The organism is Rhodococcus sp. ACPA1, assembly GCF_002300195.1.
Lineage (GTDB): Bacteria > Actinomycetota > Actinomycetes > Mycobacteriales > Mycobacteriaceae > Rhodococcus_F > Rhodococcus_F opacus.
In genome coordinates this window covers 57,334-518,706 of the sequence record NZ_NSDX01000006.1, presented here as the reverse complement: position 1 = coordinate 518,706, position 461,373 = coordinate 57,334, and the positions used below count along the sequence as shown (strand labels likewise).

At 65.9% G+C, this 461,373-nt stretch carries 416 protein-coding genes, 20 pseudogenes and 1 riboswitch (2 of these 437 cut by a window edge); of the genes and pseudogenes, 179 read left to right on the top strand and 257 right to left on the bottom strand.

Annotated elements, in window-relative coordinates:
• Positions 1-355, bottom strand: partial view of a CaiB/BaiF CoA-transferase family protein gene (locus CJ177_RS31865; protein ID WP_257014763.1) — the start only. Its footprint begins 893 nt before the window's first position; only the first 355 of its 1,248 coding nucleotides appear in the window; it begins with the start codon at positions 353-355; its stop codon lies off the left edge, out of view.
• 70 nt (positions 356-425) lie between these two features.
• Between CJ177_RS31865 and CJ177_RS31860 the strand changes: the two genes are divergently transcribed.
• The gene (locus tag CJ177_RS31860) at positions 426-1,313 is read left to right on the top strand and encodes a LysR substrate-binding domain-containing protein (RefSeq protein ID WP_179443324.1); all 888 of its coding nucleotides are present in this window, start codon (positions 426-428) and stop codon (positions 1,311-1,313) included.
• A 128-nt stretch (positions 1,314-1,441) separates the two neighbouring features.
• Here CJ177_RS31860 and CJ177_RS31855 read toward each other — a convergent pair whose 3' ends face one another.
• The 9 genes from CJ177_RS31855 to CJ177_RS31815 all read right to left on the bottom strand — a co-directional run bounded on the left by CJ177_RS31855 (position 1,442) and on the right by CJ177_RS31815 (position 11,263).
• Positions 1,442-2,200 (bottom strand): hypothetical protein, encoded by a 759-nt coding sequence (locus CJ177_RS31855; protein ID WP_095869430.1) that lies wholly within the window; start codon positions 2,198-2,200, stop codon positions 1,442-1,444.
• Positions 2,201-2,346: 146 nt separating this feature from the next.
• Positions 2,347-2,766 carry an ester cyclase gene (locus CJ177_RS31850; protein WP_218835141.1) on the bottom strand — a complete coding sequence of 140 codons (420 nt, stop codon included), beginning with the start codon at positions 2,764-2,766 and terminating at the stop codon, positions 2,347-2,349.
• 257 nt (positions 2,767-3,023) lie between these two features.
• Positions 3,024-4,328, bottom strand: coding sequence for an NAD(P)/FAD-dependent oxidoreductase (locus tag CJ177_RS31845; protein WP_095869428.1), 1,305 nt, complete (start codon positions 4,326-4,328; stop codon positions 3,024-3,026).
• 388 nt (positions 4,329-4,716) lie between these two features.
• Positions 4,717-5,826: an alanine dehydrogenase gene (ald, locus tag CJ177_RS31840; RefSeq protein WP_095869427.1), complete on the bottom strand. Its 1,110-nt coding sequence runs from the start codon at positions 5,824-5,826 to the stop codon at positions 4,717-4,719.
• A gap of 283 nt (positions 5,827-6,109) precedes the next feature.
• Positions 6,110-7,357, bottom strand: coding sequence for an NAD(P)/FAD-dependent oxidoreductase (locus CJ177_RS31835; protein ID WP_095869426.1), 1,248 nt, complete (start codon positions 7,355-7,357; stop codon positions 6,110-6,112).
• Positions 7,358-7,360: 3 nt separating this feature from the next.
• Entirely contained in the window at positions 7,361-7,549 is a 189-nt protein-coding gene (locus CJ177_RS31830) for a ferredoxin (RefSeq protein WP_061698772.1), read from the bottom strand.
• An 84-nt stretch (positions 7,550-7,633) separates the two neighbouring features.
• Positions 7,634-8,389 carry a gamma-glutamyl-gamma-aminobutyrate hydrolase family protein gene (locus CJ177_RS31825; protein WP_143548728.1) on the bottom strand — a complete coding sequence of 252 codons (756 nt, stop codon included), beginning with the start codon at positions 8,387-8,389 and terminating at the stop codon, positions 7,634-7,636.
• Positions 8,390-8,399: 10 nt separating this feature from the next.
• The gene (locus CJ177_RS31820; RefSeq protein ID WP_095869424.1) at positions 8,400-9,893 is read right to left on the bottom strand and encodes an aldehyde dehydrogenase; all 1,494 of its coding nucleotides are present in this window, start codon (positions 9,891-9,893) and stop codon (positions 8,400-8,402) included.
• A 17-nt stretch (positions 9,894-9,910) separates the two neighbouring features.
• Entirely contained in the window at positions 9,911-11,263 is a 1,353-nt protein-coding gene (locus tag CJ177_RS31815) for an aspartate aminotransferase family protein (RefSeq protein WP_373560064.1), read from the bottom strand.
• A gap of 113 nt (positions 11,264-11,376) precedes the next feature.
• Between CJ177_RS31815 and CJ177_RS31810 the strand changes: the two genes are divergently transcribed.
• From CJ177_RS31810 to CJ177_RS31795, 4 genes are all read left to right on the top strand, one after another.
• A complete protein-coding gene (locus CJ177_RS31810; protein ID WP_095869422.1) occupies positions 11,377-12,807 on the top strand; it encodes an aldehyde dehydrogenase family protein in 1,431 nt (476 codons plus the stop codon).
• Between the two features lie 251 nt (positions 12,808-13,058).
• A complete protein-coding gene (locus tag CJ177_RS31805) occupies positions 13,059-14,474 on the top strand; it encodes a glutamine synthetase family protein (protein WP_179443323.1) in 1,416 nt (471 codons plus the stop codon).
• Between the two features lie 75 nt (positions 14,475-14,549).
• Positions 14,550-15,260 carry an ABC transporter substrate-binding protein gene (locus CJ177_RS31800; RefSeq protein WP_095869420.1) on the top strand — a complete coding sequence of 237 codons (711 nt, stop codon included), beginning with the start codon at positions 14,550-14,552 and terminating at the stop codon, positions 15,258-15,260.
• A gap of 548 nt (positions 15,261-15,808) precedes the next feature.
• Positions 15,809-16,177 carry a hypothetical protein gene (locus CJ177_RS31795; protein WP_095869419.1) on the top strand — a complete coding sequence of 123 codons (369 nt, stop codon included), beginning with the start codon at positions 15,809-15,811 and terminating at the stop codon, positions 16,175-16,177.
• Positions 16,178-16,632: 455 nt separating this feature from the next.
• Here the strand turns inward: CJ177_RS31795 and CJ177_RS31790 are convergent, their stop codons facing one another.
• The 13 genes and pseudogenes from CJ177_RS31790 to CJ177_RS31735 form a co-directional block, all read right to left on the bottom strand.
• Positions 16,633-17,304, bottom strand: a complete 672-nt coding sequence (locus tag CJ177_RS31790; RefSeq protein ID WP_095869530.1) for an NIPSNAP family protein — start codon at positions 17,302-17,304, stop codon at positions 16,633-16,635.
• A 135-nt stretch (positions 17,305-17,439) separates the two neighbouring features.
• Positions 17,440-18,186, bottom strand: coding sequence for an SDR family NAD(P)-dependent oxidoreductase (locus CJ177_RS31785; RefSeq protein ID WP_095869418.1), 747 nt, complete (start codon positions 18,184-18,186; stop codon positions 17,440-17,442).
• On the bottom strand, positions 18,183-18,737 hold the full coding sequence (locus CJ177_RS31780; protein ID WP_095869417.1) for a hypothetical protein: 555 nt from the start codon (positions 18,735-18,737) through the stop codon (positions 18,183-18,185). The genes CJ177_RS31785 and CJ177_RS31780 overlap by 4 nt, the downstream gene beginning before the upstream one ends.
• On the bottom strand, positions 18,734-19,888 hold the full coding sequence (locus CJ177_RS31775) for a thiolase family protein (protein WP_095869416.1): 1,155 nt from the start codon (positions 19,886-19,888) through the stop codon (positions 18,734-18,736). The genes CJ177_RS31780 and CJ177_RS31775 overlap by 4 nt, the downstream gene beginning before the upstream one ends.
• Positions 19,885-20,283, bottom strand: coding sequence for a Zn-ribbon domain-containing OB-fold protein (locus CJ177_RS31770; RefSeq protein ID WP_095869415.1), 399 nt, complete (start codon positions 20,281-20,283; stop codon positions 19,885-19,887). The genes CJ177_RS31775 and CJ177_RS31770 overlap by 4 nt, the downstream gene beginning before the upstream one ends.
• Positions 20,280-21,395 (bottom strand): CaiB/BaiF CoA-transferase family protein, encoded by a 1,116-nt coding sequence (locus tag CJ177_RS31765; protein ID WP_095869414.1) that lies wholly within the window; start codon positions 21,393-21,395, stop codon positions 20,280-20,282. The genes CJ177_RS31770 and CJ177_RS31765 overlap by 4 nt, the downstream gene beginning before the upstream one ends.
• Positions 21,392-22,327: an SMP-30/gluconolactonase/LRE family protein gene (locus CJ177_RS31760; protein WP_095869413.1), complete on the bottom strand. Its 936-nt coding sequence runs from the start codon at positions 22,325-22,327 to the stop codon at positions 21,392-21,394. Before CJ177_RS31760 ends, CJ177_RS31765 begins: the two co-directional genes overlap by 4 nt.
• A gap of 215 nt (positions 22,328-22,542) precedes the next feature.
• Positions 22,543-23,187, bottom strand: coding sequence for a hypothetical protein (locus tag CJ177_RS31755; RefSeq protein WP_143548727.1), 645 nt, complete (start codon positions 23,185-23,187; stop codon positions 22,543-22,545).
• Positions 23,184-23,810: a zinc-binding dehydrogenase gene (locus CJ177_RS48550; RefSeq protein WP_257014761.1), complete on the bottom strand. Its 627-nt coding sequence runs from the start codon at positions 23,808-23,810 to the stop codon at positions 23,184-23,186. Before CJ177_RS48550 ends, CJ177_RS31755 begins: the two co-directional genes overlap by 4 nt.
• Positions 23,811-24,176 (bottom strand): annotated as a pseudogene (locus tag CJ177_RS49485) (alcohol dehydrogenase catalytic domain-containing protein); the annotation flags it as partial.
• Positions 24,177-24,178: 2 nt separating this feature from the next.
• Positions 24,179-25,807 (bottom strand): class I adenylate-forming enzyme family protein, encoded by a 1,629-nt coding sequence (locus CJ177_RS31745; RefSeq protein ID WP_257014760.1) that lies wholly within the window; start codon positions 25,805-25,807, stop codon positions 24,179-24,181.
• Between the two features lie 107 nt (positions 25,808-25,914).
• Positions 25,915-27,255 (bottom strand): MFS transporter, encoded by a 1,341-nt coding sequence (locus tag CJ177_RS31740; RefSeq protein ID WP_095869409.1) that lies wholly within the window; start codon positions 27,253-27,255, stop codon positions 25,915-25,917.
• Positions 27,256-27,444: 189 nt separating this feature from the next.
• A complete protein-coding gene (locus tag CJ177_RS31735; RefSeq protein ID WP_095869408.1) occupies positions 27,445-28,155 on the bottom strand; it encodes a carboxymuconolactone decarboxylase family protein in 711 nt (236 codons plus the stop codon).
• 316 nt (positions 28,156-28,471) lie between these two features.
• Between CJ177_RS31735 and CJ177_RS31730 the strand changes: the two genes are divergently transcribed.
• A complete protein-coding gene (locus tag CJ177_RS31730; protein ID WP_095869407.1) occupies positions 28,472-29,152 on the top strand; it encodes a GntR family transcriptional regulator in 681 nt (226 codons plus the stop codon).
• Positions 29,153-29,533: 381 nt separating this feature from the next.
• On the opposite strand, the gene CJ177_RS31725 is transcribed toward CJ177_RS31730, so the two are convergent.
• On the bottom strand, positions 29,534-30,580 hold the full coding sequence (locus CJ177_RS31725) for a helix-turn-helix domain-containing protein (RefSeq protein ID WP_095869406.1): 1,047 nt from the start codon (positions 30,578-30,580) through the stop codon (positions 29,534-29,536).
• Positions 30,581-31,174: 594 nt separating this feature from the next.
• Between CJ177_RS31725 and CJ177_RS31720 the strand changes: the two genes are divergently transcribed.
• From CJ177_RS31720 to CJ177_RS31695, 6 genes are all read left to right on the top strand, one after another.
• A complete protein-coding gene (locus tag CJ177_RS31720) occupies positions 31,175-32,248 on the top strand; it encodes a phenylacetaldoxime dehydratase family protein (protein ID WP_095869405.1) in 1,074 nt (357 codons plus the stop codon).
• Entirely contained in the window at positions 32,248-33,807 is a 1,560-nt protein-coding gene (locus tag CJ177_RS31715; protein WP_061700498.1) for an amidase, read from the top strand. The genes CJ177_RS31720 and CJ177_RS31715 overlap by 1 nt, the downstream gene beginning before the upstream one ends.
• 73 nt (positions 33,808-33,880) lie before the next feature.
• On the top strand, positions 33,881-34,504 hold the full coding sequence (nthA, locus tag CJ177_RS31710) for a nitrile hydratase subunit alpha (protein WP_005242320.1): 624 nt from the start codon (positions 33,881-33,883) through the stop codon (positions 34,502-34,504).
• Between the two features lie 25 nt (positions 34,505-34,529).
• Positions 34,530-35,168 (top strand): nitrile hydratase subunit beta, encoded by a 639-nt coding sequence (nthB, locus tag CJ177_RS31705; protein ID WP_095869404.1) that lies wholly within the window; start codon positions 34,530-34,532, stop codon positions 35,166-35,168.
• Between the two features lie 112 nt (positions 35,169-35,280).
• Positions 35,281-36,507 (top strand): zinc metallochaperone GTPase ZigA, encoded by a 1,227-nt coding sequence (zigA, locus tag CJ177_RS31700; protein ID WP_095869403.1) that lies wholly within the window; start codon positions 35,281-35,283, stop codon positions 36,505-36,507.
• A gap of 123 nt (positions 36,508-36,630) precedes the next feature.
• The gene (locus CJ177_RS31695; RefSeq protein WP_095869402.1) at positions 36,631-38,139 is read left to right on the top strand and encodes a YdiU family protein; all 1,509 of its coding nucleotides are present in this window, start codon (positions 36,631-36,633) and stop codon (positions 38,137-38,139) included.
• A gap of 504 nt (positions 38,140-38,643) precedes the next feature.
• Here CJ177_RS31695 and CJ177_RS31690 read toward each other — a convergent pair.
• The 7 genes and pseudogenes from CJ177_RS31690 to CJ177_RS31660 all read right to left on the bottom strand — a co-directional run bounded on the left by CJ177_RS31690 (position 38,644) and on the right by CJ177_RS31660 (position 43,434).
• Positions 38,644-38,949, bottom strand: a complete 306-nt coding sequence (locus CJ177_RS31690) for a hypothetical protein (protein WP_143548726.1) — start codon at positions 38,947-38,949, stop codon at positions 38,644-38,646.
• Between the two features lie 80 nt (positions 38,950-39,029).
• A pseudogene (locus CJ177_RS48545) lies at positions 39,030-39,249 on the bottom strand (hypothetical protein).
• Positions 39,250-39,485: 236 nt separating this feature from the next.
• Positions 39,486-40,892 (bottom strand): DUF2252 domain-containing protein, encoded by a 1,407-nt coding sequence (locus tag CJ177_RS31680; protein WP_095869400.1) that lies wholly within the window; start codon positions 40,890-40,892, stop codon positions 39,486-39,488.
• A gap of 753 nt (positions 40,893-41,645) precedes the next feature.
• Positions 41,646-42,392 carry a Mut7-C RNAse domain-containing protein gene (locus CJ177_RS31675; RefSeq protein WP_095869399.1) on the bottom strand — a complete coding sequence of 249 codons (747 nt, stop codon included), beginning with the start codon at positions 42,390-42,392 and terminating at the stop codon, positions 41,646-41,648.
• Between the two features lie 177 nt (positions 42,393-42,569).
• Positions 42,570-42,839 carry a M48 family metallopeptidase gene (locus tag CJ177_RS48540; RefSeq protein ID WP_257014759.1) on the bottom strand — a complete coding sequence of 90 codons (270 nt, stop codon included), beginning with the start codon at positions 42,837-42,839 and terminating at the stop codon, positions 42,570-42,572.
• A 25-nt stretch (positions 42,840-42,864) separates the two neighbouring features.
• Positions 42,865-43,113, bottom strand: coding sequence for a hypothetical protein (locus CJ177_RS31665; protein ID WP_025432708.1), 249 nt, complete (start codon positions 43,111-43,113; stop codon positions 42,865-42,867).
• 135 nt (positions 43,114-43,248) lie between these two features.
• A complete protein-coding gene (locus CJ177_RS31660) occupies positions 43,249-43,434 on the bottom strand; it encodes a hypothetical protein (protein WP_143548725.1) in 186 nt (61 codons plus the stop codon).
• Positions 43,435-43,659: 225 nt separating this feature from the next.
• Here CJ177_RS31660 and CJ177_RS31655 point away from each other — a divergent pair, with 225 nt between their 5' ends.
• Positions 43,660-44,142: a GNAT family N-acetyltransferase gene (locus CJ177_RS31655; protein ID WP_005242341.1), complete on the top strand. Its 483-nt coding sequence runs from the start codon at positions 43,660-43,662 to the stop codon at positions 44,140-44,142.
• A gap of 849 nt (positions 44,143-44,991) precedes the next feature.
• Here CJ177_RS31655 and CJ177_RS31645 read toward each other — a convergent pair.
• The 3 genes from CJ177_RS31645 to CJ177_RS31635 all read right to left on the bottom strand — a co-directional run bounded on the left by CJ177_RS31645 (position 44,992) and on the right by CJ177_RS31635 (position 47,820).
• Positions 44,992-45,360, bottom strand: coding sequence for a hypothetical protein (locus CJ177_RS31645; protein ID WP_156681903.1), 369 nt, complete (start codon positions 45,358-45,360; stop codon positions 44,992-44,994).
• 654 nt (positions 45,361-46,014) lie between these two features.
• Positions 46,015-47,205, bottom strand: a complete 1,191-nt coding sequence (locus CJ177_RS31640; RefSeq protein ID WP_095869397.1) for a PIN domain-containing protein — start codon at positions 47,203-47,205, stop codon at positions 46,015-46,017.
• Positions 47,206-47,223: 18 nt separating this feature from the next.
• On the bottom strand, positions 47,224-47,820 hold the full coding sequence (locus CJ177_RS31635) for a helix-turn-helix domain-containing protein (protein WP_226955506.1): 597 nt from the start codon (positions 47,818-47,820) through the stop codon (positions 47,224-47,226).
• Between the two features lie 519 nt (positions 47,821-48,339).
• On the opposite strand from CJ177_RS31635, the gene CJ177_RS31630 reads away from it, so the two are divergent.
• Entirely contained in the window at positions 48,340-48,921 is a 582-nt protein-coding gene (locus CJ177_RS31630; RefSeq protein ID WP_095869396.1) for a hypothetical protein, read from the top strand.
• A 139-nt stretch (positions 48,922-49,060) separates the two neighbouring features.
• Here the strand turns inward: CJ177_RS31630 and CJ177_RS31625 are convergent, their stop codons facing one another.
• Positions 49,061-49,894 carry an NmrA/HSCARG family protein gene (locus CJ177_RS31625; RefSeq protein WP_005242350.1) on the bottom strand — a complete coding sequence of 278 codons (834 nt, stop codon included), beginning with the start codon at positions 49,892-49,894 and terminating at the stop codon, positions 49,061-49,063.
• Positions 49,895-50,340: 446 nt separating this feature from the next.
• On the opposite strand from CJ177_RS31625, the gene gvpO reads away from it, so the two are divergent.
• Positions 50,341-50,685: a gas vesicle protein GvpO gene (gvpO, locus tag CJ177_RS31620; RefSeq protein WP_005242351.1), complete on the top strand. Its 345-nt coding sequence runs from the start codon at positions 50,341-50,343 to the stop codon at positions 50,683-50,685.
• Between the two features lie 255 nt (positions 50,686-50,940).
• Here gvpO and CJ177_RS31615 read toward each other — a convergent pair whose 3' ends face one another.
• Complete coding sequence (locus CJ177_RS31615; protein WP_218835140.1) at positions 50,941-58,068, bottom strand: non-ribosomal peptide synthetase; 7,128 nt, start codon at positions 58,066-58,068, stop codon at positions 50,941-50,943.
• A gap of 250 nt (positions 58,069-58,318) precedes the next feature.
• Between CJ177_RS31615 and CJ177_RS31610 the strand changes: the two genes are divergently transcribed.
• Both CJ177_RS31610 and CJ177_RS31605 read left to right on the top strand, forming a co-directional pair.
• Positions 58,319-59,281 carry an NAD(P)-dependent alcohol dehydrogenase gene (locus CJ177_RS31610; protein ID WP_095869394.1) on the top strand — a complete coding sequence of 321 codons (963 nt, stop codon included), beginning with the start codon at positions 58,319-58,321 and terminating at the stop codon, positions 59,279-59,281.
• A gap of 77 nt (positions 59,282-59,358) precedes the next feature.
• Positions 59,359-59,730 carry an ANTAR domain-containing protein gene (locus tag CJ177_RS31605; protein ID WP_095869393.1) on the top strand — a complete coding sequence of 124 codons (372 nt, stop codon included), beginning with the start codon at positions 59,359-59,361 and terminating at the stop codon, positions 59,728-59,730.
• Between the two features lie 87 nt (positions 59,731-59,817).
• On the opposite strand, the gene CJ177_RS31600 is transcribed toward CJ177_RS31605, so the two are convergent.
• The gene (locus tag CJ177_RS31600; protein WP_061045804.1) at positions 59,818-60,423 is read right to left on the bottom strand and encodes a TetR/AcrR family transcriptional regulator; all 606 of its coding nucleotides are present in this window, start codon (positions 60,421-60,423) and stop codon (positions 59,818-59,820) included.
• Between the two features lie 261 nt (positions 60,424-60,684).
• On the opposite strand from CJ177_RS31600, the gene CJ177_RS31595 reads away from it, so the two are divergent.
• Together CJ177_RS31595 and CJ177_RS31590 are read left to right on the top strand one after the other, a co-directional pair.
• Positions 60,685-61,635 carry a metal-dependent hydrolase gene (locus CJ177_RS31595; RefSeq protein WP_061045805.1) on the top strand — a complete coding sequence of 317 codons (951 nt, stop codon included), beginning with the start codon at positions 60,685-60,687 and terminating at the stop codon, positions 61,633-61,635.
• Positions 61,635-62,795, top strand: coding sequence for a hypothetical protein (locus CJ177_RS31590; RefSeq protein WP_005242358.1), 1,161 nt, complete (start codon positions 61,635-61,637; stop codon positions 62,793-62,795). Before CJ177_RS31595 ends, CJ177_RS31590 begins: the two co-directional genes overlap by 1 nt.
• A 91-nt stretch (positions 62,796-62,886) precedes the next feature.
• Here CJ177_RS31590 and CJ177_RS31585 read toward each other — a convergent pair whose 3' ends face one another.
• The gene (locus tag CJ177_RS31585; protein ID WP_061699740.1) at positions 62,887-64,344 is read right to left on the bottom strand and encodes a catalase; all 1,458 of its coding nucleotides are present in this window, start codon (positions 64,342-64,344) and stop codon (positions 62,887-62,889) included.
• A gap of 114 nt (positions 64,345-64,458) precedes the next feature.
• The gene (locus CJ177_RS31580) at positions 64,459-66,087 is read right to left on the bottom strand and encodes a sigma-54-dependent Fis family transcriptional regulator (protein WP_095869529.1); all 1,629 of its coding nucleotides are present in this window, start codon (positions 66,085-66,087) and stop codon (positions 64,459-64,461) included.
• A 355-nt stretch (positions 66,088-66,442) separates the two neighbouring features.
• On the opposite strand from CJ177_RS31580, the gene CJ177_RS31575 reads away from it, so the two are divergent.
• From CJ177_RS31575 to CJ177_RS31510, 14 genes are all read left to right on the top strand, one after another.
• Positions 66,443-68,077 carry a methane monooxygenase gene (locus tag CJ177_RS31575; RefSeq protein WP_061045808.1) on the top strand — a complete coding sequence of 545 codons (1,635 nt, stop codon included), beginning with the start codon at positions 66,443-66,445 and terminating at the stop codon, positions 68,075-68,077.
• Positions 68,078-68,162: 85 nt separating this feature from the next.
• Positions 68,163-69,206 (top strand): 2Fe-2S iron-sulfur cluster-binding protein, encoded by a 1,044-nt coding sequence (locus tag CJ177_RS31570; protein ID WP_095869392.1) that lies wholly within the window; start codon positions 68,163-68,165, stop codon positions 69,204-69,206.
• 51 nt (positions 69,207-69,257) lie between these two features.
• Positions 69,258-70,364 carry an aromatic/alkene monooxygenase hydroxylase subunit beta gene (locus tag CJ177_RS31565; protein ID WP_061045810.1) on the top strand — a complete coding sequence of 369 codons (1,107 nt, stop codon included), beginning with the start codon at positions 69,258-69,260 and terminating at the stop codon, positions 70,362-70,364.
• Complete coding sequence (mimD, locus tag CJ177_RS31560; protein ID WP_005242368.1) at positions 70,361-70,702, top strand: propane 2-monooxygenase effector subunit MimD; 342 nt, start codon at positions 70,361-70,363, stop codon at positions 70,700-70,702. Before CJ177_RS31565 ends, mimD begins: the two co-directional genes overlap by 4 nt.
• Positions 70,703-70,781: 79 nt before the next feature.
• On the top strand, positions 70,782-71,828 hold the full coding sequence (locus CJ177_RS31555; RefSeq protein WP_095869391.1) for an amidohydrolase family protein: 1,047 nt from the start codon (positions 70,782-70,784) through the stop codon (positions 71,826-71,828).
• Positions 71,825-72,568: an iron-sulfur cluster assembly protein gene (locus CJ177_RS31550; RefSeq protein WP_095869390.1), complete on the top strand. Its 744-nt coding sequence runs from the start codon at positions 71,825-71,827 to the stop codon at positions 72,566-72,568. Before CJ177_RS31555 ends, CJ177_RS31550 begins: the two co-directional genes overlap by 4 nt.
• The gene (locus CJ177_RS31545; protein ID WP_005242373.1) at positions 72,565-73,590 is read left to right on the top strand and encodes an NAD(P)-dependent alcohol dehydrogenase; all 1,026 of its coding nucleotides are present in this window, start codon (positions 72,565-72,567) and stop codon (positions 73,588-73,590) included. The genes CJ177_RS31550 and CJ177_RS31545 overlap by 4 nt, the downstream gene beginning before the upstream one ends.
• Positions 73,591-73,632: 42 nt before the next feature.
• Positions 73,633-75,282: a chaperonin GroEL gene (gene groL, locus CJ177_RS31540; protein ID WP_005242375.1), complete on the top strand. Its 1,650-nt coding sequence runs from the start codon at positions 73,633-73,635 to the stop codon at positions 75,280-75,282.
• 47 nt (positions 75,283-75,329) lie between these two features.
• Positions 75,330-76,239 (top strand): IS5 family transposase gene (locus tag CJ177_RS31535; protein WP_255284983.1). Its coding sequence is split into 2 segments (ribosomal slippage): positions 75,330-75,680 and positions 75,682-76,239, totalling 909 coding nucleotides; the frame shifts between segments, so codons are not numbered across the junction.
• 99 nt (positions 76,240-76,338) lie between these two features.
• Positions 76,339-76,665, top strand: coding sequence for a putative quinol monooxygenase (locus CJ177_RS31530; RefSeq protein ID WP_095869389.1), 327 nt, complete (start codon positions 76,339-76,341; stop codon positions 76,663-76,665).
• 50 nt (positions 76,666-76,715) lie between these two features.
• Positions 76,716-78,086, top strand: a complete 1,371-nt coding sequence (locus CJ177_RS31525) for an FAD-binding oxidoreductase (RefSeq protein WP_095869388.1) — start codon at positions 76,716-76,718, stop codon at positions 78,084-78,086.
• A complete protein-coding gene (locus tag CJ177_RS31520) occupies positions 78,083-78,403 on the top strand; it encodes a hypothetical protein (RefSeq protein ID WP_005242380.1) in 321 nt (106 codons plus the stop codon). Before CJ177_RS31525 ends, CJ177_RS31520 begins: the two co-directional genes overlap by 4 nt.
• 102 nt (positions 78,404-78,505) lie before the next feature.
• On the top strand, positions 78,506-80,254 hold the full coding sequence (locus CJ177_RS31515; RefSeq protein WP_095869387.1) for a sigma-54-dependent Fis family transcriptional regulator: 1,749 nt from the start codon (positions 78,506-78,508) through the stop codon (positions 80,252-80,254).
• A gap of 158 nt (positions 80,255-80,412) precedes the next feature.
• Positions 80,413-80,658, top strand: a complete 246-nt coding sequence (locus tag CJ177_RS31510) for a hypothetical protein (RefSeq protein ID WP_005242384.1) — start codon at positions 80,413-80,415, stop codon at positions 80,656-80,658.
• 376 nt (positions 80,659-81,034) lie between these two features.
• Here CJ177_RS31510 and CJ177_RS31500 read toward each other — a convergent pair whose 3' ends face one another.
• Positions 81,035-81,331, bottom strand: coding sequence for an antibiotic biosynthesis monooxygenase (locus CJ177_RS31500; protein WP_005242388.1), 297 nt, complete (start codon positions 81,329-81,331; stop codon positions 81,035-81,037).
• 102 nt (positions 81,332-81,433) lie between these two features.
• Between CJ177_RS31500 and CJ177_RS31495 the strand changes: the two genes are divergently transcribed.
• Positions 81,434-82,042: a hypothetical protein gene (locus CJ177_RS31495; protein WP_005242391.1), complete on the top strand. Its 609-nt coding sequence runs from the start codon at positions 81,434-81,436 to the stop codon at positions 82,040-82,042.
• A gap of 12 nt (positions 82,043-82,054) precedes the next feature.
• Here the strand turns inward: CJ177_RS31495 and CJ177_RS31490 are convergent, their stop codons facing one another.
• Both CJ177_RS31490 and CJ177_RS31485 read right to left on the bottom strand, forming a co-directional pair.
• A complete protein-coding gene (locus CJ177_RS31490) occupies positions 82,055-82,987 on the bottom strand; it encodes an NAD(P)H-binding protein (protein WP_095869385.1) in 933 nt (310 codons plus the stop codon).
• 153 nt (positions 82,988-83,140) lie between these two features.
• Positions 83,141-83,377, bottom strand: a pseudogene (locus CJ177_RS31485) (malic enzyme-like NAD(P)-binding protein); the annotation flags it as partial.
• A gap of 448 nt (positions 83,378-83,825) precedes the next feature.
• Between CJ177_RS31485 and CJ177_RS31480 the strand changes: the two are divergent.
• The gene (locus CJ177_RS31480; protein WP_257014758.1) at positions 83,826-84,134 is read left to right on the top strand and encodes a hypothetical protein; all 309 of its coding nucleotides are present in this window, start codon (positions 83,826-83,828) and stop codon (positions 84,132-84,134) included.
• Positions 84,135-84,155: 21 nt separating this feature from the next.
• Here the strand turns inward: CJ177_RS31480 and CJ177_RS31475 are convergent, their stop codons facing one another.
• The 7 genes from CJ177_RS31475 to CJ177_RS31450 all read right to left on the bottom strand — a co-directional run bounded on the left by CJ177_RS31475 (position 84,156) and on the right by CJ177_RS31450 (position 90,387).
• The gene (locus CJ177_RS31475) at positions 84,156-85,913 is read right to left on the bottom strand and encodes an MOSC and FAD-binding oxidoreductase domain-containing protein (RefSeq protein ID WP_095869384.1); all 1,758 of its coding nucleotides are present in this window, start codon (positions 85,911-85,913) and stop codon (positions 84,156-84,158) included.
• A gap of 11 nt (positions 85,914-85,924) precedes the next feature.
• Complete coding sequence (locus CJ177_RS48535; RefSeq protein WP_257014757.1) at positions 85,925-86,059, bottom strand: hypothetical protein; 135 nt, start codon at positions 86,057-86,059, stop codon at positions 85,925-85,927.
• Positions 86,056-87,381 carry an MFS transporter gene (locus tag CJ177_RS31470; RefSeq protein ID WP_095869383.1) on the bottom strand — a complete coding sequence of 442 codons (1,326 nt, stop codon included), beginning with the start codon at positions 87,379-87,381 and terminating at the stop codon, positions 86,056-86,058. The genes CJ177_RS48535 and CJ177_RS31470 overlap by 4 nt, the downstream gene beginning before the upstream one ends.
• A 105-nt stretch (positions 87,382-87,486) precedes the next feature.
• The gene (locus CJ177_RS31465) at positions 87,487-88,722 is read right to left on the bottom strand and encodes an alpha/beta hydrolase (RefSeq protein WP_095869382.1); all 1,236 of its coding nucleotides are present in this window, start codon (positions 88,720-88,722) and stop codon (positions 87,487-87,489) included.
• Positions 88,719-88,964 carry a hypothetical protein gene (locus tag CJ177_RS31460; protein ID WP_095869381.1) on the bottom strand — a complete coding sequence of 82 codons (246 nt, stop codon included), beginning with the start codon at positions 88,962-88,964 and terminating at the stop codon, positions 88,719-88,721. Before CJ177_RS31460 ends, CJ177_RS31465 begins: the two co-directional genes overlap by 4 nt.
• Entirely contained in the window at positions 88,961-89,605 is a 645-nt protein-coding gene (locus CJ177_RS31455; protein ID WP_025432720.1) for a VOC family protein, read from the bottom strand. The genes CJ177_RS31460 and CJ177_RS31455 overlap by 4 nt, the downstream gene beginning before the upstream one ends.
• A 23-nt stretch (positions 89,606-89,628) precedes the next feature.
• The gene (locus tag CJ177_RS31450) at positions 89,629-90,387 is read right to left on the bottom strand and encodes a maleate cis-trans isomerase (protein WP_025432721.1); all 759 of its coding nucleotides are present in this window, start codon (positions 90,385-90,387) and stop codon (positions 89,629-89,631) included.
• Between the two features lie 257 nt (positions 90,388-90,644).
• Here CJ177_RS31450 and CJ177_RS31445 point away from each other — a divergent pair, with 257 nt between their 5' ends.
• The 5 genes from CJ177_RS31445 to CJ177_RS31425 all read left to right on the top strand — a co-directional run bounded on the left by CJ177_RS31445 (position 90,645) and on the right by CJ177_RS31425 (position 99,400).
• Entirely contained in the window at positions 90,645-92,747 is a 2,103-nt protein-coding gene (locus tag CJ177_RS31445; protein WP_095869380.1) for a hydantoinase/oxoprolinase family protein, read from the top strand.
• Between the two features lie 11 nt (positions 92,748-92,758).
• Positions 92,759-95,083 carry a hydantoinase B/oxoprolinase family protein gene (locus tag CJ177_RS31440; RefSeq protein WP_095869379.1) on the top strand — a complete coding sequence of 775 codons (2,325 nt, stop codon included), beginning with the start codon at positions 92,759-92,761 and terminating at the stop codon, positions 95,081-95,083.
• A gap of 43 nt (positions 95,084-95,126) precedes the next feature.
• Positions 95,127-96,824, top strand: coding sequence for a (2,3-dihydroxybenzoyl)adenylate synthase (locus CJ177_RS31435; protein ID WP_061045821.1), 1,698 nt, complete (start codon positions 95,127-95,129; stop codon positions 96,822-96,824).
• A gap of 171 nt (positions 96,825-96,995) precedes the next feature.
• On the top strand, positions 96,996-98,579 hold the full coding sequence (locus tag CJ177_RS31430) for an FAD-dependent monooxygenase (RefSeq protein ID WP_095869378.1): 1,584 nt from the start codon (positions 96,996-96,998) through the stop codon (positions 98,577-98,579).
• A gap of 38 nt (positions 98,580-98,617) precedes the next feature.
• Entirely contained in the window at positions 98,618-99,400 is a 783-nt protein-coding gene (locus CJ177_RS31425; RefSeq protein ID WP_179443321.1) for a TetR/AcrR family transcriptional regulator, read from the top strand.
• Between the two features lie 37 nt (positions 99,401-99,437).
• On the opposite strand, the gene CJ177_RS31420 is transcribed toward CJ177_RS31425, so the two are convergent.
• On the bottom strand, positions 99,438-99,866 hold the full coding sequence (locus CJ177_RS31420) for a nitroreductase/quinone reductase family protein (RefSeq protein ID WP_061698702.1): 429 nt from the start codon (positions 99,864-99,866) through the stop codon (positions 99,438-99,440).
• A gap of 118 nt (positions 99,867-99,984) precedes the next feature.
• Positions 99,985-100,173, bottom strand: a complete 189-nt coding sequence (locus CJ177_RS31415; RefSeq protein ID WP_025432723.1) for a ChaB family protein — start codon at positions 100,171-100,173, stop codon at positions 99,985-99,987.
• Positions 100,174-100,505: 332 nt separating this feature from the next.
• Between CJ177_RS31415 and CJ177_RS31410 the strand changes: the two genes are divergently transcribed.
• Together CJ177_RS31410 and CJ177_RS31405 are read left to right on the top strand one after the other, a co-directional pair.
• On the top strand, positions 100,506-100,760 hold the full coding sequence (locus CJ177_RS31410; RefSeq protein ID WP_025432724.1) for a hypothetical protein: 255 nt from the start codon (positions 100,506-100,508) through the stop codon (positions 100,758-100,760).
• Positions 100,757-100,963: a hypothetical protein gene (locus CJ177_RS31405; RefSeq protein ID WP_005242421.1), complete on the top strand. Its 207-nt coding sequence runs from the start codon at positions 100,757-100,759 to the stop codon at positions 100,961-100,963. Before CJ177_RS31410 ends, CJ177_RS31405 begins: the two co-directional genes overlap by 4 nt.
• Before the next feature lie 59 nt (positions 100,964-101,022).
• On the opposite strand, the gene CJ177_RS31400 is transcribed toward CJ177_RS31405, so the two are convergent.
• On the bottom strand, positions 101,023-102,315 hold the full coding sequence (locus tag CJ177_RS31400) for a LuxR C-terminal-related transcriptional regulator (protein ID WP_095869376.1): 1,293 nt from the start codon (positions 102,313-102,315) through the stop codon (positions 101,023-101,025).
• A 148-nt stretch (positions 102,316-102,463) separates the two neighbouring features.
• Here CJ177_RS31400 and hxlB point away from each other — a divergent pair, with 148 nt between their 5' ends.
• Positions 102,464-103,045 (top strand): 6-phospho-3-hexuloisomerase, encoded by a 582-nt coding sequence (gene hxlB, locus CJ177_RS31395; RefSeq protein WP_061698703.1) that lies wholly within the window; start codon positions 102,464-102,466, stop codon positions 103,043-103,045.
• Positions 103,046-103,081: 36 nt separating this feature from the next.
• Positions 103,082-103,711: a 3-hexulose-6-phosphate synthase gene (gene hxlA / locus CJ177_RS31390; RefSeq protein ID WP_005242427.1), complete on the top strand. Its 630-nt coding sequence runs from the start codon at positions 103,082-103,084 to the stop codon at positions 103,709-103,711.
• Between the two features lie 158 nt (positions 103,712-103,869).
• On the opposite strand, the gene CJ177_RS31385 is transcribed toward hxlA, so the two are convergent.
• The 8 genes and pseudogenes from CJ177_RS31385 to zwf all read right to left on the bottom strand — a co-directional run bounded on the left by CJ177_RS31385 (position 103,870) and on the right by zwf (position 111,171).
• Complete coding sequence (locus CJ177_RS31385; protein ID WP_061698704.1) at positions 103,870-104,175, bottom strand: EthD family reductase; 306 nt, start codon at positions 104,173-104,175, stop codon at positions 103,870-103,872.
• A gap of 53 nt (positions 104,176-104,228) precedes the next feature.
• A pseudogene (locus CJ177_RS31380) lies at positions 104,229-104,422 on the bottom strand (catechol 1,2-dioxygenase); the annotation flags it as partial.
• Positions 104,373-104,665: pseudogene (locus CJ177_RS31375) on the bottom strand (4-hydroxyphenylacetate 3-hydroxylase N-terminal domain-containing protein); the annotation flags it as partial. The pseudogenes CJ177_RS31375 and CJ177_RS31380, both read right to left, overlap by 50 nt.
• 222 nt (positions 104,666-104,887) lie before the next feature.
• The gene (locus tag CJ177_RS31370; protein ID WP_061698707.1) at positions 104,888-106,210 is read right to left on the bottom strand and encodes a cytochrome P450; all 1,323 of its coding nucleotides are present in this window, start codon (positions 106,208-106,210) and stop codon (positions 104,888-104,890) included.
• Between the two features lie 96 nt (positions 106,211-106,306).
• On the bottom strand, positions 106,307-107,278 hold the full coding sequence (locus tag CJ177_RS31365; protein WP_005242431.1) for a PDR/VanB family oxidoreductase: 972 nt from the start codon (positions 107,276-107,278) through the stop codon (positions 106,307-106,309).
• 364 nt (positions 107,279-107,642) lie between these two features.
• Positions 107,643-107,906, bottom strand: coding sequence for a hypothetical protein (locus CJ177_RS31360; protein ID WP_143548724.1), 264 nt, complete (start codon positions 107,904-107,906; stop codon positions 107,643-107,645).
• Between the two features lie 413 nt (positions 107,907-108,319).
• Positions 108,320-109,318, bottom strand: coding sequence for an AraC family transcriptional regulator (locus CJ177_RS31355; RefSeq protein WP_005242434.1), 999 nt, complete (start codon positions 109,316-109,318; stop codon positions 108,320-108,322).
• 272 nt (positions 109,319-109,590) lie between these two features.
• Positions 109,591-111,171 (bottom strand): glucose-6-phosphate dehydrogenase, encoded by a 1,581-nt coding sequence (zwf, locus tag CJ177_RS31350; protein WP_043943801.1) that lies wholly within the window; start codon positions 111,169-111,171, stop codon positions 109,591-109,593.
• A 162-nt stretch (positions 111,172-111,333) separates the two neighbouring features.
• On the opposite strand from zwf, the gene gnd reads away from it, so the two are divergent.
• Positions 111,334-112,233, top strand: coding sequence for a phosphogluconate dehydrogenase (NAD(+)-dependent, decarboxylating) (gene gnd, locus CJ177_RS31345; RefSeq protein ID WP_025432727.1), 900 nt, complete (start codon positions 111,334-111,336; stop codon positions 112,231-112,233).
• Between the two features lie 34 nt (positions 112,234-112,267).
• On the opposite strand, the gene CJ177_RS31340 is transcribed toward gnd, so the two are convergent.
• Positions 112,268-113,044 (bottom strand): helix-turn-helix domain-containing protein, encoded by a 777-nt coding sequence (locus CJ177_RS31340; RefSeq protein WP_179443320.1) that lies wholly within the window; start codon positions 113,042-113,044, stop codon positions 112,268-112,270.
• Between the two features lie 91 nt (positions 113,045-113,135).
• On the opposite strand from CJ177_RS31340, the gene CJ177_RS31335 reads away from it, so the two are divergent.
• Positions 113,136-113,933, top strand: a complete 798-nt coding sequence (locus tag CJ177_RS31335; RefSeq protein WP_061045835.1) for a TSUP family transporter — start codon at positions 113,136-113,138, stop codon at positions 113,931-113,933.
• 175 nt (positions 113,934-114,108) lie between these two features.
• The gene (locus tag CJ177_RS31330; RefSeq protein ID WP_005242444.1) at positions 114,109-115,257 is read left to right on the top strand and encodes a low temperature requirement protein A; all 1,149 of its coding nucleotides are present in this window, start codon (positions 114,109-114,111) and stop codon (positions 115,255-115,257) included.
• 54 nt (positions 115,258-115,311) lie between these two features.
• Here the strand turns inward: CJ177_RS31330 and CJ177_RS31325 are convergent, their stop codons facing one another.
• Complete coding sequence (locus tag CJ177_RS31325) at positions 115,312-116,178, bottom strand: helix-turn-helix domain-containing protein (RefSeq protein WP_005242446.1); 867 nt, start codon at positions 116,176-116,178, stop codon at positions 115,312-115,314.
• A gap of 184 nt (positions 116,179-116,362) precedes the next feature.
• Between CJ177_RS31325 and CJ177_RS31320 the strand changes: the two genes are divergently transcribed.
• From CJ177_RS31320 to CJ177_RS31305, 5 genes and pseudogenes are all read left to right on the top strand, one after another.
• The gene (locus CJ177_RS31320) at positions 116,363-117,289 is read left to right on the top strand and encodes an alpha/beta hydrolase (protein WP_218835139.1); all 927 of its coding nucleotides are present in this window, start codon (positions 116,363-116,365) and stop codon (positions 117,287-117,289) included.
• Between the two features lie 38 nt (positions 117,290-117,327).
• Positions 117,328-118,254, top strand: a complete 927-nt coding sequence (locus tag CJ177_RS31315) for an alpha/beta hydrolase (protein ID WP_061699679.1) — start codon at positions 117,328-117,330, stop codon at positions 118,252-118,254.
• A 198-nt stretch (positions 118,255-118,452) separates the two neighbouring features.
• Positions 118,453-118,725 (top strand): annotated as a pseudogene (locus CJ177_RS49480) (TetR/AcrR family transcriptional regulator); the annotation flags it as partial.
• 157 nt (positions 118,726-118,882) lie between these two features.
• A complete protein-coding gene (locus tag CJ177_RS49475; RefSeq protein ID WP_373560063.1) occupies positions 118,883-119,029 on the top strand; it encodes a hypothetical protein in 147 nt (48 codons plus the stop codon).
• 56 nt (positions 119,030-119,085) lie between these two features.
• The gene (locus tag CJ177_RS31305; RefSeq protein ID WP_061699678.1) at positions 119,086-122,364 is read left to right on the top strand and encodes a protein kinase; all 3,279 of its coding nucleotides are present in this window, start codon (positions 119,086-119,088) and stop codon (positions 122,362-122,364) included.
• A gap of 169 nt (positions 122,365-122,533) precedes the next feature.
• Here CJ177_RS31305 and CJ177_RS31300 read toward each other — a convergent pair.
• The 26 genes and pseudogenes from CJ177_RS31300 to CJ177_RS31165 form a co-directional block, all read right to left on the bottom strand.
• Positions 122,534-122,814: pseudogene (locus tag CJ177_RS31300) on the bottom strand (transposase); the annotation flags it as partial.
• A 386-nt stretch (positions 122,815-123,200) separates the two neighbouring features.
• Entirely contained in the window at positions 123,201-124,601 is a 1,401-nt protein-coding gene (locus CJ177_RS31295) for an ammonium transporter (protein WP_061699676.1), read from the bottom strand.
• A gap of 329 nt (positions 124,602-124,930) precedes the next feature.
• Positions 124,931-126,343 (bottom strand): aldehyde dehydrogenase family protein, encoded by a 1,413-nt coding sequence (locus CJ177_RS31290; RefSeq protein ID WP_231914214.1) that lies wholly within the window; start codon positions 126,341-126,343, stop codon positions 124,931-124,933.
• A gap of 207 nt (positions 126,344-126,550) precedes the next feature.
• A complete protein-coding gene (locus CJ177_RS31285; RefSeq protein ID WP_061698281.1) occupies positions 126,551-128,044 on the bottom strand; it encodes an aldehyde dehydrogenase in 1,494 nt (497 codons plus the stop codon).
• 133 nt (positions 128,045-128,177) lie between these two features.
• Entirely contained in the window at positions 128,178-129,257 is a 1,080-nt protein-coding gene (locus CJ177_RS31280) for an LLM class flavin-dependent oxidoreductase (protein ID WP_063886814.1), read from the bottom strand.
• 389 nt (positions 129,258-129,646) lie between these two features.
• Complete coding sequence (locus CJ177_RS31275; protein WP_095869527.1) at positions 129,647-130,042, bottom strand: RidA family protein; 396 nt, start codon at positions 130,040-130,042, stop codon at positions 129,647-129,649.
• A gap of 29 nt (positions 130,043-130,071) precedes the next feature.
• The gene (locus CJ177_RS31270; protein WP_095869374.1) at positions 130,072-131,244 is read right to left on the bottom strand and encodes an LLM class flavin-dependent oxidoreductase; all 1,173 of its coding nucleotides are present in this window, start codon (positions 131,242-131,244) and stop codon (positions 130,072-130,074) included.
• A 1,174-nt stretch (positions 131,245-132,418) separates the two neighbouring features.
• Positions 132,419-134,776, bottom strand: coding sequence for a LuxR C-terminal-related transcriptional regulator (locus CJ177_RS31260; RefSeq protein ID WP_061700745.1), 2,358 nt, complete (start codon positions 134,774-134,776; stop codon positions 132,419-132,421).
• Between the two features lie 414 nt (positions 134,777-135,190).
• Positions 135,191-136,456, bottom strand: a complete 1,266-nt coding sequence (locus CJ177_RS31250) for a bifunctional 3,4-dihydroxy-2-butanone-4-phosphate synthase/GTP cyclohydrolase II (RefSeq protein ID WP_095869373.1) — start codon at positions 136,454-136,456, stop codon at positions 135,191-135,193.
• Between the two features lie 63 nt (positions 136,457-136,519).
• Positions 136,520-137,704 carry a thiolase family protein gene (locus CJ177_RS31245; RefSeq protein ID WP_095869372.1) on the bottom strand — a complete coding sequence of 395 codons (1,185 nt, stop codon included), beginning with the start codon at positions 137,702-137,704 and terminating at the stop codon, positions 136,520-136,522.
• Between the two features lie 31 nt (positions 137,705-137,735).
• Positions 137,736-139,148 carry an aldehyde dehydrogenase family protein gene (locus tag CJ177_RS31240; RefSeq protein WP_231914214.1) on the bottom strand — a complete coding sequence of 471 codons (1,413 nt, stop codon included), beginning with the start codon at positions 139,146-139,148 and terminating at the stop codon, positions 137,736-137,738.
• A 147-nt stretch (positions 139,149-139,295) separates the two neighbouring features.
• Positions 139,296-140,417, bottom strand: a complete 1,122-nt coding sequence (locus CJ177_RS31235) for an LLM class flavin-dependent oxidoreductase (protein ID WP_061698326.1) — start codon at positions 140,415-140,417, stop codon at positions 139,296-139,298.
• A 129-nt stretch (positions 140,418-140,546) separates the two neighbouring features.
• Positions 140,547-142,067 carry a GMC family oxidoreductase gene (locus CJ177_RS31230; protein ID WP_095869371.1) on the bottom strand — a complete coding sequence of 507 codons (1,521 nt, stop codon included), beginning with the start codon at positions 142,065-142,067 and terminating at the stop codon, positions 140,547-140,549.
• Between the two features lie 498 nt (positions 142,068-142,565).
• Positions 142,566-143,210, bottom strand: a complete 645-nt coding sequence (locus CJ177_RS31225; protein ID WP_231914045.1) for a TetR/AcrR family transcriptional regulator — start codon at positions 143,208-143,210, stop codon at positions 142,566-142,568.
• Between the two features lie 180 nt (positions 143,211-143,390).
• Entirely contained in the window at positions 143,391-143,720 is a 330-nt protein-coding gene (locus tag CJ177_RS31220; protein ID WP_061698323.1) for a carboxymuconolactone decarboxylase family protein, read from the bottom strand.
• A 55-nt stretch (positions 143,721-143,775) separates the two neighbouring features.
• Positions 143,776-144,303: an NADPH-dependent FMN reductase gene (locus CJ177_RS31215; RefSeq protein ID WP_061698322.1), complete on the bottom strand. Its 528-nt coding sequence runs from the start codon at positions 144,301-144,303 to the stop codon at positions 143,776-143,778.
• A gap of 35 nt (positions 144,304-144,338) precedes the next feature.
• Positions 144,339-144,833: a flavin reductase family protein gene (locus CJ177_RS31210; protein ID WP_009475734.1), complete on the bottom strand. Its 495-nt coding sequence runs from the start codon at positions 144,831-144,833 to the stop codon at positions 144,339-144,341.
• A gap of 12 nt (positions 144,834-144,845) precedes the next feature.
• Complete coding sequence (locus CJ177_RS31205) at positions 144,846-145,628, bottom strand: enoyl-CoA hydratase-related protein (protein WP_061698327.1); 783 nt, start codon at positions 145,626-145,628, stop codon at positions 144,846-144,848.
• Positions 145,629-145,699: 71 nt separating this feature from the next.
• Positions 145,700-146,095, bottom strand: coding sequence for a RidA family protein (locus CJ177_RS31200; protein ID WP_061698321.1), 396 nt, complete (start codon positions 146,093-146,095; stop codon positions 145,700-145,702).
• Positions 146,096-146,205: 110 nt separating this feature from the next.
• Positions 146,206-147,552 carry an MFS transporter gene (locus tag CJ177_RS31195; protein WP_095869370.1) on the bottom strand — a complete coding sequence of 449 codons (1,347 nt, stop codon included), beginning with the start codon at positions 147,550-147,552 and terminating at the stop codon, positions 146,206-146,208.
• 64 nt (positions 147,553-147,616) lie between these two features.
• Positions 147,617-148,465 carry an amidohydrolase family protein gene (locus CJ177_RS31190; protein ID WP_061698319.1) on the bottom strand — a complete coding sequence of 283 codons (849 nt, stop codon included), beginning with the start codon at positions 148,463-148,465 and terminating at the stop codon, positions 147,617-147,619.
• Between the two features lie 5 nt (positions 148,466-148,470).
• Complete coding sequence (locus tag CJ177_RS31185; protein WP_005256878.1) at positions 148,471-148,866, bottom strand: RidA family protein; 396 nt, start codon at positions 148,864-148,866, stop codon at positions 148,471-148,473.
• 28 nt (positions 148,867-148,894) lie between these two features.
• Complete coding sequence (locus CJ177_RS31180) at positions 148,895-150,067, bottom strand: LLM class flavin-dependent oxidoreductase (protein WP_005256877.1); 1,173 nt, start codon at positions 150,065-150,067, stop codon at positions 148,895-148,897.
• A gap of 200 nt (positions 150,068-150,267) precedes the next feature.
• Complete coding sequence (locus CJ177_RS31175) at positions 150,268-150,969, bottom strand: SDR family oxidoreductase (protein WP_061701586.1); 702 nt, start codon at positions 150,967-150,969, stop codon at positions 150,268-150,270.
• A complete protein-coding gene (locus CJ177_RS31170) occupies positions 150,966-151,415 on the bottom strand; it encodes a hypothetical protein (RefSeq protein ID WP_095869369.1) in 450 nt (149 codons plus the stop codon). The genes CJ177_RS31175 and CJ177_RS31170 overlap by 4 nt, the downstream gene beginning before the upstream one ends.
• Positions 151,412-151,864 carry a MaoC/PaaZ C-terminal domain-containing protein gene (locus CJ177_RS31165; protein WP_005256873.1) on the bottom strand — a complete coding sequence of 151 codons (453 nt, stop codon included), beginning with the start codon at positions 151,862-151,864 and terminating at the stop codon, positions 151,412-151,414. Before CJ177_RS31165 ends, CJ177_RS31170 begins: the two co-directional genes overlap by 4 nt.
• A gap of 319 nt (positions 151,865-152,183) precedes the next feature.
• On the opposite strand from CJ177_RS31165, the gene CJ177_RS31160 reads away from it, so the two are divergent.
• The 4 genes and pseudogenes from CJ177_RS31160 to CJ177_RS31145 all read left to right on the top strand — a co-directional run.
• Positions 152,184-153,335, top strand: coding sequence for an acyl-CoA dehydrogenase family protein (locus CJ177_RS31160; protein ID WP_061701588.1), 1,152 nt, complete (start codon positions 152,184-152,186; stop codon positions 153,333-153,335).
• On the top strand, positions 153,335-154,360 hold the full coding sequence (locus CJ177_RS31155; protein ID WP_061701589.1) for an acyl-CoA dehydrogenase family protein: 1,026 nt from the start codon (positions 153,335-153,337) through the stop codon (positions 154,358-154,360). The genes CJ177_RS31160 and CJ177_RS31155 overlap by 1 nt, the downstream gene beginning before the upstream one ends.
• 622 nt (positions 154,361-154,982) lie before the next feature.
• On the top strand, positions 154,983-156,518 hold the full coding sequence (locus CJ177_RS31150; RefSeq protein ID WP_095869368.1) for an MFS transporter: 1,536 nt from the start codon (positions 154,983-154,985) through the stop codon (positions 156,516-156,518).
• A gap of 384 nt (positions 156,519-156,902) precedes the next feature.
• Positions 156,903-157,465: pseudogene (locus tag CJ177_RS31145) on the top strand (phosphatidylserine/phosphatidylglycerophosphate/cardiolipin synthase family protein); the annotation flags it as partial.
• 160 nt (positions 157,466-157,625) lie between these two features.
• Here the strand turns inward: CJ177_RS31145 and CJ177_RS46915 are convergent.
• From CJ177_RS46915 to CJ177_RS31125, 3 genes are all read right to left on the bottom strand, one after another.
• On the bottom strand, positions 157,626-159,830 hold the full coding sequence (locus CJ177_RS46915; protein ID WP_143548722.1) for an XRE family transcriptional regulator: 2,205 nt from the start codon (positions 159,828-159,830) through the stop codon (positions 157,626-157,628).
• A gap of 86 nt (positions 159,831-159,916) precedes the next feature.
• Entirely contained in the window at positions 159,917-160,243 is a 327-nt protein-coding gene (locus CJ177_RS31130; protein WP_095869365.1) for a helix-turn-helix transcriptional regulator, read from the bottom strand.
• Positions 160,243-161,268: a tyrosine-type recombinase/integrase gene (locus CJ177_RS31125; protein ID WP_095869364.1), complete on the bottom strand. Its 1,026-nt coding sequence runs from the start codon at positions 161,266-161,268 to the stop codon at positions 160,243-160,245. The genes CJ177_RS31130 and CJ177_RS31125 overlap by 1 nt, the downstream gene beginning before the upstream one ends.
• Before the next feature lie 248 nt (positions 161,269-161,516).
• Between CJ177_RS31125 and CJ177_RS31120 the strand changes: the two are divergent.
• Positions 161,517-161,774, top strand: a pseudogene (locus CJ177_RS31120) (phosphatidylserine/phosphatidylglycerophosphate/cardiolipin synthase family protein); the annotation flags it as partial.
• Positions 161,775-161,953: 179 nt separating this feature from the next.
• Here the strand turns inward: CJ177_RS31120 and CJ177_RS31115 are convergent.
• The 3 genes from CJ177_RS31115 to CJ177_RS31105 all read right to left on the bottom strand — a co-directional run bounded on the left by CJ177_RS31115 (position 161,954) and on the right by CJ177_RS31105 (position 164,552).
• A complete protein-coding gene (locus CJ177_RS31115; protein ID WP_257014752.1) occupies positions 161,954-162,304 on the bottom strand; it encodes a hypothetical protein in 351 nt (116 codons plus the stop codon).
• 231 nt (positions 162,305-162,535) lie between these two features.
• On the bottom strand, positions 162,536-163,702 hold the full coding sequence (locus tag CJ177_RS31110) for an NADH:flavin oxidoreductase (protein WP_061699897.1): 1,167 nt from the start codon (positions 163,700-163,702) through the stop codon (positions 162,536-162,538).
• A gap of 124 nt (positions 163,703-163,826) precedes the next feature.
• Positions 163,827-164,552, bottom strand: coding sequence for an IclR family transcriptional regulator (locus CJ177_RS31105; protein WP_061699898.1), 726 nt, complete (start codon positions 164,550-164,552; stop codon positions 163,827-163,829).
• A gap of 421 nt (positions 164,553-164,973) precedes the next feature.
• Between CJ177_RS31105 and CJ177_RS31100 the strand changes: the two genes are divergently transcribed.
• From CJ177_RS31100 to CJ177_RS31075, 7 genes and pseudogenes are all read left to right on the top strand, one after another.
• On the top strand, positions 164,974-166,128 hold the full coding sequence (locus tag CJ177_RS31100) for a Rieske 2Fe-2S domain-containing protein (protein ID WP_061699899.1): 1,155 nt from the start codon (positions 164,974-164,976) through the stop codon (positions 166,126-166,128).
• An 11-nt stretch (positions 166,129-166,139) separates the two neighbouring features.
• Positions 166,140-166,367, top strand: a complete 228-nt coding sequence (locus CJ177_RS31095; RefSeq protein WP_095869363.1) for a hypothetical protein — start codon at positions 166,140-166,142, stop codon at positions 166,365-166,367.
• Between the two features lie 56 nt (positions 166,368-166,423).
• A complete protein-coding gene (locus tag CJ177_RS31090) occupies positions 166,424-166,942 on the top strand; it encodes a nuclear transport factor 2 family protein (protein ID WP_063886911.1) in 519 nt (172 codons plus the stop codon).
• A gap of 100 nt (positions 166,943-167,042) precedes the next feature.
• Positions 167,043-167,174, top strand: a pseudogene (locus CJ177_RS31085) (SDR family oxidoreductase); the annotation flags it as partial.
• A 186-nt stretch (positions 167,175-167,360) separates the two neighbouring features.
• On the top strand, positions 167,361-167,696 hold the full coding sequence (locus tag CJ177_RS31080) for a hypothetical protein (protein WP_061699901.1): 336 nt from the start codon (positions 167,361-167,363) through the stop codon (positions 167,694-167,696).
• Between the two features lie 220 nt (positions 167,697-167,916).
• Positions 167,917-168,042 carry a hypothetical protein gene (locus CJ177_RS48520; protein WP_257014751.1) on the top strand — a complete coding sequence of 42 codons (126 nt, stop codon included), beginning with the start codon at positions 167,917-167,919 and terminating at the stop codon, positions 168,040-168,042.
• 290 nt (positions 168,043-168,332) lie between these two features.
• The gene (locus CJ177_RS31075) at positions 168,333-169,175 is read left to right on the top strand and encodes a bifunctional 2-polyprenyl-6-hydroxyphenol methylase/3-demethylubiquinol 3-O-methyltransferase UbiG (RefSeq protein WP_179443319.1); all 843 of its coding nucleotides are present in this window, start codon (positions 168,333-168,335) and stop codon (positions 169,173-169,175) included.
• On the opposite strand, the gene CJ177_RS31070 is transcribed toward CJ177_RS31075, so the two are convergent.
• Positions 169,172-170,081, bottom strand: a protein-coding gene (locus tag CJ177_RS31070; RefSeq protein WP_255284983.1) for an IS5 family transposase whose coding sequence is annotated in 2 segments (ribosomal slippage) — positions 169,172-169,729 and positions 169,731-170,081 — 909 coding nt in all. Because the reading frame shifts where the segments join, the coding sequence is not laid out codon by codon here. The two genes, CJ177_RS31075 and CJ177_RS31070, sit on opposite strands and share 4 nt — an antisense overlap.
• A 219-nt stretch (positions 170,082-170,300) precedes the next feature.
• On the opposite strand from CJ177_RS31070, the gene CJ177_RS31065 reads away from it, so the two are divergent.
• From CJ177_RS31065 to CJ177_RS47990, 3 genes are all read left to right on the top strand, one after another.
• Positions 170,301-170,726, top strand: a complete 426-nt coding sequence (locus tag CJ177_RS31065; RefSeq protein ID WP_095869361.1) for a YciI family protein — start codon at positions 170,301-170,303, stop codon at positions 170,724-170,726.
• 442 nt (positions 170,727-171,168) lie between these two features.
• Positions 171,169-171,786: a polysaccharide deacetylase family protein gene (locus CJ177_RS31060; protein WP_231914267.1), complete on the top strand. Its 618-nt coding sequence runs from the start codon at positions 171,169-171,171 to the stop codon at positions 171,784-171,786.
• Between the two features lie 286 nt (positions 171,787-172,072).
• Positions 172,073-172,441: a hypothetical protein gene (locus CJ177_RS47990; RefSeq protein WP_095869360.1), complete on the top strand. Its 369-nt coding sequence runs from the start codon at positions 172,073-172,075 to the stop codon at positions 172,439-172,441.
• 252 nt (positions 172,442-172,693) lie between these two features.
• Here CJ177_RS47990 and CJ177_RS31050 read toward each other — a convergent pair whose 3' ends face one another.
• The 6 genes and pseudogenes from CJ177_RS31050 to CJ177_RS31010 form a co-directional block, all read right to left on the bottom strand.
• Entirely contained in the window at positions 172,694-173,827 is a 1,134-nt protein-coding gene (locus CJ177_RS31050; protein WP_095869359.1) for a histone-like nucleoid-structuring protein Lsr2, read from the bottom strand.
• 1,135 nt (positions 173,828-174,962) lie between these two features.
• Positions 174,963-176,078: a nucleoid-structuring protein H-NS gene (locus CJ177_RS49470; RefSeq protein ID WP_373560060.1), complete on the bottom strand. Its 1,116-nt coding sequence runs from the start codon at positions 176,076-176,078 to the stop codon at positions 174,963-174,965.
• A gap of 994 nt (positions 176,079-177,072) precedes the next feature.
• Positions 177,073-177,194 (bottom strand): annotated as a pseudogene (locus CJ177_RS31030) (toxin-antitoxin system HicB family antitoxin); the annotation flags it as partial.
• A gap of 272 nt (positions 177,195-177,466) precedes the next feature.
• Positions 177,467-178,396, bottom strand: coding sequence for an IS3 family transposase (locus tag CJ177_RS31020; protein WP_095869357.1), 930 nt, complete (start codon positions 178,394-178,396; stop codon positions 177,467-177,469).
• The gene (locus tag CJ177_RS31015; protein WP_095869356.1) at positions 178,393-178,701 is read right to left on the bottom strand and encodes a transposase; all 309 of its coding nucleotides are present in this window, start codon (positions 178,699-178,701) and stop codon (positions 178,393-178,395) included. Before CJ177_RS31015 ends, CJ177_RS31020 begins: the two co-directional genes overlap by 4 nt.
• Positions 178,702-178,817: 116 nt before the next feature.
• Positions 178,818-180,290 carry a CHASE3 domain-containing protein gene (locus tag CJ177_RS31010; RefSeq protein WP_095869355.1) on the bottom strand — a complete coding sequence of 491 codons (1,473 nt, stop codon included), beginning with the start codon at positions 180,288-180,290 and terminating at the stop codon, positions 178,818-178,820.
• 736 nt (positions 180,291-181,026) lie between these two features.
• Between CJ177_RS31010 and CJ177_RS31005 the strand changes: the two genes are divergently transcribed.
• Together CJ177_RS31005 and CJ177_RS31000 are read left to right on the top strand one after the other, a co-directional pair.
• On the top strand, positions 181,027-181,326 hold the full coding sequence (locus tag CJ177_RS31005; protein ID WP_095869354.1) for a hypothetical protein: 300 nt from the start codon (positions 181,027-181,029) through the stop codon (positions 181,324-181,326).
• A 290-nt stretch (positions 181,327-181,616) separates the two neighbouring features.
• Positions 181,617-181,907: a DUF4193 domain-containing protein gene (locus tag CJ177_RS31000; RefSeq protein ID WP_005242470.1), complete on the top strand. Its 291-nt coding sequence runs from the start codon at positions 181,617-181,619 to the stop codon at positions 181,905-181,907.
• A gap of 683 nt (positions 181,908-182,590) precedes the next feature.
• Here CJ177_RS31000 and CJ177_RS30990 read toward each other — a convergent pair.
• Positions 182,591-183,475, bottom strand: coding sequence for a LysR family transcriptional regulator (locus CJ177_RS30990; RefSeq protein ID WP_025432737.1), 885 nt, complete (start codon positions 183,473-183,475; stop codon positions 182,591-182,593).
• Positions 183,476-183,652: 177 nt separating this feature from the next.
• Between CJ177_RS30990 and CJ177_RS30985 the strand changes: the two genes are divergently transcribed.
• From CJ177_RS30985 to CJ177_RS30960, 6 genes are all read left to right on the top strand, one after another.
• Entirely contained in the window at positions 183,653-184,927 is a 1,275-nt protein-coding gene (locus tag CJ177_RS30985) for an MFS transporter (protein ID WP_095869526.1), read from the top strand.
• A gap of 8 nt (positions 184,928-184,935) precedes the next feature.
• A complete protein-coding gene (locus CJ177_RS30980; protein ID WP_095869352.1) occupies positions 184,936-186,213 on the top strand; it encodes an FAD-dependent oxidoreductase in 1,278 nt (425 codons plus the stop codon).
• A gap of 54 nt (positions 186,214-186,267) precedes the next feature.
• A complete protein-coding gene (locus CJ177_RS30975) occupies positions 186,268-187,242 on the top strand; it encodes an amidohydrolase family protein (protein ID WP_095869351.1) in 975 nt (324 codons plus the stop codon).
• Positions 187,243-187,392: 150 nt separating this feature from the next.
• Positions 187,393-188,100 carry a nitroreductase gene (locus CJ177_RS30970; RefSeq protein ID WP_005242479.1) on the top strand — a complete coding sequence of 236 codons (708 nt, stop codon included), beginning with the start codon at positions 187,393-187,395 and terminating at the stop codon, positions 188,098-188,100.
• A 100-nt stretch (positions 188,101-188,200) separates the two neighbouring features.
• Positions 188,201-189,676 (top strand): MFS transporter, encoded by a 1,476-nt coding sequence (locus tag CJ177_RS30965; protein ID WP_025432739.1) that lies wholly within the window; start codon positions 188,201-188,203, stop codon positions 189,674-189,676.
• Positions 189,673-190,317, top strand: coding sequence for a TetR/AcrR family transcriptional regulator (locus CJ177_RS30960; RefSeq protein ID WP_095869350.1), 645 nt, complete (start codon positions 189,673-189,675; stop codon positions 190,315-190,317). The genes CJ177_RS30965 and CJ177_RS30960 overlap by 4 nt, the downstream gene beginning before the upstream one ends.
• A 24-nt stretch (positions 190,318-190,341) precedes the next feature.
• On the opposite strand, the gene CJ177_RS30955 is transcribed toward CJ177_RS30960, so the two are convergent.
• From CJ177_RS30955 to CJ177_RS30940, 4 genes are all read right to left on the bottom strand, one after another.
• Entirely contained in the window at positions 190,342-190,743 is a 402-nt protein-coding gene (locus CJ177_RS30955) for a cupin domain-containing protein (RefSeq protein ID WP_061045178.1), read from the bottom strand.
• An 11-nt stretch (positions 190,744-190,754) separates the two neighbouring features.
• A complete protein-coding gene (locus CJ177_RS30950) occupies positions 190,755-191,639 on the bottom strand; it encodes an aldo/keto reductase (RefSeq protein ID WP_095869349.1) in 885 nt (294 codons plus the stop codon).
• A gap of 83 nt (positions 191,640-191,722) precedes the next feature.
• The gene (locus CJ177_RS30945; protein WP_095869348.1) at positions 191,723-193,153 is read right to left on the bottom strand and encodes an MFS transporter; all 1,431 of its coding nucleotides are present in this window, start codon (positions 193,151-193,153) and stop codon (positions 191,723-191,725) included.
• Positions 193,150-194,199 carry an alcohol dehydrogenase catalytic domain-containing protein gene (locus CJ177_RS30940; protein ID WP_095869347.1) on the bottom strand — a complete coding sequence of 350 codons (1,050 nt, stop codon included), beginning with the start codon at positions 194,197-194,199 and terminating at the stop codon, positions 193,150-193,152. Before CJ177_RS30940 ends, CJ177_RS30945 begins: the two co-directional genes overlap by 4 nt.
• Before the next feature lie 101 nt (positions 194,200-194,300).
• Here CJ177_RS30940 and CJ177_RS30935 point away from each other — a divergent pair, with 101 nt between their 5' ends.
• Complete coding sequence (locus tag CJ177_RS30935; protein ID WP_005242489.1) at positions 194,301-195,200, top strand: helix-turn-helix transcriptional regulator; 900 nt, start codon at positions 194,301-194,303, stop codon at positions 195,198-195,200.
• 73 nt (positions 195,201-195,273) lie between these two features.
• On the opposite strand, the gene CJ177_RS30930 is transcribed toward CJ177_RS30935, so the two are convergent.
• The 8 genes from CJ177_RS30930 to CJ177_RS30890 all read right to left on the bottom strand — a co-directional run bounded on the left by CJ177_RS30930 (position 195,274) and on the right by CJ177_RS30890 (position 203,485).
• On the bottom strand, positions 195,274-196,098 hold the full coding sequence (locus CJ177_RS30930) for a bifunctional allantoicase/(S)-ureidoglycine aminohydrolase (protein WP_005242491.1): 825 nt from the start codon (positions 196,096-196,098) through the stop codon (positions 195,274-195,276).
• Positions 196,099-196,222: 124 nt separating this feature from the next.
• A complete protein-coding gene (locus CJ177_RS30925) occupies positions 196,223-196,543 on the bottom strand; it encodes a DUF202 domain-containing protein (protein ID WP_095869346.1) in 321 nt (106 codons plus the stop codon).
• Entirely contained in the window at positions 196,543-196,896 is a 354-nt protein-coding gene (locus CJ177_RS30920) for a YidH family protein (RefSeq protein ID WP_005242493.1), read from the bottom strand. The genes CJ177_RS30925 and CJ177_RS30920 overlap by 1 nt, the downstream gene beginning before the upstream one ends.
• Positions 196,896-197,891 (bottom strand): LysR family transcriptional regulator, encoded by a 996-nt coding sequence (locus tag CJ177_RS30915; RefSeq protein ID WP_005242494.1) that lies wholly within the window; start codon positions 197,889-197,891, stop codon positions 196,896-196,898. Before CJ177_RS30915 ends, CJ177_RS30920 begins: the two co-directional genes overlap by 1 nt.
• Positions 197,892-197,937: 46 nt before the next feature.
• Positions 197,938-199,131 carry an acyl-CoA dehydrogenase family protein gene (locus tag CJ177_RS30910; protein WP_005242495.1) on the bottom strand — a complete coding sequence of 398 codons (1,194 nt, stop codon included), beginning with the start codon at positions 199,129-199,131 and terminating at the stop codon, positions 197,938-197,940.
• A 24-nt stretch (positions 199,132-199,155) separates the two neighbouring features.
• Positions 199,156-200,349 carry a CaiB/BaiF CoA-transferase family protein gene (locus CJ177_RS30905; RefSeq protein ID WP_043943937.1) on the bottom strand — a complete coding sequence of 398 codons (1,194 nt, stop codon included), beginning with the start codon at positions 200,347-200,349 and terminating at the stop codon, positions 199,156-199,158.
• A gap of 5 nt (positions 200,350-200,354) precedes the next feature.
• Positions 200,355-201,701: an MFS transporter gene (locus tag CJ177_RS30900; protein ID WP_095869345.1), complete on the bottom strand. Its 1,347-nt coding sequence runs from the start codon at positions 201,699-201,701 to the stop codon at positions 200,355-200,357.
• A gap of 1,358 nt (positions 201,702-203,059) precedes the next feature.
• Positions 203,060-203,485: a pyridoxamine 5'-phosphate oxidase family protein gene (locus tag CJ177_RS30890; protein ID WP_025432742.1), complete on the bottom strand. Its 426-nt coding sequence runs from the start codon at positions 203,483-203,485 to the stop codon at positions 203,060-203,062.
• A 256-nt stretch (positions 203,486-203,741) separates the two neighbouring features.
• Here CJ177_RS30890 and CJ177_RS30885 point away from each other — a divergent pair, with 256 nt between their 5' ends.
• A complete protein-coding gene (locus tag CJ177_RS30885) occupies positions 203,742-205,454 on the top strand; it encodes a GAF domain-containing protein (protein ID WP_095869344.1) in 1,713 nt (570 codons plus the stop codon).
• A gap of 48 nt (positions 205,455-205,502) precedes the next feature.
• Here CJ177_RS30885 and CJ177_RS30880 read toward each other — a convergent pair whose 3' ends face one another.
• From CJ177_RS30880 to CJ177_RS30840, 9 genes are all read right to left on the bottom strand, one after another.
• Positions 205,503-206,819 carry an MFS transporter gene (locus tag CJ177_RS30880; protein ID WP_095869343.1) on the bottom strand — a complete coding sequence of 439 codons (1,317 nt, stop codon included), beginning with the start codon at positions 206,817-206,819 and terminating at the stop codon, positions 205,503-205,505.
• Positions 206,820-207,000: 181 nt separating this feature from the next.
• Positions 207,001-208,164 carry a CaiB/BaiF CoA-transferase family protein gene (locus tag CJ177_RS30875; protein ID WP_025432744.1) on the bottom strand — a complete coding sequence of 388 codons (1,164 nt, stop codon included), beginning with the start codon at positions 208,162-208,164 and terminating at the stop codon, positions 207,001-207,003.
• Positions 208,165-208,260: 96 nt separating this feature from the next.
• The gene (locus CJ177_RS30870) at positions 208,261-209,397 is read right to left on the bottom strand and encodes a CaiB/BaiF CoA-transferase family protein (protein ID WP_037179630.1); all 1,137 of its coding nucleotides are present in this window, start codon (positions 209,395-209,397) and stop codon (positions 208,261-208,263) included.
• A 5-nt stretch (positions 209,398-209,402) separates the two neighbouring features.
• On the bottom strand, positions 209,403-210,167 hold the full coding sequence (locus tag CJ177_RS30865; RefSeq protein ID WP_005242517.1) for a crotonase/enoyl-CoA hydratase family protein: 765 nt from the start codon (positions 210,165-210,167) through the stop codon (positions 209,403-209,405).
• A gap of 15 nt (positions 210,168-210,182) precedes the next feature.
• Complete coding sequence (locus tag CJ177_RS30860; RefSeq protein ID WP_095869342.1) at positions 210,183-210,938, bottom strand: SDR family NAD(P)-dependent oxidoreductase; 756 nt, start codon at positions 210,936-210,938, stop codon at positions 210,183-210,185.
• Positions 210,939-210,960: 22 nt separating this feature from the next.
• On the bottom strand, positions 210,961-212,109 hold the full coding sequence (locus CJ177_RS30855; protein ID WP_095869341.1) for an acyl-CoA dehydrogenase family protein: 1,149 nt from the start codon (positions 212,107-212,109) through the stop codon (positions 210,961-210,963).
• A gap of 13 nt (positions 212,110-212,122) precedes the next feature.
• On the bottom strand, positions 212,123-213,715 hold the full coding sequence (locus CJ177_RS30850; protein ID WP_005242523.1) for an AMP-binding protein: 1,593 nt from the start codon (positions 213,713-213,715) through the stop codon (positions 212,123-212,125).
• A gap of 22 nt (positions 213,716-213,737) precedes the next feature.
• Positions 213,738-214,877 (bottom strand): hypothetical protein, encoded by a 1,140-nt coding sequence (locus CJ177_RS30845; protein ID WP_005242525.1) that lies wholly within the window; start codon positions 214,875-214,877, stop codon positions 213,738-213,740.
• Positions 214,874-215,389 carry a Zn-ribbon domain-containing OB-fold protein gene (locus tag CJ177_RS30840; protein ID WP_257014747.1) on the bottom strand — a complete coding sequence of 172 codons (516 nt, stop codon included), beginning with the start codon at positions 215,387-215,389 and terminating at the stop codon, positions 214,874-214,876. The genes CJ177_RS30845 and CJ177_RS30840 overlap by 4 nt, the downstream gene beginning before the upstream one ends.
• A gap of 108 nt (positions 215,390-215,497) precedes the next feature.
• Here CJ177_RS30840 and CJ177_RS30835 point away from each other — a divergent pair, with 108 nt between their 5' ends.
• The 3 genes from CJ177_RS30835 (at position 215,498) to CJ177_RS30825 (ending at position 218,155) form a co-directional block, all read left to right on the top strand.
• The gene (locus tag CJ177_RS30835; protein ID WP_257014746.1) at positions 215,498-216,073 is read left to right on the top strand and encodes a TetR/AcrR family transcriptional regulator; all 576 of its coding nucleotides are present in this window, start codon (positions 215,498-215,500) and stop codon (positions 216,071-216,073) included.
• 250 nt (positions 216,074-216,323) lie between these two features.
• On the top strand, positions 216,324-216,758 hold the full coding sequence (locus CJ177_RS49465) for a three-helix bundle dimerization domain-containing protein (protein WP_080578184.1): 435 nt from the start codon (positions 216,324-216,326) through the stop codon (positions 216,756-216,758).
• Positions 216,755-218,155 (top strand): sensor domain-containing diguanylate cyclase, encoded by a 1,401-nt coding sequence (locus CJ177_RS30825; protein WP_095869338.1) that lies wholly within the window; start codon positions 216,755-216,757, stop codon positions 218,153-218,155. Before CJ177_RS49465 ends, CJ177_RS30825 begins: the two co-directional genes overlap by 4 nt.
• A gap of 16 nt (positions 218,156-218,171) precedes the next feature.
• Here the strand turns inward: CJ177_RS30825 and CJ177_RS49460 are convergent.
• Positions 218,172-218,297 (bottom strand): annotated as a pseudogene (locus CJ177_RS49460) (hypothetical protein); the annotation flags it as partial.
• On the opposite strand from CJ177_RS49460, the gene CJ177_RS48510 reads away from it, so the two are divergent.
• The gene (locus CJ177_RS48510) at positions 218,278-218,406 is read left to right on the top strand and encodes a hypothetical protein (protein WP_257014745.1); all 129 of its coding nucleotides are present in this window, start codon (positions 218,278-218,280) and stop codon (positions 218,404-218,406) included. The pseudogene CJ177_RS49460 and the gene CJ177_RS48510 sit on opposite strands and share 20 nt — an antisense overlap.
• Before the next feature lie 260 nt (positions 218,407-218,666).
• Here the strand turns inward: CJ177_RS48510 and CJ177_RS30820 are convergent, their stop codons facing one another.
• Positions 218,667-219,734 carry an MBL fold metallo-hydrolase gene (locus tag CJ177_RS30820; protein WP_095869337.1) on the bottom strand — a complete coding sequence of 356 codons (1,068 nt, stop codon included), beginning with the start codon at positions 219,732-219,734 and terminating at the stop codon, positions 218,667-218,669.
• 133 nt (positions 219,735-219,867) lie between these two features.
• Here CJ177_RS30820 and CJ177_RS49455 point away from each other — a divergent pair.
• Positions 219,868-220,193, top strand: a pseudogene (locus tag CJ177_RS49455) (RNA degradosome polyphosphate kinase); the annotation flags it as partial.
• A 51-nt stretch (positions 220,194-220,244) separates the two neighbouring features.
• Positions 220,245-220,496, top strand: coding sequence for a DUF2252 family protein (locus CJ177_RS49450; RefSeq protein WP_143548735.1), 252 nt, complete (start codon positions 220,245-220,247; stop codon positions 220,494-220,496).
• Positions 220,497-220,919: 423 nt separating this feature from the next.
• Here the strand turns inward: CJ177_RS49450 and CJ177_RS30810 are convergent, their stop codons facing one another.
• Both CJ177_RS30810 and CJ177_RS47535 read right to left on the bottom strand, forming a co-directional pair.
• Positions 220,920-223,901: a UPF0182 family protein gene (locus CJ177_RS30810; protein ID WP_179443317.1), complete on the bottom strand. Its 2,982-nt coding sequence runs from the start codon at positions 223,899-223,901 to the stop codon at positions 220,920-220,922.
• 89 nt (positions 223,902-223,990) lie between these two features.
• Positions 223,991-224,398: a hypothetical protein gene (locus tag CJ177_RS47535; RefSeq protein ID WP_005242540.1), complete on the bottom strand. Its 408-nt coding sequence runs from the start codon at positions 224,396-224,398 to the stop codon at positions 223,991-223,993.
• A gap of 464 nt (positions 224,399-224,862) precedes the next feature.
• On the opposite strand from CJ177_RS47535, the gene CJ177_RS30795 reads away from it, so the two are divergent.
• The gene (locus CJ177_RS30795) at positions 224,863-226,356 is read left to right on the top strand and encodes a wax ester/triacylglycerol synthase family O-acyltransferase (protein ID WP_095869335.1); all 1,494 of its coding nucleotides are present in this window, start codon (positions 224,863-224,865) and stop codon (positions 226,354-226,356) included.
• Positions 226,357-226,670: 314 nt separating this feature from the next.
• On the opposite strand, the gene CJ177_RS30790 is transcribed toward CJ177_RS30795, so the two are convergent.
• From CJ177_RS30790 to CJ177_RS30760, 6 genes and pseudogenes are all read right to left on the bottom strand, one after another.
• Entirely contained in the window at positions 226,671-228,077 is a 1,407-nt protein-coding gene (locus CJ177_RS30790) for a selenium-binding protein SBP56-related protein (RefSeq protein ID WP_061045455.1), read from the bottom strand.
• 951 nt (positions 228,078-229,028) lie between these two features.
• Complete coding sequence (locus CJ177_RS30780) at positions 229,029-229,211, bottom strand: hypothetical protein (protein WP_005242547.1); 183 nt, start codon at positions 229,209-229,211, stop codon at positions 229,029-229,031.
• Positions 229,212-229,420: 209 nt separating this feature from the next.
• On the bottom strand, positions 229,421-230,506 hold the full coding sequence (locus CJ177_RS30775) for an acyl-CoA dehydrogenase family protein (protein WP_257014743.1): 1,086 nt from the start codon (positions 230,504-230,506) through the stop codon (positions 229,421-229,423).
• 96 nt (positions 230,507-230,602) lie between these two features.
• A complete protein-coding gene (locus CJ177_RS47530) occupies positions 230,603-231,016 on the bottom strand; it encodes a hypothetical protein (protein ID WP_179443316.1) in 414 nt (137 codons plus the stop codon).
• 256 nt (positions 231,017-231,272) lie between these two features.
• Positions 231,273-231,446 (bottom strand): annotated as a pseudogene (locus CJ177_RS48500) (NADP-dependent oxidoreductase); the annotation flags it as partial.
• Positions 231,447-232,064: 618 nt separating this feature from the next.
• Positions 232,065-233,684, bottom strand: coding sequence for an AMP-binding protein (locus CJ177_RS30760; RefSeq protein WP_095869334.1), 1,620 nt, complete (start codon positions 233,682-233,684; stop codon positions 232,065-232,067).
• A gap of 147 nt (positions 233,685-233,831) precedes the next feature.
• Here CJ177_RS30760 and CJ177_RS30755 point away from each other — a divergent pair, with 147 nt between their 5' ends.
• The 3 genes from CJ177_RS30755 to CJ177_RS48490 all read left to right on the top strand — a co-directional run bounded on the left by CJ177_RS30755 (position 233,832) and on the right by CJ177_RS48490 (position 235,954).
• Positions 233,832-234,686, top strand: a complete 855-nt coding sequence (locus CJ177_RS30755; RefSeq protein WP_061045457.1) for a PaaX family transcriptional regulator C-terminal domain-containing protein — start codon at positions 233,832-233,834, stop codon at positions 234,684-234,686.
• A gap of 312 nt (positions 234,687-234,998) precedes the next feature.
• Positions 234,999-235,685, top strand: a complete 687-nt coding sequence (locus CJ177_RS48495; RefSeq protein ID WP_095869333.1) for a TIGR03619 family F420-dependent LLM class oxidoreductase — start codon at positions 234,999-235,001, stop codon at positions 235,683-235,685.
• Positions 235,586-235,954, top strand: coding sequence for a hypothetical protein (locus tag CJ177_RS48490; protein WP_257014789.1), 369 nt, complete (start codon positions 235,586-235,588; stop codon positions 235,952-235,954). Before CJ177_RS48495 ends, CJ177_RS48490 begins: the two co-directional genes overlap by 100 nt.
• 466 nt (positions 235,955-236,420) lie before the next feature.
• Positions 236,421-236,567, bottom strand: a riboswitch (cobalamin riboswitch).
• On the opposite strand, the gene CJ177_RS30740 is transcribed toward CJ177_RS48490, so the two are convergent.
• The 4 genes from CJ177_RS30740 to CJ177_RS30725 all read right to left on the bottom strand — a co-directional run bounded on the left by CJ177_RS30740 (position 236,566) and on the right by CJ177_RS30725 (position 240,839).
• A complete protein-coding gene (locus CJ177_RS30740; RefSeq protein ID WP_095869332.1) occupies positions 236,566-238,632 on the bottom strand; it encodes an FUSC family protein in 2,067 nt (688 codons plus the stop codon). It overlaps the preceding riboswitch by 2 nt.
• Positions 238,633-239,300: 668 nt before the next feature.
• The gene (locus CJ177_RS47985; protein ID WP_218835137.1) at positions 239,301-239,717 is read right to left on the bottom strand and encodes an IclR family transcriptional regulator; all 417 of its coding nucleotides are present in this window, start codon (positions 239,715-239,717) and stop codon (positions 239,301-239,303) included.
• Positions 239,718-239,739: 22 nt separating this feature from the next.
• Positions 239,740-240,081 carry an MmcQ/YjbR family DNA-binding protein gene (locus CJ177_RS30730; protein ID WP_005242562.1) on the bottom strand — a complete coding sequence of 114 codons (342 nt, stop codon included), beginning with the start codon at positions 240,079-240,081 and terminating at the stop codon, positions 239,740-239,742.
• Positions 240,072-240,839 (bottom strand): helix-turn-helix domain-containing protein, encoded by a 768-nt coding sequence (locus tag CJ177_RS30725; protein WP_025432752.1) that lies wholly within the window; start codon positions 240,837-240,839, stop codon positions 240,072-240,074. Before CJ177_RS30725 ends, CJ177_RS30730 begins: the two co-directional genes overlap by 10 nt.
• 88 nt (positions 240,840-240,927) lie before the next feature.
• Between CJ177_RS30725 and CJ177_RS30720 the strand changes: the two genes are divergently transcribed.
• Complete coding sequence (locus CJ177_RS30720) at positions 240,928-241,206, top strand: nuclear transport factor 2 family protein (RefSeq protein WP_257014742.1); 279 nt, start codon at positions 240,928-240,930, stop codon at positions 241,204-241,206.
• 408 nt (positions 241,207-241,614) lie between these two features.
• On the opposite strand, the gene CJ177_RS49230 is transcribed toward CJ177_RS30720, so the two are convergent.
• Positions 241,615-241,866, bottom strand: a complete 252-nt coding sequence (locus CJ177_RS49230; RefSeq protein WP_179443315.1) for a hypothetical protein — start codon at positions 241,864-241,866, stop codon at positions 241,615-241,617.
• On the opposite strand from CJ177_RS49230, the pseudogene CJ177_RS48480 reads away from it, so the two are divergent.
• A pseudogene (locus tag CJ177_RS48480) lies at positions 241,849-241,996 on the top strand (acyl-CoA desaturase); the annotation flags it as partial. The gene CJ177_RS49230 and the pseudogene CJ177_RS48480 sit on opposite strands and share 18 nt — an antisense overlap.
• Before the next feature lie 109 nt (positions 241,997-242,105).
• On the opposite strand, the gene CJ177_RS30705 reads toward CJ177_RS48480, so the two are convergent.
• From CJ177_RS30705 to CJ177_RS30700, 3 genes and pseudogenes are all read right to left on the bottom strand, one after another.
• A complete protein-coding gene (locus CJ177_RS30705; protein WP_082833423.1) occupies positions 242,106-242,849 on the bottom strand; it encodes a cutinase family protein in 744 nt (247 codons plus the stop codon).
• A gap of 848 nt (positions 242,850-243,697) precedes the next feature.
• Positions 243,698-243,902: pseudogene (locus CJ177_RS48475) on the bottom strand (cytochrome P450); the annotation flags it as partial.
• A gap of 343 nt (positions 243,903-244,245) precedes the next feature.
• Positions 244,246-244,851: a TetR/AcrR family transcriptional regulator gene (locus tag CJ177_RS30700; RefSeq protein WP_005242571.1), complete on the bottom strand. Its 606-nt coding sequence runs from the start codon at positions 244,849-244,851 to the stop codon at positions 244,246-244,248.
• Positions 244,852-244,964: 113 nt separating this feature from the next.
• On the opposite strand from CJ177_RS30700, the gene CJ177_RS30695 reads away from it, so the two are divergent.
• The 3 genes from CJ177_RS30695 to CJ177_RS46880 all read left to right on the top strand — a co-directional run bounded on the left by CJ177_RS30695 (position 244,965) and on the right by CJ177_RS46880 (position 246,608).
• Positions 244,965-245,738, top strand: coding sequence for an SDR family NAD(P)-dependent oxidoreductase (locus tag CJ177_RS30695; protein ID WP_061699121.1), 774 nt, complete (start codon positions 244,965-244,967; stop codon positions 245,736-245,738).
• 305 nt (positions 245,739-246,043) lie between these two features.
• On the top strand, positions 246,044-246,304 hold the full coding sequence (locus CJ177_RS48470; protein ID WP_306453411.1) for a Clp protease N-terminal domain-containing protein: 261 nt from the start codon (positions 246,044-246,046) through the stop codon (positions 246,302-246,304).
• A gap of 40 nt (positions 246,305-246,344) precedes the next feature.
• Complete coding sequence (locus CJ177_RS46880; RefSeq protein ID WP_197487901.1) at positions 246,345-246,608, top strand: hypothetical protein; 264 nt, start codon at positions 246,345-246,347, stop codon at positions 246,606-246,608.
• Positions 246,609-246,674: 66 nt separating this feature from the next.
• Here CJ177_RS46880 and CJ177_RS48465 read toward each other — a convergent pair whose 3' ends face one another.
• From CJ177_RS48465 to CJ177_RS30680, 3 genes are all read right to left on the bottom strand, one after another.
• Positions 246,675-246,920 carry a hypothetical protein gene (locus CJ177_RS48465; protein WP_005242575.1) on the bottom strand — a complete coding sequence of 82 codons (246 nt, stop codon included), beginning with the start codon at positions 246,918-246,920 and terminating at the stop codon, positions 246,675-246,677.
• Entirely contained in the window at positions 246,917-247,039 is a 123-nt protein-coding gene (locus tag CJ177_RS48460; protein ID WP_257014741.1) for a hypothetical protein, read from the bottom strand. The genes CJ177_RS48465 and CJ177_RS48460 overlap by 4 nt, the downstream gene beginning before the upstream one ends.
• Before the next feature lie 216 nt (positions 247,040-247,255).
• Entirely contained in the window at positions 247,256-247,819 is a 564-nt protein-coding gene (locus CJ177_RS30680) for a helix-turn-helix domain-containing protein (RefSeq protein WP_095869331.1), read from the bottom strand.
• 148 nt (positions 247,820-247,967) lie between these two features.
• Here CJ177_RS30680 and CJ177_RS30675 point away from each other — a divergent pair, with 148 nt between their 5' ends.
• From CJ177_RS30675 to CJ177_RS30655, 4 genes are all read left to right on the top strand, one after another.
• Positions 247,968-248,204, top strand: a complete 237-nt coding sequence (locus CJ177_RS30675; RefSeq protein WP_095869330.1) for a hypothetical protein — start codon at positions 247,968-247,970, stop codon at positions 248,202-248,204.
• A 520-nt stretch (positions 248,205-248,724) separates the two neighbouring features.
• Positions 248,725-249,342 carry a hypothetical protein gene (locus CJ177_RS30670; protein ID WP_025432757.1) on the top strand — a complete coding sequence of 206 codons (618 nt, stop codon included), beginning with the start codon at positions 248,725-248,727 and terminating at the stop codon, positions 249,340-249,342.
• Positions 249,343-249,651: 309 nt separating this feature from the next.
• Positions 249,652-250,113, top strand: a complete 462-nt coding sequence (locus tag CJ177_RS30660) for a MerR family transcriptional regulator (protein ID WP_095869329.1) — start codon at positions 249,652-249,654, stop codon at positions 250,111-250,113.
• A gap of 115 nt (positions 250,114-250,228) precedes the next feature.
• Positions 250,229-251,269: an NAD(P)-dependent alcohol dehydrogenase gene (locus CJ177_RS30655; RefSeq protein WP_005242594.1), complete on the top strand. Its 1,041-nt coding sequence runs from the start codon at positions 250,229-250,231 to the stop codon at positions 251,267-251,269.
• A 249-nt stretch (positions 251,270-251,518) separates the two neighbouring features.
• Here the strand turns inward: CJ177_RS30655 and CJ177_RS30650 are convergent.
• Together CJ177_RS30650 and CJ177_RS30645 are read right to left on the bottom strand one after the other, a co-directional pair.
• A pseudogene (locus CJ177_RS30650) lies at positions 251,519-252,087 on the bottom strand (GMC family oxidoreductase).
• An 806-nt stretch (positions 252,088-252,893) separates the two neighbouring features.
• Positions 252,894-253,361, bottom strand: a complete 468-nt coding sequence (locus tag CJ177_RS30645) for an SRPBCC family protein (RefSeq protein ID WP_061045476.1) — start codon at positions 253,359-253,361, stop codon at positions 252,894-252,896.
• Positions 253,362-253,650: 289 nt separating this feature from the next.
• Between CJ177_RS30645 and CJ177_RS46870 the strand changes: the two genes are divergently transcribed.
• Both CJ177_RS46870 and CJ177_RS30635 read left to right on the top strand, forming a co-directional pair.
• Complete coding sequence (locus tag CJ177_RS46870; RefSeq protein ID WP_197488008.1) at positions 253,651-253,878, top strand: hypothetical protein; 228 nt, start codon at positions 253,651-253,653, stop codon at positions 253,876-253,878.
• Positions 253,879-254,224: 346 nt separating this feature from the next.
• On the top strand, positions 254,225-254,422 hold the full coding sequence (locus CJ177_RS30635; RefSeq protein WP_025432770.1) for a three-helix bundle dimerization domain-containing protein: 198 nt from the start codon (positions 254,225-254,227) through the stop codon (positions 254,420-254,422).
• Between the two features lie 166 nt (positions 254,423-254,588).
• Here CJ177_RS30635 and CJ177_RS30630 read toward each other — a convergent pair whose 3' ends face one another.
• Positions 254,589-254,816, bottom strand: a complete 228-nt coding sequence (locus CJ177_RS30630; RefSeq protein ID WP_226955513.1) for a hypothetical protein — start codon at positions 254,814-254,816, stop codon at positions 254,589-254,591.
• A 214-nt stretch (positions 254,817-255,030) separates the two neighbouring features.
• Positions 255,031-256,706, bottom strand: a pseudogene (locus tag CJ177_RS30625) (amino acid adenylation protein); the annotation flags it as partial.
• Positions 256,707-257,131: 425 nt separating this feature from the next.
• Here CJ177_RS30625 and CJ177_RS30620 point away from each other — a divergent pair.
• From CJ177_RS30620 to CJ177_RS30600, 5 genes are read left to right on the top strand one after another with little or no spacing between them, the layout of a single operon-like run.
• A complete protein-coding gene (locus CJ177_RS30620) occupies positions 257,132-258,262 on the top strand; it encodes an ABC transporter ATP-binding protein (RefSeq protein WP_025432775.1) in 1,131 nt (376 codons plus the stop codon).
• A gap of 53 nt (positions 258,263-258,315) precedes the next feature.
• A complete protein-coding gene (locus CJ177_RS30615) occupies positions 258,316-259,692 on the top strand; it encodes an ABC transporter substrate-binding protein (protein WP_095869328.1) in 1,377 nt (458 codons plus the stop codon).
• On the top strand, positions 259,689-260,552 hold the full coding sequence (locus CJ177_RS30610) for a metallophosphoesterase (RefSeq protein WP_061045479.1): 864 nt from the start codon (positions 259,689-259,691) through the stop codon (positions 260,550-260,552). The genes CJ177_RS30615 and CJ177_RS30610 overlap by 4 nt, the downstream gene beginning before the upstream one ends.
• A complete protein-coding gene (locus tag CJ177_RS30605; protein WP_179443313.1) occupies positions 260,527-261,522 on the top strand; it encodes a carbohydrate ABC transporter permease in 996 nt (331 codons plus the stop codon). Before CJ177_RS30610 ends, CJ177_RS30605 begins: the two co-directional genes overlap by 26 nt.
• Positions 261,512-262,345 (top strand): carbohydrate ABC transporter permease, encoded by an 834-nt coding sequence (locus CJ177_RS30600; protein ID WP_005242678.1) that lies wholly within the window; start codon positions 261,512-261,514, stop codon positions 262,343-262,345. The genes CJ177_RS30605 and CJ177_RS30600 overlap by 11 nt, the downstream gene beginning before the upstream one ends.
• On the opposite strand, the gene CJ177_RS30595 is transcribed toward CJ177_RS30600, so the two are convergent.
• Positions 262,314-262,796: an AMP-binding protein gene (locus CJ177_RS30595; protein ID WP_061700589.1), complete on the bottom strand. Its 483-nt coding sequence runs from the start codon at positions 262,794-262,796 to the stop codon at positions 262,314-262,316. The genes CJ177_RS30600 and CJ177_RS30595 overlap by 32 nt on opposite strands.
• Positions 262,797-262,877: 81 nt before the next feature.
• Positions 262,878-263,810, bottom strand: coding sequence for a LysR family transcriptional regulator (locus CJ177_RS30590; RefSeq protein WP_061700590.1), 933 nt, complete (start codon positions 263,808-263,810; stop codon positions 262,878-262,880).
• Positions 263,811-264,369: 559 nt separating this feature from the next.
• Between CJ177_RS30590 and CJ177_RS30580 the strand changes: the two genes are divergently transcribed.
• Positions 264,370-264,813 carry a DoxX family protein gene (locus CJ177_RS30580; RefSeq protein ID WP_005242697.1) on the top strand — a complete coding sequence of 148 codons (444 nt, stop codon included), beginning with the start codon at positions 264,370-264,372 and terminating at the stop codon, positions 264,811-264,813.
• A 54-nt stretch (positions 264,814-264,867) separates the two neighbouring features.
• On the opposite strand, the gene CJ177_RS30575 is transcribed toward CJ177_RS30580, so the two are convergent.
• Together CJ177_RS30575 and CJ177_RS30570 are read right to left on the bottom strand one after the other, a co-directional pair.
• The gene (locus CJ177_RS30575; protein WP_025432778.1) at positions 264,868-266,160 is read right to left on the bottom strand and encodes a wax ester/triacylglycerol synthase domain-containing protein; all 1,293 of its coding nucleotides are present in this window, start codon (positions 266,158-266,160) and stop codon (positions 264,868-264,870) included.
• 166 nt (positions 266,161-266,326) lie between these two features.
• Positions 266,327-267,973: an alpha/beta fold hydrolase gene (locus tag CJ177_RS30570; RefSeq protein ID WP_095869326.1), complete on the bottom strand. Its 1,647-nt coding sequence runs from the start codon at positions 267,971-267,973 to the stop codon at positions 266,327-266,329.
• A 375-nt stretch (positions 267,974-268,348) separates the two neighbouring features.
• Here CJ177_RS30570 and CJ177_RS30565 point away from each other — a divergent pair, with 375 nt between their 5' ends.
• Complete coding sequence (locus tag CJ177_RS30565; protein ID WP_025432779.1) at positions 268,349-268,708, top strand: thioesterase family protein; 360 nt, start codon at positions 268,349-268,351, stop codon at positions 268,706-268,708.
• A gap of 33 nt (positions 268,709-268,741) precedes the next feature.
• Here the strand turns inward: CJ177_RS30565 and CJ177_RS30560 are convergent, their stop codons facing one another.
• Together CJ177_RS30560 and CJ177_RS30555 are read right to left on the bottom strand one after the other, a co-directional pair.
• Complete coding sequence (locus CJ177_RS30560; protein WP_080578191.1) at positions 268,742-269,095, bottom strand: cupin domain-containing protein; 354 nt, start codon at positions 269,093-269,095, stop codon at positions 268,742-268,744.
• Positions 269,096-269,120: 25 nt separating this feature from the next.
• Entirely contained in the window at positions 269,121-269,489 is a 369-nt protein-coding gene (locus CJ177_RS30555) for a DUF4267 domain-containing protein (RefSeq protein WP_005242708.1), read from the bottom strand.
• An 81-nt stretch (positions 269,490-269,570) separates the two neighbouring features.
• On the opposite strand from CJ177_RS30555, the gene CJ177_RS30550 reads away from it, so the two are divergent.
• A complete protein-coding gene (locus CJ177_RS30550) occupies positions 269,571-270,143 on the top strand; it encodes a TetR/AcrR family transcriptional regulator (RefSeq protein ID WP_005242709.1) in 573 nt (190 codons plus the stop codon).
• Between the two features lie 117 nt (positions 270,144-270,260).
• Here the strand turns inward: CJ177_RS30550 and CJ177_RS47515 are convergent, their stop codons facing one another.
• Positions 270,261-270,419, bottom strand: a complete 159-nt coding sequence (locus tag CJ177_RS47515; protein ID WP_179443311.1) for a hypothetical protein — start codon at positions 270,417-270,419, stop codon at positions 270,261-270,263.
• A gap of 432 nt (positions 270,420-270,851) precedes the next feature.
• Positions 270,852-272,285, bottom strand: a complete 1,434-nt coding sequence (locus CJ177_RS30545) for an IS1380 family transposase (protein ID WP_095869325.1) — start codon at positions 272,283-272,285, stop codon at positions 270,852-270,854.
• A 363-nt stretch (positions 272,286-272,648) separates the two neighbouring features.
• Between CJ177_RS30545 and CJ177_RS30540 the strand changes: the two genes are divergently transcribed.
• Positions 272,649-273,992: an NAD-dependent succinate-semialdehyde dehydrogenase gene (locus CJ177_RS30540; protein WP_025432780.1), complete on the top strand. Its 1,344-nt coding sequence runs from the start codon at positions 272,649-272,651 to the stop codon at positions 273,990-273,992.
• Positions 273,993-274,551: 559 nt separating this feature from the next.
• Here the strand turns inward: CJ177_RS30540 and CJ177_RS30530 are convergent.
• The 8 genes from CJ177_RS30530 to CJ177_RS30495 all read right to left on the bottom strand — a co-directional run bounded on the left by CJ177_RS30530 (position 274,552) and on the right by CJ177_RS30495 (position 283,305).
• Entirely contained in the window at positions 274,552-275,715 is a 1,164-nt protein-coding gene (locus tag CJ177_RS30530; protein ID WP_095869324.1) for an acetyl-CoA C-acyltransferase, read from the bottom strand.
• A gap of 30 nt (positions 275,716-275,745) precedes the next feature.
• Positions 275,746-276,525 carry a crotonase/enoyl-CoA hydratase family protein gene (locus CJ177_RS30525; RefSeq protein WP_061045486.1) on the bottom strand — a complete coding sequence of 260 codons (780 nt, stop codon included), beginning with the start codon at positions 276,523-276,525 and terminating at the stop codon, positions 275,746-275,748.
• On the bottom strand, positions 276,522-277,286 hold the full coding sequence (locus CJ177_RS30520; protein WP_025432782.1) for an SDR family NAD(P)-dependent oxidoreductase: 765 nt from the start codon (positions 277,284-277,286) through the stop codon (positions 276,522-276,524). The genes CJ177_RS30525 and CJ177_RS30520 overlap by 4 nt, the downstream gene beginning before the upstream one ends.
• An 83-nt stretch (positions 277,287-277,369) precedes the next feature.
• Positions 277,370-278,518 (bottom strand): acyl-CoA dehydrogenase family protein, encoded by a 1,149-nt coding sequence (locus CJ177_RS30515; protein WP_061045488.1) that lies wholly within the window; start codon positions 278,516-278,518, stop codon positions 277,370-277,372.
• A gap of 50 nt (positions 278,519-278,568) precedes the next feature.
• Positions 278,569-279,759 carry a CaiB/BaiF CoA-transferase family protein gene (locus CJ177_RS30510; RefSeq protein WP_005242725.1) on the bottom strand — a complete coding sequence of 397 codons (1,191 nt, stop codon included), beginning with the start codon at positions 279,757-279,759 and terminating at the stop codon, positions 278,569-278,571.
• A complete protein-coding gene (locus CJ177_RS30505) occupies positions 279,756-281,078 on the bottom strand; it encodes an MFS transporter (RefSeq protein WP_005242727.1) in 1,323 nt (440 codons plus the stop codon). Before CJ177_RS30505 ends, CJ177_RS30510 begins: the two co-directional genes overlap by 4 nt.
• A 190-nt stretch (positions 281,079-281,268) precedes the next feature.
• Complete coding sequence (locus CJ177_RS30500; RefSeq protein WP_005242729.1) at positions 281,269-282,270, bottom strand: LysR family transcriptional regulator; 1,002 nt, start codon at positions 282,268-282,270, stop codon at positions 281,269-281,271.
• A 102-nt stretch (positions 282,271-282,372) separates the two neighbouring features.
• Positions 282,373-283,305: a LysR family transcriptional regulator gene (locus CJ177_RS30495; protein ID WP_095869323.1), complete on the bottom strand. Its 933-nt coding sequence runs from the start codon at positions 283,303-283,305 to the stop codon at positions 282,373-282,375.
• Between the two features lie 100 nt (positions 283,306-283,405).
• Between CJ177_RS30495 and CJ177_RS30490 the strand changes: the two genes are divergently transcribed.
• Entirely contained in the window at positions 283,406-284,518 is a 1,113-nt protein-coding gene (locus CJ177_RS30490; protein WP_257014736.1) for a YeiH family protein, read from the top strand.
• Between the two features lie 428 nt (positions 284,519-284,946).
• On the opposite strand, the gene CJ177_RS30485 is transcribed toward CJ177_RS30490, so the two are convergent.
• From CJ177_RS30485 to CJ177_RS30405, 17 genes are all read right to left on the bottom strand, one after another.
• Positions 284,947-285,936, bottom strand: a complete 990-nt coding sequence (locus tag CJ177_RS30485) for an ABC transporter substrate-binding protein (protein ID WP_095869322.1) — start codon at positions 285,934-285,936, stop codon at positions 284,947-284,949.
• Between the two features lie 46 nt (positions 285,937-285,982).
• Positions 285,983-286,798 carry an ABC transporter ATP-binding protein gene (locus CJ177_RS30480; protein WP_257014735.1) on the bottom strand — a complete coding sequence of 272 codons (816 nt, stop codon included), beginning with the start codon at positions 286,796-286,798 and terminating at the stop codon, positions 285,983-285,985.
• Between the two features lie 47 nt (positions 286,799-286,845).
• Positions 286,846-287,694 (bottom strand): ABC transporter permease, encoded by an 849-nt coding sequence (locus tag CJ177_RS30475; protein ID WP_005242737.1) that lies wholly within the window; start codon positions 287,692-287,694, stop codon positions 286,846-286,848.
• Positions 287,695-287,784: 90 nt separating this feature from the next.
• Positions 287,785-288,579 (bottom strand): TauD/TfdA family dioxygenase, encoded by a 795-nt coding sequence (locus CJ177_RS30470; protein ID WP_095869321.1) that lies wholly within the window; start codon positions 288,577-288,579, stop codon positions 287,785-287,787.
• A 470-nt stretch (positions 288,580-289,049) separates the two neighbouring features.
• Entirely contained in the window at positions 289,050-290,429 is a 1,380-nt protein-coding gene (locus CJ177_RS30465; protein ID WP_043943943.1) for an MFS transporter, read from the bottom strand.
• Between the two features lie 202 nt (positions 290,430-290,631).
• Entirely contained in the window at positions 290,632-291,426 is a 795-nt protein-coding gene (locus CJ177_RS30460; RefSeq protein WP_095869321.1) for a TauD/TfdA family dioxygenase, read from the bottom strand.
• A 339-nt stretch (positions 291,427-291,765) separates the two neighbouring features.
• On the bottom strand, positions 291,766-292,551 hold the full coding sequence (locus CJ177_RS30455; protein WP_005242742.1) for a GntR family transcriptional regulator: 786 nt from the start codon (positions 292,549-292,551) through the stop codon (positions 291,766-291,768).
• Positions 292,552-292,673: 122 nt separating this feature from the next.
• On the bottom strand, positions 292,674-294,098 hold the full coding sequence (locus CJ177_RS30450) for an NAD(P)(+) transhydrogenase (Re/Si-specific) subunit beta (RefSeq protein ID WP_095869320.1): 1,425 nt from the start codon (positions 294,096-294,098) through the stop codon (positions 292,674-292,676).
• Complete coding sequence (locus tag CJ177_RS30445; RefSeq protein ID WP_005262615.1) at positions 294,098-294,424, bottom strand: NAD(P) transhydrogenase subunit alpha; 327 nt, start codon at positions 294,422-294,424, stop codon at positions 294,098-294,100. Before CJ177_RS30445 ends, CJ177_RS30450 begins: the two co-directional genes overlap by 1 nt.
• 148 nt (positions 294,425-294,572) lie before the next feature.
• The gene (locus CJ177_RS30440) at positions 294,573-295,685 is read right to left on the bottom strand and encodes a Re/Si-specific NAD(P)(+) transhydrogenase subunit alpha (RefSeq protein ID WP_095869319.1); all 1,113 of its coding nucleotides are present in this window, start codon (positions 295,683-295,685) and stop codon (positions 294,573-294,575) included.
• A gap of 89 nt (positions 295,686-295,774) precedes the next feature.
• Positions 295,775-296,875 carry an acyl-CoA dehydrogenase family protein gene (locus CJ177_RS30435; protein ID WP_179443309.1) on the bottom strand — a complete coding sequence of 367 codons (1,101 nt, stop codon included), beginning with the start codon at positions 296,873-296,875 and terminating at the stop codon, positions 295,775-295,777.
• The gene (locus CJ177_RS30430; protein ID WP_005242750.1) at positions 296,872-298,065 is read right to left on the bottom strand and encodes an acyl-CoA dehydrogenase family protein; all 1,194 of its coding nucleotides are present in this window, start codon (positions 298,063-298,065) and stop codon (positions 296,872-296,874) included. The genes CJ177_RS30435 and CJ177_RS30430 overlap by 4 nt, the downstream gene beginning before the upstream one ends.
• Positions 298,062-298,817 carry a 3-oxoacyl-ACP reductase FabG gene (gene fabG / locus CJ177_RS30425; protein ID WP_095869317.1) on the bottom strand — a complete coding sequence of 252 codons (756 nt, stop codon included), beginning with the start codon at positions 298,815-298,817 and terminating at the stop codon, positions 298,062-298,064. Before fabG ends, CJ177_RS30430 begins: the two co-directional genes overlap by 4 nt.
• A gap of 91 nt (positions 298,818-298,908) precedes the next feature.
• Positions 298,909-299,667 (bottom strand): SDR family oxidoreductase, encoded by a 759-nt coding sequence (locus CJ177_RS30420; RefSeq protein WP_095869316.1) that lies wholly within the window; start codon positions 299,665-299,667, stop codon positions 298,909-298,911.
• A 64-nt stretch (positions 299,668-299,731) separates the two neighbouring features.
• Positions 299,732-300,949, bottom strand: a complete 1,218-nt coding sequence (locus CJ177_RS30415) for an acetyl-CoA C-acetyltransferase (protein ID WP_095869315.1) — start codon at positions 300,947-300,949, stop codon at positions 299,732-299,734.
• A 116-nt stretch (positions 300,950-301,065) separates the two neighbouring features.
• The gene (locus CJ177_RS30410) at positions 301,066-302,070 is read right to left on the bottom strand and encodes an NADP-dependent oxidoreductase (protein ID WP_179443308.1); all 1,005 of its coding nucleotides are present in this window, start codon (positions 302,068-302,070) and stop codon (positions 301,066-301,068) included.
• A gap of 1 nt (position 302,071) precedes the next feature.
• Positions 302,072-303,001 carry an amidohydrolase family protein gene (locus CJ177_RS30405; protein ID WP_025432790.1) on the bottom strand — a complete coding sequence of 310 codons (930 nt, stop codon included), beginning with the start codon at positions 302,999-303,001 and terminating at the stop codon, positions 302,072-302,074.
• A gap of 122 nt (positions 303,002-303,123) precedes the next feature.
• Between CJ177_RS30405 and CJ177_RS30400 the strand changes: the two genes are divergently transcribed.
• From CJ177_RS30400 to CJ177_RS30380, 5 genes are all read left to right on the top strand, one after another.
• Positions 303,124-304,116, top strand: a complete 993-nt coding sequence (locus tag CJ177_RS30400; protein WP_005242760.1) for a zinc-binding dehydrogenase — start codon at positions 303,124-303,126, stop codon at positions 304,114-304,116.
• Complete coding sequence (locus tag CJ177_RS30395) at positions 304,113-304,574, top strand: hypothetical protein (protein WP_095869314.1); 462 nt, start codon at positions 304,113-304,115, stop codon at positions 304,572-304,574. Before CJ177_RS30400 ends, CJ177_RS30395 begins: the two co-directional genes overlap by 4 nt.
• Positions 304,571-304,960: a hypothetical protein gene (locus CJ177_RS30390; RefSeq protein ID WP_005242764.1), complete on the top strand. Its 390-nt coding sequence runs from the start codon at positions 304,571-304,573 to the stop codon at positions 304,958-304,960. The genes CJ177_RS30395 and CJ177_RS30390 overlap by 4 nt, the downstream gene beginning before the upstream one ends.
• Entirely contained in the window at positions 304,957-306,609 is a 1,653-nt protein-coding gene (locus tag CJ177_RS30385) for a 3-(methylthio)propionyl-CoA ligase (protein WP_005242767.1), read from the top strand. The genes CJ177_RS30390 and CJ177_RS30385 overlap by 4 nt, the downstream gene beginning before the upstream one ends.
• A gap of 103 nt (positions 306,610-306,712) precedes the next feature.
• The gene (locus tag CJ177_RS30380) at positions 306,713-309,997 is read left to right on the top strand and encodes a protein kinase (protein ID WP_095869313.1); all 3,285 of its coding nucleotides are present in this window, start codon (positions 306,713-306,715) and stop codon (positions 309,995-309,997) included.
• A 147-nt stretch (positions 309,998-310,144) separates the two neighbouring features.
• On the opposite strand, the gene CJ177_RS30375 is transcribed toward CJ177_RS30380, so the two are convergent.
• Positions 310,145-310,348 (bottom strand): cold-shock protein, encoded by a 204-nt coding sequence (locus CJ177_RS30375; RefSeq protein ID WP_005242781.1) that lies wholly within the window; start codon positions 310,346-310,348, stop codon positions 310,145-310,147.
• A 156-nt stretch (positions 310,349-310,504) separates the two neighbouring features.
• A complete protein-coding gene (locus CJ177_RS30370) occupies positions 310,505-311,299 on the bottom strand; it encodes a bifunctional 2-polyprenyl-6-hydroxyphenol methylase/3-demethylubiquinol 3-O-methyltransferase UbiG (protein ID WP_025432791.1) in 795 nt (264 codons plus the stop codon).
• Positions 311,300-311,675: 376 nt separating this feature from the next.
• Here CJ177_RS30370 and CJ177_RS30365 point away from each other — a divergent pair, with 376 nt between their 5' ends.
• Positions 311,676-312,707 (top strand): aldo/keto reductase, encoded by a 1,032-nt coding sequence (locus tag CJ177_RS30365; protein ID WP_061696752.1) that lies wholly within the window; start codon positions 311,676-311,678, stop codon positions 312,705-312,707.
• Positions 312,708-312,870: 163 nt separating this feature from the next.
• Here CJ177_RS30365 and CJ177_RS30360 read toward each other — a convergent pair whose 3' ends face one another.
• Positions 312,871-313,935: an LLM class flavin-dependent oxidoreductase gene (locus tag CJ177_RS30360; protein ID WP_061696751.1), complete on the bottom strand. Its 1,065-nt coding sequence runs from the start codon at positions 313,933-313,935 to the stop codon at positions 312,871-312,873.
• A 455-nt stretch (positions 313,936-314,390) separates the two neighbouring features.
• Between CJ177_RS30360 and CJ177_RS30355 the strand changes: the two genes are divergently transcribed.
• The gene (locus CJ177_RS30355; RefSeq protein ID WP_061040952.1) at positions 314,391-314,900 is read left to right on the top strand and encodes a GNAT family N-acetyltransferase; all 510 of its coding nucleotides are present in this window, start codon (positions 314,391-314,393) and stop codon (positions 314,898-314,900) included.
• 14 nt (positions 314,901-314,914) lie between these two features.
• Here the strand turns inward: CJ177_RS30355 and CJ177_RS30350 are convergent, their stop codons facing one another.
• Entirely contained in the window at positions 314,915-316,327 is a 1,413-nt protein-coding gene (locus tag CJ177_RS30350; protein ID WP_061696750.1) for a PLP-dependent cysteine synthase family protein, read from the bottom strand.
• A gap of 230 nt (positions 316,328-316,557) precedes the next feature.
• Here CJ177_RS30350 and CJ177_RS30345 point away from each other — a divergent pair, with 230 nt between their 5' ends.
• Together CJ177_RS30345 and CJ177_RS30335 are read left to right on the top strand one after the other, a co-directional pair.
• On the top strand, positions 316,558-316,821 hold the full coding sequence (locus CJ177_RS30345) for a WhiB family transcriptional regulator (RefSeq protein ID WP_269455019.1): 264 nt from the start codon (positions 316,558-316,560) through the stop codon (positions 316,819-316,821).
• A gap of 239 nt (positions 316,822-317,060) precedes the next feature.
• On the top strand, positions 317,061-317,351 hold the full coding sequence (locus CJ177_RS30335) for a hypothetical protein (protein WP_025432792.1): 291 nt from the start codon (positions 317,061-317,063) through the stop codon (positions 317,349-317,351).
• 24 nt (positions 317,352-317,375) lie between these two features.
• On the opposite strand, the gene CJ177_RS30330 is transcribed toward CJ177_RS30335, so the two are convergent.
• Together CJ177_RS30330 and CJ177_RS30325 are read right to left on the bottom strand one after the other, a co-directional pair.
• A complete protein-coding gene (locus CJ177_RS30330; protein ID WP_005242798.1) occupies positions 317,376-318,044 on the bottom strand; it encodes a zf-HC2 domain-containing protein in 669 nt (222 codons plus the stop codon).
• On the bottom strand, positions 318,031-318,588 hold the full coding sequence (locus CJ177_RS30325) for a sigma-70 family RNA polymerase sigma factor (protein WP_005242799.1): 558 nt from the start codon (positions 318,586-318,588) through the stop codon (positions 318,031-318,033). Before CJ177_RS30325 ends, CJ177_RS30330 begins: the two co-directional genes overlap by 14 nt.
• Before the next feature lie 207 nt (positions 318,589-318,795).
• Here CJ177_RS30325 and CJ177_RS30320 point away from each other — a divergent pair, with 207 nt between their 5' ends.
• From CJ177_RS30320 to CJ177_RS30310, 3 genes are read left to right on the top strand one after another with little or no spacing between them, the layout of a single operon-like run.
• Positions 318,796-319,287 carry a hypothetical protein gene (locus CJ177_RS30320; protein ID WP_061696749.1) on the top strand — a complete coding sequence of 164 codons (492 nt, stop codon included), beginning with the start codon at positions 318,796-318,798 and terminating at the stop codon, positions 319,285-319,287.
• On the top strand, positions 319,280-320,386 hold the full coding sequence (locus CJ177_RS30315) for a catalase family peroxidase (RefSeq protein ID WP_061696748.1): 1,107 nt from the start codon (positions 319,280-319,282) through the stop codon (positions 320,384-320,386). The genes CJ177_RS30320 and CJ177_RS30315 overlap by 8 nt, the downstream gene beginning before the upstream one ends.
• Entirely contained in the window at positions 320,376-320,999 is a 624-nt protein-coding gene (locus CJ177_RS30310) for a cytochrome b (protein ID WP_061040956.1), read from the top strand. The genes CJ177_RS30315 and CJ177_RS30310 overlap by 11 nt, the downstream gene beginning before the upstream one ends.
• 275 nt (positions 321,000-321,274) lie before the next feature.
• Here CJ177_RS30310 and CJ177_RS30305 read toward each other — a convergent pair whose 3' ends face one another.
• Positions 321,275-322,159 (bottom strand): class I SAM-dependent methyltransferase, encoded by an 885-nt coding sequence (locus tag CJ177_RS30305; protein ID WP_005242803.1) that lies wholly within the window; start codon positions 322,157-322,159, stop codon positions 321,275-321,277.
• Between the two features lie 340 nt (positions 322,160-322,499).
• On the opposite strand from CJ177_RS30305, the gene CJ177_RS47510 reads away from it, so the two are divergent.
• The 8 genes from CJ177_RS47510 to CJ177_RS30265 all read left to right on the top strand — a co-directional run bounded on the left by CJ177_RS47510 (position 322,500) and on the right by CJ177_RS30265 (position 330,691).
• Positions 322,500-322,649: a hypothetical protein gene (locus tag CJ177_RS47510; RefSeq protein ID WP_164709532.1), complete on the top strand. Its 150-nt coding sequence runs from the start codon at positions 322,500-322,502 to the stop codon at positions 322,647-322,649.
• A gap of 187 nt (positions 322,650-322,836) precedes the next feature.
• Positions 322,837-324,015: a CdaR family transcriptional regulator gene (locus tag CJ177_RS30300; protein WP_095869312.1), complete on the top strand. Its 1,179-nt coding sequence runs from the start codon at positions 322,837-322,839 to the stop codon at positions 324,013-324,015.
• 303 nt (positions 324,016-324,318) lie between these two features.
• Complete coding sequence (locus CJ177_RS30295) at positions 324,319-325,704, top strand: MFS transporter (protein WP_025432795.1); 1,386 nt, start codon at positions 324,319-324,321, stop codon at positions 325,702-325,704.
• A gap of 74 nt (positions 325,705-325,778) precedes the next feature.
• Entirely contained in the window at positions 325,779-327,209 is a 1,431-nt protein-coding gene (locus CJ177_RS30290; RefSeq protein WP_061040958.1) for an aromatic amino acid lyase, read from the top strand.
• Positions 327,210-327,245: 36 nt separating this feature from the next.
• Positions 327,246-328,493, top strand: a complete 1,248-nt coding sequence (locus tag CJ177_RS30285; RefSeq protein WP_095869311.1) for an FAD-binding oxidoreductase — start codon at positions 327,246-327,248, stop codon at positions 328,491-328,493.
• A gap of 94 nt (positions 328,494-328,587) precedes the next feature.
• A complete protein-coding gene (locus CJ177_RS30280) occupies positions 328,588-329,292 on the top strand; it encodes a hypothetical protein (RefSeq protein ID WP_095869310.1) in 705 nt (234 codons plus the stop codon).
• Positions 329,293-329,471: 179 nt separating this feature from the next.
• A complete protein-coding gene (locus tag CJ177_RS30275) occupies positions 329,472-329,861 on the top strand; it encodes a YciI family protein (RefSeq protein WP_095869309.1) in 390 nt (129 codons plus the stop codon).
• Between the two features lie 194 nt (positions 329,862-330,055).
• Complete coding sequence (locus CJ177_RS30265) at positions 330,056-330,691, top strand: GyrI-like domain-containing protein (protein WP_095869308.1); 636 nt, start codon at positions 330,056-330,058, stop codon at positions 330,689-330,691.
• A 90-nt stretch (positions 330,692-330,781) separates the two neighbouring features.
• On the opposite strand, the gene dapA is transcribed toward CJ177_RS30265, so the two are convergent.
• Both dapA and CJ177_RS47505 read right to left on the bottom strand, forming a co-directional pair.
• Positions 330,782-331,687 carry a 4-hydroxy-tetrahydrodipicolinate synthase gene (gene dapA, locus CJ177_RS30260; RefSeq protein ID WP_005242818.1) on the bottom strand — a complete coding sequence of 302 codons (906 nt, stop codon included), beginning with the start codon at positions 331,685-331,687 and terminating at the stop codon, positions 330,782-330,784.
• A gap of 54 nt (positions 331,688-331,741) precedes the next feature.
• Positions 331,742-331,894, bottom strand: coding sequence for a hypothetical protein (locus CJ177_RS47505; protein ID WP_179443306.1), 153 nt, complete (start codon positions 331,892-331,894; stop codon positions 331,742-331,744).
• A gap of 421 nt (positions 331,895-332,315) precedes the next feature.
• Here CJ177_RS47505 and CJ177_RS49445 point away from each other — a divergent pair, with 421 nt between their 5' ends.
• Together CJ177_RS49445 and CJ177_RS30250 are read left to right on the top strand one after the other, a co-directional pair.
• Entirely contained in the window at positions 332,316-332,441 is a 126-nt protein-coding gene (locus CJ177_RS49445) for a hypothetical protein (protein WP_373560059.1), read from the top strand.
• 306 nt (positions 332,442-332,747) lie between these two features.
• Positions 332,748-333,380 carry a hypothetical protein gene (locus CJ177_RS30250; RefSeq protein WP_095869307.1) on the top strand — a complete coding sequence of 211 codons (633 nt, stop codon included), beginning with the start codon at positions 332,748-332,750 and terminating at the stop codon, positions 333,378-333,380.
• 79 nt (positions 333,381-333,459) lie between these two features.
• On the opposite strand, the gene CJ177_RS30245 is transcribed toward CJ177_RS30250, so the two are convergent.
• The 4 genes and pseudogenes from CJ177_RS30245 to CJ177_RS30230 form a co-directional block, all read right to left on the bottom strand.
• Complete coding sequence (locus tag CJ177_RS30245) at positions 333,460-335,700, bottom strand: NADP-dependent isocitrate dehydrogenase (protein ID WP_095869306.1); 2,241 nt, start codon at positions 335,698-335,700, stop codon at positions 333,460-333,462.
• Positions 335,701-336,024: 324 nt separating this feature from the next.
• Complete coding sequence (locus tag CJ177_RS30240; protein WP_005242824.1) at positions 336,025-336,897, bottom strand: LLM class F420-dependent oxidoreductase; 873 nt, start codon at positions 336,895-336,897, stop codon at positions 336,025-336,027.
• 55 nt (positions 336,898-336,952) lie between these two features.
• Positions 336,953-337,237, bottom strand: a pseudogene (locus CJ177_RS48455) (MmgE/PrpD family protein); the annotation flags it as partial.
• Positions 337,238-337,816: 579 nt separating this feature from the next.
• Complete coding sequence (locus tag CJ177_RS30230) at positions 337,817-338,158, bottom strand: YciI family protein (RefSeq protein WP_005242830.1); 342 nt, start codon at positions 338,156-338,158, stop codon at positions 337,817-337,819.
• Between the two features lie 239 nt (positions 338,159-338,397).
• Between CJ177_RS30230 and CJ177_RS30225 the strand changes: the two genes are divergently transcribed.
• Together CJ177_RS30225 and CJ177_RS30220 are read left to right on the top strand one after the other, a co-directional pair.
• Positions 338,398-338,925, top strand: coding sequence for a hypothetical protein (locus CJ177_RS30225; protein ID WP_095869305.1), 528 nt, complete (start codon positions 338,398-338,400; stop codon positions 338,923-338,925).
• 556 nt (positions 338,926-339,481) lie between these two features.
• Positions 339,482-340,081 (top strand): glyoxalase, encoded by a 600-nt coding sequence (locus CJ177_RS30220; protein WP_037179746.1) that lies wholly within the window; start codon positions 339,482-339,484, stop codon positions 340,079-340,081.
• Positions 340,082-340,494: 413 nt separating this feature from the next.
• On the opposite strand, the gene CJ177_RS30215 is transcribed toward CJ177_RS30220, so the two are convergent.
• The 8 genes from CJ177_RS30215 to CJ177_RS47495 form a co-directional block, all read right to left on the bottom strand.
• Positions 340,495-340,773 carry a hypothetical protein gene (locus CJ177_RS30215; RefSeq protein ID WP_061698637.1) on the bottom strand — a complete coding sequence of 93 codons (279 nt, stop codon included), beginning with the start codon at positions 340,771-340,773 and terminating at the stop codon, positions 340,495-340,497.
• A 159-nt stretch (positions 340,774-340,932) separates the two neighbouring features.
• Positions 340,933-341,073, bottom strand: a complete 141-nt coding sequence (locus CJ177_RS47500) for a hypothetical protein (protein WP_025432798.1) — start codon at positions 341,071-341,073, stop codon at positions 340,933-340,935.
• 794 nt (positions 341,074-341,867) lie between these two features.
• Entirely contained in the window at positions 341,868-342,638 is a 771-nt protein-coding gene (locus CJ177_RS30205; protein WP_061698638.1) for an SDR family NAD(P)-dependent oxidoreductase, read from the bottom strand.
• Positions 342,639-342,739: 101 nt separating this feature from the next.
• Positions 342,740-344,320: an APC family permease gene (locus tag CJ177_RS30200; protein ID WP_095869303.1), complete on the bottom strand. Its 1,581-nt coding sequence runs from the start codon at positions 344,318-344,320 to the stop codon at positions 342,740-342,742.
• A gap of 108 nt (positions 344,321-344,428) precedes the next feature.
• Entirely contained in the window at positions 344,429-345,739 is a 1,311-nt protein-coding gene (locus CJ177_RS30195) for an MFS transporter (protein WP_095869302.1), read from the bottom strand.
• Positions 345,740-345,951: 212 nt separating this feature from the next.
• A complete protein-coding gene (locus CJ177_RS30190; protein WP_179443305.1) occupies positions 345,952-346,704 on the bottom strand; it encodes an SDR family NAD(P)-dependent oxidoreductase in 753 nt (250 codons plus the stop codon).
• A complete protein-coding gene (locus CJ177_RS30185; protein ID WP_095869300.1) occupies positions 346,694-348,373 on the bottom strand; it encodes an NADH:flavin oxidoreductase in 1,680 nt (559 codons plus the stop codon). The genes CJ177_RS30190 and CJ177_RS30185 overlap by 11 nt, the downstream gene beginning before the upstream one ends.
• A 5-nt stretch (positions 348,374-348,378) precedes the next feature.
• Positions 348,379-349,323, bottom strand: a complete 945-nt coding sequence (locus CJ177_RS47495) for a dihydrodipicolinate synthase family protein (RefSeq protein ID WP_218835136.1) — start codon at positions 349,321-349,323, stop codon at positions 348,379-348,381.
• A 738-nt stretch (positions 349,324-350,061) separates the two neighbouring features.
• On the opposite strand from CJ177_RS47495, the gene CJ177_RS30175 reads away from it, so the two are divergent.
• The 11 genes and pseudogenes from CJ177_RS30175 (at position 350,062) to CJ177_RS30125 (ending at position 364,141) form a co-directional block, all read left to right on the top strand.
• Complete coding sequence (locus CJ177_RS30175; protein WP_095869298.1) at positions 350,062-351,540, top strand: aldehyde dehydrogenase family protein; 1,479 nt, start codon at positions 350,062-350,064, stop codon at positions 351,538-351,540.
• 157 nt (positions 351,541-351,697) lie between these two features.
• Positions 351,698-353,029: an NAD(P)/FAD-dependent oxidoreductase gene (locus CJ177_RS30170; protein WP_143548716.1), complete on the top strand. Its 1,332-nt coding sequence runs from the start codon at positions 351,698-351,700 to the stop codon at positions 353,027-353,029.
• 196 nt (positions 353,030-353,225) lie between these two features.
• Positions 353,226-354,761: an APC family permease gene (locus CJ177_RS30165; protein WP_095869296.1), complete on the top strand. Its 1,536-nt coding sequence runs from the start codon at positions 353,226-353,228 to the stop codon at positions 354,759-354,761.
• A 260-nt stretch (positions 354,762-355,021) separates the two neighbouring features.
• Positions 355,022-355,930 (top strand): LysR family transcriptional regulator, encoded by a 909-nt coding sequence (locus CJ177_RS30160; RefSeq protein WP_095869295.1) that lies wholly within the window; start codon positions 355,022-355,024, stop codon positions 355,928-355,930.
• A 552-nt stretch (positions 355,931-356,482) separates the two neighbouring features.
• The gene (locus tag CJ177_RS30155; protein ID WP_143548715.1) at positions 356,483-357,631 is read left to right on the top strand and encodes a CdaR family transcriptional regulator; all 1,149 of its coding nucleotides are present in this window, start codon (positions 356,483-356,485) and stop codon (positions 357,629-357,631) included.
• Entirely contained in the window at positions 357,628-358,380 is a 753-nt protein-coding gene (locus tag CJ177_RS30150) for a VOC family protein (protein WP_061046033.1), read from the top strand. The genes CJ177_RS30155 and CJ177_RS30150 overlap by 4 nt, the downstream gene beginning before the upstream one ends.
• 131 nt (positions 358,381-358,511) lie before the next feature.
• Complete coding sequence (locus CJ177_RS30145) at positions 358,512-359,714, top strand: aromatic ring-hydroxylating dioxygenase subunit alpha (protein WP_061701457.1); 1,203 nt, start codon at positions 358,512-358,514, stop codon at positions 359,712-359,714.
• Positions 359,704-360,648, top strand: coding sequence for a PDR/VanB family oxidoreductase (locus tag CJ177_RS30140; protein WP_095869293.1), 945 nt, complete (start codon positions 359,704-359,706; stop codon positions 360,646-360,648). The genes CJ177_RS30145 and CJ177_RS30140 overlap by 11 nt, the downstream gene beginning before the upstream one ends.
• A gap of 287 nt (positions 360,649-360,935) precedes the next feature.
• Positions 360,936-361,253 (top strand): DUF3263 domain-containing protein, encoded by a 318-nt coding sequence (locus tag CJ177_RS48450; RefSeq protein ID WP_143548714.1) that lies wholly within the window; start codon positions 360,936-360,938, stop codon positions 361,251-361,253.
• 666 nt (positions 361,254-361,919) lie between these two features.
• A pseudogene (locus CJ177_RS30130) lies at positions 361,920-363,349 on the top strand (aldehyde dehydrogenase family protein).
• Positions 363,350-363,643: 294 nt separating this feature from the next.
• A complete protein-coding gene (locus tag CJ177_RS30125; RefSeq protein ID WP_095869292.1) occupies positions 363,644-364,141 on the top strand; it encodes a hypothetical protein in 498 nt (165 codons plus the stop codon).
• Positions 364,142-364,174: 33 nt separating this feature from the next.
• Here the strand turns inward: CJ177_RS30125 and CJ177_RS30120 are convergent, their stop codons facing one another.
• Positions 364,175-365,095 carry a S1C family serine protease gene (locus CJ177_RS30120; protein WP_061701459.1) on the bottom strand — a complete coding sequence of 307 codons (921 nt, stop codon included), beginning with the start codon at positions 365,093-365,095 and terminating at the stop codon, positions 364,175-364,177.
• Positions 365,096-365,241: 146 nt separating this feature from the next.
• On the opposite strand from CJ177_RS30120, the gene CJ177_RS30115 reads away from it, so the two are divergent.
• Positions 365,242-365,571 carry a hypothetical protein gene (locus CJ177_RS30115; RefSeq protein WP_061046040.1) on the top strand — a complete coding sequence of 110 codons (330 nt, stop codon included), beginning with the start codon at positions 365,242-365,244 and terminating at the stop codon, positions 365,569-365,571.
• Between the two features lie 23 nt (positions 365,572-365,594).
• Here CJ177_RS30115 and CJ177_RS30110 read toward each other — a convergent pair whose 3' ends face one another.
• Positions 365,595-366,134 (bottom strand): TetR/AcrR family transcriptional regulator, encoded by a 540-nt coding sequence (locus CJ177_RS30110; RefSeq protein ID WP_231914473.1) that lies wholly within the window; start codon positions 366,132-366,134, stop codon positions 365,595-365,597.
• Here CJ177_RS30110 and CJ177_RS30105 point away from each other — a divergent pair.
• Positions 366,120-367,244 (top strand): FAD-dependent monooxygenase, encoded by a 1,125-nt coding sequence (locus CJ177_RS30105; RefSeq protein ID WP_257014732.1) that lies wholly within the window; start codon positions 366,120-366,122, stop codon positions 367,242-367,244. The two genes, CJ177_RS30110 and CJ177_RS30105, sit on opposite strands and share 15 nt — an antisense overlap.
• A gap of 104 nt (positions 367,245-367,348) precedes the next feature.
• Here the strand turns inward: CJ177_RS30105 and CJ177_RS30100 are convergent, their stop codons facing one another.
• The gene (locus CJ177_RS30100; RefSeq protein ID WP_061701462.1) at positions 367,349-368,176 is read right to left on the bottom strand and encodes an NADPH-dependent oxidoreductase; all 828 of its coding nucleotides are present in this window, start codon (positions 368,174-368,176) and stop codon (positions 367,349-367,351) included.
• A gap of 180 nt (positions 368,177-368,356) precedes the next feature.
• Here CJ177_RS30100 and CJ177_RS30095 point away from each other — a divergent pair, with 180 nt between their 5' ends.
• Complete coding sequence (locus tag CJ177_RS30095; protein ID WP_179443333.1) at positions 368,357-369,103, top strand: SDR family oxidoreductase; 747 nt, start codon at positions 368,357-368,359, stop codon at positions 369,101-369,103.
• Positions 369,104-369,115: 12 nt separating this feature from the next.
• Here the strand turns inward: CJ177_RS30095 and CJ177_RS30090 are convergent, their stop codons facing one another.
• From CJ177_RS30090 to CJ177_RS30065, 6 genes are all read right to left on the bottom strand, one after another.
• Positions 369,116-370,366: a reverse transcriptase family protein gene (locus tag CJ177_RS30090; protein WP_082764959.1), complete on the bottom strand. Its 1,251-nt coding sequence runs from the start codon at positions 370,364-370,366 to the stop codon at positions 369,116-369,118.
• 272 nt (positions 370,367-370,638) lie between these two features.
• Positions 370,639-371,022, bottom strand: a complete 384-nt coding sequence (locus CJ177_RS30085; protein ID WP_095869290.1) for a RidA family protein — start codon at positions 371,020-371,022, stop codon at positions 370,639-370,641.
• A 58-nt stretch (positions 371,023-371,080) separates the two neighbouring features.
• Positions 371,081-371,845 carry an amino acid ABC transporter ATP-binding protein gene (locus CJ177_RS30080; RefSeq protein ID WP_005242880.1) on the bottom strand — a complete coding sequence of 255 codons (765 nt, stop codon included), beginning with the start codon at positions 371,843-371,845 and terminating at the stop codon, positions 371,081-371,083.
• A complete protein-coding gene (locus CJ177_RS30075) occupies positions 371,842-372,777 on the bottom strand; it encodes an amino acid ABC transporter permease (RefSeq protein WP_095869289.1) in 936 nt (311 codons plus the stop codon). Before CJ177_RS30075 ends, CJ177_RS30080 begins: the two co-directional genes overlap by 4 nt.
• A gap of 11 nt (positions 372,778-372,788) precedes the next feature.
• Positions 372,789-373,712, bottom strand: coding sequence for a transporter substrate-binding domain-containing protein (locus tag CJ177_RS30070; protein WP_061701465.1), 924 nt, complete (start codon positions 373,710-373,712; stop codon positions 372,789-372,791).
• Positions 373,709-374,902: an alpha-hydroxy acid oxidase gene (locus CJ177_RS30065; protein WP_061701466.1), complete on the bottom strand. Its 1,194-nt coding sequence runs from the start codon at positions 374,900-374,902 to the stop codon at positions 373,709-373,711. The genes CJ177_RS30070 and CJ177_RS30065 overlap by 4 nt, the downstream gene beginning before the upstream one ends.
• 227 nt (positions 374,903-375,129) lie before the next feature.
• Here CJ177_RS30065 and CJ177_RS30060 point away from each other — a divergent pair, with 227 nt between their 5' ends.
• Positions 375,130-376,779 (top strand): helix-turn-helix domain-containing protein, encoded by a 1,650-nt coding sequence (locus CJ177_RS30060; RefSeq protein WP_061701467.1) that lies wholly within the window; start codon positions 375,130-375,132, stop codon positions 376,777-376,779.
• Positions 376,780-377,110: 331 nt separating this feature from the next.
• Here the strand turns inward: CJ177_RS30060 and CJ177_RS30050 are convergent, their stop codons facing one another.
• From CJ177_RS30050 to CJ177_RS30040, 3 genes are read right to left on the bottom strand one after another with little or no spacing between them, the layout of a single operon-like run.
• Positions 377,111-378,301 carry a YbfB/YjiJ family MFS transporter gene (locus tag CJ177_RS30050; protein WP_095869288.1) on the bottom strand — a complete coding sequence of 397 codons (1,191 nt, stop codon included), beginning with the start codon at positions 378,299-378,301 and terminating at the stop codon, positions 377,111-377,113.
• Between the two features lie 41 nt (positions 378,302-378,342).
• Positions 378,343-379,242, bottom strand: a complete 900-nt coding sequence (locus CJ177_RS30045) for a LysR substrate-binding domain-containing protein (RefSeq protein WP_061046048.1) — start codon at positions 379,240-379,242, stop codon at positions 378,343-378,345.
• A 5-nt stretch (positions 379,243-379,247) separates the two neighbouring features.
• The gene (locus CJ177_RS30040; protein ID WP_095869287.1) at positions 379,248-380,276 is read right to left on the bottom strand and encodes a nitronate monooxygenase; all 1,029 of its coding nucleotides are present in this window, start codon (positions 380,274-380,276) and stop codon (positions 379,248-379,250) included.
• A 130-nt stretch (positions 380,277-380,406) separates the two neighbouring features.
• Between CJ177_RS30040 and CJ177_RS30035 the strand changes: the two genes are divergently transcribed.
• The gene (locus CJ177_RS30035; RefSeq protein WP_061046049.1) at positions 380,407-381,276 is read left to right on the top strand and encodes a LysR family transcriptional regulator; all 870 of its coding nucleotides are present in this window, start codon (positions 380,407-380,409) and stop codon (positions 381,274-381,276) included.
• Here the strand turns inward: CJ177_RS30035 and CJ177_RS30030 are convergent.
• Genes CJ177_RS30030 through CJ177_RS30020 form a run of 3 tightly spaced genes read right to left on the bottom strand, consistent with a single transcriptional unit; the run spans position 381,264 to position 384,370 of the window.
• Positions 381,264-381,953: a pyridoxamine 5'-phosphate oxidase family protein gene (locus CJ177_RS30030; protein WP_061701470.1), complete on the bottom strand. Its 690-nt coding sequence runs from the start codon at positions 381,951-381,953 to the stop codon at positions 381,264-381,266. The genes CJ177_RS30035 and CJ177_RS30030 overlap by 13 nt on opposite strands.
• On the bottom strand, positions 381,950-383,323 hold the full coding sequence (locus CJ177_RS30025; protein ID WP_095869286.1) for an MFS transporter: 1,374 nt from the start codon (positions 383,321-383,323) through the stop codon (positions 381,950-381,952). Before CJ177_RS30025 ends, CJ177_RS30030 begins: the two co-directional genes overlap by 4 nt.
• Before the next feature lie 57 nt (positions 383,324-383,380).
• Entirely contained in the window at positions 383,381-384,370 is a 990-nt protein-coding gene (locus CJ177_RS30020) for a nitronate monooxygenase family protein (protein WP_061701472.1), read from the bottom strand.
• A gap of 251 nt (positions 384,371-384,621) precedes the next feature.
• Between CJ177_RS30020 and CJ177_RS46845 the strand changes: the two genes are divergently transcribed.
• Entirely contained in the window at positions 384,622-384,834 is a 213-nt protein-coding gene (locus tag CJ177_RS46845; protein ID WP_143548713.1) for a hypothetical protein, read from the top strand.
• Between the two features lie 185 nt (positions 384,835-385,019).
• On the opposite strand, the gene CJ177_RS30015 is transcribed toward CJ177_RS46845, so the two are convergent.
• The 5 genes from CJ177_RS30015 to CJ177_RS29995 all read right to left on the bottom strand — a co-directional run bounded on the left by CJ177_RS30015 (position 385,020) and on the right by CJ177_RS29995 (position 389,939).
• Positions 385,020-385,475, bottom strand: a complete 456-nt coding sequence (locus CJ177_RS30015) for a hypothetical protein (protein WP_025432811.1) — start codon at positions 385,473-385,475, stop codon at positions 385,020-385,022.
• A gap of 42 nt (positions 385,476-385,517) precedes the next feature.
• Positions 385,518-386,750, bottom strand: a complete 1,233-nt coding sequence (locus tag CJ177_RS30010) for a DUF6745 domain-containing protein (protein ID WP_095869285.1) — start codon at positions 386,748-386,750, stop codon at positions 385,518-385,520.
• Positions 386,751-387,149: 399 nt separating this feature from the next.
• Complete coding sequence (locus CJ177_RS30005) at positions 387,150-387,890, bottom strand: lipoate--protein ligase family protein (protein ID WP_005242929.1); 741 nt, start codon at positions 387,888-387,890, stop codon at positions 387,150-387,152.
• A 199-nt stretch (positions 387,891-388,089) separates the two neighbouring features.
• On the bottom strand, positions 388,090-389,079 hold the full coding sequence (locus tag CJ177_RS30000; protein ID WP_005242930.1) for a transketolase family protein: 990 nt from the start codon (positions 389,077-389,079) through the stop codon (positions 388,090-388,092).
• A complete protein-coding gene (locus tag CJ177_RS29995) occupies positions 389,076-389,939 on the bottom strand; it encodes a transketolase (RefSeq protein WP_095869284.1) in 864 nt (287 codons plus the stop codon). Before CJ177_RS29995 ends, CJ177_RS30000 begins: the two co-directional genes overlap by 4 nt.
• A 112-nt stretch (positions 389,940-390,051) precedes the next feature.
• On the opposite strand from CJ177_RS29995, the gene CJ177_RS29990 reads away from it, so the two are divergent.
• The 9 genes from CJ177_RS29990 (at position 390,052) to CJ177_RS29950 (ending at position 400,276) form a co-directional block, all read left to right on the top strand.
• Entirely contained in the window at positions 390,052-390,822 is a 771-nt protein-coding gene (locus tag CJ177_RS29990) for an IclR family transcriptional regulator (RefSeq protein ID WP_231914475.1), read from the top strand.
• Positions 390,823-390,944: 122 nt separating this feature from the next.
• Positions 390,945-391,733 (top strand): SDR family NAD(P)-dependent oxidoreductase, encoded by a 789-nt coding sequence (locus CJ177_RS29985; protein ID WP_005242937.1) that lies wholly within the window; start codon positions 390,945-390,947, stop codon positions 391,731-391,733.
• Between the two features lie 31 nt (positions 391,734-391,764).
• Positions 391,765-392,733 (top strand): substrate-binding domain-containing protein, encoded by a 969-nt coding sequence (locus CJ177_RS29980; protein WP_095869283.1) that lies wholly within the window; start codon positions 391,765-391,767, stop codon positions 392,731-392,733.
• Positions 392,734-392,736: 3 nt separating this feature from the next.
• Positions 392,737-394,272, top strand: coding sequence for a sugar ABC transporter ATP-binding protein (locus CJ177_RS29975; protein ID WP_095869282.1), 1,536 nt, complete (start codon positions 392,737-392,739; stop codon positions 394,270-394,272).
• The gene (locus CJ177_RS29970) at positions 394,269-395,282 is read left to right on the top strand and encodes an ABC transporter permease (RefSeq protein ID WP_005242941.1); all 1,014 of its coding nucleotides are present in this window, start codon (positions 394,269-394,271) and stop codon (positions 395,280-395,282) included. The genes CJ177_RS29975 and CJ177_RS29970 overlap by 4 nt, the downstream gene beginning before the upstream one ends.
• Positions 395,283-395,301: 19 nt before the next feature.
• Entirely contained in the window at positions 395,302-396,804 is a 1,503-nt protein-coding gene (locus tag CJ177_RS29965; protein ID WP_095869281.1) for an NAD-dependent succinate-semialdehyde dehydrogenase, read from the top strand.
• A complete protein-coding gene (locus CJ177_RS29960) occupies positions 396,801-397,862 on the top strand; it encodes an SDR family oxidoreductase (protein WP_095869280.1) in 1,062 nt (353 codons plus the stop codon). The genes CJ177_RS29965 and CJ177_RS29960 overlap by 4 nt, the downstream gene beginning before the upstream one ends.
• Before the next feature lie 29 nt (positions 397,863-397,891).
• Entirely contained in the window at positions 397,892-399,634 is a 1,743-nt protein-coding gene (locus CJ177_RS29955) for an NAD(P)/FAD-dependent oxidoreductase (RefSeq protein WP_005242946.1), read from the top strand.
• 204 nt (positions 399,635-399,838) lie between these two features.
• Positions 399,839-400,276, top strand: coding sequence for a cupin domain-containing protein (locus CJ177_RS29950; RefSeq protein WP_061046055.1), 438 nt, complete (start codon positions 399,839-399,841; stop codon positions 400,274-400,276).
• A gap of 21 nt (positions 400,277-400,297) precedes the next feature.
• Here CJ177_RS29950 and CJ177_RS29945 read toward each other — a convergent pair whose 3' ends face one another.
• From CJ177_RS29945 to CJ177_RS29930, 4 genes are read right to left on the bottom strand one after another with little or no spacing between them, the layout of a single operon-like run.
• On the bottom strand, positions 400,298-401,041 hold the full coding sequence (locus CJ177_RS29945; protein WP_061046056.1) for a cobalt-precorrin-6A reductase: 744 nt from the start codon (positions 401,039-401,041) through the stop codon (positions 400,298-400,300).
• Between the two features lie 2 nt (positions 401,042-401,043).
• A complete protein-coding gene (gene cobM, locus CJ177_RS29940; protein ID WP_095869279.1) occupies positions 401,044-401,793 on the bottom strand; it encodes a precorrin-4 C(11)-methyltransferase in 750 nt (249 codons plus the stop codon).
• The gene (gene cbiE, locus CJ177_RS29935) at positions 401,790-403,025 is read right to left on the bottom strand and encodes a precorrin-6y C5,15-methyltransferase (decarboxylating) subunit CbiE (protein ID WP_095869278.1); all 1,236 of its coding nucleotides are present in this window, start codon (positions 403,023-403,025) and stop codon (positions 401,790-401,792) included. The genes cobM and cbiE overlap by 4 nt, the downstream gene beginning before the upstream one ends.
• Complete coding sequence (locus CJ177_RS29930) at positions 403,022-403,798, bottom strand: SDR family NAD(P)-dependent oxidoreductase (RefSeq protein ID WP_025432815.1); 777 nt, start codon at positions 403,796-403,798, stop codon at positions 403,022-403,024. Before CJ177_RS29930 ends, cbiE begins: the two co-directional genes overlap by 4 nt.
• A gap of 30 nt (positions 403,799-403,828) precedes the next feature.
• Here CJ177_RS29930 and CJ177_RS29925 point away from each other — a divergent pair, with 30 nt between their 5' ends.
• Positions 403,829-404,242, top strand: coding sequence for a TIGR03618 family F420-dependent PPOX class oxidoreductase (locus CJ177_RS29925; protein ID WP_005242958.1), 414 nt, complete (start codon positions 403,829-403,831; stop codon positions 404,240-404,242).
• On the opposite strand, the gene CJ177_RS29920 is transcribed toward CJ177_RS29925, so the two are convergent.
• Complete coding sequence (locus CJ177_RS29920; RefSeq protein WP_005242959.1) at positions 404,202-404,960, bottom strand: polyprenol monophosphomannose synthase; 759 nt, start codon at positions 404,958-404,960, stop codon at positions 404,202-404,204. The genes CJ177_RS29925 and CJ177_RS29920 overlap by 41 nt on opposite strands.
• Positions 404,961-405,078: 118 nt before the next feature.
• Positions 405,079-406,218, bottom strand: a complete 1,140-nt coding sequence (locus CJ177_RS29915; protein ID WP_061046058.1) for a Xaa-Pro peptidase family protein — start codon at positions 406,216-406,218, stop codon at positions 405,079-405,081.
• Between the two features lie 36 nt (positions 406,219-406,254).
• Between CJ177_RS29915 and CJ177_RS29910 the strand changes: the two genes are divergently transcribed.
• Positions 406,255-407,211, top strand: coding sequence for a 5'-3' exonuclease (locus tag CJ177_RS29910; RefSeq protein WP_095869277.1), 957 nt, complete (start codon positions 406,255-406,257; stop codon positions 407,209-407,211).
• A gap of 24 nt (positions 407,212-407,235) precedes the next feature.
• Here the strand turns inward: CJ177_RS29910 and CJ177_RS29905 are convergent, their stop codons facing one another.
• The 8 genes from CJ177_RS29905 to pafA all read right to left on the bottom strand — a co-directional run bounded on the left by CJ177_RS29905 (position 407,236) and on the right by pafA (position 416,678).
• The gene (locus tag CJ177_RS29905) at positions 407,236-407,925 is read right to left on the bottom strand and encodes a DUF4333 domain-containing protein (protein ID WP_095869276.1); all 690 of its coding nucleotides are present in this window, start codon (positions 407,923-407,925) and stop codon (positions 407,236-407,238) included.
• 102 nt (positions 407,926-408,027) lie between these two features.
• On the bottom strand, positions 408,028-410,763 hold the full coding sequence (locus tag CJ177_RS29900) for an RNA helicase (protein ID WP_005242967.1): 2,736 nt from the start codon (positions 410,761-410,763) through the stop codon (positions 408,028-408,030).
• A gap of 18 nt (positions 410,764-410,781) precedes the next feature.
• A complete protein-coding gene (gene tatC, locus CJ177_RS29895; RefSeq protein ID WP_025432816.1) occupies positions 410,782-411,822 on the bottom strand; it encodes a twin-arginine translocase subunit TatC in 1,041 nt (346 codons plus the stop codon).
• Positions 411,823-411,893: 71 nt separating this feature from the next.
• Positions 411,894-412,169 (bottom strand): Sec-independent protein translocase subunit TatA, encoded by a 276-nt coding sequence (gene tatA / locus CJ177_RS29890; RefSeq protein WP_005242971.1) that lies wholly within the window; start codon positions 412,167-412,169, stop codon positions 411,894-411,896.
• A gap of 72 nt (positions 412,170-412,241) precedes the next feature.
• Positions 412,242-413,306 carry a 2-dehydropantoate 2-reductase gene (locus tag CJ177_RS29885; RefSeq protein WP_005242972.1) on the bottom strand — a complete coding sequence of 355 codons (1,065 nt, stop codon included), beginning with the start codon at positions 413,304-413,306 and terminating at the stop codon, positions 412,242-412,244.
• Complete coding sequence (locus CJ177_RS29880; RefSeq protein ID WP_005242974.1) at positions 413,303-414,283, bottom strand: YafY family protein; 981 nt, start codon at positions 414,281-414,283, stop codon at positions 413,303-413,305. The genes CJ177_RS29885 and CJ177_RS29880 overlap by 4 nt, the downstream gene beginning before the upstream one ends.
• Positions 414,280-415,272: a YafY family protein gene (locus CJ177_RS29875; protein WP_085990310.1), complete on the bottom strand. Its 993-nt coding sequence runs from the start codon at positions 415,270-415,272 to the stop codon at positions 414,280-414,282. The genes CJ177_RS29880 and CJ177_RS29875 overlap by 4 nt, the downstream gene beginning before the upstream one ends.
• 47 nt (positions 415,273-415,319) lie before the next feature.
• Entirely contained in the window at positions 415,320-416,678 is a 1,359-nt protein-coding gene (gene pafA / locus CJ177_RS29870; protein ID WP_005256282.1) for a Pup--protein ligase, read from the bottom strand.
• Positions 416,679-416,751: 73 nt separating this feature from the next.
• Between pafA and CJ177_RS29865 the strand changes: the two genes are divergently transcribed.
• Positions 416,752-418,218: a phosphatase PAP2 family protein gene (locus CJ177_RS29865; protein ID WP_095869275.1), complete on the top strand. Its 1,467-nt coding sequence runs from the start codon at positions 416,752-416,754 to the stop codon at positions 418,216-418,218.
• Here the strand turns inward: CJ177_RS29865 and prcA are convergent.
• The 5 genes from prcA to CJ177_RS29840 all read right to left on the bottom strand — a co-directional run bounded on the left by prcA (position 418,209) and on the right by CJ177_RS29840 (position 422,182).
• Entirely contained in the window at positions 418,209-418,988 is a 780-nt protein-coding gene (prcA, locus tag CJ177_RS29860) for a proteasome subunit alpha (protein WP_005242982.1), read from the bottom strand. The two genes, CJ177_RS29865 and prcA, sit on opposite strands and share 10 nt — an antisense overlap.
• Positions 418,985-419,869 carry a proteasome subunit beta gene (gene prcB / locus CJ177_RS29855; RefSeq protein ID WP_025432817.1) on the bottom strand — a complete coding sequence of 295 codons (885 nt, stop codon included), beginning with the start codon at positions 419,867-419,869 and terminating at the stop codon, positions 418,985-418,987. Before prcB ends, prcA begins: the two co-directional genes overlap by 4 nt.
• Positions 419,866-420,060, bottom strand: coding sequence for a ubiquitin-like protein Pup (locus tag CJ177_RS29850; RefSeq protein ID WP_005242990.1), 195 nt, complete (start codon positions 420,058-420,060; stop codon positions 419,866-419,868). Before CJ177_RS29850 ends, prcB begins: the two co-directional genes overlap by 4 nt.
• Positions 420,061-420,230: 170 nt before the next feature.
• The gene (dop, locus tag CJ177_RS29845; protein ID WP_005242993.1) at positions 420,231-421,730 is read right to left on the bottom strand and encodes a depupylase/deamidase Dop; all 1,500 of its coding nucleotides are present in this window, start codon (positions 421,728-421,730) and stop codon (positions 420,231-420,233) included.
• A 74-nt stretch (positions 421,731-421,804) separates the two neighbouring features.
• On the bottom strand, positions 421,805-422,182 hold the full coding sequence (locus tag CJ177_RS29840) for a nitroreductase family deazaflavin-dependent oxidoreductase (RefSeq protein ID WP_095869521.1): 378 nt from the start codon (positions 422,180-422,182) through the stop codon (positions 421,805-421,807).
• An 82-nt stretch (positions 422,183-422,264) separates the two neighbouring features.
• Here CJ177_RS29840 and CJ177_RS29835 point away from each other — a divergent pair, with 82 nt between their 5' ends.
• Positions 422,265-422,813 (top strand): NUDIX domain-containing protein, encoded by a 549-nt coding sequence (locus CJ177_RS29835; RefSeq protein WP_061046061.1) that lies wholly within the window; start codon positions 422,265-422,267, stop codon positions 422,811-422,813.
• 65 nt (positions 422,814-422,878) lie between these two features.
• On the opposite strand, the gene arc is transcribed toward CJ177_RS29835, so the two are convergent.
• Complete coding sequence (arc, locus tag CJ177_RS29830; RefSeq protein WP_005243005.1) at positions 422,879-424,654, bottom strand: proteasome ATPase; 1,776 nt, start codon at positions 424,652-424,654, stop codon at positions 422,879-422,881.
• 182 nt (positions 424,655-424,836) lie between these two features.
• On the opposite strand from arc, the gene CJ177_RS29825 reads away from it, so the two are divergent.
• Positions 424,837-425,340, top strand: a complete 504-nt coding sequence (locus CJ177_RS29825) for a hypothetical protein (protein ID WP_005243006.1) — start codon at positions 424,837-424,839, stop codon at positions 425,338-425,340.
• Positions 425,341-425,389: 49 nt separating this feature from the next.
• On the opposite strand, the gene CJ177_RS29820 is transcribed toward CJ177_RS29825, so the two are convergent.
• Positions 425,390-426,244 carry a tRNA (adenine-N1)-methyltransferase gene (locus CJ177_RS29820; protein ID WP_095869274.1) on the bottom strand — a complete coding sequence of 285 codons (855 nt, stop codon included), beginning with the start codon at positions 426,242-426,244 and terminating at the stop codon, positions 425,390-425,392.
• 95 nt (positions 426,245-426,339) lie between these two features.
• Between CJ177_RS29820 and CJ177_RS29815 the strand changes: the two genes are divergently transcribed.
• Together CJ177_RS29815 and CJ177_RS29810 are read left to right on the top strand one after the other, a co-directional pair.
• Complete coding sequence (locus tag CJ177_RS29815) at positions 426,340-427,245, top strand: RecB family exonuclease (RefSeq protein ID WP_005243009.1); 906 nt, start codon at positions 426,340-426,342, stop codon at positions 427,243-427,245.
• Entirely contained in the window at positions 427,242-428,078 is an 837-nt protein-coding gene (locus CJ177_RS29810) for a thioesterase family protein (protein WP_005243010.1), read from the top strand. Before CJ177_RS29815 ends, CJ177_RS29810 begins: the two co-directional genes overlap by 4 nt.
• Positions 428,079-428,142: 64 nt before the next feature.
• On the opposite strand, the gene hisG is transcribed toward CJ177_RS29810, so the two are convergent.
• The 6 genes from hisG to metH are packed head-to-tail and all read right to left on the bottom strand — an operon-like array spanning position 428,143 to position 435,371.
• Positions 428,143-428,994, bottom strand: coding sequence for an ATP phosphoribosyltransferase (hisG, locus tag CJ177_RS29805; protein WP_005243011.1), 852 nt, complete (start codon positions 428,992-428,994; stop codon positions 428,143-428,145).
• Positions 428,995-429,041: 47 nt separating this feature from the next.
• Positions 429,042-429,323 (bottom strand): phosphoribosyl-ATP diphosphatase, encoded by a 282-nt coding sequence (locus tag CJ177_RS29800; protein ID WP_009473527.1) that lies wholly within the window; start codon positions 429,321-429,323, stop codon positions 429,042-429,044.
• 25 nt (positions 429,324-429,348) lie between these two features.
• On the bottom strand, positions 429,349-430,242 hold the full coding sequence (locus CJ177_RS29795; RefSeq protein ID WP_095869273.1) for a pseudouridine synthase: 894 nt from the start codon (positions 430,240-430,242) through the stop codon (positions 429,349-429,351).
• A gap of 1 nt (position 430,243) precedes the next feature.
• Entirely contained in the window at positions 430,244-431,101 is an 858-nt protein-coding gene (locus CJ177_RS29790) for a rhodanese-related sulfurtransferase (RefSeq protein WP_061046063.1), read from the bottom strand.
• 15 nt (positions 431,102-431,116) lie between these two features.
• Positions 431,117-431,809, bottom strand: coding sequence for an HAD family phosphatase (locus tag CJ177_RS29785; protein WP_005243022.1), 693 nt, complete (start codon positions 431,807-431,809; stop codon positions 431,117-431,119).
• Entirely contained in the window at positions 431,802-435,371 is a 3,570-nt protein-coding gene (metH, locus tag CJ177_RS29780; protein WP_025432819.1) for a methionine synthase, read from the bottom strand. The genes CJ177_RS29785 and metH overlap by 8 nt, the downstream gene beginning before the upstream one ends.
• Positions 435,372-435,422: 51 nt before the next feature.
• On the opposite strand from metH, the gene CJ177_RS29775 reads away from it, so the two are divergent.
• The 6 genes from CJ177_RS29775 to CJ177_RS29750 all read left to right on the top strand — a co-directional run bounded on the left by CJ177_RS29775 (position 435,423) and on the right by CJ177_RS29750 (position 443,410).
• Positions 435,423-436,364: a PAC2 family protein gene (locus CJ177_RS29775; RefSeq protein ID WP_005243029.1), complete on the top strand. Its 942-nt coding sequence runs from the start codon at positions 435,423-435,425 to the stop codon at positions 436,362-436,364.
• The gene (locus CJ177_RS29770) at positions 436,361-437,512 is read left to right on the top strand and encodes an MFS transporter (RefSeq protein ID WP_095869272.1); all 1,152 of its coding nucleotides are present in this window, start codon (positions 436,361-436,363) and stop codon (positions 437,510-437,512) included. Before CJ177_RS29775 ends, CJ177_RS29770 begins: the two co-directional genes overlap by 4 nt.
• Positions 437,513-437,602: 90 nt before the next feature.
• Complete coding sequence (gene nirB / locus CJ177_RS29765; RefSeq protein ID WP_005243031.1) at positions 437,603-440,098, top strand: nitrite reductase large subunit NirB; 2,496 nt, start codon at positions 437,603-437,605, stop codon at positions 440,096-440,098.
• Complete coding sequence (locus CJ177_RS29760) at positions 440,095-440,421, top strand: Rieske 2Fe-2S domain-containing protein (RefSeq protein WP_025432820.1); 327 nt, start codon at positions 440,095-440,097, stop codon at positions 440,419-440,421. The genes nirB and CJ177_RS29760 overlap by 4 nt, the downstream gene beginning before the upstream one ends.
• Positions 440,422-440,545: 124 nt before the next feature.
• Positions 440,546-442,732 (top strand): acyltransferase family protein, encoded by a 2,187-nt coding sequence (locus CJ177_RS29755; protein WP_061046065.1) that lies wholly within the window; start codon positions 440,546-440,548, stop codon positions 442,730-442,732.
• A 99-nt stretch (positions 442,733-442,831) separates the two neighbouring features.
• Positions 442,832-443,410, top strand: coding sequence for a carboxymuconolactone decarboxylase family protein (locus CJ177_RS29750; RefSeq protein WP_005243036.1), 579 nt, complete (start codon positions 442,832-442,834; stop codon positions 443,408-443,410).
• Positions 443,411-443,424: 14 nt separating this feature from the next.
• Here CJ177_RS29750 and CJ177_RS29745 read toward each other — a convergent pair whose 3' ends face one another.
• Positions 443,425-443,865: a DUF3224 domain-containing protein gene (locus tag CJ177_RS29745; RefSeq protein WP_025432821.1), complete on the bottom strand. Its 441-nt coding sequence runs from the start codon at positions 443,863-443,865 to the stop codon at positions 443,425-443,427.
• Between the two features lie 65 nt (positions 443,866-443,930).
• Here CJ177_RS29745 and CJ177_RS29740 point away from each other — a divergent pair, with 65 nt between their 5' ends.
• The gene (locus tag CJ177_RS29740; RefSeq protein WP_005243040.1) at positions 443,931-444,731 is read left to right on the top strand and encodes an AraC family transcriptional regulator; all 801 of its coding nucleotides are present in this window, start codon (positions 443,931-443,933) and stop codon (positions 444,729-444,731) included.
• A gap of 16 nt (positions 444,732-444,747) precedes the next feature.
• Here CJ177_RS29740 and CJ177_RS29735 read toward each other — a convergent pair whose 3' ends face one another.
• The gene (locus CJ177_RS29735; RefSeq protein ID WP_005243042.1) at positions 444,748-444,960 is read right to left on the bottom strand and encodes a hypothetical protein; all 213 of its coding nucleotides are present in this window, start codon (positions 444,958-444,960) and stop codon (positions 444,748-444,750) included.
• Positions 444,961-444,971: 11 nt separating this feature from the next.
• Positions 444,972-445,553, bottom strand: coding sequence for a helix-turn-helix domain-containing protein (locus CJ177_RS29730; protein WP_007299039.1), 582 nt, complete (start codon positions 445,551-445,553; stop codon positions 444,972-444,974).
• Between the two features lie 47 nt (positions 445,554-445,600).
• On the opposite strand from CJ177_RS29730, the gene CJ177_RS29725 reads away from it, so the two are divergent.
• The 6 genes from CJ177_RS29725 (at position 445,601) to CJ177_RS29700 (ending at position 456,388) form a co-directional block, all read left to right on the top strand.
• Positions 445,601-446,452: a trans-aconitate 2-methyltransferase gene (locus tag CJ177_RS29725; protein WP_095869271.1), complete on the top strand. Its 852-nt coding sequence runs from the start codon at positions 445,601-445,603 to the stop codon at positions 446,450-446,452.
• Between the two features lie 168 nt (positions 446,453-446,620).
• The gene (locus tag CJ177_RS29720; RefSeq protein ID WP_095869270.1) at positions 446,621-447,742 is read left to right on the top strand and encodes a helix-turn-helix domain-containing protein; all 1,122 of its coding nucleotides are present in this window, start codon (positions 446,621-446,623) and stop codon (positions 447,740-447,742) included.
• A gap of 183 nt (positions 447,743-447,925) precedes the next feature.
• A complete protein-coding gene (locus CJ177_RS29715) occupies positions 447,926-449,089 on the top strand; it encodes a hypothetical protein (RefSeq protein WP_095869269.1) in 1,164 nt (387 codons plus the stop codon).
• A gap of 302 nt (positions 449,090-449,391) precedes the next feature.
• On the top strand, positions 449,392-450,843 hold the full coding sequence (locus CJ177_RS29710; protein ID WP_061046071.1) for a TIGR02677 family protein: 1,452 nt from the start codon (positions 449,392-449,394) through the stop codon (positions 450,841-450,843).
• The gene (locus CJ177_RS29705; RefSeq protein WP_005243054.1) at positions 450,840-452,234 is read left to right on the top strand and encodes a TIGR02678 family protein; all 1,395 of its coding nucleotides are present in this window, start codon (positions 450,840-450,842) and stop codon (positions 452,232-452,234) included. Before CJ177_RS29710 ends, CJ177_RS29705 begins: the two co-directional genes overlap by 4 nt.
• Complete coding sequence (locus tag CJ177_RS29700; RefSeq protein ID WP_061046073.1) at positions 452,231-456,388, top strand: TIGR02680 family protein; 4,158 nt, start codon at positions 452,231-452,233, stop codon at positions 456,386-456,388. The genes CJ177_RS29705 and CJ177_RS29700 overlap by 4 nt, the downstream gene beginning before the upstream one ends.
• Before the next feature lie 39 nt (positions 456,389-456,427).
• Here the strand turns inward: CJ177_RS29700 and mshC are convergent, their stop codons facing one another.
• From mshC to CJ177_RS29675, 5 genes are all read right to left on the bottom strand, one after another.
• Positions 456,428-457,675 (bottom strand): cysteine--1-D-myo-inosityl 2-amino-2-deoxy-alpha-D-glucopyranoside ligase, encoded by a 1,248-nt coding sequence (gene mshC, locus CJ177_RS29695; protein ID WP_095869268.1) that lies wholly within the window; start codon positions 457,673-457,675, stop codon positions 456,428-456,430.
• Positions 457,676-457,747: 72 nt separating this feature from the next.
• Positions 457,748-458,551 carry an SCO1664 family protein gene (locus CJ177_RS29690; RefSeq protein ID WP_061046075.1) on the bottom strand — a complete coding sequence of 268 codons (804 nt, stop codon included), beginning with the start codon at positions 458,549-458,551 and terminating at the stop codon, positions 457,748-457,750.
• A gap of 3 nt (positions 458,552-458,554) precedes the next feature.
• Positions 458,555-459,148: a DUF3090 domain-containing protein gene (locus CJ177_RS29685; RefSeq protein WP_005243068.1), complete on the bottom strand. Its 594-nt coding sequence runs from the start codon at positions 459,146-459,148 to the stop codon at positions 458,555-458,557.
• Positions 459,149-459,276: 128 nt separating this feature from the next.
• Complete coding sequence (locus CJ177_RS29680; RefSeq protein WP_095869267.1) at positions 459,277-459,975, bottom strand: histidine phosphatase family protein; 699 nt, start codon at positions 459,973-459,975, stop codon at positions 459,277-459,279.
• Positions 459,976-460,015: 40 nt separating this feature from the next.
• Complete coding sequence (locus CJ177_RS29675) at positions 460,016-460,861, bottom strand: undecaprenyl-diphosphate phosphatase (RefSeq protein WP_095869266.1); 846 nt, start codon at positions 460,859-460,861, stop codon at positions 460,016-460,018.
• A 235-nt stretch (positions 460,862-461,096) separates the two neighbouring features.
• Here CJ177_RS29675 and CJ177_RS29665 point away from each other — a divergent pair, with 235 nt between their 5' ends.
• On the top strand, positions 461,097-461,373 hold the beginning of the coding sequence (locus CJ177_RS29665) for an aldo/keto reductase (protein ID WP_025432822.1). Its footprint extends 653 nt past the window's final position; only the first 277 of its 930 coding nucleotides appear in the window; the start codon lies at positions 461,097-461,099; its stop codon lies off the right edge, out of view.

Sequence of the window (461,373 nt, the reverse complement as noted above, 5' to 3'; positions counted from 1 at the left end):
CATCCGCGGTCTCGAGCAACGCGAGCAGCGAATCCCGATCGGAGGCATTCTTGAGATCGAGTGTGACACTTCGCTTGTTGCGGTTGAGATTGAGGGTCGGCCCGCCCATCCCCGCATGACGTTTCGGTTCGAACTGTCGGGTGGGATCGCCGCCGGGAGCCTCGACCTTGATCACATCCGCACCGAGGTCACCGAACTGCTGACCGGCGTAGGGGCCCATGATCACCGTGGCCAGTTCGATCACGCGGAGCCCTTCCAGGGGGCCGCCTGCCGCACCGGGATGGGGGGATACTTCCCGCCCACCAGGGGGGATGGATGTTCTCGAACCGATCGAAACGTGGCTGTCATGCTTCACACCACAATGAAAACCTCAAACCCTGTCGATATCCAATACTAATTGAGGCAGAATTCATATGATGGAAGATATGGATTTTTCGCGGCGGCTGCTGGAGCAGTTCGTCGTGGTCGCCGAAGAGCGTCACTTCACCCGCGCCGCCGAGCGCCTGTCCATGAGTCAGCCGCCCCTCACTCAGGCGATCAAACGCCTCGAGAAGACCATCGGGGTCCCGCTGCTGGAACGAAGCACCCGCCAGGTGCAACTCACCCCCGCCGGCAAAGCATTTGCTCTCGACGCACGACACCTCTTGGACGCACAGAGTTCCGCCGCCGAACGCGCCAGGCGGATCGCGCAAGGAGCGGAGGGAACCCTCCGCCTCGGATTCATCAGCGGCGCCTCTTACGTCTCAGTCCCCCGCCTCATCGGCATGGTCCGCGACAACCTGCCGGGACTGCACATCAACCTCTACCAACGCACCTCCGCCGAACTCGCCGACATGGTGCGCAGCCGTCGGCTGGACTTCGCCATGGTGCGCGCTCCACTGTCCGACCCCGAACACCTCGATATCCGGCTCCTGCACGACGAACCCCTGGTATGCGCTCTGCCCGCCGACCATCTTCTCGCGTCCCGGGAAGACATCGCCCTAGCCGACTTGCGGGATCAGGATTTCGCGCTGCCATCCGCAACCGCATTGCCCGGGCTCAGCCAGTTGATTTACGCGGGTTGCCGCGCCGGAGGTTTCGAACCCCGGGACGGCGGGCGAGCGGACAGCCTGATGGGAATGCTCGGTTTGGTCGCATCCGCCAAGTGCGTGTGTCTCGTCCCACGGGAGATCCGGGACGGGACCGTTCCGGGGATTACCTACCGGCCTCTCGCCGCCGAGGCCCCCCGCCTCCAGACACTGGTCATCGCCAATGCGGCGCGCGATGACGCGCTGGTCGACCGCGTGATGGCCCTCGTCGGGCACCCTGCCTAGTGCCCGGGAGGGAGCGCAGCCGCACCGCGCTCCTCGCGGCACTCGTCGTACGACCCCCGGTGGGGTATTCGGGCCCGACTCGTCCGGGCCCGAATAACGGCCGAACAGCGCGCCGTGTTGTCCGGGTGTCACCCTGCCAGGGGTTCGGCGGCGGGGACGGGTTCGGCGGCGGGGGCGTTGATCGCGTCATAGAACTGGAGTGCGCTCGCAACGGCGACGGGCCCACCCACGATGACGGTTCCGGCGACCGCTCCGATCGCCCCTGCCGCGGCTCCGGTGACCAGGCATCCACCGAGGAACCCGGGGACCGCGAGGGTCCCGATTGTCGGGACGGCGACCGCGGATCCGACGAGCGCTCCTCCGGCAATGCATCCGATCCCGGCACCGATCGCCGTGCCGATCAGACTGCCGATACCGATGCCGAGCGCAACTTCGGTACCGAAGTTGATGATGGCAGCGCTGAATTCCGGTGACCGCAGGTCCAATGCGGTCGGCTGTAGTGGGAGCGCTGCATCCTTCAGCGGCGTGGCGGTAGCGGGTTCAGTGCTGGGTGTGAGGGTGGCACTCCTGCCGTCGATCTGGGCGGCGATCGGCCATTCTTTCCCTTCCCGCGAGTAGGTCAGCGGGAACCCGGCCACCAGATTCCCGGCGGCATCGAGTACCTGGAACAGGTTGCCCTGGGTGGTCAGCGAGCCGCCGTCGGTGGTCAGGACGACGGACTTGTCGACGATACTCGCGGTGTAATGGATACCGGGAAGGATCTCCGTTTCCAGGGCCGAACCATGGTGCGGGTCGGCCTGTTCCGGGGCGGCACTGGCGGTGCTGGTGGTGGCGACCACTGCCGTAATGGCAAAGGCGGTCACCGCAATCAGGCGTGTCATCATCATTTGGGGTCTCCATGGTGAAGGGGTGGGAGCGGGCGTTCGAGTGTGAGTTGCGGGGGTGGTGCCGCCGGCGAACGTGGGGGCAGCGGCGGTGCGTACAGCAACGGCGCCCTGAGAGGTCCCCGGGCGCCGCTGTGTTTACCTTCTGATCAGTTGTCGAAGACTCCGAGCTGACGCAGCAGCGTCCCCGAGTCCCAGTACGAGCGCTCTTCGAGCAACTGTCCGTCGAAGTTGCATTTGAGCAAGTTGACGCCGCGTACCTCGATGCGGTTGCCGGTCGGTGCGATACCGTCGAGGTTCCCGGTATGGACTCCGGTCACGGTCCATTCGACGGTGGCCGTCTCACCATCGTCGGCGACGACGGAACTGTGGAACTCCATCGAGGAAAAGGCGTTCGTGAAGGCGCTCATCGCTTCGGCGATCGCCGCTCGGCCGGTGGCCGGGCCAGGTGAGGTCATGTCGTGCAGGACACCGTCTTCCGCGAAATGCGCGGCGATAGCCTCATGGGGCCGCTCGGCCGCCCATGCCTTATCCATGTCCTTGACGAAATTGTGCAAGCCGGGGCGCACGGGGATTCCCTTCTGTGCCCCCGGGTGGGCCGTGTTCACGCACGGCCAACCCGGGAAAATAGTGGTCGAGTGTGGGGTATGGGGGTGATCGGTGGCCGGCCCGTTCGGGGCCAATGCCCACGCCTGGATTGACGGCCGCGGCGATCCTTACGTGCCGTCGCTGCTGCGGCCGGGTTGGCACCCGGCGATCGACGAGCCCGCCGTCCGGACTTCCGGCGCACTGGCTGCCGATTCGCCGGAAAAGCCGGGTCGGGCTCTCAGGACTGCGGGGCGGCCTTCTGATCGCGGACCACGTTCCGGGCGGCGAGGGCGCCGCTTTCGAGAGCACCCTCGATCCACCCGACGAACGAGGGTGCGATGTCGCTGCCGGCGAAGTAGACGTGGCCGTGCGGCTTCTGGATGTCCGGGACTGCCGATGACAGCTGTCCGGGACGCATCATCATCCAGGTGCCCTGCGAGAATTCGTCGTCTGCCCAGTCGTGCCCGTCGGTGTCCACGACCTCGAGGTCGGGCACGTACGCGCGCAATGCGTCCTGGACCGCGTCCTTGTCGTCGGGGTCGATCGCAGTGGCGTCGGGACAGAAGCACACGATCAAGGTGTCACCGTCGAGGCGGTATTCGGTCATGGCGATGGTGATGGGGTTGGCCCCGAGCGGGGCGTAGGCGGTGAACGCTTCGATCTCGCCCTTGGCCCGGACCCACATCTTGCGGTTGCGCATCGGATGCCCCTCGTCGGCGAGGCGCTGGCTGCCCTCGCTCAACGCGGGCGAGAAGTCGATCGTGTTGAGGGCATTGACCGGGACGGTCACGATGACGGACTTGGCGCGGAACGTCTCCCCCGCCGGGGTAGTGACGAGCACTCCGTCGCCGTCGTTCGCGATGGCCGACACCGGAGTCGACAGCCGGATATCGGCGGAGGATTCGGCGGCAATCGCTTCGATCAGGCTCTTGGTTCCGGTCGCGATGCGCCAGTAGGCACCCGATTCCCACAGAACGCGCCAGTCACCGAAATACAGTGCGGCCCAACGGAGAATCTGCGATACCGCCTGCTGGTCGGGTGCGGCCACCGTGTAGGAGAGGATGCCGTCGAGCATGTCGCGTTCGGCTGGGTCGAGATCGAGTCGCTTCATCCGGTCGGTGAAGGTCTCCAGATCGATCTCCCCGATGTCCGTGGTGTGGACGTCGTGGGGATACGGGAAATGCTCGCGGGCGTCCTCGACGAACCGCTCCATGCCCGGGCCGGCGAGGGCGTCGAATTCCGCCTCGGTGCCCGAGTGCAGGGCGCCGTCGGCCAGCCAGTGAACGCGGTCGATCGGCACGGGGGTCGACAGTTCGAGACCGTGCCGCTGCATCTCCCGCCACAGGTTCGGCTGGGTCCAGTGCACGTAGGCGCCGCCGAGTTCCACCGCCCGCCCGATCTTGTCATCGGTGTAGGTACGGCCACCGATGCGATCGCGTCCCTCGAGAACGACGACCGACTTCCCCTCCGCGGTCAGGTCTCGGGCGGCGGTGATGCCGGCGAATCCGGCCCCCACGACAACTACGTCAAATACTTCGTTCATCGACACTCTCTCCTTCATCAACTATGAGCGCGATCACAACCTAACACCACATAACTTCATATACTAGAGGTTGTAGTGTTAATTTTTTTAAGGTCTCGCTTCCCGCGTTCCGTTGGGCGTCTGAGCTAGCGCGCCGGGGCTCCGCGGTATCGCGCACCTGTCCCTGGTCGAGCCAGCGTGCTGGCGTAGTCGTCGACGAAGTCTGGTGCCGAGGGACGCGTCCCTCGGCGTCATGCGCTACACCCGCCGTTTCTGTGATGATGATGCCGAAATGGCCGCCGAACGCGCCGTTCCCCGCGGCCACCGTCTAACAGGGGTGGTCGGCGCGGGGAGAGGTCGTTCGGCGGCCCGTTGGCCAGCCTTCGGATGTGGAAGAAGTGCGGATCCGTCAGACGGTGACGAGGTGAGCCGACTCGAGTCCGTGCGCGTGCGCGACGGGGGCGTAGGTCACCTGCCCGGCGTGGGTGTTCAGGCCCCGCGCCAGCGACTGATCGTCGTTCAGCGCCTGCTCCCAACCCTTGTTCGCCAGGGCGAGGGCATAGGGCAGTGTGACGTTGGTCAGGGCATAGGTGGAGGTATGGGGCACGGCGCCGGGCATGTTCGCCACGCAGTAGAAGATCGAGTTGTGCACTTCGTAGGTGGGCTGGGCGTGCGTGGTGGGGCGTGAGTCCTCGAAGCACCCACCCTGATCGATGGAGATGTCGACCAGCACCGATCCGGGTTTCATCCGGCTGACCAGCTCGTTGGAGATCAATGTCGGGGCCTTGGCGCCGGGCACCAGCACCGCACCGATCACCAGGTCGGCGCCCAGGACCGCGTCTTCGATCGCGTAGGCGTTGGAGGTGACGGTGCGCAGGCGCCCTTGGTAGATGCGGTCCGCGGCGCGCAGGGTGTCGACGTTCCGGTCCAGCAGCGAAACCTCCGCTTGCAGGCCCAGTGCGATCGTTGCGGCGTTCATGCCCGAGACACCGGCACCGATCACGACGACCTTGGCCGCCGGGACACCGGGCACCCCGCCGAGAAGCACGCCGCGCCCGCCGCCGGCCCGCATCAGGTGGTAGGCGCCGGCTTGCGGCGCCAGCCGGCCGGCGACCTCGCTCATCGGTGCCAGGAGTGGGAGGGCTCCGCTCGGGGTCTGCACCGTTTCGTAGGCGATGCCGGTCACCTGACGTTTCTGCAGCTCTTCGGTCAGTGGCTTGTCGGCGGCCAGATGGAGGTAGGTGAACAGGACCTGCCCCTCACGCATCCGGTGATACTCGGGTGCGATGGGTTCTTTGACCTTCAGGATCAGGTCACCGCTGGCCCACACATCGTCGGCCGAGGAGAGGATCTTTGCGCCGGCGGCGAGGTAGTCCTCGTCCGGGATCGACGATCCGACCCCGGCCGACTCCTCCACGAACACCTCGTGCCCGTGCGCGACGAGTTCGTGTACACCGGCCGGGGTGATGGCGACGCGGTACTCGTGGTTCTTGATTTCCTTGGGAATGCTGACCTTCACAGGACCCTCACTTCGATCTTTTCATGGTTGTCGAGACGGGTGGTGATTCAACGGCGCGTAGACAAGTCGGCGCGGTACGGCCGGACGTTGCCTCAGGGGGCGAGACCGCGGCTCGCCGCTCCCGGGGAGTCGGCGGCGGCGGGTGTCCGGTCCGGGAAGCGGCCTGGGCGCTTAGGTGGGCGTGCCCGGGTGTTCGGACGCGGCGGCCACCGAAACCTGCGCTACGGTGGGGTTTCTCCGGCCTTGCCCGCAGGGTGTGGGACGCGTGGCGGCGGGCGAGGGCTCAGCCCACGGCCTCGAGAAGGGCTTTGTGCCGCAGCCGTTGCGCCGGCGTGCCGCCGGCGATGACGACGCCGGTCATCGTGGACTCTCTGAAGTAGCCGACCACGACGCCGTCCGATGCCCATCCAGGGGTGAATCCACCCTCCAGGACCTCGATACGGTCTGCGTGCTCGGTGCGCCCGAATCCCTGGATTCTGACGTCGAATTGGTCGCTCCAAAAAGCCGGCAGCGGCGCAAACGGCGCCAGATCCCCGTAACCGCTTTCGGCGGGGCTCAGCCCGCGGATCAAGGTCATCGCGGCACGCTGCGCGGTGTCGGCGGGAACGCACCAGTGTTCGACGCGGCGCGGGGTGCTGTCGAATCTCGGGTTCGGGAATCGAGCCACGTCTCCGACCGCCACCACCTCGTCGCGCCCTTCGACGCGCATCAGGTTGTCGCAGAGGACACCATCGGACAAGTCCAGGCCGTTCCCGTCCAGCCATTCGACGTTGGGCCGTGACCCGACCGCCTCGACCAGCACGTCGGCCGCGAGCTCGGTCCCGTCGTCGAGGACGACCGTACCCAGCGTCTCGGGATCCGATGATCGTCCGACGAGGGCCGAGACCGACCTGCCCAGTGCGAACGCCACGCCCTGCTCCTCGTGGAAGATCTGCAGGGTGCGGGCGAGTTCGGAGCCGAGCGGACGCAGCATCGGTGCGGCGAACGGCTCGACGACCGTGACCCGGCATCCGGCGCGGCGGGCACTGGCGGCGACCTCGCAGCCGATGAAGCCGCCGCCGACAACCACCACGCAGGCTCCCGCGGTCAGCTGCGCACGCAGTGCGATCGCATCGTCGAGGGTGCGTAGTACGTGCCGCTGCGAGCCGAACCCGTCGATCGGCAATCGGCGGGGCCGCAGACCTGTGGAGACGACCAGACCGTCATAGGCGAGCGTGCGTCCGTCGGCGGTATGCACGACGTGGTCCGCCAGCACGGCCCCGGTTACCTCGGTGCCCGTCATCCAGGACACGTCCTCGACGTGCGCGCGGCGGCGCAGGGCCACGCCCGGATAGTTGATCAGTTCGGTGGCGCCGAGTGCACTGGCGTCGGAGGCGACCAAGACGTTCTTCGACAGCGGTGGACGATTGTAGGGCAGATGAGCCTCGGCGCCGACCACCGTCAGCTCACCCGACCAGCCGTGCACGCGCAGTTGCTCAGCGGCGCGCAGCCCGCCGAGGGAGCCGCCGACGATGACAATCCGTGGTGTCATCGGTTAGTCGTCCACACGGATCGCCTGGACGGGGCACACGTCCGCGGCTTCTTCGACGGATGCGCGAAGGGATTCGTCGGGCGCCGGCTCCCAGACCAGCCTCCCGTCGTCATCGAACTGAAATACCTTCGGCGCGCTGAAGATGCACTGTCCGTGGTCGGCGCACACCGCGGTGTCTACGGTGACTTTCATGATGGGGCCTCTTCTCCCTGAGTGGTCGGTCGCTGTACCGCGCTGGGTACGGTCGTTGTCTTCTGCCGTGGGTTCCCGGACGGATCAGGAGCCGGTGCGCTGGTGGCGTTCCCGGCCCTCGACGTGGTCGAGGAACGCCCGGAACAGGGGGGTCATCGGGTCCTGTTCGGGATGCCACAAGACACCGAGCGCGAACCCATGCTCGGCGGACTCGATGGCCTCGATCACCCCGTCCGGCACCGAGTACGCACTGACCATCAACCCGGTGCCGAGCCGGCCGACGCCCTGGTGGTGTGCGGAGTACACGGTCGCGGTGTCGGACTGGTAGGCGCGCGCGGCGACCGTGTCCGGGACGAGGGTGACCTCGTGCTTGCCGAACACACCGTCGTGGGCGGCGTGGTCGTCGTGGGCCAGTGAGTCGGGCACGTGCTGGTCGAGTGTTCCGCCGAAGGCGAGGTTGAGCATCTGCATTCCGCGGCAGATGCCGAGGATCGGGACGTCGAGTTCGAGGGCGCGGCGGGCCACCGCGAGCTCGGCGAGATCGCGCGCGGTGTCGGGTTCGGCCGTGGCGGCGTGGGCGGCGTGGCCGTACGTCGCCGGGCCGATGTCGCGTCCCCCGGCCAGGATGACCGCGTCGACGAGATCGAGTACCTGGTCCGGGTTTTCGGTGATGTCGTCATCGGCCGGGAACAGCAGCGCGGTCCCCCCGGCGCGCCGGACGGCCTCGATGTAGGTGGTCGGCAACGTCGCGGTGGGGATGTTCTTCCACATCCCGAAGTCCCCGTGTTCGACGCCGACGACGATGCCGACCTTCACGCGCCCGGAATTGGAGGAGTCCATGGTGGTCACCTCAGCCGATCGTGAAGGGGTCGCGGGTGGCGCCGGTCAGTTCGACCCACACCGCCTTGGTTTCGGTGAATTCGAGGACTGCGTCCGGTCCGTTTTCTCGGCCCCATCCGCTGCCCTTGAAACCGCCGAACGGTACGCCCGGTCCGACCACTCGGTAGGCGTTGATCCACACGGTGCCGGCGGTGACGGCAGCCGCGACGCGGTGTGCGCGTTGCAGGTCACGGGTCCACACGCCGGCGGCCAGGCCGTATTTCGTGCCGTTGGCCAGTGCGAGTGCCTCGTCCTCGGTCGAGAAGCGTGTCACGGCGAGTACTGGGCCGAAGACCTCCTCCTGCGCGATGGGCATGTCCGGCCGGACGTCGGTGAGCACGGTGGGTTCGACGAACAGGCCGCCGCGGCTCGGTGATTGGCCACCACCGGTGGCGACGGTGGCTCCGTCGGCGACCGCCTTGTCGATCATCCCGAGCACCGAGGCGAGTTGCCTCTCGTTCGCCACCGGTCCCATCTCGGTGGCCGGGTCCGTCGGGTCGCCCAGCACGATGGTCTGCGCGCGGCGCACGATCAACTCGACCAGCTCGTCGTGGATGGATTCGTGGACCAGCAGGCGTGAGCCGGCCAGGCAGGTCTGCCCGGTGGCGGCGAATACGCCGGCGATGACACCGTTGGCGGCGGCTTCCAGATCCGCGTCGGGGAACACCAGCTGGGCGGACTTGCCGCCGAGTTCGAGCAGCACCCGGGTCATGTTCTGCAGGGCCGCACGGCCGACCTCGATACCGACGGCGGTGGAACCGGTGAAAGCGATCTTGTCGATGCCGGGGTGGCTGGCGAGGGCCTTGCCGACCTCCGGTCCGGTGCCGGTCACCACGTTGAAGACACCCGGGGGGAAGCCCGCCTCGTCCATCCGTTGGGCGAATTCGAGGGTCGAGGCCGGGGTGTAATCCGAGGGTTTGACGACGAGGGTGCAGCCGGCAGCGAGGGCGGGCGCGAGCTTCCACGCCAGCAGCATCAGCGGTGAGTTCCAGGGCAGGATGGCGCCGACGACGCCGACCGGCTCGCGTCGGGTGTAGATGAAGAAGTTGGGGCGATCGGACGGCAGGGTGTCGCCGCCGAGTGTCTCGGCGATTCCGGCGTAGTACCGGTACCACTGCGGGAGATAGGCCATCTGGGCGGCCATTTCGCGCAGCAGTTTGCCGTTGTCTGTGGTCTCGATGGCGCCGAGGGTGGTGGCATCGCGCTCGAGCAGGTCGGCGAAGGTGCGCATCAACCGGGCCCGTTCGGCGCCGGTGGTGGTCGACCACGGCCCGGTGGTCAGGGCGGTGCGGGCGGCGGCGACGGCGCGGTCGACGTCGGTGGCGCCGGCGTCGGGGGCCGTCGACCACGGCTCCTGGGTGTAGGGGTTGGTGGTGGCATAGCGGGCCCCGGATTCGGCGGCGACCCAGGCTCCGTCGATGTACATCTGGTATTCGGGCAGCCCGGTGGTGTCGATCGTGCTCATCAGTTTTCTCCTGGGGGTCAGTCGGTCGGCAACGAGAGCGCCGCGGCGTCGACGAGAGTCGATCGCAGGATGGTCTCGATCTCGGCGAAGTGTTCGGGGCCGGCGATGAGCGGCGGCGCCAGTTGGACCACGAGGTCTCCGCGCATGTCCGCGCGGCAGATCAGTCCCCGCCGATAGAGTTCTGGGGCAAGGAAAGCCAGCAGCGCCTTGCCCTCGGCCGGCGAGAAGCGTTGCTTCGTCGGGGGGTCCTTGACCAGTTCGATCGCCCAGAAGTAGCCTGCCCCGCGCACGTCACCGACCAAGGGAATGTCGCGCAGCGACTCGAGCATTCCGCGCAACACCGGTTCATTGGCGCGCACGTTTTCGAGCATCTTCTCGCTCTCCATCAGCTCGATGTTGGCCAGCGCGACCGCCGAGGCGACCGGGTGCCCACCGAAGGTGACACCGTGCATGAACACGTTGTTGTCGGTGAGGAACGGCTCCATGACGCGGTCGGAGGCGATGACCGCGCCCATCGGCGCGTACGCGGAGGTGAGGCCCTTGGCCGTGGTGATGATGTCGGGCACGTAGTCGAACCGTTGGGCGCCGAACCACTCGCCCAGGCGTCCGAACGCGCAGATGACCTCGTCGGAGATCAGCAGGACGTCGTACTGGTCGCAGATCTCCCGTACGCGCTGGAAGTAGCCCTCCGGCGGGACGAAACAGCCTCCCGAATTCTGCACCGGTTCGAGGATCACCGCCGCGACGGTGTCTGGTCCCTCGAACTCGATCCTTTCCCGGATCGCCTCGGCGAGGGTATCGACCGCCTGCGGGTCCAGCCGGTACACGTTGGTGTTCGTCACGTGGCTTCCGCCGATGGGCAGCGGCTCGAAAGGTGCCCGTGCCGGCGACAACGCGGTCGCCGCCAGCGCGCCCAGGGTGGTGCCGTGATAGGCGGTGTTGCGGGAGATTACCTTGTACTTGCCGGCCTTGCCGCGAATCTTGTGGTACTGCCGGGCGAGCTTGAAGGCGGAGTCGACGGCTTCGCCGCCACCACCGACGAAGAACACCCGGTTGAGATCCGCGGGCGCCAGGTCGGCGATCTTGGTCGCGAGCTCGATCGCGCGAGGGTGAGCGAACCCCCACGTCGGGAAGAAGGCCAACTCGGTCGCCTGCTTGGCCGCGGCCTCAGCCAACTCGGTGCGGCCGTGGCCGACGTTCACGCAGTAGAGTGAGCTCAGGCCGTCGAGGTACCGGTTCCCGTGCTGGTCCCACACGTAGCAACCCTCGCCGCGGACGATGACCGGGACTTCGGCCCCCTGCGCATACGCACCCATGTTGCTGAAATGCATCCACAGATGCCTGCTCGGGTCGGAATCGACGGTCTGCACGGGATTCGCACTCAACTCGACTACCTCCACTCTGACTCAGTTTCGGGGGATCTTGCCTTCTAACCTCTGACATTATAGGTTTGATTTATGGATGTCAACGGAGGAGCAAACGCATGACGCAGATACGCAGCCAGAACTTCATCGGCGGACGGTGGGTCGACCCCGCCGACGGCGCGCGGGCGCCGATCACGAATCCGGCAACGGGCACGGTGATCGGCGAGGTGGCGGCGAGCTCACGCGCCGACGTCGACCGTGCGGTCGGTGCCGCCGAATCCGGCTGGCAGACATGGCGAGAGACGACCCCGCGGGAGCGCTCGGAGTATCTCTTCGCCCTCGCCGACGCGATGGCCGCGAACAAGAGCGAGCTGGCCGATCTCGAATCGGCGAATGTGGGCAAGCCAATCCTGAATGCCCGCGGCGAGGTCGACGAGGCGATCGACGGCCTGCGCTTCTTCGCCGGTGCGATACGCAGCTCAGAGGGATTGGCGTCCAACGGATTCCGCCGTGGCACCACCTCGATCGTGCGCCGGGAACCCATCGGCGTCGTAGGCCTGATTACCGCGTGGAACTTCCCCCTGATGGGCGCGATCTGGAAGGTCGGCGCCGCACTCGCCGCGGGGAACGCCTGCGTGCTCAAACCCGCCGAGCAGACCCCGTTGACGACACTGGCACTCGCCGAACTGGCGGCCCCGATCCTACCGCCTGGAGTCCTCAACGTCATTACCGGACAGGGCGATCCGGTCGGATCCGCGCTCTCCCAGCATCCCAAGATTCGCATGGTGTCGGTTACCGGCGCGGTCACTACCGGAAAGGCGGTGGCCGCCGCGGCGGCGCACACCCTCAAGCGGGTGCATCTCGAATTGGGGGGCAACTGTCCCGCCATCGTCTTCGGTGACGCCGATCTCGATGCGGTGGTCGCCGGAATTCGTCAGGCCGCCACGGTCAACTCCGGTCAGGTCTGCCTTTCAGCGTCGCGGCTTCTGGTGGCGAAGTCCTGCTACGACGATCTTCTCGATCGCCTCGTTCCCGCGTTCGAGTCGGTCCGAGTCGGCGCGCCCGAGGAGGGCGAGCACATCGAGATGGGGCCACTTGCCTATCGCGGGCACCGTGATCGGGTTGTCGGCTACATCCACAAGGCCCAGAACGCGAAGATTCTGACCGGGCACCTCGACCCGGACTCCGACAGCAATTTCGTTATCCCGACAGTGATCACCGGCGTCGAGCAGGGTGACACGATCGTGCAGGAGGAGATTTTCGGTCCGGTCGTGACCGTGCAACCGTTCGACACCGACGCCCAGGCGGTGGAGTGGGCGAACGGGACCCCCTTCGGGCTGGCCGCGTCCCTGTGGACCCGCGACCTGAACCGGGCGATGAACACCGCCCCGCGCCTTGAGTTCGGCACGGTCTGGATGAACGACCACCTGTCGATGCTTCCCGAGATGCCGCACGGCGGGGTCAAGGATTCCGGGTACGGCAGCGAAGGCTCGAGTTACGGCATCGACGAGTTCACCCAGGTCAAACACCTCTGGATCAAGCACGGTTGAGCCCTGAGACGTGATGTCCCGGCGCACCGCTCGCGGCGGCGCCGGAACATTCGTACAGACCGGTCTGGATGCTGAATACGCCGGGCCGGAGGGTTGCGGAACACCCAACAAGCGAATAACATCTAATGTCTGATGTTATATCATCACTCAGGGTTCGCCCCTGGGATCCCCCCGTGCCGCACACGTCGCCCGGAACGCCCACTCGATGGGCGCGGCGTAGCACACTATTCTTGAGACCCCGGAGGACAAGTATGCCCACCACCCGTGAACACATGACCCCGCTGGAACTCGCGCTCAGCGATCCCGCCCGTGACTCCGAACTGAAACGGTGTCGGCAGCTGTTCGACGAAGGCGGTGTCACGCACGTGCATTGCCAGTACGTGAGTGTGCAAGGCCGCGTCCTCGGAAAGGTGATGCCGGTCAAGTATTTCCTCGAGACCGCCGGCCGCAAGGGCGTGCCCTTCGGCTACGCCGTCGCCGGCGGCCTGCAGGCGAGCCTGGCCGGTGAGCTGCTCGGACCAGGCGGCATCAGCACCCGGGAGGGCCTGCTGGTGCCCGACTTGGCCACCGCGCAGATCCTGCCGTGGGACCCGAGCGTGGCACGAGTGTTCTGCGACCACTTCCGCTCACTGCGCGAGGAAGTCGGACCGGGTGAACCGGAAGAGGCCGACGCCCGCGGCAACCTCAAGCGCGTCATCGCCGCCTTCCGGGAAGAGACCGGACTCGAGCTCCGCACCGGGTGCGAACCGGAGATGAGCTGGTTCAGCGGCCCGGACGCCATCGACCGCTCCGCATCCTTCTTCCCCGACTGGGTGGGCCCGTCCTACCACCTCGAGCACATCGCGGAAATGATGCCGATCCTCAAGCGCATCACCCAATACGCCCAGGAAATGGGCTTCGAGATGATCCAGTCCGACTACGAGGACCCCGGCCAGCTCGAGTGCAACTTCCTCTACGACAACGCCCTCGCGACCGCAGACCGACTGATCACCTACCGGCAGATCTGCATGGCGGTGGCCAAGGAGTTCGGTGTCCTAGCCACCTTCATGCCCAAGCCGGTCCCCGGCATCATGGCCAACGGCTGCCACCACCATGCGAGCCTCTGGCGCGGCGACGAAAACGTATTCGCCGACGACGACGATCTCACCGACCTCGGCCGGCACGCGCTCGGTGGCCTGCTCGAGCACACCCGCGGAATGACCGCGGTGCTCGCATCGACGACCAACTCCTACGCCCGGTTCTGGGACGTCGGCCTGTTCGCGCCGGCCGTCACCAACTGGGGATACGACAACCGCACCACCAGCTACCGTGTGCTGCCCGGACGCGTCGAAGTCCGCTCCCCCGACGCCGCCGTCAACCCCTACCTGTCCCACGCCGCGCTACTCGGTGCGATGGCCGACGGCATCCGCCGCAACCTCGATCCCGGCAAACCCGAACTCGGCAACGCCTACGCACCCTCCGACGAAGAGACCCCCTCGACCTTCGCGGCGCCGCCGCTGACCTTGTCCGAAGCCTTGGACGCCCTCGAGGAAGACAAGGCGGTCCGCTCCGTCCTGCCCGGCTCGCTCTACGACACCTTCACCGCCTGCAAGCGCGACGAATGCAACCGGCGCTCGGGCGCGATCACCGACTGGGACTTCAACACCTACCTGCGGTACACCCCGTAACACCACCATTCGGACCCCGCCCCACGGCGGGGTCCGATCCTCCATGCCGGTATCACCTTCAGAAGGATCCCTACCGTGAGCGATCTGCAACTCATCCAATCCGGAACTCTCGTCCTGTGCTCCACGGACATTGCCGCTCCCCCCATGACCTCCGTCGTCGACGGTGTGCGGTTCGGCTACGAGCCCGACCTCGGCCGGGCACTGGCCGATCATCTGGGCCTCGAACTGCAGTGGGTCGACGTCCGCCGGTGGTCCGACTTCGTGCCGACACTGACCGAGAAGCGATGCGACGCGATCCTGTGCAACCAGGCCATCACCCCCGACCGCGAGGAAATCGTCGACTTCACCCTCCCCTACGGACGGTTCAACGAAGGAGTAGTCGTCCGCACCGACAGCCCCATCCACTCGGCCGCCGACCTCGTCGGCCGCAAAGTCGGCGCCATCACCGGGACCACCAACATTGCGCTGGCCGCATCGTTCACCGGCGCCGAGGTCGTCGAATTCGGCTCGGGTGACGACGCCTTCCACGAGATGGCCGACGCCGCCGTCGACGGCACCATCGATGCGTTCGTCGACGACGAGATCGTCCTGCCCGCACTCGAAGCCACCGGTAAGCTGCGGGTCGCTTTCATCGCACCCACCGGAAACCCGTACGGCATTGCGGTGCGCAAAGATTCAGATGCGTTGCGCACCAGCCTGAACGAGGCGATCCAGCACCTGATCGCGAACGGCACGCTCGCCGAAATCTGGAACAACAACTTCCCCACCAAAGCATTTCCCTTGTGAACCTGCCGTCGCCCTCGCGGCACGGCATCAACTGCCCGTGAAGGCGGGCGGCGACCGCCGACATCTGCACCTGTACGGCGGCCGCCGCCCAGACCCGGCCACACGGACCACTACCGAGGAACTCACCCCTCAACGGTTGGGAGAAACCTGTGGAATCGACGGTGACACATCCCGACGACGACATTCTCGACCTGGCCACTCTGTGGGCGCCGATCGGCGGGCCCACCCCGGACCGGATCAGAGATCTCTTCCACATTGAGGTCGACGACTATCGTCGCCGACTACTCAATGCAATCCGCTTCAACCGAAGCGCCTTCCCGAACGCACTCGCGCCGATCTCGAGCACGTGTACGGATCCTCGATCCTCACCGAACTCGACGAGACGCAGCGCACGAACACCTCCACCACCCGATGACAGCCCAGCCTGGCGCGCTGATCAGGTTGCCGCGCATCGTCGCCCGACTGCGAACACCGACGTATGCCGGTACTGCCGGCTCGATCCCCGGCAACTATCCGACTGAATTACTTCTCTAGACAGCTGGTTTCACATGTCCGAACCGTGCACCAAGACCCGCGACTTCCGGCCCGACCCCACGTCGAGCAGGAGCCTCGCCAACAACCCCGCCGCCGAGGAGCACCCCACGGCGCATCCACTCCCCCGCCGACAACGGCTGCGCGACAAGGTCCGCGCGGAGAGACACTCCCGCGTTCCGCGAGAGGCCGACCAGCTGATCCGCTTCGCACAGAACTGGATCCCGTACGGTGGGCCGCCGCCAGATGAAATCATGGTCCAGTTCGGGATGACCACAGCCCGCTACTTAGAGGCCCTTCGACAGGCGATCTACCTGCCCGACTGCGACCCCAGCATCGCGCGCCGAATACACACTGCTTACTTCACCCGCCGATCGACCCGATAGGCACTGGCGCCGCACGCTGTCGAAGTCGGTCCTAGGACTCAATGCAGCGACGCGCTCGTCGCCGCAGACATGGGACTGTCACTTGCGCCGAGCTGTTCAGCCGATTTTCCTGACAGTCTTCCGAATGCCGTTGCGCCGACCCCAACGACAGCGGCAGCTCGATTGAGCGAATGCATAACCCTTCCTGTTCCGTTTCGTCAGCCCGGACGAGGTCGAGGCGCGATCCTCGGTGAAGCCGTTTCACTACTGTGGACTCGACTGCGGCGGTCGCCCCGCTACGAGAGTCCGAACGCCGATCACGCTCGCCCCCGAATTTGGCCTGGAACCGCGTAGTCGTTCCTTGCCGTCGATTTCCATGTTGTCGGGTTTGTGCCGTCGGGCTTGTTTGTCGCCCAACTAGCGCGCACTCGAGCACTACGGCTCACCGTTCTCTGTCCGCGGTGATGCCGGGACCTTCACTGCAAAGGTGAGGACGGCAGCGGCCAGGCCATAGTGGAATCCGCGTCCCGGATGACGTCCGGAGCTCCCGGGGGTGGCCAGATCCCGACTTCGTACACTTCTCTCCGGACGGCTAGCCGTTCGTTGGGGCTCTTGAACGGCCAGATGTGAAGGAGCCGGTCAGGACCGTCGAGGGCATACATCACTACCGTTATCGGGTCAACCGGATTGCGAAGCGGAAGTGCCTTACGCCAACCCGCGATGGTGTCGGTGAGCCCACCGGGGACGAGCCTGTAGTCGCGGATCTCGTACGCAGGTCCGAACGTCCCGGTTTCCACGAGGGGCATGAACGGCAAGGGTGCGAAAGACTCCACGCTGACGGACTCGATCGCGTCGATGGAGGCGAGGGGGTGGCCGTCGACGCGGAGTCGTTCTCGTGCGGCCAGCATGGCCGCACTGTCGGGGAAGCGGCGCAGGACCCAGATTCGGCCGAGTCTGCCATTTTCCGACGTCCAGGCGCCGAGGTAGATTCCGCCGTCTTCCCCGTCCTGAGCCCATCGATCAACTGCTGAGGATGCGGCACTTTGGTTCAAGAGCTGGAAGCCGATCGTGCTCCATTCGTAACGGACTGCCTGGGCGTCACGATCCTGGTCCTCGCCGGTGATGTGCGCGGTGCGCGGACTGGACATTTCGACACTTCCCTTCATTTTGCGCGACCGTCTCGGTCGCGTTGTGGGTCCCCGAGGGTGGGAAAAATAGGCCAAGCGGCGCGGTAGAGCCGAAGGATCGCCGATCAGTCGCGATCGACGAGCATCACCCCACTCCTATAGCGAGACAGGATCTCCGATGGAGCGGCCACCGCAGACGGTCAGGACCTGCCCGGTGACATAGGAGCCCTCGCAGACCAGGTATCTGACGGCGGCCGCGATATCGTCCGGGACGCCTCCACGTCCTACCGGGATGGAGTGCAAGGTCTTTTCGAGTACTTGCGCAGGAAGCGTCGCCGACAGTGGGGTTTCGATGTACCCCGGTGCGATGCAATTCGCGGTGACTCCCAGCGCGCCGATCTCGAGCGCCAACGATCTCGTTGCGCCTATCAACCCGCCCTTGGAGGCGGAGTATGCGCCGGAGCCGAAAATCCCCAGCCACGCCCGTGATGCGATGTTGATCACCGCGCCCCCTCCCGCAGATTCCATCAATGGAAGCGCCTGGCGAACGAGCGAGAGCGCTCCGATGAGGTTGACGTCCAGAGTGAGCTCCAGGTCTCTGTCGGTGATGTTGGTAAGGCGGGCATCTCTACCCAGACCTGCGCAGTTGACCAAGACGTCCAGGCGGCCGTACTCGGATGCCACTGTTTCGATGGCTTCGATGCGGGAGCTGCGGTCGCCTACGTCCAGGGGAAGTGGATGCACGTTCGCGGGCAGGGTCTGGTGCGAGTGCTGCTCGATCACGTGTGGGAGGTCTGTGAGGACTACCGTGTAACCCTCGCCGGAGAGCATGGCTGTAATGGCTGCTCCGATTCCGCTGCCGGCGCCGGTGACCAGAGCGATCTTGTTTGTCCGAACGCTCACGGTTTGATCCTTCCCAGATTGGGTCCGTCCGCGGTGTAGATTTCCTGACCGGTGAGCGCGGGGTTGCACCGGAATACGTGGAGAAGTGATGCGATCGCGGCGCACTCGGCGACGGAGAAGTCACCGTGCAGGACCGTGTTCAGCGAGACGGAGTCCTTCTTCAGCTCGATGGCAATGGTGCGGCACAGTGAGAGCACCGCGCCTCCAACCAAGCCCGGCAGTACCGAACTCGCCTCTCCCAAAACTGCTTTGGAAGGTAGTAGAACGGCGATGCTGCCGCGGGCAACCCCTTGTTCCCGGAATTTTGTTACTGCGCTCTGAAGGGAATGCACAACGTCTGTGATGAGGGTCTTCGCGTCTTCGAGATCTTCTTCCGTCGATGCCGCGAAGTGCAGGGGTGCAGGCGGGGTGACGACGATGCAGACCTGTTGGGTGGCTCCTTCTGCTGCATACACTTCAAGTTCAAGTTTGGCGGTGAGAGCCTGTGAATCTGAGCCGATACCGACCAACGTGGTCGCAGGCAACAACAATGGAGTGGTGAGGTGGTTCATGCTTGCATCACCAGCGTCGTGACGGAGGCGCCGTCGGTTCCCGCCACGGTGCCACCCTTGCAGTACGCCAGGCCCGTTCTTGCACCTGTGACTTGACGGTCGCCGGCCTGCCCACGCAGCTGCCAGGTCAACTCGCAAGCCTGGGCTACGCCGGTGGCTCCGACCGGGTGTCCTCGGGAAAGGAGTCCGCCGCTGGGGTTGACGGGGAGCTTTCCTCCCAACGCGGTCAGTCCTTGTTCGGCCCACCGGCCACCTTCGCCGCGTGGAATCAATCCGAGACCTTCCATCCGGACGATCTCCGCGATGGTGAAGCAGTCGTGCATTTCGACGAAGTCGACGTCGCTGGGGTCGATCCCTGTCATGTTCCAGGCGGCTTCGCCGCCACGGCGGGAGATGTCCTCTTCGTTGATCGAGCGGGTGCCGTCGCGCAAGGTCCCGCTGACAAGTCCACATCCAAGGATTCGTGGATGGTTTCGGTCGACACCGAGTCGTGCGAGGCCGGCCGTATTCGCGACGACCAGTGCGGCGGCGCCGTCGCTGATGGGGCTGCAGTCGAGGAGTCCTAGCGGATCGGCAATGGTCCTTGCTTCGAGGACTTGAGCCAAGCTGATCGCGTGCTGATACTGCGCGAATGGATTGTGTACCGAGTGTGCGTGGTTCTTGACCGCGACCGCGGCGATCTGTGCCCGAGTGGCGCCGTGGTCGTGCATATACCTGCGAGCGCTCATCGCATGATTGGCGGCCATGATCAGGCCGGTTGCCGCGTCAAGGTCAGAGGGGTCGGCGAGAATCCCGCCCGAAATTCGATCGGTCATCTTTTCCGCACCGACGACCAGAACGACATCGTGGAGACCCGACGATACTGCGACCCAGGCGTCGCGTACTGCGGTTGCACCGCTTGAACAGGCGTTCTCGAGATTTGTGACGGGTTGGCCCGACATCCCCAGTTGCGCGGCGACCCGCTGGCCTGCGACCGATCCCCCAAGAACGGTTCCGAGGTACAGGGCGTCGATGTTCTGGGGGGTTGCATTCGCCTCGGAGAGGGCGCTGCGGGCGGCACTGACCGCCATCTTCTCGAGTGTGACGCTCTTCGGGTACTTGCCGAATCTGACCATGCCGGCCCCGACGGCATGGACCGCGGTCCTTGTCATGCGTGCTCCTTCAGTTCGAAAGCGAAGGTGAGCTGGTCTACGTCGTCAACCCGCATCAGGGACGGAACGACATGGACCTCGTCGCCGATCTTCGGTTCCACACCGGTCGCGAGTTGCAGCCGGGACAGCAGAACCACGGGACCGGGAAGCCTTACGAAGGCCAGGTGATAGGGAACTGTCACCCCGGGTGGGGCTTGGTGAACCGTGGTGAACGTCTCCACGGTTCCGGAACGAGGCAGTTCGATCGGTTGGACGTCGGTGGAATAGCAGACCGGGCAGAAATCTCTGCTCGGGAACGAGGCATGCCCGGACTCACATTGTGTGCCGAGCAATGCGAACGGCTCCGTGGTGAACAAGTCCGACCTCAACGGAGGGAGATCGAGCACGTTAGTCACATGCCCTCCTTAACTGGTTGTGGGATAGCATCTGCGCTGCACCATTGCTCGACGACATCGTGTAGAGCGCGTGGTCGGATGGATGAATCGCTGAGTTTCAGCTCCGTGCGACTCAATCGCGGCGCAGCCGCGGGAAATTGAATTCCGTTCTGGTCCAGAATCATTGCGCGTGCACGCACGTGCGGATCGGATGCGACTTCTTCGACAGCGTTGACAGGTGTCACACAGGCTTCGGCGCCGGCGAAGAGTCTTGTCCATTCAGAACGAGTTTTGGTGGCGAAGACATCAGCGATGCGGCGCTTGGTCTCCGACCATCGGGCCCGGTCATGTTGCAGGGCGCGCAGTTCGTCGGGGAGCCCGAGCACCCGCAGCAGGTTCGCGTAGAACCTCGGCTCGACGCTGCCAACGGCCATGTAGTGGCCGTCGCTGGTTCGGTAGCTGTTGTAGAAGGGGGCACCGGAATCCATGTCGTTGGTTCCCGGAACCGGGGACCAACGACCCTCGGCTTTGCGCTGCCACAGGCCCGACATCAGCAATAGTGCCGCATCGGCCATGGCTGCGTCGATCACTTGGCCCCGACCTGAGGCACGGCGTTCGAACAACGCGAGACCAATTCCGTAAGCGAGCATCAAGCCGCCCCCGTAATCGGCGATCATGTTCAGGGGCGGCACCGGGTCCTCGCCCTCTCGGGCGATCGATCGCGCGGCCCCCGACATGGCGAGGTAGTTCAGATCGTGGCCCGGCTCATGGGCGGCCGGCCCGGACTGCCCCCAACCGGTCATTCGCGCATATACCAACCCCGGATGGTCGTGGCAGAGGTCGCCGGGACCGAGCCCCAGCCTCTCCATGACTCCCGGCCGGAATCCCTCCACGAGAACATCTGCTCGAGTGGCGATTTCCCGCACTCGTGCGTAGTCGTCCGCGCTCTTGAGGTCCACTTCGATTGTGGTGCGTCCACGAAAAGTCGGCGACGGTGTCGTAGGCGTTCCGCCGGGACGTTCGATCCGGATCACATCCGCTCCGGCATCCGCCAGCAGGCTGCACGCAAAGGGTGCAGCGCCCAGGCCAGCGAACTCGAGGACGCGGATACCGTCGTACGGGCGGTCACTCATGGCACCCGCACCTCTTTTGCCGAATCGACGATCTCGTCGAGACACGTCACCGGCAGCGGCTGTCCTGGGTGAATCGCCGGCAACGCAATGACGGAGCCACCTTTTGCGACGGTGACGACGAGTGTTTCGAGTCGTTCCCCGGCGAAACAGACACTGGTCACCAATACCCCGTGACCGAATGACAGTTCGTGGCGCACCTTCCCAGCTGGGTCGAATGCGACGACGTTGTCGCCCGTTCCGCCGGCAACCCACAGCCATCCCTGACTGTCGAGGGCGATACCGTCCGGGGTTCCGCCCGGGACTTCGGCTTCCCACCCATCCCACTGACATTGGGCCCCGTCGAACCGGTACCGCCGCACAACTCCGCGCACGGTCTCGGCCACGTAGAGGTGGCCGGGTTCGCGCGCGAAGCACAACCCGTTCGGAAACTGCAAGCCTTCTAGCAGGGTGCACACGTTCGACGTCTCGGGATCAAGCACACGCAGAGCGCCTGAGGCATTCGCCGCACTGGTGCCGTGACTTGCCGGATCGGTGAACCACAGTCTGCCGTCGGGGCCAAGGACGCAGTCACTCGGGGCGGACACACCGGTGTGGAGCACCGTGGACACCACTCCGTCGTCGATCCTCTGGATAGACGGGGGCTGGGACAGGGCAGATTTGCTCGCCATGGCGGTGGCACCGTTCTGAGTTACCCAGATCTCTCCCTCGGTCCCGATGGCGAGGCAGTTGGGACCACCACCGGTCTCGGCGACCTCCCGTGCGCCCGCACCCTGCAGGTCGACCGCATACACCCTTCCGCGGTTGATACTCACCACACCGACTTCGCCGGTATTCAGCGCCGCCGGCCCCTCGGTAAACCCGAGGCCCGCGCCGATCACACGAGCGGCGGGCGGCAGCGTGAGTGCGCTGGCACTGCTGTTGCTATCTCTCACCAGATTCTTCTTTCCTTGTACGAATGTGAGCGCAGATCCGCCTGTTCACTCGCGGACTCTCGCCCACGCCGTTCTCCGTCCGGTTCCGTCCTGGACGTAGGCTTCGGCCCCGTTCCAGCAGATGAACATTCGTCTGTTCGCGATGAGTGGAGCGACATATCGGTAATCGAGCGCACGGGGAGGCTGCGGGCGCCTCGTCCGTAGGCCCTCGGCCATCAGAATTGTTTGAAGCGGGCCTGCACCACGAGCCCGGGATACCCCTCGACCTCCTGCGCGTACTTCTCGTCCCAATGAATGCGGTGCGATACACCCGCCGCGGCGGAGAAACGAAACAACAGAACTGGATCGATGGAAACTTCGACAAAATCCGGGCCGATCACCTCGGTCGGTCGGTCGCCTTGCTCGCCGGCCCCCGCGGAGCGCGGCGGGACGTCGACAACGTCCTGCCTCTCACGGATGCAGATCCGGCCGTTCTGAACAATTTCATGAACGACTGTCGTGAATTCGAGGCCGCCTGACCTCCCCGCCTTCGTCTGCCGGCCGGCCACGCCCGAGCGGCGTGTCGCCGAGTGGCCGATCCGCAGTTCGGAGACGAGCTCGACGGTGCCGCCTGCGAGTAGTCGTCGACTGCCGGTGGACGGGGAGGGAACGAGCGATCCGTATGTGGGCAGACCGTCCTCTCCGAGATCGGCCCGGTTCGGGCGCTCCGGTAGGTACATCCAATGCCACAGTGGCGGCAGCGCGGCGTCCTTATCGGGCAGCCGGTCCGGGAGGCCGAGGAGCATGGCCAGCTCGAGAGCCGGCCCGTGGCAGAGCATCTCGCTGCGCTCAACGCACGGCGAGATCGATTGGGGGTTCACGGCACCAGAACCGCGCGGCCCAGCACCGCCGAACTCTCGACCGCCCGATGAGCATCGACGACCTGATCGAGGGAGTACTCGGTGGTGACACCGGTGACCGATCCTGATGCGACGAGATCGATCGCTTCGAGAAACGATTTCGACGAGGTCGAGGCCGAACCTGTGATGACGGCCTCCTTGAAGAACACGAAGGCCGGGTACAGGCTGATCTTCTCGCGCTCGAGTTGGCCGGTGAAGACGTAGCGCCCGCGGCGGGCCAAGGCTCGAAATCCGGTGTCGAAAACGGCCGGAAGCCCGACGTTGTCGAGTACGACGTCGACGCCATGTCCTCGGGTGAGATCCGCGAGATGCGTCACGGGATCATCGGTGGAGAGGACGACGTCATGTGCACCGTACTTGCGAAGGGATTCGATCTTCGACGACGACGACGTCAAGGCGACAACCCGTGCCCCCTTCGCGGCGGCCACCTGCAGCGCGTGAATGCCGAGGCCGCCGCCGGCGCCGGTGATCAGCACCGTGTCTTCGGGCCTCAGATTTGCGGCGCCGTCGAGTGCCTGCACGCAGCTACCCACCGCACAGGCCGCGACCGCAGCGGTGGCCATGGACACCTGGTCGGGCAGCACAGCAAGGGTGTCTTCCTCGAGTACGGCGAAATCGGCATAGCCGCCATAGACGAAAACGGCTTGCGTACAGTCGAGTTCCCGTCCTGTCCGACATGCCGGGCACCATCCACATGTGTGGTGTTGCTTGCAGGCCACTCGGTCGCCCACCTTGATGTGGGTCACTGATGCACCAATGTCCACTACGGTGCCCGCGATTTCATGGCCCAGCACGCACGGTGTCGATATCCGGGTCAAACCGGCCCGGTCGGCGGTATCGTGCCCGCACACCCCCACGGCTTCGACCTGGACGATCACCTGGGTCGCACGGGGTTGCGGATCGGCAGAATGGACGATGTCGAGCACCTCAGGTCCACCGAATCGTTCCATCATCACCTGACGCATGTGTTCTCCTCCGCGCTGGCCGGCAGTCCGATGAACTGCTCGCCAATGAGTCGTTTACTGATCTTCCCGGTCGCGGTCATCGGCACCTTGCCTTCCTCGATGACGACGAACCGGACGGGGACTTTGTACGATGAGATTCGTTCGCGGAGCCAGTGGCCGAGCCATTGGCCGACCTCTCCATCCGTTCTGCGGTCGGACGAATTCAGCACGACCGCGCAACACAACTTCTCCTCCGTGTCGTCGATCGGCCAACCGAAAACAAATGCGTCCTCGACATTGGGGTGCTCGGTGATGAAGGCCTCGACCTCGGCTGGGGAGATAGTGATTCCGTTGATCTTGACCACCTCCTTCACCCGCCCCGCGAAATGCAGTCGCTGCTCGCCGTCGATCCATCCGAGGTCGCCGGTACGGAACCATCCGTCGGAGGTGAAGGACGCCGCGTTGGCTTCGTCATTGTTCAGGTAGCCGGGTGTCGTGCACCCTCGAAGCTGGATCTCACCGAGCCGGTCTGCCGAACCCTCGGCTACGACATCCCCCGTCATGCGGTCAACGCATCGAATCTCCTGGGTCGGCAATGCCCGTCCCTGGGTGTGAACAAGTGCTGCTGCATCGTCGCCCGGCTCGGTCATCGTCGCAAGCCCGTAGCACTCGGTGAGCCCATACACGCTGCGGGCGTTGCCGAGTCCCAGCTTATCGATCGCCACTCTCTTGTCCTCGGCTGTCACCCCGATCACCCCCTTCGTCAGGCACGACAGGTGTCGGGGGTTCACGGCCTGCTCCTTCGCCAGACCGCGAGCGATCGGGCCGACGCCGTAGAACACCGTGCACTGGTGCTTCTCGATGAATGCGGCGGATCGTGCCGGATCGAACCGTTCTTGCAGGCAGAGCGTCACCCCATGGGTGAGAGCGACAGTCACAGCGTTGGCGCAGCCGAGTCCGAAGAACAGCGGGGCGGCGAACCAGATTCGATCGCCCCCTTCCACCCCGAGTCGCTGTCCCATCGCGTATCCGTTTCGCATGAGATCCCCGTGTCTGAGCACGACGACCTTGGGCTCGGCGCTACTGCCGCTGGTGAAGACGTACATTGCCGTGTCCTCGTGCGATGTGACGACGGAAGCGGGCATCCGGGTCGGCACCGTCGACAGACCGGTCGGCAATTCCCCGTCCCACAGGAACGCACCTCGGTAGCGCTCGTCCAGGTCGGGCTCCAGCAGGGAGGACGCTGCCAGCAATGAGACGTAGTCCCGGCCATTGATCTCCGACTGCGAGATCACGGCGCGCAACCGAGACTTTCCTCGCGCCGAGCGCAACTCTGCTGATTTGTACCAGGTGTTGAGTGGCACGGCGATGTATCCGCCGCGTACCAGAGCCAGGGTCGCTGCGAGCCACCTCCACCCGTTGGGGAGCAGGACGCCGACCGCCTCACCCGGCTCCAGCCCAGCTTGGGCCAGGTTGTGTTGGAGCGTCTGCACCACGTGCAGCATCTGCCGAGCCGTCACAATGCGGTCCTCGTCGACAACCAACGGCTGTTCCGGGCGACGGGCGGCATAGGCCTCGAATACCGCCGCCACGTCCGGTTCGTTTGCCCGGGCGTATGGGGTATCGGTTTCATCCACGATGGACACCTCTTTTACTATTTTCTATAGAATATTCGGATGGCGATATTGTGTCAACCATCAGCTGCCGATGGGTGCGGCGGCGGAGGGGAGAGCTGCGCCTCGCCCTAGCCGGCCAGGCCGGGAACGGTTCCTCGTACTGCCTCACTGTCGGCACGCGGGCGACTCGCGGGCCCGAACTGCCGAGCGGTGAGCAGGTACGAGCACACTATGCCGAGTGCAGCCATGACGAGGACATAGATGGAAATAGCCGCATTTGTCCCGGTCGCATTGAGAAGAGCCTGCGCGATGACCGGAGCAGTACCACCGACCACCGCGGTGGGAAGGGCGTGACTCAGGGCGGTGCCGGTATAGCGGGCGAGCGGGGGGAACTGCTTGCTGTACACGACCGCCTGAGGCGCTTGAATGAGGGCGTGCGAGAGCGCGAGATACAACGCGAGTCCGACGAAAACCCCGACGACTCCGCGCTCGAGGAGCCAGAAGAAGGGGAAGGACAAGGCCACGCCGAAAACGAACCCCGCCGTCAGCACCACCCGCGCACTCCACCGATCGGCACACCATCCCGCAAGCGGAATCGCGACGGTGTACACCACCGCCGCCAGTGTCAGCGCATCGAGAACCGACGATCGGTCATACCCCAACGCTCCTGCAGCATAAGCGATTCCGTATGTCGTGATCGTGAAGTACACCACGACGCCCCCGCCGGTGACGAAGAACCCGAGGATGATCGGCTTCCAGAAAGCCCGCACGGTCTGCACCAACCCGAGCGCGTCGCGTTCGTCGGCATTCTCCCTTGCTTCGGTGTACTCCACACCGTCTTCGATGTTCCTGCGCACCCAGAACGTGAACAGAAACAGAACGAATCCGACCAGAAACGGCAGACGCCAGCCCCACGTCATGAAAGCGTCCCCGGTCAGTTTCGACGTCACAGTAGTGGCAAGACTCGACAACACCAGTCCGAGCGAACCCATTTGGACGGTGCTCGCCATGAAGTTTTCGCGTCCCGGAGCAGAATTCTCGACGAGCACGAGGGACGCTCCGGCCCACTCCCCACCCAGTGCGAGCCCCTGCAGAAACCGCATGACCACCAGGATGCTCGGGGCTGCCACCCCGATCGTGGCGTAGGTCGGCATGATGCCGATCACCAGTGTCGAGAGTCCCATGAGTGCCAGCGAGATCATCAGGGTGCGCTTGCGGCCGATACGGTCTCCGAGCCGACCGAAAATCAGACTGCCGATCGGCCTAGCGATGAAGCCGAACGCGAAGCTCGCAAACGCCGCCAGCGTGCCGGCCGCAGGGCTGAAGGACGGGAAGAACAGGTGATTGAAGACGAGCGCCGCCATCGTCCCGTATAGCAGGAAATCGTAGTACTCGATGGTCGACGTGGAGATGCCAGCGACGATCAGTCGTCGCTGACTGGGCCGTCGCTGAGCTGGAGTAGTCGGCATGGGCAGACCTTTGCATCAGAGGGGTGAAGATTTTCTATAGAAAATATAGAAGTGGTGCCCGTCACGTCAACACCCAGTTGTGGCCGCACTCGCTCCGCGGTGAGCACGCAGAGGTCGGAATACCCTCACACGACTTCGGCCGGTGCACTCTCACACGGTCATCGACTGGCGCCTGCCTCAGCCGATTCTTCATCGATTGCGGGCGCGATACGAAGCGATCGCGCGCACCCCGAGTTCTACAGCCGTGCCGGCAAAAGTGGTGGTCAGCGCTATCGCCGCAACCACCTGATCCTGCGAAGCACCGTATCTCAGAGCATTCTGGATGTGAATCGCGGCGCCCTCGGTGAACAGATGGGTGGTGGACATGTCCGCCACCACGAGGGCTAGTTCCCGCCACCGCGGCTCCAGCTCAGCTTGACGCCAGATCACCTCGCCCAAATTTCGGTAGGCATCGAAAAATCGCGGTAGCTCCGCGGCCATCATCCCGTGCACGCCTGGAAAACGCTCCTCGAACGCGGCCCAGTATGCCCCCCGGGCGGCATCCGGAACGTCATACCGGTCACGGTCGAGAACGAGCGGAAGTCCCTCGCTGAGGCCATGTATCGCGATGAACGGCAGGAGGAACAGGACGTCGAGCACTTCGCGCTCAGAGGCTCCGAACTCGAGGGCTCGCCTCACCCGCAGCTCGACTCCGTCAACATCGCGCACTGTGACCGATGCGTCATGCGCCAGGAGGAGCAGTTCGCGTACATGCGCCGGTAGTACGTCCGACTCATATGCCGACGCAAGGTACGCAGCGAAAGCTTCCGCAAACGTCGGATCCAGGTCGAGTAGGTTCTCCCACTCAGCAGGAACCGCTCCCCGAATCTGCACTATCCGCCGTCGAGCGTGTTCAGTCATTAGCCGTCCTCGAATCTCTTGAAGTTGCACACATGCTGCGTGGAGGAGGCCGGCGAGGGCGCTGCCCGCCAGTTTCAGGAAGATGACGCGGCTTCTACCCGCGACTCCACTCGCGGCACCGGCGGGTAGGCCGGCCAAATACGGCAATCGAGAGTTCTACCGACCCTCTTGTCCCGACCACGAAAGTGGAGCAGACCCGACAGGATCTCCCCCATCCTGCTGGATAGCCGCCATCTCGACACCAAAATAGTATTATCTATAGAGTTTGCAGTAAAGTGATACCGAAGTCGGAGCTTGAACGGGGAAGAGGGCGGTCATGCCGAAGGCAGAGCACCAGAGTGGGCTTATTGGCCGACCCCAACTCTCCACGGAGGTCGAGTCCCACATCCGGGAACAGATTCTGACCGGACAGTATCCGGCGGGCTATCGAGTGCGGGCGGAGATCCTCGCAGAGGAACTCGGCGTCAGCCCGACGCCAGTGCGCGAGGCACTGCAGGCACTGCGCGGCCAAGGCTTTCTCAGCCTCGAACCACGGAAAGGCTTTCGAGTCCTCACTCTCAGTCGAACCGATATCGCCGATATCTTTTTGGCTCAGGCCTTCTTGGCCGGAGAACTCGCGGGAAGGGCCGCGCTGAATCTGACTGCCGATCACCTCGCGGCTCTCGAACGAATCGATCAAAAGATCGACGAGTACGCAGCCAAAGGGGACAGCGCGCGTGTGCAAGACCTCCACGACGAGTTCCACAGAATCATCAACAGAAGTTCAGACTCGTCAAAGCTCAAACTCCTGTTGACCACCACCTTGTTGTACGTTCCGAGCAGATTCTTCGTGACCACACATCGCTATCCCCCTGCTGCCGGACGCAAGCGTGTGCTTGACGCACTACGCAATCGCGACTCCAAAAAGGCCAGTGAAGCGATGATGGACCACATCAAACACTCCGGCGAACTCTTGCAACAGTTCCTCGACGAGCAAAGCCCCCAAGCCGCCGGATAAGAGCATTTCGATCCATGACAAACGGGACGATCCTGGTCGCAGACCCGATGCAGCGACTTTCTGTCACACGACCCGACCGGAACCGAGGGCTTCTCCCTGCTTGAACGTCCGTTTCCGACACTACGCAGGGGCTGTCCGACATCACGCAAACGTCTATATGCGCCGCACGCATGAGTTAGTGGCAAATCGTTCACTGGACCGCAATGGTTGCCGGTGCTTGACGTGACCTGACCCACATAAGCATTCATGAACGATTCCGCATCGCATTCGTCCGTCTGACGTCACGAATCCGTCGACGGCTGGGATCAAATCGCCTCGACGTAGAGGTCGACAGCACTGACTGAGGTGCCTACTGGCGGTGGGTGGGCCTTCGGGCCTCGATCACCGGTGCTGTTCGCGGTAGCGGCTCGGACTGATGCCGTAGGTCGCCGTGAATGCTCTGCTGAAGACGGACAGATCGATGAACCCGAACTGGGCTGCGATGTCGGTCAGGGATCGGGGGATGTTGCGTGGGGCCACCATCGCTTGGCGGCAGGCCTCGAGTCGGTGTTCGCGAATCGTGGCAGCGGCGGTTGCGTCGAAGCGCGCGAACACCCTGTGGACGGTTCTGGTGGAGACGAAGAAGGCCTGAGCGATGCCGGACGGGGACAGGTCCGGGTCGTCGAGGTGCTGTCCGATGTACTGCACCATGTTCGTGTACAACTCCCGCATGGCGGCATCTGGATCCTCGGGCTGACACTCCTCCTGCGCCGCGGTGATGGCCAGGTCTGCCAAACCGCCGGCGAGCCCGATCGCGCCCCCGGAGGAAACCTCCCCGTCGGCGGCGAGGAGGCTGGACAACATTGGTGACAGTAACTGTCCCACAGGGGATGTGGATCTGACGGTCCGCGCCGTCAACTGCAGCGACTGGCTCTCGGTGAGCGACACCGAGGCGCGCGGCCAAGTGAACACGCGCAGGTGCCAGTCCGGATGCAAACTCCAGGTAAAGGGTCGTGCGGTCTCATAGAGGGCGAAATCACCCGGGCCGAGAATGCAGGTACGTCCGTCCTGGATGAGCTGCCCCTCACCCGCGACCACCATGCCGATCTGCATCAAATCGAGTGGGTGGCGGTTGGCAAGCCTCGCCGTTCGGCGGAATGATTGCGATGTCGCGGTGACGTCGGCAGCCATCAGATGCGCAAAATGGCGGGTGTGGACCGCGCCGGTAAAATGCGCCGGCTCGGCAGGATCGATGTCCAGCGCGACGAAGGTCTCGCGGATCGTGTCGATCCAGGTGCCGAGCGTGGTGGTCCGAACCACCTCGCGGCGCTGCTGAGGTGTCGACCCTGCGCGCGACAATGACGGTTGCAGCACTGGTGTGTTTGCGGGCCGGCAATCCGAGCGGTCCCCATGCACGAGGTCGCCATCTGGCGGTGGCAACGACGTCATGAACAGCTCCTTCTCCTCGCGTGAACCTCACGCTATGAGCGGGGAAACCGCATGTCAACGCGCGCTCGCCTATTTACGCGGTCGAAACACGATTTCCGACCCGTGACAAAGCCGCACACGTGGTTCCGCCCCCGCGATGACGATGTCGCGGAGCGCAAAGGGGGCTGTCGCTGAGCGTCAAACATCACGCCCCGGAAGGTCCTACCGTTCGAGTACGCCGGAAATACCCGGATGGCTCACGGGACGTCCTGGACCGATCGACGATTCCTCGTCCCAGCCGCTAGCGGATCGTCGATGTAGACAGAAGGACAAACTATGGAAGTCGTCGCCGTTCGTCACCCTGTGGACCCCCACCGAGCACTCGCTCCACGCGGAGAGACATAGCATCCGCTCCTGCTGCTCGACGCTGTCACTGCACTTCTCCGAATGCAACAACTCTCCGGCAATGAGCACAGGATTGCGCCGAGTGTCGCTCATCGTCGAACCACCTGTCGCTCGCAGTCGAATCCGCACCGGCACAGGACGGTAGCTTCGACTACCAACCGAGCTGCCGAACGTTCTCGGCAAGCCCCAAATCGTGAATGAGGAGTCTTCATGGAATCTGCAATCGGCGACCATCTCACATGTCCGCGGAGCCTGACTCGGCGTGTGCCCGACGACTACCAACCCCCTTTCCCCATGTGGGTAGGACGTGCTGACGAACGCCTGCAGCAGGTAGTGATGGCGTATCTCGGCGTGCAGTTCCGCGGCGACGAGCAACGCCCGGCCGCGCTTGCAGCCATGCGCGACATCGTTGCCCGCTTCGATCTCGACGACGGCCCGTTGCACCACGATCTGACCCATCATGCGGACAATCAGGGCTACGAGAATCTGATTATCGCCGGGTACTGGAAAGACGTTGCTGCCCACAACCGTTGGATACAATGCTCTGCCGTGGCCGACTGGTGGGCATCGGATGAACGACTGCCCGAGGGACTTGGCTACTTCCGCGAGATCGTAGCCCCACGGGCCGAGCAATTCGAAACGCTCTACGCCTTTCAGGACCGCCTCCCCGGTGTCGGCGCTGTCATGGACGGGATCAGCGGCGAGATCAACGAACACGGGTACTGGGGTTCGATGCGCGAACGTTTCCCGATCTCCCAGAATGACTGGATGCAGCCCTCGGGCGAACTGCGGGTGATCAGCGGCGATCCTGCTGCGGGTGGCCGCGTGCTGGTACAAGGCCACGACAACATCGCGCTGATTCGGTCCGGTCAGGATTGGAAGGATGCCGAATCCGAAGAGCGCTCCCTGTATCTCGAGGAGATCCTCCCCACTTTGCAGCAGGGCATGGATTTTCTTCGCGACAACGGCGAGTCGGTGGGCTGCTACAGCAACAGGTTCGTGCGCAACATCGATCTGGAAGGGAACTACCTCGATCTGAGCTACAACATCGGCCACTGGGGTTCGCTCGACAAACTCGAGCGCTGGGCAGAATCCCATCCGACCCACCTGCGAATCTTCACCACCTTCTTCCGCGTCGCCGCCGGACTGTCAAAACTGCGGCTCTATCACGAGGTCTCGGTGTTCGACGCGTGCGACCAACTGTACGAGTACATCAACTGCCACCCTCAGACCGGCATGATGCGCGACGCCCAGCCAGTCAAGCACGTGAGGAGCACCACCTGATGACAGTCATCCGACCGAACGATGATGCAATCAGTTCTGCCGCAGCCCATTACGGACTACATCTCGACGCTGCGACTCGGCAGGAGTTAGCAGGCCTGGTCGATAGCGCGCTCGGTTCCTACGACGTTGTCGACGACCTGTACGCGGACGAGAGCTTCTCGGCACCGTCCCGCGATCATGCGACACCTGATGCGAGCGACAATCCCTTGGGCGCATGGTACGTAACCACGAGCATCTCGACCGCGACGGGTGGGCCGCTGACCGGCCGGCGGGTGGCGATCAAAGACAACGTGACCGTGGCCGGCGTGCCCATGATGAACGGATCGCGATCGCTGGAGGGGTTCGTTCCCACCCGTGATGCAACCGTGGTCACCCGACTGCTCGACGCCGGCGTCACGGTGGCGGGCAAGGCGGTGTGTGAGGATCTGTGTTTTTCCGGTTCGAGCTTCACCCCGGCCACCGGTCCGGTTCGCAACCCGTGGAACCCTGACCGCGAAGCGGGTGGATCCTCCGGCGGCAGCGCCGCTCTCGTCGCAGGCGGCGTTGTCGATTTCGCGATCGGCGGCGACCAGGGTGGGTCGATTCGCATTCCGGCCGCATTCTGTGGCGTAGTCGGCCACAAGCCCACGTTCGGGCTGGTCCCCTACACCGGTGCCTTCCCCATCGAGCGCACAGTCGATCATCTCGGGCCCATCACCCGCACGGTCGAAGACGCCGCCCTGCTGTTGTCGGTGATCGCCGGCCGCGACGGCCATGATCCCCGCCAACCGGACAACCTCATGGTGGATGACTATGTGTCAACCCTCGACTCCGGGATCGACGGCCTGCGGATCGGCGTCGTGAGTCAGGGATTCGGGCACGCGGTCTCACAGCCGGAGGTCGATGAGGCGGTCCGCGGGGCCGCACACCGCTTCACCGAGGCCGGTGCTGTGGTCGACGAGGTGAGCATTCCGTGGCACCTGCACGCGTTCCACGTGTGGAACGTGATCGCCACGGACGGCGGCGCCTATCAGATGCTCGACGGCAACGGATACGGCCTCAACGCAGACGGCCTCTACGACCCCGAACTGATGGCGTACTTTGCGCAGGGTCGTATCCAGCACGCCGATGCACTGTCCGAAACCGTCAAACTCGTCGCCCTGTGCGGCCATCACGGTGTCACCGCGCTGGGCGGATCGAGCTACGGCAAGGCCCGCAATCTGGTCCCGCGCGCTCGCGCTGCCTACGATGCGGCGCTGGAAAACTACGACGTCCTGGTCATGCCGACCCTGCCCTACGTCGCCTCCGAACTACCGGCGCAGGATGTGGACCGAGTCACCTACGTCACCAAAGCACTCGGAATGATCGCGAACACTGCCCCATTCGATGTCACCGGCCACCCCGCCCTATCAGTGCCGGCAGGTCTGGTGAACGGTCTTCCCGTCGGAATGATGATCATCGGAAAACGATTCGACGACGCCACGGTCTTACGCGCCGGCCACGCGTTCGAACAGATCCGCGGCGCCTTCCCTACAGCCACCGACCAACCGGCTACCGCTGCACATCTGAGTCTCGCTTGAGACAAGGCGCGCCCTACCCGCCCACTCAGGCAACCCACTTCACAAGTATCAGCCCCTACAGAAAGTGGAAACAATGTCGGCAACGATCGAACACACACCAGACAATGCGGCACCAGCTCAAGCGCCGGCGTCGGATCGCGCGTGGGCACTGTTCCGTGCGCTCGACGGAAAGGGTCTGGTCCCAGAGGGTTACACCGAAGGGTGGAAAAAGACATTCGAGGAGGACTTCAGCCCGAAACGGGGCGCCGAACTCGTCGCGCGGGCCTGGACCGACCCGGAATTCCGCAACCTACTCCTCACCGACGGCACCGCGGCCGTGGACCAGTACGGCTATCTGGGTCCGCAGGGCGAATACATCGTGGCACTTGAAGACACCCCGACCCTCAAGAACGTGATCGTATGCTCCCTCTGCTCGTGCACCGCGTGGCCCATCCTCGGGTTGCCGCCGACCTGGTACAAGAGCTTCGAGTACCGTGCGCGCGTCGTCCGTGAGCCTCGAAAAGTGCTGTCGGAGATGGGCACCGACATCGCCGAGGATGTCGAGATCCGCGTGTACGACACCACCGCCGAGACCCGCTACATCGTGCTCCCCCAACGGCCGGCAGGCACCGAAGGCTGGAGCCGAGAGCAACTGCAACAGATCGTGACCAAGGACTGCCTGATCGGGGTCGCAGTCCCGCAGGTCCCCGCCAACTGACCACCGAACCAAAGGAGATAGACCCATGGATGGAGTACACGATCTCGCCGGTGTTCAAGGATTCGGCAAGGTCCCCCACACCGTGGAGGCCGACATCGGCCCCACCTTCCACGCCGAGTGGGAACACCTGCCCTACAGCCTGCTGTTCCTCGGAGCGGCGGACCTGGGCGCATTCAGTGTCGACGAGGTCCGCCACGTCGTCGAACGGATGGAACCCCGCCACTACATGATGACGCCCTACTACGAGAGGTACGTCATCGGCGTTGCCACCCTCATGGTCGAAAAGGGCATCCTCACCCACCACGAACTCGAAGCCCTCGCCGGGGGCCCCTTCCCCCTGTCCCGCCCGGCCGAGTCGGCGGGACGTCCGGCCCGCACCGACACGATCACCTTCACTGTCGGGCAACGTGTCCGGGTCCGCGACGAGTACGTTCCCGGGCATATCCGCATGCCCGCCTACTGCCGCGGCCGGGTCGGGACCGTCACCCACCGCACCAGCGACAGATGGCCGTTCCCCGACGCCATCGGCCACGGCCGCGCCGACGCCGGCGAGGAACCGACCTACCACGTCGAGTTCGCGGCCGAGGCCCTGTTCGGAGACGACACCGACGCCGGCAGCGTCGTAGTCGACCTGTTCGAGGGATACCTCGAACCGGCAGCCTGACCCGCTGCCCACACTGTCACCGACGGCGTCGGCGGGTACGCATCGCGAGTGCGCGTACCTGCCGACGCCCCCTAGCCGGGACTCCCCCGACCCCGCGGAAGGATTCAAAGCAATGGCCGACACACGACTTCCTGTGACCGTGCTGTCAGGGTTCCTGGGGGCCGGGAAAACCACCCTCCTCAACCAGATCCTGCGCAACCGCGAAGGCCGGCGGGTGGCCGTCATCGTCAACGACATGAGCGAGATCAACATCGACAGCGCCGAAGTCGAACGGGAGATCTCACTGAGCCGCTCGGAAGAAAGGCTCGTCGAGATGACCAACGGCTGTATCTGCTGCACCCTGCGCGAGGACCTTCTCGCGGAAATCAGTGCACTGGCCGCCGCCGGACGATTCGACTATCTCCTGATCGAGTCGTCCGGCATCTCCGAGCCGCTACCGGTCGCTGAGACGTTCACCTTCATCGACACCGACGGACACGCTCTGGCAGATGTCGCCCGCCTGGACACCATGGTGACCGTCGTCGACGCCCACAGCTTCCTTCACGACTACCAGACCGGCGGACGCGTCGAGGCCGACGCACCTGACGACGAACGCGACATCTCCGACCTGTTGGTCGATCAGATCGAGTTCGCCGATGTCATTTTGGTCAGCAAATCCGACCTCGTCACGGCAGAGCACCTGACCGAACTGACCGCAGTCCTGCGTTCACTCAATCCGACCGCCCGCATACAGTCGATGTCCCACGGCGTGATCCCGCTCGAGACCATTTTGGACACCGGCCTGTTCTCCTTGGAGAAGGCCGCCCAGGCACCCGGATGGCTCCAAGAACTCCAGGGAGAACACACCCCTGAGACGGAGGAATACGGAATCAGTTCCGTGGTCTACCGTGAACGCGCCCCCTTCCACCCCGGGCGGCTGCACGACCTCCTCACCAGTGAATGGGCAAACGGGCGTCTCCTGCGCGCCAAAGGCTACTACTGGAACGCGACCCGATTCACCGAGATCGGCAGCATCTCCCAGGCCGGCCACCTGATCCGACACGGCTATATCGGACACTGGTGGAAATTCCTGCCCGAGACCTACTGGCCCGAAGACGACTACCGCCGCGCGGGAATACTCGACAGATGGGAAGAGCCCGTCGGTGACTGCCGGCAAGAACTCGTCTTCATCGGTCAAGGAATCGACCCCGACGCACTGCGCCGTCAACTCGACGCGTGTCTGCTGACCACCGCCGAGATCGAACTCGGCCCCGACACCTGGACAACATGGCCCGACCCACTCGGCGACGGCCGTACCGACCAGGTCACCAGCACCATGGTCCAAACAACCACCGTCTGACCTCGACCTTCCCCGATCGACAACACCTCGGGCGCGGCTGCGACAGTGAGCTGCCGCAGGTCGAGAAGAAGGCCTGCTCGGCCCGGACGGCGAGACAGGGCCTGCGGTGGTTACGCTCGGATAATGGCTGCATTCCCGAATTCCACGGTGGGCACGAATACAGCGGTGACCGGCCTCGAGAGCACCTTCGCCGACGAGCTGGGCGCCTTGACTGTGCCATGGCAGGGTGCTCGTACGCCTGACCCCGTGTTGCTCGTGCTCAACGAGCAGCTCGCGGCGTCGCTCCGGTTGGAAGTCCAGGCATTGCGAAGCGAGGACGGGGTCGGTGTCCTGTCCGGATCGACGGCGCCCGCCGGGGCCAAGCCGGTGGCGATGGCGTATGCGGGCCATCAGTTCGGTGGATACGCACCGCTCCTCGGGGATGGTCGGGCGTTGCTGCTCGGCGAACTGGTGAACAGTGATGGACAGCGGGTGGATCTACATCTGAAGGGCTCGGGGCCCACGCCATTCTCCCGGGGCGGCGACGGGTTCGCGGTGGTCGGCCCGATGCTGCGCGAATATCTGGTCAGTGAGGCCATGTACGCCCTGGGCATTCCCACTACCCGCGCTCTGTCGGTGGTCGCGACGGGCCAGCACGTTCGCCGATACGGCGCCGAGCCCGGTGCCGTGCTCGCACGGGTCGCGGCCAGTCACCTGCGGGTGGGCACCTTTGAATACGCGGTGCGGCCGGGTGAGGTCTTGGAGCGGCTCGCCGACTACGCGATCGCCCGCCACTACCCGGAGCTGACCGAACTGCCGGCGGAGCGTGAAGGTAGCCGCTACCTGACGTTCTTCGAGTCGGTGGTGGAGGCGCAGGCCTCACTGGTGGCGAAATGGATGCTCACCGGTTTCGTGCACGGGGTGATGAATACCGACAACACGACCATTTCGGGTCAGACCATCGACTACGGTCCGTGTGCCTTCCTCGACTCGTTCGACCCGGCCGCAGTGTTCAGTTCGATCGACCACGGCGGCCGCTATGCGTTCGGCAACCAGCCCGCAGTCCTGAAGTGGAATCTGGCGCGCTTCGCGGAAACGCTACTGACGCTCATCGATTCCACGCCGAATGACGCGATTGCCGCGGTTTCGGCAGTCCTCGAGACCTTCGACGAGCGTTACGACAGCCACTACGCGGCCGGTATGGCGGCAAAGCTCGGATTGTCCGGCACGCTCGTCGATCGAGCGCTGGTCGACGACCTGCTGACGCTGTTGAAGCACCACGGTGCCGACTGGACGGGGACCTTTCGTGCTCTCGCGGACGAACTACGCGGAAATTCGACGCCGCTCGACGGCCTCGTACCGCGCGAGCAGATAGGGCCGTGGTTGGAACGCTGGCGCGGCGCCCTGCCCAAACATGGGCGCGGGGCGGCGGAGACCGCGGACGCGATGGACCGCGTCAACCCGCTGTACATTCCGCGCAATCATCAGCTCGATGCTGCTTTGCGCGCCGCGACCGACGGGGAGCTCGCTCCGTTCGAGAAGCTACTCGAGGTCGTCACGCATCCGTTCGACCGCCGCGACGAGTGGTCCGACTACACCACACCCGCCCCACAGTCATTCAGTAAAATCTTCCAAACCTTCTGCGGCACTTAACTTCCAAGTGAACATCGCTGACTCGAGGCAACGTTCGCGTCGAGTGAACTCGGAGCGGCTACGTACACAGGAACGCAGCGGTGTCGCGGTGTTCGCCGCAACGGCCGTGTGGGAATGGGTCAGGCGATCGACGTGGCCTGAGGGCTCTTCGAGTTGCTGACCACATTCGTCCGCGGAGCGGGCGTTCCGGGCGCACACGGTCTCCTGGGAAACGCCGGTGCAAGATGGCGTCGATGACGCACCCGGGAAGGTCCCCTGGCGGTGGCGCGGGGCGCCGACGACAGAAACAACCTACAGTGATCCGAGATCCGCTGGTCCCGGACACATACCGTTCGGTCGCCCCCAGCGCTTCCGCCCTGGACCGCCACATGCAAAGCCTCTGTGCGTCTGCCGATTCATCCACTGAGCCATGACTTCACGTGATCCCGTGTACCACGTTGTCAACGCCCGACGACACCAATGGGACGACCTGATGTGGCCGGTGCCGATCCTCATTCGTGCGGCTCAGATCCGACCGTCGGCAGGCCAAGCCGCCGGGGCCTGGTCCACAGCGGTGAAGGCAACAGCGGCGCCCAGGCGTTGTTCGTCGGCGGGCGCCTCGACCCACGACGCAGGAAGGTGCAGTACCGACCAGCGGTCACCGTGCCCGTGGTACGCACCAGCCCAGGACCCCGAATGAACACCAGGACTCACCCAATACTCGATCGGCGGTGGATTCGACCCGAACGAGGTGAACGAGCCGTGCGGATACACATCGAACACCCGCATCGCCTCCAGGACCGGGTTCACCTGCGCTCGCTCAGTGCTCAAGTCCTCACTGACCACCGAATAAAGCGGGCGGATATGCCTGAGTATGCTGTCGCGCTTGGCGGCACAGCCGCGGCGGCCGCTCAGCCAGTTGCGCCGGCCCCCCGACCGGACCTCCGGGTGCCGGGCGCGATGGTGACGTCAGCGGTATCGGCGAAGACCAGACGTCCGTCGTCGACGGGCGACCGCCCACCGATGTACAGGCGCCCACTCGTGCCCGCGTTCGGCCGTATCGGTCAGTTCGGCGTAGTCCTCGACGATCGCACCGGGCGCGGCTTGTCCGAGCTGTCTCTGAACCAGCACCCGGTGCCCACGGTCAGGGTTCGGAGCTCCGGTTTCTTGTCGCCTTTCTCGGGCATGCGTTTCGAACGTTCTCCCTCGGCGGTGTTCCCGGGGAACAAAGCTCCAAGGTCGCGACTAGCGGCATCGCCAGGCTCGAGCCGAAGTAGAACGATTGAAACGACCGCCACGAAACTGCCGCGACGGGCGGGCGACCAGAGTGTGGCCGCCGCGAAGCCGGACGACAAATACACACCGATTCACGTCGGCGGCTCACACGGCAACTTCCCCCGCTTCACCGCGTCGACCAAAGTCGCGTGGTCGCGTTCGGTCTGATCCGCGTAGGCGTGCGCGAACCGGCTCAGTGCGACGTCGAGCGTGTCCGACTTTCCGACGTAGCCGCCGATCATCGACGCACCACTGGTCCGCGCGTGGCCCTTCGCTAGCAGGCGCCCGCAGATGCCGGCGTAGTCGGTCAGCGCTGCCGCGCTCAGGTTGTCGATCGGGACCGTGCCCTTCATGTTCCGGAACTGCCGCACGTAGTACTGCCGGCCCTCCACCGTGGTCCAGCCGAGCAACGGATCGCTGACGGTCTGCAGGGCCTGCTGGTACTCGACCACGCGCCGGCCCTGGTGGTCGTGCCAGGCGGACTCGCCGTGTACGAAGCGCGCCACGACGGATCGACGCGCCTGCTTGAGCTGCAGGAACAGCACGTCGTCGGCACTGCTACCTTCGCACAGCACGACGTAGGCACGCAATCCGACGCTGCCCACGCCGACCACTTTGTGCGCGACGTCGACGACGGTGTAACCACTGAGCAGCCGTGCCCAGTGGCTGGGCAGCGTGGTGAGGTATTCGTCGAGCCCGGCGGCGAGATTCTCGGCCTCCGCCTCGGACACCCGGGTGATCAGCGGCGGCTCCTCCACGATGCGCCGGCCGGTTTCGTCCTGCTCGGTGAATCGGGGCAGCGCCCGGTCGCTGACGCGGCGCCGAGCCCGCTCCGCGGCGCGGGTGATCTCGTGGCGCAGCGACTCGTCCGACGCCGTCGTCTGCAGCCGGTCGAGGTCGAGTCGCTCGAACGAGCGCGCCAGCAATGGTTGTTCCGCGAGCCAGCGCACATGCTCGCGATAGGTGGCGACGCAGGACTGCACTGCACTCTCGCACTGCCCCTCGGTCGCCGAGTTCTGCCGGCCCGCCACCCAGATGCTCGCAGTCAAACGGCGCAGGTCCCATTCCCAGCCGCCGGGATGCGCCTCGTCGAAGTCGTTCAGATCCAGCACCAGGTCGCGCTCCGGCGGGGCGTAGAACCCGAAGTTGCCCAGATGCGCGTCCCCGCATATCACCGGCTGGATTCCGGTCGCCGGCAGCCCGGCGAGGTCCTGGGCCATCACGATCGCGGTGCCCCGCAGAAAACCGTACGGCGAGGCCGCCATCCGCCCCACCCTGACCGGTATGAGCGATTCCACCCGACCGTGGTGCGACACACCGATCTGATCCACCACATCGGGGCGATCGTCCGGTGCGCGCCACTCGCCGAGCGCGGACCGCGGTGTCTGCTTGCGCAGGCGTTTGCCGAGTGCGAACCGCTCCGCCCTCGGCGTGGCCCGGCGGCGCAACGACGCGAACGACTGCCCGTCGATGGTCGGCAACACGATGTGCGCGTCCACGGTTACTGCGCGCCGACGTCGAGGATCGCGCCGACCACCACGACGTGCGGCTTGTCCGGTTGGCCACGTTGCGCATCAGACAACTCGATCACCGTCTCTTCGCTGTGAGCAGTAAGGATGCGTGCAGCATATCGACGGGTACCTCACACTCGCGGCGAACGGTCGCTAGCCGTCCACCCGGTTGCCGGGGCACTTCATCCCTGACGGCCGGTGCGGGGCGGAGCGGGTGTCGCCCGACAGTTCTCGTACGTCGCCCGCCCCTCCCCATATCACTTCGTCAGCCCTCTGCGCTGTCCTAGATTAGTTCGCGGCTGCCCGAGAACTCCTCGGTGTCGGCCGCAGTTGCAACAGTGAACGGCATCCGAGGCAGGGGGGTGAAATATCGAAGCCTTCGTCGACGGCAGCGTCCTTGAACCGATGTCACCGTCTGCAAACGGTGGACTCGACCGGCTCGTCCGGGAGCATCCCTGCAACATGCGACAACCGTCGCAGGGGACGGACTGGAGATGCGGTGTGAACCGTTGGACGACCGCGCGGGATGCGAGCGGGCAATCCGCGCGGACCGCACAAGTCAACCGCCCAAGTAGGCTGTCAGAAGTGCACCGTCGCGGCGAATCAAGGCTGATGTGCTGGCCCGTCGGCGCGAAAGTCCCACACGGGGAAGGTGTGTTCGTTGTCGGCGAGACTCATCACCAAGGCGACGGGGGCTGCGAATTGTGTGCGGTTCTCACGATGATCTCGGGTGAGCCGAGGTCACAGTTCGGCGCCGATCGCCTTCACGATTGATTGAAGCTGTGGATGGTGCGATCCGGGCCAGTAGATCTGACCGCATTCCGTACAGCGGCCGAACTCGTCGTAGTACCGGGCCGTCAGCGGCTCGAGCCGATCGATCACCTCGGCTTTGGGCGCTGCGACCAGTGGGCCGTTGCAGCGCAGGCACCGCGTGAACGGGGCGAGCTGTCCCCCGAGGTCGAGGCGGCGGACGACTTCGACGGTCTGATCGAACGGCCGGTCGGCGTGCACGAAAAGTCCGTGCGTAATCGCCCGACGTTTGAGCAACCCCCGGTCACGGGTCAAAAGGAACCGCTCCTGTTCCCGGCTGACAAACGCCAGCGTCTCGTCCTCCGCGTCGGACGCCCAGGTAACGTCGAACCCCAAGAGCCGAAGCAAGCGGGCCAGCCGACCCAGGTTGACGTCGGCGACGAACCGTGGCTCGCGCAGCGGCGCCGGCCGCAGCCGTGCCACCGGTGGGATGTCGAGTGTCTCGAAGGCCGGGTACACCGCAATTCGATCGCCGTCCCGCGGCCGATGCGCGAAGTCCACCGGCTCGCCGTTGACCAGGATGAGGTCTATCTCGGTGTGGGGTATGCCCATCGCCTCGATGACGTCCTTCACCGTCTGGTGTGGACGGAACGCCCGACGCACCGCCAGGTCGCGAGACTCAGCGGCCAGAAAGTCATTGAGCTCGGCGTACGCCCGGACGTCCACACAGCCGGCCACCGCACCATGGTCTCGCCGAGCGGCGGCCCGGCGCAACCTCGTGCGGGTGCGTCGCCGCCAGTCCCGTGCAGCTCCGGCGCTCGCGTCCAGACGCGCAGGTCCGCCGCGGATACACGACTATCCCACCAAACACTCGCCGTAACGAGGAGTTGCCAGAACGCCGGCCCATGGTGCGTCTCACAGATGTGCGAGCTCATGTACCAGCACATGATCGACGAATGCAGGGCGTTGGCCCCAGTGAATGCGCACGTGCCCATTGGGGAGCGCTGAGCCCCACTTGTTGCCGAGATCGGCGACTTCGATCGTCTGGGGACCAACTCGTAGCCGCACCGGAGCAATCCCCACCGAGATCGACCTGCACGACTCGATGTTCTCCGGAGGCACCCGCCCTCCAATAGCCGCTCCCTCGACCACGGCGAGACACCGCACCCCGCGCGCACCGGCCATGGCAGCGGGGCAGCGGCTCGCCCGATCACCGCCTGCCGGGATCCGCGGTGAGGTCGTCGGTGTCGACGAAGACCAGACGCCCGTCGTCGAGGGCGACCGCCCACCGATGGACCGGCGCCCAGGCATGACCACGTTCGCCGGTATCGGTCAGTTCGGCGTAGTCCTCAACAATCCGACCCCTCTGCGCCGACTCCGACCGCCGGCGCACCAGCACCCGGGCACCGACACCCAGCGCACCGGGCTCCGGTTCCGGCGTGCTCCCCTTCTCCGACATCCGCCCGCACCTTCCGCTCGGCGACACGCCCGGATCATAAGCACGACATCGTCGCTGCCGCTGACCGATCGGTAAACAGCCGCCGTTCCCGGATCGATCGTGGCCACACAAAGCGTGCCGAAACCTCAGGGCCGATCATCGGTATTCGTCGGCGAGGGCTCGCAGGAACAGTCGCAGGCTGCGCGGCAGGCGGTAGCGGCCGTCGGGGTCGCGAATGAGTACGTCGTGTGCGTCGGCGCGAGTGAGGGCGATCTCGATCTGTGCGGTCACAACGGTTGCGGGCGCCAGTCGGAGGAGGGCGGTTCGGACGGGCTGGTCCATGCGCTCCCACGGGGCGTGGTAACTGAGGTTCGGCGGAACGGCCGGCACGGTGGCGGGGGACGGCCCGAGGAGGTCGCACGGGTCGTGCACTTCCTGGCCGCCGACGCCTCCTCCTAGATCACCGGACAGGTGTAGAGCGTCAACGGCGGCATGGACATGTGATCCTGACCCAACCCGACAGATCCACCCTGGTCTAGCCTCGATGGGGCGAGGAAAATAGGGACCATGGTCGACATCTATGAGGTACCCGCAGGAGAGCCACGCCTGACGTCCTTCCTCCAGGCGCAACACACCACCCAGATCGCCCGGCGCGGCGAGTTGGTCGACGCACGCGACCGCCCGGCCCTGATCGCATCGACCGACGACGAGACGGTCGGGGTGCTGATCTACGACATCGACGGCACGAACTGCGAAATCGTGAACATGCGCGCATCCGGCCAATGGGGTGGCGTCGGCACGGCACTCATCGAACGCATCGCCGAAGTCGCCCGTGCACAAGGCTGTTCGCGACTGTGGTTGGTCACGACGAACGACAACCTCGACTCGATGCAGTTCTACCAGCGGCGCGGCTTCCGCCTGTCGGCCGTTCGATGCGGCGCAGTGGACGAGGCGAGACGGACCCTGAAGCCGGACATCCCCGACGTGGGCTACTACAAGGTCCCGCTTCGGGATGAAATCGAGTTCGAGCGCCACCTCGACCCCGCGTAGGCGGGCCCGCCCCACTCCCCCGCGCTCGATCGAGCCCGAACGGCTCGATGCGCGCAAGTCGGCAGACGCTCGGATCCGGCCGACCCGTCCTCGGTCGAGGCAGTGCTCAACCGGTTGCCTGCGATGGTCCACGCCGATCTGGTCGGCAAATCAGATGCAATCGACATTGATGCGCACCGCCCGTACGCCGTGCTCCGCTGGCGGGAAACAGGGTGACATTGCGCAACCCTCACGGTAAGGAAGGCACGATCGGGCCAGCGTACGCGAGTAGAGACCCAGGTTTCTGATCGACGTCGGTAAACGCCGCAACACAGACGCCGAGGTGATCGTCGGCGTAAAAGCGCAGCAGGGGAAACACCGCAGGGCCGGCCCAGAGCAGAATCTCCGCGATGCGATAACCGTCCTGTCTGTCGATCCCCCTACAGGACAACCCTCGACGCTTCCGGACACGATCGGGCTCAAAGGCGGACTCTCCGAATCGAGTCCTGGTTATCAGTCCTGCATGTGGGTCCCGTATAGGTAGCCCATGACGGACCAGCGTGTCCTGATGGCCGAGATCGTCGTGGGGTATGCCCGGTGTCAAGTCGAGGGCAGGATCTGCGCGGACAACCGGAATCAATCTCCAGGGCGCCCGCAACAGCGACTTACGTGAGCCGGTCCTCGAGGTCTGAGAAACCGCCAACTGAGCTGCAGGTACACCCTCGGTCACACGCCATCATGATCGTCCGTGAACGCGGGCCGGACTTGCCGATCAGAAGTTGTCGGCGACAATCATGTCCAGCACGCCGGCACCGAAGGGCACAGTCACGCAAGCAGGAGTCACGGCGGAGTCAGGATCCAGCGCGTTGACTATGAGCTGCAGAGTGAAGGGGTCATACGGCATCCGGAAATGGCCGGTCTGATTTTGCGGCACAGGTCTTGAATCATGACATTCGTTGCCGCCGAATCGCGCAGCGCAATGCTCGTGTTCGGCTGGACCACTTCGTCGACTCGTGAGCCGATGGTGGTGTATTCGGTACCCGCGACGGTGTCACCACCTGCGTTGAGGTCTGTCATGAAGTCCGAATCCTGCGCCTGCTGTCCCCACGCGGGCGAGATCAGTGTCGTAGGCAGCAGCCCGGTCACCAAGTCGAAGGCCCCCGGGATCTGGGCGAGAAGCACAGTAACGCATTCAATTGTAGTGCCGCGGAACCGCAAACACTTATCCTTGCGGGACACGAATGTTTTCATTCTGAGACAGTCGCCCCAGGTAGGGCAATTCTGACATCGCGGGCGAGGACGCAAGAGTGACCATTGATGCGCCCGGTCGTCGAGGGTAGGTCGGGTCGACTCAGTGCCGTCCAGGATGGGGTACTGACGTCTCTGGCTGAACTATTGCGAAGCATCCAATCCCACAGGGGATCCGCTCCGGTGTCTCACAGCCCGAGGCCTCAGCAATGGTCGAATGAGAGACAACCCGAAATTGCTCATAACTATCCAGGACAGATCAATTGGTGTCCCGTTCGTCGCCCCGATTCGGGATTCCTTCGCCGGACGGGGCTATCGCGACCCGTGCAGACAGCTCGTTCCGGACATGGGCCGGCTTTCGGGACGTGCCTGTCATCGTTCCTCAGCGGGAGCCGGCCAGTCCATCGATCTTCAAATCGCTGGCCTGAACTCTGTCCGACGGATTGCCGTTTCTGTGTCGGCCTTTCCGAGCCGCCCGGAAGGTCCGACACCCCGGGGTGGTCACTCCCGGTGCAGGACGCGTGCTCGGCCCCGACCGGACGACAGAGGGTCACGACCGCAGGCGGGATGAGGCATGAGCGACAAGCAGCCGAGCATCGTGTTCTTCATTCTGGGGAAACATCGGATGGGGTGAGTGCGAAGGAATCATGTCCTGGCGGCAGGGTCCTCCTCAGACCCCAGGTTCCGCACCAGCCACCGATCGTCGACGAGATGCATCAGGATCGGAAACACCGGCCGGGGAACGTTCGGCTCCCACACACCGCTCTCGAGCGTCGACATCTCGTGCACATAGAGCACCTCCACACCGGGGCCGACGATCCTTGTGCCGGTACCTATCCCCCACGTCGCCGGATCCGGCAGCATCGCCCGGAACGACCGCACATGCACACGCTCGAAATGCACCCACAGCGGATGATCCGGCGCCGGACCTGAGAGGGCCGAAGCGACCGCCTCACCCTCCCAACCGTCAACCGTCATCTGATAATGGTTGTCCCGCACCCACCGCCATGCGAGGACCGCCCGGAAGTCGGGATCCACGTTCGGCCACACCGACAGCAGATCACCGTCCACGCATACCGATGTCAAGAACGCCCACGCCGCACTCACCAGCCGCGTATGCCCGAGGAACCGCAACAATTCCGCCGGATCCATCGCACGAAGCTCGAGGTAGGCCTCCCGCATCTCGGCCGGTACGGCGCTGATCTGTTCGTCGGTCAACTCCGGAAGGGAGGACGCCGCCGGCACCGCACCAACGTCGGGAACCTCGCCCCGGGCGACGAGCAATGCGCGGACGGTGTCGACGAACCGCGGGGTCAGCCGCTCCAGCAACTCGAGCAGCTCCCCTACCGTGCGCGGCGGGAACATATTTCGGTCCACCAGCACGCGCAGGCACTCGAACACCGCGTCCGGGTCCAGATCGAGCAGATCGCAGAGGAATTCGTCGGGATGGATCGCCTCGACGTCGAACGGATCGAGGGCCGCCTTCGGGAAATCCGCCAGGGTTGCGGTCACGATCACACCCGCACCGGACCGCACCGCCGCAGCCAGAACATGCCGGTCCTTCGGCTCGGTCGTCATCGCCGGGATCAGCTCCCGGTAGCCGCGTGACTCCTCCTCCGCGAAGGGAAATGCTCTGCGCATCTGCTGCACTCGCCGCGCCGCCTGCTCCGGCGACTTACCGAACCTCTCGCCGGACAGGGTGCGCTCGACCTCGTCGAGCAGATCCGGCGTCCACACCGGCCGGAACAACTCGGCATCGGCGAGGGCGAGCAGCAGATTGTTCAGAGTCTGGGGAAGCAGGACGCACCCGTCCAGAACCACCCGAAAGACAGCCATACGGCGCCCTCCCCCGGATCAGCGGGTCGACACGAAGCCGTCAGTGGCGTCGCCGGGGTCCGGGGTTTCCTCGTGCGCCATCTCGTCGAACACCTGGCCGCGGCGCACACGCTCGCGCTGCAGGTATTCGAGCACGTCCGCCAACTCCACCCGCCGATGCCGGCCGGGCGAGGTGTACGGGATCTTCCCCGCCTCCAGCAACCGCACCAACGTCGGCCGGGTGATGCCCAACAGTTCCGCGGCCTCCTGCGTCGTCAATACTGTGCGATGCGGCTCCACCGTGACCGCCTGCCCTTGATCCAGGGCGGTGACCGCGTCCACGAGCAACCCCAGAACACTGTCCGGCAGCGGCACCGACCCCTCCGGGGTCGAGATCGACACCTGCTCATGACCAGTGAGAACGGCCTTCAGCGCGGCGAGAAGGTCCCGATCGTCGGTGGCCGGCGGCAACACCGTGTGGTTCATCCCAGCACCCATACCCCACCATAAAACGAAAAAAACGAACACACAATGCGGGTGGAATCGTTCGGGGACGGTGGGTGACGGGCACCCGACCACGCCGCGCAAGTCGGCCGCACCGTCGACCCGTGCAACGAGATCGACGGATTCCGCCATCGTGTTTGCCTCGCAGCCGGGATGACGCCGGGCCGCCATTGGCATCATGCGTGGGTAGTCGGACGCTGTTTCGGGTAACCGGACCGCAGGCGACGACGCCGGTAGCCGGTGACGGTGGCTGACGTCGAACCAGCGGCGCATTCGACCGACCGGATGCGTCTGACCGAGAGGGTGTACAGACCGTGCCTCGCATCGAAGAAGCAGACTCCACTAGCGGCAGCGGCCCTGAGTTCCGATCGGAAGACGATCCGATTCGGTGGCCGGATCCGAGTCCGTTGCACCTGTGGTGGCAACGGGTGATGTCCGAAAGCCTCCGTCGGTCCCCGGGACCGGCGACCCGGCCGGTGGTCCCGCCCGTGTCGAGGGACGGACGTGTCGAGATCTCCGCCAGTACGCGAGTTGGACCGACCGGACCCGACGCGACGTCAAGGCGGTGGGGGCGTACCCAATCGGCAGTGCCGGATTAGAACCCTCAGCGACGCCCCCAGTCCTAGCCCTTCACCCGAACATAGAGGCCTCATGAACATCACCGCACTCCCTCTGGCTGTTCTGCGCGTGCAGTACACGATCGCGCGCTACCCGCTGCACCTGATCGACGAACAGGTAATCGCGCACCTGGCACCCGCAGCACCGGTCCGGCGGCTGTACCGGGGCAGTCTCAGCCTGCTCGATTGTGCCGTCGGCACCGTGCTCGGTCACCAGGACCGAGCCCACGATGCCGCCGACACCGCACCCCGCACAACCACGGTCTCCGGCACTGCATCCGACACCGATCACGATCCCAGCGCACCGGATATCGCTGCAGCTGACTCCGAGACCGCCCCTCGGTCTACGACCGTCGAGACCGCCGAACTGAATGAGAAGGCGGCCCACCAACTCGACACCGACTTACTCGCCGAGCACCTCGAAGACATCGAGACGCAACACCGACTCGAGCACCCCCCGACGACCAACACCGTCATCACCCAGCTCGCGGACGCTGCGAGCACCGAACCCGACACGACACTGACCGGAGAACTGGCCGACCGCGTAGCCGAACTCGCTCGCGCCGCGACCCCGCCACCGGGCACCCGCCCTACCCCGACCGACAAACGCCACTAACGACCTCGCGATTGCCACCAGCAGCGACGACCCACTCGTCTTCGGGTTGACCGACGCCGGCGCACCGACCTGGACCTGGACCTGGCCCTGCGCGACCACTTCGACACCGAACCCGTCGACCTCGTGCTCTCCGCGGACGTCACGCCAACTGGGCGGCCCAATCGGCGAAGCTCTGCCACCCCACCTCGGGGTAGAGCCGACCCAGTTCGCCGATCTTCGCGTCGTACCCGGTGTCGGTAAGGAAGCGGAACATAGCGCGCATGTCCGGCGATGCGATGGCGTCCGCGTCGGACGAGTGGGCGTGAACCGGCGTGCCCAGCACGTTACTGAGCACCTCGGCCATCCGACGTGGCGTCGGATCATCCGACGCCAGGTCGATTCGTGTCCGGACGAATCGGTCCGGATCGTCGAACACGAGCGCAACGAACCGACCGAGGTCGCGCCGCGACAACTGCTGCAGCGGGGTATCGACTGGCAGAGGCAGATCGAGCCGGCCTCGGCGGATGCCGTCGAGTCCACCGAGCAGGTTGTCATAAAAGTAGGTCGGCCCGACGATCGTGTACGGAACGGATGATTCTTGCAGCAACGACTCGGTCGCCGCCTTCGTGTCGAAATGCGGGACCCCGGTGCTCTTGTCCGCGTCGGCCACCGAAGAAAACACTACGTGTGGAACACCGGAATCACTGAACGCGCCGACAAGTGCGGCGCCCTGAGCGATCTCCGCTTCCGGGCCGTCTTCGAAAGGCGTCGTCATGGCAAACACGCCCGCGCACCCATCGACGGCAGACGCGATCGCAGCCCGATCGGTGATATCGGCCACGGCAATGTCGACGCCTCGCAGGCGCAACGCATCTGAGCGAGAAGAGCTTCGACGGACAAGAGCTCGAACCTCACACCCTCGTTCGAGCAGCGCGTCGACGACAGCGCCTCCTTGACCACCCGTCGCTCCGACCACCGCATACGGCTCACTCATGGGCACAACACCTCTCTTCTCGACCGGGCCAGCGTACTCGCAGACTCCGTCCGCTCACCAAAACGTGTGCCCCTGTTCGATGTCCTCAGTTGGCCGATGGATGACAACGAGCGACCCTCGGATGGAAGACGAAACGGCCCGATCACGACATTCAGGAGAGAGACGAGGACAGCCAACCCGGGTGCAATCCTCGAACCCGCCGTGCAAGCATTCATCCGAGTCTCTGCTCGGTTCGCGTGATAGATGGAGCCCGGTAGAGAAGCACCCAGGTGGCCCGACCAACATCGAGCAGGGCCGGACATCTGCAAGCTCCGGCACTCGCACCGAACAGTCAGTTCGCTGCCGAAGGCGGCGCCCACGCCCCTGGTGTCCGGCCACCGATCAGAGAAGAATTCACATATGCCCAGCTCACACCGGACGCTCCGGAGGAGAAGGAGATGATTGGGATGGCTGACGAACATCCCCCGCCCGTGTCGGCAGCGGCGGCCGCTGCGGCCGCGTTGCGTGACATCGCGGATGTGATCGGAAAGGAGTCGGAGAACGCGACGGCGGTGATGCCGACTGAGGAGGGCTGGTCGGTGGAAGTGGAGGTGGTCGACGACCGGCACATCCCTCCGTCGGCGGACATGCTCGCACTCTACGAGGTGGTGCTGGACCTCGATGGAGAATTGCTGTCGTACCGCAGGACTCGCCGGTACCGGCGCGGCTCCGCCATCGAGGTGGCAGACGAAGCGCTGCCCATCGACGAAGATGAAGAGCCCCACCGTGACGGAAGCGACGGCGCCCGGTGACAGGTGCCGGTGAAAGTTCGCGCCCGCACACCACAGGTCCTCGGCGCTCACGCCGGTGCGCGTGTCGACGAGGAACTATCAGGAGGGTGAGTGTCGTGGAGAGCATGAGAACACACCACCTCGATGGTCGGCAGGTGCGCCGACGACTGTGGCCGATGCTCCCAACCGACGAGTAGCGGAATTCGCCGGCAACTCGCGAACCCGATGCGTACCTCACGGAATTCATCACCCGGCGCGCCGGCTGGGGGTGAGCGCCTAGGACAGGGCGAGCCGGCGGTCGGCGAGCGTCACGTGCTGTGCGAGGACGGGGCCGATGCCGGCGAGCGCTTCCGGACTCGTCATCTGCTGGTGCGATACGGGAACGGCGTGTTCGAGGATCTCGCCGCTGATGTGCGGCCTCCACGCGGAGACGCCGGTGGGTGCGTCCACAGAATCCGCCGCACCGAAGTACAGCAGATCGAGACCGATCGGTGTCGACGGGCGGTGTGCGAGGGCGAGGTCGACCGTCTGGGTGAACACCCGGTGGACGGCGTCGAGGTCGTCCACGGTCACACCTGCGAACAGTCCGCCGGTGCGGCGCAACACTTCCACGGCGCGATCCGTGGTCGCCGCCGCATCCTCGTCACCCGGGACCACCGCGCCGAACTCCGCCAGAAGTGCTGCCACGGTGGGCTTCTCCGTCGTGTGGCCGAACCCTCCGGCCAGGTGTGTGTCGAGCATCGCGAGGGTGGCCACCTCGTCGCCGTCACCCGTGAGCTGCACCGCCATCTCATGGGCGATCTGACCGCCGACCGAGTAGCCGACCAGGTGATACGGGCCGTGCGGTTGCACCGAGCGGATTCGTCGGACATACCGGGCGGCGAGCTCCTGCAAGGAGTCGACACGCAGGTCCGGGTCGGTCAGCGCCGGGGATTGCAGCCCGTACACCGGACGGTCGCCGAGGTACTGCACCAGTCCGGTGAAGCACCAGGCCAACCCGATCGCGGGGTGGATGCAGAACACCGGGCTCCCGGTGGCGGTGGTCCGCAGCGGCAGCAGCACGTCGAGCGACTGGTCGGCGGCGTCCTCCGCCCGGGAGTCCTCCGGCGCCGTGGCGATCATGTGCGCCAGGGCTTCCGGCGTCGGATGGGTGAAGATCCACTGCACCGGCACGGCGCGCGCGGACGATTCGGCAATCCGGGCGATCACGCTCGTCGCGGTGAGCGACGTGCCACCGAGCGTGAAGTAGTTGTCGTCGAGGCCGACCCGGTCGAGTCCGAGCACCTCGGCGAAAGCGGCGGCCACGACCTCCTCGGTCGCATTGCGCGGCGCCCGGTACGCGGCGCGCGCCGCGGTGAAGTCGGGCTCCGGCAGGGCGGCGCGGTCGAGTTTCCCGTTCGCGGTGACCGGCACGGCGTCGAGCACCGTCACGGTCGCGGGGACCATATGCGGGGCCAACCGCGCGCGGGCGTGCGCCAGGACGGCGGACGTGTCCAGTAGCGAACCCGCAGCGGGGACGACGTAGCCGGCCAACCGGTCGCCGCTGGTGTTCACGACGGCGCGATCGATACCGGGGTATCCGAGGAGAGCCGATTCGATTTCGCCGAGTTCGACCCGGAAACCACGAATCTTCACCTGAAAATCCGAGCGACCCACATACTCGAGCACCGGCCCACCCTCCGAACGCCGCCACCGCACCACATCCCCCGTCCGATACATCCGCTGCCCCGGCCCACCGAACGGATCCGCAACGAACCGCGCCGCCGACAACGCCGACCGGTTCCGATACCCCCGCGCCAGCGCCGGACCCGACAAATACAACTCCCCCGCCGCCCCGAACGGCACCGGCCGCAACCGCGCATCCAGAACCAGCTCACCGAACCCACGAACCGGACCACCCACCGTGACCGACTCCCCCACCACCAAACCACCGCTGACATTCGACATGATCGTCGCCTCCGTCGGACCGTACGCATTGAACATCCGCCGACCCGGAGCCCACCGAGCAACCAACTCCGGCGGGCACGCCTCACCCGCCACCACCAGAGCACCCAACGCCCCCAACCCCGCCGAATCGACCGACGACAACGCCGTCGGCGTCAACACCGCATGCGTCACCGACTCCCCCACCAGGATCCGCACCAACTCCTCCCCACCGTAAACCGTCGGAGGAACCACCACCAACCGCGCACCCAACCCCAACGCCCACACCAACTCGAACACCGACGCATCGAAACTCGGTGACGCACAATGCAACACCCGAGCACCCGCACACACCCCGAAACCCGAACGCTGCGCAGCCACCACATTCGCCAACCCCCGATGCGTCACCACCACCCCCTTCGGCACACCCGTCGACCCCGACGTATAAATCACATACGCAGCCTGACCCACCCGCACCCGCGCACCCCGATCCGCATCGGTCACCACCCCCGCCGACACCGACAACAACCGCGACACCGTCACCGCATCATCGAGCACCACCCACCGCACCGAACCCGGCAACCGATCCCGAACCTGCGAAAGCGTCACCCCCACAACCACACCCGAATCCATCAGCATGTGCTCGACACGACCCGCCGGATACTGCGGATCCACCGGCAAAAACGCCGCCCCCGTCTTCGCCACCGCCCACACCGACAACACCGACTCGACCGACCGCGCCACCGCCACAGCCACCACCGACTCCGCGCCCACCCCCGCCTCGAGCAACACCCGCGCCAACCGATTCGACGCCTCATCCAACTCCCGATACGTCAAACTCCGACCCTCACACACCACCGCAACCGCACCCGGATCCGCAACCACCGACGCCGCCAACAACTCCGGCAACGTCACCTCCGACACCGACACCTCACCCACCACCGGAGTCAAGCACTCCAACTCCGCCGCACCGATCAGAGCGATGTCACCGATCGGGCGGTCGGGCGACGCCGTGACCGCGTCGAGGATGCGGACGAACTGGTCTGCGAAACCGCGCACGGTCCTCGCGTCCAGGATGTCGGTGGCGAACCCGAATGCCGCAGACATTCCGGCAGGTTCGCCGGCTCCGTCCACGTTCTCACTCAGGGTCAGGTACAGGTCGCATTTGGCGACCTCCACACCGGGGTCGACGACCTCGACGGTCAGCCCGGGCAGTTCGAGGCGGCTCTCCTCGGTGTTCTGGAACTCGAGCAGCACCTGGAACAGCGGGGTGTGCGCGGTCGACCGCACCGGGTCGACCGCCTGCACCACCCGGTCGAACGGCACCTCCGCGTGCCCGAAGGCCCCGAGGTCGGTCTCGCGGACCTGCGCCATCAGATCGGTGAAGGAGTGCTCGGGTGCGACGCGGGTCCGCAGCACCACGGTGTTGACGAACATGCCGACCATCTCGTCCAGTGCCGCGTCGCCGCGACCGGCGACGGGCGTGCCCACCGCGAGGTCCGTCTCGCCGCTCAGCCGGCCGAGCAGGACGGCGAGTGCGGCGTGCGCGACCATGAACAGCGTCGAATCGTGGCCCCGGGCGAGGTCGGACAGCTTCTTGTGAAGGTCCGCGGTGATCGCGAACGGCACGGTGGCGCCGTGTGAGGACCGCTGCAGTAGGCGCCGGCGGTCGATCGGCAGCTCGAGCAGCTCGGGCATCCCGTCGAGGGTCCGGCGCCAGTAGTCCAGCTGCGCCGAGATCGGCGAGTCCGGGTCGGTGTCGCTGCCCAGGGTGCGGCGTTGCCACAGCGCGAAGTCCGCGTACTGCACCGGCATCGGCGCCCATCCGGGCGGACGTCCGTGCGTGCGCGCGGTGTACGCGACCATCACGTCACGGGCGAGCGGCGCCATCGACGAGCCGTCCGCCGCGATATGGTGCAGCACCAGGACCACCATGTGCTGATCCGGACCGATCCGCAACACCGCGATGCGCATGGGGACGTCGCGGCTCACGTTGAATTCGGCCGACGCCAGAGGCACCAGCTCGGTGCGCAGCGCCGTCTCGTCGGGCACGGTGACCGGGGTGAGGTCGAGGGTCACCCGATCCGCGGGCAGCACCACCTGGTGCGGGCCGTCTGCGGACCCGGGATAGACGGTGCGGAGCGGCTCGTGCCGTTCGACGACGTCGCCGAACGCGGCGCGCAGAGCATCGATGTCGAGTTCGCCGGTCAGGCGCAGCGCGATCGGAACGTTGTAGGCGGGCGAGGTCGTGTCGACCTGGTTGACGATCCACATCCGCTGCTGTGCGAGGGACAGCGGCACCCGGTCGGGGCGCGGGGCCGCCGTCAGGGCGGGACGCGCAGCGGTGCTGCGATCCGCGGTAGCGGCACGGGCGGCGAGCTTCGCCACGGTCGGCGCCTCGAACAGCTCCCGGACACCCAAGCCGACGCCGAGCGCGGAGTTGATGCGGGCGACGGCGCGGGTCGCGCTCAGCGAGTTGCCGCCCAGGTCGAAGAAGTTGTCGTCGAGCCCGGCCCGGTCGAGTCCGAGCACCTCGGCGAAGACGTCTGCCACGGCGTGCTCGGCCGTACTGGTCGACGCGCGGAACACGGTGCGGACGATCGCGAAATCCGGGGTCGGCAATGCCTGCCGGTCCAGCTTGCCCACCGGGGTGAGGGGCAGTTCGTCGAGGATGACGATGGTCGCGGGCACCATGTGGGCGGGCACGAAGCCGCGCACATGGTCGGTCAGTTCGGTGACGTCGGGTTCGTCGTCACCGGACGGCAGGACGTAGGACACCAGGACGGTGTCCCCGGACGGGGCGGTGCGGCCGAGTGTCACCGCGAACGCGACGCGGGGATGCCGTGTCAACGCTGCGTCGATTTCGCCGAGTTCGACCCGGAAACCACGAATCTTCACCTGAAAATCCGAGCGACCCACATACTCGAGCACCGGCCCACCCTCCGAACGCCGCCACCGCACCACATCCCCCGTCCGATACATCCGCTGCCCCGGCCCACCGAACGGATCCGCAACGAACCGCGCCGCCGACAACGCCGACCGGTTCCGATACCCCCGCGCCAGCGCCGGACCCGACAAATACAACTCCCCCGCCGCCCCGAACGGCACCGGCCGCAACCGCGCATCCAGAACCAGCTCACCGAACCCACGAACCGGACCACCCACCGTGACCGACTCCCCCACCACCAAACCACCGCTGACATTCGACATGATCGTCGCCTCCGTCGGACCGTACGCATTGAACATCCGCCGACCCGGAGCCCACCGAGCAACCAACTCCGGCGGGCACGCCTCACCCGCCACCACCAGAGCACCCAACGCCCCCAACCCCGCCGAATCGACCGACGACAACGCCGTCGGCGTCAACACCGCATGCGTCACCGACTCCCCCACCAGGATCCGCACCAACTCCTCCCCACCGTAAACCGTCGGAGGAACCACCACCAACCGCGCACCCAACCCCAACGCCCACACCAACTCGAACACCGACGCATCGAAACTCGGTGACGCACAATGCAACACCCGAGCACCCGCACACACCCCGAAACCCGAACGCTGCGCAGCCACCACATTCGCCAACCCCCGATGCGTCACCACCACCCCCTTCGGCACACCCGTCGACCCCGACGTATAAATCACATACGCAGCCTGACCCACCCGCACCCGCGCACCCCGATCCGCATCGGTCACCACCCCCGCCGACACCGACAACAACCGCGACACCGTCACCGCATCATCGAGCACCACCCACCGCACCGAACCCGGCAACCGATCCCGAACCTGCGAAAGCGTCACCCCCACAACCACACCCGAATCCATCAGCATGTGCTCGACACGACCCGCCGGATACTGCGGATCCACCGGCAAAAACGCCGCCCCCGTCTTCGCCACCGCCCACACCGACAACACCGACTCGACCGACCGCGCCACCGCCACAGCCACCACCGACTCCGCGCCCACCCCCGCCTCGAGCAACACCCGCGCCAACCGATTCGACGCCTCATCCAACTCCCGATACGTCAAACTCCGACCCTCACACACCACCGCAACCGCACCCGGATCCGCAACCACCGACGCCGCCAACAACTCCGGCAACGTCACCTCCGACACCGACACCTCACCCACCACCGGAGTCAAGCACTCCAACTCCGCCGCACCGATCACAGCGAGCGGAGTGCCGGGGTCGGCGGCGAGCAGTTCGTCGATCAATCCGACGACGCCGGCGTGATGCGACCGCAGGTCGTCGTCGCGGTAGCGGTACGGGTTGGCCTCGAACTCGACAATCGTCGACGCCGGAGTGCCGCTCCGGTACACGTTGACGGACAGGTCCGGGACGGGACCGGTGGTGAGGATCCGGAAGTCTCCGGTCAGCGACCCGAAGGTGAGATCCTGATCGAAGAGCATCACGTTGATCATCGGTCCCGAGATCCTGCGGGCCTCGGCGGACACGCCCAGCTCGCGCAGAATGTCCTCGACGTTGCCGCGCTGGTGCCGCATTGCTCCCATCAGTTCGTGCTGGACCCGGGCCACGAGGTCGCCGACGGTGTCGTCGGCTCGGACCTGCACCCGCAGGGGCGCGACGTTGGCGAGCATTCCGCCGGATCGACGCAGTACAGCGGTGGTGCGTGCGGACAGCGGAATGTCCACGAGCACGTCCTGCCGTCCTGTCCGCCGCGAGAGGTAGCAGGCGAATGCGGCGATCAACGCGGCCGCTGCCGTCGCGCCCGGCCGGCCGTCGGTGTCCTCGAGCCGTGCGACGGTATCGGCGGACAGCGCCGTGCGCACGGTCAGGCTGTGGGCGGCAGGCGGAGCCTCGACGTCGGTCAGGGAGGCGCCGTTCGTCCGTGTGTGGAGACGTTCGGCCCAGTAGTCGCGGTCGGACGAGAACCGGTGGGACGCCCGGTAGTCCTCTTCGAGGCGGTGCAGGGTGTGCAGGTCCGCTGCACGGTTCGGTTGGAGCTCGAGACCTTGGACTGCCGCGGTATACAGGGCGGCGACACGATTGACCATCGTCATCGCCGCATATCCGTCGAGGGCGACGTGGTGGATCCTGCTGTACCACAGGTGCCGCTCGTCACCCACCCGCAGCAGCGACGACTCGCACAGATAGTCGTGCTCGAAATCGACTCGTGCCGTGTAGTTCTCCTGCATCCACGCCTCGGCGGCGGCCATCGGGTCGGATGCACCGCGGAAGTCGACGATTCCCATGGCCGCATCGGCCGGTGGGTCGATCACCTGGTGCGGCTCACCGTCGACGTCGACCAGACGCAGGAACACCGACTCGTACTCGTGGCCGGCGACGAGTGCCACCTCGCGGAACAAATCGACGTCCAGCAGCCCGCGGATATCGACGTACTGCGCGATGCAGATCGGCACGTCCGGGGCGAGTTGCTGCGCAAACCACAGCCCGTGCTGCGCCGCGGACAGCGGGAACGGATCGGATCGATGCTCTCGGTAGTTCACTCGCGCAGCGTGTTCCATCAACATCACCAAACTGGGTGCTTGCGCCGCTGGATCGACGGCGGGACGCTCGGTCCTTGTGGGCAGGGCAGCCGGATATACCGACGCCACTACAGTCCCGCGGATCGCCGTGCGCGAAAACACACCCTAGGGGTGTGGTGTGAACACCCTGCACCGCCCGCGCAACCCCACGACGAGGATGCCGGAGAAGTATGCTCGGCCGTGAGCTTGTTCGACGCGACGACCTGGAACGCCGCAGAGGGAGGCCGCGATGAAAGCGATCATCCACACCCGGTTCGGCGGACCCGAAGTGCTCGAGCTCGAGCAGGTCCCGAAACCGACGCCCAAGGACTGCGAAGTCCTGATAAAAGTCCACGCGACGACGGTGACTACAGCCGAATGCAAGATGCGGCGGGGCGAACCGCTATGGGGCCGGTTCATCCTCGGGCTGCGACGGCCACGAAGGAAACTGCGGACCCTGGGCCTCGAGCTTGCCGGAGAGATCGAGGCCGTCGGCAAGGACGTGCACAGGTTCCAGCCGGGCGATCAGGTATTCGGGTTCACCGGTTTCGATATCGGCGCCTACGCCGAGTACCAGTGCCTGCCGGAAACCGCCTCGCTCGCACTCAAGCCGGTCGCCAGGACCTACGAAGAGGCCGCCGCCGCCGTCGACGGCGCCACAACCGCACTGTTCTTCCTCCGGGACAAGGCGAAGGTGCGAACCGGACAGAAGGTCCTGGTCAACGGCGCCTCCGGCAGCATCGGCACCTACGCGGTCCAACTCGCCAAGTCCTTCGGCGCGGAGGTCACCGGCGTGTGCGGTCCGCACAACATCGAGATGGTGCAGTCCCTGGGCGCCGACAAGGTCATCGACTACACCGAAGAGGACTTCACCGAGAACACCGAAGCATATGACGTCGTCTTCGACACGGTGGGCAGGAACTCGTTCGCGCGGTGCAAGGGCTCGCTCACCGCGCACGGGTGCTACGTTCCCACATCCGGGCTGAACAACAACCTGCTGTCACTCTGGACGTCGCTCCGAGGCGGTAGGAAAGTCGTCACCGGTATGTCCGTCCGCAAGAACGACGCAATGGCGTACATCAAACAGCTCATCGAAGCGGACACATTGCGGGTCGTCATAGACCGCAGCTATCCCCTGGAACGCATCGTCGAGGCGCACCAGTATGTCGACACCGGACACAAGAGTGGCAACGTCGTCATAACCGTGGCCTAGACGGGCCTCCCCGGAGATCGCGCACGTTTACGAGATCGCGACCTGGGGGAATCTCGTAGACAAAAGGACGATGCCACATGTTGAAATCCGAGAACCCCAACCCCCCGCGGCCCACCCGAAGCTTCCTCGACCGGCGCCGCGGACCGTCCGACCGTGAACTCCTGACCACCGCGAAAGCAGTGCTGATCACCAGCCGCGGCTACAGCGATGCCCAGGCCTTCGACGAACTGCTCGACGTGGCACGACGGCACCACCTCTCCGTGCAGGGCGCCGCCCGGTGCCTGATCGACCTCACCAGCAACACCCGGCACCTCACCAGTCGCCGTCCGGGCACGTTCCCCGAGTGGGAAGGACTCCGCGGACAGTCGTCGGGGCACCGTCCTTCGCGGCGAATAGCCAGCCTGCACGGGCGACACCATCCCCACCTCGCGACGCAGATTCGACCGTGACCAGCGCGGCCCGTCGGCTGACGGGCCGCCGGGGTCGCCGACAGCGGCAGCGCACCCATTTTCCTGCGGCCGATCGTCGCCCGGCCTCTAGGCCGGCCTGTGTGGGACGGCGACAGTTGATCCCACCCACCGTCGCAGATACGCACGCAGTTCGTCCTGGCTACGCGGCGGGTTTCCGGGCGAGATGAAGAACGACTGCATCGTCCGCAGCTGATATTCGACGAGCTCACGCAGCGCCGGCTCATCGTAGCCGTGCCGCTCCCAGTCGACGTCGAAACGCCTGATCATCGTCATTCCGAACAAAAGGGCTTCGTCGGACGTGATTCCCGCGGTGTGGGAGTGAGAGCCGGACAGCATGATGCCGAGCTGCGGAATGCGGGGCGCTTCGTCGAGCGTGTAGATCACGGCCTCGACCACGGCTTCTGCGGGATCCTCGATACCCACGAGGTGTTCTGTGAGGCGGTCGAGGAATCCGTCGACGGCGGCGATGGCTGCCGCCCGTAGGAGGGCATCGGTGCTGGGAAAATACCGGTACACCGTCTGACGGATGACGCCGAGGGATTCCGCAACGTCGGCGATGCTGATCGCCGTATCTTTCCGGCTGATGAGCTCGACAGCGGCGGTGACGATTCGCCGGGACGCTTCTTCGTCACTTCCAGGCGGACTGCCACCCCACCCACGCCTGCCAGCCACCTGTCTTTTCCCTACCTCTCACAACGCGCCGCGGGGCCCGAACGTCGCGCAAGGGCTGTCGGCGCACCGCCCGACCTGGACTCAGAGGTTACCGCGAACGCATCGCCCTCCGACCCGAAGGCCCGCTTCGCAGACGCTCGCCAGGGAACCACCGAAACGTAATCATACAATCCGTTCGATATGTGTATGTTATTAATCACTCGGGTCTCTACCCACCCAGAGGCTGCAGCCCACTCATGCCGCACGAGACGAGGTATCCACATGACCGACCTGCACCCCAGAAAGATGGATTTCGCGTTCGACGAACAGGACGTCCCGTTCCTCTGGAACCCCGACAACCCGGCGTGGTCGAGCATGTCGAATGCGATCTCGTTCCTGGCCGTCGGCTTCGAGAAGATGATCGTCAAGGCGATCATGCAGGCCAAACCACGAATGACCGATCCCGAGGTCGCAGAAGAGGCCGTGGCGTTCATGCGTCAGGAGGGTCACCACTCGACCGCGCATCGCCAGCACGTCAAAGCCCTGATCAAGCGATACCCGGGGCTCCAGAACACCCTCGACGCGGTGATCGGCGAGTACGACCTCCTCACCGAGGCAACCACTCTGAACTACCGACTCGCCTACACCGCGGATCTGGAGGCGACCTTCACGCCGGTGTTCAAACTGATGCTCGACAACGACGCGACCCTCTTCCGGCCGGGAGACGACCGGGTCGCGTCCCTGTTCATCTGGCATTTCGTCGAGGAGGTCGAACACCGGAGTTCGGCGATGATCATCTTCAATTCCCTTGTCGGGGAAGAGCTGTACCGGATGCGGATGGCTCCCTCGATCTTCGCACACGTAATGAAGGTGATGCGGATCGCCTGCGCCGGCTTCAACCAGCACGTGCCGATCAAGGAGCGGAAGGTCGATTCGATGTCGATGTTCGCCACGCACCGGACGAAGCAGAAACTGCTCACGGTGTTCGCGCCGTACCTGAGCAAAGGCGTCATGCCGCGTGCGTTCGACGACCTCCCGCGCGGTGAACAGCTGACCGCCCTCGCCGGCATCGTCCGTAGTCAGATGCCGAAGCACGACCCCACGCACGAAAAGCTGCCCGCGCTCGCCGACGAGTGGTTCACCCGATACGAGGCAGGCTACGACTGCACCCGCTGGTACACCGCAGAGTCGCGGGCACGCCGGACCGATCCCGTCGCGGCGGTGGTCGACTGATGGCCGATCTCTGCTCGCCCACCTTCGACCAACTCTCGACAGCGCTCGGATTCTCGTGCGCCGAGGCCGGCGGACTCGTCGAGGTCCGCAGCCCGTTCGCGCTGGAGAACTGGACCCTGCCGGTTCTCGAGCTCACCATCGTGCTCGGCTCGGTGCTCGCGCTCATCTTCGCGATCCTGCGCTGGCGCCGCAACGGCGATCCGACCAATCTGGCGCTCTGGTTCGGCGCCACCGCGTACCTGTTCGTCATCGAGCCGCCGCTGTACTTTCCGGCGGCGTTCGGAATCGAAGAGCACGTGGACACGATGTTCGCGCACAACGTGTTCACCGTGGACTTCCTGTGGGGCCGGCTGCCGCTGTACATCATCGCGATCTATCCGCTGATGGCCACGCTGGCCTTCGAGCTCGTCCGGATGCTCGGCGTCTTCCGGAAGTACGGGGTCCTCGTCGGCGCGGTCTGCGTGGGCTTCGTGCACCACGCGTTCTACGAAATCTTCGACCAGCTCGGACCGCAGCTGAGGTGGTGGGAATGGTCGACCACCAACCCGGTCAACCAACCCATGTTCGACTCGGTCCCACTGCCGAGTGTGGTGGTGTTCGCGGCCCTCTGGCCGATGTCGCTGGCCCTGTGCGTTCAGTTCTTCGTGGGGCGCTACGCCGACCGGGGTCGGGACTTCACCGGGCTGGAGCTGGTGTGGCGCACGATCGTGATCGGTCTCCTGGCGTCGGCGGGCACATTCATCCTCCCGATCCCGGCGACGGTCCTCGGAATGGAGAGCACCACGGTTCGGGGAATCCTCTACGCAACCGAACTGATCGTCATCGTGCTCGTCGCGATCCCGATCCTGGTCCGGCAGTGGTCGCGGCTGCGGCGGGGGACGTCGAACGTTCCCGCCTACTCGAACGATTTCGTCCGTGTCTACAGCGTGGTGTACCTCGCTGTGATGGGCATTCTGTGGGTGACCGCGTTGCCCAGCTACTTCGGCGCTGTCGACGGCGTCACGAGCAATGGCGACCCCATCGGAAATCTTTGGTACACCATCGCCTGCTTCGCGATTGCGATTCTGTGCGTCGCCGCCACCTTCACGGTGCCGCGGGGCCCCGCTGACGGCCGCGGCCCGATCTCCGGTGAGGGTGCGGTGCCGAACGCGGTCCGATAGGCGCGACGACGCGAGCGACTGGTTGGCCGGTGCGACCCCCAACCGTGATCTGGCGGTGATGCGCGCAGATCACGGGCTGGGATGTTGCGAACTACAAGGCGCCGAGGGCTTCACAGGCCTTTCGCACGCCTTCGCCGTAGGCGTGGTCTGCGCGAGTGCAGTTGGCAATGTGGCGTTCGACGACAGCGGACGACGCTCCGGTGATGGCACGGGCGGTGTTCTCGAACAGCGCAGTCTGCTGTTCGGCGCTCATGCTGCGGAAGAGGTTGCCGGGCTGTTCGAAGTAGTTGTCGTCGTCTGCTCGGTAGTCGAACCGGTCGGCGACCACGCCGACTTCGAGTGGCGGTTCGGCGTAGCTGCGCTGGTCGGCGAATCGGCCGTGCGAGTTGGGTTCGATGCTCGGGACGCTGCCCTGGTTGCCGTCGACGCGCATGACGCCGTCACGGTGGAAGGAATTGACGTGGGTTGCACCCCTGGGACTGTTGACCGGAATCTGGTGGTGGTTGACGCCGAGCCGGTAGCGGGCGGCGTCGCCGTAGGAGAACAGCCGGCCTTGGAGCATGCGGTCCGGGGAGAAGCCGATGCCGGGAATGATGTTCGCCGGGGAGAACGCGGCCTGCTCGACGTCGGCGTGGTAGTTCTCCGGGTTGCGGTCGAGTTCGAGTTCCCCGACCTCGATGAGGGGGTAGTCCTTCTTGGACCACACCTTGGTCAGGTCGAACGGATGGTAGCGGTAGGTCTGGGCGTCGGCTTCCGGCATGATCTGCACGAAAAGGGTCCATTTCGGGTAATTGCCCTCCTCGATCGCATCGAAGAGGTCGCGCTGCGCCGACTCACGATCGCCGGCGATCACGACGGCGGCTTCTTCGTCGGTGAGGTTCTTGATGCCCTGCTGGGTGCGGAAGTGGAATTTCACCCAGGATCGTTCCCCGGCGTCGTTGACGAACGAGAAGGTGTGTGACCCGAATCCGTGCATGTGCCGGTAGCCGTCGGGGATGCCGCGGTCGGACATCACGATGGTGATCTGGTGCAGCGCCTCCGGGAGATTGGTCCAGAAGTCCCAGTTGTTCTCCGCAGAGCGCAGGTTGGTCTTCGGATCGCGCTTGACCGCGTGGTTGAGGTCGGGGAATTTGAGGGGGTCACGGAAGAAGAAGACGGGGGTGTTGTTGCCGACGACGTCCCAGTTGCCTTGCTCGGTGTAGAAGCGGACGGCGAATCCGCGGATGTCGCGTTCGGCGTCGGCTGCGCCGCGCTCACCGGCGACCGTGGAGAATCGCATAAAGATCTCGGTCTGCTTGCCGATCTCCGAGAATACGGCGGCGTTGGTGTGTGCGGTGATGTCGTGGGTGACGCGGAAGGTGCCGAAGGCGGCCGAGCCTTTGGCGTGCATGCGACGTTCGGGGATGACTTCGCGGTCGAAGTGCGCGAGTTTCTCGAGAAGCCAGACATCTTGCAGGAGCAAGGGACCGCGTGCGCCGGCGGTGACGCTGTTCTGGTTGTCGGGTACCGGCGCACCGGCGACTGTGGTGAGTCCGTTCGGGTTGGTCATCGATTTCTCCTGTCTGACACCCGAGGCTGGGCGGGTGAATATGGTTCGGCCAGAGCATCCCTCAGGGCAGAGCGCAGCGATGTCTCAATTTGACATTCCCGCGGTCGGAGTCGTTCAGAGCATGATGCCGAATTCGCGAATCTTGCGGTAGATCGTCGCTCGGGACATTCCGATGGCAGTGGCGGCGGCGGCTTTGTCGCCGGCATGAAGCGAGAGGGCGTCCACGATCGCGTCGCGTTCGAGCGCCTGCATCCTGGTCAACGTTCGGCGTGTGGTGGAACGGCATGCGGGAGGAAGGGTGTCGAGTTCGACGACACCGGACCGTTGCCGCCGGCAGGTGTCCTCGAGAACCTTCTTCAGTTGGGTGACGTTTCCGCGCCACGCCAGACGCCCGAGCTGATTCGAGGCGGCCGGAGCCAGGGTGAGGCCGGTGGCCCCCAGGGTGTCGAGCAAGCTGCGCACAAGATCGGGAAGGTCGTCCAGGTGGTGCCGCAGGGGTGGCACCGTGACCGATTTGGGGAACATGCGCAGCAGTGGACTGGTGTCGGTCGAGTCCTGGGGATACCGGGTGAGCACCACCCACGGTCTGCGAGGCGGTTCCTGCGCCTGGAGGTCCTGCAGTAGGTCCGCGAGTGCGGCGAGATGTGCCTCGTCCAGGGCGTGCGCGTGCAGTATTGCCAGGTCGGATCCGCTGTCGAGTTCGTCGGAGGCCACGGTGAGGAGGTCGTCGCCGAGTGCGCCGGCGTCGAGTACGGCAAGTCCGCGGTCCGGTACGAGTTGGTGTGCCGCTCGGATCAGGGCGGTCTTGCCGACGCCGGGTTCTCCGTCGAGGACGAGCCAGTCCTGTCGTCGGCAGGCGTCGACGACCGCCTGGACCGTGTGTCGCCAGAGCGGGCCGGCTCCGGCTATTGCGGGTGGGATGGGCGCGTTCACCTTCGGAGCGGAAAGACGCCGCGAAGCAACCTGTTTCGTGATCCGAACGATGCCTCCGGCCAGCCGGCTACCGGTGAATGCCGGCTCGTAACTCAGGCGTGCGACCGTTCCGCTGGGCAGGTCGGTGAGGATCGTGACCGGTGTCGTTTCGCCGCCGATGTCTCGGGTGCGTTCGAGAATCGCCATCTGGTCTGGTGAGTCGAATTGTTGCCGGGTCAGCGAGTTCATCATCACGACCCCGTCACCGACAGCGACGACGGGCCGGCTGGAGCGCAGGCAGGCGGACCGGTACGCACTGAAGATCGCCCGGTCCAGTTCGGTTGCGTCGTCGAGAACGCGCTCGCGAAGGCGGGCTGCGGCGAGTGTGGCGAAGGACAGCAGCAGGGTGTTGGAATTCTGCGCGGCGGTGGTCAGGTCCACGACACCGAGAATCGCCCCGGTGATGGGGTGCGTCACCGGCGCTCCCGCGCAGGAGAAGGACCGTAGCGGACCACTGAAATGCTGGTCTCCGTCCACGAGGAGTGGCCGGCCGACCTCGAGCGCAGTGCCGATTCCATTGGTGCCGACCTGGGTTTCCGCGTAGCGAAAACCCGGGGCGAGGTCGACTCGGTCGAGCGCGGTGAACAAGGCGCTGTCGCCACCGGTGCGGGAGAGCACGATGCCGTTCGCATCGGTGAGAATCAATGATACCGGCTCATTTTCGATGTAGGCGGTCACGTCGGGCAGTACGGATCGGGCGGCGCGCTCGAGCACCGTGTCGGTGCTCACGCGCTCGACGTACGCGGCGGCGGGCCGGTCGTCGTCACCCAACGCCTGCCGAGATCGCGACCAGGACACCCGGAGCCAATTGCTCAGACGAAGGTTCTCCGATTCCGCAGGCGAACTCGGCGGAGCCAACTCGGAGTCCGAGTTCGAATTCCACGTCGTGCGGTGGTGTGACGTGCTGATGGGCTGTGGGGTCACTCGCTCTGGTCTCCCGTGTCGGCTGATCGAGGGCGTGGGGGTCTGCCGCGGCGCGGGGCAAGTGTAGGCAGCCATCACCCACTTGGACGTGACCTGCGTCTCACACTGAGACGGATGAGAGCTGGATCACGGGGTTCAATCAATTTCCACAACGTCCCCCCACAGCCGGCACCCGGCCGGCTCACGATCCAGGAGGCGCACATTGAGTAGGCAAAGCCTGACAAAGGCCCACGCGAAGATCACCGAACTGTCATGGGATCCGACATTCGCAACCCCGGCCACCCGGTTCGGCACCGACTACACCTTCGAGAAGGCTCCGAAGAAGGATCCTCTCAAGCAGATCATGCGGTCCTACTTCCCGATGGAGGAAGAGAAGGACAACCGCGTGTACGGCGCCATGGACGGTGCCATCCGCGGCAACATGTTCCGCCAGGTGCAGCAGCGGTGGCTCGAATGGCAGAAGCTGTTCCTGTCGATCATTCCGTTCCCGGAGATCTCGGCCGCCCGAGCGATGCCGATGGCCATCGACGCCGTCCCCAACCCGGAGATCCACAACGGGCTGGCGGTGCAGATGATCGACGAGGTTCGTCACTCGACGATCCAGATGAACCTCAAGAAGTTGTACATGAACAACTACATCGATCCCGCCGGTTTCGACATGACCGAGAAGGCGTTCGCGAACAACTACGCGGGGACCATCGGCAGGCAGTTCGGTGAAGGGTTCATCACCGGCGACGCGATCACCGCGGCGAACATCTATCTGACCGTGGTCGCCGAGACGGCGTTCACCAACACCCTGTTCGTCGCCATGCCCGACGAGGCGGCCGCCAACGGTGACTACCTGTTGCCGACGGTCTTCCACTCGGTGCAGTCGGACGAGTCGCGCCACATCTCCAACGGCTATTCGATCCTGCTGATGGCACTCGCCGACGAGCGCAACCGTCCACTACTCGAACGTGACCTGCGGTACGCGTGGTGGAACAACCACTGCGTCGTCGACGCCGCGATCGGCACCTTCATCGAGTACGGCACGAAGGACCGCCGCAAGGACCGGGAGAGTTACGCCGAGATGTGGCGGCGGTGGATCTACGACGATTACTACCGCAGCTACCTCATCCCGCTCGAGAAGTACGGCCTGACGATCCCGCACGACCTGGTCGAGGAGGCGTGGAAGCGGATCACCGACAAGGGCTACGTCCACGAGGTGGCCCGGTTCTTCGCCACCGGATGGCCGGTGAACTACTGGCGGATCGACGCGATGACCGACAAGGACTTCGAGTGGTTCGAGCACAAGTACCCGGGCTGGTACTCGAAGTACGGCAAGTGGTGGGAGGAGTACAACCGGCTCGCCTACCCCGGTCGCAACAAGCCGATCGCGTTCGAGGAGGTCGGATACCAGTACCCGCACCGGTGCTGGACCTGCATGGTTCCCGCACTCATCCGTGAGGACATGGTCGTGGAGAAGGTCGACGAGCAGTGGCGGACCTACTGCTCGGAAACCTGCTACTGGACCGACGCCGTCGCGTTCCGCAGCGAGTACCAGGGCCGCCCGACCCCGAACATGGGCCGGCTCACGGGATTCCGGGAGTGGGAAACCCTGCATCACGGCAAGGACCTCGCCGACATCGTCTCCGATCTCGGCTACGTCCGCGACGACGGCAAGACCCTGGTCGGTCAGCCGCACCTCGATCTGGACGATCCGAAGAAGATGTGGACTCTCGACGACGTGCGGGGCAACACCTTCCAGAGCCCGAACGTGCTCTTGAACGAGATGTCCGACGCCGACCGCAACGCGCACATCGCCGCGTACCGCGCCGGCGGCGCAGTTCCGGCCTGATCCCAGGCCCGGTGGGTGGCGCCGCGGCCACTCCGGCGCCACCCACCGCTTCACCATTCATTTTCACGAGTCCAGGAGAGAACCCGTGGCCGACAAGCACCGTATCAACTTCGACCCCGTCGACATCGAGATGGAAGTCGGCGAAGACGAGTACATCCTCGATGCCGCGTTCCGGCAAGGCATCCACCTGATGCACGGCTGCCGCGAGGGACGCTGCTCGGCCTGCAAATCCTTTGTCCTCGAAGGCGATATCCAGATGGAGGACTACTCGACGTTTGCGTGCAACGACGCCGAGGTCGACGAGGGACACGTCCTGCTCTGCCGCTCGACTGCATACAGCGACTGCACCATCGAGCTGCTCAATTTCGACGAGGACGAACTTCTCGGCGGTGTCCCCATCCAGGATGTGCGCACTCGGGTGACCGGGATCGAGCCGATGACCAAGGACATCGTGTCGCTACGGTTGGCGCCCGTCGAACCGGCGGGGTACGAGTTCAAACCCGGTCAGTACTCCGACCTGCACATACCGGGCACCGAGGAGCATCGGTCCTTCTCCATGGCGACGACCAGATCGACGCCGGGGCATGTCGAATTCCTCATCAAGAAATACCCCGGTGGCAAGTTCGCAGGCTTGCTCGAGGACGGGATCTCGGTGGGTGACGAGATCGCCCTGACCGGCCCGTACGGGTCGTTCACCATCAAGGAAGGGCATGTCCTGCCGATGGTCTTCATCGGCGGCGGCGCGGGGATGGCGCCGCTTCTGTCGCTGCTGCGGCACATGAGCGAGACGGGCAACACCCGGCAGGTCCACTTCTACTACGGTGCCCGCACCCCGCGGGACCTGTTCTACCTCGACGAGATCCTCGAACTCGGACGAGGACTGACGGATTTCACGTTCGTGGCCTGCCTCTCGGAATCGATCGACCCGCTGCCCGTGGGTGCGATCGCCGTCGAGGACGGCAATGTCACCGACGTCGTCGGCCGCCGCGAACCGGACATCGGCCGGGCCGAGGTGTACCTGTGCGGGCCGCCGCCGATGGTCGATGCCGCCCTGGAACTGCTCGAGGCGAACGACATCCCGAAAGACCAGATCTTCTACGACAAGTTCACCAGCCCCGCCTTCGAGTAGACGTCCCTCGGAGACCACCTTCCTGCTTCACCGACAGAACTGAGAAACGAGATGACCGCAACCGCCGAGTCCAAGCAACGTAGCTTCCCGAAGATCGAGTTCACCGACTCCGAAGCCGGTGCGCTGGAGTTCCCCAGCTCCCGCAGCCGCACCTTCACCTACTACACGCCGGCCAAGAAGCGGTCGACGATGTACGAGGACGTGACCGTCGACGTGCAGCCCGATCCCGACCGCCACCTCTCCCAGGGCTGGATCTACGGCTTCGGTGACGGTCCCGGCGGCTATCCGCAGGAGTGGACGGCCGCGAAGTCGTCGAACTGGCACGCCTTCCTCGATCCGAACGAGGAATGGGACCAGACCATCTACCGCAACAACTCCAAGGTGGTCCATCAGGTCGAGTTGTGCCTGTCCAACGCCAAGCGTGCCCGGGTCTACGACGGCTGGAACACCCCGTGGCTGACGTTCGTCTCCCGCAACCTGGGGGCGTGGATGCACGCCGAGAACGGGTTGGCGCTGCACGTGTTCACCTCCATCCAGCGGTCCTGCCCGACGAACATGATCAACACCGCCGTTGCGGTGAACGCCGCCCACAAGATGCGCTTCGCGCAGGATCTGGCCCTGTTCAACCTGGACCTGTCCGAGGCCACCGAGAACTTCGACGGCACCGCCCACAAGGAGGTCTGGCAGTCGGCGCCCGAGTGGCAGCCCACCCGCGAGGTTGTCGAGCGGCTCACCGCGGTTCCGGACTGGTGCGAGCTGCTGTTCGGCTCGAACATCGTCTTCGAGCAGTTGGTCGGCACCCTGTTCCGCAGCGAATTGGTCATGCAGATCGCCGCCGGAAACGGTGACTACATCACCCCCACCATCGTGGGCACCGGCGAACACGACTACGACCGCGACCTCGCCTACACCCGCAACCTGTTCCGGTTGCTCACCCGGGATCCCGAGCACGGGGCGGCGAACAAGGAGCTGTTCGGCGCCTGGCTCGCCACGTGGGTGCCGCGGTGCCTCGACGCCGCCCGGGCGCTGCAGCCGATCTGGTCGCAGCCGGCCGACAAGGCGATCACATTCGCCACCAGTTTCGATGCCGCCACCGACAAGTTCCGGTCCCTGCTCGAGGATCTCGGGCTCGACATCCCCAAGGAGTTGGACCAGTGAGCATGCAATTCGGATCGTCCACCGAGTTCTCCAACATGTGTGGCGTCACCTTGATGAACACCCCCATCGGCCGTGTCGTCGCGGAGGTGATGGGCGCCAAGGACGGCGTGGAGCTGACCGAGTACCCGTCGATGATCCGCGTCGACGGCCAACGCCTGCTCGACTTCGACTACGAGGAACTCACCGACGCCCTGGGTCAGGAGTTCGACGGCTCCATCTTCGAGGAGATCAGCTCCACCCACTACGGGCGCATGGTCCACCTCGACGAGAAGACCCTGCTGTTCGCCAGCCCGGAGGACGCCGCCGAGTACATCGGATTCGACCTCACGGCGCAGTAGATCGCAGCTGTCCGGGGCCACACAGGGTGGCCCCGGACACCCCCAACCCACCCGATAACCAGGACCAAGCGAGGACCCGATGTATCAGAAGGACGGTCAGAAATATTTCATCGTGGACGGCCACGTACACGTCTGGGACGCCCGCGAGTCGAACCAGAAGAACGTGCATGGCAAGCAGTTCATCGACTGCTTCTACGACTACCACAAGAACCTCAGCCCCGACGAGGTCGTGTGGGACTACGACACCTACACGTACTACGGCAGCGAACGCTTCGAACGTGACATCTTCGTGGAGGGATACGTCGACCACGCGATCTTCCAGGCCACCTTGCTCAGCGACTTCTACCACAACGGATTCGGGCGAACCGACGAAGCACTCGCCCTGGTCGCCAAGCACCCCGGCAAACTGACCTACAACCACGCCTACGATCCCCGTCACGAGGAGGCCGGGCTCGAACAACTCCGCAAGGACGCCGACCGGATGAACCTGCAGGGCGTCAAACTCTACACCGCCGAATGGCACGGCGACTCCCGCGGCTACAAACTCGACGACCCCTGGTCGCGGCGCTACCTCGAAGAGTGCATCGAGTTGGGGATCAAGAATATTCACGTCCACAAGGGCCCGACGATCCGTCCCCTCGACCGCGACGCGTTCGACGTCTCCGACATCGACAAAGTCGCCACCGACTACCTGGACCTGCGGTTCGTCGTCGAGCACGTGGGCCTGCCACGCCTCGAGGACTTCTGCTGGATCGCCACCCAGGAGTCGAACGTGTACGGCGGCCTGGCGGTTGCCCTTCCGTTCATCCACACCCGGCCCCGCTACTTCGCCCAGATCATCGGCGAGTTGCTCTACTGGATCGGCGAAGACAAGATTCTGTTCGGCAGCGACTATGCGCTGTGGACCCCGAAGTGGCTGATCGAGAAGTTCGTCGACTTCCAGATCCCCGAGGACATGCAGGGCGAGTACGCCCCGATCACCGCCCTGCAGAAAAAGAAGATCCTCGGCCTCAACGCGGCAGCGCTGTACGACATCGACGTTCCCGCGAACCTGCGACTGGCCGAGCCGGCCGGGCAGGAAGGAGTGGAGGTCGCCGCCGGGGCGCGGGAAACCGTGTCGTCATGACCGCCGCCGTCGTCTGCACCGAGCAGGACGTCCTGATGGCCCTGTCGACGGTCACCGACCCGGAACTGGACGAGCCGATCACCGATCTCGGCTTCGTCCGGTCGGTCACCCTCGACGACGACGGGGTCACCGTGCACCTGCGGCTGCCCACCGCGTTCTGCTCGCCGAACTTCGCCTACCTCATGGCCTCCGACGCCCTCGACGCCCTGCGCCTGGTCGAGGACATCGGCGAGGTGCGGGTGCTGCTCGACGACCATCACGACAGCGACAAGATCAACGCCGGTCTCGCGGCCGACGCCGGATACGTCGGGACGTTCGGCTCCGAGGCGGAGGAGAGTCTGCACGAATTGCGCCGAACGTTCCGGTCCAAGGCACACGCCGCGGCGATGGAGCGGTGCGTCGAGGCGCACCTGAAGACCACCGACGTGGGTGTGAACGAGATCTACCGGCTCACCCTCAGCGACCTCGCTCCCGGAAAGGCCAAGGCCGCGTTGCTTCGTCGACGGATCGGCATCGGGTTGAGCATCTGCCCGGCCAGCCGGGTGTTCGTCGACGACGACGGCAAGCGCATCGCCCCGGAATCGGTGCCGATGCGGCTGCGCTTCGCCAAGTCGGTGCGCATCTCGATGGAAGGCAACGCGCACTTCTGCCGCGGGCTGCTCGCCACCCGCTACGCCGACAGCGAATCCGTCGGCGCCACAACGCGAATCACCAATCTCAGAACCAGGAGCCCGCGATGAAGGCCGTGCAAGTGGTGGGATACCACACCAAGCTGCAGCTCACCGACATTCCCGAACCCACGATCGAAGGCCCGCTCGATGTCATCGTGCGGATCGGCGGCGCGGGTGTGTGCCGCACCGATCTGCACATCCTCGAAGGGCAGTGGGAGGCGAAGTCCGGCGTCGCGCTGCCGTACACGATCGGCCACGAGAACGCCGGCTGGGTCCACGCCGTGGGCGACGCCGTCACCAATGTCGCGGTCGGCGACAAGGTGATTCTGCACCCCCTCATCACGTGCGGACTGTGCCGGGCGTGCCGATTCGGAGACGACGTCCACTGCCAGAACAGCAAATTCCCCGGCATCGACGTCAACGGCGGGTATGCCGAATATCTGCGCACCACCGCCCGCAGCGTGGTCCGGATCGACGACTCGCTCGAACCGGCCGACGTCGCCGCCCTCGCCGACGCGGGCCTGACGGCGTACCACGCCGTTGCCAAGGCCGCGAAGACGACCCGGCCCGGAGACGTGTGCGTCGTGATCGGGGCCGGCGGGCTCGGTCACATCGGCATCCAGGTCCTGAAGGCGATCTCCGGCGTCACCGTGGTCGTGCTCGACCGCAACCCCGCGGCCGTCGAACTCGCCGTGAAGATCGGCGCCGACCACGGCATCGTCGCCGACGGCACCCACATCCAGCAGGTGCTCGACCTGACCGGCGGTCACGGCGCCGAAGCCGTCGTCGACTTCGTCGGCGAGGGCGGCGCGACCTCAGAAGGGATCGCGATGCTGCGCCGCGCCGGGAACTACTACGTCGTCGGGTACGGCGAGAACATCGACGTCCCGACGATCGACGTGATCTCCACCGAGATCAACTTCATCGGAAATCTCGTCGGCTCCTACAACGACCTCCAGGAGCTCATGACCCTTGCCGCCCAGGGCAAGGTCACCTTGCACACCACTCGGTACCGGCTCGAGGACTTCCAGCAAGCACTCGACGATCTCGATGCCGGCCGGGTGCGCGGCCGGGCGATTCTCGTCCCGTAGCACTCCGCATCCTCCGCTCGAAGCACGAAAGGAACATCAGCCATGGCAAAAGAGCTGCGGTACAACACGGACGCCCGGGCGCGGCTCGAGCACGGCGTCAACGCCCTCGCCGACGCGGTCAAGGTGACGCTCGGCCCCAAGGGGCGCAACGCGGTGCTCGAGAAACTCACCGGACCACCGACGATCACCAACGACGGCGTGACCATCGCCCGCGAGATCCAGCTCCGCGAACCCTTCGCCAACATGGGTGCCCAGCTGGTCAAGGAAGTGGCGATGAAGACCAATGGTGTGGTCGGCGACGGCACCACCACCGCGACCGTGCTCGCCCAGGCTATGGTCCGAGAGGGGCTGCGGTCCGTCGATGCCGGCGCCAACCCCATGCGGGTGCGCCGCGGTATCGAACGGGCCGTGTCCGTGGTCGTCGATTCCCTCCACGAGCAGGCCTCCCAGATCGGGGGGCAGAGCGATCTGCAACGGATCGCGACCCTCGCCGCCAGCGACGACGAGGTGATCGGGCACGCCATCTCGAAGGCCGTCGACTACGTCGGCAAGTCCGGGGTCGTCACCACCGAGGAGAGCGACACCCTCGGGCTGTCGGTCGACATCGTCGACGGCATCGAGTTCGATCACGGCTACATCTCCGGCTACATGGTCACCGACCCGGAGCGGATGGAAGCGGTGCACACCAATCCGCTGATCCTGCTGACCAACAAGAAGATCACCCAGGTCCAAGACATCATGCCGAGCATCGAGGTGGCCAAGCGCGCCGACCGGCCACTGGTGGTGCTGGCGGAGGAAGTCGACGGGCCGGCCCTGCAACTGCTCGTCGGCGGCAACATGCACAAGACGATGCAGTCGGTGGTCGTCCGGGCCCCAGGTTTCGGGCACCGCCGGGTCGCCGAGCTCGAGGACCTCGCGGTGGCGCTGGGTGGGCATGTGATCGCCAAGGACACCGGCATCGAACTGTCCGAAATCAGTGTCGAGCATCTCGGTTCGTGTGATCGCATCACCGTCACCGAGAACGAGACCACGATCGTCGGCGGGCACGGGGACCAGCGGCTGCTCGACGCCCGCATCGCCCAGCTCGAGTCCCAGCACGAGCGCGCCAAGATCGAGGCGGACCAGGAGAGCCTCGAACTGCGCATTGCCCGGCTCACCGGTCGGGTTGCCGTCATCCGCGTCGGCGGCGCGACCAGCGTCGAGCTCAAGGAGCGGATGTTGCGCGTGGAGGACGCCCTGGCCGCCACTCGGGCCGCGGTGGAGGCGGGGATCGTCTCCGGTGGTGGTACCGCGCTGGCGCAGTCGCATCGGGCGTTGGCCGATCTCGACCTGACCGGCGACGAGGCCATCGGGTGTGACGTCGTGCGCCGCGCTCTCGCCGAACCGCTGCGCTGGATCGCGATCAACGCCGGGTTCGACGGCGACGAGGTCGTCGAGGTGGTCGCCGGTTTGCCGCTCGGGCACGGGTTCAACGCGCTCACCGGTGAATACGGGGACATGTTCGACGACGGGGTGATCGATCCGTTCAAGGTCACCCGCGCCGCACTCGAGAGCGCGGCCTCGATCGCGGCACTGCTGATCACCACGGAGACCGCTGTCGTGGAAGAGGTGCTGGGCAATCCCGGTGCCATCATGGCACCGGGCTTCGGCGATCTCGCCGAAGGCATGGTCCGCCCGTCGAACATCTACTAGGGCGTGTCTCCCAATGATTTGGGGTGTTGTGCTGCAGACTCTTCGCTGTGGCAGACGTTGTTAATAGGTTTGAGGTGTTGACGGACAAGCAGTGGGAGTTGCTTGCGCTGCTGTTGCCCAGTTCGGATGGGCTGCGGGGGCGGAAGTTCCAGAACAGCCGGCTCGTGGTGGAGGGGATGCTCTACCGGCTGCGTACCGGGCTCCCGTGGCGGGATCTACCTGCGCATTTCGGCCCCTGGAAGACGGTGTGGAAACGGCACCGACGCTACGCCGGGGATGGAACGTGGGATCGGGTACTCATAGCCCTGGCGGCGATGGCCGATGCCGGTGGCGACCTGGATTGGGCGGTGTCGGTGGATTCCACCGTGGTGCGGGTGCACCAGCACGGCGCCAACGCCGCGCGTGACACAGGGGGATCTACCGAATTACACGAATCTGCTTGACGAACCGGTCGATCACGGCATCGGCCGGTCCCGCGGCGGGCTGACCTGCAAAGTCCACCTGGCGTGCGATGGCGACGGACGTCCCTTGTCGGTGCTGGTGGGTCCTGGCCAGGCCGGCGACAGCCCGATGTTCGGCCCGCTCCTGGAGGGCATCTGCGTGCCGCGCATCGGTGGCGGCGCACCCCGCACGCGCCCGGACGAGGTCCGTGCCGACAAGGCGTACACATCCAAGGCCAATCGAGAACTGCTACGCAGCAAGGGCATCAAGGCGGTCATTCCCGAGAAGTCCGATCAGGTGGCCAACCGCAAGAACAAGGGCAGCGCGGGCGGTCGGCCACCGAACTTCGATGCCGAGTCGTACAAGGGCCGCAACGTGGTGGAAAGGGCCTTCAACAAGGCAAAACAGTGGCGAGCGGTGGCAACCCGGTATGACAAGCTTGCCCTGACTTACCGGGCTGGATTCCTCCTCGCCGGCATCGTCGAATGGCTCAAACTATTGGGAGACATGCCCTAGAGCAAAGCCGATGGGTCACCGCCTCGACGGTCCTGCGAGGCGGTGACCCACTCCCCCGTTCCGGCGGTGAGGCATTCGTCCGAAAGAAAGTGAGTCATCGTGATTTTCATCGTGGTGAAGTTCAAGGTCCTCGACAAGTACCGGAACGACTGGTTGCTCGTCACCCAGGAGTTCACCGACGCGACCCGATCCGAGCCGGGCAACCTCTGGTTCGAATGGCATCACAGCGCAGACGATCCCGCCGAATTCGTGCTGATCGAGGCGTTCCGGGACGGGCAGGCCGGCTCCGACCACGTCGCCGCCGACCACTTCCGGAAGGGGTTGGACGCGATGCGCCCGGCACTGAGCGAGACACCGCTCATCATCCACACCGACCTACCCGGCACCGACTGGTCCCGCATGGGCGAACTGGAGATCAGCCGGTAACCCGGTGCGGTGCACAACCTGACGGAATACAACACGTGGAAGGACAAGGCATGACCGTGGTGACGACCGGCCCCGTCGCGGGTCTGCTCGCGGCGCTGGGAGATGCCGTGGTGACCGACAGCGACACCATGATCGCCTACACCCGCGACCAGTCGTTGCTCTCCCCCTCCGGACATCCGATCGCGGTGGTCCGCGCCCGGACCACCGATCACGTGGTGACGACCCTGAAAACCGCCCACCGGTACGGCATTCCGGTCGTCACGAGAGGGGCGGGCACCGGTCTCGCCGGCGGGGCCAACGCGATCGACGGCTGCATCGTGCTCAGCACCGAGAAACTCGACCGCATCCTCACCATCGACGAACAATCCCGCACCGCCACGGTGGAGCCGGGAGTGGTCAACGGTGACCTCGCTGCCGCGGCCGCGGAGCGCGGACTCTGGTACGTCCCCGACCCCGGCAGTCGCGCCGTCTCCACGATCGGGGGGAACCTCGCGACCAATGCCGGCGGGGCGTGCTGCGCGAAGTACGGGGTCACCGGCGACCACGTCGCCCGGATCAAGGCGGTGCTCGCCGACGGCCGGATCATCCACACCGGCGCCGCCACCCGCAAGAATGTCGCCGGATTGAACCTGACTCAACTGCTGGTCGGGTCCGAGGGCACCCTCGCCGTCATCGTCGAGGCGACCATGCGGCTGCGCCGAACACCGGCGCACACGGCCACCGTCGTCGCCGCCTTCTCCGATCCTGTCCAGGCGGTCGACGCGGTGATGGCGATTCAGGCGGTGGCCGACCCGAGGCTGGTCGAACTCATGGACCGCACCACCATCTCGGCCGTCAACGACATGACCCACATGGGTCTCGACGAGACGGCCGGCGCGCTGCTGCTGATCGAGTGCGACGGCGACGCGGCCGCGGCGGAAGCGCAGCGCAGCGCGGACGCGTGCCGTGCCGCCGCGGCCACCGAGCTGTACATGAGCACCGACCCCGCCGAAGGTGACGCCCTCATGCAAGCCCGCCGTGTCGCGCTGACCGCCCTCGAACGCCGCGGCAGCACTCTGCTCGACGACCTGGCCGTGCCGGTGCCCCGGCTACCGCACATGCTCGACGCCATCACTCGCATCGCCGACCGCCACCACCTGCTCATCGGCACCTTCGGGCACGCCGCCGACGGCAACCTCCACCCCACCATCGTGTTCGACGCCGCAGATCCGGACGCCACCGAACGGGCCCACCAGGCCTTCGACGAGATGGTGGCGCGCTGCTTGGCGCTGGGCGGATCGATCACCGGCGAGCACGGCGTCGGCGACCTCAAACGCCGCTACCTCGAACCCATGATCGGCTCGGTGGAGAGGTCCCTGATGGCAGGAGTCAAGGCAGCGTTCGACCCCACCGGGATTCTCAATCCGGGGCGCGCGATATGACGTCGACGAAACCACATGTCCGATCGAAGCGGGACGACGACCTCGTCGTGGAGTTCGGCAACCGGTGGGCGTTGTTCGGCGGCGGCAGTGCCGAAGACATCTTCGTCACTTTCGGGTGGACCGAGGCGCAGTACTTCGAACGCCTGCAGGTCCTGGCCGGGCGCCGTTTCCCGCCCCTCGACGACACCCTCCGGCAGCGCCTTCTCGCCGTGTGCGCCGAGCGGCTACCCCGAATCGATCATCCACCTTCCCCTGCGGCGCAAGGCCACGTCGATGACAGCGAATCCCGGCCGACGGCGCGGCCGTCCCCGCACTGAACCCGGTCCTCCGCCAGCCCGTCTCATATTGAGACCCGTCTCACATCGAGACGACGTACTCTCAGGAATGTGACAGGTGGAGAATCGGGGCGTAAACACAGCATGACCAGCAAGGATTTACAGAAGGCGCGAGAGCTGTTCCTCGCCGACAACGACCTCGACAGCTCCGTTCGCCAGCCCATCTCGTACTCGTGGCAGCGATCGAAGTCGCTCAAGGTGCGCCCGGATCAGCTCGACCTCCCGTTCGTACGAGAGCCGAATCTGGACTGCCCTCTCGTTGCGGCAGCCGAACCCGTCTTGCGGCAGCTCGCGGACGGACTGGTCGACGAACCAGTCAGCGTCATCCTGACCTCGGCTGACGGAGTGATCTTGACCAGGATCACCGCCAGCCGACGACTCGATCGGACACTCGACGCGGTCCAACTGATACCCGGTTACAGCTACTCGGAAGAATTCGCCGGCACGAACGGCATCGGCACCACTCTCGAAACCCGTCAGCCCACCCTGGTGACGGGCGCCGAGCATTACGCCGACTGCCTCGGGCAACTGGCGTGCGCCGGTGTCCCGATCACCCATCCGATGTCCGGCGCCCTCGTCGGCGCGCTCGATCTCACCGGCTGGGTAGAGGACGGTGGCCCGCTGTTGGCCACCCTCGCCAAATCCGCCACGGCTCAGATCGAAGGCCGGCTCCTGGCGCAGGCCAGTGCGGACCAGACCGCGTTACTCAACGCCTATCTGAAGGCCTGTCGACGGTCACCCCAAACGGGGGTGTTGGCGCTCGGCGACGACGTCGTTCTCGTCAACCGAAAACTGCGCGTGGCACTGGATGCCCAGGATCAGGGTGCGTTGCTCGAACACGCCGTCGACCTGAGCGGCACTCCGGCCACCCAACGACACATCGTCGCCCTGCCCAGCGGGCAGACGGCCCGGCTGTCATCGGTCGAGGACTTCGGGCTCGGCGCTCGGAGGCAGATGGCCTTGTTCTACGTGCATCTACTCGAGATCCCCACATCGGGATCCCCTGCGCTCGAGAGCATCCGCGTCTTGCCCGGAATCACCGGGAGCAGCGCGTCCTGGCGCCGCAGTTGCCAGCAAATCGCTCGCTGCGCGCGGGAACAACAGTGGGTCACCGTGTCCGGCGAAACCGGAAGCGGCCGCGGATCGGCTCTCAAAGCTGTTGCCATCGAACATATTCCCATCCGCACACGGATCTTCACGGTGGCCGAACTCGCGGGCGACAGCGCCGCCCTGTCGGCACTCGAACAGGAACTCGGGCAAGAGCGATTCAGCGTCATCCTGCGCGACATCGACCTCCTCGGCGAGTCACAGCAGCGGATCGTCGCCGACCTCATTCAAGGACGCGAGCACGCCGGATGGATCGGTGCGACCATCGGCGGAACCGATCACAACACCGACCTCGACACACTGATCCTTCCCCACTTCAGCCATACCGTCACCATGCCCGCGCTGCGTCATCGCATCGACGATCTCCACAGCTTGGTACCGCATCTACTGAGGCAGCTCGGTCGCGGCGCGGACTTGTCTCTCTCGCCTGCGGCGATGCGCCAACTCTGCAAGTACAGCTGGCCCGGAAACGTCACCGAGCTCCGGCAGGTTCTGCACGAGGTGGTCCAGCGTCAGCGCTCCGGTGTCGTCGAGGTCGAGCAGCTTCCCCCGATGTGCCGAGCTCTGAGCCGACACACACTCACGCAGATCGAAGCCCTCGAACGCGACGCCATCGTGCGCAGCCTCGAAGAGACCCACGGCAACAAGAAGGCTGCAGCGACAGCTCTCGGCATCTCACGGGCCACCATCTACCGGAAGATCAAGGAATTCGGCATCGACATCTGACGTCGTCCGCGCCACCAGTGTCAGGAAATGAGACATTCGCCCCGCTGCAACCGGCGGATCATGAGGTCAGACAGAGAATCCCACGCGGATCAGCACTCGTTGAGGAACAACCTTTTTCGAGCACGGGTACGCGACCGGGACCGACGTGAGGACGACCCATGAAGACGAACCCGCTTGGCGCGGATACCCACTCGGTATCCCCCGGCAGCACAACCTCCCGGGTATGGTTGGTCGCCGCGCTGGCGCACACCGGTGAACCCGCCGACCGTCCCGCGGTACGTGACGATCTGATGCGGACCTGGGTTCCGGAGCCGGGCAGCGGTTACCGCACCCACGACGGCCGTCGCCGGGCGACCTGGGCGCAATTGCACTCCCGGTTCGATCTCGTAGAGGTGACCCCATGACTACCTCCTGCGCGGTCCGGCCCGCACCGGTCCGTCGCCGCCCATCAGGGGTGGGACGATGGTGTGCGACCACCCTGGCTGATCGACTGGCCAGGGAAGACGCCGCCGAGGATGTGCGAACCTTGTCCCCCGACGACCGGACGACGTGCCCACTGCACCGACGGTGGATTCACCAATGCGTCGCGTCGCCGACTCACGTCAACGCCGTCACGCGACACAGGTGGTGCCGCCAGTGCGCCGTGCCGCTCACCGTCACTGTCGACGAAATCGCACGGACCGTCACGATGGTGTGCCCGTCGTGTGGTGACGGCGGCAGCCCCGCCACCACAAGACTGGTGTCCGCATGTTGCGCAAGCCTCCTCGAGGCGTCGAATCATCACACTTCGCGGACAGGCTCGTAGTGCTCTACGAGTGGGAAGGGATCGTAGAAGTGGTGCAGCAGGTCCTTCCACTCCTGGTATCGGCTCGATTGCCGAAAGCCTTCGGTGTGGTCTTCGAGCTCTTCCCACTCGACCAGCAGAAGGTAGACATTCGACCGCTCGAGGCCGCGTGACAATCGCAGTCGCAGGAATCCGGGCATCGACGAAATGATCGACTCGGCCTGCCGGAACGCGGATTCGAACTCCTCGACCCTCGCGGGTGTCACGGACAGAAGTGCGTGTTCCAAGATCATCAGCACAGTATGCGCGGCGACGTCGGGCAACCGGATGCACCGCCGCGGATTCCGTCGCACAATCGAAAGGAGAAGAACCGCAATCCTGCCGGAGGTCGGATGATGCGTCGGGAGGAATTGGCACCGGTACCCACGCCGATCCGGTGGTGGCGACTCGGGCCGTGGAGTCGCAACCGCCTGATGCGCCGCGGCGACCGCTACGAGGCCGTCCTCGTGCTGCTCGCCGCGATGCTGATACTGCTGCTGGTCCCGTGCGCCGCCGCATATGGAACGGCAACCCACACCCGGTTGGAACAACAAACCCAGGCGCTGCGCTCCGGCGTGCACCAAGTACCCGCAGTCCTGCTCGAGGACACCCACCCAGCACCTGACACACCGGACGACGCACTGCGACCCAGCCACAACCAGGACAGTGCCCGAGTCCGCTGGTCGACGCCCAACGGGGACCACACCGCCGTGGTACCCACCGACGCGCACGCGACGGCGGGTCAGACCATCACTGTCAGCGTCGGCGCCGACGGCAACCTCACCGGCCCAATCCGAAGCAACCGGGAAGACACGGCGGTGGCCGTGACCGCCGCATGCGGGGTATGGGCGCTCGGATCCGGCGGCATCGTCCTCGTCCCGGCACTCGTACACGCGGTGTTGGCCCGGACCCGCATGCGGCAATGGGCGTACGAGTGGACTCGGTTCGACGCACCACCGCGATGACCCCAGCCCGTACTACCCAGCTGCGGCCGGCCTCGAGAACAGCTCGCGGTGTGCGGCGACGTACTGCTCGACCGACTGCGCGGGCCGGCCGGTCACGTCCTCGACGTCGGTGGTCAATCGGTTGTAGCGATCGTCGCGGTGCAGGTTGGCGACGGTGAGAAGGTGGTGCACGGTGTGCGACGAGATACCGGGCACCGCGCCCATCAGCTCCACGAAGCTGCCGTAGGGCAGATCGGATCCCGTTACCGGCCGACCCAAGCCACGGGTGTACTGCTCGGCGAGTCCGTCGATGTCCAGGACGGCGGGGCCGGTCAGCTCGAAGACCTGCCCGACACGCCCTGCTGGATCCTGAAGAATGGTGGCGATCACTCGGGCCACGTCGGTGGCGGCAACTGGCGAGGTCCTGCCGGTACCGAACGGCAAGGCCAAGACGCCGCGCTCGGCGACGGAACGGCTCGCCACAACGGTGAACAGCGGATTGTCCAGGAAGACCGTGGGTCTGACATGGACGACGGGCAGACCGGACCAGTTCATGATGCGCTCGGCGAGCCAGTGCAGCCGTTGGTGCCGAGACTCGTCGGTGCTGGTCGACGTCATCTGTGACACCGTCATCTGCGACATGTTCACCAACGCCTCGAGATCGCCCCGCTCGTCGGCAATCGCGCAGACGACAGCGGCTGCCTCCAGATAGTCTGCGGAGACACTCATGTTGAAGAACATCCGCCTCACGCCCACCAGCGCCGCAGCGACGTCGCCAGGGCGCGTCAGATCGCCCACGACGATGTCCGCTCCCAGCTCCCGTAGGGCATCGGCGCGGCCGTCGTCGCGATGAACCATCGCACGCACGGGCTCGCCACTGCGGAGCAGCTGCTCTGCGACCAGCCGGCTGATACTGCTGTAACCACCGCCCACACCGGTCATCAGGAACGGCGCCCGGTCACTCATGCCACCTCCTGGTTTTACGCTCTCCTGCGACATTACGACAGGAGGGCACGCGCCAGCCACCCACCGAATAGGGCACTTGGGATCACTGACCGGCTTCGCCGCCCGTGCGTGGTTGACGAGTGCAGAGACTCGTCAACCACGCACGGGTGCTCGCTAGTCGGTGACGCCTTCTGCACGAGCAGCGGCGGCGACTGCCTCCGCGACAGCGGGGGCGACGCGAGGATCGAGCGGGCTGGGAACGATCTTGTCTACAGCCAGCTCGTCACCGACGACCGAGAGGATTGCCTCGGCGGCGGCGAGCTTCATACCTTCGGTGATCCGGCGGGCACCGGCATCGAGCGCACCACGGAACACCCCGGGGAAGGCCAGCACATTATTGATCTGGTTCGGGATGATCACCTCCGGTGCGTCGAACAGGATGTTGCCGCGGGCCACCCGCGCCGCCACCGCGTCGGCGCCCAGGCCGTCGGCGGCCAGGTCGGTGCGCCACTGCTCGCGCATCCGGGTCAGCAGGGCGTCGCGGACGTGCCCTTCACGAGATCGCCCGCTGCGGCGATCTCGTCCGCCATCGCCACCTCGGTGACGAACAGTTCATTGCCCCGACGTCCACGCCGTTGGTGCGGATGCGCTCGACTGGCTGGCGGGCGCATTGAACCCGGGTGCGCACGCCGCCGCATACTTCTACGAGGCGGTCCGGTGACTTCTTCCCGACCTGAGCAACTGGTCGTACACGCGCTGCTCGGGAGCCATGGCGCGACGGTCACCGCGCAGGCAGCTGACGATCGACGAAGCGCCGCGATACGGCGGGCACGATTCCGGCGCAAACCCTGTCGAGCACATGCTCGCCGGTCTTGCCGCTGCCTCGCTGGTAGTACATCGGCTGCTCGGCGAGGTCGCGATAGCCGAGTCTGCCACGCTCACAGTGTCAGCGAGCTTGAACGTCGACCGGGTCATGGGAACCGATGAGGGCGCCGTCATCGAAGTGATTCGTCTGGACTGGCACGTGGCGAACGCTGAACACGCCGAGCGCTTGCGTGCGGCGCTTCCCCACCTTGCGAGTCGTCGACCGGGGCAAGCTCTGATCGATGCTGCATCCGTATCCACGGAAGCCGTGTCCATCCGTGAGTTGACGACTGCGGACGAGTAGCCAGGGAGGCTCCGCGGCTTGTCAGAGATCGAGAACGAGGTCGGTTTCGGGTTGCGAGCAGCACAAGAGCGTCGTGCCCGGCATCGGGGGCTCCAGGGGGTCCGGCCGGTATCGAACGGTCCCGGAGAGGATCGGGGTCTGGCAGGTGTGGCACACGCCGGTGCGACAGGACCAGCGGGTCGGAACGTCGCAGGCTTCGGCGAAATCGAGGACGGTGCCGTACTCATCACTCCATTGCACGGTGAGTCCGCTGCGGGTGAACGTGATGCGCAGCCCGGTGCCGACGGGTCCCGGGGGCTGGTGCGGCGGCGGGGTGTGGGTGGCGTCGGTGAGGCCAGGGTTGATGGCCGGGAGTGCGCCGAACAGCTCGGTGTGGATGCGTTCGGACTCCACACCGATGTGCATGAGTGCCTCACGCAGCGCGGCCATGAACGCGTTGGGACCGCACAGGTAGGTGGTCACGTTGGCGGGCAGGGCCAGGGCGGCCAAGGCTTCGCGGTTGATGCGGCCGGGGACGGCCGGCGGATCCAGGTTCTCCGTCGGACTCTGGGCGGTGTAATAGACGTGTTCGTGACCTCGGTCGACGCTGGTCAGCAGCCGGTGCGCTTCGGCCGCGAAAGCGTGTTCGGCGGCTGAATGGGCGGTGTGCAGCCACCAGATGTCGCGCTTGCTGTGGGCTGCGGCGAGTGCATGCAGCATCGCCAGAACGGGGGTCACCCCGACGCCGGCCGAGAGCAGGAGCACGGGCGTGGTGTCGTCGTGGTCTTCGGGAAGGACGAAATCACCACGCGGAGAAGCGACGTCGACGGTGTCGCCGACACGTAACTGCGTGTGGAGATAGGTGCTGACGAGGCCGTGGGTCTCGCGTTTGACGCTGATGCGGTACTCGTCGTCCGACGGGGCGGCGGACAGCGAATAGTTGCGGACCGGTGGTGGGTCGGCGGCGCCGGCGACGCGGAGGGTGAGGTACTGGCCGGGTTTCGGCCGGGTCAAGGGGGCGTCGTCGTCTGGTGCCAGGTGGATCGACGCCACGGTTGTGCTTTCGGGGACGATTCGTGAGACGCGCAGCGGCCGGAAGCCGGCCCAGCCGTCCCGTTCGGCGCCGACGGGCGGCTCGCCGGCACCTGACTGATGCTCTGCGGCGTCGAGCAGACCGCGAAAAGATCGCTGCCAGCCGGGACTGAGCGCGGGGATGTCCACTGCTTTCCGGAGTTGGCCGATGTCCCGGTCGGGTAGGTAGAGCAGCGCGTCGATCGCGGCGACGCTCATGCGGTGTCGGCCGATCCGGGTGCGGATGATCTCGTCGCCGGCTTGCACCTGGCCTTCGGCGATGACCCGGAAGTAGAACCCGGGCCGGTGGTGGGCGACGAGCAAAGCCGGCATCTCGGGTTCACCCAGGCGCATTCCGACCCGATAACAAGTGACGCGTGGCTGAGTGACCTCGAACTCGGCGTCACCGATGCGATAGCGGTCACCGATGTGCACCTCGTCGTCGGGCAGGCCGTCGACGGTGAAGTTCTCACCGAACTGACCGTATTCGAGATCGTCGCGATCGAGATGCCGCCGCCAGAAGTCGTAGGACTGACATTGGTAGACGAGTACGGCACGTATTTCGCCGCCGTGACCGTCGAGGTCGCCTTGACCGTCGCCGTCGATGTCGAGCGTGCGGACCATGCGTGGACCGTCGACGGGGTACTTGAAGATGCCGGTGTGGACGGTCCGGCCTTGCCAGGGCACGTCTTTCGGCATACCGACGTTGAGCGACTGCAGGCGTGCCATTGTGCGACCCCTTACTGTTTCGCGCGGAACACGTTGCCGGAGGTGTCCATCGTTCGCGCCCCGGTCATCGCGATGAGCAGCTTCGTCATGTCGCAGAACATCCTATATCCGACTGTGATCTGCGCCACTCCTGGCCCGATGGTCATGAAACGGCTTTCCGATCGACATTTGCGGCCGCGGAGGGACGCTGGGTCTGAGCGAATCGGTGGATCGGTGTGCGCTGAGGAACGAGCACGGTCAGGATGGCACCGACGACGGCCGGTGCCGCGAAAGCCACCAGTTGCCAGTTGGTTCCGGTCCCGATCGCGACAAGGACACCACCGTAGGTGGGGCCGACGATCGCTCCGATCCGGCCCACCCCCAAAGCCATACCCAGTCCTGTGGCACGGCTCGTCGCAGGGTACGAACTGCCGATGAATGTGTTGAGAAGGATCTGGGTGCCGGTCGTGCCGACTCCGGCGAGCAACACCAACAAGTAGACGACTGCCAACGGCGGAGCGGTGGTAACCAGCAGCAGTGCAATCGCGGCGCACAAAAAGAATGCTGCGGTGACGGGTTTGATCCCGTACCGGTCAGCGAGCACAGCGCCGCCGAGGGCGCCGAGGGCGCCTCCGATGTTCAGGGTCAGGAGGAAAGACAGGGACGCGCCCAGAGGGTATCCGGCCGATTTCATCAGCGCGGGAAGCCAGGTCGCCACGCCGAACAACACGAGTAAACAGAGCAGCGTCATGCACCAGAACAACAGGGTCGTGAGAGTGCGGTCGATACCGAAGAGTGCGCGTAGGCCACGTTCCCGACTGGGCGTGGTGAAAGTCGGGGCGGCGGTGCGTGCGAGGCGATACCGGTCGGCAATCGCTGCCGCGGCGGCATGTTCTCCACGGGAAGCGAGGTAGTCGGGTGATTCCGGGAGGTACGCGAGCATCAGGGGCAAGAACATCAGCGCCGGCACTATGCCGGCGAGAAACATCGATCGGAAGCCGTGGGTGGGCACCAGCCACAGGGAAAGCACTCCGGCGAGTATGCCGCCGATGCAGGTGCCGACAAACCCCACGGCCACGGAACGGGCCCGGGCACGGGGTTCGGCGAATTCGAGCAGAGTGGCGGCGGCGGTGGGCATGAGGACACCGGCGCCGAGTCCGACGGCGAAGCGTCCCACCCCGAACACCTCGGGGGTGGGTGCGATCGCGCACGCACCCATGGCTGTGGAGAACATGACGACGGCGGCGAGGAGGGTGCGGCGGCGTCCCCACCGATCGGCAACTGCCGCGGCCAGAAGGGCGCCGACGAGCATGCCGATGCCGGTGAGCGAGCCCAGCATCCCGACGTCGGTGGCGTCGAGGTCCCAGGGCGTGTACTGGAGCAGTGACGGAACCACTGTTCCGTACATGAGGAGGTCGTATCCCTCGAGGACGAGGGCCATCAGGCAGAGCCCGACAACGGGGGCTGTGGGTGGAATTCGGGCACGCATCGGTTTCTCCGCTCGGAGGGTAGCCAGACCAACGACCGCGGTGGCCTCCGGAACAGGTCAGGTCACTGCGGCGCGAGGTCCGGAAAATCGAGTTGTGGTGTCTGTCTACGGGAATCTGGTTGTCAGCCACGCGCCGATGTCGGCGGCGGCGAGGCTGGCACCGGTGGGTGCGCCGTCGCGGATCGGTCCGCCGAAGTGGGTGCCGGCGACGCGGACGTGGGTTTTGTCCGTCGACCCGAGCGCATCGCACATCGTCTTGGCGTCGTCGGGGAAGCAGGCTTGGTCTCCGGTGAGTTCGACGAACAGTGTCGGTGCGGTCACCGTCGGGGCGCAGCGGAGGAAGTCGGCGTTGCTGCTGAGTCCGGACCAGGTCGACAGCCAGGCGTCCGGCGTGGCGAGGCGTCCGAAGCCGACGAGTCCGTAGTTGGTCAGGTCGGGTCGCCGGCCGAACAGTGACCCGTAAGGGCGTTCGTTCGGGTTCAGCGATAGATCGACGAACCGCAGGTCCGCATCGGTGCGATAGACGGTGAGGACGCGGGGTGCGAGGGCAGCGCGGCGATCCGCTGGATCGGCGGTGCTTTTGTACCGGCGGCGCGCGTCGGCGGCTTCATCGACGCGTCGCCGGGCGATGGTGTCGAGGCGGGCGATGCGGTCGTGCTGCGCTTGGCGGTAGCGGGTGATGAATTCCGTTGAGTAGGAGGAACTGTGGGGTGGTTCGGCGAATCCATTCGCAGGATCGAACGGATTCAGGTCCGGATCTGCCGAGAGCGGGTCGGACTCGTCGACGACCGACGGGTCGATCAGCCGCAGCAGCAGTGCACCCTGACCGGGATGCGGCGCCATGAATATCGCCGCGTCGGGCCGGGGCATCTCGGCCTCGGCCAGGTCGATGGGTCTACCCGCGGGGGTATGGGTCAACCGCTCCCCCGACGGCAAACCGGCTTGCTGGTGGTAGAACGCGAAGAGGGTTCCGCCGCCGGAATGGCCGAGGGTGACGACGTGGTCGAAACCCTTCTCCCGCAGGAACACTTGCCCGGCCGCAGCATCGAGCAAGGCTTGCTCGTGCACTAGAGCGATGTCGTTGTTGACCGATCGGGTGCCCTGCGTCCATACCGCGAATCCGCGGGCGAGCAGTTCGGGCACGAGCACGTGGTGGGTCAGATCCTGGCGCGGGTGCATCAGCGCGACGACGGTGTGTGCACCGGGCACCACCCGAAGGACACCGGAGACCTTCGCTCCGTCCGCGGTCGGGAGTTCGTGCACCGACGTGACGGCGGTGTCGGGGGCCTGGGCGGCGTCGATGTACCGTCCGGCCCCGAGCCGGGGGGTGCTCTCGCTCATTGCGGCTCGACTCTCATGGCGTCCTTGTCCCACTGTGTGATTCGGGACCCCGCCAATCCGGCGACGCTGCTGTACCAGACGGCGTGGCGGCAGCTTGTGGCGCGGCGGTCGATGACGATGGCCGAGTCGGAGACGATTCGGAAGTAGGGTCCGACGTGGTCGACGGTGACCGCCGGGTTGCGACCGGCCACCTCGGCAACAGCCGCGTTCTCGGGGACGTCGAGGACGAACAGTGTGGTCATCGGGTCGCCATCTCCTTCGAATCCTGCTCCTGCTGCCAGGCCGCTGCCCGTTCGGTGATCAGTTCGGCTTTGCGGGTGAGCAGCGCGGCCATGCTGGGGTCCGGCCCGGTCACCACGTCGACCAGGGCGTCGATGGTGAGATTGGCGTCGAGGTCTTCCTGCGGGGTGACCGGGCGCAACGCCCGGGTGATCTCGATCATGTAGCCATTGGGGTCGTGTGTGTAGATCGACTCGATCGTCTCGTGCTGGATCTGCATCTCCACTGGCCACGCACTGTGGTCCAAGCGGCGCCGGTATTCCATCAGATCGTCTTCGCTGTCGACGTGGATTGCCAGGTGGCGGGAGCGGATGAAGAAGACGGGGACGTCCTCGCCGAATCGGGAGTACGAGTCGCCCTGCGGGCCGCCGTCGAACGGTTCCAGTCCGAAGTAGTAGAAGAAGGCCAATCGGTCGTCGTTGCCGATATCGAAGAAGAAATGGATGAAGTCGGGGTGTTTCTCCGGGCCCCAGCCGGCCGCGCAGATCGAGTGCACGACTGGGAACCCGAGAACGTCGCGGTAGAACGTGACGGTGGCGGCGGGGTCGAATGTCGGGTAGGCGACGTGGTCGACGCCTTTGACCGTGTGTTGCAGTTCGGACATGGTGAACTCCAATGGGTTCGGGGCTACGGAAGGGCGGGGGCCGGAGCATCGGCACGCAGGAGACCACCGGCTCCGGGGATGTCGACCGGAAGGTCGAGGGCCCGCAGCAGGCTGTAGACGCCGGCGGTGGCGGCCGAGAGAACAGGCAGGCCGAACTCGTCTTCGGCCGCTTGGACGAGGTCGAGTGAGGGCATTTGCACGCACGCGGAGATCACCAGCGCGTCGGCTCCGGTGCGGTCGAGCGATCGGGCAGCGTCCATGACCCGGTCGCCGGGGATACAGCCAACCTCCGCGTTGTCGGCGACCTCGAGGGCTCGCCAGTCCGATACCTGAATTCCTTCGGCCTCGATGTACGCGACGACCTGCTCGGCGAGGGGACGCATGTAGGGGGTGACCAGGACGATCCGTTCGGCATGGACCGCGCGGAGGGCTTCGACGAGTGCACCCGCGCTCGAGCGGATCGCCGCCTCCGAACCGCCGGTGGCCAGCTGCTCGGCGATCAGCCCCTCCACCCGCTGATGTTCTCCGGGCCCCACCGACATCAGGGCGACCAGGCATGCGTAGAGGATGACGTCGACACCGGCATCACCGAGTTCGAGGATGCACCGCTCACGTTGGGCGTTCATCGCCCGCAACTGTTCCGGGGACACGGACTGCATCCGCATCCGGCTCGAGTGAAACGAGAACCGCGCGTCGGCATGTCGGTTGAGCAGTGCCGGCATTTCCGTCTCGACCGTCACATTCGAACTCGGTACGACGAGTCCGATGCGATGAATGCCCATGTTGTGGCCTTTCCGATGTGGAGTCGGACGTAGATTTACGTCTGTGACGATTATTCGACGCCAACGACGATTCGTCAAGACCTGGGTGGCCGGAGCATGGGTTGACCGCGATTCCCTTCACGCACGTGACTGCACTCACAGTTGCCTCTTGACATGTCATCATTCACGTCGAATACTCGACACAGACGTAAGGAGTGTTCGAGGATGACCTCACACCGCCCCCTGAATTCCCCCCAGCACGAAGGAGCGCAGCTGCAATGGCATTTGTGATCGGAGTGGACGTCGGTGGCACGTTCACCGACGCGGTATTGGACGACGATGCCGGCACTGTTCTCGCCGCGAAGGCCCCCTCGACGCCGCCGGACTACTCCCGCGGCGTGATCGATGTCCTCGAGGCACTAGCCGAGCAATTGGGCTGCCCCATCGAGGAAATGCTCGCCAACACCCACCACATCGCGCACGGCACCACGTCGTCGCTCAACGCGCTCGTCACGGGCAACGTGCCCCCGGTCGGCTTCCTCACCACCAAGGGCCACCGCGACTCCATCTACATCATGAACGTCGAGGGCCGATACCTGGGTGGCTCACCGGAGCAGTTGCAAAACGTCATGGGGCAGAGCAAATCTCATGGCCTGGTACCGAAGAAGCATGCCCTGGAAGTAACCGAACGACTCGACCGGGACGGCAACGTCGTCGTCGCACTCGACGAAGAATCCGCCCGTCGAGCCATCCGCGCGCTTCTCGCCGACGGCATCACCGCGATCGCGGTCTCCCTGCTGTGGTCGTTCCGCAACCCCGCGCACGAACAGCGCATTCGCGAACTCGTCCACGAGATCGACCCGACGGTGTTCGTGTCCCTGTCGAGTGAGGTGAGCCCACGCATCCGCGAGTTCGCCCGCAACGCGACAACCATCATGAGCACCCAGATCGGGCCGGGGCTGCGGGACTACCTCGGTTCGCTGGAGTCGAAGCTGCGGGAACGCGAACTCGCCGGACCCCTGCTGGTGATGCAGAGCAACGGCGGCGCCGTCGCGGCCGCCGAGGCACCGAAGAACGCCATCAGCACCGTCGGTTCGGTCCTGACCGGTGGTGTGGTCGGCGCGGTATCCCTCGGCAAGCAACTCGGCCACCGCAACATCATTGCCACCGACGTGGGCGGCACCACCTTCCTCGTCGGCCTCGTTGTCGACGGCGAACCCGTCCGGGCGTCCAGCACGATCATCAACCATCACCCGATCAACGTCCCCACCCTCGAGGTGCACGCCATCGGATCCGGCGGCGGCGCCATCGCCTGGGTCGATCCCGGCGGCAATCTGCAGATCGGCCCCCACAGCGCCCAGGCCGTCCCCGGCCCGGCCTGCTACGGCCAGGGCGGCACCGAACCGACCAACGCCGACGCGAATCTGGTGCTCGGAATCCTGCCCGAACACGGGCTCCTCGGCGGCCGTAAGCCGCTGGACAAGGACCTCGCACGGGACGCGATCCGCACCAGGATCGCCGAACCCCTCGGGCTGTCGGTCGAAGACGCGGCCGCGGCCATCTACGCCGTGCAGAACGCGCAGACCGGTGACCTGCTACGCAAGACGGTGGTCGAGGCGGGACACGACCCCCGCGACTTCGTGCTCTACGCCTTCGGCGGTGCCGGCCCAGCCCACTGCGCCGCCTACGCCCGAGAGGTCGGCGTCAAGGAAGTCATCGTCCCGCTCGGGCAGGTGGCCTCGGCGTTCTCCGCCTACGGATTGGCGTCGTCCAACATCGTCCTCGCCGCTGAATTGTCCGACCCGGCCGCCATGCCGCTCGATCCTGCCCGTGCCGAGCGCAACTTCGCCCAACTCGAGGCCCAGGTTCTCGAGCAACTCAACCGGCAGGGGTTGACCTTCACCGGGGTGGAGATCGAACGCGAGATCGACATGCGCTACACCATGCAACTCGCGGAGGTAGCGACAGCGGTGCCTGCCGGCAGTCTCGACGCCACCGGTATCCATGCCGCGTCGGACCTCTTCGAGCGGCGGTACGCCGAACTCTACGGAAAGGACAGCGGCTTCCGTGAGGCCGGAATCCAGGCCATCACCTACCGTGTGCGGGCCACCGGCCTCCTGCCGTTCTCCCCGACGCTGCCGGAGGTCAAGTCCGCGGACTCCGCCGATCCCACACCAGCACATATCGGAACCCGAAAAGTGTTCCTGGACGGCAGGATCGGCTACGTCGACACCGATGTCTACGACTACAGCACACTGCTCGCCGGACACGTCCTGCACGGCCCGGCCATCATCGAAGTCCCGACGACCACCGTCGTCGTTCCCCACGACACCACCGGCACCGTCGACCGCCTCGGCAACCTCACCATCGTCGCCCAGTAGGAGCACCGAAGATGACCATGCAAATCCCCGGCTCCGAAATCTTCTCGAGCCGACCGATCGACCCCGACGCACTCGCGCGATCGCTGCCCCCGACGCTGGAAGTCCACACCGTCACCCAGGAGCACATCGACAACCTCGACCCACTGACCTACGAAGTCATCCGGCACCGGCTGTGGTCGGTCACCGACGAAATGGGCGAAGCACTCAAACGCATGTCCGGCTCCCCCATCGTCACCGACGCCAACGACTTCGACTTCGCGATCAGCGACGAGATCGGCCAGGAAGTGCAGGTCGGCCTGTACAACACGATGCTCGTCGGCGCCGTCGACCTCGCTATCTACTGGACCCTCCAGCACCGCGCGACCAACCCGGGCATCACCGAGGGTGACATGTTCCTGTGCAACGACCCCTGGGTCGGCGGCGGACTGCACCAGAGCGACGTGATCGTCTACCAACCAATCTTCCACGAGGGCAAGCTCTTCGCCTGGACCAGCGCCATCTGTCACGAACCCGATCTCGGCGGATCCGGGCTCGGCTCGTTCGACCCCTCCGCAAAGGACGTGTTCTCCGAGTCGCTGCCGACACCCCCCATCAAGGTGGTCCGCGACTACGAACTGCAACGCGACGTTTCCGACGCCTGGGTGCGCCGCTCGCGGGTGCCGATGCTGGTCGGGCTCGATCTGCGCGCGAAGATCGGCGCCAACACCGTGGGCCGCAACCGACTGCTCGCTGTAATCGAGCAGTATGGTGCCGACACCGTCAAGGCCGTGATGAAGCGGATGATGGCCGACGCCGAGGGACGTCTGCGCGGCAAGCTCACCTCGCTGCCCGACGGCACCTGGAAGGCCACCGGCTACCAGGATCAGTCACACACCGGCGACCGCGGAATCCACAAGATCACCGTGGCCATGACCAAGACCGCCGACCACCTCACGTTCGACTTCACCGGCACCGACCCGCAGACCGGCGTCATCAACTGCACCTACGCGGGCATGCGCGGCGGTGTCATGCTCGCCCTGCTTCCGATCCTCGCCGGGGACATCCCCTGGTCCGCGGGCGGACTGATGCGCTGCTTCGACCTGGTATCCGAAGAGGGCACGATCAACAACGCCACCTTCCCCGCCGCGGTCAGCCGCGGACCCATCGGACCCGCCTGGCTCACCGGCACCCTGATTGCCGAATGCCTGTCGCAGATGCTCGACCGGTCGGTCGATCTCGGCAAGAGCGTGCAGGCCGCGTGCTGCGGCACGTGGGACACCGCCGTGATCGCCGGCCTCGACGAACGCCCCGAACAGTCGGTGCCGTTCCTCAACATCATGATGGAGCCGATGGCGGGCGGCTACGGGGCACGCCCCACCGCCGACGGCATGGACACCGGCGGCCTCTTCTGCATCCCGATGGGCCGCATCCCGGACACCGAGATGACCGAGTTCCTCTACCCGCTACTCACCCTCTGGCGCCGCGAGGAACCCGACTCCGGCGGACCCGGACGGCAGCGCGGCGGTGTCAGTGCCTCCATCGCGATCACCCCCTACGGCACCAGCCTGCCGATGGGCCTGGTACTGGCGTCGGCGGGCAAGGCCGTCGCCCAGAACAACGGTCTCGCAGGCGGATACCCGGGTAACACCGGCGTCGAGGTCCTCGCCCGCGGCACCGACATCGTCGAACAGTTCGCCGCCGGCCGCATCCCCGACGCCCTGACCGATCTCGGCGGCGGCCGTGAGCTGGGAGCGTGCTACGCCGAGAGCTACGTGGCACCCGGTGAGGTGCTGTACATGCATTGGCAGGGCGGCGGCGGCTACGGTGATCCGTTGCTGCGCGACCCGGCCGCCGTTTCAGCCGACTTCCGCGAAGGCAAGGTCACTGAACACGGTGCCGAGACCGTCTACGGCGTCGTCCTCTCCGATGGAGACGTCGATGAGATCCGGACGTCGGATCGGCGAGACGAGATGCGCACGGAGCGCCGAGACCGCTCCGGGGCTACTCCGTCCGATGCCCCCGTGCTCGACCTGACCGGAGCTCGCAGACTCGACGACAACTTGGCAGAGGTCACGATCGCAGACACCCGCGCGATCGCCTGCGCCCAGTGCGGACGCCTGCTCGGAGACGACAAGAACAACGCCACCCTCGACCTCGCCCGGTTCGAAGGCCCCTCCTCGACCGCCGGACCACAGGTGACCTCCGATCCGCGCGAGTACGTCGACGTCCCCGTCGTATTCCGGCAGCTGTGCTGCCCCGGCTGCTGGACCGCCATCTACTCCGGCATCGTCCCCGCTGATCACCCCGATCACGCCCTCGACATCGCCCGCCTCCTCCCTGCGGTAGCGGAGCGATAATGTCCACGAAACCCGTGATGACACCGGAAGCAGGAGGACTGCGGTGACCTTCTCGGATTGGGGCGGACGCCTCGTCACCTTCCCAGCGGATCGGGCCAGGCACTACCGCGAAAGCGGGATGTGGAGCGCCGATCCCACCGGGCGGCGACTGCACCGTATCGCCACCCGGTTCCCGGATCGAACGGCGGTGATCAGTGCGGAGGGTTCGATGAGCTTCGCCGAACTGGACCGTCGGACCGACCAGATCGCGGCCGGACTGGTCCGGCTCGGGTTCAACCGGCTCGATCCGGTCGTCTTCCAGCTGACCAATCGCCTGGAGACCGTCCTCGCCTGGTACGGCTGCCTCAAGGCAGGCCTGGTCCCCGTCGCGACTTTGGCCGCGCACCGCATGCACGAGATCGGGCACGTCAGCCGGAAAGTCGGCGCCGTCGGGCACATCGTCGAGGCCCATACCGCGGGATTCGATCTCGTCGAGTTCGCACGCGAACACGCCGCCGGGCATCCCAGCATCCGGCACATCATCAGCGTCGGCGACGAGGCGGGCAAGGATCAGCCGGGCGTGACCCGACTGGAAGACATCGGTCCCGAAACCGATCCCGCCGCAGCCCGTGCCGTGGTCGAACAGGTCGAAGCGCAGATCGACCCACTCGACGTCGTCGCGTTCCAGCTGTCCGGCGGTACCACCGGTGTGCCCAAGGTCATTCCGCGCATCCACGCCGAATACTGGAACAACGCCCTGCTCTACGCACAGCGGCTCGGCTGGGACGAACACAGCCGCGTGGCGCACCTGATACCGATCATCCACAACGCCGGAATCTCGTGTGGGTTGCACGCGGCGCACTCCGTCGGCGCGTCCCTCGTCCTGGCCACCGCCGACGCTCCCGCCGCGTTCGAGTTGATGGCACGGACGGCGGCGACCGAAGTCCTCATCGGACACGGTCACTACCAGGCGGTTCTGACCCCCGACTTCGACAAGGCCCGCACGTCTCTCCGACGCGTCGTGCTGTCGGGCGCCAAGGTTCCACCCGAACTTTTCGACCGCGTCGACGACGGTGCCGGGCACTGGGCAGGTCAGCTGTTCGGCATGTCCGAAGGGCTGTTGACGGTGACCCCGCTCGACTCCTCCACCCACGCTCGCCTGACGACCGTGGGAACCCCGATCGCGTCCGACGACGAAATTCGCATCCTCGAGCCGGGTACCGAGATAGATCTCCCCGACGGCGGCGTCGGAGAACTGTGCTGCCGCGGCCCGTACACGATCCCCGGCTACTTCGACGCCTCGGAACACAACGTGGACGCCTTCACCTCCGACGGCTTCTACCGCACCGGTGATCTCGCCGCATTCACCGTCATCGACGGAAAGCGGTACCTGTCGATCGAGGGCCGAATCAAGGACCTCATCAACCGGGGCGGGGAGAAGATCAACGCTGAGGAACTCGAACTTCTCCTGCTCGAACACCCCCGTATCGCCAACGCGGCGGTAGTCGCCATGCCCGACCCCCGACTCGGGGAGAAAACCTGCGCATATCTGGTGGCCACCACCGGAGAACCGTTGTCGATGAAAGCCATTCAAGACCATCTGGCTCAGCTCGGTGTCGCGAAGTTCAAGTGGCCGGAACGGCTCGAATGGGTGCCGTCCTTGCCGCACACCAATGTGAACAAGATCGACAAGAAGCGTTTGCGCGCCGAGATAGCCGCGAAACTGCTCGCCGAGGCCGATGCACGCGGCGCGGTCGTGTAGAACCACCCGTCACCCGGTTCTGTTGACGATCAACACCTTCGGGGCACGTCCACACGGGCGTGCCCCGAAGACGATCACTCGCCACATGACATCTACTGAACGCATCACATTGACTTGTTCTACATGAACGTAGAATAATCGACTTAAACGTCACACAGACTGGAGTTTGCCATGAATCTCGAGCGAGTCGCAGTTCTCGGAGGTGGACCCGGCGGCCTGTATGCCGCAAGACTGCTCAAACTCAGCCATCCGGACGCCGAGGTGACGGTGTACGAACAGAGCGCCCCGGACAAGACATTCGGATTCGGCGTCGGACTCGCCTCCCGCACCCAGCGCAATCTTCGCGAGGCCGATTCGGCATCACTGGAGGCCATCGTTGCCGCTGCGCACCCGCACGACATGTCGATGCAGGTCGGCGAGCACATCGCCCGCCTACAGAACGGCGACCTCCTCGCGATCGCGCGCACATCCCTGCTCGAAGTACTGCAACAGCAAGCCCGGCAGGCCGGCGTCCGACTGCACTTCGGTGAACGCCGGGACATCGCCGACCTCGACGCGGACCTGATCATCGCGGCCGACGGCATCAACAGCGGAACGCGCACACAACTCGCAGACCGCTTCGATCCACATATCGACACCGGCACCGGCCTGTACCTCTGGTGCGGAACCGATTTCGCTCTGCCGAGCGCAATATTCACACCGGCCACCACCGAGCACGGCACCTTCGTCGCACACGCTTACCCATACGCGCCACACCGCAGCACCTTCCTCATCGAAACCGACGAGGACACGTGGCGGCGGGCAGGATTCGACGTATCCACCGAGAAGACAGCACCGCTCGACAGCGACGAAACCTCACTGCACTATCTGCAAGCAGCGTTCGCCGACACTCTGCAACACCACCCGCTGATCGGTAACCGCACCCGCTGGATGCGCTTCCGCACCATCACGTGTGGGCACTGGCACAGCGGCAACGTCGTACTCCTCGGCGACGCCGCACACACAGCGCACTACTCCATCGGCTCGGGCACCAAACTCGCCATGGAGGACGCCATCACACTCGATCACGCACTCACCGCCTCCCCGAACGTCGAGGAAGCGCTCGCGCAATACGAACGAACTCGCCGCCCCGCCGTCGAATACCTCCAGCGCATCGCGCATCGCAGCGAACTCTGGTGGGAGTCCTTCCCGCAGCGGATGGCACTTCCGGTCGAACAGTTGCTCATCGCCTACATGACCCGCGCCGGAAAGGTCAGTCTCAACCGATTCCACGACACCGCGCCCGCGCTCGTGCGGAAGGGCCTGGCGAGCTACGCGGACGTGCCTGCCGACGCGATCCCCGACACGGACATCACGGATTGGACAATCGGGCAACCACTCGACCACGGTGACTGCCGATTCGAGCACCGGATCGCACCGCCGGACCTGCGCGATGCCACCACCACCACAGTGCTCGACATCGACTTCGACTCCGCGTGGGGCCCGGAGGCCACCGCACTCGTCGAGACTGCACCGACCGCGCGAACTCTCTGGCTCACCGGCCCACCCACCCGCTCATCGCTGCTCAGCAGGCTCGATTTCGCCGAACGTCTCGGTCACCACACGGACGCAGTCGTCGTCGTCGAGGCCCCCACTTCCTGCCGCGCAGATGTCGCAGCAGGTTTGGCCAGCGTACGGATGCACCTCGCGTTCTTCCGTGATCCGGCGACGTCGGACGCTGATCCGGCGCTTTCCGGGTTGCGGGTCTCGACATGAGTACGCGACCAGTGACCAGCGCCGGTTATCCTTCGGACATGACAAGCGAGGAGGCCGCGAACGAGCGCCGACCCCGAGGCCGGGGCAAATCCCGTACCACCGATCAGACTGCGACCGAGAGCGCGGGCATCCGCAGCAACCCCCGCCGTGAGCTGGTGGAAAAGCAGATCATCGAGCAGGCCACTCGACTGTTTGCCGAACGAGGATTCGCGAGCACCACACTGCAGGACATCGCCGACGCAACCGGCCTGACACGGCCGGCCCTCTATCACTACGTGGCCAACAAAGACGAGCTCCTCTCCCGCCTGGTCAGCGAGAGCACTGAGACACCGGCCGCATTGCTACATACCATCAACGAGCGCACCGATCTGGGTCCGACGGAAAAGCTCCGCGAGATGTCCACCGCCATCGCACTGCATCAGGCGCAGGCCCCAGATCGATTCCAGTTGATCGTCCGATCGGAAGCCGAACTACCCGAAGACATCTCACGTAACTACGAGCAGAGCCGTCGACACGTGCTCAAGGAATTCATTCACGTCGTCGAAGACGGTATCCGCACCGGTGAGATGCGACCGGTCGATCCGCGAACCGCAGCTCTGGCCGTCATCGGCATGCTCAACTGGATCGCCTGGTGGCATCAGCCGGGCAACGCAGACGACGACCGAGTGATCGCGACTCAACTCGCAGACATGGCAGTACGCTCCTTGGTCCACCAGGATCCGCAGTCGGCGACCCCGGAAGGCCCCGCACGAGCAATCGCCATGATCCGCCAGGACCTGAACTACCTCGAACGGCTGCTCGACGAATCACGCCCCGACTGACCGCGCTCGATAGCAACGTGCCCCGATCTGATGGAGGTCACGCGCGTCGCAGCGCCAGCACGGGGATCGTCCGGATACCCGCGGTCTTCTGCGCGTACTCCGCAAAGCCGGGATACCGGCGCGCCTGCTCGGCGAAGATCCGATCCCGTTCGTCACCGGTCACCTCGACGACGGTCACCGGGAACTGCTCGGTGCCCCGTTCGACCTCTGCCGTACCTGCGGTGACGAGGTTGTAGTACCAGTCGGGATTGGTCGGGGCACCGGCCTTGGAAGCGAAGACGTAGATAGTGTCCGGACCTTGCTCATCGGGTAGATACATCATCGGGCTCACGCGATCGCGCCCAGTCTTACGGCCCCGGTGGTGAACCAGCACCACCGGGGCGCCCTCGAATGGGCCACCCACTCGGCCCTGGTTTGCCCGGAATTCGGCAATGATGTTCGCGTTCCAGTCGTCGGGAGTGCTCATCCTCGGAATTGTCCTAGCCCGGCGCGGGAACAGGCGGCATTTCCGGTCGACGTTGCCGACTCGTGTCGCACTCGTTCCCGTGCTGACCGAGATGGCGACCAGTGCGGCACCGACAGAATCAGCCCTGCTTGGGCACCCAGTGGTCGGTGACGAGCTCGTAACTCTGTTTGAGCTCCCCGTACGCCGCTCGCTGGGCCTCCTCGCCCTCGCCGTACCGCCGAACGGCCATCTCATGGGCCGTCGCGAAGGCCGCCTGCACCTCCTTCGACGATCGCCGCAGTGTCTGTGGGAGCTCGGTTCGGTTCACCGCTCCACTCCTTCTCGGTCGTGGCCGTGATGTACTCCTCGATTGTCCGCCCGGGACCCCCGCGACGGTACCGGGTTGACCGGGTTTTCCGATTCCGGCCACGGGCGGCCCGGGCTCGGCACTGCCGGCACCTGCGCGCCCCCGGGCGGGGTCTGCGCAGGGAACCCGGCACCCACACGCATCGAAGCGTGCCTCCACGGTGGCCTTCCAACGGTGTAGACCGGGGAAACACCTGGCACCGGGCACCGGTATGGGTAACAATGACCTCGGAAAACACACAGCAACGCCAAATTCATTCTCGCCGAAGGGAAGTCCGCACCGGAGGAGACTCGATGCCCGTTTCGACACACACATTGTTACAGCACGTCCAGGATCGCACCACCGACCTACGCCGATGGTTGGATACCGGCGACAACACCACCGCCCTGACGGCGTATCTGCGCGACGAACCCGTCGACCACCGATGGCTCACCACCTACAAGCGACTCACGCACGACCTGCTGAGGGCGGTCGACCACGCCCGCTCACCCAGGGCGCCGCACAAAACGCCGATGCCGAACGTCGGCCGTCCGCCGGACCGTCGATGAACAACGACCAACGCCGGGCGCTCGAGCACGTACGCGACACCTGCGCCATGCTGCACAGCTTCCTGACCACCCACCCGAGCGACCGACCCCCCGAACTGGTCCGATCGGCCACCTTCGAGCAGCTCACCGACGACCTCCTCGACGCCGTCACCGCAGCGCAGAACGCCGGCATCCCCGAACAACGCATCTTCGACAGCATGTGACAACCGTCTGCTGGCCCAGTTCGTGGCCGAAGCCCCCACCGGGATCACAGTTCGGCTCTCTAGCTGGTGCCGGGCGCGGAATACGCATCGCCAGGTGCAATTCCCGCTCGTATTCCGATTGCTCCGGCCTCCCCACGGTTGGCGACGTCGAGTTTCTTCAAGACGCTCGCGACGTGGAATTTGATGGTGCTCTGGCTGATCCCGAGTTCCTCGGCGATGGCACGATTGCGTTTGCCCACCGCGAGGTGAGCGAGGACTTCGAGCTCGCGGGGGTTCAGGGTGGACAGAAGATGCTCGTCGGGACGGGCGGCGGGCGGGTCCAAGGGGATGGTCAGCGTCACCCGGCTCCCCCAGCCGGCGATGGACTCGATGTCGATCCGGCCGCGCAACGTGTGCAGGCGTCCGGACAGTTGGCGAGTCAGTGCATTGCGGTCGATGGTTCCGGGCCCCTGGTCACGGACCTCGATCAGGACGTTGTCACCGTCGCAGTCCCACGCGATCCGCAGCCGGGGCAGCATCGGTTGTGCGCCGAATGCCAGCACGATGGCGCGGACCATCGCGCGCGCCGCATGCGCCACCTCACCAGGGAGCGGACGGCCGTCGGCCGGCGGGTCGACATAGTCGACGTCGACCTCCCGATGCCGCAAGAGAGGTCGCAATTCGCCCTGCAACCTGGCGAATGCCGTGGTGACCGCCTCCTCGGACAGGGCCCGATCGGCGGCACCCGCCGACCGCAGCGCAATCAGTGCGGCCGATGCCGTCTCGCTCGCCGTGATGCGCGACCGCCGATCGTCGAGGTCGTTCGAGCGCAGAGTTCCGAGGATCGACGACAGGGTCGCCTCGTGCACCTCCGTCAGTTCGGCGATGGTGCGGGCGCGTTCACTCGACGCCGCCCGTGACTCGGCGAGATAGTCGGGGCTGGCCTGTGCCACCTGGTGCTGGATGGAGGTCGCGAGGATCCCGAACATCGCCGCGACCCCATCGGGGTCGGGTGCGCCCGTCCGAGATGGCCGCGGAACCAGGACGAGCAAGGTGTCGCCGGAGTCGCGGACCGCCCAGACTCGGCGGCGTCCACCTCCCAGCGAACGGATTCCGGCGAAGACACCACCGGGTTCGATGGATTGTTTGATCTCGTCGAGTTCGTCGATGGTCACCCGGTCGACGATCTCGCGGTTACCTGCAACTTTGCGCGGGCGCCCGGTGCATTCACGGGTGAAGATCACCAAGGCATCGTGCGACCACAATGGGCCCAGGAACCGGGAGAAGCGGGCCGCGATGTCCGGGAGCGGTCCCGTAATCACCTTCCGCATCTCCACCCAGGCATCGACCTGCAACCGAACCGAGTCCTCCACGCTTACCACCCGTCAACCGTATGACTGGTCGCCGCGAGAAGGCACTGGCCAAGCGGCCAGCCCGAACCCGCCGACCGGCCGGGTGCCCCAGCGCACCGGGGTCGGCAGCCTTGGGATCAGACCCGAACCGCTACCACCGAGGAGGACCATGACCGTCACCGTCGAGCAGACACGCACACGGTTCAGTGACGGGCGCCGCATCGTGCTCGACGAGAACGAGCGCCTACTCAATTCCGTTGCCGCAGAACAGTGGGACCGCGCCGGCTTGCTCATCACGACTGCGCGGGCAGTGTTCGTGATCGGCAACGGGCGCAGCGGCCTGGCCGTCCAGATGGCGGCGATGCGACTGATGCACCTCGGCCTGCGTGTCCATGTGGCCGGGGAGGTCACCGCCCCTGCCATCGGCGGCGGCGATCTGCTGATCGCCGTCTCCGGGTCGGGCACCACCGCCTCGGTGGTCGGCGCGGCCGATACCGCGAAGAAGGTGGGTGCCTCGGTCCTGGCAGTCACTACTTCCATGGACTCGCCACTCGCCCGGCGCGCCGACGAGGTCCTGGTCCTGCCGGCGGCCGACAAGCAGGACCACAGCGCAGCCATCACCCGCCAGTACGCGGGCAGCCTGTTCGAACAATCCGTGCTCCTCGCATTCGACGCACTGTTCCAGGCGTTGTGGAGCAATGAAGACCAGACCGCCGAGCGGCTGTGGGAACGCCACGCCAACATCGGCTGACCACGAATCCCATCACAAGATAACCAGGAGAAACACATGACGAAGCTGCAGGTTGCAGTCGACCTTCTCACCACCGCCGACGCGCTGGCCCTGACCAACAAGGTCGCCCCGTACGTCGACATCATCGAACTCGGGACCCCGCTGATCAAGAGCGCCGGCCTCAGCGCAATCAGCGCGATCAAGGCGGCGCACCCGGACAAGGAGGTCTTCGCCGACCTCAAGACCGCCGACGCCGGCTTCCTCGAGGCCGACCTGGCCTTCTCCGCCGGCGCAGACCTGGTTACCGTCCTCGGCGCTGCCGGTGATGCCACCATCAAGGGTGCCGTCGAGGCAGGTCAGAAGCACGGCAAGAAGGTCGTCGCCGATCTGATCGGCGTCGAGAACCGTGTCGAGCGGGCCCGCGAGATCTCCAAGCTCGGTGTCGCGTTCGTCGAGATCCACGCCGGCCTCGACGAGCAGGCCCAGCCCGGGTACTCCATCCAGACCCTCCTCGACGACGGCAAGATCGCCGGTGTCCCGTTCTCCGTCGCCGGCGGCGTGAAGGTCGACACCATCGCCGCCGTCCGTGACGCCGGTGCCGACGTCGCCGTCGCCGGCGGCGCCATCTACAGCGCCGAGGACCCCGCCGCAGCTGCGAAGGCCCTCAAGGAAGCACTGACCAAGTAGCACGCGATCGCTGACGGTGAAGGCTCTGAACACAACCGGTTCAGGGTCTTCACTCTTTCGCACCCCGGGTCAGATTCCGTCTCAGTGCAGACAGCCGAGAGGGGTTCTCCGCCGGCAACAGATGGCGGAGAACCCCGTAAGTGGTGGTGGCTGAACGGTTACGTGGCGGTCGGTTCGAAGTGGAGGATCTGTACTCCCCCGGTGGCGAAGTGGGGTACATCGGCCTGAGCTGCCGCACCCTCAGGTGACGCGAGAGCCGCGAACATCTCCTCTGCGGAGTCGAAATCCGCCTCGAAGATCGCGACAAACGGTGTGGCTCCCTCGGCTGCCGCAACGTCTACGGTGTGGCGGATCGCGCGGACGCCCGGGAGTTTGCGCGCAATCGGCAGGTGGGTGCCCTGGTAATACGTGCGGAAGGCGTCGGGGTCGGCAGGTCGGCCGTAGAGGACCATCAGGGTGTGCATGTGTTCCTTTTCTCGACTAGCAGGTGCAGGTGCGCAGGACGCCACGGGTGCCGGACGATCGTCCCGCGCAGGTTCCATTGCGGCAGGTGCGGGGCGAACTGCGAGTAGTAGCCATCGTCGTCGGCGTGCCACAACTCGATGATCGCCCCGCCGAGGCCGGTGACCCGGCCCCGGAGCACGAGCGAGGGGACGCCCGGTCCTCCTCCCGCATCGGCAGGGTGCACCGGGCGGGGAGTTCCGGTGCGCCGAATCGCGTCGTAGAGGCGGGCGGTCATCCGGATCAAGTTCCGGAACGCCGGATGCGTGGTGAATCCTTCACCCGGTCCCGTTGAAACCAGATCTCCCGATCATCGCGCAGCGACTCGATGTACTCGTCACCGGTCATCGGACGGGTGGTGAAATTCGCGGTCCGGGTCGCATCACAGTCCGAGGCGGCATTGACCTTCGTGCGGTCGACGTCGCTATCGGGGACAGCTTCGGTGGTGGTCATGCGGTGGTCCTTTCGAGAGCCTGGTCGCTGCGGCGGCAGTGCGCGGCAGGGGGATACAGGTAGAAGGGGGTACGCAGGGTGTTTCCGGCGCCGTGCGCGGTGCCATCGTCCCTCGGACAGGTCACACGGTGACGCCACTGACGAACCTTCCGAAGGCGCTACGTAATTCGCGATCGCTGAACTTCCGCACGACCGGGGGTTCTAAGGACACACGCTGCTCGGTCACGGTCGATCCTCGGGCACCGGGTTCTGAGCGGGATCCCACTGGACCAGTACGCGCTCGGGTCCGCGGAAGGACGTGTTCGGCGAGTACGTCCACTCCTGGCCCTCCACCAGAATCAGGTGCGGAAGCCGCTTGGTGGTCTCCTCGAGCATCACGCGCATCTCCATTCGGGCCAGGGCCTGCCCCAGGCAGAGGTGGATACCCCATCCGAACGCCACATGCTCGTCTGCGTTCTCGCGGGTGATGTCGAAGCGGTCGCCGTCGTCGAACACGGCGTCGTCGTGGTTGGCCGATCCGGTGAGCACGAGAATGCGTTCACCGGCGGCGATGTCGAAGCCACCGATCGTCACCGGGCGGGTGGTCACTCGCCGCCAGGCCGGCACCGAGGACGCGTAGCGCAGGATCTCCTCGACGGCGTTCGGGATGAGCGAGGAATCGTTGCAGAGTAACTCCCACTGATCACGGTTCTCGAGCAACACCTTGAAACCGTTCGCGGTTGCGTTCGTCGTGGTCTCGTGCGAGGCGTAGAGGTGGCTCTGCATGATCGAGGCAAGGTACGTTTTGTCCCACACGTCGTCGTTGCCGGCCTTCTGCCATGCCTTGATCGCATTGCTCATGTAGTCGTCGCCGGGATTCTCGATCAACCGCTCGACGTGTTCGCGGGCGTACTCGAGGTAGGCGGCGAACTCGCCCGCCAACTCCACCTGCTGCTCATCGGTCGGGCGACCCCAGATCCACAACGCGAAGCGGGACGCGTACCCGCGGGCGCGCTCGACCTCTGCCTCCGGTACTCCCATCAACACGAACGCCGTAAGGGCAGGCACCTGGAACGTCATGTCTGCGACCATGTCAGCATTGCCCGTCTTGATCATCGCGTCGAGGCAGTCGCCGACGAAGCGGCGGGTTATCGGCTCGATCTCGGCAACCCTGTCGTCGGTGACACCCTTGCGCAGCACGCGGCGCCGCTTGGTGTGCAGCGGCGCGTCCTCGTCGACGAGCATCGTCGAGGGCACGAAGTCGACGGCCGCGAGTTTCTCCATCGCGGCCGGGCAGGGCGGTTTGATCAGCTCACCGGCGGCGGTGGCACTGTACGACTCGGTGTCCCTGAAGATGGCGACGACATCGTCATACCGGCTCACCACCCAGTACCCGATCTCGGGACTGTAGAAAACCGGTTCCTCGTTGCGGGCGCGGGTGAATACGGCATAAGGGTCCTGCAGGTATTCCTCGTCGAACGGATTGAACTCCGCCGCGAACTGGCTCACCGGGCACTTGCCCGGTGACGTCGCCGAACCCTGCGGCGCGGAGGTGGTTTCAGTCATGTCGATTCTCCTATGAGTGGACGGGTGCGGTGGCACGCCGGGCTGCGACGAACCAGGGAATGGACGAACCAGGGAATGTATGGGGTCGTGTGCACGTCAGAGGTCGAGGACGAGCCGCCCGGAGAGGGCGCGTGAGCAGCAAATCATCATTACGTCGTTCTCGGCCTGCTCGTCCTCGTCGAGGATCTGATCGCGATGGTCGACTTCGCCCTCGAGGACCGTGGTCTCGCAGGAACCGCAGACGCCTTCGGCGCAACTGTTCGACGCCTTGATGCCACAGGCGAGGACGGCGTCGAGGATGGTCTGGTCGGGTGCGACGGTCAGCGTCTTGGCCGACCTCGTGAGTTCGACTTCGAAGGCCACTTCGGCGTCCGGGTCGAGTTCGACGGCGGTTCCGGAGAAGTGTTCGACGTGTAACTGTTTCGACATGCCGAGCTCGGCGCAGCGGGCTGTGACCGCGTCGAGGAGTCGTTGCGGTCCGCAGCTGTAGATGTGCACGCCGGGACCGAGGTGCGCTCCGAGAAGGTCGTCGACGTTCATGCGGGCGCCTTCGCCGGACACGCACAACTGAACATTGTCCCGATCGCCGAGCTGATCGGCGAAGGCCATGTTCGTGCGGGACCGGCCGGCGTAGATCAGCCGATGTGGGCGTTGCTGTGAAGCGGCAGCCCCCATCATCGGAAGTATCGGCGTGATCCCGATTCCGCCGGCGATGAACAGATACTCTTCGCCGGATTCGAGTGGAAAGTTGTTCCGCGGATGCGATGTGGTGAGCGTTGCGCCCTTCGTGATCTCGTCGTGGATATATTGCGATCCACCGCGGCTGTTCGGATCGCGCAGAATCGCTACCTCGTAACGAGATCGATCACCAGGGTCGCTGTGCAGCGAATACTGTCTGACCATGCCGCCGGGTAGGTGAATGTCGATGTGCGCGCCTGCCTCCCATTCGGGAAGGTCATCTCCATTGCTGTCGATCACACTCAACGTGAGCACGTTGTCACATTCGCGGCGAACCTCATCCACGATCAGGTGCAGAACCGGCGTCGAATCGGATGCGACGGTGGGCATATGAGCCTCCATGGCTTGGGAAGCGGGAAAATACTCTGACAGAGCGACTTTCAGGTCAGGGACGGAGTCGGTCACTACCGATAGAAGTTGTGTTCGGCCTCACTTACGAAGTTACGAAGTTGCGCGTGTCATATCTATCCCCTCGGCGTCGCGAACTGTCCACGCAGCGACAGCGATGCGCCGGAGTCGACGGCGGCGCCGCGGCATGCAGATCGACGCGGGCCGGCACCACGATGTCCGCCGGTCTTCGAAGGCCGGCGGACATCGTGGTGGGATATGGATCTGCGTTCAGATCGCCAGCGGAGCCGCCCCGCACGACGCCTGGCGGTGACCAATTTTGCCTGTCTTCGTGAGAGGCGTCAGCTCACGCGGCGGCCGCAGCCGGGAGCCAGTCGACTTCGACTGATTGAGCACCGGACAGCGCGAGCAACGCGCGGATCGGTCCGCCTTCGCGGAGCTGGCGGCCGACCTCCCACTGCCGCGCCGCAGGGTTGCCCGTGACCGCGAGTGTGGAATCGCCGATCAACAGCTGAGGGGTGTGGATGTAACGGCTGCCCTCGATGAGCAGCACTTCTTCGTCGACGACGTGCACTGGGACGTCCTGCGCGCCGACGGTGTCTCCGAGCATCAATACCACCTGCTCCGCACCCGTGGCCGGGTCATGGGAGGCAACGATCCTGGCACTTTGGGCTCCGACGGTCACTCGAGCATCGAGTGTCAGAGCGGGGCGATCCCGGAAAGGGGTGAGCTCGTGTTCACCGAAGGCCACACGAGTCCGTGTGCTGGTGGATGCAGTCGTTGTTCTCGCCATGTCGATCATCTCTCGCCGTGTCGTTGCGGTGAGGCGTGGAGGTGATCGGTCGGTCAGCGCCGTTCGGCGGCCTGGTCGGGCCGGTCTCCCACTGCCCTTACTGACGAATCTAGGCACCCCGACCGGGCCTATCTATCCCGAGAGCGCACGACACTATCCATCCAGCGCCCATTGCCGATCCCTCCCATCGCCATCGTCGTGGCGCCGGACGCGAACCGGGGTGCGGCGCGTCAGCCGTACCGCAAGGTCTGCGAAGGACTGACCCCATACATTTGCCGGTAGTCGCGCGAGAATCGCCCGTAGTGGTAGAACCCCCACCGTCCCGCGATGCCGGCGACCGTCTCGGCGTCATGTTGCGCATTGACCAGATCCTCATGCGCCTTTTTCATTCGGACGCCGCGGAGATACTCCATCGGAGTGGCATCCATGAATTCGCGGAATCCGCGCTGGAGTGCGCGCACACTCAACCCGACCTCGCGGGCAATATCGGCCGGCGTCAGAGGCAACGCCGCGTGTGCGCTGATGAACTCGACGGCATGACGAATCGTGGCCGGTGCGGTCAGCGCGGCCGGCGTCGCCAGATCATCCGCGTACTGATGTTCGGTCAGGGAAAGCAGCCCCACGACGATCGAGTACGCCAACGGCTCGGCCAGCATCGGGTTCACCAACATCGACCCGATGATCTGGCTCTGATATGTGTTCAGAACAAGTGTGCGCCACGCACCTCCATCGACACCGGTCAAATCGAGTCCACCATGGATCCGGACCGGCTCGGTGACCGGCCGACCCAGCAGATCCTGCAGCGCAGTGTGCACGGCCACACGGTCGAGCTTCATCGCGAACATGTTCAGCCGACTGTTCGGCGGAGTCAGGATCCGAGCATTGGAGCCGGTCTGATAGACCACCGCACTGTTCTCTTCGACAATGGTCTGCTCACCGTTCGACTCCGACAGAAGTCGACCCGACAACGGGATGTTCACGTGATAGCCCTCGATGGAGGGGCAGAAGAGGTCGCTGTTGCTGTTGTAGCGGATTTGGCCCGCAACCAACGGACCGGTGGCTATCGCTTTCAGGTCTGCTTCGAACCGGGACACCGGCGCAACCCGGGTGAGCTCGTGAGGATGGAACACCTGGCCCACACCTGCGGTCGCCTCCTCGACGTCTCCGCAGTGCAGGAGGATCGGCACGGATGGCCGACCACTGCCACGAGAGCCGTACGACGCGGTCATTCTTCCGATCGCCTTTCCATGGTCGGCAAGGGTCTCCCGACGATCACACGAACCAAGAGCCTCCTCCCACCCCACGGTTCGACATGCGCACACCTGACCGAATAGCGCCCGAGGAGTATGGTCTGCATCACTATTTTATGTCAATGATCTCCTTGTTCCCTGCTCCGCCGGAGCTCGTCCTCGTTGTCGACGGTCGTAGGCGTCGGCGGCAACTGCAGCCCGCATCCTGGCGCCGCAGATCGGCGTACGACACTGACCGGCGGCACCGCGGGTCAGAGCGACCGCCACTCCCGGCCGGTCCGGCTGAGGATCCGTTCCGCAGATTCCGGGCCGGACGCGCCGGACGGATAGATGTCCGGGCGACCGACGGCGGCCCAGTGCTCGAGGAGCGGATCGATGATCCGCCAGGACCATTCGACCTCCTCACGGCGAGGAAAGAGGGTGGCGTCGCCGCGCAGCACGTCACAGATCAGCCGCTCGTAGGCCTCCGGTGCCGGGTCGAACACCGACCGGAAGTCCATCCCCAGGCTGACCGGCTGAATGTGCATGCCGCCGCCCGGACGTTTGGCGCCGATGTGCAACTCGATGCCGTCGTCGGGCTGGACCCGGAACACGAGCACGTTCGAGACCGCCGCGGCCCTCGCGGCGGGTGACCCGTGGGCGGGGGGTGTGAACGTCACCGCGATCTCGGCGGTCCGCCGTGCGAGACGTTTGCCGGTACGGATGAAGAACGGCACGCCGGCCCATCGGCGGGTCGCGATGCCGACCGTCAGGGCAGCGAAGGTCTCGGTCGCCGAGTCTGCGGGGAACCCTGCCTCGTCAGCCAATCCCGGTACCGGAAGACCGTTCTCCACGCCCGCACCGTATCGGCCGCGGGCCGATGTCTCAGCGAGCGGTCCGAGAAGTTCGGTGGCAGAGAGGACCTTGAGCTTCTCGGCCGCGATGCTGTCGGCGTCGAACGCGACGGGTTCTTCCATCGCGATCAACGCCAACAGTTGCAGCAGGTGATTCTGGATGACATCGCGGGCGGCGCCGACGCCGTCGTAGTACCCGGCGCGCCCGGTCAGTCCAACACTCTCGGCCATGGTGATCTGCACGTGGTCGATGTGCCGGTTGTTCCACAGTGGCTCGAACATTCCGTTCGCGAACCGCAGCGCGAGGATGTTCTGCACCGTCTCCTTCCCCAGGTAGTGGTCGATGCGGTAGATCGAGGCCGGCGGAAACACTCTTTCCAGCGCGACACCGAGGGTCTGCGAGCTGGCGAGATCGTGCCCGAACGGTTTCTCCACCACCACCCGACGCCATCCGTGCGCATTCCGGTTCAGACCGCAAATCGCGAGCTGGTCGCAGACCGCCGCGAAGGAGGACGGCGGCACTGACAGGTAGAACAAGTAGTTACCGGGCTTGCCGCGGCGGACGTCGAGCTCGGCCAGCCGGGCGGCGAGTCCGGCGAACGCGGCCGTGTCGTCGAACGACCCCTCCACGAGGTGGATACGCTCGCTCAGCCCCGCCCACACCACCGGGTCGAATGGTGTGCGCGCGTGCGCGATCACTGCCTCGCGAAGCCGGGTTTCGGCGTGTGTGCTGTCGCGAGCGAAGCCGACGAGATCGAAGTCCGGTGGCAGCTGGCCACCGTGCGCGAGGTCGTAGATGGCCGGGACCAACTTCTTGCGGGCGAGATCACCGGTGATTCCGAAGATCACCATCGATGCCGGGTCGGTGACCTGACCGGCATCGCCGATCAACGCCTCACCGAGCCGGCCGTCCGAGCCCGCTGCCAGCGGGTCCCTCTCCTGCACTTCAGACACGGTCACTTCTGTTGCACTCCGTCTTTCGCTCCACCACACGCGCATTCGGACAATGCGTCGAATACCAGTGTCGAAGGCCCGGCGACGTAACGCACTTGGCCGAGCGGCCAGTGACGGCTGTCCGACCGGTCAGGTGAGGCGGCCCCGAATCCCCCGTAGACATAGACCTATGGCAAGACACTGCACATCGAAAGTGGAACGGTGACGATGAAACTGGGACTGGTCGGTCTGGGCAAAATGGGACTGAACATGCGTGAGCGGTTGCGTGAACGCGGACTCGACGCGATCGGATACGACCCGAACGCCGCCGACAGCGATGTGGACAGCCTCGAAGCGTTGGTCGAGTCGCTTCCGACGCCGCGGGCGATGTGGGTGATGGTGCCCGCCGGCACCCCGACCCGTCAGGTGATCGGGCAGCTTTCCCTCCTGCTTGCACCCGGTGACCTCGTCGTCGACGGCGGCAACTCCCGATTCACCGACGACACGATCAACGCGGACATCCTCGCCGAACACGGCATCCGCTACCTCGACTGCGGCGTCTCCGGTGGAGTGTGGGGGCGACGGAACGGGTACGCGCTGATGGCCGGCGGCGACGCCGCCGACATCGACCGGTTGATGCCGGTCTTCGACGCACTGCGACCGGACGGGGAGCGGGAGGACTCGTTCGTCCACGCCGGCCCGGTCGGCGCCGGACACTACGCGAAGATGGTGCACAACGGCGTCGAATACGGGCTGATGCAGGCCTACGCCGAGGGCTACGAGCTGCTCGCCGCCGAGGACTCGATCGCGGACGTGCCCGCAGTCCTGCGTGCCTGGTCGAAGGGCACCGTCGTGCGGTCCTGGCTTCTCGACCTCCTGGCGCAGGCCCTGTCCGAGGATCCCGACCTGGCCGCGATCTCCGGCTACACCGAGGATTCCGGCGAAGGCCGCTGGACCGTCGAACAAGCTATCGCACACGCGGTTCCGGCGCCGGTGATCTCCGCCGCACTGTTCGCGCGGTTCGCGTCCCGACAACACGATTCGCCCGCCATGAAAGCAGTTTCTGCGCTGCGTAGCCAGTTCGGTGGGCACGCTGTCCGACGTTCCGAACCCGCCGGGATCGGCTGAACCGTGACGACCTCGACCCGACGTGCCCGGCAACTCACCGGTTCGTTTCCTCGCGGCGGCCTGCAGCGGACGGCGCCATTCCGAACTCGCGGCTGAAGGCGAAGGAGAACGCTGCGGGAGATGCGTAACCGAGAGTCGAGGCGACCCGAGTCACCGGCTGCGAGCGCAGCATCGGGATGGCTGCCAGCAACCGAGCCCGCAGGCGCCAAGCCGCCGGACTGACCCCGACCTCGCGTAGGAATCGCCGGGTGAAGGCGCGTTCGCTCATCGCCACTCGGCCCGCCCACTCGGCGTTCGTCACGCCGACCTCCGGCTTGCCGAGATAGGACCGGCACAGCGCGACCAGGTCGGCCGACATCGGCAGCGTCAGGTGCAGGGGAAGCGACCTGAGCGTTGCCAGCTCGAACAGCAGCAGTGCCGCGATGGCACCCTCCCTGCCGGCGCGGTCGTACTCGGCGGATAGATCGGCGGCGGCGAGGAGCAGTTCGCGGAGCAGCGATGACACCTCGACCACGACGCACACCATGGGCCACCATGGCACCGCAGCAGGTTCGATGTAGAGACTGCTCGTACTCACACCGAGCATCCGTACCCGATGCCGTGTGGCCGGCGGAATCATGACGCCCTGAGCGGTGGGGACCGTCCAGGTGCCGTTGTCGGTCTCGACGACCATTGTTCCTGTAGCTCCGTAGAGGAACTGTGCACGACGGTGTTCGTGCCAGTCCAGCACGAAGCCGGCCGGATAGTCGGTCGCGATCGGGAGCACGTCCCGCTCGACACCGTCGACGTCGCTGAGGGGGACATTTCTCACGACACCCAACCTACCGGCTGACTCTCGAAAGAAATCGACTGACATTCGATTGTCGCCGCTACACCGATACGGTGAACTGGACCGAATGGATATGTTCGTTCTCGTTCTCGTCGGCCTCGTGACCGGGTTGACCACCGTCCTGTTCGGTTTCGGCGGCGGGTTCGTGACCGTCCCGGTCGTCCTGTGGGCGGAAGCAGGGCTCGGCGACTCGGCCGCTCGGGTCGCAGTCGCAACATCCGCGGCGGTAATGGTGGTGAATGCCGCCGTCGCCACGTCTGCAACCTCCCGCACGGTGCTGCGTCACTTGCGTGACTCTCGTTGCCTGCTTGCACTTCTCGGTCTCGGAGGCGTGGTAGGCGCGTTGCTTGCCCGGCTCGTTCCCGGCGCAATCATCCAGTGGGGGTTCGTCATTTATCTCGTCGGGACGATCGTTGATGTCCTGATGCGACCGGGCTTCTTCCGTCCGACGGCGCGGCACACGATCGACTCTCGGCAACGGTTCGCCATACCGACCTCGCTCGGGCTACCGATCGGCGCGAGCGCAGCATTTCTCGGCGTCGGCGGCAGTGTCATGACGGTGCCTCTCCTGCGCCGGTCCGGACTGGGGATGGGTGTCGCCACCGCCCTTGCAAACCCGCTGACCCTCGCCATCAGCCTGCCGGCGGCCCTGATCTTTCTCGTCAGCCGCGGTCCCGGATCGCCTGCCGGGGCCGCCCTGGTCGGATCCGTCGATCTGGCCGCGGCCCTGGCGCTGCTCCTCGGCGCACTTCCGGTGATCGTCACGCTGAGGCGGCGTCCACCCCGTCTGCCCGACCGCGTGCACGCGGTCGGTTACATGCTGCTCCTCGTCGCGGTCACCATGACCACTGTGCTTGCTGCGCTTCGGTAATCGCAAGAACGATTCAGCATGTTCAAGGCCACGCGCATGGTCATGGCGGTACCCGCTTGCATCACGGGGGACTCGTGTCTCGGTATAGGGGCCGACAGCGTTGGCCCCCCACCGCCGCCGAAACGACCGTCCGGCTCGACCCCGCCGGATAGGATTCTGCGCCGAGGAGGCATCCATGATGGTCCGGGAAGCGCGCAGCGCCCATCGCGAGGTTTCGCCACTCGAACTCTTCTTCGACCTGGTGTTCGTGCTGGCGATCGGTCAGCTCACCCATCATCTCGTCGATCATCTGACCTGGGGCGGTGCCGCCGAGACCCTGGTGGCGCTCGTTGCAGTGTGCGGTGTCTGGGTCTTCACCACCTTCGAGGTCACACTGCTCGACATCGAGCGCACCGGTACGAGGGTCGTGACGATCACGGTGATGGGCCTGGGGTTGTTCATGAACGCAGGCATCGGGCACGCTTTCGACGACAGTCCGTGGCTGTTCGTCGTCCCGATGCTGTTGGCGCTGAACGGCCCCGCAATCTATGCGGCGGCCACCGCCCCCACTCCCCTTCTTCGCCGGCATTTCCTCCACGTGTTGATCTGGTTCGCGGTCTCCGCACCCTTCTGGGTGGCCGGTGCCGCACTGGACACGCAGTGGCGTATGTGGTGCTGGGCCGTGGCGGCGCTCATCGACCTCGTCGGAACGTGGACCGCGCACCCTGTGCCGGGCGGGGCGACACGAACGCGGCAACTTCCGTTCGACGCCGAACACATGCTGGAGCGCATGCGGCTGTTCCTCATCATCCTTCTGGGCGAAACGGTGCTGACCCTGGGCCGCGTGATTGCCGCACATCATTCCGATGCCCTCACGCTCGTGCTCGCCGCAGGTTGCTTCGTCGCCCTCGTCTGCCTGTGGGCGGTCTACTTCGGGCGGGCCGAACAACTCGTGGAAAGCCATATCGCAGCCACCGAGAATCCGATCCGATCCGTGCACATCGGGATCAACGTGATCTACGGCGTCGTCACCGGCCTCGTCATGTTCGCCGCGGGAAGTGAAACGGTGCTCGCGCATACCGGCGCCGCGCGAGCGGGGGTGGGCGGTGTGCTGATGCTCGCAGGTCCGGCGATCTACCTGCTCGCACACGCTTTCTACTTTCGCATCACCACCGGCACCGGCTGGATCCCGCGGGCGGTCGGCGCCGCGGTACTCGGGCTGGCAGCCATCGCGGCCTTCTGGCTACCGGCCTACGCCGTCGTCGTCGCGCTGGTCCTCATTCTCCTCGTGCTGGCCGTCCACTTGAACCGAGAGCCCCACGACGAGCCCGCCGCCGAACGATAGTGAGCCCACCGGGGTAAGGCCACGTCGACGGCAGCCGACTCTCCTTCCCGGACTTCAGGAATGCTGATGTTCGGGCCTGTCGGATGCGGCCCAGCTGGAGAGCAGGCGGAGGGACTCCTCGGAGGGAGAACCAGGCTCGGCGGTGAATCCGAACAGGGTGAGACCAGCCGCACTGGCAACCTCGAGCGCCTCGAAACGCAGAGTCAGGTCCCCGACAACGGGATGATGGAACCGCTTGGTGCCCCGCCGGTGTGCTTTGATGTCGTGCGCCGCCCAGCGCGTGCGGAACTCGTCGCTGCGAGTGGCCAACTCGCCGACGAGGCCGGTGATCGCTCCCGAGTACGGGGACCGCGCCGCCTCGGCCCGGAGTATCGCGACCGCGTCGTCGGCCGCGTGGTTCCAGTCGGGGAACGTTTCGTCGGCGCGGCGGTCGAGGAAGATGAAGCGGGCGAGGTTGGGCACGCCGTCCGAGCGGTCGAACACGTCGGCGTACAGGGCGCGGCCGAGGGCATTGACCGCGACGATGTCGAGGTGGCCGTTCTGGACCACGGCGGGCGCGGTGAGCATCGCGTCGACGAGCGCCTGGACCGGCTCGGGGACCTCCACGCGCGCCCGGGAAGTGTTTCGGCGGCGCGGTTTGGTGGTCGCAGCGCGAGCGAGAGTGAACAGGTGCTCGGTCTCCTCGTCGTCGAGCCGCAGCGCGGTGGCAATCGCGTGTAGCACCTCGTCCGACACCCCACCGACGCCGCCACGTTCGATCTGCACGTAGTACTCGGCGCTGACTCCGGCGAGCATCGCGACTTCCTCCCGGCGCAGCCCCGCGACGCGGCGCCGACCGCCCGTGGGCAGGCCCACCTGGTCGGGCGTGATGCGTGCGCGGCGGGTCGTCAGGAAGTCCTTGATCTCCTTGGCGATTTCCATATCACCAGCTTAGGGACGGTCGGCAGCCCGTGGGAGGGGCTGCGGGTACCCCCGATAACCGGCCTCTGGTTCCGGGGTGCGGATCGCAGCAGAGTGGTGTGAGGACGCGGTCGGGACCCCCGAACCGAGTATCGAGATTCAGACCGGCCGGTGGGCTCCGCCGGACGACGAAGGGAATGAGCGCATGACCACGAACGCGATCGAGACCGTCAGCGTGAAGACGCCGTACTGGGACATCGCTGCAGACATCTACTTCCCGCCGGACTTCGACGAGTCGAAGCAGTACCCGGCCGTGATCAGCGCGCATCCGATCGGCAGCTGCAAGGAGCAGACCGCCGGAAACGTGTACGGCACCGCCCTCGCCGACGCCGGCTACGTGGTGATCGCGTTCGACGCCAGCTTCCAGGGCGCCAGCGGCGGCGAGCCCCGGTTCATCGAAGACCCCACGCAACGGGTCCAGGACTTCAGCTCCGTCATCGACCACCTCGTCACGCTGCCGTACGTGGACGCCGACCGGATCGGCGTGCTCGGTATCTGCGGCGGTGGTGGGTACGCCATCAGCGCGGCGACGACGGAACGGCGGATCAAGGTCGTCGGCAGTGTCGTGGGCGTGAATTTCGGACACCTGCTGCACGAGGCGTTCAGCGGCTACGAACCTATCGCGACACTGGAGGCGATCGCCGCGCAGCGCACCGCCGAGGTCCGTGGCGCCGAGCCGAACGTGGAGAACCTGCTACCCCCCACCGCGGACGCCGCGGCCGGAATGGGCCTCGATGTCGTCGAGGCAACCGAGTACTACAAGACCAGTCGAGGCGAGAAGCCGAACGGCGCGACCCGAAGCCTCGTGTCCCGAAGGGCGGCGGGGTATGGATGGGACGCGTTCACCCACGCCGAGGTGTTGCTCACCCAGCCGTTGTGCGTCGTCGTCGGCGACAAGCCCGGCGCGTTCGGCTCCTACCGGGACGGCCTCGAGATCTACCGACGGGCGCGTTCCGAGACGAAGCAGCTTGTGGTGGCCGAAGGCTGGTCGCACTACGACCTGTACGACAAGCCCGAACCGGTCGCGCAGGCCCTCGACGCCCTCATCCCTTTCTACAACAAGCACCTCTGACCGAACGAGCACCACACCACTACCAGAAGGACCCAGCAATGGACAGCATCACCATCCCCAACGGCCCGATCACCATGGCCGGCAACCTGCATCTCCCCGTCGACTTCGATCCGCAGGGCAGCTACCCGGCCATCGTCACCGTGCACCCGGGCGGCGGCGTGAAAGAGCAGACCGCGGGCCTGTACGCCGCGAAGATGGCCGAGGAGGGCTTCGTCGCCCTGGCCTACGACGCCTCGTTCCAGGGCGAGAGCGGCGGCGAGCCGCACCACCTCGAGGACCCGTTCGCGCGGGTGGAGGACGTCCGCGCCGCCGTCGACTTCCTGCAGAGCCTGGACTACGTCGACGCTGAGCGGATCGGCGTCCTCGGGATCTGCGCCGGCGGCGGGTACGCCGTAAACGCGGCCCTGACCGACTACCGGATCAAGGCCGTCACCACCGTCAGTGCCCTGAACATCGGCACCTCGTTCCGACGAGGGTGGTACGGAACCGACTCCGACGCGGCCGCGGTGCCCACGCTGGAGGCAGTCGCTCAGCAGCGGACCGCCGAGGCCCAAGGTGCGGACCCGGCGTACATCCCGTACGTCCCGGAGCAGCCGGACGAAGACACCCCACGCGACCTGGTCGAGGCGCACGACTACTACCTCACGCCGCGGGCGCAGCACCCGAACGCGAAGAACAAGCAGCTGTTCGCCAAGAGCATCTCGCGGATCTTCACGTTCGACGCGTTCCACCTCGTCGAGGACCTGTTCACCGCACCGCTGCTCATCGTGGCGGGCAGCGAGGCCGGTTCACTGTGGATGTCCACCGAACTGCACGGCCGGGTCCGCAGCCCCAAGAAGCTGGTGGTCGTCGAGGGCGGCGCCCACATGGACTTCTACGACGTGCCGAAGTACGTCGACCACGCCGTGGCGGAAGCTACCCCGTTCTTCCGGGAGAACCTGGCGGCTCACTCCGAAGGGAGCTGACACCAGCCCGGGTCTGTGCAGGACGGACCAAACTACAGCCCTGATGCGAACGTCCGTCGGCGCCCACGGACAGGCGGACGTTCGAGGCGGCATCTTCCTCGCGGTGTACGAGGACGGAATGCGCCGTGTACGGGAGCGGGTCGAACCGTACGTGGGCGCACCCGGGACCGGACGCCAGCGACCGCGCGACTCGTGGCGATGTCGATCGCTCACGTGGAGAACCTGATGACCGATCTCGGATACCACCACGTGGTCCACCAAGGAGTGCGCGATCAGGCATCAACTGCGCTGAGGGTCCGACAGCGTGACGCGCTGGCCGCCCTCAACGAACTCAGACGTGACTACGAACGCATGTTCCACCACGTCATCACCGAGGGAATAGCGGACGGCTCCCTACGCAACGTCAACGATGCACTCGCCACCCGAACCCTGCTGAGCAACCTCAACGCCGTCGACGTCTGGTACCGAAAGATCGAGGGACAGACCGAAGAGGACGTCCACGACCTGGCCAGTCAAGTAGTGGACCTCCTGATCGTCCGGAATCGCCGCGATACCGGACGATCAGGACCAACCCCGCTAGCCCGCGACCCCAGAGCACGGTCGACCACACGCAAGGCGTATCGGCCCCGTGGCATTGAAGGGCAGTGTGCCCGGTGTGATCCACAAGACCGAACTCGGCTTGGTCCGGGTCGGCCTGACCGACTCTGCGACGATCCGCGCCGAGGCAGATCGCATCTTCGCCGCGCGATATCCTTGGAGGACTCTACAGAGGTGATTGAGGTGGCAGGTACGTTCCGGTGTTACGTGATGGATATGCCGACGGAGTGAGCCATGCCGCCGGCTGAGAACGATCCGTTATCGACCCAACGCGACGAAGTGCACGTCGTCGCTACGGAGCTCCGAGACGCCGGATTCGACGACCCCCGAGAGATCGGCCGCGGCGGGTTCGGTGTCGTGTTCCGGTGCCGGCAGCGTTCCCTCGATCGCACGATTGCCGTGAAGGTGATGACCTCGGAACTGGACGACGAGAACCGCGCGCGGTTTTTCCGGGAGCAGCGGGCGATGGGGAGACTCACCGGCAATCCCAACATCGTGAACGTGCTGCAGGTGGGCACCACGGGAAGTGGGCGGCCGTACCTGGTGATGCAATTCCATGCCCAGGGCTCACTGCAAGCATGGATTGGCCGTCAGGGTTCACTTCCACTGGACGAGGCTCTCCGGATCGGGATACGTATCGCCGGAGCATTGGAGAACGCCCACCGCCTCGGGATCATTCACCGTGACGTCAAACCTGCGAACATCCTGCTCACCGACTATGCCGAGCCCGCCTTAACTGATTTCGGAATTGCACATATACCTGGTGGATTCACCACCACCAAGCGTGTAATCACCGGATCGCCCGCCTTCACCGCACCTGAAGTGTTGCGGGGGGACGAGCCGAGCGCGGCGTCCGACATCTACGGTCTCGGCGCCACCGTATTCTGCGCCCTCACTGGTCATGCCGCATTCGAACGTCGCAGCGGAGAGAACATGATCGCGCAGTTTCTGCGGGTCACGACCGATCCGGTCCCAGACCCACGGATCGCCGGAATCCCCGATGACGTCAGCACCGTTATCGAACGTGCAATGGCTGCCGAGCCACACCAGCGCCAGCCCACTGCTGCTGTGTTCGGTGACGAACTTCGGGGCATCCAGGCACGCTACGGATTTCCGATGGATGTGATGGCGGTCCGCGTCGATCCGGGAGGTGGGTCCGCCGGGTCGAGAGAGCATCGATCGCACTCCATGCCCGGTGTCGGCAAGTCCGCGCAGGGTGATCTTCCTCTGGAGTTGACCAGCTTCGTCGGTCGTCGTCACGAGCTCGCTCAGGCACGAGGACTGCTCGGGGTGTCGCGCCTTGTCACCCTCACCGGTATCGGTGGGGTCGGCAAGACTCGGCTGGCGCTGCGTGTGGCGGCGAAGGTACAGGCAGCGTTCACTGACGGTGTGCGGATAGTCAAGCTCGGCGCCGTCGAGGACGACTCGCTCGTCGTGGTCGTCGTCGCATCCGAACTCGGGCTACGCAATCAGACGGCGCGACCGCTCATCGAGATTCTGCAAGAGTTTCTAGGCTCGCAGAAGTTGCTTTTGGTGCTCGATAATTGTGAGCAAGTGCTGGAGAAGACGGCAGAAGTCGTCGACCAACTTCTGCACTTCTGTCCCAACCTCTACATCCTCACCACCAGCCGCGAGCCACTGGGAATCAGCGGGGAAGCCGTTCTTCGCGTTCCACCACTCAGCGTCCCCACCGACAGCCGCCCGACGACACCGGAAGGCCTTCCCCAGTTCGACGCCGTACGGCTGTTCGCCGACCGGGCCGCTGCTGCCGTTCCCACCTTCGCTCTGACCGAAGACAACACGAGCACGGTCGCGCAGATCTGCCGGCAACTGGACGGTCTGCCCCTGCCGATCGAGTTGGCGGCCGCACGATTGCGGGCGATGTCCCCCGAGCAGATTCGGGATCGGCTGAGGGACCGCTACGAAGTGTTGTCCCGCGGGCACTGGGTCGGACCGCCTAGACAGAGAACGATGCGATTGTGTATCGACTGGAGCTACGAGCTGTGCTCACCGCAGGAACGACTCGTGTGGTCCCGGTTGTCGGTGTTCGCGGGTCACTTCGAACTCACCGCGGCAGAGACTATCTGCAGCCGCGACATCTCGTCCGACGAGTTCCTGGACACGCTGACCTCTCTGGTGGACAAGTCGATCCTGATGCGGGAAGAGGTCGGCCGGGATGTGCGATTCCGGATGCTCGAGATCCTGCGCGTCTACGGCAAAGAGAAGGCGCAGGCGTCGGGCGAACTTCAGCAACTGCGCCGTGAGCATCGAGAATGGTGTCGGCAGCTGTCCGCTGGCGCGGCAGCCGATTGGATCAGCCCCCGCCAACTCGAGTGGATCACGCAACTGACCCGTGAGCAGTCGAACCTACGTGAGGCAATGGAGTTTTCCGTGGGCGACGCCCCCGAAAAGGGTCTCGATATCGCCTCTTCTCTATTCGCGTTCTGGTTCTCCCACAGCCTGTTCAACGAGGGCAGATACTGGCTCGACCGTCTACTGGCGTGCGAGGCGGGGCAGTATCCCGCCACCAGGATCAAAGCGCTCTACGCTGCGAGCTCGCTCGCTGCGGTACAACGAGACTTCGACACTGCGTCGACCATAATGGAGGAGGCACGCTCGCTGGCCGAGGAAACGACAAACCCCGTTGTCCACATTTTTCTCTCCCGCGCCGAAGGCGTGGTCGGAGTCTACAAGGGCGACCTCACTCCTGCGTGCGCCGAACTCGAAAAGGCGCGCGCCGCATTGTCCACCGATCATGATCTTACACAACATGTTTGGATCCTCGTGATGCTAGGCGTGGGTTACGATCTGCTCGGAGAGTCCAATCAGGCGATCGCGTGTTTCAACGATGCTCTTTCCGTTACGGCAGCTCACGACGAGACCATGTACCGGTCGTACACCCTGTGGGCGATGGGCGTGGCCATTATTCGCCGAGGCGAGTTGGAACGGGCGAGCAGGCTTCTGAAAGAAGCGTTGGTACTGATTCGACGTGTGGACGACCGCTTGGCCGCGGCGGTGTGCCTCGAGGCGCTCGCGTGGACAGCGGGCGAGGAGCGACAGTTTCAACGATCCGCCACACTTCTGGGCGCCGCGGCGAACTTCGCGCATTCCGTCGGGAGTAGCCCACTGCTGTTCACCGCCCTCAACGAGCAACACGACCGATGTGTGACCGACGCCTCTCGCGAACTCGGCACCAGCACCTTCAGCGCAGCTCGTAGCAAGGGCTGCCAGTTCGACACGGATGGCGCAATCACCTACGCGCTCGAGGGGGAGGCTGTGGTGTCCTCGCAACGACCGCACTCGTCACAATCCGGCCAGCCGTCTGTCCGGTTGACCACCCGTGAACGCGAAGTCGCTGCGCTCGTCGCCGAAGGGCTAACCAATCGTCAGATCGCGACCAGACTGACCATATCGCCGCGGACCGCACAGGGTCATGTGGAACACCTCCTCACCAAACTCGGATTCAACTCCCGCGCCCAGATCGCGGCATGGTTCGTAACCGAGAACGCGTGAGCGTGTTGTAGTGGTGAAGGTTCGGTCTCCGCCCTCGAGGCCGCGCCCATGACGACGAGGTTGGCACCGGAAGCGTTCCTCGTCGCGGCATCACGCGGATTGTGCACGAACTGGCTCCAAGTCTCACCAGCGCGTCGTAGCCCACGAAGGCGGCCATCGCGTGACTCTTCGAGAGACCGTCTCGAGTCACTCGACGAGGGACCGCGAGTGGGTTGACCGCGTACACCTGGTATCCGGCCGCCGTCAGCGCCTGCACCCACAGGCCGCGGTCGGTTTCGATGCCGACCACGACCTGCCCTGTCTCTTCGGCGTGGGCGGCTACCAGTTCGTGCAGTTCACGGATGCCGGCCAGCCCGTCCGGCAGCCGACGCGACGACAGCCGCCGGTCGACGTCATCCATCAGGTGCACGTCGAGATGGTCTTCGCCCAGTCGTCTCCGACGAAGATCATCGATCACCTCCTGCGGTTCTCTTAGAATGGTGAAACCTGTTCGAGCCCAGAGTCACCCGACGGCAACCAATGGATCAATGCTCACACGGCACGACACCCCGTCAGCGCTACACGCGACCTCACCGACCGGCCCGGGCACGATCTAACCCTAGGAATCGACGCTCACTCCGGGCGCGAACAGTGCTCACCGGCCGGCGGCTCAGTAAACACCTTCCCCGGGACAATCCGTGACCTGCCGAAGGCTCGCTGATCGACTTCCATCAGGCGCGCTGAACAGTACCGCAGCAGCGATGAACGCGTCGTGTCGGCGCTCTGTTGGCGATCCCAACCCGCATCCAGGTGACGCGTTCATTCTGCTCAGGCGAATGAATAGTTCTAGCGTGCCGTCAAGGCACTAAGCTGACCTCGGCAGCCGGTTTGTCGGATACGTCCGCTTGTTGTAGCCCTGCAGGTGTCCGGTCAGGATATGCAACCTCGCCAATGACTGCGCGATCCAGTTTCGCCTCCAGGCCTTCATCGACTCGCCCGTCACGCAGCCCGATGGTCTTCTCGACCACGAAGACCACGAGAAGAGCCGACGCGAGACCGAGCGCCAGGAAAACGATAACTCCGTACAATTGATGTCCGATGTTGATCGAGGCGTGCTGGAAGGCGTACTCACCCTGGGTAATTCCAAAGTAGCCACCCTGCTTGACGCCACCTGCCAACACCGCGGCCATCAAAGCGCTGTAGATTCCCGGGCCCAGCGTAAGTGGTACAACTTTGAGGTCGTCCAGCCTGAGCCTGATCATCAGCTTGTAACCACCGAGCAGGATAAACGGCGCAAACACGGCGGTCAGACCTGCCTGCCAGGGCTTGACGACGTCGATCAGCCCCGACACCGAGATCCAGCCGGCCACCGGTGACACCAAGAAGAAGTACGGGTGTTTCCCTATCTTCCAGACCAGCAGGCCGCCGATCGCCGAGGCCGCGAAGGCCATCATGAGATTCGTGACAATCAGCCCCATGCCGCTCTCGTTGAGGGTGATCCCGAAGTATCCGGATCCGGGTACCAGGTACCCGTTGGTAAGCGCATAGCCGCAGATTCCGGCAAGGAAGAGGACCATTCCGACCACTACATACAACATGTTGTGCGGGATCGCAGGCTCGGTCGCGGTGCCGTCGAAAACACCCACCCTTGGCCTGGCTCGCCACACCAATACGAGCGCCCAACACCCAAGCAAGATATAGAAGAATGCACCGCCGAAGTCGTGGGTACCGGCGTTGGACAGCGGCCCGACAGAGCCGTAGACCAGGTACCCAGCGACCGGGATGACTACAGCCCCGAAGAGTAATGCGATCAACGCCAAGGAACTTGTTTTGACCCGCTCGATCACAGACCCGGCCAACAGCGCCGCGAAGAAGGCGGCGAAGAGAATGAAGAGCGCGTAAAAGGCCTGGAAGGAGTCAGCATTCGGCACGACCGCTGGATCGAGATCCTGGGGTAGGGTGTTGATGCCCGTTCCTCCGAGCCACCACGACTTGATCGCCTGGCCGAGCGGATTTGCAACACCGAAAGCCTGGTTGAACTGCGTGACCCAGATGGCGAATCCGATCAGTGACATACCCGCCGCAGCAACGAATGCGGCGACAAGCTTTTGCGTCAACGTGTGCATTACGTTTCCTGCGCGACTAAGGCCGGCGTCGAATAGAAGTATCCCGGCTATGGCCAGCAAGATGGCGATCAGCCCGATAATGTAGACCACCGTCGGAAGCTGTGCCGCCATAGAAACTTGATCAAGGTACATTGGCATCCTTCTACCTGAGAGTGGAGTGGTAAGACGCGGTTGCCTCTTGATTCCATAAGAGATTCCTTGCCAAAGGCAATTCATCTATACGAATCAGGCCAGCCCCTGTATGGCGTGCCGCCGTCAAATTTCTCACGGTGTGTGAGACGTTTCTGAGTCTGTTCCCCCACTGGATGCGCGGTGACCTCAAGCGCAAAGACTGCCGCGCAACTTCGTTTGATCTTGTATAGAGCGATTTTTCGAGTGGGTTTCGTCGTCGAGTTTAGAGATCTGTTTCGATGACGACCGCGGAGTTCATGTCGCGTTCCCACTGGTTCGCCGCATGGTGCTCACCATCGGGTGACGACCAGTTTCTGATCGGTGAAGAAATCCAACGGCGCAGCACCACACACATGCAGGTCACCGTAGAACGAGGCACCGTACCCGCCCATCGTCACATTCGCCGGCGGCGCCGGAAACGCATTGATCCCGACATTGCCGGCCCGAATACCCCGCTCAAACTCCACCGCCACCGCACCAGAGCTGGTGAACACCGCTGCAGCGTTACCGAACTCGGTGTCATTCGACAACGCGATCGCCTCCGCGAGCGTGTCCACCCGATGCACATTGATCACCGGACCGAACAACTCCCGACCCTCCACCCCGTGCCGCGGATCCAAATCGGCAACGATCGTCGGCCCGATGAAATAGCCGTTCTCCGACCCCGCCCCACCCACCGGCTTCACGTTCCGACCATCGAGGACGAACGTCGCACCCAGATCCTCCGCCTCCCCCAGCGCCGCCAGGATCCGCTCCTTGCTCTCGGCGCTGACGACCGGGCCCATCGTCACACCCTCGGCCATACCGTCACCGACCACCAACTGATCGGCCAACGCCACCACACGGTCCATCAAATCGCCGTAGACGTCACCGACCACCACGACCCGACTCCCCGCCAGGCACCGCTGACCCGCCATCCCATAGGACGAGGACACGATCCCGGCCGCCGCCCTATCGAGATCCGCATCCGGGGCCACCACGATCGGATTCTTCGCACCACCATTGGCCTGCACCCGCTTCCCGGCCGCTGCCGCCGCCCCGTAGATCGCCCGCGCCGTCGGCGACGACGTGATGCACGAAACCGCCACCACCGACGGGTGGGCGATCAGGTGCTTGACCACATCCGCCCGGCCGTGCACCAAGTTCAGCACCCCATCCGGCAGACCCGCCTGCTGCAGCAACCGAATCGCCGCGGTGGACGCGAGCGGATCCTGCTCGGACGCCTTGATGATCAACGCATTACCGGTGACCAGAGCCCACGCCGAGAACTGCACCGTGTTCATCACCGGGAAGTTCGACGGCGTCACCGCCACACACACCCCCAACGGCTCCCGCACCCGCCGCGCATCCAAACCAGTGGTGACGTTCACGGCGTCGCTGTGATACAGCATCGGAGCCGCAATCGCCGTCTCCAAGAAATCGACGGCCCGCCCCACCTCACCGCGCGCCTCATCCAACGTCTTACCCTGATCGATCGTGATCGTGCGCGCCAACGACTCGACATTGTCCTCGAGGATCACCTTCATCCGATACAAAAACCGCACCCGCTCCGACAACGGCCGCGAACCCCAGTCGGCGAAGGCACGAGACGCAGCCACCACGGCCGCCTCCGCATCCTCGATCGTCGCCGGCACCAACTCCGTAATCACCTGCCCCGTCGCAGGATTGAACACCTCGATGGCATCCGCTCCCGACCCCGGCACCCACCGACCACCAATCAAACACATAGCCGTCAAATCCACATCGGTGATTGTCACTATTCAAACCCCTCACTACTCAAAAATCGTTTGTAGGTGCCGCCGACGACCGCGACCGGCAAGACCGACACCTGCGGGTCCTCGGTCAGACGTGGGCGGCTACGACCCTGCACCGGCGCCACCGACGACTGTGGAGCCATATGTGCCCGTGGTCTACGACAGATCGACGACGACTGTCTTGAGCTCGAGATACTCGTCGAGACTCTCCTTGCAGGTCTCCCGACCCAACCCCGACTGCTTGTGCCCACCGAACGGCAACGCCGCATCCACCGTCTGATAGCAGTTCACCCACACCTGACCCGCTTCGATTCCCGCGGCCACGCGGTGCGCGCGGCCGAGGTCCCGGGTCCACACCCCCGCACCGAGTCCGTAGTGCGAATCGTTGGCCAGCGCCAGCACCTCGTCCTCGGTGTCGAACGGCACAATCGTCAGAACCGGACCGAAGATTTCCTCCCGCAAGACTTTCGAGTCCGAGCCGACGTTCGCCAAGACGGTGGGCTCGACGAAATAGCCTTCGCTCCCCCACGCAGAGCCGCCGGTGACGATCTCGGCTCCCTCGCTGCGGGCGAGTTCGATGAAACCGAGCACCCGGTCCCGGTGCTCCGCCGAAATCAGCGGACCCATCTGCGACGCCGCATCCAAGCCGCGGCCCAACCGGATGCTGTCAGCCGCCTCGACCAGCCCGTTGACCACATCCTGGAACACTGAGCGGTGCGCGTACAGACGCGACCCGGCGACACAACTCTCACCCTGGCAGGCGAAGATCGCCAGCGCTGCCGACGGAATCGCCTTCCCCAGATCGGCGTCGCCGAAGATGATATTCGGTGACTTCCCGCCCAGCTCGAGGGAGACGCGCTTGAGGTTGCCCGTGGCCGCCTTGATGATCGCCTTCCCTGTCGGACCCGAGCCGGTGAAACTGATCTTGTTCACGTCCGGGTGCTCGACCAAGGCGGCCCCCACCGTCTCTCCGTATCCGGTGACATAATTGAAGACACCCTCGGGGAAACCGGCCTCCAGCACCAACTCCCCCAGCAATGCGATCGACAGCGGAGTCTGCTCGGCCGGCTTGACAACCACAGTATTTCCCGTCGCGAGCGCCGGCGCAATCTTCTTGACCGCCATCATCAACGGGAGATTCCACGGCACGATGCACCCCACCACACCGAGGGGCTCGCGCAGCGTGTACGAGTGATAGGGGCCGCCGAAGTTCGTCGGAAACGACACCGGGATCGTGTCCCCGGTGATCTTGGTCGGCCATCCCGCGTAATACCGCAACACATCGACCGAGAACGCCACATCGACGTATCTGGCCTCGCCGATCGTCATCCCCGCATCCAGCGACTCCAACTCTGCGAACTCCTGCGCACGGTCCTCGATCAGATCCGCCAGCTTCCACAGCAGTCGGCCACGTTCCTGCGGAGTCAGCCGGCGCCACGGTCCGCGGAATGCTGCGCACGCAGCCGAGACCGCGCGGTCGACATCCTGGGCGTTCCCGGCCGGAACACGAGCAACGACCTCCCCGGTCGCGGGATCCTCCACCGCGATCGTTTCGGCAGTGGACGCGTCGACCCACTCGAAGCCGATCAGCATCCTCTCGGCCTTCTTTATGTTCGTCCTCAGTTCTTCACTGAGCAGCGTTGTGGACATGGTTCCATCCTCATCTTCATCGCATTAATAGGTTCTCGGCACTCTCACAACGGAAGGTGCCGCCCTGGGCCGCCACACGGCCTGGCCAGATCATGTGGCGGCCCGTATTTGGGAGCTCGAGGCGCGGGAAAACTCAGGCGTTCTGCAGCGCCTGCACCGCGGTAAAGTTCTTCATCAATGGGAACACCTCACGCCCCATCCGCTTGATGTCCTCCACGTAGTCCGGGAAGATCAGCATGAATCCAGCGACGTCGAGTTCGGCCCACTCGTCGAGCTGGCGCGCGATACTCTCCGGGGAACCGGTGATGAAATCCGTCGAAAACTGCACGAATCCCTTGGCGTCGACACCGGCGAGGATCTCTGAGGTGCCGCCCTTGGCGGAATCGGTGGATGCCTGCCCGATCATGTACTCCATCACGCCCCGATCCGGGCTGTCGATGTAGCTCTGCAGCTTTGCTTCCGCTTCCTCGTCGGTGTCAGCAAGGACAACACCCAATGCCACAAACGGCCGGATGGTCCGCCCCGCGTTCTCCATCTGCTCGTTGAACCTGCCCACGACCTCCTCGAGGGCGTCCACGCCTCCCCAGGCCAGGCGGAACGAGTAGTCGGCGTACTTCGTGGTGAATGCGATGGCGTCGTCCGAGGCGCCGGCACACACGATGTTCACGTGATTGTCTGGCTTCGGGCCCATCCGCAGATCGTCATACTGGAAGTGCTTGCCCTTGAAGTTCGAGACGCCGTTCTCCCAGAGCTCGCGCACCACCTGGCAGTACTCACCCGCGTACTCCCAGCGGTAGTTGTTGTACTCATAGCCGGGCCACACATTCATGACCTCGAGCTCACGGGGGTGCCAGCCGCCGGGAACGATGTTGAGTGAGAAACGCCCCTCGCTGATCTGGTCGATCGTCACCGCCATCCGCGCCGCGATCGCCGGATGGATCGCCAGAATATTCACGGAGCCAATCAGCTTCATCGTCGTCGTGTCCCGGGCAAGGGCAGCCATCTGTGTCATCGACTCCAGTGCGTCGTCCCAAAACCCCGTCGTGCCACCGTGCCCGCGCAGCGCCGACAACGACAGGGCAAACGAGAACCCGTTTTCCTCACCCGCCTGGATGATCTCCCTCATGTGCGAGTACGTCGGCGAATACTGTGGAGCAGCCTCAGAAATGATGTAACCATTCCGAGCACTGGGAATGAAAATACCGAACTCCATCGCAGGTGTTCCTCTCTTTAGCGACCCGCCTTCACACGGATCGGTCGAATAATGCGCGGAGCCTCTGATTCGAGGGCAATCCGACTAGGACAAGACTTCGGATTCGGGCGTCCTGGGCAGGACGGTGTTAGTAGGGGCTGGGAGCTGTTGTCGCCGTCATGTCGCGCCGTGGTCTTCGCGGAACCCTGTAGGAAGCATGAGCAGCTTCAGCGTGCAGTTTGGGCACCGTGCTGACTTCGACGGCGGCCCTCATTCGGCGCGGGCGCTTCGTGTGCTGGTGCAGATTCTGTCTGTGCCGGTCGAGCGGTCTCACCGATGACTTCGGGGTCGAGTTGTGCGTCGGTCGACGACTTGTCGGCCGCACGGCCCGACATTTTCTTCGCGCGGTTCTACCGCTGGTTCCGCGGTCGGATCGCGACGGCGTCGATCTCGACGCGGCAGTCGCCGGCGATGCCGACGACGAGCGTCGTGCGCGCCGGGTACGGGCCTTCGCCGAAGACCTCGGTGTACGCGGTCCAGAACTCCTTGCGATACGAATCGTCGGCCAGGTAACACGTCGTCTTCACCACGTCCCCGAGCGTGCAGCCGACAGTCTCGAGGATCCCCTGGATCTCCTCCAGCGCGATCTTCGTCTCGTTCGCGATGGTGTCGGCCTCCGGCTTACGCGCCCGCGTCTCCAGATCCAGCGCCATGCCGCCGCAGAACACGTAGTCCTTGGTCGCCACACCCGGATTCATTCCGAATCGAGGGTAGGCAAGGTTGCCTGGGTTGAGGTGTTCCGCCATGAGTATTCCTTCCGTGAGGGCTTCGTCGATCACTGCGAAGCCGCGAGGGTGGAGTCGAGCTTGCGCACCTCAGGCATGACCTCGGCCGCGAACAACTCGAGGGAACGATCCACCTCGTCATGTGCCACACCGGGAAAGCCCATCTGCAGCAACCAATTCTGAATGCCATGCGACCTGGTCAGCCGGGTCATCTTCTCGGTCACACTCGCCGCCGAGCCGATCATCAGGTGATCGCGCTCCATCAGCAGATCGAACGGATCCATCTCTTTGAACCGCGGATCTTCCGGATCCTCGTCGGCGTCGAGCCACACCCCGATGCCACGGACCCGGCATACGAACTCGAAGAACTCCACCACACTCGCCTCGGTGACCCGACGCGCCTGCTCATCGGTCTCGGCGACGTAGCACAGTCGCAGCACCCCGACATCCTCCCCCAGGTCCGGCGTCGCGCCGGTGACAGCCGCCTTCTCCTCCCGATAGAGGTCGAGCAGATTGCGCAGCACCTGACCGGTCGGATACCAGGTAATCGGCTTGAGACCCTTCTGCGCCGCACCACGGAACCCCTCCACCGACTCGGTCACCGCGAACAGCGGCGGCATCGGCTGCTGGAAAGGCTGCGGCGTCATCCCGAACGCCTTCAGATCGCCCTGCTCGTCGACCCAGCCCTCCGGCATCGGCGCCCCCGGCGAGTGAATGAACTTCGTCCGCGGCTCCGGGAACGTGTACCGCTCTCCCGACCAACTGAACAGATCCTCCGTCCAGATCCTGCGGACGATCTCCAGGTTCTCCTCGAAGATCGCCCGGCTGTTGTCCGAACCATTCCACCGACTCGCTGCAGGATTGAGGTTCATCACCTCGATCGGCAGGATCCCGCGACCGAACGCCACATCCAACCGGCCCTCGCTGAAGTGATCGAGCAACGCAAGATCCTCCGCGACCCGCAACGGATGCCACAACGTCAGCGACACCGCAGCCATCCCGAACCGGATCCGGTTCGTCCGAGCGGCCAGATCCGTCGCCAACATGATCGGATTCGGGCTCGCATCCGTCCCATCGGTGTCGAAATGATGCTCACCCAACCAAATCCGGTCAAACCCCAACTCGTCCGCCATCACGGCATGACGCCGCGTCGCCTCCAGCACCTCATGCCAGGACAACTCGCCCGAACGATTCGTCAACGCATACAGCAGATCGATTTTCATTTCCACTCCAAGTTCATCGGCTCTCGCCCATATTTCGGACAAGGACCGCATTGCTGTCCAAGCCCGTACCCGAAGGCTGACCTAGGGGGCCCAACCGTTCAGGTGATGCCCATCACATGAGAATCGCTGCAGCCACGCCTTGGTGCCAGCGGGAAATTACCTATCCGCTACCTATTGGCCGTACCCACGTACTACGTAGGCGGGCATGGTGAGGGTGGGTGCCGTGGTATGCCCAGGTCGCCGGCTGGTCGGCAGCGGCCACCCGCCCATGTCAGTTCTATGGTCCCCTTCCTGGGACGCGGGCGCATGCGGGAAGATCGGGTGCGGTCTCTCACCGAGGTCGATCATTCTTGGCGCCGGTAAGCCCGAATATCGGTTTGATCCGAGGGGCGATGGTGGGGGGGCGCGTTGTTGCCATGCCCCAGGGTCCACCTCTTGTCACCTATTCGGTTCCTGCGGACGGCCGCGTTCATACAATCGGTTTTGTGGGAACGACTTTCATCATGGATGGGTCGCCGATGTCGAACTGTTAGCGGAACGGGTCGCGGCGCTGGATCTCGGCAAGGCCGTTCTCCAGGCGTGTGTGCGGGTGCCGCACCCAGAAGCGGCCCGGTAGGCGAATTCCGGAGCTGCGCGGTTACCGCACGGCCACCGCACGTTGTTGGTGATGGTGGCCTGGTTGCGGCACTGGCACGTGCGGCGGGAGGTTATGGAATCCACGTGCACCTACTGGAAGGGCGTGTACTAACTTGCCGAAGCCGAGTGCTTTGACTGCTGGCTGGTCAACGACAGTCGACGGCACGCCCGGGCGGACCCTCGGGGCGACTCTCACGTCCTGCGCGGCCGGCTGACACCCCGCACACCGGCACTTCGGACCAGCCACTTCCCCTGGACCGGCCACGGGCCACTTTGCCGCCGGACATGCGCCCTCACTTGACCAGAGAGGCGCCGTCTAGATCGCGTGCCTCTGGATCTGGACAGCCATTCGAGTAGGTACACGAAAGCCGGCAACCGGCACGCGGACGGATTCCTTTGTCCGCGAGTGATCTCTGTGGTCGCACACGGTGCGGACATGGTGCCGCTGTCAGCGCGTCGATTGGGATCACCAAAGACGCGCACTCGCCGTGCGGACGGTCCGTTCTCGGATCAGCCCCAGCTCGGATGAGAAGGTGGCTCAGCGGCCGGGTTTCTGTTCGTGGACCCACGCGGCAAGTTGCGTACGCGAGGTGAAGCCGAGTTTGACGAGGGAGTGCTCGACGTGACCTTCGACGGTGCGTTGGGAAATTACAAGCCGGTCGGCAATTGCCCTGTTACTCAGTCCTTCGGCGACCAGTTCAGCCACTTGTTGCTCGCGTCGGGTGAGGCTGAGGGCCTCGCCACTCGTCGCGGGCACCTCGGCCCGCGTTTCTTCACCCAAGGCGTAGGCAACCGCTTCGTCCGCGCTCAGTGCTGCGCCTCGCTTCATTGCGGCCTCAAATGCTCTTTCACCGAGAGAGGTTCGAGCGTGCTGCCGAGACTTCTCGTGCAAAGTGGCAGTGTTTGTCAGAGCGGGTGCGCGACCACCGGTAGCGCTGAACAGTACGTCCGCAGCGCCCAGCAGCACCGTGGACCGTTCCGGCCTCTGTTCGACGTCGGTCCACGCAAATTGCTCGAGCGCCCAGGCGTAGCTCAGCTGACTTCCCACCATCCGGGACAGCCGCAGACCGTCCTCGAGGAGCGCGGTTCCACGCTCACGTTCTCCGTGCTGCCACATCGCGAAGCCATAGTCACACAGCGCCATTGCTCGCCATATTATTTCCTCCCGCGACTCGGTGAGCGCGATGAGCTCCTCGTAGCTCTCTGTAGCTCGCTGGATGTCGCCGGTCATCTCGAAGGCGAGCGCCAGCCAGACCAGTGCCGGCACCAGCTGGTTGAGATCGCCTTCGGGACGGAAGATGTTGATCGCGTTCTCGAGGCTGGCGATACCTGTCCGAAGCGCTCCGTTGGAGACGGCGAGGCACCCCTCCGCGAAGGCGACCAACGCATCGAGGTCGGCATCCCCGACCCGGGCAGCCAGCAGTCGTGCCTGGTCCGTCGATACGGTGCCGGCGGCAACGTCGCCCTGCAACGCGGCCAGCATGCTGCTGGTACACAAAGCCTCGATCCGGTCGAGGGGTTGCTGACCTTCCTGACTTGTGAGTGCACGATCGAGCCAGTGACGGCCTTCGCTGAACAACCCTCGCACGAACCAGAATTGATACATCGCGGTGACGATGCGCATGCCCGCTTCTGCCTCGCCGTCCTCGCTGAGGCAGAACTCCATGGCGTCGCGCAGATTCGGCTGCTCACGCTCCAGTCTGGCGATCCACTCCACCTGCAGCGGACCGATCCATTCGGTCTTCGCTCGGAGCACGAGTTGCTCGTACCAATCTCTATGCCTTTTTCGAAGGTTCCAGTATCCGTCGGCTTCGTATAACTTCTCTCGTCCGTATTCACGAATCGTGTCCAGCAGTCGATACCGCACCACCGACCCGACCTCTTCGCGGATCAAGACCGACTTATCGATCAGAGACGTGAGCAGATCGAGTAACTCTCCGTCAGGCGGGTCCGCGGCGAGGACCCCCTCGGCAGCGTCGAGCTCAAAACCACCGGCGAACACCGCCAGCCGAGCCCATAACCACTGTTCCTGCGACGAGCACAGGTCATAGCTCCAGTCGATGCACAACCTCAAGGTCTGCTGCCTCGTCGGTGTTCCTCTGCCGCCTAGCGTGAGAAGTCGGAGTCTGTCGCCGAGGCGCTCCCTTATCTGCTCGACCGACATCGCCCGCAATCGTGCCGCCGCCAGTTCGATCGGCAAGGGCAGGCCTTCCAGACGCCGGCAGATTTCAGCCACCGTGCCCATGTTGTCCTCGGTGAGCCTGAAACCCGGCACTGCGGCGCCCGCACGCTGCTCGAACAGGGTCACCGCGTCATATCGGGAAATCTCGCGTAGCGTCGCCGTCGATCGCGTCAGCTCCGGCAGCGACAGCGGGGGTACTCGAACCACTACCTCCCCACGAATGTCGAGAGACGCACGGCTAGTGGCGAGGATTTGGACACCTGGGCACGTCCGCAGTACGACCTGTGCAACACCTGCAACTGCCTCGACTAGATGCTCGCAATTGTCCAGGACTAATAGGATCCGTTTTTCCGCCAGCTGTTCGGTGAGCACAGTCATGGGCGGCCGGACGGAGTGATCCTGTAGACCCAGCGCACCCGACACGGCCTGTCCGAGCAGGTCCCCGTCGTGTAGTTCACCCAGTTCGACGAACCAGACACCATCGTCGTATGTCCTGCGCGAAACGGCGCCGATCCGCAGGGCGAGCCGGGTCTTGCCCACGCCGCCGGCGCCGATGAGAGTTACCAGCCGCGATCCGGACAGCAGCTGGCGGGTGTCTGCCAGCTCGCGCCGACGGCCGACGAAGCTGGTCAGGTCGAGTGGAAGATTTCCGGATTTGCCTCGCCTCGACTTGGCATGCACTCCGATGTCCGCGGGGGGCTCACTTTCGGGCATGGCCGCATCCAGTATCGAACCGGCACATTACGCAGGAGGCTGAATTGACGGGCGCGTCCGATGCGCCGAGCCGATCGGCCAATCCGAAAGAAGTCGGCCGTACAGTCATGCGCCACCTCTTGACAAATCGTGCCCGCTATACGATGTACGTTCTACAGCCTGGTGACGGCGAGTTCAACTCCCCTGGCCCGCTCGACTGCGGGCGTCACCGCGGTGATGGCCAGTCCCGCGAGAGTCACGTGTCGACCCGGTCGTCGGATGCGGCGAGGGAGTTCCCTCGTGAACGGATTATCCGTTCCGATTCCAACGGTCGGCAGTAGTCCGATTTCGCGGCGGGCGTTCCGACCCGATCGAGCAAGCACGCAGCGCACCCGGCCGACGTTTTCCTTTGCTGTGACGAGCCGGGCTGTTTGCTCAGCCGAAGGCGGTGATACTGCGCTCCCTCACGGGAGTCGCCGGCGGGCACAGGTCCGGAAGGTCGTGACCCATCCGGTCCCGTTTGGTCTGCAGGTAACCGAGATTGTGGTTGTTCGGCCGCGGCAGTAGCGGAACACGTGCTGCGACCTCGATGCCTGCATCCTGCAGACAGGTCACCTTCTGCGGATTGTTCGTCAGTAATCGCACCGACCCGATTCCCAAATCTCGCACGATCTGCGCAGCCGTCCCGTAGTGCCGGGCATCAATCGGCAGACCGAGATCCAGATTCGCGTCGACGGTGTCCCGGCCGAAGTCCTGCAGACTGTAGGCCTGCAGCTTCGCCGCCAGTCCGATGCCGCGCCCTTCGTGCCCACGCAGGTAGATCACGACACCGCGGCCTTCACATCTGATCCGCTCCATCGCTTCGGTCAGTTGCGGCCCACAATCGCAGCGACACGATCCGAAGACGTCACCGGTCAGGCACTCCGAATGCACTCGTGTCAGCACCGGGGCGGCATCGGAGATGTCGCCGTGCACCAGCGCGATGTGCTCGGTGCCGTCGGTTTCCACGCGATATCCGAAGGCAGTGAAGTCGCCGTGCAGTGTCGGCAGCCGGGTCGCGGCGACCCTCTCCACGAGCAACTCGTGCCGGCGCCGGTATCCCACCAAACTGTCGATGGAGATCATCGCCAGACCGTGGGTGTCAGCGAAGTCCCGCAGGTCAGGAGCCCGCTTCATGGTGCCGTCGTCGTTGACGACCTCCACCAGCACACCGGCCGGGGCCAACCCCGCAATCGTGGCCAGATCCACTGCGGCCTCGGTATGGCCGCGCCGCACCAACACCCCGCCCTCGCGGTAGCGAAGCGGGAAGACGTGACCTGGCCGCGTCAGATCCGACGGCACCGAACTCGCATCGGCAAGCACCCGAGCAGTCCGTGCACGATCGGCCGCAGAGATCCCCGTGCTCACACCGTCGGCCGCGTCCACTGACACCGTGTACGCCGTGCGCATCCGGTCCTGGTTGTGCGGGGTCATCAACGGAATGTCCAGCCGGTCGAGCATCTGAGGCGCCATCGGCACACAGATCACCCCACTGGAATACCGAATGGTGAACGCCATCAGCTCCGGTGTGGCCTTCTCCGCGGCGAAGATGATGTCACCTTCGTTCTCCCGGTCCTCGTCGTCGACCACCACGACCGCCTTACCGGCCGCGATGTCGGCGATTGCCCGCTCCACACTGTCCAGACGGACTCTGTCGCTCATGGGAGTGCTCCTGCCTTCTCGATGGGAGGGGCGGGACGCTCTGGGAAGTGCGTCCCGCACCCGTCAATCTCTTTCCAGAATGAGTGCGTTTGCCATGCCGCCCGCCTCGCATACCGTCTGCAACCCGCGTCGCTGGTCGGCGTCTTCCATCGCGTGCAACATCGTCGTCAGCAACCGGCAACCAGTCGCTCCGAGCGGATGACCGAGCGCGATCGCTCCCCCTCGCGGATTCAGGCGGTCGATGTCGACCTCGAGATCCGACTGCCACGCCAGCGGCACGGAGGCGAAGGCCTCGTTGACCTCGAAGTGATCGATCTGATCGATGTCCAGGCCGGTCCGGGCCAGAATCTCCCGTGTCGCCGCGATCGGCGCCGTCAGCATCATCAACGGATCGTCACCGCAGGCGTAGAAGGACCGGAGTCGGGCCCGGGGACGCCAGCCCATCCGCCTGGCCGCCCGTTCGCTGGCGATCAGCACCGCGCTGGCGCCGTCGGTCAACTGGGACGAGTTCGCCGGTGTGACGTGCCATCGCAATTCCGGGAACCGGTCGGCGTACTCCTCGGTGTGGAAGGACGGTGTCAGCGCCCCGATCGAGTCGAGGGTGGTACCGGGACGAATGGTCTCGTCCCGGTTCACTGTCTCATCCGTGGCCGGCACGCGAATGGGCACGATCTCGCGCACGAAAGCACCTGAGGAGTCCGCCCGCGCCGCGAGTTGATGTGAACGCGCGGCGAACTCGTCGAGTTGTTTCCGGTCGAGATTCCACCGGTGCGCGATGAGTTCGGCTGCGACACCCTGGGGTAGCAGTCCCGGAGCGTACCGCTCGCTCACCGAGGGACCGTAGATGTCAGCACCCTGACGATTCGATCCCATCGGCACACGGCTCATCGACTCGACGCCGGCCGCGATCACGATGTCGTAGGACCCCGCCATCACGCCTTGCGCCGCGAACTGCAACGCCTGCTGACCGGAGCCGCACTTGCGCTCGATGGTCACGGACGGCACCTGCTCCGGCAGCCCCGCCGCCAGCCACGCCATCCGCCCGATGTTGCCGGACTGCTCGGACGACTGCGTGACACACCCAACCAGTAGATCGTCGACCTCGCCGGGATCCACCGCCGTTCGCTCCACCAGCGCGGAAACCACCTGTGCCAGCAGCTCGACCGGATGAACACCGGCCAGTGCGCCAGCCGGGCGGGCTCGGCCCATCGGCGACCGGACCGCATCGATGACGACCGCGGAGTTCATGTCGCGTTCCCACTGGTTCGCCGCATGGTGCTCACCATCGGGTGACGACCAGTTTCTGATCGGTGAAGAAATCCAACGGCGCAGCACCACACACATGCAGGTCACCGTAGAACGAGGCACCGTACCCGCCCATCGTCACATTCGCCGGCGGCGCCGGAAACGCATTGATCCCGACATTGCCGGCCCGAATACCCCGCTCAAACTCCACCGCCACCGCACCAGAGCTGGTGAACACCGCTGCAGCGTTACCGAACTCGGTGTCATTCGACAACGCGATCGCCTCCGCGAGCGTGTCCACCCGATGCACATTGATCACCGGACCGAACAACTCCCGACCCTCCACCCCGTGCCGCGGATCCAAATCGGCAACGATCGTCGGCCCGATGAAATAGCCGTTCTCCGACCCCGCCCCACCCACCGGCTTCACGTTCCGACCATCGAGGACGAACGTCGCACCCAGATCCTCCGCCTCCCCCAGCGCCGCCAGGATCCGCTCCTTGCTCTCGGCGCTGACGACCGGGCCCATCGTCACACCCTCGGCCATACCGTCACCGACCACCAACTGATCGGCCAACGCCACCACACGGTCCATCAAATCGCCGTAGACGTCACCGACCACCACGACCCGACTCCCCGCCAGGCACCGCTGACCCGCCATCCCATAGGACGAGGACACGATCCCGGCCGCCGCCCTATCGAGATCCGCATCCGGGGCCACCACGATCGGATTCTTCGCACCACCATTGGCCTGCACCCGCTTCCCGGCCGCTGCCGCCGCCCCGTAGATCGCCCGCGCCGTCGGCGACGACGTGATGCACGAAACCGCCACCACCGACGGGTGGGCGATCAGGTGCTTGACCACATCCGCCCGGCCGTGCACCAAGTTCAGCACCCCATCCGGCAGACCCGCCTGCTGCAGCAACCGAATCGCCGCGGTGGACGCGAGCGGATCCTGCTCGGACGCCTTGATGATCAACGCATTACCGGTGACCAGAGCCCACGCCGAGAACTGCACCGTGTTCATCACCGGGAAGTTCGACGGCGTCACCGCCACACACACCCCCAACGGCTCCCGCACCCGCCGCGCATCCAAACCAGTGGTGACGTTCACGGCGTCGCTGTGATACAGCATCGGAGCCGCAATCGCCGTCTCCAAGAAATCGACGGCCCGCCCCACCTCACCGCGCGCCTCATCCAACGTCTTACCCTGATCGATCGTGATCGTGCGCGCCAACGACTCGACATTGTCCTCGAGGATCACCTTCATCCGATACAAAAACCGCACCCGCTCCGACAACGGCCGCGAACCCCAGTCGGCGAAGGCACGAGACGCAGCCACCACGGCCGCCTCCGCATCCTCGATCGTCGCCGGCACCAACTCCGTAATCACCTGCCCCGTCGCAGGATTGAACACCTCGATGGCATCCGCTCCCGACCCCGGCACCCACCGACCACCAATCAAACACATAGCCGTCAAATCCACATCGGTGATTGTCACTATTCAAACCCCTCACTACTCAAAAATCGTTTGTAGGTGCCGCCGACTCGACGAACACTTATGGACGGTTCGGCCCCGAGAAGCCGAGAGTTGCTATGACGTCGGCGTCAGTGTGCGGTCGACACCGTAGGTAACACCGAGTTCGCCGCCCACATCGTGGGCTTTGAGGCGCGGAAGCACCTCGGAGGCGAGCAGTTCGAAGTTTCGGGATGACACTTCGGGCGCCATGCCGCCGAAGGACGGTGCGATCAGGACCCCGCCCGCGTCCAGTCGATCGACATACTCGAGAATCCGGTCGACGACCTGATCCGGCGTTCCCCACACCTGGAGATCGGCGAGGAAGTCGCAGAAGCCGTCGACTCCGTGCTTCTCGATGTTGCGGCTCAGCCCGGCGTAGTATTCGTAGCCTTCAATTTTCGCGAAGCCGACGTTGTCGAATTCGTAGTGCTCGACGGTCGACTCGGCGTAGCGCCGGAGGTACACATCGCGCATCTGCCGGGCCTCGGCTTCTGTCTCTCCCACTCCGACGAAGACGCAGATGATCGGCTTGGCCGGCTCCTCGCCGTTGATCTCGAGGTAACGGGCACGGTAGTCGCGCATCTCGGCTTCGGCTTTGCCCCAGGGCTTCTGCGCGATGACCATCAGCCCGACCTGCAGACTTGCCATGAGGTCGATTGATTGCGGAGACACCGCCGATGCGAAGGTGCGACCGCGGAACGACGCATACGGCGCGGGGCGCAGGTCCATGGCCGGCTGTTTGTACAGTTCGCCGTCGGCTTCGATGACGCCGGACTCGAGACCGTTCAGGATCGCTTCGGCATACTCCGCGAAGAGCCTGCGGGACTTGCCCATCTCCACCCGGAAGCCGTCGAACTCTACCCGGCCGAGCCCTCGGCCGATGCCGAGCATCGAGCGGCCGCCCGAGAGATGGTCGAGCAGGATGAAGTTCTCGGCGGTCCGAACCGGGTCCTGCCAGGGAAGAACGGACACCATCGTCCCCAGTTTGACCGTGGATGTCTTGGCCGCAAGCCACGAGAGGAACTGCGGGACATCGGGTGTCATGCCGTAGGCAGTGAAGTGATGTTCTGGGGTCCATACCGAATCGAATCCGGCGGACTCTGCCCGCAGCGCGAGGTCCAGCTCGTTGCGGTAGGTCTCCGCGTCCGAGACGTTTCCGTCGATGTTCTGAAATACGAGAGTGATGCCGGTGTGCATCTCTCCTCCTTCGTCGAGTGGTGCAATCGGTCCTACCGACCGGTTGGTACGTAGTGTAGCTGCCGAAAACTTGGGGCGCCAGAGGCAAATCACCGTCGAATCAGCTGATTCGTGGGACCGCGCCCGGATTCACCCCGCGTGTCTGCCGCACAGCAGATCGGCGGCCTTCTCACCGATCATCACGGTCGCAGCATTCGTGTTGCACGAGACGATGCTCGGCATGACCGACGCATCTGCGATGCGTAACCCGTCGACGCCGCGCACCCGAAGGTGCGGATCGACCACCGCCGTCGCGTCAGTGCCCATGCGACAGGTTCCCGAAAGGTGGAAGAAGCTGCTGACACTGTCGTGTATCGCCTTCTCCAACTCCGGGCGGTCGAGGCGAAGTAGTGCGGGGGCGTCGGAAGTGCCACCCCATTCGTCGAATGCGCTCGTCTCGGCGAGTGTGTTCACCACCTCGATTCCGGCGATGAGCTGTTCGATGTCGTACGGGTCGCTGAGGTATTTCGGATCGATCAGCAGCGGCGCTTCCGGGTCGGAAGACGCCAGGCGAATGCTTCCGCGGCTTCGCGGGCGCATGTGCCCGATCCCGAAGGTGAAACTATTCTCGGCTGGCCGTTGCCACGGCGTGTGGTAGTCGACCTGGATCTGCACGATTTGCAGCTCCGGCCGGGTCTGAGACGGGTTCGTCTTCGCGAACAGCGTCGACTCGGCGTAGTTTCCACTCGGTGGGGGCAGCTGTCGATCCGCGCGCATCCGGACTCCCGCCAGCAGGATGTGGTCCTGCAGGTTCAGGCCGACCTCCGGCGAATCGATCACCGGTTGCACGCCGACCGACTCGAGGTCTCGGACCGGTCCGACGCCCGAATGCAGCAGCAGCCGCACGGAATCGACTGCACCGGCGCACAAGACAACGTCGCCGGCCGCCGCGGTCCGGATCGAGTGGCCGTCCCAGGTGTACTCCACCCCGCGACAGCGATCGCCCACGATGACGAGGCGTCGACAGATCGCCCCGGTGCGAACTGTCATATTTGTCCGGCCGAGCGCCGGCCTGAGGTAGGCGCTCGCGGTGCTCTGTCGCCGGTTCCCGCTGATCAGCAACTCATGGCACGCTGCCCCGAGTAACTCGCCACTGTTGAGGTCTGCTGCGACGGCGTGCTGCGCCTGCCGCGCGGCCTCGACGTGGGCGAGTGACAACGGGTGGGGCGAGTCGATCGGCCGCGGCGCCAGTGGTCCGCCCCGACCCCGGAATCGGGGGTCGCCGTCGGGGACGTCCTCGGAGCGTATGAAGTAGGGCAACACCGAGTCGTAGTCCCAACCCTCAGCGCCCTCCGCGGCCCATGAGTCGTAGTCGACTCGGTGTCCCCGCAGGTGCGCCATGACGTTGATCGAGCCCGAGCCGCCCAGGACCTTGCCGCGGGTCGCGGGGACCGTCCGCCCGAGAGCCTTCTGCGGAACCGTCGCGTAGTTCCAATCCAGCTCGCTGCCGGCCAAACTCGGCCAGGCACCTGGGTTCTCGATGTCTGGTCGTCGCTCGGAGCCGCCGGCCTCCAGGAGCAGGACCCGGACCTCGGGATCCTCGGTGAGTCGCGCAGCAATGATGCACCCGGCGGTTCCGCCGCCGACGACGATGTAGTCGTAGGTGTCCATGATGCTCTACCGCCCGACCCCGACCGGCTGCACCGCGCCCGCCGTCACGGTATTCGCGTTCGGAACGTCACCGAGTAGTTCTGCTGGCATGATCCAATCCTCAATGTCGTACGGATAGAGGGGTTCTCATCGCTCTCAAGAACGGAGCACCGATCTCGGATATCTCGGGGAACGACCGCCCGGAGTCACTGATTCAGGCTGGAGCGCGTCCGGTGCGTGAGGCTTCTCGGCAACAGAGGAACGCCTTCCAGCCAGGAAGTGTGCCGCCGGCTCAACAGATAAACGAAGTTCATCTGCGCCTACATACTAACCGGGCGGTACGTAATGTTGTGAGATGACGTTACCGCACTACGCGTCAGGGGGTCAAGAGATCGCGACGATACCGCTGGGACCGCGGTTCACCCGGATACCGCGAACCCGGCGCATCACGGTAGGCGCTAACGAGCACGGCCTCCACGAAGGGACATTCGTGGAGGCCGGGTGGCCGAAGAGTGCAGCTCAGGCGTCCGCTGGTCGCTCGATCAGTCCGTCGATGAGGATGTCGGCGTAGATGGTGCCGATTTCACGGGGGGTTACCGAGCCCTTCAGGTCCAGCCAGACGTGTGTCCACGCCCCCATGCCGATGATCCCGAATGCCACCAGTCGTGCCGGGCCCTTCTGTCGGAACACACCCTCCTGCATGCCGCGCTCGATCACGTCGACGAAGAATCGCTCGAACTCGTCACGCTTCTGCTGGATCTCGGCGAAGACATCGGTGGGCAGGAACTTCCGTTCCTGCATGAACACCGTGATCTCTGCCTTGTAGATCGACATCGGTTCGAGTAACGCCTCGGTGATCAGTCGTCGCAGGATCTGATCCGGACTCTGTTCCTTGTCCGCCATGACACTGCGCGCACGCCCGAGCTGATAGTTGATGAACTCGTCGTGCACCCGGTAGAGCAGGTCTTCTTTGCTCTCGAAATGGTGATAGAAGGCGCCCTTGGTCAGCTCCGCCGCATCGACGATGCTCTGGACAGACGTTGCCGCGTATCCGTTCCGCTCGAAAAGTTCGACCGCGTTTTCGAGCAGGGCACGCCGAGCTCCCTCGGGGTCGCGGACCCTACGGCCACTCGTCTTGCCACTCGAAACCTTAGGCCTCGCCACGAAACTTCCTCCCTGGCCGTTCAGCCCGCCGTCCATCGCCGAGTGCGCCGTCCATCTCGAACACTCTGCGCGGAGCGGGTAGGCGCGATGCTACGGCACGTCCAGTACACCCACGGCTCGTCGGCGTACCGATCAAGTATACATTCGTACCAGTCGGCATGCTATGTGCGCCCGGCCAACCTATCGAGAGGCTTCGGGGCCGGGGAGGTCCCGAAGGATCTGGACTGCCGTCATCGCGGTGGGCCAGCCGGAGTAGAACGCGAGGTGAGTGGCGACTTCCACGAGTTCTTCGACGGTGAGACCGTTGTCCAGTGCCGTCCGCAGATGGAAGGGCAGCTGCTCGGAGCGGTAGAGCGCGATCAAGGCAGCGACGGTGATGAGGCTTCGGTCTCGAGGTGTCAGTTCACGACGTTTCCAGATGTCGCCGAACAAGGTGTCGTCGGTGAGTTCGGCCAGCTTCGGAGCGAACGAACCGAGTGCCCGTCGGGCGGGGCCGGGTATATCGGGCATGATTGTTCCTTCGAGGTACTTGGGGCGGCGGTGTCGCCGGGTGTCCCGTGTTCATTTACGCCGGCGCAGTGCGCAGTGCGTTCGTCAGCGAGGCACCTTCCCTGGACAGCCAGGCGCTGACCGTGTCCGTGAGGTGGTCGAGTTCGGAGTCCACGACGTAGAGACTCCGAGTGGGCACGACGGCACCCAGTTCGACCAGCAGCGGTCGGAGGTGGACCTCGCCGGCCATGGCATGGTGTGGGGCACCGCCCACCATCACGGGCACCGCTACGGCGCCGTCGAGTGAGACGGAGCCGAAACGGTCGAAGAAGGATTTGAGCAGGCCCGTGTAGGTCGCCTTGTAGGTCGGCGAGACCACGATGAGGGTGTCGACTCCGCTGACGAGCTCCATGTCCCGTTGCACCGTCGCGGAGTCGGGGTCCAGAACGTCCCCGCCGTGCATCGCCAGATCGACGACAGGGCCGACCCTGCCTCCGACCGCATCGGCGACTTGACGGCCCACCTCCAGTGCGACGGTTGCCGTCCGCGATGCCGGCCGCGGGTTTCCGACCAGAACGCCGACTGTGATGTCGCTGTGCGCCATGGACTCTCCTCGATTGATCGTCAACGAGTATCGGGTCATACCTGCGATCCGACGGCCGTGAAGAATTCCCGGCGTGCATAGGCCAGGGCATGGCAATCCTCGCGGACTCCCCCGTCGACCACGGCACCGACCACGATCGTGTGATCGCCGGCCTCGACCATCTGCTCGACCCGACACACTGCGAACGCCGCGGTGTTCTCGGCGAGCACCGGCCCGCCCAGTCCTCCGTCTGGGGCCGACCATGCATGTCCGTCGAACTTCGAGTCCGACTTGACCGCGAAGGCCAGCGCGACGCTCTCGTGGCCGTCGGCGATGTAGTTGACGGTGAAGGATCCCGACGAACGCACCGCCTGCAGGGTGTTCGACCCGTGGTCGAGGCATGCGAGGACGAGCGGGGGATCCAGCGAGACAGAGCACACCGCGGACATCGTCAGACCCTGGTGCCTGCCGTCGTCACCGGTGGCAGTGACGACTGTGGCGGGGCCTGGTGCATACGCCATGATGTCTTTGAACTTGCCCAGGTCGATCATTGTTCGTTTCTCCTAGCTGGATCGGGATGACGTGGTGCGGCCCGCGGCGCGAATCGCGTCCTGGACACCGGGGTTGTACGCACTGGCTGCCTGAGCCCAGGACTCGAATCCCAGCGTCACGTCGAAGGAATTCTCGGCGGCGAGATTCACGGCTTGTTTCATGTCGCGAGCGAGCGACGGCTGCAGATCCGCGACCGAATGTGCGAGAGTCAACGCTTCTCCGAGCGGGTCATCGGCGTAGACGTCTGCGAGTCCCTCGTCATGGGCTTGCACGCCGTCGAGTGTGCGGCCGAGGAGAACCGTGCGTAGTGCACGTCCCCGCCCCAGCTTCTGCGTCAGGAAATAGGTGCATCCGCCTCCCGGATGCAAGCCCATTTTCGCAAAGGTGGCGCCGAATCTGGCGTTCGGCCCCGCGATGGTGATGTCGCATGCCAACGCGAGATTCAACCCTGCACCGATCGCATGACCGTTGACGGCGGAAACCGTCGGGTATGGAAGCTCCCGCAGCCACAGGAAGCTCTCGTAGTACGACAGTTGACGGGCCCGCATGCTCGACGGGGTCGCGCCGTTCACGCCGAAGATCGCCATGAGATCCGCCCCGGCACAGAAGGAGGTCCCGGATCCGGTCACCACCAGGCACCGCGTTTCAGTGTCGGTGGACAGCTGGTCCGCTGCGTCGAGTAGCTCGAGGCGCATGGCGGGGCCGATGGCGTTCCGCTTCTCCGGGTCGTCGAGTACGAGAACCCGAATGCCGTCGTCGTGGCGCTCGATGCGGATTTTATCGAATTCTGTCATTTCCCAGTCCTTCTGCGAGGTTCCGGTCGACACCGATGAACGTGGTCCGACCGTCGGCGTTCGTTACCGACTCAGGCTGCGTCGGGACGTACCGCGACGGCTTCGATCTGAACACGCAGGTTCGAGGCGATACCGAGGACGAACGTCGACCGTGCCGGGTATGGTCCCTCACCGAAAGCGCCCTTGTATGCATCGAGGAACTCGAAGCGATGTGCGTCGTCCTGCAGGTAGCAGGTGGTCTTGACGACGTCTCGCAGTGTGAGGCCTGCGTCCGCCAAGATCCTGGCGACGTTCTCGAGGCAGATCCGGGTCTCGTCGGCGATCGATTCCGCCTCCTTACGTCTCGCCATGGTCTCGGGGTCGATCGCGAGGCCCGCGGCATAGACGAACACGTCGGTCGCGGTACCGGACGACAGCCCCTGCGGGCTGAAATCTCCCAGGTCGGCTGGATTCAAGTAGTCGATCATTTCGACCTCGTCTTTCGTTTGTACGATCTGGTTGGGATCTGCTCTTTCTCGGGTTCAGCCCTGTCTTGGCCGTCCCAGTCGCGAGGACCGCCTGTTTCCTACTGCGGCGCTCACGCCGTGCGTAGGTCGACGGTCCGGGTCTCACCGAGTGCGCTGACAGAAAGCGCGGCCACGATGCACAGCGCGGAGATCATCACGGAAACCGCGATGCTGCCCGGGCCTCCCGGCGCGATGAAGGTTGCAGCGAGGAGCGGGCCGAGGCCGCCACCGATCATGCCGGCGAACTGGTAGCACAGGGATACGCCCGTGTAGCGGGACGCCGTCGGGAACAGCTCCGCGAGCAGTGCGGGGACCGGGCCGTTCGCCGCCGCGTTGAGCACGGTCATGCTGATGACATACGAGAGCAGGATCAGTGGGAAGCTTCCCGACGTCACCAATGGGAACATCGCGAACGCGTGGATCGCCGTGAGCAGGGCCGCGGTGACGTAGACCGGTCGCCGGCCGTATCGGTCGGAGAGCCACGCGAACAACGGCACAGTGAGAAGCATGCCAGCCGTACCGATCATCAGGGCGTTGAGCAGCGTCTGGCGCGGGATCCCGAAGTCCTTGTGCGCGTATGTCACCAGCAGTGACGTCGCCACTGCGTACGCCATGAACGGTCCGGCGTAGACGCCAATTCCGAGCAGCACGCGACCCCGGCGTTCCCGAAGTAGCGCGAACAGCGGCGCGCGGCGCGGCTCCTCTTCGTTACGCTCCTTCTTCTCGGCCAGCAGGACGGGACTCTCGCGTACGCCGACCCGGATGTACATGCCGATTCCGACGAGGACGACCGTCACGAGGAAGGGCAGACGCCAACCCCAGGACAGGAACTGGTCCTCGGAGAGCCCGCCGAGCGCTGCGAAGGCCGCGAAGGACAGTAGGAGTCCGGCCGAGGCTCCCATCTGGGTTGCGCTGCCGTAGAAGCCGCGGGACTTCGTGTTCGCATGTTCGACAGCCATCAAGACGGCGCCGCCCCATTCACCGCCGACGGCGATTCCCTGTATGAGACGGAGTACCACGAGCAGGATCGGGGCGAGCACGCCGATCTTGTCGGGTGTCGGCAGCAATCCGATCGATACGGTTGCCACCCCCATGATGCTCAGGGTCCAGATGAGCGAGGATTTCCTGCCGAACCGGTCGCCGAAGTGGCCGAAGATGATTCCACCGAGCGGGCGGGCGAGGTATCCGACGGCGAGCGTGCCGAACGAGGCGATGAGCGCCACGGCCGGCGACGATCCCGCGAAGAACACCGGGGCGAACACCAGGCTCGCCGCGGTCGCGTAGATGAGGAAGTCGTAGTACTCGATCGTGCTGCCGATCGCGCTGGCGATATAGACGCGGCGCCGTTGGCGAACAAGATCGTCGTTGGGCCTGTCCGTAATTGCCCTTGGGGAGGAAGTGCCGTCGAGAGTACTCATTGCGGTCTCCGGATTCGGGGCGGGGGTGGATCGCTGGTGATCACATCGGCCCGCTGAGTGGGGGCTATTTCGGGAGGATGATGTCGAGCGGCCGGTTGTAGAGGATATCCTCGACCACGTCGTGTGGGATCGGGAGTGGCATGTCGAGTTCCGAGATCGCCAGGAACTGATCGGCGGACTCTTTCGGACAGAATGACGGGAAGTCGGAGCCGAACACAAGGCGGTCGGTGACATGGCCCTCGATGGCGAGCCGGAGCCCGTTGTAGAGCTGCCAGGTCTTCACCGGTAGCGTCGATACGTCGGCGAAGACGTTGCGGTTCTTCATCATCAGCTCGACCGTCTCGTTCATCCACGGCTTCCCGAAGTGTGCGACGAGGATGTTCGTGTCCCGGAACTCGCGGGCGACCTTGTCGAGAAACATGGGGTACGCGTATTCGTTGCACCCGTCGGGCGCGAACACGCTCGCCTGGTGGAACATGAGGAAGATGCCGAGATCAGCGGCAGCACGATAGACCTCGTAGGCCTCGTCGCAGTGCGGATGGAAACCCTGATACGGCGGTGAGAGTTTCACCCCGTGAAGGCCGTATTCGCGCACGGCGCGACGGAGTTCGTCCGCCGCGCCGGGCTGGGTCGGGTCGACGCTGCCGACCCCGATCGCCCGTTCCCGGTTGGCGTCGAGGTACTCGCCGACATAGTCGTTCGGCACCTTCATTCCGATCCGGGCCACCTGCAGGCCGAGGACCAGGAACCTCTCGACGCCGGACTCCGCCATCACCCGGGTGTGTTCGGCGAGGTCTGCGCGGCCGAAGCCTGGCCGCCCGACGAGCTCGGTTCCTCGGTCGGTCCATACCGGGCCCAGGTGTTCGGGCAGGTAGATGTGTGTGTGCCAGTCGGTGAACGGGCGGTCGGGCATCGTGGCTATCCCTGTCTCTTCGGCCGGAGCGCGACGGCGTCGATCTCGACGCGGCAGTCGCCGGCGATGCCGACGACGAGCGTCGTGCGCGCCGGGTACGGGCCTTCGCCGAAGACCTCGGTGTACGCGGTCCAGAACTCCTTGCGATACGAATCGTCGGCCAGGTAACAGGTCGTCTTCACCACGTCCCCGAGCGTGCAGCCGGCAGTCTCGAGGATCCCCTGGATCTCCTCCAGCGCGATCTTCGTCTCGTTCGCGATGGTGTCGGCCTCCGGCTTACGCGCCAGCGTCTCCAGATCGAGCGCCATGCCGCCGCAGAACACGTAGTCCTTGGTCGCCACACCCGGATTCATTCCGAATCGAGGGTAGGAAAGGTTGCCTGGGTTGAGGTATTCCGTCATGAGTATTCCTTCGGTGGGATCCGGTGGATCAGTTCGCGGCGACAGCCGTGGAATCGAGTGTGCGGAGTTCCGGCATGCACTCGCTGGCGAAGAGTTTCAGGGATCTGTCGATGTCCTCGTGTGCGATGCCCGGCACGCCCATCTGCAACAGCCAGTTCTGGATGCCGTGCGACTTCGTCATCCGCGTCATCTTCGCGAGCACGGTGTCCGGCGAACCGATGAAGAGGTGATCACGATCGAACATGAGATCCCAGGGAGCCATCGCCTTGTACTTGGGATCATTCGGGTCCTCGTCGGCGTCGAGGAAGACCCCGATACCGCGAACCCGGCAGATAAGCTCAAAAAACTCCACCACCGCCGGCTCAGCGATGCGACGCGCCTCCTCGTCCGTGTCCGCGACGTATGCCATGCGCAGCACGCCCACATCCTCGCCGAGTGCCGGGGTGACGCCGGTGACCTTGGCCCGCTCGTCGCGATAGAGTTCGCAGAGGTTGTGGAGAACCTGACCGGTGGGGTACCAGGTGATCGGCTTCATACCCTTCTGAGCGGCGCGCCGGAAGCCCTCGACAGTCTCGGTGACCGCGAACAGCGGCGGCATCGGCTGCTGGTACGGCTGCGGAGTGATCCCGAACGCTTGAAGCATGCCGTCATCGCCGACCCAGCCTTCCGGATCGGGCGCACCGGGCGAGTGGATGAACTTCGTCCCCGGCTCCGGGAATGTGTAGCGCGGCCCCTTCCAACTGAACTGGCGGTCGGTCCAGATCCCCTTCACGATCGCGAGGTTTTCGTCGAAGATCCCGTAACTGTTCTCGCTGCCGTTCCAGCGGTTTGCCTCGGGATTGAGGTTCATCACCTCGATCGGCAGAATTCCCCGACCGAACGCCACATCGAGACGACCGTCACTGAAGTGGTCCAGGATGGCGAGATCCTCCGCCACCCTCAGCGGATGCCACAGGGTCAGCGATACCGCCGCCATCCCGAACCGGATGCGGCTCGTCCGAGCGGCCAGATCCGTCGCCAGCATGATCGGATTCGGGCTCGCATCGGTCCCGTCGACATCGAAGTGATGCTCCCCCAACCAAATACGGTCATATCCGAGCTCGTCCGCCATCACGGCATGTCGCCGCGTCGCCTCCAGCACCTCATGCCAGGACAACTCGCCCGAACGATTCGTCAACGCATACAGCAAGTCCAGTTTCATACTTCACTCCAAGTCTCTGTGGCCGAACGCCGCTTCCCGACGAGAACGACCGTCGTTTCTTCAACCGGTTTTCGAGGGCCGACATCACACCGCACCCTTCCGTGACGACCATCACACGAGGGTCCCTGCGGACCAGCCCCGATGCCAGCGGGAAACTACCTATCCACTACCTGTGCACTACGTATCTGCCATGACCGCCTTCAGCCATGACTGCGACCTCCGCAGCACGGCAATACCTGTCCCGTGACATATGCCGCCTGGTCGGAGCCCAACCAAGCGACGGCTTCGGCGATATCGATGGGCCTGCCCGGGCGTTGCAGCGGAATGCGCGAGATGATGCGGTCACGCACCCTCGTGGGTACTGCGTCGGTCATGTCGGTGGCGATGAAGCCCGGTGCCACGGCGTTGACGCGCAAGCGCGGCGCGTGGCTCAACGCCAGTGACCGGGTCAGGCCGACTACGCCACCCTTCGAGATGGCGTAGTTGAACTGGCCGACGTTGCCGAGGTATGCGCGTGAGCTGATATTGACCACCGCGCCACCATCGACGATCTCGTCGGCCAGTTCGGACGTCAACTCGAAGGTCGCGCCCAGGTTGATTCGATTGACGAGTCGGAAGTTCGGTTCGGTCATGTCGCCGATCAGAGCATCGCGCGTGATACCGGCGTTGTTCACCAGCAAGGTCGGCTGCCCCTCTTCGGACCGTATTGCGGAGCGAATCTGCGCACGGCCCTCCGGATCGGCGATGTCGGCCTTCACTGGCGTGGCATCGATCGATGCTGCGCTGTCCCCGACCGTCGGATCCACGTCTACCAGGACCAGGCGGTAGCCGTCCTTCGTCAGGCGCCGGGCAATTTCGAAGCCGATACCCCGGGCCGCGCCTGTGACCACTGCAATCTTCATGGCAGAGCTGCTCCTAAATGTTCGTCGCCGAGTACGAAGGCTTGACCGTTGGCCCCGCGAGTGGCGACGAGGAGATCCACCGCGTCGGCAACCGACTTCGGTTCCACATCGTCGGCCACGGCGACGACCGTCGAGTAGCCGTTGTGTTTTCGGCGCTCGAGCGCGAGTGCGCGCGCGCCGCTGAGTAGGCCGGCTGCGACAGCCGCGTCCAGCGGTTCGGTTCGTCCCAGCAGTGCGGCCGAGCGCACGACGTAGACCACTGCACCACCGGCCGCGACTGTCTCCCGGGTCATGTCGAACGCCTGAGCCAGTTCGTCCTCGGTCTCCGCCCATTCACGAAGACCGGTCCGTGCGACGAATACGAGACCGTCACGGGGGTCTTTTCCCGCAGGGCCGGCGCCGGTCAACACCTCATTGAGTTGGGGGTCGTCCGCGCGGACCCTCATACCTTCGCCTCCCGCTTCACCAATGCCACCATTTCTCCTTCTTGTACGACGACATCGTGCTGATTGAGAACCTGCACGTGCTGGACCATGACGCCACGGTCGGGTTTCGACGTGGGAGTCAGCTCCACGACCTCGTTGGCCGCGCGGATCGTGTCGCCGATGAGCACCGGACGCACGAAGCGCCAGCGACGGATCTCGGCGAACGCCACCAGGGTGTCGTCGAAGATTCCGAGCCGGCCCCGAAGGCCTGTCACGATCGACAGAACGAGCGCTCCGTGAGCAATCCGTTCGCCGAACTGACTCTCGCGCATAGTTTGCGCATCAGTGTGCAGCGTATGAAAATCACCGGACACTCCGGCGAAGTTGACCACGTCCGCCTCCGTCACAGTGCGACGCGGAGTCTCGAACGTCATTCCGATTTCCACGTCGTCGAACCACAGTCCGGCCATGGGACACCTTTCGAGAATTCATTGCGGAACTCCGACTCGAAGCAGTTTGCCGAGCGGCTACCGTTCACGGAAACTTAGTACCGCCCGGTCGGTACGTCAAGTATCAAGATGCACTCACGTGGCGGATCTCGGCACCTGCGCCGAATTAGCCACCAGCATTGCGTATATCGCCCACTTTTGCCATAGTGCGTAATCAAGACATGCGGCGGTCAACATCGACCAACATTCCAACCGGTTTGCAGACGGACATGCAGGCACCGGGACCCAACGTCGACGCAACACCCGAAACCGACTCAGCCACAACCGAAGGGATTCTCCAATGAGAGATCCGCTACTGGTTCCGCCCATCGCGTCGGACCCACACGACATGGACGACTTACGCGCCGAAGTCCGGCAATTCGTCGACGCTCAGTTCGCTGATGGGCGCATCACTCCGCGGATCGACAGCTGGCTCACCGGCTGGCACGAGGACTTCTCGCGTGCACTCGCCGACCGGGGATGGGTCGGCATGACGATCCCAATCGAGTACGGTGGCCGCGGTTGCAGCCACCTCGAACGTTTCGTCGTGACCGAGGAACTCCTCGCTGCAGGCGCCCCGGTCGCCGCGCACTGGATCGCCGACCGTCAGATTGCACCGTCACTCCTTTTGTACGGCACCGAATTTCAAAAGCGGAAGTATCTACCCGAGATCGCCCGTGGCGAGTGCTACTTCGCCATCGGCATGAGTGAACCCGACTCCGGATCCGACCTCGCCAGCGTCCGCACCAAAGCCACCCGCGTCGACGACGGCTGGGTCCTCAGCGGCACCAAGGTCTGGACGTCCGGCGCCCACCATGCCCATGCATTCATCTGCCTCGCCCGCACGACCCCCGTCGACCCCTCACATCGGCACGACGGACTGAGCCAGTTCATCGTCGACCTGCGGTCCCCGCGCGTCGACATCCGGCCCATCGTCTCGATGCACGGTGGGCACCATTTCAACGAAGTCATCCTCAACGACGTCTTCGTCGCCGACGACATGGTCTTCGGCACCATCGGCAGCGGCTGGCAGCAGGTCACCTCGGAACTGAGCTTCGAACGCAGCGGACCCGAACGCTTCCTGTCCACATTTCCTCTCCTCGCCGACACCGCGGAACAGATGCGGACAGGGGCAGTACCCCGACACCCCGACCTAGGCCGGTATCTCGCCCGAACAATGGGGCTGCACCAGATGTCCACCGCGGTCGCCGGAGCCCTCGGACGCCACGAACCCGCCGACGTCGCCGCGGCCGTCGTCAAAGTCCTCGGAACCACCACCGAAGGCGACATCGCCGATTTTGCCGACGTCATCACCGGTGACACGGGTCCGAGCCCCCGCCGCTACCGGGCAATGATCGATGACGCCGCCGCCCAACGCCCCGGATTCACCCTTCGTGGCGGCACCAACGAAGTTCTGCGCGGCGTGATCGCGCGGGGATTGGGAATGCGCTGATGACGACCCCGAGCACTGTCGACCCCGATCTTGTGGAAATGATGTCTGCGGTCTTCGTCGCTTACCGCGACCAGAAGGAACCTGACGCCGGTACCGCTACGTGGGACCCAATCCTCTGGTCCCACCTCACCGATCTCGGCCTAACCCGCCTCACCGGACCAGAGGAATCCGGCGGCAGCGGAGCCGGATGGCTCGAAGCCGCGGAACTGCTCCGCGCCGCCGCAGCCAACGGCGTCCGAATCCCGCTGGCCGAACACGACCTGCTCGCCGGCTGGCTGCTCGATACCGCCGGGCTTCCCGCAGACGACGCCCGCCGCACCGTCTGCCTGCTCGATCACACCGGAACTGCCCACCGGGTGCCCTGGGCCGCCCAATCCGACAAGATCGTCACGGTCTGGCGCGACACCCACACGTACGTTGTCGCCGACATCGAGACGAACATGCTCACCATCACGCCGGAGGCCAACATCGCCGGCGAACCCAGGGACACCGTTACCATCGACAGCGCCCACTCGGGCACTCCGGTAGCGGACGCGGTCGTCGACCAACTACTCCTGCGCGGCGCACTGATCCGAGCCGTGCAGACGAGCGCCGCGCTCGATCGCATCCTCGACCTGTCGATCACGCACACCACCGAACGCACCCAGTTCGGGCGACCGCTCGCGAAGTTTCAGGCCATACAAAACCTCGTCGCCGATATCGCCGCCGAAGCCGCACTCACCCGGGCCGCCACCGAAGCCGCCCTGAACGAAGCCGTCCGCACCGACTGGTCCGCACCGAACCTCGACGTCCTTGTCGCTGTTGCCCGTTCCTGCGCCGGGCACGCCGCCTCCATCGTCGTCCGTAATGCCCACCAGGTGCACGGTGCGATCGGCACCACCCGCGAGCACCGCCTGCACGAGTTCACTCAACCTGCCCTCGCGTGGCGCTCCGAGTTCGGCTCCCTCCACCACTGGGACGACATGCTCACCACCGCGTCCATCACCGCATGCCGACAGAACCTGTGGTGCCTCGTCACCGCATAATCTTCCGGCCGCCAATGACCAATGAATTGAGTAGTGCCGAATGACATTCGCTCTTGCACAGAGAATTACGGAAGTTTTTCGCGTTCTCGCGCACACTCGTGTGGTCGCGCGAGAGTTCGAGTTCTGGACTGCCATGACCAGCCCGGCTTCCTCATCTGAGCCGAGAAGACCGGTCGACGCCTTTGGCGGCCTCGACACGAGGGATAGCGACGGCTCGAGAAAGGAAGACGCCCGATGAGTGACTGCCAGGACCTACCCCGCGAAGCACGCGAACTCATCACCCTCGCTCGGCGATGGATTCCGTACGGCGGGGTTCCCGCGGAGCTTGTCTTCCAGACATTCGGAATCACCGAGCACCAGTTCGTCGACAGGCTATGGGCAGTAGTGCAGGATACTTGCTGCGATCCGCATCTCGTCCGTGCGCTTTCCTCCACCTATCCGCGCCGGCGGTCGCACTGGGGAGTATCCACGACGCGAGGACGCTCACCCGTCTGACCAGCCGACCGCGCCGGCGAAACTACGCGTGCGGCAGTTGTTCGGACGCCACCGTGAACCCCCTCGTTAGTTAGCCCCAGTACCGTGTTTACCTACGCCCGCTCACCTAATCCCTACAGGAGGACACATGGCCGCCAGATCCACCACCGCAGCCAGGGCACTCCTGCCGGTCATGTGCTTCGTACTGATGATTGTCGCCGTTCTGCAGACACTGGTGGTGCCGATCGTCGGGACCATCGGTGCGCAACTCGACGTCGGCCCCACCGCCGTCGGCTGGCTCCTCACCGCGAACCTCCTCGCCGCCGCCACCGCGACACCCGTCCTCGGCCGCCTCGCCGATCTCCGCGGCAAACGACCCGTCCTGCTCGGGGTGCTCGTCGTCGTGCTCCTCGGTTCCCTCATCGGTGCGCTGTCGACGTCCGTGGGAGTGCTGATCTTCGCCCGCGTGCTCCAGGGCGTGTCGTTCGCGCTGTTTCCCATCGGCATCGCGGTCCTGCGAGACGAACTTCCCGCCGAGAAGCTGACCGGGGCGATGGGGATCTTCTCCGGCACCCTCGGATTCGGCGGATGCTTCGGCATCGTCCTCACCGGTGTGCTGGTCTCCGACGGCGCCGACTTCCACCGCATCTTCTGGCTGTCGTCGGCCATCACCGCCGCCGGACTCGTCCTCGCCTGGATCGCCATCCCCCGCCGCCCGCGCGTCGGCACAGGTTCCATCGACTGGATCGGCGCGGCCGGTCTCGCCGCCGGCCTGGTCCTCGTCCTGCTGCCGCTCGCCGAGGGCGGCACCTGGGGCTGGACGTCTCCCGTCACCATCGTCAGCGGAATCGCCGGAATCCTGGTCCTGATCGGCTGGTTCCTCTACGAACGCAGGATCACCGACCCACTCGTCGCGCCCCGGCTGCTGACCAACCCACCCGTCCTCGTCACCCACCTGTCCGCGCTCGTGGTCGGCATGTCGATGTTCGTGATGTTCCTGGGCAGCTCGTACTTCGTCCAGACCCCGCGCGCGGTGGCCGGATACGGCTTCGGAGCCACCGTCCTCGAGGCCAGCACCGTGTACCTGCTGCCGGGCGCGATCAGCGGCGTCCTCGCCTCCATCCTCAGCGGAAAACTGATCCACCGCTTCGGTTCCCGTGCCGTCCTCATCGCCGCGAGCGTCGTCGGCGTCAGCGGTTTCGTCGTGTTCGTCTTCGCCCACGACCGCACGTGGGAGGTGATCGCGGCCATCCTGCTGGTCAACACGTACATCAGCCTCGCGTACGCGTCGCTGCCGTCGCTGCTCGTGGCCGAGGTCCGGCAGGACGAGACCGGCGTCGCGAACAGCATCAACTCCATCGCACGGTCCGTGGGCAGTTCGTTCGCCAGTGCGCTGCTCGCGACCCTGCTCGCCGGCATCACGATCGACGGAACGGACGTCCCGACCGAATCGGCGTACGTGATCGCGTTCGTCGTCGGCGCGACCGCGGCCGCCCTCGCCGGGCTGCTGCCGTTCTTCGGGATCACGCGCACCACCCGCACCCCCTCCGACGAGGAGGAGGACGAGGTCCACGCGACCGCCCTCGCGGCCGAGTGGGGCACGGTCGGTGGCCTCGGCGGAGCGAACACCAGAGGTTCGAGTGAGCGCCCCGGTCAGAGGATAAGGGGAGTACCCCCTGAGTGAGGACATCGTCAACACTGGGCCGTGAGGGCCCAGACGAAGAGATGTCATTGATGGCGATGAATGCGTACTCGGCGGAACTCAAGGCAAAATGCCGTCGCGCAGTACCTGTCCGATCTGAGCCACACACCTTCGAGGGCATCAGCAACAACCCGAGAGTGAGCCACGAAACCCTGCGCAATTGGATGCGCGCCGAGCACAAAACGCACCGGTACCTCCACGGCCGCGCTTCGGGCAAAAGGTCGACACGACCGGCGTCGGCAGGTGCGAGTCCGTGCTGGAGCATGATCCGGGAGACGATTACGGTGGCGTCGAGATCCCGTCATCGCTGGTCTCGTCAACGGTCTCGACGGAGACCAGGGCAGCGTTGATCAGCTCGAACTGTACGGCCTGGATCCGCCCACCCTGCTGCCGCTGCGTGCCGGGGACGTCCTCGTCGTCAACGCCTCCCGCGCCGCGGTCCGCGCACACCTGACCTCCCCGATCGCGCTCGCCTACTACGTCGACACCGGGGTGCGGGTGCTGTCGTCACCGAACCTGCACGCCAATGTCATCGCCACCGACCGGCGGGCAATCATCGGCTCCGCCAACGCCTCACACAGCTCCACCATCGCCGACGAGGCCGCGGTCATCACCGACGACCCCAAGGTCGTCGCCGCCGTCCGCGCCTTCATCGACGGCATCGAGGAAACTACCGAGGTCGACCAGACATTCCTCGACAACGCCACCACGCAATGGCAAATCGGGCGCGCGGTACCGATCCCGGGATCAGCGGCCGCGGACAAGCCGACCCCGGATTCCTACCCGCAAAGATAGCCTGGATGTTACTGCGGCACAATCGAATACCACCCAGGGCCCGCAACCACCGCGCCCCGGCCGGGCCAGCAGCGAAATACCAGCTCGAATGGTTCCACCACGACAAGACCGACACCCGCCTGAAGCATGGGGACGGCTGGCGGAGCGTAGGTATTCAATTCGTGCGCTATTCCGGGACAAAGGCGATATCTCGCTTCAAATGAGGGGGCTGCCGCATCCTTCGGGGTCGCCTGCTCAGTTTTCAGTCGCGGGGTGGTGGAGTCACAAATTCGCGGGCACGACCAGACCGAGCGATCACAAAGGCTGCGTGTCGGAGGATCGAGCCGCGAGGTAGGTGGCCCAGCTAGTTTGAGCGTATTGGGCCCATCTGTGCGCAGTCTGCGGAGCGATGCCGAAGAGATCGCTGACCACGACCGGTTCCAGGTCGACGATGTTGGCGATCATCGCCGAGTTGCGGGCAGCCAACGTCGGCAGGCCGTACTTCTTCAGGTTTCTGTGCAGGGCATTCGTGTTTCGGGGCCGACTCGGCGGCATGCCGGGAAACATCAAGGCCGGCACCCCCGGACCCGAGTACGCCCGCCCGCCGGATCGCCTCACCCTGATCAGTTCCTCGATCAGGGTAGCCAGCGAGGGGGGAAGGATGACCGCGTTCTGCTCGATCACCAGATAGGCGTGGGTGTCGTCGCGGTGGAATCGGTCATAGGTCAGCTCGACGATGCGGGCCACCGGTATGGCGTAGAGCCGGACCAGCGCGCCGACGATGCGAAACTCGAGCGGAAGTTCGTCGTCGGTCAGGCACCGTCGTAGTTGCTCGGCATGCTCATCGTGGTCCTGGAACCGCTGTGGGAGTCCGCCCTTCCTGCGAGGAACTTCGATTCCCGTGATCAGGCGCCGTGCCTGCATCCACGCCAGGAAGGTGCCCAACGCTCTGGCCTTGGAGGGGCGGGTGTCGAAGTAGGTATCGACATGGTGCTGGCCCAGGGTGCCGATTGAGGCCCCCTCATCGGCGAGCCAGCTCAAGAAGTTTATGGCGCACCGGATCCGCTGCCGATTCGAGGCATCCGCGCCAGGGCGGAAGGGCCGGCGGGCCGCCCGGAGTCGGGCACGGCGCACGAGGTGCCATTCGGCGTAAGCGCGAATAACGGGCTGATGCTGGGCCGGGAGCGTGGGGACGATGCGATCAACCCAGAGTTGGAGCTGAGCCAACGCCTCGTTGCGCTGCGGCACCACTCCCGCGGCGACGAATGCCGCGCGGATGTGACGGGTTCGACGGTTTTGCGGGAGTTTGTCGATCTCCTCGTGGGTGATACCGCGGCCCGCTCGGACGAGCGCGGCCAGCACGGCCAGCGAGTCGTCGTTGACCACCCAGGTATGGACGCTGCCCGGGCTTACCGCGGCGAGCGCATCGAACATCGGCTTCATGCGGGCATCACCTGCCGATCCCTCGTCGCCGAGGAGCGTGGCGATCTTCGCAAGCACCAGGCACCGATAACATCGGCCGTCACGGAACCCCGGCCCCTCCTCGCCGCAGCTTCTGCAGGCAAAGTTCAGATCGACACCACCGCACCGGGTGCACACAGCATCGCCGGAGCCGTTGACGCAAACCAGGATCCGGTCCTTCTCGCACTCTGCGCAGGTGTCGGGGTGCTCCAATCGGGTTCGGTAGCACCGCTGACAGACCGAGCCCACCGGCCATACCGCCGCCACTGCTTTCATCTCATCGCAGATCGCACACGATCGCTTCGATCTCGGGTAGCAGGTGCTGCAGTAGAACGGGCCGCCGCGGAAGCGCACCCCGAAACGGTGCCGACCACACCCCGCGCATTCGCCGACCTCGCGACAACACCGCTGGCACATATCAGGACGGCCCTTGCCGTCACCTCGACGCTGGATCGTGCGTACTTGCCCGCAGATTCCGCACAGCCGAGGCCGAGCGCTGGCGTGGCAGCTCTTGCACGCGGGCCCTTTGTCCGTGTTGGCGCCGACGATCCGCACTCGGCCGCAGTGCACACACGGTCTCTTCGGACGCGAGGCGCAGCGGTTGCACAGCGGTGAGCCGTCCTCGCCGCGGCTGATGATCTCGGCCAACTTGCCGCATCGTGAACACTCGCTCCGCCGAGCAGGGTCCAGGCTGTAACACGCGCGGCAGATCCGACCCTCTTGGCGGCGGGCGACGATCCTGCCGATCTGGCCGCACCGCGCGCACGCTCGCCGCTCGACCCGCTCCATGCACCGCACACAACACCGGCCGTCGGGTGTTCGGCGTCTGAGGAACTGGTCGGTGCGGCCACAGCGGACACACCCAAGCAGGACCACCTTGTCGCCGAACCCGTTGTCGGTCAGCAGCGTCAACAACCTCAGCACCGTCACCGGACAATGCGGCGACGGTGCGATGAACGCATCGCGGTGTTCGCTCAGGTACACGTCCAGCTCGCGGGCATTCCGACCTTCCCATGCATGAGCCTGCTGCAGCAGACGTTGCGCGGTCTCGACGGACATATCCGGACCGGCGACCTCCCGTAGCACCCCGATCAAGCGCTCTTGAGCCGCGAACAACAGTTCGCCGCTCCGAGCAGACCGAGGCGTCATTTTCGACCTGGCCTTCGAATCACGCTTCGACGTGGTTCGATATTGACCGAATCAGATTCAGCACCAACCGTTTTACGGACTTGCTGGTTGACGACCTCCGGTTCGATCAGGTCGTTCGGCGAGCAGCCAAGGATGTCGCAGAGCGCGACCAGCACATCCATGCTCAGTCGCTGTGGAGGCTGGGTCACCAAACGATAGACCTGTTCTCGAGACAACGTGATGCCACGCTCGGCGAGCAGCGGCACCAGATTCGAGGTCTGAAACATCTGCTGATCGGCCATCAAATCCCGCAGCCGCCAGCGGTAACCCATCTTCTTGTTCATCACGTCACATCCCAGTCGGTGCCGAGCCGGCCCTTCAGTGAAGCCACCAGCATCTGATTTCGGAATTCGTTGGACACCCCGGTGTAGATCGCGGTCGTCGCTGCATGCGAGTGCCCGACCTGCTCCTGGGAAAACTTTGCGGGATAGCCGAATTCGGTCCAGTGTGTCACCGCCGAATGCCGCAGGCAATGGACGTCGAGATGCTCGTCCAAGCCCGCGTCCCGCTTCGCCGCAACGAACGCGTCGTTGATCGAGCGAGGCTGCAACCGCCCCACCCGTTCGGTGACCCATAACGCCGGATGTGCACCCGGCGAAAACCGCGGCCGCAGCTCGGTCAGCCACTGCTCGAGCACCTCGATGATCCAGTCCATCTCCGGAACTAGCAGCACCGATCGCCGCTTGGGCGCAGATCCCTTCGACGACTTGCCGAAGCGCACCATCACACTGCCGAACCGACCGAACTGCGCCATCCTCGGATTGCGGCGCAGATCGACCAGGTCGAGCTTCGAGGCCTCGGTACGCCGAAGGCCGAAGGCATAGACCAACTTCAGCACCGCCGCGTCCCGAGCAGCGCCCAGTCCACCCTTCACGCCCCGGCCGACGATCTTGCCCGGCCGAGCGTCGGCGGCGTCGAACAATGCCTGGATCTCATCGTAGGTGAGCGGGCGCCGACGGGGATCACCTTCGTACTCACTTCGGTGGACGATCGAGTTGCCGTCATGGAAAATCTGTTGCGGCACTTCACCGAATCGTTCCTCACATACACTGGCCCACCCGTAACGCGGATCGAGCAGAAACTCCAGAAACAGGTTGATCGCGATCTCGTAGCCCCGCGCGGTCGACAGCGCACGCGGCGGATCCAAATTCCGCAGATGGTCGATGAACGCCTCACCCTCGGCCGGCGTCCACTGCCAGGGGTACAAGCCGGTGAACTCGACCAGTCGACTGATCAACCGCAGCCGTCTCACCATGGTGGTTTCTCGCAGAAACCGCGCGGATTGGTGCCGCCGCCAACCCTCCAACATCGCCGCGACGAGCGCCGGCTCAGGGTCGAAATGGACAACGTTATCCGCCAGGACAAGACGCGCAGAACCCGGAAGTGGCACGTTCACCAGTCTGTTGTATCAGATGCATCAATGATGCGTACGTGAATTCGCGCTGCTCAACGCTCAGACCCTCTTCGTACCGAACTGCGCTACGCTCCCCTTGAGCAGCGCAGATATCCGGACCCGATTAGCGCGCAATGTTGCATCCGATGCAATTCCACCGGTTTGTCCTGATCTTCGTCACCGCCGACAACCAATGGATCCACCCGCCCGCGGTCGTGGACTCCGATGCCATCGCGATACCCCACACCCACGGTGCCACCGGTCACCTGCTGCGCAGCCGCACCGATCTCTCCCCCATCCCGGTACCGGACGCGGAACAAACCCTCGCCGACCTCGGACACCCCAACCCCCGCCTACGAGCCGACCACCGAATCGCCTCCCCCAGCCTGCGGACCGCTCTGCTCCAACCCTGGAACCTCTGAACTACCCGACCATTACCGGCATCTACCAGTGGGAACGACACGTCCCCATCGATCAGCGAATCGACATCATCGCCGACAATGCAAGCATTACTGGCAATGCTGGCAGTCGCGTCCTCGGGTGGCGGTTTCGCCGGTCCAACCCTGTGGCCCGCGCCTGGCACCGGCTCACCCCGGTGGGGTCACGCCAGGGCCAAGACCCAGGAACGTGGCTCCAGGTAGCGGGCGAGAAAGTCGAGCATCTCCGCGTCTGGGTGCGCGAGTTCGGGAAGGTCCTTCGCGCTGATGATCGTCTGATCGACGGCGGCGACCTGCCGGCGGCATTTGCCGAGCGCCGCCGGCGTGACGGTGCCGGTCGGTGAGGTACCGAATCGACTGCGCCGGGCCCAGACCCGGGTTGCGGGTGCCGTTTCCGGCCCGCCGGGTTTCGACCATCTGCCACCACTGGTCCAACTCGGCCAGCACCGCGGGATCGGCGACCGCGATCCGCAGCGCCCGGTCGATCGACTGCGGATCGGCGAGATCAACCTCACCCACACCTGCTGCGCGGCTGAGGATCTGGCCGAGCTGGTGGTTGGCGAGACCGTCGCCGCGGCTCCACCAGAACGACACCATCACATTGTCGATGAATCGGTGGAAATGGGGATCGAACTGGCAGGGGTCGCTCTCCGGTACCTCGCTGGTGGTCCCCCATCGGCCACGTCCGGCTCGACGAGCACGGGTACAGGTGGACACTCAGATCGATCTTGACCTCGAAATCCAGGTCAGTACAGCTGCCCCTCGTGTCGTTCGCGGTCGAAGGTCGGGATGGGCTCACCGCGGCGCAGCGCGCGAGCCAGGGCCGGATCGGCCAGGTGCAGTCGCCCGATCGCGACCAGATCGAACTCGTTGCTTTTCAACCGCCGGAACACTCCATCGAGGTCGGCGGGTTCGGGCGTGCCCGTGTCGCGCAGTGGCTTACTCAGGCCGACGCTGCCCACGGCCATGCTCACAGCTCCGGTCAGCTTCTTCGCCCACCCAGCCAGTGTGAGATCGCTCCCCTCGAACGCTGGGAGGTCAAAACGGCGAATGCTGGCGTCGAGCACGTCCACTCCCGCGTCGATCAGCGCGTTCAGTACGACGGACAGCTCGGCAGGGGTGTTCGCGATCCGAGCGCCATAGTCCTGCTGCTTGTGCTGCGAGAACCGGAAGAAGATCGGCAGTTCCGGACCGATTTCCCGCCGGATCGCCCGAATCACTTCCACCGGGAACCGGGTGCGCCGCTGCAGGTCGCCGCCCCAGTGATCAGTGCGTTGGTTCGTCGACTCCCACAGAAACGAATCCAAGAGGTAGCCGTGTGCGGCGTGGATGGCGATCCCGTCGAATCCGACCTCGACCGCGTTGCGGGCCGAGCGCACGTACGCGGCGATGACATCCTCGACGTCCTGCTCGGTCATCGCCGAGGTCGGAGCGCTCGCACGGGCGATGTAGTCGTCCGGGTAGACGGTACGTCCCGCCCGGCCCCACACTCCCGACGGGCGCATAGACGTCAGGCTCGGATCCACGTCGCTCATCGCGCCCCAGAGTGGCCCGACGTGCCAGAGCTGCGGGATGATCCGGCCGCCCGCTTCGTGAACTTCGTCGACCACGTCGCGCCAGCCCACGAGTGCCGCTTCGCCGTGCAGGCGTGGCACTTTCGGACTGTCGACGGCGGTCGGGTGGTCGATCGCCACGCCTTCGGTGATCACCAGACCGCTGCCGCCCTCTGCGCGCCGCCGGTAGTAGGCGGCCACGTCCGCGCCGGGGATCCCGCCGGGTGAGTGCTCCCTCGTCATTGGGGACATGACGATGCGGTTCGGCAGGGCAAGGGAGCGGACCTGCAGCGGCTCGAACAGCGCGGTCACTGCTTCTTCGGGATCGAATCGACGCGAATCGGTGAGCTCGGATGTCATGAGAACATGGTGTCAACGGGGTCGATACGCGAGCAAGCCGGCGGTCCGGCGAGCGGATCTCGGCCAGGTCGAGATCCGAAAGCTGGGCGGCGTCGAATAGCTTTGGCCTTGCCCAGCGGCACTGTCAGGCAGGTCTTCGGGTCACTGACGCGAAGTCGAGGTACTGTGTGATGGCTGCAGCCGCAATACGCACAGGTGCGGCATGCCGATGGTCGAACTTCACTTGGCTCGTCGGTCCGCTGATCGAGAGCCCGGCTTGCACTCCGCCCAGGGAACCGATTCGCACTCCGATGCAACTGAATCCTCCGGCGCAGGTTCCGAACGCAATTCCCAGATGTCGGAGTCTGTCGGTCTCGGAGCGGAGGTCGGCGGAGGCATCATCGGACTGTGTGGCGGTTGCGAGCAAGATCTTGCCGATTGTCGACGACCGCGCGGGTATGCGGTCTCCGACCCGCGTCAGGAGGTTGGGGGCCCTCTGGCCGCCGATCTTCTCGAGATAGACCACGTCGGTGCCGTCGAGGATACCGAGATGAACGACGTGACCGGTAACAAGATGCAGCTCGCGGAGCACCGGGGCCACCACCCGGTCGAACTTGTTCTGGTACAGCGACAGCGCTCCGAACTCGACGAGTGTGTCCCCGAGCTCGAACTCGCTGCCGCGGCGACGGAGCCAACCCAGTCGCACCAACTGCTCGAGCATCCGACGAGTGCTCGTCCGTGGTATCCCCGTTCGGCGAGATAGGTCGGTGAGGCTCAGAGCCGGCGTGCTGCGAAAGCAGTCCAGCACCAGGGACAGCCGATCGAGGGTTGACGCGGGCGGGACGTTCTCCGTGCGTTCTCCGTGCAACATCGGCTTCTCCCTTCCCTGGCGGCAGTCGCGAACTGGAGCGCCGCCGGCCGTCCGAGACGGACAGGCATTCCCAGCACAGCTTCGGAACCGGTGGATCACCAGAGCCCCTTCCGGTGAGCGGGAGCTGCCTCGTGTTCGCCCGCTGCAGGTCGAGGCTCCGTCGAACCCGAGTCGGTGCGGGCAAACACGTGACGACACGCGAGGTCACCGCGGCCGACCAGCGTGTCGTCCGCTGAACGGATGCCGAAGTGGTGCACCGCCGTCTGGCGCTGACAGGGTGGCCAGGTACCGGTGGCCGAGGTCACAACGAGGACGCCTCATGGCGCCGAGTTCTGGGCATTCGGACCGGACGCCAGGCGGGGGCGCGGCCGCAAGTGGCTGCGCGCGACCTGAGCCCAAGACCAGAAGGAAGGAAACCACCATGACTGCCCTGAATATCGATGAAACCGACGAGGTCCGCTATATCGACGAGGGCACCCCGCCTGCCCGCTTCGCCCGGGGGTGGCACTGCCTCGGGCTGGTGGTGGACTTTCGGGACGGCGCCCCGCACTCGATCGAGGCGTTCGGCACCAGACTCGTGGTGTTCGCCGACAGCAAGGGTGAGATCAAGATCCTCGACGCCTACTGCCGGCACATGGGCGGCGACCTGAGTCAGGGCACCGTCAAGGGCGATTCGATCGCGTGCCCGTTCCACGACTGGCGTTGGGGCGACAACGGCAAGTGCACCGACATCCCTTACGCGCGACGGGTTCCGCCGCTGGCGCGTACTCGCGCCTGGATGACCATGGAACAGGATGGGCTGCTGTTCGTCTGGCACGATCCGGAGGGCAACCCGCCGCCGGCCGAGGTGACGATCCCGGTGATGAGGGCGCCAGGCACCGAGTGGACCGAGTGGGTGTGGAAGTCGATCGTCATCGACACCAACTGCCGCGAGATCATCGACAACGTCGTCGACATGGCGCACTTCTTCTACGTCCACTTCTCCTTCCCGACGTACTTCAAGAACATCTTCGAGGGTCACGTCGCGATCCAGGAGCAAAGCGGCGTCGGCCGTGAGGACATCACCGAATGGACCGACCCGGACGTCCCCCAACTGCTGGCACACCGGTCCCTCGCCGCCTACCACGGGCCTTCGTTCATGATCGACGAGCTGACCTACGAGTACGACAAGTTCGACGTCGATTCCGTCCTCATCAACTGTCACTACCCGATCACCACCGACAAGTTCGTCCTGATGTACGGGATCACCGTCCAGAAGACCGACCATGTGCCCGCCACGATCGCCGACCAACTGGTCGACGCGATGATCGGCTACATCGGCGTCGGTTTCGAGCAGGACATCGAGATCTGGAAGAACAAGACCCGGATCGACAACCCCCTGCTCACCAACGAGGACGGCCCCGTCTACCAACTGCGCCGCTGGTATGAGCAGTTCTACGTCGACGTCGCAGACGTCAAGCCCGAGATGGTGGACCGCTTCGAGTACGAGCTCGACACCACCAAACCGGTCGAGACATGGAAACAGGAAGTCGCCGACAACCTCGCCCGCAGCACCGCCGCAGGCAAGCCCACCTGAGAGGAATCGTCATGCAACCGTTGGAATGCAGCACCTGCAGCACCCGGGTGATGGTGGAGAAGTTCAGCTGGCACCACACTTCCGTGCAGTGGCTGGCCGACTGTAAGACCTCCTGCGCACAGTTCCGCGTCGACGCCGTTCCGGGCCGCCAGGGGGTGCACCTCAGGACCTGCTCGGCGCTGCGCGAGACGATCCGGCAGGCCGTCCTCGATGGCACGATCCCGATCCCCCCGGACTGACCACATCCCTTTGCTCCCTCCGACGATGGCCCGTCGGCCATCCGGAAAGGAATCACATGAGCGACACGACCAGGCCCAAAGGTCCGAACATCGAATCCCGAATGCAGGCGTTGGAGAACCGAATCCAGCTGCTCGAGGACCACAACGAGATCATGCGGCTGATGCACTCCTACGGCCCGGCCGTCGACTGCGGACTTGCCGACCTCGTCGCCGGACTGTGGACCGACAACGGCGTCTATGACGTCGACACCGGCCGCATGGACGGACGCGGCCAGATCGAAGCGATGGTTCGAACAGACCCTCACCAGGGCTTCCTGCGTCAGGGCTGCGGACACGTCATGAGCCCTGCGCACATCACCGTGGACGGGGACGCCGCGGTAGCGCTCTGCCACACGCAAATGATCCTGCGCCGACCCGACGGCAACGGATATCAGGTCAGCAGAGTCACGGCGAACAGGTGGGAGCTCACCCGCACCCGCGACGGCTGGAGGGTCACAACGAGGACCAGCCGCATCCTCGACGGTCAAGACGAAGCACGAAGGATATTCGCAGGAATCGCCGGTACCCCAAGCTGATTGCGAACCCCCGATCACGCTCAGCGCTGAACGCCGAGGTGGGCTGTGGGCCGTGACATGGACGTGCCCACTGACACCTTCGCCTTCCGATGCGACAATGGCCATCCCCCGCTACGGCCAACCCGAGGAAGTCTCCAATCTCGTGCTCTTCCTCGCCAGCGACGAATCGAGCTACTGCACTGGAGGCGAGTACGTCATCGATGGAGGCATGACCCCCGGCGCAGGATTCTGACCCACCTTCTGTCCGGAGGGGCAGACCACAACCCCCAGGCGTGCGGGTAGCATCCACCCACGCTGCTGATCCGAACAGGGTCGGCCCGCTGGGGAAATACACCTCATCGAGTGGAGACTGCCTCGGCTATGCCTTCAGCCCCGGCTGTCGCCATGCACCGGCGCGACACCGACCGGAAGATCCACCATGCGGTTGTTCATCAATGCACACCATTCGGTCTCCGCTGCGTGGATCGCCTGGACCGGCGATCCCGCCGGTCTCGACGCCATCATCGATCGAGGGGCGAGTTGCCGAATTCGTCGTGTGGGACGGCTCTCGCCCTTGGCCCGGTGGCGACGTGGTGAACTGTGGGTTGACCTGCACCACCTCGAGGCAGAGCTATCCACGACGCCGGATGCTCCGGACGACTGGGAAGCGAACTTCGTTGCCCTGATCGAACAGGCGGAATCAGACGGGCACCTCGACATCGAAGAGATGCTCCTGCGTGTCCGGTACCGATTTCATGACGTTCCCGAAATATGATAAACGACAACACTGTTCGAAGTTCGCCAAACTCCGGTGGGTGCACGAACGCGGAAACTATCCACACACCAATGTGATACCGAAAGTCATTACATGCGAACATATTCAAATCGCGTTGCAACTCCGATACGTGAAGTATCGTTCTGACTCCAGTCGAGCCCGGGGTGAGCGTGGTGTGCACAAGCGGCTTCGAACCGACCCCGGGTGCTGGACACTCGACATGCGCGACTGGCCCTCGCCGCAGCGCTCCCTCGTATTCGTCGACGTACCCGTGATCGGACGGCCACCACTGCGCGTGTGGATGGCCATCCTCCTCGCTTGGACGAGGGCCACCTGGGGCAACTGATGGAACGCATCGTTACTCGTTGACACTGGGCCTTCTCAGGTGCGTGCGAACCGCCACTCTCGGTGGACTACGAGGAGCCCTGTGAGCCAACCGGTCGTCGCTCCAACGAGAGGTGGGCGATGACCAGATAGAGCCACGGGTAGACGACGGGGACAGGGTGCACGTCAGGATCGCATAAGAACGCATTCAGAACAGCAAACCTGCCCGCCGCGCTGCCCCGAGCAGCGGCATTCTTGCCAGTCCGGCAAGAACTCTCGCCGAAACCGTCGGTGGTATTGCACTGTGTGGGTATGGAAGAAGCGGGCGAGGTCACCGAAGTCAAGACGACATCATGCGAGGCAGGCGAATGGGATGCGCGCTACAGCGAGCGGGATCGCGTGTGGAGCGGAGAACCCAACGGCGCACTAGTTGACGAGATGACCGGCGCACGGCCGGGACGCGCCCTGGACGTCGGCTGCGGTGAAGGCGCCGACGGGCTCTGGCTCGCCCGCCAGGGATGGGCCGTGACCGCGCTGGACGTTTCTCGGGTCGCCCTCGACCGGGCGGCGGTCCACACCGCCGGGGAAGACGTGGACATCACCTGGGTGTTGAGCGGACTTCTCGATGCCGATTTGCCCACGGGTGGTTTCGACCTGGTCTCCGCTCAGTACCCCGCCTTGCGCAGTACCGCTGACCATGCCGCAGAACGCGCGTTGATCTCCGCCGTCGCACCGGGCGGCATCTTGCTGGTTGTACACCACGACATCCGCGACGCGAATGCGGCGCGCGAGCACGGCTTCGACCCCGATGACTGGGTCACACCCGATGATGTGGCGGCGCTCCTCGATGACAGCTGGCACATCGACGTCAACGAGGTGCGGGACCGTTCGATCAGTGGCGGCGCAGGTGCACACCACACCCACGACGTGGTTCTACGGGCGCACAGGCTGCCCCACCGTAGCCCTTCCATCGGGCACCGGACAGCCGGTGGTTCTCTCGACGCCAACGCAGGATCGCACAGGAAAACCGCGACGGGAACGGCTACGCCCGCTTCACCGCTCAACGGTCGCGCCCACCCCCACGATCGCACCCGCTACTGGGACCACCGAGAGGCGCGGTGGGTCAAGCATCACGCCAACCCGACCCGAGACTAGGGCATGTCTCCCAATAGTTTGAGCCATTCGACGATGCCGGCGAGGAGGAATCCAGCCCGGTAAGTCAGGGCAAGCTTGTCATACCGGGTTGCCACCGCTCGCCACTGTTTTGCCTTGTTGAAGGCCCTTTCCACCACGTTGCGGCCCTTGTACGACTCGGCATCGAAGTTCGGTGGCCGACCGCCCGCGCTGCCCTTGTTCTTGCGGTTGGCCACCTGATCGGACTTCTCGGGAATGACCGCCTTGATGCCCTTGCTGCGTAGCAGTTCTCGATTGGCCTTGGATGTGTACGCCTTGTCGGCACGGACCTCGTCCGGGCGCGTGCGGGGTGCGCCGCCACCGATGCGCGGCACGCAGATGCCCTCCAGGAGCGGGCCGAACATCGGGCTGTCGCCGGCCTGGCCAGGACCCACCAGCACCGACAAGGGACGTCCGTCGCCATCGCACGCCAGGTGGACTTTGCAGGTCAGCCCGCCGCGGGACCGGCCGATGCCGTGATCGACCGGTTCGTCAAGCAGATTCGTGTAATTCGGCAGATCCCCCTGTGTCACGCGCGGCGTTGGCGCCGTGCTGGTGCACCCGCACCACGGTGGAATCCACCGACACCGCCCAATCCAGGTCGCCACCGGCATCGGCCATCGCCGCCAGGGCTATGAGTACCCGATCCCACGTTCCATCCCCGGCGTAGCGTCGGTGCCGTTTCCACACCGTCTTCCAGGGGCCGAAATGCGCAGGTAGATCCCGCCACGGGAGCCCGGTACGCAGCCGGTAGAGCATCCCCTCCACCACGAGCCGGCTGTTCTGGAACTTCCGCCCCCGCAGCCCATCCGAACTGGGCAACAGCAGCGCAAGCAACTCCCACTGCTTGTCCGTCAACACCTCAAACCTATTAACAACGTCTGCCACAGCGAAGAGTCTGCAGCACAACACCCCAAATCATTGGGAGACACGCCCTAGAGGCCATCATCACCGGACTGGACGAGACGCCCACCCCTAGCAGGATTGTGGCCCCGACAGAGAAGATGGTCAGGAAATGTCGCCGTGGGATGTCGAGAACTCGCGCGCGGCTTCGTCCCCGGAGTGAATCGGCCACAATGGGCCGCACCGCACCAAAAGGAGAACATGATGGCCAAGTACCTGCTGCTCAAGCACTACCGCGGCGCGCCGGCATCGCTCAACGACGTGCCCATGGACCAGTGGACGCCGGAGGAGATCTCCGCTCACGTGCAGTACATGAACGACTTCGCCGCCCGGCTCGAGGGCACCGGCGAGTTCGTCGACAGTCAGGCACTTTCCGCGGAGGGCACGTTCGTCCGATACGACGGCGAGGGGCGGCCGCCGGTCACCGACGGCCCGTTCGCGGAGACCAAGGACCTGATCGCCGGCTGGATGGTGATCGACGTCGAGACCCACGAGCGGGCGCTCGAGCTGGCCGGCGAGCTGTCCGCGGCCCCGGGTGCGGGTGGCAAGCCGATCCACGAGTGGCTCGAGGTGCGCCCGTTCCTGGCCGCCCCTCCGACTACTACGGAGTGCGGTTTTCACCACGGGTGACGACCTGTCCCCCGTCCGTCTGATCGCAGTGCCGAGGGCCGCTCGAACAAGGGCAGCCTGTCTAGTTCGTGGGCAAGAATGGATGAGATTCGGCGACACTCGGATACACAGGATGAGCCGGAGGCGTCACCCCTTCTCGGGGTTGATGCCTCCGGTTTCTGTCTCGACAGCCGCTCGGCGGGCATTCGCTTCTTCAACTCCCAGTGGGCGCATTGCTTCGGGGTCTCCCCCTCGGCTTCACACATAGACTGCTCATCAGCGGGGCGGTAATGGGCTCCTTACGGCAGAACCGCGGGATCGGAGACCCGCTCCCGTCGGCCCTGCAGCTCTCCGCATCGTGGCGAAACGACAGGCGAATCCGGTTGTCTCACCCGACCACCGAGCAGCAGGGGCCTGTTACTGTGGCCGAGTCCCAGGCAGCGACGGATGAACAGGAGCGCTGGTGACCACTCGCCAGAAAACCCGTCGGAGGACTCGGGTCGACACGGACGAAAAGGTCGTCGCTCTCACCTTTGACGACGGGCCGACCAGCAGAACACCCGAGGTGCTGCGGCTACTGAACGAGGCCGGCATCCGAGCAACGTTCTACCTCAACGGCACCGACCTGCGCGCGAACCCGGAACACGGCCGGCGGATCGCTGATGCCGGACACGAACTGGGCAACCACACCGACACCCACCGTCGAATGGTCTTCGTCTCTGCCGACACCGTGCGGGATGAAATCGAACGGACGGACGAGGCGATCCGGGCCACCGGCTACACCGGTCCGATCACCGTCCGCCCGCCGTACGGTAAGAAACTCCTCGGGCTTCCCCACTATCTCGCCGAGCACGATCGGACCACCGTCATGTGGGACGTCGAACCGGACTCCGCGGCCACCGCCGACACCGCTGGAATCGTAGCCGCGACTCTGGCGCAGACCCGCCCCGGTTCAATCATCCTCATGCACGTCATGTTTCCCTCGCGTCAAGCGTCGCTCGACGCCGTCCCAGACGTCCTCGCCGGACTCACGGCGGAGGGATATCGGTTCGTCACCGTGTCCGAACTACTCGAGTCCTGATTTCCACCGCCCTGTTCAGGTGTCCGCTGAGCTCACTTGTCGTCGGAGGCGGGGTCCGCGGCCGGACGCCGCCTCCTCAATCGCATTCCGCAATAGTCGGTCGTGGCGTTGTGAACGCGGACACGGACGGTCAGGAAGGGGCGTTAGCTAGTGCGTCGTGGCTACAACTTGCAGGTCCATGACGACTCCGGCCTCCCGGACCCAGGGACCGTCCGGGCGGCGGAATCATCGGGCTGTGCCATCCCGGGGCGAGTTACCCTGCGCACCCGAGGATGTAGCCACGACCGTGCGCCGGGAACTAGCGGCGTGGCGCCTCGTCGTCGAAACTGAGACCGGGATCGTCCTGCAACAACGCTACGACGTAGTCGATGCCGTCGACGAATGGACCGAGTTCGCGGTCAACGAGCCGCTCGACACTGCCCTGCCCTTCTCGAGTGGACCGGCCCCTTCCTGTCCGCCGAGGCAGCTCAGCCCCGGCGGCTTGTGGGCGAGCCGTCGATTTCCCCTCAGAGTTCTCGCCGCTGGGTCCCGCCCCGGCCGGACCGGCAGGGGCGGGATCGACGGTCACCTCGTCGGTGTCCGCGAAGACTCGGCGTCCGTCAGCGTTCGCGATTGTCCCGATGCGCCGGCGCCCACTCGCCCCACCGCGGCATGAGAGTCTCCCGCCGCACCCGAAGCGCCACGCGCACCACGCTCAGGCTTGCCCTGAATTGGGGCTGCCTGCACCCAATCCACTCCTGAGTGGGAATCGCCAAGTCAGGTGCCCGGCGGGAGACCTCGCACCCGATAGCCGGCGCCGCTGGCGCCGGACAACCGCCCACCATATGGCGCCGAAGATCTCGATTCCCACAGGCCGATAGCCTTCATGACAGCATGGCCACGAGTTGCACCAGGGCAATCTTGCAACTCACGCCACCGGCATCTCAACCTGAGCGTCATGGAAGGCTCGCTCGAGCTCAGCCGGAATCCGGCCGCGGGATGACACTTCGTGGCCCACCCCGATCGCCCACTCACGAATCTCCTTCGGCGACTTCTTCGCCGGAGACTTTCTCACCGCTGCCCTCTTCACTGGCACCTTCGCTGTGCCCTTCTTTTTCACGGCCGTTTTCTCCGCAGCCACCTTCGTCGCGACCGTTTTCTTCCCGGCCGTTTTCGTCGCGGCCGTCTTCCTTACCGGCGCCGTCTTTGCCTGAATCTTCTTCGCCTGAGCGTCATGGAAGGCCTGCTCGATCTCGGCCGAAATCCGGCCGCGGGATGACACCTCGTGACCCACCCCGATCGCCCACTCACGAATCTCCCTGGACAACTTCTTCGCCGGGGCCCTACTCACCACTGCCCTCGCCACCGGCACCTTCGCCGCGACCGGCTTCTTCACGGCGTTCTTCTCCGCAGCCGCCTTCGTCGCGGCCGTCTTCCTTACCGGCGCCGTCTTTGCCTGAATCTTCTTCGCCTGAGCGTCATGGAAGGCCTGCTCGATCTCGGCCGAAATCCGGCCGCGGGATGACACCTCGTGGCCCACCCCGATCGCCCACTCACGAATCTCCCTGGACAACTTCTTCGCCGGAGCCCCACTCACCACTGCCCTCGCCACCGGCACCTTCGCTGCGACCGGCTTCTTCACGTCCGTTTTCTCCGCAGCCGCGTTTTTCGCGACTGTCTTCTTCGCAGCTGCCTTCGTCGCAGCTGCCTTCGTCGCAGCTGCCTTCGTCGCAGCTGTCTTCGTCGCGGCTGCCTTCGTCACCGGAGCCGTACTCGCCGCCGCCCTCGTCACCTGAGCCTTCTTCGCGACTAATTTCTTTCCGGCCGTCGTTGTCGCGGCCGTCTTCTTTACCGGCACCGTCTTTGCCTGAACCTTCTTCGCCTGAGCGACATGGAAGGCCTGCTCGATCTCGGCCGAAATCCGGCCGCGGGATGACACTTCGCGGCCCTCCCCGATCGCCCACTCACGAATCTCCTTGGTTGTCTTCTTCGCCGAACCTTCAGAACCCCTCGGTGATACCGCCATGTGTCTCCTTCTTCGCCGGGCAACCGTCGAATGCACACAGTAACGGCACGCGGCTCCTCCCGGTAATCAGGAAGCTCACCCGAACTGACATTTCACCGTCCCCAGACCATCGCCGATCTGAGCATATCAACACGATCCCCCTGGGGTCCCCACTCACGACAAACCCGAGCTTCAGGCAGAAAGAACGCGACTTACTTTGTGTAACAACATTGGTAGGCCTCAGCGACGACAGCCAGTAGAATTACCTTTCAGGTCCGGCGGTATACATCAGGCCGCGTCGCTCCAATCCGGATCAGCCATATCGAGCCGTAGCTATCAGGAAGGAACGCGTATCTGCGCGTTACGAGGCCTGAACCAGACAGCCATCCAATTGCGAGCCAAAAAAATTCGGTTCTTCGTTTCAGCCGTTCGGGAAATCGGCCAAGTCCCGATATTTCTCAAAAGGCCGCTTCCTGGTAGCCGCTGGTGAATATGATCTGCGCCATCTGCTCGAAGCGCACACCCGCCCGATCAACGGCATGAAATCCTCCTCGCCGAGCACCATGGCATTCCCCACGCCACGGACACCAACGAAGACTTCCCAGAGTTGCTCTTTCGGGCTGTTGCAGTGGGCTTGGAGGGTCTTGGCGGGAGCGGACTGCCTTCTCCGATGCGAGTGCGGGATCGAAAATCTGCCACCGCCCGAGCTCACCGAGAACGGGTGCGATCACGTGGTCGAGTGCGGACGCTTAGACCGCGGCCTCGCCATGCGCGGCTAGCTGTTGAATCCGAATTCCAGGACGTCGGACGCGGCGCTCTCCGAGACAGACCCGATGTGGTGGCTGCTACTCGCCGGGGCAGAGTTCGGGATTGTCACGGGTTTGGTCCTCACCGACACGATTCAGACTCAGGCAGCCTGAGTCAATAACCATCCACCTCGCCGGAGCCCTTTCGCGCAGACCGGTACCGCCCGGGGCACGGGTGGAAGAACCTCTCAAGGCTCAGTTCACCCGATCCAGATGACGACCCGATGGATGGTAGATCACGGAATCCTGGTCGACCTCAGACGATTCTGTCAACCGCTTTCCCGGATTTCCAGCATCGAGTTCACCTGGATTCGATTGGGACGGAACATTTCCCGAACAATGGACCGAGATGCCTGGACCGGAAGGCCTCGTTGGATCGATGGTCACTATTCGGGGGGAACCCCAGCTGCCTCGCCGCCTCTCTTGGCGGGCGTCCCGGACCGGGCCGGTTTGGCGGCCGAAGCCTTCTTCGCCGGCGCCCTAGCAGCAGCCTTCTTCGCCGGCGCCTTGGTACCAGCTTTCTTCGCCGGCGCCTTGGCACCAGCTTTCTTCGCGGGCGGCACCTCGGACGGCGCCCGTTTGGCGGCAGCAGCCTTCTTCACGGGTGCATTGGCGGCCGCAACCTCATTCACGGGCAACGTCTCGGACGGCGCCCGTTTGGCGATTGCCTTGGTGCCTCGCTTGGCGGGCGTCGTCCCGGACCGGGCGGGTTTGGCGGCCGCAGCCTTTTTCGCAGGTGCCTTAGCAGCAGCTTTCTTCGCCGGCGCCTTGGCACCAGCCTTCTTCGCGGGCGGCACCTCGGACGGCGCCCGTTTGACGGCAGCAGCCTTCTTCACGGGTGCCTTAGCAGCAGCCTTCTTCACGGGTGCATTGGCGGCCGCAACCTCATTCACGGGCAACGTCTCGGACGGCGCCCGTTTGGCGATTGCCTCGGTGCCTCGCTTGGCGGGCGTCGTCCCGGACCGGGCGGGTTTGGCGGCCGCAGCCTTTTTCGCAGGTGCCTTAGCAGCAGCTTTCTTCGCCGGCGCCTTGGCACCAGCCTTCTTCGCGGGCGACACCTCGGACGGCGCCCGTTTGACGGCAGCAGCCTTCTTCACGGGTGCCTTAGCAGCAGCTTTCTTCGCCGGCACCTTGGCGGCCGCAGCCTCCTTCACGGGCGCCTTAGCAGCAGCCTTCTTCGCGGGCGGCACCTCGGACGGCGCCGGTTTGGCGATTGCCTTGGCGGGCGGCGTCTCGGACCGGGCCGGTTTGGCGGCCGCAGCCTTCTTCGCAGGTGCCTTGGCAGCAGACTTCTTCGCGGGCGGTACCTCCGACGGGGTCGGCGCCGACTCGGGTTCGGTGGCGATCTGGGGTTCCACCTCGAGTCCGGCTTTGGCTTCCTCCGAAGTTTGCGTCCGTTGCCGCAGCTTGCCGCTCGTAAAGGACCAGGCGCCCTCTCCCGCGTCCCGAAGAACCCCGACTGCATTTCTGGCGGCGCGCGCGGCACCGCTGATAATGTTCATGGCCAACTCCGCTAGCCTTCCGCAGTCACGGCCGCCGACGCACGGGCGGCCTTCTCCGACGTATCCATCACCGGACACACTAATCGTGAATGTGAGTCAACGAGCAATCGGCGGATTGTGCGAGGCATATCGGCAAGTAATGCGGCTGACACACAGACTGCCGTCTTCACCCAAGTCACATGCCCCCGTAGATGATTCGTTCTCACCCACCCTCTCCCCTTCGTACCTGTCGCTTACCCGATCCCGGATCGGCTGAATGTCTGCCAGAACGGTGTCAGGATGTTGTTGTGCAACAAGGTTCCCCGCACCATCTCCCGCCAGCCGTCGTGGACCGATTCCCGCAACGCGTACCGAAGTGCGGGCGACCGCTTCCGAAGCTCGCACGCAGATCGGGTGGTCACACACCTCACGCAACGCCACCTCCTCCGACTCGAGTGGACGACCCAGTTCGATCGCCAACGCGAACCGGCGCCGGCGCACAACCTTCTGTCTGCCGTTGCGCAAGACCCAGAAAAGCTGGCAAAGGCACGCAGGCCGGCCCTGCCCGAGAGGGCCGGCGCCGGCCGCCCTCCCGGGCTCAGGACGCGGGCATCAGCGGCGCCTCCCCCCAAACGCCAAGTCTGGCTTCCACTGCCGCTGAGCGGCAAACTCGACGAACTCTCGCAGCGCCAGCACCGTAAGGCCAGCGAACTCATGCGCGGCCGTCGAGGAATACACTCAGAAGCACTCCGCCTGGCACAAGTTCAGGTCGCAACCAGCAGGCCAGCACCGACCACTGCGGGCGGTGACACGACCACCGCGAGACCGCGCGCCCGTCCCGTTGCGTGGCGTTCGGTCTCCCACGAGATCCGATGCCCCCACCCCCCCCTGGGTCACCGTCAGATTCCGGGTCACCACCTGAGTCGGACGCAACCTCAACCGCACCAACTGGGCAGGATCGTCCAGGTCGAGCACCCGCAGATCATCGGGCAATTCGAACACCCCGAGCGCGCGCCGAGACGCCCTGCTCCTCGGCCTCGACGCCAGGCGATGCACCCTGGGCGAGGTGCGAACCGTGAAGGTGCCGCTGTAGGAGCGGTCCGCGATCGGCACGGGCGGCCGTTCGCCCCGGGCAGCAGCGGGAACTCGAACAGCGGAGCCGGGTTCTACAGCTGCAACACATCGAGCGACGCGCCCCATCGAGGTACGCGTTCGCGCTCTCGAGCCAGATGCGGCGGCCGCATCTCCCCACAGCAGACGGGCACGCGCGAGGACATGCTCGAGATCGATCAACAGCGGTGCCGCGACCGGGCCCGGCCGCTCTTGCCCCTTGATCCACCGCGAGGGCTGCGACCGGCCCATCCCACCGTCACCCCGCCTGAGATTCCCCCGGTTCTCCGGAGACCCTTCTATCTGGCTCCGACGAGCTCGGGTTCGATGATATCTGCCTCCTGTCCGTCTGGTCGGTCGTAGTAGGCGCGTTCGTATTCGTCGGGTGACAGTCCGCGCAGGCCGGCCTGAATCCTGCGCGGGTTGTACCAACCATCGATGTAGCGGAACAACGCCGTCTCCGCCTCGGCTCTGGTGGCGAATGTTCTTGCGGGCCAGTAGATAAGCTCGATCTTGAGTGTCGACCACAGGTTTTCGGCGAGCGCATTGTCGAAGCTGTCCCCGACACTTCCGGTGGACGGGGCGATGCCCGCGTCGACGAGCCGCTGGGTGAACCGAACCGCCGTAAATTGACAGCCCTTGTCGCTGTGGAAAATCAACCCCCCGCCCCGGACATCGCGGGAGAACAGGGCATAGTCGAGCGCCGAGAGCACCAGGTCGGTGTCCGCCCGCGGGCCGGATCGCCAGCCGACCACCTTGTTCGAGAACGCGTCGCGCACACTCGCCAACCACAACACCCCCTCACCGGTGAGGATCCGCGTCAGGTCGGCCACCCACTTGGTGTTGGGCGCGGTCGCGGTGAAGTCCCGGTCGAGCAGGTCCGGGGCGGCGGTGTGCCGCGGATTCTGCTTGGTCGAGCCACCCTTCCAGCCTTTGCGCAGGTAGGCGCCTCGGCGTCCGTTCTCGCGCATGATCCGCTCGACGCGTTTGCGGCCGACCCGCACCCCGCGGCGGCGCAGCTCCAGCCACACCCGCGGGGACCCGTAGGTGCCGGCGAACTCGTGTGAGGCGCGGATCTCGTCGATCAACACCAGCAGCTCGGCGTCCTCCCGCCGCCGCCGAGCGGGCAGGGTTGCTCGTGCCCGCCAGTCGTAGTAGGTCGACGAGGCGATATCCAGGACCCGCAATACGAGACCGACCGAGAAGTCATGCGCATCAATGAAACTCATGACCTTCTCCGGGTCGGGTCGATCTCGGACGCGAAATACGCGCTCGCCGCCCGCAGCACCTCGTTCACCCGCCGCAGCTCCGCGACCTCCCGGGCCAGGCGCCGGTTCTCCTCGATCATCGCCGTCGACGGCCGGTCGTCGCGCTCCCCGTGATCGGCCTCGGCCTGGCGGATCCAGTTCCGCAGCGCCTCCGGGTGCACGTTCAACTGCTCGGCCAGCCGGCGGAGCACCGGCTTCGGATCCGACTCCCGATACAACCGCACCGCACGCTCCCGCAGCTCCGGCGGATACTTCCTCGTTCCCATGACGCCCTTCCTCGGTCTCCAAGATCTAACCTGGTTCGGAAGTCTCCGGGAAAGCGGGGGAAGCTCAGCCTTCGTCTCGGCTCTGATGTGACCAGCGGCAGGAGCGGTCGCAGTGGCTAAGTCGGCGGTCGATCAGTGATGTGTGGAGACGCCTTCGGTGCGGGTATCGCCCACTCGACCTCCGTCCCCGGCTCCAGGTCGCGAACGACCGCGTGACCGCCGAGTCGCTCGACACGGTCCCGGATGTTCGTCAGTCCGTATCCTTGCGCAACTCCCGCAACGATTCCGGTGCCGTTGTCGCTGACCTTCAAGACGAGGCCGTCCTCGTCCGCGGTGACCCGGACCGTGCATGCGCTCGCCTGTGCGTGGCGGGCGACGTTGCTCAGGGCCTCGCGCAGGGCGGCCTGCAGTTCCGCCCCGGCTTCGCGGTCGGAATACCGGTCGATCGGCCCCTCGACACAGACGTCGGGGGTGAAACCGAGGGCTGAGGCACTGATTTCGACGATCTCACTCACCGAGGCACTCAGGCTGCCCACATCCCCGGACCGCCCGGCCGCCGCGGACTGGGTGAGATCGAATATGACGGCACGTAATCCACGCACGATGCTGTCGGTCTCGTCGATCAGCGGGTCCAGTTCGGCCGACAAACGTGGATGCCGGAATCCTAGGGAGGTCAGCGTCAGGCCCAGACCGAACACACGTTGGAGGGTCACATCGTGCAGATCTGCCGCCATCCGGCTCTGTTCGTCATCACGTGCGCTGGCCCGCTCCGCTGCCATGAGTTGTTCGTTCTGCGCCAAAAGGCTGATCCGCATCGTGTCGACGGCGCCCGCGATGATCGCCACCTCCCGAGGCCCGTCGGTGTCGATTTCCCGCCCGTAGTCGCCGCCGGCCACCGCGCTGATATCGGCGAGAAGATGATCGATCGGCCGTGTCAGCAGCCGCCGCGTCAGATACACCGCGGTCACGACCATGACCACGGCGAGAACACACCCGACAAGGGTCGCGATGTTCGCCAGCGCCTGCGCCGAATGGACTCGTTCGACCTGCTCGGCGACCAGGACGTCGGTGCGGGCACTCAACGCCGCGAGCCGTGCGCGCAGGCCGTCGAACAACTCCTTGCCCGCCGCGGTCTCCGACAGGATCCGATCCGGTTCACTCGCGTTGTCGCGGCGTGCGGAGATCTCCCGCTCCGCTGCCCGCGCCCGCCACGCCTCGGCCGCCTCGACGGTCGTCTGCAGCGCGGCCCGCGCGGGCGCATCCTCGGCGAGCAGCGTGTCCAGTCGGGTATGCAGTGCGGCAGCGTCACGCCGGCCCTCGTCATAGGGTTCGAGGAATTGCGGATCACCGGTCAGGGCGTACCCGCGTTGTCCCGTTTCCTGGTTCACATACGACGTGGTCAGCTCGGCCACCGCCCGCTGCGCGGGCAGCAGCTGCTCGGACAAGTCGTCGACGGATGCCCGCACCGCCAATCGCCCGTACACCGAGAAGACCGCAGACACCGCGAACAACGTCACCAGGATGCCGATAGCCAGCCACAGCAGCACCCGCAACGAAACCCGCGCGGTATCCGCGCTCGAATCCGTCATCGCGTGCCTCTCGCGCAAAACCAACCGAGCGGCGCCGGTACGCGCCGACGCGCATCGATTCCACCCCCGAATTCACCCTGAGCCCACACCCCGTCGGCAGGGCGGGAACCGGCGCCCGGTCCCGCAGCGCTCCCTCGAGTCGATCCGCGCCCGGTCACAGCATCCCGGCATTCGCTGTCCGGGGAACCGGCCGAGTGCTCTCGATCAACGGCATCAAGAAACGCCCCCCTGCGGTTTCGGCCGGGGCGGCCCGGAGCCGGTGACCGGCCGCCCGTCGACGAGCCGCCATTCGCCCGCCGGCCGAGCGGTGCTGCATGACGACGTCGGGCAACAGCCGTCACATCCACAAGCCACCCGCGACGCGACCATCGACAACCCCGACCCCTACAGGTCTGCGACGGTGCGAGAGGACCCGAGCAGGCACCTACCGAGCCGGCCACCCATACCGACCGACCTGCGCGCGGGCACCTAAACAGGCACCCCACCCCGCCGGATGGCCGGTCCGGATCCGTCCGTGAACACCAACTATGGAAGTGCCCGATCAGTTCTTCACCCGCTAGAGGAATCCATGCTCGAAAGACCCGCCCCACCGCCGAGGACATCACCGGCAACGCTTAACCCATCCGCTGCAGACACCAGCGCCCCCTGTCGGGCTCACCCCGAGCGCAGCCGAATCGGCAACCGCCCGGCCCGGAGACGACGCGCCGCCCGCACTGGTGTTCCCACCGGCTCACCCGTGCTCGACTGGCTACGACAATCCCTGCGTGCCTGCGATCTCCTCACCAGCGTGCACTCCATCAGCCCCACGGACCGGGCGCTCGTTGCCTTCGCCATCGAATGGGCGCCCTATGGCGGCGCCGACGCCGAGGACCTGTTCATCAAATTCGGCGTACAACGGAACAGGTTCCTCCATCTACTCCAGGCCGCGATGACCCCGCGAACATCAGACCTGGGGCACCTCTGCAACCTCAAGACCACCCTCTGCAACGACGTCCTCCGCGCATGGAACGACACTTCCACACAGTTTCGGGACTAGTGCCGCAGGTTGTCAGCACAGAGGTACCCGAGGGCAGCATCGAACCGTGGGCGAACGCGAACTGAGGCGGCGGCCCTCCGGGGGGCTGATGCGGTAGCCGGACCAATTTCCCTGGGCGTTGGATGTGAACTTTCCTGTCGACGCTGAGCCGAATGACCGCTCGTGCCGATCGCCTTGTCGCACCGGTGACGGCGAGCGGCCATGGCACCCCATAACCCCGGGTGTGTGTCGCGGCGCCGGACCCTCTAATCTGGCGGGTCCGAACACCCAGAGCATGAGGTACAACAACCATGGCCACCGACTACGACGCGCCGAGAGTCACCGAATCCGACGAGACGGACACCTCCCTCGAACAACTGACCGCCAGCCGGAAAGACACCCAGTCCCCCGTCGTCGACGTCGAGGACACCGACACCGCAGAGTCGTTCGAGCTGCCCGGCGCCGACCTGTCCGGTGAAGAATTCACCGTCCGCGTCATCCCGAAACAGTCGGACGAATTCACCTGCACCAGTTGCTTCCTGGTCCATCACCGCAGCCGCCTCGCCGACAGTACGCAACTGATCTGCCGGGACTGCGCCTGAGGAAGCCCGACGCATCCGAGGGACGGCGCCTGAGCACGCTCTTCAACGGGCCATAGACGGCCCACACCACCGGTCAAGACCTTCCAGCTCCACCTCAGCTGGATCCCAGGCCGGCACAACACCCGGCGTGCTCCTCGGTGGTCGCGGCGGTACTGCTCGGCGATCTCGTCAGCTTCCCGTGCCAGCCGGGTCAGCTCCCCCATCTCCTCATCCCAACCGACAGCAGATCCGCCCATCGGCAGTGCGGCCCGCGGACACACACCAACGCCGACCCCGACCACACGCTGCCGCACCAGCCGCTGACAAACGACCGTGTCGGTGGGCTGATCGCGGGCGCCTGGTCGCAGACCTGGCCCGCGCCCGAAATCCGCTGCGCTCCAACCCCACCGTGCACGATTCGCCGCCGAGCCGTCCAGCACCGCGAGCAGAGAACGCGGCAACGACTCAGCGGGCACGAGCCGCGACAGTTTGCAGTGGAATGGGAAGCGGCCCGGCGCCGCCTCGTCGACGGACTCGATCAGCGCGTCCTCACCCTCGACGCTCACAATGACGAACACCCCGATGAACCCGTGCGGATTCGGTGCGCAAGCCACCAAATACTGCGGGTTCGCCTCAGCTGAGTCGATAGCGACGATCTCAGAAGCCGTCCGCGGGTGGGTGGCGGCCACCGTATGAGGAACAGGTCAGGACGCATCCACCGCACTAATGATCGCGGCGGCGACCGCTGCGACCACGGTGCGCACGACGGGTTGACGGACGATCCAGGTTTGCATCGTCAGCGGTGGATCGACCAGGCGTCGCCACGTCCAGTCCGGGAGCAGTCGCGCAGCGCTGGTGCCGACCAGGATCGCCGCGGTCGATCCGGTCGCCCTCAGGCACGCGTGGGCATTCTCGGTGTAGTTCGCAAAATGCCACCGCGGGGTCGCGCCAGCGTGATGGGCGGCCGCGACGAGTTGATCGTGCCCGATGGGGACCTGTTCGCGGGAATGAACCAAGACGTCGAGTCCGTCCAGCGCCGCGAGCGGCCAGGTGTCGTCAAGGTCGCCGGGGACGTCGATGCTCGGGTCGATCGCCACCCCGAACGATTCCTCGAGGACCCGGTGATGGAACAGATCCGCCGGGGGCGGCTCATGCAGGAATGCGATATCCAGGCGTCCTTCGCGCAGACGCTGCAGATGGGTGTTACTGCTCCCGTCGGACAGCGACAGGTAGGCCTGGGGCAGCGTGTCCCGGACGGCGTCGATCCACCGGTCCAACCAGGGTGAGGGCAATCCGGGGACGAGTCCGACCTCCACGGTCTCGCGGACCGGGCCGGCGTCCCGCGCGGCATCGCGGGCGGTGTCCGCGTACCGGAGCATCGTCACTACGTGCTGGTAAAGGGCTTTTCCTGAGGCGGTGGGGAGAACTCCTGAGGGTACGCGATCGAACAGCGGAACCCCGCACTCGCGTTCGAGGAGCTGGATCTGACGCGTCAGCGCGGGCTGGGACACCAGCAACGACTTCGCGGCCGCGGACAGCGAACCGCGGTCGCACGCCTCGACGAAGTAGCGCAGTTGCCGTAGCTCCACCCGGTTCTCCCCGACTCGGACGACACCGAGCAGGTGCCATAACTTTTGATCATACCGGGACCAGAGAAACGGCATTGGATCGCGGCGACCGAGTGGGCTTTCATTGTGGTGGGCACCACAACCGCCGACGAGCGTGATGTGGGTTTTCCGTCACGCTTCGCTCGAAAGGACATCTTCATGGCCGCGATATCCACCGCCGCGTCCGGCACCAGGTACCGCTGGGTTGTACTCGTGCTCTGTTGGGCCGCCTTCACCATGACTTCGGTCGATCGCGCGACCTGGGGTCCGGCCGCGGGGTCGGTCGGCGACGATCTCGGCGTCGCGATCGCCGGTCTCGGGCTCTTCGCCACGACGTATTACATCGGGTACGTCCTCTCCAACGTCGTCGGCGGCTTCGTCGCGGACTGGGTCGGTAGCCGGGTGACGGTGGGGTTGAGCATTCTGCTGTCCGGCGGGTTCATGCTCGCGTTCGGGGAGGCCGAGACCCGCACCATGGGGTTGCTGTTCCAGGCCTGCATCGGACTCTGTGCAGGCGCCGAGCTCGGCGCCGGGGTCAAGTTGATCACCAGCTGGTTCGTTCCCGAGCGCCGCGGCTTCGCGATGGGTGTGTTCATGACCGCGACCTCGCTGGGTCTCGTGGTTGCCAATGCCGTGGTTCCCACGCTGATCGCCTCGCACAGCTGGCGCACCTCATATCACCTGTTCGGCGTCATCTCCATGGTTCTCGGGGTGGTGTGCCTGATCCTGCTGCGACCGGGCCCGCTGGTTGTTCGGGAGAAGGGGTCGGGCCGCCCGGACCTGCGGCCGCTGCTGCACAACCGCAGCCTGCTCCTGCTGGGCCTGGCGGGTTTCTGCGCCCTGTGGGGCACCTACGGTTTCGTGACCTGGTCGAACCTGCTGATGGTCAAGGGCGTCGGGATCGACCCCGTCGAAGCCGGCACCGTCGTGGTCATCTTCGGCGCCGTCGCCGTGGCGTCCAAACCGGTCATCGGCTTCATCGGCGATGCACTCGGATTGAGCCGCAAGAACCTGACCATCGCCATCCTGGCCACCTTCGCCGTCTGCCTGATCGCCTTCAGCTTCGCGACCACGGTGACCCAATTCCTCTGGATCGCACCCGTGCTCGGTATCGCCGCCTACGTCTACAGCCCGGTGATGCTCGCGATGATCCCCACACTGTCCGGCGGGCAGCTGGCCGGCTCCGCCGCCGGGGGTGTCAACGCGTTCTGGCAACTCGGCAGCACCCTCGTGCCCACCGTGGTCGGCCTGGTGTACGGCGCGACCGGCTCTTTCCAGGTCGTGTTCCTGGTCCTGGCCGCCGGCCCACTGCTGGGCATCGTCCCCATGCTCGGGCTGCGCACAGCCGACATCCACGAGCACCTTCCGCCCACGGCCGCGACCAACTCAGAGCCCACCGGTCAGCCCCTGCTGGCCACCAATGGAAAGGACTGACCTACCCCATGACCTCGACCACTGAACCGGCGAACAACCACTACGACGTGATCGTCGCCGGAGGCGGATCCGGAGGCGTAGCCGCCGCCGTCGCGGCCGCCCGGGCCGGTGCGCGCACCCTCCTGATCGAGCGTGGGCCCTGCCTCGGCGGTGCCGCCACGTTGCGTAACGTCGTCACCTACTGCGGCCTCTACACCCGCGACGACCTCGAGCAGGTCGTCTTCGGTATCGCCGACGAGGTCGTTTCCGAACTGCAGGTCCGCGGCGCCGTCAGCGAGCCACGCAAATACAACGCCGTCACCGTCGTCTTCGACCCGGAGAACGCCAAGGTCGTCCTCGACCAGCTCTGCCACGACGCCGGTGTCCAGGTCCGACTGCACAGCCTCCTGATCGGGGCGCACACCGCCGGTGATCGGATCACCTCCGTCGAGGTCGCCGACCACGAAGGCGTCCGCCGGTTCACCGCAGACGCCTTCGTCGACGCCACCGGCGACGCAGACCTCGCCCACCACGCCACCGCAGACGTCCGATACGGCACCGACGGGTGGGTCCAGAACGGCAGTCTCGGTGTCCGCTTCGGCGGCATCGAACCCGGGTCCGAGGTCACCGTCGCCACCCTCGGCGCTGCGGTCCGAGCGGCGAAGGCCGCCGGCGCCGAAAATCTGCTCGCCGAATCCGGTCTGGTTGCGCAGATGCCGATCTCCGGTGACGTCATCGCCTACATGATCGACGAAGGGTACGACGCCCGCTCGGCCGCCGACACCAGCCGCGCCGAACGCCACGCCCGCCTGCAAGCACACGCCTACCTCGACGCCGTCCGCACCATTCCGGGCGCCGAACACGCCTACATCGTCGCCACCGGGCCGGAACTCGGCACCCGCGAGTCGCGTCACATCATCGCCCGGCACCGACTGCGCGAGGACGACATCCTGCACCCGGCCACCCCCGAGGACGCGGTCGCCATCGGCGCCTGGCCCATGGAATACCACCCCGGCGCAGGAATCCCGTCGACCTGGAAGTTCATCGGAGATCCTGGCTACTACCCCATCCCCTTGGGCTGCCTGCAGAGCGTCAACCGGTCCAACCTCTACGCCGCCGGCCGCACCCTCGACGGCGACCGGCAAGCCGGAGCCTCCCTGCGCGTGATGGGCACAGCCTTCGCCACCGGACAGGCCTCCGGAATCGCCGCCGCCCAGCAAGCCCTGACCGGCGAAGTCACCACCACCACGGTCCGCCAGGAACTGCAGCGCCAAGGCGCGCGGCTGCCCGAACCCGTCCACGCCTGAACACGAGATCGCGCAATTCTCGGTCGCCCTACCCACGCATCACCAGGAGTTCACATGGTCCACAAGATCGCCCTCGAAGAACACTTCGGGGCCACCGACCCCAACATCGTCGAGCAGTCCGCCACGCACTTCACCTCAGACGCCTGGCCCGCACACCGGGACATGCTGCTGGATATCCACGACTCCCGCCTGCAGCTGATGGACGAGTGTGGCATCGACAAGGCCGTTCTCTCCCTCCTCTCGCCGGGAATCCAGTCCCTGCACGATTCCGCCCAGGCCGTCGACTGGGCTCAGCGACTCAACGACTACGCCGCCAAACAGGTGGCCCACCGCCCGGACCGGTTCGCCTCGTTCGCCGCACTACCCATGCAGGACCCCGCCGCGGCCACCGCCGAAATACGCCGCGCCGTCACCGAACTCGGGCTCGTCGGCGCCCTCGTCAACGGATTCTCCCAGGTCGGTGACGAGAACACCGTCGTCTACCTCGACGACCCCCGATACACCGAATTCTGGTCCACTGTCGAGGAACTCGATGTTCCCGTCTATCTGCACCCGCGTGACCCGCTCGAGTCCACCACGCCGCAGTACCACGGCCACCCCTGGCTCTACGGGTCCGCGTGGGCGTTCTCCGTCGAAACCGGAACCCACGCCCTCGGCCTGATGGGCAGCGGCTTGTTCGACCGGCACCCCAACCTGAACATCATCCTCGGCCACCTCGGCGAACTGCTGCCCTTCAACGTCTGGCGCACCGACCACCGCGTTGCGGTCGCACCGCGGGGCATCGACATCCAGCACTCGTTCGGCCACTACCTCCGCAACAACTTCTACCTCACCACCAGCGGAAACTTCCGCACCCCGGCCCTTCTGAACACCATCCAGGAAGTCGGCGCCGACCGGCTCCTGTTCTCCGCCGACTACCCGTTCGAGGACATGCGCGAAGCCGCCGACTGGTTCGACCGACTCGAAATCAACGACAACGACCACATCAAGATCGCCCGCACCAACGCCCAAGCATTACTGAAGATGTGAGACGCACCAGGAACGGAGCGTGCACCAGATCCGACATCCCACCGACCCATGTGAACGGTGTTCCCCGTCCCCCTCATCGATGACCAAAAGCAGATTCCGACCCGTCTCACAGTCGACATCTTTTATATATTATGTGCTATGGTGTCGAGCATGACCGCGCCAGCCGATGTCACCACCCCCCAAACGGACGAGGCCGCTGTCCTGGAGCACCTTCTGGCCACCCGATGGAGTTGCCGCGCCTACCAGGACCGTCCGGTTCCCGAAGCAACGATCGATCGACTACTCACCGTCGCGCAACGATCGGCCTCGTGGTGCAATACACAGCCGTGGCAGGTCATCGTGACCAGCGGGGAGGGCACGGAACGCTTCCGCGAGGCAATGACGAACGGGGCGCGACACAACCCGCCCAGGTTCGATTTCGATGCCCCAGCCGAGTACCGCGGCGTCTACCGTGACCGGCGCCGCGCCAGCGGATGGCAGCTGTACCAAGCCGTCGGCGTGGAGCGCGGCGACCGTGAAGCGTCGTCCCGCCAGGCGTTCGAAAACTTTCGCTTCTTCGGCGCGCCGCATGTCGCGATCATCACCACCGACGCGGTGCACGGGGTGTACGGAGCCGTCGACACCGGCCTGTACGTGGGCACGTTCCTACTCGCGGCCCGGAGCCTCGGGCTCGGAGCTATCCCGCAGGCCGCGCTCGCCAGCCATTCCCCCCTCATCCGCGAGCACTTCGACATCCCCGCGGACCGGAAGATCCTGGTCGGCATCTCGTTCGGCTTCGCCGACACCGACCACCCGGCCAACAACTACCGCACTGCGCGGGCACCGCTGAACGAAGTCGTGACGCGGGTCCGCGAATAGGCATCGCGGCAACAACGGACGCGATGTCGCGCTGACCCTCCGCTTCGAATGATAGATTCTCCGCATGCGGAGTGAACGCTCCGCTTTGTTGGGAGTATTCATGAAAACCGCTTCGCTGCGGACGCACTATCAGCTGACATTTGCCGTTCTCACTCTTGGTGTCGGTGCCTTTGCCCTTCTGCAGTCACTGTTGATGCCGGTGTTGCCCACCCTCGAGTCGGCGCTGGGTACGACACAGGCCGACGTCACGTGGGTGTTGACCGCCTACCTGTTGTCGGCGTCGATCTTCACTCCGGTCATGGGACGCCTCGGTGACATGCACGGGAAGAAGCGTCTGTTCGTCGTTGCACTCGTCGCACTGGCGGCGGGGTCTCTGCTCGCGGCCTTGGCTACGTCGCTGCCGGTGATGATCGCCGCGCGGGTGATCCAGGGAATCGGTGGCGGCGTGCTGCCGTTGGCGTTCGGCATCATCCGCGACGAGTTCCCGCAGGAGAAGGTGGTGGGAGCGGTTGGCGTCATCGCCGCGCTCACCGCTGTCGGCGCAGGTCTCGGCATCGTTCTTGCCGGTCCGATCGTGACCGTGCTGAGTTACCACTGGCTCTTCTGGATTCCGCTGATCATGGTCGTGCTGGCCGGGTTGGCCGCGCAGATCCTGGTCCCCGAGTCTCCCGTTCGCACCGCCGGGAAGATCAACTGGCTCACCGCACTGTTGCTGTCCGGGTGGCTGGTCGCGTTGTTGCTCGGTGTGAGTCAGGCGCCTGCGTGGGGTTGGGGTTCTCCGACCGTTGTCGGGCTGCTGGTGGCTGCCGCAGTCATCTTGGTGACGTGGGTGGTGGTTGAATCGCGATCCACCAACCCGCTGATCGACATGACGATGATGCGAATCCGCAGCGTCTGGGCCGCCAACCTGTTGGCGCTGCTGATGGGGGTCGGCATGTACGCCGCGTTCGGCTTCCTGCCGCAGTTTCTGCAGACGCCCGCGTCGGCCGGATATGGCTTTGGTTCGTCGGTCACCGAGTCGGGTCTGATGCTGCTGCCCGTGAGCGTGGGAATGTTCCTGCTCGGACTCGCCTCCGGCCGCCTGGCGGCTCGACTGGGTTCGAAAAACCTGCTGATCGCAGGGTCGATCGTCAGTGCGATCGGTTACTTCGTGGTGGCTCTTCTGCATGAGACCGAGATGGACATCTACCTCGCCACGTCCTTGGTCGGGATCGGTTTCGGCCTGGCCTTCTCGGCGATGTCGAATGTTGTCGTCGCCGCGGTGCCACCGGAACAAACCGGTGTCGCGAGCGGTATGAACGCCAACATCCGCACGATCGGGGGCTCGCTGGGCGCTGCATGCATGGCCAGCGTCGTCACCGCCGGGGCGTCCTCCGCGGGGGTTCCGCAGGAATCCGGCTACACCAACGGATTCATCATGCTGGGCGTGGCAGTTGGCCTCGGCGCCGTTGCGGCCCTGTTCATCCCGGCAGTGAAGCGGAACAAGACCACGAATCTCGAAGGGTCGCCCGAGCTGCGACACCCGGAACTCGCGATGGTTGCGGGAGGCACGCTGGTGGGCGGCGAATCCGAATGACGTCCAATGTGAGCGTTCAGGGGAGCGAAAAGGTTCTGCGTCGCGACGCCGCGGAGAATCGGCAACGGTTACTCGATGCGGCGGCGACCGTGTTCAGTGCGCGCGGCCTGGATGTGGGTGTCGACGAGATCGCCCGGGTCGCCGGCGTCGGCATCGGCACCCTGTACCGCCGGTTCCCCACCAAGGATGCGCTGATCAGTGAGCTCGTTCGCCAGGTGCTCGAAGACTTCCTCGCCCTGGCCCGTGATGCCGCGTCCGCGCCGGAGGGCGAGGGTCTGGAGCAGGTGCTCTACGGCAGCGGAGCCATCCTGGCGTCGAACCGCGGATGCTTGTCTCGCATGTGGAACGACGATCAGACAACAGTTCTGAGGAACGAATATCGGCGGATCCTTTTCGAGCTGTTGGCGCAAGCCAAGCAGCACGGCCGCATCCGTGAGGACGCCACCGACGCCGACCTGGATCTCATCTTCTGGTCCCTCCGCGGCGTCATCGCGACAACTCGCGGCGTTACCGACACAGGCTGGCGTCGGATCATGGCAGTCATGATCGCGGGATTGCGGCCCGGCGCGGACGACCTCGACGCGGCGCCGATGAGCGCCCAGGACGTCGCACAGGTCATGGATAATTTGTGGCCTCGGTAAGGTTCGGCGGGTGGCGAGGGGTCACTACCCCGTCAGGTATTCCTCGTCGGTGACGTGTTCGAGCCACGTCGTGGTGGTGGCCGGATCGTCGGCGTTGTCGAGCATAGCAAGGTGTTCCATGAACGAGTCGGCGCTTGCTCCGTGCCAATGTTGTTCGTTCGGTGGGCAGTAGAGGGTTTGACCGGCGTGTGCTTCGACCTTCTGGCCGCCGCGGGACCGTACCCAGGCAGTTCCTTGGGTGATGTGCAGGGTCTGGCCGTGGGCGTGCGAGTGCCACGCGGTGCGGGCGCCGGGTGCAAAACGCACTTTCGCCACTACCAGTCGCTGACCGGGTTCGCGGGGAAAGGCGATGCGGTCGAGCCAGACGTCACCCGTGAATTGCTCGGGCGGGTTCTTCGTCGTCGGAGTGTGGGGATCAATCTGCATTGCTGTACTCCTCAGGGTTCGGGGATTTCGAGGCCGAATGTCTCGCGGGTGATGTCCTCCGGTTCCGGGCCGCCGCGCACACCCGTGTCGAGAGCGTCGATCGCGGCGAGTTGATCGGCGGTGAGCTCGAAGTCGAAGACGTCGAAGTTTTCGGTGATACGCGAAGGGGTGACCGATTTCGGGATCACCTGGCGGCCCTGCTGCAGGTGCCATCTCAGCATCGTCTGCGCCGGTGTCTTGCCGTGCGCCGCTGCGATGTTCCCGATGGTGGGATCGTCGAGTGTGGAGCCGTGGGAGCCGCCGCGGTAGAAGGTGATCCCACCGATCGGGGACCATGCCTGGGACAGGATCCCGTGTTCGGCGTTGGCGGTGAGCACGTCGGATTGACGGAAGTACGGGTGTACCTCGATTTGGTTGACCGCCGGCACCACCGAGGTTTCGTCCCGCAGTCGCGTGAGGTGGTGGGACATGAAGTTGCTGACACCGATGGCGCGGACGCGGCCGTCCCCGAGCAGCGTCTCGAGCGCTTTGTAGGCCTCGACGGTGAGGGTGAACTCGCCGGGCAGTGCCTGGTGCAGAATCAGGAGGTCGATCTGATCGATGCCGAGTTTGCGGGCGCTCTTGTCGAAGGCGTGCAGCGTCGCGTCGTAGCCGTAGTCGGTGATCCAGATCTTGGTCTCGATGAAGATGTCCGAGCGATCGATGCCCGAACGGCGTATGGCTTCGCCGACCTCGCGTTCGTTCTGATAAGCAGCGGCGGTGTCGATGTGCCGGTATCCGGTCTCCAATGCCGCCTCGACCGCTGCAACGGTGTCATCGGGCGGCGTCTGGTACACACCGAAACCCAGTGCCGGCATCGTGATTTCGTTGTTCAAGGTCAATTGAGGGATGGTCATGTTTCAACCTTAGGTTCGGTCAGCGCGCGCTGGGAGTGCCTGTCGAACCAGGTACCGGCAGTACCTGGTTCGACCAGCGGATTTCATGGGGCGGGTCGGAGCGGAGCCGAACCCGAACTGCGGTGCCGTGCGGCGGGCACGATCACCGTGAGGACGACGACCAGCGCGACGACGAGCAGTACGGTGCCGCCGGTGAGCGCGGTGCCGACGTGGTCGGTCACCGCCGCCGGTCCGTCGAGGTTGCTGCCTGTGTTTGCCGAGAGTGCGACGAGGACGCCCAACCCGAGTGCCATTCCGAGTTGGTGCGCTGTGTTGACCAGTCCGGATGCCGCGCCGGCGTCCGCCGAATCGACACCGGCGATTCCTGCGTTCGTCAGCGGCCCGAACGCCAGACCTTGCCCGGCGCCCACCAGGATCATCGGCAGTGCAACGTCTACGAGATACGTATCGAGTGGGTCGATGCGACTCAGCCATGCCATGCCGGCCAGCGTCAGCGCCGTCCCGGTAGCGAGGAGTGCCCCGTTCGAGAGCCGGGCGCTCAGCCGGGGAACCATGAGCGCGACGACGAAGTTGACGAGGGTCATCGGCAGGAAGCCGAGTCCTGCTTGCAGTGGGGAGAAGCCGAACCCGTCCTGGAGCAGTTGGGTGGTGAAGTAGAAGAACCCGATCATCGCCCCGAGGTACAGCAGTCGAGCGGTATAGGCGCCGCTGCGTTCGCGACTGCGGAACAACCGTAGCGGCAGGATCGGCTGCTGCACCCGGCCCTCGTGAACGACCAACCCGATCAGCAGGACGGCCCCGAGTGCCAGAGCGATCTGTACCCGTGCCGATCCCCAACCGGCCTCGGCGGATTCGATGATCCCGAAGATCACGGCACCCATGCCGAGTGTCGCACCGAGAGCACCGATTACGTCGAACCGTCCGGTTCGACGTGGGGTTTCGGTGAGCACGGTGCTGGACCAGACGATCAAGGCGACCGCGATCGGGACGTTGACCAGGAACGCCGCTCGCCAGGAGATCCACTCGGTGAGCGCGCCTCCGACCAGAAGGCCGAGGCTGGCGCCGATACCGGCCGTTGCTGCGTACCAGGCAACGGCCTTGTTGCGGGCCTCGCCGTCGAAATAGGTCGTGATCAACGCCAACGAGGTCGGCGCGACGATCGCAGCACCTATTCCCTGCACCGCGCGGGCGGCGATCATCCACCATCCCGCCGGCGCGAGCCCGATGAGCAAGGACGCGGTACCGAAAATCGCGAGACCGATCCTGAACAGTCGGCGCCGCCCCACGATGTCCCCCGCGCGGGCGGCCATCAGGAGCAGGCCACCGAACACCAGAGTATAAGCGTCCTGAACCCACGACAGCGCCGCCGGTGACAGTTCGAGCCCGGATCGGATGCTCGGTAACCCGGTGAAAATCACCGAGTTGTCCAGCAACACCATGAAATAGCTCGCCAGGATGATTCCCAGAATCGCGGCCGGGGTGGCCGCGGTGCGACCGGAAACAGCTGTGGTCACGGCCGGACCGCGACCTTGAGCGCGTCGCGGGAATCCATCGCGGCGTAGCCCTCCGGCGCCTGACCGAGACCGACGGTCCGGTCGAACACCTTCCCCGGCTGGACAGTGCCGTCCAGGACTGCCGGAAGCAGCTGCTCGATGTAGGCGCGCACCGGCGCCGGACCACCGGTCAGGGTGATGTTCGGCCCGAACAGGCTCCCGAACCCGACGGGCGCGTCCTCGTACTGGGGCACCCCCACACGGCTGATCACTCCGCCCGCGCGGACGACGCCCACGGCCTGATCGTAAGCGGGCCGGTGACCGACCGCCTCGAGGACGACCGCGCTGCCCAGTCCGCCGGTCAGCTCACGAACCTTCGCGATCCCCGCCTCGCCACGCTCGGCAACCACATCGGTCGCACCGAACTCGCGACCGAGGTCGGTCCGCACCCGGTGCCGCCCCATCAACACGATCTGCTCGGCACCGAGCCGGCGAGCCGACAGCACCGCTAACAATCCCACCGCCCCGTCACCGATCACCGTCACGACACTGCCCTCGCCGACGCCGCCGCGGACCGCGGCATGCCAGCCGGTGCCGTACACGTCCGACAACGTCAGCAAGGAGTCGAGCAGCGCATCGTCGGCGTCCTCGCCCACCGGCACCTTCACAAGCGTGCCGTCGGCCAGCGGCACCCGGACCGCCTCGGCCTGACCACCCGCCGTGCCCAACGAGGCGTCATTCCAGAACCCGCCGCGCACACACGAGGTCTGCAGACCCGCGGCGCAGAACACGCACGTGCCACACGACACCGCGAACGGCGCGATGACGAAGTCACCGACCCGCAACGTCCTCACATCCGAACCGATCGCTTCGACGACACCGATGAACTCGTGGCCCATCGACCTGCCCTCGGGACCGACGGCCATGGAGTGATAGGGATGCAGGTCGCTGCCACACACGCAGGCCCGCACGATCCGGACCAGAGCGTCGGTCGACGACTGGATGGTGTGATCAGGAACATCGATGACGCGGACATCGCCCGCGCCGAACATGTACGTCGCTTTCATGCCATCCAGTTGACCTCCATTCCGGCCGCCCGGGGAGTCACGGACGTTCCGGGTACTGCCAGTACCTCCCACATCCGGCGGCCACTGCCTACCGTGGACTCATGAGTTCGATCGACCTGCGCACCGAAATCCGCGAGTTCCTCAGCACGCGGCGCGCACGCATCACCCCGGAGCAGAGCGGACTACCCGTGTACGGCGGCAACCGCCGTGTCAAAGGCCTGCGCCGCGAAGAGGTCGCCATGCTCGCCGGTGTCTCGGTCGACTACTACGTCCGCATGGAACGCGGGAACCTCGCCGGCGCCTCCGACAGCGTCCTCGACGCCCTGGTCGTCGCCCTGCAACTCGACGACGCCGAACGCGACCACCTCTTCGCCCTCGCCCGCCAATCGCAAGCAAGCGCCACCCGCCGCCCCCGCACCCCGGCGGTGACCGTCCGCCCGGCAATTCAGCAAGTACTCGACGCCATCACCGACGCGCCTGCCTGGATCCGCAACGGCCGCCACGACATCATCGCCATGAACGACCTCGCCCGCGCCCTCTACTCCCCCGTGCTCGCCGACCCCCGCCGCCCCGCCAACACCACGCGATTCGTCTACCTCCACCCCCAGGCCGCCGAAGAATTCTTCGTCGACTACGACACCATCGCCAGGGACGCCGCCGCCATGCTCCGGCTCGAAGCAGGCCGCAACCCCCACGACAAAGCACTCATCGCACTGGTCGGGGAACTGTCCACCCAAAGCGAACTCTTCCGCCAGCGCTGGGCGTCACAAGACGTCCGCTTCCACCGCAGCGGGCGAAAACGCCTGCGCCACCCCGCCGTCGGACAACTCGACCTCGACTTCGAAGCACTCGAACTGCCCTCCGAACCCGGTCTACAACTCAACATCTACACCGCAGCCGCCGGCACACCCACCGCCGACGCCCTCAAACTCCTCGCATCCTGGTTGGCCAGCCAGGAACCACTCGGCACCGAACACACCGCTCCCAGCAGACCACATTGACCCCTGCGCACAGCGGATCGGAATGCCGCCATCCTTGCGATAACGACAGGGGCACGCAGGATCCTGACCACGTTCAGGAGAGTCCGAGCTGGAGGCCGGCGTGCCGGTTGGTGTCCTTGTAGAGCAGATAGCGGAATCGACTCGGCCCGCCCGCGTAGCACGCCTGGGGGCAGAAGGCACGCAACCATAGGAAGTCGCCCGCTTGTACTTCGACCCAATCCTTGTTGAGCAGATACACAGCCTTTCCCTCGAGTATGTACAGACCGTGTTCCATGACGTGCGTCTCGGGGAACGGGATCGCACCTCCCGGTTCGAAGGACACGATGTTGACGTGCATGTCGTGGCGGATGTCGGTCGGATCGACGAACCGCTGGGTCTTCCATGCCCCATTCGTGTCGGGCATCTCGACGCCGGCGACATCTTGCTCCCGGGTCACGAAAGACTCGGGCACCTCGATACCGTCGACCTGCTGATAGGTCTTGCGGATCCAGTGGAACGTCGCGGTGGCCGGACCGTGGTTGTGCAGGGTCCACCGGGCGCCGGGAGCGAGGAAGGCGTAGCCACCCGCATCCAGCACATGCTCGACCCCGTCGATTGTGAGAGTCAGCGCACCGTCGACAACGAACACGACGGCCTCGGCGCCCGGATCGGCATCGGGACGGTCACTGCCGCCACCAGACGACACCTCGACGATGTACTGCGAGAACGTCTCCGCGAATCCGGACAACGGCCGCGCCAGCACCCACGCCCTGGTCCCGTTCCAGTGCGGCAGCAGACTGGCGGTGATATCGCTCATCGTGCGACGCGGCAGGACCGCGTAGGACTCCGTGAAGACCGCGCGGTCGGTGGTCAGGTCGGTTTGCGGCGGCAGGCCGCCTCGCGGAACGAAGTAGTTCATGCTTTCCTAATCGGGTTGTCGGGCCGGGGACAGTCGCGTGCCACCGGTGGTGTCGATCTTCCGCCTGTGGACGCCACACGAGAATATTCGTGCGGAGGGTGGTGGCTGCACCCGAGTCCGGGCGTCAGTGCGCAAGAACCCACAGTCCAGTGAGGCTCAGCACGACGATGCTCACGGCCAGGAGAGCTCCCGCGCCGAGGGCCGGTGTTGCGGACTCTGTCGCAAATCGCGTCATCCGGTGGGACCGTGACCGATGCTCGTGAACCGTGACTCCGGAAACGAGTGCGCCGACGATCACCGGTCCGACCAGCGCTGTGGAGCTGCTGGACGGAAGCCAACGCAGGCAGGCCACTACCAACCCGAGTATCGACACACTCGTCCGCGCGAAGGACAGCGAGGTGCGCTCGGGCTGAAGTCCGGCGTCGGTCGACCGAGTCGCGACCATCAGAACCTCAGAACTTCGATGACCAAGACGGATGCGCAGATGACGAGCACCACACCTACGACCGGTGCCATTACCGGAACCGGCAGCGTGCGGCCCGTCCGCAGTGCTCGCTCGGCACTGATCCACTGGACGAACGACGCGACCGCGACGACGGCACCCGAGATGAGGAGCAGTGCGGCCAAACCCGTACGAACGGCAGGCGGGAGCAGACTGCCACCGAAGGCCTCGACCCCGAGCCCGGAGGCGACGAATGCCGTGGCCGTGCGCATCCAGGCCAGGTAGGTGCGTTCGTTTGCGAGCGTGAAGCGCGGGTCGGGGTCCTTTCCGGAACGGAACGGTGTCCAGTTCGGCATCAGGTGCCAGGTCCTTTCCGAGCGCGGTGTCTGTTCATTTCCCCTTCGGACTGTTCCGTCAGGGCGGCGTCGAGAAGCGACGCGCCTGCTTCCTCCAGTTCGGCGATCCGCGCGTTGCGCCGTGCCAGGTCCGCGTGGCTCTGGACGGCGAAGCTCCGTGCGGCGGGGGTCAAGGCCCCGGGGCGGTGAACGATGCCGAACGGCGTCCGGATCTCCGGATCCGTTTCGACGACGACCGCACCCAACCGGTGAGCTGCCGTCGCCATCCGCAGCGGCAGCAGTGCGCTGACCGCACCGTTGAGGACCAGCGTCATCTGCGCGTGCCGGTTCGGCATCTGCGCCCGGACCAGTGGAATCACCGACTCTCGTCGCAGCACCGAGGCGACGATGTCGTTCTCGCGTAGCGCCGAGTTGCTCACCACGAGCGGCACACCCTCGAGCCGCCGCAGCTCGAACGGCCCGTCCGGGGTGGGGGTCCCGGGAGGCATCACCAGCAGCAGCCTCTGGTCCCCCAGTTCCACCCGCTCGAGGTTCTCCGTCGGAACGGGAAAGGTGGTGAAGCCGAGTTCGCAGTGCCCGGCAAGCACCTCGTCGCAGAGTTCCCTGGCGCCGGGGAACTCCAACAGTTCGATCCGGATCTCGGGGTAGAGACTCGTGAACGAGGCACTCCACGCGGCGACCGCCTCGCTGGACATCTCCGGCATCGTGCCGATCGTGACGGACCCGACCTGCAGTTCACGAGCCCCGCGCATGATGTCCTGCGCGGCGACGAGGTCGCCGAGCACTTTGCGGGCAGGCTCCACCAGCAGCCGGCCCGCGGGGTTGAGCACGAGATTTCGGCCGGTCCGGTGAAACAGGCTCAGCTTCAGCTCACGTTCGAGCTGACGGATGCCCTGTGAGAGCGACGCCTGCGCGACGTGCAGGTGTTGAGCCGCCCGGTTCACACCCTGGTGCTCGACAACGGCAAGGAAGTACTCGAGTTGTCGGATGTCCATGGCCTCATCCTTCCCTCCGCCCCGGCGGACCGGCACTCCTTCCGTGTCAGACGCGGTAGGAGTCGGGCAGTGTCCCGTCGACGCCGACCTGTGTGATCATGGCCTTGGCGAGGTTCCGCTCGTGGATCGGCGAGGATCCCTCGTAGATGCGGAGTGCACGAACGTCACGCCACATCCGCGGCACGGGGTGCGAACCGACGATGCCCTCACCGCCCAGTAGCTGAACGCAACGGTCGGCGACCCGGCTCGCCATCTCGGAGCTGTACAGCTTGGCGGCGGCGATACGGTGGCGTGGGATGTCGCCCTCGTCGAAGGCTCGCGCACTCTCCACTGTCAGTGCACGCCCGGCCTCGAGTTCGGCGAAGCTGGCTCCGAGTGTCGCCTGAACCGCGCCGAGATCCGCCAGCGGAGCACCGAACTGTCTGCGGCCGTTGGCATGTGAAGTCGTCTCTTCCAACATGCGAGTGGCCTGGCCGACACAGGTCGCGGCGACGTGCAAGCGGGCATGGTTGATACCGCGCAGTGCCATCGTCAGCCCGGCGCCTTCGATGCCCCCGAGGAGGTTCGCTGCGGGCACCTCGACTCTGTCGAAGTAGATCTCGCCGACCGGCGCCTCGGCGTGCCCGTTCATGATCGTGGGCAGGACCGTCCGCACGCCGGGCGAGGCGGCGTCCACGATGAGGGCTGACACCCCGCCGGCGCCCTCGTCGGATTCGTCGGTCCGCGCGAAGACGATGAACGCGTCCGCCCAGGCAGCGTTCGTGATGTAGCGCTTGCTTCCGTCGAGCAGGTACACGTCGCCTCGACGCACGGCGGTGGTGCGCAGGTGGGCCGCATCCGAGCCGGCCACTTCCTCGGTGAGGGCGAAGGCCGTGACCAACTCGCCTGCGGCCATGGCGGGAAGCATCCGCCGGCGCTGGTCCTCGGTGCCGTGGTCGAGGATCGCCTGCGAGCACAGTCCGATCACGGTCGAGAAGCGTGACCGGTAGACGCACGACGCACGGGTGAATTCGAAGGTGAGCTGTACCTGCTGCTCCATCGACCATTCGAGGCCGCCGTACGCACGGGGGATGGAGATGCCGAACAGGCCGAGTGCCGCCATCCGGTCGAGGATTCGGGCGGGAACCTCACCCGCCTCGACCATCTCGTTCTCAGCCGGGACGAGTTCGTTTTCGGTGAAGTCGGCAATTGCCTTCAGGTAGGTGGGGAAGTCGTAGTCGAAGACCTCTGGGTCGATCATGTTGGGAACCTTTCGAAGTAGGTGTCAGTTGAGTGCGGAGTCGCCGACAACGCAGCTGTCGAGCAGTCCAGCCACTTCGTCGTCCGAGTAGCCGAGTTCATGCAGGACGGCCGAGGTGTGCTGCCCGGTGGTCGGCGCGGCGACCGACGTGGTGCGGCGACGGCCGTCGAGTGTGAAAGCCAGCCCAGGACTGGTGAACGACGCGCCGTCGGCTCCGGCGACGTCGACGAGGACCCCGGAAGTCACGACATCCTTGTCCTCGGCCAGGTCGTCGAAGGATCGTATTGCGCCGCATACGATCTGGGCGGACAGCAACCGCTCGACGGCCTGATCGCGCGTCATCGTGCCGAACGCTTCGGAGAGAGTCGCCAAGAGTGCGGGCCGGTGCGCGACGCGTGCCGGGTTGTCGACGAACCGCGGATCGTCGATCATGTCCGGGCGATCGATGAGATGACACAGCGCAGACCACTTTTCGTCCGTGTAGGCCGAGAGCACGATCTTTCCGTCCGTCAGGGTGACGACATCCGCAGCCGGTGCGGCGTGCGCCTGGCCGTTCCCCTTGCGCCGCGGTGCCTGCCCCGTGATCGTGTACTCCCCCCAGTTCGCCGCCTGCATCGCCAATGTCGCCTCCATCAGCGAGGTCTGAACGTGCGCGCCCCGACCGGTGGAAGTTCGTTGGTACAGCGCGGCGAGGATGCCGGTGGCGAGTGCATTGGCCGCTGTGACGTCGGCGGCGGGCAGCCCCAGCCGTTGCGGCTCCCCGTCCGCTTCCCCGGTGACGTGCATCAGCCCGAACTCTGCCTGTGCTGCGATGTCGAGTCCCGGACGGGCGCTCGAGGGCCCGTTGACCCCGAATCCGGTCACGCTTCCGTGCACGAGTCGGGGATAACGGCGGCTCAACTCGTCCGCTCCGATTCCCAGACGTTCGGCGGAGCCGTTGCGGAAATTCTGAACCAGCACATCGGCTTCGGCCAGCAACCGGTGGAGAATCACCCGGGCTTCGTCTCGGCTCAGATCGAGGGCGATGCTGCGTTTGTCCCTGTTGTAGGCCTGCACCATCGCTTCGCCGAACGTACCGATACTCCGAGCCTGATCGCCGCGCAAGCTCTCGACTTTCAGGACGTCCGCGCCGAGATCCGCGAGGGTCTGACAGGCGCTGGGTCCTGCGATGTACTGGCCGAGGTCGAGTACCCGGATGCCGGTGAGAGGTCCACGCATGGTGCTCACCGCGCCTTTCGCGCTGCGTATTCGGCGGTCAGATTCTCGAGCCTGGCCTTGGCCCTCTCGGGGTTGAGCATCACGCCACCGACGACACCGAGCACGCACACCGTGATGCCGACGAACATGAAACCGGTCGAGTAGCCCTGCGCCGCGCTGGGTGCATGCTCGATGATCAGTCCGAGGGCGTACGGGGCAACGATGCCCGCGACGCTGTAGGCGGCGATGATGCAGCCGAAGAACGCCACCCGCTGCCGGGCCGGCAGGAAGTCGGACGCACCGGCAAAGGCGACGGAGAACGCGACACTGTTGACCGCAAACGCGGCAATGACGAATATCAGCTGCAACGGTCCCGGCGCGAGTTGGGTGAAGATCACCATCGAGATGCCTCCGACCAGCAGATACGCACCGGTGAGGTAGCCGCGCGCGACCCGTGAGCTGTAGCCCTTCCGGAGCAGCCGGCCGGACAACAGGCCCGCCGAGAGCAGGACGGCAACCGCGACGATGTACGGCAATGTCACCAGCGTGCCGACGGTGCTCGCCGAGTACCCGAGCCCTTCGTTCATGTACGCGGGCAGCCACGCCACCTTGAGCGAGGAGATGAGGTAACCGGCGAACGAGAGGAGAACCAGGCCCCAGAAACTCTGCAACGTCAGCAGGCGGCGGAAGGGAACCACGATCTTTCCGTTGGGGTCTTCGATCTTCGCGACGCCCTCGACCGCAGCCTCGGTCCGCTTGAACGGCAATTTCTCGGTGTACCAGAACCACCCGATCACCCACAGCACGCCCAGGGCAACGAGGACAGCGAACGCGGCGTGCCAGGTCCAGGTCAGGATCACCCATGTCAGCACGGGGGCGGCCACCAGCGGGCCCACCGAGGAGCCGGCGTTGACGAGGGCGCCGGCCGTCGCCCTCTTGTCAGGCGCAAAGCGGTCGGCGACGATCGACTGACACAGCGCGTGCGCGGGACCTTCGAAGAAGCCCAATGCAATTCGGCACACGAGGAGCACGCCGAACGACGTCTGAACGGTCAGGGGCAGCATGCTGACAATCCAGGTCACCATCAGCAGTCCGGCACCCCAGGTGTACGAGATCTTGCGGAGTACCGCGGTCAGGGTGACCGCACCGACGGCGAACAGCCAAAAGAAGGCACTGCTGAGCAACCCATACTGACCTGCGGTGATTCCGAGGTCGTCACGGATCTGGTGGCTCGCCAGTCCGATCGCGGCTTTGTCGGCAAAGTTCAGCGTGAAGAACAGGAACAGCAGGACGACAATGCCCCATGCACGCCGGCTCGCCGGGCGCAGCCGCCGATGTCCGGTGTCGCCCGGACTGGTTTCGATCGTCACCATGAATATCCTCCGGAAGTGTGAGCGCTCAGGCTGTGGATTGCCCCGACGGCAGCCGCGACGGAGCGTCAGGAGCGGTACCAACAGCACAGCCGAGTAGCGGCGCGGCATCAACCGGCAATTCGCGGTCGGACCATACGGTTTTGCCTATAGGTTCTGGTCAGGTACGTCCGGCGAGCCGGAACCGGGGCCACAACGACGGGCAGACCGGGGCACTGCCGACGCGTGCCCCAGTGGGTTACGTCGCCAGCATGGACGTGCGGCAGATGGAGTATCTTCTTGCAGTCGTGGACAACGGCGGCGTCGACAGAGCGGCCGAGGCCTTCGACATTGCCGCACTCTCGGACATGTCGACCGATCCCCTGTCGGTGTGGGTCGCGCGCTTCCGTAGCTACCGAGTTTGTGGGAGATGATCACCCGTGGCACGTACTCCAGCCTTTGGCCGCCGCGGGGATTGAGGCCCCGCGCGGCTGCGGATGGACCGGTCCCAAGCAGGCTGACCGTATGTTGCCCGCGTCGATCCATAACGGCGGTGGGGGGTCTCGATCCAGTTGGGGGGTGGGAACGAAGTACATGACCTCGCCGACCGGGGTGCGGCAGACTTTCCTCGCCCCCCGGGTGGTGTCCCTTATCGAGGGTTTGCCCGATCCGCACCGACCCCCACACGCGGAACGGGTGGCCTGCCATCCGGCCCATCGGGGAGGTGCTCGGACCCGTCGACGTTTCGCGTCCCGGTCTCGACGACCACGCGGCGGGTTCACTGCCGAGAAGGCACGCCGAGACAACGAAACCACTCCGGGGAAGTCATCGGCGTTACCCCAGCGCCGCCGGTTCTCGATGGGTCGGCGGAAAGGACTTTGTCCCCTAGTCTGCCCGTCGCGTGGATAGGAACACTGATGGTGACCGGGTGCGGTGCCCGCGCCTTGGGTACCGCTCGGCGACATCTGTGCGACTGAGAGTACCCACATGACACGCCTGCAGGCTTCTTCGGTGAGCGCACCGCATCACTCGATTCCCACCCGCCGAGCACTGAGCACACCGGAGATCCTTCAACGGATCCAGGCGATGTTCGCTGATGGAGACGACCCCGGGCCGGCTGGCAGCAACGAGAAGCCGTCGCCTATCTGACAGGCAAGTGTTCCCGCCGAGCCGATCCAGTGGCCCGATCCCAGCCCGCTGGGCCCGTGGTGCCGGCCCCCTGCTCTCGTGAGCCTTGCTGCCGTCGCTGTTCGACACACTCCCACAACGGCACACAGCCCCGGGTGAACTGGTGAGCCTTTCGCGAGGCCGAAGCGGACTCCGACGGTGGTGGTGGTCTCCCGATTCGAAGGACATCTCACCGGGATGCAGGAACAGAGGCCCTACCGCTGGTCGCCTGCCGGCCGGGGCAGGGTCAGCCGTCGCCCCGTGACGTACTCGATGTCGAGGACGAGGTAACCATCAGAGGGCTGGATCGTCCACGGGGAGATGCCCGAGTGGTCGAACGCGGACAGATACTCCGAGCCTGTGGCGGTGCGGGCGTGGCCGAGAACGACCACGCTCCATCCGGCACGGGTTCCCGACTCGACGTGGCCGGCCTCGAACGCCACGAACGTCCGATCGAGGCGGTCGAACCAGACCTCGTTCTCGGTCGCAATGATGATCTCGGAGTGGGGGGCGGCGAAAGTCACCAGCCGCACCGCAGGCAGGGCGTCCTCGGTGTAGAGCAGACGACCCGTGGGTACCGACCGCAACGCGTGGGCGCATTCGGTCGGGGTCAGGGTGCCGTCACGGCCGGAGGTACTCATCACGCTGTGGTCTTCTTTCCAGGCGCGACGGTCGGGGTTCGTGCGTCTACTTCCTCAGCATGACCCTTCCTTCTTCGAATGGTTAGAGTCCTAAGTCGTTGCTGTCGCTCAGAGTCACCAATGGCGCATCGTCCGCCCGTGGCCGAGTTTGACCTCGACCAAAAGGGGATATCCTCGGGTGCACGGCGGCGCTGCCGGCTGCGCCCGGGTTTGTACGGCGGGGCGCGTCACGAGGCGGCGCAGAAAGCTGGTGACGATGCCAGGCGACGACGAATCACTCCTGCTCGACACTCTCTCGCGGATACGGTTACGAGAGATGCTGACCGAGATGCAGGACCGCATCGAGCAGATGACCGCCTCCCGAGAGCAGTTCGACGGACTACTCGAGGCGATGCTCACCGTCTCGTCCGGGCTGGACCTCGCAGCGACACTGCGGCGGACCGTCGACGCGGCCATCAGGCTGGTCGACTGCCGATATGGGGCACTCGGCGTGCTCAACGACAGCGGAGACCGATTGCAGGAATTCATCTATGCCGGCATCGACGAGCACACACGTCTACTGATCGGGGATTTGCCCACCGGGCACGGACTGCTCGGTCTGCTCATCGACCGCCCCGCACCGCTGCGCCTGGACGACATCGCCGGGCACACCGCTTCTGTGGGGTTTCCCCAACATCACCCGCCGATGCGCACCTTCCTCGGCGTGCCGATCCGCGTCCGCGGGCAGGTCTACGCCAACCTGTATCTCACCGAAAAGGACGGGAGCCATTCCTTCACCGAGGACGACGAAATTCTCGTGCAGGCCCTCGCCGCGGCGGCGGGGATCGCCATCGACAACGCCCGCCTATTCGAACAAGCCCGGGAGCGCCAGCAGTGGCAGCAGGCCACCAGCGAGATCCGCGGTGAACTGCTCGCCGCCATCGACCCGAGCGAGGTGCTCGATCTGATCGCCCGTCGGGCCCGCCACCTGGCCGGCGCCGACCACGTCCTGATCGCCCGACCCGATGACCTCGACCAAGAGTCCGCCGACGTCACCACCCTCACGGTCACCGCGTACGCAGGGAACGACCCGAGCGTGCACGGTATGCGGATCGGCGTCGACGACACCGTCACAGGTCGGGTCTACCGCACCGGGAAGCTGATCCAGGTGCCGGACATGAGCGACGCCGGACGGCACGGTCCGGCCCTGCTGCTGCCGCTGCGGGTGTCCGCGGACGCGGTGACCGGGATACTCGCCCTCATCCGCACCCTCGGCCGAGAACCGTTCGGCGACCGCCAACTCCCCCTGGCCGCCGCCTTCGCCGACCAGGCCGCCCTCGCGCTGAAACTGGCCGACGATCAACGCCAGCTGGCCGCCATGTCACTGATCGCCGACCGGGACCGGATCGCACGTGACCTGCACGACCACGTCATCCAACGGTTGTTCGCGCACGGACTGCATCTGCAAAGCGCCCACTCGCGGACTCGCATCCCCGAGGCCCGGCGCCGGTTGTCGGACATGATCGACGACGTCCAGGACATCATCACCGACGTCCGCACCGCTATCTTCGATCTGCATGGCGGCGGGGACGACGGGTTCGCGCTGCGCCCGGCGCTGACCGCGATCATCACCGAACAAACCGGTGAGAGCGGGTTGCGGACCACGGTGCGCATGTCCGGGCCGATGAACGTGATCACCGGACCACTCGCCGACCATGCCGAAGCAGTGCTACGGGAAGCGCTCAGCAACGTCGCACACCACGCCCACGCCCACCACGTGGACGTCACCGTCTCCGTCGACGACGACCTCACCATCTGCGTCGCCGACGACGGAATCGGACTGCCCGACACCATCGCCCGCAGCGGCCTCCACAACCTCACCGCCCGCGCCCAACAGGCCGGCGGCACCTGCACCGTCGCCACCCTCGACACCGGCGGGACCCGACTGACCTGGTCCGCACCGCTCCCAGAAGTGTCAGAAGCAACCTGAATGTAAAGTTTCGGCGATCGATGTCGGTTGGGCCCCCGATATCCCAACCTATTGGGTGCTGCGAACTTTCGCCTTGTCCCGTTCCGGGTTCGCGAGCAGAACGGCGAGCAGTGCGCACAGCGCGGCGACGACACCGAGGACCTGGAAGGAGGTCGCGTAGCCTGCCGCCGGTGTGCTCGCGGCATCGACGATGAGCCCAGTCCCGTAGGGGGCGATGAGGCCGCCGATCGCCATGATCGCCAAAAACACCCCCATCGTTCCCCCGGTCTGGCGCGGCGGACAGATCTCCGAGATCGCAGCGTTCAGCATCGGGAAGACCGGCGATGCGAATCCGTAGCCGAGCGAGACGACGAGCACCGCCAGTGCGGGGGAATCGATGACTGGCAGGACGAGAAGGAAAGCACCGCAGATCAATACGCCGGTGGCTGGGAGCACGATGCGGATGAGACGGCTCGACACACCGCGGGTGATGAGACGGTCACCGATCGTCGACGTCAGCAGCATCAGGATCAACCCGGTGATGCTGGGGAAGGCGAACATGGATCCGGCCTGCAGTCGACTGTAGCCGAGGCCTACCTCGAAGTAGGACGGCAACCAAGTGAGAATGACAGACGACATGGCGTAACAACTCATCACCAGAAATACCCCGCTGACGAAGGTCCGGGTGGTGAAGATCCGAACCCACGGGATAGTCGGTTCAGCCGACTCGACCGAGACCGCGTCGTCGTCCTTCTTGTTGCTTCCGACGTACGGGCCTTGTCGCCACAGGGCCACCCACACGACACACCATGCGACACCTGCAATGGAAAGGGCTACCAGCGCGCTTCGCCACCCCATTGTGACGGTGACGTAGGCCAGGAGCGGAGCCACAGCGATCTTCGCCACCGAGGCGGAGCCGGCAAGCAATGCGCCGGGCAGGGCGCGCCGCGCCGGGGGATGCCAGGAATATGCGGCAGTGTGCAGCAGCGCGGAGGTAGGTCCCTCGGCGAGGCCCAGCACCAATCGACTCACGAGCAGGACTGCGAACGTCGCGGTGATGACCATGGGCAACATCACCACCGCCCATCCCAGCGCGAGCAGGACGAGCGCCCACCGCAGAGTCAACCACCGGTTGAGAGCGCCGGCGAAGAACCCACCGATAGTGAAGGTGAGGAAGAACAGGCTGCCGACGAGTCCGATTTGGGACGAACGCAGCCCCAATTCCTCCGCCAACGGCTGGGCGATGATGCCCAAGACCACCTTGTCGCCGTAGTTGACGATGTAGAGCAGAACGAGCAGGGAGGTCAGGCCCCATGCGGTACGGCGGGATTCGGCGCCGGGCTCGATCACCCGCACCGCCGCTTTCTTGAAGGTTCCGGTACTCATTTCTACTGGTCCTCTCGGGTTGCGATCGCTCGGTGGGCTTTGCAATCACTGCCGGGAAACGCTGTGGTTGACAACGCCCGACGGGACATCGGATCGGCGTGATTGAGGTAGAGAGTTGTTTTCGTGGCTGCCGGTGTAGCGGCAGGTCATTGCCCGGGCCGAGGCCCGGGCATGGGGACGGTCACCGGTCCGCGGTTGGGACGGGTTCGGTGACCGCGAACTCCTCGCGTAGGTCTGCGGTGTGTTGTCCGAGGACAGGAATACCACCCATCACTGCTTCCCGACCCTCGACGACGACCGGCGGGAGGAGGCTGCGGACCGGACCGCCGGCCGATTCGACGGTGCGCCAGCGGTCGCGTGCCACCAATTGCGGATGGTGCGCGAACTCGCCCATCGTGCGTAGCCTGGCGTTCGCGATCCCGATCTCCTCGAGTGCCGCGGTGACCTCGTCGGCGTCGTACTGCGCGAGTGCCTCTTCGATGAGTTGGGTCAGCTGCGCGTTGTGTGCGACGCGCTCGGAATTGGTCACGAATCGTTCGTCGGATGCCAACGCCGGATTCACCAGGACCCGTTCGCAGAACACCGCCCACTCGCGGTCGTTCTGCACTCCGATGAAAACTGTTGCGTTGCCGCCGGTTCGGTACGGTCCGTAGGGTGCGATCGAGAAGTGCCGAGGACCTGTCCGCGGCAGGGGGGCGCCGGCGTATTCGCTGTAGAGGTAGGGCTGGCTCATCCATTCGCCCAGTGCATCGATCATCGCGACTTCGAGTGCGGTTCCGTCTCCGGTGCGTTGGCGCTCGTAGAGGGCTGTGAGAATGCCGCTGAAGGCGTACATCCCCGTGGCGATGTCCGCGATGGAGATGCCGACCTTGACCGGGTCCTCTGCGGTGCCCGTCACCGACAACAGCCCGGTCTCACACTGGACGAGCAGGTCGTAGGCCTTCTTGCCGCTGTACGGTCCGCCCGGCCCATATCCCGAGATCGAGCAGGCAATCAGGTCTGGATGATCCGCTCGAAGAGTGTCGGCGTCGAGCCCGAGACGCGCGGCCGCGCCGGGTGCCAAGTTCTGAACGAAGATATCGGCGTGCGCGATCATGCGTGTGACCATTGCGAGGTCCTCGGGCTGCTTCACGTCGAGCGCGGCGCTCTGTTTGCCCCGGTTCAACCAGGCAAAGTAGCTCGATGTGCCGTGGACGGCCGTGTCGTAGTGCCGTGCGAAATCACCCGCTCCGGGACGTTCGATCTTGATGACGCGGGCCCCGAGATCGGCCAGTTGACGCGTCGCGAACGGCGCGGCCACCGCCTGCTCGAGGGATACCACGGTGAGGTCCGCGAGGGCATTCACGACGTCACCGACCCTTGTCCGGCGGACTGGCAGTGAGACCGCCGTGCTTATCGCAGGCATACCGGGTAAGGCTCCGGGGTGTGGGAGATCGCATCGTCATGCGCTGATCACGCCCGCCAGCAGCAGGTCGTCGATCGCAGTGGAGTCGAGACCGCTGTCGACGAGGACTTCGCGGGTCTGGGCACCGACCGTCGGCGCCGGCCGCGGATGCGCTGGCGGGGTCATGCTGAAACGCGGTCCGGGCATCGGCTGCGGAATGCCGGACTCGTCACGGGTGAAGGTGCGCCGTGCCACATTGTGCGGGTGCTCGAGCGCCTCGCGCATCGAGAGTACGGGCGTGACACATGCTTCCTGGCCATCGAATAGCCGGGCCCATACGTCGCGCGGGCGGGTGAGGAACAGTTCTTCGAGGCGTTTGTGCATCAGTGGCCACACCTCGACATCGTTCTGCCTCGCGAACTCGGGGTCGTCGACGAGTCCGAGAACACGGAGCAGGTTGGCGTAGAACTGTGGTTCGACGCAGCCCACGGCCAGATGCTCGTCGTCGGCACAGCGATACACCCGGTACCAGGGTGCGCCGCCATCGAGACGGTTCACTCCACGCTGATCCTGCCAGCGGCCCTGGCCGAGGAAACCGTAGGTCATGGCCATCAGCAGGGCGCTACCGTCGACCATGGCTGCATCCACGACCTGGCCGGTGCCGCTCATCTTCGCCTGTACGAGGCCGCTCACCACACCGAAGGCGAGAAGCATTCCACCGCCGCCGAAGTCGCCGATCAGGTTGAGCGGCACGACGGGGTCGCCGTCCGCGGGCCCGATCGCGTGCAGTGCGCCGCTGAGTGCGATGTAGTTGATGTCGTGTCCGGGGGCCTGTGCGAGGGGGCCGTCCTGTCCCCAGCCGGTCATGCGTCCGTACACGAGTGCCGGATTGGCTGCGAGCAGGGCATCGGGTCCCACACCGAGGCGTTCCGCGACGCCGGGTCGGTACCCCTCGATGGTGGCGTCGCAGCGTGCGGCGAGGGTCGTGACGAGTTCGACGCCGCGCGGTTGCTTGAGGTCGATCACGATCGATCGGCGGTTTCGGTTGAGTACTGGGTGGCCTGGCTGGCCCGGGCGGTCGATGCGGATGACGTCGGCGCCGAGGTCGGCGAGCATCATGCCCGCGAACGGTGTCGGGCCGATACCGCCGATCTCGAGAATGCGTATTCCTGTCAGGGGTCCTGGGGTCTGCATGTGTGTCACACTCCTTGCCAGACAGGCTGGCGTTTCTCGGCGAAGGCGCGCGCGCCTTCCTTGGCGTCCGCTGATTCGAAGGCGGTCTTTGCGATGGCCCGCTGCAGCTCGTAGGCCTCGTCCGGTGCCCACTGCGGCGCGCGTTGCATGATCTCCTTGCTTGCCTTCAGCGCGAGGGGTCCGTTGGCGGCAATCTTGTGCGCAAGCCGCAACGCGGCGTCGAGTGCGTCGCCTGGGGCGGTCACGTGGTTGACCAGGCCGGCGGTGTGCGCCGTGGTGGCGTCCATCAGGTCGCCGGTGAGAATGAGTTCCATGGCAAGCTGGTACGGAATACGCTGCGGCAGCCGCAGAAGCGCTCCCCCCACCGCGACCAGTCCGCGTTTGACTTCCGGTACCCCGAATTTGGCGTTGTCGGCGGCGACGACCATGTCGCAGGCGAGGACGAGTTCGCAGCCCCCGGCGACCGCTGCGCCTTCCACCGCGGCGATTGTCGGTGTCTTCGGTGGTTGCCCGGTGAAGCCGGCGAAACCGCGGACCGGGAGAGATGCGCGTTCGCCGTTGAGGAAGGCTTTGAGGTCCATTCCGGAGCAGAAGGTGCCACCCGACCCGGTGAGGACGGTGACGCGGACGTCGGCGCGTGCATCGATCTCGTCGACTGCGGCCGCGACATCGGCGGCGAGTGCAGCGTTGGCGGCGTTGCGTACTTCGGGGCGGTTGAGGGTGATGACGGCAACGCCGTCAGCGACGTCGAGGGTGACGATGTCGGACATTGAAAGGGTCTCCTGTCAGCGGGGTGCCATGCGGATGGCGCCGTCGAGGCGGACCACCTCGCCGTTGAGGTAGCCGTTGGTGAGCATCGTCGCGGCCATATCGGCGTACTCGGCCGGATGGCCGAGCCGGGGCGGGTTGGGTACCGCGGCCGCGAGGTTCGACTTGACGTCCTCGGACAAGCGCGCCAGGAGTGGGGTGTCGAAGGTGCCGGGTGCGATGGTGTTGACGCGGATTCGGAAGTCGGCGAGATCGCGGGCCGCGCACAGGGTCATTCCGACAATCGCGGCCTTCGATGCGGTGTAGGCGATCTGGCCGATCTGGCCCTCGAACGCGGCGACGGAGGCGGTCATCACGATCGCGCCGCGCTCGCCGTCGACCTCGTCGTTGCCGGCCATTCGTGCGGATGCGAGGCGGAGGGCGTTGAAGGTTCCGAACAGGTTCAGCTTCGTGACCTGTTGGAATTCGTGGAGCGGGAAAGGTTCACGACTGCGGCTGAGCAGGCGCTTGGGGAGACCCCGACCCGGGCAGTGAACGAGGGCACGGACCTGGCCGAGCTCCTCGGCGGCGTCGAATACCCGGGTCATGTCGTCCTCGGATGTGACGTCCGCGCTCACGTAGTGCACGTGAGGGTCATCGTGCCCCGCCTGTTCCGGCGGAGCGATGTCGGCGGCGACGACGGTCGCGCCGGCGCAGGCGAGTCGGCGTACGGTGGCCGCTCCCAGGCCGCTCGCGCCGCCGGTCACTACACATACGGAGTTTTCGATCTTCATGTTCTGATTCTCTTTCGGTGTGTTACGCGATCGATTTGCTGATGACGGTCTTGAGTACTTCGCTTGTGCCGCCGTAGATTCGGGTCACCCGGGCGTCGGCGTACAGCCGGGCGATCGGATACTCGAGGATGTAGCCGTAGCCGCCGTGCAACTGCAGGCACTTGTCGACGACTCGTCCCTGGACCTCGGTGCAGAACAGTTTCGCCGCGGCGGCGTCGGACGGTGAGAGTTCGCGCGCGTCGTGCAGTTCGATGCACTGGTCGACCAGTGCCTGCGCGGCGAGCACCTCGGTCTGGCACTCGGCCAGGACGAATTTCGTGTTCTGAAAGCCGGCCAATTGTTGGCCGAACACGGTGCGACCCTCGACGTAGGCTTTGGTCATTCGCACTGCTGCGTCCGCGGCGGCGGCCGCTCCGATTGCGATGGACAGTCGTTCCTGAGCGAGGTTGTGGGTCAGGTACTCGAACGCGCGCCCCTCCTCACCGAGGAGGTGAGCGGCGGGGACGACGACGTCGGTGAAGGCCAGCTCGACGGTATCCTGTGCACGCACGCCGAGCTTGTCCAGGTGACGGCCGACGGTGAAGCCGGCGCTCTGTGCGTCAACGAGCAGGATCGACAGGCCGGACCGGCGATCGGTCTCGGTCGGCGGCGACGTCCGGCACACCACGAGGACGAGTCCCGCGTTCGCGCCACCGGTGATGAATGTCTTTGCGCCGTTGAGTATGTAGTGGTCGCCCTGCAGTCGCGCGGTGGTACGTATATTCGCGAGGTCGGAGCCGGTTCCCGGTTCGGTCATGGCAATCGACGTCATGCATTCGCCGCTGACGATTCCCGGCATCCAGGTGTCGAGCTGCTCCGTGGTCGCGTACTCGAGCAGGTAGGGCAAGACGATGTCGGTATGCACCCTCAGCGCACCGAACGTGATGGCCGCCCGTGCTGTCTCCTCGGCGACGATGGCGCTGAACTTCAGACTGTCGACGCCACCGCCGCCCCACTTCTCGGGCGCTTGGATACCGGGGACGCCGAGTTCGCCGAGTCGGCGGTAGAAGCTCTTCGGAGGCGCGCCCTCGGCCTCCCACTCGGCATAGTGTGGAGCGACCTCGTGCTCGATGAACGAGCGGATGGTCTGGCGAAACGCTTCGTGTTCGTCGCCGTAGATTTTGCGTCGCACTAGGTTTTCCTTGTCATGTAGGCGAGCTGGTCGTGAGGTCGTCAAGGACCGCGCGCCGGATGCTGGAGCGGCTGATCTTGCCTGTCGGGGTGCGGGGGAATTCGTCCCAGAACAGGATGTCGCGCGGAATTTTGAACCGTGCGAGGTGGGAGCGGCTGTGCTCGAGTAGTCGTGCAACGGCAGTCTCGTCGCCGGGCTCTCCGGCCACCAGTTGCACCACCGCCATCACCTTCTGACCCCACTCGGGGTCCGGTACGCCGATGACGGCGACGTCGGCGATCGTCGGTTCGGAGCTGAGCGCTGCTTCCACTTCGGCGGGGTAGATGTTCACGCCGCCGGAGATGATCAGGTCGGTGCGACGGTCGCGCATGAAGAGATACCCGTCAACGTCGAGGTAGCCGATGTCCCCGGCGGAGTAGAACTCACCGCGCCATTGAGCCGCGGTCTCTGCTTCCTTGCCGCGGTATCGAAAGGGAGTTCCGCCCTTGACGAAGATCTCCCCTGTCTGTCCGGTGGGTTGTTCGTCGCCGGCGGGGGTGAAAATCTTGATGCCGATCCCGGCTGCCGGTTTCCCGACCGATCCCGGGCGCTGTAGCCACTGGTGCGAGTCGATGACCGTGGCGATGCCGGTCTCGGAGGAACCGTAGTACTCGTATACGACCGGGCCGAACCAGTCGATGATCGCTTTCTTGGTGTGGGCCGGACACGGAGCACCGGAGTGCATCACCGCCTGCAGGCTGGATACGTCGTAACGGTCGCGCTTCGCGGAGTCGATGGTGAGAAGACGGTGGAACATCAGTGGCACCATGAATGACGTCGTGATTCGATGTTGCCCAATGAGTTCGAGGGTCCGTACCGGGTCGAACCGGCCGGCGAGCACGACGGTGTGCCCGAGGTGCAGGGCGCCGATCGCGTTCATGTTGGGTGCGGAGTGATAGAGCGGAGCGACGACGAGGTGGGCACCGGCACCGGCCGGGATACCGAAGCGTTCGGCCCGCCCGCGCGAGACAGCTCTGCTGACGGCATCCGGCGTCGCCTCCGGCAGGGGGCGGCGGATGCCTTTCGGTTTGCCGGTTGTTCCGGAGCTGTAGAGCTGCAGCATCCCGGCGCTCCGGTGGGCGGGTGCGCTCACCGGCTGGTGGGCGCTCAGCGCGACGAGATCCTGCGCACCCGGGACGGCGCCGAACACCAGCATGCTGGCCTGGGCCATACCCGCGAGGCTCCGCGCACTCTGGACCTCGGGCGCGAATGCGAGAGTTGTCACGACCGCCTCGGCGCCGCAATCGGTGAGGATGTACGCCACCTCTTCGGGCGTGAGGTGCCAGTTGATGGGCGTGAGGTACAGCCCGATCTGGTCGGTGGCGAGCTGCAGTGCCACCATTTCCCGGCTGTTGCCCAGCACGGCCGCCACGGTCTGACCGCGGACGAGATCGAGCTCGCCTAACGCGCGCGATAGTTGATTGACTTGTGCGCCGAGGGCCCCGTACGACACCTCGGTGTTGTCGTCGTCGAGGACCAGCGCGATCTTGTCGGGAAACGCTGTCGCGTAGTCGTAAAAGCCGAGTGGCTGTTCGGCATTCGGTGTGGGACGAACTTCGGTGTTCATGATCTCCCTCCTTTGGGCGAGCTCACGCGGCCCGATTGGACAGAACGAGTGTGGCGGCTTCGGTGAAGAAGTGACCGACTCCTTGCACGACGCTGACTTCGACATCCGATACCTGCGCGTAGGCCTGTTTGCGGAGCTGACGAACCGATTCCTGAATTGCGAACATGCCGTACATGCCGGTGTGCGTGTAGCACAGTCCGCCGCCGTTCGTATTTGTCGGCAGGCTGCCGCCGGGGGACGTGTTCCCTTCTGCGATGAAGGCGCCGGCCTCCCCTCGGCCGACGAACCCGAGCGCCTCGAGTCCATAGATCGGCACGTGCGCGAATGCGTCGTAGAGCATGAGGTGGTCGATGTCGTCGCGGTCGATGCCGGCCTCACGGAAGGCGGCGCGGGATGAGCGCTCGAACGCCTCCGCCCTGGTCAGGTCGGGCATTTGCGAGACCAGCGGACTGTCCGCCGCCTGACCTGAACCGAGCAGGTACACGGGCTGCTGTCGCAGGTCTCGGGCCCTCTCGGCGCTCGTCACGACCAGGGCCCCGCCGCCGTCGGTGACGACACAACACTCGAGCTTGTGGAACGGGTAGGCGATCATTCGGGAGTCCAGCACGTCCTGCACGGTGAATCGCGAGTTCCTGCTCGCGCGCGGATTCCCGTGTGCCCATTCGCTCTGCCGGGCAGGCACAGCTGCGAGGTGTTCGGCGGTCGTTCCCGTCTCGTGCATGTAGCGCAAGAAGGGGAGGGTGAACAACGTCGGTGGTCCGTAGACACCGAACGGTGCCTCGAATTGACCGAATATCGAGTCGGCGGTGTGGCCACGCGGTGCACGCCCGACCGCTGAACGACGGGACTCGCCGTGCAGGACCAGGACTGTCTGTGCATGCCCGGCAGCGATCGCTTCCGCCGCGTGCGCCACGTGGACAAGGAACGAACAGCCGCCGACGGAGGTCCCATCGAACCAGTTCGGGCGGATGCCGAGCTGGTGGGCGATGTCGACGGGCGAATGCACTGCACTGGTTACACCGTCGACGTCGCCGAGGGTCAAACCTGCGTCGTCGAGTGCGCGCAGCGCCGCATCTATGTGAAGGTCCCCTTCCGACATGTGCGGCAGCGCACCGAGTTCGGTCTCGGCGGCGCCCACGACAGCGACGGAACCCGGCTTCATGCTGCGCTCCCAACCGGCTGGAACATCGGCAGTGTGCGGCCGTTGCGGGCCTCGAAGGTCACCTCGAGCGGCAGGTCGAGGGGTAAAGCTTCGGGTTCGGCTGCAACCTTGCGCAGGTTTGTCATCATCCGGGGCCCTTCCTCGAGCTGCACGATCGCGATGACGTAGGGCGCCTCGTCCTCGAACCCGGGTGCGGGCACATGATTGATCACATACGAGTGCAGGCTGGCGCGACCACTCGCTCGTACCCAGTCGATACGCCGAGATCCGCAGGATGGACAGGCCAAACGCGCATAGAAATTGGCGGCACTGCAGTGTGCGCACCGTTGAATCATCAGCTCATGTCGATCCAGAGCATCCCAGTAGGGCTGGGTGACCGGAGTCGGGATCGGTGTGTCCTTCACGGGCATGGGTGAACCTCGTTTGTGGTGAATGGCGCGGCGCCAGCGTGAGTCGTGGCGCCGGAGAATTACCTGCTCAACTGACCAGATTGGTACTGTTTGATCGATCATGGTCTACCTTTTGGTATCGTGTCAAGCAGTTCGGGCAGTTTAGGCGTCCGATAGTGTCGACAGTCAGGAGTGGACGAGAGTTCGTCCATCCCGCAGGAAACGAGGATCATGCTGGACATTCGTGAGCGCTGGACCACTCGCCAGGTCGCGTTGCTGAACGACCTCGAAAGTTTGTTTCTGGCAGAAGGATTCCGTCATCTGACGATCAGCGAAATGGCGAGTCGGACTCATTCATCGCGGCGCACGCTGTATACCGTGGCGGCCAGCAAGGAAGAGCTCGTTCTGGTCGTGGTGGACCGCTTCTACAACCGCATGGGAAAGGAAGCCCGCAGCCGGGCGTCGAAGGTCGACGACGTGCACGACAAGATCCAGGCGTACCTGTCCGCCTCGGTCGACCGAAACATGAACATCAGTCCCACATTCCTCAGGGACGTCGAGGAGTATCTACCGACCCGCCATCTCTACGACCGACATCAAGACATGGCCGTCAGTGCCCTCGAAGAAATGATCCGCACCGCAATGGACACCGGTGAACTGCGTAGTGGCTCCCCGGCCCTCATCGCGGAGATCATCGACGCGGTGATCAAACGTCTACGCGACCCCGAAATACTGGCCAAGATCGGCGCATCCAAGAGCGATGTCATGAAAGCATTTGCCCAACTATGCCGCGAGGGCATCGTGTAAGACTTCTGACACGCGCCGCCTCCGGCCCGGCCGACAACCTGATGCTGCACGCCGCCCCGCAGCACGCACGACCCGACGGTCCGGGAGCGATGGTCCAGGTCTCGGTTCTTCTGTTACCTGTGTGGTTGGTGTGAATCGGTATTGCGTGCGCATCCGACAGCGGTGGTAGCGGGATCAGGGTGCATTCGAACCTGATGAAACCGACTGAAGACCCTTCCCGACTGCCGTCGACGGGACCACAATTTCTGTCATGGACGTCACTGAAGAACAGCGCATCGACGCGGTGCGCGCACATCTGATCCAGCGGTACCAGTTCCTCGATGCCGACCGGGTCGACACTGCGATTCAGGCCGCCCACCATCGATTCGACGGATGCCAGATCCGGGGCTTCGTGCCCCTGCTCGTCGAACGCGCCGCCACCCCGCGCCCTCGACGAATCCCTGACCATCACACGGCCCGCGCCGTGACCACCGCGCCCGACACACCAGCCAGCGGAGGGCGACGAGAACACCGCCGGCAGTCACGAGGGGTCTGCCGGCGGCACACAACGCACCGCGTGTATGGATCGCACCCGCTCTCGCCCGCGCGGAAGGACATAGCGTGCCCAGGCCACCAACCCCAGCGTAGGCCCAAGCCCCCGCCACAAATGGGTCAGTCGAACACGGGAATCGGCCGCCCAGGATGAAACCGGAAACAGCGGAAGCCCGCATGCTGCTGTCGGCGATCGAGCACGCCCAGAACATGGTCGCACTCGCCGACTACGACACCGGACGCCTGCGCTACCTCAACCCCGCCGGAATGCAGCTGATGGGACTGACCGACGAGGCCGCCGTCGCCGCCCGCTGGGCACCGGAATTCTTCACCGACGTCGGATTCATCCAGGCCCCCGACATGGAATCAGCCCTGCTCGAACAGGGCCGGTGGGAGGGCCGGTCGGAGTTTCGGCACTTCCTGACCGGTGAACCGATCCCGGTGACCCTGTCGACCTACGTGATCGAGCACACGCAGGACCAGCGCCCGGCGGTGATCGCCTGCATCGCCCAGGACCTGCGCACCGCCCAGGAGCACGAACAGCGCCTGCACACCGCGTTGGAGGCAGCCGCGTACCGGGTCCGCGAACAACGCGCCCTCGCCGACCTGAGTCAGCTCGCCGTCGACGGCGACCTCGACCACGTCCTCGTCGCCGCGGCGGACGCAGCCGCCGCGTTGGTCGGAGTCAACTGCGCCTCGGTGGCCCGGGCCGAGGAGCCGGGCGCGGTGTTGCGGGTGCTCGCCTACCGTGGTCAACCACCCGTCCCGGACACCTTCGCCCCCGGTACCGATTCGCAGCCCGGCTACGCGGCCGCCACCGATCAGATCATCATCTGCCCCGACCGGCACGGCGAGCACCGGTTCTCCACCGAAGCCATGAATTCCCGGGGGCTACGGAGCGGGGTCTGCGTTCCCATCGGCGCCGAGACGGTGTGGGGTGTGCTCACCGCACACAGTGCCCGCCCCCGCGACTACTCCGACCGGGAGGTGATGTTTCTGCGCTCGGTGACCGCCGTACTGGCCGCGGCGATCCGGCGCATCGAGGCAGAAGACGCACTGCGGCATCTGAGCCTGCACGATTCACTGACCGGGCTACCCAACCGTGCCCTGGCGCACCAGCAAATCGACGCCGCCCTGGACACCGCACGCGGAAGCGAGCGCACGGTTGCGGCGTTGCTGATCGACCTCGACGAGTTCAAAACCCTCAATGACCGACTCGGCCACGCCGTCGGCGATAACGCCCTCATCCGGTTGGCCGAACAACTGCAATCGGTCATACGCCCCACCGACACCGTGGCCCGGATCGGCGGCGACGAATTCCTCATCGTCTGTCCCGACACCGCCTCCGTCGAGGAGGCCATCACCCTCGCCACCCGCGTCACCGAACTGCAGATCGGGGCCGACTCGGCCGGCCACGAACTTCGGTTCACCGCCAGCGTCGGTGTCGCAGTTGCCGGACCGGAGGAAACCCGGGAGGCCTTGATCCGTCGCGCCGACGCCGCCATGTACCACGCCAAAGCCACCGGAAGCGGATATGCCGTCGCCCCCTGACTCGAACTCCGCTCGCCGCCGCCTCGTCGTCGTCGGGCGTGTGGACGAGGTCGAGCCCCTGCTTGCGGAGCGCGATGATGTCGGGGTTGCCGCCGAGCACGACGTCGGTACCACGACCGGCCATGTTGGTCGCCACGGTGACGGTGGTCACCACAGAGCGCAATGACAAGCTCCTCGAGGAGGCGATCAGCACTCTCAGTCTCGAGCCCGAGGTCACCGCCGTCGACTGGCAGGTTTGTAACGCGGAATGATGCCCGACCTCGCGAACCTCGCGCCCGGACTCGATCGGCAACGACCTGAATTCGTCAGCGCTGCAGCGTCTGGAATCAGCGGATCCCGAAACCCGCACTTTCGCAAGTGGCGCGCGTCGGGCGTGAGCGCAAATGCATTGCCACAGAACATTACTACGCACTGTACTGGTAGCCCTGTGCATTCGACTCGTGCATATTCGTCGAGGCAAGTGGAATGGGAAGGGGCAGCAACTACATCGGTCGAGGGGTCATTCAACCGATCATGATGGTGCGCCCATCGAGTCGTCAAGCACGGGTCGGCTCCATGTCTGCTGCGGACCTTCGCCTTTCGCGACGAGGCCCAGCTCGCGCAGCTTTGCGATCGTCATCATGGTGTTGAACATGGGATTCGGATTCGCACCCGATACGCCAAGCGACTGGGAGCGCGCAATGAAGGCATCGACGAACGCCGGAAGGTCGTCGATGCCACCGCTGAGCAGTGCCTGTGCGGCGCCGTCGAGCGCCGAAGCCTGATCGAGCAGCGTCGACAGACGCTCGGCTGCGGTCGGGCGATCGAACACCTCGAACGCATGGCCTTCGGTGACTATGCCGACAGCATCGGTCTCGACCAGCGTCAGCGCCTGGGCGAGCGCGGCGAAGATGTTCATCTGGTTGGCGTCGTGCATCGCGCCGCACGGGCCGTTAGGTTCGTCGGACAGGTGCAGCAAGCGCGCCTCGGGAAGGTGGACGACGACCTGGCCGGCGCAGTGGCCGTGGGTGCGGATGACCTGAACGGCACCGTCGCCGAACGACCAACCCGACATGTGTTGAGAGCCGATGACGAGATGATCGAGCGGGACTTCCTCGTAGGTCCGGGTGAGGTCGGTGATGGGAACGTAGGGCTGGTACATGGCGAGGAGTCGGAGAGCTGCCGCAGACGAATCCTCGAAGCCCGGTACCAAGCCGGACACGCGATCCAGGCTCGTTGTCCAGTAGGCGAGCCCGTGATCGTGGTACTGGCTCGCGTCGTGCGCGCTCACGAAATGGTGCACGTTCGAGCGGTCGAGCCCGTCGCCGAGGTCTGTGATGATGTCGTTGTTCCCGACATGGTCGGGGTGACCGTGGGTGGGGAGCAGCAGGATCTTCGACCACGGAGCGAGGTCGTCGGCAGCGGATCGGATCGCGTCGCGGATAACGGTTGTTACCCCGCTGTCGACGAGCACCAGGAGATCTCCGGCTCGGTGAACGATCACGTTGCCCACGTCTGGCTGGCGAGCAGCCATATCGAGCTCTTGACCCACAATCATGCGTGTCCGAACGTCGATCTCGATCTGTTCGCCGAGTGCCACACGTTCGTTCTAACACGCCACTCGACTGTGTGCGGCGGTTCACGACATCTCCGCCTGGTCCTTGCAGACCGGCCTTTGGGTGTTACGGGACAGGAGCTTGACTGATGACCCCCGCCTGCAGACCAGCTTGACCCGCAAGCTGGAGCAGGCCGGCGTGCACATGGCGTACGGGCTGGTCGGGCTCAAGACCCACTGCAGACCTGCCTCGTGGTGGTCCGGCGCGAAGGGTCCACCATCCGGCGCTACTGCCACATCGGCACCGGGAACTACCACCCCAAGACCGCCCGACTCTACGAGGACGTCAGTCTCCTCACCGCCCTACCCGAGATCGGCGCCGACCTCACAGACCTCTTCAACTCCCTCACCGGCTACTCGCGGAAGACGCAGTACCGCAACCTCCTCGTCGCGCCCTACAGCATACGACCGGTAATCATCGAGCGCATCGACGCCGAGGTAGCACGCGCGCTGCGCTGCGAGGACCACTACCTCCGCCGGCTCCGAGACTGGAAGATGTCCGCCGACATCGACACCATGCGCCCCCGGAGCATGCAGCTCTATGCCCAGCTCTGCGGCTGGACCCTCGCCCGCGCACACGCCCGCTCCGGCGACCGAGTCGCCATCTCGGCGTACCTCAGCAACTCCACCACATTCGACAACGCACTCGCCGACTTCGCCGAGACCTACGCCGACCAGAACGAACACGATCGCAGCGCACTCGCCGCCGGCGCCGCCGGAACGGTCCAGGCACAATCCAACTTGTGAGCCACACCCACAACTACCCCTCAACTCATAAGGCCCGGAAACGACCACAACACCGCTCCACCGAAACACAGTGCACAACCACATGATTGAACTGTCCTGACATCCGGCATACCGGGCCCCCACACGCCCGCCGACCCCCCAACATCCACAGATCACAGCGCGAGGAATTCCTGGAGGACCTCGAGCGCGAGGCCGTGCCACATGCGGTCCCGGGGAAGCCGTTCCTTGCGTACGATGCACGCGGTTCGAGTTCGACCTTCACACCACGGCACGCCGCCATCGGGTCGAGGGCGGCGGAGGACAAGCCGGGGTGCACGTGCGCGGCCGCCGCGTGGTCCTGGCCGGCCTATCCGGCATCGTCGAATCCGTGACTTTCTCTACAGCACAACGTCATTGCACGGACCACCGCGCCGAAGGGACGGGTCAGCGCGGGGTTCCGCCCGCGGCCAGGTAGGCGTCGATGGCCTGTTGCAGGCGGTCCAGGGCCGCGCCGTATGCGGTGAAGTCGCCGGTGCGTTGCGCCTCGCGCAGGTTGGCCAGGGCGTCGTTGAGTTCGAGGACCGCGGCGGTCAGCTGGTCCGATGCCGCCGGCGGCGGGGCGGGCGGGGCGCCCGGTGGGGCCGGCGCCGGCGGTTGCCCGCCTGGAGGTGGTGGTGTGGTGGCGTCGCCGCCGGGCGCGGTGGCAACGGCGCCGGTGCCGGTGCCGAAGACCTGGTCGAGGGCCTCGGCGAGGGTGGGGGCGTAACCGATCCGCACCCCGCCCGTGCCGGGTTCGCGATAGCTGACCAGTACCCGGGCCAGCTGCGGGAAGGTGGAACTGTTGGGCGTGCTGGTCAAACGTTCGGTGAACACCGGTTCGACGTAGAGGACGCCGCCGTCGGCGATCGGCAGAGTCAGCAGGTTGGCGTAGTAGATCCGGTTGGACCGCTCGAGCAGGGTGCGCTCGGAGGCGACGCGGGTGTCGGAGATCATCGAGTTCTGGGTCTGCCGCGGGCCCTGGGTCTGGGTGTCCGTCGGCAACCGCAGAATATCGATCCTGCCGTAGTTTTCGGGGTCGGAGTGCACCGAGAGGTAGGCGGAGAGGAATTCGCGGTTGAAGCCGACCATGGCGCTGGTGAGCCGGAAGGACGGGGCCGCGGTGTCGGCGTCGCCGACCAGGACGTAGTACGGCGGCTGCTCCCCACCGGTGTCGGCGGTCGGATCGCTGGGCACCGACCAGAACGCGTTGGTAGTGAAGAACTCCCGCGGATCATCGACGTGGTACTTCGCCAGCAGGTCCCGCTGCAGGCGGAACAAATCCTCGGGGTAGCGGAAGTGCGCGCGCAGCTCGGTCGGGATTGCGTTCGGCGGCTGCACGGTGCCGGGGAACACGCTCATCCACGCCCGCAGGACCGGGTCGTTCTCGTCGATCTGGTAGAGGGTGACGGTGCCGTCGTAGGCGTCGACGGTGGCCTTCACCGAGTTCCGCACATAGGACACGTGCTCGGGGGGCGAGGTGCGGCCGGTGTCGGTGACGATCGGCGCGGTGAGTGAGCCGACCTGCGAGTACGGGTAGTGCGCGGCGGTGGTGTAGCCGTCGACGATCCACACGATCCGGCCGCCGACCACCGCCGGATACGGGTTGGAGTCGGTGGTCAGCCACGGGGCGACGTGTTCGACGCGGGTGGCCGGGTCCCGGTTGAAGATGATCTTCGACTCGGGCCCGATGGCGCCGGAGAACAGGATGTTGCGTTCGGCGTACCGGGCGGCGAACGCCAACCGGTTGACCCAACTGCCCACCGGCACCCCACCGGTGCCGGTGTAGGTGTACTGGGCGGTGTCGGTGTCGTACTCGCGCGGCGGCGCACCCTCCGGGCCTCCGACGATGGCGTAGTCCGGGTCCGCTTGCGCGATCACCTCACCGAAGTAGATGCGCGGTTGCTCGACCGGGATCACCTGGTCGCCGCCCGCCTGGGAGGCGATGTCGCTGACCGCGTAGATCGGGTACCCGCTGTCGCTGCTCGCGCTCTGCCCGGCGACATCGCGGACGGCGGCGTTGACCCTGTTGGCGGGGGCGGCGATGAACCCGTTGCCGTGGGTGTAGACGGTGTGCCGGTTGATCCACTGGGTCTGGTTGCCGCTGAGGCTGTTCGGGGAGAGCTCGCGGGCGGCGACGATGTAGTCGGCGAGTTGTCCGTCGATGGTGTAGCGGTCGATGTTGAGGTGCTCGGGGAAGCCGTAGAAATTCTTCAGCTGTTGTTGCTGGGTGAAGGTGCGCGAGAGCACGGTCGGGTCCAGCAGGCGGGCGTTGGCGATGGTGGTGACGTCGGCGGGAATGTCCCGGGGCGGCCGGGTGCCCACCCCGGGGTAGTCGAGATAGTCGACCCGGTCCGAGCCGATTCCGTAGGCCTGCCGGGTCGCGGCGATGTTGCGTTCGATGTAGGGGCTCTCCCGGTCGGCGGCGTTCGGGCGGACCGAGAACTGCTCGATCAGCGCCGGATAGATTCCGCCGACCAGGATCGCCGAGAGCACCAGCAGTGCCGTGGCCATCGCCGGGATCCGCAGGTCCCGCACCGCGATCGCGGCGAAGAACGCCACCGCGCACAGCACCGCGATCGCGACCATGATCAACCGGGCCGGCAGCACCGCGTTGATGTCGGTGTATCCGGCCCCAGTGAAGGTGGGCTCCTTCCGGCCGCTCCACAACAGGGAGTACCGGTCGAGCCAGTAGGAGGCCGCCTTCAGCGCGATGAACGTGCCCGCGAGCACTGCGAGCTGGACGCGCGCCGGCCGGGACACCTCGATGACGTGGTCCTTGCTCGGTGCCAGCCGGATGCCGCCGAACAGGTAGTGGGTTCCCAGGCCGATCAGCAACGCCAGGAACACCGCGATGAACAGCCACGTCAGGATCATCCGGTAGAACGGCAGGTCGAAGACATAGAAGCCGATGTCGTACCCGAACTCCGCGTCCACGGTACCGAAGCCGCCGCCGTGCAGGAACAGTTGCACCGTCTCCCAACTCGCCTGCGCGTGCAGCCCGAACGGCAGCGCCAGCAGCAGCGCGATCCCCACCGTGAACGACCGCGGGCGGCGCAGCACCACCGTCCGATACCGCTCGAGCGGATCCTTCGCTTCAGCCGCGGCCGAGGCCTCGGCCGCGAACAGTGGGCGGGACCGGTACGCCCACACCATGGCCGCGGAGATCACCGCACCCACCAGCAGCGTCACCGCCGTGAACAGGATCAGCCGGGTGACCAGGACGGTCCCCCACACGCGGCGGTAGCCGACCTCACCGAACCACAGCCAATCCGTGTACACCAAGACCAGACGCGGCCCGATCACCAGCAACGCAACGAGAGCCACCGTCACCATGATCGTGACCCGGGCCCGCCGCGGCAGCGCCCGCATCCGGTCGGACGGTTGCATGGCCACCTCCCACGGGTCGGGCTCGCAAGGAGCCCCGCCGCCGCGGACCACCTCGCCCGATGCAGCGAAGGCGTCCGTATCACCCCATTCTAGGCGGCGCCGGGGTCGTCCTTGTTGGCGCGCACTCGGCACCGGATCAGGCGCAGTGGACCCGCGAGTGGAACGAGTGCCGCCGGGTTCGATGGCGCAGCTCGTTGCCGGTGCCGATCGGTTCTACGGGCCAGCAGGTCGCGGTCGGTCATGGCGTGCCGCAACCCGGCCCTGAAGGCGTCCTCCAACTCGGCGGTGTCCACCTCGACCCGGTCGACCCGGCGCCCGCGGGACGCGCACGAACCCGCTCCGGGTGTACCGCGTGGCTGCGGTGTCGCCGTGGGTGACGACCAGGATCTCCGGGCCCGAGACATCGGCCACCGAATTGCATCACCGTGGCGATCGCCTGGCCGCAGCCAGGCCAGGTCCGCGTCGCTCAGCTTGACGATGTCGCTGCGGGAGGTCATCTCGTCGATTCGGGCGATAGCGGTGTCCTACGCGCCGCCTTCGCCAACCCCACCGCGCCCTGCCGGCCCCGGGCACCCGGGTCGCCTCGCGGGAGCCGAGAGCATTTGCCTCGAGGGCGAGAACCAGACCGAGCCGAACACGACAAACGGCGAAGATTCAACGGCCCACGGTGCCCGGTCGGACGGAACACTCCGTGATTCGAAGCGGGGAGCCAACGATCTTCAACACGCCCCGACGTGCGGATATCCGCACGAACCCTCGCTGCTGCCCGCTTGCGGCCGTTCCGGCGGCCACAAATCGAAACTCGGTGTGCGCCAATTCGAAATGGTTCGACCGACGCTCATCGAGGATTCGGCAAACGAATTACTCGGGACACCACAGGGACGCGCCGCGGCGTAGCGTTGGGGTGACGCCTTGTGGGCTCGCCCAGCAAGTTGGCTCACCCAATCCAGGTAAACACCTTATGCACCAGCTCAGTTCACTCGATACGCAGTTCCTCGACGCCGAGACATCCACCACCTCCACCCATGTCGGGGTCCTGAGTGTCCTCGGCCCCACCACGCCAGGCGGCCAGCTCACGGTCCGAGACCTCCGCACGCTCGCAGATGGCCGATTACACCTGGTAGGGCCACTGCGGTGGCGGCTACAGGAGGTACCCCTCGGGCTCGACCGGCCCTACTGGGTGGACTCCGAGTTCCTCGACCTCGGCTATCACATCCGGGAGGTCGCCCTGACCGGTCCCGGCACCGACGAACAGCTCGCCGAGCAGATTTCCGGTCTCGCGGCACGCCCACTGAGCCGCGACCGGCCTCTGTGGGAGTGCTATCTGGTGAACGGGCTCACCGGTGGCCGGCAGGCGATCTACACCAAGGTGCACCCGGCGGTGATCGACGGTCTGACCGCGGGGCAGGCCCTCGCGGTGCTGATGGACACCGCCCCGCAACCCCGCACGGTGCCGCACCGGCTCAGCGACGAGCAGTACCAGGCGGCCGGCGCACTGGGGATGCTCGGCAACAGCGCCTGGCATCTCGCACTATTGCCCGCGCGGCTGATGTGGTCCTCGCTCCGGCTGGCACCGTACCTGCCCGAGCTCGCCCGCGCCCTCACCGTCCCCGGCGCGGACCTGCTGGGCACACTCGCCCGCAGGCTGACCCGGCGCGCATGGTGGTGGTCGGCTGACGAGCCGACGGCCGGGGCACCGACACCGCCCGACGCCCCGTTCAACGGCCCCGCCACCGCGCGCCGACGCTTCGCGTTCACCTCGTTGCCGCTCGGCGAGGTCGAGGCGGTCAGGTCCGCGCTGGGTTTCACCGTCGACGACGTGGTGACGGCGCTGTGCACCACCGTGCTGCGTCGCTGGCTCATCGACCACGATGCCCTGCCCGACACGGCGCTGGCCGCGGCCATGCCGATCGCGGGGCGCACCGACCCTCAGTTCGCGGCCGCCGGCCATCGGCTCTCCCTCCTGCCCATCGCCCTTCCGATCAACGAAGCCGACCCGGCGCGCCGCCTGCAAAAGGTGCACACCTCGCTCACGGCGGCACCCCAACGTTTCCGCGCCGCACCCGCCACCCTCGTCCGCGACTTCGGCGCAGCGCTGCCGCGGGCGCTGCGCGGTCTGATCTCGCGCACACCGCTGCGGGCGCTGAGCATGCCCACGCCACCGGTCAACCTGATCATCTCCCACGCCGCCGGCCCTGCTCGGCCGCTGTATGCCGCGGGCATCGAGGTAACCGGGAACTTTCCCGTCTCCGCCGTCAGCGACGTGGCAGGCGGCATCACCATCGCCGCCATGTCCTACGGCCGGCACCTCGACGTCGGCATCATCGCCTGCCGAAACCTCGTCCCCGATGTGTGGGACGTGACCGGGCAGCTACACCAGGCTCTCTCCGAACTGACCGCGTGCACCCGCAACGTCCGATATCTGCGCCCGTGCCGTCGCCCGGAGTCGAGGTAACCGCTCTCGTCATCGGCACCACCATTGACCGACCCGAATACGTAGACAGTCACAGCTCTACCCGGACGCGATTTTGCGTGGAAGCCGTCCTGTAGAGCGGATCCTCAACCAGGACACGTCGCCATAAGTGTTACGCGGCTTCCTCGGCAGCCGGGAAATCCGGCTGCCAAGCATCAGGCGTCGGCGATGGGCGTGATCCCCGTACGGCGCGCCTACGGCCATCGCGAGGACAGGGCACTGAGCGATCGACTCGCTGTCTGCAAAGCCGAGCCTCGGGGCCCACGGCGCGGGACACGGCGGGCCAACGCCGGCCGCTACCGGTAGCAGTACGAATCGGAGGAGGCGTCACCGCCCTGGAGGCGAACCTGGTGCACCCGCAGACCCCGAAAGTCCTCGTCATGCGGGAAGAAGGCCTCGTCGATGGTCATTCCGCCGCTAGGATCGGCGTGCATCTCGGCCATCCAGGCACCAACGCCGTCCGGGTAGAACTGGTCGTCCCAGGCGCCGTAGAGGGAGTTGGTGAGGTAGACCCGCCGACCGTCACGGCTGATCTCGACCATCTGTGGGCCACCGGACAGCGGCTGGTTCGGTGCTGCCGGATGGGCGCTGTGGCCCACGATCCCTCCCAGCCGGATGGACCCCGTCTCTATGGGGCTGGCTGGGTCGTGCACGTCGAACTGTTTGAGTTCCCCGATACCCCAGCACGAGACGTAGAGGAATTTGTCGTCGACCGACAGGTCGATGTCGCTGACCAGCGGTGGCACCGCACCAAACGGTTTCAGCGCAGGCGGCAACAGGTCGGGATCGGTCGGCTCGGCCGGGATGGTGATCACCTTGTCCACCGCCCAACTGTCCCCGTCGCGGTGCCAACGCCACACCGAGGCCGACAGATCCTCAGTCGAGATCACCACGCCGAGGAATCCCCACGTGGCCTCCGGGTCGTGCGACGGGCGCAGCTCGAGCGGCATCTGATGCTGCGCACCGAGATCGACTCGTTGCCGGTGCTTGCCGGTGGCGAGGTCCCAGAAGTGGATCGCGTGGCCGTACTTGTTCTCCAGCAACAGCTCCGGTACCAGCCCGTCCTCGATCATCGACGGCGTGCCCCACTCGCTGCTGATCAGCGTGTTCTGGTTGAGATGCCACCAGGCGTCGTAGGCGAGGTACTGCGGACCCCGGTCGGTCTCCCATTGCCGGAGCACGTCGAACGTGTCGTGATCGAGCAATGCGATCCCGCCCGGCCCGTCCGATCCGTTTGCGCCGCCGAGGCAGGTCATGAACACGCCGTCCGGCCCGCAGTGCAACGTGTGTGGTCGGGAGTAGCCGGCCTTGGCTGCGAGCTCGGCACTGTCCACGATCTTGGACAGGGTGGGCTGACGTGGGTCGGGCTGAGTATCGAACACGTACAGGTGGGACGAGCGCAGGCCCGGAACGATCAAGTACCGGCGCGCCAACCCCTCCATGTGGTGACCCTCGTGTTTCAGCGCGCTGCTGCAGGCATTCCAGCCGAAGTGGTGCAGCTCGTTGCCCCGCTGGGGTACCTCGGTCCAGCCCACCACTTGGCCGTATGTGCCCGACCCGGGATCCACGTCGATCACGCTCAGCGCATCAGGTTTCTCCGCTGCGCGATCGAACGCAACCACGTAGGCCAGTTGCTCCATTGGGGCGGCAGCCGCCTCGGCTGCGCTGCGATAGAAGGTCGGATCCATAGTTGGCTGACTCATCTCAGCCTCCTTCGTATCGAAACGACGAGACCCGCTCATACCTCCTGTCACACCTGCCGCAACCCGCGCCCACGGGTTCGCAGCGATGAGAGAGGACGCACGGGCTCTCGGTGAACACCAAACCCGTCCGCGAACAAACACCCTGCCCGTCTGCCGCGTACCGGGACATGGATACCCCATAAGGATAGGAGAAGCGGACGACGGGCGGAACCTTCGCGACCCGCCGACTCCAGCTCTTGTTCGGGGTCTACGAGCACGTAGCCGCCAACCTCGATCCGGGATTCTCAACCACAAGGACGAATGGATCGCGCTACCCAGTTGGGAGCACCTCTGGCTCGCCTCCACAGGAGAGGTCCGTGGCACACCCGCCCTGGCCCCGCCGGCGACCGCCCTGGCCGGGGTACTGCTCGGGCTCGCGACGTACGGCGTGCCGACCCGGCCGCCGGCCGCGGGCCCATGATCTGGCGCGGGTCGACCTCTACCACCTCGGCACAAGGACGCTGCATCCTCGGCCCCTGTCGTGTTCCGCTGGCCCATTTTCCTGCGACAGTGTCCTGGCGCACTGTCAGCTATCGGCGATTCATTTCCCTATATCCACTGCCCTGCAATAGATTTAAAATTCTCAACAAATTTCAGGGCACCATAAATGGTCCGCACCGACACTCGTCACGACGCGGGTCTCACGACCCTGAGGTCGCGCCACCGATTCCCCGACCGGAGAGTGACCCGCCACCAGAAGTTCGAATTCTCGGTTGAGAGAAGGACGATTTCAGCGTCGGTATGAGGCCCGGGACATCGCGCTGGCTACATATACGAGAAGAACTGCCCGCGCTGCCGCGACGACCAGGACCACGTGACATAACGTCACATTCATACCCCTCCCCCGGACGCAGTCTCTCCTAGCCGGGCCGCCCGGGATCCGGATGATGTCGTCGGCACTGTCCGTGATGTTCATCGCTTCCCTACCACGGCGGCGAACCTGGTGGGCGCGGTCCGGTGTTCCATTCTAGCCCAGGCCGCCTCGGCGGTGAACGGCCCGAACGTGCAACACGTCCCGTCGTGGCGGTCCACTTCGACAACCCAGTACTCGGTCACCTGGAGGGATGCCACGGCGTCGACGGCGGTGTCAGTCATCGGTGCTCCTTCGAAAGAGTGAAGCGTCGCGATTGTGTCGAGGTCCATTGTCCGCCGACGCGAGCCTGCAAGTCGCCTCGGCCTGTCCAAAATGCAGATGCCGACCCGGCGCGGGCGCTGTGCCGACCGAACACGTACGTCGAGCTCCATCACCGCCGCCATACCGGTCACAGATGTGAGGGCGGCGTCGGGTCGGCGCACCCGAATCGTCAGACGAAGGCACTGTGTCCGGTTAACGACCGTCCGACGATGAGGGTGTTCATTTCCCTGGTTCCCTCGTACGAGTAGATCGCTTCGGCGTCGGCGACGAAACGGCCCACGTTGTGTTCCAGAAGTATTCCATTTCCGCCCATCAACTCCCGTGCCCATCCGACAGTTTCACGCATGCGGACCGTACAGAACGCCTTGGCGAGCGATGAGTGCCGGTCCTCGGCATCCCCCTGGTCCTGCAATTGGGACAACCGCGCACACAGGGCCAAGGACGAGGTGATGTTTCCGAGCATTCGCACCAGCAGGTCCTGCACGAGCTGGAACCCGCCGATCGGCCTGCCGAACTGTTCACGGGCGCAGGCGTATTTCAGCGCGTTCTCGTACGCGCCGCGCGCGCATCCAACCGCCATCCAGGCCACGCCCGCGCGTGTCAGTCGTAGCACCTCGGCGGTGTCCTTGAACGTGTTCGCGCCCTGCAGGCGGTTGTGCTCCGGAACCTGCACGTTGTCGAGTGTGATGAGCGCGTTCTGCACGATCCGCAGGGCGATCTTGCGCTCCTGCTTGTCCGCCGTGAATCCGGGCGAGGAATTCTCGACGACAAATCCCTTCACCTGGCCGTCGGCGACGTCCTTGGCCCAGATCACCGTGAGATCGCCGAACGTCGCGTTGCCGATCCATTTCTTCTGCCCGTTCAGAGTCCAGGTGTCACCGTCGCGTTCGGCAGTCGTGGTGAGCCCGCCCGATGCACCGGAACCTACGTCGGGTTCGGTCAGCCCGAAGGATCCGATCTTCTCGTACTGTGCCATCGAGGGGAGGAAGCGTTCGCGTTGTTCGTCCGAACCGCACAGGTAGATCGATCCCATGGCCAGGCCGCCGTGCACGCCGTTGAAGGTGGCGATCGAGGAATCCGTGCGAGCCAGCTCCATCGCAATCATCCCGTCGAGCAGGTAGCTCCGCCCGGCACAGCCGAAGCCCTGGTAAGGCACACCGGCGATGCCGAGCTTCCGGAGTCCGGGCACGATCTCGAACGGGAAGGTTCCGGCATTCCAATGTGTGTTGATGATCGGGTCGACCTCGGTGGTCACTGAAATCGTGCACGGAGTGCAGCAATGCGCGCTCGGAGTCGGAGAGCATCTGTTCGAATGCATAGAAATCCGACGTGTCGGTGTTCGGATTCGGGCTCATGGGCTTACTCCTGGGTCCTGGAGGAAGGTCGTGATCGCCCCCTCCACGCCAACCAGGCAATCGTTGCGCCACTGAGCAATCCGATCGACGCGATCCCCGATATAGGACTGGGATTCTGTCATGTCCCCGAGTGCCCACAGAATGCGCGCAAGTACGTCGTTTTCGCCGGCCGACGCGAGCTGTTCACTGTAGGTTTGTCCGACTTCTCCCTTCACGACGGAAGCGGCACCTGTCAGCATGATCGCGAGCGCTCCGAATACCCCGACCACGAAGGCTGCACTCAGTAGTACACCAGGAAAGGCCAATTCGGAGTGCTGCGGGATCCCGCGTTCTGGTTGCGGCGACGGGTCCGCCGGCGTCTTCTGCTTCAGAACTGATTGCCCAGCGGGCTGTGTGTTTGATTCTGACATGGTTGCCCTCGATGCCTTGCTTGGCTGATCAGCGACCCAGCGGCTGATGGTTGAAATCGACGTGGATGAATACCAGTGAAATGCGCCCCTGGGGATCCCACTGCGGTGGCTCGATCCCCGCGCATGCCGGCGACCACGACCACGAACGAAGGCCTATGCGGGGCACGGCGGTTCTGCGTCCGCAGCGATGTGAGACATCCACCCACCCATCCACCATTGGTCGCATCCCACATGGCATGATCGTAAGTTGTTTCCGATCGAAGGCAGTGAGGGCTTCAGCGAGTGGCCTCACGCTGACCGCAGGTGGCCGCAGGCGGCCATCACGGATCCGGCGTTCAAGGCGGACCAGGCACTCACGATCGGGTTCGACGACGAAGAACATCGCGCGTCCGTGCTCGGGCACCACCCGAGGGGGCTCCGCGATGGTGACGCCCACACTGGAACCGAGCCCTGGGACACCAGATAGGTTGCCCCGGGTCCCGGTATCGGTTGCGGGCAAGCCGGTCATCCAGGTAGCAGCAGATGATCTGGGACGCATCGGAACAAGGGCAGGTAGGACGTTGACGGCCTCTGGTCATCGTTTCGCCCATCTGCCGTCCTGATGGGGATCTCGGTAAGGGAAACGGATTACCGGCCGCTGGTCTGAACCTGCGAATCGGTAGATCGCGTGCCGGTGGGAGCGCACCACTCCTACCGGCACGCCGTTCGCTGGTGCGACCGCTGCTATCTGCTCGGCAATGGGTGCCGCCCGAGATTCGCGGTCAGCGACAGCCAGCGTGCACGATCCTCGGGTCCCGTGGAACACCGGGAGTTCAATCGTGGCAACATCTTTGCCCTTCACTTTCGTCCCGTCGTACGGATGCATTTTTCGATGTTGACCTTGTCGGTTCCGAGCCACATGAACCTGTTGTTGCGCCGGTCCAGGCTAGGACAGCCTCTGCGGCCTCGACCCAGCGGATGACGGTGGAGTGGTGGTAATGCCCAGCGGCGTCGGTGTCCTGCCATTCGACACGACGATCGACGACGACGCTCGCGGGGGACGGGATGGTCATGACGGCACCGCGGAGGAGATATCGCGCAGGCGGAACCGCTGCAGCTTTCCGCTCGGGGTCCGCGGCAGTCTGTCGAGGAAGACGATGCTGCGGGGGTACTTGTAGGGTGCTGCGGTCTGCTTGACGAAGTTTTGAATCTCGAGAATCTTCTTCTCGTCGCCGACCGCGCCGTCGCGCAACACGATGGCCGCGTGCACGATCATGCCGCGTTCGTCGTCGGGGAGTCCGATGACGGCACTCTCGGCGACATCGGGATGCTTGTCGATCGCTTCCTCGATCTCGGGTGCGGCGATGTTGTACCCGGAGGAGACGATCATGTCGTCACTGCGGGCGTGGTACCAGAAGTACCCGTCTTCGTCGCGGGTGTAGGTGTCTCCTGTGAGGTTCCAGCCCTCGCGGACGTAGTTCTTCTGCCGGTCGTCGGCGAGATACCGGCATCCGGTGGGGCCTTTGACTGCCAGCAGACCAGGAGTGCCGTCAGACACCGGTTGCCCGTTCTCATCGTGGATCTCGGCATAGAACCCGGGCACCGCCTTGCCGGTCGAGCCGGGACGGATGTCCTCGTCGGCGGCGGAGATGAACACGTGCAGCATCTCGGTGCCGCCGATGCCGTTGATGATGCTGATTCCGGTCGCGTCGTGGAACTGATGCCACACCGATGCGGGAAGGTGCTCGCCCGCGGAGACGCATCGGCGCAGAGAGCCGAGCTTGTCGGCCTGATCCGCGCGCAGCAGTGCCCGATAGGCGGTCGGAGCGGTGAACAGCACACTGACAGCGAATTTCGCGACTGCGTCGGCGAGTTCGGCGGGGGTCGCGCGTTCGAGCAGCAGGGTGGCGGCCCCGACCCGCATCGGGAAGACTATCAGACCGCCGAGTCCGAAGGTGAATGCCAGCGGCGGTGTGCCGGTGAACAGGTCGTCGGCTTCCGGCTTGACGACGTGCCGGGAGAAGGTGTCCGCGTTCGCCAGGACGTCGCGGTGAAAGTGCATCGTGGCCTTTGGTGAACCGGTGGTTCCGGACGTCGGCGCGAGCATTACCACGTCGTCGGCAGCGGTGTCGACGTTGGTGAACTCGCCGGACTTGCGCTCGGCGGAGGTGATCAGATCATCGGCTCCCCCGCCGCCGAATGCGATCACGGGGATATCACCCGCCGCCTGCATCATCTCCTCGGTGAAGCGGTGATCGCATAGAGTCAGCGCCGGACTCGTGAGCTCGATCAGCTTGGCGATCTCGAGGTGTCGGAGCAGTGGCATGGTCGTCACGACGACACCGCCTGCCTTGGCGACAGCGAACCAGCAGGCGACGAGCCAGGGATTGTTCGGACCCCGCAGCATCACCCGTTGGCCGGGCACCAGCCCATGGTCGCCGACGAGGACCTGAGCGATTTGGTTCGCGCGTCGCAACAGCGCTCCGTACGACCACTGTTCGGTTGGAGTGAGCAGGCAGCGGCGGTCCGGTCCCCATGCTGCGACCGCGTCGTCGAGCAAGGTGCGCGCACAGTTCAACCGGTCGGGGTATGCCAACTCGGGTAGGTCGAAGCGTAGATCCGGCCAGTCGGATGTGGGCGGCAGGTTGTCACGGCAGAAGGTGTCGATGTGGGCCGACCTGGAGAGCATGTGTGTGAGCCTTTCCACAGGTGTCTAAGTGATGAAAGTATGCACTGATTGTGACGACATGTGAATAGGCGACATAGACTTTTATCAACGGAACTACCTGAGGCCTGGGCGCAACGCTCCCCCCGATCACTCACCTATGGTGTTCTCATGACGGTCTTCACCGATGACACCGAGTCGCAGCCGCGAGAGCTGATTGTCACCTTGTTCGGCCTCTACGCCCGCGCGGAAAGCAACTGGCTCCCGGTGGCCGGACTGGTGCGACTGATGGCCGACCTGGGAGTCGACGGGCAAGCGGTGCGCTCCTCGGTCTCGCGACTCAAGCGACGCGACGTCCTGCAGAGCGTGCGCCACGACGGCGCAGCCGGGTATGCACTGTCCCGATCAGCCCTGGACGTCATCAACGAGGGAGATACGCGCATCTTTCACCGCAGGCGCGCAACCATGGAGGATGGTTGGGTCGTCCTGGTGTTCTCGGTACCCGAGTCCGAACGCGAGAAGCGGCACCTACTGCGCACGTCGCTGACCACGCTCGGTTTCGGAACTGCGGCGCCGGGGGTGTGGATCGCACCTGGCCACCTGGCTCAGGAGACTCGCGAGATGCTCGAGCGACGTGGCCTCGCCGCTTACGTCGACATCTTCGAAGGCAACCACATCGCCTTCGGGGAGCTGCGTTCGAAGGTGCGTCGGTGGTGGGACCTCGAAGAACTGACCTTGTCGTACGCGGACTTCATCGAGCGGTACCGGCCCGCACTGCGCGAGTTCACGGGCGGGCCGGCGACCCCGGATTCGGCCTTCGCGACCTATGTTCCGATGCTGACCGTGTGGCGGCGCTTGCCCTACCTTGACCCAGGCCTTCCGCTGGCGCTACTGCCGCAGGGCTGGAACGGCGTGACGGCGGAACAGCTGTTCGCCGACCTCAATGAGGTCCTCAGCGGTCCCGCCCGCGAACACGCGATGGAGGTCATTCACCGGCGACGACAGCCACAGCCTGTATCTCGATGAGAGCTTCGGGCTGCCACAGGCCGGTGACCCCGATACCTGCCACGGCGGGACCAACTCTCCGGCCCTGGGGCGTGCGCGAATCCGGACGGCTTCAGCATCGACGCAACGAGGGGTTGATGTGGCTGATCGACATGGGGGCCTCACCGTCTCTCGAATCGGGTTCTCCGTGTAGCGCGGTGGGGTTCGTCAAAAAATCAGCAACACCGCACGGGTATAGTGCTGACTTTATGTTCGTCAGTGCAACAGCATAACGACGCGGACTGCCGTCGTCGTCGGTGGCACGCTGTTCCGCGCGGACGAGGCGCAGTGCCTATGAGACTTGGACTTCGCCTGCCCCAGCGGATGGGCATTGATTTGCGGCACGACGTCACTGAGGTAGCCAGCGCAGCCGAACGTGCCGGGTTCGACAGTATCTGGGCCTGGGAGCGACCGTTGTTTCCTGTGGCGCCCCGTGATTCCTTTACTCCAGGCGCGCCGTGGCCGCCCGCGTATCGGCAAGCGGCTGACCCGTTGACCGTCCTCGCGGCCGCAGCAGTGGTGACCGAGCGAGTCCGACTGGGCACCAGCGTGATGGTTGCCGGCCTTCATCAGCCTCTCCAACTCGCGAAGAGATTCGCGACCCTCGACCAGATCAGCGGGGGGCGTGTGGCCGCGGGGTTGGGCACGGGCTGGGCAGTCGACGAGTTCGAGGCAGTCGGCGTGGCCAAGTCCGATCGCGGCCGACTGCTCGACGAGACCCTCGACGTCTTCAATGCAGCCTGGGGTCCGGATCCAGTGAACTACCGGGGGCCCACACGCTCATCGACAACGCCTACGTCCTGCCGAAGCCGGCTTCACCGATCCCCGTCATCTTGGGCGGCGATGTCGACGTCAGCTCCACTGGAGGTCCCAATGCACGTGTGCTGCAGCGGATCGCTCGACGTGCCGACGGTTGGATGCCACTTTTCCCGACCCCTGGCGCTGCTGGTGCTCAGAAGCTTCGTACGGCGTGGGACTTGATACGCCAGTCGGCGGCCGCCACAGGGCGCGACCCGTCCACGATGGAAATGATCGTGGTGGGGAACGTCACGTTCTCCGAGACCCCGTCCGGCGACGATCGGACCGGCTTTTCAGGCACACTCGAGCAAATTCTCGACGACATCGCTTCCGCAGCAAGTGCGGGCGCAGATGAGTTGATCCTCGACCTGCACTTGCAGGACTGGTGGCGGAACACACGTCAGATGCTGGACGCGGCACTCGAGATTCGGGAGCTTGTGTCGGCCCGATGATGTCGAGGATGCGTCGGATCCGGTTCCACATCACCGAGACCCGTTCAGCGACAGACGACTAGCTTCGAACACTCCTCGTTGGGTGTGTTACTGGAACTGAGGCGACGGCAATGATGACTTGTTTCATCTGTCACGTGCGTGGCCGATACGGTCGCATGGATGGCGAAGCCAATCCGAGCCCGTCGAGAGGACGATGGGCAGCAGTCCGGGGACTCAGCCCTCTCCGGTGGCAACCGGTACCGATGATCTCCTCACCCGGGCGAGGACCGAGGCTCTGGTGGCGGGCGGGCCGTGGGCGCAAATCGGCGCGCGGCTCGGGTGAACGACCGCCCGCGACCGCGGCGTCGTCACCGATCGGAACTGGCAGGAGGCGACAGTCAGGGAGCTCAGAGCCACGAAATGAGAATCGACGCGCAGCGAAGATCTGCCACGCGCTGGACTGCCGATTCGTAGACCACGACGAATAGGTGTCGTACGTACAACTGCTGGGTTACCGGGCTCGCCGCCTCCTCGCGAAGGCAACCCACCGTTGCGGGTCAGCACAGGACTTCGACAGGCTTCCCCTTCGACAGGCTTGCTTCGCGCTTCGCTCAGCAGTAGGTACGACGCCATCAGACACGCGTCAATGCTTCCCCCATCGTGCGGTTGAGGGTGCTGAGCGAGCGGACGGCACTGCGAACCGGCCCCGGCGTGGTGGTCGACTGCAGCATGACGTCGGGTGCCGAGGTTTCGGTGAGTTTCTCCGGCGGCTCTACGTGCTCGCCGGTGAGTGCGCGTTTGACGTCTGCGATAGTTGCCTTGGTGACGTCGGCTGCTTGGCGCAATGCCTTCGCGGTTTCCTGCGACGGTCCGCTGTCCGGTTCGCCGCGAGAGGCGCTCACCCCTGCTCGGGCGAGGGCATGAGACGACCGATTGCTGACCGTCATGATCCGCAACAACCGCTTCGCTCCCCGACGAGTCCGCGTCGTCGGTCCCATTTCCAAGGGTTTGCCGGCCGTGACAAGGTCCTTCAGCGCGTTGTCCAGCTTCCGCATGTCGGCGACGAGGTGAGTCTCGTGGCCTGGTTGGACGACGGCTCCGATACCGGTGTCGATGATGGCACTCATCTGATCGAGGTAGTCCTCGATCTTCGAGATCAGCGTCGATCTCGTTCCGGTGGAGAAGATGAAGTAAGCCGCCGCTATTCCGACGAGTCCCCCGGCCGCCGTTTCGTAGATGCGCAGTTCGAGTACCTCGATGCTGAATGTGCCGAGCAGTCCGTACAGCATCGCAAGCATGACGGTGACGAAGAAGGAGAGCAATGCGTAGGCAACCGTGACGAGGTAGAACGCGAAGAACACGCAGACGACGAGCAGAAGCAACTGCAACGGCTGGTTGTTTCCGACCAACGCAGACAGCACCACTCCTCCAAGAACTCCCGCGATGGTGCCGACGACACGGTGCCCTGCGCGCGAGAGAATCTCACCGCGGGTCGACGCTCCGGTGAAAACGAGGAAGGCCGTCAGAACCGCCCAATACCAGCGGTCGGGCGAGATGAGTTCACCGAGAATCGTTGCAGCGCTGGTCGCGACGGCAACCTGAATCGCGGCTTTGGTGCTCGGATTCAATCCGGTGTCCATTTCTTCGACCTCGTCCGGCTTCTTCCTCGGCTCGGATTCTGTTCGCAGGGCGTTGCTGGTGATGTGATGGATCGCGATGTGCGCCTGCACTGCTCGCATCGCGGCGCCGGTCGCGATACCCGCACGAGTCGATGGATCGGACTTGCCTGCAGCCGCGGCGGCGATGCGTCGGGCAGCGCGGAGTTGGTCGTCCGACGGATTGTTCTGCAGGCACGATCCCAGTGCAGTGGTCACCTGCCCCAGCGAATTCGGCCACGACTTGTTCGGGTCGAGCGCCCACAGCGCGCTGACGAGTTGTTCGGTAGCGATTTGCGCGTCAAAGATACGAACGGACAGATCATCGTTCGTGACGCTCAGTAGGTGAGCTGCATCGTTGCGGTCGAGCCAGTCGTCGATCATCAGCGCGGTGCTTCCGAGCCGGTCGAGTTTCTTGCGGAGTAGATCGAGATTCCGATCACCCCTGTTCGACGACACCTCCAGCACGTCGATCGACGCGGCCCGCAGCGCCCGAACCAACCGTGTGAGTTCGAGCCCGGGCCGGTCCGGCAGGATCACTGTACGGACGAGGAGCGAGATACCGATGCCGACGACGATGGAGACGACGAGGATGGGAATCTGCCCAGGCTGGGCCCGAAGGAAGAGTGCGAAGAAGTAGCAGATGAACGCCACCATCCCGAGAGCCGTGCCTCGCGGGCCGTAGCGCCGCACCCAGACGGCCGCGAAGAGCACCGCGATGAAGCCCACATCGGCGACCTTTCCGAACTGTGACAGCACCGCCGACATCGACACCGCTGCGATTGCAGGGAACACGAGCAGCAGTGTCGTGATCACCCTGCTGTGCTGATCCTTGTCCTTGACCGCCGCCGAGGACTGCATCGCGACGACCGTCCCGAGCAGCGCGACGGTGAGTGGCTGGCCGATCACGTTGGAACCCGGTAGCAGCACCACCATCGCGAGAATGACGGTGATCGTCGTGGCGGTTGCGGCACGTAGCCGCAGCCTGCCGGGATCGGAGACCGCGAGAAAACGGACTGTCTCCTGTACGAACCGAAAAGCCATTCACCGATTGTGCGCCTTCGGCACCCGCGCATGCGTCATGACACCCCTAAGCATCGTGGCGCTCTGCGATGACTCGCAATCCCGAGATTCCTCCTGTCGATCGTTAATGCTATGCACCGTAGGTTGATTCGGAACCTATTCGCGTCCTATCTATTGCGGTCAGTCGGCATGCTCGACGAGCAGCTCGACGGTGGGGATCTCCGCGGACAGTGGATGATCGAACGCGGCCCGGGGCGTTACGCGCGCACACCGTCTCCACGAAATCGCCGGTGCAGAGGGCGTCGATTACGGTGAACTCGGGTCGGTCCTCAGAACGCGATGTGCCCCGTCGCTCTACGTATGGGCCGCGCCTGGACTCGGCAGGTGCCTGTCCTCGCCGAGGCGACAGCGCGGTGACGTCCGGGGAGGTCAGGGTTCGTTGGATCGTGGCGCTTCCTGCTTTCAGCAGTTTTGCGATGTCCTCGATGTGCGTGATGAGCCGTGAGGTGGGCCCGGAGATGTTGATGACGGAGGTGATCGTGTTGTTGCGGTCCCTCACCGGGTACTCACCGAGGTCAATCCGATCTCGACCTCTTCACTGACAACGGAATACCATTGTGCTCGTGCACTTTTCAGCCTTTCGAGGATCTCGTCCAGATTCATTGGCGCCGCAAGCGTCGAGATCGGAGTCAGCAGTCCTCGGCCGTCAGCGCTTCGACGAGTTCGTCGGCACTGTCGAAGAGCAGCGCCCGCCCGGAGGCTGTGCAGTGCATCGGGGAACTGCGCCCGACCCACCCTCCGGCCCGCAGCGACTGATGGGACTCCTCCCGGAGCACGGTCAGGGACCGGTTTCCCTGCTGCACCGACAACAACGCGACCTCGCCGACCCGTGAGACGAGGGTTTGCAGGACGGGCCGTGCCGCCCTCGGCAGTGGGATGTCGCCGGCGCCGGTAGCGAGGACCAGCAGCGACCAGCCCAGCCGGTACCGCTTGCCCTCGGGTGCTTGCTCGACCAGTCCGCCACGCTCGAGTGCTTTGAGCATGCGCGAGACCTGACTGCGCTCGCGGCCGACCTCGCGTGCCAGGTCGCTGACGGAGTGGTCCATGTCATTCCGAGCAGGGCATCAGTCAACCCTCGTAGGCGGCAGCCACCTTCTTCGGCACGCACATCCGCCACGCGTCGACTAGCAGCTCGCGCAGTTCCTCGACGTCGAGGGCATCGAGCCGTACGCAGACCCACCGGTACCGCATGTCGGAGGGGCGGGGCATGAGGAACTTCTCGGGCTCCGAGGCCACCAGCGCCCCCCGCTCTTCCCTGGGGAACCCGAAACCCATGATCGTGTCGTCCTGGTAGAACGCCGCGTACACCAGGCGCCCGACCCGGAACCTCACCTCGTCGCGTACGAGCGCCTCATAGGAACGAGGCAACGTGGCGGCGATCGCCCGGGCATCGCCGATCGTCACCCCCATCGGCGGCGCAGCACCTCGGCGGTGCCTTGGTCAGCGGGCAGGAACGCCTCGAGGTGCAGCTCGGCGAGCGTCACGTCGGCGGCGGTCGCGAACGATGTGAGCGTCGTGATGAGCCGGAGGTCGCCATCGGCCGAGCCCAGCTCCAACGGCACCGCGAAGCCGAGCACGTCGGCCTCCTCGGGAAGCGGCGGAAGGTAGGACTCGAGCTCGGCGAGCAGCGCCTCCAACGCCGGGTCGGGGCTCTGCGCCAGCTGAGCCCGCAGGTGCTCGGTGATGTGCCGGCCCCACTCCGGCAGGTTGCGCACCCGGGGCGCGTTCCCATCGGGGTGCAGGGCAAGGCGGAACACGTTGACCGGTGGTGCGAGCAACGCGGGGTCGACGCCTTCTTCGAACACCTCGAACGCCCGGTTGGCGGTGACGAGGATGCCGTGCGGCCGCACGACCATCGCCGGGTACGGGAGATGACCGTCGAGAATCGTCTCCAGCGCCCGGCGAACCGGGCGGAGCGCCTCGTCGTCGAGCGGTGACTCCGGGAACGCCGGGGCGAAGCCGGCAGCGAGGAGCAGCTCGTTGCGCTCCCGTAGCGTGAGCTCCATCGACTCCGCCAGGCGCAACACCATGCCCCGACCCGGGCGGGAGCGGCCCTGTTCGATGAAGCTCACGTGCCGCTGGGTGGTGCCCGCCCGAAGCGCGAGATCCAGCTGGCTCATCCGGCGGGCCGTGCGCCAGCGCCGGAACTCACTTGGGAACCGCGTCATCACCGGTTAATCTTCGCTCACCCCCGGGGGTCGATGCCATTCCTTCCAGGGAGTTGCCAGCAGTGACTCCGCGGCAGACGATACGGCCATGACCGACACAGCAGCAGTCATCGATCGATACAATGCCGCGTTCCTCGAACGGGCACCCGACAAGCTCGTCGACCTCATCGCCACCGACTGCGTGATGGAGGGCACCGGCCCGGAGCCCGACGGCAACCGATGGACGGGCTACGACGAATGCCTCGCGGGCTGGCAGGGATTGGCCTCCGACCCCGCCATCAGGTTCACGGTCGAGCACGTCGACATCGACGGCGACCGAGCCGTCATCCGCTGGAGGATCACGGCACCGAGAACTATCGGGGCGTGAATCTCATGCGCGTCCGGGACGGGAAGATCGTCGAGGCGCTCGGGTACGGCAAGCGGCCTTAGCATGCCGTGTCGAGCCGCCGGGTGGTGCCCTGCTCGGCGGACCCGCGACAACCGGCGAACGCCACCGTCATGGGACATCCTCGAAATTCGAGGAACGGTTCGGACAGTCCCACCAGAAGGCGGCAGAACGGGAGTGCACCCATCGTCACCGTTGCAGGACACATCACCGTCGAGCCCCACCAGCGCGAGTCCAACCCTCACGGGCGGTGCTGCACGTTCACGGGTGCTCCGATGACCACCATCAACACCAATGAGGCCGCCCTGGGCATCGAGTCCTTCGGTGACAACCACGCACCAGTCGTCGCACTCGCGGGAAGGACGACGATGCCCTCCTGGCCCGACGCGCTCAGCGAGCGCCCCGCCGCCTGCGGGCGCCGCGCGGTGCGCTACTACCCACGACGACGCTCACGCTTCCGCCCGAGGCGTTGCCGTCCACCAGCCCTGAACCCACGATCACGATGGTCCCGCCTCCGCAGCCGCCCCCGCCTGTGCCGTAGGACAACCCGACCACGCAACTACCCACCCGGCAGCCGCCGCAGGAGCCTTCCTCGGCCCCGGTCCAGCCGACAGTCCCGACCAGCTGAGACTCGGCGGCCACGCAATGCTCTTCGGCTCCCGCAAGCGATCACTGTGGGTGCTGGGCACCGGGATGCTCTCGTTTCGAGGATCATCGAGAACATGACGCTCGGGCACAACGTGATACACGGGCATGGGACTGGATGAACGACCATGTCGGTGTGCTCTGTCCGACATCACTGTCGCCAATCGGGCTCCGGCGGCGGCCTGCGAGCGCCAGCCCGATCCTCAATGAGGCAATGCACCAGGCACGCGGACCGGCTAGAGGCGATCGGCGGCGAACTGTGCAGCCGCGATGGTCATCCCGTTCGCGGGATACAACGCGTGCACGACATTGGGTCGTCCCAGAGGGGCACCATCGCAGATGTTGTCGCCGGGAGCGCACAAATCGATTGTCTTCGGCCCGAACAGCGGCCCGACAACAATCGGCGGACTGCCTGCATCACGCATAAACCGATCCGAGGGTTTTCCGAAGAAGACGACCGCGGCAACGTGGCTCGCAACATCCGGCGACAACGGCCCAGGTAGGCCTAGCTCAGTAGGGAATCCGGCTGGATTTCCGTCCGCGGTGACAAACCCTGCCACAGCCGCGCCCTGAGAGTAACCGCCGACCACCATCCTCGTGTTGGGGCAGCTTGTCGCCATGAACTGGATCCGAGAATGCATGTCCCGCATCCCGTCGACGAAGGTGTGGACAAACGCTTGCCTGTCATCAAAATTGCTACCGGCAGGGTAGTTAACGGCGTACACCCCGATCGACCGCGCGCCCGCGAACAAGCGAAGCGATTCGACGAATGAGAGTCCTGTGATGCCCACGCCATCCGGTTGATCGGTACCCCGGGCGAACGCCACCTCGACATCGGGACATGGCTGGGCGGATGCGGGCGGGGGTTCGACGGGTACGCCGAGCAACGCTGCAAACGTCAGCATCGCCGTGCACAGGAGTCGAGCGAGCGTGCGTGTCGCCATGAGGTAAACACTACATTCAATAGCGGACACGGACATGCTTCTATTACCGACCCCGGGAACCTATTCTCCCCCGACCGGTCAATCATCACATTCGACCGCAACGAGAATTGGGGGTTGAAGCCGGTGCGGAAGGTCCGTTGACTGCTCAGCCATCCAGTCGATCGGATCGCCAACGCTACAGGGTCACGTACCTGCACAACCTGTTGGCAACCTACGGCCAAAAGTATTGCGTTGCAGCAACGTCCACACTGGCGGCTAGGCGAATGGCGTTGGCGACAATAACCAGCGGCTGGCACGCTACACGGTGACTACTCCATCACGGTCGGCCAGCATCCAGATCCAGAGGTAAGCAACGACTCTGCGGGTGGGACGCAATGCAGGTTGGCCAAGGCGTCCGTAGGTCATGGTCGCGCGATCGAGCGAGTCACTCCAATCGAAAATCTACGGGCATGCGAACCCCCGTTCGTGCCGACTCCAGTATCGAGAGGCTGACTGCGAGTGCATTTACAGACCCGAACCCTTCCGCCGGTTCGGGCCTATGGCCCTCTTCGACCATCACACCCCCCACGCCACCGGCGCTGGACCCGGACGGGCGCGCAGTGCTGTACCTGGCTGTGGACCTCGCCACATAGCACTTCTGTCTGCTGAATTCAGAAGACGACTGCACTCGCGGGGAATTCCCCAGAATCCCGCGAACTCGACCTCTGAAACCGACAGTCGGGCCGTGCGGGTGCGTCGTGTGTGGCGCGCTGGCCAACGCGCAGCCGCGCCCTAACCATGTGCGATGACGGCACCAGCACCACCGAGTCCCAAATCGAGACCGACTGCTGCGTGACCTCCAAACCGCAGCCAGCCTGCGCCCGGTCGGTAACGCGGCGAAGGCGTAACACCGAGGCCAGGCCGTTGCCGGTTGTGCCCACACCGGCCGACAGGAGCGAGCGCACGATGAGCGGGGCCTGCTCTTAGGTGATGTCGCCTCGGTCCGCGGCCGCCCCGATCTGCGCTCCGAACCCGCTTCGGACAACACGTCGCGTGTGCACTGCGCGTTGACCGCCCGGACAACTCCCCGACGCGGGGTACGCCCTTCTGTCCAACGGATTAACAAACATGCTGTACGTCAACAACTTTCAAAGCTACTTCGAAACGAACGAAACGCACACCCCACACCGCGACACGCCGGCACATCACAAACCGCGGGACATGTCATCACACCAGGTCACAGCACCATCACGCCCCCACCCAGCGTGTCCGTCGTCGTCATTGCGGGTGTTCCTTCCACAGTCATTTCACGGTGCGCGCGACAACCCACAGTCACTGAAACGAAACAACATTCACAAATCATCCACAACGACTCAACACACTGTGCCGCTCCGCACCGGGGAATGCGGCCCAGCTGTTTGAGCAAACCAGTTTCCCGTGGCGTCCCAGCCGATCAGCAGGTAGCACCGGGCGATCCCGGGCCCCGAAGGTAGTCGATCAGAGTGTCGAGGACGGCTTCGAGATCCTCGACACTGCCCGTGGACCGCAGGACTTGCACCCCACCCTGAATTCCCGCAATGAACGCGGACGCGGTGCGCGGCGCATCCAGTTCCGCCCGGACCTCGCCGGCCGCCTGCATCGCCTCGATCCCGGCCACGACGTGAGTCCGCCACTGCGCCAACAGTGTTCGGACCACTTCATAGGCCCCCGGCGTTCCGCCCGCCTGGGCCAGCAGCGACCCGAGCGGACAGTGCGCCCCCTGAGCGCGGTAGCGGGTGACCAACGCATCCCGCCACCTCAGCCACGCCGCCCACGACGTCAGCGCGCCGAGGTGCGGTTGCTGATCGCCGAGAACCCGGCCCGCCTCGTAGACGGCGACGGCGAGCAGCAGCTCGTCCTTGCCGCCCGGAAAGTAGTGGAACAGCTGCCCCTTGCTGGTTCCGGTGATCGCGCGGATGTCGTCGAGCGTGACCTGACCGGGCTCACCACCCCGAAGATGCGTCGCGGCACCCTCGACGATGCGCGCTCTGGTCGCGAGCCCCTTCGCAGTGATCGGCATGCGTCGACGGTAACGCAATTCTGGACCTGCCAACCCTCCACAACTCCACTACCAGTGAACACACCCCACTTTCTGGACTTGCGGGTCCAAAAAATAGTTCCTACGGTCGGGACATGACCAATCACTTCACCAGCAACCGACTCCACGGCCGCACCGCCCTCGTCACCGGATCGACCTCCCACATCGGGCGCGCCATCGCCGTCGCCTTCGCCGCCGAAGGCGCCCACGTGATCGTCTCCGGTCGCGACGCGACACGCGGGAACGAGACCATCGCCGCGATCCAGGCGAAAGGAGGCCGCGCGGACTTCCTCCCGGCCGACCTCGACGGCACCTCCGCCACCAGCCACGCCCTCGCCGAGCAGGCGCTGCACCTGACCGGCGGACACCTCGACATCCTGGTCAACAACGCCGGCATCTTCCCCGCCTCCGGCACCATGACCGTCGACGACGACGTCGTGGACCGCATCTACGCCGTGAACGTCAAGGCACCCCTCTTCCTGGTGCAGGCCCTGGCCCCACGCATGACCGGCAACGGTGGCGGCGTCGTCATCAACCTGGGCTCATGGGTGGCCCGCCTCGGAATCCCCCACGGCCCCGTCTACGCCTCCTCCAAGGCCGCAATCGAGAGCCTGACCCGGTCCTGGGCTGCCGAATTCGGCCCCCGAGGCCTGCGCGTCAACGCCGTCTCCCCCGGCGTCATCCGCCCCACCGGACCCCACACCGACTCCCCCGCCGACACCTTGATGCACTCCACACCCGCCGGCCGGCCCGGCACCGCCGAAGACATCGCCGACGCCGTGCTCTACCTCGCCTCCGACGACGCCCGCTTCGTACACGGGACAGTCCTCGACGTCGACGGCGGACGTGTCGGAGTCAACACCGTGTAATGCACTCGGCAAAACCGAACACCGGTACGACACGCACAAACGACGGCGTGAACGCTGCCGTCCCCGATCTCGAAACGTCTCGGTGATTCTCGACCGACCGCCGCTCGCCCCATCGAGACGACGTCGAGGAAGTGACGGGATGGCCACCACCACCCCTCCCCTGCTCATCACCAGGCTCCCTCATGGGGTGACCCGAGCCGACCCCGAAGAGCAAACTCCGAGGGCGTCAGCCCCGGCGGGCTCCGCCCCGGCGGTCGGGGACATCCCGGCCACCGGCGAGAACGAAGAAGGTCCTCGAGGGCAGCCTGCACCAGACCGCCCTGCTCGGCCACGAGGAAATCGGCACCGACCACCTCCTCCTGGCCCTGCTCGACGACCCCGCCTCCACCGGCGCTCAAATCCTCACCGACCTCGCATCCCTGCCCATCAGCGAGATGCGTGAGCACCTCAGACGCGAACTCGCCCACAGGCCCACCCCAGGCCCCGCCCACCGCATCCCCATCCGACTCAGCAACGACGAATACACCCACGCCCACACCGCCGGCCAGAACCTCGAAACGAAATGACTTCGTAGACAACAAAGGAGACGCAAACGAGTCGACGAACTTGAAACACATTGGGTGGACATTCGAGTCAAACAAGCCGATGGAAATCCGGGAAGGCAAGCTGCTATCACTGATCGATAAGTTCCCACGTGCCGCACTACGAGTACCGCCAGAGCGAACCCCAATCGCCAAGCAAGCGCGTACAAACATGCCTGGCAGCGGAAGTGCAGAGCTGATCGAGAAGTTCAAGGCAAAGATCACCGAGAAGCAGTTCAACAAAGGCAAGGCCATCGATGAAATGCTGACTGACTGCTTAGCTAGCTAAGAATGGTGGTTAAGCCTCTACTGCACAGCCTATTTCAGATCGTTATGGGCCATTTCCGGATGGCAATCACTCTCGATCACGCAGCAGCGCAACCGCATCGTCCATGCCGTAACGCGCCATCAACAGATCGAGGACCTCGTCCACGGTCATCGGTGGCCGCACCAGGCGTGTCGCGAGCATCTCCACAGCCCGCGCCGCCGCAGTCGGGGACACCGACACCGTGTCGGCGGCGAACTCCGCCGGCGAAACGACCTGGATGTGCCCGGGAACTCGTTCTCGTGGAAAACCCTTCCGATTCAGCGTGACGATCACCCCGGCACCGCCGACGACGGCGGCCGCAACGACGTGCTCTCGTCGGGATCCGGCAGCGAGAACGTGCCCTCGAGCGGCTCCCAGCCGGTCACCAGGGCGTCGTCGAAGTACTCGCGCATCGTTCCCACCAGCCGCGCACTCGCCACGTGGGCTGCCGCCGCACTGCGCCCGCGTCGTTCGAGCTTGGCCGTCTCTGGAATTCGAGCTCGTCGAGAATCACCTCCGACCACAACGGCCGGTACAAGCCCTCAACGTCCATCGACAGCAGGAAATCCCGCTGCAGGCTCGGCCAGAGAACACAGGTATCGAGAACCGCTGCGAACACCCCGGGCGGCCTATCGACCGCCCGCCGCGGCTGACCGGCCCGCGCTGCCGGTCCGTCGGCGCTCCGCGACCGCCTTCCGCGCGATCTTCAACTGCTCCGCCACCACCACCGGATCGTCCTCGTCGTCGATGTCGATAGCGGTCTGGGCGAGTGCCTCGTATCGGCGGGCCCGGCGCTGCTGCTGATACTCGAGCACATCCCGCAACAACAGCCGATGGCGTGTGCCGACCTTCTCCGCCGGCAACTCCCCCACGTCGATCAACCGGCGCACCGTTGGCCGGCTCACCGCCAGCAGATCCGCGGCCTGCTGCGTGGTCAACATCGTCGCCTGCGGGGCCACCGTCACTGCACGACCGGCCTGCAACGCGGCCACCACCTGCTCGAGCGCCGCATGCACCTCCGCCGGCAGCTCCACCTGATCGTGCTCACCGGCACCGACCAACAGATACGGCGGCTCCACCCGGTCCCCACAGCGCCGCTCGTGCGCATCGAGGAAGCCGACGACCTCCGCCAATCCCACGCCTTCCACCGCCTGCGGCAGATACGTGTGCTGATCCAACGCCTGCGCACTCATCACAAACCATCCGTTCGAAAGAATCCTAATACCTTTCGAATCTTTCGAAGAGCTGGTTCAATCACCGCCGCTTACACGGCGAGATCGACCACGTCCCACCTGCCGAGTACGAGACCGCCTATTGGTCGAATCACACGGCGGCACTACGGTGAGACACCGGTCCTCGCTGAGGCCGGAACCAGATAACCGAGCCTCCGCCGAACTCGGGGCAGGTGTCACCGCCCCGGTCCTCGAGAGCAAGCTCGACGGTGTCAGCGAAATGCGTGAACACCTCAGCCGCGAACTGGCCCAGCAGCCCACCCGCCGCATCCCTAACCGGCTCAGCGACGAATGCACCCGCGCCAACACCGCCGCCCGCACAGCCAGCCAGAACCTCGAAACCTGAATCCGCGAATGTGTGCGGTCGCCGCCGCAGTGCTCGGGCATTCCGGCCGAACCGTTGTGCCTGTCTCAATCAGCATGCCGGACATACGGTTCGCCCCCGTTCGAGTGCCGGAGTGGGACAGCTGGGTAGCGCAGACCGCGTGGTCAGTGAATGGACCGGCCACCCGTACATCGAGGCACACCGGTGAAGAATCCGGTTAGACGATGGCCGAGGCGACAGGGTACTGCGCGAGAGGGTAAACGGCTGCCACCCGTCCCTGTCGCCGTACGCGGGCATCAGCGACGCTCCCCAAACGTCGACTGCCACTGCCACTGCCACTGCCACTGAGCAACGAACTCGACGAGTTCGGGCAGCGCCAGCGCTGCAAGCCCAGCAGAACTCATGCGCGGGGCGGTCGAGGAATACATCTTCGCCTGAAACACCCCCCGACGCTCGCGGAGCAACCTGTCGAAACACCACCTCGGATTCCGTCGCACAATCGAAAGGGAGGAGAAGGCGGAAGGACCTGCTGGAGGTGACCATGCGTCGGGAGGAACTGGCACCGGTGCCCACGCCGGTCCGGTGGTGGCGGCTCGGCCCATGGAGCCGCAACCACCTGATGCGCCCCAGCGACCGCTACGAGGCCACCATCATCCTCATCATCCTGCTCACCGCGGCCGTGGTCCTGCTGCTGATCCCCGTTGCGGCCGCGTTCGGCACCTCGACGCAGACCCGGTTGGAACAGCAAACCCACACACTGCGCGCCGGCGTCCGCCCCGTACCGGCTGTCCTGCTCGAGGACACCTACCTCGCACCCCACACCCCCGAGTACTCGATCCGTCCCGCCGGCACCCAGAACACCGCCCGGGCGCGCTGGTCCACACCCCATGGGGATCACGTCGCCGCCGTGGTCACCGACGCACCCGCGAAGGCTGGTCAGACCATCACCATCAGCATCGACGCCGACGGCAACCTCACCGGCCCCATCCCCGACCGCCGGGAAAATACAGTCCTCGCGGTGACCGCCGCCTTCGGGGTCTGGGCACTCGCTGCCGGCGCCGTCCTGCTCCCTACGACCTTCGCACACAGACTGTTCACCCGAAACCGGTTGCGGCGCTGGGCACAGGAGTGGAAACAGTTCGACATGCCATCGAGATAGCCCCACGCTGGGTCGCGTAACTCCGACCTGGTGGTGCCGGGGTGCACCCACCGCAGCACCCCGCTCATCGCGGCGATTTGCGGGGCACCGTTTCAGACCAGGCGGCAGCCTGCGAGACGTCGTCGCCTCGGCTCTCGCGAGTTTGATGTCACGATCGTCGACGAAGACCGCGGGGCCGTCGTCGATGAAGACCGCGGGGCCGTCGTCGACGAGGACAGCGGGGCCATCATCGGCCGTGACCGCCCCCACCTGGGGTGTGACTCATCCGACCTTTGACTTCAAGTACTTGAAGTTCTTAACGTCGATGGTGTGAGTGCACGAACCACCCGACACGTCTACACGATCAAGGACGCGGCCGCCCTGACCGGACTTCCGGCCAGCACGCTGCGCTACTACGAGTCGGTCGGGGTGATCGCGCCGATCAGCCGCGGGGAAAGCAGTAAACACCGGGTCTACGACGAGAATGACCTGGGCCAGCTGGTGGCCATCGCGTGCCTGGCAGCGACCGGGATGTCGGTCAATGACATGAAGGAGTACGTCGCCAACGGACAACTCGGGGCCGCGGCCGCCTCCGCGCAGATCGAGTTGCTGACCGAGCGCCGGCAGCAACTTGCCCGCGAGGCCCAGCAGATCGCACTTCGTCAACGCTACGTCGACCTCAAGATCGACTACTGGCGCGCGATCGACGCGGGCGACGAGCACCGTGCCGCGCTCCTCGCGGCCGAGGCGAGCGCATTGGCCGACGAACTCCACAACACCAAGAAGCGATAGCCCTCACCCACCACACCCCCGGTGCGCTCACCGACTCGACCGATGCGGCACCGGTCACTCAGCCCTGTCCTGCTCACCACCACTGTGACCATCACAGAAGTAAGGAAGTACTGCCATGCGCGTTAACGCGTACGCCGCCCCCGCCGCCGGCCAGCCGCTGGCCCCCACGACCATCGAGCGCCGCGACGTCGGCCCCAACGACGTCCTCATCGAGATCCAGTACGCCGGCATCTGCCACTCCGACATCCACACCGTCAACGGCGACTGGGGCCCGCAACCCTTCCCGGTCGTGCCCGGCCACGAGATCGTCGGCATCGTCGCCGAGGTCGGCGCCGACGTCACCCGCCACAAGGTCGGGGACCGCGTCGGCGTCGGCTGCCTGGTCAACTCCTGCGGTCACTGCACCAACTGCCAGGGCGGCGACGAGCAGTACTGCGCCAACGGCATGGTCCCCACCTACGCCGGCGTCGACCGCGACGGCACCACCACCCAGGGCGGCTACTCCACCCATGTCGTCGTCGACGCCGACTACGTCCTTTCCGTCCCGCAGAGTCTGGACCCGGCCGCCGCAGCTCCCCTGTTGTGCGCCGGCATCACCACCTACGCCCCGCTGCGCCGCTGGGGTGCCGGTCCCGGCAAGAAGGTCGCCATCGTCGGCCTCGGCGGGCTCGGGCACATGGCCGTCAAGATCGCCCACGCCCTCGGCGCCGAGGTCACCGTGCTCTCCCAAACACTGAAGAAGCAAGAGGACGGACTCCGCCTCGGCGCCGACGCCTACCACGCCACCTCCGACCCCACCACCTTCGAGCAGCTCGCCGGACGATTCGACCTCATAATCAACACCGTCAGCGCCAGCATCGACCCCAACGCCTACCTGGGCCTGCTCGCCGTCGACGGCACCCTCGTCAACGTCGGCGCCCCAGCCGAACCGCTCAGCCTGCACGTGATGTCACTGATCGGCGGCCGCCGCAACTTCGCCGGATCGATGATCGGCGGCATCGCCCTGACCCAGGAAATGCTCGACTTCTGCGCCACCCACAACATCGGATCCGACATCGAAGTCATCCCCGCCGACAAGATCAACCAGGCATACGAGCGGGTCCTCGCCTCCGACGTCCGATACCGGTTCGTCATCGACACCACCACCCTGAACTGACCCCACCATGAACGCCCGCCGCACCCGGGTTCCGGCGGGCGTTCACCTACACCTGAACGTCCCCGAGCACAAGCGCTTCTCAGCCGTGATCCTCGGAGGACCTGCCGTCAGTGTCACCCTTGTGCGAGTTTGCGAGTTGGAGTGCTGTCGGCGTCGTAGGACCGGGCCAGCGCCACCGGTGCAAAGCTGCTCCCTGATCACGTCCATCTCACGGCACTACATTCGAGGGCCCCTAACCGAACACCGACACTAGTCGGGATCGGAGAGCCCGCCGTTGTAGTCGTCGAGCTTCGGCAGACCCAGGCGGGTCGCGGTGGCGTCCATGAACGCGCGCGCCGCGTCGGTGATGATGTGCTGGCGAGTCACCTTGATCGGACCGCCGGACCCACGCAATTTGCTCGCGCCGTCTTCCCAGTCCTCCATCCGCTTGAAGTACGGCAGGACGTCGTCGTAGGCCCAACCTTTGCAGCCTTCGGCGGCCCAGTCGTCGAAGTTTTCTTGTTGCCCCGGACGAAGAGCATCCCGTTGACCGAGCTCGATCCGCCGAGTACCCGACCGCACGTCATAGGGATCTTGCGGTCGAGCGCGTTGCGCTGCGGTGTCGACTTGTAACCCCAATCGAACAGCTTCTTCAGCTGCGGCGTCGAGTGCATGACGTTGATCGCACCGGGGATCTGGAAGAGCATCTTGGCCCAGCCCTTGTTGTCCACTCCACCCGCTTCGAGCAGCACGACGGACGCGCCGCTTTCGGCGAGCCTGCGGGCGACCGCACAGCCCGCGCTGCCCGCTCCTACAACGACGTAGTCGGCCTCCGTCATGCCTTTGTTCTCCGTTCGCGAGTCGACGCAAAACGACACCCGACCACAGGATATTCGCCGCGCACCGTCTGCAACACGGTCACAACGCTGTGGCATGAGGGAAATGAAGCGTTCGTGAGACAAAGTCGGCAGATGAAGCCGGAACTGAGGACCTACACAAGCCGGGGGGTGGCGCATCGTGTCGGACCGAGACGGCAAGATGGAATCAGAGCAACAGGACGGGAAGACCTGTTTGCCACCAAAAGGCGGGCCGTAACCAGGTCCTGTGGCTATTCTTACCGAAACCCGTTCAGACGCAGTTCGACTCGGAGTCGCCGAGATCGAGAAACACTTCGGACATTACGCCTGATCAGGACGAGAACCTTGCCCAGGTATCCGATCGATGCACATCAGTGGATGCAGGACAATGCCTCTAAATTGGCCCGCATTCGCGAGACCGCGGAACGCACGCGCGAAGCGGTCGAATCCGTCCGGGGAAGGGCTGCCAGCGGCGACGGTTCAATCGAAGCAGCGGTGTCCGCTCCGGAGATTTGAATCTCTGCTGATCATCCGTGCTGATGACTACGCGTGTGATCACGGCGAATAGGCGTGCCCCGAGCGGGAGGGCGCATGTTGGACGCATCGACCAACGCCGATGCGGCACCACCGTCCACTGGCCGAGACTCGCTACCACGATGAACCCGTTATACCCCGACGGGCGGTTCGCCGCGCGGATCAGACGGTACGCGGCATGCTCGCGATGACGGTGTGGGTGTTCGACCGCGTCCTCGACGGAGTGCCCGGGCCCGGGCCGCCGCCGACCTGAGTCAGCCGGCCCCTTCGACGTACGACGCCAGGTTGTCCAGCGAGGAGGCGATCCCGGCCTCGTGTGCCGCTTGGTCGATGCCGAGTGGCACGTCCGTGGCAGTGACGGTCACCTCGGTCCCGTCACCGGCGGCAGCGAGGTGCCAGGTCATCGTCATGGTGCCCGCGTACGACGGGTTGTCAGCTAGAAACACCGCCCGCTGCACCACGCGCTCCGGTGGCACCAGATCGGCGAATTCGACATCGACGATATCCGTCGCATCCGACGTCTTGCCGGGACTGTCGGCGGGGTCGAGGTAGGTCAGGACCATCCGGAACCCGCCGCCGGGCCTAGGATCCCACCGCTCGACCCGCCCGCGCATGCCGTCCGGCGGCAACCAGGCCTGAAGGGAGTCCCGGTCGAGGAGGGCGCCGTAGACAGTCTCCGGTGGTGCCGCGATCACCCGGCTGGCGCGGTCGGTCCTGTCCATCGCCCAATTCTAAAGCCCAGGAGATTCCATAGGTGGACCCGCAATCTCAACGATGTCACCTAACGAGGGAGCGGGTCGTGCACCGGCCCCTCACCCCAAGGGTGCTCACCGTGTCCTCGACCGGCCGCGCACCGACTCCGCGGCCGGTCGAGGGGGACATCATGCACCACGGGTGAGGTCACCCGGTGCCGACGCTCCCCGGGCCTGTGCCAGCATCCGGGCCAACGCCACCGTTGCCGTCGACACCGCAGCCACAACCGCGACAACGCACACGAACGTCGCAGGGACGGTGGAATACTCAAACAGCCCGGCGGCGCCCACCGGCGGCCGTCGCCATCAACGCACCCACAGGCAGCAACCCCGCAAGCCTCCGCATTGTTCCCGCGCGCTGATCATCGGCCGCCGCGGCCGCGGCTTCGTACCCCTGCTCGTCGAACGCGCCGCCACTCGCGCGCTCGACGAATCCCTGACCATCACACCGTCCACGGCGTACCCGACAGTCCCCGAGGCGCCGTGACCACCGGCTCCGACACACCATCGAGCGGAGGGCGCCGAGGACGACCGCCTCCGCCTGCAGCCGCTCGGCCACGCCGGTAGCAGCGGTCGGCTGCTCTCGATGTGCGTGTGGACGCGTCTTGTCGACCCGTGTGGAGAGGATCTCGATTTCCGCATTCAGCATCTCGAGAAAGGTAGGTGCCTGCGCCGCGGGCTACGTCGGCAAGGTGCCAGCGCGGTGACACCGTGCAAACCGCCGACGCCTACTCGAGCCCGGGCAGAGGCGGGTGCCGGCATCCACCCTGCCACTCGCCGATGTACCCGGCGAAACCCGTGCATTCACACCACGGCAGGACGACAATTCGAAGATGAACGCAGCCACTGAAGATCAGCACATCAGTGTGGTGCGACAACGTTTGGCCCGGCGGTTTCCGACGATGGACTCCGGCGTGATCAACCAGGCCATCGACACCGCTCACCACAAGTTCGACGGACGACCAGTACGTGACTTCGTTCCGTTGCTCGTCGAACGCGCCGCCATCAGGGCCCTCACCGGCGACACTTGACGGATCTCCGCCACTTCGCGGACGGGAACGCACGAATTTCGTGCGCGTTCGTCGAATCACACACCGGCGAAGAAACTCCAAGGCCATTCGACTCCGCAGTCCGGTGCCAAGATCTGTCGGGGAGGTGCCGTCACCGCCGGCGGCTGGACGCTCATCCCACACCTGTTCAGACGGGTTCGGTGTCGGACTCTTCGTCGTCGAGATCTTCGCTGTCGCGGAAGATCAGATTGCCGTCGTCGAGGGCGATCGCCCACCGCCGGGAGAAGGCCCAATCGCGTCCGTACGCCTTCGGGCTGAGGCCGCCCGAGTCGGCGAAGTCCTCGATGATCACTCCCGACGCGAGGGGCCACTGGTCGGCCGGAAGTTCCGCGTCGAGGGAGTGGGGGGTTCTCACCCGTGTTCCGACCGAAAACCGTCGCCGTCGCCCGCTCTTGGGATCAGGGTTCATCGACATGCGTCTTCCCGTTCCGCTCGGTGATGTCGCAGGGTGTCATCACATTCCACAGCTTTCCAGGCCATCGCCGCAGCCCCACGACGAGGCCGAGCATACGGGCCTATTCGTGGTTACGCGCGAGTAGCGAACTGGCGCAGCCGCTCGACGCCGGTGCTTATCGGCCGTGTTCGGGCTGGGGTGCGATGGGGTTGCCCTGCCAGCGGGTCGAGTCGGGCACGCGGTCCCCGCGCATCACCAGAGACGCCGGGCCCGACGGTGGCGCCCGGTCCGATCGCCGAGGCGGGCAATGCCACACTGTGCGGGCCGAGGGTGGCGCCGTCACCGAGCGTGACCAGGTCGGCCTCGGGCAGCCAGTACGTCTCGCACCAGACGCCGCACCCGATGGTCGCACACATCGCCCGCAGCCACAGGTTCAGCACGGCGGTACCGGTGGCGGCGCGGGCGAACCACGGCGCGGCGACCGTTTCGACGAACGCGTCGGACACCTCGTTGCGCCAGACGAACGAGCCCCACAGCGGGTGTTCGACGACGCCGATGCGGCCGACGACGATTTACTTGGCGGCCGCCGCGATGCCGCCGGCAACGGCGCCGGCGACGAGGAGTACGAGCCCGGACAGCATTGCTGCCCACCCGAACGTGATGATCATCGGGATCAGCCGGCAGGTTTCGATCAAGGCTCGGGCGACCCGCAGGCGGGTCGGGGGATCGAAGGTTCGCGACGTCGCGGCGTCGGTGGCCGAACGGCGCAGCCGGACCGCAGGGCTACCCAGCCACGACGAACCGGATTTGCCCTTCTTGTCCGGGGTGGCCGAGAGCACCGCGACCAGACCGTTCTTCGGCACGGTGCGTCCGGGGCCGGTCATGCCGGAGTTGCCGAGGAATGCGCGTTTGCCGATCTTGGCGGGCTCGATGCGCAGCCATCCGCCGCCGAGTTCGTAGCTGCCGACCATGGTGTCGTCGGCGAGGAACGCGCCGTCCGCAACGGTGGTGTATCACGGCAGAACCAGTGCCGTGGAGATTTCGGTGTTCTTACCGACCTTGGCGCCGAGCAGCCGCAACCGGAGCGGGGTCAGCAGGCTGGCGTACAGCGGGAACAGGAAGGTGCGGGCGGAGTCCATCAGCCGCTCGGTGGACCACGCCTGCCAGCCGATCCGGCTGCGCACCGGGTGATAGCCCTCGCGCAGGCCGAGCCCGAGCAGGCGCACCACGACGACGGTCATCCCCGCGAACAGGGCGAGGGCGAGGACGGTCGGGGCCGGGAGCATCGGCAGTGCTGTCATCACGGCCGCGCCGAGCGTGTCCGTGTCGCGGATTCACCACCCGAGCAGGACGAGACCGCCGGCAAGTGCGAGCAGGGGCATCGCCGCCACCGCGAGGAACGTCAGGCCGTAGACGGGTACCCATTTCGAGGCACGCGGCGGCCGGTCCTCCGGCCAGGGGTGTACCGCCTTGCCGACCTTGACTGCGGGCGAGCCCGCCCACCGCTGACCTGCCGAGACTTTCCCGGTGACCGCGGACCCCGGTGCCACCTCCGCGTGGGCGCCGATGCGGGCGCCGGGAAACAGCGTCGAGCGGGCACCGACCGATGCCCCGGCTCCGACGCGGATCGATCCGATGTGGATGACGTCGCCGTCGATCCAGAACCCGGACAGGTCCGTCTCGGGTTCGATCGAGCAGCCCTCGCCGAGTTCGATCATCCCGGTGACCGGGGGGCAGGGTGTGCAGGTCCACTCGCGGACCGATGTTGGCGCCGAGCGCCCGCGCGAAGTAGACCATCCACGTGGCGCCGGAGAGGTTCGCCGCCCCACTTGCCTCGATCAGCCGCTCGGCCGCGACCTCGGTGGTGGCGGCACGGTCGCGCAGTGGATGCACGCGAACGCCAGCGTGTTCCGGGAGCGCGACGGGGGTGATGCTGGCGTCGAGGTAGACGACGAACGTCACCGCGCAGATACCGACGAGGAGAAGGGGCCGGCACACGCCGGCGTCTGGATGCGAAGTCACGAAGTCAGCGTAGGATCGCTGACCGTAAGCGACTACTCCGCAATCTTTTTCACTGCGCTCGATTGAATTTGACTATCGAGCACAGTGAGCAGGCGTGAGAAGGTTCCTATCGCGCGGGCCCACTCCCCCTATCGTCGCTGCACGCGACCGCCCGGCGCGGGTCAGGTCGGGAGTTGGCGGTGTGGTGTTCACCGCACCGTCACCCATGGCTGCTGTGGTGTCTCCGGAAACACGGAACAACCGAGGAGATGCGGGTGTCGCGGATAAGACTCGAAGGTGTGTCGAAACAGTTCGGCAACGCGCAGGTGGTGCGTGGTGTCGACCTGGACATCGCCGACGGAGAGTTCATGGTTCTTCTCGGACCGAGCGGGTGCGGGAAGTCGACGCTGCTGCGTCTGATCGCCGGACTCGAGAGCCCGTCGTCGGGCCGCATCCTATTGGGCGAGAACGACATCACCAGGACACCACCGCGACAGCGGGACGTTGCGATGGTCTTCCAAAGCTATGCTCTGTACCCGCACCTGACCGTCGCGAAGAATATCGGCTTCCCTCTGCGTGCCCGCAAGATGTCGAAGGCCGAGATCCGCGAACGGATCACGACCGTGGCGTCGGCGCTCGGTCTGCAAAGCCATCTGGACCGGCGCCCGGCCCAGCTTTCCGGTGGGCAACGTCAGCGGGTGGCCCTAGCCCGGGCGATGGTCCGCGACCCGGGGGCGTTCCTCATGGACGAGCCGCTGTCGAATCTCGATGCCGGGTTGCGCAGCGCGACCCGCACCGAGCTCATCGACCTGCACCATCGCCTGAGATCGACGTTCCTCTACGTCACCCACGACCAGGTCGAGGCGATGACGATGGCGACACGAATCGCACTGCTGAACAACGGAAGGATCGAGCAGGTCGGTACACCGACCGAGCTGTACGACACTCCGCGATCGACGTTCGTCGCCGCCTTCCTCGGCGCGCCACCGATGAACCTGTTCGAGGCAACAGTGATCGACCGGGCCGGGGAACTCCACCTCGTCGCCGACGGCGTCGACGCACCCCTCGGGCTGTCCGCCGACTCGGCGACCGGACCACAGAAGGTGACCGCAGGCATCCGGCCGGAACGCATCCGGCTGAACGGCACCGATGCCCAACTCCGCGGTGTCGTCACCGCATCGGAGAACCTGGGCAGCGAAGAGATCCTGCACGTCACCGTGGGCGGCACCGTCATTCGCGTCCGCGCTCCGCGCCCGGTTCCCGCCCAGGTCGGCGACGCCGCCGCGCTGAGTGTCGGTCCCGCCGACATTCAACTCTTCGACCCCGGGACCGGCCGCCGGCTGGTCTGGCACGTTCCTCACGAGCACGGGGCATCTCCACGCGATGCCTCGCTGTCGGTGGCATGAGCACCGGCGTGTTCACGAGCCCCGCCCACACACGAACAACAGGAGAAACCACAGTGAAGAAGACCCTGCCCGGGCTGGGCGCGCTGGTGACCAGCGCGTTGGTCCTGACCGCCTGCGGCGGACTCGGCACCACAACCACGGATTCCGCGCCGAGCAGCACAGATCCGGTGCCGGAACTAGCGCCGGACCAGAACGTGTCGATCGTGTTCGAAAGCTACAACTACGGTATGGCGGGAGCGTGGACCGACACCTTCAACGCCCTGATCGACGACTTCACCAAGCAGAATCCGAACATCCACGTCACGGCGCAGAAGCCGCAGGGCAACAGCCCGAACCCGGCCACCGACACGATCTCGAGCATCCAGAGCCAGACGGTGGCCGGATTGCCCCCGGACGTCGCGCAGCTCGGATTCAGCGACCTCGACTTCACGATCCACCAGCTCGGCGCCCACTCGCTCGACGACCTCGTCGGCGCGGACGCCGTGCAGAAGAATTTCGACGGCGCGAAGTACCCGTACGCCCCGACCGCGCGCACTCTGGGTGACTGGGAAGGCTCCACCTACGGCGTGCCCTTCGTTTTCTCGACTCCCGTGTTCTATTACAACGCATCGCTGTTCGAGCAGGCCGGACTCGACCCCGCGGCACCACCGAAGACGTGGGACGAGGTCGCGGCCGCTGCGGCCGCGATCACGACGAAGACCGGCAAGGGCGGCGTCTACCTGGACTGCCTGACCAAGACCGCGAAGGACTGGTGCTTCCAGAGCCTCGTCCGGTCCAACGGCGGACGGGTCATCGCCGAGGACCGATCGTCGCTCACGTTCGCCGCCGACCCCGCGGTGCAGGTCGCGGACATGGCGCAGAACCTGGTCCAGTCGGGATCAACCCCCAAGCTCAGCCAACAGCAGGGCTACGAGGCCTTCGCCCGCGGAGATATCGGCATGATCCTCGAAACGAGCGCGATCCAGGGCACCTTCGTCAAGGGCGCCAAGGACAAGTGGGACCTGCGCGCCACCACGATGCCCACCTTCGCCGGCAAGACCCCCGTTCCCACCAACTCCGGCGCCTCCCTCTTCACCTTCGCATCCGACCCCGCCAAGCAGCGCGCCTCGTGGGAACTGATCAAGTTCCTCACCAGCGAGCAGGCCTACACCAAGATCGCGCAGGGCATCGGCTACCTCCCGCTGCGCACCGGACTCGTCGACGATCCCGCCGGGTTGAAAGAGTGGTCGCAGAAGAATCCGCTGCTCGCGCCGAATATCGCACAGCTCGGCTCGATGGAGCCGTGGATCTCGATGCCCGGCAACAACTACCTGCAGATCCGGGACGGCATGATGGACGCCGTCGAGGCGGTCGTCTACCAGGACGCCGACCCGAAATCCACCCTCGACGCCGCCCAGAAGCAGGCCACCGCGCTTCTGCCCACCCAGTGACCCCCGCAGACGTCACGGTGATTCACCTGACGGACACCCACATCCGCGCCGCCGGCGACCTCGTCCACGGCACGATCGACACCCTCGACAACCTCATCCGCACACTCGACCGCATCGTCGGATCCCGCCAACGCGTGGACGCGGTGGTGCTGTCGGGCGATCTCAGCGACAACGGGGCGCCGGAGGCCTACCGGCGGTTGCGGGAGGTCGTCGAGCCGGCGGCCGCCCAACTCGGTGCGCAGATCGTCTACGCGATGGGCAATCACGACGACCGCACCGCGTTCCATACCGAACTGCTCGGACTCGACTCCGCCGGCGGCGATCTCGAAGCCCCGTACGACGCGGTCCACGACATCCACGGTCTCCGGGTGATCGTGCTCGACAGCACCACACCCGGGAGGCACGAGGGTCGGCTGACCGACGAGCAGCTGGCATGGCTCGACGACGAACTGTCCCAGCCCAGTGAGCGGGGAACGCTCCTCGTCCTTCACCACCCACCGCTTCCGTCCCCGGTCGCCACGGTGAACTACCTTCGCCTCCAAGATCCCCACCGGCTCGAGGCCGTTCTGGTCGGCTCCGATGTGCGGATGATCCTCTGTGGGCACTCCCATCTGACGAGCTCGGGGGCGGTGGCGGGGATCCCGGTGTGGGTCGGTCCGGCCCTGTCCTACCGGGTGGACCCGATCGCGGCGGTGGGCAGTCACCGCGGCGTCGCCGGCTACGGGTTCAGCCGGATCGATGTCCTCGAATCCACGGTGGTCGCCACCGCGGTCGAGGCGACCCCGGCCGAGTCGGTCTACGACATACCCGAACAGGACATGCTCGCCCGATTGCATGCCCTCGCGCTGCGGGCGGGATGAGGGAAACATCGTGTTCGTTGCCGTACCGGACCTTGCCGACGCGACAACACCGGTCCGGGAACCGGTGACGGTGCCTGCCATCCGTACCCACCCTCTCCGGAGGGTGGTGCGGATGGCCGAGCCGTACCTGTACCTGGCACCGGCGGTCGCGCTGCTGGTCGTGTGGACATACCGCCCGCTCGTTCAGGCGGCCCAACTCTCCACCTACTCCTGGAACCTGCTTCCGACAACCGCCATGGTTCCCGTGGGCACCGACAACTACCGTCGGCTGCTGGAACTGCCGGCGGTCGGTGACTCCGTGTGGCGGACGGTCGTCCTCATCGTCGGTCTGCTGCCGTTCACACTCGTGCTACCGGTGGTCGTCGGATTCGCCACCCGCGGCGTGCACGGACGAGCCCGGGCGATCTACCAGAGCCTGATCTTCGCACCCTTTCTCGTCGCCCCGGTCGCGAGCGCGGCCGTGTGGCAATGGCTCCTCGACCCTGGTGCGGGGATCGTGAACCGAGTGCTGGGCTCGGACACCAACTGGATCCACGAACCAGCGACGGCGCAATGGGTGATCCTCGCGATCACCGGATGGCATTTCATGGGTTTCGCCGTGCTGGTGGTCTCTGCCGGAATGGCCGGCATCAGCGGGGACTACGCCGAGGCCGCACAGGTCGACGGGGCGACGCGGCGACAGATCGACTGGTGGATCACGCTGCCGCTGTTGTCGCCCACCCTCGTGTTCCTCGGACTGATGACCGTTCTGCTGAGCACGCAGTGGACCTTCCCGCTCATCGACACCCTGACCCAGGGCGGACCGTCACAGGCGACCACCAACATCTACTACCTGTTGTGGGACTACGGGTTCCACAGCTTCGACGCGGGCCTGAGCGCAGCCGCGGGAATCATGCTCTTCGCCGGATTCGGTCTCGTTGCGGGTGTTCTCGTATGGATCTCGGAAAGGATCTCGTTCCATGACGACTAGCGAGTCAGCCGTACCCGAGCCGTTGTGGCGGCGGGCTCGCGGACATGTCGTCCTCGTCGCCATCGCCCTCGTGTGCGCATTTCCCATCTACTGGCTGCTCGCGACGTCACTGCGGCGGCCCGATGACGTCGGCTCCCTCTCCCCCGTTCCGTGGCCGCTGTCGTTAGGCAACTATGTGGACGCGACCGAGAAGGTCGACGTGATCCGCCTGCTCGCCAACACGTTCGCCGTCTCAGGCGTCTCGGCGGCTGGTCAGCTCCTCGTGGCTCTGCTTGCCTCGTACGCGTTCGCGATGTATTCGTTCCGCTTCCAACGGCTGCTCTACCTTGCGTTCGTCGGAACCTGGTTGGTGCCGTTCCAGGTCACGATGCTCCCCAACTATGTACTGCTGTACCAAATGGGACTGATCAACAACCTCGTCGGTGTGATCGTGCCGACGCTGTGCTCCGCGCTGGGTGTCCTGATGCTCCGGCAGCACATGGCCGGCTTCCCGAAAGAACTGGTCGCGGCGGCCAAGCTGGACGGCCGTTCGTCGTGGTCGATTCTCTGGACCGTCGTGGTACCGAATCTGCGTCCCGCGCTGGCGGCGCTGTCGATTCTGCTGTTCATCAATGCCTGGAACGAATATTTCTGGCCCGCGGTGGTCCTGCAGCGCAGCAACGCCGTCGTTCAGTTGGGGCTGAGGAGCTTCATGGGAACCGAGGGCAACGACTGGGGGCCGATGATGGCCGTCGCCGGTCTGGCGTGCCTGCCGGTGTTCGTCCTCTATGTCGTCCTCCAGCGGCACATCGTCAACGCGTTCGTCCGATCCGGACTGAAATAGGCCTCCGAATACGGCGGAGCCTGCGCCCACCGATTCGGGCGCCGGCTCCGATGCGTACGGTCAGCCGAATCGCATCCTCATCGCTCTCCGCCGCGAAGTGGACGGCTCCCGAATCCGCTAGTACGTGACGGATCTGGAGGTCGGACGACGTGGGGTACACCGGCACGACGACCGCCCCGACCGCCAGGGCGGCGACATCGAGCAGCGCCGACTCGAGGCTCGTTCGCCCGAGTACCGCGATCCGGTCCCCGGCCCGCACCCCTCGCTCCATGAGCGCGGACGCCAGGGCCCGCGTGCGCTCCGCGACGTCCCCGCAAGTCAACTCCTCCCCGTCCACACCGGCGCACAACGTGATCCGATGCGGGGCGGCAGCGGCTGCGGCGCTCACCACAGAATAGAGCCCGATCTCGTCCGACAATTCGAGGCCATCTCGGGAGAAGGAAGTATTCATGCCGAGAATTGTTCGGCAGTCACCGAATCATGGCAACAACTATAAAACAAAGGCGCGAACGAATAATTCTATCGCCGAAAATCAAATAGCGACCAGGCCGCGCTCGCCGCGTTCCAATTCCTCGAAATTGTCGATGCAGTCGAGGAAAGCGAAGACGGCAGGATTCGCCTCAACCGTCCGCCACACCGCATACAGATCGATCGTCGGAATCGGATCGAATAATTTCACCGCCACTGAACTCGCGCCCATCGCACCGAGACCGCCCGAACTCGCGCGCGGCAGCGACGCGAATCCGACCAGCGGCTTGACCGACACCATGTGCGCGGTCGCGCCCGGGTCATCGGCGGTCTGAGCGACGTCGAGCGAGATCCGGCTGTCGGACGCCGCCCCGAAGATCGAGTCGTACATGGCCGGGCATTGATCGCGCGAGAAAATCACACATGCCTGGTTCGCCAACTCGGCGAACGGCACAGCCGACCGTCCTGCCCAGCTGTGCCCCTTGCCCACGACGGCCACGAGCGGAATCTTCCGCAGGACCAGCCGGTACCGGAAGTCCGCCGTCCGCGGATGCCCGTACACGAGCGCGACGTCGAGTGTCCCGTCCGCGAGGTCCGCGAGTTGGGGACCGGTCCGCTTCTCCCACAACGACACCACGACGTCGGGGTGCACAGCACTCATTTTGGCGAGTGCAGACGGCAGCACGTGCCGGCTTGCCGGCATGTTGTATCCGATGTTCAGGGTTCCCGAGCGACCTTCCGCGGTAGCCTTCGCGATTTGCGCGGCCTTCTCCATCTGGAAGACGATCAGCCGGGCCTGGGCCTCGAACTCCTGACCCGCGGAGGTCAACTTGACCTCGTGCGAATTGCGTGCGACGAGTCGCACCCCGAGAGATTTCTCCAGCTTCTGCAGTTGTGCACTGAGCGACGGCTGGGTGAGATGCAACCGCGAAGCGGCCCGTCCGAAATGTAGTTCCTCGGCGATGGTGATGAATGAAACGAGATGTCTGAACTCCATAGGTCACTCCTCGACGCCATGCGCCGCCTCGATGTCCGGTAGCTCGTGCTGCAAGGCTAACGAGGAGTCGTAACTGCGAGTGAACTGCGGAAACACGATGAGAACCGCGAACGTGAGCGATGCGTGAACGAGGCTGGGCCGCGATGTGCGCGTCCAACGGATGCGCCGCGCCGAGCATCCGCCAGACAGTTGCCGGGTCAGTGCCACCGAGACGGGTGCTGTGTTGTCGATGGTCGGGTTCGTGGACTTCCTTGGCGAGTTCATCGATGGGTATCGCGGAGGTGGTGGTGCCGATGATCGCGTCCGGTCGCGCTGATGACGGCGTGAGATCTTGTCCAGATCGGCCATCACTTCAACTTTTCGGGTTGCGGCTCCGCGAGGAGGGGCGGGGTTCGCCTGGAGAACGTCGCCCGCGGTGAGTTTTCCCATCGCCTCCGGTCTGTACTGGTGTGAGTGGAAACGAAGCGTGCGGGAGCGGTCGATACGCCCGCGCTACGCCGACGAGCAGGTACTTCAGGCGAACGGTGTACCGCTTCATGAACGACAAGGAGAAAGTCTCATGACATCGACACCACCCTCCACGGGAACCTCCAACGCGACACCGGCGCCGACCGGCGGAACCACGAAGAAGGCCAGAGTCGCCGGACTCGTCGTCAGCGCCCTCGTGGTGCTGTTTCTCCTGTTCGACTCGCTCATCCACATCGCGAACACCCAAATGGTGCGCGAGGCGATGGCCGAGCTGGGCTTTGCCGAGAACCTCAACCGTGTCATCGGGGTCGTTCTGCTGGTGTGCCTGATCCTCTACATCGTGCCTGCCACGTCCATCCTGGGCGCGGTGCTGTTGACCGGATACCTCGGTGGAGCGGTCGCTACCAATATGCTCACCGAGCAGCCGATCGTCAGCACCACCCTGTTCCCGATCTATGTCGGCATCTTCGTGTGGGGCGGCCTGTACCTGCGTGACGCTCGGGTGCGATCGATCATGCCTGTCCGACGCGCCTGAACCACCAACCCCCGCCCGGCAGCGAATGCCATGGACACCGAACGGAATCGAACGTCATGTGATCGCGGCGTCACGCAATTCGGCGTATGAATCTTCCATCGCCACCGCCAGCCGGGCAACGTCGGGCAGAGCCTCGGGGTCTGTGCAGAGCCCGATACCGATGATCCCGGCGCAGGAGATCGCCGAGATCCGCAGCGCGTGGTGAGCGGCGGGCTCCGAGGAGGAGAACAGCCGCTCGACCCGGCGTCCGGAAACGCTGACCGGCGCGGGCGGGCCGGGAACGTTAGAGATCGAAAGGCTGAACTCGCGCGCGCTGCCGGCGAGTCGCTTTGCGGCTTCTTCGACGCGTTTCACGCGACCGAGAGCGTGGAAGAGATCGAACAGCTCTTCGGCGTCGTCGAGGCGTTTGCGCTTGCTGGTCTCGGTGTTGATCCGGTCGAGTCGCGTCAGCGGATCCGCCTCGGCGAGCGGCAGATCGACGTTCAGGAAAGAATCACGGTTTCCGAGTTCGCCCGCTCCCTCATCCCGGTGGTGCAGGCTGACCGGAACTTGAGCACGCAGCCGCGGCAAGCCCGTTTCGCCGGCGCTGAGCCAGCTGCGCAGGCCGCCGGCGACGATGGCGAGGAGTACGTCGTTGACGGTTGCGTGAGTGGGGCGCGCGGCGCCGATTGCCTTCAGCTCCGGGAGCGGGGCAATGACGAATGCAAGCTCGCGGGCGGCACTGATCGGGCGGTCGAAGGGCGAGTGCGATCCGCGATGGCCGAGCTCACGACGCACAACCGCAGGCATCCTCAGCGCCTCGTCGACCCGCGACCGCTGCGGCGAAGCGGCGCGAAGGCCCGGTCGCGATTCTCGCGGGGGCGGTTCGAGGTGCTGATCCCAGAGCATGTCGTCCAGGAATCGAACCGCGCTGATCCCGTCGGCCATCGCGTGATGGATCCGGACCGCGATCGCTTCGCGCCCGTCGCCGAGTGGGCCGATCAGATCGAACGTCCACAGTGGGCGCTCGTGGTCGAGGTGCTCGGACATCAGCTTGCTGACGGCCCGCCACAGATCGTCGCGCGAGGCACACCCGGGCTCTTCCCGGCGCCGGACGTGGTCACTGATCTCGAACGCGGTCGCGTCGACCCAACGCGGCTCCGGTCCCGAGGTGTCGATCCGTTGCGTCGCTCGCGGCTGGCTCGAAAGCCGCTCCGACACCACGGTTCGCAGAGCCTCGACGTCGAGCGGGGAGATGGCCGGCTCGAGAACTACCAGCTTGAGCGTGTGGCCGGTTATCACCGCCGATTCGAGCCCCAGGATATGTGCGTCATCGGCGGACAGCCGATCGGGATCCTCGCGGCTCACCTCGGCAAGTCTATTCGGGTCTGCACCTTTTCGAACCAGGAACGCCGGTCTCGCAGCTCAGCACGGACGCGGAGTGTTGCGTACCAACCTCACTTCGTCCGCAGCTCAGCACGGACGCGGAGTGTTGCGTACCAACCTCACTTCGTCCGCGCCCCGGCCCCGGGCTTCACAGCGGTGCGGTGATCGGCGCCTCAGGGGCGTGCGTGACAGTGGTGCGCCCGGTCTCGAGGTACTCGGTAACGGCCTGGTCGACGACGGCGTTGCCACCCTGGATCCCCGCACCGTGATCTCCTCCCTCGACGGTGACGAGGTGCGCCCCCATGTCGTGGGCGAGCTGAACTCCGCCCTGATAGGGGGTCTGCGGGTCGCGCAGTCCTTGCAGGACGAGCGGGGCCGTCGCGAGTCCTCGATTGCTCAACGCGGGCAGCGCGACAACGGGCGGCGCACCGGCACATTCGGGCCCGGCGCTGTAGCTGTACCCGATGAGGTCGAAGAGATCTCCGGTGACGAAGGTGGAGAAGAGCCAACCCGGAATGCGGTCCGGCCGAGCGGCGACATTGTTCTCGTTGCACAGGACCAGTGACTGCATCACCTGGGCCTGGGCAATCCGCTCGTACTCTTGCTCCGTCAGGTCGTCCATCGCGGTGCCGTCGGGAATCGCGTCTCGCCCGTCCCGGATCACCCGGGCCATGAGCGGCCAGCTGTTGCGGGCGGGAAGCACCTGCCGCGTCATCACGTAGATGCTGGACGACATCTGGGTGTGCGACGGGTCGGCGAGGCTTCGGATGAAGGCCTCGAACTGAACGCGTGCCGGTCCGGTGAGATCGACCCCACCGCGATAAGCATCCGCAACGGACTGCAGGCCGGGCGGTACGTCACCGATCTCGGCGGGCGGTGGCGCGAGGGTCGGGTTCCCGCCGGCTTCCTCGACGATCCGGTCCGACCACCGCTGATACACCTTCAGTGGGGTGTCACCGAGCCCGTACGTGTCGTCGTGGGCGGCGATCCAGTCCATGAGGTCGTAGAAACGATCCTTGTAGCCGTCGTTCTGCTGCCACAACACGTCGTTCCACAGCCACTTCTGGTCGACGGCGGAATCGAGAACCACGCGACCGGTGTGCTGAGGGAAGAGCGTCGCGTAGGTGGATCCGAGAATCGTGCCGTACGAGAGGCCGTAGATGTCGATGACGTCCTCGCCGAGTGCGAGCCTGACCTGCTCCCAGTCCTTCGCGGTGTTCTCGGTCGTCAGGGGAGCCGTGGTGCCCGGCGCAGCGGACTCGCATGCGTTACGCGTCGCAGCACCGCCGAACCCGAGGCTCATCGCCATCGTTTGTTCAGGAGCCAGCACGCACTCGACGGCGCCGGCGTAGGGAAGCCCGCGCGGTTGGACACCGATCACGTCCCACTGTGCGCGGACCGCGTCGGGCAGGATCTCGACGAACATGCTGTTCGAGCCGATCGCGTCTCCGCCGGGCCCACCGGGATTGGTGAACAGCACGCCGCGCCGCGAGCCGGGATCCTCGGCGCGGTGTCGGGTGACGAGAACGTCGATCGTGCCGGCGGCGGGGTCCGCGTAGTTGCGGGGAACAGTGACCGACGCGCACTGATCGGATGCCGGATCCAGCTCGTATTCGGCCGGGCAGGGCCCCCAGCGAAGATCGGCACTCGGAGCCGGCTGCGCGGCGGCGGGCGGTACCGTCCCCAGGGCGATTGTGGCGGTGAGGCCGACCACGAGGGCGACACGTCGAGTACGCCGTGAGGACCTCGCGCCCGCGCGCTGCATCGAGTCCAAGTGCCCGTCGATCCCCGGCATACTTCGCGATCCCCCTCGTAGTCCCGTGTCGAGACGATAGTGACGCCTGGACCGCTGCGCAGCCAGTACACACGCTATCGCTCAGCAGCCAGTGTCTCAGACGCACCCTCGCGACTTTCTACAACCCGGAATCGAAGATATCGCCACGGAATATCCGGGTGCACACGTCTTTGCGGTGCTGCGTCATCGTGCACCACCGGCGTCTCGGTCTTCGGCGTCGACCGACGCACCGTTGTCGTCGCAAGCACCAAGCCGCGCCCGCCTCTCCAATGATGAAAGCGCACAGCCCATCTACGTATCCCCGACGGCGACCGTGAAAGCCAGATGCGGAAGCGCTGACCAAGTGATCGGCCGCGCCTGGCGTACTGTATTGGCGTGCGCTACGAGGTAGTTGAGTCCGATACCGCGACCGCATTGGGCAGCGGCGACGTTCCGGTGCTGTCGACCCCACGGCTGATTGCGTGGATGGAGGCGGCCACCGTCGTCTGTGCTGCACCGTTCATCGGTGCGGGTCAAACGACAGTCGGGACCGCTGTCCGAATCGAGCACCGCAGCCCGACACCGGTCGGCGCCGGCGTCGAGATCGCCGCCGAGCCACCAGCCGCCGCTGTCGGCCACCGCCTCACCTTCACCGTGCGGGCTACCGATAGCTCGGGGAAGGTTGTCGCGTCGGGCGAGATCGACCGGGCGATCGTCGACCGGGACCGGTTCCTCGAGGCGGCGTCACGTGCCTGACCACTGATCGCCAGTCACGAGCAGCCCGATCCCCTAGCCCTGGTGGCGAGTACCGTTGCGTTCCTGCCACCACCACGGCGCATCGATGAATGCGTGTGGCATCAGTTCGGGCACCACCACCGACCTACCGGCCTCGACGGTCATGATTCGGTCACCGGCCATCACTTGTAGTTCTCCGTCGATGACGTAGAACAACTCCGACGATCGCTTGTGGAAGTGTGGGGCTGCGCCATCGGCCCCGGCTCGGAGTCGAACCTCCAGCGAGTTGAGTGAACCGCCCGTATCCGAGGAGTCGAAGAGTAGACGCATCGAAGCCGAGTCGTTCCCGACCACCTCGCCTCGCTCAGTGGACGCGGATGCTGCTCGTTCGGTGCAGTTGTCGGTCATCGCATTCTGCTGGTTTCGTTTTCGGTCAGACGGCCAGCAGTACAGCGGCCACGATCAGAGCTAGTGCCGTAGCACCGTGGATCGCGAACGCTGCTTTCCGGTCACCGCCGTTCGACAGCACGATCCACATGTCGCCCAGGGGAATCACGGCAAGCAAGAAGACCAGCAAGGCGAGCTGGTCGCGGGCCGCGAAGGTGAAGACGATTATCAGAAGACCGCTGGTGACGTCGCGGATCCCCTTCACCTGCCACCAGCCGCGGGCGTCGGGTGCGGGGTTGGCGGGAAGCCCGAATCCCGCGGCATTCTTCTCGTTCTTCAGAAGGTAGGCCGCACCGATCGCCATGATTCCGAGGGCCCCTATCCAGCTGATGACGAGTCCGATCCAGGCGAGCATTTGCCGCTCCTTCCGTCTAAAGACTTTCTATCAACGATAGATTATCGACGGACGGAACTCTACCAGTGATAGAATTTGGTCGTGGGAGTTCGAGAACGCAAAGCAAGGGAAAAGCAGGATCGCGAGCGCAGGATCGTCGACTGCGCCCGCGACATCGCCGAAAACGACGGCTGGCCTGCCGTAACGACTCGCCGTCTCGCGAACGAGATCGAATACAGCCCTCCCGTGCTCTACAGCCACTTTCCGGACGGCAGGGACGGCATCGTCAGCGCGGTCGCGCTCCTCGGATTCCGAGACTTCACACACATCATGCGGCAGGTGCTGGACGAGGCCGGCGACGCCGATCTGACGAAGTTCATCAGCGCCTACCTCGACTTCGCGACCGAGAACCCCGCCACCTACGAAGCGATGTTCTCGATGCAACTGGGAGTGCGCTTCGCCCACGAATCCACACCGCCGGAACTTCGTGACGCATTCGCCGTCCTCGTCTCGGCCGTCGGTGGGGAGCAAACCCGGAACGCGGAGACCAAAGCAGAGCTCTTCTGGAGCGCACTACACGGCATCTCCGTCCTCACCCACGGGCAACGACTCTCACCCGACAACCGGCGGGCACGCGTCGACACACTCGCAGAGCTGTTCGGTTCAGCGAAATAGGCACCGGCACAACACCCCACGCGTCCGCCGCTCTCGGCCACCAGCACACCCGATCGACGCAGTACTCGCGGCGGAGTTACCCCGTTCGCGTCCCGTTTCCGAGGTTGCAGCGATTACCTACCCGTCGCTGAAGAGTGACCGGTGGATCTCGGCGGATGTCGGCGTGGGTGAATCATCGGTACGCGGCGCCTCGGAGACGGGCTGCGGGGTGCTGTGGGTCAGCGTTCGCTGCGCAGAGAAGAGCGGGCGTTCGGACTTGTCGTGTTCGATGGTCATCGTTGTTCCTTGCTTCAGGTGTATTCGAGTGCGGCCGGGTGGGGTGACGGCGACCGAGGAAATCATTGTCGAAATGTGTCGCGGTCCGGATGGTGCCGTAGGCTTTCGGCTCGCCATCAGACGTGGTGGCAAGCGGATCTGCGTGGCGCCTGGCCGTGCGTTCCTGTAGCGATTGGCATCAAATGGACGCTCCTTGCATCGACCGCGAACCGGCCGGTGCATTCTTCCGAATCGGGAACGCCTGAGCCAACTCGCTCGACGCGACAACCATTCCGATGTTCTAAGCCCGAATGCACCGATTCGCTGATCCAGTCGGGGTGAGTTTCGGTGTGCAGCAATGGTCGGTATGTGGGCATGGTTGAGCATCCGACCTCTCGTGTCGGGTTGTTCCACTTGCTCTTTCGCGTCGAGGGCGGGCAGGTGTCGCGGACGTTAGACGATGATCGGGTGATTGGGGCCGAACGTTCTGTCGAACAGTGTGTTCCACGCTGTTTCCCACGGCCAGTCGGTCGGCAGGTGCAGCGTCAACCGTCGGGCCGAAGACGCGATTCGCGCGGGGACCGAGACGATGGTGCGCCGGAGGGTGCCAGTGGTCGCTTTCGTCAGCTTCGGGTCAGCCGTGAGGGTGCCGGCAGCGCGGGTGAGATTGAACGCCATCACCGCGCAGACCAGCCAGGCGGCGTTCGCCGAAAACGAGTTCGACGGCAGATGCGCGAGAGCGGAGTTCTTCAGATCCGCATGCACCTGCTCGATGACGGCGTGCTGACGGTGGGTTTTGTCGGCGTCGACGGTACCGACCTCGTCGGGGTCGGTGGTGGTGAAGAACGCGTGGAACCGCCACACGTCGAACAACGTGCCCTGGCCCTGGTCCTTGGGTGGTCGCAGGTCGGGGATACGCCGCACGACCAACCGTCCCGCAACGTGGTGGGCCTTCTTCTGGGACGCGAACGCGGTGAACGGGATCTCGGCGACCTCCGCCCGCGAGATCCAGGTGTCGGTGCCCTCGTCGTAGAGGGCGTCGGTGTACTGGATCGGCGTCCACGAGGACTCGTCGTCGCCGATGGAGGCGATCGCACGTTTGATGGTGGAGGTCAGGCGCACGGTCACCGACACATCGGCGCCGGCGCGAATCGCCGCACCAATGGTGGGGTGGCCGTAGAACGCCGAATCGCACCTAATCAGGGGTTTCGACGCACCGTCCCCGCTCGCCCCGCCGGTCTGCGAACGCAGCCGGTCGACGGTGGCCAGCGAATCGGAGACCATGCGGGCGGCGCCGCGCGGGGAGCCGCAGGCTCCTCGCCGCAGGCGTTGGGTGAGGATCACCGGCGCAGCGGTCTCTGTGGTGACGGTGGCGATGAGGGCGTTCAGCCCGCGGATCCCGGAGTAGCCGTATCCGGACCCTTGTTTGCGGTGGCCGTGGACCTCGATGATCGAATCGTCGATATCGACCAGCACCCGCCCGGTGTCGATCCCCGACACCAGCGCGGTCTTCTCCGCGAGATTGCCCAGGAACCGCGAGGCCACGGCGTCGAGTTGCCGGATGTGCCCGAAGGTGAACTGGCGGAGGAACGATCCCAGTGTCGATGGTGCATAGGGTCGGTCGAAGACGGTTCCCATCGCCCCGTGCCGCAGGATCGCCAGGTCGGCGATGCTGTCAGCGCCGGCGACCATCCCACCGACCAGCGACCCGACCTTGCGGCCCGGGTTGGCGCCCTTGTCGGTCGGCACGCTCAGGTGCTCGTCGGCGAGGGTGAGCAGGCCGCTGGCCTGCGCCAATGCCATCACCGGGATCAGTCCCGCGGTCGACACGAGATTCGGGTCGTCGAACCTCGCCGCCGCGACGGGTCGGGTGTGAGACAGTTGCATCTACGAGATGCCCTTCGTCGTGGCCGAATTGTTTCTGTGAGAAGTTCAATTCTTCCACTACGACAGGGCATTTCGCCGTTACGACCCACCCACGGATTCATCCGGATCGGTGCATCCAGGCTAAGCCTATACCCCACGCCAGTGAGGCCGAGGAAAGGCCCACGACCCGGTCGACCGCCATGACGCTTCGTCCGCGGACGAAGCGGACACGTGGATCGACTCCCCCACCACGCCGAGGGCCGGCGCGTGTCCATCGGAGCGACGTCGACGCGACATCACCGGGCGATCTACTCGTGAGAAACCACCCCCGGCGCTCATCGCGAGCAATACTGGAATGCCCCACCCTTCCGAGGAGACGTGAACATGAGCCTGTACGCAGTTGTGGACCCCGCCACCGGAAAGACGGTGCGCGAATATCCGACCGCGACCGACGAGCAGATGCAGGCGGCGTTGTCCGCGGCGGAGAAGGCGCACCGTGAGTGGTCGCGCGGCTCGACGGTGGTCGAGCGAGCCGGACTGCTCAGCAAGGTCGCCGAGCTGCACACCGAACGCCGCGACGAACTGGCCAAGATCATCCAGCGGGAGATGGGCAAGCCACTGGACCAGTCGTTGGGGGAAGTCGACTTCAGCGCCGCGATCTACCAGTACTACGCCGACAACGCCGAGAAGTTCCTGGCCGACGAGCCGATCGACCTGGTCGAGGGCGCGGGTACCGCGCTGATCCGCCGCCACTCGATCGGTGTGCTGATCGGCATCATGCCGTGGAACTATCCTTACTACCAGGTCGCCCGGTTCGCGGGTCCGAATCTGGCACTGGGCAACACCATCGTGCTCAAACACGCACCGCAGTGTCCGGAATCGGCGGCGGCACTTCACCAGATCTTCACCGACGCCGGATATCCGGAGGGCGCCTACGTCAACGTCTACGCCACCAACGAGCAGATCGCCGACGCGATCGCCGACCCACGGGTCCAGGGCGTGTCATTGACCGGGTCCGAGCGTGCGGGCGCAGCGGTCGCCGAGATCGCCGGCCGCAACCTCAAGAAGGTGGTACTGGAACTCGGCGGTTCCGATCCGTTCATCGTGCTCAGTTCCGATGACCTCGACGCCACCGTAAAAGCGGCGGTAGAAGGTCGTTTCGAGAACACCGGGCAGGCGTGCAACGCCGCGAAGCGATTCATCATCGCCGAGGACCTCTACGACGACTTCGTCGGCAGATTCACCGCGGAGGTGCTCGCCACCGCAGACGAACTCGCGCCGCTGTCGTCGGTCGCCGCCGCCGACCGGCTGTCCGAGCAGGTGCAGCAGGCGATCGCCGAGGGCGCCACGCTGGTGTCGGAGGGCGATCGGAAGGGTGCCTTCTTCCCACCCGCCGTGCTGACGAATGTGTCACGGGATTCACGAACCTACCGGGAGGAACTGTTCGGGCCGGTTGCGACCGTCTACAAGGTCCGTTCCGAGGAAGAGGCCGTCGAGCTGGCAAACGACACTCCGTTCGGTCTCGGCTCGTATGTCTTCACCACCGACCCCGATCAGGCCTACCGCGTCGCCGACTCACTGGAGGCCGGCATGGTGTTCGTCAATGCCGTTGGCGCCGAAGGAGTTGAGCTGCCGTTCGGCGGCGTCAAACGCTCCGGTTTCGGTCGCGAACTCGGCAAATACGGAATCGACGAATTCGTGAACAAGAAACTCATCCGCGTCAGCTGAACCAGCGATTCGAGTATTTCATCGCCCTCGGCGTGCAGTTCGATATCGACGCCTACGGTTGCGTCACCGTACCTGAGGGAAGGCAAGAAGGAAGCGGGCTCGGTGGCTGTGGGGTGCAGCCACCGAGCCAAGGCAGCACCTTGGGCGTGAGCGTTCGCGTCAAGTCGCCGTCTTTCGCCGGTGGTGCGGGTATGCGCTCGCCAGACTGCGTATCTCTGCTTGGTCGCAGTTCGATTGGGGAATGACCTGCCATAAACGCTCGATGAACCGGCGGGTTGTCATTCCGAAGTTCACAAGGATTTCCCCTGTGGTTGCGCCTCCGTATGGTGCCCATCTGCTGGCGAACTCGATAAGGTGCTCCGCCTCGTTGTCAGGGCGTTTGTCCGTGGGGTCGACGTCGATCCCAGCGGTGCGACGCCTCTGTTGCCACCTGCGATATTCGTGAGAGTTCATGCTGTTCAACACATCTGTTCGTACCTGAAGTGACCAAGGTGAATTCCAGGGTGCGCGCGCTGCAGCGGGTCTATCCACGCCCCCTGTGCCGCGCTCGAACCGAGCCTCAATTTGCGACGGCGAGGTTTTCGTAGATGGTGGCGTTGGCCATTCCGCCGCCCTCGCACATCGTCTGCAGCCCGTAGCGGACTCCGTTGGCGCGCATGTGATGCACGAGGGTGGTGGCCAGGCGGGCCCCGGATCCGCCGAGCGGGTGACCGAGCGCGATCGCACCGCCGAGCGTGTTCACCCGGTCTTCAGAAGCCCCGGTCGCCCGTAGCCATGCGCCCACCACACTGGCGAACGCCTCGTTGACCTCGAATGCTCCGATGTCGTCGAGCGTCAGGCCGGCCCGCTCGAGTACCCGCGCGGTGGCGGGGATCGGACCGGCCAGCATCGTGACGGGGTCGTCACCGACCACCGTCGCAGTGTGCACCCGGGCGATCGGGGTCAGCCCCAACTCCCGGGCCCGCTCGCCGGACATCACCAGCAGCGCAGCCGCACCGTCCGAAATCTGCGAAGCGTTGCCCGCGGTGATGCGGCCGTCCTCGGGGAAGATCGGGTCCAGTTGGCCCAGCTTCTCGAGGGTCGAGGCCCGGCGGATTCCCTCGTCGGACTCGAGCTTGGTCCCGTCCGGGAGGGTCACGGGCACGATCTCGCCGGTGAAGCGCCCCTCGTCGAGGGCCTGCGCGGCCCGCTGGTGCGAGCGCAGGCTGTACTCGTCGAGCCAGGTGCGGGTCAGCTCGTACTTGGTGGCGAGGGACTCGGCACCCCGAATCTGGTTGAATTCGATTCCGCCGTAACGCTGCTTGATCGCGTCGCTGTTCGCGTCACCGAGGCCGACGCGTCGCGCCGATCCCATCGGGATCCGGGTCATCGACTCGACACCACCGGCGACCGCGATGTCGTACTGGCCGGAGATCACGCCCGCGGCGGCGAAATGCAATGCCTGCTGGCTCGAGCCGCACTGACGCTCGATCGTGGTGCCCGGCACCGACTCCGGCCAGTTGGCGGCGAGGACGGCATTGCGGGCGATGTTTCCGGCCTGCTCGCCGACCTGGCCGACACAGCCCCACACGACGTCGTCGACCACACCGGCCTCGAGGCCCGCCCGGTCGAGCAGTGCGTTCAGGATGGTCGCGGACAGATCGACGGGGTGGACCTCCGCCAGGCCGCCCTTGCGGCGCCCGACGGGGCTCCGGACGGCTTCGACGATGACTGCATCACGCATAGTTGTTCCTATTCTGTCGATTCTCGGTGATCACGTCGCGGTCCAGACCGGGGCGCGGCGTTCTGTGAATGCGGTGGCGCCCTCTCGGGCGTCGTTGGAGTCGAACACCGGCATCACGATCTGCCGTGTTCGCTCGAAGTGCTCCGCAGCCGGCCAGGCGGAGGACTCGTCGATGACCCGCTTGCTGGCCTGGACCGCGAGCGGACCGTTGGCGGCGATCTCCTCGGCGAACTCGATCGCGGTCGCCAGCACCGCGCCCTCCGGCGCGAGCCGGTTGACCAGGCCGAGCGGGTGCAGCTGCGCGGCGGTCATGGTCTTGCCGGTGAGCACCATCTCCAGCGCGATTGCCCGGGGCAGTCGGGCGGGCAGCCGGGTCAGCCCGCCGGCCGCGGCGACCAGGCCGCGCCGGACCTCGGGCAGGCCGAACGTCGCGGTCGGCGCGGCGACGACGAGGTCAGCGGCCAGCACGATCTCGAAGCCGCCGGCGAGCGCAGGCCCGTCGACTGCAGCGATGAGGGGTTTGGCTGGTGTTGCCTCGACAAGTCCGGCGAACCCTCGACCCGCGACCCGTGGGCTCTCGCCCCGTAGGAACGCCTTGAGATCCATTCCCGCGCAGAAGTACCCGCCGGCTCCGGTGAGAATGCCGACCCTCAGCTCCGGATCGGTGTCGAGCAGGTCGACCGCCGCGGCGACTGCCTGCGCGACCTCCCGGTCGACCGCGTTACGCGCGGCGGGGCGGTTGAGTGTGATGACCAGCACCGGCCCCACCCGTTCGGTCACTACGACCGGTGCGGGTGCCTCTTCGGTCACCGCGGTGCCATCCGGATCGCGCCGTCGAGGCGGATCGTCTCGCCGTTGAGCATGCCGTTCTCGATGATGTGCGCGGCAAGACCGGCGAACTCGGATGGCTCGCCGAGCCGCTGCGGGTGCGGGACCGAGGCGGCCAGCGCATCACGGATATCGTCGCGTGCGCTCAGTAGGAGGGGCGTCGCGAAGACGCCGGGTGCGATAGTGCACACCCTGATCCCGACGCCGGCGAGATCGCGGGCAGCGGGCAGGGTCATCCCGACGACGCCGGCTTTGGAGGTCGCATAGTTGATCTGCCCGATCTGTCCCTCGTAGGCAGCGACGGAGGCGGTCAATACGCACACGCCGCGGTCGCCGTCGAGCGGCTCGTTCGCGGCCATAGCCTCGGCCGCAAATCGCAGCACATTGAAGGTGCCGATCACGTTGAGCCTGATCACCGTCTCGAACGGCTCGAGCTCGGCGGCCTTGCCGTCCTTGGTGAGGACGCGCATGGGCCTACCGCGGCCGGCGCAGTGCACGACCGCCCGAACCGGGCCGCGCTCGGCGGCTGCCGTGAAAGCCGCGGCGACTGCGTCCCCGTCGGTCACGTCCGTCGGCACGAACCGTGCTGCCGCGCCCAGCGCCTCGGCCTGCTCGGCCCCGGACGAGCTGGGGAGGTCGAGCAGGGTGACGGTGGCGCCGGCCTCGACCAGGCGGGTTGCGGTGGCCAGTCCGAGTCCGGATGCGCCGCCGGTGACGACGGCGTTGATGTCCTTGATCTGCATGTCGATGGTCTTTCGAGGTTGTCCGGGCGCGTGGCGTCCCGGGATGGGAACGGGGTGTGGCCCGACGGGGCGGGATGGGATGCCTACAGACCCATCGACTTCGAGATGACGCTCTTCATGACCTCGCTGGTGCCACCGAAGATTCGGGTGACCCGGGCGTCTGCGTACAGCCGCGCGATCGGGTACTCGCTCATGTAGCCGTAGCCGCCGTGCACCTGCAGGCACTTGTCGATGACACGGGCCTGCATCTCGGTGCAGAACAGCTTCACCTTGGCCGCGTCGGCGGGGGTGAGGGTGCCGGCGTCCAGCGCGATCAGCGCCTGGTCGACCAGCGCCTGCCCGGCCTGCAGTTCGGTCGCGCACTCGGCGAGCACGAACTTGGTGTTCTGGAAGTCGGCGAGCGGCTTGCCGAAGACCAGGCGTTCCTTGGCGTAGTCGATGGCGAGGTTCACGGCGGCGGTTGCGGTGGCCAGACCGGTGATCGCGATCGACAGCCGCTCCTGCGGCAGGTTGTGGGCGAGCATGCCGAACGCCTTGCCCTCCTCACCGAGCAGGTTCCGCGCCGGCACGCGGACGTTGTCGAACGTCAACTCGGCGGTGTCGGACGACTTCATGCCGATCTTGTGCAGGTTGCGACCGCGGAGGAAGCCGGGCATGTCGCCCTCGACGACCAGCAGCGACAAACCCTTGCGACGGTTCTCGGGATCCTTCGAGGTGCGCGCCACCACGATCACCAGGTCGGCGTTGATGCCGCCGGTGATGAAGGTCTTGTTGCCGTTGAGGATGTAGTCGTCACCGTCGCGGACGGCGGTGGTGGTGACGCCGGCCAGGTCGGAACCGATGCCGGGCTCGGTCATGGCGATCGCGCTGACCAGGCCACCGTCGGCGAAGCCGGAGAACCAGCGGTCGCGCTGCTCCTCGTTGGCGTACTCGAGGAAGTACGGCAGCACGGTGTTCAGGTGCACCTGAAACCCGCCGAGCGATGCTGCGGCGTAACCGATTTCCTCGTAGACGACGGTGTTGAACAGGAAACTGTCGATGCCGCCGCCGCCGTACTGCTCGGGTACCTGCAGGCCGTTGATGCCGATCTCCGCCGTCTTCTTGTAGAAGTCGCGGGGGATGGAACCGGCGGCCTCCCAGTCGGGCAGGTTCGGGGTGATCTCCTTGGCGATGAACTGGCGGACAGAGTCGCGGAAGGCGTCGTGGTCTTCGGTGAAGATGCTGCGCTGCATGGTGTTTCCTTTGTCGAAAAGTGTGGATGGCGGCAGGTTGGTGCCGGTGCCTAGCGGACGCCGACGACCTTGTCGGCGACCAACGCGTCGACCGTGGCGGCGGGGTAGCCGAGTTCGGCGAGCAGTTCGGCGGTGTGCTGGCCGAGGTCCGGGTCGCCGTCGGTGGAGATCTTGGGCATGCTGCCCAGGTGCCAGGGCGATCCGAGGGCGGTGTTCGGTACTCCGTCCACGCCGCTGACCTCGAGGAACAACCCGGACGCTTCCACGTCCGCACTCCGGATGGCCTCGGGGTAGGTGTTGATCTTGCCCGCGACAACGCCGTTGGTGGTCAGTAGTTCCATGGCCTCGTCGCTCGTCATCGTCGAGAATGCGCTTCGCAGTTCGACGAGCATCGCCTTCCGGTTCGCCACCCGCAGGGTGTTGTTCGCGAACCGCGGGTCCTCGGCGACGTCGGGGCGCCCGATAAGGCGGCACAGGCGGGTGAAGTGCACATCCGAGTAGGCGGACAGGACCAGGCTGCCGTCCTTGGTCGTCATCACGTCCGCGGCGGGGGCGATGCTGGGCTGCCCGTTGCCCTTGCGGACGGGCTCCTCGCCGGTGATCAGGTACTGGCCCCAGTTCGTGCCCTGCAGGTGGATCGCGACCTCGAGCAGCGACACCTCGACCGTGTCACCCGCGCCCGTGCGGAGGCGGCGCACATAGGCCGCAAGGATCGCCTGGGCACAGACGTAACCGGAAGCGGCGTCGACGATCTGGGCCCCGACCTTCTGCGGCTCGCTGTCGGTCTCGCCGGTGACCCACATCATCCCGCTCTCGGCTTGCGCCGCGATGTCGAGCCCGGGCCGGTACTTCGACGGTCCGTGCAGGCCGAATCCGCTGACGGTGGCGTAAACCATCCAGGGGTGAGCCTCGAGGACATCCTCGGCGCCCAGTCCGAACGACTCCATGACGCCCGGGCGCAGGTTCTGCACCACGATGTCGGCGCTCGCGATCAGTTTTCGAGCGATCTCCTGCGCCTGAGGGTCCTTCAGGTCCAGCGCAATTGCACGCTTGCCGCGGTTGTAGTTCTGGAGCATGGCCTCGCCGGCCGGGCCGATGCCGCGGGCGGACTCGCCGTGCAGCGGCTCGACCTTGATCACGTCGGCGCCGAGGTCGACCAGGATCTGGGTCGCGGCCGGCGCCGCGATGAACTGTCCGAAGTCGACGACGCGAACGCCGTCCAGGGGCTTGTCGATGATCATGCTGTCTCCTCGACACTGCGGCGGATGCGGGCGATGTCGCGGTCGGGGTTGACCAGGAACACTGCGATGATGCTGCCGACGACCATCAGCGCGCCGCTCATCAGGAAGCCGCTGGCGTAGCCGGAGATCTTGTCGGCGGCACCGCCGACGGTGAAGCCGAGCACGAGCGGCGCGATCATGCCGGAGATGCTCGACACCGCGCTGAGTCCACCGAGGACCATGCCGCGCTTCTTCGACTGCACGACGTCCGCAATGGCCGACAGTGCAACACCGAATGCGGCCGTGTTCAGCGAGAAGGCCAGGGAGACGAGCAGGATCTGCACCGGGCCCTGCGGCAGCACGGTGAAGCCCATCATTGCGGCACCGGCGCCGCCGATCAGCACGGCCGAGAGGTAACCACGGGCGATCTTTCGGGAGACCCCGCGAGCGATGAGGCGGCTGGAGAACCAACCGGCGGCGATCGCGCCTGCCGCGGCGAAACCGTAGGGAAGCATCACCAGTCGGCCGGTGGTGATCGTGTCGTAGCCGAGTCCGTCCTGGAGGTACACCGGGAGCCAGGCCACCTTCAGCGTGGTGGACCAGTACGAGCAGAACATCAGCAGCGCGATGCCGAGCACGGTGCCGGTGCGAAGAATCGTCTTGTACGGGGCATCGACGGTGTCGACGACGATCGTGGTTGCGGGCTTCGCGGCCGCAGTGTTGTCCTCGGGGGCGCCGCGGCCGAAGATCATCCAGGCCACCGCCCAGACCAGACCCATCACGATGAGGATGTAGAACGCGGCGTGCCAGTCCCAGCGGACGATGATCCAGGTCAGCAGAGGTGCGGCGATGAGAGTGCCGATCGACGCGCCGGCGGTGACGAATCCACTCGGCATCGCACGCTTCTCGGGCGTGAACCAGGAGTGCACGGCGTGATTGGCCAGCGCGTACGCGGGGCCCTCGGCGAAGCCGAGCACGATCCGGCAGGCGACCAGCACACTGAAGCTGACGGTGCCGAGCAGCGGGGCCATGGTCGCCACCCACGTCAGCATCAGGCCGGCCATCAGCCAGCGGAGGCTCACCTTGGAGGACAACCAGCCGAAGAACAGGGCACCGACGGCGAACAGCCAGAAGAAGCTGCTCTGGATGACGCCGAACTCCTGCGGGCTGAGGCCCAGGTCGTGCTGGATCTGCACACCGGCGAACGCGATGACTGACTTGTCCGCGTGGTTGATGAGCATGAAGACGACCAGGAGGCCGACGACGATCCAGGCGCGTCGCATCGGCGCCGATCTGGTGTGTCCGGCCGACGTGGCCGTCGGCGATGATGTCTGGGTCATTGGTCCTCTTCGTGGAACGAAACGTCGCGGTGACGTGCGTGGCGTGAACCGGTCCGGATGAATTCCTCGGGCGACCGCCCAGGTGATCGAGCCGGATTCCGCCGCAGCGGTGTGATCAGGTACACACCATTGAAGACGCGAGAATCGATCAGGTCAAAGACCAGAAAAGTAGGAAAAGTACTGCAATTACCTATGAGTCGATGCTTCTTGCGATGTCCTCGCGTAGACGGCGGTCGGACTCCGCCCGCGTCAGCCTGGCAGCGTCCACAAGGGACGCACCGGACTTCATGTGCGCGCCGATGGATGCGGCGAACTCCTCGAAGGACGCGCGCGCGCCCGCCAGGAACTGCGTGGACGCCTCGGTAATCCGGCCGGGCCGGCGGACCACACCCATACGGCGGGTGAGACGCGGCGACAGTTCACGCACCACCCCGCCACGAAGTATTGCGTCGAGTCCACTGCGCAAGGCGACGATCGACACCCCGCCGCCGGCGAGGACGATCGGAAGCACGGCGCCACGCTGACGCACCTCCACCGCAACGTCGGGTTCGACGCCGTGCAACCGCAGCGAGCGGTCGATGAAATCCCGGGTTGCCGTTCCCCTTTCGCCCATCACGAACGGAACACGAGTCAGTTCCTCGATGGGCACCGGATCCGGCCACCGTGCGTCGGTGCCGGGCGGACACACCAGCACGAGCTGCTGGTCGATCAGCTCCTCCCCGACGAGCCCCTCGGTCGGGAGCGGCAAAGCAAGGACACCCAGCTCACAAGCCCCCGACCGGACCAAAGACACGACGTCGGCAATCTCGTCGCGCTCCTCGATGTGGAACCGCACATCTGGGTACTGCAGGCGGAACTTGGCAACCCATACCGACAGCGGATCCGAGGACAGGTCCGACAGCGAGGCGATGTCGATCCGGCCGCCGCGCATCGCCCCGACATCGCGCACGGCGTTCTCGGCCGATTCCACCTCGCGCAGGATCGCGCGCGCGGGACCGACCAGCGCCTCGCCGGCCGGGGAGAGTACGAGGCCTCGGCCGACGCGATGGAACAACTCGACACCGAGGTCCTTCTCGAGCTTGCGGACCACCTGAGACAACGAGGGCTGCGCGACGTGCAACTGGGCCGCGGCGCGCGTGACCCCGCCACAGTCGACGACGGCGAGGAAGTACTCCATCTGACGCAGGTCCATGCTTCGAATCTAGAGGTAGTGGCAGCGCGGCGACGCAAAGTGTGGCACTCGGCCTGGGGCGGACGGTTCGGTGACAGGACTCCAGGATGCCGGCGTCGTGAGCTACTCCTGGTCAGACGGACGGTTCCGAGGGTGGGGACGGTGCGCGGCAAGGGCGAGGAAATCACCGACGGAGCCGCGTATGCGGGTACCACTTCGCCAAATGGCGTGCAGCGATCGGGTCAGGTCCAGGCCGGCCAGCGGGACCTCGATCAACCGCCCGTCACGCAGTTCCTGCCGCACGGTCAACTCGCTGAGTACGGCGGCGTACTCGCCCGCGCTGACCGCCACCTTCACTGCTGTATTCGAATGCAGCTCGATCGCTGGGGGCGACATCGACGCGCCGACGGCTCGCTGCAGCGTTTCCCGGGTTCCGGAGCCACCCTCACGCGAAGCGAGCGGCAGCGTGTCCAGCTCGTGAGCAGACAGCGGCCGACGGCAGCACGCCAGCCGATGCTGGGGTGAGACGACCAACACGAGGCGGTCTCTGGCCACCGGGAGGCTTCGCAGATCGCTGGGAACGTCCGGTGATTCGATGAACCCCAGGTCAATCTCACGCGCGCGCAGTGCCGCGATCACACCTTGCGAGTTGGCAACGCGCAGCTGCACTCGAGGCCAATCTCCACGTCGGCGAAACTCGGCCAGCCATGTCGGGACGAGATACTCCGCCACAGTCAGACTCGCCCCGATACTCACGTTGTCGGTCGCCCGCGTCGTCAATGCTCTGGCTCCGATCACCAAGGTGTCCGCGGCGTCCACTACGCCGCGAGACCAGTCGGTGACCATTCGGCCGTGCGCGGTCAGCTCCGCACCCCGGCTGCGGCGATCGACGAGTTCCAGCCCCAGCTGCCCTTCCAATACCTTGATTCGCCTACTCGCCGACGGCTGACTGATGTGTTCCGCGCGGGCAGCTGCGGAGATGCTGCCGAGATCAGCGACCAAGACAAGCATGCGCAGTGACTCGAGATCAATTGCCGGACGAAATCCTTCAGACACAATCGCACCTCACACACATCGATAGCCATAGCGGATTGCTATAGGCCTGCAGGAAATTGGTGGCTACCGCACGACGCAAACGATCGTGAAAGTACTTGATATGAACCGAATTATCACAACCACTCGCCGCGCCGGACCGGACGGAACCGCCACCAAGTCGAACTCGGTGTGGTCCTCGGTCGCAACTGGATCGATATCGCGCGCACCAGGTCTGTCGCTCGCGGTCGCAATTGCGGTCGTGGCGACCATTGTCGGCAGAATGTTTCCACTCATCGGCGGTCCGGTCACCGGCATCGTTCTCGGCGTACTGATCGCGACCCTGATCAAACCCGGCGACCGACTGAAACCCGGAATCAAGACGTCGAGCAAATTCCTTCTGCAGGTTTCGGTCGTCATCCTCGGATCTCAACTGTCGCTCACCCAGGTGGTGCGTGTCGGATTCGATTCCCTGCCAGTCATGGTCGGCACACTCGCCATCTGCCTGATCGCCGCCTACTTCATCGGCCGATGGATGGGAGTGATCGGCGACCTGCGCACCCTGATCGGGGTGGGCACCGGCATCTGCGGGGGGTCGGCGATCGCAGCGGTCACTCCCGTCATCGGAGCGGCCGAGGTAGCGGTCACCTACGCCATCTCGACCGTCTTTCTCTTCAATATCGCCGCAGTACTCGCGTTTCCGGTGATCGGCCACGCACTGGGTATGAGTCAACACAGCTTCGGCCTGTTCGCCGGGACCGCGGTCAACGACATGTCCTCGGTCGTGGCCGTATCCACGACCTACGGCGCCGAATCCGCGAACTACGCGGTAGTGGTCAAACTCGCTCGTACGCTGTTGATCATCCCGATCTGCCTCGGTCTCGCAGCCATGGTGGAGCGCAAGACCCGCGCCGATGCCCGTCGCACGGTCGATGGGACGGCGGCAGCATCGACTGCGACACGGGTTCGAGTGCACCGGCTGGTGCCGTGGTTTCTCATCGGATTCCTGCTCGCCGCAGCCGCAAACAGCGCAGGACTGATTCCCGCGGGAGCCCATCACGGACTCAGCGCGACCTCCCTCTTCCTGATCACCGTGGCACTCTCCGCAATCGGCCTGTCCACCGATCTTCCCGGGCTGCGCCGCACCGGTCCCCGGCCAGTGATCCTCGGCGCCACCCTGTGGGTGATCGTTTCCCTCGCCTCCCTCGGCCTCCAGCTCGCTACGGGGACGCTGTAGCCCTCCCGCCACAGGCGTTGGACGAACACCACACGCGATTGGTTCACGAGAATCATTCCACCGCACTATCATTCCATTCTCCAGTTGACATGATCATCTCGAATCCTGACGCGATCGCTCAGCGGTCGCGTCAGGATTCGATGCTCGACGGCGGGATGGGCTCAGCTATGTCAGCCCTCGGAGGAACCGGTGTCATTGCCATGTGCAGAGTCCGACTGGACGCCGGGCTGCACCGGGGTCTCCGCCAATGGTGCGCCCGTGGGGTTCGTCCCGACGTGGACACGGTGGGACGAACCACCCGTGCCGGACCGCTGCGCTTTACGCAGAAACACCAGGGGCGGAGGCGGGCGTCGAATCACCCACCTCCGCCCCTGCCACCGACGTCGCCAGATACCTATCCCCTCGCGCGTGCGGCATCATATTGGTTTTCAACCGCATTCAGGCATGACGGCTTCCTCGAAGGGAATACCCGAACTCCCCTCGCCGAGGATCCAGTCGACGTTGGACTTCCACGTCGCTTCATTGATCGTCGGACTCCAGGAGAGGTGTGTCTTGTCCCAGATCCGCCCGGCGCTCTCCGTCGGAATCTGCAGCAGTGTTGCCAGGGACTGCGTGCCAGACCCGCGGTTGGTATCGTCCGCGATCCAGTCGGCGGCCTTGTTCATCGCCGTGCAGAATTTGTCGATCGCGTCCGGGTTCTGCTGCGCAAACTCCTCGGTCGTCGTCCAGAACGTCTGCAATCCGACGTCGCCCAACTCGCCGGCGGTTCCGTCGAACGGGCTTGCCAGAGTGCGGAACTCGATTCCGTGATCCTCCATCGTGACCACGGTCGAGGTCGACCCCACCGTTGCGTCGACCTTCTTGTTGCGCACCGCCGGCTCCATCGTCGCACCGGACCCGACCGCAACGTAGGTGACGCTGTCCGGATCCACACCGCTACTGGAAAGGACCGTGCGGGCGAACCTCTCCGAGGCACTCCCGCGTTGAACGACTCCGATCTGCTTTCCACGCAACGACTTGACATCTGCGATCCCGCTGTCGGCAGGAGTCACGAGTGACATGTCGATGTGCCCGAACGGTGGTATGGCGGTGATGTGCTGGCCCTGATTCATCGCTCCCATGACATTCTCGGGAGTTCCGATCGCGATCTGGGTCGTGTTTCCGATCAGGGCCGACGTCAGCTGCGGCCCCGAGGTCGCGGTGACGGTTTCGACCTGGAGGCCGGCACCCTGGAAGAAGCCCTGTTCCTGAGCGATCGTGTAGGGGAAGCTCAGCGAGTTGCTCTCCATGCTGCCGATCGTGATCGAGGTAAGACCGTTCTCCGACGTGGGGGCGGTGTTGGCGGTGCCACACGCGACCATTGAGGTGAGCAGGGCCAGTGCCCCTGCGATTGTGATGGCGGAACGTTTGTCGAGCATCTGAGGGTTCTCCTGCTTGTCGGGACGCTTGATTGCCGAGGTCGATTCAGTGCAGTCGTTCGCGCAGACGTTCGTATATCGCCTGGTACTGCGGGTCGGCGGACACCGTCGAGAGCTCTCGTGGCCGTGGGATGTCCACCTGTACGTCGTCGAGGATCTTCCCCTCCCCCATCAGCACGATCCGGTCGGCCAGGGCCACCGCCTCGCCCAGATCGTGGGTGACGAAGATGACGGTGCGGTGCTCTTCGCGCTGCCACAGCTCGAGAAATTCCTTCTGCACCGACATCCGGGTATTGACGTCGAGTGCGGCGAACGGTTCGTCCATCAACAGAACGTCCGGGTCGAGCGCCCAGGTTCGTGCCAGTGCGACGCGTTGCCGCATTCCCTGGGACAGTTGCCAGGGCCACAGGTGCCCAGCTTCCTCGAGGTGGACCGCCTGCAGCCACCGCCGTCCCAGCGCCTTGCGGTCGGCCCGGCCCACCCCCCGCAACTCGAGCCCGTACTCGACATTGCGCACCGCGCTGCGCCACGGCAGCAGGGCATCGCGTGCCAGCATGAATCCGAGGTGCGACCGCGCCTCCCGGGGAGGCTTTCCCATAACCGACACCGATCCCGCGGCGGGGTCGACCAGTCCGGCCGCCATGTTCAGCAAGGTCGTCTTGCCGCACCCGCTTCGCCCGACGATCGCGGTGAATTCGCCGGCCGGGATGTGTAGGTCGATCCCGGACAACACGGTCCGAATCCCACCCTGCGGAGCCGGATAGGTCACGTCCACGCCGTCGAACACGATCGCGTCCCTGCCCGGATTCGCGGCCGAGCCGCCTCCGGGCAAACCTGCTGCGTGCTGTGCGGTAGAAATCATGGTCATCTCATCTGCTCCAGACTTGTCTTTTCCGATGGCGAGTTCGGTCATCGGTCAACTGGTGGCTGCCACCGCAGGAACCGGCGCTCCGCGTGACTCATCACCTGGTTGAGTACCACCGCGATCACCGCCAGGAACAGTAGGATCGCGTACACCGCCTCCATTTGGAACGTCGCCGAGTACGTGGCGATCAACTGACCCAATCCGTTACGGGCCGAAATGAGTTCGGAACCGACGACGCCGAGCAAGGAGTAGATCAGTCCCAACCTCAGCGCCGCGAAGATCGCGGGCGTCGCCACCGGGATGAGCACCTTCAGGAACATCTGATACTTGTTGGCGCCCAGGACCGTAGACAGCCGCAACCATTCAGCGTCGGTGGAGCGCACCCCGGCGCGCGCTCCGGACATCACGATGAAGAAGACCAGCGTCGAGGCCAACGCAACCTTCGCCGAGGTGTTGATGCCGAGCGCCACGATGAACAACGGCGCGAGAGCGATCCGCGGCATCGCATTGGCCGCATCGAGATACGGGGTCAGCACCCGCTCGACTCTGGGCAGCAGCCCCAACGCGACGCCGACGATGACGCCGATCGCACCCGCCACGACCCACGCGATGAGAACTGCGACCATGGTGTAGCGAGTGTTGGTCCACAGCTCGCCGGACCTCGCCGCCGTTACCAGGTAGTCCCACGACTGTCCCGGTGTCTTCGCGAGCACCGGGTCCAGCCACTTGCGGTCGGCCGTCAGTTGCCACAGTCCCAGCCACGCCAGACCGACGAGGATCTGCGCTCCCCGCACCATCAGCATCTCCCTGGGCATCTTCCAGGTCCGGCGTGTGAGTTCCGCTCCGCCGGACGCTGCCGTCGCGCTCGCCGAGGGCTGATCGATAACGTGCATGTTCTTGCTCCAGTCAGGTTATGCTGCAGTCTTGTTCGCTCGGGACCTCGGAGCCGGCGGAATCTCGGAGCCGGCGAGTGGTCGGTGCTCCTACGCAGGAACCTCGCCGCGGAGGGTGATGCGGTTGAGCACCCGTTCCTGGGTGCCGTAGCCGTGGATCGCGTAGTGCATGGTGCACCGGTTGTCCCACATGACAAGGTCCCCTTCCCGCCACGCGTGGCGGTAGACGTTGTCCGGGGTGACCGAATTCCGATACAGGAACTCCAGCAACGGCTCGCTCTCCGATCGGGTCCACCCGTCGATGCAGGCGTTCTCCCGATGTCCCACGAACAGCGCCTTCCGCCCCGTCTCCGGATGCGTGCGCACCAGCGGATGCACCGCGGTCGGCGTGTCCTCGTCGGCGACATTGAGCATGCGGCCCAGCCGGATGCCACCGAACCGCACCATCAGACCGTCCAGGGTCTCTTTCATTGCCGGGGACAGTCGTTCGTACGCGAGATACTGATTCGACCACATCGTGTCCCCGCCCACCGGGGTCGTGATCGCCGACAACATCGAGATCTTCGGCGGTGCCGCGGTGAACGATCCGTCGTAGTGCCAGGCCTCGGTGGCCGTGGTCTCCTTCTTGACGTTCGCGACCTGGAAGATCTCCGGGTGCCCATCCAACGGATTCAGCATCTCCGTGACCACCGGCTCGCCCCACAACCGGGCAAACGCGATCTGCGCCAACGGCTTTACGTACTGGTCGCGGAACACGAGCGTGCAATGCTCCCGGAAAGCCGCACGCAGCGTCTCGAACGTCCGATCGTCCATGGGCTCATCCAGACGAACGCCGTCCACAGCGGCGCCGATGGATCCGGTCAGGGGGGTGACACAAGGCTTCACGAGGGCTCCTCGATTTCGGCTGGTTCTTCACGATTCGAATGACCGGCAAAAGGCCGGATAAGTGGTGCCAGTCACAACGTAACAGGAATCACAATTTATGTCGACAACAATTTTGGGCAGTCTCCCAGCACACCGAACGGGCACACGACAACACCCCGACTCGCGGTGGCCGGGTCGGGTTTCGTAGTCGCGCATGCAAATGACGGTGCTTGCTGTTCGTCACCGACGAGATGCCGCATGCCGCCGACATCGAGGCGTTATGGCGCCTCGAGCGCGCGTCGCCAAAGTCGTGACCCCAGCTGAACGCTATCTGCGGTACCGGCCGACATCGAGCGGCCGCCTGACACGACGGACGCGCATGAACCAGCCCTCGAAGGCTGGTTCATGCGCGTGATGAGATCGAACATGATCGGCAGAAAGTAGGGCTGGAAGGCATCGGAGCCACCCGGGTGCGCCCGCGTCCGGATTCGTCAGGACTTGTCGTCGACGGAGCCGTCGGCGCTGGTCAGCGTGTCGATCGCCGCGATCCGGGCGCGATCACGCTCGGGATTGACGGTCAGCGCCATCACCACGGCGCCGAAGATCGCCACGACACCGAAGATCTGGAAAGCCGTCGTGTACCCCTCGGCGGGTGTAGTCGCCGTATCGACGAGGTGACCGGTGAGCCACGGGGCGAGGATGCCCGAGGTCGAAAACAGTGCGGTGAAGACGCCCAGGGTGGATGCGACCTGACGCTCCGGGCTGATGTGCGCCACCGCGACATTCATCAGCGGGTAGCTGGCCACGCCCGCTCCGTATCCCGCGACCACGAGGACCACGGCCAGCCACGCACTGTGCACCAAGGGGATGGAGGCCAGCATGACGCCACACACGAACAAAGCCACCACCGACACCATTCCGCGCGAGATTCGCACGCTCATGCCCCTGCCGGCGAGCCGATCGGTGATGAAGGACACCAACAACATCGACGCCATCCCGGTCACGCTCGGCAGCGCGAAGAGCAGTCCCGAGTCGACCCGGCCGAAGCCCAGCCCCTGCTCGAAGTAGGAAGGCAGCCAGGTGAGTATCACCGCAACCATGCCGTAGATGGCGAACATGCCGATTACCCCACCCCAGAAGGTGGGCAATGCGGCGATCCGCCGGAAACTCACCCGTTCCACCTTGCCGGTGGTACCGGCCTGGGCTTCCTCGCGCGCACTGCTCACCGAGTACGGCCCGTCCTTGCCGACAACCAGCCACACGGCAGCCCACACCAGGCCGACGATCATCAGGGTCCAGAATGCGGCCTTCCATCCATATGCCGCGACGATCACCGTGAGCACCGGCGCCATCAGTATCTTCGACAGCGACGTACCGGAGCTGACCACCGCGGAGGGAAGGCCTCGCTTGCTCTTGGGAAACCATCCGAACACCGCGACGTTGTTCAAAGCACCCGCGGGGCCTTCCGCGGCGCCGAGCAGCACGCGGCTGACGATCAGCGCGGTGAACGTGCCCACCAGCAGTACCGGGATCTGAACCAGCGACCACAGCAGGGCCAGAGCCAGCAGCACCCAGACGATGCGCACACGGTCGGCGATGAAGCCGCCGACCAGCCCGGTGATCACGAACAGGACGTAGAAGGCACTGCCCAAGAGTCCGATGTCCGCGTTCGACAGGCCCAGATCCTCGGACAGCGGCCGGGCGACGATCCCGAGTACCGCCTTGTCTGCGAAGTTGATCGTTTGCAGAATCATCACGAGGAACGTGATGCTCCATGCGGTGCGGGCAGTCGGAGCGCTCACCGCCGGGGCGACCCTTTTGCCGCCGTCGGCGGGGTCGTCTGCCCGTTCGGTGTCGCCCGGGAGTGCCATGAACACATCTTCTCCCTTCCTCGTCGTGATGCAAGCAGTCGTCCTCGGCACCTTCCACAACGGATCCGAGAATGCCGATCCACCCCGCGCTGCTGCCGTCGCGCTCACTGTGGAGCGATCGTTGTCTTGCATTTGTTGCTCCAATCAGTGCGCACTACGTCTGGATGTGCGCCATACGGTCGTGGGCTGGTCGTGGGCGCTCCTACGCAGGAACCTCGCCACGGAGGGTGATGCGGTTGAGCACCCGTTCCTGGGTGCCGTAGCCGTGGATCGCGTAGTGCATGGTGCACCGGTTGTCCCACATGACAAGGTCCCCTTCCCGCCACGCGTGGCGGTAGACGTTGTCCGGGGTGACCGAATTCCGATACAGGAACTCCAGCAACGGCTCGCTCTCCGATCGGGTCCACCCGTCGATGCAGGCGTTCTCCCGATGTCCCACGAACAGCGCCTTCCGCCCCGTCTCCGGATGCGTGCGCACCAGCGGATGCACCGCGGTCGGCGTGTCCTCGTCGGCGACATTGAGCATGCGGCCCAGCCGGATGCCACCGAACCGCACCATCAGACCGTCCAGGGTCTCTTTCATTGCCGGGGACAGTCGTTCGTACGCGAGATACTGATTCGACCACATCGTGTCCCCGCCCACCGGGGTCGTGATCGCCGACAACATCGAGATCTTCGGCGGTGCCGCGGTGAACGATCCGTCGTAGTGCCAGGCCTCGGTGGCCGTGGTCTCCTTCTTGACGTTCGCGACCTGGAAGATCTCCGGGTGCCCATCCAACGGATTCAGCATCTCCGTGACCACCGGCTCGCCCCACAGCCGGGCAAACGCGATCTGCGCCAATGGCTTTACGTACTGGTCGCGGAACACGAGCGTGCAATGCTCCCGGAAAGCCGCACGCAGCGTCTCGAACGTCCGATCGTCCATGGGCTCATCCAGACGAACGCCGTCCACAGCGGCGCCGATGGATCCGGTCAGGGGGGTGACACAAGGCTTCACGAGGGCTCCTCGATTTCGGCTGGTTCTTCACGATTCGAATGACCGGCAAAAGGCCGGATAAGTGGTGCCAGTCACAACGTAACAGGAATCACAATTTATGTCGACAACAATTTTGGGCAGTCTCCCAGCACACCGAACGGGCACACGACAACACCCCGACTCGTTACGGTCGAGGAACGCCGGATACGACACGGCAATTCGGCGGATGCCACGGATTCCGTGCGCGGCACAGCGCACCGGGGGCTATCGAAGGCGGCGATTCCCCTTCACTGGTGCAATCGCCACGGCGAGGTGTTCGTGATGTACGGCCGTGCGGCATGGCCGCTACGGGGCCTGGAATTAGATTGCGCGCCGGTCTCCGGCGGGCTCCTCAGACGCACCGAGCTCGCGAAGTGCGGAATCACGGACGCTGATGATTCGTTGCTCGGCAAGTTCCACCGCGAGGTCGGCGTCCTGCTCGACGATCGCGTTGTGGAGCGCGCGCCAGCGTTTGGCGAATTTCGGCAGGTCGCGGGGCGTGGCGGCCAGACCAACGCGTACGTACCGAAGGGTCTGCAGGGAGACCGACTGCAACAACTCTGCCACGATGCGATTGCGCGAAACTTGTGCAACGGTGCTGTTCAGCAGAAATGTGGCGACCGCGTAGGCGTCGACCGACTCTCGCGCCCCTTGCAGCACCCGGGGCATGTTGGCGTCGAATACCGCCTTCAGATCCTCCGGCTGCTCCATCAATTCCTGGCGCAGCAACATCACATAAAGGGCGGCGCGAACGTCGAACAGATCGCGGACGTCGCCCGCGCACAGATCCGTCACCACCGCACCCCGCCGAGATTGGAAGTGCACGAGCCGGTCACGCTCGAGAATCCGCAGAGCCTCGCGCACCGGCGCGCGACTGACCTGGAGCACTGCGCTGATGTCCTGCTCGAGGAGGCGTTGACCCGAGTCCACATGGCCGAGTGTGATGACACCTGCGAGCTTCGCCGCGATCTGCTCGGCGAGGGACGCCGCCACACCGGCCGCCCCCCGATTCCGGAGCACGGCCTGCTCCACCGCGAGCATCAGCTCGTTCTGTGGAACCAGCAGCGTGGAAAGGTCCGGAAGATCCTGCGTCTTGATCCGACCCATCGCGAACCTTTCTGCCGTGTGCGGTCAATTCCTTCACAGGTTAGTCTGCCGCGAAGGCGCTTCGCGCCCGTGCGTGGTTTGCGAGTCTCTGCACTCGCTAACCATGCACGGGCCCGGAGGGCCTACAGGGCCTTGAGTTCCTCGGTGACCTCGGCGACCGACTTCTTCGCATCCCCGAACAGCATCGAGGTGGTGTCCGCGAAGAACAACGGGTTGTCGATACCGGCGAACCCGGAATTCATCGACCGCTTCAGCACGATCACCGACTTCGACTGATCCACATTCAAAATCGGCATCCCGTGGATCGGGGACGACGGATCGTTGCGGGCCGCCGGGTTGGTGACATCGTTCGCCCCGATCACCAGGGTGACATCGGTGCGGGCGAACTCGTCGTTGATGTCGTCCATTTCCTTCATCGCGTCGTACTCGACATCGGCCTCGGCGAGCAGCACGTTCATGTGCCCGGGCATCCGGCCCGCCACCGGGTGGATGGCGTACTTGACCTCGACGCCCTTCGATTCGAGCAGCTTGGCCATGTCCTTGACCGCGTGCTGGGCCTGCGCGACGGCCAACCCGTAGCCGGGGACCACGATCACCTGGTTGGCGTACGCCATCTGGATCGCCGCATCCGCCGCCGAGGTGGACTTCGCCGTCTTCACGGCCGTGTCCCCGACCGCCGCCGCGACACCGCCGCCACCGAACCCGCCGGCCACGATCGCCGGGATGGACCGGTTCATCGCCTTCGCCATCAGGTTGGTCAGGATCGAACCCGACGCCCCGACGATCATCCCGGCCACGATCATCGCCTGATTATTGAGTGCCAGACCGGCGGCCGCCGCGGACAACCCGGTCAACGCGTTCAGCAGCGAGATCACCACGGGCATGTCGGCGCCGCCGATCGGCAGCACCACCATCAACCCGAGCACCGCCGCCAGCACCAGCACCCCCACGATCCACCACTGGCTGGTGGGGCCGGCCGGGTCGATGGCCTTGACCCCGATGGCCACCGCCAACGCGACGGCCCCGATCAGCAGCACCGCATTGAGCGGCTGCTGCAGTTTCCCGATGCCGATCGGCCGGCCGGGCAGGGTTTCCTGCAGCTTCAGGAACGCGATCACCGAACCCCAGAACGAGATCGACCCGATGATCGCCGCGAACAGCGACGCGATGACGATGTGCACCGTCGGCGACTCACCATGCGCGAAGGCGGTGAACCCGTCCGAGTCCAGGAACTCCGCGTACGCGATCAACGCGACCGTGCCGCCACCGACCCCGTTGAACAACGCCACCAGCTGCGGCATCGCGGTCATCTTCGTCCGCAACGCCGGCGGCACCCCCAACACCACACCGATCACCAGACCGGCGACGATCAGCACCCAGTTGGAGGTGTCCCGGATCGCGATCAGGGTGGCGACGACGGCCACGACCATGCCGGCGGCGGCGATCTGGTTGCCGCGGACCGCGGTCTTCGGGCCGGTCAGGCCCATCAGACCGTAGATGAACATCGAGAACGCCACGATGTACAAGACGTTGACGAGGTATTCCATTACCGGTCCCCACCCTTCTCAGCAGCAGCAGGGGCGGTGGGCTTGGACTTGAACATCGCCAGCATCCGGTCGGTGACCACGAAACCACCGACCACGTTGATCGTTCCGAACACCAGGGCGACGAACAGGATCACCTGCAGCCCCCACGGCGGGTTGTCGACCTTGCCCAGCACCACCAGGGCGCCGAGGACGACGATGCCGTGGATGGCGTTGGTGCCCGACATCAGCGGGGTGTGCAACGTGTTCGGGACCTTCGAGATCACCGCGAACCCCACGAACCCCGACAACACCAGGATCGCGATGTTCGCCAACAATTCGGTATACATTACCGAGCTCCCTCTTCGATTTTCGTGTCCAATTCGATCGGTGTGCCGTACGAGAAATCGAAGTGGGCGTAGTTGTCGCGTGGACTGAGGAGTCGGTGCACGCACTCCGACACGGACGTTGTGCACCTCTCGAGAATCATCGACAACATCAGTGTCCCTCCAGGTCACGGGTGACGCAGGACGCGGCGAGGACCTCGTCCGAGAAATCGGGGGCCAGCGCCCCGTCGACGAGCATCAACTCGAGCAGCGCGGAGATGTTCTTCGAATACAGCTCCGAGGCGTGCTCGGGCATCGACGCGGGCAGGTTCAGCGGCGAGCAGATCGTCACCCCGTGCCTGACCACGGTCTGACCGGGTTCGGTGAGCTCGCAGTTACCGCCGGTCTCCCCGGCCAGATCCACCACGACGCTGCCCGGTTTCATGCCCTCCACCGCGGCCGCGGTCACCAACCGCGGCGCCGGACGGCCCGGCACCAGCGCGGTGGTAATCACCACGTCGAAGCCCTTGATCGCGTCCTCGAGCGCCTGCTGCTGCTGCGCCCGCTCCGCCTCGGTCAGCTCGCGGGCGTAGCCGCCCTCACCGGCGGCGTCGATCCCGAGATCGAGCCACTGCGCACCGACCGAGCGGACCTGGTCGGCGACCTCCGGGCGCACGTCGTAGCCGGTGGCCCGGCCACCGAGACGCTTCGCCGTCGCCAACGCCTGCAGGCCGGCGACACCGACACCGAGCACCAGCACCGTCGCCGGCTTGACGGTGCCGGCGGCGGTGGTGAGCATCGGGAAGAACCGGGTCGACTCCGACGCCGCGAGCAGCACCGACTTGTATCCGGACACGTTCGCCTGCGACGACAACGCGTCCATCACCTGGGCGCGGGAGATCCGCGGGATCGCCTCCACCGCGAACGCCTGCACCCCGGCAGACTTCAGCGCGGCGACCTGATTGTCCTGGTTGCGGGGGGCGAGGAACCCGATCAGAGTCTGCCCGGCATGCAACCGGCCCACTTCCTCGTCCGACGGCGGCGCGACCTTGACGACCACGTCGGCCGACCACGGGTCGGCGATCTTCGCCCCCACCTCGGTGTACAACTCGTCCGGGATCAGCGCGCCCAAACCGGCACCCGACTCGACCACCACGTCGACGCCCGTGGCGATCAACGACGCAACGATCTTCGGCACTAACGCCACCCGACGCTCGTCCACTCTCGATTCACGGACCACGCCGACCGTCGGGCGCGCAGTGGACGCGCTCTGCGATGTATCCATTTATCGACTTCCTGCGGTAGAAGGTGTGTGTTGCGACGAGCGGCACCGATAGTCGAGATCCATTCCGTCGCTACCGGTTTCCGTAGCCTCTAGATCGGCAGGCGTACGAGTTCGCTCAAGACTGTGCGATGCACGCTCGGCGTGCCGAATGCGATCTGGTCGGCCTTGGCGCGCTTGAGGTAGAGGTGCGCCGGATATTCCCACGTCATACCGATGCCGCCGTGCAATTGCACGCACTCCTCGGCTGCCTTGACCGCCACCTGCGAACAGAACGCCTGGGCAATGGAGGCGGCAACCGCGAGATCGGGGTCGTTCTCCGCAGCGCACGCCGCAGCGTATCGAGCTGCCGCACGGGCACCTTCGACGTCGGTGTATAAATCCGCCAGCCGATGCTTGAGGGCTTGAAACCCGCCGACGATCCTGCCGAACTGTCGGCGCTGCTGCAGATAGTCCACCGTCGTGTCGAGACACCACTGCGCGATGCCGACCTGCTCCGACGCCAGCAGGGCGGCTCCGATCTGCAACCCCGCCAGCACTGCCGGCCCGCCCGCCTCCGCGCCGAGCACCACGCGAGTGGGCGCCTCGTCGAAGGTCAGGTCGGCCAGCTGCCGTCCCATGTCGAGGGAGACGACGGGGGTGGCATCGACAGCCGCGGCATCGACGGCGTGCACCTCGATGCCCTCGTCCACTCGCACCGGAACGAGGAGGAGATCCGCCTCCACCGCACCGGCTACCGAGGTGACCTGGCCGGTCACCGTTCCACGGGGCGTCGCGGTCACGACCGGCGTGAAGGAGGCAACGCTCGCGGAGAGCGGGACGACGAGGGCCGCGGTGCGCTCGCCTGAGGCGAGCTCGGAAAGCAAGTCGTCCGCATCGGAGAAGTTCAGCACAGTGGTGGCCACCAGCGCGCTGGTCAGAAACGGCGCCGGCGCCGCGAACCGACCGAGTTCCTCCTGGACGACGGCGGCCTCGCGGGCAGTGGCGCCCGCTCCGCCCGCCGATTCCGGCACCAGCAGGGCGGCCAGACCCAACTCGGCGGCCAGCGACTTCCACAGAAGCGGCACGATCGATCGGTCGCCGTCGTACAGCGCGGTCGCCGCGCCGGCGGGACAGCGGGCGGTCAGCAAGTCCCGCAATGCCTCACGCAATGCGTCCTCGACGTCGGTGTAGAGCAGGTTCGACTCCCTCATCGGGGTACGTCCTTCCAGGCGATGTCCTTGTCGACACGCGGTTCGGTGGGCAGCCCCAGAACGCGTTCGGCGACGATGTTGCGCAGGATCTCGGACGTTCCGCCCTCGATGGAGTTCCCCTTTGCGCGCAGATACCGGTAGCCCGGGTCACGGCCCGTGAAGTCGACGACGTCGGGGCGAGTCATCGTCCAGTCGCTGTACCGCAGTCCGTCTTCACCGTTGACCTCGACCTCCAGGCCGCTGATGGTCTGCGCAAGGCGGGCGAACACGAGCTTCAGCCCGGCGCTCTCGGGCCCGGGCGCACCCACCGCCAATTTCTGTCTGACGCGAATTCCTGTGAGCCGGAATACTTCCGATTCCACCCAGCTGGTCATCAGCTCGTCGTGAAGCGCGGTCGAGCGCACCTCGGGCCGTTCCCTCCAGGTCGACGCGATTCTGCCGATCATGCCGCTTTCGCGGACGGAATCGTCGCCGCCGATAGCGACCCTCTCGTTGGTGAGGGTCGCGTTGGCGACCTTCCAGCCCTCCCCCACCTGCCCGGCGCGGTGCGTATCGGGAATCCTCACATCGGTGAGGAACACTTCGTTGAACTCCGCCTCTCCGGTGATCTGCCGGAGCGCCCGGACCTCCACACCGGGATCGGTCATGTCCACGAGGAAATAGGTCATCCCCGCATGCTTGGGCACGTCGGGATCGGTGCGAGCCAACAGAATTGCCCAGTCCGCTTCGTGGGCGCTCGAGGTCCACACCTTCTGCCCGTTGACAACCCAGTCGTCACCGGCGCGGACGGCGCGGGTACCGACCGCCGCCAGATCCGAGCCGGCCCCGGGTTCGCTGAACAGCTGACACCACACCTCTTCGCCCGTCCACAACGGACGCAGGAATCGCTGCTTCTGCTCCTCGGTCCCGAAAGCGAGAATGGTCGGGCCGGCCATACCCAGGCCGATGCCGATCCGCCGTGCCGGGTTGTCCGGCGCCCCGGCTTCCTCGAGCAACTCCTCGACGTATCCCTGCAGCGATCGGGACAGGCCGAGGCCGCCGAGCCCGAGAGGGAAGTGCACCCAGGCCAGCCCGGCGTCGAAGCGGGCGCCCTGGAACTCGCGAGGTTCGGTGGACCGAGGGGGAAAGGATGTGGTGAGCTCCGCGATTCGTGCGCGAAGCTCACGGTGAATGGTGCTCTCAGCGGTCATGCCCGTGGCCCGCCGGCGACGTAGACCACCTGGCCGGAGACGAACCCGGATTCCTCGCGGGCGAAGAACGACACGGTCGCCGCGATGTCCTCCGGTTGGCCGACCCGGCCCACCGGGATGTCCGCGACGCCCATCGCCTTGAAGTCTTCGAACGACATCCCCATCCGTTCCGCCGTGGCGACGGTCATCTCGGTCTCGATGAACCCGGGAGCAATCGCGTTCGCGGTCACGCCGAACTTGCCGAGCTCGAGCGCCAGCGTCTTGGTCAACCCCTGCATACCGGCCTTGGCCGCCGCGTAGTTGGCTTGGCCCCGGTTGCCCAGCGCCGACGTGCTCGAGAGGTTGACGATCCGGCCCCACCCGGCGTCGACCATGTACTTCTGCGTCGCACGGGTCATCAGGAATGCGCCGCGCAGGTGAACGGTCATCACCGCATCCCAGTCCTGGGTCGTCATCTTGAACAGCAGGTTGTCGCGGGTGATGCCGGCGTTGTTCACCAGCACCGTCGGGGCACCCAGTTCCTCGGCAACCCGGTCGACGGCCTGCGCCACCCCCTGCTCGTCGCCGACGTCCACACCGACTGCGAGGGCGCGACCCCCGGCCTTCTCGATCTCCTCCACCACCGGCTTGCCGGCAGCTTCCTCGAGGTCGAATAGTGCGACGGCAAATCCGTCGCGGCTCAGCCGTTTCGCCACGCCGGCGCCGATTCCGCGAGCAGCTCCCGTCACGATGGCGGTGCGCTGATGAGACATGTCTCGCTCCTTGTGTTTGATGAGGATCGTTGATGAAGAATGCGGGAGCCGGACGGCTCACCAGGGTGGGAACAGACGCTGCGACGCAGGACTATTCGGCTCCTGCGGTCAATGTCAGGCCGCCGTCGACGACGATGGTCTGCCCGGTGATCCACGCTGCGTCCTCGGAGAGCAGGAAGGCTACTGCGCTGCCGATGTCCTGCGGCACACCGAGCCGTTTGAGCGGGTAGGCGGCGACGACCTCGTCTTCCCTGCCCTCGTACAGGGCCGTGGCGAACTGGGTCTTGACCACCGCCGGAGCGACCGCGTTGACGCGTAGATCCGGGCCGAGTTCGACGGCCAGCTGGGCGGTGAGATGTGCCAGCATCGCCTTGGTTGCGCCGTAGAAGCCGATGCCCGGTGCGGGCTGGATTCCGGCCACCGACGAAATGTTGACCACGGACCCGCCGTGCCCGCCCATCCAGGCGTTGTGGGCCTGCTGCACCCAGGACAGCGCCGCCAGGCAGTTGACCTCGACGATCTTGCGGGCTGCGTCCAGGTCCAGTTCGACCATCGGCCCGTAGACGGGGTTGATTCCGGTGTTGTTGACGAGCAGGTCGATACTGCCGAACGCGTCCATCGCGCGCTTGACTGTCTCGGTCTGGTGATCGATGTCGTCGCTCCTGCCCGCCACCGCGAGCGCGTACTCGGGGCCGCCCAGGGACGCCACTGCCTCGTCGAGCGCATCCTGCTTACGGGCGGTGATCACCACCTTGGCGCCCTCGGCCACGAGACGCTCGGCGATGCCGAGTCCGATTCCCCGGCTCGCTCCGGTGACGATCGCGACCTTGTCGTCCAATCGTGTGTTCATCTCACTTGCTCCGGTTCTCTGGATTCGGGTTCGCCGCGACGGCGAACTCGTGATGTGGTCGGGCTCAGCTCAGCCGCTCGAGCACCATCGCCATACCCTGGCCGCCGCCGACGCACATGGTTTCGAGACCGAATTGCTTGTCCTGGCGGACAAGAGAATTGATCAGAGTGCTGGTAATTCGTGCGCCGGTCATCCCGAAGGGGTGGCCGAGGGCGATCGCTCCACCGTGAACGTTCAGCTTCGTGTCGTCGATACCCAGTTCCCGGGCCGACGCGATGACCTGGGCGGCGAATGCTTCGTTGATCTCGACCAGGTCGATGTCGTCGATCGTCAGGCCGGCCCGCCGCAGGGCCTGCCGGCTCGCCTCCACCGGACCCAGGCCCATGATTTCTGGGGACAGACCGGTGACTCCGGTCGAGACGATCCGCGCAAGCGGGGTGAGACCCAGTTGCTGTGCCTTGGTATCGCTCATCACCACCACGGCGGCGGCGCCGTCGTTGAGTGGGCAGCAGTTCGCGGCGGTCACCGTGCCGTCCGGACGGAACACCGGCTTCAGTTCGGAGACTGCCTCGAGGGTGACCCCGGTGCGCGGGCCGTCGTCGGCCGACACCACACTGCCGTCGGGCAGTGTCACCGACGTGATGTCGTTCGCCCAGAATCCCTGGGCAGCAGCTTCTTCCGCCCGATTCTGACTCCGCACGGCGAACTCGTCCTGGTCCCGGCGGCTCACACCCATCAGCTGCGCAACGTTCTCCGCTGTCTGCCCCATCGCGATGTAGGCATCCGGGAGGGAACCGTCGGCGCGTGGATCGGCCCAGGTCTGGCCACCACCGGCGAACTTCTCCGTCCGGGTCTGCGCCTCCGCGAAGAGCGGATTGAACGTATCGGGCAGGCTGTCGGAGTTTCCCCACGTGTAGCTGCTGACGCTCTCGACCCCTGCCGAGATGAAGACGTCACCCTCACCAGCTCTGATGGCGTGGAGCGCCATCCGCGTCGTCTGCAGGCTCGACGCGCAGTAGCGGGTGACCGTCGTGCCGGGCAGGTGATCCATCCCGGCCAGGACCGCCACCACGCGACCCATGTTGTGTCCGGACCGACCACCGGGCAGACCGCAACCCAGCATCAGATCGTCGATCTCGGTCGGGTCCAGTGCCGGCACCTTCGCCAGCACGGCCCGCACCATCTGCACGGCCAGGTCATCGGGTCGCATCTCGCGCAACGACCCCTTGTACGCGCGACCGATCGGAGACCGAGCGGTGGCGACCACAACTGCTTCCGGCATGCTGATGGACCTTTCGTGAGTTTGGGGATGGAACGATTGCTTGTGACAAGAGTGGGATTGCGCGATCCGATGCCCGCCTGTGCGCCCGAGGGCCGCACAGGCGGGCATCGGAAGGGTCACGCCCCGACGTTGACGAGCTGCTTGCCGAAGTTTCCGCCGGTGAGCATGGCGATGAACGCCTTGGGCGCGCTGTCCAGGCCTTCCGCGATGTCCTCCTGGTACTTGATCTTTCCCTCTGCGAGCCAGCCGGACAGTTCGGCGATCGCAGTGGGCCAGTAGTCGCGGTGCTCGGCGATCACGAAGGAATAGACCGTGACCCGATGCATCAACAGGTGGCGTAGACCCCGGAGACCGTACGGCTCGTCGGCGTTGTAGTCACTGATGTTGCCGCACAGCGAGATGCGTGCGTGGTCGTTGATGCGCCCGAGCACGGCGTCGAGTACGGGACCCCCGACGTTCTCGAACAGGACGTCGACGTAGTCGGGCGTTGCGGCCTCGAGCTGCCTCTCGAAGTCCGGGGACTTGTAATCGATGCAGGCATCGAAGCCGAGTTCGTCGACGACGTACCGGCACTTCTCGGCTCCACCGGCGATACCGACCACCCGGCAGCCCTTGATCTTGGCGATCTGTCCGACGACACCGCCGACCGCACCGGAGGCCGCCGTCACGACGACGGTCTCGCCCGCGGCCGGCTTGGCGAGCTCGAGAAGACCATAATGCGCTGTGGCTCCGGTCATTCCGAGCACACTGAGCGCGGCCGACACGGGGCCGGCGTTCCGGTCGATGACGCGAACTGCGTCCTTGGTCACCACACCGTGGGTCTGCCACCCGAGAGAGCACGCCACGACGGTGCCCTGCGGCAGCTCGGGTTCGTTGCTCTCGATCACCTCGGCGATGGTCGCCCCCGGCATGACGTCGCCTGGGTTCAGGTGCGGCACGTAGGAGCGCACCGGGTCCATCATCGGCCGCATGTACGGGTCCAACGACAGGTACAGGACCCTGACGAGGGCCTGCCCGTCGCCCGGCCGGGGCAGGTCGGTCTCCTCGACGGCGAAGTCGTCCTCGCTGACCATGGCGGCGGGGTGCCGCCGCATCGTCACCTTCGTGTTACGTCCGGTCATCTCACGCACCCATCCCACGCAGAAGCGCCTCGGCGTTGCGGTACATGTAGGCGTCGAGCGCCGCGTCGTCGATGTCGAGTTTCAGGGTCTCGTGCACCGACTCCTCGACACCGCAGAACGAGTAGGCCGACGCGTAGACGAACCGGTTCGGCAGCCAGTTGATGCCCTGGGTGTAGCCCTGTCCGCCCGGGGCGAACGCGTAGACGTCCGGGGACACGAACACGTTGTGAATGCCCGTCGCCTCGCTCTTGAACGCCAGTGCGATCGCCTCGTTGACGTAGGGGAAGCAGCCGTGGCCCAGGATGACCGGCATGGTGGGGTGGCGCTTGGCCACCCGGTCGAAACGGACCGGATCGGTGTGGCTGATGTCGGGTCCCGCCAGCGGCCCTGTCATGAACAGCAGCGGCACACCGAGTTCGGCGATCTTCTCGTAGATCGGGAAGATCCGCTCGTCGTCGGCGTACATGGGCTCGCGTGCCAGGCCGGGCTCCATGCAGACACCGACGAGGCCGTATTCCTTCATCGCGGTGTCGAGCCCGGCGATGATCTCCTCGGTGGGCTTGTCGAAGTCGATGCCGGCGATCCCGAGGACGCGGTTGTCGGTGCGCTGCGTCAGCTCGGCCAGGTCGGCGTCCTCGATGTGCACCGGCACAGGACGATTCACCGAATGGCGACCGTTCATCACACCGAGGCGGACTCCGACGGCGTCCATCTCGTCGATCAGGGCACGAAGTGCGCGTTCCTCTGCCTGCGGGAAGGGATCGGTACTGATCGTGTAGGAGCGGGGCACGCTGTGACCGAGGATGCGATTGACCGAGCCCACCACAGTGGGGGTGAAGAAGTTGCGGTAGGGGCCTGTCGGGGGCCGCAGACGGAAGTCGATGATCTTGCCCTGAAGTCGGGCGAGACGTTCTGCAGACGAAGCACTCATGACTGTCTCCTGAAGTCGGATACATGAACCGGGGCCGGAATTTGTGGCCCGCTGGCTAGCAGAATACGCGAATTTTGATTAATGTCGACATCAATTCCTCAATCGAGTCGAAGGAGCAGCCCATGAGAGCAGCGCGCGCAGTCCCCCATCCCGACGGCGGCAAGGTCACCGTCCTCGACGTCCCCACGCCTACCCCCGGCCCCGATCAGGTGCTGGTGAAGGTGAAAGCCGCCGGGCTCAACCGTGGAGAGATCCTGCAGGCCGGTCGGGTGCGCACCGGCGAGCCGCAACCGATCGGGGTCGAGTTCGCGGGCGAGGTGGCTGCGGTCGGTGCCGGTGTGACCCAGTGGCGCGAAGGCGATCGGGTGATGGGGCACGGGAACGGCGGCCAGGCGGAGTACGCGTTGGCCGCGTCGCGCGCCCTGATGCGCGTACCGGACTCCGTCTCCTGGGCTGATGCCGCGGCCTTCCCCAACGTGTTCATCACCGCGCACGACGCGCTGATCACCAACGGACAGTTGCGCACCGGCGAAACAGTGCTCGTCAACGCCGCATCGAGCGGCATCGGGCTGGCCTCGATCGAGATTGCCCGGGCAATGGGCGCGTCCCGCATCGTCGCCACGTCCCGTTCGGCAGACAAGGTCGAGCGGCTGAAAACATCGGGGGTGGACTGCGCAATCGACGTCTCCACCACCGACCAGGTCGATGCCGTCGCCGGCTTCACCACGGGCAATGGCGTCGACATCATCGTCGACTCCGTCGGCGGCACCACCTTCGAAGCCAATCTCGAGTCCCTGGCGGTGCAGGGCCGATTGGTCAACATCGGACGATTGGGGTCGAGCACCGCCACCATCGATCTCAACGTGCTGTGGCTGAAGCGGTTGAAGCTCATCGGAGTAACGTTTCGCACCCGCACCGAGGAGGAACGACTGGCCTGTGTACAGGCCTGCGCCCGGGACCTGCTCGTGCCGCTCGAAGCCGGCACGATACGGACGACCGTCGACCGGACGTACCGCCTCGACGAGATCGCGGCGGCCCACGCCTACATGCAGACCGACCAGCACTTCGGCAAGATCGTCCTGTTGGTCGACGACGCCCTTGCGGACGCTTCATGAGGACCGCATCCCATGTGGAGAAGTTCCACCGGCTCACCGACCTGCGCACTCGGTTGGACCCGATCGAGAACTTCGAGCTGTGGTACTGGACCACCCTCACCGCCGGCACCAACGCCTACAACGCCTGTCTGCACCTCGCCGGCCTCACCAGCGACGACCCGGTCTTCTCCACCATTCCCGGCGTTCACCTGGCGCAGCGGCCCGACGGTGGTTACGCGCGCGTGCTGCGCGGCCCCGGCGACGTCAGCCACGTCGGGTGGCCCCCGATCGAGGGTGAGATTCCCGAAGACATCCAATGTCTGGAAATCGCCCTCGAGGCGCTCGAGGAACACCGGGACCCGTGCCTGCGCGGTGAGCGCCGCCCCACCCGGTACATCGTCGGCGAATGCGAGCGCGAATTCGAACGGGTGCAAGCGATCCTGTTCGCGAGGGCCGGGATGACGGAGAAGGCGTCATGAAGGCGGAACGTCATCGCTTCCTCGCGGAGCGCATCGAGCGTGCGGTAGCGCACTGCGGCGACCACGACTGGGAGATGAAGATCGAGGCCGCAATGCTCGCCGGCACGCACTGGGCGAATTACGCCCTGCACAACCACGGCGTCTCCCCCGAGGACGAGGACATCGTGCACACGTCCATGCTGGTGGTGAACACACTGCGCAAATACTCGATCGTCGAACCCGACCTGCTCCGCGCCCTCGGCGACATCGAAGAACTGCGCCCCCTCTTCGTCCGCGGCGACGTGGACGGAGGCCCCAACGCAGCACAGCGGGCACTCGCCCTGCTGTCGGAGATCTCGGCGCGCGCCCGGGAATCCGAACTGTCGACAACCAGGAGACTCCCGTGAACGGTCTGATGATGGACCAGCCCCTGCTGGTCTCCTCCCTCCTCACCCATGCCGAACGCCATCACGGTCAGCAAGAAATCGTCTCCCGGCGGGTCGAAGGCGACCTTCATCGCTACACCTTCAGCGACCTCGCCACACGGTCACGGCAGCTGGCCCAGGCGCTCGAGGCGCTGGGTGTGCAACCGGGCACCCGGATCGCGACCCTGGCCTGGAACGGATATCGGCACCTCGAGCTCTACTACGCGGTCTCCGGGTCCGGTGCCGTCCTCCACACCCTCAACCCCCGTCTGCACCCCGACCAACTCGAGTGGATCGTCGCCGACGCCGCAGACACGGTGCTCTTCTTCGACCTCACATTCCTGCCCGTCATCGAAGAACTCGCGCCGCGTCTGACCAGCGTGCAGCACTTCGTGCTGATGTCGGACCGCGACCACCTGCCCCGTGATCCCGGCGCGCTCCTGGCCTACGAGGACCTCCTGAATGCCCAGGACGGAACCTACGACTGGCCCGTGTTCGACGAAGCCACCGCATCCTCGCTGTGTTACACGAGCGGAACCACCGGAAACCCCAAGGGTGTCCTGTACAGCCACCGATCCACGGTCCTGCATTCCTTCGCGGTCGCCCTGCCCGATTCGGTCGGCCTGTCCGCGCGCGACAGTGTGTTGCCGATCGTGCCGATGTTTCACGTCAACGCCTGGGGACTCCCCTACGCCGCGTGCATGGTCGGCGCGAAGGTGGTCTTTCCGGGGCCCGACCTCGACGGCGGGGCGCTCTACGACTTGCAGGAGACCGAGCAGGTCACTGTGTCGGCAAGCGTGCCCACCGTCTGGCAGGGACAACTCCAGTTCGTGGAACGACGAAACCTGCGGTTCACCACACTGCGACGCGCCGTCATCGGCGGTGCAGCGTGTCCCCCCGCGATGCTCCGCGAACTCGAGGAGACCCATGGCGTCACCGTCGTCCACGGGTGGGGCATGACCGAGACCAGCCCGTTCGGTACCGCCTCGGTCCTGAAGAACACGCACCTTCAGGCGGCGCCCGAGGAACGGTACGCCGTGCAGGGCAAACAGGGACGATGCGTCTTCGGCATGGACCTGAAGATCGTCGACGACACCGGCCACGAACTCGCGTGGGACGGGGTATCCGCGGGTCACCTGATGGCCCGGGGTCTCTGGGTCATGTCGCAGTATTTCGGACAGGCCGGGAAGGACCCGCTCGTCGACGGCTGGTTCCCCACCGGTGACATCGCAACCATCGACCCGGACGGGTTCATGCAGATCACCGACCGCAGCAAGGACGTCATCAAGTCGGGCGGCGAATGGATCAGTTCCATCGAGATCGAGAACATCGCGATGGGCCACCCGGACATCACCACGGCGGCCTGCATCGGCGTACGGCATCCCAAGTGGGACGAGCGTCCCCTACTGGTCGCAGTACGGAAACGTGGCTCCGGCCTCTCCGCCGAGGAACTACGCGCCCATTTCGAAGGCAAGATGGCCAAATGGTGGATCCCCGACAGCGTCGTCTTCGCCGATTCGATTCCCATGGGAGCGACCGGCAAGATGCTCAAGGCTCCACTGCGGGAACGTTTCCAGGACTACCTGATCGACGTGGACGCGGATTCGGCACAACTCCGCGACTCCCCGTGACGACACTGCTCGAGACGGGTGCGGCGATATGGCGATAGTCTGAGGGGACGTCGTCGAGAGGCTGATCAGATGCTCCCAGGGGTTCACAGGGACGGATAGCACGTTGACGGCCGACGGCGATCCCCTCCGAACTCAGCGCGCCACAGTCTCCGCGACCACGGACGAACTGCGCGCGGCCGGGTTCGACGACGCCCGGGAGATCGGGCGCGGAGGCTTCGGGGTGGTGTATCGCTGCACCCAGTCCGCACTGGACCGTGCGGTGGCGGTGAAGGTTCTCACCGGCGATCTCGACGACGAGAACCGGGCCCGATTCCTCCGCGAGCAGCGGGCGATGGGCCGGCTGACCGGACATCCGAACGTCGTGAGTGTGCTCGAAGTCGGCGTCACCGAGAGCGGTCTCCCCTTCCTGGTGATGCCGTACCACCCACAGGATTCCCTCGACGTGCGGATCCGCCGGCACGGCCCACTCACGATGGCGGAGACACTGCGGCTGGGGGTGAAGATAGCCGGCGCCCTCGAGACGGCGCACCGGTTCGGCATCGTTCACCGCGACGTCAAACCCGGCAATATCCTGCTCACCGACTACGGCGACCCGGCGCTGACCGACTTCGGGATCGCGCACATCACCGGCGGTTTCCAGACCGCCACCGGCACCATCACCGGATCACCGGCCTTCACCGCCCCGGAGGTCCTCGGTGGCGACCCGCCGAGTCCGTCCTCAGACGTATACGGGCTGGGGGCGACGATGTTTGCGGCGCTGACCGGGCACGCGGCGTTCGAGCGCCGTAGCGGTGAGCAGGTGGTCGCACAGTTCCTGCGGATCACCACGCAACCGACGCCGGACCTGGGCGAAGCCGGAATCGATGCCGACGTGGCCGCAGTGGTGGAACGCGCGATGTCCCGGGATCCGCGGGAGCGCCCCTCCGCTGCGACCCTGGGCGAAGCCCTACAGGAAATCCAGTTCAACCGCGGTATCCCGATCGACGAGATGTCGCTCCGCTCCGAACCCGACGCCGAGCACCCGACACAACTGTCGACAGGGCGATCACCGACCGATCAGCCCCCGCCCCCTTCCACCTCGGGTACCGACGGGGATCTCCCGCTGGAGTTGACGAGTTTCGTCGGCCGGCGAAAGGAACTCAGCGACACCAAGCGGCTGCTCTCGGCGTCACGGCTGGTCACCTTGACCGGAATCGGTGGGGTCGGCAAAACCCGACTGGCGCTACGGGTCGCGGCCAGCACCCAGCGGGCATTCGCCGATGGAGTTCGGCTGGTCGAATTGGGTGACCTGCACGACGGATCGTTGTTGGGAGAAGTCGTGGCGACCGAGTTGGGATTGCGCCACCGCTCGCTGAAACCCTTGCACACCCTCGTCGAATTCCTGCGTACACGGGAAATGCTGCTCGTGCTCGACAACTGCGAGCAGGTGGTGGACGCAGCGGCGGACCTGACGCAGACGCTATTGCGGACCTGCCCCGGCCTGCGAGTTCTCGCAACAAGTCGCGAAACCCTGGATGTCGCTGGGGAATCCGCCATCCGAGTGCGCCCGTTGACCGTTCCGGAGTCGGATTCGGAACCTTCGCTGAAGGGCCTGCCCAGCTACGACGCGGTGACGTTGTTCGCCGAGCGCGCCGCCACCACGGTGCCCGGCTTCGAGGTCACCGAGGACAACGCCGTCGCCGTCGCCCGAATCTGCATCCGGCTGGACGGTCTGCCCCTGGCCATCGAATTGGCGGCGGCCCGGCTGCGCACCATGTCGCCGGAACAGATCCTGCAACGGTTGACCAACCGGTACGAGCTGCTGACCCGCGGGAGTCGGAGTGCGCCAACCCGTCAGCAGACCTTGCGATGGAGCATCGACTGGAGTTACGACCTGTGTCTCCCAGCAGAACAGCGGCTCTGGGCCCAGCTGTCGGTCTTCGCCGGTAGCTTCGAACTCGAAGCCGCCGAATGGGTGTACACGTACGACGCCGAACCGGGCGGTCTGCTCGATCTCATTGCGTCGCTGGTGGACAAGTCGATCCTCATTCGCGAGGAATCGAGGGCCGTTGTGCGTTTTCGGATACTCGAAACGCTGCGTGACTACGGCCGGGACAAGCTCGAAGAGGCCGGCACCTTGTCGGAGATCCGACGACGGCACCGTAGCTGGTATCGGCAACTTGCCCTCGACGCAGAGTCCGGGTGGATCAGCCACCGACAGGTCGTCTGGCTCGCTCGCCTCGACCGAGAACAACCCAACCTGCGCGAAGCGATGGAGTTCAGCCTGTCCGACGCCGATGACTCCTCAGCCGACGCAGGACTGGAGATCGCTACTGCTCTGTTTCCGTTCTGGCTCTCCCGTGGACGGCTCCGCGAAGGCCGCCGCTGGCTCGACCGCGCGCTGGCGTTCCAGGACGAACACGACACCGCGCTCCGAGTGAAGGCGTTGTATTCGGCCGGTGTTCTCGCCACCAGACACGAAGATCTGGAGCGGGCAGCTGCGCTGATAGATCGAGGGCGTGCACTGGCCGAAAGCCGGGGAAGTGCCCTCGATCGTGCACTCATGCATCACGCCACCGCAGCTCACGCGCTGCACAGCGGCAATCCGGATCGCGCCGTGCGCTCGTACACCGACGCCCTGACAGTCCTGCGCAGGGAGAACAATCTCCTTGCGTACATCACGGCCTTGCACGGGATCGGGTTGACTCACGAGGTACTCGGGCACACCGAGGACGCCACCGCTTGCCTCGAAGAGGCGATCCGGATTGCCGAATCCCATGGCGAATCGGTGACCTGCGGACGCTCGTCTCTCACCTTGGGCCTGGTGATGTGGAGAAAGGGTGACCGTGATCGCGCAGTGATGCTGCTGCGGAAGGGACTCGAGCTGGCCCGCCTGGTCGACGATCCGTTGGGGGCTACCTGGTGCATCGAGATCCTCGCCTGGATCTCGTCCTCCGAGAACCATTTCCACCGTGCCGCAGTCCTGATGGCCGCCGCCGAGGTGCTACGACGGCGCGTGGGCACCTCCACTCTTCAGATCCCGAACTTGACCGGATCTCATGAGGAATGCGAACTTGTCACGCGCCGAGCACTCGGTCAACGTGCCTTCACCGCTGCCTCCCACGAGGGCGAGGCGCTGAGTTTCGACGCCGCCGTGTCCTACGCCTTGGGCGAACCTGCACCGGCCGCACCGCCGCGCGCCGATCCCGCTACGGCTCTGACCACACGTGAACGCCAGGTCGCAGACCTGGTCGCGCAGGGTCTGACCAACAAGGCGATCGCCGCCCGCCTCGTGATCTCCCAACGCACCGCGCAGGGCCACGTCGAGCACATTCTCGCGAAACTCGGATTCTCCTCCCGGGCACAGATCGCGGCCTGGGTGACAGAGCAGGCCGCCACCCGGGACTAGCGGTCATCCCGTCACCGCATACGTGCAGCTCCGGGCGGGTACCAATCGGTCCGCCTACCGCGGCGCCCCAGGCCGGTCAGCACCGATGCGCACGGTTATGTGCAATGGGGACCGCACCCACCGGATGCGGTCCCCACGTTGCACTGATCAGACAGAGCGTACGTTCGTGGCCTGCGGGCCCTTCTGCCCCTGGCCGACCTCGAACTCCACGCGCTGGTTCTCATCGAGCGACTTGAAACCGCTGCCCGAGATTTCCGAGTAATGCACGAAGACGTCCGGAGTTCCGTCGTCGGGTGCGATGAAACCGAAGCCCTTCTCACCGTTGAACCACTTCACAATGCCCTGCGCCATGCCGATACTCCCTCAATCTCGATCCGGACCCTCACATCGAGGTTCCGATCTCGATGACTTGATCCTGCCATCTCGCTGTCGACACGAAGACCGCGCACCGTATTTGCATCACCGGCGACGACTTTGTGGTGGCGTATCGATGGTGCCGTTGTCCCGTCAGCTCGGACTTTTGCGTCCCACGAGATGAAAGACGCGGCTGAGTTGGCGGTAGGGGTCTCGTCGGCCGGCTTCGAGTTCGACTGCGGCCGTCGCCGCCATCTGCTGTGTGTCGTTCGGGTCCAACTCGGCTCCACTGAAATCGAGCCAGTCGACGAACAGCCATACCCCGTACCAGCGCACTGGCTCCACGCCGCGGCTCTGCACGAGCTCGCTGAGTTCCTCCACCGTATGGGCGCGAGTCGGAACTCCCAGCACCCCGATCTCGCCCCTGGCGTCAAACGATGCCAGAGCGTCGTCCCACCGTTGTTCCAAGGCCGGGCGCACTGCCATCGCCTTGGCGTTGCCCGTCATGATCGAGACGACGCCACCGGCAGCAGCGCACCTGCACAGCTGGTCGACCAACGGCTCCGGACGCTCCAGGTACCCGAGCACGCCATGACACAACACGGCGGCAAAGCGTTGACCATGAACCGCCTCATCGGCGTTCTCGCCGTCGGCCTCCACGAGCGTCACCCGTCGTTGGACCTCACCGGGCAGCCGTTGGAGTCGCTGTCGAGCCTTGTCCAGCATCGCCGACGACGGGTCGAGCAAGGTCACGTCGTAACCGGCTTGGGCCAGCGGGAACGATTGATGGCCCGCGCCTCCGCCGACGTCGAGCACAGGGGCTGGAGGGGCCGGCAAATGCTCCAGCAGCTGCTGGTGCAACACATAGGTGCGCACGCGCCCCTTCACCGAGGCATACGCCTCGTCGGCAAACTGGTCGGCCAAACCGGCCCAGGTGTCATCGCCCACCACACCAAGATAGTGCCGCGAAGTTTTCGACGATCGGCAGGACGTCAGCGCGGAGATTCTTTCCAGAGAATCTTCACGATCCGAACGATTCCCTTTCCGTCTCCGTTCGGTGACAGTGTTCGCATGGATCCGACCACGCGTGTCGCTGCGCCGTCGCTCCGGTACCGAGCCGACACCGAAACCGTCCGTCGGTCACCGATTAACACTCGAGTCCATCCCCGATGAAGGGACTACCGAGTGAGCGGCCGGCTTCTGATCAACGTCGACATCCTCGTCGCCGGCGTCGGTGGATCGTGGCGATTCCCCGGACGGACGGCCCGGCCAGTTACACCACCGACCCCCGCAACAACCGACCAGAACGGAAGAGCCGACACCGATGACCGATAGCCCCTTCGATCTCACCTACGCCGCTGCCGAGGACCGCTACGAGAAGGTCCCGTATCACCGCACCGGAAAGTCCGGACTCGATCTGCCTGCCTTCTCGTTCGGCCTGTGGCAGAAGTTCGGTAGCGACTACGCTTTCGCGACGCAGCGGGAGATCATCCTCCACGCGTTCGACCTGGGCATTACCCACTTCGACAACGCCGACCGCTACGGCCCACCGCATCGCGCAGCCCAGAAGAACTTCGGCGCCGTACTCGCCAAGGACCTCGCCCCTTACCGGGACGAACTCATCCTGTCGACCAAGGCAGGTAACCCGATCGGTCCGAGCCCGTATCTCAAAGGCGGCTCGCGCAAGTCGATCCTGACCTCGCTCGACCACAGTCTGCGCGACCTCGGCACCGACTACGTCGACATCTTCTACCACCACAGCCCCGACCTGAGCACGCCGCTGGAGGAATCCGTCGGAGCTCTGGTGAGCGCGGTGGAGCAGGGCAAGGCGCTCTACGTCGGCATCTCCAACTACCTACCCGATCGCACGCACGAAGCCGCCGAACTGCTACGCCAGGCCGGCGTTCCGCTGCTCATCCACCAGGCGCGTTACTCGATCTACGACCGTCGTCCCGAACAGAACGGCTTGCTGGACACCGCCCGCCAGGACGGATTCGGGCTGATCGTGTATTCACCCCTGGCGCAGGGTCTGCTGACGGACAAGTACCTGGAGACGATTCCCGAGCGCGCACGAGCACAGAACAGCACGTTCCTGACGCCGGATGTGATCGACGAGAATTACCGGCAGCGCACCGCCGAGCTCAACAAGATTGCCGAGGCCCGCGGCCAGTCACTGGCACAGCTCGCGCTGCAGTGGGTGCTGCGGCGGCGCGAGGTCACCTCGGCGCTGATCGGAGCGAGTTCCACCGAGCAACTCGACCACAACATCGCGGCCCTGGACTTCCCGCCGCTCACCGACGAAGAACTCGCGCTCATCGAGGAACACGGCGTGCACGGAACCGGACTCAGACTCTGACCGACGAGGAGATCTCGGAGTGCATCGTCCGCCGGGACTCGTTGTGTGACAGAGCCACCAGCCGATGACAACCAATCACCCGCCCGCGCCGACAGCGCGGGCGGGTGACTGTCACGGAGCAACGCAAAGCTGTTGCGGGGAAGCGTAAGTAGCGCTCCCCCGCTCATTCCCGCAGCAACGGCAGCAGCTGGTTGCCCTGACGCTCGATCTCCGGCAGATACGGGGTGTCCGAGAGTACGAAGTGGGTGATGCCGAGATCCTGGTACTTGCGCAGCGACTTCGCGACGTCCTCCGGGGAGCCCACGAGCCACGTGGTGCCGGCGCCGCCGCCACCGAACTTCCCGGGTGCGGTGTACAGGTTGTCGTCGAGCACGTCGCCACGGGTAGCCAGGTCGAGGAGTCGCTGCTGTCCCACGGCGGTCTGGCGATGCGGATTCTGTGGAGCCGCACCCTGATTCTTCGCCATCTCCGCTACCTTCTCCTCTGCCTCGGCCCAGGCCTGCTCGGTCGTGTCCCGGACGAAGGTGGTGATCCGCAGGCCGAACTCGAGCGGCGCATGCGCTCGGCCGAGTTCCTCGCTCAGTGACCGCAACCGTTCGATCCGCTCCTGCACACCCGCGAGCGGCTCACCCCAGAAGAGCTGAACGTCGGCCTCGGTCGCCGCAACACGCTCGGCGGCTTCGGACGCGCCACCGAAGTAGAGCTTCGGATGGGTCCGATCTCCGCGTGGTGAGATCCGGGGCAGCACTGTGGAATCGGTGACCTGGAAGTGCTCACCCCGGTAGGTGACGTTCTCCTCCGTCCACAGCTTGCGAACGAGCTGGAGGAACTCCTTGGTGCGGGCGTAACGGTGGGCCTGGTCGCTCTCGTGGTCGCCGTAGGCTCCGAGGTTGTCCTTCCCGGACACGATGTTGATCCGGACCCGGCCGCCGGTCAGATGGTCGAGAGTAGCGACGGCGGAGGCGAAGTGAGCCGGTCGCCAGTAGCCGGGCCGGATCGCGATGAGCGGCTCGAATGTCGCCGTCCTGGCCGCAAGGGCGGCGGCGACGGTGAGTGTGTCCGGCCGACCCCAACCGGTGCCGATCAAGGCCCCTTTCCAGCCATAGTCCTCGAGGGTCTTCGCCTGGCTCGTGAGGGTGTCCAGACTGTTGTGGTCAACCGTGACGGCGTCGCCGCGGTGTCCAGGGGTGACCTGATTCGGGATGTACCAGAGGAATTCGAGACTCATGAGGTGGTGATTCCTGTTCGACGTCGGTGATCGGCCGGCTGAGATCGGCGAATCGTGCCGTCTCCAACGATTGGGCGGAGAGCGCGTCCGGACTGACGGCCGTGTGCGCCGCCGCGATTGCGTCCATTCCCTACTTTCGCCCCCGAGGGACGCCACATCACCCGACTGGATTACGTTCCAGCATCCGGACATCGCGATACTAATCCCGGTTGTCACCATTGAACGTCCATGCCCTGCGTCCTCCACGATGAGAAACAGGGCCTGACGTGCGACAGTTCGACACAACTGGACATTAATTCCTCCAGATCGGAAATGTCGATGCACCTTGTACCTTCATCGGTAGCGAGCAGAGATTGCTGGACACCGTTGGCGTCAAGGTGATTTCAACCCTCGAATCCCGGATGAAGATCGGGAAGCATCTACCGAAACTGCGTTTTCATAGACGGAGAATGTGAATGACCTCTGAATCAGCACTCTCGCAACTTCACGTAACCGAGGTGTCTTGGTTCGATCCCGACGCGGAGGCATTGCGCGCGGCCATGGCCCGCGAAGTGGGGCCGCGATACTCCGACCGAGTATCGACTGCAGACCGCGCCGCCACCAATGCGGTTGACCCGACGTCCGTTTTCCTCACAGTGGTGGTGTACACCGCCGCGGGGGCAACCGACAATCGAGAAGCGGTCGGTCACGCCGCGCTCAGGTGGAACGGCGACGACCTGGAGTTGAAACGGATGTTCGTCACAGTGGAACATCGCGGAACCGGAGTGTCGACAGCGTTGTTGAGCGCGGTCGAGGATGCCGCCAGGAAGGCGGGGCGCCCACGCCTGATTCTCCAGACAGGCGACCGGCAACCCGATGCGGTCAGGTTGTACGAGAAGAGTGGCTACTCACGGATTCCGATCTTCTCCCCGTACGAGATCTTGCCCTTCTCGAATTGCTTCGAGAAGGTGTTCGATCAAGGGTGACGGATCACCGCACGTCACGCGACAGGCGAGGTCAGGACGACGTCGGCGTCGACCAACACCACGGCTCGCCCGTTCTCGGACACGACGACCGGCCCCCGGTGCCCCCCGATTCGTCGCATTGCCACCGACAACTCCTCGGTGACTCCCACGACGGGCAACGCCCGATCGACGTGCGCGCCGATCAGGTCGTCGTCCGGAGCGTGTGACAGCGCCGCGGCACTGACGGACCCCAGGATCTCCGCGACCACGATCGGACCGGTGACCGGGCGCGCCAGCACGACGGGCAGGGCCGGGGTGTCCGCGAGCACGCCACGCGCCTCCGCAACGGTTGCGGTGGACGGCACGGCCCGCGGTGCGCTCCCCCGGCCGCCCAGTGCATCACCGACAACGGGTCCGGTCGCTGCGTGGTAGAGCGGGAAGCCCAGCCGTCCCAGCCACTCGTTGTCGAAGTACTTCGACAGGTAGGCCCGGCCCGAGTCCGGGACGATCACGACCACGACGTCGTCCGGACCGAGGGTCCGCGCGAACCGCAGGGCGGCGGCCACCGCGGTACCGGCGGAACCTCCGACGAGGAGTCCTTCCTCCCGGGCGAGGCGGTGCAGCACCGTGAGCGCCTCGATGTCCGGGATCCGCTCGAGACGGTCGACGACGTCCGGGTGATAGGAATCCGGCCACTCGTCGTGCTCGGTCTGCGGGTGCAGAAAATGGCCCACGGATTCGATGTACCAGGCCCGTCCGTCTCCCCCGCCGTATACGGAGGTCTCGGGGTCCGCGCCGATGATCTGCACGGCCCCGCCGGAGATCTTCGTCAGGAACTCCCCCGTCCCCGTGATGGTCCCACCGGTTCCGACACCGGCGACGAGATGAGTGACTCGGCCCTGGGTCTGACGCCAGATCTCCGGACCTGTCGTGGTGCGGTGCGCGTCGGGATTGGCCGGGTTGTCGTACTGGCCGGCGAGCCAGCCGCCGGGGATCTCCGCCGCGAGACGAGTGGCCACGTTGCGCACGAACTCGGGATGGCGGCTGGGCCTGCCGCCCGGTGTCACATGCACCCGCGCCCCGTGCGCCCGCAGCAACGCGATCTTCTCGACGCTCGTCTTGTCGGGTACCACGACGACGGAACGGTATCCCCGAGCGGCGGCGACCAACGTCAGCCCGACTCCGGTATTGCCCGACGTGCCCTCCACGACGGTGCCTCCGGGCAGGAGCTCCCCGGATTCCTCGGCCGCGTGGATCATGGCCAGGGCGGCGCGATCCTTCACACTTCCGCCGGGGTTGAGGAACTCGAGCTTGGCATACACCGTCGCGGAGATACTTCCGGTTACCCGGTTCAACCGGACGAGGGGTGTGTTGCCGATGGCGTCGGTGATCGAGTCGTAGACTCCGAGGCTCGCGGCGTCGACTGTGGGGGGATCGAGGATGGTCATGCGTCTGCCTTCCGAGGCCGCCCGGGTGTCACCCGGTCAGCATCGCAAGAGCAGTCGTCGAACAACAGGATTCGCGTCACGCCGATCAGATCTTCAGTGGCTCACCATGAACGGCGCAGCGCGTTCACCCCGAAATCCTGGAGATTCGAATTCTTCTCGTGTGTTGCCGAATGGGCTGTAATTCGGAGCGACCTGAGAGCGAAGGGGGTAGTCGAAAGATGTCGACACCGGTGACGACACTGCATCCTCACGACACCGAGTTGTGGCAGTGGCGATTGGCTGCGCGTTGCCATGAAGCGGACGCGGAGATCTTCTTCCCGGCGGACGCCGAACGAAGGAACGCTCGCTCCGAGCGTGAAGATCTCGCCAAGGAGTTCTGCCGCGGCTGCGCGGTGGTGGAGGAATGCCTCGAGTATGCCCTCCACACCGGCCAACAGCACGGCGTCTGGGGTGCGACGACACCGGGCGAACGGCTCGCACGACTCGGCCGGTGAGCGAATACCCGCGTCGGCATTCTCACACGAGCGGATTGGCACGAGCGTCGTCGGCGGATGCGAAACTCCAGTGTTATTCGCGACGAGTAGATTTGGTGGTCCTGATCGGGTAACCAGGTACGTTCGAATCTCGCAGTCGTAGGAGAGACCGTGGTTGCCCGCGTGCTACCTGGGGCGCCTCAGGTCGTCCCGGTCTCGGCGGCCAGGGAGCGGAGGGCCTCGACCCGGGTCCCCACGCCGTGACGGCGGGCCAGTTCTTCCGCTCCGTCCGGGTCTCGTGCCTTCGCGTGCTGCTCGGCTGGGCACTCGACGCACGCCTCGACGAGGATCTCGAGGCGTGTTTCGAACTCGCCGCCGACGGCGGTGCTGCCGTCATGGGGCTGCCGCGGGCCGACCTGCAACCGGGTTCACCCGCCGACTTCATGTTGCTGGACGGAGAATGCGTGCCGCAGATCGTCGTCGACGTCCCCCGTCGGGACACGGTGGTGCGGGCCGGACGGGCCGTCGCTCGCGACGGCGGGCTCCTCTGAGTCGTCCACGAGGATTGGCGTCGGTCAGGACCGCAGGGGCGCTTGCAGCAGGGTCCGGTCGTCGCCCGGGGCGCTGACGCCGAGCATCGTCGCATCCGACATCGGCAGCCCCACCGCCAACTGCATCGACATCGTCTTGTCGCCGCCGGCGATGAAACTGCCGGCATTCATGCGACTTCCGTCGGAGCGTTGGAGCCAGACGTTGTACGTGCGGCCCTGTGGGAGTCCGGCGACGTCGAGGCTGATTCCGGTTCCCCACGCCCGGTTCTCCACCCGCGCGGAGGCGTCCACACCTGCGGCGAGCACCGTGAATGCCACCGGCTGCCCGGGAGGGGCTGTCGAGGTGCCCCCGCGTAGGAAGAACCCGCCGGTCACCAGGCCGACGGCGATCACGACGGCCGCGGCGGCGACTGCGATCCGGTGGTACCGCTTCCGTCCGCGTTCGCGGTCGACCGCCCCGAAGATCGCGTCGGGCAACGTCGACGACGGCCGGGGCGCAGGTTCGGTGAGCCGGTCCGGGTCCGCCGCCGACAGGGCAGCCGCGACCGGCGTCAGCAGACTCAACTCGGTGCGGCACTCCGGGCAGCCGTCCAGGTGCGCGCGAAGCGTGATCGTCTCGCGGTCGTCGAGGCGACCGAGCGCGTACATCCCCAACATGGTGCGCATCTGCTGGCAGCGTTCAGTGGTCACCATGCCACCCCATTTCTTCGAGTACGAGTCGGAGAGCCTTCAGCGCGTAGTACACACGACTGCGGACGGTGCCCACGGGAATGCCGAGCTGTGCGGCCACCTCTGAGGCGGGCCGGTCACGCAGGTGAATCTCGACCAGGACGCAGCGGTGCTGATCGGACAGCCGCCGCAGCGCCTCCTCCATCTCGAGCCCCACCAGCAGTTGTTCGAGGGGACGCTCGGGTGCGGGCAACTCGGGTGGTGCAGCGTCGGCCAACTCGGGTCGGGCGGCACGAGCCCGGATCGCGTCGATCACCACGTTGCGGCAGATCGCATACAGCCAGGTCCGGAGCGTAGAGCGCCGCGGGTCGTACCGGTCCGCGCCCCGCCACGCACGCAGGAACGTCTCCTGCACCGCCTCCTCCGCGCGACCCCGGTCTCCGAGGGAGCGGTAGGCGAGGGCGAACAGTTCCCTGCCGTGGTCGTCGTAGGCGGCCCGCAAGACCGTCTCGTCGTCCAAACTTCCCTCGGACTGGTCCCCGCGTGTGCGCACGATACGAAGCCGCACCACTCACCTCCCGAACACCGGATACGGCGTCGGCTCGCCCGACACCCACCGAGGAGTACGGGCGCGGGCGGCGCGGCGTTCATCTCGAATTCTGCCACTCGGGTGCGCGGAGGCGGCTCCGGCAGGTGAACGCGGATCGCCGACCATCCGTACTCCCCAGCGCCGAACGACAGGCACACGGGAACGAACGAATGGAGATCTACGAAGATGCTGAAGAAATCGATTCTTGCGGCGGCCGGCGCCGGCACCGCGATCGCGCTGATCTCGGCGTGCGGCACCGCCACCGACGACGCCCCGCCCCAGGTGCCGCCGTCTGCGTCCGCCGCGGCGAACCCCGAACCGGCAACCCCGGCGGCCGCCGGGCAGGTGGAGCTCGGCACCCGGGACACCGCACTCGGCACGGTGCTCACCGACGGGGACGGTTTGACGCTCTACCGATTCGATGAGGACACACCCGGCTCCATCCGGTGCACCGGCCCCTGCGCCGAGATCTGGCCGCCCTCACTCAGTGCACCCCGGCCCGACGCCACCCTCGCCGCCCGCACGGGTGCCACGACGCGGCCGGACGGAACCGAGCAAATCACCTACGACGGCCACCCGCTCTACCGGTTCGCGAAAGACACCGCCCCCGGGCAGACGGGCGGCGACGGTGTCAAAGGAACCTGGCACGTGGTGACGGTCGACTCCGCCCATGGATGACGCCACCGCACCCCCGGTCAGGGCGCCACGCCCGGCTGTCAGTCGGCGCAGTGCGCTGCTCGGCCTGGCCGCGGTCGGCGCGATCGCGGCAGTGGACGTCGGCGGGTTCCTCTGCGCGGCGGGGACACTGGACGCCGACGCTTTGACCCCGGCACGGCTGACCGACCGGTTCGAGGAGGTCTCCGGGCACCACGACGGGTTCCGGCGCAATCACGCCAAAGGAGTCAGCGCGACCGGATATTTCACCGCCACCGGCGCCGGGTCCGCGGTCTCCACGGCCAGCGTCTTCCGGGTCGGCCGGATCCCGGTAACCGGCCGGTTCTCACTCTCGGGCGGGAATCCGTCCACTCCGGACGTCGACGCCACGGTCCGCGGGCTGGGATTGGCGTTCGACCTCCCCGATGGCGAGCAGTGGCACACCGCGATGATCAACACCCCGGTGTTCCCCGACCGGACACCAGACGGCTTCTACGAGCGGTTGCTCGCATCGAAAACGGACCCGGCCACCGGCAAGCCCGATCCGGATCGCATGGCGGCGTTTCTCTCCCGCCATCCCGAGACCGCGGCGGCGATGAACCTCATCCGACAGCATCCACCGACCTCCGGGTTCGACAACAGCACCTTCTACGGTCTCAACGCCTTCCATTGCACCAACGACACCGGAGTCACGGTTCCGGTGCGATGGACACTGGTCCCCGAGCAACCGGCCCGCTCCCCCGGCCTGCCGCCGCTGCCGGGGCGCGATTACCTCTTCGACACACTCACCGCGGCAGTCTCGCGTGGGCCGTTGCGGTGGCGGATGTTGCTCACGATCGGTCGACCCGGCGATCGGACCGACGACGCCACCCGGCCGTGGCCGCCGACCCGGCAGGTCCTCGACGTCGGCACCGTAACCATCGACGCGGTCCAGACCGAAGCGCCGCACAACGCGCGGGACCTCAACTTCGACCCGCTCATCCTCCCCACGGGCATTGCGCCCTCGGACGATCCCCTGCTCAGCGCCCGGTCCGCGGTCTACACCGAATCGTTCACCCGCCGGTCCGGGGAGCCCAAAACACCGGCCGTCGTCGATGTGGATGGGGTGCGCGATGACCGCTGACCCGACCGACCGCCCGCTCCGGTTCGCGCCGACCGTCCGGTTGCTGCATTGGGCGATGGCGGTCATGGTGATCGCACAACTGCTCGTCGGCGCCGTCATGGTGACGACCCTCGACCACTACCATCTGCTGCGCTCGGTGCACGTCCCGTTGGGCGCCGCGATCCTCGCCCTGGTGATCGTCCGCATCGGCAATCGGCTGGTGTGCCGCACGCCCGCACCACCCTCCACGATGAGACCGGTCGAGCGCCGGGTCGCAACCGCGTCGGAGTACCTGCTCTACGCGCTGCTTGTGATCCAGCCACTCACCGGGTGGGCCATGCTCTCGGCCGGCGGCTACCCGATCATTCTCTACCAGCACCTGCACTTGCCCACGCTGATTGCACCCGATCCCAGCGTCTACGCGTTGTCGAGACAAGCTCACACCGCATTCGCCTACCTGCTGTTCTTCACCTTCACCGCACACATGTCCGCCGTCCTCTTCCATGTGCTGGTCCTGAACGACAGGCTCCTCGGCCGGATGGCACCGTGGCGCACTCGCCGAAAGTCTTCGCCTACCGCGTCCCGACCGGCACCTACGCGGATCGTCGATAATGTTGCTGCAGAGCAGGATTGAGAATGGCGACGCTCACAGCACTGAAGCCGAGACCGGCGTGTGACTCGTGCCGACCGCGTGATGGAGCACCAGTTCGACCGGGTCGGTGAGCGGGAACATGCCCCAGACAGGGGTTCGGCCGGGAATGCTCTCACATTCTCGGCCGGATCTCTGCTTCTCGAGTGTTTCACCGTTGCCGATTACTCTCTCGATCCGCAACTACCAATGTACGCGCGGATGGCGGTCCACCGCAATGGCTCGCATCTGCGGTTCATCGCTGCGACCTGGGCCGTGGGCTACTTGACCGCCGTCAGGTACGTCGATCGCTTCGACAGATCGACAAGTTCTTCGGGGAGCTCCGGAACCGGCCGCCCGTAGGCAGCCGCCAGCTCGAGCGAATTGAACCGCTGCACCGACCAGCCGCGCCGGGTCAACCACTGCACCGGATCGGCCCGCTCGTCACCGTAGAACAGCTCGGAGATGTCGATGTCGCCGAACGGATTCTCGGCGAAATACTTCGCTCGGATGGCGTCGAAGCGTTGCATGTCGGTTCCCGCCGCGAAGTTGTCCACGGCAAGGCGGCTACCAGGGCTGGACAGTTGGTCGATCCGCTCGAACAGCGCGTCGTGCGCCGCGCCCGGGAGGTACGCCAGCAGCCCCTCCACCGACCAGGCGGTCGGCTTACCAGGGTCGAAGCCTGCAGCGTGGAGGGCGGCAGGCCAGTCGTCTCGCAGATCGACGGCCACCGGGCGACGATCGGCCTTCGCCCTGGCCCCATGATCGGCGAGAACCTCCTCTTTGAATTCCAGCACCTGCGGTTGGTCGACCTCGAAGACCGTCGTGCCGGTCGGCCAGTCCAAGCGATACGCCCGTGCGTCCAACCCGGCCGCGAGGATCACCGCCTGCGAAACGCCCGCGCTCGTAGCCGTCGAGAAGAACTCGTCGAAGAATCTGGTCCGACTACCCATGAAACCCGAGACCGGCACGTCCCCGAGTGACGACGGGTCGGCCAACAGCCCGGTGAAATGCGGTTCACCCGCCGCTTCGACGAACCACCGCGCGAAGTCGTCCTGGATCAACGCGTCGGGGCGAACTGTCTCCAACGCCCGGAATGTCGCCACTCCCAACGCGGTCAGGCCCACACTACTGACGATGTCCCAACTATCTCCATCAGTTCGCATCGCTGAAGCACCCTCCCGAACTCGTCGCAGAACCGGAGCCGACGACCGAGCAGGGCAGAGCGGCGACGAGGCCAGAGAGGTTCGGCGAGGCCTCACCGAAATCCGGGCCCAGCGTGATCGACCGAACCCGCGCAATTCTACGCTCGGGACCATCGCAATCATCCGGAGCCGATTCGCCGACCTCGCACCCGCTCGGTCCGATCTCAGAGAAGACCGAGGCGACCAGGCCGAGTGGCACGGGACCGAACATGTGGTGTACAACATAGTCGGCCACGATGTGAACCAGATCACAACCGTGACCGTAAGGCACAGATATCGGTAACCGACGAAAGCAGGACACATGGCGACAACCTCGATTGCCCCGACGACTCCCACCGGACGGCAGACGCCCCGGCACAGCGGCACGATGAGCACCGCGGAGATCAAGTCGAGGATCGAGGCCATGTTCGCCGACGACCGCAGGCCCACCCGCCCCGCGGTCACGAACTGACGAAGTTCGCCCCCCGACGAGGGGATCGGATGAACACCGCACGACGTGTCCGTCCGATCCCCCGCCGCGCGTAGCACTCGAAAACGTTGCAGCACAAGCAGCCACAGAACAACCGGCCGACCACTTGTCACGCATTACGGAGACGTCGGGGCCCCGCATCTCGGGATGACGACCGGCAGGTTTACGGATGAACGATGTCCAGCAGTACGCGGACAGTCTCGCGGATCAGTTGAACCGCTCGATCGAAATCGACGACTGTGGTCTCAGGCCGCTCGCGTTGACCGAGCAGCATGGTGATCTCGACGATGTCCGTGTCCGGTCAATCCTCCAGCGACATTCGTCCCCGGAGGTGTTCGAGTACGCATTTTCGCTCGATATCGCGCACGCAACCGGGCCCGTTCGGTTTCCCCCGAATCCGGCGTTGCAGACGTTGCCTCGGGTGTGCATTCCGATGCGGGCCCACGGGGAACTCCAGGGATATCTGTGGCTGATCGACAGCCCGCCTCTCACCGATTCCGACATCGCAGCAGCGGCCGGCACCGCCTCCGCGATCGCCGAACTGCTGCACCAGCAGTCACAGTCGACGGCCACCGTGCTGGATCGCGAGACTCAGCTCGTGAGCGCACTGCTCGCTCCACCGCACGAGGGCACACCCCCGGCCGAGCTTCTCGGCGACGAACCACTCCTTCGATTTACCGAGCACGCGAGTGTGCTCACCATGAAGTTGGCACCGATCGATGCCGGCGGCGAGCCGCTCGACGCCCGGGCGATGCGGAGCGCCGCCCAGGAAGTGGCGTACGCCCGGCCGGTGGGCCGTTCCCTCCTGGGGCATGGCGAAGACACAATCCACCTGATTGTCAGTGCCGAGGTACACGCTGACCGCCTCCGCCCGTTCCGCCACGCTCTGGCACAGGCAGCCCGGCGACGCGGATGGACGCTGCACGGAACCGGCACCGGAGGAGCCGCATCCAGTCTCGACGAGCTGCGACGATCCGGAATGCAATCCGGTTATGCGGCAACCGTTGCACACGCGCGGAACATCGAGCAGTTGAACTGGAACGAGCTCGGAGCCGACCTCGTGTTCTACGGACTGCCGTGGACGATGGAAACTCTGGAGATTCTGTTCCCCGGCGCATCTCGTCTGTTCGACGCGGACAACACACTGATTCGCGAGAGTTTGGACGCCTACTTCGATTGCGGCGGTGATACACGCCGCGCTGCCGCCCAACTGGCCGTGCACCGCACCACCCTCTACTACAGGCTCGACCGTGCGCAACAGCTCCTCGGAGAGGACTGGGCACAGGGCGAACGCAGAGCCGGACTCCAGCTCGCCCTCAGATTGGCGATGCTGATCCGCAACATCTGATGCGTGTTCAAACCTCCAGTTTCGACGGTTGACCTGGAGCTTTCGACAATGTCAGGAACAGACCTCGCTTTTACTCGAACGCAGACGGAAGACGATCCCGCACGTCGTCCGTAGTGTTCGGAATCACAGTCGAGAACGTCGCACCGGTGCAGATGGACGCACCGACAGACCCTCGCCGGCTACGTCAGCGTGCCGGTTCCCTCGAACACTCGAACGGGGATTCCGGCGGGCGCACGGGCCGTAATCGGCGAGCTCGAGTGTCGCGACTGATGAATTCACAGCCTCTTTCCTGAAGGAGCCCCCGTGGCCACACACGCTCTCGATGACGCGAAACTCTCGCGGTTTCATCTGAAAACGACGCTCTACGGAAATGGCGGACACCTCTGCGACGGGTACATTCTCGGCGCCATTGTTCCCGCACTCCCCCTCTTCGCACAGTCTCATCCAATCGGTTCCTTGATGAGCGGCTTGATCGGTGCCTCCGCACTGATCGGTGTGTTCCTCGGAAGCCTGTTCTTCGGCTGGGTCACCGACAGGATCGGCCGCCGGCGCATGTTCGTCATCGACCTCGCACTGTTCGTCGTCCTCTCCCTCGCTCAGATCGCGGTCACTGACGCCGTCATGTTGCTCGTTCTCCGGGTTCTGCTGGGAATTGCGGTCGGAGCCGACTACACGATCGCCACGACCCTCGTGGCCGAGTTCTCGCCACGGAAATACCGGGCCACCCTGCTCGCGGTGGGTCCGGCGATGTGGACAGTCGGGTACGTCCTCGCGATTGTCGTCGGAACAGCGGTGGCCGAAGTCGGGGGTGACGACGCCTGGCGCTGGATCCTGGCAACCAGCGCAGTCCCCGCGCTCATTCTGCTCATCCTGCGCCGGAATACACCCGAGTCACCGCGCTGGCTCGCTCAGAACGGACGGGCAGAGGAAGGCCTCGCGATTCTGCGGAAGCATGTCTCCCCGACCGCAACCCTCGCCGACCTCGCCGAGGAGGAGAAAGCGGAATCGTCTGGTTCACTGCGCGACGTGTTCGCCGCACAGCACCGCAAGCGTCTGGCATTCGCGTGCCTGTTCTGGTTCTGCCAGGTCGTTCCCTATTTCGCCGTCTTCACCTTCCTCCCCACAATCCTCGAATCACTCGACATCGAATCCGGCTTCTGGCAGACCACCAGCGTCAACCTCTTCCTTCTGATCGGCGGCGTCGTCGGCATCGTCACGATCGGCAAGATCGGTCGACGCCCCTACACCCTGATCTCCTTCGCACTCCTGACCGCATCGACACTGGCAATCGGCCTCTGGCAGAGTGCCCCCGCGGGCTATGTCATCGCTCTCTTCGCGCTGTTCGCACTCATCTCGTCAGCGATGGCCGCACTCGACACCGTCTATCCCAGCGAACTGTTCCCGACCAGCATCCGCGCATCGGCGACCGGACTCTGCGTGTCCTTCAGCCGAATCGGGGCAGCGATCGGGACCATTCTGCTTCCGGTAGGAATCGACAAGTTCGGAGCACACGGGGTCACCCTGCTCACCGGTGTGGTGGCGGGTGCCGGTTTTCTCATCAGCATCGCCTGGGCACCGGAAACCGCGGGCCTGACCCTCGCGCAGGCCGCAGCCGACACCGAGGAAATGCCACAAAAATCCGCCAGCGGCAGCCCTGACAGCAACTCGTCGTTCGTGTCTCAGCCGTAACCCGACAGACGTGGTCGGTCAGCCGACCAGACCGTCGCCATCAACCAGCCCAACTCTCACTCGGAGGAACCTTCATGACTGTTGTCATCGACAGTAGCGACGACCTGACCCTCGACAACATCGCTCGGGTGGCTTGGATGGGCGAGCCGTGCCGCATCAGCGATCGCGCACTGAGTGTCATCCGGTCCCGTCGACACGAGTTCGTCGATTTCGTCGAACAGAACGCGGATCGACATCTCTACGGAATCACCACCAGACATCATGTCGGCGCGAAATCCGTTCTCGGCGAGGATGGCCGCGCGGAGTTCGCCACCCGACTGCCGTCGACACCCGCCACCGTCGGCCCGCGGCTGCCCGAACGCCTCCTCCGTGCCGTCCTCCTTGCACGGCTCGCCGACGTGCTGAACGGGACCGCGTGCCTGCGGGTGGAAACAGTGCACCGGCTACTGGACCTGCTCGAAACCGACCTCCCACCGGTTCCAGCCCGCGGAAACGGCGAACCAGGCGACATCATTCCCCTGGGACACCTGCTCCGGACCCATTTCGACGGGACCCTCGAGATCGGCGAGGGGATGGCACTCATCAATGGTTCCCCAGTGGCTGCGGCGGCCTTGGGCGACGCAGCACTGGCCGGACGGCATCGCATTACCGTCATGGAACAGATGATGGCGCTGGGCGCGGTGGCGATCCATGCCCCGGCGGCTCACTACGCCCCCGAACTCGAGGCTGCCTGGCGCGACGAACACCAGGCCGAAGCCATACACAACATCCGCCGACTCATCGAGACCGACGACCACTCGTCCGAACTCCCCTATCAAGCGCCGGTGTCCTTCCGCAGTGGGCCCCGCGTCATCGGGTGGGCACGGCGGGCACAGGCAGCCGCCGAAGAATGCGCCGAGATCGCGCTCTCGGCGTCATCGAACAACCCCATCTTCGTCGGCCCGGCAATCCATCCGCCCCTCGGTGCGATCCTGTCGAACGGCGGCTACCACAACCCGCTCGTCGCTCCGAGTCTCGATTCCCTCGCTCGCACGTGGGCCGATGTGTGCCAATTGGTTACGGCCCAGGTCAATCGAATCGTCGAAGATCCCCGAGGGCTTGTGGCTACCGAACCCGAATCCCAGGTCAGCCTGCTGTATATGACGTCAGCAGGATGGGCCGAGGAGGCGCGCGCCGCCGCCACGACGTCGCTGATCGGTCTGGGCGGAGCAGGTCAGACAGACACGGGGACACCCGACCTGCTTGCGTGGCGAAAAGCTCACGATGCCGGTGCAGCACTCGACAACAATCTCGCGGTGCTCGGCGTCGTGTCCAGCCACGCGCTCGCCCGCACGGGACAGGCGGTGCCACCACGGCTCGCGGCACTCAGCCGGCAGATCCTTCAGCGATTCCCCGTCGGAAGCGCGCCTGTCGACTTCGGGACACAACTCGAGTCGGTCGTCGACCTGCTCAGCCGACCCCGAGACGACGCGGCGACGCCCCTTTCCGAATTAGCCAATACCTGAGTTTCTTTCACCGAATCAACACGAAGGGAGAACGATGTGACTGTCGCAGTGATCGGCGGCGGGGTCGTCGGGATGAATGCAGCGTGGAGCCTTCGCCGTCGCGGTGAGGACGTCACGGTCATCGAACGCGGGTCGATCGGCCAGTCGGCTTCCGGCGTCAATGCCGGTTGGATCACTCCGTCCCTGTCGACGCCCCTCGCCTCACCCGGTGTCGTCGGACTTGGGCTCAAACACGCCTTCGACCCGAATGGCGCCTTGTCCATCCGGCCGCGTCTGGACACCGACTGGATCCGTTGGCTGTGGAAGTTCGCCCGCGCCTCCCGGCCCTCGGCGTACGAGATCGGAGTCCGGGCTCTGTTACAGCTCAATAGCCACACTCTCGAGTTGTTCGACGAGTTGCGCGATGACGGTGTCGATTTCGAGATGCACTCGGCCGGGTTGCTCGCACTGGCACAATCCTCCGACGGCCTGGAATGGTTCACCCAGCTGTTCGACCATCTGCTCCCGATGGGCTTCCCGGGCAGCATCGAATACCTGTCCGGTGACGAAGCACGTCAACGGGACACTGCCGTCGGCCCCGGGGTGCGGGTTGCCGCCCACACCTCGATCGACCGACACGTCAACCCGGAATCCCTGCTCCGAGGTCTGCTCGAGAGAGTTACCGAAATGGGCGTCACCGTCCTCCAGCACACAGCCGTGGATGCCGTCACTCCCGTAGGCGCGAGGTGGTCGATACGAACGCCGGACCACTCCTTCGACGTCGATCACGTGGTCATAGCGCTCGGTGCCGCAACACACGCGCTTCTCACTCCCCTGGGCATCCAGTTGCCGATCATCGGAGCCAAGGGGTACTCGATCGACGTCCGGGGAGCCGGCGCCTCCCCACGCCATGCGCTGTACCTGATGGAACCCAAGCTGGGACTGAGCCCTTATCACGACGCGATACGCATCGCCGGTGCATTCGAACTACCTGCCCGCGACGAACGCGTCCCCGAGCGGCGGATCCGCCGCCTCGTGGACCAGGTACACCCGTACTTGGCAGGATGGACTCCGGACGCAGATGTCGGCATTCGCGCCGGCAGGGCCGGATTACGACCGGCCACACCGGACAGCCTGCCGTTCATCGGCCCGGTTCCCGGTCACCGCGGCCTCTACATTGCCGCCGGCCACGGCATGTTGGGGGTCACCCTGGCACCTGCCACAGCTGAGGGGATCGCCGAAATGGTCACCACCCGTCGCATCCCGGAATCGATGCTTCCTTTCCAGTTGGCAGGACGCATCTGATGACAGAATCACGTCCACCACGGTTCGTTGCGGACGCTGCTCCCGCCCGGGACGCACGGACGACCGTAGGGATCGCGACGGAGGACGTATTCGAATGCGACGCGTCGTACGGGTCTTCTGGGGGCCGCGGCCAGAGCCGGCCGAAACGCTGGCAGGACGGTGGCGACAGACGGTGGAGCACGTCACGGAACTGCTGCCGGCGGCTGCGCCACCGGTGCGAGGCGAGTGGCGGCAGGTTCACGCGTCGGGACCGGACACTGCCTGTGCGCCGGACGACCTGACGGCGGTTCTCCTGGACGCGCAGGCCGCTGAAGCGTGGTCGGATCTGACGGGGACCGGATTGCGACTGATGCACACCGGTGCAGACGGGTGGGCAGTGGAACTCTCCGGCGTGGCGGGTGGTGCCCCGCAGTTTCTTATGCAGTCACTGGTGATGACGGTCGACGCGCCCGACGGCGCCGTCGTCCCCGAATCCGAACTGCTCGCGATGCTTGCGTCGGTGTGGGAACCGGACTTCGGTGACGTGAGCGACGACGACATTCTCGATGCCCTCGAAGACGACGCCGGGTTCACCGTCGGCGATCCGGTCGTCGGCCGGTTCGGCTATCTGTCCGCCGCCCGCGCAGTCCTGGTACCCGACGGCCCGGAGGCGGTCCGTCAGGACACGCTGGGCGGCGGCCGGCTTCTGCACATTGCAGCGCCGGGCGACATCGACACGGTTGTTTGCGCATACGGCCGGCTACGGGACGCCGGCGCACTCGCGCCACTGCCACGGCCGCTGGACCGGCCGACACTGTGAGGTGCTGCGTCGCGAGCGCTGTGCACGACGCGCCCGGACACCGTAACTACCAGCCCCCGCACCCGGTTCGGACGAGACCCAGAAAATTCTTCGGGCGGCGTGTCGAGAACTCCTGACTGGCTCCGTCTCCACAATGAACGCGACCACAATGGGCCGCACCACCACCGAGGAGAACCACAATGGCCAAGTATCTTCTGCTCGAGCACTACCGCGGCGCCCCTTCTGCGGTCAACGACGTGCCGATGGACCAGTGGACGCCGGAGGAGATCTCGGCCCACATCCAGTACATGCAAGACTTCGCAGACCGACTCGAAGGCACCGGCGAGTTCGTCGACGGTCAAGCGCTCGCCCCCGACGGGGTGTTCGTCCGCTACGACGGCGAGGGTCGACCACCGGTCACCGACGGCCCCTTTGCCGAGACCAAGGACCTCATCGCCGGCTGGATGATGATCGAGGTCGACAGCTACGAACGGGCCATCGAGCTGGCAGGAGAGCTCTCCGCCGCTCCCGGGGCGGGAGGGCAACCGATCCATGAGTGGCTCGAAGTGCGCCCCGCCCACCCTCACTGACTGACCTCGAGGTCCTTCTCCGGCCCGTACGCCGAAGGTGCTCGCGGATCCTCGGCCGCCGCGGACTCCACCTCGCGGCGGCCGAGACGGAACCGCACCCCCAATCGGCGGGTGGGGTGTTCTCATATTTATCTACTCATCGAGCCTCGTGGAGGCAGAAAGGTGGTGGCTCGCTACGCGAGTCCAGGTGCCCGATGACGGACAAGACCGACTTCAAGAAAACCCTCGCCGCCTACCAGGCCCCACGAGGCGAGTTCCGGATCGTCGATGTGCCCGACATGCAATACCTCATGATCGACGGTCACGGCGACCCCAACACCTCACCGGCATTCAGCGACGCCGTCGAAGCGCTCTACCCCCTCGCGTACAAACTGAAGTTCGCCAGCAAGCGTGAGCTCGGCCGCGACTACGTCGTTCCTCCGCTGGAGGGCTTGTGGTGGGCCGAGGACATGGACTCCTTCACCGCGGTGCGGGACAAGTCGCGATGGGACTGGACGACGATGATCATGACCCCGAACTGGGTCGACGAGGCCATGTTCACCACCGCGGTCGACAAGGCCGGTGCCAAGAACCGCCCGGCACGTCTGGACGACGTCCGACTCGAGGCGCTGAGCGAAGGGCGGTGCGTGCAGACACTGCACGCCGGCTCCTTCGACGACGAAGCAGCTGTGCTCGCACAACTGCACGAAGATTTCATCCCCAGCAACGGACTTCGTTTGTCCGGCAAGCACCACGAGATCTACCTCAACGACTTCCGCAAGATCACGCCCGAAAAGCACCGCACCATCCTCAGACAACCAATCACCACCGGTGCCGCCTCCGACACCTGACAACCACGTCGACCCGTGCGGTGCCGCCACGTAGCAGCATGTGTGGCCGGAACGTCGGCGTCGACAGGCCTGAGTGCATGCTCAGCTCGATCAGTGCAGCAACCCCGAAGCGAGCAGCCCTTTCCGTAACGCCTCGTACTCGCCGTCGTCGAGGGCAAGTAGCGGGGAGCGCACGGTTCTGTTCTGCAGCACACCGAGCAACTGCAGTGCCCCCTTGACTGTCGTCGCGCCGTAATTGGGAACACCCATGACCGCACGCAACGCCGGCTGCAGGCGTGCATTGATCTCCCGTGCAGTTTCGACATTTCCCGAGAAGAAGGCGTCAATCATCGTGCGGATCTCGTCACCTGCCACGTGACCGAGCACAGAGACAACCCCGCACGCCCCATACGCCAGGAAACCCAGAGTGAGGCTGTCGTCTCCCGAGTAGACCGCATAGCCCAATTCGCGCAACATGATCGCCTGAGTGGGGTCTCCAGCGGCATCCTTCACCGCCACCACGGACGGCCACTCCGCCATCGTCTCGAATGTCGACGGTGCCAGCTTGGTACCGGCCCGGCCGGGAATGTCGTAGACCATGACAGGAGCATCGACTGCCTCCACTACGTATCGAAAGTGCTGCAGTACACCGCCCTGGCTCGGCTTGTTGTAGTACGGCGTCACCAGCAGCAGCCCGTCGGCACCGTGCATGACAGCCTGCCTCGCCAATTCCAGCGTGTGCCGTGTGTCGTTCGTTCCCACCCCGGCAATGATCTTCGCGCGATCGCCCACCGCGTCCTTGACCACTCGCAAGATCCGACCATCCTCGGCGGTGGTAGTCGTGGCTGCCTCACCGGTCGTCCCCGAGACGACAAGGCCGTCGTGCCCATGATCGACCAGATGTAGAGCGATCCGAGCAGTCGCCTCCTCGTCGATCTCGCCATCCACGGTGAACGCCGTAGCCATCGCTGTGAGAACGCGCCCGAACGGAGCCACCGGCGCTGACGAATCGGTCATCGCCCTAGTGTATGCGCGACGAACCGGCGACAACCCTGACGTGACATCCCCCGGTCACTCGCCGGGAGGGGTTCGGCGTTCGAGCAGCTCAGCGAGCTCGGCGATGGTGATCTCGACGGTACCGAACAGGGGATCACCATCCATGGCGGCACGGGCGACAGCCCGGCCCAGACGTTCTGTGAGGTCGGCATGCAGCTGATCAGTCATAACTCATCAGTCTCCAGGAAAACCCGCGCCGTGTGGCCGATTCCTGCCTCCCGCGGGCCGTCCCGATTCCGCCGCCATCGGCAACTCCGAATTGCGCAGAGCCAATGAGACATTGACGGCGTCAGCGCAACCGGGCAGTGACCGTCGACTACATCGAAGTTCGCCGGTTCAACGAAACTCGCCGAAACAATGCCAATCGGTCGGTTTCTGGCCCCGACGGGGTGCTGCCACCCGTCCGCGACGTCCTCAGCGCCGGTCAATCACTGTACGAGACAGGCGAGATACAACCGGGCACCACGACCCAGTCGGTGAGCGACGTTCCCGACGGCTCCTACGTCGCACCGGCCTCGTGCTCGCGCACCGATACCGACCCGGCCATGTGGGTCTCCGACTACCCCGGCATCGAGGATTACCTGGCTCAATGGCCGGCACGAAGTTCACCGTGCAGCAAGTCTCCACGGTCGTCATCGTGCCCAGCGTCGACCCCACACCTCCCGCCGCCGACAACGCCAACCTCGACGACCTCGGCACCATCTTCGGCAGCTAATCCCCACCAGCACAACACAACACAACACACCCGACCGCACCCGAACCGGGCGCGGTCGGGCACACCACAGGCAGTCCGCGAAGGAGTGATCAACGACGTTCGAGAAATTCTCCGACCAAGCCCGCCGGGTGCTCGTCCTCGCCGCCGACGCCGCCCGCACACACCACCACGACTCCGCCTCCACTTGCCCAGCAACCCACCCCAGGGCCCACCCACCGTATCCCCATCCGGCTCAGCGACGACGAATACACCCCGCGCCCACGCCTCGCACGGTTGAGGTCCGCACACGCCGGGTACCCACCGGTCATGACCACCGAGCACCTGCCGCGCCGCTGTGCCCCGCGGACCGAGGATTACCCCGCCGTTGGGATAGTCGCGGCCCGCGAAGCCCAGCTGATGCGGACGCTGGGTCGGGCGGTGAACATCCTCTCGGCCGCTGACGTGCCGTTCGCGGTCGGCGGGGACTGCGCCGTCCACGCCCGTGGCGGACCGCCGGCCGAGCACCAGGTGACCATCATCGCCTCGGACGAACACCTGACCGAGGCACGGACCGCGTTGGCTGCGGGTGGGATGCGGTCCATCGCTTCCTCCCGCCTCGGGTCACGGCAGGTCGTCGGCGGTGATCTCCGGGTCACCCTGCTGCATCCGGCCGGTACCACCGGGACCGGGGAGGGACTCCTCGAGCGGGCCGAGAGGATGCGGATCGGGCAGATCTGGGCACCGGTCCTCAGCGGAACCGATCTGATGATCGACAAACTCCGTCGCCTCGGTTCCCATCGGTGTGACTTCGTGCCGATGCTGCCCGTCGCCCGCGCTTTGCGCGAGCAGGTCGACTGGCCCACCGTGGCGGGGGCCACTGCCGACCTCCCCTGTGCCCGGGCATTTTTGGGGCTGCTCGACGACCTGGCGGTCACAGGGTCGCTGGAGGGGCGGCCCTGACCCACAAGGGCCAGGGCCCTGCCCCGCACCAGTGTTCGACCCGTGCACAGTTCACGAACGGCGGTTCAGTGGTTCGGGCTCACTGTTGCGCGGCCGCCAGCGTGGTGTTCAAAGTCTTGCTCGGCCTCATCACGGCGTCGGCCTTCTCGCTGTCCGGCTGGTAGTAGCCGCCGATGTCAACCGACGAGCCCTGCACCTCGATGAGCTCCCGCACGATGGTCTCCTCGTTTTCGGTCAACGCCTCGGCAAGCGTGGCGAAACGTTCCGCCAGTTCCTTGTCCTCGGTCTGCGCGGCGAGTTCCTGTGCCCAGTACAACGCGAGGTAGAACTGGCTGCCCCGGTTGTCGAGCTCGCCGGTCTTGCGCGACGGGTTCTTGTTCTCGTCCAGCAGCTTGCCGGTCGCCGCGTCGAGCGTCGTGGCCAGGATCTTGGCGTGCTCGTTGCCGGTCTTGATGCCGAGATCTTCCAGGCTGACGGCCAACGCCAGGAACTCACCGAGCGAATCCCATCGCAGGTGATTCTCCTCCACCAGCTGCTTGACGTGCTTGGGCGCCGACCCACCGGCGCCCGTCTCGTACATGCCACCGCCGGCCATCAGCGGCACGATCGACAGCATCTTGGCGCTGGTGCCGAGTTCCAGGATCGGGAACAGGTCGGTGAGGTAGTCGCGCAGGATGTTGCCGGTCGCGGCGATGGTGTCCATGCCGCGGATCAGCCGCTCCAGCGTGTAGCGCATCGAGCGCACCTGCGACATGATCTGGATGTCGAGGCCCTCGGTGTCATGATCCTGCAGGTACAGCTCGACCTTCTTGATCAGCTCGTTCTCGTGCGGGCGGTACGGGTCGAGCCAGAACAGCACCGGCATGCCGGAGTTGCGTGCCCGGGTGACCGCGAGCTTGACCCAGTCGCGGATCGGCGCGTCCTTGACGGTGCACATGCGCCAGATGTCACCAGCCTCGACGTGCTGGGTGAGCAGCACCTCACCGGTCTCGACGTCCACGAAGTTGGCGTCGCCGTCCTCCGGAATCTCGAAGGTCTTGTCGTGCGAGCCGTACTCCTCGGCCTTCTGCGCCATGAGCCCGACGTTGGGGACAGTGCCCATGGTCGTCGGGTCGAACGCGCCGTTGGTTTTACAGAAGTTGATGATCTCCTGGTAGATGCGCGCGAAAGTGGATTCCGGCATCACCGCCTTGGCGTCCTTGAGTCGCCCGTCGGCGCCGTACATCATGCCGCCCGAGCGGATCATCGCGGGCATCGAGGCGTCCACGATGACGTCGCTGGGCGAATGGAAGTTCGAGATTCCGCGGGCGGAGTCGACCATGGCCAATTCGGGACGGTGCTCATGGCAGTCGTGCAGGTCCTGAATGATCTCCTCGCGCTGCGTGCTGGGCAGCGTCTCGATCTTGTCGTAGAGGTCGACGAGACCGTTGTTGACGTTGACGCCCAGTTCGTCGAACAGCGTCTGATGCTTGGCGAAGGCGTCCTTGTAGAAGGTCTTCACCGCGTGGCCGAAGACGATGGGGTGCGAGACCTTCATCATCGTCGCCTTGACGTGGAGGGAGAACATCACGCCCGTCTTGCGCGCATCCTCCATCTGCTCCTCGTAGAAGTCGAGCAAGGCCTTCTTGCTCATGAACATGCTGTCCATGATGTCGCCCTCGCCCAGGGTCAGCCCCTCCTTGAGGGCGATCGTCTCGCCGCTGTCGGTCACCAACTCCATCCGGACCGTGCGCTGCCGGTCCAGTGTCATCGACTTCTCGCCGTGGTAGAAGTCGCCGTGCCGCATGTGCGCGACGTGGCTGCGCGAGGCCATCGACCACTCACCCATGCTGTGCGGGTGCTTGCGGACGTACTCCTTCACCGCCCGGGGTGCGCGGCGGTCGGAGTTGCCCTCACGCAGGACCGGGTTGACCGCACTGCCGAGGATCCTGCCGTAGCGCTGCCGGATATCGCGTTCCTCGTCGGTCTTGGGGGCTTCCGGAAAGTCCGGAATCTGGTAGCCCTTGCCCTGCAGTTCCTTGATGGCGGCCAGGAGCTGCGGCACAGACGCGCTGATGTTCGGCAGCTTGATGATGTTGGTCTCGGGCAGTTGTGTCAGCCGACCCAGCTCGGCCAAGTTGTCCGGGACGCGCTGCTCTTCGGTGAGGCGGTCGGGGAACTCGGCCAGGATCCGCGCCGGTACCGAGATGTCGCTGGACTCGACCTCGATGCCCGCGGCACCGGCGAAGGTGCGCACGATCGGCAGGAAGGCGTAGGTCGCGAGTAACGGCGCCTCGTCGGTCAGCGTATAGATGATGGTTGGATGCTTATCGGCGCTCATGGTTGTTCTCCCGCGTCAGTTCGTTCCGAGGTCGATAGGCTCCTCGTGAGGCTATCGGTCTCGCGTCGAGTCCAGGTTAGGTGCGACATCATCAGAGCATATTCAAGCGCCCTGTTTTGATTCACTTCGACCACTTTGGTTCACCATGCGAACACTCCGCGGTCAAGTGCTCATCGGTCGCGTTCACCGGGACCAGGCTGCGCGCCTCGACGTCCAGTTTCCGTTCACCATCGGCCTCGCCGAAGCTTCGCCACCATGCACTCCACCGAGGCCCGGCGGCGCTACCGCGGACGACCGGATCCGGCGATCCGTGCGTCGCAGGCGTCACCAGTCCGCGATCACCGGAACCACGCGCTCGCCCAAGATCTCGAGGGGCGTGATCGACGCGACCTGCGGCACCCATCCGTGAACGTGGGTGACTCCCAGCTTCGACAAGTCCTCGAGTTGACTCAGAAGGCTGTCCACGTTCTGTCCGCCCGCACCCGGGTCGAGTGGGAACATCACGGTCTTCTCGATGGCGTCGTAGTCGGTTCCGAGAGCGTCGCAGTGGCTCTTCAGCACCTCCAATTTGTGCTCGACCTCGGGTCCACCGAACAGGTTGCAGGCCTGCGCGTACTGCGCGACCAGCCGAAGCGTCTTCTTCTCGCCCCCGCCGCCGATCAGAATTGGCGGGTGTGGGCGCCGGAGCGACTGCGGCACATTCATCGTTCGGCCGAGCTGGTAGTGCGTTCCCTCGAACGGTCCGTCGTTCTCGCTCCACATCTGCAGGCAGATCTGCAGTGTTTCCTCCAACCGTTCGAAGCGTTCGGCCGTGGGCGGGAAGTGGAGCCCGAGTCCCACACTCTCGTCCTCGTTCCAGGCGGCGCCGATTCCCAGGTACGCACGACCCTCGGACAGGACGTCGAGCGTGGTCACGGCCTTGGCAAGAAGGCCTGGCTCGCGGTAGACAGTCGCGGTGACCCAGGCCAGCAAGTCCACCTTCTTCGTGACGGCAGCGAGGTAACCGAGAGTGGTGTAGGCCTCGAGCATCTCGGTGTCGATCGGTCCCACCGGTTCGATCTGCCAGAGATGATCCATGACGCTGATCTTGGAGAAACCCACGTCCTCGGCGGTGACGGCAATGCGAGACAAGTCGTGTGCGAGGCCCGACGGGCCGTCCGGAAAGGTGAAGTCGGCGATGTGCAGTCCAAGTTCCATAGCTCCACGTTAGGCTTGTCGCCGACGACTACCCAGGGATCGTCAGTACCACCTTGGCCTCCCCGACAGCCTGGTAGATGGTCTCGGTGTCGAGTCCGAGGAGGGTTGCGATTTCTGTGGCTGCGGACGGTCCGAGGTATGCGACGTGGTCGATCTTGTACTCGCGCAGCGATTTGCACGGATGAGCGCGATCTGGAGCTCCTTACCAGTGGCAGCCCGTGAATCAGATCCCGGCCGGCGCGTCCTGCGTGCCGCGCGACGGCGAGAATCCGGAGGATCGGCCACCCGGGGGGGTGACGAAGGTGTCGTGAAAGTCGAGGCGCGGAACAGCGACGCCGTTGGTCCGTGGCCGCGCCAGGCATCATCCGGCCCGTCATCAGCACGCGCAGCGACGTCACCGCACCCAGCATGTACCGGAACCGGGCCTTCGTCATTCCGAAGTTCCCAAGGATCTCCTGCTCTGCAGCATCCCCGAATGGCGTCCACCTGCAAAGGAATTCGATGAGGCGTTCCGCCTCGGGGTCAGCATGCTTGCGCTTGCGGTCGACTTCGATCCAGGCGACGACGTCCGAGAACGCCCGGATCGGGTGCTCGCGGACAAGGGATACCCGTCGAAGGCGAATCGGGCGTGGCTGCGGGATCGCCGCGACGCTCCCCGAGCGTGACGACCAGATCGCTCACCGCCGCAGGAATCCACGGCCGATCGACTTCGGCCACGAGCAAAAGGAGCGCTACACGGCTTCGGGCGAATGATGGACCTGGCCCCGGGAAGTCGTCGTGAACGGATCCAGCGCCCCGAGCGAGCGAACCGGTCGCGGCGCCGTGGCGTCTGTGCCGGTCTCGCCACCTGTGGATGGCGTCGAGGCAAGAAGGGGATCTGGCCGAGGCCGAAGGCGATTGCCCAAGAGGTCGAATCCCGTCAGCTGGCGGGGTCGTAATGGAACGCGCGCACCTCCTGCGCGCACCGGCAGGCAACCGCGAGCTTCGCAGCCCATTCCAGTGCCGCCTCGCGGGAGGGCAACTCCAATATCGCGTAGCCGCCTTCGAGCTGCTTCGTCTGCGGGTACGTGCCCTCCGTCACCGTGCCATCCCCATCGACCAGGACAGGCGGAACGCTCTCGTCGATTCCACCGCCGAATACCCAGACGCCGGCGTCCTTCGCCTCCTCCACCACCGCGTGCGACGCATCCGACGCTGCCTGCAGATCCTCGTCGGGAAAGTCCATGGCACCACTCGGGAACGAGATCAGGTACTTCGTCATCGCGTCACTCCTTCTTCGCACGTCAGGGATCGGACCCATCCTCGCCGACACGGGCGGGGCGCGCACAAGAATGCTCGCCCACCCCCAACGGGCGGAACAAGCCGTCTCCACGACCACGCTCACCGCGCCCGAGCGCCGGTTGCTTTCTGCGTGTCCAAGGTGTCAGCGTGTCAGCAGACGTTCCCGTCGGCCGGCCAATACACCCCGTACACCGCCGAAGCCTGTGATTCAATCTCGTCATGCGCAAGTCACTGCTGGTAGTCGCGTTGATCGCGTCCGGGACAGTTGTCGGGGCCATACCCGCGGGGGCGGCACCGACGCAGCCGTCCTGGTCGGGTGAGTACTCGGTGAAGCGCTTCGCCGCGACGAAGGACGGTACGAGTTTGGCCGCGCGGCAGTGGGAGCCCGACTTCGCCGATACGTACAGATTCGAGACGAGTTGCACGGACGACGCCTGCGTAGCAACCGTGACCGATGGGCCAACGCCAGCCAACCCGACACTGCCGCTACCGCCGCAGTACACCTGGGACGGGACCAGCTGGGTCCACACCTACGACTGGGAGTGGGACTGCTACCAAGGCGAGGGTGTACCGAAGGTGTGGGCACCGGCGCACTCGGTTGCGTACTACACACCGCAATCCGACGGGACGCTGACCGGTTCCTGGCGTACCGACATCGACAGCGGCCCGTGCGAGGGCTCGGTGATCATGGATGTCGCGGCCTACCCCGTCGAGCCGCCTCCCGGACCGTTCGGCAGCAGTTCATAGGCCCAGATGGCCTCCGCGGCAATCGCGCCGCCTATCTCACCCTTTCAGGTCGAACCATGTGGTCGGCCTGCAGCGGCGTCAGGAGCCGTTGATCACCAAGTCCAGAAGCCAGACCAGCCACGGTATGCCACCCTCAATTGGCAACTCCCACATCGTCCCTCCCTCCGCTTCGGTGCGGTATGACCGTCATTGTGCCCTACCGTCGCCGGCCCTGCCAGGATCACGTCCCTCGTGGGTCATGAGCCGATGCCACTGACAACACAACGGCAGCAGCACCCTGCTCACCCGCACAGGATCGGGGTGGCGATCGCCCGCGTCGCCCCGCGCTGTCGATCTCCACCGACCTCGATCACGACGCCCCGAACTGCACCCGTTCCGCGCCGTGCTCGTCGAGCAGCCGCAAGAGCCACCCCCACCCTCGAGCTCGATATGCACGCGCTAGGAAAACGCATTCACGCGCGCACCCTCAGGGCACTCACGCATGTAGCAAGTATGGAGCGCAGACTGATCAGGAATCGAGAAGCGCCTACCCATGGGCCGCATTACCGTCACTCGCATGAACATCGAATCCCTCACCCTCGAAACCCCCGACCCCACCACCGTGAAAGCCTTCCACGCCGCACTCGGCGTAGATGAACACATCAGTGCCCGCGACACTGACGCACCGACCACCGGCTTCCGCGGTTACACCCTCTCGCTCGTCGTGTCCCAGCCGAACATCGTCGACGCCTACGTCGGAGCTGCACTCGAAAATGGCGGCACCGCAATCAAACCGGTCAAGAAGAGCTTGTGGGGATACGGCGGCGTCGTGCAGGGCCCCGACGGAACGCTCTGGAAAGTCGCGACATCGTCGAAGAAGAACACCGGGCCGGCCACCCGGCACATCGAGGACCTCGTCCTGCTGCTCGGCGTCGAAGACGTCAAGATCAGCAAGCAGTTCTACCTCGACCACGGGCTGGAAGTCACACGAAGCTTCGGTCGCAAATACGTCGAGTTCGCCACCGGCCCGAACGTCAAGCTCGCGCTCTACGGGCGCCGTGCCCTCGCGAAGGACGCCGGCGTCTCCCCTGACGGCACCGGCGCCCACCGGATCGTCATCAGCAGCGACGCCGAACCCTTCACCGACCCCGACGGCTTCACATGGCAGACAGTGTGAATCGGAGACCTCTCACCGCCACCGCGGCAGGGTAACGACACTGACCACCCCACTCATCCAGTTGGGCCGACACGGGAAAAACATGTGTGGCGTGGATCACATCGCTGCAACGCGACCGGCTGGCCGATCTACCATTTCCTCGCGCCAGTACACACCACGTACAGGTCGCCGATGCAATCTCCAACGCCCGGGAAGACATTGGCCAGAGCGCGGCCGCGTCCTGTTGCACGTCCCGGCGAGGCCCGGCCGGAGCGGAGAACACTCCGACCGGGCCGCTTCGGCTCACCGGGGGCTTCGCCGCACCCCCGGACGATCTCAGGACGCGTATGTCACGGCAGCCGAGAGGTTTCAGATTCCGGAGACACGCGAGGCTGGACAGCGAACCAGTCGTGCGGTCCCGGTCCGTGCCGTCCTCACCCGATACAGACCAGGATGCCCACGACCACTACTGCGACCAGCGAGGCGCCGCCGCAGATCAGCCACGCCCGCGTTGCGAGCTGCCGCCACTGATCGCACCGACCCGCCACTTCCGCGACCGCGACCGATCGCCCCAGGTCCGTATCGGGCGCCTGCGACTCCGAGAGGCGGCGGGCCTTCGCATCCGCCCATGCCGCCACACCGAACGAGACGGGAACCACCAGCACCGCAACCACGAGTAGGCCAACCATCGCACCCATACCCGTCCCAAACATTCCAGTTCCTTCCACACCACACGACGCCCGTCACAGGTGCCGTTCATCGATCACCCGGACCCACGGGCTCAACACCCCCGTCAGCTATATCGTCGAAATGCTGCCTGGTGTTGCACTCCGAACTACCGGCACCGGCGAAGGACCACAAGTCACGCGCGCCTACACGCCCGGTACGGGGAAGTTCCACATCGCCAGGAAAATTACGCCCATGACCAGTCCGGCGCACACAACGGTGCCAACGACACTGACACGCAACGCATCCAGTAAATCGGACCCCAGTTTTTTGCTGATCCGTGCCATTACACTCTTCCTTCACGTGCCGAGATTCCGGCCGCCACGACGGTGACGGTGCACCACACACAATCGTCCGACTTCGATACCTGCACAACGGCCGAATCACCTACACCCATACCCGCTTTTGGGCCCCAGACAGGGGTTTGACCACATCTCATTCCCGATTACCACGCTTCGCGAGAAAATCATGTTGTGTTCTACATCACACCGCGAGCGGGGATCTACTCGCCCGATGGTCGTCATCGACACTGGTCTGCGAGCAGCTCGTCGCCTGGCTCGATTCCGCGGAGCAGCTCCGAGCGACTGCCGAACATGCTGTGGCACAGCAGCATCGGCTGGTCATACGCAGAATTTTCACTTGATCAATCGAGAAACTCAGCCGATACCGCATACACGCGCCGCACACTCACGCCGATCGGAAGTCGGCAGCGCCAGCCACGTCACGCATGCGCCTCAGACGGCCCCGAAATTACACTTACTGGTCGGTAATCCCGAGGCGAGGAAATTTGTGCAATGGCGTGGATCACACTCCCTGGACTTCCATGCCCCGGCTCACGAAGATCACTAATGCGCCGCTCGTTACTACGCGCGGTTTGTCCGTGTAGCGCCCCTGCCAGCTGACACCGATCGTTGGCGGGGGCTGCGCTTGGCTGCGCCACAAGATATCCGGTCCGAGCTCACAGCACTGAAGTAGACGTGACACATCACATCACGTCGACATGGCGTTCGTCCTGCATTTTCGGTAGTGGCGCACGATGCCTTCTGTGCTTCGCGCGCTGCGTCAGGCGGCCCAATTCTCTTTAAAGCATCGGCTGGCGGGTCAGTGTGCCGCCATCGACAGTGATGGTTTGCCCCGTGATGTAACTGGCATCCTCGGAGATAAGGAAGGCCACCACTGATGCGATCTCCTCCGGCATGCCGAGTCGTCGCATCGGTACGTATCGTGCGATGACCTCATCGGATAGGTCGGCGACCAACGGATCAACCATCGGTGTTCGTATGCATCCGGGCGCAACGCAGTTGACCCTGATGTTTTCATCGGCCCACTCAATGGCGCTGGTCTGCGTCAGAGATATCAGCCCGGCTTTCGAGGCGTTGTAGGGTGCGAAGTCGGCTTCGGCCGCCAGCGCGTTGACCGAGGCGATGTTGACGATCGAACCGCCGCCGGTGGACCGCATCGAACGCGCAGCCGCAGCAGAGGTGAGTGCCGCACCGCGCAAGTTGTTGTGCAAAGTGGTGTCCCATCGCTCGGCCGTCATGTCAACCATGGCGATCGGCTCGTAGATTCCGGCATTATTGACGAGATAATCGACCCCGCCGAACAGATCGAGGCACCGACCGACAATGCTGTTGCCTACGTCCGGATCCGCCAGATCGGCAGCCATTCCGGCAACGTGACCGTTGTGCTGGTTCAGCTTCGCAGCCACCGCATTGACCTGGTCTGTATGGCGTGAGCAGATCAGCACCCGGTAGCCCCGCCGTGCAAATAACTCTGCGCAAGCGTAACCGATCCCCTTGGTACCTCCGGTGATGACAGCGCGGCGGTCCACACTGGTTTCCGAGTTGTTCACAGTTCCTGTCCATTCCTCGCTTGGATGAATTTGGCAACCGCCGGCGCGGGCCGCATCGTTCTTCCGTACACGCGGCCAGCCGCGAAATGCGCTGCGCCGGATCAGGTGTCGCGGTCGGTGAATGCCTGTACCGGCCGCACGATCGATGCCTGTTCCTGTCGAGCGTTGGAACGGTCGGCAGCGTTGTCGACTATCCCGTCGTAGACGGTCGTAGCACCCGTTGTCGCGCGCATCTCGTGTTCGAGGGCGAGAGCGTCGGCACCCTGGGGCATCGCCGGAGCGGGAAGCCTCCACACCAGTGGAACCTTGTCCTGGACGACGCGTCGATAGGCATAGAGCGCAACGGACACCAGCAGGATGCACACGGCGATCACAGACTCTCGGGTGCCGCCGTAGCCCAGTAGGGAGGGATTGAGAACACCGACCACGGTGATGAAGATGTTGAACGCGACCAGAACTGCCACGACGGGTATCCATGTGCGGTGTCGTCTGATCGGCCGCGGCCAATGGGGACGGTCCTTGCGCAGCAACAGGAATGCCGACAGTCCCAGGATGATCGACAGCAGGTAGCCGAGGTTGCTTGCCAGCAAGATACTCACAGGGTGGCCCACCAGGACCATGACGGTCGCGTTGAGGAGCACGTCCAGGGTCAGGGACCGGCCAGGCACACCCCAACGGTTGACCCAGTCGAGTTGTTTGATGGTCATGCCTTCCTGCGCAAGCCCGAAGAGGGCGCGGCCCCCATCGGCGGTCGTGGAGATGATCCCGACCAGCAACGAGAACGCAATCACGAGGGTTCCGATCCACGACGCACCGCCGAAGGCTTGGCCGAATGCCACGGCGACATAGTTCACCGGGTTGTCCCGGATCGTTCCCTCACCGAGACCACCCGAAAGAGCAGTCGGCACAACGACGAACAGCACGATCATGAACAACGAAATTCGCGACATGGCCTTGGATGTATCGCGGGATGTGTCCTTGTACTCGGGAGCGAACGAAGCAACGATCTCGCCCGCGTAGACCGCCCACGCGGTCACGTAGAACACGACGACCACGGTTTTCCAGTCGCCGGCGACCGACCACGACAGGTTGCTAGTCGACCACTGAATTGACGGGCTGACCAGGCACGCCACCGACACCACGGTGAGACCCACGATCACGAGCAGGCCGAGCACCTTGTTGACCGCCGCACCGAACTTCAAGCCGAAGTAATTGAACGCCCAGGCGAACAGCATGGCACCGAGGGCGAAGAGGTGCTCGAGCCCGAGGTGGTTGCCGAAGATGTCGAAGGCGAGAGTGTTGTCCTGGAACCAGGTCGCCTCGATCAATTCACCGAAGACGACCGCCGCCATCGAGATGGTCAGGGACCAACCGAGCCAGTAGCCGAACGCGGCTACGGCTCCGAGCGGGGCGAAGTACTTCTTCCAACCCTCGATTGCATAGCGTGCGACGCCCCCGGAGTCACGCGGAAACATCGATGCCATCTCGGCAAAGACTTGGCATTGCAGGAAGCTGATCACGGCTCCGATGAACCAGACCGTAATTGCGGTCCACGCGCCGACAACCCCGAGAAGGTAGCCGAATGTCACGAACAACCCAGTGGGTAGGGCAAGCGCAAGGGCCATTCCATCGCGCCAGGTCAGGGTCTTGGCGAGTCGATGATGGTCGACGCTGTCGTTCATCGTTGTGCTCCTTCATGTTTGGTCACTGCATTCTCGAGACTGGCAACGGTGCGCTGACCCGACAGGAGCCCGGATGGCTGAGGGTCCTCATGTTCATCGCGTTGGTGCTCACTCTCCAGCGAATGTGCCGCTGTGGCGACGGGCCGCGACATACAAGACAACGCTGATGACCGACAGAACAGCGGTGTAGACAGGGAAGGTCCACAACAAGTTACGGCTCTGCAGCCAGACGATCAGATAGGACGCGGTGCCACCGAAGGCTGCGACGGCGACGCCGTAGCCCAGCCCGGTGCCGGTTGCCCGGCAGTACTTGGGCATCAGCGACGTGGACACGACGTTGTAGAGCGTCATGTTCGCCGCCAGCAGTACTCCACCGAGCAGCAGGACCACCGTGAAGGTGCGCAAGCCAGGGCCGGCGTACCACAGCATCAGGAAGATCCCGGGGACGACCGCGAGGCGGGTGGCAACGAATGCCCGGGACAGGCGTACCCGGTCGGCGATCCGGCCCGTGATGATCGACCCGACCAGCATGATCACGCCGAGGATGCTGGTGATGGCGAAGATCGTGGTCGGGTTCTCGCCGTAGGTGCCGCGGGCCAGGCTGGGCAAACCGACGTTCCACGCGTAGTTGTAGGCCTGCGCGGCGCCGACGACGAAGATGATCGCGGCCAAGCCCAGCCAATGTCGTCGGACGCCCTCCCAGGTGCCCGACGTGCGTTCGGTCTTTTCCTCCTCCGACAGCGTCTCGGGGAGAGCGCGCCGCAGGTAGAGCACGAAGAAGCTCATCGCGGCGCCGGCCAGCATCGGGACCCGCCAGCCCCACGTCGACATGGCGTCGCCGCCGATGATGTAGCTGGTCGCGAAGCTGACCAGCGAGGCGAGCAGGATGCCGAAGTTCTGGAAGAAGCTGATGTAGCCGGCCGCCCTACCCTCGTGTCCGGCCGGCATCAGTTCCACGGCGTACGCCGTGGACAGTGGCGCCTCGATGCCGGTGGACAGGCCCTGTAGCAGCCGGCATGCCAGCAGCAGGATCCCGGCCCAGACGCCGATCGAGTGGTAGGACGGCAGTAGCGCAATGCTCGAGGTGGTGGCCGCCATGATGCCGACCGACCAAAGCATCACCCGGCGCCGGCCGATGCGGTCGGCGACGTTGCCGAGCAGGACTCCGCCCAACGGCCGGACGCAGAACCCGACCGCGAATACGGCCAGCGCGTCGAGCGTGGACGATACCGGGTCCTGCGACGGGAAGAACTGCGGCCCGATGAACGCGGCGAGGAGGCCGAAGATCATCCAGTCGTACCACTCGAGGGTGTTGCCGAGGCCGAGGCCGAGCATTGCCCTGCGGGTGGACGGCGGGGAGGCTTTTCCGCGTGGCGGTGCCTCCACGGAGTTCGCCGTGGGGTCCTGGGTGTCGGTCATGACGAACTCTCCGGGAATGTCGGGAGGAACCGATTTGGGTGCCTCGGTGGAGTTGTGGGCGCGGAGCCCCCGTTGGGGGGCAATCCCCTCAAAATTGGTGGTGACCTGAGCTGCGTGTGGTCGGTTCCGGCCGGCGGGGCGCATTGATTGCGAGGACGATTGAGGATGCCGTACGCCTTGTAGAATTCGAAGCGACTGCACACCTGGATAATTCAGATCGATTGCGCGCCGTCGACGACCACGGTCACGCCTCGTACGAATTCGGCAGCCGGTGAGGCCAGGAAGCCGACCGCCTGTGCGATGTCGTTTGGCGTCGCCAGCCTGCCTGCAGGGATGCCGGATCGATAGGACGTCAGGTCGCCGACGACCTGCCGGTCCTTCGGGACACCGAGTTCCTCCCACTGACGACGCTGCATCTCGGTGTCGCAGGATCCCGGAGCAACAGCGTTGACGCGGACTCCTTCAGCTGAGAGCTCGAGTGCGAGGCATTCGACCATCATTTTGGTGGCGGCCTTGGTAGCGCAGTAGGCGCCGAGGTCCAGGCGGGGCTTGTGCGCGCAGTTGGAGGTGATCGCGATCAGCGACCCACCCCCGTTCGCACGCATATGGGAGATGTGCGGGCGGAAGGTGTTGAGCACCCCCAAGGTGTTGATCTGAAAGTGGCTCACGAGGTTGTCGACCGGGTCGCTCGCCAAGCGACCGGATACGCACCTTCCGGCGTTGGCGACCACCGTGTCGGGAGGCCCTCCCAGCGCATCTGTCAGCGCCAGGGCTGCGCTCTCCATGGCAACGGAATCGCTCACGTCGCACTCGGCGAAAGCTACCCGGCCCTTCAGTCGGGCATTGGGCTCCTGCCGGTCGATTACGGCGACAGCAGCTCCATCTGACAGAAGTTTCTCGACGATGGCCTCGCCGATGCCTTGGCTGCCCCCGGTGACGATGCATCGCATCGGGTTACTGGTCATCACTGTGTTCCTTCCAAGCTTGGATGTATGCGTCGTGCACGGCGGCGGCCAGCTCACCCGGCTGTGCCGCATCGCCGATCTTGATGGTGCGAGCCCCTGGGATGCGGGTCGGCTCCTTCATCCGCGGATTGCGTAGGTCGTAAAGCAATATGTGGTGGAGCCGGTCGCTCTTCATCAGCCGCTTCGGCAGGGGTACGCGGGACAGGACTCGGATGAGGATGCGGACGAGGGGGCCGAGGTTGCCCACGTACGTGGCGCCCCTGGCGTCAGCGACGACGTCGACGTCGGTACGCCATTCGGGCGGCGGTTCCAGCTCTCCCGCCGGCGAGATGCAAACGCCGGCGTCGACGGCCTCCTTCCACAGTCCGTCGAAGTAGCGGTGCATCCGCTGTCGATCCGGCCGGTAGCCGTTGAAGGTGGGTGCTGCCGCCGCCTTCCAGGTGCGGTCCCGTGCGATGACGTACACCTCGTGTCCTGCTCGTGCCGATTCCACTGCGTAGGTCAGGCCGGCCGGCCCGGCACCGAACACGAGTCGACGCTGCGCAGCGGTTCCAGCGGCAGGCCGGTCGGTGGTCGTGACGGTGGGGTTCACCGCGCAGGCAAGCTGTTTACCGGATCGCATGGTCCGCACACAGTGATTGCACGCCAAGCACTCTCGCACCTGCTGCTGTTGCTGCGTCTTGCGCGCCCAGTGGGGATCGGCGATCTGGCCGCGCCCTACCGCGACGAAGTCCGCCCACCCCTGTGCGAGAGCGTCCTCGGCCACAGCCGGGGCGTTCACCCGCCCGACCGCGATGACGGGCAGGCGCGTGCGTGCCTTGACCACCCGGGCCGCGTCGAGGAATACGCCGTCCTCGTACGGCATCGGCGGAATCATGATCTCGGGGTCGACGGACTTGTAGTGCCCCCCGGTCACCGAGATCGCGGAGACTCCGGCGTCCTCCAGGTAGGGAAGGAACGCGAGCGAGTCGTCCAAGGTTTGCCCGGCGGAGTAGAAGTCCTGACCGCTGAGGCGATAGCTCAGGGGGATTCCGACAGCTTCAACGATGCGGCGCACCAATGACGCGAGGAAATCGTACCGGGCCGCGAAGTCCGGCAGCACCCGATTCTCGTCGGCGCTGATCAGCTGCGCCAGAAGGTACCCATGGGCACCGTGAAGCTCGATCACGTCGAACCCCGCCTCCTCGGCCCGTCTGGCCGCGTCGACGTGATCCACCACGAGCTGCTCCAGAGAGTCCTCGTCGAAGAGCTCGGGAAAGTTCACGAAGCGTGCCGTCTCGAACACCGGGATCGGCCCCGCTGTCGCGGCCAGGGGGCGCCCGCCGAGTTCCGTCGGGAGCGCCCGCGCTCCGCCGTGACCAAGTTGGATGCCCGCCCGAGCCCCCTGCTCGTGGATGGCTGCGACGAGGGAGCGCAACCCGGGTATGTACTCGTCCGAGTCGATGCCCAGCTCTCGCCCTCGGTGCCGACCACGACGCTGCGGCGAGGCCATCTCCACGATCACAAGACCGCAGCCACCCCTGGCCCGCTCCTGGTAGTAGCTCACGAGCTCCGGCGTGATCTCTCCGGAGGGGGTGGCCAGCCGAGTGGTCATGCTGGGCAACACGACCCGGTTACGAATCTCGACGCCGCCGATTGTGCTCGGACTGAAGAGGTGGACGTAGGACATACGCGTTACACGAGCCCGGCACTGATGCAGGCGGCCTCGAGAGTGGCGAGCTCAGCGTCGTCGACCTCCACCAATGGGCGCCGCACATACGTGGCGTCGCGCGGGATTCGACCCAGGATGCCCAGGGCCGCCTTCATTCGATTGTGCTGGTCGAAGAAGGGATCGGCGTAGCAGGCAACGGCGAGGGGGTAGATGCGATCCCAGGCCTTCCTCGCCCCATTCAGGTCCCCGTCCTGCATTGCGGCAAGGAGTTCACTCTGCAGGTCCGCGACGATACTGCCGTGACCGCTCAGCACGCCGTCGCTGCCCACCAGAAGGGATGCAAAGAGAGCGCGGCTGAAGCTGCTCAGGACCGAGACGTGGGGAGCATCGGCCTTGATCGCTCGCCACGTGTCCTCGTACTCGACGATGTCGTAGGACCACTCCTTGATGGCCGCCACGGTCGGGATGGTCTGGCAGATTTCCAGCGTGGTCTCGAGCGGCAGCGTGAGAGGGTTGCCGACCGGATACTTGAAGATGATCAGGGGCACGTCCACGGCCTCAGCGACCACTTCGTAGTGGGAGCGCTGGGATTCCGAGCGCCGCTGCGACCCTCCGGCAAAGACTCCCGAGGGGAACACCAAGAGCGCCTTCGCTCCGGACTCGACCGAACGTCGCGCCTCGGCAGCGGCCCGGGCGCTGCCGTCGTCGTAGACGCCGGCAACCACACCAATGGATTCCGGAACCACCGAGACGGCGTGCTCGATCATGCGCTGCCGTTCCTCGGTGGTCAGGGTCGCGACCTCCGAGGCGTGGGCGGTGGTGGTGATCCACTCGACTCCTGGTATTGCCGCAAGCCACCGGAGGTGAGTGGTGAGTGCATCCCAGTGAATCGCTCCGCCCCTCGACATTGGAGTGAGGTGGGCTGGAATGAGACCCCGAACTGATGAGACTGCGTCGCTCTGGACCATGATGTCCCCTTTCTGATGCGGTGAGAAGGACGGTAGGAACGAGTGCGCTCGACAGACAAGGGACAGTCCTGCAAGGCGATATGCATTCGTGCAGAGATCGCAGATCAGATAGGTTCCGGGCCAGTGCGTCCGGCCGGGCCGGCGCACGGTCCGAGGCAGAATGGTTGCCCGGATTTGTGGAGGAGGAACTGCGATCAGGCAGCCTCCGTCGTGTTCTCGGAGGTCGAGCGCGGCGAGTCCGCCTCGCTCGAAGCTGGCGTCGGCGCGAACTATCGCCTTGTGCCACTTCGCACGTAGGCGTCGTTCAACCGTGGCGCCAGCACACTCCCTTGCCCTCCACATTCCAGATGTGCCCGCGGGCCGCTCTTCTCCCCCGCATGCGCAGAATTCTCCAGCACTGAAAAGAGCACTCGTGATCCTGTGGAGCCGGCACCGACGACGTGACCCCATCCGGGGTCACGTTCGGAATACCGACGCCGGCCCAACGACCTCCTCACGCAGTAGGCCTCGACCTGGACGCGAGTGTGGCCGTGCACAGAATGTTCGCCTCGAACTGTGCGTGTGCATATGTTGGCGCGTCTGATTAGTGATTAAGTTCATTGTCACTTGATCCAACCGAGCGGATCACCTTCACCCATCGACAGTCAGCCGGTGCTGCCCACCCCGCATCGGACGAGGCAAAGTGCGACCGACGATGCCCCTGAATGACAGATACCTCCCGACAATGGAGACGACGACATGACGACTGCCCCACCGCCCGCACCCCTCGATTTGGACACCTCGATTGCCCACGTCGACCTCTCGAATCGGACCTTCAAGCAGCTGATCGATGGGCAACTAGTCGAAGGCGCATCGAGTCAGCCGGTCCTCGATCCGGCAACTCGTGAGCCCATCGCGACGGCGCCGGTCGCTGATGAGAAGCAGGCCGACGAGGCATACCGGTCGGCGGCCCGCGCCTTCGGAGAGTGGCAGAACACCACCGTGGAAGAGCGATCACAAATCCTGCACCAACTCGCGCAGCGCATCGAGGCCCGGCGGGCGGAGATCTCGCGGATCATCACCTTGGAAACCGGCAAGCCGACCGCCTCTGCCGACGGTGACGTCAACTCGGCCCTCATCTGGATGCGCCACATCGCCGACCTGCGCCTCGACCCCGAGGTGGTGCGTGACGACGAGAACTCGCGGATCGAGATCCACCGCAAACCCATCGGCGTGGTGCTCGGGATCATCCCGTGGAACTTCCCCTTCTTCCAGACCATCTACAAGGTGGCGCCGGCATTGCTCGCGGGCAACACGATCGTGATCAAACCGGCACCGACCACGCCACTCAACGCGATGCTGATCGGTGAGCTGCTCCAGGACCTGGTTCCGGCCGGAGTGGTCAACGTGGTGGGCGACGGCGGCGACCTGGGCCCCTACCTGACCGCCCACAAGGAGGTCGACAAGATCTCCTTCACCGGTTCGACCGCTGCGGGTCGCAAGGTGATGGCCAGCAGCGCCGAGACCCTCAAACGAGTCGTCTTGGAGTTGGGCGGAAACGACGGAGCGGTCGTGCTCGACGACGCGGACGTAGCGAAGGTCGCCAAAGGCATCTTCGAGTGGGCGTTCTGGAACTCCGGTCAGGTCTGCATCAACATCAAGCGGATCTTTGTGCACGCTTCGCAATACGACGAGTTCTGCGATGAGTTCGCTCGGTTGGCCATCGACGCCAAGGTCGGGCACGGGCTCGACCCGGACACCGAATACGGGCCGGTGCAGAACCTGAAGCAGTTGGAGGCTGCCAAGACAGCGCTCGCCCTCGCGGCGCGTGACGGCAAGATCATCGCCGGCGGGGACGTGTTCGACGCCCCCGGCTACTTCGTGCAGCTCACCGTAGTCCGCGACATCGACGAGGCCAGTCCGCTCGTCGCCGAGGAGACCTTCGCGCCGGTCCGCGCCATCTTGAAGTACGACGACCTCGACGAGGTGATCGAGCGAGTCAACGGAACCGAATACGGCCTGGGTAACTCGGTGTGGGGCACCGACGTGGAGCGGGCTACCACTGTCGCGCAGCGCCTCGAGAGCGGAACCGTCTGGGTGAACACGCATTGCGCCGTCCTGCCCGACGTTCCCTTCGGCGGACGCAAACAATCGGGCCTCGGCGTCGAGTTCGGCATGGAAGGACTCCTGGAGTTCACCGACACCAGCGTCATTCACATCGTCAAGAAAAGCGACTGAAGCGTTCATGGAGTGAGGGAGTGCCTATTTGAGGCCGCGTGTCCGTGTAGATAGCTGGAGGACAGTAACCCCGCAAGTCCTGGGACGTTACTTCGTTCCGAAGGGGACCAAGTCGGTTTGTCACCGACGAAATTCGTTGTGATTAGTGGATGAGGACATGGGAAACAATCAGTCGTGTGATGTTGTGATCATTGGAGCCGGCTTCGCCGGCATCACCGCCTCTCGGGAACTCAGTCGCCGGGGGTACGACGTGGTGGTACTGGAAGGCAGAGATCGCATTGGCGGCAGAACCTGGTACAAGGACGACGCTCTGCCGGGACACTCACTGGAGTTGGGAGGCACGTGGGTCCATTGGTTCCAGCCACACGCGTTCGCGGAAATCTCGCGCTACAACCTCGAGCTTGTCGAAACCATCGGAGTGTCCGCGCCCGAGATCGCGGCCACGGTGACCGGAGGCCAGCGGAAGAGCGTTCCCTATGAGGAGGCCTCGTCGGCTATCGAGTCCCTCATGGAGATGGTCGTTCAGGACGCCCGGGAAGTTCTCGAGCGACCTTTCGAGCCCTTCTACCAAAAGGATGCGTTAGAGGTGGTCGACAAGTTGTCGATCCAAGATCGGATCGACGGACTCGACCTGACTCCAGAAGAGAAAGACCTGGCCAATGGCTTGTGGACAGCCATGGGCTCGGCTCCCTGCGGAGACGTTGGTCTGGTTGCCGCGCTGCGTTGGTATGCGCTCAGCGGCTTCGATATCAACGCAGTATTCGATACGGTCGGGCGCTACAAACTCAAGAACGGAACGCGCTCTCTGATCCAGGCCATCGCGGACGACTCCACAGCCGACATTCGGCTGAGCACTCCGGTTGCCGCGGTGGAACAATCGGATGAAGGAGTGGTCGTGACCACTCGACAAGGGGATACCTTGCGGGCTGAGTACGTGGTCGTCGCGGCACCATTGAATACCTTCGGCGCCATTGATTTCAGCCCTGCACTATCCGCCGCGAAACAAGCGGGGATCTCCGAGGGCCAGCCCGGCCGTGGTTCGAAAGCGTGGGTGCACGTTCGAGGCGACTTGCCCAAGCCGTTCTTCGCTGTTGCCCCGGAGAACCACTTGATCAACTATGTCGTTACAGACAAGGTCCTCGATGACGGTCAGTTGCTCATCGCATTCGGCCCCGAGGGGGCTGATTTGAACGCTAGTGACGTCGACCAAGTCAGTGCGGAACTCCACAAGCTATTTGGGGATCTGGAAGTCGTCGCCACCACTGGACACGACTGGGCGAGTGACGAGTTTTCGCGCGGCACGTGGTGCATGTTCAGACCGGGCCAGACAACGAGGTTGCTCGCGGAGCTGCAAAAGCCCGAAGGCAGGGTCTTCTTCGCTGGTTCCGATCTCGCCAACGGATGGAACGGGTTTATCGATGGCGCAATCGAATCCGGAATCCGGGCTGATCGAGAGATTCACGCGCGGATCTCTGAGAATCCTAGCTGAGCCCTGTCGCAGGTTGCACCCTTTGCGCGACTCGGATGCGCGCGAAGGCGGGGTGAAGGCCTAGCCATGCAGGGCCGGGACGCCAGCAGCGGCGGCCTGGCGTCCCGGCTCTGCTGCCCACACAGATCACCAGATCGTGCCGATCCGGGATCGCGTCGACCTAACAACCGGGGGACAATAAAACGAAGGACGAGACATGACCGAAAACAGCATCGACCATCGAAGACTCGCCAAGAAGCTCACCTGGCGCGATGGCATGGCCATGGCGCTGACCCTGCCAGTTGGGTTGTTCGTGACATTCGGGTACCTTCTCGGCGTAGTCGGCGCGTGGACCGCAATTACGGTCTGGTTCATCGGAGCCGTGATCAGCTTCCTGCAATGCAAAGTCTTTGCCGAGATGGCGGCAATGTTCCCCCGCGACTCCGGGGGCGTCGCACGCTACGCAATCGAGGGCTGGAAGAAATACTTCGCCCCGCTTGGAGCCATCGCCGCGTTCGGCTACTGGCTCGGTTGGTCACTGTCCATCTCGATGGCCTCGGTCGTCTTCGGAGAATTGATCGAGGCGACCTGGTTCCAGGACAACACTCTCGCCTTCGGCATCTTCGGCAACCAGCTGGGCCTCGAACACCTCTTCGCTCTCGGTGCCATGCTGTTCGCCTGGGCCTTCAACTACTTCGGCTTGAAGTTCGGTGCCACGGTCAACAAGGTGCTCGGATTGCTGGTTGTCGCAGGTCTAGCCGTCATAACGGTGGCGTGCCTGGTCAGCCCGTCGATCCATTGGTCGACGGCCAACTTGTCCTGGTCGGTCGCCGGCGACTGGCGAACAGTTGCTGTCGTGTTCTACGTGACCGCGTGGACGATCTACGCGGGCGAGATCGTTGCTTCGTTCGCACCCGAGTACAAAGACACGGCCCGCGACACTTCCAAGGCCATGTCGCGAATTTCGTTGTTCATGATCGTATTGTTCGTCGTCGTCCCGACCGCCCTCGCGGGTGGTCTTGGAGAGGGCGTGGTCCGGGACAACCCGGTGAACTATGTCGCTGTGGCATTCGACCAGGCGTTCGGTGGCGCGGCCTGGATCGGAACGATCGTGATTGCGTCGGCCCTGCTGATCTCTATCATCTCCACGACCGCCGACGGGGGCCGCGCCCTCTTCGGGCTCGCGCAGGAAGGCATGACCATCAAACAACTCGACTGGGTCAACCGCTGGGGTGTACCTGGCCGGTCCCTGACCTTGGACGTGCTCCTCAACGCGACCGTCATGGTCCTGGTGGGCCACCCTGTGAGTATCTTGCTGGCAAGCAACCTCGGCTACCTGCTGTCGATCATCCTGGGACTGTCGGCATTCCTGTTGCTGCGCAAGGACCGCCCGAACTGGCCGCGGCCAATCCGGAGGAGCAATGGCTGGATTCCCTTCGTGGCAGTCCTGGTGGTGTTCAACGTGTTCATCACTGCGATCGGCGTCCTGAATCCCGAACTGCTGGGTTATGGGGGCGCCCGGGAGTCTCTGGTCGCGGTGGCCGTTCTGCTGTTCTCAGTCGTGCTCTATGCCTATCGACGCGTGGTCCAGGACAAACTTCCCATGCTCTGGCGACTTCCTGCGCCTGCCATGCCTCACGGTGCCGACGCTGTCGCCCTCGAGCACGAGATGCGGCAGATGCATTCCTCGCCCACCCACCTGGCGAACCGTGACCCGATGACGCCAACCGAACTCGAGAAGGACCCTCTGTGAGGACCATGCGAGCTCGATGACCGGCAGGTTCACCGCCGACACCGCGCTGGTCACCATGCCGCCTCGGGATCGGACGCGAGTGTGCCAACGGCTCGTAGATGACGATCTCCTCGCCATCGGGGTAGGGGCCCCGACCGCGGCGAGGAACGGACGGCGACACGCCTCGGGTGGCCGGTACCAGTCGGGCTTCTGGGGCCGGCCACGGTCCCGCGGCGCGACAGTCGGGAACGCATCGAAATGAGATCAGCAGGAGGGATCGGATGAGAGTGGATGCGGAAGATGTGAAGTACTTCCACGTCGTGGCCGAAGCCAAGACTCTGGTCCGCGCCAGCCAGGAGCTGGGGGTTGACTACACAACCGTCAGCCGCCGGATAAGCCGGCTGGAGAAAGCGCTCGGCACTCGACTCTTCAGCCGAAGTGGGACTGGGTGGAAGCTGACACCGACGGGCGAAGGTCTCCTGCCGGCAGCGCGCATGGTCTCCCTCGGTGTCGATGTGTTCGCGGACGGCGACCCGATCGTGTCCGGCCCGGAGGAATGGACCATTCTTGCCCCGGACGGGTTCGCGGCGACAGTTCTGGCACCGCGCTGCGGTCGCCTGGTCGCCGAGAGCGGGGTCATCCTGCGAATCGTGACGGCGGACTCCCTCGCGAGCCGTGACGGCGTGTCCTACGACGCGGCAGTGGTCCGTACCAAGCCCACGTCCCCCCGGGTCAGGATTCAAGAACTCGTTACCTATGAGATCGGGCTCTACGCTACCGAGGACTATCTGCGCGAACACGCCGAGATCAAACGGGTTGAGGACCTGCAACAGCACGTCCTGTGCTGGTACGCAGAGGACCCCATTGCAGCCGTGCCCGACTTTGTGACTCTCAGACCGATGCTGCCCAACATCATCCGACTACAGTCCAACAATCTCCTTGTACACGAGGAAGCCGCACTGGCCGGGGTGGGAATTGCCGTCATGCCCTCCTACATTGCACGTCGGCGCCCCTCCCTGGTCCGGGTCCTCCCCGAGGAGGTCACGTACTCAGGGCACTACTGGACGGTTCTGCCGGCCGCACAGCTGCGCTGGGAAATCACCCGGAAGGTCCTGCGGTTTCTGCGCGAAGCCGTCCTCGACGCCGGTCTCGCCCCGCCCCTCGGAAGGGGAGCCACGTTGAGCGAGTGAAAGGTAGCCGTCGTGCTCGGCGGAGGCAGGGCTCGCCCCTTCTATTGGCGCACAACACCTCCGGCGTCGCCGGCTGGAGTATCGCCCTGATGCTTGCCCTGCGCCCCCCTTGTCGGCCTGCAGCCCACCCCGCTTTCGTGAATGGCGTGACACCGACGGCCTCCCCCAGCTCACGGGATGCGTGTGGCGTTGTTCGCCACCTGCGTGACGACAGCATGTGGCCCGAGACGCCGACGGTGGTTCGTCGCAGCGCTCGAACACCCTGTGCCACCGTGGGTTCCGACGGAGCGGGCCTGCTACGGACAGTTCGCCGACGTATTTGCACAGCACCGGCACCGTCCGGGTCGCGCGGGCCGCGTGAGCACACACGACCACGAGACCAGCCTGACCTGGACCGATACCCAGCAGCGATGATCGCGTCGACGTCGAGGAGCCCGCACTTTCCCGCATTCCCGGCCCGCAGGTCGGGGAGGACATCGCCTACCGGCTCCGCGGCACCATCGACTGGCGTCTCCCACATCGCCCGGCCGCACCGTGCGTAGGATGCACGCTATGACGTCGGCCGACCCTGATCTCGCCGACCACCGGGTCCTGGCCGACGCGCTGACCGCTGATCGGCCGCTATACGCGCTGGTAACCGCGCTTCACGGGCTCTCGGCCGCGCCGGTGGCCGTGATCGACCTGCGCGGTGGGGTGTTGGTCAGCGTGCCGGCGCGGGCCGAGTGGTCGGCCGAAGAACTGGTCGCGGCCTCGCCCCCGTCCGGGGACCTCGTGGCCGGTTGCATGCTCCGGCCGGTGGAGTTGGAGGGCGAGCCGGTCGCGGTGCTGTGCGCGCGGGGACAGGACATCCCACCGGCGCTGCTCGCCTTCGCCGCGACGCTGGCCGGCATCGAGCTGTCCCGCCGACACGCCGTCTTGAGCGGGCGACGGGAGCTGCTCGGCCAGGTACTCGAGGACGTCATCGCCGGGCAGTCCAGTGAGCAGGAGGCCGCGCGGCGGCTCGGCGAGCACGGCTTGGACGCCGGCAAGGCGCACGAGGTAGTCGTCGGGTCCGTGGCTTGTCCACCTCGGCGGCTCCGTTCCTACCCGTGGAACTTGCACACCCTGCTCAGCCAGCACCAGGACCCGCACCTGCGGGCCATCGTGCACGACCGCGTCGTCCTGGTCGTCCCGGAGGGAGCCGGACTGTTCGTGGCCAAACTGTGCCACGAGCACCTCACCAGCCTGGGGCCGGACGCTCGCGTGGGCGTGAGCAAGGCGCGCGTCGGGGTGCGCGGTCTTCGGCTGGGCTATTTCGAGGCGCGCAACGCCTTGGCCGAGGGCCACGGTGTGCACGTGCACCGGATCCAGGACCTGGCCACAGCCCTGCTGATCGCCAGCATCGAGGCCGGGATGCCGCTACGCGATCTCGCGGCCGAGGCACTGGCCCCACTCCTCGAGTACGACCGGAAGAACGGCACCTCACTCGTGACCACGCTCCGCTGTTACCTGGCCGAGGACTGCGCACCGGCAGCCACGGCGACCGCACTGTTTGTGCACCGCAACACCTTACGCAATCGGCTGCGACTGATCGAGGAGCTCACCGGGCGCGATATCGACTCGCCGAGCAGCCGCACACACTTCTGGCTCGCCACGACCGGCTGGGAAATGGGCTCCGCCACCGATCTGTCGTCGCTGCTCGACGGGCGAGGTCCACAGTGACCGCCCGCGCCCGGGTCGCCCTCGACACCGTCCTCTTCGTGGGCGGCGACGCACCGGCCAGTCGCGCGTTCTACACCCTGGCCATGAACCATGAAACGGCCGGAGAGGACTCCGGACATCGCATCTCGTTCGTGCCGGCGGGTGACGTTCCCACCCCACCGTCCGGGTGTTGGGTGCCCTGCTTCGACACCGACGACATGACCGCCACCGGCCGCCGAGCGCTCGACCTCGGCGCCCGGCCGGCCGGCACGGTGCCCGTCGACGGCCGACCCCAGCCCGTGTACTCCGCGCCCGACGGGGCACTGTTCGGACTGACCGACACCGCCCCCCGATCACCCAGTCAGCGACTGGGGGACGTGGCCTTCGTCGATTTGTACACGCCACTGGCTCGAGAAGCAGCAACCTACTACGCCCACGCGCTGTCCTGTCAGGTGATCGACGAGCCAGCACCTGGCCCGGGCAACTACCGCCTGCTGGTGTCCGCGGACCGACCACTGGCCGGCGTGGTCGACATGTTGGACGTCCTGCCCTCTGCCGTTCCGCCACACTGGATCCCCTTCCTACGAGTCCTCGACCTGGAAGCGGAGGTCGCCCGCCTGAGCGACCTCGGCGCTCGTGTCCGGGTCCCAGCCACCGAATCAGCGATGGGCCCCTTCGCCGTGCTCGCCGATCCATTCGGGGTCACCTTCGGAATCCAGACGCCGGCCTCCGACGACCTCCTCACGCAGTACGCCTCAATCTGGACGTAAATGCGAGCGCGAGTGTGGGCGTGCACAGTTCCCACTCCTTGAACTGTGCATGGGCATATGTTGACGGGCTGAATTAGTGATTAAGTTCATTGTCACTTGATCCAGCACTCCCCCACGATGGAGACGACGACATGACCACCGCCCTTCCGCCCGCACCCCTCACCCCAGCTGCGCTGGACTCCGTGCTCCAGGAACAACTCTCCGATGCACGAACCCTTCCAGCGGATGCCTACCTGTCCCCCGATGTCCTCGATTGGGAGCGTAAGCACCTACTGGAGGCCGCCTGGGTCTGCGTGGGGCGCAGCAGTGACGTCGGCAGGTCCGGTGACCAGCGCGCCGTCCGGGTCGGGACTCAGGGCATCCTGCTGACCCGCGATGCCGCCGGCACTCTCCACGCCTTCTACAACGCGTGCCGGCACCGAGGGCACGAGCTGTTGGCGGTGGACTCGTGCACCAACAAGAGGGTGGTGCACTGCCCCTACCACGCGTGGGTCTACGAACTCGACGGCGAGCTCCGCTCCGCGACGCAGTTCACCGGCACGGAGAACTTCTCCAAAGAGGAATGGCCGCTTGTCGGATTGCGCGCAGTCGAGTGGTTCGGATGGATCTTCGTCAACGCCTCCGACGACGCCCCCGACTTCAGCGAGTGGGTCGGCAATCTGACCGATGTCGTCGCCCCCTGGGATCCCACCGACATGGTCGTCGGAGAGTCTCACAGCTACACCCTCCAGACCAATTGGAAATTGGTGATCGAGAACTACCTCGAGTGCTACCACTGCCCCTCGATCCACCCGGAGCTCTGCCGGGTCAGCCCTCCGGAGACGGCAATGGGCCTGCGACACACCGGCATGTGGCTGGGCGGGCCGTTGGAGTTGCGCGAGAATGCGGAAACCATGAGCCTCGACGGCCGCAGCGGAGGCGAGCGCATCGCCGGGATCAGCGACGAACAGGCCCGTCGGACGATCTACTTCATGCTCGCACCCAATCTGCTGCTCACCCTGCAGCCGGACTACGTGATGACCCACCGCCTGGTGCCGCTCTCTCCCGGCGAGACTTTCGTGGAGTGCTCCTGGCTGTTCCCCCGCCACGTGGCCGAGCGTCCGGGTTTCGACCCGTCCTACGCCGCCGGGTTCTGGGACATCACCAACCGCCAGGACTTCGCGGCCTGCGAGTCCGTGTACCAGGGCCTGCTGAGCAACGGGTACCGGCCCGGTCCCTTCGACGCGCGCGAGGACGGCGTCCGCGCCTTTCAAGCCCAGCTCGCCTCCGCCTACCTCACCGGCCGCTGGGACATCGCGCAAGCCATCACCTTCGGCGGTCTCGATGACCAGTGACGCCGAGTTTTCACTCGAGGTCACCGCCGTCGTCGCTCTGACAGAGGGTGTGCGGCAGGTGCGCTTGGAGCGTCGCAACCGCACCCCGCTGCCTGGTTGGGAGCCCGGAGCACACATCGACTTGCTGCTGCCGAACGGGTTGGTGCGCCAGTACTCGCTCTGCGGTGACCCCCGGGACGATGCGGCCTACGAGATCGCGGTGCTGCGCGCGCCGCAGAGCCGCGGTGGCTCCGAGCACGTGCACACCCGCTTGCGTGTCGGCGACATGGTCCCTGTGCGGGAGCCACGGAACAACTTCACCTTTGCTGCCCGGCACCGGGCTCTGTTCATCGCCGGCGGAATCGGAATCACGCCGATCCGCGCCATGATCAGACAAGCCGAGCAGGACGGGAGCGAGTGGACGCTCCTCTACGGCGGGCGGACCCGCGACTCGATGGCCTTCGCCACCGAGCTGCAGCGCTACGGGGACCGGGTGCAGCTGGTCCCGGAGGATGAGCTCGGCCTTCTGGACCTGCCCGCGCTGCTGGGCACACCTCGGCCGGACACCGAGGTCTACTGCTGCGGCCCCACCGGTCTACTCGACGCCGTGCAGCGGTTGTGCAAACCGTGGCCCGCGGGGGCATTGCACCTGGAGAGGTTCTCCGGCGCAATCACCGACGGGCCGACCGACGCGTTCACCGTCGTCGCCGAACGCAGTGGCGTGGTCTGCTCCGTGGCGCCGGGCCAGTCGATCGTTGACGCGCTAGCCGACGTCGGCGTCGTCGTCCCCACCTCCTGCGGAGAGGGCCTGTGCGGCACCTGCGAGACGAAAGTGCTCGACGGGGTACCCGACCACCGCGACCTGCTCCTCGGCGACGACGAGCGGGAGGCAGGCACGTCGATGCTGATCTGCGTCTCCCGAGCCATCGGCCCACGACTGGTCCTCGACCTGTAGCGCCGGCACGGAGCGCCTCCTCGTGCCCACATTGACGCCGTCCTGGTTGCCCACCGCGGTCTGCCGCTGACGGCCCTGGGCGTTCGCCATTGACCCGGGGAGCAGCGCCTCAGGGGCGCCCAGCCAGTGGCCCTCGGCATCCCGGAGGTCGGCCGCACGACCGGGCCGGTGGGGTGCATGCGCTGGAAGAGCAACTATTCGAGGTGCGATGACCGGAGTGGCCGCGCGAGACGTCGCGCGGCCATTCCTGCCACCTCTACATCTGGACTGGAAAGAACGGAGTCGACGTGACTGAAGACGAACTCGTCATGCTCGACTTCGCGGTCAAGTGGGCACCTTTCGGAGGCGGAGACGAACATATCCTGCCCGAGTTCGGTGTCTTCCCCACGGAGTTCTACCAGCGACTGCAACGTCTCCTCCGCCACCCCGGGGTGAACGAGTGCGTCCGACGCCGCCTCGACGAGTTGTGCGCCCTCAAACTCGAGCCGATGTTGCACTCGGAACGACTCGGACTCGCTCATCGTATTCCCCATGAGTCCGCCAACAGGTGCAGCTCCGCGACGAGGCAGCCACTCGACGCCCCCGACAGGACACACCGGCCTTGACCGAACCGGCCTGTAGATCCGTCAGGAAACACGTCGAGCACGTCATGTCGGTAGCTGAGGTGCGCAAGGGCGGAGTCGAAGGTCCGGTTGCCTTCTCCGCGAACCGGTTCGGGTCGCCGACGCTTTGACCGCGCGGACCACCGACGCCTATCGGGTCAGGGCTGCATCGGGGAGTGTCAGGGACCGAGGCAGGACGAGTGCAGCCGGCCGTAGACAACCGTTGAATTGCGGACCGCGGCAGTGGCCGACTCTTTACGGCGAGATCACCGTGACCTGTAGATAGCTCAAAGTCCGGGGAGTCTTGCGGTCGGGGTGGGCGTATCTGTGGTGCAGTCGTCGTCGCCGTCGTGGCGTCCGGTTCATGGGCGGCCCGGGACTGCGGGAGCCGATGAGCGCATGGCGCTGACCGGCGGAATCCGGCTTCATTCCATAATCGCGACCCGAAATCGCGGTTGTCCTCCGATTGGGGACAACGCATTCATCCCCCAGTGGGGCCCGGCTGGCGGACAGACGTCTGAGCTGTGACGAGTCATTGTTATTCAGACGCCGGAAACACTCCGACGCAACCCGGGATGACAGGACTGCGCAACAGGGACGCCATCGCGGCTCACCCCGAAGGGTCACCAACCTTCTCACCTTCTGCAGCAACAAACCAAAAGGACCACCATGGAGAACACCCAGCAGTTTTACATCGACGGTGAGTGGGTCGACCCCATCGGCACCGACACGCTCGACGTCGTCAACCCTGCGACAGAAGAGACCGTCGCCACCATCGCACTAGGCGACGAGAAAGACGTCGACCGCGCCGTCACGGCCGCCCGCAAAGCCTTCGACGGTTATGGGTCGACGACACGTGCCGACCGGATTGCATTACTGGATCAGATAATCGAGGTCTACGGACGACGGCTGGGCGACCTTGCGTCGACGATCACCCAGGAGATGGGCGCACCCACTTCACTCGCCACCACCGCTCAGGCACCGTCGGGCCTGGTGCATCTCACAGCGGCCGTCGATGCGCTCCGCGCGTTCGAATTCGAGGAGAGGATCGGAACGACGACGGTGGTGCACGAGCGGTCGGTGTGTGTGCGTTCATCACACCCTGGAACTGGCCCGTTAATCAGATCGCCGCGAAGGTTGCGCCGGCGTTGGCCGCAGGCTGCACGATGGTGTTGAAGCCGTCCGAGATCGCGCCACTCAATGCGATCATCTTCGCGGAGATCCTTCACGAAGCAGGAGTCCCGACGGGAGTTTTCAACCTCGTTCAGGGTGACGGACCTACCGTCGGAGCCGCACTGTCGACGCACCCCGACATCGACATGGTCTCGTTCACCGGATCGACGCGTGCCGGCGCCGAGGTCGCTCGGAACGCTGCGACAACGGTCAAACGTGTCACACAGGAGCTCGGCGGCAAGTCGGCGAACATTGTGCTGGACGACGCGGACTTCGAGGAGGTCATCACCCGAGACGTTCTAGGCGTGGTGGTCAATTCGGGCCAGTCCTGCAATGCCGCCTCTCGCATTCTGGTTCCGTGGGACCGTATGGACGAAGCGATCGCGATCGCGAAGACCGCCGCCGCGTCGATCGTGGTCGGACAACCCGAGTGCGAGAGAACGACCGTGGGGCCGCTGGTGTCACAGGCGCAGTTCGACAAGGTGCAGCGCCTGATCCAGGCCGGCATCGACGAGGGCGGCACACTCGTCGCCGGTGGTGTCGGTCGCCCGGCGGGACTGAGCACCGGCTACTTCGTCCGCCCCACCGTCTTCGCGGACGTGACGAACGATATGACCATCGCGCGAGAGGAGATCTTCGGCCCCGTCATGATGCTGATCGGCTACGAGGACGAGGCTGATGCAATCCGCATCGCGAACGACACCGCGTATGGGCTGTCCGGGATGGTCTCGTCGAGCGATCCGGAGCGCGCACGGAATGCCGCTCGGAAGTTGCGGACGGGAATGGTTCATCTCAATGGTGCTCCGCTGGCCTTCGATGCGCCGTTCGGAGGCTACAAACAGTCAGGCAACGGCCGGGAATTCGGCAAGTTCGGCCTGGTGGAGTACCTCGAGGCCAAGGCGATCTTCGGCGACAACGAAGACTGATCAGCCCGTGGGCGGTTCGCCGTGTAGAACGATGCACGGCGTTCATGTCCTACCCCGACGCCTGCTGGCCTTGCAGGTGGCGGCGGCGGTGTCGGGCCGGCCAGTTGTTGTACTACCGGGTTCGGCCGTGAGCAGCGGGACGAACCCGGCCGGGGCCACTGCAGAGCCGGCACCGCACTCGTGCGAACCGATCCGGAGATCGACCGTGAGAGTGCCCGACATGGGTTTCTCAGCGGTGGCGGGATTTGAGTGCAGGTCTTCGGCACGAAGGCTGGAACAGACAGGAGACCGATCGTGAATGCGATCATGTGGATGGGCGTGGCAGGAATAGTCGGCACGGCACTCTCACCGTGGATCACCGAACACATGCGCAGCAAGAATGCACGCCGGGACCAGCTCGTGAAACTACGGCTCGCGATCTACGCCGACGTGCTGCAAGCGACGGCCCGCATCGCGGCAACCGCAACAACATCGGCTGCATCGCACCCGCATGACGCGGACGAGATCGGCAGCGACGATTTCGATTCCCTGCTCAGCCAGGCGCGGGTCGTGGCCAGCGATGACGTTTACCGACGACTCAACGAGCTGTCGCAGCTCACTGGGACGTTCAACCAGCACCTCGTGAAGACCGAGCCTCGCCCGGTCTTCCCCCATCGGCAACACCTGCACGATGGCGCAGTGAACGATCCGTTGCGCCTCCAGCATCGAAGAACACTGACCGATATCGCGGGCGGTATCGCGGTGGCTCACGGGAAAGTCCAGGACGCGATCCGCCACGAGATGAATCGGTGACCGTCGATCGGATCCCACGTCGCCGTGTGGTCGTCAGGCCGCGAGCTCACGAGGACGAGCGAACACGTCCACCAGCGCACCGTTGCGCCACACCGTGATCTCGATTTGCCGGTCGATCGCGTCCTCGACCATCAACCGCTGGACGGCAGTCGTCGTCACGATCGGCTTGCCGTCGAGTTCGACCATAATGTCCCCGCGCCGCAACCCCGCCTCGGCGGCCGGGCTGCCCGGGGAGACACCGGCCACCTGCAGACCAGTCTTCGACCCGATCCGCCCCTGCAGCTTCTGAGGCAGCGGAACCTGCATGCCCGCGATCCCCAACCAGGCCCGACGCACCCGTCCCGCCGATACCAGCGCGGCGATGATCTGCCTCGTCGTCGAGTTGATCGGCACCGCCAGACCGACACCCATCCCGGCGACAGCGGTATTCACCCCAACCAGCCGGCTCGCACTGTCGGCCAACGCGCCACCGCTGTTCCCCGGATTCAGCGCCGCATCGGTCTGGATCACCTCATCGATCACCCGCCCCGACTCCACCGGCAACGAGCGGCCCAACCCGGACACGATGCCCGCCGTCACACTGCCCGCCAGACCCAGCGGGTTGCCCAACGCGACGACCAACTGCCCCACCCGCAGCGACGCGGCGTCACCCAACTCCACCGGAGCCGGAACATCGTCCCGAGCCCGCAGCACAGCCAGATCGGACAACGGATCGCGTCCCACCACATCGGTGCGCACAACGGTCCCGTCGGTGAACGCCGCCTCGGCCGCGCTCGCTCCGGCAACCACGTGCGCACTCGTCAGCAACAGCCGGTCATCGGTTATCACACTCGCACTGCCCGAACCGCTCCCCCGTGAGGTCCGCACAACCAGGCTGGCCACACTCGGCAACACCGCATCGGCGACCGAGATCACCGTCCTCGAGTACCCGTCCAATTCATCCAGTTCGCCCATACCCACTACAGCGCCGGGCACACCACCACCTATGCCCCTGTTCGCTCCCAGCTGACCACCCGGCGAAAGCACGGCGCGAAACTCTCCGCACGCTTCCTCCACGAGCGCTAACATCGCCGATCGTGACAACACTCCGCGACGTGCCCATGACGCTTTTGCGTATCAATTACCAATTGCTGCGTATCCCTTTGCAATTCGTGGAGCACATCGCGATCACCCAACTCGACGAACAAGCACCAGCGCGCCTCGCCTACGAAAAGTTGCTGATTCAATGCGATCGAGCAGCCGGCTACCTTCTCAACGACGAGAACGCCAACGGCCGCGCAGCAGAGCTGCACCGACATACGACTGCCGTCCGGGTCGGAATCGCCCGTCGACACCGGCGGGTAGATGCCGAAGGTGCGACCCTCCTGGATCTTCAGCGTGCGCGGTTCCACCGGCGCCGCCGACCCCACAGCGACACCGACCCGGCGTGACCGTGCGGTACGAGGCCGACCACTCACCGGCAGAGGCTGCGTTCGACGGTGGTGATCAGGGTGCGGGAGACGTCGGCGACGGGGAGATTCCGCCCGGTGTAGAGCTGGTCGAAGCTGTCGAAGCTCGCCAATAGCCAGAGCAGGTCTGCGGCTTCGTCGACGGTGACGTCCGGCCGCAGAACCTCCTGCTCGGCCAGTCGCCGGGCGAGGTGGACCATTCCGCCGGCCCGGTTCTCCTCGATCCGCGTAATGGCCCCGCCGACGGCATCCGCGTCGAGTTGGGCCATCGAGAACAATGCCCGGAAAACATCGCGGTGGGCTGCGAACACCCGTACTCCAGAGTCGATTCCGCCGCGCAGGTGCTCGCGCGCGTCCGGGTGCTCCACCGCGTCCACCACCGCCTGGAACCCGGCCCGGTGCCACCACAGGTCGGTGGTGAGCGCATCGAACAGCCCGGCTCGTGAACCGAAGACGAGGTAGACGGTGGAGCGGGAGACACCCGCCGCCCGTGCCACCTGGCCTCGGTTCCGCAGGATCACCTCGAACCGGTGCTGCTGGACCACCTGCGCTCGTTCGGCACCGCGCGGGTGGCGATGGGCATCGAAGTGGTCGGCCTCGACGGCCGGTCCGACGACGTTCAGGTGACGCTACGCGACGTCGAGACCGGCGAAACCCGAATCGTCCACGCCCGCTACCTCATCGCCGCGGACGGCGCGCGCAGCACGATCCGCGACGCCCTCGGGATTGCGATGCGTGGCCCGGGGCGTCTGTCCCAGGCCATCGGGACCGAGTTCCGCGCGCCACTGTGGGACCTGCTCGGCGGCCCTCGCTACTGCATCTACGCCGTCACCCACCCCGACGCCGCGGGGGTCTTCGTTCCGGCCGGCCGCGGTGACCGATGGGTCTACGGGGTGGAGCACGACCTCGCGCAGGAGCCCGCGCCACGTCTGACGAAGGAGCAGTCCGCCCGCCTCATCCGGCTCGGCATCGGACTGACCGACCTGGAGCCGAGGGTCGACCGCATCGGGACGTTCACCTTTGCCGCGCAGCTCGCGGACCGCTGGCGGGAGGGCGCCGCGTTTCTCGTCGGCGACGCCGCACACCAGATCACGCCACGCGGGGGCACCGGCATGAACACCGCCATCCAGAGTGCCTACGACCTCGGGTGGAAACTCGCCTGGGTGCTCCGCGGCTGGGCCGGACCGCAGCTACTGGACACCTACGAGGCCGAACGACGACCGGTGGCCGCGCACAACGTGGCCCGGTCGGCCGACCCGCACGGCGGGGCCCGACTCGCCGCGCACGAACTGCCTGCGGACCTCGGCGGCCGAATCCCGCACGTCTGGTTGCCCTCCCGAGCCAACGCTGTGTCCACCCTCGACCTACTCGGACCCGGGCTGACGTTGTTCACCACCGACCCGAGTGCGTCCTGGCAGCGCGCAGCGAGTTCCGTTCCCGGGCCTCCGCTCGTCGTCCGCAACCTCGACGCCATCACCGCCCGCGGTATGGGCATCCCCCACGGCGGGGCACTCCTGGCACGCCCGGACGGGGCTCCGGCCGGATGGTGGCCGTCACGCACCGAACCAGATGCGGCACTCCGCCATGCGATCCGGGCGCTGCCGACCCCATCAGAGGCAGTGGATCGGAGTGCGGAAGGCGCCAGCGCTCGTTGAGCCCGAGCAGGAGGCGCCGGCGGAGGCTCGCGCGTGCGTGTCGATCTGGCGCGATGCCTCCGTAGGGACACCCACCGGGGTTTCCGCCTCATGGCGGCCAGACGCTAGCGAAGTGGGAACCCGAGACGGATGAGCGATTCTTTCAGCCGATCCCGCCCGTTCAGCCGCGCCGCGGACGCGAGTCGGTCCAGAACCCTGTCGATCCAGGAATGTTCGAGCTGCTGCGCCGAGTAGAAGGCGGCGATCCGCCCCTCGTAGGCGTCGACGTGGTCGCGCTGGGCGGGCAGGTCGTACTTCTCGTGGTGCAACACCGCCGCTCGGGGCAGGCGCGGTTTGATCTGGGCGTCGGCGTCCGGATGCGGATGTCCGACGACGAGCCCGAACACCGCGAACACGTGGGGAGGCAGGCCGAGTTCCGCCGCGACCTCCTCGGGCTTGTTGCGCAGCGCCCCGATGAACACCGTTCCCAGCCCGAGCGACTCCGCCGCGGTCACGGCGTTCTGCGCAGCCAGGGCTGCATCGATGAACCCGATATAGCTGCTCTCGAGGTAGTCGGCTCCCTCGATCGGCGCACCGCGGTCGCCGGCGAGCTGGCGGACGCGGGCGAAGTCGGCGAGCCAGACCAGCAGGACGGGGGCCTCGACGATGTGGGCCTGCTCGCCCGCGAGCGCGGCCAGACGAGCCTTGCGTTCGGGGTCGCGGACTGCGACGACACTCCACGCCTGGAGGTTCGACGACGTGGCGGCCGACTGCGCAGCCGAGACGAGGACGTCGAGCGTCTCGTCGGTCAGCGGATCGGGTAGGTAGCGGCGAACCGAACGGTGCGAGTGCAGGGCTTCCAGAACCGGATTCCACTGCGCGGGTTCGGTGAGGGCGGGATCCCAGTAGCGCTGCTGCAGCGCCGTGCGGGGTGCGATGTCTGCGATGGTCACCCGGACAGGAAAGCCGACCGCCGTCCCTCACTCCAGTGTTAGGCGCACCGTGATTCCGGAGATCCTCGGCGTTCTCGTCGACAACCGCGAATGGAACGCGTGAACAGCCGCAGCGGGGCCGCCGATCGGCGACAATTCGGGGGCTGCCGACAGCGGTTCGGGAACTACGTGATGCAAGGAGTGGATGTGACGGAACGGGTCATCGTGGTGACGGGTGCCGGATCGGGGATCGGGCGGTCCATGGCGACCGGACTGCTCGATGCCGGACATCACGTGGTGCTGACGGGACGGGCGCGGGACAAGCTGGACGAGGCAGCGCACGGTCACGAACACGCGCTCGTGGTGCCGGCCGACGTCTCGTCGCCACAGTCGGTGCACAGCCTCTTCGCCGGCGTGGCCGAACGGTTCGGCCGCGTGGACGTACTCGTCAACAATGCGGGCACTTTCGGCCCCTCCGGCGCGGTGGACGAGATCGACCCGGAAGACTGGGACCGGACGGTGGCCACAAATCTGACCGGGGTCTTCCTCTGCTCGCGCGAGGCCGTGCGAATGATGAAGACGCAGACACCTCGTGGTGGACGCATCATCAACAACGGTTCACTGTCCGCGCACACGCCACGACCCGCGAGTGTCGCCTACACGGCAACCAAACACGGGGTGTCGGGGTTGACCAAGTCGATCGCGCTCGACGGGCGCGACCACGACATCTGCTGCACCCAGATCGACATCGGGAACGCCGCAACCGCCATGACCGAAGGCATCGGCCAATCCGCCCGCCAACCGGACGGATCATTGCGAGCGGAACCCACCTTCGATCCGTTATACGTCGCGGACGCGGTGACCCGACTGGTAGAACTCCCCCTGGACGTCACCGTGCCGACGATGACGATCATGGCCACCGGGATGCCGTACATCGGCCGCGGCTGACAGGGCGGCCGGTCAGCGACGCTGGTCTGCCCAGTCGACCCGGGCGGCCAGTGCGTGCAGCGACTGTTTCCTGCTCGCGTTGCATTCCCCGACCCAGGCGATGCGTCCGTAGACGTATTCACGGAAATGCGGTCGGCCGTCACGATTCTGCGAGTCGGGTCCGTACCGAGCGCAATTGAAGAGCAGCGCTCGCAGGTCGTCGTACTCGGTTCGCGCCGCCTGCGGACGAGTGTTGACCACCAACCCCGCCAGGTGCTGGCGTCGATGCGCCCGCATGATCCGGGTCTTACCGGTGTGCACGGAGAAGCCTTCGTGCGCCACGATCCGGCCGACTGCGTGGATCAATCGGTCCACCGCCAGTTCCGTGCCGGAGAACGCGAGGTCGTCGGCGTATCTCGTGTAGCCGGCGCGGTGGGTTCTCGCGAGCCCGGTCAATCTGCGGTCGAGTCGATATGCGACGAGATTGGCGAGCGCCGGCGAGGTCGATGCGCCTTGCGGTAGGTGCGCACCCCGGAGCCGACTCGCCGCATCGAACGGAAGCTGCGCGAGGACACCTGGCGGGGTAGACGTCGTGCAGAGCCCGGCGAGCACGCGTGACACCCGAGTCGGGTAGCCGAGGGCATCGAAGACCGCCCTCACCCGCGTCTGGGAGACGGAGGGAAAGAAGGCACGGAGGTCGATGCGCAGCACGACATCGTGTCCCGCGTGGGGCGCGGCGAATGTGTGGACGCTGCGACCTCGGACGAATCCGTGCGCCGCGGCGTGTGGTGGGACGCGGTCGAGTACCGAACGCAGAATCCGGCGCTGCACCTCTCGAAGGCGTTCCTTGGGCGCCTCGAGCAGGCGGTTGTCCGATCGGATCCGATAGCGGTAGTGCTGCAGCGGAGTCGCTTTCGTGCGCAGCCACCCGCCGGGATCTGCGAACCAGTCGAGTTCGGCCGGGGTGAGACCGACCGCCTCGGCGACCGCCGCCGTGTGCGACCACCGCGGGACGTCGAATTTCCAGTCACTGCCGGACGACTCGACGACCGTCTCGGGTTGCTCGATCTGCGGGAGCTCCGACAGCAGCCGATAGACGCCGTCGACGCCGTCGATCGGCGGCGTGGGCATGAGGTCGTAGAGCCGGGTCGCGATCCGGCCGGCATCCGGCTCACCGGCTTCCTCGAAGCGGAGGATGAGGCCGGCCCTGGTCCAGGCTCCAACGGTTGCCTCGACAGCGAGGCGACGAGCGATCTCAGGCTGCAGAGCCCGGCCGGCTGTCATGGGTGCGACGGTGCGAGGTGACCGATATCTGTCGTCTGCGGCGCGCCGAAGCACGCGGAGCATACGGTCGCGCGTCGGACGGTGTCTCCGATGAACACTGTCGAGCCAGGGGTTTCCCCTGACGTGGTCGCGGCCGGCGAACCGGCCACACCACTCTCACCTCTGCACCGTCGCACCTCGTGAGAATGCCACATGATCTCTGCCGTGCGGGCTCTATCGGTCTTGATGTCGAATCGAGCGACTCCGCTGGTCGGAGTGCGCAATCGATCCAGTCAGCGGGGGCACAGAGCGACGACGTCGATCTCGACCAGAAAGTCACCGAGATGCGATCCGACGGTGGTTCGCGCCGGGTACGGGTGCGAGACGAACTTCTGGAAGGTTTCGTTGAAACCGGTGAAGTCTCGCGCTGGATTCTGCAGGTGGACGGTCGCCTTGACCACGTGCGAGGAGTCCGAGCCGCACGATTCGAGTACGGCTGCGAGGTTGCGCATCGCCTGTTCCGTTTGTTCTTCGATGGTGGTGCCGACGAGTTCCCACGTCTGCGGGTGGTGGGGCGTCTGACCTGCCGTGTACAGGACCCCGTCGGCAAGGATCGCCTGGGAGTAGTGCCCTGCAGGGCTGGGTGCATCGTCTGTGCTGACCTGTTGCCTGTTCATGTGGTTCCTCAGTCCTGAATGTTCGTTGTTCTCGATCGCGGGCGGGCGGGTGAGGTGTTCACAGCACCTTCGAGAGAAACGCGCGGGTCCTCTCCTGTTGCGGATTCCCCAGAACCTCGGACGGCGGGCCCGCCTCGACGACGACACCCTGGTCCATGAAGACGATCTGATCGCTGACCTCGCGGGCAAACCCCAACTCGTGGGTGACCACGACCATGGTCATACCGGCTTCCGCCAGGGACTTCATCACGTCCAGTACCTCACCGACGAGTTCCGGGTCGAGCGCTGAGGTCGGTTCGTCGAACAGCAGCAACTTGGGCTTCATCGCCAGTGCGCGGGCAATCGCGATCCGCTGTTGCTGTCCGCCGGAGAGCTCCCGCGGGTATGCCTGACCTCGGTTCCCCAGTCCGACACGATCGAGCAGGACGTGCGCCTCCGCTGTCACCTCGTCGCGGGGTCTGCCGAGAACGTGAATCGGGGCTTCGACGATGTTCTCGAGAACGGTCATGTGCGGAAACAGGTTGAAGCGCTGAAACACCATGCCGGCATTGAGTCGAGACCGTGCCGTCTGACGTGGCTTCATCTCGTGTAGCCGGCCATTGCGTTCCGAGTAGCCGATCAGTTGTCGATCCACGTACAGTCGGCCCGCATCAACTTTCTCGAGGTGATTGATGCAGCGCAGGAAGGTGGTCTTCCCGGATCCGGACGGTCCGATGAGACAGGTCACCGAACCGCGCTCGACACTGAGGTCGATGCCCTTGAGGATCTCGGTGGCACCGAATCTCTTCCGGACGCCCTGTGCTTTCACCATGACGGTGTTCATTTCGCCCTTCCCAGTGCCAGTCGACGACGTGTGGGTGCTACCGACGCGGTGAACCCGCGCGCGTAGTGTTTCTCGAGCTTGTCCTGGAAGAAACTCAGGATGGTGGTCATCAGGAGATACCACAGGCTCGCGACGATGAGCAGCGGGATCGTCTGGTAGTTCAACGAATAGATGATCTGCGCGGAGTACAGCAGATCGGAGATCGCCAGAACGCTGACGAGGGTTGTCCCTTTCAGCATCGAGATCACCTGGTTCCCCGTCGGCGGAAGCACCACGCGCATGGCCTGGGGAAGAATGACCCGGCGCATCAGCTGAGTCTTGTTCATTCCCAGCGCCTGAGCCGCGTCGTACTGGCCGTTGCCCACCGATCCGATGCCACCGCGGATGATCTCTGCCATGTAAGCCGCTTCGTTCAGAGACAGTCCGAGGAGAGCGGCCCCGAGGGGCGTGATCAGCGTGTTGACCGAGCCAACCATCAATTCTGGTCCCCCGAAGGGGATTCCGATCGAGATGGTGGGATACAGGGCAGCGATGTTGTACCAGAAGATCAGTTGGACGAGGAGCGGAGTGCCCCTGAAGAACCATATGTAGCCCCGGCTGATCGAACTGACGATCGGATTGTCCGACAGCCGCATGACGGCAAGGAGCGTTCCGAGCGAAATGCCCGCGGTCATCGAGAAGATCGTCAGGATGATCGTGAGAACCACGCCTCGAAGTATCTCCGGGGCAAACAGGTAGGACGACACGACATTCCAGTGGAATCGGTCGTTCGTTGCGACGTTCCACGTCACCGCCACGGCGACGATGAGCAGCACCAGTCCGAACGTCTGCCGCACAGGATGTTTGAGTGGCACAACCGGGATGGAAGTGTCCGGGGACGCCGACACTGCGGACGGAGGAGGGAAGGCGTCTCGCGAGGCCAATTGCTGCATGGTAGGTCTCCTTATTGAGCCGCGTTGACGCGAGCTCGAGTGATCATCGCGGACTCCGCACCGTATTTTCCGAGTGCTTCCCTGTATGCATCACTGGCGATGACAGAGTCGAGTGCAGCGGACACGGCGTCGACGAGTGCGGGTTCCTTGGTCACGCCTACGGCGACGGGGGCGTAATCGAATGTGTCCGACAACTCGAGGGCGGGATTGTTCGCCGTGGCGTACGAGAGGATCGGGGAATCTGCCAGGACGGCGTCTTGCCTGCCACTGGTCAGCGCGGAAATCGCCTGCCGCGTGTCCTGGAACTGGCCGGTCTGGATCGGCGGCTTGCCGGCGGCCGCGCACTCCTGCTCATAGGCCGGAATGTTGACGGTGAGCTGATACGAGCCCGTCAGGACGCCGACCTTCTTGCCGCAGAGAGTGTCCTTCGTGACGGGCTCCCCTCCCTTGCCGACGACGATGGCGTTTCCCATCTGCATGTAGTCGACGAAATCCATTGCCGCCATCCGCTTGGTGGTGGGCGTCATCGAGGACACCGTCAGGTCGTAACGACCGGCTGCGATCCCGGGAATGATGGAGTCGAAATTGACGACTTTGATGTCGACGTCCAGGTTCAGGGCGTTTCCGATGAGTCTCGCGATGTCGGGGTTCGTGCCCGTCATGTACCGGGTTCCCGCCGAATAGAACTGGGTGGGCGGTTCATTCGTCGGGATCGCCACCCGCAGCGTGTGCCGTGCTGCCACCGCGTCGGGCAGCAATGCGACGGCCGATTCGTTCACCGCGAGTGACGGCGTCTTGTCGCCGTCGACGGGAGCCGAGGCCGGCGGGTCCGCAAATTCTTCGAGCCGACCGCAGCCGACCGTGGAGAAGAGGAGGGCGGCGAGTGCGCCGGCGCACAGGAGCCGGTGAGAGGAGCCTCCGGTGCGACTTGTCATGACGAGGACTTCTGCTTGGGCGTGGCCGTCTGCGTTCCGGTGTATTCGTGCGTCGAGCGGGCGAAGGCGGCGTGTCGGTTGCGAACGAAGGACGGCCCGTTGTCCTGCAGTTCCTTGATGCTCGAGACCCCCAGCAGCATCATCGTCCGGGTCATCTCCTCCGCGAAGATCCGCAGCACGTGCGCGACACCCTCCTGGCCCGCCGCCGCGAGGCCGTAGAGGTACGGGCGGCCGATCGCGCACGCATTCGCCCCCAGCGCCAGGGCCTTGATCGCGTCCGAGCCGCGGCGGATGCCGCCGTCGACGATGATCTCGACCCGCCCGTTCACGCGTTCGACGATCTCCGGCAGAACGTCCAGCGGGGAGGCCATGTGATCGAGTTGCCGGCCGCCGTGGTTGCTGACCTGGATGGCGTCGATCCCGATGTCAGCGGCGATCGCCGCGTCGTCGGCGCTGACGCACCCCTTGAGGACGATCGGACCGCTCCACCGGGAGCGTAGGTCGCAGAGGGTGTCCCAGTCGGTGGGTTCGTAGGAACCCGACAGCAGGGTTCGCCACATATCCGGCGTGCTCGCCAGCGGCCCCTCCGCGACGGTCCCGTCGAGATTGGGGAAGGCGATCGCGTCGTTGCGCAGAAACCTCCACGCCCACACGGGATGTAGCGCCCCTTCGACGACCGTCCGCGGTTTCAGGGACGGGGGTGCCGTGAAGCCGTTGCGGTAGTCGCGTTCGCGATGACCGATCGCCCGGCAATCGACGTTGACCAGCAGGGCCTCGTATCCCGCGTCGGCTGTCCGGTCGAGCATCGCCTGGAGCATGCCCTTGTCCGCCATCGGTTCGATGTTGAACCAGCGACGAAGGCCCGGAGTCTGCGCGCTGACCAGTTCCATCGGCGTCGTGCTCAGGTGCGCCAGGCCGTACGGGACATTCGCGGCGAGAGCGGCACGCGCCGCACCGAGTTCGCCCTCCGGGTGAAACAGTCGTGTTCCCCCGGTGGGAGAGAGCATCAACGGCATGGCGACCGGCTTGCCCAGGAGAGTCGACGCCAGGTCGAGGTTCTCCACGGCACCCCACCGTGGCACGAAGGACCAGTCGTCGAACGAGGAACGATTGCGGCGGACCGACGCTTCGTCTTCGCCGCCGCCCTCGATGTAGTCGAAGATGCTCAGCGGGAGACGCGCGGCGGCCATCTTTCGTACGTCTTCGATGCTGTGGCATCGCCGTGCCAGCCGCTGTGACACGGACCGAGCGGGGCCCTCGACATTCACTAACGATCTGATATCTCTGAGTTTCATCGGGACTCCTCGAAGTGGGGCTGACACCCGGTGCGTGGGGTGAACCAATAGTGATCCACACCTCACACGGTTGATATGGAGAAGTTTCCAAGCTCAACAGTTCCGCTTGTAAGATCTTCTCAATGGACCCATCGGAGGAGTCGTGGCACGGCGACGCGGCATCCGTGCCGATCGCGCTGTCGGCCTGGACCGACCTGGTGCAGGAAGATCTACTGCACGCGAATCCGACGGCGGAAAATCTCCGCCGCCCCGTCGCCGACGTGCAGCTCTACGACGCATTCGACGACCAGCCGAACGTCAGGAACACCGTCGTCCTTGCGATGGGCGTGTCCTGCGGGTCGGCCGGATTCGAGCGAGTACTCGTGCACGCCGCCGACGGCGAGGCCGCCGCCGTGATCGTCAAAGCACGCGGAACGCCGATCGAGGACCTGCGGATCGCGTCCAGTCGTCACGACGTTCCCGTGCTCGTCGTCGGAGACGACGCGGATTGGACACGACTGATCGCGATGGCACGAACAGCGGTCGCGGGTGCTGCGGTCGATTCGGTATCGGGCGTGCGTCTGGGCGATCTGTTCGCTTTCGCCAACGCCGTAGCCTCGATAGCCAACGGAGCCGCCAGCATCGTCGATCCTTCGGGCCGCATCCTCGGATACTCCACAGTGCCGGGCCAGCCGATCGACGACCTACGGCGCGAGACGACTCTGACCCTGCAGGAGCGGACACCCCCAGCCCTCGACGCAGATTTCAAGGTCGTCTACTCCTCCATCGCCGCGCATTTCGTGCAGTCACCCAGCGGGATCGCGGACCGGCTGGCACTTGCCGTCCGGGCGGGCGGGGAACTGCTCGGATCGATCTGGATCATCGATCCCGGAGGTGACCGCCGCCAACCGGCCCTCGATGCGCTCGACAGGCTGGCGCCACTGGCGGGCCTGCACATGCTTCACGCCCGGTCCGCTTCCGACTTCACCGAGCGCCGCAACGCCGACCTCATGCGGACGTTGATGGACGATCCGGCCCAGGCCTCTTTCGCTGCCGCACAACTCGGTCTCGAGTTCACCGACGGATTCGCCATTGCGGCGTTCGCCCTCTCCCACCCGAACGCCGGCAGCCTCGACGCCATGCGCGAGCAACATCGACTACTGCAGCTCGTGACCGTGACGTGCAACGTCCAGTTCCGCAGTGCGTACAGCGCCCTGATCGACTCGGTCGTGTATGCGCTGCTGCCCTGCGCGGGCGAGTCTCCCCGGGCAGCCCACCGTCGCGTCATTCGTGACATCGGCTCCTACGCGACGACGATCAGCGCGCATCCGGTTGTCGCCGCGGTAGGCGGCATCGCCGAGCAGATCAGCGAGCTACCTCGATCCCGGACCGAGGCGGTGCGCACATTGCAGTACCTGATGCGTCAACAGTCGGTCACGCGAGAGAATCCGACTCCCCAACGCCCGGCAGCGGCTGTGTTCGAAGACCATTGGACCGAGCTCAACCTACTCGAAATCGGCAGGTACATAGCCGAGAAGCATCTCGACAAGTTCGACGTCGTCGATGCGATCCGGGCGTACGACGCCACCCATCACACCGACTTTCTGATCACTCTGCGTGCGTACTTCGATTCGAACGCGAACGTGTCCAAAGCGGCGGTCCGAATGCATGTCCACGGCAATACCATTCGGTACCGAATCACCCGTCTCGCCGAAGAGTTCCAGATCGACTTCGACAATCCGACCACGCGGCTATGGCTGTGGCTCCGACTCGTTTCGACAGACCTGATGTGAGTGGACGCTTGCGGGGTGGGTCCACTCCCCACGCTGTACCGGCTTTGGGACGTGACGGTCGCAGCCTGCACGCCGGGTGCCGGGAACGCGAGAATCGTCAGCGCCATGGCGCCGATGACGAGGCCGGCGAGACAGGCCGCGCCGCCTACGCTCGCGCGAATCGCGTGAAGTGGTTGAAATCTTCGGCCTCTGCGTTGACTCACCATGACGATCTCCGTGTGCTCTTGACCGTGCCGCGGCGCCGGCGACGTGAAAGTCAGCATGGCCGCGACGCGTCGTGACCACATCGGCCGAAGTACGCGTGCGCATACCTGCTTTTCGGCTGCCACCCTCATTCGACCGTGGCTCGCTGACGAAACCGGACGGTCAGTACCGCGGCGGCGAGTGCTGCCGCCAGAACGATGCCCGAGGCGACGAGCAATGCGAGGTGGTAGCCATCGGAAAGCAGTGGTGTGACGATGAGCGGGCCCGCGATCTGACCGAGGCTGTATCCGGTTGTCAGTATCGCGACCGCGCGTGGGAACTGGAGGTGAGCGCCGATCGTCAGCGACATCTGACTGATGCCGAGGAATGTTCCCCCGAACAGGAAGGCGGAGACCAGGGCGGGCCAGATGCCGTCTGCCACCGCGGGCAACGCGATGCCGGCGGCCTGAATGACGAGGGCGATCACCAGCAGGATCGGGCGAGACCATCGTCTGCCGAACAACGCCCAGAGTGGACCGGACGGTAGCGCCGCCAGCCCGACGAGCACCCAGGCGCCACTGCCGGCGAAGCTGCCTGCAGTGTGGTCGATCGCTGCAACGAGAAAAGTGCCGGCGATGATGTATCCGACACCCTCGAGGGAATAGCTGATGAAGAGCGCACCGAACCGGCGGTGCCCCTGCTCGTGCGATCTTCTGCGCTCGGCCGTCGGCACCGTCGGAGCACGTTCCGGTGTGAGAGTCCACGCCGCGAGGGTGCAGATCAGGGTCAGCAGTGCGGCCGCCCACCACACGGAGCCCCACGTGCTCATCGACCGCAAGATGAGGACGACGAGCCCGGACAGGGCGATACCTGCTCCGATTCCGCCGAACGCCCAACCCGACAGGTGTGCCGCGTGCCCACTCAGGTTGGAGTGCATGGCGCTGACCGCGATGACGAAGACCAAAGCACTGGTAGCACCCGCAACACAACGCAGTACGGCCCAGGCGGTGTCGTTCGATGTCACCGGCATGAACGCCAGCGTGGCGGTCAGGATCAGCAGCGAGACACGCATGGCTGCCGCCGAGCGCACCACGGCGGGAAGGACGATTCCGGCGAGCGCCCCGACGAGGTATCCGAGATAGTTTGCCGTCGCCAGGGCGGCGCCCGCCGACGGTGTCAATCCTGCCTGGGCCTCCATCAGAGGGAGAACAGGTGTGTAGACGAACCGTCCGATGCCCATGCTCGCCGCCAATGCGGCCCCGACCTGACCGACCGTGACCCACGGCGATGTCGGCGTGCGGGATGCGCTCAGGTCGGCGGCGCTGTCTACTGCGTTCATGCATTCTCTTTCAACAACATTCGGTCGGCGCGCAGGCCCCTCTAGCGAGCCACGGATTTCAGGGAGGCCGGGCGGCTGGAGTCGTGGGTGTGGAACAGGAAACGCGACATCGCAGCGGTCATGGTGGAGTCCTTGCGGCGGATGAACAGGGTTTCCGCGCGCGAGTCGGCCGGCGCGAGGTGATGCACCTTCAACGCCGCCGCCAACGGCGAAGTGGTCACCACGCCCAGTGGCAGCAGGGTCACGCCCATCCCCGCGGCCGCACACCCGAGGATGCCCTCGAGAGTTCCGAATTCGAGGACGTTCGGACTCGGCACTCCGTGCTGCTCGAAGAGCCGCTCCAGGCGGGCCCGGTAGGCGCAGCCGGCCCGGAGGACGAGAAGCTTGTGCCGCCCGCCGTCGGCCAGTGCCGAGTCCAGATCTGCCACGCGAACGCCGCTCACCAGCACAAGTTGCTCGATGAAGACCTGCTCGGAGACCAGGTCCGGATGGCGCACCGGGCCGCAGACGAAAGCGCCGTCGAGACGATGCTCGAGCACCTGGGTGGTCAGCGCGTCGGTCGTGTCGGTCGCCAAGGTGAAGTCGACTCGGGGGCACTCTTCGCTGAAGGCGGCCAGCACCCCGGGAAGCCGCAACCCGGCGGTGGTCTCCATGGAGCCGATCGCCAGTCGTCCACCCGGCTCGTGATCGTCGCTGACGACCTGCGTCACCTCCCGCACGAGCTGAGTGATCTGTTCGGCATAGGGCAGCAGACGTTCGCCGGAATTCGTCAGGGTCACCCCACGGGCATGGCGGCGGAACAGTTCCACACCGAGTTCGTCCTCGAGCGTGCGGATCCGTGAGCTGATGTTCGACTGCACCGTCAGAAGTTCCTTCGATGCCCGGGAGATTCCGCCGGCGCGGGCCACGGCCAGGAAGAAGCTCAGGTCTCCGATGTCCATGAGAATTACCGTGTTTCGCCCCACAGGTCCCGAACGATCTCCCGTGCGGGGGCCGAACGAGCACTGCGATATCCGATGCCGGCCCAGAGGGCGAGGCCGTGCGGGTCGCCGGCGGCGCCTGCTGCGGCTCGCAGCCCACTGGTCAGCAGGTGCACCTGTGGATATGCCGCCACCGCGTGAGCATCGAAGTCGGTGATGAAGTCATTGACCAGGCCACGCGCGGGACGGCCGGAGAACGCGCGAGTGACGACGGTGTCGGTGAAGCGGGCGTTGTGCAACGCGGCCCGGTGAGCGGGTTTGGTCCCTGCCTCGTCGGCGTCGAGGAGCGCGGTTCCGATCTGGACGGCGGTGGCACCGGCCGCGAGTGTTGCCGCGACGTCTGCTGCGGTCGCTATCCCACCCGCCGCGATGATCGGAAGGTCGATCGCCGAGCGGGCCGCCTCGACCAATTCCCTCGTCGAACGTGGATCCGGCTCGGCGTCGGGGTCGAGCGTTGCTCGGTGCCCGCCCGCGTCGACTCCTTGTAGACATATCGCGTCGACGCCCACCCGAGCGGCGGAGAGCGCCTCGCCGACATCGGACACCGTGGCCACCACGGCACTGCCGGCGTCGTGTAACCGATCGACGACGGTCCGCGGCGGAAGACCGAAGGTGAACGACACCACCGGAACGGCAAGCTCGACCGCGAGGTCGACCTTGGCGTCGAATGCGTCGTCGTCGAAGTCGACGACCTCCGGCAGCGACACCTGCCAGTGTTCGGCGAGTGGCTGCAGTCGCGCTCGGTAGGCCTCCACCGCTGCACGGTCGGCCAGGGGGCGGCCCGGGACGAAAATATTGAGTCCGAACGGTGCGCTCGTCAGCGCGCGGACCGCGTCGACCTCACGCCGAACCGCGTCGACGGTCTTGTACCCGGCCGCAAGGAAACCGAGGCCACCGGCGGACGAGACCGCGGCAACCAGCTCGGGCGTGCTCGGTCCTCCTGCCATGGGCGCCCCGACGATGGGAATTCGGAGGCCGTCCTCGAGATCGAACACCAGGATCCTTTCGGTCGATGTGTGCGTGGCGGACCGGGTTCACGTCCGCTTCACCCTTTCCGCTCCTGATCCTGCACCGCCGCAGTGCGGAGCGGAAATGCCTATTCGGCTGGATCTATGCTTGGGAGTTATGTCCATCGAACTGCGGCATCTGCGGGCGGCGGTTGCGATCGCCGAGGCAGGCTCGTTCACCGCCGCGGCGAACGCACTCCACATCACCCAGCCGGCGCTCACCCGCACGGTGCAGCAGCTCGAAACCTCGCTCGGCGTTCGGTTGTTCGACCGGACGTCGCGGGCACTCGCCCTCACCGAGGACGGTGCCGGATTCGTCGAGAAGGTACGCGTCATTCTCGGCGATCTCGATTCCGCGGTTGCGCTGTACACCAACCGATCCCTTGTCCTCGGCTTCAGTTGGCTCCTCCCCGATCCGTGGGCGCAGCAGGTGATCGACGACGTCGAGACGAACTCCCGCGCCACCGTCGTACCGCGTCGCTGCGACGACCCCATCGCCGCACTGAACAACGCCACCGTGGACGCCGCCGTCGTCCGCCGGGATGTTCCCGGCGACGAGTTCGTGCAGCATCCGCTGTTCGAGGAGCAGCGGATTGCGGCAGTCTCGACCGCGTCGCCTCTCGCGACCCGAGAATCGATCGACTGGGCCGAGTTCGGAACGCTTCCCCTGGTCATCAATACCCTCAGCGGCACCACGTCCGAAGATCTGTGGCCGAACCACGACGGTCCGGTGGTGACGTGCTCGAACTTCGACGAGTGGCTCGAATTGATCGCCGCCGATCGGGGTGTCGGCACGGTTCCCGAAGTGGCCCGCAGGCGGGTAACCCATCGGAACGTCCAGTTCATCCCGCTGGTCGGTGCGCCGCCCGCGGTCGTGAGGTTCGTGTACCGCCGCAACCGCGCGACGCCGCTGCTGCGAGTACTGCGGGACGCCGCGATCCGGCACTCTCCGCCACCCGGCAGTGCCACTGTCGCTCAACACGACTGACCGTCGTCGGTGTGCCGGCGAAGCTGGGCGACTTCCCGCTCCAGTTCTGCATTGCGGGATCGCAGTCGTTCGATTTCTTCCTGTAGACCCTTGCGGGCCAACGTGAGCGACTCCCGCATCCGCGCCTCGCCGTACTTCGGCGGGATGTTCTTCGTGCAGTTCCGGTCGAGGGCCTCGACGTGGATGACGAACGCGCGATCGCATCCGGCCTTACCGACCCCGCCGGGTGCGGTGAGGAGCCGGGCGATGAGATCCGGATCGTCGGAACGCTCGACGACCTCGGCTCGCCCGTAGACTTTGACTCTGGTGCGGGTAGGGTAGTCGATGAAGAAGAGAGCCACTCGGTCGTTCTCGTCGAGGTTGCCGACCGTGACGAACTGCTGATTTCCCGAGTAGTCCGCCAGCGCAATCGTCACCGGGTTCGGCACGTGCACGAATCCGGGCGGGCCGCCTCGGTGTTGGATATAGGGCCACCCCGAGGGTGTCACGGTCGCGATGAAGAACGAATCGGTGGCTCGGATCAGGGCAGTGACCCGGGTGTCCAGTTGGTCGGGCAGGCCCGGGTCGTCCTCCTGCGCCCGCATGCTCCTGTACCAGTTGATGCTTCCCGTCGCCTTCTGCCGCTCGGCCACCGGAGTAGTGAATGCGATCGCGCCGTACCGGGTCGGGTGTCTCATGACGAGTACTCGGAATCGATGTGCTTCCACGCCCGCCGGACTATCGGGCTGTCGACTCCCCGACGCAACGTCAGCACGAACACCACTGCGGTGACCGCGGTTACCGCGATGGGGTAGATCAGCCCGGCGAGGACGTTCCCGGTCGCGGAGTTGAGCGAGAGCGCCACCAGAGGGGTGAAGCCACCGAACACGCCGGTCCCGATGTGGTACGCCAGCGACAGTCCGGTGTAACGGATCTGGGGTGGGAACAATTCGGACAGGAATGCCGCGGTGGGCCCGTAGACCATGGTGACGAAGATGACCTGAATCGTCAGCGGCACGATCATCTGGATGTGGTGGCCCTCGACCGCGGCGTCCCGGACCCACTGGAACAGCGGGAGGTAGCCGACTGCCGAAAGTACCAATCCGCACAGGATGATCCGAGTCCGTCCATATTTGTCGGACATCTTGCCGAAGACGACGAAGAACGGTGTCGCGATGACCAGGGCGATTCCGACCGAGAGATTCGCGGTGAGGAAGTCGATCTTCAAGATCGTCTGCAGGAAGTACAGCGTGTAGAACTGGCTGGTGTACCAGGCAACTCCCAGCCCGGCCGTGACTCCGAAGAGCACGACGAGCAGCAACGCGAAGGCCGGCTTGTTCGCCACCGCGTCCCTGATCGGTGAACGCGAGAGGTTTCCGCTCCGTCGCATCTCCTCGAACACCGGTGATTCGTGCATCTTCATGCGGATCTTCAGCGAGAACAGCACCAGGACCGCGGACAGAAGGAACGGAATCCGCCAGCCCCACACAGTGAATGCCTCCTCGCCCAACCCCACCCGGCAGAGCACGATGACGCCGATCGACAGGAGCAGACCACCGGTCGCGGTGGTCTGGAGAACACTGGTGAGGGCTCCGCGTTTCTTCGCCGGCGAATTCTCCGCGATGTAGACGACTGCACCCCCGTACTCTCCGCCGATCGCGAGACCCTGCAGCAGCCGCAACGTCACCAGCAGTATCGGCGCCAGAATTCCGATGTGGTCATAGGTGGGCATCAGTCCGAGCGTCGTGGTGGCGCCGCCCATGATGAGCAGGGTCGTCATGAACGTCTTCTTACGTCCGACCCGGTCGCCCATTCTGCCGAACACCATGGCGCCGATGGGGCGTACGACGAAACCCGTCCCGAAGGCGGCAATCGTGACGAGAAGTGCTGCGGTTCCGTTTCCTTCCAGAAAGAACATCCCGGAGAACACGACTGCGAGACTGCCGTAGATGTAGAAGTCGTACCATTCGATCAACGTTCCGACGCTCGACGCGGTGATGATCTTGCGAAGGCTGCTCTTCGCTACACCGCTCGTGAGAGCGGGTGGTGACACGGACTGGCTGGTCATGGGGAATCCTTCTGGGGACGCACGGGGTGGGGGTTTGCGAGGTCGCACCGAAGGGCGCTAGGAGCCGATCGCCGCCAGATTGTGGGAAGTGCGGCCCAGGATGGCGGCGGCGGTGGCGACCATGTCATCGATGATCGACGCGACGGTGTCGACACGATCGATCTGTCCGACGACCTCACCGACGATCAGATTCGCGACGTCGTAGTCCTCGGCCTTCACTGCTGCCCGGAACTGCTCCTGCTTCTCCGGAAGCACACCCAGGAGGCCGGACTCGTCGCCGTGCCATCGACGGATGAAGTCGTTGTGCAGGACTCGGCCCGTGTAACGAATCGGCCAGGGCTTCTCCCGCACGATGTCGAAGGCGCTCTGCCTGATCGTGTCGTCCCCACTCGCCCCGAGGGCACGGTGCTGGGCCGCACGGGGAATCGCCGCCTCCTCCGCCGCCCAGAACCTGGTCCCGACGAGGGCACCGTCCGCTCCGAGCGCGAGCGCCGCCGCAAGGCCTCGGCCGTCGCCGATTCCACCGGCCGCCAGCAGCATCACATCCGGGGCCTCCCGCCGGAGAAAGTCGGCGATCTCCGGCACCAGAGTGAACGTCGATCGGGTTCCTGTTCCATGGCCACCCGCCTCCCCTCCTTGAGCAGCTATGACGCTCGCACCTACCGCCACCGCGCGGCGCGCTTGTTCGAGATCGTGCACCTGGCAGATCAGCGGGATTCCCGCGGCACGAATCGCAGGCGCATGCGGTGCCGGGTCGCTGAAGGAGAGGAATATGGCCGCCGGCCGGTAGCCGATCGTCTTCTCGAGGAGTTGCGGTTGCTGCGCCATGGACCAGGTGATGAAGCCACAGCCGACCGCGTCGGTCGTCACGCGGTCGAACTGATCGTGCAGCCAGGACTCGCCGCCGTATCCGCCGCCGATCAATCCCAGCCCACCTGCCTCGGCCACGGCAGAAGCCAATCTCCAATCGGAGACGTAGTCCATCGGTGCAAGGACGATGGGGTGTTCGATTCCGAATTTCTCGGTCAGACGGTTCTGCAGGCTCATGCTGGGCTCCTCCACAAATTTCCGACGTGTCGCAGTGTGTCCCACGTGCTGCACGTCACACCGGACGGCTTTGCGACAACGCTAGAACCCGGCCGAACAGCGGTCCAACAGTTTGTACCGATGCCTGCGTTCTCCAGAACAGAACGCTCGCGCGCCCCGCTGGACTCGTGAAATTCTCTGTCCTGCAATGCACTAGACCACGGACCACTCGAGCAACCGAATGGCCGGGCACGTCGGAACCTTGACCGTCGATGTCCGGGCCTGGGGCCGCCCGGCCCTGCCGTGCGTGGCAGGCGCGGTGGATCGACGCGACACCCGCCCGGACGGCACGGTGCTCGACTTACTGGACACCTGCCGTGCCGCTGATGCCGTCCATCGGAGGGTCCATCGTGCCGATGGCATTGGAGCAGATCGAATACCTGGCCACCGCACCCGACCTCGACCTCGACCTGGACCTGGACTGAAACCGAGGACCGGGATTCGCACGTGCCGCCGTCGATGGCACTGCGAGCGGTCACCAGACAGTCGCTTCACCACCGTCCCCCGCGGCCACCGTGCCCGGGAGGTACGCGTGGGGGTCCGTAATCGACAGCCGCGCAGCATTCCCGATACAGGTACTGACTCGATTGCCTCGGACGAGGTCCGAACGCTAATCGGCGACCAACTGCGCCCTCCCGGAAGTCCGCCCGATGCCTTGTTCTCGCTGCCGTCCGATGACATACCGGCCAGGGGCGATGCCGGTGGCTCCGTGCTCGGGGTGGATGAGGTAAGCCGTCGCTCGGCTGTCGAGGATACCGAGCGCGAGACGCCTGGGGTCGTTGACGGGCGTCGACCAAGTGCAACCCCCTTCGTCAGCGACCAGGCTGTGTGGATTCCCGCCCGCAGCACTACGCAGCAACTCCACTCCTGAGAGCGGTACGTTCTCGGACCGTGTCCACGGGGCGGACGTGACGGTGTCGGCGAGAAGCGAATACGGGATCACGATGAGATCTCCCTGTGCCTGCAGACCGTCGACGACGGGTATGGACACTTCCTGGGCGAGATAGTCGAACACATCGAGGCCGGTGAGGGCAGTGAGAGCGGACAAGGTCATGGTTGCATTCATGCGAGTCACCTTCGAGTTCAGGGAGTCAGGTTTCGGTCTTGTTCAGGTGCGACGAACGAGGCGGGCGTAGTCGTCGCCGCCGAGGCCGTAGGTCCAGCCCGCGGCGTCCAGTGCGGATGAGATCCATGTGGGCACGTGAAGCCCGTATTGTCGCCGATGTCCGTCGCGTTCGGGAGAACCGTTGATCGCGAGCAGGATACGGCCAGTGCGCCCCCAGCCGTCCGGGGTCGCGTAGAGCCGCAGGGTGCCACCGGCATTGCCGGGATCGTCGGCTTGGTCGACCAGCGCGAGGTCGGCCGCATCGATGTAGGTGTCCCACCCGATGCGCTCGATCGCGCATCGGCGAATCTCGACATTGCGTTCGCGCGCGATGCGTTCGGCAGTCGGGTCGCGGACGACCCAGTCCGGGACGATGGTTCCGTGCTGAACGAACACTGCATCGCCGTCTTGGAATTCGAGTGCCGGGGAATCCGAGTGGTGCAGCCGGTGTTCGTTGTGCACACGGCCCGGTATGGGCTCGGAATGAAGGGTGGTGGGACGCTCTGCCATGACACATACGTCGTCGAACGCCCACCACCATCCGGTGGCGCCAGTCAACGCGATGTTGGCGTCGAGTAGTGCGTCGTCGTGGGAGTGGAATTTCGCGAGGCCGAGCCGACGGTACGTGTCGTAGTAGGCGACTCGGTGGGCTTCTTGTTGTCCGTACCAGGTGACACCGAGAACAGCTGGAGGCAGAAGCGTCCGTATCGCAGCTGCAACCCCGTCGAAAAGCGTGGTGTGCAGCGAATCCCAGACGGTAGCTCGGATGATCCGATCGGGGCTGATGCCGACGCGGGCGGCATCCTCAGGCGGCTTCACCCGTGCGGTCTCGACCGCCCGGCGTTCGTTCGGCCAGTCGGATACCCTCCGCTTGATGCGTGCGTCCATGCGTTTACGTGATTCCGACAGCATGGTTGCGATACCGGCGGTAGCGCCATGGATTCCGTCGCCCTCGAGCGACATCGGCATCGACAGGCCTTCGGCGGCGATCAGGTTCGATCCGGCTGAGGGAGACGGAACCCAGACGAACTCCGGCTCGCGAGATTTTGATTGTCGATACAGCTGCGCGACAGCCGATTCCGCAGTGGTGCGATCGGAGGGGTGTGCGCACAGCCCGTGCCTGAGCCATGCATCGCGCACAGCCTCGACCACGAGAATGTAGTCGGAGAAGGGATCAGCGTTCTGAGTGAATTCCGCTCGGGGTCGAGCCGCCGAGCGAAACGGTGCGGCGCTCACGCGACGGTGGCGGTGTCCGCCTTTCCGGTAGTCATAGTTCTAGAGCCTGACACGAGGACGCGGCGAGCGCAAGGCCCGTCACCGACCCGCCCAAGAGAGATTGCTGGTGTCGATCACGCTCGCACATCGGGCGACCTTCGATCCGCGCCGAGGACAGTGCTCGTGCCCGGGCGTCGGACGCCGCGTGGGCGATCCTCGATGCGTGACCCCTTCCTCATGGAACATTCCAGGTACCCGCGCCGGGCAGTGCGGTGAGGACACGAGACGTTGCACATTCACGTACTCCACCGAATCGGACATCCGCACTGCTGCTTCGGGTAGGACTCGATACTCTGGGCCCGGAAGGACGTGCCGTCGCAAGTCGAATTCGCCGTCCTTGACGCACGGCGCGGTAACGCCTCACGCCACATGTGTGTCGCGCAGGTTCGCGGCCTCCTCCAGGAGGTCGGGGTCGGCGGTCCGTTCGCGGACCACGCCGATTTCGGCGAGGATCGCTGCCCGGACCTGTTCGAGCGTGACGGCCGGGTTCAGGTCCGTCAGGGACGCCGCGGTGCCGGGGTCGAACTCCAACTCGAGGGCGGCATTGACATCGGTGAGCACCGCCCGCACCGGGTCGGAATCGGAGACCACCAGTTCGAAGCCGAAGAGCCACGCCCCGGCAACGATTCGCTGCGCAGTTCCTGCCAGCTTGACGCGGCCCGCGCCGTTCACCGTCCAATCACCGGGGCAATACTCACCGGGCACCGGTCCGATGCGAGCGTCGACACCCAGCTTCCTCAGCACGTCGACGAGCCTCGGGGTGATGCGCTCGAAGCGGGGGCGCGCCCCGACCATGCCCTCAGTGTCCCGGGAGAACATCTCCACGACGAGGGTCTGCTCGTGGTAGGCCGCCGCCCGACCGCCGGCTCCTCGGACGACGGGGGTGAATCCGTGTCGCCGCGCCGCCGCGGCGGCCGCCGGAAACTGCGGTCGAACAGCGTCCAGTCGCCCGAACGACAGCGTCCGCGCAGGACTGTAGACACGGATCAGCGCAGGGGCATTCGGCTCTCGCGCGGTCCGGCGCAGAAGTGCCGTGGCGAGCGCCGCATCCAACACGGGATCGTCCGGGAAGTGCGTTGTCAGCAAATGCTCGATCGTCATACTCTTCCCGTCGGTCCGCTCCGAATACCTCACGGCCACGACGTCATCGCCGCAACCGGCACGCCAGTACAGTGTCGCCGAGGTGGACGAAAAGAGCACCCTCATCGGCCGCGAGGCCGGGCGGGTGTCGTGTTGTCGTGACGACCCACCCCGCCCGGCCGAGTATCGGAACGCAGGAATGTCGCTGCCGTGTGCGGATTTACGACCCTACGGCAGTTCGCGCAACCTCCTCGATACCGGCGGCGTCGAGCTTGTAGTGCCGGTACAGGTGGGTCGGCGGTCCGATCAGCGCGTATTCGTCCTTCACTCCGTGTCGGACGACACGAGTGCCGTACCCGTACTCGGCGACGACCTCCGCGACCGCTCCCCCGAGCCCGCCGATGACATTGTGTTCCTCCACGGTGAGGACTATGCGGGACCGCTGTGCGGCGCGGGCGACGGCTTCAGCGTCGAGGGGCTTGACGGTGTGCATGTCGACGACTCCGGTGGAGATACCGCCGGAGTTCAGAGCCTGCGCCGCCTCGAGAGCGGGATGCACCATCGACCCCGTGGCGATGATCGTCAGGTCGGTGCCGGTGCCGTGTTCGATGGCGGTGCCGATGGTGAAGGGGTGAGTGCCGTCGGCGTAGACGTCCGGATCCTGACCACGGCCGATCCGGAAATAGATCGGTGCCGGATGATCGACGGCGGCGCGGAGCGCCGCCCCGAGCTGAGCGGTGTCAGCGGGGGCGATGACCGTGAGCCCGGGGATGCTGCGTGTGATGGCGAGGTCCTCGGTGGCGTGGTGCGAGGTGCCGTAGAACCCGAGCGTGATACCGGCGTGATGGCCGATGAGCCGGACGGGCTGCTTGGTGTACGCGATGTCGGTGCGGATCTGCTCGCAGGCCAGGTAGGCCATGAACGACGCGAAGGTGGCGACGTACGGCTGGAGCCCAGTGGTCGCGAGTCCTGCGGCGGTGGAAACCATGTGCTGTTCGGAGATTCCGAACTGGACGTAGCGGTCGGGGTGCCGCTCCTGGAACGCGACCAGGCCGTTCGAATACTTGAGATCGGCGGTTCCGGCGACGATGGGATGACCCTCGTCCACCAGATCGGCCAACGTGTCGGCGAGTATATGGAAGCCGGGGGCCCGCTCGATCAGGGTAAGCAGGTGCCAGGACTCGGCCTGCAGGCCGGGTGCGACGCTCATCGGTTGTTCCTCAGTTCTTCGATCGCGTTGATTTCGTCTTGTTCTGCCAGCCAGCCGAGATGCCAGCCGAATTCGGATTCCATATAGGAGATGCCCTTGCCCTTGACGGTGTTCGCGATGATCACCGCCGGGCGTGTTCGTTCGGGGTCCTCGACGATCGCGCGGAAGGTCGCGAGCAGTGCACGGACGTCGTGTCCGTCGACCTCGTGCGCGTCCCATCCGAAGGCGCGCCATTTGTCGCCGAGCGGCTCGATGTTCGTCACGGTGTCGATGCGGCCGTCGAGGGAGTGGTCGTTGCGGTCGACGATCGCGATCAGGTTCGCGACGTCGTGGTGGGCCGCACCGAGCGCGGCTTCCCAGATCTGCCCTTCGTGCAGTTCGCCGTCTCCGAGGAGGACGAAGACGTGGGACGGGCGGCCCTGCAGACGTGTGCCGAGCGCGATTCCGGTGCCGGTGGACAAGGCATGCCCGAGCGATCCGCTGCTGAAATCGATGCCGGGGATACGGGTCATGTCGGGGTGGTCGCCGAACGCGTTGCCGAGGCGGGTGTACTCGTCGAGCTCGGCGGGGTCGAAGAATCCCCAATCCGCCAGGAGCGGATAGAGCGTGGCCGCGGCGTGGCCCTTCCCGAACAGGAAACGGTCGCGGTCGGGCCAATCCGGTTCGCCTTTCCGAAGCCGCATGACGCCGTAGTACAAGGTCGCGAGGATCTCGGCGCAGGAGAACCCGGAGGCGTAATGGCCGGTCTTGGCGATGGAGATGAGGCGGACGGTTTCGAGGCGTGCGAACAGCGCGCGTTCGGAGATCAGGTCGACGAGCTCGTCGTCGTGGTCGGTGACCGGTGGGGTTGGTGTCAGCATGGACGAAAAGTACCAACTGTCGGACGCTATGTCCATAGAGCAATAAAACTATTTGATGGACTGTTTGTCCACTGAGCGATAATCTGGACGTATGGCAAATGACGGAAGTTTGATGTTGGTACGCAAGGTCGCGGAGTTGCTCGACTTCCTGGCCAAGGGGGAGGCAACCGCCACCGAAATCGCGGAAGCGATAAACGAGCCGCGCAGCTCGATGTACCGCCTGCTGGCGAGCTTGCAAGAGGAAGACCTCGTGGAGGCGGGATCGCGGCGCGGCAAGTTCCGCCTCGGGTTCAAGTTGGTGTCACTCGGTTCGGCAGTGGTCGAACGGTTCGACGAGCGCCAGTTCGCACAGCCGGTCATGGAACGGCTGCACGCACTCACCGGCGAGACGGTATTCCTCTGCGTTCCCCGCGGCGACCAGGCAGTCTGCATCGAACGCCTCGACGGCAAACGCGTGCAGTCGCTGGCCCTGCGGCTGGGCGGGTCCCTGCCGATGCACACTGGTGCCGCCTCCCGCGCCATCCTGGCATTCCGAGATGAGAGCGAGTGGGAGGCCTATATCGCCCGCAACACGCCGCTGACACGACTGACGCCCTCCACCCCCGCCGAGCCATCCGAATTGCGGGCACTTCTGCGGCGCACCCGCGACGAGGGGATCGCGATCAGCGACCAGGACGTGACGGTCGGCGTGGCCGCGATCGGCGTCCCGATCATCGACTACCAGGGCCGGGTCCGGGCCGCACTGTCGATCAGCGGCGTTCGCGAATCCATCCTCGGAGCCGATAGCGACCGCTGGAAGGCGGAGGTGATCAGCGGCGGACAGGAGATTTCTCGTGCCCTCGGCGTAGATCTCGCCGGCCAGAAGGTCGCGAACTTCGGGTAGCACCCCACCCATTCGCGTCCTCCTTGGTTAGTTTGTCCCGCCTACTAGACATGTCGTCCGTGACGTGAGACAGTGGTGAGCACCACAGTCAGTGGTTCAACTCACCAGCAGGAGGCAAGGACATGAGCGGCGAGCTTCACGACCGCGTGGTCGTGATCACCGGTGCAGGGGGCGGCATCGGCGGGGCCTGTGTTCGACACATGCTCGCAGCGGGGGCCGAGGTGGTCGGCGCCGATCTCGACGTCACCACCTCGGACCTGCCCCACGATTCCGAGCACCTACGCCTGACGAACGTCGACCTCCTCGATCCGTCCGGCGCCCAGACGATGATCGACTTCGCGCTCGACCAGTTCGGGCGCGTCGACGTCCTGGTCAACAACGCCGGTGTCGCACCGGTACGCGACAGCTTCCTGACGACGTCCGACGACGACTGGGCGCTCACGCTGGACCTCAATCTGATGGGCTATGTCCGGGCGTCCCGTGCGGCGATCACAGCCATGCGCCGGCACGGCGACGGCGCCCTCGTCCACATCGCATCGGAAGCGGCCCGGATGCCCAATCCCCGGCTGCCCGACTACAGCGTCTCCAAAGCTGCGATTCTGATGCTCTCGAAAGTCCTCGCCGCGGAGTTCACCTCCGAAGGCATCCGATCGAACGTCGTGTCGCCGGCGTTCATCCGATCTCCGATCTACGACCGGCCCGGCGGTATCGCCGATTCGCTGGCGGCCGAATTCGGCGTCGACAAAGAGACTGCGCTCGCCAAATACGTTGAACTGAACAAGATCCCGGTTGGACGGCTGGGAACCGTGGACGAGGTGGCGGGCATCGTCGTCTATCTCGCGTCCACCCGCGCAAGTTTCGTGTCGGGGGCGAATTTCTGCATCGACGGCGGCGTCACGCCCGTCGTCTGACCGATCCAGACCAGCAAGAAGGAACAGCCAGATGTCAGTTCTCGATAGAACCTGTCCGCGTGCGAAAACGCCGTCGAAGATCGCCGCTGCCCTGGGTACCGCGCTGATAGCGGCCGGCACCATGACGGCGTGCGCGTCCGGCGCGGGTGCCGGAGACGACGGCAGGACCACGATCGGCGTCACCCTCAACGCGGCGTCGAACCCCTTCTTCCTCGCGGAAGGCCAGGCGATCGAAACGGCCGCCGCCGAGAAGCGCGTGGAAGTGTCCGTCCAGTACGCCAATGCCGACGTCGCCGTGCAAAGCGACCAGATCGATACGTTCATCCGGCAGAAGGTGGACTCGATCATCGTCGACGCCGTCGATTCCGACGGCATCGGTCCCGCCTTGCTCCGGGCGACACAGGCGAACATCCCCGTCGTCGCCGTCGATGTCACCGCGATCGGCGCCGACGCGACCGTGACCAGCGACAACGTCCAGGCAGGCCGCGAAGCGTGCATGTATCTCGTCGAGCAACTCGGCGGATCCGGCAAAGTGGCCATCGTCGACGGGGCCGCCGTATCCGCGATCTCGGACCGCATGCAGGGTTGCCAGGAAGCGTTCGACGCACACCCGGATGTCGAGGTCGTTGCCACTCAGCGCGCAGATCTCACCCGAGACAAGGCCATGAACGTCGCGAGCACCATCCTCACCGCGAACCCCGACGTGGACGGCTTCTTCGGCGTCAATGATCCCACCGCGATCGGAATCTCCCTCGCTGCACAGCAAAAGGGTGTCGACGTGAAGGTCGTCGGAGTGGACGGCGCGAAACAACTGACCGACCTCCTCGGCAAGAGTTCCATCATCGCCACCTCGGGGCAGGACCCCGCCCAGCTCGGCCGCTCGGGACTCGACACCGCCGTTCGTCTCGCCGGCGGCGAGAAAGTCGACAGCGCACCGACATTGATTCCTACCGTCCTCGTCACCGCCGACACCATCACTGCCTACAACACCTGGGGATGAACCATGGGTACGCTCACGAAGGTCCCCGCAGCGCATCTCGAAGGCATCACGAAGTCCTTCAACGGCAACTCGGTGCTGCGCGGGGTGTCATTGTCCTTGCATTCCGGATCGGTCTCCGCCCTCGCCGGTGAGAACGGTGCAGGAAAATCGACCCTGATCAAGGTGCTGACCGGAATCTACCAACCGGACTCGGGAACGATCCACATCGCCGGCGCCCCAGCGCACTTCAGCGGCCCGGGCGACGCGCGCGCACACGGACTCACGGTCATCCATCAAGAGCTCAGTGTCGTTCCCGAACTCACCGTCGCCGAGAACATGGTGCTCGGCCGCGAGCCACGGCACCGCCTGGGTCGATTGGACCGCGGTGCCGCCCGCCGACTCGCGGTCGCGGCCCTGGCCCGGGTGGGATCGGCTATCCGGCCCGAAACCTATGTGGCCGAACTCAGTACGGGTCAGCAACAGTTGGTCGAGATCGCCCGCGCCCTGTCCGAGGAGCCCCGGATCCTCGTTCTGGACGAACCGACCGCCGCACTCTCTCAGGACGAGGCCGACAACCTGCTCCGCCTGGTCGCCGAACTCAAGGCGCACGGTCTGGCCATGCTGTACATCAGTCACCGGATGGCGGAAATCGACCGCATCGCCGATCACGTCACCGTCCTCCGCGACGGCGTCGTCGCCGACTCGATGGCCCGAGCGGACATGACCCCGGACCGGATCGTCACGTCGATGGTGGGCAGACCGGTCGAAACGATGTACCAGCACCGGCGAGCCACGACATGCACCGACGTCCGCCTCCAGGTCAGCGATCTCTCCTCCGACAGAGTGCAACCGTGCTCGATCGAGGTCCGCGCGGGCGAGGTCGTCGGATTGGCCGGCATCGTCGGCGCGGGCCGAAGTGAACTGTGCCGCCTGGTGGCAGGCTTCGACAAAGCCGCGGCCGGCCGCGTCGAGGTCGACGAACGACACGTCGACCTCGGCAACCCCCGCTCGACGGCTGCAGCCGGGATCGTGATGCTCCCGGAGAGCCGTAAAGAACAAGGCTTGTTCCTCGACATGTCGATCGCCGACAACGTCTGCCTCGGTACTACGTTCGGCCGCAACCGTTTCGGCCGGACCTCACCGGCAGCGTTGAAGCGCGCGGCCACTCGATACACCGAGCAGATGCGCGTCAAGACCACCGGCGTCGACCAGCGCGTCGGGGACCTCTCCGGCGGCAATCAGCAGAAGGTCCTGCTCGCACGCTGTCTCGCCAAACAACCGTCGGTACTCATCCTCGACGAACCCACCCGCGGCGTCGACATCGGAGCCAAGGCCGACATCTACGCACTCATCAACGAGGTCGCATCGAAAGGCGTTGCAATACTGTTGATCTCCTCCGAGCTTCCGGAGGTCATCGGGCTCTCCGACCGCATCCTCGTCATGCGCGAAGGCGAGATCGTCGCCGAGGTCTCCGGCGACGGCATGACCGAGGAAGACATCATCCGGCACGCCACCGGAAGCGCGACTGCCCCTCCATCGCTCACCGAGGTAACCTCATGACCACCCGACTTCCCTCCCCCACCCTGCCGGCGGCGCCGCACCCGCGCTCGAACGGCATCCGCCACCACGTCGCCGCACTCGCCGATCGGCTCGGTGTGGCACTTGCGCTCATCGTGCTGATCGTCGTGTTCTCCGCGGTCGCACCGTATTTCCTGTCGGTGGACAACCTTTTCGACGTCGCCCGGCAGATCTCCGTGACCGCCATACTCGGTGCGGGACTGACCTTCGTCATCATGACCGGAGGCATCGACCTGTCCGTCGGTTCGGCGGTGGGCGTGACCGCATTCGTCGCCGTCGCTCTCTCCATCAACGGCGCTCCCGCCCCGGTCGCCCTGCTCGGTGCGCTGGCCGCCGGCCTGATCATCGGATTGATCAACGGTGTGCTGGTGGCCGGGCTCGGGCTGGCGTCGTTCATCGTCACCCTCGCCGCGCTGACGTACCTACGCGGAGTGACCTACGTCGGTACGGGCGGCAAGACCCTGTTCTCGACGGACCTCGGCTACGCCGTCCTCGGCCACGGCTCCCTTCTCGGCGTGCCGATTCCGGTGCTCGTCATGGCCGCGGTCTTCGCGGGCGGGTGGTATCTGCTCAATCGCACCGTCTTCGGACGCTGGGTTCGCGCAGTCGGCGGCAATGCCGAAGCCGCCCGGCTGGCCGGCATCCCCGTCCGGCGAGTGCTCACCACCGTGTACGTGATCTCCGGCCTCTGCGCCGCCGTGGGCGGAATCATCGCATCGGCCCGTCTGCAGAGCGCGGTGCCGGACCTCGGCGCCGGATACGAATTGTCCGCGATCGCTGCCGTGGTCCTCGGCGGGACGTCACTGATGGGTGGGCGAGGCTCGTTGATCGGCACCTTGGTGGGTGCGGCGATCATCGGGGTTCTCGTCAACGGTATGACGCTGCTCGACGTCTCGACGTTCTACCAGCAGATCATCCAGGGCGCGGTCATCGTGCTCGCGGTGGCGCTGGACCGGCTGCGCATGAAGTCCTCGGGGGCGCAGCATGCTTGACACACGATCAAAGGAAACCATGACGTACGAAACCATGAAACCCGATGCCGCACTGGCAAAAGTGCCCACCGATCTGTTCATCGGAGGCAGGTGGGTGTCACCCGGTACGGGTCAGACCATCGCGGTGGAGAACCCCGCCACCGGCGACGTGATCGCCCAGATCGCCGACGGCGGGCTCGCCGACATGGCCGCCGCTGTCGACGCCGCCGCGGCCGCCCAACGAGACTGGGCACGCACCGCTCCCCGGGTGCGCTCGGACATCCTGCGCCGCGCCTACACGCTCATGCTCGAGCGATCCGACTACCTCGCCACCCTGACCACGCTCGAGATGGGTAAGCCCTACGCCCAGGCCCAGGCCGAGGTGACGTACGCAGCCGAATACCTGCGCTGGTACTCCGAGGAAGCGGTGCGCATCGGCGGCCGCTACACCCCCACCGAATCGGGGGTCGGCAGGATCGTCACGATGGCCCAGCCCGTCGGTCCGTGCCTGTTCGTCACACCGTGGAACTTTCCCCTGGCGATGGGCACCCGCAAGATCGGCCCCGCGCTGGCGGCAGGCTGCACCTGCATCGTCAAACCGGCGAAGCAGACTCCGCTGAGCATGCTGGCGACGGCGTCGATCCTCGAGGAAGCCGGTGTTCCCCCCGGAGTGGTCAACATCGTGCCCAGCAGTGATTCGACCCGAATCGTGGCCGCGGCGATGAATGATCCACGGCTGCGGAAGATCTCGTTCACCGGCTCGACCGAGGTAGGACAGTCACTGGTCCGGCAATCGGCCGACCAGTTGCTGCGCGTGTCGCTCGAACTCGGAGGCAACGCCCCGTTCATCGTCTTCGACGATGCGGACATCGGCTCGGCTGTGGACGCCGCGATACAGGCGAAACTGCGCAACAACGGGGAAGCCTGCACCAGCGCCAACCGCCTGTACGTCCATTCCTCGATCGCCGGCGAGTTCGCTGCCGAACTCGCCGAACGGTTCTCCGCGCTGACCATCGGCCCGGGCATGGACCCCCGCACCGACATCGGCCCGCTCATCGACGACAAGCAGCGGCGCCAGGTGCAGAGGCTGGTCGACGACGCCGTCGCCAAGGGCGCACGCGTCGAGACGGGCGGGCACGCCCTCGACCGCCCGGGCTGCTTCTTCGCGCCCACTGTCCTCACCGACGTGCCCGGTGACGCGCTCCTGATCCAGGAGGAGATCTTCGGGCCCGTCGCGCCGATCATCTCCTTCGACGACGAAACCGCGGTTCTCGAATCCGCGAACTCGAGTCGGTACGGGCTCGCGGCCTATGTGTTCACCCGCGACCTGGACCGCGCGTTCCGCGCCGCCGAACAACTCGACAGCGGAATGGTCGCGATCAACCAGGGAACGGTGTCGAACGCGGCAGCACCCTTCGGCGGTGTCAAACATTCCGGCTACGGGCGGGAAGGCGGCCCGGAAGGCCTCGCCGAATACCTCGAGACGAAGTACGTCGCACTGGGCGCGGGCACCGCACCCACGAGCACCGGAGGCATCGCATGAGCGACGGAAAGACTCTGGTCGTCGGCGCCCACGGAGTGATCGGCAGCGCAGTGGTACGCACGCTGACCGACGAGGGCAGGGACGTGGTTACGGTGGCACGCCGCGGCCCGGTCGAGCTGCCGGGCAGGACGACAGCCGCCGACCACATCCAGGTCGATCTCCTCGACGGCGCGGCCACCTCGGCTGCCTTGGCCGGCCGTTCCGACATCGACACGATCGTCTACGCCGCGTACGCCGAACGTGAGTCGATGGCGGCCACCGTCGCACCGAACGTCGCGATGCTTCGGCACGTGCTCGAGGCGGTCGGCGGGTCACCCTCCACCCTTCGGCACGTCGTTCTGATCGGCGGTGGAAAGTCGTACGGCGAGCACCTCGGCTTCTACAAGACACCCGCCAAGGAGACCGACCCCCGCCACCTCGGTCCCATCTTCTACAACGACCAGGAGGACCTGCTCTTCGCCGACGCCCGGCAGCACGGGTACACCTGGACCGTCCTCCGACCGGATGCAGTGCTGGGGGTGAGCATCGGATCACCGATGAACATGCTGACCGGTGTCGGCGTCTACGCAACCCTGTGCCGACATCAAGGTCTGCCCCTGCGCTTCCCCGGCACGCCGAAAGCCTGCACGGCGCTGCACCAGGCAACGGACAGTGGCGTCGTGGGCGCAGCTGTGCACTGGGCACTCGAGGCCGAAACCGCGCGCGGAGAGGTCTTCAACGTCACCAACGGTGACAACTTCCGCTGGCAGCATCTGTGGTCGGACATCGCCGGCTTCTTCGGCATGGACGTCGCACCGATGCAGCCGATGACGCTCGCCGAGCAGATGGCGGACAAATCCGCACTCTGGGACGACGTCGTGGCCCGGCACCAGCTACGTCCGCTGCCGCTGTCCGCAGTGGCAGCCTGGCCGTTCGTCGACGGATGGTTCGCCATGGAGTCCGACATGGTGCAGAGCACGATCAAGATCCGCCAGGCCGGCTTCACCGCGTGCATCGACACCCACGAGAGCTTCGTCGCCAACCTCGAGCAGCTCCAGCATCTTCGCCTGATTCCGTAACCCATTTACACTTTCGACAGGACTACATCATGACCACCACTTTCAGTGACACCGATCTTCGAACCGACGCGCAGGCGTGGCTCGACGGATTCTCCCGGTTCCTCACCGCCGAACTCGCGCCCACCGCTGTCTTCGCCCCGCAGTCCTACTGGCGCGACGTGCTGGCATTCACCGGGGATCTGCGCACGTTCAGCGACGAGATTCCCGCGGAGTTGCTCCGCCGCCAGAAGCTCACGAAGGCGACGAACATCCGGATCGCCGAAAACCGGACGCCTCCCCGTCTGGTGGAGCGGGCGGGTATCCCCTGCCTGGAGGTCATCTTCGAGTTCGACACCCTCGCCGGGTCCGCGGTCGGGGTCGCACGGCTGGTCGACGTGCCGGAACGCGGTCTGCTCGTACGCTCCCTGTTCACAACGCTCGACCAGCTGGCCGACCACCCCGAACGCACCGGCGAGCACCGGCCCGTCGGACAGGCGGACTCGTCCAAGTTCGGTGGCCCCAACTGGCTGGACCGCCGTGTCGCCGCGCAAGCCTACGAGAGCCGCGACCCCGACGTGCTGATCGTCGGCGGTGGCCAGTCGGGACTGACCCTCGCGGCCCGGCTCGGACAGCTCGACGTCGATGCCCTCGTCGTGGACACCCATGCGCGGCCCGGCGACAACTGGCGCACCCGATACCACGCCCTGACCCTGCACAACGCGGTGTGGCTCAACGACCTCCCGTACATGCCCTTCCCCGCAACGTGGCCGCAGTTCGTTCCCAAGGACAAGCTCGCCGGGTGGTTCGAGGCGTACGTCGAGGCCATGGAAATCAACTTCTGGGGTGCCACCGCCTTCATCGGCGGAGACTACGACGAACAGTCGCAGTCCTGGGTTGCGCGGGTTCGTCGCGGCGACGGCACCGTTCGCACCCTGCGCCCCAAGCACGTCGTGATCGCGACGGGTGTCAGCGGCATCCCGTACGTCCCGGAGCTACCCGGACTTTCTCAGTTCGCCGGTCGCACGCTGCACTCGAGCGAATACGACGACGCCGGCGAATTCGCGGGTCAGCGAGTCGTCATCGTCGGAACCGGGAACAGTGCCCACGATGTCGCCCAGGACCTGCATGCTCACGGTATCGACGTGACGATGGTGCAGCGCAGTTCGACCACCATCGTGAGCGTCGACCCCTCGGCCGCGGCGGCGGATGCGTCGTACCTGACTGCACCGACCCTCGAGGACTGCGACCTCCTCTCGATGGCGACGGTCTATCCCGACCTCTACACCGGCAGCCAGATGATCACCGCAACGATGAAGGAACTCGACAAGGACCTGATCGCCGCCCTCAATCGCATCGGTTTCCGAACCGATTACGGCGAAGAGGACACCGGCCAGCAAATGAAGTTCATGCGCCGCGGCGGCGGCTACTACCTCAACGTCGGCTGTTCGGATCTGCTGATCTCCGGGCAGGTCGGGCTGGTCCAGTACGCCGACACGGCAGGCTTCGTCGCCGACGGTGTGAGTTTGACCAACGGTGACGTCGTCGAGGCCGACGCCGTCATCCTGGCGACCGGATACCAGACCCAGCAAGAGGGTGTCCGCGCGCTGCTCGGCGACGAGATCGCCGACACGGTCGGCCCCATCTGGGGATACGACGACGAGGGCGAGGTCCGCAACACGTGGAGGCGGACCGCACAACCCGGACTGTGGTTCTCCGCCGGCAACTTCCAGCTGTGCCGGATCTACTCCAAGGTCCTGGCCATGCAGATCCGCACCGAACTCGACAACGGCTGACTCCGACCGGCCCGGGCGCGATATCGGTGCGACGATGACGGGGAGGTCGTCTCGAAGTGCGGCTGAAGTAGTCCACGCGGGATCGGGTTTCGCGGATATCTCCGCGGCGGCTCTCTCCGGAGCCCTACCCTGGACACGCCGGAATGCACTCCCCTGGATGCCTGCGCACAGTGTGCGGGGCCAGCGCGCCGAGAGGTCGTCACGATGCTGCTCAGATCGAGTGTGGTCGTCTTGTCCTGTGCCGTCGCCGCGGTACTGTCCACGTCTCCGGCCCAGGCCACGCCGTCTTCGGGTGTGACCGCGCAGGTTCTGTTCGAGACGACGATTCCGGCGGTCGCGGGCAGTTCGGCGGGCACGGATCTCACGCTGCGGCGCATCGAGATCGCCCCCGGCGGCACGACGGGATGGCACTACCACGACGGTCCGGTGTACGCGTTCGTCGAATCGGGTGTGCTGTCCCGCACTCTGCAGGACTGCACGGAAGCGGTGACGACAGCCGGTCAGGCGATCACCGAGGACCACGGAAGCGATCACGTCCACGAGGGCTCGAATCTGGGCACCGAACCGCTGGTGTTGCTCGCGTTCTACACGGAACCGGAGGGCAAGCCCCTGTCCGAGGACGCGCCGGCGCCGGCCTGCTGACGGGTCACCGCGCCCACGTCCTCATCGTGTGACCGAGTCGATCCACTCGACTGCTCCCGCGACGTCGTCCACCGTTGCTGTTGCCGACGGCAACGGTGGACGGCGAATCATCAGCACAGGCACGCTCAGTGCGCGGGCTGCGTCGAGTTTCGCGTCGGTCTGACCGCCGCCACTGTTCTTGGTGACCAGGACGTCGATGCGGTGCTCGCGCATCAGTGCGATCTCGTCGGCCACCGCGAACGGCCCGCGGGCGAGCAGCAGTGTCGACTGCGGTGGCGTCGCCACGTCGGGTGGATCGATCGCGCGGATCAGAAACCACAGTGCGTGCAGGCCGGCGAACGCGTCGACACCCTGCCTGCCGATGGTGAGGAAGACTCTCGTTCCCAGGTCGGGCAGCAGGGCGGCCGCGTCGGCGAGGTCGGCGGCGCTGTGCCAGCGTTCGCCGGGACGTGGAGACCATTCCGGGCGCCGCAGCACGACGTGCGGTATCCCGCGACGGTGCGCGGCATCGGCGGCGTTGCTCGTGATCTGCGCCGCGAACGGGTGTGTCGCGTCCACGATCGCGTCGACGGGATGCGCGCGCAGCCACTCGTCGAGTCCGTCCGCTCCCCCGAATCCGCCGATCCGCACGTCGCCGACGGGCAGGCGCGGATCGCGGACCCGGCCGGCGAGGGAGGACACGGTGTCGACCCCCGGAACGTCCGTGAGTGCGGCGGCGAGCGCTCGGGCTTCCCCGGTGCCGCCGAGGATCAGGATCCGTGCCACGCTCAGTGGGTGGTGCGCTCGCGGGTGGCGGAATACAGGTAGCTGTCCGGAAATCCTTCGGCAGCAAGCACTTTCCCGACGATCACCACGGCGGTCTTCGTGACGCCCGCGGCCTTCACCTGATCGGCGATCGTGGCCAGGGTGCCGCGGAGCACGATCTCGTCGGGACGCGACGCGAACGCGACTACGGCGGCGGGACAGTCGCGGCCGTAGTTCTCGGTGAGTTCCAGGGCGATCTGATCGATCCGGTGCGCACCGAGGTGCACCACCATCGTGGCACCGCTGCGGCCGAGGGAACGCAGGTCCTCACCCTCCGGCATCGCGGTGGACAGCGTGGACACGCGGGTCAGCACGATCGACTGCGAGACACCGGGAACGGTCAGCTCCCGCCCCAGCGACGCCGCCGCGGCGGTGAACGCGGGAACCCCGGGCACCACGGTGTACGCGACGCCGGCAGCCTCGAGCCGGCGCACCTGTTCGGCGACGGCACTGAAGATCGACGGATCACCCGAATGCAGCCGGGCGACGTCCTGACCGGCGGTGTCCGCCTCGATCAGCAGGGCGACGATCTCGTCGAGACTCAGCCGCGCCGTGTCGATCACCCTCGCACCCTCGGGGCATTCCGCCAGCAGTTCCTGCGGGACGAGACTGCCCGCGTACAGGCAGACGGGGCTCGCCGCGATGATCCGCTGCGCGCGGACCGTGACCAGGTCGGCCGCGCCGGGACCTGCTCCGATGAAGTACACCGTCATGCCGCATCACCTTTCGACTGCTTCGTCACCGACCACTGCGCAACCGGCAGTTGCGGCCGCCACGCGGTGAACCCGCCGAGCGGCTCACCGCGATACACCTGAAACTTGCGGAGCTGCCCTCCGCATTTCGAGAACCACTGCAGCAGAAGTGCTTCCGATTCCGCTGTCACCGCGTTGGCGACCATCCGGCCGCCGAGCCGAAGCCGGGACCAGCACTCCTCGAGCAGACCGTCCTGCGTGACGCCACCGCCGACGAAGATCGCGTCCGGTGTGGACAGTTCCGGCGGTACGTCCTCGAACGCTGCGGGTGCGTCACCGAACACGGGGAGAGACGGCACCCCGAGCGCTGAAGCGTTCGACTCGATCTGGTCGGCACGTGCCGCGCTGCGCTCGAAAGTCACTGCCCGGCAGAGGGGGTGGGTGCGCATCCATTCGATCGCGACCGTGCCGGACCCACCCCCCACGTCCCACAGCAGCTCACCCGCCGCGGGGGCGAGGGCGCAGAGCGTCAGGGCGCGGATCTCGTGTTTGGTCATCTGCCCGTCGCCCGTGAACACGACGTCGGGCAGTCCGGGCATCCGGGTCAACCGGAGGGTGCCGGAGTCGGCCCGGCAGTCGATCGCGACCACGTTCAGCCGGGCCCCCGGCTCGTGCGACCAGGCCGACGCCGTGCCGTCGAGCCTCGACTCGTCGGGTCCGCCCAGTTCGCCGAGCACGGTGAGCCGCGACAGTCCGAACCCGTGTTTCGTCAGGAGTTCGGCCGCGGCGGCGGGAGTGTGCTCGTCGCGGCTCAGCACGAGCAGTCGCGTGTGATCGCCGAGTGCAGGCAGGAGCGTGTCCACGGGCCGGTTCACGAGACTGACCACGGGCGTCTCGTGCGCCGCCCAGCCCAGCCGGGCGCAGGCCAGCGTGGCCGACGACGGGTGCGAGATCACCCGCACCCGCTCCGCACCGAGGAGGTCGACGAGGGTGACGCCGATACCGTGGAACATCGGGTCTCCGCTGGCCAGGACGCACACCCGCCGGTCGTGGTGCTGTTCGAACAGGCCCGGCAGCGCGGGGACGAGCGGGGACGGCCAGTCCACCCGCAGCGCCGGCGACTCGGGAATCAGGGCGAGTTGCCGGCCCGAACCCATCACGACGTCGGCGCCCTCGATCGCGCGTCGCGCGGACGCCGACAGACCGTCCCACCCGTCGGCACCGATACCGACGACGACGATCGGGTCGGTCATCGCGGCATCCGGCGCCAGACCGCCTGCGGCAGCAACCTCATGACGAAGAACACCGGGCGCAACCGTCCCGGCACCCACACTCGGCTCGCACCGCGGTGCAGACCCCGCACGACCGCGTCCGCGACCTGTGCCGGTGTGCTCGACATCGGCGCCGGCGACATCCCCTCGGTCATCCGGCCGATCACGAAACCCGACCGCACGAGCAGGAGGGAGACGCCGCTGCCGTGGAGGGCGTCACCGAGACCCGAGGCGAACCCGTCCAGGCCCGCCTTCGCCGACCCGTACACGTAGTTGGCGCGGCGCACGCGCACACCCGCGACGGACGAGAACACCACGATCCGTCCCGACCGCTGTTCCCGGAGCAGGGTCGCGAGATGCGTGAGCACACCGACCTGCGCGACGTAGTCGGTGTGGACCACGGCAACGGCGTGCCGTGCGTCCCGCTCAGCGCGCGCCTGATCGCCGAGAATGCCGAACGCCAGCACTGCCACCGACAGCGGTCCGTGCGCGTCCACCACGGACCGCAGCAGCTTCTCGTGGCTGTCGAGGTCGTCGGCGTCGAATTCCACGCAGTCCACCACGGACGCGCCCGCGTCCAGCAGCGCCTGCCGTTCGGCGCCGAGTTCGGTGCTGCGGCGGGCGGCGAGGACGATCGTGCGGCCGGGCGCGAGGCGGGTGGCGATCTCGAGGCCGATCTCACTGCGACCACCGAGGAGGAGTACCACCCCGTCGTCGCCGGGCTTGCCGCTGTTCTTCTTCGATCCCAGGCTCACCCGTCCAGTGTCCTGGATTACCGTCGGGGCATGGACCGCACCCCCTCCACCCCGATCCGCCTGACCGACGCGGCGCTCACCTTCCTCGGCGAATACCATCTCGGGACGCTCACCACGCTCCGCAAGAACGGCACCCCGCACGTCGTCGCCGTCGGCTTCACCTGGGATCAGGAGCACGGGCTGGCGCGGGTCATCACCAACGGCTCCTCGCAGAAGGCCCTCAACGCCGAACGCGGAGGGTATGGCGCGGTGAGCCAGGTGGACGGGCCGCGCTGGATGACCCTCGAGGGCCCCGCCCGGGTGTTGACCGACCCCGAGTCCGTCGCCGACGCCGTGGCCCGCTACGCCGCCAGGTACCGCCAGCCCCGGGTGAACCCGACCCGCGTGGTCGTGGAGATCGCCGTCAGCCGCGTACTCGGCTCGGCTGCGCTGCGTCACCACTGAACCGCAACTTCCACGGGACCAGCGCGGACTCTATCTGCACGGCGAGGCTCATCTTGGACACCCCGTCGGTGCGCTCCTCGAAACGGATCGGGACCTCGGCGATGGTCATGCCGCGCTGCACCGTGCGATAGTTCATCTCCACCTGGAACGCGTACCCGTTGCTCTGCACACCGTCGACGTCGATGGCCCGCAGCGTGTCCGCGTGCCACGCCTTGAACCCCGCGGTGGCGTCCTTGACGCGCAACCGCAGGATCGCGTTGACGTAGAAGTTCGCCCACGCCGACAGCGCCTTGCGATGCCAGGGCCAGTCGCTGGCGACCGCGCCACCGGCCACGTAGCGGGAGCCGAGGACGACGGCCGCATCCGTCGTCGCCAGGGTCTCCACCATCCGCGGGATGGCCTCGGTGGGGTGCGACAGGTCGGCGTCCATCTGGATCACGATGTCCGCGCCCTCGGCGAGCGCCCGGGTCATCCCGGCGACGTAGGCCCGTCCGAGGCCGTCCTTCACGGTCCGGTGCAGGACTCCGACCGGGATCGGACCGCTCTGCGCGAGCGTATCGGCGACCTCACCTGTGCCGTCCGGCGAGTTGTCGTCGACGACCAGCACATGCAGGTTCGGAATTTCCGACGCCGCGAGAAGCTCGACGATCTTGGGCAGGTTGTCGCGTTCGTTGTAGGTCGGTACGACGACGGTTACCTTCGGGGCGACGCTTTCCATGACACCTTCGCGTGATCTGTGATCCCGACTCTCCGCAGACGTGCAGCGGCGAGTGCGGTCGTGAACAAATGGAAGATGTTACTACCCGCGCCGCACCGCCCCCGCACACTCCCGGTGCTCAGCCGGGGAGAACCGTCAGCCCGTGGGGCCGGGTGTTGACCGGCTCACAGCCGTCGGCGGTCACGATCACGATGTCCTCGATCCGTGCACCCCACTCCCCGCGGAAGTAGATGCCCGGCTCCACGCTGAACGCCATCCCCTCGGCCAGCTCGATCGCGTTACCCGACACGATGTACGGCTCCTCGTGCACCGACAACCCGATTCCGTGCCCGGTCCGGTGCACGAACACCTCGGCCAGCCCCTGCGCGGCCAGCAGGTCGCGGGCGGCCGCGTCGACCGCCTCGGCGGTGATGCCGGGACGCACCAGGTCGACGGCCGCCGCCTGCGCCTCCTCCAGTACCGCGAACTTGGCGGCCACACCCGGATCGGGCTCACCCATGCTGTACGTGCGGGTGGAGTCGGAGTTGTAGCCGGGCTCGACGGGTCCGCCGATGTCGATGACCACGACGTCACCCGATTCGACGACCCGCTCGGACACCTCGTGGTGCGGGTCGGCGCCGTGCGGCCCCGAGCCGACGATGACGAACGCCGCCTCGGTGTGTCCCTCCGCCAGGATCGCGGCGGTGATGTCCGCCGCCACCTCGGCCTCGGTGCGGCCGACCTTCAGGAACTCCGCCATCCGAGCGTGGACCCGGTCGATGGCCTGACCGGCCCGGCGCAACGCGTCGATCTCCGCGTCGTCCTTGACCATCCGCAGCTCCCGCAGCACCCCGGTGGCCAGGAGCGGCAGCGCGCCGAGCGCCTCCGAGAGCGGAATCAGGTGCAGCGCAGGCATCGCATCGGTGACGGCGGTCCGGGCAGGCGACGGCAGCAGTCCCGACACCAACGAGTACGGGTCGACCCCGTCGACCCAGTCGCGGATCGTCAACCCGAGTTCGGACGCCGCCGACTCGGTGAGCGACGCCAGTTCGAGCCGCGGCACGACCACGGACGCGGTGTCGCCGTTCGCGGGAATCACCAGGCAGGTGAGCCGTTCGAACGACTCCGCGCGCGAACCCAGCAGATACCGCAGGTCGGGTCCGGGGGTGATGAGGAGGCCGTCGAGTCCGGCGTCGCGGGCCAGTGCGCCTGCGCGAGCGATCCGGTCGGCATAGATGGTGGTCGGGAAGCGAGAAGTCGATGCGCCGAGGGAACTCATGGCTTCAGGCTAAACCGGTTTGGCAGGATGAGGGTCATGACAGGGCCTCTGCTTCTCCTCGACGGTGCCAGCCTGTGGTTTCGCGCGTACTACGCGCTACCCGACTCGATCACCTCACCCGACGGTCGATCCGTCAACGCGGTGCGCGGGTTCACCGACATGGTGGCCGCACTGATCACCAAGCACCAGCCGTCCCGGCTCGCGGTGTGCCTCGACCTCGACTGGCGGCCCGCGTTCCGCGTCGAGGCCGTGCCCACCTACAAGGCGCACCGGGTCGCCGAGGACACCGGCGGGGCGGAGGAAGAGGTGCCCGACACCCTGTCGCCGCAGGTCCCGATGATCCTGGATGTCCTGGCCGCCACCGGAATCGCGACCGCCGGTGCGGAAGGCCTCGAGGCCGACGACGTTCTCGGCACCCTGGCCGCCACCGAGACCCGCGACACCACCATCGTCGTCACCGGCGACCGCGACCTCCTGCAGGTCGTCACGGACGACCCGGTGCCGGTGCGGGTGCTGTACGTGGTGCGCGGCCTCGCCAAGGCCGAACTGCTCGGGCCGGAAGAGGTCGCAGCCAAGTACGGGGTGCCCGCCGACCGGGCCGGTGAGGCCTACGCCGAACTCGCCCTGCTGCGCGGCGACTCGTCCGACGGGCTGCCGGGAGTGAAGGGAATCGGCGAGAAGACCGCGTCGAGCCTGATCATGCAGTACGGATCGCTCGCCGCCCTGCGGGCCGCCGCAGTCGATCCCGAATCCGACATGGCGAAGGGTGCGCGCGCGAAATTCGCCGCCGCAGCCGACTATCTCGACGCGGCACTGCCGGTGGTGCGGGTGGTGCGGAACGCGGATGTCGAACTGTCCCGCGAAGACACGCTGCCGGCCGAACCGGTCGATGCGGACCGGCTCGGCAGGCTGGCGGAGGAACTCGGAATCGAGAATTCCGTCGGCCGCCTCACGGCGGCGATGAAAAAGGTGGCCGCCGCACGAGTTCCGTGACGGCCGGGTGGGCCGAGGGCGTGTCTAACTGGGGCGGCTCACCTCGTACGTGCCCTTGTCGTCGGTGAAGGTGAGAGTGACCTGCTTCTTCTCACCGTCCACGGTGAGACTGCACGTGAAGCTGTTGCCCTTCTTCACTTCCTGATCCGCGGGGCACGTGACACCGGACACGTTCTCGGCGCCGTACGAATCGGTGACGATGCGCTCGACACCGTCCTCGGCCGCCTTCTGGTCGAGTGTGTCCGTGCCGAACACCGTGAACGCGAGCACCAGGGCGATACCCACGATCACCAGCAGAGCCACCACACCGCCGATGATCAACGGCAGCTTCGACTTCCCCGACGACGGCGGCTGCCCCCACTGCTGCTGGCCGGGGGTCGGGCCCCACTGCTGCGGCTGACCCGGTTGCTGACCCCACTGCGGCTGCCCGGGCTGCTGACCCCACTGTCCCGGACCCGGCTGTCCGAGCTGACCGGGTTGCGGCTGCTGACCCCACTGCGGCTGTCCGGGCTGCTGCGGGTGCTGACCCCACTGCGGCTGCCCGGGCTGCTGAGGCTGACCCGGTGCCGGCTGTCCCCACGGCTGGGCGGGCGGCTGCTGACCGTACTGCGGCGCCCCGTACTGGCCGCCGGTCTGGTCAGGGTTACCCTGGCCCGGTTGCTGTCCCTGGGCCCATTGCCCGTTCGGGTCGTTCGGTCCGTAAGGGCCGCTCATCGTCGCCTCCCGCTCACGTGTCAAGTTTTGTACCTACCGTAACGCCCCACCATCGGATTCGGGCCCTCGGACGGCGTGCGAATCCAACCACACGGCGTCGGGTCACGCAGCATCCACGGCGACGACACCGCGGCGGATCGCCGCGACCGCACGACCTGCTGCCTTGCCGACCTCCGGATCGGGGGACGTCGACCGGACCTGTTCGAGCAGGTCGATCACCTGCCTGCACCACCGCACGAAGTCGCCGGCAGACAGCGCACGCCCCTGATCTCCTGCCGCGATCAGCGCCTCGACGAGCGAATTGTCGCTCGCCCAGTGGAAGATCGCGGCAGCGAAGCCGAGGTCCGGCTCACGGGTGGGCGGCAGTTTGTGCCGGATCTCGTCCGCCCGTAGCTCCCGCCACACCCGCACCGTCTCGTCGAGGGCGTGCCGCAATGCTCCCGGACCGCCGCCTTCGACGGTGTCCCCTTCACGGCGCGATTCGAAGATCACGGCGGACACGACGGCGGCGAGCTCCGCGGGCCCGAGGCCCTTCCACACACCCTGCCGGAGGCACTCGGCCACCAAGAGGTCGCTCTCGCAATAGATTCGACTCAACCGCGTGCCGTGTTCGGTGGCGTCGGGGTGTTCGCCCGCCGAGATGTAGTCGCGCTCGGCGAGCAGCGACAGGATGCGATCGAACGTGCGCGCCAACGAGTTCGTCGTGGCAGCCACCTTCTGCCGCATCGTCTCGGTCTCGCGGGCCAGCCGGTTGTAGCGTTCACCGATCCGGCTGAGCTGCTCGCGGTCGGGCCAACTGTGGCACGGGTGCTGCCGGATGGCGCGCCGCAGCCGCGCGATCTCGGCGTCGTCGGCGCCGGCACCCGACTTCTTTCGCTTCCGGCGACCCGGCGCAACGATTCCGGTGCTGCGCAATGCCGATGCCAGATCGCGTCGCACGCGGGCGGTGTGGTGATCGAAGCGCCGCGGCAACCGCATCGATCCCAAAGACCGTGCAGGCTCGGGGAAGTCGCCGGCCGACACCCGGCCCGCCCACTTCGCCTCGGTGAGGATCAGTGGTTTCGGATCCGTCGGGTCCCGGTCCGGTTCCAGCACCACGGCCAGACCGGAGTGCCGTCCGACGGGGATCGCGATCACGTCGCCGCGCCGCAGTGCGACGAGCGAGGCGACGGCGGCGTCCCGTCGTTCGGTTCGGCCTGCCCGTTCGAGTGTCCGTTCCCGGCTGCTCAGTTCCTCCCGCAGGCGCGCGTATTCGAAGTACTCGCCGTCCTCGCCGCCCAGCCGTTCGCGGAGCGTGGTGAGCGCGGCCTCGTTACGTTCGATGCCGCGCGTCAGGCCGACCACGGACCGGTCGGCCTGGAATTGGGCGAACGACCGCTCGAGCAGGGCCCGTGATTCCGCCGCGCCCATGCGATCGACCAGGTTGATGGTCATGTTGTAGCCGGGACGGAACGAGCTGCGGAGCGGGAACGTGCGTGTGGAGGCCAGCCCGGCGACGTCCACGGGTTCCACCCCGGGCTGCCACAGGACTACCGCGTGACCCTCGATGTCGATGCCGCGACGTCCGGCCCGGCCGGTGAGCTGCGTGTACTCCCCCGGGGTGAGTTCGGCGTGGGCCTCGCCGTTGTATTTGACGAGGCGTTCGAGGACGACCGTGCGGGCGGGCATGTTGATGCCGAGCGCCAGCGTCTCGGTGGCGAACACGGCCCGGATCAGTCCCTTGACGAACAACTCCTCGACCGTCTGCCGGAACGCGGGCAGCATCCCCGCGTGGTGCGCGGCGAGGCCCCGCTCGAGCGCCTTGCGCCATTCCCAGTACCCGAGGACCTCCAGATCGGCCTTGGGCAGCTCCGCGGTGTGGGCGTCGATGATGGTCCGGATCTCGGCGACCTGCTCCGGCGTCGTCAGATCGAGGCGGGACCGCAGGCACTGGGCCAGCGCGGCGTCGCACCCGGCGCGGCTGAAGATGAACGTGATCGCCGGGAGGAGTCCCTCGTCGTCGAGGCGGGAGATCACTTCCGGTCGGGGCAGCGGCCGGAAGTCGTTGGAGAACCCGCGGCCGCCACCACGGCGGCCCCTGCCCCGCGACTCCCACGAGTCGGCCCGCTCGAGGGCCTGCCGTTGTTTGACGTGACGGACCAGATCCTGGTCGACCACCAGATCCTTTAGCGCGTCCCCGCTGCGCGCCCTCGTGTCGAACAGGTCGAACAGCCGCTTCCCGACCATGATGTGCTGCCACAGCGGGATCGGGCGGTTCTCGTCGACCACCACGGTGGTGTCGCCGCGCACCGTTTCCATCCACGCGCCGAACTCCTCGGCGTTGCTGACGGTCGCCGACAGGCTGACGAGGCGGACGTCCTCGGAAAGGTGCAGGATCACCTCTTCCCACACGGCCCCGCGGAACCGGTCCGCGAGGAAGTGCACCTCGTCCATGACGACGTGGGACAATCCGCGCAGCGCCGGGGAGTCGGCGTACAGCATGTTCCGCAGCACCTCGGTGGTCATGACGACCACCGGGGCGTCCGAGTTGATGCTCGAATCGCCGGTCAGCAGCCCGACCGTGTCCTTGCCGTACCGCCGCACCAGTTCCGCGTACTTCTGGTTGCTCAGCGCCTTGATCGGTGTGGTGTAGAAGCACTTACGCCCGGCGCCGAGCGCCAGGTGCACGGCGAATTCGCCGACCACGGTCTTTCCCGCGCCGGTCGGGGCGCAGACGAGGACGCCGTGGCCGCCCTCGAGCGCGCGGCAGGCGTTGATCTGGAAGGGGTCGAGCACGAAGCCGAGCTGCGCCGAGAACACATCGAGTTCGGTGCCGCCGGTCGTGTCACCTGTTGTCACTGCCACCCCGTCAGATTGTCACAGGGTGTCGGAGAAGTCCTGACCCGGTGTGTTGCTGCCGGTCGTGCTCGCGTCGTCGTTCTTGTTCGCTGCGCCGGACTTGCCCGACTTGCGGGACCGCCGGAACCGGCCCGCTGGCTCGGGGACCGGTGTGGCGGCGACGTCGAACGCCTCGTTCAGGTCCGTCGGCGCGGCGATCGTCGACGCCTCGTCGTCGTCGAGAGCACCCCATTCCTGTTCCGTGCGACGGGCCTTGCGGCGGTCGTTGAGGCGGGCGATCTGCACGGCGACCTCGAACAGCAGGGTCAGCGCGAACGCGAGCGCGAGCATCGAGAACGGGTCCTGCCCGGGGGTGGCGATCGCGGCGAACACGAACAGAGCGAAGATCAGGCCGCGGCGCCACGCCTTGAGCTTCGCGTAGGGCAGGATGCCGACGAAGTTCAGCGCGACGATGAGCAGCGGGATCTCGAAGCTGACACCGAAGATGATCAGCAGGTTGATGATGAACCCGAAGTATTCCGCGCCGCCGAGTGCGGTGATCTGGACGTTGTCACCGATCGTCAGCAGGAAGTGCAGGGCCTTCGCGACCACCACGTAGGCGAGGACGGCGCCCGCGATGAACAGCACCGCGCCGGACACCACGAAGCCGATCGCGTAGCGACGTTCCTTCGCGTACAGGCCGGGAGTGATGAACGCCCACAGTTGGTACAGCCAGATCGGACAGGCGAGGACGATGCCCGCCGTCAACGCAACTTTGAACCGGAGCATGAACTGCTCGAACGGTCCGGTCGCGAGGAGGCGGCACGACCCGTCGCTGGTCAGGTCGGCGCGACTCGACGCCGGCAGCGAGCAGTACGGTCCCTGCAGGAGCTCACCGAGGCTCTCGATCCCGAGAATCTGGTGGGAGTACCAGTAGAAGCCCACTGCGGTGGTGACCAGGATGGCCAGCACCGACAGGAGCAGTCGCGTCCGCAGCTCGTAGAGGTGATCGACCAACGACATCGTGCCGTCGGGATTGGTCCTCCGCTTGCTGGTGCGCGGATCGAACGGAATTCGCACTGTTGTTCGCCCTAGTCTTGGTCAGCAGGCAACCGGGGTGAAGATTCACCCCGGTTGTCAGGCGGCTCGGGCTAAGCCGACTTCGGCTCGGTGTGCTGCGGCTGCACCGGCGCCGGCGGGGTGACCGGTGCGGCCGTGGTGTCTGCCACGGGCAGCTCGGCGGGCGCGCTCTGCTGCGCGGTGGGCGCCGGCGTGCTGTTGTCGTTCTGCATCTCCTTGACCTCGCTCTTGAAGATGCGGAGCGAACGGCCGAGTCCACGAGCCGCATCGGGCAGCTTCTTGGAACCGAACAGGATGATGACGACCAGCGCGACGATGGCCCAGTGCCAGGGGCTCATGGCTCCCATGATGAAACCTCCAAAAGATCAGGTGACCCCGATGCTACCGGACATACACGGCACCAGCCCGGTCGAAACTTGCTAGTTGCGCTGCCGTTTGCCTGTCGGTTTCCTGGGTGCCCGCTGTGAGCGCAGATCGGCGAGCAGGGCGTCCCCGGACCAATGCCGGTTCCCGCCCGCCTCGGCCGCGCGGATCAGTTCGACCAGCCGCGCGTTCACAGGGGCGTCCGCACCCGACGCCGCGGCCAGCCGCACGACCTCCCCGCTGATCCAGTCCACCTCGGTGCGCCTGCCCGCTTCGAGGTCGTCCCACATCGAGGATCGCGCGTGCGGGTCGATGGCCAGCATCCGGCTGCCCGCCACCCGGAACACCCCGTCCGGGACGGTCAGCAACCGGGGAATCCACTGCGGCGGCAGCGGCGTGAGCTTGGCGACAGCGATGCCGCGGGCGGTCAGCAGGGCGAGCGCTTCCCGCTGGGCCAGGGCGACCGCGCGCCGGAACGACCGCTGCGACAACTCCTCGCGGAGCGGCAGACCGGACAGGGCGTTGACCGCGTTGTTCAGGTTGAGCAGCAACTTCGCCCACTGCACCGAGCGGAAGTCCTCACGTGCGTGCAGCGGCAGCCCGGCGTCGTCGAACACCGCCGCGAATGCGCGCACCGCCGGATGCTGCTCGATCTCGAGGTCACCCTCGGAGCCCTGGTGGAAATGCCCGTCGCCGCGGTGCACCACGTTGAACGGCACCATCGCCGCGAGAACGACGTGCTCCGGCAGTGCCGCGCGCAGGGTGTCCGCATTGCCCAGCCCGTTCTGCGCACTGACCACCACCGTGTCGAAACCGATCGCCGACGCCAGTGCGGCACCTGCCTCCGGTGTCCCCGCCGACTTCACCGAGACCACGACGAGATCGGCCGTGGCCGCCGACTCGGGGCCGGTGGCGAAGGCGATGTCGGAGGCACCGACCCGGATATCCGCTCCGTGCAGGTCCGTCAGCCGCAACCCGTGGTCGCGGATCTCCGCCCCGACGCGCTCCCGGCCGATCAGGGTCACCTCGGCGCCGGCCGCCGCGAGCCGGCCCCCGACATAGCAGCCGATGCTGCCCGCGCCGAAGACGCTGATCCGCAGCGGACGCCCGTCGCCGCTCATGCCTCGACGGCGTCGTAGGCGGACAATGCCTCCACGGCCCGGCGGCGCACCTCGTCGACCAGTTCCGCCGGTTCGAGCACCGTGATTCCGGCACCGAACCCGAGCACGAGCCGGGCCATCCACTCGAGCGCCCCGTAACTCATGCTCGCCTCCACCGAGCCGTCGGCGGCGACCGTCCGGACGTCCATCGGGTAGTAGTCGAGCACCCAGACGCAGTCGGCGCCGATGTGCAACCGGGCCTGGGGCAGGGACGCGTCGCCGCTGAACAATTCCAGGTTGGAATCCCGCACGAGAGCCTGCGCCGGCGGTGTGGACGGCTCGTCCAGCTCGGTGGCGGCGTCGATCCGGTCGAGCCGGAACAGCCGGACCCCCTCGGCCTGCCGGCACCACGCCTGCAGGTAACTCTGATTGTCGACCAGCACGACCCGCACCGGATCCACGGTGCGCTCGGTGACGCGGTCCCGGGAGGCCGAGTAGTACGTCAGGTGGAGGGCACGCCGATGATGAAGCGCGGACCGCACCGTGGCGGCGATGGGATCCTCCGCCACGTCCTCCACCGCCTCCCGCTCCGACGCCGGCGTCACCGCCGCGCGGGCCGCCGCGGTGCCCGCGGCGTCCTCGATCTTCGCGATCGCGCTGTGCGCCGCGGACGGATCGACCATGCCCGGCATCTCCACCAGCGAACGCAGGGCAATCAGAAGCGCGGTCGCCTCGGTGGACGTCAACCGCAGCGGGCGGTCGATGCCCGCCGAGAACGTCACCTCGATGCTCTCCTCGGAGAACGAGAGGTCGATGAGGTCGCCGGGACCGTAGCCGGGCAGCCCGCACACCCACAACTGGTTGAGGTCGGACATCAGCTGTGTGGTGGTGACGCCCAGTTCGGCGGCGGCCTCGGCCGCACTCATCCCGGGGTTCGCGATGAAGTACGGCACCAGGTTGAGGAGCCGGGACAGTCTCGACGACAGCCTGTTGCTCACGACGTCCCCCCTCCCCGTGCGGCGTCCTTCAGCTTGGTCAGCACGTCGTGACGTAGTTCGGGCGGATCGAGGACCAGGGCGTCCGCCCCGTGGCCCGCGACCAGCCGCGCGATCCAGTCCCGGGAGCGGACCGGGATCCCGAGCACGGTGCCGCTGCGCTCGTTCACCCGCTTCTCCTCCGCCGTGGTCGCCAGTCGGCGCAGTTCCTGGGCACGGCCCTCGGCCACCCACACAGTCGCGGTGCCGGTGACCTCCCCCGAACCGGTGACCCGGTCGACGATCTCCCGGAGGTCGACGCCCGCCGGTTTGTGGACTACCCCGGACGGTCCGAACTCCGTCACGTCGTCGCCGATCCGCGACAGCCGGAACGTCCGGACAGCCCCCCGGTCGACGTCGTGACCGACGAGATACCACCGGCCGTGCGCGGTGACGACACCCCAGGGTTCGACGGTGCGCTGGGTGTACGGCTCGTTCAGGGCGCCGCGGTGCGGGAAATGCACGGCGCGGCCCGCATCGACCGCGGCCAGCAGCTTGCCGAGCGCCGGTTCGGAGCCTCGGGTGCGGGCGGGCACCGCGGTGATCGGGGTGGCCGCCGAATCCGGATCCACCTGCACACCCGCCGCACGCAGCTTGAGCAGGGCCCCCTGAGCCGCGGACGTCAACTCCGGGGACTCCCACAGCTGGACCGCCACCGCGACCGCCGCGGACTCCTCCTGGCTGAGGTCGATGTCGGGGAGCTCGTACGCGTTGCGGTTGATGCGGTAGCCCTCGACCGTCGAGAAACGCGACGCCTGCCCGGTCTCGAGCGGAACACCGAGATCCCGGAGCTCGTTCTTGTCGCGTTCGAACATGCGACTGAACGCCTCGTCGCTCGCGGAGTCGGCGTACCCGGCAACGCTCTCGCGAATCTTCTCGGCGGTGAGGAACTGTCTGGTGGACAACAAACAGATCACCAGGTTCATCAACCGCTCGATCTTGGAAGTCGGCACGCCCGGAAGCCTAGTGGGTGAGCCCGTTACGGACTCTCACAGCGCCGCTACATCGAGGCAATCAGCCGCTCCACCCGCTCGTCGACCGACCGGAACGGGTCCTTGCACAGCACGGTCCGCTGGGCCTGGTCGTTGAGCTTGAGGTGCACCCAGTCGACCGTGAAGTCGCGTCCGGCCTCCTGCGCCGCCGTGATGAACTCGCCGCGCAGCTTCGCCCGGGTGGTCTGCGGCGGAGTGTCCACCGCCGCCTCGATCGTCTCGTCCTCGGTGATCCGCTTCACCAGACCCTTGCGCTGCAGCACGTCGAACACGCCGCGACCGCGTTTGATGTCGTGGTACGCCAGATCCAGCTGCGCGATCTTCGGGTCGGCCAGCTCGAAGCCGTGCCGGTCCTGATAGCGCTGGAACAGCTTGCGCTTGATCACCCAGTCGATCTCCATGTCGACCTTCGCGAAGTCCTGTGTCTCGACGGCGTCGAGCATGCGACCCCACAGGTCGACGACCTGAGTGACCTGCGGATCAGGATCCCGGTTCTGCAGGTGTTCCACCGCGCGCGCGTGGTATTCCCGCTGAATGTCGAGGGCGCTGGCCTGCCGGCCGCCGGCGAGCCGCACCGGGCGGCGTCCGGTGACGTCGTGGCTGACCTCGCGGATGGCGCGGATCGGGTTGTCGAGCGCGAAGTCGCGGAACGACACCCCGGCCTCGATCATCTCGAGCACGAGCGCCGCCGTGCCCACCTTCAGCATGGTGGTCGACTCGGACATGTTCGAGTCGCCGACGATCACGTGCAGGCGGCGGTATTTCTCCGCGTCGGCGTGCGGCTCGTCACGGGTGTTGATGATGGGCCGCGACCGCGTGGTCGCCGAGGACACGCCCTCCCAGATGTGCTCGGCGCGCTGCGACAGGCAGAACGTGGCCGCCTTCGGCGTCTGCAGGACCTTGCCCGCGCCACAGATCAGCTGCCGCGTCACCAGGAACGGGAGCAGCACGTCCGAGATCCGGGAGAACTCGCCGGCCCGGGCCACGAGGAAGTTCTCGTGACAGCCGTACGAATTGCCCGCCGAGTCCGTGTTGTTCTTGAACAGGTAGATGTCGCCGCCGATGCCTTCCTCGGCGAGCCGCTGTTCGGCGTCGATCAACAGCTCCTCGAGAACGCGCTCCCCCGCCCGGTCGTGGTTGACCAATTGGATGAGGTTGTCGCACTCGGCCGTCGCGTATTCGGGGTGCGAGCCGACGTCCAGATACAGGCGGGCACCGTTCCGGAGAAACACGTTGGAGCTCCGGCCCCACGACACCACCCGCCGGAACAGGTAGCGCGCAACCTCGTCCGGGCTCAGTCGCCTGTGACCATGGAAGGTGCAGGTCACACCGAACTCTGTCTCAATTCCCATGATTCGTCGCTGCACACCTCGACAGTACAACGCCGATCACCCGGCGGAGCGGTAAAACCCTCCGGCGACACCCCGCGCATACCCTGAGATGGTGAACCGACACTTACGCCGAATCCACCGGGCCGACGAGATCGTCTTCGACCGCAGCGCCGACCTGAGCCCCTCCGAGCTCGACCGGGCCATGCGCTTCCTCAGCCGCGCGGCCGACAAGGGGCTCCTGTGGTGGTTCGTGGCGGCGGTGCTGGGACTGTTCGGCGGGCGCGCCCGCCGCGGTGGTGTGCGCGGACTGCTGTCCCTCATGATGGCGAGCGGTCTGGCCAACGGCATCCTCAAACCGCTGTTCCCCCGGCGGCGCCCGCCTGCCCGCGTATGGACGAACGTGCTGCGCGGGGTGGCGATCCCCCGGTCCTCGTCGTTCCCGTCGGGACATGCGGCGTCGGCGGCGGCGTTCACCACGGGCGTCGCCCTGGAATCGCCCGCGACCGCTGCCGTCGTGGCCCCCCTTGCCGCCGCGGTCGCCTACTCCCGTGTGCACAACGGCGTGCACTGGCCGACCGATGTTGCCGCCGGGCTGCTACTCGGCGGGGCCGTCGCGTCGGGCACCCGCCGCTGGTGGGCGGTGCGCACGGAGGAACCGGCAGAGCTGGGCCCCACCGTCGACGCACCGGCACTTCGGGGCGGTGAGGACCTGCTCGTGGTGGTCAACCCGGAGTCCGGGCCCGACAGTGTCGATCCCAGTGAGGAGATCACGACCGCTCTCCCCAAGGCCGACGTGCGCGCACTCGACACCGACCGCGATTTCGCCGAACAACTCGACGCCTGGGTGACCGACAGGAAGCCGCGCGCCCTCGGAGTGTGCGGTGGAGACGGGACCGTGGTCGCCGTCGCGTCCGCTGCAGCGCGTCACGCGTTGCCGCTGGCGGTGTTCCCGGGCGGCACGCTCAATCACTTCGCACGGGATGCCGGCGTCGCCGACATCTCGGACACGGTGAACGCCGTCGAGACCGGGCATGCGGTTCTCGTCGATCAGGCCGTCGTCCACACCGATGTCGCGGAGCCGGCGCCATTCCTCAACACCGCCAGTCTCGGCGGCTATCCCGACGCGGTGCGACTGCGGGAGAAGTGGCAGCCACGGTACGGAAAGTGGCCCGCGGCATGTGTGGCGATGATCCGGATTCTCTCCGCGGCAACACCGCTCGCCGTCACCATCGACGGCAGGCCGGTGAAGGTCTGGATGCTGTTCGTGGGGAACGGTCGGTATTCCCCCGGCGATCAGGTTCCGATGTCGCGTCCCGCCATCACCGGCGGACTGCTCGATGTCCGGTACGTGCGGGCCGACCGGCGAGCGTCCCGGCCGCGGCTGCTGTTCGCCGCCGCCACCGGAACGCTCGGAAGCAGCCGGGTGTACGTCCGATCCCTCGTGCCCCGGCTCACCGTCCGCGTGGACGGCTCGCCGGTTGCGCTGGCCACCGACGGTGAAGTGGTCGCCGACGCCCTGAGGTTCGACTTCCGGACGGTGCCCGAAGCGATCGCGGTGTACCGGCCTCAGTCCTGAGGGTCGGCCGGCTTCGTCTCGGTGTCCGGCTTCGACTCCGGAGCGGGCTCCGAGGCGGCCGCGGGCGCTGCGGGAATCAGCTGTTCGAGCGCGGGTCCGGTGATCCGCCGGAACGCGCGGCGAGGCCGGGACTGGTCGAGCACGGCCACCTCGAGGCTGGCCATGTCGACGTTCCGCTTCTCGCCTTCCCCGGCACCGCCCTGACGCAGGGCGTTGACCGCGATACCGACCGCCGCCTCGAGATCGAGGTCGGCACGGTACGACTCGCGCATGGCGGTCGCGATCGGCTCGGTCGTGCCACCCATCACGACGAAATGCTGTTCGTCGACGATGGATCCGTCGTAGGTGATGCGGTACAGCTGGGGCGCCTTCGGGCTGCCCACTCGCCCGACCTCCGCGACGCAGATCTCCACCTCGTACGGCTTGGGCTGTTCGGTGAAGATCGTGCCCAGGGTCTGCGCGTACGCGTTGGCCAGCGATCGGCCCGTCACGTCCCGGCGGTCGTAGGAGTAGCCGCGCATGTCGGCATGGACGATCCCGGCGCGCCGCAAATTCTCGAACTCGTTGTACTTGCCGACGGCTGCGAAGCCGAGCCGGTCGTACAGTTCGCTGACCTTGTGCAGCGCGGTGGAGGGATTCTCCGCGACGAACAGCACGCCGTCGCGGAACGTGAGCACCACGACGCTGCGTCCGCGGGCAATTCCCTTGCGCGCCAGTTCCGAGCGGTCCCGCATGATCTGCTCGGCGGACGCGTAATACGGCATGGTCATCGCGCAGACCCCCCTTCTTCGGTGCGCTCGGCGACGATGCGCCGAGCCAACTCGGACGTCGTCTCCTCGGACACGTGCACGGCACCGGCCTCGGTGATCGTGACCGCGGTCGGGTAGATGCCGCGGGTCAGGTCGGGCCCACCGGTGGCCGAGTCGTCGTCGGCCGCGTCGTACAGCGATTCGATGGCCGCCCGCAGGGCGGTCTCCTCGTCGCTGTCCGGCGAGTAGATCTTCTTCAGTGCCGACTTCGCGAACAACGATCCCGAACCGACCGCGTGGTATCCGGCGCGCTCTTCGTACCGGCCGCCGACGACGTCGTACGAGACGATGCGGCCCGCGCGGGCCTCGTCGTCCGCGTCGAGGTCGTAGCCGACAAGCAGCGGGACGACCGCGAGACCCTGCATCGCCGCCCCCAGGTTGCCCCGGACCATCGACGCCAGGCGGTTGGCCTTGCCGTCGAACGTCAGCTGAACGCCCTCGATCTTCTCGTAGTGCTCGAGTTCGACGGCGAACAGGCGGACCAGTTCGATGGCGATCCCCGCGGTGCCGGCGATGCCGGCCGCCGAATATTCGTCGGTGACGTACACCTTCTCGACGTCCCGGCTGGCGATCAGGTTGCCCTGGGTCGCGCGCCGGTCGCCGGCGAGCAGGACGCCACCCTTGTAGGTGAGCGCCACGATCGTCGTTCCGTGCGGTGCGAGATCACCGCTCTCCATCCCGTCACCACCCCGTGTCGAGTGCGAACGATGGCCGATCCGATTCTCCGGCAGCAATTCTGGTGCGTGACCACGCAGATACTCGGTGAACGAGCTCAGATTCGAACCGAAACTGAGCTTCGTGTCACCGTCGCCTGTCCGCAATGCCGGTCGATCCGCCGTCACTGGCCGCCCTTCTGGACATAGGCCCGGACGAAGTCTTCGGCGTTCTCCTCGAGCACGTCGTCGATCTCGTCGAGCAGGTCGTCGGTGTCCTCGGCCAGCTTTTCGCGACGTTCCTGACCCGCGGCACCGTCTCCGCCGGGGGTGTCGTCCTCGTCGCCGCCACCAGTACGTTTGGTCTGCTCTTGCGCCATCGCAGCCGACCTCCTTGTGTGAAGGGAGCTCTTCTTCCGAGCGTCCTGTCCTGCCAAGCAGTCTGACTACATCATCCGCTCGGACCTTCACCCTACCGAGCGTCGCCGCCGCACGTGTGCCGACGCGACGGCGAGTTCCGGCGCAGATCCGTCCGCGACCGGTCGACGGGTCAGTTCGTGAGCTCGTCGACGAGTTCTTTCGCGGTCTCCACCGACTCCAGCAACTCCCCCACGTGCGCCTTGCTGCCCCGCAACGGCTCGAGGGTGGGAATACGGACCAGGGAGTCGCCACCGAGATCGAAGATCACCGAATCCCAGCTCGCGGCCGCGATGTCGGCGCCGAACTTGCGCAGGCACTCACCCCGGAAGTAGGCGCGGGTATCGGTGGGCGGGGTGTCGACGGCGTCGAGCACGGCCTGCTCCGAGACGAGGCGTTCCATCGACCCGCGGGCGACGAGCCGGTTGTAGAGCCCCTTGTCCAGGCGGACATCCGAGTACTGCAGGTCGACGAGATGCAGTCGCGGCGCGGACCAGTTGAGGCCCTCCCGGTTCCGGAAACCCTCGAGCAGACGCAGCTTGGCCGGCCAGTCCAGCAGGTGAGCGCACTCCATCGGATCCCGCTCGAGGAGGTCGAGCACCATCGCCCATTTCTCCATCAGATCGGCGACGCGGGGGTCGTCGTTGCCCTCGGCGGACATGAACTTGTCGACTCGGTCCAGGTAGATCCGCTGCAAGGCAAGCCCGGTCAGTTCCCGGCCGTCGGCCAGCGCGACCGTGGCGCGCAGCGTCGGGTCGTGGCTGATGTGGTGCACGGCGGTCACCGGGCGGGCCAGCTGCAGGTCGGTGAGGTCGACACCGGCCTCGATGAGATCGAGGACCAGAGCCGTCGTCCCGACCTTCAGGTACGTCGACATCTCGGCGAGGTTCGCGTCGCCGATGATGACGTGCAGACGCCGATACTTGTCCGCGTCCGCGTGGGGTTCGTCGCGGGTGTTGATGATGCCGCGCTTGAGTGTCGTCTCGAGCCCGACCTCCACCTCGATGTAGTCGGCCCGCTGGGACAGCTGGAAACCGGCCTCGTCACCGGACTGGCCGATGCCCACCCGGCCCGACCCGCAGATCACCTGACGGGACGCGAAGAACGGCGTCAGCCCGTTGATCACCGCGGAGAACGGCGTGGCCCGGGACATCAGATAGTTCTCGTGGGTGCCGTACGACGCGCCCTTGCCGTCCACGTTGTTCTTGTACAGCTGCAGTCGCGGGGCGCCGGGAACGCTCGACGCGTGCCGGGCGGCCGCCTCCATCACCCGTTCGCCGGCCTTGTCCCAGATGACGGCGTCCAGGGGGTCGGTGACCTCCGGGGCCGAGTACTCGGGGTGCGCGTGATCGACGTAGAGCCGGGCGCCGTTGGTGAGGATCATGTTGGCCGCGCCGACCTCGTCGGCGTCGATCACCGGCGCCGGGCCGCTCAGCCGGCCCAGGTCGAACCCGCGGGCATCCCGCAGCGGGGATTCCACCTCGTAGTCCCATCGGGTGCGCTTGGCGCGCGGCACTCCCGCTGCCGCCGCATAGGCCAGCACCGCCTGGGTGGACGTCAAGATCGGATTGGCCGAAGGCTCGCTGGGTGAGGAGATTCCGTACTCGACTTCGACACCGATGATCCGCTGCATGCTGCCGAGCCTATGCGATCACCGACGCCACCCGGTGGCACACTCCTGCTACGCGAGCCGTCCGCTCCCGGCGGCTAGTCCGGCGAGCACTCCAGGTACTCGTCCGCCGAGATCGCCCGGAGCACCGTGCGGACCCCGGCGGGGGCCCAGGAGTGGGTGCTGTCGGTGACGATCCTCGGGCCCGTCAGGTGCACCGTCCGGCGGCGCGTCACGATGGTGCATCCGCCCGCCGCCACCACGTTTCGCACCCAGTCGCTCTGCGCACCGTACGTCAGCGCGAACCGGTAGCGGCCGTCCACGACGAACACGTTGACGGGTGTGCGGTACGTCTTGCCCGACGTGCGGCCCCGGTGCTCGACGATGGCGAAACCGGGCAGGATCGTCGCGACGTGCCGGCTCACCTGATTGGTCACGACCCGGTTGAACCCGGCGATCGAACGCGGCAACGCCATGACCTCGCACCCCTTCGACACCGGAACGAGCAACCGACCTCGACAGTACCGACGTTCGCCGGGGGGCTGGCAGGATCGACACATGGATTCCGCACCGAACACCCCACCCGGCACGGATGAAGTGGTGGCGGTGTTCGACAGTGCGGGACGACCGGTGGGGTCCGCCGCGCGTTCCCGCGTCTACGCCGAGGGGTTGTGGCACGCGAGCGCCGGCGTCCTCGTCCGATCCGGCGACGGGAAGCGCCTCTACGTGCACCGACGCTCGGACACCAAGACGGTGTTCGCCGGTCATCACGACTGCCTGGCGGGCGGGGTGGTCGATCCGGGGGAAACCCCGGAGGAGGCCGCGAGCCGGGAACTGGCGGAGGAACTGGGCGTCACCGGAGTGGGCCTCACCCCCATCGCGGCGGTGGCGTGGGACGGGCACTGGCAGGGAATGCGGCTGCGGTGCCACCTGTACGCCTACGAGACGCACTGGGACGGACCCATCGTCCACCAGGCCAGCGAGATCGCGTCGGGTTGGTGGTGGACGCCCCACGAACTGGTGACGCATCTGCGCGACCCGCAGTGGCCGTTCGTGCCGGACACCCGGGCGCTCCTGGAGGACTACCTCGTCACACGGGACCGCTGACACCCGGCCGCCTGCGCGGCGAGACCCGTGTTCGAGTTCCCGCCGCGCAGGTGGTGCCGAACGGCTTACAGGTACTGGCCCGTGTTGGATTCGGTGTCGATGGCGCGGCTCGCGCTCGCGTTCTTACCGGTGACCAGCGTGCGGATGTAGACGATCCGCTCACCCTTCTTGCCCGAGATCCGGGCCCAGTCGTCGGGGTTGGTGGTATTCGGCAGGTCCTCGTTCTCCGAGAACTCGTCGACGATGGAGTCGAACAGGTGCTGGACCCGCAGGCCCGGGGCACCGGTGTCGAGCACCGACTTGATCGCGTACTTCTTGGCGCGGTCGACGATGTTCTGGATCATCGCGCCCGAGTTGAAGTCCTTGAAGTACAGGACCTCCTTGTCGCCGTTGGCGTACGTGACCTCGAGGAAGCGGTTCTCCTCGCTCTCGGCGTACATGCGGTCGACGACCCGTTCGATCATCACCCGGATGCAGGCCGTGCGGTCGCCGCCGAACTCCGCGATGTCGTCGGCGTGCACCGGCAGCGTCTCGACGAGGTACTTCGAGAAGATGTCCTGCGCCGATTCCGCGTCGGGGCGTTCGATCTTGATCTTCACGTCGAGGCGGCCGGGACGCAGGATCGCGGGGTCGATCATGTCCTCGCGGTTGGATGCGCCGATCACGATGACGTTCTCGAGTCCCTCGACACCGTCGATCTCACTGAGCAGCTGAGGCACGACGGTGGTCTCGACGTCGGAGGAGACACCCGACCCGCGGGTACGGAAGATCGAATCCATCTCGTCGAAGAACACGATCACCGGGGTGCCCTCGGACGCCTTCTCCCGGGCCCGCTGGAAGATCAGCCGGATGTGCCGCTCGGTCTCGCCGACGAACTTGTTCAGCAGCTCGGGGCCCTTGATGTTGAGGAAGTAGGACTTGGCTTCCTTGCTGTCCTGTCCCCGGGCCTCCGCGATCTTCTTCGCGAGCGAGTTGGCGACCGCCTTGGCGATGAGCGTCTTACCGCACCCGGGCGGACCGTAGAGGAGGACACCCTTCGGTGGCCGCAGCTCGTATTCGTGGAACAGGTCCTTGTGGAGGAACGGCAACTCGACGGCGTCACGGATCTGCTCGATCTGCCGTCCGAGGCCGCCGATGTCGTCGTAGTGCACGTCGGGAACCTCTTCGAGGACCAGATCCTCGACCTCGGCCTTGGGGATCCGCTCGAACGCGTACCCGGCTTTGGTGTCGACGAGGAGGGAGTCGCCCGGCCGTAGTTTGCGGGTGGGCGATTCCGCGTCGTACGCGATCGACTCCCTCTCGCTCTCCTCGAAGACGGTCGCGAGGGGTTCGGCCAGCCACACGATCCGTTCCTCGTCGGCGTGGCCGACCACGAGGGCGCGCTGACCGTCGTCGAGGACCTCGCGCAACGTGCTGATCTCACCCACACGCTCGAAGTTGCCCGCTTCCACGATCGTGAGCGCCTCGTTGAGGCGCACGGTCTGGCCGAGCTTGAGGGTCTCGGCGTCGACGTTCGGGGAGCAGGTCAACCGCATCTTGCGTCCGGAGGTGAACACGTCCACGGTCTGATCGTCGTGCACTCCGAGCAGCACGCCGTACCCGCTCGGCGGCTGGCCGAGGCGATCGACTTCTTCTCGAAGGGCGATGAGCTGCTGACGGGCCTCCTTGAGGGTGTCCATCAGCTTGGTGTTCCGGATGGACAGCGAGTCCACTCGCGATTCCATCTCACGAAGCTGTTCCGGCGACTCCGCGAGCTGCCTGCGCAGTGCCGACGCCTCTGCGCGCAACGCCTCGAGCTCTCGTGCGGCCGCAACCGAATCGGGGTTCTCTGTCGAGCTCATGTGCGTCTCCTCCCAATGAGATCTATCAACGCTACCGGCACTGCCCGAATTCTGCGCCGTGACACGGATTCTGCCGATTGCGAATCGGCATACGTGACGCCCTGGGCCACCGAACCTCTCATGTTAGCCTTACCTACCTGTCGAGCAGTTCCTCTCTGTTCTGTGTAACGAAAGGGTTCGTCGTGATAATCCGCAAGCCCCTGAACGGAACATCCTTCATCGGTAGGTCCGTGGTTGCCGTGGGCGCGGTGGTCTTCGCGCTCGGGATGTCGGCCTGCTCGTCCGACGACGCTTCCGACACCGCGACAGCGACGTCCGCGGCCACGTCGTCCGCGGCAGGCGAGGCGGTTGCCGCCCCCACGTCGGACGAACTGCTCGGTACGCTCCAGGTCCTCGTGGACCCCGCCCGACCGGTCGACGAGAAGACCGTCGTGGTCGTCGACGGCGACGAACGCCGCCCGAATCTCGAGGCCATGACGGCGGCCATGGCCAGCTACCCGGTGTCCTTCACGGTCACGGATGTGCAGGTAGAGGGCGATACCGCGACGGCGAACGTCGCGATCGTCAGCCCGCACGGCACGGCCGCTCCGACCGCGTGGACGTGGGAGAACGTCGACGGCACCTGGAAGGTGTCGGACGAGAGCACGTGCACCCTGCTGGGCATGGCACGCGCCGGCTGCAGCTAGTTTTCCCTCCTTCGGCGGCGTCCTGTCCGGGCGCCGCCGAAGGCGTGTCTCAGCCCTTGCCCGACCGGCGCTGCGGCCTGGGGGTGACGGTTCCCTCGGCGAGACGCCGGGCGCTCACCAGGAACGCGGTGTGGCCCTGCATCCGGTGTTCCGGGCGTACGGCGAGCCCGACGACGTGCCACCCGCGGACGATCGACTCCCAGGACCGCGGCTCGGTCCAGCACTCCTGCTCGCGCATCGCCTCGACCACCTTCGAGAGCTGCGTCACAGTGGCGACGTAGACGATGAGCACACCGCCGGGAACCAGCGCCTTGGACACCGCGGGCAGCGCGTCCCAGGGGGCGAGCATGTCGAGGACCACCCGGTCGACCTGACCGCCCGCCGCCTCGGCGTCGAACTCGGCCACGTCGGCGATGGTCAGGTCCCAGTTCTCGGGACGCTCCCCGAAGAACGTCTCGACGTTCCGGACCGCGTGTTCGGCGTGGTCGTCGCGCACCTCGTACGAGATGACCCGCCCTTCCGGACCGACCGCTCGCAGCAGTGAGCACGTCAGCGCGCCCGAGCCGGCGCCTGCCTCGAGCACGCGGGCGCCGGGGAAGACGTCGCCCTCGTGGACGATCTGCGCGGCGTCCTTCGGGTAGATGACCTGCGCCCCACGGGGCATCGACAGGATGTAGTCGACGAGCAGCGGTCGCAGCGCGAGGTACGGGGTGCCGTTGGTCGACTTGACCACGCTGCCCTCGTCGGTGCCGATCAGGTCGTCGTGCAGGATGCCGCCGCGGTGCGTGTGGAACTCCTTGCCGGCCTCCAGGTTGACCGTGTAGTGCCGGCCCTTGGCGTCCGTCAACTGGACGCGATCGCCCACCCGAAACGGTCCACTCGGTCGCGTTTCGCGTCCCACCATCGTCACCGACTCCTCAGCCTGTTCGTCCGGCGCCGTCCGGCGCCCGCACCGCAGCCCCGACTCGACTGTCGGACCGGGGGCCTACCCTGCCAGGTGTGAGCATCTCAGAGTCGCCAGCCCCCGTCACAAAGGGTTCCCCGTCACAGCCCGGCGACACTTCGGCCACCCGCAGGCGCCCCGCCCTGTCACCGTCCCGCGCCGGCGACTTCAAGCAGTGCCCGCTCCTCTACCGTTTCCGCGCGGTCGACCGGCTCCCCGAGGCGCCGTCGCGCGCGCAGGTGAAGGGCACGGTCGTGCACGCCGCGCTGGAGACCCTGTTCGGGCTGCCCGCGGCCGAACGCGTTCCGCAGAAGGCGGTCGATCTGGTCCTCCCGTCGTGGGAGCGCATTCTCGCCGAGGCCCCCGACCTGATCGACCTGGTCCCCGAGGACCAGCGCGACACGTTCCTCGACGAGGCGCGGTCCCTCGTCACCGCGTATTACGAGCTCGAGGACCCCACCCGGTTCGAGGCCGAATCGTGCGAGCAGCGCGTCGAGACCGAACTCGCCGACGGGGTGCTGCTCCGCGGATTCGTCGACCGCATCGACGTCGCCCCCACCGGGGAGGTGCGGGTGGTCGACTACAAGACGGGCCGTGCACCACGCGAGATGTCCGAGTCCAAGGCCCTGTTCCAGATGAAGTTCTACGCGCTGGTCCTGTTGCGCACCCGCGGCATCGTCCCCGCGCAGTTGCGGCTGCTGTACCTCGCGTCCGGCACGGTCCTCACCTACGCACCCGACGAGGACGAACTGCTGCGGTTCGAGCGCACGCTGTCGGCGATCTGGAAGGCCATCCTGGCGGCCGGTGTCACCGGCGATTTCCGACCCAAGCCGAGCCGGCTCTGCGACTGGTGTGATCATAAGTCCCTGTGCCCCTCGTTCGGCGGAACGCCGCCTCCCTACCCGGGATGGCCCGAGGGGCCTGCCGAAGACGCACCGGGTTTCGAGGAGATTGTCGAATGAGTTCCGAGTCCTATTACGTACCACTCGGTTCGGAAGCACTGAGTGCGCCGGAAGTGGACTCGGACCAGAAGATCACCGTCGAGCGGTTCGACAGCACGGATCTGACGATCAGTGTGTGGGCCGAGACGATGCAGCACGGCGCTCCCCCGTCCGCGCTGCTCGTGCGAGCACTCGAGCGCTGCGCGCCTCGCGACGACGTGCGTCTCACGCGGGTCGTGGTCGAGATCCTCGGTCCCATCCCGATCGCCGAACTCGAGGTCCGGTCCTGGGTGCAGCGACCGGGACGCCGGGTGGAGCTGGTGGTCGCCGAGTTGTGGACCGTCGGCGACCGGCCCCGTGCCGTGGCGCGGGGCTCGGCGTGGCGGATGGAGACCGTCGACACCAGCGACGCCGTCCACGTCGTCGACCCGCCGCTCGAACCGCGGTCCACCGGCCGGGACGGCAAGTTCGGCGAGGCCTGGAATTCGGGCTACCTGACGACCCTCGACTGGCGGTGGATCGCCGAGATGGGATGCGAGGGCCCGGGCAAGCTGTGGGCGAAGCCGCGGCCCGCACTGGTTCTCGGCGAGGCCATGACGCCGCTCGAGCGGCTGTTCTCCATCGCGGACATCGCCAACGGCGTGGGATCGAAACTCGACCCGGCAGACTGGACGTTCCTCAACACCGACCTCACCGTGCACATCTTCCGGGTCCCCGAGGGCGACTGGGTGGGGGTCAGCTCCGAAACCTCCATCGGACCCGACGGAGTGGGCATGTGCGCGGGCGTGCTCTACGACGAGACCGGCGCCGTCGGCCGGATCGCCCAGACCGTACAGGTCCGCGCCCGCCCCTGAGCGGAGCGAGCGCGGATCGTGTTGCGGGCGGAACGGGCGCGGATCGTGTTGCGGTGGAACGAGATCAGAGTGCGCGGCAGGACCGGATGTTGGACGCGAGGATGGCCTTGGCACCGAGGTCCGCGAGTTCGTCCATGACTCCGTTGTGGCCCTTGATCGGCACCATCGCCCGGACCGCGACCCAGTTCTCGTCGGCGAGCGGCGACAATGTCGGCGACTCCAGGCCCGGGGTGATCTTCAACGCGTCGTCGAGGATCGTCTTGGGGCAGTCGTAGTCGAGCATCAGGTTCTGCTGCGCGAAGACGATGCCGCGCACCCGCTCGACCAGCTGGTTGCGCGCGGAATCGCCGGCGGGCGAACCGGCGCGCTCGATGAGCACACCCTCGGAGTCGCACAGGGTGTCGCCGAACGCGACCAGGTTGTGCTGGCGCAGCGTGCGGCCGGAGCCGACGACGTCGGCGATGGCGTCGGCGACGCCGAGCTGGATCGAGATCTCCACGGCCCCGTCGAGGCGGATGACCGAGGCCTCGATCCCGCGGGCGGACAGGTCGTCGCGCACCAGGTTGGGGTAGGACGTGGCGATCCGGAGTCCGGCGAGGTCCTCGACCGACCAGTCCTTGCCCGCGGGGGCGGCGTACCGGAACGTGGAGCGGCCGAAGCCGAGCGACAGCCGTTCGGAGACGGGGGCACCCGAGTCGCGGGCGAGGTCGCGGCCGGTGATGCCGAGATCGAGTTCACCGGATCCGACGTAGATCGCGATGTCCTTGGGGCGCAGGAAGAAGAACTCGACCTGGTTGGACGGGTCGAGGACGGTCAGGTCGCGGGAGTCGGTGCGACGGCGGTAGCCGGCCTCGCTGAGGATTTCGGCGGCGGACTCGGACAGCGAGCCCTTGTTGGGGACTGCGACGCGCAGCATGGCTGAGGGTTCCTTTCGGGAGCGGGTGGAGGAGTCTCGATCACCGATCACAGATGTCGGTAGACGTCCTCGAGCTTCAGGCCCTTACCCACCATCAGCACCTGCGTCCAGTACAGCAGCTGAGAGATCTCCTCGGCGAGCGCCTCGTCGCTCTCGTGCTCGGCGGCGATCCACACCTCACCCGCCTCTTCGAGGATCTTCTTTCCCTGCGAATGGACGCCGGCGTCCAAGGCGGCAACGGTGCCGGACCCCTCGGGGCGGGTAGCGGCACGCTCGGTCAGCTCGGCGAACAGGGATTCGAAGGTCTTCACGAGGACCCATTGTTTCACGCCGCCGCGGACCTCTCCGAACCGGTCACCACCCGAGTGTGCGGCGACTCTCGAACCGGCGGACCTCGCCCGAACGGGGGTCGGTGAACTCGATGGCCCGCGCCAGCAACCGCAGCGGGGTCGAGAAGTCACCGGGCTCGGATCGGCGGAAGTCCGGGTAGTAGTTGTCGCCCTCGATCGGCAGGCCCAGCGACGACATGTGCAACCGCAGTTGGTGCGTCCGGCCGGTCTTCGGCAACAGCCGGTACCGCGCGCGGCGGTCCCGGGTCTCGATCAGCTCGACGACGGTCTCGCTGTTCGGTTCTCCCGGTTCCTCCGTCGCCGTCATGATCCCGTGTTCCTTGACGATGCGGCTGCGGATGGTCCGCGGAAACGCGAGCGTCGGATCGTGCCCGGCGACGGCCTCGTACTCCTTGGTGACCTGCTGGGAGACGAACAGTTCCTGATACGGCCTGCGGTCTTCCGGCCTGATCAGGAACACCAGGACGCCGGCCGTCATCCGGTCGAGCCGGTGGGCCGGCGTGAGGCCGGGCAGGTCGAGCGCCCTCCGCAGCCGCACGACCGCCGTCTCGGTGATGTGCGCGCCCCGCGGAATGGTCGCGAGGAAATGGGGTTTGTCGATGACCACGAGGTGGTCGTCGCGGTGCAGGACGTCGATCTCGAACGGAACCGGGATCTCGGGTGCGGGGTCGCGGTAGAAGTACACGAAACGGGTCGGGGCATAACGGGTCCCGCGGTCGACGACCCTCCCGTGCTCGTCGACGATGTCCCCGCCGTCGATCAGGGACAGCCAGTGCGCGCGCTCGTCCGGGTACGCCTCGACCAGGAATTCGGCGACCGTCCTCGCGCCGACGCCTGCCGGCATCCGGATGCGGTCGGGACCGAGGCCGTTGCGGACCGGCAGGGGCGCCCCCGCCACCTCAGCCCGCCCTGTTCTCGGTGCAGCCGACGCAGACGAGCACGAGTTCGCGGCCCCGATCGTCCGGCAGATTCTCGTACCGGGACGTCGGACCCCCGCACGTGCTGCAGCGCCCCAGAGTCTTGGCCTGATCGCTGAACTCGATGTTCATCCGCTTGTCGAAGACGTACAGGGATCCCTCCCACAGGCCCGTGTCACCGAACGTCTCGCCGTAGCGGACGATGCCGCCGTCCAGTTGGTAGACCTCGCCGAACCCGCGCGAGCGCATCAGCGACGACAGGACCTCGCACCGCACTCCCCCGGTGCAGTAGGTGACGACAGCCTTGTCCTTCAGATGGTCGTACTTGCCGCTGTCGAGTTCGTGCACGAACTCGCGCGTGGTGGACACGTCGGGCACGACGGCGTCCCGGAATCGGCCGATCTCCGCCTCGAAACCGTTGCGCCCGTCGAAGAAGACGACGTCGTCTCCGCGACCCTCGACCAGGCGGTGCACCTCGTCGGGCGCGAGATGGGTGCCGCCGCCGACGACACCGTCCGCGTCCACCTTCAGCTCGCCCGGCGCACCGAACGTCACGATCTCCGATCGCACCTTGACGCTCAGCCGCGGGAAGTCGTCACCGAGCCCGTTCGACCACTTGATGTCGGCGTCCTTGAACGGGGCGTAGCTGCGCGTCCCCTTCACGTACCGCTTGACGTCGTGGATGTCACCACCGACCGTCGCGTTGATGCCGTGCTCGGAGACGAGGATCCGTCCGGTGAGGTTGTTCGCCTCGGCGAGTGTGTACTGCCACAGCCGTATCGCCTCCGGGTCGGCGAGCGGAGTGAACACGTAGAACAGCACGATTTTCGGGACAGCCACGGGATACCAGACTACCTAGAGACGGACGGCACTCCGCTGCGCCCACACCTCTGCCAGGTCGGAACCGGTGAGACCCTCGAGACTGTCCCGAAACACCCGCCCCGGGCCGTCGGCCACCGCGATCTCGCACGGAACGATCAGGACGACGCACCCCGCGGCCTGCGCGGACGCCGCACCGGTGGGCGAGTCCTCGATGGCGAGGCACTGCGACGGATCCAGTCCCAACAGTTCCGCGCCCCGCAGGTACGGGTCGGGATGCGGTTTGCCTGCCGGCACCTCGTCGCCGCACACTGAGTGGTCGAAGTGGTGCCTGCCGAGCGTCTCGAGTGCCCGCTCGGTGAGCCGGCGCTCGGTGTTGGTCACCAGCGCCGACCTCAGGCCGTGCGACCGGACGGTCCGCAGTGCGTCGTGGGCGCCCGGCCGCCACGGGATCCCGTCGCCGAACAATTCCTCGACGCGGGTGAACATCCATTCCTTGGCCTCGGCGAGCGCCGCCGGATCCCGGTCGAGCCCGAGGGCGTCGAAGATGACGCCGAGGGCGTTGGCGCTGGACGCGCCGATCGTCTTCAGCCGCGTCTCCTCGGTCATCGGACCGCCGAGGTGCAGCGACAACTCGCGGACCGCGACGTCCCACATCTTCTCGGAATCGAGCAGCGTTCCGTCCATGTCCCACAGAACACCTGCGAGACCGTCGAATGCATCAGACATTGAAGTACTTCGCTTCCGGGTGGTGCAGCACGAACGCATCCGTGGACTGCTCGGGATGCAACTGCAATTCCTCGGACAACTTCACACCGATCCGTTCGGGTTCGAGCAGAGCGACCATCTTCGCGCGGTCCTCCAGGTTGGGGCAGGCACCGTATCCGAAGGAGTAGCGGGCACCGCGGTAGGCGAGGTCGAAGAATCCGGACACCTCGGACGGGTCCTGCTCGGCCACGTTGTGACCGCCGGGCAGCACGAGTTCCTCGCGGACCCGTTGATGCCAGTACTCGGCCAGCGATTCCGTCAGCTGCACGCCGATGCCGTGCACCTCGAGGTAGTCGCGGTACGCGTTGGCGGCGAACAGCTCGTTCGCGAAGTCCGCGATCGGCTGCCCCATGGTGACGAGCTGCATCGGGAACACGTCGACCTGACCGGTCTCCTTCGCCTCGGTGCGGGACCGGACGAAGTCGGCGACGCACAGGAAACGGTCGCGGTGCTGGCGCGGGAACGTGAACCGGAAGCGTTCCTCGGCGTCGGGTGTCGGGTCGGTGAGCACGACCACGTCGTCGCCCTCGGACACGGCGGGGAAGTAGCCGTACACGACGGCGGCGTGCGCGAGGATTCCCTCGGTGCTCAGCCGGTCGAGCCAGTACCGCAGGCGGGGTCGGCCCTCGGTCTCCACCAGTTCCTCGTAGGTGGGACCGTCGCCGGAACGCTGCCCGCGCAGACCCCACTGCCCGAGGAACAGGGCGCGCTCGTCCAGCAGCCCGGAGTAGTCCGACAGCGAGACGCCCTTGACGATCCGGTTGCCCCAGAACGGCGGGCTCGGGACGACGATGTCGGTGGCCACGTCGGATCGCTCCGGCACCTCGATCGGGGTCTCGGCCGCCTTGCGCTTCTCCGCGATTCGCTTGGACCGCTCGTGCCGTGCCTTCCGTTCGGCCGCCTTCTCGCGGGCCGCGATCGCTTCCGGACTGTCCGGGTCGGGTCCGCCGCCACGCTTGACGGCCATGATCTCGTCCATCCGGTGCAGGCCCTCGAACGCGTCGCGCGCGTAGCTGACGTCGCCCTCGTACACCTCGGCCAGGTCGTTCTCCACGTAGGAACGGGTCAGCGCGGCACCACCGAGGAGGACGGGGAACTTCTCCGCGACACCCTTGGCGTTGAGTTCCTGCAGGTTGTCCTTCATCACCACGGTCGACTTCACGAGCAGCCCGGACATGCCGATGACGTCGGCCTTCTGCTCGATCGCCGCGTCGAGGATCGTCGCGATCGGCTGCTTGATGCCCAGGTTCACCACGTCGTACCCGTTGTTGCTCAGGATGATGTCGACGAGGTTCTTGCCGATGTCGTGGACGTCGCCCTTCACGGTGGCGATGACGATGCGGCCCTTGCCGTCCTCGTCGGTGGCCTCCATGTGCGGTTCGAGGTATGCCACGGCCGCCTTCATCACCTCGGCGGACTGCAGCACGAACGGCAGCTGCATCTGCCCGGACCCGAAGAGTTCACCGACGGTCTTCATGCCGGACAGCAGCGTCTCGTTGATGATCGCGAGCGGCGGCTTCTCCTCCATCGCCGCGGTGAGGTCGTCGTCGAGGCCGTTGCGTTCACCGTCGACGATGCGGCGTTCCAGCCGCTCGAACAGCGGCAGCGCCGCCAGTTCCTGGGCGCGGGATTCGCGCGCCGACGCCGCGGAGACGCCCTCGAACAGTTCCATCAGCTTCTGCAGCGGGTCGTAGCCCTCGCGGCGGCGGTCGTACACCAGGTCGAGGGCCGTTTCCCGCTGTTCGTCGGGGATCCGCGCCATCGGCAGGATCTTCGACGCGTGCACGATGGCCGTGTCCAGGCCGGCCTCGGTGCACTCGTGCAGGAACACCGAGTTCAGGACCTGCCGGGCCGCCGGGTTGAGACCGAACGAGATGTTGGACACGCCGAGGGTGAAGTGCACCCGCGGATGCCTCTTCTTCAGCTCGCGGATCGCCTCGATCGTTTCGATGCCGTCGCGGCGGACCTCTTCCTGACCCGTGGAGATCGGGAAGGTCAGCGCGTCGATGATGATGTCGGACTCGTCGAGACCCCAGTTCACGGTGATGTCTTCGAGCAGACGCTCGGCGATGCGGACCTTGTGCTCCGCGGTGCGCGCCTGGCCCTCCTCGTCGATGGTCAGCGCGACGACGGCGGCGCCGTGCTCCGTGACGAGCCGCATGATCTTCTGGAACCGCGAGTCCGGTCCGTCGCCGTCCTCGTAGTTGACGGAGTTCACGGCGCACCGGCCGCCGAGGTGCTCGAGGCCGGCCTGCAGGACCGCGGGCTCGGTGGAGTCGAGCATGATCGGCAGCGTCGACGACGTCGCGAACCGGCTTGCGAGGGCGGCCATGTCGACGGCACCGTCGCGTCCGACGTAGTCGACGTTGAGGTCGAGCATGTGGGCGCCGTCGCGGGTCTGGTCCTTCGCGATATCGAGGCACTTCTGGTAGTCCTCGGCGATCATCGCCTCGCGAAATGCCTTGGAGCCGTTGGTGTTCGTGCGTTCACCGATCATCAGGATGCTGGCGTCCTGCTGGAACGGCACCGCCGTGTACAGCGAGGACGTCCCCGACTCGTGCACCGGGTTCCGCTCGGCCTTCTCGACCAGGCGGACCGCTTCGGCCACCTGCCGGATGTGCTCCGGGGTGGTGCCGCAGCAGCCGCCGACCAGACCGAGACCGAACTCGGTGACGAAACCGCTGAGCGCCTCGGCGAGCTCCTCCGCGGTGAGCGGGTACTCGGCGCCGTTCGGGCCGAGCTGCGGCAGTCCGGCGTTGGGCATCACCGACACCGGGAGGGAGCTGTACTTGGACAGGTGGCGGAGATGTTCGCTCATCTCGGCGGGACCGGTCGCGCAGTTGAGGCCGATCATGTCGATACCGAGCGGCTCGAGCGCAGTCAGCGCGGCACCGATCTCGCTGCCGAGGAGCATCGTGCCGGTGGTCTCGACCGTGACGTGGGTGATGATCGGCAGCCGCGACCCCAGCGTCTCCATCGCCCGCTGACTGCCGAGGATGGCGGCCTTCACCTGCAGCAGGTCCTGGCAGGTCTCGACGAGGATCGCGTCCGCGCCCCCGTCGATCATGCCCATCGCAGCCTCCGCGTAGGCGTCGCGGAGGACCGCGAACGGCGCGTGGCCCAGCGTCGGCAGCTTGGTTCCGGGTCCCATCGAGCCGAGGACGAAGCGGCCCATGCCGTCGCGTCCGGGCCCCATCTCGTCGGCCACGTCACGCGCCAGCCGGGTGCCCTTCTCGGCCAGTTCCCGGATACGGTCCGAAATGTCGTAATCGGCGAGGTTGGGTAGGTTGCACCCGAACGTGTTGGTCTCGACGGCGTCCGCCCCGGCCTCGAAGTACGCGCGGTGGATGTCTTTCAGCACGTCAGGGCGGGTGTCGTTGAGGATTTCGTTGCAGCCTTCGAGCCCGAGGAAGTCGTCGAGCGTGAGGTCCGCGGCCTGCAACATGGTGCCCATGGCTCCGTCGCCGATGACAACGCGCTGGTTCAACGCATCGAGCAGGGCAGAGTGAAATGGCGCAGACATGCCGTCCAGACTAGTGGGCGCGCGAACCAATGCTGGCCGTAGGCTGGGTGGGTGAGTTCCAGTGAGTTCCCCGTCACGCCTGCGGGCCGCGCCGACGACACCCCCGACACCGCGGATGCCGGTGCGACGGACAGTGGCGTGCCCGTACTTCGTGACCCTGTCCTCGTCGCCGCCTTCGAGGGCTGGAACGACGCCGGCGATGCCGCGAGCGGAGCCGTCGAGCACCTCGAGTTGACCTGGGACGCCCAGCCGCTCGCCGAGCTGGACTCCGAGGAGTACTACGACTACCAGGTCAATCGACCCACGGTGCGGCAGGTCGACGGTGTCACCCGGGAGATCGTGTGGCCCGCCACCCGGCTGTCGGTGTGCTCGCCTCCCGGCAGCGACCGCGACGTGGTTCTGCTGCGTGGGATCGAACCGAACATGCGCTGGCGCAGCTTCTGCGAGGACCTCCTCGAGCTGATCGACCAGCTGCAGATCAACACCGTGGTGATCCTCGGGGCGCTGCTCGCGGACACCCCGCACACACGGCCGGTCCCGGTGACGGGCAGCGCGTACAGCAGCGAGGCCGCCGAGCGGTTCAAGCTCGAGCAGACCCGCTACGAGGGTCCGACCGGGATCACCGGGGTACTGCAGGACGCGTGCGTCCGGGCCGGTGTGCCTGCCGTGTCGTTCTGGGCGGCCGTGCCCCACTACGTGTCCCAGCCGCCGAATCCGAAGGCCACGGTGGCGCTGCTGCAACGCGTCGAGGATGTCCTGGACATCGAGGTGCCCCTCGGGGAACTCCCGGCCCAGGCCGACGACTGGCAGGAAGCGGTCACCGAGATGACCGCGGACGACGAGGAGATCGGCGAGTACGTCCGCTCACTCGAGGAGCGCGGCGACGCCGAGACCGACATCTCCGACGCCATCTCGAAGATCGACGGTGACGCGCTGGCGGCCGAGTTCGAGCGGTATCTCCGCAGGCGTGGGCCCGGCAGCTTCGGGCTGTGACGAAGAACTCATCCGAGTCGCTTCGTTCCTCACTCCAGCGCACGGCGCTCTACGCCGGCGGTTTCCTCGGTCCGTTCGGCGGCGGGGTCGTCGCCTCGATCCTTCCCGAGATCGGTGACGACCTCGGCGTGAGTGCGTCCGCCGCGGCCGGCTCGCTGACGGCGTACCTGCTGCCGTTCGCGTTGCTGATGCTGGTGTCGGGCACGCTGGGCGCCCGGTGGGGGCAGACGCGGACCGTGCGGATCGCGTACGGGGTCTACCTGCTGTCGTCGCTGGCGTGTTTCGTGGCGCCGACGCTGCCGCTCTTCCTCGGCGCCCGCGTGCTCCAGGGGTGTTCGAACTCGTTCACGACGCCGCTGCTGCTGGCGGCGCTCGCCGCCTCGACACCGAAGAAACATCTCGGCCGGGCGCTGGGGATCTTCGGCGCCTTCCAGGCCGCGGGACAGTCGAGCGCGCCGCTCGTCGGCGGGCTGGCGGCGGAGGTCGACTGGCGTCTCTCGTTCCTCGTCATCGCCCTCGTGGCCGCGGTGCTGGGTCTGGTCGGTGTTCCCGACAGTGCTCCCGCCGAGCCGGGGGCACCGCGCCCACGACTGCGCGACGCCCTCACCCCGTCGGTGCTGAGAATCGGGGTGGTCGCACTCCTCGGCTGGGGCGCGCTCGGTGGGCTGAGCTTCCTGGTGGCGTTCCGCGCCGAAGACGTCTTCGGGCTGAGCCCGACCCAGCGTGGGCTGCTGCTCACCGGGTTCGGCGTCGCCGGCATCCTCACCGCACGCTTCGTCGGCGGTGTCATCGACAAGATCGGGGCCCGGGCGGCCGTCCTGATCGGCGCGTTCGGCGGGGCGATTCTCGTCGCGGTCGCCGGGACCGTGTCCCTCCTCGCGGTCGCGGCCGTGGCGTGGTTCGCGGCCGGAATCGCCGGTCAGTTCATCCTGGTGGGGGTCAACGCCGCCGTGCTGGGTTCGCCGAGCCCGAACCGGGGCGGCGCGGTGTCCGTCGTGCAGGCGCTGCGATTCATGGGCAACGCGCTCGCCCCGATCACCCTCACCCCGGTGTACTCGGTGTCGCCCGCGGCCGGTTTCCTGCTGCCCGCCCTGCTCCTCGCCGTGCTGGCCCCGCTGCTCATGCCCCGCGACCGCGCACCTGCCTGACATGACTTCCGGGAGGGCTGTGAGGTGTTCCTGATTCCCACGTAACGTGCGCGCAGCCGTTACGACACTCCCGGGGCGGAGCCTCGACGCATGGCCAACACTCCGAGTTCGAGCAAGCTGCTGGTCGTCGGCAACGGTATGGCCGGCGCACGCACCGTCGAGGAGATCCTGAACCGTGGCGGCGGCGAGCGTTTCGAGATCACCATGATCGGCGACGAGCCGTACGGCAACTACAACCGGATCATGCTCTCGCACGTGCTGTCCGGGGAGGCGGCCGTCGACGACGAGGACCTCATCCTCAACCCCATGGGCTGGTACACCGCCAACGGCGTCAAACTCCACGCCGGCGACCGCGCGGTCGCACTCGACCGGTTCGCGAAGACGGTCACGTGTGAGAGCGGCCGCGTCGTCGACTACGACGTGCTCATCATCGCCACGGGAAGCAACACGTTCTTCCCCAACATGGACGGGTTGCGGGAGCACGACGGGCGCCTGGCCCGTGGGGTGTTCGGATTCCGGAACATCGCCGACACCAACGGCATGCTGCAGATGGCGCAGGCCCGCGACGACGTGTCCGCGGTGGTGATCGGCGGCGGTCTGCTCGGCCTGGAGGCCGCGTACGGGCTGCGCACTCAGGGTCTCACCGTCAACGTCGTGCATTCCCCCGGGCACCTGATGAACCAGCAGCTCGACGAACGCGGCGGCAGTGTCCTGCGCGCCGAGATCGAGAAACTCGGTGTCGGCGTCCATACCTCGATGCGGACCACCGCCGTGCTGCGCGACGACGCGGGCCTGGTGACCGGGGTGTCGTTCGTCGACGGCTCCACCCTGGACGCCGACATGGTCGTCGTCACCGCCGGAATCCGGCCCAATACCGAACTCGCGCGGGCCGCCGGGCTCGTGGTCGAACGCGGCGTCGTGGTGGACGACCAGATGCGCTGCGAGGACGAGGGTTCCGTGTACGCCGTCGGCGAGTGCGCACAGCACCGCGGGGAGACCTACGGCCTCGTCGCCCCGGTGTGGGAGCAGTCGGTCATCCTCGCCGAAGTCCTCACCGGCTCCAATCCCGAAGCGGCGTACATCGGTTCGCGCACCACCACCAAACTGAAGGTCGCCGGTGTCGACGTGGCCGCGATGGGAGTCAAGGGACCCGAGACGGCGGACGACGAGTTCGTCCAGTACTACGAACCGCGCAGCGGCACGTACAAGAGCCTCGTCGTCCGCGACGGCAAGCTGATCGGCGCCACCCTGATGGGCGACATCAGCAAGGCTGGATTCCTCACGCAGGCGTTCGACGGCAAAGTGCCGCTGCCCGAGGAGCGGATCAGCATGCTCTTCGACGTCGGAGCCCCGAGCGCCGCGACGAGTGTCGCCGATCTCCCCGACGACCTGCAGGTGTGCAACTGCAATGGTGTGAGCAAGGGCGATCTGGTGGCGTGCGTCCATTCCGGCGCCAAGACACTCACCGACGTCTGCGCCCAGACCCGGGCCGGAAAGGGCTGCGGCTCGTGCAAGGGTCTCGTCGCCGACATCGTGGCCTGCGCCGCGGGCGGCGAACTCGAGGCCGACCCCTCCGCAGACTGGTATGTGCCCTGCATCCCGATGACGAAACCCGAACTCATCGCGACCATCCGGGAACGCGACCTCCGCGCCGTGTCCCAGGTGTTCGCCGAGCTCGCGACGGACGCGAAGGAGGACGCGTCCGCGAAGATGCCCCTGGCCTCGCTGCTCCGCACCATCTGGGGTCCCGACTGGGTGGACGAGCGCGGCGCGCTGTTCATCAACGACCGCGTGCACGCCAACATCCAGCGCGACGGCACGTTCTCGGTGGTCCCGCAGATGAAGGGCGGCGTCACCACGCCAGAGCAACTCCGCAAGATCGCCGACGTGGCCGACAAGTACGGCGTGCCGCTCGTGAAGGTCACCGGCGGGCAGCGCATCGACCTCCTCGGCATCAAGAAGGAGGATCTCCCCAAGGTGTGGGGTGACCTCGACATGCCGTCCGGGTTCGCCTACGGCAAGAGCATGCGCACGGTGAAGACGTGCGTCGGAACCGATTTCTGCCGCTACGGTCTCGGCGATTCGACGAGCCTCGGCATTGCGCTCGAGGAGAGGTTCCAGGGCCTGGAGACGCCCGCGAAGTTGAAACTCGCGGTCGCCGGGTGCCCACGGAACTGCTCGGAGGCCCTGTGCAAGGACTTCGGGGTGGTCGCGGTCGGCGACGGCCGGTGGGAAATCTACGTCGGCGGCGCCGCCGGAGCGCACATCCGCAAGGGCGATCTGCTGGCGACGGTCGAATCCCCTGACGCCGTCGTGGAACTCGGCGGACGGTTCATCCAGTACTACCGCGAGAACGCGAAATGGCTCGAACGCACGTACGACTTCGTGCCGCGGGTGGGACTCGAACATCTTCAGGCGCTACTGGTCCGAGACGAGGAGGACATCGTGACGGGATTGGACGAGCGGATCCAGACGGCGGTGGACGGCTACCGGGATCCCTGGAAGGAGCGCAGCGCGCCGAAATCGCCCGCACAGTTCGCTCCGTCGCTCCCACTGCTGCCGCTTCCCCAGGTGCCGGTCCGATGACCGCCCTGATCGAGGGGCCTTCCGAGGTCGCGGTGGGGCCGGTCAGCGACCTGACGCCCGGCGAAGGCCGGACGTACGTCGTGCAGAACCGTCAGGTGGCCGTATTCCTGTTGTCGGACGGCACCGTTCGGGCGATGGATGCGGTGTGCCCGCACAAGGGCGGTCCCCTCGCCGACGGACAGATCGACGCCACCGGCGTGATGTGCCCGCTCCACCAGTACGCGTTCGCCTTCGACACGGGCGCCTGCGCATCCGAGGGTGTGGGCACGGTCCGCACCTACGCCGCCTCGGTTCGCGAGGGGTCGGTCGTCGTGCACGTGTGAGTGGCCAGTCACCAGTGCTCCGCCCTGATACGGCGTGCCTTTCGGGAAAGTCTCGGCACCGCTGTCATCATGAGCTCAATGCTGCAGCTGAAGGGGCGCGTCGCATGGACAGATCGCTGGTCGAGTGAATACCGTCGCGAGTCCGGAACGGCGACGCCGATCCGGTAACCGCCCTCCGGTCGGTGTCCAGCCGGCCGAGACGAGGTTCCGCGCGGACATCGAGGGTCTACGGGCCGTCGCCGTGCTGGCCGTGGTTCTCTTTCACGCGGGCGTGCCCGGAATCGACGGAGGTTTCGTCGGTGTCGACATCTTCTTCGTCGTCTCGGGGTTTCTCATCACCGGGCTGCTGTGGCGGAACGTCGCGAGCAGCGGCCGCGTGGGGTTGGCCGAGTTCTACGGTGCCCGGGCCCGCAGGCTCCTGCCCGCCGGGTGCATCGTGCTGGTGGCCACTGCGATCGGCTCGGCCCTGCTCCTGCCCCCTCTGCAGGCCCGCGCGGTCCTCGGTGACGGGGTCGCCAGTGCGCTCTACGTCGGTAACTACCGGTTCGCGCTGCACGGCACCGACTATCTGGCCGCCGACGCGCCCCCGTCACCGTTCCAGCACTACTGGTCGCTCGGCGTGGAAGAGCAGTTCTACCTGCTGTGGCCGGCGCTGATCATCGGGGTCGCCTGGCTCGTCCGGCGCAGGACACGGCGCCTCGACGCGGACGAAACACCGTCGACGACCCCGTATCTGATCGTGCTCGCCGTGGTCGCCGCAGTGTCGTTTGCGGTCTCACTCGACTGGACCCGGACCCTGCCGCCGTGGGCGTTCTTCTCGTTGCCCGCCCGCGGCTGGGAACTGGCCGCAGGCGGGTTGGTCGCCCTGTCGGTTCGGCACTGGCAGCGGCTGCCGTCGGTGGTTGCCGCCGCAGCCGGCTGGACGGGTTTCGCACTGATCGTGGTCGCCTGTTTCCGACTCGACGAGACGACGCCCTACCCCGGAACCGCCGCGCTGGTTCCGGTCGTCGGCACGGTGCTGGTGATCGGGGCGGGGTGTGCCGCACCCCGGCTGGGGGTCGGGCGGAGCCTGTCGCTGCCACCGATGCGGGCGGTCGGGCGGGTGTCCTATTCCTGGTACCTGTGGCACTGGCCGGTGCTGCTGCTCGCGCCGATCGTGCTCGGCCGCTCGCTCGACCTCACCGATCGTCTGGCGATGGTCATGGTGTCCGCGGGTCTGGCCGGACTGACACTGGTCCTGGTCGAGAATCCCGTCCGCTTCGCTGCTCCGCTGCGTCGTTCGGCCTCGCGCAGCCTCGTGCTCGGCGGCGCCGTCACCGCCATCGCAGTGTGTGCGGCACTGGTGTTGCTGATCGCGCGGCCGGTTCCGGTCGGACACGGAGCCGCGGCCACAGCCCTCACCGTCTCTGCGCCGGCCGAATCGGCGCCTACCGCAGTCGATCCGCGTGACGCGGCGGTGCACGACATGACCGCGCAGGTGCAGGCGGCTGTCGCGGAATCGGCAGGGCTGCAAGCGGTCCCGTCGAATCTGTCTCCACCACTCGCCGACGCGCCGGCAGACAAGCCGGAGGTGTTCGTCAACGGCTGTGTGCGGTCGTGGCTCGAAGTGGGTCAGGGCGAGTGTGCGACGGGGGACGTGGCGTCTCCGACGACGGTGGCGCTGGTCGGCGATTCGCATGCCGCGATGTGGGCCCCGGCGTTCGAATCGGCCGCCGAGCAGAATCATTGGCGGCTCGAGACGATGGGCAAGGTCACCTGCCCGCTTCTCGACCTCCCACTCACCAGCCCCTACCTCGGGCGGGAATACACCGAGTGCGAGCAGTGGCGCGGCGAGATCGTCGATCGGCTGCGGACCGAACGGCCCCGGTTGGTGGTGCTGAGCATGTCCCGGCGGTACGGCGCCGATTTCGGTTTCACCGTCTACGGTCAGGCCTGGCTCGACAGCCTGACCCGCCTGGTCACGGAACTGCGGGCCACGGGTGCGGCCGTCCTCGTCCTCGGACCGATTCCGGATCCGCAGTCGACCGTACCGACGTGCCTGTCCGCCCATCTGGACGACGCGACCGCCTGCTCGCCGCCACGGCCGGTCGCGGTGAACGACGCCGGCGTCGTGGCCGAGGCGGTGGCCACCGCGGCAGGCGGCGGGCGGTACGCCGACCTCACCGCCCTGTTCTGCACCGCCGAGCGCTGCCCCGTCATCGTCGGCAACGACCTCGTGTACCGCGACGACAACCACCTGACCCTCGAACACGCTCAGGCACTCTCGCCCGTCGTCGCCGCGGTGGCCGACCGCGCACTCGCACCGGGCTGAGCGGTAGCGAAGGTTCCTGCAACCAATTCCGGTTCGGGTGTCACATTCGGTTCGTGGCCGGTGTCTCATGCCGAGAGCACGACAACCGGAGGAGGAATCATGGCCGGCAATACCCGGATCCCGAAGGCCGAACTGACCGGTATCTACGGCGCGATCGTCAAGCGGATGTCCCGCAAGATGCTCGGCGAGGTGGCCGAGCCGGTCGAGGTCGCGTGGCACAACCGGAAGGTGCTGAACTTCAGCTTCAGCGTCGGTCGCCAGGCACAGAAGTGGGATCAGTGTGACGCGAACCTGAAGTCGTTTGCCCACATGGCGGTGGCCGGCCTGGTCGGCTGCAGCTTCTGCCTGGACTTCGGCTACTTCCAAGCCCACAACGAGGGCCTCGATCTGACCAAGGCATGCGAGGTACCCCGCTGGCGCCGGTCGGACGTGTTCACGCCGCTGGAGCGGGACGTGCTCGAGTACGCCGAAGCGATGACCCAGACCCCGCCGACGGTCACCGACGAAATGTCGGCCAGGCTGCTCGACGCGCTCGGCCCGGCCGCGCTGGTGGAACTGACCGCGTTCATCGCGCTGGCGAACTTCGCGACCCGCACCAACACCGCGTTCGGCATCGAATCACAGGGCTTCGCGACGGCGTGTGGCCTGAAGCCCCTCGCCGCACCCTCGACGACATGAGCGACGTCGAAATGTCAGCCGACGTCGTACGACAGAACGAATTCGTAGCCGCTGTCGCCGGGGCCCGCGATCGACAGGTCCGCGCTGCCGCGTAGGTCGATCAGACCGCCGGTGCCCATACCCGGCACCACCTCGATCCGTGCCGCCACCGACCCCTGGTCCTGGCTGCCGATGTGCTGGAACACGCACGTTCCGTCGTGCCCGCCGATCGAGCCCTCGAAGCGTTCGAGGCCGAGCACCGGCGCGGCATCGGCCTTGTATGCGATCAGGTAGACCACCGTGCTCGTTCCCTCGATGTCCCCGGAGTACGAGTACGCGACGGTCGCTCGGTTGGCACCGCGTGTGGGGTAATAGGTGTCGCCGGCGCTCGTACCTTCGCCGTCGATGTCGACGATCACCGATTCCGACCACGACGCGATGGAGAACTTGCCTCGTGCAGTGTGTGAGTAGCTCATGACACGTGACCCTAGGTACGCGGCAGCGTGGCGTTCTTGAACATTCGCGACACTAGGATGAGCGAATGTCGACTGTGCCAGGACATCCCGAGGCGATCGTCCGCCCGACGGCCGCCGCACCGGGGTTCGAGGTCGAACGGGTCGCTCCCCGAGAGGCTTTGGCCGAGTTCGTCGACTACCACTGGCTGGTGAGGTGGTCGGTGCCGCAGCCCCATCGTCAGCAGGTGGTGCCCCAGCCGCGCGTGCATGTCGCTGCCGAGGACGGACAGTTGCTGGTGCACGGGATCTCCCGGTCGCCGTTCTATCGAACGCTGACCGGGAAGGGCCACGTGCTGGGAGCCGCCTTCCACGCGGGAGGGTTCCGGCCGCTGTTGAAGGGCAGCGTCGGCGCGATCTCGGGAACCGTCCAGCCCGGACGGGATCTGCTCGCCGGTGACGATCGCCCGGTCGCGGAGCGAATCCTCGCCGGCACGGACAGCGCGGAGATGATCGACGCCTTCGAGCGATACCTTCTTCGCACCGATCCGGTTCCGGACCCCACGGGACGGGAGATCACAGCCCTGGTGGGCGACGCCCAGCGCAACCGCGACCTCGTCCGGGCAGACCAGCTCGCCGCACACGCCGGCTGCAGCCTGCGCACCCTGCAACGGCTGTTCACCGATTACGTCGGCATCGGCCCGAAGTGGGTGATCCAGCGATTCCGCATCCTCGACGCGGCCGGCGCCGCCCACTCGGGCGAGAGGATCGACTGGTCGGCGCTCGCCTACGAACTGGGGTTCAGCGACCAGGCGCACCTGACCCGTGTCTTCACTCACGTGGTCGGGACACCACCGGCCACCTATCAGCGCACGCGCGGCGCGCTGTAGCGCGGCCGGGCTCGGCTCACTTCGCGAAGCCGAGCCCCCGCTCAGCGAGTTCCTCCTCGAGGATTCGGATCGCCTTCGGTCCGACGCCGTGGATCTTCAACAGCTCCTTGGCGGTGACCGTCGTCAGTTGGTCGAAACGCGTATAGCCGTGGGATGCGAGCTCACGACGGGAGACCTTCCCCATGGTCGCCGGAAACTCCGTCTGGCCTGCAGTGTCGGAAGTCGACATGCCTGTCCTCTCTACTCGTTGTGATCGGCGTGCAGGTGGGCACGTTCCCCGTCGTGGTCGAAGATCGTGAGGATCTCCACGGGACCGTCGTGGGCGCCGATGGAGTGCGGCACCATGGTCGAGAACTCCGCTGCGGCGCCCGCTTCGATCAGTATGGTTCGCTCACCGAGCTGCAGGCGGGCTGTCCCCGACAGCACCGTGAACCACTCGTGGCCCGGGTGCACACTCACATGCTCCGGGCCTGCGGGCCGGTCGGAGGTGATGCGCATCTTCGCCACGGTCGCGCCGTGGAGCGCGCGTTCGCGGGACAGCAGCCAGATCGTCAGGCCTCGCGTGTGTTCGGGCTGCGGCCGGATCACCACATCCTCGTCCTCGACGGACTCGACGAGCTGATCGAGCGTGGTGCCGAGGGCCCGCGCGATGGGAACCAGTTGGTCGAGGGCGATCCTGCGGTGGCCGGTTTCGATGCGGCTCAGGGTGGACGGACTGAGAAAGCAGCGCGCGGCCAGCACGTCCAGTGACCAGCCGCGGGCCAGCCGAAGGCCTCGGATGCGTTGACGGATCACGCTGTCCAACCCGACTTCTTGCGTCATAGGCAAGAGTGTATGCGTATCGCGCAGTATGTGGCTAGCCTGGAGTAATGACACAGCATTCTCATCACCACGCCCGTCACCACGGCGGGCACACCCGGGATCACGAGGCAGCGCTGGCGGATCTACTGGACCTGGACGGCGAGGTCTTCGGCTCCTACCTGTACCCGGTGGCCGAATGGGTCGGACAGCGCACCGGGGAGACCACGCACCGGGTCGTCGACGTGGGGGCGGGAACGGGAGTCGGCAGCCTGACCCTTGCTCGACAATTCCCCGCGGCCGAGGTGATCGCGATCGACAGGTCGGAGGTGATGCTCGAGCGCCTCCGCACGGCCGCGAGCGGGCAGGGACTTGCCGGCCGATTGAGCGTCGTGCGCGCCGATCTGGATGTCGCGTGGCCCGCAGTCGACGCGGCGGACGTCGTGTGGGCGGCCTCCTCGTTGCACGAGGTCGCCGATCCCGACCGGGTGCTCCGCGACATGTACGGCGCGCTGAACACCGACGGCGTGCTGGTGGTCGTCGAGATGGACGCGCTGCCGCGCCTGTTGCCGGACGACCTCGGCCTGGGCCGCCCGGGCCTGGAGTCGCGCTGCCACGAAGCCTTGGCGCGGTTGGACTGGAACTCACACCCGAACTGGCGGGCCCACGTGGAACGGGCCGGTTTCGTGGACGTCGAGGAGCGCAGTTTCACCAGCGAGGCAACCCCGGCTCCGCCGAGCACCGGACGCTACGCACAGAATTTCCTGCGCCGCATCCGCTCCGCGCTCGACGGGCAACTTGCCGCCGACGACCGCGACACTCTCGATCGCCTTCTCTCGGAAGACAACCCCGACAGCGTCCTGCACCGCGGGGACCTGACGGTTCGGGGCAGCCGGACCGTCTGGATTGCCCGTCGCCCCTGAACCCGCCGGTCGGAGTGGAACTCGCCACGCCGTCCCGGCCTTGGGGAATGTTCACGTGGAGGTGGCGAGTGGTGGCGGGATCCGACTACTCGGTGGTGTTGGGAGCCGACCACGATAGTTCGGTCTATTTTTTGGTTCCGTCTCGGACCGATTCAGTAGACTGGCGATGTGCCGAATCAGGAGAACGCCGAATTCGCAGGTAGCGAGCCGAAGGTGCCGTTTCCCAAGCCGGAACGCGACATCGATCTCTACCGCCGGGCGATCGCCACCCTCCAGGCCGCACTCCCCCACGGCTGGACGTTGACGTCCGGAAAGTCCCGCTCCCTCGCCGACGCACCGGAACGATTGCTGGTCGGCGCGCCCAACGGCGAGGTGGCGTCCTTCTCCGTCATCCCCGCCCGAGGGGTGCTCGCGGGCGACGCCGCCCGGTTCGCCGACGGACTGTCCGGATCGGATCGCGGATTCGTCTGTGCCCGTTATCTTTCCGAGCCGGTTCGTCGACAACTCGACGCCAGGGGCCTCTCCTACGCCGATGCGACGGGCAACACCTCCCTCGCCGCGGACCGGCCCGCGATCTGGGTGCGCGACCGGGGCGCGGACGCCGACCCATGGCGCGGCCCCGGCCGTCCGGCCGCGCAGCTGACCGGCGATCCCGCCGCCCGGGTCGTGCGTGCCCTCGCCGATCATTCGGGTCAGCTGACGGTCCCCGAACTCGTCCGGCTGTCCGGCGCGTCCACCGGCGCGACCTATCGGGTGGTCGAAACCCTCGAAGAACGCGATCTGCTCGAACGACTCCCCCGTGGTCCCATCACCAGCGTCCGGTGGCAGCCGATGCTGCGCGCCTGGAGCAGCGACTCCAGTTTCAAGGACTGCCCCACCGTCGGCTACTTCGCACCCGAGGGCGTGCAGTCGTTCGTCGCGAAACTCGCGAAAGTCTCCGGCCACCTCTACGCGGTGACCGGATCACTCGCCGCCGCGGCGTTCGTCGAATACGCGCCGGCGCACCAGGTCCAGATCTACGCCGACCACGGCGAGGCGCTGGCCGGCGCACTCGAGCTACGCCCCGTCGATCAGGGCGCCAACGTCCTCGTCGCCACTCCCCGATCGGCTGCGGTCTTCGAGCGCACCCTCTTCCGCGACAACGTCCGCTTGGTCGCCCCCGCGCAGGCCTTCGCGGATCTTCTCGCCGGCACCGGTCGCCATCCGCAGGAGGCGGAGCACCTCCTCGACTGGATGACCGAGAACGTGACCGAGTGGAGAACGGCCCTCGGCGCACCGACGGTTACCTGACGGATCGCACGCCACGAGCGAAAACGACCCGACTGTGCGCAACACGACCACGCCACGCCGCGCGTGATGGCGCGCACAAGCGCGCTCGGGTAGCAGGATGTACATCTTGTGGCCTCACCGAGCGAATCGGAACGGGCCTGACGGAAGTCGCAATCCGTTCGTGAAACGAATAGAGGTACTTGCATGTCCATGGGAGTCGGGCTCAGGATCGGCAGTGTCGTGTCCACCGCCGTGGTGGCGTCGAACGATCCAGGATCCCCGGATCCGGTCGTCATCGTCCGGGACACCGTCCTGCACATGTGTCCGGACGGCACCGCAATTCTCGGCGGGTCGGCGCCGCACACGATCGGCGAAACCCACACCGTGTCGGGGTTCCTTCCCCGCGTCGGCGACCCGGCCGGTGTCGCGGTAGGCGACGGATCACGGTACCGCGCCGAAGACCTGGTCGCCGGCGCGATGCGATGCCTGCTCCGGGAGTGCGAGCCTCTCCCCGACCACGGCGGCCGGACCGGCGGCGCCCCCGACATCATGGCCACCTACCCCACCCGCTGGGACTCGGCCGCCGTCGCGGCGCTGCGCGACGCACTGGACTACGCCGACATGTCCTACCTGTCCCTCGTCTCGGACGCCGAAGCCGCCGCGGCCTGGTTCGAATCCGAGATCGCGGAGCGTCCCGGGCAGTTGGTCGGCATCTATCACGTCGACGACACCGGCGCGACTGTCGCGCTGATCCGCTCGGGCGTCGAGGCAGGCAAGGCGTTCCGCTTCTCCTCGGGGGGCTCCCCCACGGCCCAGATCGCCACCGCGCTCGGTGCGTTCGGCTGGCTGCCCAGCAACCTCGATGCCGTGGTCGTGACGGGCGACGGGCTGATCGCGCGGGACTCCGCGACCGTTCACGGGTTCGCGACCACGGTCGGTGAGAAGTTCGGTGTGCGGTGTGTCGTCGGCCCAGGACCCGAGCAGACCGCAGCGCTCGGTGCCGCCATCCGCGCCGCCGGGTTCAACCCGACCACCCACAAGGTCACCCCGATCGGCCTGCCGCCGTCGTACGACGTCACCGAGGTGATCGACGCCGTGGTCGGCGAGCCCGTCCCCTCTGGTCCCGCAACCCCGAGCCGGCCGGCGACGCGCGCGCACAACCCCGCGTCCGCCGCAGCGGTCGGCGCGTCCCCCGCGCGGGTGTCGGGCGGAACAGCCGTGGCGACACCGCCGGAACCTCGCGCCGTCGCGCAGTCCGGGGACGAATCCACCGCCGACTCGATGTCCCGGGCGTCCTGGCTCGTCGCTGCGGCGGTCGGGCTGGCTCTCGTGCTGGTGGCGATCGTCTTCGTGCTGTTCGTCCTCTGAATGCCCGCCTCCCTTCATCGGTGCAGCGGTGGGGTGAGGCGGGCCGATCGTGACGATGGAACATCGGTGACAGAGGGTGGTTGGTGCCGAGCCGGACCCTGTAATTCGGAAATTCATGGTGTTCCGTCAGGGGCCGATTCAAAGCGACAGGTTGATGATGCAGGTCGGCACGGCGTTCGCTCGACGGCTGCGCGACCGCATAACCTGTCACGGTGAGTGAATCAGGCAGCGATCCAGGTCGGTCCCCCTCGGGGCTGCGTGCAGCGCGCCCGGCGGTTGCTCCCCCTCTCCGGGACGACCGGTTGAAATTGTTCGCCTTCACCACGGCGGAGAAGCGCGCGGAGTACCTGTGGGTGCTGCGGGCCTTCGACCACGCCCGCGCCAACTACGTCGTCCTGCTGCACGCCGCCGACGTCGCCCGCATTCTGGACGGCCTCGCCGGCGACGATCCGGCCGGACAACTCGGCGCCGGAGACGTCACTCCCCTACTCGAGCAACTGCACGTCTGGGAAGTGCTCGAACGCAGCTACGACGGAACACGCGCCGCGACGCTGGCCGAATACCGGAACCGGCACTTCGTCTATCAGTTCAGCCAGGCCGGCTACCAGGTGTTCCGAGCAGTCGAGGACGCACTGGCGGCCCGGCTCGACGACGCGTCGCTGTCCCGGCTGGCACTGCCCGACCTCCTCGCCGACATGAACGACCTGGCCGCGGCGAACCGCGCGGCCGACAACGACCTGGTGTACCGGAAACTCAACCGTCTCGATGCGACGCTGTCGGACATGGCCGGACGCGCCGCCCAGTTCTACCTGACCCTGGGCGACCTCGTCCGCACCACGGAGATCACGCCGGAGACGTTCATGTCCCACAAGGACGCTCTCCTCACGCACATGCGCGAGTTCAGCTCCGACCTCTCGCGCTATGCACCGAAACTCGCGGCGGCGATCGCGCTCGTGGAAGACACCGGCGTCGAGACGATGGTGGCGCGAGCCGCCGCCAGCGACGAGCGGGTGTTCCTCAGCATCGAAGAGCGCGAAGCCGATTGGCGCGCGCGGTGGGCAGGCCTGACGCATTGGTTCGTCGGGAGCGAGGCCGGTCTCAGCGAGTCGGAACGCCTGCGCGAGGGCACGATGAGCGCCATCGCCGCCGTCCTGTCGCTGCTGCGCCGCGTCACCGAAACCCGCAAGGGTGGTGTCAGCAGGGAGAGCCAATTGCGCCACCTCGCAGGCTGGTTCGCCGCCACTCCGACCGAGGACGCCGCGCATGCGCTGTTCCGAGCCGTGTTCGACCTCGGGCGTCCGCGCCATCTGTCGATGGTGCATCCGGACGCCGACATCATTCCCGACACGCGGTCGTGGTGGGAGGCCCAGCCCGTGGAGATCTCCCGCACGCTCGCCGAGACCGGACGTCCCCCGTCGCCCGGTCTGCCCGCGCGGGTGCAGCGCAACGAGGGCAGCGTGCGCCGCCTGCGGGAGGAACAGCTGACCGCGCAACGACTTCGCGCCGCCGCCGCCCAGTCGCTCGCCCGGGGCGGAGTCTACGAGCGGGAACTCGACGAGGCCGAAACCGACGTGCTGCTGAGTCTGCTCAACGCCGCACTGACGGCGCGGGTACCGGTCAGCGGCCGCGTGAAGAGCAGCACAGGATCGGAGAACGGCGTGAAACTGACCCTCAGCCCGCACAGCGAATCGACGGTGGTGCGCACCGCCCGAGGACGTCTGCACCTCGACGGACTTCAGGTGAGCGTTCGGTGAAGGCGCGGGAGATCTCGCCGCTCGCCCTCGATTCGTATCAGCGCGCCGCCCGTGTCATCCTGTCGAATCACCTGGTGACACAGACCTATCCGGATCGCATCGCTCTTCCCCTGCTCCGCCGGTGGGCGACCGAACTACGCGACGATCTGATGACGCTCTTCGGGTACCGACTCGACGTCACCGAGACGACCGCCCGGCTGTTCACGGTGAGCGACCGACTCGACGCCGGGACGCCGGCCAAGACGGCCACCGACCGCACGTTCGACCGGTACCGCTACGCCTACCTCGCGTTGGCGCTGGCCGCGCTCGGCCGCGCCGGAAACCAGATCACCCTGTCCGAACTCGCCGATCACGTAGCCGCCGACGCCGCACAGGTCGACGGTGTGGATCTGTCCACGGAACGCGCGTCCGACCGGGACGCCTTCGTCGACGCCGTCGGCTGGCTCGCCGCCCGCGGCGCGATCGCACTCGCCGACGGTGACGCGGGAGGCTGGGCCGCCAATCCCGATGCAGGAGAAGCGCTGTACGACATCGACAGGTCCGTCGTCATCGCCCTGTTCCGGCCGCCGCGCGCACTACAGCATCTCCGGTCCATCCGCGGACTGCTTGCCGGTGCGGACTCCGTGACCGAGGACGACACCTCGGAGTTCGGGACGGCCCGGCCGGTGGACGTGAAGGAGACGGCGCGGCGAGTGCGGCGTGCCCTCGTCGAACGGCCCGTGGTCTACGCCGCCGACCTGGACGATGACGAACTGGTGCAACTCGCACTCCCCCGCACCGCAGCCGATGTCGAGTTGCTCACCGGACTGGTCGCGGAACGGCGGGAGGAGGGCGTCGCGATGATCGACTCCTCCGGACGTCTCTCCGACGTCCGGTTCCCCGGGACGGGAACGGTCGCGCAGGTCGCACTTCTGCTCGCCGGGGAGATCGCCGATCGCGTACTGGATCCCGATGCCCCGGAGACCGCCCGGATGCCGCTGCCGCGGGGCCGGTTCGACGACCTGATCGAACAGGTCGACAGCGCCATTCCGCAGTCCGGGATCTTCGACAGCCTCGCCGGCCACGACGGATTCGAGCCCGAAGACCCCGCCCCCGCAGACCGGCTGTTCCCGGTCGTCGAGGACGAGTGGATCGCCGGCACCGTCCGCACACTGACCGAACGGTTCGGGCGCACATTCGCCGCCGGGTGGCAGGCGGACCCCGACGGTCTGGGACGGGCGGCGCTGGCGCTGCTCGAGCGGCTACGCCTCACCGCGGCGGTACCGGGTGGTGTGCTCGCACTCCCGGCACTCGCCCGCTACCGGGGTGTGGTGGTCACGATCCGCGACCGCACACCCGAGATCGACCTGTTCCAGAGCTCAGCGAACGACAGCGAGGAAGTCACAGCATGACGAGTGCGCGTTTCCGGCCCACCCGCGCCGGGATCATCAACCTCTGGGACTACCGCGATCAGGAGTTCTCCTTCGCCGACGGTCGCCTCGTTCTCCGCGGTCCCAACGGATCCGGCAAGACGAAGGCCCTCGAAGTGCTGTTCCCGTTCGTATTCGACGGCAGGATCGAACCCCGGCGGCTCAATCCGTTCGCCGGCGAGGAACGCACCATGAAGTCGAACCTCCTGTACCGCGGGCAGGAGAGCGCGTACTCGTACGTCTGGATGGAATTCTGCCGCGGCGCGAAGGACGACCCCGAGGCCGTCACCGTGGGCATCGGCATGCGCGCCACCCGCACCAACGACAAAGTCACACGCTGGTACTTCGTGGCCGACGGTCGCGTCGGCGTCGACTTCTCCCTGCTCGGCAGCGACGACCGTCCGCTCACGAAGAAGCAACTGGGCGAACAGATCGGCACCGACTCCATCACCGACCGGCCGCTCGACTACCGCGCCGCCATCGACGCCCGAATGTTCGGGCTCGGCGTCCAGCGCTACGACCAGCTGATCAACCTCATCCTCACGCTCCGGCGGCCCCAGCTCGCGAAGAACCTCGACCCCAAGGGACTGTCGCAGGCACTCACCGACGGTCTGCGACCGCTCGACGAGCAACTGGTTCTCGAGGCCGCCCGCTCGTTCAGCGACATGGAGGAGGTCGGCCGAGCACTCGAGGGGCTGGCCGCGGCGGACCAGGCGGCACAGAGCTTCGTCGGCGTGTACGCGAAATACCTTCGCCAGCAGGCGCGTACGGACGTCGACCACCTCGCGACCCGCCTGGAGGCCGTCCGATCCGGTATCGCCGCCCTCCATGGGGCGGCAGCGGACCGGGCGCGCAGCCAGGAGAGCCGAGCGGCCGCAGAGGAACGCTTCACCGCCGCCGAACGCGCACTCGACCAGGCCAATGCCACCCTGGACGCGCTGAAGCGGTCGACGGCATACGAGGGACGGACACAACTCGACGACCTCGCGCAGGCCGTCTCGACACTCGAGAAATCGACCGAACTGCAGGCCGAGAAGGCACGCAAGGCCAAGGCGACCCTCGAACAGCGAGCCGAGGAACACGACAAGGCCGGTGACGCCGTCGCCCGCGCCGTCGAGGCGCTCACCCACGCCGAAGACGAACTTCACCTCGCCGCCGAGGACGCGGGAATCACCTGGACCGCACTCCCCGAGAACGCGCGCACCGACCAGCTGACCGCGGCGCTGCGCGGGCACACCGAAGAACGGGACGGCGACATCCGCGCGGTCCGGGCCGCACTCGCCACCGTCGAGAGGGCCGCCACCGAACGGACCAGGGCCGACGAGGCGGCACGCCGCGGCCAGGAGCAACTCGACACCGCGAAGGTGGCCGTTCTCGAAGCCGAGACGGCGGTCGAATCGGCCCGCAGCCGGTGCGCCACCGAACTCCGGTCCTGGTGGACGGAACAGTCGTCCCTCTACGCCGAGATCGACACGCCCGCTTCACTGTTCGAGGCCCTGGACACCGCCCTCGGCCTGATAGGCGACGACGACGCCGCCACCCTGTCGGAGACGCTGACCGAACAGACGACGGACGCCGTCGACGCGCTCCGGCTGCGTCGTCAGCAGTACGACCGCGACGTCGCCGCCGCCGAGGAGGCGATCGCCGAACACGAATCCGCCCGTGCGGCCATCGAATCCGAGCACGACGACGCCCCGCCGCTCTCGGCCGCCCGGCAGGACGCCCGGTCCCGGCTGACCGGTGCACCGCTGTGGCGTCTGGTCCGCTTCACCGACAGTGTCGACGCTGCCGCGGCGGCAGGAATCGAGGCCGCACTGCAGGCCGCGAATCTCCTCGACGGCTGGGTGCCCGTCGACGACGCACTCCCCGACGTCGAATCCGAACAGTTCCTCGTGGCCCTTCCGGCCGCGGATCGGCCCACCGGCAAGACCCTCGCCGACGTTCTCGAGGTCGAACAAGACACGGGCGTTCCCGACGATCGCGTGCGCGGGATCCTCGAATCCATCGCCCTCGAATCCCTCGACCTGCCCGAAGGTCCGGTCGGTGTCGCCGAAGACGGTGCGTACCGGCAGGGAATCCAGCGGGGACGCCACACGAAATCGGACGCCGAGTACATCGGAACCACCGCACGGGCCCGCAGGCGCGCCACCCGTATCGCCGAACTCGACAGGATCCTCGAGGAAACCCGGGCGACTCTCGACGAGACCCGTGCGGCCGCGGATGCGGCAGCGGCGCTGCTGTCGCGGACCACCGCGGCGGCGCAGGCCCTGCCCCGCACCGGATCGATCCTCACGGCGCTGAAGAAGGTCACCGAATCCGCAGGCGCACTCCGCAGCCGCTCCGACACGGCGACAGCGGTCGGTCGCGAACTCGACCAGGCCATCGCCGACCTGTCCGCGAAGGAGAAGCAGCTCCGGGCCACTGCGTCCACGCACCGGACTCCCCACGTCGCCCGCGAGATCGACTCGCTCGCCGCGTCCGTCCGGCATTTCGAGAAGCAGGGCGAGATGGTGCAGCGGTGCAGGCGCGAACACGCCAAGGAGGTGGAGCACACCCGCGAGTCCGAAGACCGACTGCACGAGGCGCGCGGCAGCGCGGAGGAGTTCGCGGAAGAAGCTGCCATCGCCGAAGAGGTTCTCGCGCAACAGGTCCAACGCCTCGAGACGCTGCGCGACACGCTGGGAGCGGGGGCCGAGCAACTGGACCGGCAGCTCGAGGAGGCGCACACGCGGATCGAGGCGTGCAAGAAAGAGCAGCGCGACGCCCGCAAGGCGGACAAGGACGCGGGTGAGGCCATCGGTAAAGCCGAGGGCGCGTACAACACCGCCGTCCAGACGCTCCGGCTGGCGCTCACCGAAACGCACGCCGACGCCGCCCGCCTCGCCCCGTATGCCAGGCGCGACCTACTCGAACTCCTCGGCGTCGACGGCGGCCACACCTGGCCGGCGAGCTCGGCGGCGTGGATGAGTGCCGAACAGCTGGTGTATCGCATCCAGAACGCCGAAGGCGACACCCCGATCCTGCCGCCCGAAGTGGATGCGCTGTTCCACGCACTGGACGGCGCCACCGAATCGGTGCGGGTCAGCGACTCGGCGCGCAAGTCGACGCGCACCGCGCTCACCACCGCGCTGCAGGATTTCGACGCACAATTGGCGGCCGCCGGCCAGGACTACCGGTTGCAGTGGGACGCCCCGGACGGCGTGACCGTGGTGCAGGTGCAGGACGACGAGGGTTACTCATCGATCGGCGAGTTCGCCGCCCGCATCGCGTCCGCTCGCTCCGATCAGGAATTGCTGCTCACCGAATCCGAGCGTCGCATCCTGGAGGACGCGCTGCTCACGGGTCTCGCACAGCAGATCCACGAACGGACCGTCGACGCCCGCGAACTCATCGCCAGGATGGGCACCGAGATGCGGGAGCGGCGGATGTCGTCCGGCAACACCATCGGTGTCCACTGGGTGCTCGCCGACAACCTCGACGACAGTGCGAAGGCGATCTCCAAACTGCTCGAGCGCGACACCTCGGCGCTGGGGCCGGACGAGCTCGCCACGATGCGCGCCCACTTCGCCCACCAGATCAGGACCGCCCGCGCCGCGCACCCGGAGCGTTCGTACCCGGAGATCCTGGCGTCCGCCCTCGACTACCGGCGGTGGCGGGTGTTCTCGTTCACCCTGATCAGCGGCAACGGCAACGAGGACCGGCTGACCGTCGCCCGGCACAGCGCACTCTCCGGCGGCGAGCAGTCCGTCTCGCTGCACCTGCCGTTGTTCGCCGCAGCGCACGTCATGCTCGATTCGGCAGACCCCCATGCACCGCGACTGCTGGCGCTGGACGAGGCGTTCGCCGGCGTCGACGACAACGGCCGCGCCGAACTGCTCGGCCTCAGCGTGCAATTCGACCTCGACCTGTTCATGACCGGGTTCGACCTGTGGATCACGTACGGCGGCGTGCCGGGGTGTGCGCACTACGATCTGGCGCACTCGACGGCCGAGCAGAGTGTCAGCGCCACGCTGCTCGTGTGGTCGGATGGCGAACTGCTCGCCGAACACGACGGCACCGACCTGGCGCAGGCGCTCGGTTCGCCCCTGCGCCGGCGCGTCCCGACGCCCGCGGAGGGTGCCTTCGAGTTCGCCTGACCCGTGAGTACTTATTAACCGCGGGCGGTTGAGAAGTACTCACGGGCGCCGGAGGCGCACACCGAGCAGGGCGTCCACGGCGGCGGCGAATTCGCCCGGCGCGTTCGCGTCCGAGCCACCGTTGTCGAGGGCGCGACGGGCCCAGCCGTCGAGGGCGTCGAGCGCCTTCGGGGTGTCGAGATCGTCCGCGAGATGCTGGCGCAGCCGGGCGATCGTGTCGGTGGCCGACTGCGCGGACTCGAGTGCGGCGGCGTCCTTCCACAGCTTCAGCCGGGTATGGGCGTCGGCGAGAACCTGCTCGGTCCACGGGCGGTCCTGCCGGTAGTGCCCGGACAGCAGTCCGAGGCGGATGGCGGCCGGGTCGACCCCCTCGCCGCGCAGCTTCGACACGAACACGAGGTTGCCGCGGCTCTTCGACATCTTCTCGCCGTCGAGACCGATCATGCCGGTGTGCACGTAGTGGCGGGCGAAGCGACGGTCGCCCGTGGCCGACTCGGCGTGCGCCGCGGAGTACTCGTGGTGCGGGAAGATCAGGTCGCTGCCGCCGCCCTGCACGTCGAAACCCGAGCCGATGCGGTTGAGGGCGATGGCCGAACACTCGATGTGCCAGCCGGGGCGCCCTGGGCCGAACGGCGACGGCCAGGACGGTTCGCCCGGGCGAACCGCACGCCACACCAGGGCGTCGAGGGGATCTTCCTTGCCGGGGCGGTCAGGGTCACCGCCGCGTTCGGCGAAGAACTTGTCCATCGTCTCGCGGTCGTAGCCGGACTCGTACCCGAACTGCTCCGTCGCTTTGGCGCGGAAGTAGACATCGGGGAACTCGGGGTCGTCGACGACGTAGGCGGCGCCGGACGCGACGAACTTCTCGACCATCTCGATCACTTCGCCGATCGACTCCACCGCGCCGATGTAGTCGCGCGGGGGCAGCACCCGGAGGGCTTCCATGTCTTCGCGGAACAGCGCGGTCTCGCGCATGCCGAGGACGACCCAGTCCTCGCCGTCGCGGTTTGCGCGCTCGAACAGCGGGTCGTCGACGTCGGTGACGTTCTGGACGTAGTGCACGTCGTGCCCGGCGTCACGCCAGATCCGGTTCACCAGGTCGAACGTCAGGTATGTGGCCGCGTGACCGAGGTGGGTGGCGTCGTAGGGGGTGATACCGCACACGTACATCGTGGCCGTGCGCCCGGGAGTGACGGGACGAACCTGCCGGTCAGCGGTGTCGAACAACCGCAGCGGAGGCCCCTGGCCTGGAACGGACGGGACAGCGGTTTCGGACCAAGACTGCATGACAGCGAGCCTAGTGGACCCGCGTTTCCGCCTCGGAGGGAGCCGCCGCCCGCAGGCCGCTGATCGGGTCCGTCAGAACGCGGGCCACGGGATGGGCCGATGACCGTTCGGCCGGGGCATCACCGGCGCCGCGAGGAGGTCCACGGCACGTTCGTACAGGGCGGCGACCTCGTCGGACGTGATGTGCTCACCCAGGCGCGTACCGAAGTCGCCCTCGAGCGAGGAGATCAGTTCGGCGATGTCGACGACGAGGGCACCCGGCACCTCCGTCCCGGCCCACCCCCACAACACGGTCCGCAGCTTGTTCTCCGTGTGCAGGCAGATGCCGTGGTCGACGCCGTAGACGGAACCGTCGAGCCCCTCGAGTGCGTGGCCGCCCTTGCGGTCGGCGTTGTTGATCAGCACGTCGAGAACCGCCATCCGCTGCAGCCGCGGGTCGTCGGCGTGGATGAGCGCGACCGGTTCGCCGTCCATGTCGGTGGCGCGCAGGATCTCGAACCACCCCTCGGGGACGGCGTCGGGGGCGCAGATGTCGACGAGGTCGAGACCGCCGGGGTCGTCGGCGTGCCGGTCGGGGGTGTCGACCCACCGCTGCACCATCCCCGGGCCGAACGGACCGTCCCGCAAGAGAGTGCGGGGAATCACACCCCATCCGAGCTGCTCGGACACGAGGTACGACGCGTATTCACGTCCGGCGAGCGTGCCGTCCGGGAAGTCCCACAACGGACGCTCCCCGCGGACCGGCTTGTACACGCAGCGGACGGTGTTCTCGCCCTCGACCGCGTCGCACACCAGGGTGGCGTTACTGGCGTGGGTGATCTGGCCGATGAGGGTCAGCTCGCCGGACTCCAGAGGATCGGACTCCTCGGCAGTCAACCGTCAGTCCTCCTCGTCCATCTCCGGGGTGAGGCCGAAGCTCTGGCCGCGGCGGTACCCGTTGGTCCGGATGCAGATGTGCCCCTCCGGGGCCAGCGGCTCACCGCACAGCGGGCACGGCGCGCGCCCGGCGGCGATGACCCGCTCGGACCGCAACGAGAAGTCCCGCGCCTGCAACGGGGTGAGGAACACGCGCACGGCGTCCGGTCCGTCCTCGGAGTCGTCGAGTACGACGGACTCGTCGAACTCCGTTTCGCTGACGGCGAGCAGTTCCACCACGACGGCTCCGGCGTCCGCGTCCCACCCCAGGCCCATCGTGCCGACCCGGAACTCGGCGTCGATCGGGGTGACGAGGGGGCTCGCGTCGTCGAGTTCGGCCCCCTCCGGGGGAACCTCCGTCCCGAACCGGCGGTGCACTTCCTCGAGGAGGAGCCCCATCCGGTCGGCCAGTACCTGGACCTGCTGTTTCTCCAGCAGGACGCTGATCACTCGCGCCTCGTGTACTGCCTGGAGATAGAACGACCTGTCGCCGGGCTCACCCACCGTCCCGGCAATGAATCGGTCAGGAGTGCGGAATACGTGAATTGCGCGTGACATTGCACCTCCTTCAGCTGGAGCCGGGCCCTACTGCGGCGCTGCCCACTCGTTGTTCCGTCTCGGACTGTTCCTCGCAGCATGTTGCGTTCATTATCCGTCAATCGTCACCAGCGGGGTCCGCCTAATACTCACAGGCGGACCTCCCCGCCGGGCACCGATCCGGATACTTCGGCGCGGGCGCCGTCTCCGGACACCGGTGGCGTGTTCACTCCGGACAGATCGGCCCCGGTGTCGTTCATCTTCAGCACGTACGGACGGGTGGAGGTGTACCGGACGACGCTGATCGAGGCCGGCTCGGCGACGATCCGTTGGAATCCGTCGAGGTGCGCGCCGAGAGCGTCCGCGAGGACCGACTTGATGACGTCGCCGTGCGAGCACGCCACCCACACGACGTCGCGGCCGTGCAGTTCCGCGAGCCGCGCGTCGTGCTCGCGGACCGCGGCGACGGCGCGCGCCTGGACCTGCGCCAGACCTTCCCCTCCCGGGAACACCGCGGCCGACGCGTGCTGCTGCACGATCTTCCACAGCGGTTCCTCGAGCAGGACCTTCAGCTCGCGACCCGTCCACTCGCCGTAGTCGACCTCGACCAGCCGATGTTCCACCACGGGGGTCAGGCCCCGGGCCCGGGCGAGCGGTTCCATGGTCTGCTCGCACCGCAGGAGCGGCGAATGCACGATCTCCTCGATCGCCACGTCGGCGAGCCGGGACACGATGGCCTGCGCCTGCTCGCGGCCGCGGTCGTCGAGTTCGACTCCCGGTGACCGGCCGGCAAGCGTGTGTGCAGTGTTCGAGGTCGACCGCCCGTGGCGCAGCAGCACAACTGTCATTGGCCCAGCCTAGTGTCGTGCACTCCCCGGCCGCCCGATCTCAGGTGGCCGACACGACGCCGGTCGCGAGAAGCGACAGGACGATCACGCCGAGGATGATGCGGTAGCCGACGAACCAGTACATCGAGTGGTCGACGACGAAACGGAGCAGCCACGCGATCGACGCGTAGCCGATGGCGAACGCGATCGCGGTGGCGACGAGGAGCTGCGGGCCGCTCGCGTTGAGACCTTCACCGGCCGGTTCGAAGGCGTCCGGCAGGCTGAACAGCCCGGACGCGACGACCGCGGGGATGGCGAGGAGGAAGGAGTAGCGCGCCGCGGCTTCGCGGGTGAGTCCGAGGAACAGGCCGGCGCTGATCGTGCCGCCCGACCGCGAGACGCCCGGGATCAGGGCGAGCGCCTGGGCCGAACCCATGATGATGCCGTCCTTGGCGCGCAGGTCCTCGACGGGACGCACCTTCCGCCCGTAGTACTCGGCCGCCGCGATGACCAACGCGAACACGATCAGCATGGTGGCGATCAGCCACAGGTTGCGGGCACCGGTGCGGATCTGGTCCTTGAACAGGAAGCCGAGCACACCCACCGGGATCGTGCCGATGATCACATACCAGCCCATCCGGTAGTCGAGGTCACCGCGATGCTCGGGGTGAAACAGTCCCCGGAACCACCCGGCGATGATTCGTCCGATGTCGCGGGCGAAGTAGATGAGCACCGCGGCTTCCGTGCCGAGCTGGGTGACGGCGGTGAAGGACGCACCGGCGTCGTCTCCGAAGAAGACCTCCGACACGATCCGGAGATGGCCGGACGAGGAGATCGGCAGGAACTCGGTCAATCCCTGGACGGCACCGAGGACAATCGCCTGGAGCCAGGACATCGCCTCGCCCATCACTCACCGGTCCCGAGGTCGAATGTGCCGCTCTGACGCCAATTTCCCATGTCGCGTTCGTAATTCACCGGCGCCACGGTACCGGGGAGGGTGACCTCCGGCAGAATCCGGCGTGGCAGGACCCCTGCCACGCGATACCCCACTACTCTGCACCTGTGGTGGCCGGTTCCGGGGGGCACCAGCATCTTCGGGGGCGACGCCGGGGTTGCAGCTACGGTACGAGACGCAGGCGGTTATGGAACAGAGATCGGTCGGAGCAAGCGGGTTGCGAGTGTCACGGCTCGGCCTGGGCACGCTCACGTGGGGTCGGGACACGGACGGCGACGAGGCGGCGGCGCAGATCGCGGCGTTCGTCGATGCGGGCGGAACGCTCGTCGACACCTCGCCCGCGTACGGCGACGGTGTGGCGCAGCGGATCCTGGCGGAACTGCTCGACGACGTGGTGCCGCGAACGGAACTCGTCCTGAGCTCGAGTTCCGGGATCAACCCGTCGGGTCCCTCGCGGATCGACT

Coding starts and splice junctions, on each gene's coding strand:
- CJ177_RS30355 (WP_061040952.1), top strand. CDS start 314,391: ATGACCTCTGAATCAGCACTCTCGCAACTTCACGTAACCGAGGTGTCT.
- CJ177_RS31155 (WP_061701589.1), top strand. CDS start 153,335: ATGACGACCCCGAGCACTGTCGACCCCGATCTTGTGGAAATGATGTCT.
- CJ177_RS29735 (WP_005243042.1), bottom strand. CDS start 444,960: ATGTCGACTTCCGACACTGCAGGCCAGACGGAGTTTCCGGCGACCATG.
- CJ177_RS29975 (WP_095869282.1), top strand. CDS start 392,737: ATGGGTACGCTCACGAAGGTCCCCGCAGCGCATCTCGAAGGCATCACG.
- CJ177_RS47535 (WP_005242540.1), bottom strand. CDS start 224,398: ATGACCTCCCGCAGCGACATCGTCAAGCTGAGCGACGCGGACCTGGCC.
- CJ177_RS30845 (WP_005242525.1), bottom strand. CDS start 214,877: ATGAAGCCGGGTTCCGTCGCTGTCGTGGGCGCCGCCGAGACCGAACTC.
- CJ177_RS31190 (WP_061698319.1), bottom strand. CDS start 148,465: ATGCCCGACCGCCCGTTCACCGACTGGCACACACACATCTACCTGCCC.
- CJ177_RS30655 (WP_005242594.1), top strand. CDS start 250,229: ATGCGCGTTAACGCGTACGCCGCCCCCGCCGCCGGCCAGCCGCTGGCC.
- nirB (WP_005243031.1), top strand. CDS start 437,603: ATGGCCAACACTCCGAGTTCGAGCAAGCTGCTGGTCGTCGGCAACGGT.
- CJ177_RS30975 (WP_095869351.1), top strand. CDS start 186,268: ATGGTCCACAAGATCGCCCTCGAAGAACACTTCGGGGCCACCGACCCC.
- gnd (WP_025432727.1), top strand. CDS start 111,334: ATGAAACTGGGACTGGTCGGTCTGGGCAAAATGGGACTGAACATGCGT.
- CJ177_RS30910 (WP_005242495.1), bottom strand. CDS start 199,131: ATGATCGACCCAGAGGTCTTCGACTACGACTTCCCCACCTACCTGAAG.
- CJ177_RS29715 (WP_095869269.1), top strand. CDS start 447,926: ATGTCCATGGGAGTCGGGCTCAGGATCGGCAGTGTCGTGTCCACCGCC.
- zigA (WP_095869403.1), top strand. CDS start 35,281: ATGGCCGACACACGACTTCCTGTGACCGTGCTGTCAGGGTTCCTGGGG.
- CJ177_RS30740 (WP_095869332.1), bottom strand. CDS start 238,632: ATGGCTTTTCGGTTCGTACAGGAGACAGTCCGTTTTCTCGCGGTCTCC.
- CJ177_RS29915 (WP_061046058.1), bottom strand. CDS start 406,218: ATGAGTTCCCTCGGCGCATCGACTTCTCGCTTCCCGACCACCATCTAT.
- CJ177_RS30485 (WP_095869322.1), bottom strand. CDS start 285,936: ATGCTCGACAAACGTTCCGCCATCACAATCGCAGGGGCACTGGCCCTG.
- zwf (WP_043943801.1), bottom strand. CDS start 111,171: ATGCGCGTGTGGTGGAGCGAAAGACGGAGTGCAACAGAAGTGACCGTG.
- CJ177_RS31235 (WP_061698326.1), bottom strand. CDS start 140,417: ATGCACACCGGCATCACTCTCGTATTTCAGAACATCGACGGAAACGTC.
- CJ177_RS31695 (WP_095869402.1), top strand. CDS start 36,631: ATGGCTGCATTCCCGAATTCCACGGTGGGCACGAATACAGCGGTGACC.
- CJ177_RS31480 (WP_257014758.1), top strand. CDS start 83,826: ATGCTCGCCGGTCTTGCCGCTGCCTCGCTGGTAGTACATCGGCTGCTC.
- CJ177_RS31740 (WP_095869409.1), bottom strand. CDS start 27,255: ATGCCGACTACTCCAGCTCAGCGACGGCCCAGTCAGCGACGACTGATC.
- CJ177_RS29840 (WP_095869521.1), bottom strand. CDS start 422,182: ATGGCGTTGCCGCGTTCGATCGCCGGGTTCAACCGGGTCGTGACCAAT.
- CJ177_RS29835 (WP_061046061.1), top strand. CDS start 422,265: ATGGATTCCGCACCGAACACCCCACCCGGCACGGATGAAGTGGTGGCG.
- CJ177_RS30935 (WP_005242489.1), top strand. CDS start 194,301: ATGAGTTCGATCGACCTGCGCACCGAAATCCGCGAGTTCCTCAGCACG.
- CJ177_RS30240 (WP_005242824.1), bottom strand. CDS start 336,897: ATGGAACTTGGACTGCACATCGCCGACTTCACCTTTCCGGACGGCCCG.
- CJ177_RS30790 (WP_061045455.1), bottom strand. CDS start 228,077: ATGAGTCAGCCAACTATGGATCCGACCTTCTATCGCAGCGCAGCCGAG.
- CJ177_RS30920 (WP_005242493.1), bottom strand. CDS start 196,896: ATGCCGAACTGGACACCGTTCCGTTCCGGAAAGGACCCCGACCCGCGC.
- CJ177_RS31215 (WP_061698322.1), bottom strand. CDS start 144,303: ATGGCGCACAGCGACATCACAGTCGGCGTTCTGGTCGGAAACCCGCGG.
- CJ177_RS31495 (WP_005242391.1), top strand. CDS start 81,434: ATGCGTCGGGAGGAATTGGCACCGGTACCCACGCCGATCCGGTGGTGG.
- CJ177_RS30940 (WP_095869347.1), bottom strand. CDS start 194,199: ATGAAAGCGACGTACATGTTCGGCGCGGGCGATGTCCGCGTCATCGAT.
- CJ177_RS30490 (WP_257014736.1), top strand. CDS start 283,406: ATGAACCGAATTATCACAACCACTCGCCGCGCCGGACCGGACGGAACC.
- dop (WP_005242993.1), bottom strand. CDS start 421,730: ATGCAGCGGATCATCGGTGTCGAAGTCGAGTACGGAATCTCCTCACCC.
- CJ177_RS31100 (WP_061699899.1), top strand. CDS start 164,974: ATGACTGCCCTGAATATCGATGAAACCGACGAGGTCCGCTATATCGAC.
- CJ177_RS31405 (WP_005242421.1), top strand. CDS start 100,757: ATGAACAACGACCAACGCCGGGCGCTCGAGCACGTACGCGACACCTGC.
- CJ177_RS30435 (WP_179443309.1), bottom strand. CDS start 296,875: ATGAGGGAGTCGAACCTGCTCTACACCGACGTCGAGGACGCATTGCGT.
- CJ177_RS30825 (WP_095869338.1), top strand. CDS start 216,755: ATGAAACCGGAAACAGCGGAAGCCCGCATGCTGCTGTCGGCGATCGAG.
- CJ177_RS30680 (WP_095869331.1), bottom strand. CDS start 247,819: ATGAGTGCGCAGGCGTTGGATCAGCACACGTATCTGCCGCAGGCGGTG.
- CJ177_RS31830 (WP_061698772.1), bottom strand. CDS start 7,549: ATGAAAGTCACCGTAGACACCGCGGTGTGCGCCGACCACGGACAGTGC.
- CJ177_RS30020 (WP_061701472.1), bottom strand. CDS start 384,370: ATGAGCCTGCAGAACCGTCTGACCGAGAAATTCGGAATCGAACACCCC.
- CJ177_RS47495 (WP_218835136.1), bottom strand. CDS start 349,323: ATGGTCCAGAGCGACGCAGTCTCATCAGTTCGGGGTCTCATTCCAGCC.
- CJ177_RS30835 (WP_257014746.1), top strand. CDS start 215,498: ATGCTGGACATTCGTGAGCGCTGGACCACTCGCCAGGTCGCGTTGCTG.
- CJ177_RS31370 (WP_061698707.1), bottom strand. CDS start 106,210: ATGACTGAAACCACCTCCGCGCCGCAGGGTTCGGCGACGTCACCGGGC.
- CJ177_RS30500 (WP_005242729.1), bottom strand. CDS start 282,270: ATGGACCTGCGTCAGATGGAGTACTTCCTCGCCGTCGTCGACTGTGGC.
- CJ177_RS30170 (WP_143548716.1), top strand. CDS start 351,698: ATGGGAAACAATCAGTCGTGTGATGTTGTGATCATTGGAGCCGGCTTC.
- CJ177_RS31460 (WP_095869381.1), bottom strand. CDS start 88,964: ATGACCACACTGTTCGTCCTCGACGTCCCCGAGAACGCGGCTGTTGCC.
- CJ177_RS30450 (WP_095869320.1), bottom strand. CDS start 294,098: ATGGAATACCTCGTCAACGTCTTGTACATCGTGGCGTTCTCGATGTTC.
- CJ177_RS30315 (WP_061696748.1), top strand. CDS start 319,280: ATGGATGACGCCACCGCACCCCCGGTCAGGGCGCCACGCCCGGCTGTC.
- arc (WP_005243005.1), bottom strand. CDS start 424,654: ATGAGCTCGACAGAGAACCCCGATTCGGTTGCGGCCGCACGAGAGCTC.
- CJ177_RS29885 (WP_005242972.1), bottom strand. CDS start 413,306: ATGAGCGGCGACGGGCGTCCGCTGCGGATCAGCGTCTTCGGCGCGGGC.
- cbiE (WP_095869278.1), bottom strand. CDS start 403,025: ATGACCGACCCGATCGTCGTCGTCGGTATCGGTGCCGACGGGTGGGAC.
- CJ177_RS30060 (WP_061701467.1), top strand. CDS start 375,130: ATGGACCCATCGGAGGAGTCGTGGCACGGCGACGCGGCATCCGTGCCG.
- CJ177_RS30140 (WP_095869293.1), top strand. CDS start 359,704: ATGACCAGTGACGCCGAGTTTTCACTCGAGGTCACCGCCGTCGTCGCT.
- CJ177_RS30085 (WP_095869290.1), bottom strand. CDS start 371,022: ATGAACAGGCAACAGGTCAGCACAGACGATGCACCCAGCCCTGCAGGG.
- CJ177_RS31550 (WP_095869390.1), top strand. CDS start 71,825: ATGACCGCCGCCGTCGTCTGCACCGAGCAGGACGTCCTGATGGCCCTG.
- CJ177_RS29980 (WP_095869283.1), top strand. CDS start 391,765: ATGTCAGTTCTCGATAGAACCTGTCCGCGTGCGAAAACGCCGTCGAAG.
- CJ177_RS29740 (WP_005243040.1), top strand. CDS start 443,931: ATGTCGACTGTGCCAGGACATCCCGAGGCGATCGTCCGCCCGACGGCC.
- CJ177_RS30290 (WP_061040958.1), top strand. CDS start 325,779: ATGACTGTTGTCATCGACAGTAGCGACGACCTGACCCTCGACAACATC.
- CJ177_RS47510 (WP_164709532.1), top strand. CDS start 322,500: ATGGCGACAACCTCGATTGCCCCGACGACTCCCACCGGACGGCAGACG.
- CJ177_RS30310 (WP_061040956.1), top strand. CDS start 320,376: ATGACCGCTGACCCGACCGACCGCCCGCTCCGGTTCGCGCCGACCGTC.
- CJ177_RS30015 (WP_025432811.1), bottom strand. CDS start 385,475: ATGAATGCAACCATGACCTTGTCCGCTCTCACTGCCCTCACCGGCCTC.
- CJ177_RS29970 (WP_005242941.1), top strand. CDS start 394,269: ATGACCACCCGACTTCCCTCCCCCACCCTGCCGGCGGCGCCGCACCCG.
- CJ177_RS30280 (WP_095869310.1), top strand. CDS start 328,588: ATGCGACGCGTCGTACGGGTCTTCTGGGGGCCGCGGCCAGAGCCGGCC.
- CJ177_RS31420 (WP_061698702.1), bottom strand. CDS start 99,866: ATGAGCACTCCCGACGACTGGAACGCGAACATCATTGCCGAATTCCGG.
- CJ177_RS31175 (WP_061701586.1), bottom strand. CDS start 150,969: ATGAAGATTGCAGTGGTCACAGGCGCGGCCCGGGGTATCGGCTTCGAA.
- CJ177_RS31095 (WP_095869363.1), top strand. CDS start 166,140: ATGCAACCGTTGGAATGCAGCACCTGCAGCACCCGGGTGATGGTGGAG.
- CJ177_RS31855 (WP_095869430.1), bottom strand. CDS start 2,200: ATGATGATGACACGCCTGATTGCGGTGACCGCCTTTGCCATTACGGCA.
- CJ177_RS31810 (WP_095869422.1), top strand. CDS start 11,377: ATGACGCAGATACGCAGCCAGAACTTCATCGGCGGACGGTGGGTCGAC.
- CJ177_RS30950 (WP_095869349.1), bottom strand. CDS start 191,639: ATGACCATCCCTCAATTGACCTTGAACAACGAAATCACGATGCCGGCA.
- CJ177_RS30730 (WP_005242562.1), bottom strand. CDS start 240,081: ATGGGGGTGACGATCGGCGATGCCCGGGCGATCGCCGCCACGTTGCCT.
- CJ177_RS31595 (WP_061045805.1), top strand. CDS start 60,685: ATGACCGACCTGCACCCCAGAAAGATGGATTTCGCGTTCGACGAACAG.
- CJ177_RS31450 (WP_025432721.1), bottom strand. CDS start 90,387: ATGGGCATTCATCGCATCGGACTCGTCGTACCGAGTTCGAATGTGACG.
- hxlB (WP_061698703.1), top strand. CDS start 102,464: ATGACCGTCACCGTCGAGCAGACACGCACACGGTTCAGTGACGGGCGC.
- CJ177_RS31320 (WP_218835139.1), top strand. CDS start 116,363: ATGACCACGAACGCGATCGAGACCGTCAGCGTGAAGACGCCGTACTGG.
- CJ177_RS31185 (WP_005256878.1), bottom strand. CDS start 148,866: ATGACGGAATACCTCAACCCAGGCAACCTTTCCTACCCTCGATTCGGA.
- CJ177_RS47985 (WP_218835137.1), bottom strand. CDS start 239,717: ATGGACCACTCCGTCAGCGACCTGGCACGCGAGGTCGGCCGCGAGCGC.
- CJ177_RS30465 (WP_043943943.1), bottom strand. CDS start 290,429: ATGGCACTCCCGGGCGACACCGAACGGGCAGACGACCCCGCCGACGGC.
- CJ177_RS30440 (WP_095869319.1), bottom strand. CDS start 295,685: ATGGATACATCGCAGAGCGCGTCCACTGCGCGCCCGACGGTCGGCGTG.
- CJ177_RS30540 (WP_025432780.1), top strand. CDS start 272,649: ATGAGCCTGTACGCAGTTGTGGACCCCGCCACCGGAAAGACGGTGCGC.
- CJ177_RS30900 (WP_095869345.1), bottom strand. CDS start 201,701: ATGGTGACGATCGAAACCAGTCCGGGCGACACCGGACATCGGCGGCTG.
- CJ177_RS31410 (WP_025432724.1), top strand. CDS start 100,506: ATGCCCGTTTCGACACACACATTGTTACAGCACGTCCAGGATCGCACC.
- CJ177_RS30600 (WP_005242678.1), top strand. CDS start 261,512: ATGACGACTAGCGAGTCAGCCGTACCCGAGCCGTTGTGGCGGCGGGCT.
- CJ177_RS30200 (WP_095869303.1), bottom strand. CDS start 344,320: ATGAACGACAGCGTCGACCATCATCGACTCGCCAAGACCCTGACCTGG.
- CJ177_RS31475 (WP_095869384.1), bottom strand. CDS start 85,913: ATGGCACGCCTGCAGTCGCTCAACGTCGGTATGCCGAAAGACGTGCCC.
- CJ177_RS31075 (WP_179443319.1), top strand. CDS start 168,333: ATGGAAGAAGCGGGCGAGGTCACCGAAGTCAAGACGACATCATGCGAG.
- CJ177_RS29750 (WP_005243036.1), top strand. CDS start 442,832: ATGGCCGGCAATACCCGGATCCCGAAGGCCGAACTGACCGGTATCTAC.
- CJ177_RS30810 (WP_179443317.1), bottom strand. CDS start 223,901: ATGCAACCGTCCGACCGGATGCGGGCGCTGCCGCGGCGGGCCCGGGTC.
- CJ177_RS31610 (WP_095869394.1), top strand. CDS start 58,319: ATGAAAGCGATCATCCACACCCGGTTCGGCGGACCCGAAGTGCTCGAG.
- prcA (WP_005242982.1), bottom strand. CDS start 418,988: ATGACCATGCCGTATTACGCGTCCGCCGAGCAGATCATGCGGGACCGC.
- CJ177_RS30245 (WP_095869306.1), bottom strand. CDS start 335,700: ATGAGCGCCGATAAGCATCCAACCATCATCTATACGCTGACCGACGAG.
- hxlA (WP_005242427.1), top strand. CDS start 103,082: ATGACGAAGCTGCAGGTTGCAGTCGACCTTCTCACCACCGCCGACGCG.
- CJ177_RS30230 (WP_005242830.1), bottom strand. CDS start 338,158: ATGACGAAGTACCTGATCTCGTTCCCGAGTGGTGCCATGGACTTTCCC.
- CJ177_RS29820 (WP_095869274.1), bottom strand. CDS start 426,244: ATGGTGGGACGCGAAACGCGACCGAGTGGACCGTTTCGGGTGGGCGAT.
- CJ177_RS30980 (WP_095869352.1), top strand. CDS start 184,936: ATGACCTCGACCACTGAACCGGCGAACAACCACTACGACGTGATCGTC.
- CJ177_RS47530 (WP_179443316.1), bottom strand. CDS start 231,016: ATGTCAGAATCAAACACACAGCCCGCTGGGCAATCAGTTCTGAAGCAG.
- CJ177_RS31615 (WP_218835140.1), bottom strand. CDS start 58,068: ATGGAACACGCTGCGCGAGTGAACTACCGAGAGCATCGATCCGATCCG.
- CJ177_RS30960 (WP_095869350.1), top strand. CDS start 189,673: ATGACGTCCAATGTGAGCGTTCAGGGGAGCGAAAAGGTTCTGCGTCGC.
- CJ177_RS29760 (WP_025432820.1), top strand. CDS start 440,095: ATGACCGCCCTGATCGAGGGGCCTTCCGAGGTCGCGGTGGGGCCGGTC.
- CJ177_RS29725 (WP_095869271.1), top strand. CDS start 445,601: ATGACACAGCATTCTCATCACCACGCCCGTCACCACGGCGGGCACACC.
- CJ177_RS30090 (WP_082764959.1), bottom strand. CDS start 370,366: ATGACAGCCGGCCGGGCTCTGCAGCCTGAGATCGCTCGTCGCCTCGCT.
- CJ177_RS30480 (WP_257014735.1), bottom strand. CDS start 286,798: ATGATTTCTACCGCACAGCACGCAGCAGGTTTGCCCGGAGGCGGCTCG.
- CJ177_RS30880 (WP_095869343.1), bottom strand. CDS start 206,819: ATGAGTACCGGAACCTTCAAGAAAGCGGCGGTGCGGGTGATCGAGCCC.
- CJ177_RS30515 (WP_061045488.1), bottom strand. CDS start 278,518: ATGCAGCGCAGCATCTTCACCGAAGACCACGACGCCTTCCGCGACTCT.
- CJ177_RS31500 (WP_005242388.1), bottom strand. CDS start 81,331: ATGATCTTGGAACACGCACTTCTGTCCGTGACACCCGCGAGGGTCGAG.
- CJ177_RS30595 (WP_061700589.1), bottom strand. CDS start 262,796: ATGAATACTTCCTTCTCCCGAGATGGCCTCGAATTGTCGGACGAGATC.
- CJ177_RS31335 (WP_061045835.1), top strand. CDS start 113,136: ATGTTCGTTCTCGTTCTCGTCGGCCTCGTGACCGGGTTGACCACCGTC.
- CJ177_RS31835 (WP_095869426.1), bottom strand. CDS start 7,357: ATGACACCACGGATTGTCATCGTCGGCGGCTCCCTCGGCGGGCTGCGC.
- CJ177_RS31525 (WP_095869388.1), top strand. CDS start 76,716: ATGACCGTGGTGACGACCGGCCCCGTCGCGGGTCTGCTCGCGGCGCTG.
- CJ177_RS30795 (WP_095869335.1), top strand. CDS start 224,863: ATGCACCAGCTCAGTTCACTCGATACGCAGTTCCTCGACGCCGAGACA.
- CJ177_RS31440 (WP_095869379.1), top strand. CDS start 92,759: ATGACCATGCAAATCCCCGGCTCCGAAATCTTCTCGAGCCGACCGATC.
- CJ177_RS31765 (WP_095869414.1), bottom strand. CDS start 21,395: ATGAGTGACCGCCCGTACGACGGTATCCGCGTCCTCGAGTTCGCTGGC.
- CJ177_RS30220 (WP_037179746.1), top strand. CDS start 339,482: ATGAACATCGAATCCCTCACCCTCGAAACCCCCGACCCCACCACCGTG.
- CJ177_RS30915 (WP_005242494.1), bottom strand. CDS start 197,891: ATGGACATCCGACAACTCGAGTACTTCCTTGCCGTTGTCGAGCACCAG.
- CJ177_RS31780 (WP_095869417.1), bottom strand. CDS start 18,737: ATGAACCACCTCACCACTCCATTGTTGTTGCCTGCGACCACGTTGGTC.
- CJ177_RS30145 (WP_061701457.1), top strand. CDS start 358,512: ATGACCACCGCCCTTCCGCCCGCACCCCTCACCCCAGCTGCGCTGGAC.
- CJ177_RS30030 (WP_061701470.1), bottom strand. CDS start 381,953: ATGAGACACCCGACCCGGTACGGCGCGATCGCATTCACTACTCCGGTG.
- CJ177_RS30005 (WP_005242929.1), bottom strand. CDS start 387,890: ATGACGATCGAGCATTTGCTGACAACGCACTTCCCGGACGATCCCGTG.
- CJ177_RS31640 (WP_095869397.1), bottom strand. CDS start 47,205: ATGGCTGTCTTTCGGGTGGTTCTGGACGGGTGCGTCCTGCTTCCCCAG.
- CJ177_RS29865 (WP_095869275.1), top strand. CDS start 416,752: ATGGTGAACCGACACTTACGCCGAATCCACCGGGCCGACGAGATCGTC.
- nthB (WP_095869404.1), top strand. CDS start 34,530: ATGGATGGAGTACACGATCTCGCCGGTGTTCAAGGATTCGGCAAGGTC.
- CJ177_RS29675 (WP_095869266.1), bottom strand. CDS start 460,861: ATGGGCGAGGCGATGTCCTGGCTCCAGGCGATTGTCCTCGGTGCCGTC.
- CJ177_RS30025 (WP_095869286.1), bottom strand. CDS start 383,323: ATGACCAGCCAGTCCGTGTCACCACCCGCTCTCACGAGCGGTGTAGCG.
- CJ177_RS30780 (WP_005242547.1), bottom strand. CDS start 229,211: ATGACTGACACCGCCGTCGACGCCGTGGCATCCCTCCAGGTGACCGAG.
- CJ177_RS31655 (WP_005242341.1), top strand. CDS start 43,660: ATGGTCGACATCTATGAGGTACCCGCAGGAGAGCCACGCCTGACGTCC.
- CJ177_RS29985 (WP_005242937.1), top strand. CDS start 390,945: ATGAGCGGCGAGCTTCACGACCGCGTGGTCGTGATCACCGGTGCAGGG.
- CJ177_RS30605 (WP_179443313.1), top strand. CDS start 260,527: ATGCCCTCGCGCTGCGGGCGGGATGAGGGAAACATCGTGTTCGTTGCC.
- CJ177_RS31725 (WP_095869406.1), bottom strand. CDS start 30,580: ATGACGTCGTTGCCACCGCCAGATGGCGACCTCGTGCATGGGGACCGC.
- CJ177_RS30065 (WP_061701466.1), bottom strand. CDS start 374,902: ATGGCCGCCGCGCGTCTCCCGCTGAGCATCTTCGACTACATCGAGGGC.
- CJ177_RS30860 (WP_095869342.1), bottom strand. CDS start 210,938: ATGAAGATCGAAAACTCCGTATGTGTAGTGACCGGCGGCGCGAGCGGC.
- CJ177_RS30330 (WP_005242798.1), bottom strand. CDS start 318,044: ATGGTGACCACTGAACGCTGCCAGCAGATGCGCACCATGTTGGGGATG.
- CJ177_RS31660 (WP_143548725.1), bottom strand. CDS start 43,434: ATGGACCAGCCCGTCCGAACCGCCCTCCTCCGACTGGCGCCCGCAACC.
- CJ177_RS30510 (WP_005242725.1), bottom strand. CDS start 279,759: ATGATCATCGACAAGCCCCTGGACGGCGTTCGCGTCGTCGACTTCGGA.
- CJ177_RS31130 (WP_095869365.1), bottom strand. CDS start 160,243: ATGAACAAGAAGATGGGTTACCGCTGGCGGCTGCGGGATTTGATGGCC.
- CJ177_RS31245 (WP_095869372.1), bottom strand. CDS start 137,704: ATGAACTCCGCGGTCGTCATCGATGCGGTCCGGTCGCCGATGGGCCGA.
- CJ177_RS31270 (WP_095869374.1), bottom strand. CDS start 131,244: ATGAAAATCGATCTGCTGTATGCGTTGACGAATCGTTCGGGCGAGTTG.
- CJ177_RS30760 (WP_095869334.1), bottom strand. CDS start 233,684: ATGCTCTCCAGGTCGGCCCACATCGACACCTTCTGCCGTGACAACCTG.
- CJ177_RS31015 (WP_095869356.1), bottom strand. CDS start 178,701: ATGGGAACGAGGAAGTATCCGCCGGAGCTGCGGGAGCGTGCGGTGCGG.
- CJ177_RS31775 (WP_095869416.1), bottom strand. CDS start 19,888: ATGACAAGGACCGCGGTCCATGCCGTCGGGGCCGGCATGGTCAGATTC.
- CJ177_RS49450 (WP_143548735.1), top strand. CDS start 220,245: ATGTCCGCCGACATCGACACCATGCGCCCCCGGAGCATGCAGCTCTAT.
- CJ177_RS31470 (WP_095869383.1), bottom strand. CDS start 87,381: ATGCGTGCCCGAATTCCACCCACAGCCCCCGTTGTCGGGCTCTGCCTG.
- CJ177_RS31795 (WP_095869419.1), top strand. CDS start 15,809: ATGTCCGAACCGTGCACCAAGACCCGCGACTTCCGGCCCGACCCCACG.
- CJ177_RS31545 (WP_005242373.1), top strand. CDS start 72,565: ATGAAGGCCGTGCAAGTGGTGGGATACCACACCAAGCTGCAGCTCACC.
- CJ177_RS31715 (WP_061700498.1), top strand. CDS start 32,248: ATGACAGTCATCCGACCGAACGATGATGCAATCAGTTCTGCCGCAGCC.
- CJ177_RS29950 (WP_061046055.1), top strand. CDS start 399,839: ATGCTGCTCAGATCGAGTGTGGTCGTCTTGTCCTGTGCCGTCGCCGCG.
- CJ177_RS30890 (WP_025432742.1), bottom strand. CDS start 203,485: ATGAGTACCTCCGGCCGTGACGGCACCCTGACCCCGACCGAATGCGCC.
- CJ177_RS30840 (WP_257014747.1), bottom strand. CDS start 215,389: ATGATCGATCAAACAGTACCAATCTGGTCAGTTGAGCAGGTAATTCTC.
- CJ177_RS31150 (WP_095869368.1), top strand. CDS start 154,983: ATGGCCGCCAGATCCACCACCGCAGCCAGGGCACTCCTGCCGGTCATG.
- CJ177_RS31385 (WP_061698704.1), bottom strand. CDS start 104,175: ATGCACACCCTGATGGTCCTCTACGGCCGACCTGCCGACCCCGACGCC.
- CJ177_RS30560 (WP_080578191.1), bottom strand. CDS start 269,095: ATGACCGACAACTGCACCGAACGAGCAGCATCCGCGTCCACTGAGCGA.
- CJ177_RS49470 (WP_373560060.1), bottom strand. CDS start 176,078: ATGAACATTATCAGCGGTGCCGCGCGCGCCGCCAGAAATGCAGTCGGG.
- CJ177_RS30050 (WP_095869288.1), bottom strand. CDS start 378,301: ATGAACGCAGTAGACAGCGCCGCCGACCTGAGCGCATCCCGCACGCCG.
- CJ177_RS31720 (WP_095869405.1), top strand. CDS start 31,175: ATGGAATCTGCAATCGGCGACCATCTCACATGTCCGCGGAGCCTGACT.
- CJ177_RS30445 (WP_005262615.1), bottom strand. CDS start 294,424: ATGTATACCGAATTGTTGGCGAACATCGCGATCCTGGTGTTGTCGGGG.
- CJ177_RS30365 (WP_061696752.1), top strand. CDS start 311,676: ATGACCGATAGCCCCTTCGATCTCACCTACGCCGCTGCCGAGGACCGC.
- CJ177_RS31125 (WP_095869364.1), bottom strand. CDS start 161,268: ATGTTGGAGGGTTGGCGGCGGCACCAATCCGCGCGGTTTCTGCGAGAA.
- CJ177_RS30120 (WP_061701459.1), bottom strand. CDS start 365,095: ATGGGCGAACTGGATGAATTGGACGGGTACTCGAGGACGGTGATCTCG.
- fabG (WP_095869317.1), bottom strand. CDS start 298,817: ATGTCTCATCAGCGCACCGCCATCGTGACGGGAGCTGCTCGCGGAATC.
- CJ177_RS29745 (WP_025432821.1), bottom strand. CDS start 443,865: ATGAGCTACTCACACACTGCACGAGGCAAGTTCTCCATCGCGTCGTGG.
- CJ177_RS49445 (WP_373560059.1), top strand. CDS start 332,316: ATGGCCGGCACGAAGTTCACCGTGCAGCAAGTCTCCACGGTCGTCATC.
- CJ177_RS31165 (WP_005256873.1), bottom strand. CDS start 151,864: ATGGCCGGACTGTGGTTCGACGACGTGGAAATCGGAATGACGTTCGAG.
- CJ177_RS30300 (WP_095869312.1), top strand. CDS start 322,837: ATGAACGATGTCCAGCAGTACGCGGACAGTCTCGCGGATCAGTTGAAC.
- CJ177_RS30405 (WP_025432790.1), bottom strand. CDS start 303,001: ATGAGTGCTTCGTCTGCAGAACGTCTCGCCCGACTTCAGGGCAAGATC.
- CJ177_RS30250 (WP_095869307.1), top strand. CDS start 332,748: ATGACCACCGAGCACCTGCCGCGCCGCTGTGCCCCGCGGACCGAGGAT.
- CJ177_RS31260 (WP_061700745.1), bottom strand. CDS start 134,776: ATGCCCGAAAGTGAGCCCCCCGCGGACATCGGAGTGCATGCCAAGTCG.
- CJ177_RS31160 (WP_061701588.1), top strand. CDS start 152,184: ATGAGAGATCCGCTACTGGTTCCGCCCATCGCGTCGGACCCACACGAC.
- CJ177_RS31860 (WP_179443324.1), top strand. CDS start 426: ATGGATTTTTCGCGGCGGCTGCTGGAGCAGTTCGTCGTGGTCGCCGAA.
- CJ177_RS30505 (WP_005242727.1), bottom strand. CDS start 281,078: ATGACCCAGACATCATCGCCGACGGCCACGTCGGCCGGACACACCAGA.
- CJ177_RS31105 (WP_061699898.1), bottom strand. CDS start 164,552: ATGTTGCACGGAGAACGCACGGAGAACGTCCCGCCCGCGTCAACCCTC.
- CJ177_RS31635 (WP_226955506.1), bottom strand. CDS start 47,820: ATGGCGGAATCCGTCGATCTCGTTGCACGGGTCGACGGTGCGGCCGAC.
- CJ177_RS30350 (WP_061696750.1), bottom strand. CDS start 316,327: ATGACCATCCTCGATCCCCCCACAGTCGACGCCGCGAGCCTCGGAGTC.
- CJ177_RS31520 (WP_005242380.1), top strand. CDS start 78,083: ATGACGTCGACGAAACCACATGTCCGATCGAAGCGGGACGACGACCTC.
- CJ177_RS30375 (WP_005242781.1), bottom strand. CDS start 310,348: ATGGCGCAGGGCATTGTGAAGTGGTTCAACGGTGAGAAGGGCTTCGGT.
- CJ177_RS30175 (WP_095869298.1), top strand. CDS start 350,062: ATGACGACTGCCCCACCGCCCGCACCCCTCGATTTGGACACCTCGATT.
- CJ177_RS30305 (WP_005242803.1), bottom strand. CDS start 322,159: ATGCGAACTGATGGAGATAGTTGGGACATCGTCAGTAGTGTGGGCCTG.
- CJ177_RS31195 (WP_095869370.1), bottom strand. CDS start 147,552: ATGAGTACTCTCGACGGCACTTCCTCCCCAAGGGCAATTACGGACAGG.
- CJ177_RS30670 (WP_025432757.1), top strand. CDS start 248,725: ATGCGTCGGGAGGAACTGGCACCGGTGCCCACGCCGGTCCGGTGGTGG.
- CJ177_RS31205 (WP_061698327.1), bottom strand. CDS start 145,628: ATGACAGAATTCGATAAAATCCGCATCGAGCGCCACGACGACGGCATT.
- CJ177_RS31665 (WP_025432708.1), bottom strand. CDS start 43,113: ATGTCGGAGAAGGGGAGCACGCCGGAACCGGAGCCCGGTGCGCTGGGT.
- CJ177_RS30165 (WP_095869296.1), top strand. CDS start 353,226: ATGACCGAAAACAGCATCGACCATCGAAGACTCGCCAAGAAGCTCACC.
- CJ177_RS46915 (WP_143548722.1), bottom strand. CDS start 159,830: ATGTCCGTCGAGACCGCGCAACGTCTGCTGCAGCAGGCTCATGCATGG.
- CJ177_RS30275 (WP_095869309.1), top strand. CDS start 329,472: ATGGCCAAGTATCTTCTGCTCGAGCACTACCGCGGCGCCCCTTCTGCG.
- CJ177_RS31355 (WP_005242434.1), bottom strand. CDS start 109,318: ATGACCGCGTCGTACGGCTCTCGTGGCAGTGGTCGGCCATCCGTGCCG.
- CJ177_RS31425 (WP_179443321.1), top strand. CDS start 98,618: ATGACAAGCGAGGAGGCCGCGAACGAGCGCCGACCCCGAGGCCGGGGC.
- CJ177_RS29995 (WP_095869284.1), bottom strand. CDS start 389,939: ATGCTGACACCAACCCCACCGGTCACCGACCACGACGACGAGCTCGTC.
- CJ177_RS48495 (WP_095869333.1), top strand. CDS start 234,999: ATGAGACTTGGACTTCGCCTGCCCCAGCGGATGGGCATTGATTTGCGG.
- CJ177_RS30930 (WP_005242491.1), bottom strand. CDS start 196,098: ATGAACTACTTCGTTCCGCGAGGCGGCCTGCCGCCGCAAACCGACCTG.
- CJ177_RS30905 (WP_043943937.1), bottom strand. CDS start 200,349: ATGCGTGGACCTCTCACCGGCATCCGGGTACTCGACCTCGGCCAGTAC.
- CJ177_RS30320 (WP_061696749.1), top strand. CDS start 318,796: ATGCTGAAGAAATCGATTCTTGCGGCGGCCGGCGCCGGCACCGCGATC.
- metH (WP_025432819.1), bottom strand. CDS start 435,371: ATGTCTGCGCCATTTCACTCTGCCCTGCTCGATGCGTTGAACCAGCGC.
- dapA (WP_005242818.1), bottom strand. CDS start 331,687: ATGACCGATTCGTCAGCGCCGGTGGCTCCGTTCGGGCGCGTTCTCACA.
- CJ177_RS31465 (WP_095869382.1), bottom strand. CDS start 88,722: ATGAGCGAGAGCACCCCCCGGCTCGGGGCCGGACGGTACATCGACGCC.
- CJ177_RS31275 (WP_095869527.1), bottom strand. CDS start 130,042: ATGGCGGAACACCTCAACCCAGGCAACCTTGCCTACCCTCGATTCGGA.
- CJ177_RS31280 (WP_063886814.1), bottom strand. CDS start 129,257: ATGGAGTTCGGTATTTTCATTCCCAGTGCTCGGAATGGTTACATCATT.
- hisG (WP_005243011.1), bottom strand. CDS start 428,994: ATGCTGCGCGTCGCAGTCCCCAACAAGGGCTCGCTGTCCGAGTCCGCC.
- CJ177_RS31200 (WP_061698321.1), bottom strand. CDS start 146,095: ATGATCGACTACTTGAATCCAGCCGACCTGGGAGATTTCAGCCCGCAG.
- CJ177_RS31180 (WP_005256877.1), bottom strand. CDS start 150,067: ATGAAACTGGACTTGCTGTATGCGTTGACGAATCGTTCGGGCGAGTTG.
- CJ177_RS31625 (WP_005242350.1), bottom strand. CDS start 49,894: ATGAGTGAGCCGTATGCGGTGGTCGGAGCGACGGGTGGTCAAGGAGGC.
- CJ177_RS30865 (WP_005242517.1), bottom strand. CDS start 210,167: ATGTCCGACATCGTCACCCTCGACGTCGCTGACGGCGTTGCCGTCATC.
- CJ177_RS49465 (WP_080578184.1), top strand. CDS start 216,324: ATGGACGTCACTGAAGAACAGCGCATCGACGCGGTGCGCGCACATCTG.
- CJ177_RS29680 (WP_095869267.1), bottom strand. CDS start 459,975: ATGACAGTTGTGCTGCTGCGCCACGGGCGGTCGACCTCGAACACTGCA.
- CJ177_RS31170 (WP_095869369.1), bottom strand. CDS start 151,415: ATGAGGGTCCGCGCGGACGACCCCCAACTCAATGAGGTGTTGACCGGC.
- CJ177_RS29965 (WP_095869281.1), top strand. CDS start 395,302: ATGACGTACGAAACCATGAAACCCGATGCCGCACTGGCAAAAGTGCCC.
- CJ177_RS31065 (WP_095869361.1), top strand. CDS start 170,301: ATGGCCAAGTACCTGCTGCTCAAGCACTACCGCGGCGCGCCGGCATCG.
- CJ177_RS29910 (WP_095869277.1), top strand. CDS start 406,255: ATGACAGGGCCTCTGCTTCTCCTCGACGGTGCCAGCCTGTGGTTTCGC.
- CJ177_RS30395 (WP_095869314.1), top strand. CDS start 304,113: ATGAGGACCGCATCCCATGTGGAGAAGTTCCACCGGCTCACCGACCTG.
- CJ177_RS30155 (WP_143548715.1), top strand. CDS start 356,483: ATGACGTCGGCCGACCCTGATCTCGCCGACCACCGGGTCCTGGCCGAC.
- CJ177_RS30415 (WP_095869315.1), bottom strand. CDS start 300,949: ATGCCGGAAGCAGTTGTGGTCGCCACCGCTCGGTCTCCGATCGGTCGC.
- CJ177_RS30080 (WP_005242880.1), bottom strand. CDS start 371,845: ATGAACACCGTCATGGTGAAAGCACAGGGCGTCCGGAAGAGATTCGGT.
- CJ177_RS29905 (WP_095869276.1), bottom strand. CDS start 407,925: ATGAGCGGCCCTTACGGACCGAACGACCCGAACGGGCAATGGGCCCAG.
- CJ177_RS30520 (WP_025432782.1), bottom strand. CDS start 277,286: ATGCAGATCAAGGACATCAACGCCGTCGTCACCGGCGGCGCATCCGGA.
- CJ177_RS30570 (WP_095869326.1), bottom strand. CDS start 267,973: ATGCCGGGGATCGACGGGCACTTGGACTCGATGCAGCGCGCGGGCGCG.
- CJ177_RS31210 (WP_009475734.1), bottom strand. CDS start 144,833: ATGATCGACCTGGGCAAGTTCAAAGACATCATGGCGTATGCACCAGGC.
- CJ177_RS30265 (WP_095869308.1), top strand. CDS start 330,056: ATGACGGACAAGACCGACTTCAAGAAAACCCTCGCCGCCTACCAGGCC.
- CJ177_RS30580 (WP_005242697.1), top strand. CDS start 264,370: ATGACATCGACACCACCCTCCACGGGAACCTCCAACGCGACACCGGCG.
- CJ177_RS29850 (WP_005242990.1), bottom strand. CDS start 420,060: ATGGCGCAAGAGCAGACCAAACGTACTGGTGGCGGCGACGAGGACGAC.
- CJ177_RS31805 (WP_179443323.1), top strand. CDS start 13,059: ATGCCCACCACCCGTGAACACATGACCCCGCTGGAACTCGCGCTCAGC.
- CJ177_RS30530 (WP_095869324.1), bottom strand. CDS start 275,715: ATGCGTGATGCAGTCATCGTCGAAGCCGTCCGGAGCCCCGTCGGGCGC.
- CJ177_RS30705 (WP_082833423.1), bottom strand. CDS start 242,849: ATGTCCGTGTCCGCTATTGAATGTAGTGTTTACCTCATGGCGACACGC.
- CJ177_RS30215 (WP_061698637.1), bottom strand. CDS start 340,773: ATGTTTGGGACGGGTATGGGTGCGATGGTTGGCCTACTCGTGGTTGCG.
- CJ177_RS31020 (WP_095869357.1), bottom strand. CDS start 178,396: ATGAGTTTCATTGATGCGCATGACTTCTCGGTCGGTCTCGTATTGCGG.
- CJ177_RS48460 (WP_257014741.1), bottom strand. CDS start 247,039: ATGCGCGAGTACTTCGACGACGCCCTGGTGACCGGCTGGGAGCCGCTC.
- CJ177_RS30475 (WP_005242737.1), bottom strand. CDS start 287,694: ATGCACGTTATCGATCAGCCCTCGGCGAGCGCGACGGCAGCGTCCGGC.
- CJ177_RS29685 (WP_005243068.1), bottom strand. CDS start 459,148: ATGTCACGCGCAATTCACGTATTCCGCACTCCTGACCGATTCATTGCC.
- CJ177_RS29700 (WP_061046073.1), top strand. CDS start 452,231: ATGACGAGTGCGCGTTTCCGGCCCACCCGCGCCGGGATCATCAACCTC.
- CJ177_RS30925 (WP_095869346.1), bottom strand. CDS start 196,543: ATGGTCGCGACTCGGTCGACCGACGCCGGACTTCAGCCCGAGCGCACC.
- CJ177_RS30645 (WP_061045476.1), bottom strand. CDS start 253,361: ATGGACAGGACCGACCGCGCCAGCCGGGTGATCGCGGCACCACCGGAG.
- CJ177_RS30545 (WP_095869325.1), bottom strand. CDS start 272,285: ATGCAACTGTCTCACACCCGACCCGTCGCGGCGGCGAGGTTCGACGAC.
- CJ177_RS30070 (WP_061701465.1), bottom strand. CDS start 373,712: ATGACAAGTCGCACCGGAGGCTCCTCTCACCGGCTCCTGTGCGCCGGC.
- CJ177_RS30160 (WP_095869295.1), top strand. CDS start 355,022: ATGAGAGTGGATGCGGAAGATGTGAAGTACTTCCACGTCGTGGCCGAA.
- groL (WP_005242375.1), top strand. CDS start 73,633: ATGGCAAAAGAGCTGCGGTACAACACGGACGCCCGGGCGCGGCTCGAG.
- CJ177_RS30190 (WP_179443305.1), bottom strand. CDS start 346,704: ATGACCAGTAACCCGATGCGATGCATCGTCACCGGGGGCAGCCAAGGC.
- CJ177_RS29960 (WP_095869280.1), top strand. CDS start 396,801: ATGAGCGACGGAAAGACTCTGGTCGTCGGCGCCCACGGAGTGATCGGC.
- CJ177_RS31230 (WP_095869371.1), bottom strand. CDS start 142,067: ATGGACACCTACGACTACATCGTCGTCGGCGGCGGAACCGCCGGGTGC.
- CJ177_RS31010 (WP_095869355.1), bottom strand. CDS start 180,290: ATGACGGATTCGAGCGCGGATACCGCGCGGGTTTCGTTGCGGGTGCTG.
- CJ177_RS31315 (WP_061699679.1), top strand. CDS start 117,328: ATGGACAGCATCACCATCCCCAACGGCCCGATCACCATGGCCGGCAAC.
- CJ177_RS31445 (WP_095869380.1), top strand. CDS start 90,645: ATGGCATTTGTGATCGGAGTGGACGTCGGTGGCACGTTCACCGACGCG.
- CJ177_RS31510 (WP_005242384.1), top strand. CDS start 80,413: ATGAAGACGAACCCGCTTGGCGCGGATACCCACTCGGTATCCCCCGGC.
- CJ177_RS29785 (WP_005243022.1), bottom strand. CDS start 431,809: ATGTCTGATGCATTCGACGGTCTCGCAGGTGTTCTGTGGGACATGGAC.
- gvpO (WP_005242351.1), top strand. CDS start 50,341: ATGGCTGACGAACATCCCCCGCCCGTGTCGGCAGCGGCGGCCGCTGCG.
- CJ177_RS30185 (WP_095869300.1), bottom strand. CDS start 348,373: ATGTCCTACGTCCACCTCTTCAGTCCGAGCACAATCGGCGGCGTCGAG.
- CJ177_RS30420 (WP_095869316.1), bottom strand. CDS start 299,667: ATGAACACACGATTGGACGACAAGGTCGCGATCGTCACCGGAGCGAGC.
- CJ177_RS31630 (WP_095869396.1), top strand. CDS start 48,340: ATGAACATCACCGCACTCCCTCTGGCTGTTCTGCGCGTGCAGTACACG.
- CJ177_RS30410 (WP_179443308.1), bottom strand. CDS start 302,070: ATGACCGGACGTAACACGAAGGTGACGATGCGGCGGCACCCCGCCGCC.
- CJ177_RS30590 (WP_061700590.1), bottom strand. CDS start 263,810: ATGGAGTTCAGACATCTCGTTTCATTCATCACCATCGCCGAGGAACTA.
- CJ177_RS31730 (WP_095869407.1), top strand. CDS start 28,472: ATGCCGAAGGCAGAGCACCAGAGTGGGCTTATTGGCCGACCCCAACTC.
- CJ177_RS31825 (WP_143548728.1), bottom strand. CDS start 8,389: ATGGACTCCTCCAATTCCGGGCGCGTGAAGGTCGGCATCGTCGTCGGC.
- CJ177_RS31430 (WP_095869378.1), top strand. CDS start 96,996: ATGAATCTCGAGCGAGTCGCAGTTCTCGGAGGTGGACCCGGCGGCCTG.
- CJ177_RS46845 (WP_143548713.1), top strand. CDS start 384,622: ATGTCCGGGCCTGGGGCCGCCCGGCCCTGCCGTGCGTGGCAGGCGCGG.
- CJ177_RS30635 (WP_025432770.1), top strand. CDS start 254,225: ATGAACGCAGCCACTGAAGATCAGCACATCAGTGTGGTGCGACAACGT.
- CJ177_RS47505 (WP_179443306.1), bottom strand. CDS start 331,894: ATGACTGATCAGCTGCATGCCGACCTCACAGAACGTCTGGGCCGGGCT.
- CJ177_RS31735 (WP_095869408.1), bottom strand. CDS start 28,155: ATGACTGAACACGCTCGACGGCGGATAGTGCAGATTCGGGGAGCGGTT.
- CJ177_RS29730 (WP_007299039.1), bottom strand. CDS start 445,553: ATGACGCAAGAAGTCGGGTTGGACAGCGTGATCCGTCAACGCATCCGA.
- CJ177_RS29920 (WP_005242959.1), bottom strand. CDS start 404,960: ATGGAAAGCGTCGCCCCGAAGGTAACCGTCGTCGTACCGACCTACAAC.
- CJ177_RS30075 (WP_095869289.1), bottom strand. CDS start 372,777: ATGCAGCAATTGGCCTCGCGAGACGCCTTCCCTCCTCCGTCCGCAGTG.
- CJ177_RS31330 (WP_005242444.1), top strand. CDS start 114,109: ATGATGGTCCGGGAAGCGCGCAGCGCCCATCGCGAGGTTTCGCCACTC.
- CJ177_RS47500 (WP_025432798.1), bottom strand. CDS start 341,073: ATGGCACGGATCAGCAAAAAACTGGGGTCCGATTTACTGGATGCGTTG.
- CJ177_RS47515 (WP_179443311.1), bottom strand. CDS start 270,419: ATGACCATCGAACACGACAAGTCCGAACGCCCGCTCTTCTCTGCGCAG.
- CJ177_RS31220 (WP_061698323.1), bottom strand. CDS start 143,720: ATGCCCGATATACCCGGCCCCGCCCGACGGGCACTCGGTTCGTTCGCT.
- CJ177_RS31565 (WP_061045810.1), top strand. CDS start 69,258: ATGACCGCAACCGCCGAGTCCAAGCAACGTAGCTTCCCGAAGATCGAG.
- CJ177_RS30755 (WP_061045457.1), top strand. CDS start 233,832: ATGACGGTCTTCACCGATGACACCGAGTCGCAGCCGCGAGAGCTGATT.
- CJ177_RS30555 (WP_005242708.1), bottom strand. CDS start 269,489: ATGCTCGCCTGGATCGGACTCGTCATCAGCTGGATAGGGGCCCTCGGA.
- CJ177_RS30360 (WP_061696751.1), bottom strand. CDS start 313,935: ATGAGTCTCGAATTCCTCTGGTACATCCCGAATCAGGTCACCCCTGGA.
- CJ177_RS48520 (WP_257014751.1), top strand. CDS start 167,917: ATGCGCGACTGGCCCTCGCCGCAGCGCTCCCTCGTATTCGTCGACGTA.
- CJ177_RS30985 (WP_095869526.1), top strand. CDS start 183,653: ATGGCCGCGATATCCACCGCCGCGTCCGGCACCAGGTACCGCTGGGTT.
- tatA (WP_005242971.1), bottom strand. CDS start 412,169: ATGGGAGCCATGAGCCCCTGGCACTGGGCCATCGTCGCGCTGGTCGTC.
- CJ177_RS29955 (WP_005242946.1), top strand. CDS start 397,892: ATGACCACCACTTTCAGTGACACCGATCTTCGAACCGACGCGCAGGCG.
- CJ177_RS30390 (WP_005242764.1), top strand. CDS start 304,571: ATGAAGGCGGAACGTCATCGCTTCCTCGCGGAGCGCATCGAGCGTGCG.
- mshC (WP_095869268.1), bottom strand. CDS start 457,675: ATGCAGTCTTGGTCCGAAACCGCTGTCCCGTCCGTTCCAGGCCAGGGG.
- CJ177_RS31110 (WP_061699897.1), bottom strand. CDS start 163,702: ATGACATCCGAGCTCACCGATTCGCGTCGATTCGATCCCGAAGAAGCA.
- CJ177_RS31090 (WP_063886911.1), top strand. CDS start 166,424: ATGAGCGACACGACCAGGCCCAAAGGTCCGAACATCGAATCCCGAATG.
- CJ177_RS31305 (WP_061699678.1), top strand. CDS start 119,086: ATGCCGCCGGCTGAGAACGATCCGTTATCGACCCAACGCGACGAAGTG.
- CJ177_RS30850 (WP_005242523.1), bottom strand. CDS start 213,715: ATGAACACCGAAGTTCGTCCCACACCGAATGCCGAACAGCCACTCGGC.
- CJ177_RS48510 (WP_257014745.1), top strand. CDS start 218,278: ATGTTGGTCGCCACGGTGACGGTGGTCACCACAGAGCGCAATGACAAG.
- CJ177_RS31845 (WP_095869428.1), bottom strand. CDS start 4,328: ATGAACGAAGTATTTGACGTAGTTGTCGTGGGGGCCGGATTCGCCGGC.
- CJ177_RS30695 (WP_061699121.1), top strand. CDS start 244,965: ATGACCAATCACTTCACCAGCAACCGACTCCACGGCCGCACCGCCCTC.
- CJ177_RS30035 (WP_061046049.1), top strand. CDS start 380,407: ATGTCCATCGAACTGCGGCATCTGCGGGCGGCGGTTGCGATCGCCGAG.
- CJ177_RS31325 (WP_005242446.1), bottom strand. CDS start 116,178: ATGGAAATCGCCAAGGAGATCAAGGACTTCCTGACGACCCGCCGCGCA.
- CJ177_RS30225 (WP_095869305.1), top strand. CDS start 338,398: ATGCGCAAGTCACTGCTGGTAGTCGCGTTGATCGCGTCCGGGACAGTT.
- CJ177_RS31455 (WP_025432720.1), bottom strand. CDS start 89,605: ATGTCCGAACTGCAACACACGGTCAAAGGCGTCGACCACGTCGCCTAC.
- CJ177_RS30720 (WP_257014742.1), top strand. CDS start 240,928: ATGACCGACACAGCAGCAGTCATCGATCGATACAATGCCGCGTTCCTC.
- cobM (WP_095869279.1), bottom strand. CDS start 401,793: ATGACGGTGTACTTCATCGGAGCAGGTCCCGGCGCGGCCGACCTGGTC.
- CJ177_RS30000 (WP_005242930.1), bottom strand. CDS start 389,079: ATGAGCGTCGCACCCGGCCTGCAGGCCGAGTCCTGGCACCTGCTTACC.
- CJ177_RS48535 (WP_257014757.1), bottom strand. CDS start 86,059: ATGACCATCGGGCCAGGAGTGGCGCAGATCACAGTCGGATATAGGATG.
- CJ177_RS29925 (WP_005242958.1), top strand. CDS start 403,829: ATGGACCGCACCCCCTCCACCCCGATCCGCCTGACCGACGCGGCGCTC.
- CJ177_RS29990 (WP_231914475.1), top strand. CDS start 390,052: ATGTTGGTACGCAAGGTCGCGGAGTTGCTCGACTTCCTGGCCAAGGGG.
- CJ177_RS30965 (WP_025432739.1), top strand. CDS start 188,201: ATGAAAACCGCTTCGCTGCGGACGCACTATCAGCTGACATTTGCCGTT.
- CJ177_RS30115 (WP_061046040.1), top strand. CDS start 365,242: ATGACGCTTTTGCGTATCAATTACCAATTGCTGCGTATCCCTTTGCAA.
- CJ177_RS30885 (WP_095869344.1), top strand. CDS start 203,742: ATGCCAGGCGACGACGAATCACTCCTGCTCGACACTCTCTCGCGGATA.
- CJ177_RS31360 (WP_143548724.1), bottom strand. CDS start 107,906: ATGCTCGGAGACACCGTCGGCGCGCAGGACGTCCCAGTGCACGTCGTC.
- CJ177_RS31365 (WP_005242431.1), bottom strand. CDS start 107,278: ATGCCCACCGTCGCATCCGATTCGACGCCGGTTCTGCACCTGATCGTG.
- CJ177_RS31490 (WP_095869385.1), bottom strand. CDS start 82,987: ATGAGTGACCGGGCGCCGTTCCTGATGACCGGTGTGGGCGGTGGTTAC.
- CJ177_RS31000 (WP_005242470.1), top strand. CDS start 181,617: ATGGCCACCGACTACGACGCGCCGAGAGTCACCGAATCCGACGAGACG.
- CJ177_RS31790 (WP_095869530.1), bottom strand. CDS start 17,304: ATGTCCAGTCCGCGCACCGCGCACATCACCGGCGAGGACCAGGATCGT.
- CJ177_RS31590 (WP_005242358.1), top strand. CDS start 61,635: ATGGCCGATCTCTGCTCGCCCACCTTCGACCAACTCTCGACAGCGCTC.
- CJ177_RS30455 (WP_005242742.1), bottom strand. CDS start 292,551: ATGGGTCGGATCAAGACGCAGGATCTTCCGGACCTTTCCACGCTGCTG.
- CJ177_RS31285 (WP_061698281.1), bottom strand. CDS start 128,044: ATGTCCACAACGCTGCTCAGTGAAGAACTGAGGACGAACATAAAGAAG.
- CJ177_RS31555 (WP_095869391.1), top strand. CDS start 70,782: ATGTATCAGAAGGACGGTCAGAAATATTTCATCGTGGACGGCCACGTA.
- CJ177_RS30195 (WP_095869302.1), bottom strand. CDS start 345,739: ATGACCGACACCCAGGACCCCACGGCGAACTCCGTGGAGGCACCGCCA.
- CJ177_RS30045 (WP_061046048.1), bottom strand. CDS start 379,242: ATGGACATCGGAGACCTGAGCTTCTTCCTGGCCGTGGCCCGCGCCGGC.
- CJ177_RS30870 (WP_037179630.1), bottom strand. CDS start 209,397: ATGCAGACCCCAGGACCCCTGACAGGAATACGCATTCTCGAGATCGGC.
- nthA (WP_005242320.1), top strand. CDS start 33,881: ATGTCGGCAACGATCGAACACACACCAGACAATGCGGCACCAGCTCAA.
- CJ177_RS30955 (WP_061045178.1), bottom strand. CDS start 190,743: ATGCAGATTGATCCCCACACTCCGACGACGAAGAACCCGCCCGAGCAA.
- CJ177_RS29810 (WP_005243010.1), top strand. CDS start 427,242: ATGAGTTCCGAGTCCTATTACGTACCACTCGGTTCGGAAGCACTGAGT.
- CJ177_RS31585 (WP_061699740.1), bottom strand. CDS start 64,344: ATGACCAACCCGAACGGACTCACCACAGTCGCCGGTGCGCCGGTACCC.
- CJ177_RS31295 (WP_061699676.1), bottom strand. CDS start 124,601: ATGTACCTTGATCAAGTTTCTATGGCGGCACAGCTTCCGACGGTGGTC.
- CJ177_RS30700 (WP_005242571.1), bottom strand. CDS start 244,851: ATGCCGATCACTGCGAAGGGGCTCGCGACCAGAGCGCGCATCGTCGAG.
- CJ177_RS30430 (WP_005242750.1), bottom strand. CDS start 298,065: ATGACCGCTGAGAGCACCATTCACCGTGAGCTTCGCGCACGAATCGCG.
- CJ177_RS30725 (WP_025432752.1), bottom strand. CDS start 240,839: ATGACGCGGTTCCCAAGTGAGTTCCGGCGCTGGCGCACGGCCCGCCGG.
- CJ177_RS30970 (WP_005242479.1), top strand. CDS start 187,393: ATGACCGCGCCAGCCGATGTCACCACCCCCCAAACGGACGAGGCCGCT.
- CJ177_RS31605 (WP_095869393.1), top strand. CDS start 59,359: ATGTTGAAATCCGAGAACCCCAACCCCCCGCGGCCCACCCGAAGCTTC.
- CJ177_RS31250 (WP_095869373.1), bottom strand. CDS start 136,456: ATGAGCGACAGAGTCCGTCTGGACAGTGTGGAGCGGGCAATCGCCGAC.
- CJ177_RS48540 (WP_257014759.1), bottom strand. CDS start 42,839: ATGGCCGGTGCGCGCGGGGTGCGGTGTCTCGCCGTGGTCGAGGGAGCG.
- CJ177_RS31080 (WP_061699901.1), top strand. CDS start 167,361: ATGCGGTTGTTCATCAATGCACACCATTCGGTCTCCGCTGCGTGGATC.
- CJ177_RS30400 (WP_005242760.1), top strand. CDS start 303,124: ATGAGAGCAGCGCGCGCAGTCCCCCATCCCGACGGCGGCAAGGTCACC.
- CJ177_RS31820 (WP_095869424.1), bottom strand. CDS start 9,893: ATGAGCACGATCGACACCACCGGGCTGCCCGAATACCAGATGTACATC.
- CJ177_RS31515 (WP_095869387.1), top strand. CDS start 78,506: ATGACCAGCAAGGATTTACAGAAGGCGCGAGAGCTGTTCCTCGCCGAC.